425 protein-coding genes, 12 tRNA genes, 1 other RNA gene, 3 pseudogenes and 1 riboswitch (1 of these 442 only partly in view) are annotated in these 461,373 nt (G+C 62.2%); of the genes and pseudogenes, 270 read left to right on the top strand and 171 right to left on the bottom strand.

What is annotated here, in order from left to right:
- Positions 1-539, top strand: the 3' end of a protein-coding gene (locus JTF07_RS09405) for a M20 metallopeptidase family protein (RefSeq protein ID WP_204233982.1). The gene continues 652 nt to the left of window position 1, outside the view; only the last 539 of its 1,191 coding nucleotides appear in the window; its start codon lies beyond the left edge, outside the window; the stop codon is at positions 537-539.
- A gap of 30 nt (positions 540-569) precedes the next feature.
- Here JTF07_RS09405 and JTF07_RS09400 read toward each other — a convergent pair whose 3' ends face one another.
- Positions 570-1,307 (bottom strand): MgtC/SapB family protein, encoded by a 738-nt coding sequence (locus JTF07_RS09400; protein WP_204233981.1) that lies wholly within the window; start codon positions 1,305-1,307, stop codon positions 570-572.
- Positions 1,308-1,446: 139 nt separating this feature from the next.
- A complete protein-coding gene (locus JTF07_RS09395; RefSeq protein ID WP_204233980.1) occupies positions 1,447-3,903 on the bottom strand; it encodes an ABC transporter permease in 2,457 nt (818 codons plus the stop codon).
- A gap of 201 nt (positions 3,904-4,104) precedes the next feature.
- Here JTF07_RS09395 and JTF07_RS09390 point away from each other — a divergent pair, with 201 nt between their 5' ends.
- The gene (locus tag JTF07_RS09390; RefSeq protein ID WP_204233979.1) at positions 4,105-4,761 is read left to right on the top strand and encodes a TetR/AcrR family transcriptional regulator; all 657 of its coding nucleotides are present in this window, start codon (positions 4,105-4,107) and stop codon (positions 4,759-4,761) included.
- 41 nt (positions 4,762-4,802) lie between these two features.
- Here JTF07_RS09390 and JTF07_RS09385 read toward each other — a convergent pair whose 3' ends face one another.
- The 3 genes from JTF07_RS09385 to JTF07_RS09375 form a co-directional block, all read right to left on the bottom strand.
- The gene (locus tag JTF07_RS09385) at positions 4,803-5,513 is read right to left on the bottom strand and encodes a DsbA family oxidoreductase (protein ID WP_204233978.1); all 711 of its coding nucleotides are present in this window, start codon (positions 5,511-5,513) and stop codon (positions 4,803-4,805) included.
- A 40-nt stretch (positions 5,514-5,553) separates the two neighbouring features.
- Positions 5,554-6,030 (bottom strand): hypothetical protein, encoded by a 477-nt coding sequence (locus JTF07_RS09380; protein ID WP_204233977.1) that lies wholly within the window; start codon positions 6,028-6,030, stop codon positions 5,554-5,556.
- A 74-nt stretch (positions 6,031-6,104) separates the two neighbouring features.
- A complete protein-coding gene (locus tag JTF07_RS09375) occupies positions 6,105-7,166 on the bottom strand; it encodes an Rv2578c family radical SAM protein (protein WP_252199659.1) in 1,062 nt (353 codons plus the stop codon).
- Positions 7,167-7,303: 137 nt separating this feature from the next.
- Between JTF07_RS09375 and JTF07_RS09370 the strand changes: the two genes are divergently transcribed.
- Positions 7,304-8,215: a phosphotriesterase family protein gene (locus JTF07_RS09370; RefSeq protein ID WP_204233975.1), complete on the top strand. Its 912-nt coding sequence runs from the start codon at positions 7,304-7,306 to the stop codon at positions 8,213-8,215.
- Between the two features lie 46 nt (positions 8,216-8,261).
- On the opposite strand, the gene JTF07_RS09365 is transcribed toward JTF07_RS09370, so the two are convergent.
- Positions 8,262-8,786 (bottom strand): flavin reductase family protein, encoded by a 525-nt coding sequence (locus JTF07_RS09365; RefSeq protein ID WP_204233974.1) that lies wholly within the window; start codon positions 8,784-8,786, stop codon positions 8,262-8,264.
- A gap of 272 nt (positions 8,787-9,058) precedes the next feature.
- On the opposite strand from JTF07_RS09365, the gene JTF07_RS09360 reads away from it, so the two are divergent.
- From JTF07_RS09360 to JTF07_RS09350, 3 genes are all read left to right on the top strand, one after another.
- The gene (locus tag JTF07_RS09360) at positions 9,059-10,399 is read left to right on the top strand and encodes an MFS transporter (RefSeq protein WP_204233973.1); all 1,341 of its coding nucleotides are present in this window, start codon (positions 9,059-9,061) and stop codon (positions 10,397-10,399) included.
- Positions 10,400-10,471: 72 nt separating this feature from the next.
- Positions 10,472-11,851: an LLM class flavin-dependent oxidoreductase gene (locus JTF07_RS09355; protein ID WP_204233972.1), complete on the top strand. Its 1,380-nt coding sequence runs from the start codon at positions 10,472-10,474 to the stop codon at positions 11,849-11,851.
- Positions 11,852-12,070: 219 nt separating this feature from the next.
- Positions 12,071-13,354, top strand: a complete 1,284-nt coding sequence (locus JTF07_RS09350) for an MFS transporter (protein ID WP_204233971.1) — start codon at positions 12,071-12,073, stop codon at positions 13,352-13,354.
- A 124-nt stretch (positions 13,355-13,478) separates the two neighbouring features.
- Here JTF07_RS09350 and JTF07_RS09345 read toward each other — a convergent pair whose 3' ends face one another.
- Positions 13,479-14,405 carry an endonuclease domain-containing protein gene (locus tag JTF07_RS09345; RefSeq protein WP_204233970.1) on the bottom strand — a complete coding sequence of 309 codons (927 nt, stop codon included), beginning with the start codon at positions 14,403-14,405 and terminating at the stop codon, positions 13,479-13,481.
- 603 nt (positions 14,406-15,008) lie between these two features.
- Between JTF07_RS09345 and JTF07_RS09340 the strand changes: the two genes are divergently transcribed.
- The 3 genes from JTF07_RS09340 to JTF07_RS09330 all read left to right on the top strand — a co-directional run bounded on the left by JTF07_RS09340 (position 15,009) and on the right by JTF07_RS09330 (position 19,089).
- Entirely contained in the window at positions 15,009-16,622 is a 1,614-nt protein-coding gene (locus JTF07_RS09340; protein ID WP_204233969.1) for an MFS transporter, read from the top strand.
- A gap of 210 nt (positions 16,623-16,832) precedes the next feature.
- A complete protein-coding gene (locus JTF07_RS09335; protein WP_204233968.1) occupies positions 16,833-18,350 on the top strand; it encodes an NCS1 family nucleobase:cation symporter-1 in 1,518 nt (505 codons plus the stop codon).
- 13 nt (positions 18,351-18,363) lie between these two features.
- Positions 18,364-19,089 carry an aspartate/glutamate racemase family protein gene (locus JTF07_RS09330; RefSeq protein ID WP_204233967.1) on the top strand — a complete coding sequence of 242 codons (726 nt, stop codon included), beginning with the start codon at positions 18,364-18,366 and terminating at the stop codon, positions 19,087-19,089.
- 2 nt (positions 19,090-19,091) lie between these two features.
- On the opposite strand, the gene JTF07_RS09325 is transcribed toward JTF07_RS09330, so the two are convergent.
- Together JTF07_RS09325 and JTF07_RS09320 are read right to left on the bottom strand one after the other, a co-directional pair.
- Positions 19,092-19,808, bottom strand: coding sequence for a GntR family transcriptional regulator (locus tag JTF07_RS09325; RefSeq protein WP_204233966.1), 717 nt, complete (start codon positions 19,806-19,808; stop codon positions 19,092-19,094).
- 33 nt (positions 19,809-19,841) lie between these two features.
- Positions 19,842-21,512: a DUF885 domain-containing protein gene (locus JTF07_RS09320; protein WP_204233965.1), complete on the bottom strand. Its 1,671-nt coding sequence runs from the start codon at positions 21,510-21,512 to the stop codon at positions 19,842-19,844.
- Between the two features lie 265 nt (positions 21,513-21,777).
- On the opposite strand from JTF07_RS09320, the gene JTF07_RS09315 reads away from it, so the two are divergent.
- The 5 genes from JTF07_RS09315 to JTF07_RS09295 all read left to right on the top strand — a co-directional run bounded on the left by JTF07_RS09315 (position 21,778) and on the right by JTF07_RS09295 (position 27,116).
- On the top strand, positions 21,778-22,974 hold the full coding sequence (locus tag JTF07_RS09315) for an MFS transporter (protein WP_204233964.1): 1,197 nt from the start codon (positions 21,778-21,780) through the stop codon (positions 22,972-22,974).
- Between the two features lie 113 nt (positions 22,975-23,087).
- Positions 23,088-23,885: a carbon-nitrogen hydrolase family protein gene (locus JTF07_RS09310; protein WP_204233963.1), complete on the top strand. Its 798-nt coding sequence runs from the start codon at positions 23,088-23,090 to the stop codon at positions 23,883-23,885.
- A gap of 156 nt (positions 23,886-24,041) precedes the next feature.
- Entirely contained in the window at positions 24,042-24,314 is a 273-nt protein-coding gene (locus JTF07_RS09305; RefSeq protein ID WP_213018719.1) for a VOC family protein, read from the top strand.
- Between the two features lie 112 nt (positions 24,315-24,426).
- Positions 24,427-25,263 carry a TetR/AcrR family transcriptional regulator gene (locus tag JTF07_RS09300; protein WP_252199657.1) on the top strand — a complete coding sequence of 279 codons (837 nt, stop codon included), beginning with the start codon at positions 24,427-24,429 and terminating at the stop codon, positions 25,261-25,263.
- Entirely contained in the window at positions 25,260-27,116 is a 1,857-nt protein-coding gene (locus tag JTF07_RS09295) for an MDR family MFS transporter (RefSeq protein ID WP_204233962.1), read from the top strand. Before JTF07_RS09300 ends, JTF07_RS09295 begins: the two co-directional genes overlap by 4 nt.
- A gap of 259 nt (positions 27,117-27,375) precedes the next feature.
- Here JTF07_RS09295 and JTF07_RS09290 read toward each other — a convergent pair whose 3' ends face one another.
- A complete protein-coding gene (locus JTF07_RS09290) occupies positions 27,376-27,657 on the bottom strand; it encodes a hypothetical protein (RefSeq protein WP_252199655.1) in 282 nt (93 codons plus the stop codon).
- Positions 27,654-29,234, bottom strand: a complete 1,581-nt coding sequence (locus tag JTF07_RS09285) for an acyl-CoA carboxylase subunit beta (protein ID WP_204233961.1) — start codon at positions 29,232-29,234, stop codon at positions 27,654-27,656. Before JTF07_RS09285 ends, JTF07_RS09290 begins: the two co-directional genes overlap by 4 nt.
- Before the next feature lie 67 nt (positions 29,235-29,301).
- On the opposite strand from JTF07_RS09285, the gene JTF07_RS09280 reads away from it, so the two are divergent.
- Complete coding sequence (locus JTF07_RS09280; RefSeq protein ID WP_204233960.1) at positions 29,302-30,249, top strand: biotin--[acetyl-CoA-carboxylase] ligase; 948 nt, start codon at positions 29,302-29,304, stop codon at positions 30,247-30,249.
- Positions 30,246-32,024, top strand: coding sequence for an adenylate/guanylate cyclase domain-containing protein (locus tag JTF07_RS09275; protein WP_252199653.1), 1,779 nt, complete (start codon positions 30,246-30,248; stop codon positions 32,022-32,024). Before JTF07_RS09280 ends, JTF07_RS09275 begins: the two co-directional genes overlap by 4 nt.
- A 163-nt stretch (positions 32,025-32,187) precedes the next feature.
- Here JTF07_RS09275 and JTF07_RS09270 read toward each other — a convergent pair whose 3' ends face one another.
- From JTF07_RS09270 to JTF07_RS09260, 3 genes are all read right to left on the bottom strand, one after another.
- Positions 32,188-34,908, bottom strand: coding sequence for a DNA gyrase/topoisomerase IV subunit A (locus JTF07_RS09270; RefSeq protein WP_204233959.1), 2,721 nt, complete (start codon positions 34,906-34,908; stop codon positions 32,188-32,190).
- 280 nt (positions 34,909-35,188) lie between these two features.
- Positions 35,189-35,743, bottom strand: coding sequence for a TetR/AcrR family transcriptional regulator (locus tag JTF07_RS09265; protein WP_204233958.1), 555 nt, complete (start codon positions 35,741-35,743; stop codon positions 35,189-35,191).
- Between the two features lie 239 nt (positions 35,744-35,982).
- Positions 35,983-38,655, bottom strand: coding sequence for a bifunctional acetate--CoA ligase family protein/GNAT family N-acetyltransferase (locus JTF07_RS09260; RefSeq protein ID WP_204233957.1), 2,673 nt, complete (start codon positions 38,653-38,655; stop codon positions 35,983-35,985).
- Positions 38,656-38,777: 122 nt separating this feature from the next.
- Here JTF07_RS09260 and JTF07_RS09255 point away from each other — a divergent pair, with 122 nt between their 5' ends.
- From JTF07_RS09255 to manA, 9 genes are all read left to right on the top strand, one after another.
- Positions 38,778-39,365 carry a DUF5998 family protein gene (locus JTF07_RS09255; protein ID WP_204233956.1) on the top strand — a complete coding sequence of 196 codons (588 nt, stop codon included), beginning with the start codon at positions 38,778-38,780 and terminating at the stop codon, positions 39,363-39,365.
- Positions 39,365-40,528 carry an alkaline phosphatase family protein gene (locus JTF07_RS09250; RefSeq protein WP_204233955.1) on the top strand — a complete coding sequence of 388 codons (1,164 nt, stop codon included), beginning with the start codon at positions 39,365-39,367 and terminating at the stop codon, positions 40,526-40,528. The genes JTF07_RS09255 and JTF07_RS09250 overlap by 1 nt, the downstream gene beginning before the upstream one ends.
- Positions 40,529-40,597: 69 nt before the next feature.
- Positions 40,598-41,890, top strand: a complete 1,293-nt coding sequence (locus tag JTF07_RS09245; protein ID WP_204233954.1) for a methyltransferase — start codon at positions 40,598-40,600, stop codon at positions 41,888-41,890.
- A gap of 54 nt (positions 41,891-41,944) precedes the next feature.
- Positions 41,945-43,207: a 5-(carboxyamino)imidazole ribonucleotide synthase gene (locus tag JTF07_RS09240; protein WP_252199651.1), complete on the top strand. Its 1,263-nt coding sequence runs from the start codon at positions 41,945-41,947 to the stop codon at positions 43,205-43,207.
- A 118-nt stretch (positions 43,208-43,325) separates the two neighbouring features.
- Positions 43,326-43,799 carry a 5-(carboxyamino)imidazole ribonucleotide mutase gene (gene purE / locus JTF07_RS09235; protein ID WP_204234189.1) on the top strand — a complete coding sequence of 158 codons (474 nt, stop codon included), beginning with the start codon at positions 43,326-43,328 and terminating at the stop codon, positions 43,797-43,799.
- Positions 43,800-43,836: 37 nt separating this feature from the next.
- Positions 43,837-44,985 carry an acyl-CoA dehydrogenase family protein gene (locus JTF07_RS09230; protein WP_286672947.1) on the top strand — a complete coding sequence of 383 codons (1,149 nt, stop codon included), beginning with the start codon at positions 43,837-43,839 and terminating at the stop codon, positions 44,983-44,985.
- 305 nt (positions 44,986-45,290) lie between these two features.
- Entirely contained in the window at positions 45,291-46,811 is a 1,521-nt protein-coding gene (locus tag JTF07_RS09225) for an LCP family protein (RefSeq protein WP_204233952.1), read from the top strand.
- Positions 46,812-47,074: 263 nt separating this feature from the next.
- Complete coding sequence (locus JTF07_RS09220; protein ID WP_252199650.1) at positions 47,075-49,936, top strand: NlpC/P60 family protein; 2,862 nt, start codon at positions 47,075-47,077, stop codon at positions 49,934-49,936.
- A 300-nt stretch (positions 49,937-50,236) separates the two neighbouring features.
- Positions 50,237-51,604 carry a mannose-6-phosphate isomerase, class I gene (gene manA, locus JTF07_RS09215; protein ID WP_213018718.1) on the top strand — a complete coding sequence of 456 codons (1,368 nt, stop codon included), beginning with the start codon at positions 50,237-50,239 and terminating at the stop codon, positions 51,602-51,604.
- Between the two features lie 259 nt (positions 51,605-51,863).
- On the opposite strand, the gene JTF07_RS09210 is transcribed toward manA, so the two are convergent.
- The 4 genes from JTF07_RS09210 to JTF07_RS09195 are packed head-to-tail and all read right to left on the bottom strand — an operon-like array spanning position 51,864 to position 55,176.
- On the bottom strand, positions 51,864-52,529 hold the full coding sequence (locus tag JTF07_RS09210; protein WP_204233951.1) for a CoA transferase subunit B: 666 nt from the start codon (positions 52,527-52,529) through the stop codon (positions 51,864-51,866).
- A 9-nt stretch (positions 52,530-52,538) separates the two neighbouring features.
- Positions 52,539-53,309: a CoA transferase subunit A gene (locus JTF07_RS09205; protein ID WP_143921222.1), complete on the bottom strand. Its 771-nt coding sequence runs from the start codon at positions 53,307-53,309 to the stop codon at positions 52,539-52,541.
- Positions 53,297-53,989, bottom strand: a complete 693-nt coding sequence (locus JTF07_RS09200) for a hypothetical protein (protein ID WP_204233950.1) — start codon at positions 53,987-53,989, stop codon at positions 53,297-53,299. Before JTF07_RS09200 ends, JTF07_RS09205 begins: the two co-directional genes overlap by 13 nt.
- A gap of 59 nt (positions 53,990-54,048) precedes the next feature.
- Positions 54,049-55,176 carry a coenzyme F420-0:L-glutamate ligase gene (locus JTF07_RS09195; protein ID WP_204233949.1) on the bottom strand — a complete coding sequence of 376 codons (1,128 nt, stop codon included), beginning with the start codon at positions 55,174-55,176 and terminating at the stop codon, positions 54,049-54,051.
- A gap of 497 nt (positions 55,177-55,673) precedes the next feature.
- Here JTF07_RS09195 and JTF07_RS20635 point away from each other — a divergent pair, with 497 nt between their 5' ends.
- The 3 genes from JTF07_RS20635 to JTF07_RS09180 are packed head-to-tail and all read left to right on the top strand — an operon-like array spanning position 55,674 to position 60,693.
- Entirely contained in the window at positions 55,674-56,117 is a 444-nt protein-coding gene (locus JTF07_RS20635) for a WhiB family transcriptional regulator (RefSeq protein WP_269465931.1), read from the top strand.
- The gene (locus JTF07_RS09185) at positions 56,114-59,239 is read left to right on the top strand and encodes a glycosyltransferase family 2 protein (RefSeq protein ID WP_204233948.1); all 3,126 of its coding nucleotides are present in this window, start codon (positions 56,114-56,116) and stop codon (positions 59,237-59,239) included. Before JTF07_RS20635 ends, JTF07_RS09185 begins: the two co-directional genes overlap by 4 nt.
- Positions 59,236-60,693, top strand: coding sequence for a DUF5719 family protein (locus tag JTF07_RS09180; protein ID WP_204233947.1), 1,458 nt, complete (start codon positions 59,236-59,238; stop codon positions 60,691-60,693). Before JTF07_RS09185 ends, JTF07_RS09180 begins: the two co-directional genes overlap by 4 nt.
- Here JTF07_RS09180 and JTF07_RS09175 read toward each other — a convergent pair.
- Positions 60,690-61,049 (bottom strand): metallopeptidase family protein, encoded by a 360-nt coding sequence (locus JTF07_RS09175; protein WP_204233946.1) that lies wholly within the window; start codon positions 61,047-61,049, stop codon positions 60,690-60,692. The genes JTF07_RS09180 and JTF07_RS09175 overlap by 4 nt on opposite strands.
- 130 nt (positions 61,050-61,179) lie before the next feature.
- Here JTF07_RS09175 and JTF07_RS09170 point away from each other — a divergent pair, with 130 nt between their 5' ends.
- Genes JTF07_RS09170 through ahcY form a run of 3 tightly spaced genes read left to right on the top strand, consistent with a single transcriptional unit; the run spans position 61,180 to position 64,516 of the window.
- Positions 61,180-61,530 carry a DUF3499 family protein gene (locus tag JTF07_RS09170; protein WP_252199649.1) on the top strand — a complete coding sequence of 117 codons (351 nt, stop codon included), beginning with the start codon at positions 61,180-61,182 and terminating at the stop codon, positions 61,528-61,530.
- Positions 61,527-63,011 (top strand): phosphohexomutase domain-containing protein, encoded by a 1,485-nt coding sequence (locus JTF07_RS09165; protein WP_252199647.1) that lies wholly within the window; start codon positions 61,527-61,529, stop codon positions 63,009-63,011. The genes JTF07_RS09170 and JTF07_RS09165 overlap by 4 nt, the downstream gene beginning before the upstream one ends.
- 44 nt (positions 63,012-63,055) lie before the next feature.
- Positions 63,056-64,516, top strand: a complete 1,461-nt coding sequence (ahcY, locus tag JTF07_RS09160; RefSeq protein ID WP_204233944.1) for an adenosylhomocysteinase — start codon at positions 63,056-63,058, stop codon at positions 64,514-64,516.
- A gap of 57 nt (positions 64,517-64,573) precedes the next feature.
- Here the strand turns inward: ahcY and JTF07_RS09155 are convergent, their stop codons facing one another.
- Positions 64,574-65,398, bottom strand: coding sequence for an RDD family protein (locus tag JTF07_RS09155; RefSeq protein WP_353843920.1), 825 nt, complete (start codon positions 65,396-65,398; stop codon positions 64,574-64,576).
- A gap of 93 nt (positions 65,399-65,491) precedes the next feature.
- On the opposite strand from JTF07_RS09155, the gene JTF07_RS09150 reads away from it, so the two are divergent.
- Entirely contained in the window at positions 65,492-66,490 is a 999-nt protein-coding gene (locus JTF07_RS09150; RefSeq protein WP_204233943.1) for a stage II sporulation protein M, read from the top strand.
- Between the two features lie 48 nt (positions 66,491-66,538).
- Here JTF07_RS09150 and JTF07_RS09145 read toward each other — a convergent pair whose 3' ends face one another.
- From JTF07_RS09145 to JTF07_RS09125, 5 genes are read right to left on the bottom strand one after another with little or no spacing between them, the layout of a single operon-like run.
- A complete protein-coding gene (locus tag JTF07_RS09145; RefSeq protein ID WP_204233942.1) occupies positions 66,539-67,825 on the bottom strand; it encodes a DUF58 domain-containing protein in 1,287 nt (428 codons plus the stop codon).
- Positions 67,826-68,875, bottom strand: a complete 1,050-nt coding sequence (locus tag JTF07_RS09140; protein ID WP_204233941.1) for an AAA family ATPase — start codon at positions 68,873-68,875, stop codon at positions 67,826-67,828.
- A complete protein-coding gene (locus JTF07_RS09135) occupies positions 68,872-70,137 on the bottom strand; it encodes a DUF4350 domain-containing protein (RefSeq protein ID WP_204233940.1) in 1,266 nt (421 codons plus the stop codon). Before JTF07_RS09135 ends, JTF07_RS09140 begins: the two co-directional genes overlap by 4 nt.
- Entirely contained in the window at positions 70,134-70,790 is a 657-nt protein-coding gene (locus JTF07_RS09130; protein WP_204233939.1) for a hypothetical protein, read from the bottom strand. Before JTF07_RS09130 ends, JTF07_RS09135 begins: the two co-directional genes overlap by 4 nt.
- Complete coding sequence (locus tag JTF07_RS09125; protein ID WP_204233938.1) at positions 70,787-71,839, bottom strand: hypothetical protein; 1,053 nt, start codon at positions 71,837-71,839, stop codon at positions 70,787-70,789. Before JTF07_RS09125 ends, JTF07_RS09130 begins: the two co-directional genes overlap by 4 nt.
- Before the next feature lie 136 nt (positions 71,840-71,975).
- Between JTF07_RS09125 and mtrA the strand changes: the two genes are divergently transcribed.
- The 5 genes from mtrA to hpf all read left to right on the top strand — a co-directional run bounded on the left by mtrA (position 71,976) and on the right by hpf (position 77,979).
- Complete coding sequence (gene mtrA, locus JTF07_RS09120; RefSeq protein WP_143921237.1) at positions 71,976-72,656, top strand: MtrAB system response regulator MtrA; 681 nt, start codon at positions 71,976-71,978, stop codon at positions 72,654-72,656.
- A complete protein-coding gene (mtrB, locus tag JTF07_RS09115) occupies positions 72,653-74,752 on the top strand; it encodes an MtrAB system histidine kinase MtrB (protein WP_204233937.1) in 2,100 nt (699 codons plus the stop codon). Before mtrA ends, mtrB begins: the two co-directional genes overlap by 4 nt.
- On the top strand, positions 74,749-76,470 hold the full coding sequence (locus JTF07_RS09110) for an LpqB family beta-propeller domain-containing protein (RefSeq protein ID WP_204233936.1): 1,722 nt from the start codon (positions 74,749-74,751) through the stop codon (positions 76,468-76,470). Before mtrB ends, JTF07_RS09110 begins: the two co-directional genes overlap by 4 nt.
- 60 nt (positions 76,471-76,530) lie before the next feature.
- Positions 76,531-77,253, top strand: coding sequence for a ComF family protein (locus tag JTF07_RS09105; protein WP_204233935.1), 723 nt, complete (start codon positions 76,531-76,533; stop codon positions 77,251-77,253).
- A 66-nt stretch (positions 77,254-77,319) separates the two neighbouring features.
- Positions 77,320-77,979: a ribosome hibernation-promoting factor, HPF/YfiA family gene (gene hpf, locus JTF07_RS09100; RefSeq protein ID WP_204233934.1), complete on the top strand. Its 660-nt coding sequence runs from the start codon at positions 77,320-77,322 to the stop codon at positions 77,977-77,979.
- A gap of 117 nt (positions 77,980-78,096) precedes the next feature.
- Here hpf and JTF07_RS09095 read toward each other — a convergent pair whose 3' ends face one another.
- The 4 genes from JTF07_RS09095 to JTF07_RS09080 form a co-directional block, all read right to left on the bottom strand.
- The gene (locus JTF07_RS09095) at positions 78,097-79,170 is read right to left on the bottom strand and encodes a DUF418 domain-containing protein (protein ID WP_204233933.1); all 1,074 of its coding nucleotides are present in this window, start codon (positions 79,168-79,170) and stop codon (positions 78,097-78,099) included.
- A gap of 66 nt (positions 79,171-79,236) precedes the next feature.
- Positions 79,237-79,878 carry a response regulator gene (locus JTF07_RS09090; RefSeq protein WP_204233932.1) on the bottom strand — a complete coding sequence of 214 codons (642 nt, stop codon included), beginning with the start codon at positions 79,876-79,878 and terminating at the stop codon, positions 79,237-79,239.
- A gap of 28 nt (positions 79,879-79,906) precedes the next feature.
- Positions 79,907-81,052 carry a sensor histidine kinase gene (locus tag JTF07_RS09085; RefSeq protein ID WP_204233931.1) on the bottom strand — a complete coding sequence of 382 codons (1,146 nt, stop codon included), beginning with the start codon at positions 81,050-81,052 and terminating at the stop codon, positions 79,907-79,909.
- Positions 81,053-81,092: 40 nt separating this feature from the next.
- On the bottom strand, positions 81,093-81,659 hold the full coding sequence (locus JTF07_RS09080; protein ID WP_204233930.1) for a hypothetical protein: 567 nt from the start codon (positions 81,657-81,659) through the stop codon (positions 81,093-81,095).
- A gap of 151 nt (positions 81,660-81,810) precedes the next feature.
- Between JTF07_RS09080 and JTF07_RS09075 the strand changes: the two genes are divergently transcribed.
- Positions 81,811-83,052: a winged helix-turn-helix domain-containing protein gene (locus tag JTF07_RS09075; protein WP_204233929.1), complete on the top strand. Its 1,242-nt coding sequence runs from the start codon at positions 81,811-81,813 to the stop codon at positions 83,050-83,052.
- A 54-nt stretch (positions 83,053-83,106) separates the two neighbouring features.
- On the top strand, positions 83,107-85,809 hold the full coding sequence (gene secA / locus JTF07_RS09070; RefSeq protein ID WP_204233928.1) for a preprotein translocase subunit SecA: 2,703 nt from the start codon (positions 83,107-83,109) through the stop codon (positions 85,807-85,809).
- Positions 85,810-85,828: 19 nt separating this feature from the next.
- On the opposite strand, the gene JTF07_RS09065 is transcribed toward secA, so the two are convergent.
- A complete protein-coding gene (locus JTF07_RS09065) occupies positions 85,829-86,296 on the bottom strand; it encodes an Rv3235 family protein (protein WP_204233927.1) in 468 nt (155 codons plus the stop codon).
- Positions 86,293-87,108 (bottom strand): LysM peptidoglycan-binding domain-containing protein, encoded by an 816-nt coding sequence (locus JTF07_RS09060; RefSeq protein WP_204233926.1) that lies wholly within the window; start codon positions 87,106-87,108, stop codon positions 86,293-86,295. The genes JTF07_RS09065 and JTF07_RS09060 overlap by 4 nt, the downstream gene beginning before the upstream one ends.
- A gap of 148 nt (positions 87,109-87,256) precedes the next feature.
- Between JTF07_RS09060 and JTF07_RS09055 the strand changes: the two genes are divergently transcribed.
- Positions 87,257-87,772, top strand: coding sequence for a hypothetical protein (locus JTF07_RS09055; RefSeq protein ID WP_204233925.1), 516 nt, complete (start codon positions 87,257-87,259; stop codon positions 87,770-87,772).
- Between the two features lie 67 nt (positions 87,773-87,839).
- Here the strand turns inward: JTF07_RS09055 and JTF07_RS09050 are convergent, their stop codons facing one another.
- Positions 87,840-88,061 carry a helix-turn-helix domain-containing protein gene (locus tag JTF07_RS09050; protein WP_143921250.1) on the bottom strand — a complete coding sequence of 74 codons (222 nt, stop codon included), beginning with the start codon at positions 88,059-88,061 and terminating at the stop codon, positions 87,840-87,842.
- A gap of 140 nt (positions 88,062-88,201) precedes the next feature.
- On the opposite strand from JTF07_RS09050, the gene JTF07_RS09045 reads away from it, so the two are divergent.
- From JTF07_RS09045 to JTF07_RS09035, 3 genes are read left to right on the top strand one after another with little or no spacing between them, the layout of a single operon-like run.
- Positions 88,202-88,852 carry a hypothetical protein gene (locus JTF07_RS09045; protein WP_204233924.1) on the top strand — a complete coding sequence of 217 codons (651 nt, stop codon included), beginning with the start codon at positions 88,202-88,204 and terminating at the stop codon, positions 88,850-88,852.
- Positions 88,849-90,069: a CpaE/TadZ family protein gene (locus JTF07_RS09040; RefSeq protein ID WP_204233923.1), complete on the top strand. Its 1,221-nt coding sequence runs from the start codon at positions 88,849-88,851 to the stop codon at positions 90,067-90,069. Before JTF07_RS09045 ends, JTF07_RS09040 begins: the two co-directional genes overlap by 4 nt.
- Positions 90,070-90,078: 9 nt before the next feature.
- Positions 90,079-90,585: a DUF6912 family protein gene (locus JTF07_RS09035; protein WP_204233922.1), complete on the top strand. Its 507-nt coding sequence runs from the start codon at positions 90,079-90,081 to the stop codon at positions 90,583-90,585.
- Between the two features lie 34 nt (positions 90,586-90,619).
- Here the strand turns inward: JTF07_RS09035 and JTF07_RS09030 are convergent, their stop codons facing one another.
- Complete coding sequence (locus JTF07_RS09030; RefSeq protein ID WP_204233921.1) at positions 90,620-91,084, bottom strand: DUF2505 domain-containing protein; 465 nt, start codon at positions 91,082-91,084, stop codon at positions 90,620-90,622.
- Between the two features lie 139 nt (positions 91,085-91,223).
- Between JTF07_RS09030 and JTF07_RS09025 the strand changes: the two genes are divergently transcribed.
- Entirely contained in the window at positions 91,224-96,113 is a 4,890-nt protein-coding gene (locus tag JTF07_RS09025; RefSeq protein WP_204233920.1) for an NAD-glutamate dehydrogenase, read from the top strand.
- Between the two features lie 140 nt (positions 96,114-96,253).
- On the top strand, positions 96,254-97,768 hold the full coding sequence (locus JTF07_RS09020) for a sensor histidine kinase (RefSeq protein ID WP_204234184.1): 1,515 nt from the start codon (positions 96,254-96,256) through the stop codon (positions 97,766-97,768).
- 231 nt (positions 97,769-97,999) lie between these two features.
- Here the strand turns inward: JTF07_RS09020 and JTF07_RS09015 are convergent, their stop codons facing one another.
- Complete coding sequence (locus JTF07_RS09015) at positions 98,000-98,248, bottom strand: WhiB family transcriptional regulator (protein ID WP_009884680.1); 249 nt, start codon at positions 98,246-98,248, stop codon at positions 98,000-98,002.
- Positions 98,249-98,607: 359 nt separating this feature from the next.
- On the opposite strand from JTF07_RS09015, the gene JTF07_RS09010 reads away from it, so the two are divergent.
- From JTF07_RS09010 to JTF07_RS08995, 4 genes are all read left to right on the top strand, one after another.
- Complete coding sequence (locus tag JTF07_RS09010) at positions 98,608-99,162, top strand: gamma carbonic anhydrase family protein (protein WP_204233919.1); 555 nt, start codon at positions 98,608-98,610, stop codon at positions 99,160-99,162.
- Positions 99,163-99,291: 129 nt separating this feature from the next.
- Positions 99,292-100,710, top strand: a complete 1,419-nt coding sequence (locus tag JTF07_RS09005; protein WP_204233918.1) for an NAD(P)H-quinone dehydrogenase — start codon at positions 99,292-99,294, stop codon at positions 100,708-100,710.
- 118 nt (positions 100,711-100,828) lie between these two features.
- The gene (locus tag JTF07_RS09000) at positions 100,829-101,170 is read left to right on the top strand and encodes a YciI family protein (RefSeq protein ID WP_204233917.1); all 342 of its coding nucleotides are present in this window, start codon (positions 100,829-100,831) and stop codon (positions 101,168-101,170) included.
- Positions 101,170-102,459, top strand: coding sequence for an RNA polymerase sigma factor (locus tag JTF07_RS08995; protein WP_204233916.1), 1,290 nt, complete (start codon positions 101,170-101,172; stop codon positions 102,457-102,459). The genes JTF07_RS09000 and JTF07_RS08995 overlap by 1 nt, the downstream gene beginning before the upstream one ends.
- 7 nt (positions 102,460-102,466) lie before the next feature.
- On the opposite strand, the gene JTF07_RS08990 is transcribed toward JTF07_RS08995, so the two are convergent.
- From JTF07_RS08990 to JTF07_RS08980, 3 genes are all read right to left on the bottom strand, one after another.
- On the bottom strand, positions 102,467-104,275 hold the full coding sequence (locus JTF07_RS08990) for an acetyl/propionyl/methylcrotonyl-CoA carboxylase subunit alpha (protein WP_204233915.1): 1,809 nt from the start codon (positions 104,273-104,275) through the stop codon (positions 102,467-102,469).
- A 123-nt stretch (positions 104,276-104,398) separates the two neighbouring features.
- Complete coding sequence (locus JTF07_RS08985) at positions 104,399-105,067, bottom strand: Maf family protein (RefSeq protein ID WP_204233914.1); 669 nt, start codon at positions 105,065-105,067, stop codon at positions 104,399-104,401.
- Entirely contained in the window at positions 105,064-106,014 is a 951-nt protein-coding gene (locus JTF07_RS08980) for an SGNH/GDSL hydrolase family protein (RefSeq protein WP_353843919.1), read from the bottom strand. Before JTF07_RS08980 ends, JTF07_RS08985 begins: the two co-directional genes overlap by 4 nt.
- A gap of 65 nt (positions 106,015-106,079) precedes the next feature.
- Between JTF07_RS08980 and JTF07_RS08975 the strand changes: the two genes are divergently transcribed.
- Complete coding sequence (locus JTF07_RS08975; protein ID WP_204233913.1) at positions 106,080-107,438, top strand: AI-2E family transporter; 1,359 nt, start codon at positions 106,080-106,082, stop codon at positions 107,436-107,438.
- 130 nt (positions 107,439-107,568) lie between these two features.
- Here the strand turns inward: JTF07_RS08975 and greA are convergent, their stop codons facing one another.
- Positions 107,569-108,063 (bottom strand): transcription elongation factor GreA, encoded by a 495-nt coding sequence (gene greA / locus JTF07_RS08970; RefSeq protein ID WP_204233912.1) that lies wholly within the window; start codon positions 108,061-108,063, stop codon positions 107,569-107,571.
- A gap of 213 nt (positions 108,064-108,276) precedes the next feature.
- A complete protein-coding gene (locus JTF07_RS08965) occupies positions 108,277-108,702 on the bottom strand; it encodes a DUF4307 domain-containing protein (RefSeq protein WP_213018716.1) in 426 nt (141 codons plus the stop codon).
- A gap of 124 nt (positions 108,703-108,826) precedes the next feature.
- Between JTF07_RS08965 and mca the strand changes: the two genes are divergently transcribed.
- Positions 108,827-109,819, top strand: coding sequence for a mycothiol conjugate amidase Mca (gene mca, locus JTF07_RS08960; RefSeq protein WP_204233911.1), 993 nt, complete (start codon positions 108,827-108,829; stop codon positions 109,817-109,819).
- On the top strand, positions 109,816-110,169 hold the full coding sequence (locus tag JTF07_RS08955; RefSeq protein ID WP_204233910.1) for a hypothetical protein: 354 nt from the start codon (positions 109,816-109,818) through the stop codon (positions 110,167-110,169). Before mca ends, JTF07_RS08955 begins: the two co-directional genes overlap by 4 nt.
- A gap of 26 nt (positions 110,170-110,195) precedes the next feature.
- Here JTF07_RS08955 and trhA read toward each other — a convergent pair whose 3' ends face one another.
- On the bottom strand, positions 110,196-110,981 hold the full coding sequence (gene trhA / locus JTF07_RS08950; protein ID WP_204233909.1) for a PAQR family membrane homeostasis protein TrhA: 786 nt from the start codon (positions 110,979-110,981) through the stop codon (positions 110,196-110,198).
- A gap of 134 nt (positions 110,982-111,115) precedes the next feature.
- Between trhA and JTF07_RS08945 the strand changes: the two genes are divergently transcribed.
- Both JTF07_RS08945 and phoH2 read left to right on the top strand, forming a co-directional pair.
- Complete coding sequence (locus tag JTF07_RS08945) at positions 111,116-111,877, top strand: isoprenyl transferase (protein ID WP_204234181.1); 762 nt, start codon at positions 111,116-111,118, stop codon at positions 111,875-111,877.
- Between the two features lie 178 nt (positions 111,878-112,055).
- A complete protein-coding gene (phoH2, locus tag JTF07_RS08940; RefSeq protein WP_204233908.1) occupies positions 112,056-113,363 on the top strand; it encodes an RNA 5'-3' helicase PhoH2 in 1,308 nt (435 codons plus the stop codon).
- A gap of 238 nt (positions 113,364-113,601) precedes the next feature.
- On the opposite strand, the gene JTF07_RS08935 is transcribed toward phoH2, so the two are convergent.
- From JTF07_RS08935 to glpX, 3 genes are all read right to left on the bottom strand, one after another.
- A complete protein-coding gene (locus tag JTF07_RS08935; RefSeq protein ID WP_252199645.1) occupies positions 113,602-115,005 on the bottom strand; it encodes a class II fumarate hydratase in 1,404 nt (467 codons plus the stop codon).
- A gap of 67 nt (positions 115,006-115,072) precedes the next feature.
- Complete coding sequence (locus JTF07_RS08930) at positions 115,073-115,699, bottom strand: carbonic anhydrase (protein ID WP_204233907.1); 627 nt, start codon at positions 115,697-115,699, stop codon at positions 115,073-115,075.
- Between the two features lie 92 nt (positions 115,700-115,791).
- Positions 115,792-116,916 carry a class II fructose-bisphosphatase gene (gene glpX / locus JTF07_RS08925; RefSeq protein WP_009883708.1) on the bottom strand — a complete coding sequence of 375 codons (1,125 nt, stop codon included), beginning with the start codon at positions 116,914-116,916 and terminating at the stop codon, positions 115,792-115,794.
- Positions 116,917-116,990: 74 nt separating this feature from the next.
- On the opposite strand from glpX, the gene JTF07_RS08920 reads away from it, so the two are divergent.
- Positions 116,991-117,695 (top strand): DUF4245 domain-containing protein, encoded by a 705-nt coding sequence (locus tag JTF07_RS08920; protein ID WP_252199643.1) that lies wholly within the window; start codon positions 116,991-116,993, stop codon positions 117,693-117,695.
- Positions 117,696-117,755: 60 nt separating this feature from the next.
- Here the strand turns inward: JTF07_RS08920 and JTF07_RS20865 are convergent, their stop codons facing one another.
- From JTF07_RS20865 to xseA, 4 genes are all read right to left on the bottom strand, one after another.
- The gene (locus JTF07_RS20865) at positions 117,756-118,271 is read right to left on the bottom strand and encodes an SRPBCC domain-containing protein (protein ID WP_353843918.1); all 516 of its coding nucleotides are present in this window, start codon (positions 118,269-118,271) and stop codon (positions 117,756-117,758) included.
- Complete coding sequence (locus tag JTF07_RS20860; RefSeq protein ID WP_353843917.1) at positions 118,210-118,587, bottom strand: ArsR/SmtB family transcription factor; 378 nt, start codon at positions 118,585-118,587, stop codon at positions 118,210-118,212. The genes JTF07_RS20865 and JTF07_RS20860 overlap by 62 nt, the downstream gene beginning before the upstream one ends.
- A gap of 127 nt (positions 118,588-118,714) precedes the next feature.
- On the bottom strand, positions 118,715-118,951 hold the full coding sequence (locus tag JTF07_RS08910) for an exodeoxyribonuclease VII small subunit (protein WP_204233906.1): 237 nt from the start codon (positions 118,949-118,951) through the stop codon (positions 118,715-118,717).
- A gap of 47 nt (positions 118,952-118,998) precedes the next feature.
- Positions 118,999-120,294 (bottom strand): exodeoxyribonuclease VII large subunit, encoded by a 1,296-nt coding sequence (gene xseA / locus JTF07_RS08905; protein ID WP_204233905.1) that lies wholly within the window; start codon positions 120,292-120,294, stop codon positions 118,999-119,001.
- Between the two features lie 189 nt (positions 120,295-120,483).
- Between xseA and JTF07_RS08900 the strand changes: the two genes are divergently transcribed.
- Positions 120,484-121,542 carry a 4-hydroxy-3-methylbut-2-enyl diphosphate reductase gene (locus tag JTF07_RS08900; protein WP_204234178.1) on the top strand — a complete coding sequence of 353 codons (1,059 nt, stop codon included), beginning with the start codon at positions 120,484-120,486 and terminating at the stop codon, positions 121,540-121,542.
- A 17-nt stretch (positions 121,543-121,559) separates the two neighbouring features.
- On the opposite strand, the gene JTF07_RS08895 is transcribed toward JTF07_RS08900, so the two are convergent.
- Positions 121,560-122,744: a DNA recombination protein RmuC gene (locus JTF07_RS08895; protein ID WP_204233904.1), complete on the bottom strand. Its 1,185-nt coding sequence runs from the start codon at positions 122,742-122,744 to the stop codon at positions 121,560-121,562.
- 73 nt (positions 122,745-122,817) lie between these two features.
- Here JTF07_RS08895 and ychF point away from each other — a divergent pair, with 73 nt between their 5' ends.
- Both ychF and JTF07_RS08885 read left to right on the top strand, forming a co-directional pair.
- The gene (ychF, locus tag JTF07_RS08890; RefSeq protein ID WP_204233903.1) at positions 122,818-123,903 is read left to right on the top strand and encodes a redox-regulated ATPase YchF; all 1,086 of its coding nucleotides are present in this window, start codon (positions 122,818-122,820) and stop codon (positions 123,901-123,903) included.
- Positions 123,904-124,136: 233 nt separating this feature from the next.
- A complete protein-coding gene (locus tag JTF07_RS08885; RefSeq protein ID WP_204233902.1) occupies positions 124,137-124,490 on the top strand; it encodes a DUF1801 domain-containing protein in 354 nt (117 codons plus the stop codon).
- Between the two features lie 257 nt (positions 124,491-124,747).
- On the opposite strand, the gene JTF07_RS08880 is transcribed toward JTF07_RS08885, so the two are convergent.
- Positions 124,748-125,374 (bottom strand): TetR/AcrR family transcriptional regulator, encoded by a 627-nt coding sequence (locus JTF07_RS08880; protein ID WP_204233901.1) that lies wholly within the window; start codon positions 125,372-125,374, stop codon positions 124,748-124,750.
- Between the two features lie 197 nt (positions 125,375-125,571).
- Between JTF07_RS08880 and JTF07_RS08875 the strand changes: the two genes are divergently transcribed.
- Together JTF07_RS08875 and JTF07_RS08870 are read left to right on the top strand one after the other, a co-directional pair.
- The gene (locus tag JTF07_RS08875; RefSeq protein WP_213018715.1) at positions 125,572-126,255 is read left to right on the top strand and encodes an SDR family NAD(P)-dependent oxidoreductase; all 684 of its coding nucleotides are present in this window, start codon (positions 125,572-125,574) and stop codon (positions 126,253-126,255) included.
- 71 nt (positions 126,256-126,326) lie between these two features.
- Positions 126,327-126,479, top strand: a complete 153-nt coding sequence (locus tag JTF07_RS08870) for a hypothetical protein (RefSeq protein WP_204233900.1) — start codon at positions 126,327-126,329, stop codon at positions 126,477-126,479.
- Between the two features lie 476 nt (positions 126,480-126,955).
- On the opposite strand, the gene JTF07_RS08865 is transcribed toward JTF07_RS08870, so the two are convergent.
- On the bottom strand, positions 126,956-127,342 hold the full coding sequence (locus JTF07_RS08865; RefSeq protein ID WP_204233899.1) for a hypothetical protein: 387 nt from the start codon (positions 127,340-127,342) through the stop codon (positions 126,956-126,958).
- A gap of 161 nt (positions 127,343-127,503) precedes the next feature.
- Here JTF07_RS08865 and JTF07_RS08860 point away from each other — a divergent pair, with 161 nt between their 5' ends.
- Positions 127,504-127,935 (top strand): MarR family winged helix-turn-helix transcriptional regulator, encoded by a 432-nt coding sequence (locus tag JTF07_RS08860; RefSeq protein ID WP_204233898.1) that lies wholly within the window; start codon positions 127,504-127,506, stop codon positions 127,933-127,935.
- Positions 127,936-128,666: 731 nt separating this feature from the next.
- Here the strand turns inward: JTF07_RS08860 and JTF07_RS08855 are convergent.
- Both JTF07_RS08855 and JTF07_RS08850 read right to left on the bottom strand, forming a co-directional pair.
- Positions 128,667-129,707, bottom strand: coding sequence for a methionine synthase (locus JTF07_RS08855; protein ID WP_204233897.1), 1,041 nt, complete (start codon positions 129,705-129,707; stop codon positions 128,667-128,669).
- 17 nt (positions 129,708-129,724) lie between these two features.
- Entirely contained in the window at positions 129,725-130,717 is a 993-nt protein-coding gene (locus tag JTF07_RS08850; RefSeq protein ID WP_204233896.1) for a putative oxygenase MesX, read from the bottom strand.
- Positions 130,718-130,831: 114 nt separating this feature from the next.
- On the opposite strand from JTF07_RS08850, the gene JTF07_RS08845 reads away from it, so the two are divergent.
- From JTF07_RS08845 to JTF07_RS08835, 3 genes are all read left to right on the top strand, one after another.
- A complete protein-coding gene (locus tag JTF07_RS08845) occupies positions 130,832-131,773 on the top strand; it encodes a LysR family transcriptional regulator (protein WP_204233895.1) in 942 nt (313 codons plus the stop codon).
- A gap of 169 nt (positions 131,774-131,942) precedes the next feature.
- Positions 131,943-133,172 (top strand): alpha/beta hydrolase, encoded by a 1,230-nt coding sequence (locus tag JTF07_RS08840; RefSeq protein ID WP_204233894.1) that lies wholly within the window; start codon positions 131,943-131,945, stop codon positions 133,170-133,172.
- 384 nt (positions 133,173-133,556) lie between these two features.
- The gene (locus tag JTF07_RS08835) at positions 133,557-134,402 is read left to right on the top strand and encodes an alpha/beta fold hydrolase (protein ID WP_204233893.1); all 846 of its coding nucleotides are present in this window, start codon (positions 133,557-133,559) and stop codon (positions 134,400-134,402) included.
- Between the two features lie 93 nt (positions 134,403-134,495).
- On the opposite strand, the gene JTF07_RS08830 is transcribed toward JTF07_RS08835, so the two are convergent.
- The 5 genes from JTF07_RS08830 to JTF07_RS08810 all read right to left on the bottom strand — a co-directional run bounded on the left by JTF07_RS08830 (position 134,496) and on the right by JTF07_RS08810 (position 137,939).
- Entirely contained in the window at positions 134,496-135,716 is a 1,221-nt protein-coding gene (locus JTF07_RS08830) for a N(5)-(carboxyethyl)ornithine synthase (RefSeq protein ID WP_204233892.1), read from the bottom strand.
- A gap of 78 nt (positions 135,717-135,794) precedes the next feature.
- Positions 135,795-136,295 carry a mycothiol transferase gene (locus JTF07_RS08825; protein WP_204233891.1) on the bottom strand — a complete coding sequence of 167 codons (501 nt, stop codon included), beginning with the start codon at positions 136,293-136,295 and terminating at the stop codon, positions 135,795-135,797.
- 85 nt (positions 136,296-136,380) lie between these two features.
- Complete coding sequence (gene arfB / locus JTF07_RS08820; protein WP_204233890.1) at positions 136,381-136,821, bottom strand: alternative ribosome rescue aminoacyl-tRNA hydrolase ArfB; 441 nt, start codon at positions 136,819-136,821, stop codon at positions 136,381-136,383.
- Complete coding sequence (locus JTF07_RS08815) at positions 136,814-137,392, bottom strand: 1-acyl-sn-glycerol-3-phosphate acyltransferase (RefSeq protein WP_204233889.1); 579 nt, start codon at positions 137,390-137,392, stop codon at positions 136,814-136,816. The genes arfB and JTF07_RS08815 overlap by 8 nt, the downstream gene beginning before the upstream one ends.
- Positions 137,393-137,462: 70 nt before the next feature.
- Positions 137,463-137,939, bottom strand: coding sequence for a hypothetical protein (locus JTF07_RS08810; protein ID WP_204233888.1), 477 nt, complete (start codon positions 137,937-137,939; stop codon positions 137,463-137,465).
- Positions 137,940-138,133: 194 nt separating this feature from the next.
- Between JTF07_RS08810 and JTF07_RS08805 the strand changes: the two genes are divergently transcribed.
- Positions 138,134-138,820: an SDR family oxidoreductase gene (locus JTF07_RS08805; protein ID WP_204233887.1), complete on the top strand. Its 687-nt coding sequence runs from the start codon at positions 138,134-138,136 to the stop codon at positions 138,818-138,820.
- A gap of 86 nt (positions 138,821-138,906) precedes the next feature.
- Here the strand turns inward: JTF07_RS08805 and JTF07_RS08800 are convergent, their stop codons facing one another.
- Positions 138,907-139,551: a dihydrofolate reductase family protein gene (locus tag JTF07_RS08800; RefSeq protein ID WP_204233886.1), complete on the bottom strand. Its 645-nt coding sequence runs from the start codon at positions 139,549-139,551 to the stop codon at positions 138,907-138,909.
- 84 nt (positions 139,552-139,635) lie between these two features.
- Between JTF07_RS08800 and JTF07_RS08795 the strand changes: the two genes are divergently transcribed.
- The 3 genes from JTF07_RS08795 (at position 139,636) to JTF07_RS08785 (ending at position 141,145) form a co-directional block, all read left to right on the top strand.
- Entirely contained in the window at positions 139,636-140,127 is a 492-nt protein-coding gene (locus JTF07_RS08795) for a winged helix-turn-helix transcriptional regulator (protein WP_204233885.1), read from the top strand.
- A 177-nt stretch (positions 140,128-140,304) separates the two neighbouring features.
- Positions 140,305-140,637, top strand: coding sequence for a VOC family protein (locus JTF07_RS08790; RefSeq protein ID WP_204233884.1), 333 nt, complete (start codon positions 140,305-140,307; stop codon positions 140,635-140,637).
- A gap of 13 nt (positions 140,638-140,650) precedes the next feature.
- Positions 140,651-141,145 (top strand): SRPBCC domain-containing protein, encoded by a 495-nt coding sequence (locus JTF07_RS08785; protein ID WP_204233883.1) that lies wholly within the window; start codon positions 140,651-140,653, stop codon positions 141,143-141,145.
- Here the strand turns inward: JTF07_RS08785 and JTF07_RS08780 are convergent.
- Entirely contained in the window at positions 141,074-141,961 is an 888-nt protein-coding gene (locus tag JTF07_RS08780; RefSeq protein WP_204233882.1) for a carbohydrate kinase family protein, read from the bottom strand. The two genes, JTF07_RS08785 and JTF07_RS08780, sit on opposite strands and share 72 nt — an antisense overlap.
- Positions 141,962-142,081: 120 nt before the next feature.
- On the opposite strand from JTF07_RS08780, the gene JTF07_RS08775 reads away from it, so the two are divergent.
- From JTF07_RS08775 to JTF07_RS08755, 5 genes are read left to right on the top strand one after another with little or no spacing between them, the layout of a single operon-like run.
- Entirely contained in the window at positions 142,082-142,540 is a 459-nt protein-coding gene (locus JTF07_RS08775; RefSeq protein ID WP_204233881.1) for a DUF2695 domain-containing protein, read from the top strand.
- Positions 142,541-142,576: 36 nt separating this feature from the next.
- Complete coding sequence (locus JTF07_RS08770) at positions 142,577-143,794, top strand: nucleoside hydrolase (RefSeq protein ID WP_204233880.1); 1,218 nt, start codon at positions 142,577-142,579, stop codon at positions 143,792-143,794.
- Positions 143,721-144,599: a histidine kinase gene (locus JTF07_RS08765; RefSeq protein WP_204233879.1), complete on the top strand. Its 879-nt coding sequence runs from the start codon at positions 143,721-143,723 to the stop codon at positions 144,597-144,599. Before JTF07_RS08770 ends, JTF07_RS08765 begins: the two co-directional genes overlap by 74 nt.
- A complete protein-coding gene (locus JTF07_RS08760; protein ID WP_204233878.1) occupies positions 144,600-145,415 on the top strand; it encodes an energy-coupling factor transporter transmembrane component T family protein in 816 nt (271 codons plus the stop codon).
- Complete coding sequence (locus JTF07_RS08755; RefSeq protein WP_204233877.1) at positions 145,408-146,916, top strand: ABC transporter ATP-binding protein; 1,509 nt, start codon at positions 145,408-145,410, stop codon at positions 146,914-146,916. Before JTF07_RS08760 ends, JTF07_RS08755 begins: the two co-directional genes overlap by 8 nt.
- Before the next feature lie 20 nt (positions 146,917-146,936).
- Here the strand turns inward: JTF07_RS08755 and JTF07_RS21040 are convergent, their stop codons facing one another.
- Entirely contained in the window at positions 146,937-147,065 is a 129-nt protein-coding gene (locus JTF07_RS21040) for a YrhK family protein (RefSeq protein WP_502710963.1), read from the bottom strand.
- Between the two features lie 134 nt (positions 147,066-147,199).
- On the opposite strand from JTF07_RS21040, the gene JTF07_RS08745 reads away from it, so the two are divergent.
- The 4 genes from JTF07_RS08745 (at position 147,200) to JTF07_RS08730 (ending at position 150,047) form a co-directional block, all read left to right on the top strand.
- The gene (locus JTF07_RS08745) at positions 147,200-147,988 is read left to right on the top strand and encodes a hypothetical protein (protein WP_204233876.1); all 789 of its coding nucleotides are present in this window, start codon (positions 147,200-147,202) and stop codon (positions 147,986-147,988) included.
- A gap of 125 nt (positions 147,989-148,113) precedes the next feature.
- Complete coding sequence (locus tag JTF07_RS08740; RefSeq protein ID WP_204233875.1) at positions 148,114-148,575, top strand: VOC family protein; 462 nt, start codon at positions 148,114-148,116, stop codon at positions 148,573-148,575.
- 74 nt (positions 148,576-148,649) lie between these two features.
- A complete protein-coding gene (locus JTF07_RS08735) occupies positions 148,650-149,357 on the top strand; it encodes a PepSY domain-containing protein (RefSeq protein WP_204233874.1) in 708 nt (235 codons plus the stop codon).
- Between the two features lie 75 nt (positions 149,358-149,432).
- Entirely contained in the window at positions 149,433-150,047 is a 615-nt protein-coding gene (locus JTF07_RS08730) for a thymidine kinase (protein WP_204233873.1), read from the top strand.
- A 34-nt stretch (positions 150,048-150,081) separates the two neighbouring features.
- On the opposite strand, the gene JTF07_RS08725 is transcribed toward JTF07_RS08730, so the two are convergent.
- Positions 150,082-150,726 (bottom strand): mismatch-specific DNA-glycosylase, encoded by a 645-nt coding sequence (locus JTF07_RS08725; RefSeq protein WP_204233872.1) that lies wholly within the window; start codon positions 150,724-150,726, stop codon positions 150,082-150,084.
- A 70-nt stretch (positions 150,727-150,796) separates the two neighbouring features.
- On the opposite strand from JTF07_RS08725, the gene JTF07_RS08720 reads away from it, so the two are divergent.
- On the top strand, positions 150,797-151,300 hold the full coding sequence (locus tag JTF07_RS08720; protein WP_204233871.1) for an SRPBCC family protein: 504 nt from the start codon (positions 150,797-150,799) through the stop codon (positions 151,298-151,300).
- Here the strand turns inward: JTF07_RS08720 and moeB are convergent.
- The 4 genes from moeB to thiO form a co-directional block, all read right to left on the bottom strand.
- Entirely contained in the window at positions 151,238-152,458 is a 1,221-nt protein-coding gene (moeB, locus tag JTF07_RS08715; RefSeq protein WP_204233870.1) for a molybdopterin-synthase adenylyltransferase MoeB, read from the bottom strand. The genes JTF07_RS08720 and moeB overlap by 63 nt on opposite strands.
- Positions 152,455-153,222 (bottom strand): thiazole synthase, encoded by a 768-nt coding sequence (locus JTF07_RS08710; protein WP_204233869.1) that lies wholly within the window; start codon positions 153,220-153,222, stop codon positions 152,455-152,457. The genes moeB and JTF07_RS08710 overlap by 4 nt, the downstream gene beginning before the upstream one ends.
- Before the next feature lies 1 nt (position 153,223).
- The gene (thiS, locus tag JTF07_RS08705) at positions 153,224-153,472 is read right to left on the bottom strand and encodes a sulfur carrier protein ThiS (protein ID WP_204233868.1); all 249 of its coding nucleotides are present in this window, start codon (positions 153,470-153,472) and stop codon (positions 153,224-153,226) included.
- Positions 153,469-154,656: a glycine oxidase ThiO gene (gene thiO / locus JTF07_RS08700; protein ID WP_204233867.1), complete on the bottom strand. Its 1,188-nt coding sequence runs from the start codon at positions 154,654-154,656 to the stop codon at positions 153,469-153,471. Before thiO ends, thiS begins: the two co-directional genes overlap by 4 nt.
- Positions 154,646-154,749, bottom strand: a riboswitch (TPP riboswitch). It overlaps the preceding gene by 11 nt.
- Before the next feature lie 23 nt (positions 154,750-154,772).
- On the opposite strand from thiO, the gene thiE reads away from it, so the two are divergent.
- Both thiE and JTF07_RS08690 read left to right on the top strand, forming a co-directional pair.
- Positions 154,773-155,453, top strand: a complete 681-nt coding sequence (gene thiE, locus JTF07_RS08695; protein ID WP_204234176.1) for a thiamine phosphate synthase — start codon at positions 154,773-154,775, stop codon at positions 155,451-155,453.
- Positions 155,454-155,489: 36 nt separating this feature from the next.
- Positions 155,490-156,461 (top strand): ketopantoate reductase family protein, encoded by a 972-nt coding sequence (locus tag JTF07_RS08690; protein ID WP_204233866.1) that lies wholly within the window; start codon positions 155,490-155,492, stop codon positions 156,459-156,461.
- On the opposite strand, the gene JTF07_RS08685 is transcribed toward JTF07_RS08690, so the two are convergent.
- Both JTF07_RS08685 and JTF07_RS08680 read right to left on the bottom strand, forming a co-directional pair.
- Positions 156,415-157,029 (bottom strand): histone deacetylase, encoded by a 615-nt coding sequence (locus JTF07_RS08685; RefSeq protein ID WP_204233865.1) that lies wholly within the window; start codon positions 157,027-157,029, stop codon positions 156,415-156,417. The genes JTF07_RS08690 and JTF07_RS08685 overlap by 47 nt on opposite strands.
- Before the next feature lie 215 nt (positions 157,030-157,244).
- Positions 157,245-157,703 (bottom strand): annotated as a pseudogene (locus JTF07_RS08680) (DedA family protein); the annotation flags it as partial.
- 152 nt (positions 157,704-157,855) lie between these two features.
- Between JTF07_RS08680 and JTF07_RS08675 the strand changes: the two are divergent.
- Both JTF07_RS08675 and JTF07_RS08670 read left to right on the top strand, forming a co-directional pair.
- Positions 157,856-159,004 (top strand): sensor histidine kinase, encoded by a 1,149-nt coding sequence (locus tag JTF07_RS08675; protein ID WP_204233864.1) that lies wholly within the window; start codon positions 157,856-157,858, stop codon positions 159,002-159,004.
- Positions 158,997-159,698, top strand: a complete 702-nt coding sequence (locus JTF07_RS08670) for a response regulator transcription factor (protein ID WP_252199638.1) — start codon at positions 158,997-158,999, stop codon at positions 159,696-159,698. Before JTF07_RS08675 ends, JTF07_RS08670 begins: the two co-directional genes overlap by 8 nt.
- Before the next feature lie 65 nt (positions 159,699-159,763).
- Here JTF07_RS08670 and JTF07_RS08665 read toward each other — a convergent pair whose 3' ends face one another.
- Positions 159,764-160,981, bottom strand: a complete 1,218-nt coding sequence (locus JTF07_RS08665) for a Fic family protein (RefSeq protein ID WP_204233863.1) — start codon at positions 160,979-160,981, stop codon at positions 159,764-159,766.
- Positions 160,982-161,179: 198 nt separating this feature from the next.
- On the opposite strand from JTF07_RS08665, the gene JTF07_RS08660 reads away from it, so the two are divergent.
- Complete coding sequence (locus tag JTF07_RS08660) at positions 161,180-162,418, top strand: alpha-hydroxy acid oxidase (protein ID WP_204233862.1); 1,239 nt, start codon at positions 161,180-161,182, stop codon at positions 162,416-162,418.
- Between the two features lie 61 nt (positions 162,419-162,479).
- On the top strand, positions 162,480-163,970 hold the full coding sequence (locus JTF07_RS08655) for an amino acid permease (protein WP_204233861.1): 1,491 nt from the start codon (positions 162,480-162,482) through the stop codon (positions 163,968-163,970).
- Here the strand turns inward: JTF07_RS08655 and JTF07_RS08650 are convergent.
- A complete protein-coding gene (locus tag JTF07_RS08650; RefSeq protein ID WP_204233860.1) occupies positions 163,945-165,258 on the bottom strand; it encodes an FAD-binding oxidoreductase in 1,314 nt (437 codons plus the stop codon). The genes JTF07_RS08655 and JTF07_RS08650 overlap by 26 nt on opposite strands.
- A 54-nt stretch (positions 165,259-165,312) precedes the next feature.
- Here JTF07_RS08650 and JTF07_RS08645 point away from each other — a divergent pair, with 54 nt between their 5' ends.
- A complete protein-coding gene (locus tag JTF07_RS08645) occupies positions 165,313-166,314 on the top strand; it encodes a helix-turn-helix transcriptional regulator (RefSeq protein WP_204233859.1) in 1,002 nt (333 codons plus the stop codon).
- 33 nt (positions 166,315-166,347) lie between these two features.
- Positions 166,348-167,304 carry an iron-siderophore ABC transporter substrate-binding protein gene (locus JTF07_RS08640; protein ID WP_204233858.1) on the top strand — a complete coding sequence of 319 codons (957 nt, stop codon included), beginning with the start codon at positions 166,348-166,350 and terminating at the stop codon, positions 167,302-167,304.
- 47 nt (positions 167,305-167,351) lie between these two features.
- On the opposite strand, the gene JTF07_RS08635 is transcribed toward JTF07_RS08640, so the two are convergent.
- Positions 167,352-167,810, bottom strand: coding sequence for an NUDIX hydrolase (locus JTF07_RS08635; RefSeq protein ID WP_204233857.1), 459 nt, complete (start codon positions 167,808-167,810; stop codon positions 167,352-167,354).
- Positions 167,811-167,871: 61 nt separating this feature from the next.
- On the opposite strand from JTF07_RS08635, the gene JTF07_RS08630 reads away from it, so the two are divergent.
- The 7 genes from JTF07_RS08630 to JTF07_RS08600 all read left to right on the top strand — a co-directional run bounded on the left by JTF07_RS08630 (position 167,872) and on the right by JTF07_RS08600 (position 173,960).
- Complete coding sequence (locus JTF07_RS08630) at positions 167,872-168,366, top strand: SRPBCC domain-containing protein (protein WP_204233856.1); 495 nt, start codon at positions 167,872-167,874, stop codon at positions 168,364-168,366.
- A 31-nt stretch (positions 168,367-168,397) separates the two neighbouring features.
- Positions 168,398-169,186: an alpha/beta fold hydrolase gene (locus JTF07_RS08625; RefSeq protein WP_204233855.1), complete on the top strand. Its 789-nt coding sequence runs from the start codon at positions 168,398-168,400 to the stop codon at positions 169,184-169,186.
- Between the two features lie 150 nt (positions 169,187-169,336).
- Positions 169,337-170,245 (top strand): sulfurtransferase, encoded by a 909-nt coding sequence (locus tag JTF07_RS08620; RefSeq protein WP_204233854.1) that lies wholly within the window; start codon positions 169,337-169,339, stop codon positions 170,243-170,245.
- A complete protein-coding gene (locus JTF07_RS08615; protein ID WP_252199637.1) occupies positions 170,245-170,739 on the top strand; it encodes a SufE family protein in 495 nt (164 codons plus the stop codon). The genes JTF07_RS08620 and JTF07_RS08615 overlap by 1 nt, the downstream gene beginning before the upstream one ends.
- A gap of 85 nt (positions 170,740-170,824) precedes the next feature.
- Positions 170,825-171,892, top strand: a complete 1,068-nt coding sequence (locus tag JTF07_RS08610) for an iron chelate uptake ABC transporter family permease subunit (RefSeq protein WP_204233853.1) — start codon at positions 170,825-170,827, stop codon at positions 171,890-171,892.
- The gene (locus JTF07_RS08605) at positions 171,889-172,995 is read left to right on the top strand and encodes a FecCD family ABC transporter permease (RefSeq protein WP_204233852.1); all 1,107 of its coding nucleotides are present in this window, start codon (positions 171,889-171,891) and stop codon (positions 172,993-172,995) included. The genes JTF07_RS08610 and JTF07_RS08605 overlap by 4 nt, the downstream gene beginning before the upstream one ends.
- Entirely contained in the window at positions 172,992-173,960 is a 969-nt protein-coding gene (locus tag JTF07_RS08600; protein ID WP_204233851.1) for an ABC transporter ATP-binding protein, read from the top strand. The genes JTF07_RS08605 and JTF07_RS08600 overlap by 4 nt, the downstream gene beginning before the upstream one ends.
- Positions 173,961-174,037: 77 nt before the next feature.
- Here the strand turns inward: JTF07_RS08600 and JTF07_RS08595 are convergent, their stop codons facing one another.
- The 3 genes from JTF07_RS08595 to JTF07_RS08585 are packed head-to-tail and all read right to left on the bottom strand — an operon-like array spanning position 174,038 to position 175,950.
- The gene (locus tag JTF07_RS08595) at positions 174,038-175,171 is read right to left on the bottom strand and encodes a DUF808 domain-containing protein (RefSeq protein ID WP_204233850.1); all 1,134 of its coding nucleotides are present in this window, start codon (positions 175,169-175,171) and stop codon (positions 174,038-174,040) included.
- On the bottom strand, positions 175,172-175,489 hold the full coding sequence (locus JTF07_RS08590; protein WP_204233849.1) for an META domain-containing protein: 318 nt from the start codon (positions 175,487-175,489) through the stop codon (positions 175,172-175,174).
- Positions 175,486-175,950 carry an META domain-containing protein gene (locus tag JTF07_RS08585; protein WP_204233848.1) on the bottom strand — a complete coding sequence of 155 codons (465 nt, stop codon included), beginning with the start codon at positions 175,948-175,950 and terminating at the stop codon, positions 175,486-175,488. The genes JTF07_RS08590 and JTF07_RS08585 overlap by 4 nt, the downstream gene beginning before the upstream one ends.
- Positions 175,951-176,195: 245 nt before the next feature.
- Between JTF07_RS08585 and JTF07_RS08580 the strand changes: the two genes are divergently transcribed.
- Positions 176,196-178,109 (top strand): LPXTG cell wall anchor domain-containing protein, encoded by a 1,914-nt coding sequence (locus JTF07_RS08580; RefSeq protein WP_204233847.1) that lies wholly within the window; start codon positions 176,196-176,198, stop codon positions 178,107-178,109.
- A 288-nt stretch (positions 178,110-178,397) separates the two neighbouring features.
- Positions 178,398-180,734, top strand: a complete 2,337-nt coding sequence (locus tag JTF07_RS08575; RefSeq protein WP_204233846.1) for an LPXTG cell wall anchor domain-containing protein — start codon at positions 178,398-178,400, stop codon at positions 180,732-180,734.
- Between the two features lie 91 nt (positions 180,735-180,825).
- Here JTF07_RS08575 and JTF07_RS08570 read toward each other — a convergent pair whose 3' ends face one another.
- Positions 180,826-181,095, bottom strand: coding sequence for a hypothetical protein (locus JTF07_RS08570; protein ID WP_204233845.1), 270 nt, complete (start codon positions 181,093-181,095; stop codon positions 180,826-180,828).
- Positions 181,096-181,140: 45 nt separating this feature from the next.
- On the opposite strand from JTF07_RS08570, the gene JTF07_RS08565 reads away from it, so the two are divergent.
- The 7 genes from JTF07_RS08565 to tpx all read left to right on the top strand — a co-directional run bounded on the left by JTF07_RS08565 (position 181,141) and on the right by tpx (position 187,159).
- Positions 181,141-181,359 (top strand): hypothetical protein, encoded by a 219-nt coding sequence (locus JTF07_RS08565; RefSeq protein WP_204233844.1) that lies wholly within the window; start codon positions 181,141-181,143, stop codon positions 181,357-181,359.
- 36 nt (positions 181,360-181,395) lie between these two features.
- Positions 181,396-182,229 carry a thioesterase family protein gene (locus JTF07_RS08560; protein ID WP_204233843.1) on the top strand — a complete coding sequence of 278 codons (834 nt, stop codon included), beginning with the start codon at positions 181,396-181,398 and terminating at the stop codon, positions 182,227-182,229.
- A 92-nt stretch (positions 182,230-182,321) separates the two neighbouring features.
- Complete coding sequence (locus JTF07_RS08555; RefSeq protein ID WP_204233842.1) at positions 182,322-182,708, top strand: VOC family protein; 387 nt, start codon at positions 182,322-182,324, stop codon at positions 182,706-182,708.
- A 2-nt stretch (positions 182,709-182,710) separates the two neighbouring features.
- Complete coding sequence (locus JTF07_RS08550) at positions 182,711-183,229, top strand: DinB family protein (RefSeq protein ID WP_252199635.1); 519 nt, start codon at positions 182,711-182,713, stop codon at positions 183,227-183,229.
- Positions 183,230-183,299: 70 nt separating this feature from the next.
- A complete protein-coding gene (locus JTF07_RS08545) occupies positions 183,300-184,271 on the top strand; it encodes a DUF368 domain-containing protein (protein WP_204233840.1) in 972 nt (323 codons plus the stop codon).
- Between the two features lie 100 nt (positions 184,272-184,371).
- Positions 184,372-186,579, top strand: coding sequence for a bifunctional metallophosphatase/5'-nucleotidase (locus JTF07_RS08540; protein WP_204233839.1), 2,208 nt, complete (start codon positions 184,372-184,374; stop codon positions 186,577-186,579).
- Between the two features lie 79 nt (positions 186,580-186,658).
- Positions 186,659-187,159: a thiol peroxidase gene (gene tpx / locus JTF07_RS08535; RefSeq protein ID WP_204233838.1), complete on the top strand. Its 501-nt coding sequence runs from the start codon at positions 186,659-186,661 to the stop codon at positions 187,157-187,159.
- A gap of 38 nt (positions 187,160-187,197) precedes the next feature.
- On the opposite strand, the gene JTF07_RS08530 is transcribed toward tpx, so the two are convergent.
- The gene (locus JTF07_RS08530; RefSeq protein ID WP_204233837.1) at positions 187,198-187,914 is read right to left on the bottom strand and encodes a PIG-L deacetylase family protein; all 717 of its coding nucleotides are present in this window, start codon (positions 187,912-187,914) and stop codon (positions 187,198-187,200) included.
- Between the two features lie 186 nt (positions 187,915-188,100).
- Between JTF07_RS08530 and JTF07_RS08525 the strand changes: the two genes are divergently transcribed.
- The gene (locus JTF07_RS08525) at positions 188,101-188,694 is read left to right on the top strand and encodes a hypothetical protein (RefSeq protein ID WP_353843916.1); all 594 of its coding nucleotides are present in this window, start codon (positions 188,101-188,103) and stop codon (positions 188,692-188,694) included.
- Here the strand turns inward: JTF07_RS08525 and JTF07_RS08520 are convergent.
- The 4 genes from JTF07_RS08520 to JTF07_RS08505 all read right to left on the bottom strand — a co-directional run bounded on the left by JTF07_RS08520 (position 188,664) and on the right by JTF07_RS08505 (position 192,186).
- Positions 188,664-189,902, bottom strand: coding sequence for an NAD(P)-binding domain-containing protein (locus JTF07_RS08520; RefSeq protein ID WP_204233836.1), 1,239 nt, complete (start codon positions 189,900-189,902; stop codon positions 188,664-188,666). The genes JTF07_RS08525 and JTF07_RS08520 overlap by 31 nt on opposite strands.
- A gap of 90 nt (positions 189,903-189,992) precedes the next feature.
- Positions 189,993-190,484, bottom strand: a complete 492-nt coding sequence (locus tag JTF07_RS08515; protein WP_204233835.1) for a hypothetical protein — start codon at positions 190,482-190,484, stop codon at positions 189,993-189,995.
- Between the two features lie 344 nt (positions 190,485-190,828).
- Entirely contained in the window at positions 190,829-191,473 is a 645-nt protein-coding gene (locus JTF07_RS08510) for a hypothetical protein (RefSeq protein ID WP_204233834.1), read from the bottom strand.
- 134 nt (positions 191,474-191,607) lie between these two features.
- Positions 191,608-192,186, bottom strand: a complete 579-nt coding sequence (locus JTF07_RS08505; protein ID WP_204233833.1) for an HhH-GPD-type base excision DNA repair protein — start codon at positions 192,184-192,186, stop codon at positions 191,608-191,610.
- Between the two features lie 55 nt (positions 192,187-192,241).
- On the opposite strand from JTF07_RS08505, the gene JTF07_RS08500 reads away from it, so the two are divergent.
- From JTF07_RS08500 to JTF07_RS08475, 6 genes are all read left to right on the top strand, one after another.
- On the top strand, positions 192,242-192,622 hold the full coding sequence (locus tag JTF07_RS08500; protein WP_252199630.1) for a YchJ family protein: 381 nt from the start codon (positions 192,242-192,244) through the stop codon (positions 192,620-192,622).
- A gap of 184 nt (positions 192,623-192,806) precedes the next feature.
- Entirely contained in the window at positions 192,807-193,280 is a 474-nt protein-coding gene (locus tag JTF07_RS08495) for a DUF2087 domain-containing protein (protein ID WP_204233832.1), read from the top strand.
- Positions 193,281-193,339: 59 nt separating this feature from the next.
- A complete protein-coding gene (locus JTF07_RS08490) occupies positions 193,340-193,849 on the top strand; it encodes a phosphoribosyltransferase (RefSeq protein WP_204233831.1) in 510 nt (169 codons plus the stop codon).
- Between the two features lie 10 nt (positions 193,850-193,859).
- Positions 193,860-195,167 (top strand): carboxylesterase family protein, encoded by a 1,308-nt coding sequence (locus JTF07_RS08485; protein ID WP_252199628.1) that lies wholly within the window; start codon positions 193,860-193,862, stop codon positions 195,165-195,167.
- 54 nt (positions 195,168-195,221) lie between these two features.
- On the top strand, positions 195,222-196,304 hold the full coding sequence (locus tag JTF07_RS08480; RefSeq protein WP_204233830.1) for a winged helix DNA-binding domain-containing protein: 1,083 nt from the start codon (positions 195,222-195,224) through the stop codon (positions 196,302-196,304).
- Positions 196,258-197,262 carry a diacylglycerol/lipid kinase family protein gene (locus tag JTF07_RS08475; RefSeq protein ID WP_204233829.1) on the top strand — a complete coding sequence of 335 codons (1,005 nt, stop codon included), beginning with the start codon at positions 196,258-196,260 and terminating at the stop codon, positions 197,260-197,262. Before JTF07_RS08480 ends, JTF07_RS08475 begins: the two co-directional genes overlap by 47 nt.
- On the opposite strand, the gene JTF07_RS08470 is transcribed toward JTF07_RS08475, so the two are convergent.
- Genes JTF07_RS08470 through pdxS form a run of 3 tightly spaced genes read right to left on the bottom strand, consistent with a single transcriptional unit; the run spans position 197,259 to position 200,312 of the window.
- Positions 197,259-198,842 (bottom strand): helicase HerA-like domain-containing protein, encoded by a 1,584-nt coding sequence (locus JTF07_RS08470; RefSeq protein WP_204233828.1) that lies wholly within the window; start codon positions 198,840-198,842, stop codon positions 197,259-197,261. The two genes, JTF07_RS08475 and JTF07_RS08470, sit on opposite strands and share 4 nt — an antisense overlap.
- 10 nt (positions 198,843-198,852) lie before the next feature.
- Positions 198,853-199,434 carry a pyridoxal 5'-phosphate synthase glutaminase subunit PdxT gene (gene pdxT, locus JTF07_RS08465; RefSeq protein WP_204233827.1) on the bottom strand — a complete coding sequence of 194 codons (582 nt, stop codon included), beginning with the start codon at positions 199,432-199,434 and terminating at the stop codon, positions 198,853-198,855.
- Positions 199,431-200,312 carry a pyridoxal 5'-phosphate synthase lyase subunit PdxS gene (pdxS, locus tag JTF07_RS08460; RefSeq protein WP_204233826.1) on the bottom strand — a complete coding sequence of 294 codons (882 nt, stop codon included), beginning with the start codon at positions 200,310-200,312 and terminating at the stop codon, positions 199,431-199,433. Before pdxS ends, pdxT begins: the two co-directional genes overlap by 4 nt.
- Before the next feature lie 144 nt (positions 200,313-200,456).
- Between pdxS and pdxR the strand changes: the two genes are divergently transcribed.
- Both pdxR and JTF07_RS08450 read left to right on the top strand, forming a co-directional pair.
- Complete coding sequence (pdxR, locus tag JTF07_RS08455; protein WP_204233825.1) at positions 200,457-201,884, top strand: MocR-like pyridoxine biosynthesis transcription factor PdxR; 1,428 nt, start codon at positions 200,457-200,459, stop codon at positions 201,882-201,884.
- Positions 201,881-202,288, top strand: a complete 408-nt coding sequence (locus JTF07_RS08450) for a hypothetical protein (protein ID WP_204233824.1) — start codon at positions 201,881-201,883, stop codon at positions 202,286-202,288. The genes pdxR and JTF07_RS08450 overlap by 4 nt, the downstream gene beginning before the upstream one ends.
- Positions 202,289-202,333: 45 nt before the next feature.
- On the opposite strand, the gene JTF07_RS08445 is transcribed toward JTF07_RS08450, so the two are convergent.
- From JTF07_RS08445 to JTF07_RS08435, 3 genes are all read right to left on the bottom strand, one after another.
- Positions 202,334-202,978, bottom strand: a complete 645-nt coding sequence (locus tag JTF07_RS08445; RefSeq protein ID WP_204233823.1) for a 4'-phosphopantetheinyl transferase family protein — start codon at positions 202,976-202,978, stop codon at positions 202,334-202,336.
- Positions 202,979-202,981: 3 nt separating this feature from the next.
- Positions 202,982-203,470: a LapA family protein gene (locus JTF07_RS08440; protein WP_204233822.1), complete on the bottom strand. Its 489-nt coding sequence runs from the start codon at positions 203,468-203,470 to the stop codon at positions 202,982-202,984.
- A 67-nt stretch (positions 203,471-203,537) separates the two neighbouring features.
- The gene (locus tag JTF07_RS08435; protein WP_204233821.1) at positions 203,538-205,766 is read right to left on the bottom strand and encodes an NADP-dependent isocitrate dehydrogenase; all 2,229 of its coding nucleotides are present in this window, start codon (positions 205,764-205,766) and stop codon (positions 203,538-203,540) included.
- A gap of 161 nt (positions 205,767-205,927) precedes the next feature.
- Here JTF07_RS08435 and JTF07_RS08430 point away from each other — a divergent pair, with 161 nt between their 5' ends.
- The 5 genes from JTF07_RS08430 to JTF07_RS08410 all read left to right on the top strand — a co-directional run bounded on the left by JTF07_RS08430 (position 205,928) and on the right by JTF07_RS08410 (position 210,802).
- Positions 205,928-206,569, top strand: a complete 642-nt coding sequence (locus JTF07_RS08430; protein ID WP_096162928.1) for a thymidine kinase — start codon at positions 205,928-205,930, stop codon at positions 206,567-206,569.
- A 63-nt stretch (positions 206,570-206,632) separates the two neighbouring features.
- Positions 206,633-207,400: an alpha/beta fold hydrolase gene (locus tag JTF07_RS08425; RefSeq protein ID WP_204233820.1), complete on the top strand. Its 768-nt coding sequence runs from the start codon at positions 206,633-206,635 to the stop codon at positions 207,398-207,400.
- 42 nt (positions 207,401-207,442) lie between these two features.
- Positions 207,443-209,038 (top strand): SLC13 family permease, encoded by a 1,596-nt coding sequence (locus tag JTF07_RS08420; RefSeq protein ID WP_204233819.1) that lies wholly within the window; start codon positions 207,443-207,445, stop codon positions 209,036-209,038.
- A 29-nt stretch (positions 209,039-209,067) separates the two neighbouring features.
- Positions 209,068-210,138, top strand: a complete 1,071-nt coding sequence (locus JTF07_RS08415; RefSeq protein ID WP_204233818.1) for an NADH:flavin oxidoreductase/NADH oxidase — start codon at positions 209,068-209,070, stop codon at positions 210,136-210,138.
- 7 nt (positions 210,139-210,145) lie between these two features.
- Positions 210,146-210,802, top strand: coding sequence for an MBL fold metallo-hydrolase (locus JTF07_RS08410; protein WP_204233817.1), 657 nt, complete (start codon positions 210,146-210,148; stop codon positions 210,800-210,802).
- On the opposite strand, the gene JTF07_RS08405 is transcribed toward JTF07_RS08410, so the two are convergent.
- Positions 210,803-211,393, bottom strand: a complete 591-nt coding sequence (locus JTF07_RS08405) for a hypothetical protein (protein ID WP_353843915.1) — start codon at positions 211,391-211,393, stop codon at positions 210,803-210,805.
- A gap of 248 nt (positions 211,394-211,641) precedes the next feature.
- Between JTF07_RS08405 and JTF07_RS08400 the strand changes: the two genes are divergently transcribed.
- The 7 genes from JTF07_RS08400 to JTF07_RS08370 all read left to right on the top strand — a co-directional run bounded on the left by JTF07_RS08400 (position 211,642) and on the right by JTF07_RS08370 (position 223,394).
- The gene (locus JTF07_RS08400; protein WP_204233816.1) at positions 211,642-213,447 is read left to right on the top strand and encodes an ABC transporter family substrate-binding protein; all 1,806 of its coding nucleotides are present in this window, start codon (positions 211,642-211,644) and stop codon (positions 213,445-213,447) included.
- Between the two features lie 105 nt (positions 213,448-213,552).
- A complete protein-coding gene (locus JTF07_RS08395; protein WP_204233815.1) occupies positions 213,553-215,097 on the top strand; it encodes an ABC transporter permease in 1,545 nt (514 codons plus the stop codon).
- On the top strand, positions 215,094-216,152 hold the full coding sequence (locus JTF07_RS08390; protein WP_009881696.1) for an ABC transporter permease: 1,059 nt from the start codon (positions 215,094-215,096) through the stop codon (positions 216,150-216,152). Before JTF07_RS08395 ends, JTF07_RS08390 begins: the two co-directional genes overlap by 4 nt.
- Positions 216,152-218,092, top strand: a complete 1,941-nt coding sequence (locus JTF07_RS08385; protein ID WP_204233814.1) for an ABC transporter ATP-binding protein — start codon at positions 216,152-216,154, stop codon at positions 218,090-218,092. Before JTF07_RS08390 ends, JTF07_RS08385 begins: the two co-directional genes overlap by 1 nt.
- Positions 218,093-218,319: 227 nt before the next feature.
- The gene (typA, locus tag JTF07_RS08380) at positions 218,320-220,230 is read left to right on the top strand and encodes a translational GTPase TypA (RefSeq protein ID WP_143921370.1); all 1,911 of its coding nucleotides are present in this window, start codon (positions 218,320-218,322) and stop codon (positions 220,228-220,230) included.
- 40 nt (positions 220,231-220,270) lie between these two features.
- Positions 220,271-221,623, top strand: coding sequence for a PIG-L family deacetylase (locus JTF07_RS08375; RefSeq protein WP_204233813.1), 1,353 nt, complete (start codon positions 220,271-220,273; stop codon positions 221,621-221,623).
- A gap of 13 nt (positions 221,624-221,636) precedes the next feature.
- On the top strand, positions 221,637-223,394 hold the full coding sequence (locus tag JTF07_RS08370) for a VanW family protein (RefSeq protein ID WP_204233812.1): 1,758 nt from the start codon (positions 221,637-221,639) through the stop codon (positions 223,392-223,394).
- 6 nt (positions 223,395-223,400) lie between these two features.
- Here the strand turns inward: JTF07_RS08370 and JTF07_RS08365 are convergent, their stop codons facing one another.
- Positions 223,401-224,474 (bottom strand): GNAT family N-acetyltransferase, encoded by a 1,074-nt coding sequence (locus JTF07_RS08365; protein WP_204233811.1) that lies wholly within the window; start codon positions 224,472-224,474, stop codon positions 223,401-223,403.
- Positions 224,475-224,674: 200 nt separating this feature from the next.
- Here JTF07_RS08365 and fdxA point away from each other — a divergent pair, with 200 nt between their 5' ends.
- From fdxA to JTF07_RS08350, 3 genes are all read left to right on the top strand, one after another.
- Entirely contained in the window at positions 224,675-224,998 is a 324-nt protein-coding gene (gene fdxA / locus JTF07_RS08360; protein ID WP_143921374.1) for a ferredoxin, read from the top strand.
- A 3-nt stretch (positions 224,999-225,001) separates the two neighbouring features.
- Positions 225,002-226,123: a succinyldiaminopimelate transaminase gene (gene dapC / locus JTF07_RS08355; protein WP_204233810.1), complete on the top strand. Its 1,122-nt coding sequence runs from the start codon at positions 225,002-225,004 to the stop codon at positions 226,121-226,123.
- Positions 226,124-226,327: 204 nt separating this feature from the next.
- Complete coding sequence (locus tag JTF07_RS08350) at positions 226,328-227,611, top strand: citrate synthase (RefSeq protein WP_204233809.1); 1,284 nt, start codon at positions 226,328-226,330, stop codon at positions 227,609-227,611.
- 347 nt (positions 227,612-227,958) lie between these two features.
- Here the strand turns inward: JTF07_RS08350 and dapD are convergent, their stop codons facing one another.
- Complete coding sequence (gene dapD / locus JTF07_RS08345) at positions 227,959-228,903, bottom strand: 2,3,4,5-tetrahydropyridine-2,6-dicarboxylate N-succinyltransferase (protein ID WP_204233808.1); 945 nt, start codon at positions 228,901-228,903, stop codon at positions 227,959-227,961.
- Positions 228,904-228,946: 43 nt separating this feature from the next.
- On the opposite strand from dapD, the gene dapE reads away from it, so the two are divergent.
- From dapE to JTF07_RS08315, 6 genes are all read left to right on the top strand, one after another.
- Complete coding sequence (gene dapE, locus JTF07_RS08340) at positions 228,947-230,113, top strand: succinyl-diaminopimelate desuccinylase (protein WP_204233807.1); 1,167 nt, start codon at positions 228,947-228,949, stop codon at positions 230,111-230,113.
- Between the two features lie 6 nt (positions 230,114-230,119).
- Complete coding sequence (locus JTF07_RS08335; protein ID WP_252199626.1) at positions 230,120-230,962, top strand: LOG family protein; 843 nt, start codon at positions 230,120-230,122, stop codon at positions 230,960-230,962.
- Positions 230,959-231,858: a dihydropteroate synthase gene (folP, locus tag JTF07_RS08330; protein WP_204233806.1), complete on the top strand. Its 900-nt coding sequence runs from the start codon at positions 230,959-230,961 to the stop codon at positions 231,856-231,858. Before JTF07_RS08335 ends, folP begins: the two co-directional genes overlap by 4 nt.
- A 31-nt stretch (positions 231,859-231,889) precedes the next feature.
- Positions 231,890-232,159, top strand: a complete 270-nt coding sequence (locus JTF07_RS08325; protein ID WP_204233805.1) for a DivIVA domain-containing protein — start codon at positions 231,890-231,892, stop codon at positions 232,157-232,159.
- Positions 232,156-233,391, top strand: a complete 1,236-nt coding sequence (locus JTF07_RS08320) for a hypothetical protein (protein WP_204233804.1) — start codon at positions 232,156-232,158, stop codon at positions 233,389-233,391. The genes JTF07_RS08325 and JTF07_RS08320 overlap by 4 nt, the downstream gene beginning before the upstream one ends.
- A gap of 131 nt (positions 233,392-233,522) precedes the next feature.
- Positions 233,523-233,693: a DUF3117 domain-containing protein gene (locus JTF07_RS08315; protein ID WP_009881711.1), complete on the top strand. Its 171-nt coding sequence runs from the start codon at positions 233,523-233,525 to the stop codon at positions 233,691-233,693.
- Positions 233,694-233,778: 85 nt separating this feature from the next.
- Here JTF07_RS08315 and JTF07_RS08310 read toward each other — a convergent pair whose 3' ends face one another.
- Positions 233,779-234,417, bottom strand: coding sequence for an O-methyltransferase (locus JTF07_RS08310; protein ID WP_198395466.1), 639 nt, complete (start codon positions 234,415-234,417; stop codon positions 233,779-233,781).
- Between the two features lie 36 nt (positions 234,418-234,453).
- Positions 234,454-234,786, bottom strand: a complete 333-nt coding sequence (locus tag JTF07_RS08305; RefSeq protein WP_204233803.1) for an MGMT family protein — start codon at positions 234,784-234,786, stop codon at positions 234,454-234,456.
- A gap of 85 nt (positions 234,787-234,871) precedes the next feature.
- On the opposite strand from JTF07_RS08305, the gene JTF07_RS08300 reads away from it, so the two are divergent.
- Positions 234,872-235,336, top strand: coding sequence for a twin-arginine translocase TatA/TatE family subunit (locus JTF07_RS08300; protein ID WP_204233802.1), 465 nt, complete (start codon positions 234,872-234,874; stop codon positions 235,334-235,336).
- 79 nt (positions 235,337-235,415) lie between these two features.
- Here JTF07_RS08300 and JTF07_RS08295 read toward each other — a convergent pair whose 3' ends face one another.
- The 3 genes from JTF07_RS08295 to JTF07_RS08285 are packed head-to-tail and all read right to left on the bottom strand — an operon-like array spanning position 235,416 to position 238,394.
- Positions 235,416-236,540 carry an Mrp/NBP35 family ATP-binding protein gene (locus JTF07_RS08295; RefSeq protein ID WP_204233801.1) on the bottom strand — a complete coding sequence of 375 codons (1,125 nt, stop codon included), beginning with the start codon at positions 236,538-236,540 and terminating at the stop codon, positions 235,416-235,418.
- Positions 236,541-236,583: 43 nt separating this feature from the next.
- Positions 236,584-237,117 carry a DUF1003 domain-containing protein gene (locus JTF07_RS08290; RefSeq protein ID WP_204233800.1) on the bottom strand — a complete coding sequence of 178 codons (534 nt, stop codon included), beginning with the start codon at positions 237,115-237,117 and terminating at the stop codon, positions 236,584-236,586.
- A 2-nt stretch (positions 237,118-237,119) separates the two neighbouring features.
- Entirely contained in the window at positions 237,120-238,394 is a 1,275-nt protein-coding gene (locus tag JTF07_RS08285; protein WP_204233799.1) for a magnesium transporter MgtE N-terminal domain-containing protein, read from the bottom strand.
- Positions 238,395-238,583: 189 nt separating this feature from the next.
- On the opposite strand from JTF07_RS08285, the gene JTF07_RS08280 reads away from it, so the two are divergent.
- Entirely contained in the window at positions 238,584-240,512 is a 1,929-nt protein-coding gene (locus tag JTF07_RS08280) for a calcineurin-like phosphoesterase family protein (protein ID WP_204233798.1), read from the top strand.
- Between the two features lie 147 nt (positions 240,513-240,659).
- Here the strand turns inward: JTF07_RS08280 and JTF07_RS08275 are convergent, their stop codons facing one another.
- Positions 240,660-241,736: a P1 family peptidase gene (locus JTF07_RS08275; protein ID WP_204233797.1), complete on the bottom strand. Its 1,077-nt coding sequence runs from the start codon at positions 241,734-241,736 to the stop codon at positions 240,660-240,662.
- On the bottom strand, positions 241,733-243,247 hold the full coding sequence (locus JTF07_RS08270; protein WP_204233796.1) for an aminopeptidase P family protein: 1,515 nt from the start codon (positions 243,245-243,247) through the stop codon (positions 241,733-241,735). The genes JTF07_RS08275 and JTF07_RS08270 overlap by 4 nt, the downstream gene beginning before the upstream one ends.
- Before the next feature lie 79 nt (positions 243,248-243,326).
- Here JTF07_RS08270 and JTF07_RS08265 point away from each other — a divergent pair, with 79 nt between their 5' ends.
- Positions 243,327-244,184: a PHP domain-containing protein gene (locus JTF07_RS08265; RefSeq protein WP_204233795.1), complete on the top strand. Its 858-nt coding sequence runs from the start codon at positions 243,327-243,329 to the stop codon at positions 244,182-244,184.
- 37 nt (positions 244,185-244,221) lie between these two features.
- Here the strand turns inward: JTF07_RS08265 and JTF07_RS08260 are convergent, their stop codons facing one another.
- Entirely contained in the window at positions 244,222-245,328 is a 1,107-nt protein-coding gene (locus tag JTF07_RS08260; protein ID WP_286672938.1) for an acyltransferase, read from the bottom strand.
- Between the two features lie 134 nt (positions 245,329-245,462).
- The gene (locus JTF07_RS08255; protein ID WP_204233793.1) at positions 245,463-246,932 is read right to left on the bottom strand and encodes a DEAD/DEAH box helicase; all 1,470 of its coding nucleotides are present in this window, start codon (positions 246,930-246,932) and stop codon (positions 245,463-245,465) included.
- A gap of 61 nt (positions 246,933-246,993) precedes the next feature.
- On the opposite strand from JTF07_RS08255, the gene JTF07_RS08250 reads away from it, so the two are divergent.
- Positions 246,994-247,626, top strand: a complete 633-nt coding sequence (locus JTF07_RS08250) for a ferritin-like fold-containing protein (protein ID WP_143921393.1) — start codon at positions 246,994-246,996, stop codon at positions 247,624-247,626.
- A 126-nt stretch (positions 247,627-247,752) separates the two neighbouring features.
- On the opposite strand, the gene JTF07_RS08245 is transcribed toward JTF07_RS08250, so the two are convergent.
- The gene (locus JTF07_RS08245) at positions 247,753-247,974 is read right to left on the bottom strand and encodes a DUF3107 domain-containing protein (RefSeq protein ID WP_143921394.1); all 222 of its coding nucleotides are present in this window, start codon (positions 247,972-247,974) and stop codon (positions 247,753-247,755) included.
- 91 nt (positions 247,975-248,065) lie between these two features.
- Positions 248,066-248,659, bottom strand: a complete 594-nt coding sequence (locus JTF07_RS08240) for a TetR/AcrR family transcriptional regulator (RefSeq protein WP_252199625.1) — start codon at positions 248,657-248,659, stop codon at positions 248,066-248,068.
- Between the two features lie 97 nt (positions 248,660-248,756).
- Between JTF07_RS08240 and JTF07_RS08235 the strand changes: the two genes are divergently transcribed.
- Positions 248,757-252,050 carry a PD-(D/E)XK nuclease family protein gene (locus JTF07_RS08235; protein ID WP_204233792.1) on the top strand — a complete coding sequence of 1,098 codons (3,294 nt, stop codon included), beginning with the start codon at positions 248,757-248,759 and terminating at the stop codon, positions 252,048-252,050.
- A complete protein-coding gene (locus JTF07_RS08230; protein WP_204233791.1) occupies positions 252,050-255,235 on the top strand; it encodes an ATP-dependent helicase in 3,186 nt (1,061 codons plus the stop codon). The genes JTF07_RS08235 and JTF07_RS08230 overlap by 1 nt, the downstream gene beginning before the upstream one ends.
- Positions 255,236-255,296: 61 nt before the next feature.
- Here the strand turns inward: JTF07_RS08230 and JTF07_RS08225 are convergent, their stop codons facing one another.
- Positions 255,297-256,457 carry a protein kinase family protein gene (locus JTF07_RS08225; RefSeq protein ID WP_204233790.1) on the bottom strand — a complete coding sequence of 387 codons (1,161 nt, stop codon included), beginning with the start codon at positions 256,455-256,457 and terminating at the stop codon, positions 255,297-255,299.
- A gap of 105 nt (positions 256,458-256,562) precedes the next feature.
- Here JTF07_RS08225 and nudC point away from each other — a divergent pair, with 105 nt between their 5' ends.
- Together nudC and JTF07_RS08215 are read left to right on the top strand one after the other, a co-directional pair.
- Positions 256,563-257,540 carry an NAD(+) diphosphatase gene (nudC, locus tag JTF07_RS08220; protein WP_204233789.1) on the top strand — a complete coding sequence of 326 codons (978 nt, stop codon included), beginning with the start codon at positions 256,563-256,565 and terminating at the stop codon, positions 257,538-257,540.
- Entirely contained in the window at positions 257,537-259,576 is a 2,040-nt protein-coding gene (locus tag JTF07_RS08215; RefSeq protein WP_204233788.1) for an ATP-dependent DNA helicase UvrD2, read from the top strand. The genes nudC and JTF07_RS08215 overlap by 4 nt, the downstream gene beginning before the upstream one ends.
- Here the strand turns inward: JTF07_RS08215 and JTF07_RS08210 are convergent.
- Positions 259,553-260,455 carry a hypothetical protein gene (locus JTF07_RS08210; protein ID WP_204233787.1) on the bottom strand — a complete coding sequence of 301 codons (903 nt, stop codon included), beginning with the start codon at positions 260,453-260,455 and terminating at the stop codon, positions 259,553-259,555. The two genes, JTF07_RS08215 and JTF07_RS08210, sit on opposite strands and share 24 nt — an antisense overlap.
- Before the next feature lie 517 nt (positions 260,456-260,972).
- Between JTF07_RS08210 and JTF07_RS08205 the strand changes: the two genes are divergently transcribed.
- Complete coding sequence (locus tag JTF07_RS08205; RefSeq protein WP_204233786.1) at positions 260,973-261,530, top strand: M48 metallopeptidase family protein; 558 nt, start codon at positions 260,973-260,975, stop codon at positions 261,528-261,530.
- On the opposite strand, the gene JTF07_RS08200 is transcribed toward JTF07_RS08205, so the two are convergent.
- Together JTF07_RS08200 and JTF07_RS08195 are read right to left on the bottom strand one after the other, a co-directional pair.
- Positions 261,508-262,077 carry an NUDIX hydrolase gene (locus tag JTF07_RS08200; RefSeq protein WP_204233785.1) on the bottom strand — a complete coding sequence of 190 codons (570 nt, stop codon included), beginning with the start codon at positions 262,075-262,077 and terminating at the stop codon, positions 261,508-261,510. The two genes, JTF07_RS08205 and JTF07_RS08200, sit on opposite strands and share 23 nt — an antisense overlap.
- Positions 262,078-263,514, bottom strand: coding sequence for a zinc-dependent metalloprotease (locus JTF07_RS08195; RefSeq protein WP_204233784.1), 1,437 nt, complete (start codon positions 263,512-263,514; stop codon positions 262,078-262,080). It lies immediately after the preceding gene.
- 172 nt (positions 263,515-263,686) lie between these two features.
- Between JTF07_RS08195 and JTF07_RS08190 the strand changes: the two genes are divergently transcribed.
- Together JTF07_RS08190 and JTF07_RS08185 are read left to right on the top strand one after the other, a co-directional pair.
- The gene (locus JTF07_RS08190; RefSeq protein WP_204233783.1) at positions 263,687-264,826 is read left to right on the top strand and encodes a YlbL family protein; all 1,140 of its coding nucleotides are present in this window, start codon (positions 263,687-263,689) and stop codon (positions 264,824-264,826) included.
- A gap of 32 nt (positions 264,827-264,858) precedes the next feature.
- Positions 264,859-267,834 carry a UPF0182 family membrane protein gene (locus tag JTF07_RS08185; protein ID WP_213018748.1) on the top strand — a complete coding sequence of 992 codons (2,976 nt, stop codon included), beginning with the start codon at positions 264,859-264,861 and terminating at the stop codon, positions 267,832-267,834.
- 125 nt (positions 267,835-267,959) lie between these two features.
- On the opposite strand, the gene JTF07_RS08180 is transcribed toward JTF07_RS08185, so the two are convergent.
- The 3 genes from JTF07_RS08180 to JTF07_RS08170 form a co-directional block, all read right to left on the bottom strand.
- A complete protein-coding gene (locus tag JTF07_RS08180; protein WP_252199623.1) occupies positions 267,960-268,985 on the bottom strand; it encodes an ABC transporter substrate-binding protein in 1,026 nt (341 codons plus the stop codon).
- 232 nt (positions 268,986-269,217) lie between these two features.
- Positions 269,218-269,291 (bottom strand) — tRNA-Met (locus JTF07_RS08175).
- A 206-nt stretch (positions 269,292-269,497) separates the two neighbouring features.
- Positions 269,498-269,571, bottom strand: a tRNA-Met gene (locus JTF07_RS08170).
- Between the two features lie 189 nt (positions 269,572-269,760).
- Here JTF07_RS08170 and JTF07_RS08165 point away from each other — a divergent pair.
- On the top strand, positions 269,761-270,309 hold the full coding sequence (locus tag JTF07_RS08165; RefSeq protein ID WP_204233781.1) for a YceI family protein: 549 nt from the start codon (positions 269,761-269,763) through the stop codon (positions 270,307-270,309).
- Positions 270,310-270,452: 143 nt separating this feature from the next.
- Here JTF07_RS08165 and JTF07_RS08160 read toward each other — a convergent pair whose 3' ends face one another.
- From JTF07_RS08160 to JTF07_RS08140, 5 genes are read right to left on the bottom strand one after another with little or no spacing between them, the layout of a single operon-like run.
- The gene (locus JTF07_RS08160; RefSeq protein WP_204233780.1) at positions 270,453-271,724 is read right to left on the bottom strand and encodes an aminotransferase class I/II-fold pyridoxal phosphate-dependent enzyme; all 1,272 of its coding nucleotides are present in this window, start codon (positions 271,722-271,724) and stop codon (positions 270,453-270,455) included.
- Between the two features lie 40 nt (positions 271,725-271,764).
- The gene (gene hisN, locus JTF07_RS08155; RefSeq protein WP_204233779.1) at positions 271,765-272,571 is read right to left on the bottom strand and encodes a histidinol-phosphatase; all 807 of its coding nucleotides are present in this window, start codon (positions 272,569-272,571) and stop codon (positions 271,765-271,767) included.
- A 9-nt stretch (positions 272,572-272,580) separates the two neighbouring features.
- The gene (gene rsgA / locus JTF07_RS08150) at positions 272,581-273,618 is read right to left on the bottom strand and encodes a ribosome small subunit-dependent GTPase A (RefSeq protein WP_204233778.1); all 1,038 of its coding nucleotides are present in this window, start codon (positions 273,616-273,618) and stop codon (positions 272,581-272,583) included.
- Position 273,619: 1 nt separating this feature from the next.
- Complete coding sequence (aroA, locus tag JTF07_RS08145) at positions 273,620-274,936, bottom strand: 3-phosphoshikimate 1-carboxyvinyltransferase (protein ID WP_213018714.1); 1,317 nt, start codon at positions 274,934-274,936, stop codon at positions 273,620-273,622.
- Positions 274,929-275,426, bottom strand: coding sequence for a DoxX family protein (locus JTF07_RS08140; RefSeq protein ID WP_204233777.1), 498 nt, complete (start codon positions 275,424-275,426; stop codon positions 274,929-274,931). The genes aroA and JTF07_RS08140 overlap by 8 nt, the downstream gene beginning before the upstream one ends.
- A gap of 197 nt (positions 275,427-275,623) precedes the next feature.
- On the opposite strand from JTF07_RS08140, the gene JTF07_RS08135 reads away from it, so the two are divergent.
- Entirely contained in the window at positions 275,624-276,232 is a 609-nt protein-coding gene (locus JTF07_RS08135; RefSeq protein ID WP_204233776.1) for a sigma-70 family RNA polymerase sigma factor, read from the top strand.
- A complete protein-coding gene (rsrA, locus tag JTF07_RS08130) occupies positions 276,229-276,501 on the top strand; it encodes a mycothiol system anti-sigma-R factor (RefSeq protein ID WP_143923325.1) in 273 nt (90 codons plus the stop codon). Before JTF07_RS08135 ends, rsrA begins: the two co-directional genes overlap by 4 nt.
- Positions 276,502-276,583: 82 nt before the next feature.
- Here the strand turns inward: rsrA and JTF07_RS21035 are convergent, their stop codons facing one another.
- The 3 genes from JTF07_RS21035 to JTF07_RS08120 form a co-directional block, all read right to left on the bottom strand.
- Entirely contained in the window at positions 276,584-276,658 is a 75-nt protein-coding gene (locus JTF07_RS21035; protein ID WP_373270343.1) for a 50S ribosomal protein bL37, read from the bottom strand.
- A gap of 111 nt (positions 276,659-276,769) precedes the next feature.
- Positions 276,770-277,384: a GDSL-type esterase/lipase family protein gene (locus tag JTF07_RS08125; protein WP_204233775.1), complete on the bottom strand. Its 615-nt coding sequence runs from the start codon at positions 277,382-277,384 to the stop codon at positions 276,770-276,772.
- Positions 277,381-281,148, bottom strand: a complete 3,768-nt coding sequence (locus JTF07_RS08120; protein WP_204233774.1) for a multifunctional oxoglutarate decarboxylase/oxoglutarate dehydrogenase thiamine pyrophosphate-binding subunit/dihydrolipoyllysine-residue succinyltransferase subunit — start codon at positions 281,146-281,148, stop codon at positions 277,381-277,383. The genes JTF07_RS08125 and JTF07_RS08120 overlap by 4 nt, the downstream gene beginning before the upstream one ends.
- Positions 281,149-281,249: 101 nt before the next feature.
- Between JTF07_RS08120 and guaB1 the strand changes: the two genes are divergently transcribed.
- The 29 genes from guaB1 to murA all read left to right on the top strand — a co-directional run bounded on the left by guaB1 (position 281,250) and on the right by murA (position 312,636).
- Entirely contained in the window at positions 281,250-282,707 is a 1,458-nt protein-coding gene (guaB1, locus tag JTF07_RS08115) for a GMP reductase (RefSeq protein WP_204233773.1), read from the top strand.
- A gap of 131 nt (positions 282,708-282,838) precedes the next feature.
- Positions 282,839-284,167: a hemolysin family protein gene (locus tag JTF07_RS08110; RefSeq protein WP_204233772.1), complete on the top strand. Its 1,329-nt coding sequence runs from the start codon at positions 282,839-282,841 to the stop codon at positions 284,165-284,167.
- Positions 284,167-285,222 (top strand): hemolysin family protein, encoded by a 1,056-nt coding sequence (locus JTF07_RS08105; protein WP_204233771.1) that lies wholly within the window; start codon positions 284,167-284,169, stop codon positions 285,220-285,222. Before JTF07_RS08110 ends, JTF07_RS08105 begins: the two co-directional genes overlap by 1 nt.
- 277 nt (positions 285,223-285,499) lie before the next feature.
- On the top strand, positions 285,500-286,537 hold the full coding sequence (locus tag JTF07_RS08100; RefSeq protein WP_204233770.1) for a M15 family metallopeptidase: 1,038 nt from the start codon (positions 285,500-285,502) through the stop codon (positions 286,535-286,537).
- An 87-nt stretch (positions 286,538-286,624) separates the two neighbouring features.
- Positions 286,625-286,700 (top strand) — tRNA-Arg (locus tag JTF07_RS08095).
- Positions 286,701-286,794: 94 nt separating this feature from the next.
- Positions 286,795-287,550, top strand: coding sequence for an ABC transporter ATP-binding protein (locus tag JTF07_RS08090; RefSeq protein ID WP_204233769.1), 756 nt, complete (start codon positions 286,795-286,797; stop codon positions 287,548-287,550).
- On the top strand, positions 287,547-290,096 hold the full coding sequence (locus JTF07_RS08085) for an FtsX-like permease family protein (RefSeq protein ID WP_204233768.1): 2,550 nt from the start codon (positions 287,547-287,549) through the stop codon (positions 290,094-290,096). The genes JTF07_RS08090 and JTF07_RS08085 overlap by 4 nt, the downstream gene beginning before the upstream one ends.
- Positions 290,097-290,141: 45 nt before the next feature.
- Positions 290,142-291,317 carry an MFS transporter gene (locus JTF07_RS08080; RefSeq protein ID WP_204233767.1) on the top strand — a complete coding sequence of 392 codons (1,176 nt, stop codon included), beginning with the start codon at positions 290,142-290,144 and terminating at the stop codon, positions 291,315-291,317.
- 118 nt (positions 291,318-291,435) lie between these two features.
- Positions 291,436-292,338: a DALR anticodon-binding domain-containing protein gene (locus JTF07_RS08075; protein WP_204233766.1), complete on the top strand. Its 903-nt coding sequence runs from the start codon at positions 291,436-291,438 to the stop codon at positions 292,336-292,338.
- Positions 292,338-293,774 (top strand): diaminopimelate decarboxylase, encoded by a 1,437-nt coding sequence (lysA, locus tag JTF07_RS08070; protein ID WP_204233765.1) that lies wholly within the window; start codon positions 292,338-292,340, stop codon positions 293,772-293,774. Before JTF07_RS08075 ends, lysA begins: the two co-directional genes overlap by 1 nt.
- Before the next feature lie 31 nt (positions 293,775-293,805).
- Positions 293,806-295,113, top strand: coding sequence for a homoserine dehydrogenase (locus JTF07_RS08065; RefSeq protein ID WP_204233764.1), 1,308 nt, complete (start codon positions 293,806-293,808; stop codon positions 295,111-295,113).
- 2 nt (positions 295,114-295,115) lie between these two features.
- Complete coding sequence (gene thrC / locus JTF07_RS08060; RefSeq protein WP_204233763.1) at positions 295,116-296,204, top strand: threonine synthase; 1,089 nt, start codon at positions 295,116-295,118, stop codon at positions 296,202-296,204.
- 2 nt (positions 296,205-296,206) lie between these two features.
- Positions 296,207-297,136 (top strand): homoserine kinase, encoded by a 930-nt coding sequence (thrB, locus tag JTF07_RS08055; protein ID WP_204233762.1) that lies wholly within the window; start codon positions 296,207-296,209, stop codon positions 297,134-297,136.
- Between the two features lie 198 nt (positions 297,137-297,334).
- A complete protein-coding gene (gene rho, locus JTF07_RS08050; protein WP_204233761.1) occupies positions 297,335-299,446 on the top strand; it encodes a transcription termination factor Rho in 2,112 nt (703 codons plus the stop codon).
- A gap of 1 nt (position 299,447) precedes the next feature.
- Complete coding sequence (gene prfA, locus JTF07_RS08045) at positions 299,448-300,527, top strand: peptide chain release factor 1 (RefSeq protein ID WP_204233760.1); 1,080 nt, start codon at positions 299,448-299,450, stop codon at positions 300,525-300,527.
- Complete coding sequence (gene prmC, locus JTF07_RS08040) at positions 300,484-301,449, top strand: peptide chain release factor N(5)-glutamine methyltransferase (protein ID WP_353843914.1); 966 nt, start codon at positions 300,484-300,486, stop codon at positions 301,447-301,449. The genes prfA and prmC overlap by 44 nt, the downstream gene beginning before the upstream one ends.
- Before the next feature lie 54 nt (positions 301,450-301,503).
- Positions 301,504-302,154 (top strand): L-threonylcarbamoyladenylate synthase, encoded by a 651-nt coding sequence (locus tag JTF07_RS08035; RefSeq protein WP_204233759.1) that lies wholly within the window; start codon positions 301,504-301,506, stop codon positions 302,152-302,154.
- Entirely contained in the window at positions 302,155-303,264 is a 1,110-nt protein-coding gene (locus JTF07_RS08030) for an MraY family glycosyltransferase (protein WP_204233758.1), read from the top strand.
- Positions 303,261-303,707, top strand: a complete 447-nt coding sequence (locus JTF07_RS08025; protein WP_204233757.1) for a Cg1360 family ATP-synthase-associated protein — start codon at positions 303,261-303,263, stop codon at positions 303,705-303,707. Before JTF07_RS08030 ends, JTF07_RS08025 begins: the two co-directional genes overlap by 4 nt.
- A 206-nt stretch (positions 303,708-303,913) precedes the next feature.
- Positions 303,914-304,726, top strand: coding sequence for a F0F1 ATP synthase subunit A (atpB, locus tag JTF07_RS08020; RefSeq protein WP_353843913.1), 813 nt, complete (start codon positions 303,914-303,916; stop codon positions 304,724-304,726).
- Between the two features lie 82 nt (positions 304,727-304,808).
- Positions 304,809-305,033, top strand: a complete 225-nt coding sequence (gene atpE / locus JTF07_RS08015) for a F0F1 ATP synthase subunit C (RefSeq protein ID WP_009884049.1) — start codon at positions 304,809-304,811, stop codon at positions 305,031-305,033.
- A gap of 19 nt (positions 305,034-305,052) precedes the next feature.
- Positions 305,053-305,604, top strand: coding sequence for a F0F1 ATP synthase subunit B (locus JTF07_RS08010; RefSeq protein ID WP_143923304.1), 552 nt, complete (start codon positions 305,053-305,055; stop codon positions 305,602-305,604).
- A complete protein-coding gene (locus JTF07_RS08005) occupies positions 305,604-306,410 on the top strand; it encodes a F0F1 ATP synthase subunit delta (RefSeq protein WP_204233756.1) in 807 nt (268 codons plus the stop codon). The genes JTF07_RS08010 and JTF07_RS08005 overlap by 1 nt, the downstream gene beginning before the upstream one ends.
- 84 nt (positions 306,411-306,494) lie before the next feature.
- Complete coding sequence (gene atpA, locus JTF07_RS08000) at positions 306,495-308,129, top strand: F0F1 ATP synthase subunit alpha (protein ID WP_204233755.1); 1,635 nt, start codon at positions 306,495-306,497, stop codon at positions 308,127-308,129.
- A 31-nt stretch (positions 308,130-308,160) separates the two neighbouring features.
- Positions 308,161-309,093 carry a F0F1 ATP synthase subunit gamma gene (locus JTF07_RS07995; protein WP_204233754.1) on the top strand — a complete coding sequence of 311 codons (933 nt, stop codon included), beginning with the start codon at positions 308,161-308,163 and terminating at the stop codon, positions 309,091-309,093.
- 27 nt (positions 309,094-309,120) lie between these two features.
- Entirely contained in the window at positions 309,121-310,569 is a 1,449-nt protein-coding gene (gene atpD / locus JTF07_RS07990; RefSeq protein WP_204233753.1) for a F0F1 ATP synthase subunit beta, read from the top strand.
- A gap of 3 nt (positions 310,570-310,572) precedes the next feature.
- Positions 310,573-310,833 (top strand): F0F1 ATP synthase subunit epsilon, encoded by a 261-nt coding sequence (locus JTF07_RS07985; protein ID WP_204233752.1) that lies wholly within the window; start codon positions 310,573-310,575, stop codon positions 310,831-310,833.
- Between the two features lie 22 nt (positions 310,834-310,855).
- On the top strand, positions 310,856-311,323 hold the full coding sequence (locus tag JTF07_RS07980) for a DUF2550 domain-containing protein (protein WP_009884056.1): 468 nt from the start codon (positions 310,856-310,858) through the stop codon (positions 311,321-311,323).
- Complete coding sequence (gene murA / locus JTF07_RS07975) at positions 311,323-312,636, top strand: UDP-N-acetylglucosamine 1-carboxyvinyltransferase (protein ID WP_204233751.1); 1,314 nt, start codon at positions 311,323-311,325, stop codon at positions 312,634-312,636. The genes JTF07_RS07980 and murA overlap by 1 nt, the downstream gene beginning before the upstream one ends.
- Before the next feature lie 3 nt (positions 312,637-312,639).
- Here the strand turns inward: murA and nucS are convergent, their stop codons facing one another.
- Positions 312,640-313,335, bottom strand: coding sequence for an endonuclease NucS (nucS, locus tag JTF07_RS07970; protein ID WP_204233750.1), 696 nt, complete (start codon positions 313,333-313,335; stop codon positions 312,640-312,642).
- A gap of 30 nt (positions 313,336-313,365) precedes the next feature.
- Between nucS and JTF07_RS07965 the strand changes: the two genes are divergently transcribed.
- The gene (locus tag JTF07_RS07965) at positions 313,366-313,662 is read left to right on the top strand and encodes an Rv1322 family protein (RefSeq protein ID WP_252199700.1); all 297 of its coding nucleotides are present in this window, start codon (positions 313,366-313,368) and stop codon (positions 313,660-313,662) included.
- 116 nt (positions 313,663-313,778) lie between these two features.
- Here the strand turns inward: JTF07_RS07965 and JTF07_RS07960 are convergent, their stop codons facing one another.
- A complete protein-coding gene (locus tag JTF07_RS07960) occupies positions 313,779-315,347 on the bottom strand; it encodes a cell division protein (RefSeq protein ID WP_204233749.1) in 1,569 nt (522 codons plus the stop codon).
- Between the two features lie 228 nt (positions 315,348-315,575).
- On the opposite strand from JTF07_RS07960, the gene JTF07_RS07955 reads away from it, so the two are divergent.
- From JTF07_RS07955 to ettA, 9 genes are all read left to right on the top strand, one after another.
- The gene (locus tag JTF07_RS07955) at positions 315,576-316,766 is read left to right on the top strand and encodes an acetyl-CoA C-acetyltransferase (RefSeq protein ID WP_204233748.1); all 1,191 of its coding nucleotides are present in this window, start codon (positions 315,576-315,578) and stop codon (positions 316,764-316,766) included.
- A 23-nt stretch (positions 316,767-316,789) separates the two neighbouring features.
- Positions 316,790-317,104, top strand: a complete 315-nt coding sequence (locus JTF07_RS07950; RefSeq protein WP_204233747.1) for a thiamine-binding protein — start codon at positions 316,790-316,792, stop codon at positions 317,102-317,104.
- 128 nt (positions 317,105-317,232) lie between these two features.
- Positions 317,233-317,439: a hypothetical protein gene (locus JTF07_RS07945; protein WP_204233746.1), complete on the top strand. Its 207-nt coding sequence runs from the start codon at positions 317,233-317,235 to the stop codon at positions 317,437-317,439.
- 142 nt (positions 317,440-317,581) lie between these two features.
- A tRNA-Arg gene (locus JTF07_RS07940) sits at positions 317,582-317,655 on the top strand.
- Positions 317,656-317,784: 129 nt separating this feature from the next.
- The gene (locus JTF07_RS07935) at positions 317,785-319,482 is read left to right on the top strand and encodes a dynamin family protein (RefSeq protein ID WP_213018713.1); all 1,698 of its coding nucleotides are present in this window, start codon (positions 317,785-317,787) and stop codon (positions 319,480-319,482) included.
- Complete coding sequence (locus JTF07_RS07930; RefSeq protein WP_204233745.1) at positions 319,479-321,059, top strand: GTPase; 1,581 nt, start codon at positions 319,479-319,481, stop codon at positions 321,057-321,059. Before JTF07_RS07935 ends, JTF07_RS07930 begins: the two co-directional genes overlap by 4 nt.
- Before the next feature lie 207 nt (positions 321,060-321,266).
- Entirely contained in the window at positions 321,267-321,881 is a 615-nt protein-coding gene (locus tag JTF07_RS07925) for a single-stranded DNA-binding protein (protein ID WP_204233744.1), read from the top strand.
- A 143-nt stretch (positions 321,882-322,024) separates the two neighbouring features.
- Positions 322,025-322,750, top strand: coding sequence for a DUF6993 domain-containing protein (locus tag JTF07_RS07920; protein ID WP_204233743.1), 726 nt, complete (start codon positions 322,025-322,027; stop codon positions 322,748-322,750).
- Positions 322,751-322,816: 66 nt separating this feature from the next.
- A complete protein-coding gene (gene ettA / locus JTF07_RS07915; RefSeq protein ID WP_204233742.1) occupies positions 322,817-324,499 on the top strand; it encodes an energy-dependent translational throttle protein EttA in 1,683 nt (560 codons plus the stop codon).
- A gap of 142 nt (positions 324,500-324,641) precedes the next feature.
- On the opposite strand, the gene JTF07_RS07910 is transcribed toward ettA, so the two are convergent.
- Entirely contained in the window at positions 324,642-324,875 is a 234-nt protein-coding gene (locus tag JTF07_RS07910) for a hypothetical protein (RefSeq protein WP_353843912.1), read from the bottom strand.
- Positions 324,872-325,780 carry an acyl-CoA thioesterase gene (locus JTF07_RS07905; protein ID WP_204233741.1) on the bottom strand — a complete coding sequence of 303 codons (909 nt, stop codon included), beginning with the start codon at positions 325,778-325,780 and terminating at the stop codon, positions 324,872-324,874. Before JTF07_RS07905 ends, JTF07_RS07910 begins: the two co-directional genes overlap by 4 nt.
- Before the next feature lie 166 nt (positions 325,781-325,946).
- Here JTF07_RS07905 and JTF07_RS07900 point away from each other — a divergent pair, with 166 nt between their 5' ends.
- Together JTF07_RS07900 and JTF07_RS07895 are read left to right on the top strand one after the other, a co-directional pair.
- Positions 325,947-326,414: an acyl-CoA thioesterase gene (locus tag JTF07_RS07900; protein WP_252199621.1), complete on the top strand. Its 468-nt coding sequence runs from the start codon at positions 325,947-325,949 to the stop codon at positions 326,412-326,414.
- The gene (locus tag JTF07_RS07895; protein WP_213018735.1) at positions 326,414-327,088 is read left to right on the top strand and encodes a DUF8185 domain-containing protein; all 675 of its coding nucleotides are present in this window, start codon (positions 326,414-326,416) and stop codon (positions 327,086-327,088) included. The genes JTF07_RS07900 and JTF07_RS07895 overlap by 1 nt, the downstream gene beginning before the upstream one ends.
- A 63-nt stretch (positions 327,089-327,151) precedes the next feature.
- Here the strand turns inward: JTF07_RS07895 and JTF07_RS07890 are convergent, their stop codons facing one another.
- Genes JTF07_RS07890 through pepN form a run of 3 tightly spaced genes read right to left on the bottom strand, consistent with a single transcriptional unit; the run spans position 327,152 to position 331,389 of the window.
- A complete protein-coding gene (locus JTF07_RS07890; protein WP_204233738.1) occupies positions 327,152-327,553 on the bottom strand; it encodes a globin in 402 nt (133 codons plus the stop codon).
- 2 nt (positions 327,554-327,555) lie between these two features.
- Positions 327,556-328,680 (bottom strand): mechanosensitive ion channel family protein, encoded by a 1,125-nt coding sequence (locus JTF07_RS07885; protein ID WP_252199619.1) that lies wholly within the window; start codon positions 328,678-328,680, stop codon positions 327,556-327,558.
- Positions 328,681-328,692: 12 nt separating this feature from the next.
- Positions 328,693-331,389, bottom strand: a complete 2,697-nt coding sequence (gene pepN, locus JTF07_RS07880) for an aminopeptidase N (RefSeq protein WP_204234162.1) — start codon at positions 331,387-331,389, stop codon at positions 328,693-328,695.
- 104 nt (positions 331,390-331,493) lie between these two features.
- On the opposite strand from pepN, the gene JTF07_RS07875 reads away from it, so the two are divergent.
- From JTF07_RS07875 to JTF07_RS07865, 3 genes are all read left to right on the top strand, one after another.
- Positions 331,494-332,099 (top strand): mycothiol-dependent nitroreductase Rv2466c family protein, encoded by a 606-nt coding sequence (locus tag JTF07_RS07875; protein ID WP_204233737.1) that lies wholly within the window; start codon positions 331,494-331,496, stop codon positions 332,097-332,099.
- Positions 332,100-332,197: 98 nt separating this feature from the next.
- Positions 332,198-332,671, top strand: coding sequence for a ribose-5-phosphate isomerase (locus JTF07_RS07870; RefSeq protein WP_204233736.1), 474 nt, complete (start codon positions 332,198-332,200; stop codon positions 332,669-332,671).
- A gap of 16 nt (positions 332,672-332,687) precedes the next feature.
- Positions 332,688-333,800: an alcohol dehydrogenase catalytic domain-containing protein gene (locus JTF07_RS07865; protein ID WP_204233735.1), complete on the top strand. Its 1,113-nt coding sequence runs from the start codon at positions 332,688-332,690 to the stop codon at positions 333,798-333,800.
- Here JTF07_RS07865 and JTF07_RS07860 read toward each other — a convergent pair.
- Both JTF07_RS07860 and JTF07_RS07855 read right to left on the bottom strand, forming a co-directional pair.
- Positions 333,781-335,022, bottom strand: a complete 1,242-nt coding sequence (locus JTF07_RS07860; protein WP_204233734.1) for a PQQ-dependent sugar dehydrogenase — start codon at positions 335,020-335,022, stop codon at positions 333,781-333,783. The two genes, JTF07_RS07865 and JTF07_RS07860, sit on opposite strands and share 20 nt — an antisense overlap.
- 171 nt (positions 335,023-335,193) lie before the next feature.
- Positions 335,194-335,267 (bottom strand) — tRNA-Pro (locus JTF07_RS07855).
- Positions 335,268-335,445: 178 nt separating this feature from the next.
- Between JTF07_RS07855 and JTF07_RS07850 the strand changes: the two genes are divergently transcribed.
- From JTF07_RS07850 to JTF07_RS07820, 7 genes are all read left to right on the top strand, one after another.
- A tRNA-Gly gene (locus JTF07_RS07850) sits at positions 335,446-335,519 on the top strand.
- A 191-nt stretch (positions 335,520-335,710) separates the two neighbouring features.
- The gene (locus JTF07_RS07845) at positions 335,711-337,084 is read left to right on the top strand and encodes a hypothetical protein (protein WP_213018712.1); all 1,374 of its coding nucleotides are present in this window, start codon (positions 335,711-335,713) and stop codon (positions 337,082-337,084) included.
- A 255-nt stretch (positions 337,085-337,339) separates the two neighbouring features.
- Positions 337,340-338,689 (top strand): trigger factor, encoded by a 1,350-nt coding sequence (gene tig / locus JTF07_RS07840; RefSeq protein WP_204233733.1) that lies wholly within the window; start codon positions 337,340-337,342, stop codon positions 338,687-338,689.
- Positions 338,690-338,996: 307 nt separating this feature from the next.
- Positions 338,997-339,557 carry an ATP-dependent Clp protease proteolytic subunit gene (locus JTF07_RS07835; RefSeq protein ID WP_204234160.1) on the top strand — a complete coding sequence of 187 codons (561 nt, stop codon included), beginning with the start codon at positions 338,997-338,999 and terminating at the stop codon, positions 339,555-339,557.
- A gap of 26 nt (positions 339,558-339,583) precedes the next feature.
- Positions 339,584-340,225: an ATP-dependent Clp protease proteolytic subunit gene (locus tag JTF07_RS07830; protein ID WP_029417364.1), complete on the top strand. Its 642-nt coding sequence runs from the start codon at positions 339,584-339,586 to the stop codon at positions 340,223-340,225.
- Positions 340,226-340,476: 251 nt separating this feature from the next.
- A complete protein-coding gene (gene clpX, locus JTF07_RS07825; RefSeq protein WP_143921517.1) occupies positions 340,477-341,763 on the top strand; it encodes an ATP-dependent Clp protease ATP-binding subunit ClpX in 1,287 nt (428 codons plus the stop codon).
- A 13-nt stretch (positions 341,764-341,776) separates the two neighbouring features.
- Positions 341,777-343,066, top strand: a complete 1,290-nt coding sequence (locus JTF07_RS07820; protein WP_204233732.1) for an MFS transporter — start codon at positions 341,777-341,779, stop codon at positions 343,064-343,066.
- A gap of 119 nt (positions 343,067-343,185) precedes the next feature.
- On the opposite strand, the gene JTF07_RS07815 is transcribed toward JTF07_RS07820, so the two are convergent.
- Positions 343,186-343,875 (bottom strand): AIM24 family protein, encoded by a 690-nt coding sequence (locus JTF07_RS07815; protein WP_204233731.1) that lies wholly within the window; start codon positions 343,873-343,875, stop codon positions 343,186-343,188.
- Between the two features lie 123 nt (positions 343,876-343,998).
- Entirely contained in the window at positions 343,999-346,644 is a 2,646-nt protein-coding gene (valS, locus tag JTF07_RS07810) for a valine--tRNA ligase (protein ID WP_204233730.1), read from the bottom strand.
- A gap of 154 nt (positions 346,645-346,798) precedes the next feature.
- Between valS and JTF07_RS07805 the strand changes: the two genes are divergently transcribed.
- The 6 genes from JTF07_RS07805 to ndk all read left to right on the top strand — a co-directional run bounded on the left by JTF07_RS07805 (position 346,799) and on the right by ndk (position 354,752).
- Positions 346,799-347,929 (top strand): acyltransferase, encoded by a 1,131-nt coding sequence (locus JTF07_RS07805; RefSeq protein ID WP_204233729.1) that lies wholly within the window; start codon positions 346,799-346,801, stop codon positions 347,927-347,929.
- A 212-nt stretch (positions 347,930-348,141) separates the two neighbouring features.
- Positions 348,142-348,897, top strand: a complete 756-nt coding sequence (locus tag JTF07_RS07800; RefSeq protein WP_204233728.1) for an SDR family oxidoreductase — start codon at positions 348,142-348,144, stop codon at positions 348,895-348,897.
- A gap of 334 nt (positions 348,898-349,231) precedes the next feature.
- Entirely contained in the window at positions 349,232-352,498 is a 3,267-nt protein-coding gene (gene ileS / locus JTF07_RS07795) for an isoleucine--tRNA ligase (RefSeq protein ID WP_204233727.1), read from the top strand.
- Positions 352,495-353,883: a bifunctional folylpolyglutamate synthase/dihydrofolate synthase gene (locus tag JTF07_RS07790; protein WP_204233726.1), complete on the top strand. Its 1,389-nt coding sequence runs from the start codon at positions 352,495-352,497 to the stop codon at positions 353,881-353,883. The genes ileS and JTF07_RS07790 overlap by 4 nt, the downstream gene beginning before the upstream one ends.
- A gap of 4 nt (positions 353,884-353,887) precedes the next feature.
- Complete coding sequence (locus tag JTF07_RS07785; RefSeq protein WP_204233725.1) at positions 353,888-354,253, top strand: DUF4233 domain-containing protein; 366 nt, start codon at positions 353,888-353,890, stop codon at positions 354,251-354,253.
- Between the two features lie 82 nt (positions 354,254-354,335).
- Complete coding sequence (ndk, locus tag JTF07_RS07780) at positions 354,336-354,752, top strand: nucleoside-diphosphate kinase (protein WP_204233724.1); 417 nt, start codon at positions 354,336-354,338, stop codon at positions 354,750-354,752.
- 106 nt (positions 354,753-354,858) lie between these two features.
- Here the strand turns inward: ndk and JTF07_RS07775 are convergent, their stop codons facing one another.
- Positions 354,859-355,509 (bottom strand): vitamin K epoxide reductase family protein, encoded by a 651-nt coding sequence (locus tag JTF07_RS07775; RefSeq protein WP_204233723.1) that lies wholly within the window; start codon positions 355,507-355,509, stop codon positions 354,859-354,861.
- 346 nt (positions 355,510-355,855) lie between these two features.
- On the opposite strand from JTF07_RS07775, the gene JTF07_RS07770 reads away from it, so the two are divergent.
- Positions 355,856-358,933 carry an Rne/Rng family ribonuclease gene (locus tag JTF07_RS07770; RefSeq protein ID WP_204233722.1) on the top strand — a complete coding sequence of 1,026 codons (3,078 nt, stop codon included), beginning with the start codon at positions 355,856-355,858 and terminating at the stop codon, positions 358,931-358,933.
- Positions 358,934-359,017: 84 nt separating this feature from the next.
- Here JTF07_RS07770 and JTF07_RS07765 read toward each other — a convergent pair whose 3' ends face one another.
- Positions 359,018-360,133 (bottom strand): SPFH domain-containing protein, encoded by a 1,116-nt coding sequence (locus tag JTF07_RS07765; RefSeq protein WP_252199616.1) that lies wholly within the window; start codon positions 360,131-360,133, stop codon positions 359,018-359,020.
- Between the two features lie 142 nt (positions 360,134-360,275).
- Between JTF07_RS07765 and JTF07_RS07760 the strand changes: the two genes are divergently transcribed.
- The 12 genes from JTF07_RS07760 to JTF07_RS07705 all read left to right on the top strand — a co-directional run bounded on the left by JTF07_RS07760 (position 360,276) and on the right by JTF07_RS07705 (position 370,359).
- Complete coding sequence (locus JTF07_RS07760) at positions 360,276-361,808, top strand: alanine/glycine:cation symporter family protein (RefSeq protein ID WP_204233721.1); 1,533 nt, start codon at positions 360,276-360,278, stop codon at positions 361,806-361,808.
- A gap of 93 nt (positions 361,809-361,901) precedes the next feature.
- Entirely contained in the window at positions 361,902-362,216 is a 315-nt protein-coding gene (locus JTF07_RS07755) for a chorismate mutase (RefSeq protein ID WP_143921530.1), read from the top strand.
- 176 nt (positions 362,217-362,392) lie between these two features.
- Positions 362,393-362,701, top strand: coding sequence for a 50S ribosomal protein L21 (gene rplU, locus JTF07_RS07750; protein WP_204233720.1), 309 nt, complete (start codon positions 362,393-362,395; stop codon positions 362,699-362,701).
- A 13-nt stretch (positions 362,702-362,714) separates the two neighbouring features.
- Positions 362,715-362,966, top strand: coding sequence for a 50S ribosomal protein L27 (gene rpmA, locus JTF07_RS07745; RefSeq protein ID WP_143921531.1), 252 nt, complete (start codon positions 362,715-362,717; stop codon positions 362,964-362,966).
- Between the two features lie 82 nt (positions 362,967-363,048).
- Entirely contained in the window at positions 363,049-364,611 is a 1,563-nt protein-coding gene (gene obgE / locus JTF07_RS07740; RefSeq protein ID WP_204233719.1) for a GTPase ObgE, read from the top strand.
- Positions 364,608-365,774, top strand: a complete 1,167-nt coding sequence (gene proB, locus JTF07_RS07735) for a glutamate 5-kinase (RefSeq protein WP_204233718.1) — start codon at positions 364,608-364,610, stop codon at positions 365,772-365,774. The genes obgE and proB overlap by 4 nt, the downstream gene beginning before the upstream one ends.
- 3 nt (positions 365,775-365,777) lie before the next feature.
- A complete protein-coding gene (locus JTF07_RS07730) occupies positions 365,778-367,067 on the top strand; it encodes a glutamate-5-semialdehyde dehydrogenase (protein WP_204233717.1) in 1,290 nt (429 codons plus the stop codon).
- A gap of 151 nt (positions 367,068-367,218) precedes the next feature.
- Positions 367,219-367,383, top strand: coding sequence for a hypothetical protein (locus tag JTF07_RS07725; RefSeq protein WP_167389343.1), 165 nt, complete (start codon positions 367,219-367,221; stop codon positions 367,381-367,383).
- 1 nt (position 367,384) lies between these two features.
- Positions 367,385-367,990 carry a nicotinate-nucleotide adenylyltransferase gene (nadD, locus tag JTF07_RS07720; RefSeq protein ID WP_204233716.1) on the top strand — a complete coding sequence of 202 codons (606 nt, stop codon included), beginning with the start codon at positions 367,385-367,387 and terminating at the stop codon, positions 367,988-367,990.
- Positions 367,983-369,359 (top strand): prolipoprotein diacylglyceryl transferase, encoded by a 1,377-nt coding sequence (locus JTF07_RS07715; RefSeq protein WP_204233715.1) that lies wholly within the window; start codon positions 367,983-367,985, stop codon positions 369,357-369,359. Before nadD ends, JTF07_RS07715 begins: the two co-directional genes overlap by 8 nt.
- 17 nt (positions 369,360-369,376) lie before the next feature.
- The gene (gene rsfS, locus JTF07_RS07710; protein ID WP_353843911.1) at positions 369,377-369,766 is read left to right on the top strand and encodes a ribosome silencing factor; all 390 of its coding nucleotides are present in this window, start codon (positions 369,377-369,379) and stop codon (positions 369,764-369,766) included.
- Positions 369,763-370,359: a histidine phosphatase family protein gene (locus tag JTF07_RS07705; RefSeq protein ID WP_204233714.1), complete on the top strand. Its 597-nt coding sequence runs from the start codon at positions 369,763-369,765 to the stop codon at positions 370,357-370,359. Before rsfS ends, JTF07_RS07705 begins: the two co-directional genes overlap by 4 nt.
- Before the next feature lie 76 nt (positions 370,360-370,435).
- On the opposite strand, the gene JTF07_RS07700 is transcribed toward JTF07_RS07705, so the two are convergent.
- Entirely contained in the window at positions 370,436-371,563 is a 1,128-nt protein-coding gene (locus JTF07_RS07700) for a glycosyltransferase family 4 protein (RefSeq protein WP_204233713.1), read from the bottom strand.
- A 124-nt stretch (positions 371,564-371,687) separates the two neighbouring features.
- Here JTF07_RS07700 and JTF07_RS07695 point away from each other — a divergent pair, with 124 nt between their 5' ends.
- Genes JTF07_RS07695 through JTF07_RS07670 form a run of 6 tightly spaced genes read left to right on the top strand, consistent with a single transcriptional unit; the run spans position 371,688 to position 377,679 of the window.
- Complete coding sequence (locus JTF07_RS07695) at positions 371,688-374,786, top strand: DUF4040 family protein (protein ID WP_204233712.1); 3,099 nt, start codon at positions 371,688-371,690, stop codon at positions 374,784-374,786.
- Positions 374,777-375,109 carry a sodium:proton antiporter gene (locus tag JTF07_RS07690; RefSeq protein WP_204233711.1) on the top strand — a complete coding sequence of 111 codons (333 nt, stop codon included), beginning with the start codon at positions 374,777-374,779 and terminating at the stop codon, positions 375,107-375,109. Before JTF07_RS07695 ends, JTF07_RS07690 begins: the two co-directional genes overlap by 10 nt.
- Entirely contained in the window at positions 375,106-376,623 is a 1,518-nt protein-coding gene (locus tag JTF07_RS07685) for a monovalent cation/H+ antiporter subunit D family protein (protein ID WP_204233710.1), read from the top strand. Before JTF07_RS07690 ends, JTF07_RS07685 begins: the two co-directional genes overlap by 4 nt.
- Positions 376,620-377,018: a Na+/H+ antiporter subunit E gene (locus JTF07_RS07680; protein WP_353843910.1), complete on the top strand. Its 399-nt coding sequence runs from the start codon at positions 376,620-376,622 to the stop codon at positions 377,016-377,018. Before JTF07_RS07685 ends, JTF07_RS07680 begins: the two co-directional genes overlap by 4 nt.
- Entirely contained in the window at positions 377,015-377,275 is a 261-nt protein-coding gene (locus tag JTF07_RS07675; RefSeq protein ID WP_204233709.1) for a monovalent cation/H+ antiporter complex subunit F, read from the top strand. The genes JTF07_RS07680 and JTF07_RS07675 overlap by 4 nt, the downstream gene beginning before the upstream one ends.
- A gap of 11 nt (positions 377,276-377,286) precedes the next feature.
- Positions 377,287-377,679, top strand: a complete 393-nt coding sequence (locus tag JTF07_RS07670; protein ID WP_353843909.1) for a cation:proton antiporter — start codon at positions 377,287-377,289, stop codon at positions 377,677-377,679.
- Positions 377,680-377,719: 40 nt separating this feature from the next.
- Here the strand turns inward: JTF07_RS07670 and JTF07_RS07665 are convergent, their stop codons facing one another.
- Both JTF07_RS07665 and JTF07_RS07660 read right to left on the bottom strand, forming a co-directional pair.
- Entirely contained in the window at positions 377,720-378,442 is a 723-nt protein-coding gene (locus JTF07_RS07665) for an alpha-ketoglutarate-dependent dioxygenase AlkB (RefSeq protein WP_204233707.1), read from the bottom strand.
- An 18-nt stretch (positions 378,443-378,460) separates the two neighbouring features.
- Entirely contained in the window at positions 378,461-379,669 is a 1,209-nt protein-coding gene (locus JTF07_RS07660) for an NAD(P)/FAD-dependent oxidoreductase (protein WP_204233706.1), read from the bottom strand.
- A gap of 128 nt (positions 379,670-379,797) precedes the next feature.
- On the opposite strand from JTF07_RS07660, the gene JTF07_RS07655 reads away from it, so the two are divergent.
- Positions 379,798-379,870, top strand: a tRNA-Ala gene (locus tag JTF07_RS07655).
- Between the two features lie 95 nt (positions 379,871-379,965).
- On the top strand, positions 379,966-380,313 hold the full coding sequence (locus JTF07_RS07650) for a DoxX family protein (protein WP_204233705.1): 348 nt from the start codon (positions 379,966-379,968) through the stop codon (positions 380,311-380,313).
- Between the two features lie 3 nt (positions 380,314-380,316).
- On the opposite strand, the gene helR is transcribed toward JTF07_RS07650, so the two are convergent.
- The 5 genes from helR to JTF07_RS07625 all read right to left on the bottom strand — a co-directional run bounded on the left by helR (position 380,317) and on the right by JTF07_RS07625 (position 386,664).
- Positions 380,317-382,461 carry an RNA polymerase recycling motor ATPase HelR gene (gene helR / locus JTF07_RS07645; protein ID WP_204233704.1) on the bottom strand — a complete coding sequence of 715 codons (2,145 nt, stop codon included), beginning with the start codon at positions 382,459-382,461 and terminating at the stop codon, positions 380,317-380,319.
- A 265-nt stretch (positions 382,462-382,726) separates the two neighbouring features.
- Positions 382,727-383,278, bottom strand: coding sequence for a YdeI/OmpD-associated family protein (locus JTF07_RS07640; protein WP_204233703.1), 552 nt, complete (start codon positions 383,276-383,278; stop codon positions 382,727-382,729).
- Positions 383,279-383,354: 76 nt separating this feature from the next.
- A complete protein-coding gene (locus JTF07_RS20855) occupies positions 383,355-384,869 on the bottom strand; it encodes a 3-hydroxyacyl-CoA dehydrogenase NAD-binding domain-containing protein (RefSeq protein WP_204233702.1) in 1,515 nt (504 codons plus the stop codon).
- Positions 384,866-385,777, bottom strand: a complete 912-nt coding sequence (locus JTF07_RS07630; RefSeq protein WP_204233701.1) for a beta-keto acid cleavage family enzyme — start codon at positions 385,775-385,777, stop codon at positions 384,866-384,868. The genes JTF07_RS20855 and JTF07_RS07630 overlap by 4 nt, the downstream gene beginning before the upstream one ends.
- Entirely contained in the window at positions 385,774-386,664 is an 891-nt protein-coding gene (locus JTF07_RS07625; RefSeq protein ID WP_204233700.1) for a TetR family transcriptional regulator C-terminal domain-containing protein, read from the bottom strand. Before JTF07_RS07625 ends, JTF07_RS07630 begins: the two co-directional genes overlap by 4 nt.
- A 190-nt stretch (positions 386,665-386,854) precedes the next feature.
- On the opposite strand from JTF07_RS07625, the gene JTF07_RS07620 reads away from it, so the two are divergent.
- Entirely contained in the window at positions 386,855-388,228 is a 1,374-nt protein-coding gene (locus JTF07_RS07620; protein WP_204233699.1) for a pyridoxal phosphate-dependent decarboxylase family protein, read from the top strand.
- Between the two features lie 63 nt (positions 388,229-388,291).
- Here JTF07_RS07620 and yczE read toward each other — a convergent pair whose 3' ends face one another.
- Positions 388,292-388,963 (bottom strand): membrane protein YczE, encoded by a 672-nt coding sequence (gene yczE / locus JTF07_RS07615; protein ID WP_204233698.1) that lies wholly within the window; start codon positions 388,961-388,963, stop codon positions 388,292-388,294.
- 136 nt (positions 388,964-389,099) lie between these two features.
- Here yczE and yczR point away from each other — a divergent pair, with 136 nt between their 5' ends.
- Genes yczR through JTF07_RS07590 form a run of 5 tightly spaced genes read left to right on the top strand, consistent with a single transcriptional unit; the run spans position 389,100 to position 394,391 of the window.
- Positions 389,100-390,551: a MocR-like transcription factor YczR gene (gene yczR, locus JTF07_RS07610; RefSeq protein WP_252199614.1), complete on the top strand. Its 1,452-nt coding sequence runs from the start codon at positions 389,100-389,102 to the stop codon at positions 390,549-390,551.
- A 23-nt stretch (positions 390,552-390,574) separates the two neighbouring features.
- Entirely contained in the window at positions 390,575-391,366 is a 792-nt protein-coding gene (locus tag JTF07_RS07605; protein ID WP_204233697.1) for a YggS family pyridoxal phosphate-dependent enzyme, read from the top strand.
- A 10-nt stretch (positions 391,367-391,376) separates the two neighbouring features.
- A complete protein-coding gene (locus JTF07_RS07600; RefSeq protein ID WP_204233696.1) occupies positions 391,377-392,345 on the top strand; it encodes an arsenic resistance protein in 969 nt (322 codons plus the stop codon).
- 32 nt (positions 392,346-392,377) lie between these two features.
- The gene (locus tag JTF07_RS07595) at positions 392,378-393,832 is read left to right on the top strand and encodes a DNA-3-methyladenine glycosylase 2 family protein (protein WP_204233695.1); all 1,455 of its coding nucleotides are present in this window, start codon (positions 392,378-392,380) and stop codon (positions 393,830-393,832) included.
- A gap of 31 nt (positions 393,833-393,863) precedes the next feature.
- Entirely contained in the window at positions 393,864-394,391 is a 528-nt protein-coding gene (locus JTF07_RS07590) for a methylated-DNA--[protein]-cysteine S-methyltransferase (RefSeq protein WP_353843908.1), read from the top strand.
- A gap of 63 nt (positions 394,392-394,454) precedes the next feature.
- On the opposite strand, the gene JTF07_RS07585 is transcribed toward JTF07_RS07590, so the two are convergent.
- Positions 394,455-394,527: transfer RNA gene (locus JTF07_RS07585), tRNA-Ala, on the bottom strand.
- Positions 394,528-394,695: 168 nt separating this feature from the next.
- Positions 394,696-394,890: a hypothetical protein gene (locus JTF07_RS07580; protein ID WP_204233694.1), complete on the bottom strand. Its 195-nt coding sequence runs from the start codon at positions 394,888-394,890 to the stop codon at positions 394,696-394,698.
- An 857-nt stretch (positions 394,891-395,747) separates the two neighbouring features.
- Here JTF07_RS07580 and JTF07_RS07575 point away from each other — a divergent pair.
- Both JTF07_RS07575 and JTF07_RS07570 read left to right on the top strand, forming a co-directional pair.
- Positions 395,748-396,647 carry a universal stress protein gene (locus tag JTF07_RS07575; protein WP_204233693.1) on the top strand — a complete coding sequence of 300 codons (900 nt, stop codon included), beginning with the start codon at positions 395,748-395,750 and terminating at the stop codon, positions 396,645-396,647.
- Positions 396,644-397,513: an alpha/beta fold hydrolase gene (locus JTF07_RS07570; protein WP_204233692.1), complete on the top strand. Its 870-nt coding sequence runs from the start codon at positions 396,644-396,646 to the stop codon at positions 397,511-397,513. The genes JTF07_RS07575 and JTF07_RS07570 overlap by 4 nt, the downstream gene beginning before the upstream one ends.
- A gap of 60 nt (positions 397,514-397,573) precedes the next feature.
- Here JTF07_RS07570 and JTF07_RS07565 read toward each other — a convergent pair whose 3' ends face one another.
- Positions 397,574-397,804: a hypothetical protein gene (locus JTF07_RS07565; protein ID WP_204233691.1), complete on the bottom strand. Its 231-nt coding sequence runs from the start codon at positions 397,802-397,804 to the stop codon at positions 397,574-397,576.
- A gap of 109 nt (positions 397,805-397,913) precedes the next feature.
- Entirely contained in the window at positions 397,914-398,327 is a 414-nt protein-coding gene (locus JTF07_RS07560; protein ID WP_204233690.1) for a phage holin family protein, read from the bottom strand.
- Positions 398,328-398,587: 260 nt separating this feature from the next.
- On the opposite strand from JTF07_RS07560, the gene JTF07_RS07555 reads away from it, so the two are divergent.
- The gene (locus JTF07_RS07555) at positions 398,588-399,850 is read left to right on the top strand and encodes an MFS transporter (protein ID WP_204233689.1); all 1,263 of its coding nucleotides are present in this window, start codon (positions 398,588-398,590) and stop codon (positions 399,848-399,850) included.
- Positions 399,851-399,986: 136 nt separating this feature from the next.
- Positions 399,987-401,456, top strand: coding sequence for a peptide MFS transporter (locus JTF07_RS07550; protein WP_204233688.1), 1,470 nt, complete (start codon positions 399,987-399,989; stop codon positions 401,454-401,456).
- Between the two features lie 165 nt (positions 401,457-401,621).
- On the opposite strand, the gene JTF07_RS07545 is transcribed toward JTF07_RS07550, so the two are convergent.
- The gene (locus tag JTF07_RS07545; protein ID WP_353843907.1) at positions 401,622-402,470 is read right to left on the bottom strand and encodes a CPBP family intramembrane glutamic endopeptidase; all 849 of its coding nucleotides are present in this window, start codon (positions 402,468-402,470) and stop codon (positions 401,622-401,624) included.
- Between the two features lie 87 nt (positions 402,471-402,557).
- Here JTF07_RS07545 and JTF07_RS20850 point away from each other — a divergent pair, with 87 nt between their 5' ends.
- The gene (locus JTF07_RS20850) at positions 402,558-403,739 is read left to right on the top strand and encodes a molybdopterin molybdotransferase MoeA (protein WP_204233686.1); all 1,182 of its coding nucleotides are present in this window, start codon (positions 402,558-402,560) and stop codon (positions 403,737-403,739) included.
- A 41-nt stretch (positions 403,740-403,780) separates the two neighbouring features.
- Complete coding sequence (locus JTF07_RS07535) at positions 403,781-404,896, top strand: ThiF family adenylyltransferase (RefSeq protein ID WP_204233685.1); 1,116 nt, start codon at positions 403,781-403,783, stop codon at positions 404,894-404,896.
- A gap of 47 nt (positions 404,897-404,943) precedes the next feature.
- Here JTF07_RS07535 and JTF07_RS07530 read toward each other — a convergent pair whose 3' ends face one another.
- Positions 404,944-405,189: a MoaD/ThiS family protein gene (locus tag JTF07_RS07530; protein ID WP_204233684.1), complete on the bottom strand. Its 246-nt coding sequence runs from the start codon at positions 405,187-405,189 to the stop codon at positions 404,944-404,946.
- Positions 405,190-406,278 carry a GTP 3',8-cyclase MoaA gene (moaA, locus tag JTF07_RS07525; RefSeq protein ID WP_204233683.1) on the bottom strand — a complete coding sequence of 363 codons (1,089 nt, stop codon included), beginning with the start codon at positions 406,276-406,278 and terminating at the stop codon, positions 405,190-405,192. It lies immediately after the preceding gene.
- A 42-nt stretch (positions 406,279-406,320) separates the two neighbouring features.
- Between moaA and JTF07_RS07520 the strand changes: the two genes are divergently transcribed.
- The 13 genes from JTF07_RS07520 to gluQRS all read left to right on the top strand — a co-directional run bounded on the left by JTF07_RS07520 (position 406,321) and on the right by gluQRS (position 417,934).
- Positions 406,321-407,583, top strand: a complete 1,263-nt coding sequence (locus tag JTF07_RS07520; protein WP_252199613.1) for a molybdopterin molybdotransferase MoeA — start codon at positions 406,321-406,323, stop codon at positions 407,581-407,583.
- The gene (gene moaC / locus JTF07_RS07515) at positions 407,580-408,050 is read left to right on the top strand and encodes a cyclic pyranopterin monophosphate synthase MoaC (protein ID WP_204233682.1); all 471 of its coding nucleotides are present in this window, start codon (positions 407,580-407,582) and stop codon (positions 408,048-408,050) included. Before JTF07_RS07520 ends, moaC begins: the two co-directional genes overlap by 4 nt.
- Positions 408,047-408,469 (top strand): molybdenum cofactor biosynthesis protein MoaE, encoded by a 423-nt coding sequence (locus tag JTF07_RS07510; protein ID WP_204233681.1) that lies wholly within the window; start codon positions 408,047-408,049, stop codon positions 408,467-408,469. Before moaC ends, JTF07_RS07510 begins: the two co-directional genes overlap by 4 nt.
- On the top strand, positions 408,466-408,867 hold the full coding sequence (locus JTF07_RS07505; RefSeq protein ID WP_204233680.1) for a TOBE domain-containing protein: 402 nt from the start codon (positions 408,466-408,468) through the stop codon (positions 408,865-408,867). Before JTF07_RS07510 ends, JTF07_RS07505 begins: the two co-directional genes overlap by 4 nt.
- Before the next feature lie 73 nt (positions 408,868-408,940).
- Positions 408,941-409,693: a molybdate ABC transporter substrate-binding protein gene (modA, locus tag JTF07_RS07500; protein ID WP_204233679.1), complete on the top strand. Its 753-nt coding sequence runs from the start codon at positions 408,941-408,943 to the stop codon at positions 409,691-409,693.
- A 29-nt stretch (positions 409,694-409,722) separates the two neighbouring features.
- Positions 409,723-411,423: an ABC transporter permease gene (locus JTF07_RS07495; RefSeq protein WP_204233678.1), complete on the top strand. Its 1,701-nt coding sequence runs from the start codon at positions 409,723-409,725 to the stop codon at positions 411,421-411,423.
- Between the two features lie 33 nt (positions 411,424-411,456).
- Positions 411,457-413,151, top strand: coding sequence for an AMP-binding protein (locus tag JTF07_RS07490; RefSeq protein WP_204233677.1), 1,695 nt, complete (start codon positions 411,457-411,459; stop codon positions 413,149-413,151).
- 145 nt (positions 413,152-413,296) lie between these two features.
- Complete coding sequence (locus JTF07_RS07485) at positions 413,297-414,046, top strand: amino acid ABC transporter ATP-binding protein (RefSeq protein ID WP_502710962.1); 750 nt, start codon at positions 413,297-413,299, stop codon at positions 414,044-414,046.
- 52 nt (positions 414,047-414,098) lie between these two features.
- The gene (locus JTF07_RS07480) at positions 414,099-414,998 is read left to right on the top strand and encodes a glutamate ABC transporter substrate-binding protein (protein ID WP_143921577.1); all 900 of its coding nucleotides are present in this window, start codon (positions 414,099-414,101) and stop codon (positions 414,996-414,998) included.
- A 67-nt stretch (positions 414,999-415,065) separates the two neighbouring features.
- Positions 415,066-415,728, top strand: a complete 663-nt coding sequence (locus JTF07_RS07475; protein WP_204233676.1) for an amino acid ABC transporter permease — start codon at positions 415,066-415,068, stop codon at positions 415,726-415,728.
- Complete coding sequence (locus JTF07_RS07470) at positions 415,725-416,567, top strand: amino acid ABC transporter permease (protein WP_143921579.1); 843 nt, start codon at positions 415,725-415,727, stop codon at positions 416,565-416,567. Before JTF07_RS07475 ends, JTF07_RS07470 begins: the two co-directional genes overlap by 4 nt.
- Before the next feature lie 93 nt (positions 416,568-416,660).
- Positions 416,661-416,978: a GNAT family N-acetyltransferase gene (locus JTF07_RS07465; protein WP_143921580.1), complete on the top strand. Its 318-nt coding sequence runs from the start codon at positions 416,661-416,663 to the stop codon at positions 416,976-416,978.
- Positions 416,975-417,934: a tRNA glutamyl-Q(34) synthetase GluQRS gene (gene gluQRS, locus JTF07_RS07460; protein WP_213018710.1), complete on the top strand. Its 960-nt coding sequence runs from the start codon at positions 416,975-416,977 to the stop codon at positions 417,932-417,934. Before JTF07_RS07465 ends, gluQRS begins: the two co-directional genes overlap by 4 nt.
- Positions 417,935-417,955: 21 nt before the next feature.
- On the opposite strand, the gene JTF07_RS07455 is transcribed toward gluQRS, so the two are convergent.
- Positions 417,956-419,221 carry a glycosyltransferase gene (locus JTF07_RS07455; RefSeq protein WP_353843933.1) on the bottom strand — a complete coding sequence of 422 codons (1,266 nt, stop codon included), beginning with the start codon at positions 419,219-419,221 and terminating at the stop codon, positions 417,956-417,958.
- 42 nt (positions 419,222-419,263) lie between these two features.
- Positions 419,264-420,175 (bottom strand): DMT family transporter, encoded by a 912-nt coding sequence (locus tag JTF07_RS07450; protein ID WP_353843906.1) that lies wholly within the window; start codon positions 420,173-420,175, stop codon positions 419,264-419,266.
- A gap of 224 nt (positions 420,176-420,399) precedes the next feature.
- Between JTF07_RS07450 and JTF07_RS07445 the strand changes: the two genes are divergently transcribed.
- From JTF07_RS07445 to JTF07_RS07425, 5 genes are all read left to right on the top strand, one after another.
- A tRNA-Asn gene (locus tag JTF07_RS07445) sits at positions 420,400-420,472 on the top strand.
- A 120-nt stretch (positions 420,473-420,592) separates the two neighbouring features.
- A complete protein-coding gene (locus JTF07_RS07440) occupies positions 420,593-421,645 on the top strand; it encodes an LLM class flavin-dependent oxidoreductase (protein WP_204233675.1) in 1,053 nt (350 codons plus the stop codon).
- A 123-nt stretch (positions 421,646-421,768) separates the two neighbouring features.
- Entirely contained in the window at positions 421,769-423,247 is a 1,479-nt protein-coding gene (locus tag JTF07_RS07435; RefSeq protein ID WP_204233674.1) for an MFS transporter, read from the top strand.
- Between the two features lie 84 nt (positions 423,248-423,331).
- On the top strand, positions 423,332-424,591 hold the full coding sequence (locus tag JTF07_RS07430) for an EAL domain-containing protein (protein WP_204233673.1): 1,260 nt from the start codon (positions 423,332-423,334) through the stop codon (positions 424,589-424,591).
- 136 nt (positions 424,592-424,727) lie between these two features.
- A tRNA-Ile gene (locus tag JTF07_RS07425) sits at positions 424,728-424,804 on the top strand.
- A gap of 235 nt (positions 424,805-425,039) precedes the next feature.
- Here JTF07_RS07425 and JTF07_RS07420 read toward each other — a convergent pair.
- The 8 genes from JTF07_RS07420 to JTF07_RS20840 form a co-directional block, all read right to left on the bottom strand.
- Entirely contained in the window at positions 425,040-425,597 is a 558-nt protein-coding gene (locus JTF07_RS07420) for a recombinase family protein (RefSeq protein WP_204233672.1), read from the bottom strand.
- A 965-nt stretch (positions 425,598-426,562) separates the two neighbouring features.
- A complete protein-coding gene (locus JTF07_RS07415; protein WP_204233671.1) occupies positions 426,563-427,318 on the bottom strand; it encodes a hypothetical protein in 756 nt (251 codons plus the stop codon).
- Between the two features lie 407 nt (positions 427,319-427,725).
- On the bottom strand, positions 427,726-427,953 hold the full coding sequence (locus JTF07_RS07410) for a hypothetical protein (RefSeq protein WP_204233670.1): 228 nt from the start codon (positions 427,951-427,953) through the stop codon (positions 427,726-427,728).
- Positions 427,950-428,333: a hypothetical protein gene (locus JTF07_RS07405; protein WP_204233669.1), complete on the bottom strand. Its 384-nt coding sequence runs from the start codon at positions 428,331-428,333 to the stop codon at positions 427,950-427,952. Before JTF07_RS07405 ends, JTF07_RS07410 begins: the two co-directional genes overlap by 4 nt.
- A gap of 85 nt (positions 428,334-428,418) precedes the next feature.
- Positions 428,419-429,120: an HNH endonuclease family protein gene (locus tag JTF07_RS20845; protein WP_204233668.1), complete on the bottom strand. Its 702-nt coding sequence runs from the start codon at positions 429,118-429,120 to the stop codon at positions 428,419-428,421.
- 92 nt (positions 429,121-429,212) lie between these two features.
- The gene (locus JTF07_RS07395; protein ID WP_204233667.1) at positions 429,213-429,581 is read right to left on the bottom strand and encodes a hypothetical protein; all 369 of its coding nucleotides are present in this window, start codon (positions 429,579-429,581) and stop codon (positions 429,213-429,215) included.
- Entirely contained in the window at positions 429,578-430,093 is a 516-nt protein-coding gene (locus JTF07_RS07390) for a DUF3102 domain-containing protein (protein ID WP_204233666.1), read from the bottom strand. The genes JTF07_RS07395 and JTF07_RS07390 overlap by 4 nt, the downstream gene beginning before the upstream one ends.
- Positions 430,086-430,280 (bottom strand): helix-turn-helix domain-containing protein, encoded by a 195-nt coding sequence (locus JTF07_RS20840; protein WP_204233665.1) that lies wholly within the window; start codon positions 430,278-430,280, stop codon positions 430,086-430,088. The genes JTF07_RS07390 and JTF07_RS20840 overlap by 8 nt, the downstream gene beginning before the upstream one ends.
- Before the next feature lie 306 nt (positions 430,281-430,586).
- Here JTF07_RS20840 and JTF07_RS07380 point away from each other — a divergent pair, with 306 nt between their 5' ends.
- Positions 430,587-431,945, top strand: coding sequence for a site-specific integrase (locus tag JTF07_RS07380; protein WP_204233664.1), 1,359 nt, complete (start codon positions 430,587-430,589; stop codon positions 431,943-431,945).
- 376 nt (positions 431,946-432,321) lie between these two features.
- Here the strand turns inward: JTF07_RS07380 and JTF07_RS07375 are convergent.
- Together JTF07_RS07375 and JTF07_RS07370 are read right to left on the bottom strand one after the other, a co-directional pair.
- Positions 432,322-433,646, bottom strand: a pseudogene (locus JTF07_RS07375) (ISL3 family transposase).
- A 106-nt stretch (positions 433,647-433,752) separates the two neighbouring features.
- A complete protein-coding gene (locus tag JTF07_RS07370; RefSeq protein WP_075846768.1) occupies positions 433,753-434,064 on the bottom strand; it encodes a putative quinol monooxygenase in 312 nt (103 codons plus the stop codon).
- A gap of 107 nt (positions 434,065-434,171) precedes the next feature.
- On the opposite strand from JTF07_RS07370, the gene JTF07_RS07365 reads away from it, so the two are divergent.
- Positions 434,172-435,113 carry a GlxA family transcriptional regulator gene (locus JTF07_RS07365; RefSeq protein WP_204233663.1) on the top strand — a complete coding sequence of 314 codons (942 nt, stop codon included), beginning with the start codon at positions 434,172-434,174 and terminating at the stop codon, positions 435,111-435,113.
- 370 nt (positions 435,114-435,483) lie between these two features.
- Here the strand turns inward: JTF07_RS07365 and JTF07_RS07360 are convergent, their stop codons facing one another.
- The gene (locus JTF07_RS07360; protein ID WP_204233662.1) at positions 435,484-435,867 is read right to left on the bottom strand and encodes an immunity protein CdiI family protein; all 384 of its coding nucleotides are present in this window, start codon (positions 435,865-435,867) and stop codon (positions 435,484-435,486) included.
- A 230-nt stretch (positions 435,868-436,097) separates the two neighbouring features.
- Here JTF07_RS07360 and JTF07_RS07355 point away from each other — a divergent pair, with 230 nt between their 5' ends.
- Positions 436,098-436,589, top strand: a complete 492-nt coding sequence (locus JTF07_RS07355; RefSeq protein ID WP_204234149.1) for a DUF3145 domain-containing protein — start codon at positions 436,098-436,100, stop codon at positions 436,587-436,589.
- Between the two features lie 361 nt (positions 436,590-436,950).
- Here JTF07_RS07355 and JTF07_RS07350 read toward each other — a convergent pair whose 3' ends face one another.
- The 6 genes from JTF07_RS07350 to aceE form a co-directional block, all read right to left on the bottom strand.
- Complete coding sequence (locus JTF07_RS07350) at positions 436,951-438,195, bottom strand: beta-ketoacyl-[acyl-carrier-protein] synthase family protein (protein WP_204233661.1); 1,245 nt, start codon at positions 438,193-438,195, stop codon at positions 436,951-436,953.
- Positions 438,196-438,260: 65 nt separating this feature from the next.
- Positions 438,261-438,512: an acyl carrier protein gene (locus JTF07_RS07345; protein ID WP_009882400.1), complete on the bottom strand. Its 252-nt coding sequence runs from the start codon at positions 438,510-438,512 to the stop codon at positions 438,261-438,263.
- A gap of 118 nt (positions 438,513-438,630) precedes the next feature.
- Positions 438,631-439,632, bottom strand: a complete 1,002-nt coding sequence (locus JTF07_RS07340) for a beta-ketoacyl-ACP synthase III (protein WP_204233660.1) — start codon at positions 439,630-439,632, stop codon at positions 438,631-438,633.
- 19 nt (positions 439,633-439,651) lie between these two features.
- A complete protein-coding gene (locus JTF07_RS07335; RefSeq protein ID WP_204233659.1) occupies positions 439,652-440,557 on the bottom strand; it encodes an ACP S-malonyltransferase in 906 nt (301 codons plus the stop codon).
- Positions 440,558-440,612: 55 nt separating this feature from the next.
- Positions 440,613-441,812 (bottom strand): PucR family transcriptional regulator, encoded by a 1,200-nt coding sequence (locus tag JTF07_RS07330; RefSeq protein WP_204233658.1) that lies wholly within the window; start codon positions 441,810-441,812, stop codon positions 440,613-440,615.
- A gap of 150 nt (positions 441,813-441,962) precedes the next feature.
- The gene (gene aceE, locus JTF07_RS07325; RefSeq protein ID WP_204233657.1) at positions 441,963-444,725 is read right to left on the bottom strand and encodes a pyruvate dehydrogenase (acetyl-transferring), homodimeric type; all 2,763 of its coding nucleotides are present in this window, start codon (positions 444,723-444,725) and stop codon (positions 441,963-441,965) included.
- Between the two features lie 262 nt (positions 444,726-444,987).
- Between aceE and JTF07_RS07320 the strand changes: the two genes are divergently transcribed.
- From JTF07_RS07320 to JTF07_RS07310, 3 genes are read left to right on the top strand one after another with little or no spacing between them, the layout of a single operon-like run.
- The gene (locus tag JTF07_RS07320) at positions 444,988-445,431 is read left to right on the top strand and encodes a DUF3052 domain-containing protein (RefSeq protein WP_252199612.1); all 444 of its coding nucleotides are present in this window, start codon (positions 444,988-444,990) and stop codon (positions 445,429-445,431) included.
- The gene (locus JTF07_RS07315) at positions 445,428-445,898 is read left to right on the top strand and encodes a peroxiredoxin (protein WP_204233656.1); all 471 of its coding nucleotides are present in this window, start codon (positions 445,428-445,430) and stop codon (positions 445,896-445,898) included. Before JTF07_RS07320 ends, JTF07_RS07315 begins: the two co-directional genes overlap by 4 nt.
- 38 nt (positions 445,899-445,936) lie before the next feature.
- The gene (locus tag JTF07_RS07310; RefSeq protein WP_204233655.1) at positions 445,937-446,341 is read left to right on the top strand and encodes an HIT family protein; all 405 of its coding nucleotides are present in this window, start codon (positions 445,937-445,939) and stop codon (positions 446,339-446,341) included.
- 6 nt (positions 446,342-446,347) lie between these two features.
- Here JTF07_RS07310 and JTF07_RS07305 read toward each other — a convergent pair whose 3' ends face one another.
- Together JTF07_RS07305 and JTF07_RS07300 are read right to left on the bottom strand one after the other, a co-directional pair.
- Positions 446,348-447,112, bottom strand: a complete 765-nt coding sequence (locus JTF07_RS07305; protein WP_204233654.1) for a MerR family transcriptional regulator — start codon at positions 447,110-447,112, stop codon at positions 446,348-446,350.
- Positions 447,113-447,205: 93 nt separating this feature from the next.
- Positions 447,206-448,387: a trans-sulfuration enzyme family protein gene (locus tag JTF07_RS07300; protein ID WP_204233653.1), complete on the bottom strand. Its 1,182-nt coding sequence runs from the start codon at positions 448,385-448,387 to the stop codon at positions 447,206-447,208.
- 109 nt (positions 448,388-448,496) lie between these two features.
- Here JTF07_RS07300 and JTF07_RS07295 point away from each other — a divergent pair, with 109 nt between their 5' ends.
- Together JTF07_RS07295 and JTF07_RS07290 are read left to right on the top strand one after the other, a co-directional pair.
- Positions 448,497-448,973: an Lrp/AsnC family transcriptional regulator gene (locus JTF07_RS07295; RefSeq protein ID WP_204233652.1), complete on the top strand. Its 477-nt coding sequence runs from the start codon at positions 448,497-448,499 to the stop codon at positions 448,971-448,973.
- Between the two features lie 46 nt (positions 448,974-449,019).
- Positions 449,020-449,448 carry a DUF1801 domain-containing protein gene (locus JTF07_RS07290; protein WP_204233651.1) on the top strand — a complete coding sequence of 143 codons (429 nt, stop codon included), beginning with the start codon at positions 449,020-449,022 and terminating at the stop codon, positions 449,446-449,448.
- Between the two features lie 42 nt (positions 449,449-449,490).
- Here JTF07_RS07290 and JTF07_RS07285 read toward each other — a convergent pair whose 3' ends face one another.
- Entirely contained in the window at positions 449,491-450,090 is a 600-nt protein-coding gene (locus JTF07_RS07285; protein ID WP_204233650.1) for a DUF2249 domain-containing protein, read from the bottom strand.
- 98 nt (positions 450,091-450,188) lie between these two features.
- Here JTF07_RS07285 and JTF07_RS07280 point away from each other — a divergent pair, with 98 nt between their 5' ends.
- Positions 450,189-450,533: a cupin domain-containing protein gene (locus JTF07_RS07280; protein ID WP_204233649.1), complete on the top strand. Its 345-nt coding sequence runs from the start codon at positions 450,189-450,191 to the stop codon at positions 450,531-450,533.
- A gap of 121 nt (positions 450,534-450,654) precedes the next feature.
- Here the strand turns inward: JTF07_RS07280 and JTF07_RS07275 are convergent.
- Positions 450,655-450,731, bottom strand: a tRNA-Pro gene (locus JTF07_RS07275).
- 82 nt (positions 450,732-450,813) lie between these two features.
- On the opposite strand from JTF07_RS07275, the gene JTF07_RS07270 reads away from it, so the two are divergent.
- From JTF07_RS07270 to JTF07_RS07260, 3 genes are all read left to right on the top strand, one after another.
- Complete coding sequence (locus JTF07_RS07270) at positions 450,814-451,305, top strand: TetR family transcriptional regulator (RefSeq protein WP_204233648.1); 492 nt, start codon at positions 450,814-450,816, stop codon at positions 451,303-451,305.
- A gap of 78 nt (positions 451,306-451,383) precedes the next feature.
- Positions 451,384-451,457, top strand: a tRNA-Val gene (locus JTF07_RS07265).
- Between the two features lie 500 nt (positions 451,458-451,957).
- Positions 451,958-452,503, top strand: coding sequence for a YceI family protein (locus JTF07_RS07260; RefSeq protein WP_143921600.1), 546 nt, complete (start codon positions 451,958-451,960; stop codon positions 452,501-452,503).
- Positions 452,504-452,553: 50 nt separating this feature from the next.
- Here JTF07_RS07260 and JTF07_RS07255 read toward each other — a convergent pair whose 3' ends face one another.
- Positions 452,554-453,294 (bottom strand): L,D-transpeptidase family protein, encoded by a 741-nt coding sequence (locus JTF07_RS07255; RefSeq protein WP_204233647.1) that lies wholly within the window; start codon positions 453,292-453,294, stop codon positions 452,554-452,556.
- 68 nt (positions 453,295-453,362) lie between these two features.
- Positions 453,363-454,634 carry a uracil-xanthine permease family protein gene (locus tag JTF07_RS07250; RefSeq protein WP_353843932.1) on the bottom strand — a complete coding sequence of 424 codons (1,272 nt, stop codon included), beginning with the start codon at positions 454,632-454,634 and terminating at the stop codon, positions 453,363-453,365.
- A 331-nt stretch (positions 454,635-454,965) separates the two neighbouring features.
- On the opposite strand from JTF07_RS07250, the pseudogene bioB reads away from it, so the two are divergent.
- A pseudogene (gene bioB, locus JTF07_RS07245) lies at positions 454,966-456,018 on the top strand (biotin synthase BioB); the annotation flags it as partial.
- 47 nt (positions 456,019-456,065) lie between these two features.
- Here bioB and JTF07_RS07240 read toward each other — a convergent pair.
- On the bottom strand, positions 456,066-457,607 hold the full coding sequence (locus JTF07_RS07240; protein WP_204233645.1) for a fatty acyl-CoA synthetase: 1,542 nt from the start codon (positions 457,605-457,607) through the stop codon (positions 456,066-456,068).
- A gap of 177 nt (positions 457,608-457,784) precedes the next feature.
- Here JTF07_RS07240 and JTF07_RS07235 point away from each other — a divergent pair, with 177 nt between their 5' ends.
- Together JTF07_RS07235 and JTF07_RS07230 are read left to right on the top strand one after the other, a co-directional pair.
- Positions 457,785-458,618 (top strand): Nif3-like dinuclear metal center hexameric protein, encoded by an 834-nt coding sequence (locus JTF07_RS07235; protein ID WP_204233644.1) that lies wholly within the window; start codon positions 457,785-457,787, stop codon positions 458,616-458,618.
- Positions 458,619-458,663: 45 nt separating this feature from the next.
- The gene (locus tag JTF07_RS07230) at positions 458,664-459,392 is read left to right on the top strand and encodes a zinc ribbon domain-containing protein (protein ID WP_204233643.1); all 729 of its coding nucleotides are present in this window, start codon (positions 458,664-458,666) and stop codon (positions 459,390-459,392) included.
- A gap of 44 nt (positions 459,393-459,436) precedes the next feature.
- Here the strand turns inward: JTF07_RS07230 and JTF07_RS07225 are convergent, their stop codons facing one another.
- The gene (locus JTF07_RS07225) at positions 459,437-460,213 is read right to left on the bottom strand and encodes a YaaA family protein (RefSeq protein WP_353843904.1); all 777 of its coding nucleotides are present in this window, start codon (positions 460,211-460,213) and stop codon (positions 459,437-459,439) included.
- Positions 460,214-460,333: 120 nt separating this feature from the next.
- Here JTF07_RS07225 and rnpB point away from each other — a divergent pair.
- An RNA gene (gene rnpB / locus JTF07_RS07220) (RNase P RNA component class A) lies at positions 460,334-460,701 on the top strand.
- A gap of 27 nt (positions 460,702-460,728) precedes the next feature.
- Here rnpB and JTF07_RS07215 read toward each other — a convergent pair.
- The coding region (locus tag JTF07_RS07215; RefSeq protein WP_204233641.1) for an ROK family protein at positions 460,729-461,373 on the bottom strand (645 nt) is incomplete at its 5' end.

The raw sequence follows: 461,373 nt of genomic DNA, 5'->3' as shown, positions 1-461,373 counted from the left end.
AGGCACTCTACTCGATGGTCACCAGCACATTCAGCGTCTTCGATCCGGTGGTCGCCGAAGTCACGCAGCTGCAGGCCGGCGAGGCCGTCAACGTCATCCCACCCTCGGCGAAGATCGGCGCTTCCGTGCGGACATTGTCAGCAGCTTCAACGAAGAAGTTCGCCGAGGTGGCCCCACGTCTGGCCGAGTCGATCGCCGCCGCTCACGGGTGCACCGCCGAGGTGGTGTGGGCCGAACAGTACCCCGTCACGGTCAACGACGACGGCGAGGCCGCGTTCGTCGCAGACACGATCACCGAGGTTTTCGGTGAGGACCGGTACGTCGAGGCGCCGACCCCGCTCATGGGGTCCGAGGACTTCTCCTACGTGCTCAACGAAGTTCCGGGCGCGTTTCTGTTCTTCCTGGTGTCTCCGCAGGATATCGACCCCGAGACTGCAGCGTGGAACCATTCGCCACAGGTGCTCTTCGATGATGCCCATCTGCCGGATCAGGCCGCAGCCCTCGCCACCCTGGCCTGGAAGCGCTCGCTTCGGGACTGAAGGCATGTGTGGTGCGCGGAGAGCGGTGAATCACACGGAGTCACCGTCGTCGTCGACCGAGTGGACCTGGTCCTCGCGCATGCTCACCTTGTTCACGCCGGAGAGGTCCAGCAGTGCAGGGATGAGCATGTGCAGGGGCGGTCTCCCCTCGAACTTCACGTCGATCTGGACCATCCGCACGCCGTTCTCGGTCTCGAAGCGTTTGGAATCGAGGATGGTGTTGGAGTAACCCATGTCGCCTGCCACGGCGAGGATGTCACGGAGGATTCCCGAGCCGTCCTCATAGGCGATGCGGAGCAGCTTTCGGTGGTCGCTGTCGGGGATCCGACGGATGAGGGGCGCGACGACGAACAGCGTGAGCAGGTGCAGTGCGGTGAGCATGATGGCCAGTGACAGCATCCCTGCTCCGCAGGCCATGCCCACGGCCGCCGTCACCCAAACGGTGGCGGCAGTCGTGAGTCCACGCACCATGTTTCGGCCCTTGAAGATCACTCCTGCGCCCAGAAAGCCCACACCCGAGACGATCTGTGCGGCGATCCGCGAGGGATCCAGACGAGCATCGTCCCCGAGTACACCGGCGAACCCGTAGGCGGAGACCAGTGTGAATGCACATGTGCCGATCCCCACAAGAACGTGCGTGCGATAGCCCGCGCTCTTCTGCCGGAACTGTCGTTCGAAGCCGATCAGCGAGCACAGGACGAAGCTGGCCAGGAGCAGCTCGGCCTCGATGAGGCCAGTCGGACCGAAGAAATCGATATGTGAACCCATAGTTATCCGACTGTAGACCCAAAGCGTTCCACGCTGTAGATCACGTCACATCAGAGACTCATCTGACCAGCAGGTGCACTCCTCCGCAGGAAGAGCCTGACTTCAGGCAGTCGCAGCCGCATCAGTTGCGGCCAGCTGATCACACGGTGGAGGGGATCCGCCCCTGCTGATCCGCGGATTCGGGATCCGTGGGGCATCGACTGTCATCATAAGGATACTCAACCCCCACCTCGGCGGATCGATGTTTCAGCCCGTCGCCTGCAGTGGGCGCGGCCGTGTAGGCCCTCTGGTCCGTCGATTCTGCTTGGCTGGCAGACTCGAACCGCTCGTCGTCGACGATCGTCGAACGCACGGTCGCAGCAGAGCGTGAGCCTTCGAGGGCCTTCGCCTGTTTCCGGGACTGCCTGTTCCGCTCCCTCTCCTGCTCAAGGTGGAGATTGCCGAAGTCGTGTTCTGTGCGCGGCGGTTTGATGCTGTCGATGAGGAACACCAGTGCCAAGGACACGAGACCCCAGAGCCCGAGGACCTGCATATGCTCGGTGACGACATCGCTGTCGAAGTAGATGATCGAACGGATGGTCTCCACCGCTGCCGCCATCGGCAGGAAGTCGTGCAGTGTGGTGAAGAACGACGGGATCATGTACTCGGAGATCGCCCCGTTGGATGCCGGCATCCCGGCGAACATCAGAGTGCCGATGACCGGAATGATCGCGAGCATGCCGATGAGTCGCTCGAAGACCATGGCGAACATGGCGATGCAGAAGATCGCGATGATTCCGGCTCCCCACAGCGCAGCGAAATGACCGTCGACGGCTCCGGTCAGCGGGCCGGCGATGAGGGTGACGACCAGTGACATGAATGGTGCGTACGCAGCCGTCAGAGGGATCATCCGCTTCAGCGGTCGGCTCCACGGGTTCGCGTTCGCACCGACGATGACCACCATGAATCCGGCGAGAACCCAGCCCATGGCCACGTACATGACGACTACGCCGTTCTTGTCCCGGTCCGGCAGCGCATTGACGTTGTCGACGTTGAGCTCCATGTCCTGCTGGGAGGCGACCCGATCGAAAATCCGGTTGACGACCTGGTAGGCGCTGTTGTTTCCGGCCTCGTTCGCAATGAGACCGAACTCGGCATTCTTCTGAGTCGGCAGTACGAGTGCTGCGATTTCCTCCCGATCCTCGACCTGGGCACGTGCCTCTTCTTTGTCCGTCGTGGCAGTGAAGTCGAACATGTCCTTGCCCATTGACTTCTCGAGATCGGCGATCGTGTCCTTCGCCTGCTCGGTCGAGGAGCCGACCACGGTCACGGGCATGTCCTTGGGCGTGGGGGAGCCCATTGCACCGAGCATGAAGGTGAGCATCATCGTGACCATTGCCAAGGGGAAGACGATGAGTGAGATGTAGCGCCAGACCTTCGAATCCGGGCGCCGGCCGCCGTGCAGCGACGGGATGTTGACGTCGAGCGGTTTCGGATCGGGATTGCGCCGGTGGGAGATGAAGTCGTAGGCCTTCGTCAGCAGCAGGCCGACGACGGCGCCGATGGCCAGCACGAGGAGGTGCTCGGTGACGCCCGCTCCATCGAAGTACAGCACGGAGCGCAGCGCTTCACCGATCGCGGGCATCGGCAGAATTTCGTGTGTGAAGCGGTAGAAGGCCGGCATCGTGTACACGGGGTAGGACAGGTTCGACGACGGCATGCCGAGGACCATGAGGAAGAAGATGCCGACGACCACTCCCAAGGCACCGACGATTCGGGTGATGAACAGCTGCACGCAGGAGATCGCGAACACACCCAGCCAGGCGACGCCGAGAACTGCGACCGTGTCCTTGATATCGACGATGTCGAGGATCGGGCAGGCGACCGTCCAGACCAGCCCGGCGATCACCGCGGCCCATGCTCCGAGGATGGGGACGATGCGTGTGAACTTCAGCAGCTCGGGGGAGTTCGAGCGCAGCACGCTGAAGGGAAGATATCCGGCCATGACGATGGCTGTCATGAGGAACATCGCTCCGAGCCCGGAAGGATCGTCGTCCGGCAGGGATGCAATGTCCTCGGTGTCGACGTCGAGTCCCTCATCCTGCAGGGCGGGCATGACGAGGCCGGTGACCGTCGTCTGCTGTTGGACTCCTGCACCACCTGCGGTGTAGAGCGTGGCTTTGTCGCCCTTGATGACGACTGCCGCCGAGGCTTCGCGATCGTAGACCATCTCACGCGCGGTGTGAGCGTCATCGACGGTGTCGACGTCGAGGGCATCCGGTTCGGAACCATCGAGCGCAAACTTCATGTCCGCGGCCTTCGAGTCCGAACCGGCTACGACGACGGGCATGTCATTGGCTGAGGGGGAGTGCATGGTGCCGAGGTAGCCCGTGATCATCATGCCGACCAGGATGAGCGGCATGATGAAGATCGCTGCCGTCCGGCCGATCAGTTCTGCCTTGGCCCGCTTCGCGGCTGCAGCCTCTGCCTCTGCGGTGTGCTGCTCGTCCGCCGACTCCGGAGCCCGGTCCTGGTCATAGGAGTCGTCTTGCCTGCTGTCGTGTGAGTCATGCCCACGGGCCTCGCGGCGGGTAGGCGGCGGTGGTGGTGTGCCCACTGTCGTCCTCCTGATGGATCGGAAGTCGAGTGATCACCATTGACCACCTTGAACTCGACCACTTTAAGACACGTGACTTATTATTGTGAAATCGACATGGATTTGCCAAAGTGCCGCGATGCTCGCCGAGGTGATCAGGTCGCTGATGTCGCGACAGGGAGTGCGCGTCTTGAGCGGCTTGGGAATGGAAGAATAGGGGCTATGGGAATCCAGAGTGACAGAGCGCGGGTGGTGCTGCTCAACTCCGCCGAGGAGCTCTTCGCCATCCACGGCATCGATGCTGTGTCGAATCGCCGCATCGTCGACTTTGCAGGGGCGGCGAATCATTCCGCGATCTCATACCACTTCGGGGGTCGAGACGGTCTGCTTCGTGCGCTCGTCGAGCGTCACGTCGCCGAGATGTCCCTCCGCAGGGACGCCTACGTCGCAGTCCTGGGCGAGACCCCGAGCATTCATGATTTCGTCCGCAGCAGAATGGGCCCGCTGTTCGATGTTCTCGCCGACCTGCCGCGGCCCAGCTGGCGTGCACAGTTTCTCGCGCAGGTGGTGATCGTGCCCTCGGCTGTCGAGATCATGAAGTCCGTGATGGCTGAGTCCTCCCTGCCTGAGGGGCTGAGATTCATCCACGGAGAAGTGGAAGGCATTCCGGAAGCGGTCCTGCGTGGCAGAGCCTATCTGCTGGCCCATATGGTCACCAGCGCGTGTTCGGACCAGGAAGTGAAGATGAATGAGGGAACTCACAAAGGCGACTGGGAGCAGGTGGGGCGGTTTCTCATCGATGCCGCTGCAGGCATGCTCGCAGGTCCCGTGACATCACCGAACGGTGCGATCCGCTATCCGTCGATGCCGCTTCTCTGACGGGTGGCTCTGCGGGACTGAATGGGTCGCAGCCTGTCGAATCAGTTGCAGCCTTCGGGGCCGCACACCGCGCCGTCACGAAAGGCTTCGTCTCCACCGGCGAGTACCGTGAGCTCCTGGCTTTCTTCCCACGCTGTTTCGAGGGCCTGTGCGAATGCTTCGGGTGGCTGGGCACCGGAGATTCCGTATTTGCGGTCAATGACGAAGAACGGGACTCCATTGGCACCGAGCGCTCGTGCCTCGGCGATGTCGGACTTGACCTCGGCGGTGAATTCGTCGGTGGAGAGGACCCGACGGGTCTCGTCGGCGTCGATGCCGACAGTTCGGGCCACCTCGGCGAGATAGTCGACGTCACCGATATCTCGGCCCTTCTCGAAATGGCCGGACAGCAGGGCTTCTTTGGCCTGGTTCATAGCCCCGTGGGTCTTGGCCAGGTGGAGGAAACGGTGGGCGGTGAAGCTGTTGGCCACGACGATGGAATCGAAATCGTAGCTCAGTCCCTCACCAGCGGCCTGCGCGCTGACGTGATCGAACATCTGCCGGACTTGATCGGCGGGCATGCCCTTGGCCTGGCTGAGGTACTCGGTCTCTGTGCCCGTGTAGTGGTCGGGCAGGCTCGGGTCGAGCTGGTAGCTGCGCCACTCGACCTCGACAGCGTCCTTGTGCGCGAAGCCGTCCAAGGCGGTCTCGAAGCGACGTTTTCCGATGAAGCACCAGGGGCAGGCGATGTCCGACCAGATCTCAATCCTCATGACAGGTCAAACCTGAGCGCGGCTCGGGTTATTCCCACCGTTACGCCATCCTGTAGCCATTGCCGCTGGCCTCAGTGATGGCGAGATAGAAGAAGCCGAGAATTCCCAGGGGTATGGAGACAAGCCACACGATCAGATACAGCCATATCTTTACAAGGTACACGAGGATGACTAGGGGCAGACCAATCACTCGGAGTCCCGCGAGCGCCTCGGCCATCGGCTGAGTCGTCCTGAAGTAGATTTCTCTTGCAAGTGGATAGAAGACGAAGAGTGAGATGCCAGTGAGGACGCCGACGAGATTGAGATCGTCCACGAGGCGGTTGAAGCCTGCAGCGGGATCGAACCCGGCGGACCAATCTTCGAAGTCCACGATTGAGTAGAAGACCACGAGCGGAATCACCGCAAGAATGAGACTTGAGACCAGTCGAGTGTATTTGCGATTTAGCCAGGCCCCACCGATGAAGCTAAGAGTGCTGGCCAATCTTGTTGTCGTCGCTCGACCTTCATCTGCGTCCATAGTCGAAATCATATCCGGCAAATTGCCTTGCTAATGTGCTCGCAGAGGTGCGATTAGGTGGCACTCGGATCCGATCAGAACAGCGCTTCCTGTGGCGGGGGAGTGAGACTCGCGGCCCGAGTCTGGTTGAGCGCAGGACTGTTCGTTCGGACTCCGCGCTTGGTCTTGGGGTAGTCGTCATCGGCGGCACCGCGCAGATCGTATTTGTCGATGAGCGGATTGATGCGCCGACTCAGCCAGGCACGGTACTCTTTCGACGCGTACGAGGACTTCGCGTACATACGACGGTACCGGGGGAGCAGTTCCGGATGTTCGCGTTCCAGCCAGGTGAAGAACCATTCGCGGGCACCCGGTCGAAGATGCAGAGCACCGTAGACCACCCTGCTCGCGCCCGCCTCTTTGATTGCGCGGAGTGCGGTATCAATATGCTCCATCGAGTCGGTGAGCTTCGGCATCACCGGCATGAGGAAGACCGTGACTTCGAATCCGAGGTTCGCGGCCGCTTTGACTGTGGCCAGGCGTGCTGTGGTCGTCGGTGTGCCTGGTTCGATCGTCTGTTGGAGGGCGTCATCGTAGACAGCGATCGACATGCTGATCTCCACGTCGACATCCTCTTTGGCACGGGCGAGCAGCGGCAGATCGCGTCGCAGCAGGGTGCCCTTGGTCAGCACCGACATCGGAGTCCCGTGCTCGGCCAGGGCGGTGATGATGCCCGGCATGAGTGAGTAGCGACCCTCAGCGCGTTGGTAGGGGTCCGTGTTCGTGCCCAGGGCCACCAGCTCCCTTGACCACTTCGGCTTGGCCACCTCGGCGGCGAGGACTTCGGGGGTGTTGACCTTGACGATGACCTGCCGGTCGAAATCCTCACCGGAATCAAGATCGAGATATCGGTGGGTGTTGCGGGCAAAGCAGTAGACGCAGGCATGAGAACACCCGCGATAGGGATTGATCGTCCAGGTGAATGGCATCGAGCTGGCCGCCGGCACCTTATTCAGGGCGGACTTCGCGAGCACTTCATGGAAGGTGACGCCTGCGAAATCCGGTGTTCGGACACTGCGTACCAGGCCCTTGAGGCCGAAGAGCTCGGCAGGAGTCGTGTCGGTGCCCGTGCCCGGTGTGCCTGTCGGAGAACTCATCTTAGGGCTTGTCTCTGCGCCGACGGCTGGTCCAAGAGCGCTCTGCTGATTCCACCTCATATATATATTCGAACAGTTGTTCTAGTCGGAGTCAAGGGTGCGTAGAGTGGTGGCAACCTCTTTGATTGGAAAGTTTGATGATCCAAACCGTCACGGGCCCTATAGAAGCTGCGGATCTCGGCGTCACGCTTCCGCATGAGCACCTTTTCATCAATCTCATGCGTGAGTATCGAGGTGACGGTCTGCTCAACGACCCAGACCTGGTGGAGCATGAGTTGCGTCTCTACAGTGATCTGGGCGGGCGTTCAATAGTCGATGTGACAAGCAGCGGCCTGGATCGCAACCCGCTTGCGCTGCTCGATGCATCGCGACGCACGGGCCTCAATGTTGTCATGGGATGCGGCTACTACAGGGATCCGTATCTACCGAACGAGGATGTGGATACGACGACCGTCGAAGGGCTGAGTGAACGGATCGTCAACGACCTCGACGTCGGTGTCGACGGAACAGGCATACGGGCGGGTGTTATCGGAGAGGTCGGCAGCGACAAGTGGTTTGTCAGCGCGCGGGAAGAAAGGTCTCTGCGCGCCGCTGGTCGAGCTCAAATGCGCACAGGCGCAGCGCTCACGACTCATTCGGCGCGGTGGCCGGTCGGGATGCCGCAGCTCGACATCCTCGTGGAAGAAGGCGTCGATCTCAGGCGTGTGATCGTTGGGCACTCCGACTCGGTGCCGGACAAGGAGTATCATCTCGCTCTGGCTCGGCGCGGTGCATATGTTCAGTTCGACATGCTCGGCATATACACCTCCGACTACGACCAAGAGAAGCGCATCCGGTATATCAAGAACTTGGTCGAATGTGGATTCGAGGATCATGTGCTGCTGTCCCATGACGTTTGCCTGCGGGGGATGCTTACTGTCAACGGGGGCGTCGGCTACGGTCACATCCTCAGAGATTTCGTTCCGCGGATGCGTGCAGCCGACATCTCGGAGGACCTGATCGAAAAAATGTTGGTCACCAATCCTGCTCGGGCTCTCGAGCCGCAATGATACCCCTCAAGCAATGACACCCCTCAAGGTCGGAAGTCACCTCAGTCTATGAGACTCTCATGCCCTTGAATTCGCTGCGGTGGAAGACAAGTGCTTCGGTTTCAGGCTCAGCACCGGAATCGGCGCGGCTGCTAGTGTCGAGGATCTCGAGCAGTGCGACGGTGTGATCGCCGGCCTCGATCTCATTGTAGAGTCGCGTCCACAAGTGGGCAGGGCTGCCCGGGATAGTCAGAGCGCCATCTGCCGCGACCTCGGGGTCGATCCCAGCGAAGCGCGAAGCGCGGTCCTTCGAGGCCAGCTGCCTGGCCAGGTGTGACTGATGGGTGCCGAGGAGGGAGACTCCCAATGCGGGTGCGGTTCGCAGGAGTGGCCACGTACTCGAGCTGGTCTGGACTGCGACGCTGATCAGTGGGGGGTCGAGTGAGACTCCTGCGGTGACAGTCGAGGCGACGAGTCCGAGGGGAATCCCGTCGACCTCCGCGCCGATGAGCGCAACGCCCTGCGGAAAGTGCGAAAAGGTCTCGCGCAGTGCATCCGGTGACACGGCTGCGGCTCGTGCGATCGTCGACATGAACTTGCCTCCGGTGGAATGTAGTTGTTGAGAGGGTGAGGATGCTGAGATATTCCGCTCAACAATGCCTTACTGATCTCAAGTGATCATCACAGATATTGCCACCACGTGCATCCCAATGTGACACAAGTGAGTCTTTGTGTGTCCCCATATGACGATCAAAGTCCAACAGTGACGCAGCGGCGACATGAACCGCCACGGAGTGCCTAGATTGCTCAACGAAACTCTGGCCTTGAATAGACACTCTGACCACGTAGATGAGGGAGAATCCGATGGCGCAGTCCTCCGTAGCGGAGACGATCACCCAGACCCCACCTCGGCGGCTCTTGGCCGGGAAGAAGAGAGTCCTCGCCTCAGCCTTCGCCGGCACCACCATCGAGTGGTACGACTTCTACCTCTACGGCACGGCGGCAGCACTGATCTTCAACGTTCAGTTCTTCCCCAGCGGCAGCGAGCTCGGCAGCAGCTTGGCCGCGTTCGCCAGCCTCGCGGTCGGATTCTTCGCGCGACCACTGGGCGGCATCATCGCCGGGCACCTCGGAGACCGCGTCGGGCGCAAGGCACTCCTTGTCGTCTCCCTGCTGTCCATGGGCATCGCCTCAACGCTCATCGGCCTGGTGCCGAACTTCGACTCCATCGGCTGGTGGGCCGCCGCCGCACTTGTCGTCCTCCGAATAGTGCAGGGACTGTCCGCCGGTGCCGAATGGGGCGGATCCGCACTGCTCTCGGTCGAACACGCGCCACCCCGCAAACGCGGACTGTTCGGATCGTTCACCCAGATCGGCTCGGCGGCCGGCATGCTGCTGGCCACCAGCGCCTTCTTCGCCGTGCAGAGCCTGCTCACACCCGAACAGTTCGAAGCCTTCGGATGGCGCATCCCCTTCCTGGCTTCGGCACTGCTCGTGGCACTGGGACTGTGGATCCGCCTCGGCGTCTCCGATGCACCGGAATTCCAAGAGCTCAAAGCCTCGGGCAACGTCGCCAAGGCGCCGCTGCGCGACGTGCTGACCAAGCATCCGCGCGTCCTCTTGGTGACAATCGGCCTTCGTCTGGCGCAGAACAGCGTCTTCTACCTCATCACCGTCTACATGCTCAGTTACCTGGCCGAGAACCGCAACGACTCGACCGCCGGCGTCACTGCCGTCATGATCGCCTCGGCCATCGGTCTGTTCACTGGGCCTCTGTGGGGGTGGGTCTCTGACAAGGTCGGTCGCAGACGCGTGACCATCGGCGGCATCATCGGGGTGGCCGTCTTCGGGTGGATCTTCTTCGCCTTCCTCGACGCCGGTCCACTGGCATTCCTGCCCATCGTGGTCATTCTCGGCATGAACCTCGCCCACGACGCCATCTACGGCCCCCAGGCCGCCTGGTTCGCCGAACAGTTCCCCATCGAGGTCCGCTACTCAGGTGTGAACATGGGGTACCAGTTGGGCACTGTCATCGGCGGTGGCATCATGCCGATGGTCGCGGCGCTGCTCTACGTCGTCGGCGGCCACTCACCCTGGCTGATCTGCGGCTACCTCACACTGCTGTGCCTGCTCTCGCTCATCGCGGCGCTGGCGGCAAAGGATCCTGCTCGCGAGCTGGCGATCAGCAACCCTGCACACGACTGAGGCTCATGACCTGACATTGAGGCTCATGACCTGGCATCTGCCACCTGACACTGACAAGGAAAGAGACACACGATGACGAAACCCATTATTCTCAACGCCTTCGACATGATGACCCCGGTCCACCAGTCACCCGGACTGTGGCGCCACCCTGACTCCAGAGTCGACGAATTCACTCAGCTGTCCTTCTGGACGGATCTGGCTAAGACGCTCGAAAACGGAGGATTCTCCTCCCTGTTCCTCGCCGACATCCTCGGTGTCTACGACGTCTACGGGGGCAATGCCGACGTGACGAACCGCGGGGGAGTCCAGTTCCCTCTCCTTGACCCACTCGTCGCAGTTCCCGCTATGGCCGCAGCGACGAAGACACTGGGATTCGGCGTCACCGCCTCGGTGACCTACGAACAGCCCTATCTGCTGGCCCGAACCCTGACGACCCTTGATCATTTCACCAACGGGCGCGTGGCCTGGAACATCGTCACCAGCTACGTCGACTCCGCGGCACGCAACCTAGGACTCGAAGGCCAGATCCCACACGACGAGCGCTACGACCGCGCCGACGAGTACATGGACGTCATGTACAAGCTCTTCGAAGGCTCGATCACTCCCGAAGCACTGCGCGCCGACGCCGAGGCCAACGTGTTCGTCGACCCCGAACAGGTCCACGACATCAATCACGAGGGAAAGTTCTTCACCGTGCCCGGGCAGGCGCTCGCCGTGCCCGGACCACAGGGAACACCACTGCTGTTCCAGGCTGGTGCCTCCAAGCGCGGACAGGAGTTCGCCCTCGACCACGCGGAGGCGATCTTCTTCTCCGGACCGACGCCGCAGATCCTACGTACCTGGGTCGACAAGGTTCGCGACGGACTCGAAGAACGTGGGCGCGCCCGCGACAGTGTGAAGATCTTCGCGCTCGCCACCGTGATCGTCGACGACACTGACGAAGAGGCTGAAGCCAGGCTCGTCGACTACACACGCTACGTCGACACCGAATCCGCGCTCTCACTCTTCGGCGGCTGGACCGGCGTCGACCTCTCCGGCGCCAAGCCGGACGACCCGCTGGAATACGTCGCCACGGACGCGAACCAGTCCGCGCTCGCCTCCTTCACCACCATGGCCGGCGACAAGACCTGGACCATTCGTGATCTGGCGGAATTCGTCGCCATCGGCGGACGCGGCCCCGTCATCACCGGCTCGCCCGCGACGATCGCCGACGAGTTCGAACGTTGGATGTCCGAGGCCGACATCGACGGATTCAACATCGCTGCTGCCGTCCGCCCTGCCGACGCCGAGCGATTCACCAAGTACGTTTCGCCCGAACTGCGCCGCCGTGGTCTCCTGCCGGAACCGATCGAGGGTGCCACGGTCCGCGAACAGCTCACCGGGCAAGGCCCCCGACTGTCCGATGACCACAAAGGTGCAGGGTTCCGGTTGGGAGCCGGCGCGCTCCTATGAGTTGAGAGCCGGCGCGCTCGTAGGAGTCGGCATATGTGACCCTGGGAGCCCTCCTCTGCAGGAGTTTGCCCTGTATAGGGGCCAGCTCGGGTGGGAGCTCGCCCTCGTGGCCGGTGGATGAACGTCTCGTGATTGACCTGCGAGTTCATCTGCTGGCCACTTCTGGTGGATAATGGTCTGCGGCCATTTTCCGATCCGCCGATCACCTGAGGATCCCGCATGAGCGCAGCGACGCCACAGACTTCTGCCGAGTCCACCTCGGCACCCGCCTACAAACGCAAGGCGCTCTTCGCCGCAGCTGTCGGATACGGGCTCGACGGCTTCGACCTGCTTATCCTCAGCTTTGCCCTCGGCGGCATCATCGCAACCTTCGGACTCAGCGACGTCGAGGCAGGATCGCTGTCGACGATCACCCTCTTCGGCGCGGTCCTCGGCGGTATCATCTTCGGGTCGCTGGCCGACCGCTACGGCCGTGTGCGGGTTCTGACCTGGACCGTTCTCATCTTCGCCGTGTTCACCGGTCTGAGCTCAATTGCCCAGGGATATTGGGACATGGCCGCCTACCGGTTCATCGCCGGCATCGGCATCGGCGGCGAGTTCGGCATCGGCATGGCATTGGCCGCCGAGGCAGTGCCGGCCAAACAGCGTGCCCGAGCCACTTCTTGGGTGGGAGTGGGATTCCAGATCGGCGTCTTCGCCGCCGCGATCGTCTCCGCTCCGGTCATCGCTCTGTGGGGGTGGCGGGCGCTGTTCGTCATCGGTCTCTTCCCCGCCATCTTCGCCTTCGTCATTCGCCGAGGTGTCGAGGAGCCAGACAAATTCGTGCAGTCCCAGCGAGGTCGTGCGGCGGGGGAGTCGGGAGACCTAAGCGAGTCGGCAGGCTCACCGGACCTTCCGACCTTCGGTGCAAAGATCCGTGCGCTGGTCAAGGACAAGGCGACCGTGAAGATCTCCATCGCCTTGATCGTTCTCTCGACTGTGCAGAACTTCGGATACTTCGGCATCATCGCCTGGCTGCCCAATTATCTGTCCGACAAGATGGACCTCGGCGTGACGAAGGGATCGCTGTGGACGGCCGTGACGGTGATCGGAATGCTCGCGGGCATCCTCATCTTCGGTCAGGTCGCCGACCGGTTGGGCAGGCGTCCGGCGTTTTGGATCTTCCAGGCTGGGGCGATCATCTCGATCCTCGTCTACAGCCAGATGACCGACCCGACCGCACTGCTCATCGGCGGCTTCTTCATGGGAGCCTTCGCCAACGGCATGCTCGGTGGTCATGGCGCACTGCTGGCAGAGATGTACCCGACGCAGGTTCGGGCCACCGCACAGAACGTCATCTTCAACATCGGCCGTGCCCTGGGCGGACTCGCCCCCGTGGTCATCGCCCTGCTTGCCGACTCCTTCGGATTCGCGTTCGCACTTGCGCTGTTGCCGACCATCTACATCATCCAGTTCCTCGCCATGTTCCTGCTGCCGGAGAAGCGCGGCATCGAACTGGAGTAGATGCCCGGTCGTCGAACTGAGTCAGTAGGGGATACCCAGAGTCTTTACTGTCGATGAATGGTTGTTCTGGAGCGTTGTGACGACCATTTGCGGACAGTGAATGTGTTGAGAACCCCGGTGTGAGTCAGTTGCGAGCGAGGTGGTGCCTGAGAAGCTGACGGAAGCGGTCCATATTCGTCGCTTTCGACACGCGCAACACGGTCCACCCCTGCGCAACGAGATTCTGAATCCGCTCATTGTCGGCGGCGAACTGTCTGTCTGAGCTTCGATGGTGATCGCCTTCGTACTCGATGGCCAGGCGAAGCTCGGGATATCCGAGGTCGGGGTGAAGAACGTAGCTGAGGTTCGAGCACTGCACGGGAGGGTGAACCGTCGGCTCCGGGAATCCTTGGCTGATGATCCACAGACGTAGCCAGGTTTCCTGGGGTGAGTCGACGTTCTGCCGCATCAGCGTGAGCACGGAGGCAAGTAGGGGCCGATTTCGCAAATATCGGCGGCTGTCGACTTCGGCCCTGATCGCTTTGGGGGTCGCCAGCGGGCCACTGTGCCATTGCCCGATTGCGGCCTCAGCCACAGCAATCAGCTCATCGACTGTAAGGACTGTGGCGAGTTCAACGATCAGCTGAGGGACTGAGATCAGCGGCAGCTCGCAGAAGTTGGCGACCTTGAGGGATGTGTAACGGTGAAGTACAGCGCCTCTCCTCTTCAGCGTGAAATCAGGACAAGCGGAAGCAACATGAATTCGTTTGTCGGTGAGCCTTCGCGGGAGCGGCAGCCCATACAGTCGAGCTGCGGTGATGCCTGTACCAGCCAAACCCTCGTGGAGACGCAGCATCCCGGATAGGCCGACTTGTACATTGGCCCATTCGAAGCCGGCCCACATCGGTGCCGGTACTGCGGTCTCGGGTTCATTGTCGATCCAGACGCCGTGGAAGAGCTGGGTGTAGCGAGGGCTGTTCCTCAGCGCGTGCAGGCTGAGTCCGAGCGGGCCGACCTGATCGCGGGTGAACGGGACCGGAGCAGTGAGGAATTGTATGGGTTCATTGTTCATGACCGGTGACTCTGCCGCAGATGCGATTCGAGCGGAACCGTGCGCTCAACGACTGTGTATCGACGTTTGTCATCCACTGCCGAATCGCGCGCGAGTGAGAAGACAGTCCACAGCCAAGAACGCTCGAGTCAATGCATTTGTCTGAGTGAGATGTACCTCAACATCGTCTGCACCTGTGCGCGGCTGCCTGTTGCAGGATGAGGAACGTGGAAACTGTCAGGCCGCGAAGTGGTGTGCAGGTGCGCAGTACATATGTGAAAGCGCGGCCGAGCTCTGATCGACCAGGCATGGAGAATTTGTGGTTGAGAAGTGGTCGTCTTTCCCCAGGCAGACGACCATAAGTCCACACTGAAATCCGTTTGTCGACTGTGAATCGCGTCGTAGTGGGAGGCGAGTCGTGTGTGCGGCCGTGTGTGACCCGCGATCTGAGGGGAGCAGGCTTGTTCGGTGCTGAGACGTCAAGACGTCAAGACGTCAAGACGTCAAGACGCTCCGGCGGTCGGATACTTCAGTGTTCCGGCGCTCCGGTGCTCCGGCGGTCCGTGACATATTGTGACGGCTGGGGGAGCGGGCGGGGACGTGCCCAGACCATACTGAGCGATTGTGAATAGTCCAAAACCTGCCGGCACTTCGGCGCACGCACCAGACAACACCGACCCAGGCCCCACCTCGGCGGAGGACACAGCCAGCGGGACGAGGTCTCCACGGATCATCCGCAGCGCCTCCGACATCCACTCGGTCCTCGCCGAATTCGGATCCCAGGGCACGAAGACCAAAGCGGTCATCATCCTCGCCCTCGGCGGGATCTTCATGGACGCCTACGACTTCTCGTCTCTGGCCTTCGGCATCACCGCGATCAAGGAGCAGTTCGGGCTTTCCGGCTTCATGACCGGGCTCGTGAACGCCTCGATCATGGTCGGCGCGGTCATCGGGGCGCTCTTCGGCGGATACCTCGTCGACCGCTTCGGGCGCTACAAACTGTTCATGGCCGATATGGTCTTCTTCGTCGTCGCCGCCATCGGCTGTGCCGTGGCTCCCAACGAATGGGTCCTCATCATCTTCCGCTTCGTCATGGGCATCGGCGTCGGACTCGACCTGCCCGTGGCGATGGCCTTCCTCGCCGAGTTCTCCAAGCTCAAGGGCAAGGGCAACCGTTCCCAGCGCGTCAACGCGTGGTCACCTGCCTGGTACATCGCAACAGGGATCGGCTACCTCGTCGTCCTCATCATCTTCATCAGCCTGCCCTATGACCAGCACGCCATCCTGTGGCGTCTCGTCGTCGGCTTCGGTGCCGTTCCCGCGCTCGTCGTCCTCCTCGTCCGTCGCCGATACCTTGCCGAATCTCCCGAATGGCTGGCCAACCAGGGCGATCTGCGCGCGGCCGTCGACGTCATGCGCTCACACCACAACCTCGACGTCAGGCTCGCAGACGTTGCGGGCGGCACGAGGACGTCGACAGCAGATGACGCCGATGGCGCCAAGCCGGAGACGACGAACCTTGCCGGGCAGACCGGAGATTCGCCAGGCACCGGGCCGAGCGCTCAGTCCCTCCGGGCCCTCAAGCGCGGCGGCAAGTGGAGCGGGTTCGCAGAACTCTTCGCCCCGCAGTACCGCGTACGCACGATCGTCGCCCTCTGCGTGTCCGTGTTCTCCACCTTCGGATACAACGCCGTCGCCTACGGCACCCCGCTGATCATCACGACGCTGTTCCACCAGACGCCGCTGGTCACCATCATCGCCTCACTCGTCATCAACCTCGGCTTCGGTGCCATCGGCGGTCTGTTGGGCATGAGCATCGTCAACCGGTTCGGCACCCGCCGCATCACCCTCGTCGGCTTCGTGATCCAGGCGGTGGCACTGGCCCTGCTGGCCATCGTCGGCATCCCGACCGGCGCACTCGTCCTCGTCTCCGTAGCCATGCTCGCGGCCTTCGTCTTCGCGCAGGCAGGTGGGCCAGGGGCCAATCTGATGAACTACGCCACCCTGTCGTACCCGACGAGGCTGCGCGGAATCGGCATCGGCTTCAACCAGTCCGTGCTGCGAGCGTTCTCGATCGTCTCCCTCATCATGTTCCCGATCCTGGCCGGCTCCATGGGCACCGGGGTCTTCTGGGTCGTCGCCTGCGCACCTCTTGCCGGAGCCATCGCCGTCGGCATCGTCAAATGGGACCCGACGGCCAAGAACGTGGAAGAAGAAAATGGTATGCCAAATATATGATGGTGTATAGATACGCTTGAGCCTGTGACCAGCCGCTGAGCCGCCCACACGATCGCTGTAGTTGAGCGTGTGGGCGGTTCGATTGTCATTGTGTCGTTGCGCACTGTCTGTGACTGGGGTTACGCTGAGTTCGAGAGAATTCGCCGTCACAGTGTTGTGGTCTCCAGTTTGGTATCCCAACTCTGTGCCCTTCAGATTTGAGTGACACCTATGTCAAAGACCGAGGCCACGCAGGACTCCGCACCGAAGTGGATGGGGCCGAGCCCCGAGCAGTTGGCGGCCCACCGCATCAGCCCGCGGTTCTACAACTCGGATCTGGCGCCCAGTCGCAAAGAAGGGCGCAGTTGGACCGCCTACAGTGTCTTCACCCTCTGGGCCAATGACGTTCACTCACTGGGCAACTACGGCTTCGCACTCGGACTCTTCGCCCTCGGCCTGGGGGCCTGGCAGATCCTCGTCGCGCTGCTCGTCGGTGCCGCTCTGCTCTTCTTCCTGCTCACACTCTCAGGCTTCATGGGTCATAAGACGGGAGTGCCCTACCCGGTGATGAGTCGCATCGCCTTCGGCATCCACGGTGCGCAGCTGGCGGCCTCAGTCCGGGGAATCGTCGCCATCGCCTGGTTCGGCATCCAGACCTATCTGGCCTCCAGCGTCCTCAACGTCCTGCTGATCACCCTCGTCCCGGGCCTCCAGCCGTGGGCCGACACAGAGTTCCTCGGACTCTCCGGACTTGGCTGGTTCTCGTTCACCCTGCTCTGGATCGTCCAGGTCATCATCGTCAGCTACGGCATGGAGATGATCCGAAAATACGAGGCGATCGCCGGACCGATCATCCTCGTCACCTTCGTCTCGCTGGCCATCTGGATGCTCTCCCGCGTCGACTTCTCCATCTCCTGGGCCAGAGAGGACGCTCTGTCCGGCTGGCCGATGTGGATGCACATCCTCGGCGGCGGATCCCTGTGGGTCGCGATCTACGGCACCTTCGTCCTCAACTTCTCCGACTTCACCCGCGCAGCGAAGAAGAAGGGATCGATCGTCGTCGGCAACTTCTGGGGCATCCCGATCAACATGCTCGTCTTCGGGCTCGTTGTGATCTCGCTGGCCGGAGCTCAGTACAAGATCGACGGCACGGTCATCACCTCACCAGCCGACATCGTGCAGACCATCGGCAATCCGATCCTGTTGGCGCTGGCCTCCCTGGCGCTGCTGATCCTCACGGTCGCGGTCAACCTCATGGCGAACTTCGTCGCCCCGACCTACGCGTTGACGAATATGTTCCCGCGTCATCTCAACTTCCGCAGCGCCGCCATCATCAGCGCGGTCATCGGCTTCGTCATCCTGCCGTGGAACCTCTACGACTCACCGGTCGTCATCGTGTACTTCCTGGGCGGACTCGGCGCGCTGCTGGGACCCCTGTTCGGCATCATCATGGTCGACTACTGGGTGATCCGGAAGACGAAGGTCAACGTTCCCCAGCTCTACACGGAGGCCGGCGACGGGGAGTACTTCTATCACCGCGGAGTCAACTGGCGCGCAATCGGCGCATTCATCCCGGCTTCCCTCATCTCCCTCGTCTTCGCCCTGGTTCCCGCGTTCGCAGGACTCTCCGAATTCTCTTGGTTCAGCGGGGCAGGCATCGCGGCCATCATCTACTTCATCATCGCCCGCCGGAACTTCACCTTCCGCGAGGTCGACGGCGAGGAGATCGCCGTCCCCACCACACACTGATTGAGAGCTCATCGTGAAAATCCTCGTCGTCAACGTGAATACAACCGAGTCGATGACCGAGTCCATCGCCCGCGCGGCACGGGAAGTCGCCTCGGCGGACACCGAGATCATTGCGCTGACCCCCAACTTCGGAGCCGAGTCCTGCGAGGGCAATGTCGAGAGCTATCTCGCGGCGCTGGGGGTCATGGATGCGGTGATGAGATATCCGGGGGACTTCGACGCCGTCATCCAGGCCGGATACGGCGAACACGGGCGCGAAGGACTCCAGGAGCTCCTCGACGTTCCCGTCATCGACATCACCGAGGCCGGTGCCGCCCTGGCGATGTTCCTCGGCCACAGGTATGCCGTCGTCACGACGCTTGATCGCACGGTTCCCCTCATCGAGGACCGGCTCCTATTGGCGGGACTCAACACGCACTGCACTTCGGTGCGGGCCTCGGGGATGGCCGTGCTGGAGCTGGAGAATCAGCCCGAGCGTGCCGTGGAGGCGATTGCCGATCAAGCCGCCGAGGCGGTTGAACGTGATCGTGCCGAGGCCATCGTCCTCGGGTGTGGGGGAATGGCAGATCTCAAGCGGGTCATCGTCGAACGCTGCGATGTCCCTGTCGTCGACGGAGTCACCGCCGCAGTGAAGCTGGCTGAATCACTGGTGGGGCTGGGGCTGAAGACCTCGAAGGTCCGAACCTACGCGCCGGCCCGTCCTAAACAGTTGAGCGGGTGGCCCTTCAGCGCTGCGTGAGGTCACTCCCCGTGTGAGTCTGCTTCCTCGGGTGAGTCTGCTCCCTCGTCGACGGCCCGGGCGAGGCGTTCCTTGTGCTTGTCATGCTGGTCTTGGCTCGTTCCGAGGTGCCGGGCGGCCAGTTCTCTGACCTTTGCCTGATCGCGATGAGCGATCGCATCGTAGAGCTGAGCGTGCTCCGTGGCGACGAAATCGAGGTCGTCGTGCTGGCTCAGCTGCCAGCGCATCCTCGAGTCGAGGAGCTCACCGATCTCGGCCAGCAGCCGGTTGCCGGAGAGTTCGGTGACGATGGCATGGAAGTCCGCCGCCGAACGGTGGGCGCCGACGACGTCACCGGCCTTCGACAGTTCCTTGCCCTTGGCCATGGTGGCCTCGAGCTTGGCCAGGCCCTCCCGATTGTGTCGCTGCGCGGCGAGCTCGAAGGACAGGATGTCGAAGACGGCCCGCACTTCGTTGAGGTCGGCGATGTCGCTGGGGGAGAACTCGCGCACCGTCGACCAGGTGTTGGGCCGATTCGCCACCAATCCCTCGGCGGCGAGCTGTTTGAGAGCCTCGCGGATCGGCACACGACTGACCCCGAGCTCGGTGGCCAGGTTCCGTTCGACCAGTCTGCTGCCGGGCAGTCTGACGCCGTCGATGATCTCGTTGCGCAGCACTTCGGTGACCCGCACGGTCTCAGAGCGAGGGCCATCGCTGCGGGGACTGTCATTGTTCTTCACCAGGTCATTCTCCCACCAGTGTTCTGTGCAGCGTCAGCGCTTCATTGCTCGCCCGAGGGCATCGAGTCCGACCGATCCCAGGTTCAGCGCCTTGGTGTGGAAGGCCTTGAGGTCGAAGTCCGCTCCGGCTTCGGCCTTGGCCTCGTCGCGGAACTGCTCCCACAGTCGCTGCCCGATCTTGTAGCTCGGTGCCTGTCCCGGCCAGCCGAGGTAGCGGTCGAGTTCGAAGGCGAGGAAAGACCGGTCCATTGCGACGTTGTCGGTGAGGAACTGCCAGGCCTTCTCTCGGTCCCAGGTCCCTCCGCCGAGGCTCTCGGGCGCGTCGAGTCCTAGGTGGAAGCCGATGTCGAGGACCACGCGGGCCGCGCGCAGACGCTGCGAGTCGAGCATGCCCAGGTAGTCCGCGGGGTCGTCGAGGAAGCCGAGGTCGGCCATGAGCTTCTCTGCGTAGAGAGCCCAGCCCTCACCGTGCCCGGAGACCCAGCACATGAGTCGGCGCCAGCGGTTGAGGGTGTCAGAGACATAGGTGGCCTGGCCGACCTGCAGATGATGGCCGGGCACGCCCTCGTGATAGACGGTGGTCTTCTCCTGCCAGGTGGCGAACTCGGTGACACCTTCGGGCACCGACCACCACATGCGGCCCGGGCGGGAAAAGTCGTCGGTGGGTCCGGTGTAGTAGATGCCGCCGGTGGCCGAGGGGGCGATCATGCATTCGATCGTGCGCACGGGTTCGGGAATGTCGAAGTGGGACTTCCCGAGCTCCGTGATCGCCTCGTCGGCGACCTTCTGCATCCACTCACGCAGCCCATCGGCTCCGTGAAGGGTCCGCTCGGGGTCATTGTTCAGCGTCTCCATGACCTCGAACAGGTCGGCACCGGGCTGGATTCTCGCCGCGACCTCACGCTGCTCGGCATCGATGCGGGCCAATTCCTCAAGACCCCACGCATAGGTCTCATCGAAGTCGACCTCGGCGCCGAGGAAGTCACGGGAGTGCAGGGCGTAGGCCTCGCGACCGCAGGCCTCATTCTCCGGGGCCGCAGGGAGGAGTTCGGCAGCCAGGAAATCGGCGAGGTGGGCGAAGGACCCACGGGCGGCCTCGGCGTGGGTGCTCAGCTGTTCGCGCAACGACGACGGGACGTCGGTGGCGCGGGCGATGAGCTGGTCGAAGTTGCTGCCCGGTTCGGCCAGTGCGCGGGCCTGTTCGATGACCTTCTCTATCTGGATCCGGGCCGCGACCTGACCCCGGCTCTTGGCCAGGGCCAAGGACTCCTGATAGCCGGCCACAGAGGTCGGGACGGCCTCCATGGTTGTGGCGATGGTCTCCCAGCCTTCGGTGGTGTCGGTGGGCATGAGGTCGAAGGCATCGCGGACGGACTGCAGGGGAGACTCGATGACGTTGAGGCTCGAATGCTTGAGCCCGGCCTCGAAGTAGTCGCGATCAACACTCAGACGCTCACGCATCGCATCGATGGTCACGAGGTCGACGTCGTCGAGTTCGGCCGTCTTCTCAACCTCGGCGAGCTTGGCCAGTGTCTCGACGGTGAGATCGTTGGCAGCAGCCAGACCGGCGGGGGAGAAGTCATCGAAACCCTGAGCGCCCTCGATGCCGAGGTAGAGGGCGAGGGAAGGGGAGAGTGCAAGTGATCTGTCGACAAATTCTTCGGCAACGGCGTCAACGGCCGAAGGGGTTCTCTTCTGGGTCATGATTGCCACCCTATATGACTGAGAACACAGCAATAATGACTGAGAACACAGCAATCAGGCGACTAGAGCAAGATCACCCTGGGATGGGCCGCCGGCAACGGGAGCCACCGGATAGCATGGATTGGTTCCCAGCCCGATCTCAGAGATTCACCGATCTCAGCGAGCAGCCGATCACGGCCGATCAGCACTGACCGCCGAGCGTCGATCTCAACGGGCATCCTGGGGACTGAGCGCATCATTCGACAGGAAGAGAGACTGATCTTCAGTGGCACGGGCACAGCTATGGACCAAGGACTTCGTCGTCGGCATCGGTCTCAACCTGGCGATGTCGATGGTGTTCTACCTCCTCATGACGTCCATGGCAGGCTACGCCGTCGCCAGATTCTCCGCAGGTGAGGCAGCCGCCGGCTTCGCGTCCTCCTCCTTCGTCGTGGGTGCCGTCGTCGCGCGTGTGCTGACCGGGAAGTACCTTGACTTCATCGGTCGACGGAAACTGCTCATCATCACGATGGCGATCTCGATCCTCGCCTCCGTGGCCTATATCTTCGCCGGCACCTTGGTCTGGCTCCTCGCCATCCGCATCACCCACGGCATCGCCTTCGGGGCCGGCAACACGGCCATCATGACCGCGATACAAAGCGTGATCCCCGCCTCTCGCCGAGGTGAGGGCACCGGCTACTTCGGCACCGCCACCACGCTGTCGACGGCTCTGGGTCCCTATCTGGGAGTCATCCTCCCGCGCGCCTACGACTTCCCGATGCTGTTCGCGGCCTCGGCATTCATGTCGCTCGTCGCCTTCATCCTCTGTGTCATCATCAAGCTGCCCCAGCAGGGGCTCAGCGAGGAGCAGCGTCGATCCAAATGGCACCTGAAGGTCAGTACGCTCGTTGACCGCGATGGTCTGCGCATCGGTTTGATCATGCTCATTGCCGGAACCGCCTATGCCGCGGCGCTCGTGTTCCTTGCCGGCTACGCCGAGGACAACGGAGTCGCGAGTGCGGCTTCTCTGTTCTTCGTCGCCTTCGCCGTGGCGTCATTGATCGCACGACTGTTCGTCGGTCGCCTGCAGGACACCCTCGGTGACAACTTCGTCATCTATCCTGTCTTCGTCTTCAACCTCGTGGGCAACGTTCTGCTGGCGATGTGGCCGACCATGACCGGGATCATCCTCGCTGGGGTCTTCGTCGGCCTGGGCTTCGGGTCGCTCATGCCGTGCATGCAGGCGATCACTGTGAAATCCGTACCGATGTCGAGGGTGCCGGTGGCCACTGCCTCGTTCTTCCTCCTCCTCGACGCAGGGTCGGGGATCGGTCCGATCATCCTCGGCGCCATCATGCCGCTGACCGGCGGCAACGGCATGTTCATGCTGTGCGCGGGGCTCGTTGCCCTCGGCATGATCGTGTACTACGTCGTCCACGGCCGTCGCCGAGGTGGCCGTCCCGGTCGCGAATATCTGCACTGAGGGGCGCTGGCGGCTGGAGAGAGGTCGCTTCTGGCTGGACGGAGGTTTCTCCGCGCGTGCGGTCGCGATAGTCTGAATGCACCGTTGACACTCTCGGATCGCAAGGACTGGCCATGAAATTCGCACTCGCGCAGATCAACTCCACCACCACAGTTGCGGACAATCTCGACAAGGTCCGGGACTACACGACCAGGGCCGCCGAGGCGGGAGCCGAGTTCGTCGTCTTCCCCGAGGCCACGATGTCCGCCTTCGGCCCAGGCCTGCGCGATGTTGCCGAGGCGAACGCCGAGTCCTGGCGGACGGCGATGGCTGAGCTGGCGACCGAGGCCGGAATCTCCGTGATCGTCGGCGAGTTCGCGACCTCAGATAAGAAGGTGATCAACCTGCTGGCCGTCTACTCGCCGCGGGGTGAGCGTCGCGACTATGCGAAGATCCACCTCTATGATGCCTTCGGCTTCAAAGAATCCGACACCGTCGTCCCCGGTGAGGACCCGGTCGTCATCGACCTCGCAGGTGAGAGCGTCGGGCTGACCCTGTGCTACGACGTCCGCTTCCCGAAGCTGTACGCAGAGATCAGCCGTCGTGGTGCCAAACTCGCCATCGTCTCCGCATCCTGGGGTGCAGGGCAGGGCAAGGTCGAGCAATGGGAGACTCTGGCTCGTGCCCGGGCACTGGACTCCAATATGTTCGTTGCCGCCATCGGCCAAGCTGACCCCGAAATCAGCGGTGTGGAGGTGCCGAAGAAGGGACCGACCGGCGTCGGCCACAGCCTCGTCGCCGATCCCTTCGGCCACGTCGTCTCCTCACTTGAGGGTGAAGAGGCTCTCGAAATAGTCGAAGTGGACCTCGCCGTAGCTGACAAGGCAGCTGAAGCGATTCCGGTGCTGTCGAACGCCAAGCTCGGGTACTGAAGTTCATCTTCTCGCTGCGTTTCCTGGAGCGACCTGAATGCAGCGGTCGACTACTTCGCCGCTCTCGGCATGGAGTTGGAAAGCAGGACACCGGTCGAAGGGGAGTAGGCGGACAGGACCGTCGGTCTTGACGGCATTCGCAGCGAGATTGCGATGATGCGAACTCCAGACGGCCACAGCAAAGTCGAACTCACCGCTGACCACGCACCTACGGCCGTGAGGGCCGAAGCGCGACCCCCTGCGCCCAATACGCTGGGGCTGCATCGGATCATGTTCGCCGTCGACAACATCGATGACACCATCTCTCGGCTGCGTGAGCACGGAGGCGAACTGCTCGGTGAGGTGGCGGAGTTCGAGTCGATCTTCCGGCTCTGCTGCATTCGCGGACCAGAGGGCATCGTCGTGGCCCTGGCCGAGCGTATCGACTGAGGAGGGGCATGGCGTGATCATCGCCTCGCATTTCAGGTGCTCGCCGTGAGTGTGCCCTAAAACACAATAGTTGCACTTGAGGCAAAAATGCACGCAGTGCAATAATGTGATTATGAATTTCACAACTTCTGACGAGCCCACGCGTGCCGACTCGTCTGCGTCCGAGGCTGGGCGCGTCGCTGGCGCCGACTCTGCCGCACCCCAGCCTGCCGACACCACAGGCCATGCCGACCAGCCCGAGGGATTGCGCGAGCGCAAGAAGCGCGAGCGTGGTCAGGCTCTGCGTCAGGCAGCCCTCGAGCTGGCGCTCGAGAACGGGTACGCCAACGTCACGATCGAAGACATCTGCGAACGCTGCGGGGTCTCCCGGCGCACCTTCTTCAACTACTTCTCCAGCAAAGAAGAAGCTCTGCTGGGCCGTGCCGACACCGTCTTCGACGATGAGGACCAGCCCGATATCGAGGCCTTCGAAGCCGGCGGCCCGAGCGGGCGACTCCTGGCCGACCTCCAGCATCTGTTGGCCTCGGTTGTGCGGACACGTCTGAACAGGCGCGAAGAGATGCATCAATACCACCAGCTGCTGAAGCAGGACCCTTCGCTCATGCAGGTTAAGATGTCTCGTATGGGCAACAACGAGCGCCTGTTCCGCGAGATGATCCAACGTCGCCTCGATGGGGCGACGACGACCTCGGGCGCCCCTGCGACCGACGAGAACTCGGCGGCCACCTCGGCGACCAAGGCTACTTCCGATGATTCCGGCTCAGGTCACTGCCATGACGACGGCGACGGGGTGTCGGTATCCATCCGCGCCGAGGCCCTCGCAGCTTTGGCGATGATGTCGATCAAGGCGACCTTCATGCGTCTGCGCAATGTCGAGGGCGACCCGGCCCCAGTCATCCAAGAACTCTTCGACGAGCTACGAGACATCTTTGAGGAGGAAACGGCATGAGTTCAGCAACCGAAACTGCGGAGAAGGCCCCGATGGTCTTGACCAAGAAGACGATCGTCCTGATCTTCTCCGCGCTCATGGCCGCCATGTTCCTGGCGACCCTGGATCAGACGATCGTGTCGACGGCAATGCCGACGATCGTGGGTGAACTCGACGGTGTCGAGCATCAGGCATGGTTGGTGACCATCTACCTGCTGGCGATGACCATCGTCATGCCGCTGTATGGAAAGTTCGGCGACATGTGGGGCAGGAAGGTCATCTTCCTCGTCGCGATCGCGATCTTCGTCGTCGGCTCATTCGGGTCCGGCATGGCCCAGACCTTCTGGGAACTCATCGCCTGGCGCGGCTTCCAGGGATTGGGCGGCGGCGGTCTGATGATCCTGTCGCAGGCCATCATCGCCGATATCATTCCTGCCAGCGAACGCGGAAAGTACATGGGCCCGCTCGGCGGCCTGTTTGCGGTCTCAAGCGTGCTCGGTCCTGTCCTGGGCGGATTCTTCACCCAGCACATGGATTGGCGCTGGTGCTTCTGGATCAACGTCCCGATCGGCATCATCGCATTCGTCATCGCGCTCTTCGCCCTCAAACTGCCGAGCCACAAGTCGGACAAGAAGGTCGACGTCCTGGGCATCATCTTCATGGTGGCAGCGACCTCGCAGCTGATCCTTGTGACCAGCTGGGGCGGTCACGATTATGACTGGAACTCGCCGACCATCATCTCCCTGATCATCGGCACCGTGGTCTCCGCAGCCCTCTTCGTCTACGTCGAGTCCAAGGTCAGCAACCCGATCATCCCGATCTTCCTGTTCAAGAACAAGACCTTCGTTCTATCGACAGTCATCGGCCTGCTGCTTGGACTTGGCATGTTCTCCGCCGTGGCGTTCCTGCCCACTTTCATGCAGATGGCATCCGGGACAGACGTGACAGGATCCGGTCTGCTCATGCTGCCGATGATGGCCGGCGTCATGCTGACCTCCATCGTCTCCGGCTTCATCGTGTCGAAGACCGGCAAGTACAAGATCTACCCGCTCTTCGGCACGCTCATCGCGGGCATTGCTTTGGCCTGGATGACCACGTTGACGGCCGATACCTCGATGGTGCTCATCGGATGCATGATCTTCACCATGGGCTTCGGCCTCGGCCTGGTCATGCAGATCATCGTCCTCGTCATTCAGAACTCTGTGGCCCCGGAGCTGGTGGGCACCGCGACGTCGACGAACAACTACTTCCGCGAGATCGGCGCCTCTGTGGGCACAGCATTGTTCGGGTCGATATTCACCTCCCGGCTGGCAGACAAGGTCGGCGAAGCGATGTCGCAGGCTCCCGGCGGTGGCGCAGGTGCGGGCGGTGCTGGGGCGGGAGCTCCGACCACCGACTCGCTGACACCGGAGTCCGTGGCCTCGCTGCCCGGACCCATCCATGACCTCGTCGTCAATGCCTACGCCGATGCTTTGGCGCCGTCGTTCTGGTACATGGTGCCGGTGTTCCTCGTCGCCTTCGTCCTCGCCTGGTTCCTGCCGCAGCTCAAGCTCTCCGATGTCGCCGGAATGGTGGCCCGCGGTGAAGCTGTCTACGGTGACGATATGGGCGGTCCGACGCGAGGCGTGACGAACGTGTCGGGAGACTCGTCGGCCGTGTCGGGTGACTCGTCGTCGGCGGCCGATGGGCGCAGTCCTCAGCGTCTGAGTACGGTCACCATCGATGACGGGTATGCACCTCAGCGAGGAGTCGATACAGGAACCATCCATCAGGTGGGGACTAATCGTCAGGTGGAGGCCAACCAGCAGGTGGAGTCCAATCACCAGGTGCGGCCGGGAGCCGACCCGGCAAGGGACCAATACCGGCTGCGATGAGCTGATGTCGGATGTCACCGACTCGGCGGAGGCCTCGAGGGGACTGCTGCCCTTCGAGAGAACCAGCTGTACTGTGCTCACTCGACGGTGAGCAGACCCCTCGGCAGACAGGCGCAGGGTGACATGATTCGGGCGCCGACAGGTCAACTGTCGGCGCCCGAAACGTGTCATCTGTGTGTCCAGCGCTGGTCATGGCAGCCAGCTGCTGAGCCCGCCGAGGTTCCAGCGCGCTCAGCGCCCCAGTGTCAGTGCCCCACTCTCAGCGCCCCAGCGTCTGCGTCCAGGCTTGAGGGAGGCGTCGGCGCACGTTGCGGCGTGGGGCATTGAACCCTGCGCGATCGTGCTTCGCCGTCTCCATCTGGTCCACTGCCGCCGCCTGATTGGCAGCGTAGGCAAGGGCCACCTGGCGGATCGCAACGACGGCCGCCACCGCTGCGGCATTGGCCATGTCATCGCTGACGGGCTCGCCGTCGTGGGCTCGCACTTGCGTCCGATCCTCGACCGCGGAGGTGGCTGTGGCCTCGCGTGCATCCTGGGTCATAGTGGGATGTTACCGTGCTTGCGCGCTGGAGCGTCAACGTGCTTGTTCTTCAGCGCCCGCAGGCCGCGCACGATACGGTTCCGGGTCTCGCTCGGCTTGATGACCGCGTCGATGTAGCCCTCTTCGGCCGCCAGATACGGGTTGAGGAGGGCATCCTCGTAGTCTTGGATCAGTTCGTCCCGCAGCGCATCGACGTCTTCGCCGGCTTCACCAGCGGCCTTGAGCTTGCGCCGATAGACGATGTTCGCCGCACCCTGAGCGCCCATGACCGCGATCTGCGCGCTGGGCCAGGCGAGGTTGATGTCTGCGCCGAGCTGTTTGGAACCCATGACGCAGTACGCTCCGCCGTAGGCTTTGCGGGTGATGAGAGTGATCAGAGGAACCGTCGCCTCACCGTAGGCGTAGATGAGCTTGGCCCCGCGGCGGATGATGCCGCTGAACTCCTGATCGGTGCCGGGCAGGAATCCGGGCACGTCGACGAAGGTGAGGATCGGAATGTTGAAGGCATCGCAGAGGCGCACGAAACGGGCGGCCTTCTCCGAAGCATCGATGTCCAAAGTTCCCGCCAGCTGCATCGGCTGGTTCGCGATGACCCCGACGCTGACTCCCTCGACGCGCCCGAATCCTGTGACGACGTTCGGGGCGAAGAGTTCGGAGACCTGCAGGAATTCTGCATCATCGAGGACAGTGGTGACGACATCGAGGATGTCATAGGGCTGCGAAGGCGAATCCGGCATGAGCGTATTCAGGGCCTCGTCCTCCGGTGCGACGCTCAGGTCCGATTCGAATTCGTCAGCATCGGCGGGGTCGAGGTTGTTCTGCGGCAGGAATGAGAGCAGGTCGCGCACATAGTTCAGTGCATCGTCCTCGTCGCTGGCCAGGTAGTGGGCATTGCCGGACACAGTGTTGTTCGTGCGGCCGCCGCCGAGCTCCTCATGGCCGACTTCTTCGCCGGTGACGGTCTTGATGACGTCGGGGCCGGTGATGTACATGTGGCTGGTCTGATCGACCATGATGGTGACGTCGGTCAGCGCGGGAGAGTAGACGGCGCCGCCGGCTGAAGGGCCCATGATGAGCGAGATCTGCGGGATCACGCCGGAGGAGGCCACGTTGAGGCGGAAGATCTCCGCGAACAGCGCGATCGAGCCCACACCCTCCTGGATTCTGGCGCCGCCGGAGTCGTTGATGCCGATGATGGGGCAGCCCAGCTTGATGGCAAGCTTCTGGACCTTGACGATCTTCCGACCATTCGCTTCTGCAAGGGAGCCGCCGAGGACGGTGAAGTCGTGAGCGAACACGGCCACGGTTTTGCCCTCGATCGTGCCCAGACCGCACACGACGCCGTCACCATCGGGGCGGTTGTTCTCCATACCGAACTGGTGGTTGTGGTGGCGCGCGAACTCGTCGATCTCCTGGAACGAATCCTCGTCGAGGAGCGCTTCGATGCGTTCGCGTGCGGTCTGCTTGCCGCGTTTGTGCTGGTTCTCCACCGACTTCACATTGCCGGTGTGGGCCGCGTCCCGGCGCTGGACGAAAGCGTCGATGCGCTCAACTGTTGTACGTGGGGTATCCGTCATGCCTCCACAATAACGACGCTCGGTGCGATCATTGTGCACTCTCGCCAAAAGAATCTAAAGTGGACTGGTGAACAGCCAACACAATTCCTTCCTCGTCGATGTCGAGTCACTGCGCCGCAAGGCCGCGGACCGTGGTTTCGTTCTACCCACTGTCATCTGGGACGACGTGTGTTCGTCGACGAACGACGAGCTGGCTGCACTGGTGCGCGGACAATCCCCTCTCACCGACGACCCCACCGATCGCATGCGCCGGATCGCGAGCTCCGAGAGCACCGGCCCCGCCGAGGTGCCCGCCGAGTTCTCCGTCTACGGCACCGATCATCAGAACGCCGGCCACGGCCGGTTGGGTCGGACCTGGACAGTGCCCCCGCGACGATCCCTGACGTTTTCGATCCTGCTGGCGCCGGGTGCCGTCTTCGATTCGTGGGGATGGATCCCCCTGATCGCCGGTGAAGCTGTGCGAGCCGCCATCGCCGAGGCAGGTGTGCCTTCCGTACTCAAGTGGCCCAATGATGTGCTGACGCAGGACGGGAAGAAGCTGTGCGGGATCCTCGCTCGGGTCGAACCGCTGCCGACGGGGCCGCGAATCGTTCTGGGGATGGGGATCAATACCCGTCTGCAACGTGATGACCTGCCTCGTGAGAGCGCCAGCTCCCTTGCGATCGAAAAGGACACGGACGGCTCAGAAGTTGCTCATGAAGACTTGTTAATCTCGATTCTGAGCACACTGATTCCTGCCTACAGGGAGCTTGTCGAGTATGACGATGACGATTTCAGCCGGAGCACGGTCGGCGAGGAGGTGCGTGCGAATATGGTGACTCTCGGGACACAGGTCAGAGTCGAACGCCCCGACGGAAGCAACCTCTACGGCCGTGCCACAGGTCTCGACGCCGGTGGCGACCTCATCATCGATGATGACATCTGCGTCAGCGCGGGCGATGTCCACCACCTGCGACCGGCCGGTGACAATGCTGGGTCGGGAATCACCGAGACGGAAGCGGGGGGCCGCAGATGACGGGCGTCTCGGATTTCACCGCCGAATTCAACATCGTGCCCGATGAGAGTGCCGATGGCACCGACATGCACTCGTCGAACGGTGTCGACTCGACCCACGCCGGTTCGGACGACTTGGTCTCGAGCGGCGCACCTGCGAGTGACACTGCTTCGAACCACACTGCACCTAACCACACTGCTTCGAACGAAGGAGTGGCGAACGGTGAACCGTCGAACGAAGCAGCGGCGGACAGGCTTGAGGAGCAGGACTCCACCCACGAGCATGACAGAAGCGGCGCTCGAGAGTCTTCTGAAGCTCGGGAATCCAGCGAGGACCATTCAGGAGCAGCCGAACCAGAGGATTCTCACCAGGCAGGCAGCCCGAACCGGCCCGGCTACTCGAACCAGGAACCCAGCCCGCCCCAGGAATCCAGTCCGCCCCAGGAACCCAACTCGATTCCGGTGATCACGGACGACCAGATCGACTCGTCGCCGAATGCCGCTGAGCCTCCAGCCGCCTCGGCGCCGCCCTCTGTCCAGGGGATCGAGCACGGCGACGAGGACCTGCCCGCCACCCTGCCCGCCACCTCGGCGATGTCGACGGTCCCGTGGGCAGAAGAGGAGGAGTCAACTGACGACGACTCCTCAGGTGTCGAGGTGGGCGGCGACTTCTTCGGAGGACTGCACGAGGATCCGCGCACCGCGGCCCTGCAGATCCTCGACGAGGCAGACGAAGACGAAACCATCGACGAAACCCGCACCGCGGCTGAACGGCTCGAAGAGATCCTGCTCGATGGCAAGCGCGTGCTCGACCGGCGCGAAGCGGCGAAACTCGGGGGCATCTCCACGGTCTCTGCGCGCAAGATGTGGCGAGCGTTGGGCATGTCCCAGACTGATGGCACAGAGAAGGCCTACACCGTCAGCGACGCCCACGCGCTGCGCATGTGGGCCAAGCCCGTGGCTGACGGCCTCATCGACCAGGGCACCGCGTTGTCGCTGGCCCGCGCAATCGGCCAGACCACGGACCGTCTCGTCGTGTGGCAGATGGAGACTCTCGTTGACTTCCTCACCGAGGAGAAGGGGCTGACCGATCCCGAAGCCAGGCGCGACGCGCTGCAGGTCGTCGAGGACATGGTCGATCCCCTGCAGAAGATGCTGACGTACTCCTGGCGACGCAATCTCGCCGAGGTGATGGGGCGACTCAACGTCAACGTCTCCGATGGTCTGGCCATCGACAACAGGCAGGGCTGGTACGACTCCTCGATGCCGCTGGCACGTGCGGTCGGCTTCATCGACCTCGTCTCCTACACGCGTCTTTCACAGAAGATGGAGCCCAGACAGCTGGCGAATCTGGTGCAGGAGTTCCAGGGCATGGCCTACAACATCGTGGCCACCGGAGGCGGTCGAGTCATCAAGACCGTCGGGGATGAGGTGTTCTTCGCCGCCGAGACGCCGTTGGGCGGAGCAGAGATCGCGATGACCCTGATGGAGCGTGTGACTGCGGCCGAGGACCTGCCGCAGGCCCGCGTCGGGTTCGTCTGGGGCAGGGTCCTGTCTCGCCTGGGCGACATCTTCGGGTCGAGCGTCAATCTGGCTGCCCGGCTGACCGCAGTGGCCGATCCGGGCACGATCTTCACCGATGAGGATACCGCTCGGGTGCTCTCTGCCTCGGATGCCTACGTGTTCGAGCGGCGCGAATCTCTTTCGCTCCAAGGGCTGGGAGAGACCGGCATCGGCGAGATGAAGCGTGGAACGGCTGCCCGAATGCAGCTGGACCTCGACGACGACGACAACTGAGCCGGACGCCACGGCATGCCCCGCACAGTTGGCAGCGCCTCGCACTGTTAGCGCGAAGTCATACAGCTGCAGTGGTTGTCGATGCGAATACGGGTACCACTGGTGAAGTGGTCTGTGATCGCGATCTCTGCTGACGGCAGGGCAGCTTTTCTCAGCTAATTTCTCAGAACAGCGCTGTGTCGTCGTCATCATCATGGGAGACGATGACGGCGTCGTCGGAGTCGATCTTCGAGCGGGCGATCTCTTCTTTCGCCTCATCGAGATCACGCCCGTCGTCAAGGTCGAGATCGAGCTCGTCGAAACTCGTCGCCAGTCCCTGCGTGCGGGTCGCAGCCGGGGATGTCGATCCTCCGCCGGGCTCGCCACCCGCAGCGTCGGCAGCTGAACCGCCGACTGCAGCACCGCCGCCGACAGGATCCTCGGCGCCGCCGAGGCGGGGGACCGTTCCGATGACGTCGATCTTGGACTCGAGGGGCGAGCCCGTGGCATCGCGCTTGGACATCTCGGTTGGAAGGGTCCTGGCCCCTCCTGCCTGGGCAGCCGCCTGCGGGGTGTCACCGACCCAGGCCAGGGACAGCTCGGTTTCGCCCTTGAGGAACTTGTGGGCACGCACACCCGAGGTCGCACGGCCCTTGGTCGGATACTCGGAGAAGTCGCTGACCTTGATCGATGACGATGGTGCGCCATAGAAGTTCTCGCCACTTGCGACTGTGACCACTGCGAACGTGCCGATGCTGGTATCTGCGTCGCCGTCCTCGTCGGTCTTTGCCTCCTTGGGAGTCATGCCGAAGAACAGCGCGCGCGCCTCGGCGGCGACCTTCATCCCGGCCACACCTGAGGCGTTCCAGCCCTGTGCCCGCAGTCCGGAGGCATCGAAGGCCAGCAGCTGCGCATTCGAGGTCACGAACACTGCCAGGGACTCATCGATGTCCTTCGGCTGAGCAACGCCGATGACGGAGTCCTTGCCCTTGAGCGTGATCGCTTCCCACTCGCTCTTGTTCGGCCTGGCAGCCACGGACACGCGTTTGACGACACCGCCTGCGGTGCCGACGACGAACTCACGGTCGAGGTCGATGAGACCGAGGACAGTCTCATTCTTCTCCAACGTCATGTAGTCGGCGATCTTGACGCCGCCGGCGACGTTCGGACGTGTTGCGGCCGGTGGCAGAGCCGGCAGGTCGACGACATCGACCATGTGCAGACGACCAGTCGAAGTCACCGCACCGACTTTGCCCTGAGTCGTCGACACGATCTCCGATCGCAGCGCGTCATGGCTCGAGCGCTTCCCGACCCTCTGCAGTGCCGAGGCATCAGCGGTTCGGGCGATGCGCCCGGAGGTCGAGAGGAGGACCCGGCAGGGGGCGTCGGCGATCTTGAGGTCAGACTGAGCCTTCTTGCCCTTGGCTGAAAGCTCCTTCATCGATCCTTCGATGAGAACCGTGCGTCGAGGCGAGCCGATGGCCTCCGCTGTCGCCTCGAGCTCCGTGGCGACGAGTTCACGCAGCTTGGCCTCATCGGCGAGCAGGTCCTCGAGGTAGTCGATCTTCTTACGCAGCTCGTCGCGCTCGGCTTCGAGCTCGATGCGTGAGAACTTGGTCAGCCTGCGCAGCTGCAGATCGAGTATGTAGGTCGCCTGGAGCTCCGAGAGCTCGAAGACATCCATCAGGCGAGTGCGCGCCGTGGCCGCATCGTCGGAGGACCGGATGAGTTGGATGACCTCGTCGATGTCGAGGATCGCAATGAGCAGACCCTCGACGAGGTGGAGGCGGTCCTTGGCCTTGCGCAGCTGGAACACGGTGCGGCGGCGGATGACGTCGATGCGATGGGCGAGGTAGACGGTCAGCAGCTCGCGCAGTCCCAGCGTCCGCGGCTGGCCGTCGACGAGGCAGACGTTGTTCATGCTGAACGATTCTTCGAGTGGCGTCTGCCGGTAGAGCTCAGCGAGGACTGCCTCCGGATTGAATCCGTTCTTGATGCCGATGACCAGACGCATTCCGTTCTTGCGGTCCGAGTAGTCATCGATCGAAGCGATGCCTGTGAGCTTCTTCGCTCCGACGGCGTCCTTGACCTTGGACACGACTTTCTCCGGTCCCACAAGGTAGGGCAGCTCGGTGACGACGATGCCCTTCCGGCGGGCATTGATGTTCTCGATCGAGACCGTGGCTCTGGTGCGGAACGTACCGCGACCGGTTTCGTAGGCCTCACGGACCCCATCGAGGCCGATGATCCGTCCGCCGGTGGGCAGATCGGGACCAGGGATGAAGCGCATGAGCTCGGCCAGGCCGGCCTCTGGATTGCGGATCAGGTGGCAGCAGGCGGCGATGACCTCACCCGGATTGTGCGGAGCCATATTGGTGGCCATGCCCACGGCGATTCCGGACGTGCCGTTGATGAGCAGATTCGGGAACGCGCTGGGCAGAACGTCGGGCTGGGTGAGTGTGTTGTCATAGTTCCCGACGAAGTCGACGACGTCCTCGTCGAGGCCGGCGATCATCTGCATAGAGGCCGAGGTCAGCCGGGCCTCCGTGTAGCGCGGGGCGGCAGGACCGTCGTCGAGGGAGCCGAAGTTTCCGTGGCCGTCGACGAGCGGTACGCGCATGATGAAGCTCTGACTCAGGCGCACCAGAGCATCGTAGATCGCAGTGTCACCGTGCGGGTGGAGCTTGCCCATGACATCGCCGACGATGCGAGAGGACTTCACATGCCCACGCTCGGGGCGCAGACCCATGTCTCCCATCTGATAGACGATGCGACGCTGGACGGGCTTCAGCCCATCCCTGGCATCGGGTAGGGCACGAGAGTGGATGACCGAGACCGCATATTCGAGGAACGAACTCTCCATCTCTGACGAGACGTCGACATCGATGACTCTGCCTTCGGTCATGGAACTCCTTTGACGCACGAATTTTCCGCTCCGGGTGCCCTCTGACATGCCGAGGTTCGGCCTCGACAACGGAGAGCACCCGTCGATTCTAGCGTTCGATGTGAGTTCTACGGCTCAAGCCCGCATTTCCGGGGCGTCCGTGTCGTTGTCCGTCAGCGTCCCCAGCGTGATGATCGGGGCGCGTGTGTCCGAAGTGTGCGAGCGTCTGTGCGCCGAGGCGGCGTCATCACTGTGCCAGCGAAGAGTTGAGGTTCGGAGAGTTCGGGCCGGTTCGGAAAGCTCAGGCCTGCGTCGTGTTGCTGCCTACCCATGTGAGGAACTGCCCCATGAACGATTCGACATGGGAGCGATCGGCCGTTCCTGCGATCAGTTCGGTGATCATCATTCCCATCACGGAGCTGTTCATCGTGCGAGCCATCTCAGCATCGACATTGGTCAGTCGCATGACGAACTCGTCGATCTTCGCGGTGTTCTTCTGCTTCGCGGCCAAGGCTTCGTCGGGAAGTGCCGGGTCGAGGCTGAGCATGATCATCGTGTAGAAGCGGTTGCGGTCCGTGGTCAGCCAATTCATGCAGAAATCGACTGAGATCTCCAGCGCAGGCTTTCCGCTGTCCCGGAACATGTCCGGCAGGCGGTCGAGCTGCTGCGAGTTGAGGTCTCCGATGCGCTCCATGATTCCAGTGATGAGGGCATCACGGGTGCGGTAGACATTCGATGTCGAGCCGACGGGCAGCTCGGCGAGGGCATCGACTGCCCTGTGGGTGAGTCCACGAACTCCCTGTTCGGCGACTACAGCAATCGCGGAGTCGGTGACGACGTCTCTTCGTGAAATCATTTCTTTCATGCCTCACTCTCGTGAGGCACCCGCAGTACAGGTGCCTTTTGGATGGTGGATGGCCAGTGGCTGGCCACAGACTATGGCCAATGTAGGGCCACACACTAAAACACGAATTCATAACGTTTCGTGCCGAACGGATACAGACACTACCTGCAATAGAGAAGAATTGGTATAAGACTCGCCAAACTGACAGTCGGTTCTCACTAAATGGGCCGTATCTGAATTTCCCGGGCGTGTCAGCTCAGCAGTCTCCGCGTTGAATCGATCCGTGTGGAATCGGTGAGCAGATCTATCCGCACACTCAGAAGATGCCCGTCTGTCACGGTGGCGACCATGGGGTGGATTTCGAGCTCGAGGATCTGCGGGTGCCTCTCGACGAGCACCGACAGGCGTTCGAGCACATCCTTGAGGGGATCGATATTCACCGGCGGCAGACCCCGATAGCCGAACAGCCTCGGCGAGGACTTGACCGATCGGATCATGTCCTCAGCATCTTTGTCCGTCAACGGGGCCACGCGATGCTCGACATCGCCGAGCAGCTCCGTCGTATCCCCGGCCAGGGAGAACGACAGCAGCGGCCCCAGCAGCCGGTCCTCGCCGGCACGGATGACGCAGGGCACTCCTGGGGGAGCCATGGCCTGAACGTCGACCAGTGGGTCCTCGTCGACGAGTAAGGAGCTGATGGTCTCCTGGATCGCGTGGAAGTCCTCGCGCAGCTCCTCCGGTGAGTCGATGTTCAGTCGCACACCGCCCAGCTCCATCCGATGGCGCAGGGTGTTCGATACAGCCTTGAGCGCGACCGGATAGCCGATGTCATCGGCAGCGGACAGGGCTTCGTCCACCGAGGCAGCGGTGATGTGGGGCAGCACCTCGATCCCGTAGCAGGACAGCAGAGCCCGAGCCTGATCCCGCTCGAGCCGAACGGGCCGGCCCGCCTGGGCCTCAGAGAGTGCCGATTCGATGATCGTGCGCACGCCCTTGTCGTCGAGGTCTTCGACCTCAAGGAAACGACCGTGGTCAGCGCTTCGCCAGCGGGCGTAGTCGGTGGCTCTGGCCAGGGACCAGACGGCATCCTCGGGGCCGACGTAGCTGGGTACGGTGTGCGAGTTCCGTTTGCCTTCGCTGTCGCTGAGGTGAGTGGTCAGCTCATCCTGGACACCTTGGATGCCGAGGAAGCAGGCCACGGTTGTCTTCTTCGAACGCGCCGCCGCCTCGGCGAGGTGAGCCGCGATCTCGGATTCCTCTGCTCCGGCTGAAGGAGTGAAGGTGACGATCACGGAGTCGATGTCATCGCGGGCATACATCGCCTCGAGCTCGTCCCGGAACGTCTCTGCCTCGACCTCCGGGTGCAGAGACACAGGGTCGGCTTCGACGTGCAGCCCCTCAGAGCGAGCCCGCTGGATGACGAGTGTGGCCATCGCCGCCGAGTTGCCGACGACTCCCAGACGCCTGCCCGCGGGCAGGGTCTGGGTCGAGAACACCTGGGCGAGGTCGAAGAGCTGGTGGATGGTATCGGCCCTGATCACGCCGGCCTGACCAAGCACCTGGTCGAGAGTGTTCGGAGCCAGAGACGAGGTCCGCACGATGTGCCCGGGCGGCAGCTCACGGCCGGTGAGGTCGGACTTGATGACGATGACTGGTTTGACGCGTGAGACTCGGCGGGCGATGCGCGCGAACTTCCGCGGGTTGCCGATCGATTCGAGGTAGAGGCCGACGGTCTTCGTCGCCGGATCCTCCTCCCAGTATTGGAGGACGTCGTTGCCGGAGAGATCAGCGCGATTGCCAGCGGAGACGAATGTGGAGATGCCGAGTCCACGCTTCTTCGCCGCCGCCAGCAGTGCGGTGCCCAGCGCGCCCGACTGGCTGAACAGGCCGAGCGTGCCCGATGCCGGCAGGAACGGGGCCAGCGATGTGTTCAGCGAGATGTTCTCGGACTCGTTGACGAGGCCGAACGAGTTCGGGCCGACCACACGCATCCCGTAGGCGCGGGCGGTGGAGACCATCTGGCGCTGCAGCTCGGCCCCGGCCTCACCGGTCTCGGCGAATCCCGAGGAGATGACGAGGACCGCTTTCACCCCGTGGGCCGCGCACTCCTGGACCACCTCGGTGGCGGACTCCGCAGGCACCGCGATCACGGCGAGGTCTGCCTTGCCGGGCAGATCATCCAGGCTCGGATACGCCTGGACTCCGGCGATCTGGTCCACTTCCGGGTGGACGACCCAGAGGTCGCCGGTGAACTTCGCCGCGGTGATGTTGCGGATCAGGAGATGGCCGGTGGAATTGCGTTTGCGGCTGGCGCCGATGACCACCACCGAGGTGGGGTGGAGGACCGTGCGCACGCTCAGTGCCTCGGCGCGATGCTCCCGAGAAGCCTGCACCTCGATCGACCGTGCCGTCGGGTCGATGTCGAAGTTCACGGCCACGACGCCGTCGTCGAAACCACGGGAGACCTCGTAGCCGGCGGCCTGGAAGACCTGCAGCATCGATCGGTTCTGAGGCAGCACCTCGGCGGTGAATCTGCGGATCCCCAGATCCCGGGCTGCGGCGGCGAGATGCTCAAGGAGGATCGAACCGATGCCGCGGCCCTGGTGGGCATCGGCGATATTGAAGGCCACCTCGGCGGAGGTGGCTGAGATCTTGTCGAAGCGGCCGACGCCGATGATATCGGATCCGACCAGCATGATCATGGCCACTCGGTCGTGATGGTCAACGGTGACGAACCGGTCAAGATCGCGTTTGGGCAACCTGGGCAGCGGGGCGAAGAAACGCAGGTAGATGGACTCGGGCGACTGGGCCTCATGCATCTTCGAGAGTGCATCGGCATCGCCAGGGACAATCGGACGCAGATGGGCGGTGCCACCATCGCGCAGGACGACATCGGCTTCCCACTCGGAAGGATAGTTTTCCATGTTCCCAGCATAAGCGGATGGCGAGAGTCCCAGGCCGTACAAGACCTGCAAGGTCGCAGAGCGGGAGCCGAAGGAATGGGGCGAAGTGGGAAGAGTCGGGCGAGTACGGCACAATGGGAGTCATGGCTCTACCCGAAGTTCTCGTTCACGATCTGCAGTCGGCCGGATACTACCCACAGCTCACACAGGGGATTCTGGCTGATTCTCTGTTCGACGAACCGGTGCTCGCTCATTTCGTTCACATCGACACACATGTCGACATCGAATCCATCCATCGTCACGTCACCGCCTTCGTGCTCACCGAGACACGACTGCTGCTTGCTCACGTCGACGATGACCCGAACGCTGCACCCGGTTCCAAACCTCGAGCCGTGACGAGCAGCGAAGACATCGAACTCGAGCGCCTCGGCACCGTCATGGTCGGCCGGACGTTTGCCGACCCAGCTGCGTTCATTCCCGGCGACAAGCCTGTCGAGGTGTCTCTGACCATGTCATGGGGCGCCTCTCGACGCATAGAAGCCTTCCCGGAGACCTGTGGTGACCCGGATTGCGCGGCCGATCACGGCTACGGCGGATCCATCTTCTCTGAAGACGTCATGCTGCGCGTGTCCGCCGAGGCCGAAGGCCAGGCAGCAGTTGATCGCATCGGAGAATTCGCCGGAAAGCTGCGTGCCGCGGTGTTCCACGCCAGGCTGCGGTCTCGCCGCTGATGGCAGATGCGAGCACTTCACCCCTGACGGGGCCACCCGACTACTCCGGGCCCATCCTCTCCGACGTGGTTCCCGCCGCGGCCCTCAGCCTCGGCGCGGGGGACATCTTCGATGACTCCGCGCGCGCTCGGGCTCAGTCGCTGGGCCTTGACCGGGACTCGAGGACGACGATCGTCGTCCTCATCGACGGTATGGGGGAGAGTCAGCTCAAGCAGTACAGCGGCTACACTCCATTCTTCCGATCTCTGGCGGCCTCACGACGGACCCTGTCCACTGGGTTCCCCTCGACGACCGCGAACTCCTTGTCCTCGTTGGCCACAGGGCGACTGCCCGGTGGCCACGGCGTCGTCGGATACCGCGTCCTCGACCCAGCCAAAGACGCTGTGTTCAACCAACTGACCTGGGACCTCGACGTCGACCCGGTTGCCTGGGTGCCCGATGCGACCCTGTTCGAACGACTCACCGCGGCCGAGGTCGACGTGGTCAGCCTCGGCGAGGCGAAGTTCGCCGGTCGCGGCCTGAACCGGGCTTCCCTGCGTGGGGGCCGGTTCCGGGCATCGAAGACGCTCGAACAACGCTGCGCTCAGGCCATCGAAGAGGCGAAGGCTCCCGGCCGTCGGCTGGTCTACCTCTACTGGGGCAACCTCGACAAGACGGGCCACGTCCACGGATCGAACTCCCTGCAGTGGACCGAAGAGCTCGAACACGTCGACCTGGCACTGTCGCAGCTGGCCAACGGTCTGCCGGCTGATTCGACGATGATCGTCACCGCTGATCACGGCATGGTCGACATCGACCACAACCGACGTCTCGACCTTGCCGATGCTCCTGAACTGCGGCAGGGTGTCAGGCATGTCGGCGGCGAACCGCGCGCCGTGCACCTCTATGCCGATCAGGGCGCCGAGGCTGACGTCTACTCGGCGTGGACCGAGACAGTGGGGGACAGGGCGCTCATCCTCAGCCGCGATGAGGCCATCCGGCGCGGCTACTTCGGTCCTGTCGACCCCCGCTTCCGCCAGCGCATCGGGGACTTCATGGTCATCTGCCAGGACGAATTCGCCATCGTCGACTCGGACAACGAATCCGCCTCCGCGATCGCGCTCATCGGCCACCACGGGTCGACGACGGAACGCGAACTCCGCATTCCCCTGCTCGTGGTGTGAGTCGGGTCCGTGAACAGAGTTGTGTGATGAACGGAGCCTTTCGACGAGCAGCGCATTGGGGAACCCACAGTGACAGAACCCGGATCGTCGGCGACCGCACTTCGCTGGACCGAGGACGGATCCCTACGATCGGCGACCTGGCATTCGGAGAACCTGTCGGCCGCCCCGGCTCAGGTGACGGTCATCAGCGACGACATCACTGCCGATGCCGCCTACAGGCTGGCCCGATCGGGGACCGGGCTGCTGTGGCGCGGGGACTATCACAACGGCCGTCAGCTGCTGCAGGCGATGGACCGCCGCTTCAAACGCCACAGTGCCCGCCGCGGCGGCGAACATGGAGCCGGCAAGCGCACTGGCCGCAAGCTGGGCAACCCGGGCGGCGGCGATGCTGGAGGACCGAGCGATGCGGGAGGCCTCAGCGGTGCAGCTGCCTTCGAAGCGCAGCGTCGCTACATTGCTCAACGAGCCCGTCTGCTTGGCGCGCTGATCGTCGAACTCGACGGCGACCACTTGCTGAACCTGCGCCGTGCTCCCGATGTGAGCGTGGCCTGCGAGGCCGCCTACGGCCCGTCGACGGGTCCGATGTGCGTCTCGCTGACCGAGTTGAACGGGGTGCTCAGCGCCTACCAGTGGCAGCTCAAGGGCGTGGCCATCCCCGCCCTCGGCGAGGACATCCACCCGAGATACGGCGTATTCTCTCCGATCCGCGGCGAGTACGTCGACCTCGTCGCCCAGACGCCGTTTCCCGAGTCCGGCACCGGCAGCTCCTCCGCACCGAAGTCACCCGCGGCGAACTCTTCTGCCCCGAAGTCGTCCGCACCGAAGACGGCCTTCGACCTCGGCACTGGCACCGGCGTCCTCGCCGCTGTGCTGTTGCGACGCGGTGTCGAACGGGTCGTGGCCACGGACATCAATCCGCGTGCGGTGACGTGTGCCCAAGAGAATCTGGACCGCCTCGGTCTCGCTTCGTGCGCCGAGGTGGTCGAGGCCGATCTCTTCCCGCAGGGACGCGCGGACCTCATCGTGTGCAACCCGCCGTGGCTGCCTGCCCGTCCGACGTCTGCCCTCGAGGCCGGCATCTACGACCCGGGATCCGATGTGCTCCACCGCTTCATCGACGGGCTGGCTGCGCATCTGAGCCCTGCGGGCGAGGGATGGCTGATTCTGTCCGATCTTGCCGAGCATCTTGGCCTGCGGACCCGGGAGGAACTGCTCGAGCGCATCACCGCTGCCCGCCTGCGAGTCCACGATCGCCACGATACGACCCCGCGCCACCCCCGTGCCTCGGATACCGGGGACGAACTCCACAGGGCTCGCGGTGCCGAGGTCACCTCACTGTGGCGGCTGCGACTCTCCGACTGAGGGCGGGACTCGCATGCTGAACCTGTGCGCCTCATGTCCGCGGCGGACGATAGGATGGCGAACGTGACTTTTCCTCGTGTTGGTGTCATTGGCGGCGGCCAATTGGCACGTATGCTTGCCCCTGCCGCAGAAGCCCTCGGCATCCGCTTCTCGGTCCTCGCCGAGACCGCTGATGCCCCGGCCACCCAGGTCATCAATGAGGTGAGCGTCGGAGACTATACGGACTTCGCGACCCTCAAGGCCTTCGCCGAGACGGTCGACGTGGTGACCTTCGACCATGAGCATGTTCCTCCCGAACATCTGCAGGCTCTCGCCGAGGCGGGCCATGCCGTCCGCCCGGGACCGCAGGCCCTCATCTTTGCGCAGGACAAGATCCTCATGCGCAGGAGAATGGATGAACTCGGCCTGCCGAACCCGGCCTGGGCAGAGATCACCTCGCGCACCGATGTCGAATCATTCGCACAGCGAGTCGGATTCCCCTTCATCCTCAAGACGCCTCGCGGTGGCTATGACGGCAAGGGTGTGCGTGTCATCGACTCCATTGATGAGGCCGTAACCTGGCTCGACGAGGTCGGGCAGCTGCTCGCCGAGGAGAAGGTGGACTTCACCCGCGAGCTCGCCGTCATGGTCGGACGCTCCCCGATGGGCCAGACTGCGGTGTGGCCCGTCGTTGAGACCTGGCAGCAGAACGGTGTGTGCAAAGAAGCCATTGCTCCCGCACCAGGACTGGCAGCAGGCAAATCCAGAGAGATCACCGAGGCGATTCTCAAGGTCGCCGGCGCCCTCGACGTCACCGGTGTGATGGCGATGGAGCTCTTCGAGACCGCCGATGGCTTCCTCATCAACGAATTTGCGATGCGTCCCCACAATACCGGTCACTGGACCCAGGATGGGGCCGTCACCAGCCAGTTCGAACAGCATCTTCGCGCGGTCCTCGACCTGCCCCTGGGCAGCCCTGCGGCCCGTGAGGACGTCTCTGTGATGGTCAACATCCTCGGCGCCGACCACGACGACCTCTACCACCCCTATCTGCATGTGATGGCCCACGACCCTGCGGTCAAGGTCCACCTCTACGGCAAGGGCGTTCGCCCGGGCCGTAAGGTCGGCCATGTCAACGCCTACGGGCAGGACGCGGAACTCGTACTGGCTCGCGCCCGTCATGCTGCGGACTTCATCGCCGGCATCGACGTCAACCCGCATCCGCAGATGCCGGCCCCAGCAGATCTCGACGCAAACACGACGCCATCTGCCGATGACTCCGCTGGCACTGCCGCCACCTCCAGCGACGAAAGGGCCTGGTATGCCTCCAACGAATGACGACGACTCAACTGGCAAGGAGAACTCCGCAGCCAATCGGAGCGTGGGAACCGCCTCGGCGCCGGGAGCTGCGGAATCGGGCACAGCGGAATCAGACTCCGCTGTCGTCGGAATCGTCATGGGATCGGACTCGGACTGGCCGACGATGAAGGCCGCAGCCGAGGCCCTCGACGAGCTGGGCATCGGCTCGACGGCTGAGGTCGTCTCTGCCCACCGCATGCCCGAGGACATGGTCGAGTGGGCCAAGACCGCCGCAGGCCGCGGCCTGCGCGTCATCATCGCCGGTGCCGGGGGAGCGGCCCACTTGCCCGGAATGATCGCGTCGATGACCTCGCTGCCCGTCATCGGCGTTCCCGTCCCGCTGAAATACCTCGACGGCATGGACTCCCTGCTCTCGATCGTGCAGATGCCCGGAGGCGTCCCGGTGGCCACCGTCTCGATCGGCGGAGCCAAGAATGCAGGACTCCTCGCCGCCCGAATCCTCGGCGCCGGTGACACCGAAGCAGCGGCGGCGATCCGCGGTCGACTCGACGAGCATCGGACCCAGCTGCGGCAGGTCGCTCTCGACAAAGGGCAGGCACTGCGGCGATAATGGGAGTACTTAACGATCGATCAGTAATAGGAGAATGATGTTCGACCTCTACCAGCCCAGCGAAGAACACGAAGAGATCCGCGCCGCAGTGCGCAACGTCGTCGAGAAGAAGATCACTCCCTTTGCCGCCGAGGTTGACGCCGATTCCCGCTACCCGCAGGAAGCCCATGACGCTCTGGTCGAGACCGACTTCTTCGCCGCCCACATCCCCGAGGAACACGGCGGAATGGGCGCTGACGCGCTGGCAGTGGCCATCATCATCGAAGAGGTCGCACGTGGATGTGCTTCGTCTTCGCTGATCCCGGCCGTGAACAAGCTCGGCAGCATGCCTGTCCAGCTCGGCGGCAGCGAGGAGATCAAAGCGAAGTACTTCCCGCAGGTTGCTCGCGGTGAGGCCGGATTCTCCTACGGGCTCTCAGAGCGCGAAGCCGGATCCGATACGGCCTCGATGAAGACACGCGCAGTGGCCGATGGCGACGACTGGATCCTCAACGGTGTCAAGACCTGGATCACGAACGCCGGAGTCTCCGACTACTACACCGTCATGGCCGTGACGGACCCGGACGGTGCGCGCGGGCGCAACATCTCCGCCTTCGTCGTCGAAAAGTCCGATGAGGGATTCACCTTCGGTGAGAAGGAACGCAAGCTGGGCATCAAGGGATCGCCGACGCGCGAACTCCTCTTCGACAATGTGCGTCTGCCCGGCGACCGCATCATCGGTGACCCCGGTGAAGGACTGAAGATCGCTCTGCGGACTCTGGATCACACTCGCGTGACGATCGCCGCACAGGCCGTCGGCATCGCACAGGGCGCTTTGGACTACGCGGTGAACTACGTGAAGGAACGCCAGCAGTTCGGCAAGAGCATCGCCTCGAACCAGGGAGTCCAGTTCATGCTCGCGGATATGGGGATGAAGCTCGAAGCTGCGCGTTCGCTGACCTACACCGCTGCGGCCAAGAGCCAGCGCTTCGACGACGACCTCACCTATTTCGGAGCCGCAGCGAAGGCCTTCGCCTCGGACGCAGCCATGGAGATCACGACCGATGCCGTGCAGCTTCTCGGCGGTGCCGGTTATGTCGTCGATCATCCTGTCGAGCGGATGATGCGTGATGCGAAGATCACACAGATCTACGAAGGCACCAACCAGATCCAGCGCATGGTGATGGGTCGCAAGCTCATCGGCTGAGGCCAGGCCCGCCTCGGCGGTGAGAGACCAGGCTTCGAAGAAGACGGCCATCGCTGACGGGCGGTGGCCGTCTTCGAGCCTGCGTACCCACACTGGGCCCACGGATCGCGTGGCTGTGATCAAGTACACCTGCGATGACGCGACATGCGCAGAGCAAATGTGCCGGAATCCCAGGTTCGCACGAGCCACAATGGATGAACACAGTGGACTCTCCAGAAGGTTTGGCACAGTAGTCTGTGTCGCCGCAGGCCTCAGGGCCGCGCGGGTGGCCATCACAGCAACGAGCGCGAGGTAAAGGTAGGTCAGTGGCCGAAACGAGATACGTCGACCCCATTCATCACCCGTCGTACGCTTCACAGCCGACGAGGGATGTACGGGCGTGGATTCTTCTCCTCGTCACAGTACTCATTCCCGGGGGAGTGCAGCTGCTGTTCCGGTCCCGTCGCTGGGCCAAGGTCTCGCTGTCGATCACCGCAATCACCTGGATCCTCGCGATCATTGCTCTGATCGTGATTCTCATCGACAAGAAGTTTCTCTTCACTATCGGCACGAATCCCTTCCTGCTGACGTTCCTCACGATCTGGCTGCCGGTCATCGCCGTCAATTGGATTGTGTGCCTCTTCGACACCTTGCGCCGGATCAAGCTGGTCACACTGTCCGCGAGGGCACGCAAACGCTTCCTCGCCGCGTTCTGCGCCCTGGTCCTCGTCGTTGTCGGCCCGCTGGCCTGGGGCACGACCCTGCTGGACTCCCAGCGCGGACTGATGGCTGACCTCTTCGCCTCCGGGAAAGCATCAAAGCCCGTCGACGGTCGTTACAACATCCTTCTCCTCGGCTCAGACGCAGGCGAGGGGCGCACCGGCATCCGCCCGGATTCGCTGTCTCTGGTCTCGATCGATGCGAAGACCGGCAAGACGGTCATCGTCGGCCTTCCGCGCAATATGGAGAACGTGCCGTTCCCAGAGGACTCGCCTTTGCACCAGTACTACCCGCAGGGGTACAACTGCGGCGACGAGTGTCTGCTCAACGCGGTCTTCCAGCAAGGTGAGCGACACAAGGACGAGTTCGAGAACCCGAAACGAGCAGGTGAGCAGGCCACGATGGACGCCACCTCGGCGATCACCGGCCTCGAAGTCCAGTACTTCGCCATGGTCAACCTCAAGGGATTCGAGAGCCTCATCGATTCCCTGGGCGGAATCACCCTCGTCTCGGGTAAACGGGTGCCGATCTCATCGAAGGTCGATCCCAACACAGGCGAGCATGGCCCGGTCAAGGGGTGGATCGAGCCGGGCAAGCAGAAACTCGACGGCTTCCACGCTCTGTGGTTTGCCCGCTCACGTGAGTTCTCCAGCGACTACGAGCGGATGGTCCGGCAGCGCTGCGTGCAGACAGCGATGGTCAAGCAACTCGATCCCGCCACTGTTCTGACTCGGTACCAGGAGATCGCCAAGGCCACCCCAGGTGCGCTGGCGACGGACATCCCCTCCTCAGAGGTGGACGACTTCGTGGACCTGGCTCTGAAGGTCAAGTCGCAGAAGATCGAGTCGCTTGACCTCACTCCGCCCAACGTGACACCATCACAGCCTGACTTCGACGCCGCGAGGTCCTTGATTGCGGACACGATCGAAAAATCATCCAAGGACGCTGAGAAGGACAAAGACGCCCAGGGTGTTCCTGCCGACACGTCCGGAGCCGTTGCAGGGGTGAATGCGAGCCGTGGGCTCACAGCGGGAAGCACCAACCGGATCAGCGCGCAGAGTGGCAGTGAAGGCGGCTCTGACGAGGGCGAAGAGAGCGCAGAGAGAGCCATCTGCTACGTGCCCTGAGATGTCGATCACCCGGCCGAGCCTGTGAGCCGGCCGTGCGATGCAGGGAAATGCGCAGGATTTCGGGAAAAACTTTCCCTCGGTGTGTCCCTTGCAAACACTGGGAACCACACCGGTGTAATTTGGTTATTTTGTTATTTGGCTAGTCTGACACGCCGTATATGTGTAACAATTTTGAGATGTTGGGATTACCCACCGTCCTGCCAACGGTGAGATGATTCCAGGGCCTGAACTTCCCTGACTTCCTCGAAAAGGCTGTAACGATGAAATACTTATTGCCCACAGTCGCGGGCTGCGCTTCAGTCGCACTCGTCGGCACCTTAGCGGTCACGGCACCGACTGCCTTCGCGGCGTCGACTGAGCCGGAAGTGACCCAAGAGGCGCTGAGCGTGAGCGAAGACGGACTCAATGTCCCCGGCGCCCGTGATTCCAGTGACTCCTCTGCCAACGTCGCCAACCAGAGCGCAACCAGCAACCTGCCGAACATCTTCAAGTCGCAGACCGCTGCCGCCTCGACGCAGGTGCCAGCAGCCGTCAACGCGAGTTCGGGTGCCTCGGCTGCTGCCGGTTCCACAGGGTCGGTCAACCCCGTCTCTGCAGGACTGTCCGCACCTGAGGGTGAAAGCCAAGCCGCTGAATCGGAAGCCTCCACCCCGAAGGCTGACCCATCGGCACCCACTGAAGATTCCGAGAAGAAGGATGACGCATCCGAGGACGCGAAGTCCGAGGACTCTGAATCATCAGAGGAGTCGAAGGACAGCGACGATATCTCGGGCTCGGTGCGTCAGAAGACCGAAGACGGCGTCAACATCGCGCTGATCTCCGACGTCCTCGACGTTCCGTCCAACAACCCCAGCCTGATCGGCTTCACCTTCTCCGAGTCGACGTCCAACATCCGCATCCAGATCCGCGTCAAGAGCGGATCTGATTGGGGCAGCTGGGAGTCGCTCGACGAGGAGAAGCAGGAGCAGGCGAAGAACGAAGGCTCCGAGCCGTTCACCGTCAACCGGGCCTCCGGTGTGCAGATGCGCATTCTGGGCGACAAAGCACCCAGTGATGCCGAACTCGTTCTCGTCGATCCGAAGCAGAATCCCAATGATGCTGCGGCCGTAGCCGAGAACGATCCGGTAGAGATCGAGCCGCAGAGCTCCGAACCGTCCGACAGTGCAGTAGACACTTCAGAGACGACACCCGGCTCGACTGAGGCCGCCGCGAGCACCGAGACTGTGGCTGCATCAGGTCAGGCCTCGGTCACCAATCAGAACTACGTACCGGGATCCTCGTCCACGAACAACGTGGCCAAATCCGCCAAGGTGCCGAAGCCGAAGATCGGCTCGCGCGATTCGTGGGGTGCCAAGGCATACAACGGCAGCCCCGACTACGCCAGCAGCGTCAAGCAGGCTGTCGTTCACCACACCGCTGGTTCGAACAGCTACTCGGCTGAAGATGTTCCCTCTGTTCTGCGCGGTATCCAGTCCTACCATCAGTCGGGCCGAGGCTGGGACGACATCGGATACAACGTGATCGCCGATAAGTACGGCCGTCTCTGGCATGCACGCGGCGGCGACATCAAGAAGGCCGTGATCGGTGCTCACGTGGCCGGCCACAACTCCGGTACATTCGGCATCTCGGTGCTCGGCTCCTATGACAAGTCGGCCCCGCCGAAGAAGACCAGGGATGCTGTCGCCTCGGCGATTGCCTGGAAGCTGTCGCTCGATGGCGTCAAGCCGAGCAAGTCGACCGTCGTCGCGCACCGCGACCTGGCGAACACCAGCTGCCCCGGTGACGCCTTCTATTCCAAGATGGGCGAGATCCGTTCAACTGTCACCGACATCATGAAGTCCGGCGATCTGCCGTCCGATGAGAAGAAGGACGACAAGAAGGACGACAAGAAGAAGGACGATAAGAAGGACGACGGCAAGAAGGCAACGCCGAAGCCCAAGACTGCGATCGAGAAGTACGCCGCTGACCACAAGAAGGAACTCGGCAAGGCCACTGGCAAGGAACACGATGTCAAGGGCGTTGACGGAGCACGTGCTCGCTCCTACGAGAAGGGCAACGTCTTCTGGTCCAAGAAAACCGGTGCATACCACCTGACCGGAGCGATCAAGAACTCGTACAAGGGTGACGCTGTCACCCAGCTGGGCCTGCCCACCTCGCAAGAGAAGGGCGGCCTGAAGGGCGGGGGATCGGCGCAGTCGTTCCAGAAGGGCAAGATCTACTGGTCGAAGGACACCGGTGCTCACTACACCACCGGCACGCTCCTGAACTATTGGGGTGACAAAGGTACCGTCAAGGGCCACCTTGGTTACCCCGCGTCGGACCCGGTGTACAAGGACGGACGAGGAGAGCAGCTGTTCGAAGGTGCCCGACTCGTCTGGGCCGAGGGCTATGGAACCACAGAGTTCTCGCCCACCGGAACCATTGAAGGCGGCGTAGTCGACGACAATGGTCCGGGTGACACCGATGATGCCAATGCTTCCGGTGGTGCCGATGAGTCGGCACCACCGGGGGACAGCGCCACCGATGGCGGTTCGGCTGCAGACTCCGGGGAAGGTTCTACAGACGACAAAGACGCCAAGGATTCGAAGGACGACGATAAGTCCAAGGACGACGACAAGTCGAAGGACAAGGACAAGTCGGATAAGCCTAAGGATGACAAGAAGGACGATAAGTCCAAGGACGACGACAAGTCCAAGGACGACAACAAGGACAAGGACGACAAAAAGGACAAGAAGGACGACAAGCCGTCAAAGGCTGAGAAGATCCAGGCTCAGCGTGACTCCATCGTCAGTGAGGCGAAAGCTCACCTCGGTGTGAGGTACGTCTGGGGCGGAACCTCACCGACGAAGGGCTGGGACTGCTCGGGTTACACCCAGTACGTCTACGCCAAGCACGGCATCAAACTGCCGCGCACAACCAGCCAGCAGCGCAACGCCGGCACGGTCATCCCTGCCAGTGAGGCAAAAGCAGGCGACATGATCTGGATCCCAGGCCACATCGGCATCATCTCTGAGACCAAGGGGCAGATGTACGATGCGGGCTCGACCCGGACGAACACCACGAAGCGCAGCTACAGCTGGATGCTCGATCGTGGAGCGAAGGTCATTCGCGTAGTCGGCTGACGGCACCACGGTGACATCGGCCGTGAAATTCTCGGCAGATAGTTCGAATGCCTCGCGGTCGGTTCTGGAAAGAACCGGCCGCGAGGCATTTCTGTTCCGGTTCACCTGCGACTTGGGCACGGATATCCATAGACTCTCCTTGCAGCTGGCCCGCCTGTTTCGTGCGGTCAACCTCATGTGCCGCTCCACGGGCCCCTAACTACGCGGTGAACAACAGATGTCCTTGACTGAACAGTCAGTGAAGCCGCCTGGGAAAACCATGATGAGTCAAGATGGACGCGCTAACGTGGAGAAACACGCATGGCAGATGCATGTGTGTTCATCCGAACAGTCCAGCCGAAGGGGACCAAGACAGTGCGCCGATTGCACAACACGGTCAAGAATTTTGCTTGGGGCAGCACGGACGCGATCCCGGCGATCCTGGGAACTGCGCCCGACGGCACTCCTTGCGCCGAGCTTTGGCTCGGAGCGCATCCCCTCAGCCCCTCCCGTCTGGACATAGGGCAGTCTGACCAGCAGCGCACGGCCTACCGCTCTGCGCAGCAGGGGGCATCGTCATCGCTGGATGTGAAGACGGACAGCAGTACCGTTGGACCCAATCTCATCGAATACCTTGCTGGTGACCCAGAGGGTCTGTTGGGCCACGACTCGCTGCAGGTCTTCGGGCCTCGTCTGCCATTCCTGCTCAAAGTCCTCTCCGCGCAGAAGGCACTGTCCATTCAGGTTCACCCGAATCCAGAGCAGGCGGCCATCGGGTTCGCCCGGGAAGAGGCCGAAGGCCCCGATCTCGACGCTTCGACCCGCAACTACAAGGACCCGTCGGCCAAGCCGGAACTCATCTACGCCCTCACCGAATTCCACGCGCTGACCGGATTCCGTTCGCGCAGAGCCGTGCGTGCAACCTTCGAACGTCTGCTGTCCCTGTCACTGACACCGGCTTCCCTGGACTTTCTCGGAGAGGTGATCTCGGCTCTGAAGTCCGTGACTGAGGCTAAGGCCTTCGCGAAGGCAGTTGAGCTCGTCCTCGGAGACGCCAGGTCCGCCGAGTTCGTGGACGAGGTCGCCGGTCAGGATCTGGCAGAGCTGCCAGAGGGACACATCAGCCGTTCGGGCACAGCCGTCGATCCTGCTGAGACCTTCCAGGAGCTTGTGGCTGACTATCCTTCCGATCCTGGGGTGCTTGTGGCACTCATGCTCAATCGCGTCCACCTGCAGCCTGGGGAAGCCTTGGCGATGGAGTCAGGTGTGCTGCACGCCTACCTCGGCGGGACCGGAATCGAGGTCATGGCCTCGAGCGACAATGTTCTGCGCGGGGGACTGACGAACAAGCACATCGACATTCCGGAACTCGGAAAGGTTGCGAAGTTCGCCTCCGCCAAGCCTCGAATGGTTGAACCTGACCGCGACGGGATCCTCCTCGGCGCGACCGAGGATTTTGCGTTGCAGTCGCTGCGGTGCCCACGACTGACACAGGTCGAGCGCCGAGGCGCGAGCATCGCCCTGTGCACCTCGGGAAGCATCACTCTGACCTCCCTCGGGTCCACTGTGACACTCACACGTGGCCAGAGCGTTTTCATCGCGGCAAATGAGCCCACAGTGACCGCAGACGGCCACGGAGACCTGTTCGTGGCCACCACCGGACTCGACACCTCGCTGCCCTTCGCCTGAAACACCTGGGCTGGCTCGTTCGAGCTGGTCTGGGCGACTGTTGGTGCACCCAGGATTGAAATCTCTGAACGCCTCACCCTGGCCCCGGGATCATCTGAATTCGGTCGCGCGCACCAACGCACCGGCTCATCCGCGCGGGTGAAAGCTCCCCGGCACATAAAAGAGGCCGCCCTGAACCGAATTCCTCGAAAGGAATCGGCCCAGAACGGCCCCGTATCTCACAACGGCTCTGTACGAAGCTGCCGGAGCGTTCAGTGCCTCAGGCGGCGTCGACGCTGATGGTGGGGACGTCGTCTGGGACGTTCACCTCGGCGCCGGTCTTCTCCTTGACCTCATCGACGGTGACTCCGGGAGCCAGTTCGACGAGAGTGAATGAGTCTCCGGAGACGTCGAGCACGGCGATGTCGGTGATGACGCGGCTGACGACGCCCTTGCCCGTGAGAGGCAGCTCACAGGACGACAGCAGCTTGTGTGAGCCGTCCTTGGCAACATGGTCCATGATGACGATGACGCGCTGGGCACCGTGGACCAGGTCCATGGCCCCGCCCATTCCCTTGACCATCTTGCCGGGGATCATCCAGTTTGCGATGTCGCCGTTCGTGGCGACCTGCATCGCGCCGAGGATCGCGGCATCGACCTTGCCTCCGCGGATCATGCCGAAGCTGGCGGCAGAGTCGAAGTAAGAGGCCCCGGGGAGCATGGTGACGATCTCCTTGCCGGCGTTGATGAGATCAGGATCGACCTCGTCCTCGGTGGGGTATGGCCCGACGCCGAGGAGACCGTTCTCCGACTGGAGAACGAGGTCGACTCCCTCGGGCAGGTAATTGGGCACGAGTGTCGGCATTCCGATGCCCAGGTTGACGTAGCTGCCGTCTTCGAGTTCCTGGGCTGCGCGGGCGGCCATCTGATTTCTTGTCAATGACATTTCGGCTCCTCAGGCTTCGCGAACGGTACGTTTTTCGATGGGCTTGTCGGCTACCTGTTCCGCGGTCAGCTCGACGACGCGGTGGACGAAGATGCCGGGAACGTGGACGTCATCGGGATCGATCTCTCCAGGCTCGACGAGCTTCTCGACCTCGGCGATGGTGATCCGGGCCGACTGTGCGGCTGGGGGATTGAAGTTCCTGGCCGAGGAGTTGAACACAAGATTGCCATGACGATCACCGATGGCGGCACGGACGAGCGCGTAGTCGGGAGCCAGTGACTCCTCGAGGACGTATTCCTCCTCTTCACCGAAGGTGTCGAAGACTCGGGTGTCCTTGGCCGGTGACTCCTTGACGACATTGCCCTCGGCGTCGTACTTCCACGGCATGCCGCCGTCGGCGACCTGAGTGCCGGCACCGGTGATGGTGTAGAACGCCGGGATACCGGCTCCGCCGGCGCGCAGCTTCTCCGCCAAGGTGCCCTGCGGAGTCAGCTCGACCTCGAGTTCGCCGGAGAGGTACTGGCGGGCGAACTCCTTGTTCTCACCGACATAGGAGGCGATGATCCGGCGGAGGCGGTGGTCGGCGAGCAGCAAGCCCAAGCCCCGTCCGTCGACTCCGGCGTTGTTCGAGATCACTTCGAGGTCCTTGGCGCCCTGGTCCTTGATCGCTCGAATCAGGAACTCAGGCACGCCCACAACACCGAAACCGCCCACGGCGATCGATGATCCATCTGCAATATCGGCTACCGCCTCAGCGGGAGTATCAACTACTTTGTCCATACGCCCAGTCTGCCACGGACCTCGCCGAGGCTGCCCGCCAGGTCCGCAATGCGAGCCTCATCCATCCCGTTGGCCAGCACAGACTCACCTCCGCGAAGGAGATGGCCCAGGAACGTCGCCCATTCGTCGGGGCCCGGGGTTGAGTTCGCGACGAGGATGCCGGATCTGGAATCGCGGGGAGAGTCGGTCCACTGGACCTCCTGATCACCGGCGATGAGAGTCCCGGTGGAATGGAGGCGCCGAGGTGTCACGTCCGGGTAGGCGCGGATTGCTGAGTTGACGTCGATGAAGTCCTCATCGACCGGTGTGCTCAGCGCCAGAGCTGGTGGGTTGTAGACGAAGACCTCCTCGGCATCGGCCAGTCGCTCGTCGTTCTCGTGGCCCAGCGGTACGAAGGCGTGGAAATCGCCATCCGGAGCCGGTGACCCGTCCGTGCCGAGCACGACTCGACCGTCGGCGAGGAGGACGCTGAGAATGGCGACGAGCTCTCGCCAGTGCAGTCCGGCAGGCAACGGAACGAAGAGCGTGAAATCGGGGCCGAGGTCGTAGTCGCCGAAGAGGCCGACGCCCTTGTTCACCCAGTTCGCCACGACTGGACCGGTGAGGTCGAGTCGGTCGAAATCGGGGCCACGCCAGAAGAGGACGGGTCCGCCGGTGCGGCTGATGATGGATAGATCCACGAGGGATGACCTGCTTTCTCGATGGTGAAGGTGAGTTCACTGGGACAGGAACCCGATGTTCAGGGGGACAGGAGCCCGATATTGATCCGGACCCCACGGGGGAACGCTCCGAGCTCTCCGTCGGCCCACTCCCACTTCGTGGTCGCGCTGAGGTCCTCGGCGAAGAGCGCAGTGTGCATGCGCTCGACGAGAGACCCGAGGCCGACCATCGCCTCCAGCAGGGGAGGACCACCGGCCTGCGGCGTCGCCGGAGAATCGGAGGGGGCCATGGTGATCCGGGAGCCGGCCCCTTCGATGTGCATCCGCCACGCAGCCTGCCCGGGGGTGCGTGAAGCTCCAGCGCGGACGACGCGGATGGCGCGTGAGACGCGTTCGAGGATGTCATCACTGTTGTCACCGGCTGCGGCACGGCCGGGCAGTTCGGTGACCCCGAGGCCTCTGTGGATGGCTTCGACGTGGCCATAGCGGAACCAGTCCTCCGCGAGGTCACGGCTCAGGGCCTTCGCCCCGGCTCGGCCGTTGTCGAGATATCCGCCGGCGCCGCGAACGAGTGCCATCGGCAATCCGCGCGACGATCCCTTGACGAGGTCGGCCGCTGCAGCGATCTCATCGGCCACCGCGCGCACCGTCACCGATTGCACCCGGCCATCGTCATCTGGTCTGCCACGCTGATCGTCGAGACCCGAGAACCCGGAGAGACCGAGCGCGAAGTCACCGACGCCGATCCTCCAGGGCCGCGAGATGGTGTCGGAGATGACAACCCCGATCCGCACGGAAAAGGACTCTTCGACCCGCAGCCGCAGCTTCTGCGCCGAAGCATCGCTGTCGTGAGGGTGGAGGACGACGGCGCCGCTCGAATTCGACTGGTCGAGTCCGGCCGCCGCCTGCACAGTTCCTGATTTGGTACGCACGACCTGGACGGTCGACCCGGAGGCATAGGTCCGTTCGGCAACGAGATGATTCGAGGAATCTCTGACGAGGTCTTCGAACTCCGACCGGTCCTTCACACTGCGCATTCGGCCATCGGCCTTGGACACCACCTTCGAGGCGATGACGAGGATGTCGCCGTCCTTGAGGTCGATCCGATTCCGGCGCAGGGCGTTGACAAGGATCGCTGCCAGATCGGAACCGGCTTCGATGGGCTCCTCGACGGGAGGCGCATACACGGTGAGCAGTCGGTCGTTCATCGACGCATCCCCATCGTCGTCGGGCCGCCTCGGCGCCCGGATTCAGTGGGCGGACACGGGGATCGGGCGACGATTGCGAGTGATTCGACTCTCATGTCTCCATATTCCCACTGACGGCGAATGATTTCGAAATTCTCCAGATTTGCTCAGCCGCTCACTACAGGTTGTGTCAATATCAGATAGTGGTCGCTACATGTGGTGTTCTCGGCGCGTGTGTATGTGAAGGTGTGTTCGATTAAACCGCTGGTACCCACTGCAATACTCCACAAGGGCTTGACGGGGCGGTAATGACACGCGTGTAATTTATAGTTAACAGGGGAACGCACTTAGCACGAATCCTCGGATTCGAGCATCCACCACGCTGATACGGTCAGCACGAGCTTCACCTCCGGAACCATCCGGGGAGCCGGTCGCACCCAGACCATTCAGCTCCTCGAACGCTACCGGAATCGGAGCTCGCAGTGGTAGGTGAGCTGAGAGTGAGAAAGGGGAAAACCGTGCAAAGCGCACAGAGCAAAAGGCAGGAGAGGGAAGACTTCTCCACAGTCGTGCCTGGAGTCACTTCTCGAAGTGCCGAAGACTGGTTCGTCGAACCAGGGGCCCGTACTCCGGATACTCTGCCTGATCCATTGGCGATCGATCCGAACGATCTGACACCGCTTCCCACGGACAACTCCGCAGTATCGCCGCTCTCGCTGCTCTTCGGGGCAGCCGAGGACGGCGAGCTATCCTGGCAGGACCAAGCGCTGTGCGCTCAGACCGACCCCGAGGCGTTCTTCCCCGAAAAGGGCGGATCGACTCGTGAGGCCAAACGTGTCTGTGCCTCGTGCGACGTCCGGTCAGACTGCCTCGAATACGCGCTGGCGAATGACGAGCGCTTCGGAATCTGGGGCGGTATGTCTGAACGTGAACGCCGCCGACTGAAGAAACAGGTCGTGTGAAACCTGCCGTCACCGTTGTCCTCGCCTCAGGCGATGACAGCAGCAGGGTTGAGCTCGAAACAGCTCTGAGCAAGACCTACCCCGAGATCCCAGTTGTGGATCTCGGGGGTCTTGCCGTCACAGAGGCACTTGCACTCCCCGAGATTGCCGACAGCACCCATCTGTGGTTCCTCACCGCAGACTCACGTCCGGAACCCGATTGCCTCGAGGAGCTGCTCGACGCCATCGGCGCAACCGAATCGATCGCCGCTGTCGGTCCCAAGATCATGCATGGAGGCCACATCGTCTCCGCCGGAGTTACTACTACCTCGGCGGGAGCCAGGGTCAACCCGGTTGCCGACGGAGAGGTCGACCAGGGCCAGCGCGACGGCCAATCGGAGACACTGGGCCTCGACTTGCCCGGCATGCTCATCTCCACCACCGAGCTCGAAAGAATAGGTGCTCCTTCACGCGTCCTCGGCGTGGCCTATCGCGGCCTTGAATACTCGCGTCGACTGCGCGATCTCGGCCGCCGAGTCGTCGTCGCCCCACGCGCCGGACTCACCGTGTCCGCACACTCGGCCGCCCAGCTGGGCTCTTCGCCACTGCCGCCATTGTCGAAATCTCAGATCCGGACGGAACAGCGTTACCGGCTCAGCCTCGCCACCCCCGGATTCCTCGGCATCTTCTGTCTCCTCATCCTCACCCAGCTGAAGAACACCCTGGCAGGACTCCTGTCGAACAACGTCCGAGCCGCCTCTTGGTACTTTTCCGCACTGCTCGGGCTGGTCTCCGACGCCGGAACCACCTCACGGCTGAGACGGTCCAACGCTCGCCGCAACCGCCTGGCCAAACGCGCCACCGACTCCCATGTGGCTCCGCTCTATGCGGACCCAGACGAACTCGCCGTCCAGCGCAGGAGCATGAACTCCGCCGAGGAAGCCCGCCTGGCCCAGGTCGATTCGGCCACTGGCAGCCGCTCGGGCCACATCGACGAAACCGAGCTCAACCCGGTCGGTGACACGGAAGAGGCCATCGACTCGTTCTCACGCCTCGAGGTCACCGGCGGTTCGGGACTCTTCCGCAGCCCCCTGACCTACCTCATCCTCGCGGCCGCGGCACTGAGCGGCTTCGTCTCCTTCCGTCTCTTCGGCCCCGGCCACCTGGTCGGCGGTGCACTGGGATCCACCGACGTGACGATGGGTGATCTCGTCGCTCGACTGCTCAGTCCTCACCTCGACGTCTCCACCGGTGCCGCCGTTCCCGCCGACCCCTACCAGTTGGTCCTCGCTGCCTTCAGTGTTCCGTTCCTGGGCCATGTCGACATCATGGCCCGGACCCTGGTCCTCCTCGCCCCGGTCCTTGCCGTCATCGCCGCCTACCGTGCCGCGGGCGCGATCGTGAAGCGAAGATGGGTCCGCGGATTCGCCGGTCTGCTGTGGATTGCGGCGCCGCTCTTCGTCACCGCGCTCTCCGACGGCCGCCTCGGTGTGATCCTCGTCTGGATTGCGGCGCCGCTCTTCGTCATCATCCTGCGGCGCAGCCTGCGCACAGGGTCGATCGCCGCGGCCGCAGCTGCCGGACTCCTGCTGTTCCTGATGATCGCGGGCATGCCGCTGATGCTTCCTCTGGGCATCATCCTCACCGTGGTGCTGGTGAGCACCGGGCGCGGTCTGCGCCACCTGTGGCTGTTGGCCCCGACCCTGTTCTTGGCGTGGCCCTGGCTGGTCGACCTCGTGAGCGCCCCGGGTGCGCTCTTCGTCATGCCCGGCCAGACCCTGGCCCCACCGGCACCGCCCAGCTACCTCCTCGCGGTCGGCTTTCCCTCGACGATCGACATGAGCTGGTTGGCCGATCTCCTGTCCGCTGTCGGCGTCAACGGCGTCGGCCCGGGGATGCTCCAGCTGTGGGCACCGATTCTGGTGCTGCCGATGCTCTTCCTCGCGTTCCTCACGCTCATCGAAGCTCACCTCAGACTTGCACGCCTGATGTGGGCCGTGGGACTCTATCTCGCAGGTCTGCTGCTGGCCACCGTCCAGGTCCTCATCCCGGCCCAAACCGGTCCCTTCCACCTCATCGGCTCCTATCCTGCCGCGGGACTGACCCTGCTCAGCCTCGGCGCGATCATGCTGCTCACGCTCGGGGCTCAGACCACGACGACGAAATCGACGAACTCCCGGCGACTGCCCATGCGCGGTCTGTCCGGACTCGTGGCCATCGCCGCCGTCGGACTCATCATCGTCAGCGCCGGACCCAGCACCACCTCGGCGAACAATGTCACCACCCAGGAACACGGCACCGTCCCGGCGCTGGCCGCCGACCGCGCTGCCGGTGATGCTCAGGCCCGCACGCTGCGTCTCGACGTCGTCGACGGCGAAGTCCGTGCCCGCCTCCTCTCGTCCGCCGATGGGACCGTTATCGGGACCTCGACCATCCGGTCCGCCGAGGCAGTCGGTGGCTGGCCGTGGGAGCGCAGACCTCTGCCGATCAGCGAGGACCAGACGCTCATCGCTCAGGCCGCCGCGGCACTCTCGGCCGATGACGCCGGAGACGTCCGAACCATCCTCGGTCAGTTGGGCGTGGACTTCGTCCTCGTCGACTCGGATGCGAAGAATCTGACGAACTCGGTGGCCGCCGCCGACGGAGTCGTCCAGGTCGGTCCGACCGAATCGGGTCGCCTGTGGCAGGTCGACACCCCCTACAGCGGCCGATTCCTCGTGCGCGAACCGGACGGTACGATGAGCACCGCACCGATGCACGGCACCACCGCCGAGGTGGCTCCAGGTGAGGACGGACGCACCCTGATCGTGTCCGACAGCTCCGACAACATCACCGCCAGCCTCGATGGCAACGACCTGCCGAAGCCGGAGAAGTCGACGATCGACTGGGCCTCCGAGTACTCCTTGCCCGCTTCCGGAGGCGAGGTCGAACTCACCTACGGTTCGTCGCTCTACGCCCCAGGCGTCATCATCGGCTGGATTCTCGCCCTTCTGACCGTCATCGTCGCGATCCCCTTCGGGTCTCAGCGCCAGACACGGGCCTGGTCACGAACGACTCGGGCGAAATCTGAGCGAACGACTCGGGCGACATCCGAACGGGAGTCTCAACCCGCACCCGAGCATCCTGTGGAGGCGAAGTCATGAAACACATGCGCAGTATCGTGACCTTCGCGGCGATCGCCGTACCGGGAGTCCTCGTCGCCACGACCTCATTCCTGACTCCGCTGACCCCGGGCACACTCGACCGCAGTCCCGAGCAGGTCAGAATGCCGACAGCCGACACCCGTGTGATCTGCCCCGGTCCGCTCCTGACCGATGATGAGGCAGAGGGCACCGACGCGGAGTTCGTCGACGACTCGAACGTATCCACACGTGCCGTCTCCGCCTCAGCACCGATCAGTGCTGCAGACGGCTCGGTCTCCGCGGCCCGTCTCCAGGTTGCGGATCTGGGTGGGTCGGCGAACTTCGACAACCCCAGTTCCGACGGCTTCGTCTCCGGTGACGATCCCATCGACAAGACCAAACTCATCACCGGGTTCGCCCGGCCCGGGGCGCCGGCGCTGACGACTGGCGTCGAAACCGTCGAAGGCACCTCTGGAGACCTCACCGGGCTCGCGACGCTGACCTGTGGTTCGGCGGCGAGCAACTTCCGGATCTTGGCTGGCTCCGGTGCAGCGGGGTCGAACTCCCAGTTGTTGCTGAGCAATCCCGGCGACGTTCCCGTGCAGGCTGAAGTCACACTCATGACACCGTCGGGAGAGCGCGGGGAGCCGACAGAGGTCAGCATCAAGGCCGGGAAGCAGCGAGCCATCCGATTGGGTGGTCTCGCCGCTGGAGCCCAATCGCTGGCCGTCGACGTCAACGTCGACGGGGGAGTCGTGGCCGGCTCCCTCCAGGAGACCGTGCTCGACGGTCTCACCCCCAAAGGCATCGACCTGGCCACGAGCGGAGCAGACGCCGATACACAGCAGGTCGTCACCGGACTCGACGGAAAGGACGCACGCCTGCGCGTGGCCAACCCGGGCGATGAATTGGCAGAGGTATCGCTCAAGGCCTATGGACCAGACGGGGAGATCGACCTTCCCCGCTCATCGATGACCGTTGTCGCACACGGAGTCGCTGAGGCCGACCTCGGCGATCTTGACGCCACAAGCGTCGTCCTCGATTCGGACCAGGCCATTCAGGCCAGCGCATTCATCGGTCAGGACGGGAAGAAGGGCAGCGCGGACTTCGGAAGCGTCAACGCCACCGACACCCTCGCCGACTCCCAGATCATGGCCCTGCCGCGCACAGGCACCGGAAGACTGTACCTCTCACCAGGGCAGGGGCAGGTGCAGGTGAGAGGCATGCTCGACGACGGTTCGCTCACTGAGGCCCAGTCGATTGACCTCAATCCCACCGGCACCACCGAATACAGCCCGGCCGAGGTCTCCCCAGACGCAGTCCGCGCCATCGTCATCAGCGGTGAGAACGCTTCAGGTTCCCAGTCCGACGGTGTCCACGCCAGCTACGTGGTCACCACGGACTCAGGGATTTCCGCGGTGCAGCCGGCCCCGGCACCTGCCGGGGTGGCCTACCGCGACATCCGCCTCGGTTAGGAATTCCTGAGGATCTCGACCTGGTCGGCGACGACTTCGGCGATGAGGGAGTCCCTCTGGCCGCTGCTGTGATATTCGATGACTCGCCGGTAGAGGACGATGTGCGTGTGCCTGTTCGCGGTGGCCGGAAAGACTCGGCCGAAGGCGGGCTCGGTGGAGCTCGCCGGTGGAACCGCATCAATGGCCAGCACCACCTCGGCGAGCAGTGCCGGCTCCTGTGCCCGGAAACGGGCGAACTCATCGGCCGCGACACGGGCAAAGCTCTCCGCCCGACGCAGACGCGCAGGGACGTCAGCCAGGAACAGGGGGGACCGCAGTCCGCGGCCGTGCCGATCACGATGACGCCTGGTGCTCATGAATCAATATTGTACTGACCATACGGCCCTGGCTGACCAAGACAGGCGGTGCTCGCGTGTAAAGTGGTTGACTGTGTCAGCCGTGAGATTGTGTTCAAAAGTCAGCTGCTCGCGCAGTGCCGCAGCCACCATGACGTACGTGCACGCTGATGCCTGTGTCGTCATCGGTCCGCTGTCGCGTCGCGCCGAGCCCGGTGCCCATGACCTGTGCGCCGACCATGCCGCGAAACTGACCCCGCCAGTGGGTTGGCAGCTCATCCGCATCGAAGGTGAACAAGCCCCGCCGGAACGCACCCATGACGATCTGTTGGCCATCGCCGACGCCGTCCGTGAAGCTGCGGGACGTCCCGGAGAGGGCGTCAGGGCAGGTGAGGCCGCATCGGCATCGTCGTCTGGGTCATCCTCGACCTCCGAGGGTCGAAGCGACGGATCGATGCCGGGTCGCAAACACGGTCACCTGCGCATCATCGGCGACTCATGACCGAGTCCATGCCCGGGGCCGAACCCGGTCCTGAGCTCGTCGCCGCCCGCACCGCCGCACTCGAACCCGCAGTCGGTGCCTATGACATCCGCGGCCGCATTCCCGATCAGCTCGATGCCGATGTGCTCTATGCCCTCGGATGGGCCACTGCCACAGCTATGTCGGAACTCCATTCGAGCGCCGAGGTGGTCGTGGGACACGATATGCGACCCAGTTCACCCGGTTTCGCCCAGGCCTTCGCCGCCGGCATCGAGTCGGCCGGATATCGAGCGGTGCTGCTGGGTCTGTGCTCGACCGACCAGCTGTACTTCGCCTCCGGGATCTTCGATCTGCCGGGTGCGATGATCACTGCAAGTCACAACCCGGCCGACTACAACGGGATCAAGATCTGCGGGCCACGTGCCGCAGGAGTCAGCCTCGCCTCCGGGCTGGGACGGATCAAGGAATTGGCACCGCAGGCGCCGGCCCATGTCGCCGCTGACACCTTCCACAGCTCTGCACCTGAGGTCGATGTCGACGGCGTTGCCGCCGCGGACATGCGCAAACGCTACGTCGAACGCATCCGGACGCTGACCCACGTCGACGAGGTCACAGGCCTGAAGGTCGTCGTTGACTGCGGCAACGGCATGGCGGGCAAGCTCCTCGGAGAGGTTTTCGGCACCGATTCCGGGTCCGCGAGTGTGCCCTTCGATGTCATCGGGCTGTTCACCGAACTCGATGGCACGTTCCCCAACCATGAGGCGAACCCTCTGAAACCGGAGAACCTCCTCGACGTCTCCCGTGCAGTGCTCGACCAGGGGGCGGATTTGGGACTTGCCTTCGACGGGGATGCCGATCGCTGCTTCTTCATCGACGAAACCGGAGCGACCATGTCGCCCTCGGCCGTGGGCGCGCTCGTCGCCGAACGCGAGGTCGTTCGCTCCAGGGCCGCAGGCGTCGCTGAACCGGTGGTGATCCACAATCTCATCACCTCCCGCAGCGTTCCGACTACCATCGCAGCCGCCGGCGGGCGGGCCGTGCGTTCGAAGGTCGGGCATTCGGGCATCAAAACACTCATGCGCACCGAACAGGCCGTCTTTGCCTGCGAACACTCCGCTCACTTCTACTTCGATGAGTTCTACGGTGCGGACTCCGGCATGCTCGCAGCCTGCCACCTGATCGCCGCCTTGGCGAAGACCGGGGCACCGGCGTCACGCCTCGTCGCCGACTACGACCTCTACGTCCAGTCGGGAGAGATCAACTTCACCGTGGCCGATCCTGACTCGGTCCTGAGCTCCTTCTCGTCCGAGTCCTCTCACTTCCCGCCGAACACGGTCGACGATCTCGACGGCATCGGGCTGCAGGGAGACGACTGGTGGATCAACCTGCGCAAGTCGAACACGGAGCCCCTGGTGCGACTCAATGTCGAAGCCAGCGATCCGCAGAGCCTGAGCGAACTGACCGCACAGGCCAGTGAGTTCGTCGAGGCCCGCAGGCAATAGACTCGAGAAAGACGACAACAGTTTCCGATCCCGATGGAGGTACCGTGCTCGATTCCACCGACTTCAAGGTTGCCGATCTGAGTCTGGCCGAGGCCGGCCGGCACCAGATCCGACTCGCCGAACGCGAGATGCCAGGACTCATGGCACTGCGCGAAGAGTTCGGCCAGAGCAAACCGCTGACGGGAGCGCGCATCGCCGGCAGCCTGCACATGACGGTGCAGACTGCGGTGCTCATCGAAACCCTCGTCGCACTTGGGGCGCAGGTGCGTTGGGCCAGCTGCAATATCTTCTCCACTCAGGACGAGGCAGCTGCCGCTGTCGTCGTCGGCACCGGCAGCGTCGACGCCCCAGCCGGTGTGCCGGTCTTCGCTTGGAAGGGTGAGACTCTCGAAGAGTACTGGTGGGCTGCGGACAAGATCTTCGACTTCGACGAGGGCGCGAACCTCATCCTCGATGACGGCGGTGACGCCACTATGTACGTCCTCAAGGGTGCCCAGGCCGAAGTCGACGGGGGAGTGCCCACCGCTGGCGAGGACGACCCGGAAGAGTTCACCCTGCTACTGGCACAGTTGCGGAAGTCGCTCGAGGCCTCACCCGGCCGCTTCGGTCGTATGGCTGCCGGCATCAAGGGCGTCAGCGAGGAGACCACGACAGGAGTCAATCGTCTCTACCGACTGGCAGAGGAAGGGAACCTTCCATTCCCTGCCATCAACGTCAACGACTCTGTGACGAAGTCGAAGTTCGACAACCGATACGGGATCCGCCATTCTCTGCCCGATGGCCTCAACCGCGCCACCGATGTGCTCATCGGCGGCAAGATCGCTGTCGTCGTCGGATATGGTGACGTCGGCAAGGGAGCCGCCGAGGCGCTGCGTGGTCAGGGTGCCAGGGTCATCGTCACGGAGATCGACCCGATCTGCGCCCTGCAGGCGACGATGGACGGCTACCAGGTCGACCATCTCGCCACGGTGGCACCGAGCGCTGACATCATCATCACGACCACCGGCAACACGCGCGTGGTCGGCGTGGAGGTGCTCTACAGCCTCAAGCCCGGAGCGATCGTCGGCAACGTCGGACACTTCGACGATGAGATCGATCTGGCCGGATTGGCTAAGATCTCCGGTGTCTCCAAGGTCGAGATCAAGCCGCAGGTCCACGAATGGCGCGTTCCTGTGCCCACCGAGCTGGGGCTTGACCGTGCGCAGACTGATTTCCTCGTCCTCTCCGAAGGGCGCCTGCTCAACCTTGGCAATGCGACAGGTCACCCTTCGTTCGTGATGAGCGCCTCGTTCACCAACCAGGTTCTCGCTCAGATCGAACTCTGGGTCAGCCCCGATCGCTACGACAACGATGTGCACAGGCTTGCGAAGGAACTCGACGAGAAGGTCGCTCGCCTGCACCTGCCTGCTCTCGGAGCGAATCTGTCCGAACTGTCGAAGGAACAGGCCGAATACATCGGAGTCGACGTCGCAGGACCGTACAAGCCCGAGCACTACCGGTACTGAGCCATTGATGAGGTGCCAGCCGAGGTGGTGCTGAGTCGAACCTGAGCCTGTGGAACCCTAGTGGTTCTGCAGGCTCAGTCCATGTGGGAGGGTATTGACTCCGGAGCGGAAGGCTTGGGACTGCTCGCTGCGGCGCTGCTGTTTCGTGAATTCTGCGGACCGCTGCCGGTGGATGACCGCTGACAGGAACTGTTCGGGCATGGTCCCCTCCGGCGGTGCCGGTGCGACATAGGGATTGAGTTCGGTGGCGAGCTCCTTCGCCCGCTCCCAGCGCGATTCTCGGCCCAGATTCTCCGCCATCGACAGGAACTGCACCACCCGTCGGTGCAGTCCGGCAGGCAGAGTGGCGATGTCGGTCTCAGCCAGCCAATTCTGCAGGTGCGGTGAGACATGCGTGTGGACCGGTTGGGGTGGGGCGGTGCGTTCGCTGACGGCCATCGTCCCTGCCATATAGTCGCCGAGGCGCTTGGATTGCGGCGAGACCAGCCCGGAGAGGGCCGCCAGACCGCCACCACTCGAGAGGATCTCGAAGGGCCAGAGAATGGCGCGGATGAACGAATGCCTGGCGCGCACGGCTCCACCGTCATCGCGGACGACGCGCAGGCCGAGAGCGAGCTTGCCGATCGAGCGGCCATGGGTGAGGACTTCGATGATCATCGGAAGGAGCACGAACACGGAGATGCTCATGATGGTCATGATCGATGTCAGCAGGAGTTCATTGACGTCGAGAACCTGAAGCAGGAACCAGAACATGGCGATGATGAGACCGATGTTGACGATCGAGTAGACGATGTAGTCGATGAGGCAGCTCAACGCGCGCGCCGCCAGGGCCGCGGGCTGGATGCTCAGTTCGACGGCTTCACCCGTCACTAAAGTACTCACGAATCCATCCTGTCATAATTCGCATCGCCACTTCATGGTGGATCGCCTGGGATACCGATTCGGGTCGGGAGGACTCTCCTATAGGGTTGAACCATGGACCCGAATCTGCTGGCCGAACTGCACGGCGACGAGTGGCGAGAACTGTCCAATCTGGCGAAGAAGAACACACTCAGTCCGGCACAGACCCGCAGATTTCTCGGCCTCTATCGAGACGCCTCGAAGGATCTGTCTCGGATCATGACGGTGGCCCCTGACTCTGTGGAGGCGGCGCGGCTGTCGGCGATAGTCCACCGCTCGCGCAACCACCTCTCGGCGGTTCCCGCCGGCGGGCTGAGTGGTCTCTCTCGCTTCTTCGTCATCAGTCTGCCGCTTTCGATCTACCGGCTGAGGTGGGACTTCCTCATCGTTGCCGTGTGCTTTTTGGCGGTGGCGAGCTTGGCCGGAATCTGGGCCGGCATGCACCCGGAGGTCCTCGAGACCTTCGGCGACCACGCCTTCCGCAAACAGTTCGCCGAACATGATTTCGTCGATTACTACAAAGAGAACCCGAACGGCTTCTTCGCCGTAGGGGTGTGGACGAACAACGCGTGGATCGCCGTGCAGTTCGTGCTCTTGGGCATCACCGGAGTCTTCGTCGTCTCTGGGCTGTTCTCCAACGCAGTCAACGTCGGCTTCTCCGGTGCGATGATGTTCGAGTTCGACCGCGGTTCCGACTTCTTCCTGTACATCCTTCCGCACGGAATCCCCGAGATCAGCTGCATCATCCTCGCCGCTGCGGCAGGACTGAGACTGTTCTTCGCCTGGGTGGTGCCGGGGCCGCGGCTGCGGCGGAATAAGCTGGCTTCGGAGGCCAGGTCGCTGCTGACCGTCGCCGGTGGACTGATCATCATGCTGTTCATCTCGGGACTCATCGAAGGATTCATCACTCCGAACCCGATTCCACCGGCGCTGAAGATCGCCATCGGCGTGGCCTGCACCGCGCTGGTCATCGCCTACGCCTGGTACTTCGGCAAACGTGCCGCCTCGGCCGAGCTCAGTGCCGACCTCGACGAGCATCAGGCTGGCTACTCAATCCGCGCCACCGACCGGTAGAGATCCTCACCACCGGCTGGTCGGGGCTCCAACCGATGAGTGAAGCGCCTACAGTCTCCCGGTGGCCTTGAGATTGATGTAGAGGTCAGCCAGCGCACCGGGCAGGTCATCGGGACCGGTTTCGACGGACTGGACACCGGCTCCACGCAGACGAGTCTGCAGTGACTTCGACGTCAGCAGCTCCGATTCCGCAGCGGCGGCTGTGAAGATCTCATCGGTACTCGCCCGCTTGGCCGCCAGCTCGCCCAAGGCGGGATCCTCCACCGAGGCCAGCACCACGCGGTGACGGGCCAACATTGTGGGCAGAACCGGCAGGATCTCATCGGCGACGCTGCCCTCATCCAAAGCGGTGACGAGGACGACGAGGGCATGCTGGCGTGAGGTGGCCAGAACCGTCGTCGAGATCTGCTCCCAGTCGGCATCGTAGAGTTCCGGATGGACCGTGGTCAGCGCCACCGACAGGTCATGGACCGGGTCCTTCGACCGATGGCTCGAAGCGATTGCGCGGATGCGTGCATCGGCGACGACGACATCGACGCGGTCACCTGCTCCCGACGCCAGAGCGGTCAGCAGCAGAGCAGACTCCAGGGCGGCATCGAAGATCGTGCCGTCGCCGCACCGTCGCGCAGCCAGCCGCGAGGAGTCGACGACGATGACGACCCTGCGGTCACGCTCGGGACGCCAGGTCTTGACGACCAGGTCCTGGGAGCGGGCACTGGCACGCCAATCGATTGAGCGCACATCATCACCGTCGACGTAGTCGCGCAGCGAATCGAACTCCGTGCCCATGCCGCGGATCATCACGGCAGACCGCCCGTCGAGTTCTCGCAGCTTCTGCGTCTTCGAAGGAAGTTCGCGGCGAGAGATGAACGGAGGCAGGACCCGCACGATCGCCGGCACATCGAAGCTCTTCTGCCTGACGATGAAACCGAGGACGCTGCGAGAGCGGATGGTGACCTTGTCTGCGTGCAGTGCGCCGCGGCGCACGGGCAGAAGCTGCGTCACCACCTGTGTGTTCTCGCCTGGGGGTAAGTCGAATTCTGAGCGCGTGCTCTTCGCCCCGGCACTCGGTGACCACGCATCACGGACTGCGATGCGCAGATGTTTCGGGGAGTCGTTGACCAAGGTGAGAGTGCAGTCGGTGGGGTCACCCAGCCGGACCATGGGCCCGGGTGTGCGCTGGAGGGAGACCAACCTCGGCGGGGGAACGAGGAAGAAGTCGAGCAGTGCCACGATGACGATGATGCCGGACACGATCAACGCACTCGTCCACCCCGGCACGAGCATGACGGGGACGAGCCCGAGCAGGGCCAGCAGGAGCAGTCGCGTCGTCATTCAGCGCGGGACTTCGGTGGTCGCGATGATCGAGTTGAGGACCTGATCGACGTTGAGTCCGTCCATCTGTGCCTCGGGACGCAGGATCACACGGTGACCCAAGGTCATGTGCGCCAGGGCCTTGACGTCATCGGGGGTGACATAGCCGCGGCCCGACAGCCAGGCATAGGCGCGTGCGGCACCGAGCATCCGCGTGGCACCGCGGGGAGAGACTCCCAGAGCCAGCGATGGTGCCTGTCGAGTCGCTCGGGCCAGATCCACGATATAGGTGATGACCTGCGGAGCAATGTAGATCTCAGCGATTCGCTCCCGCGCCTGGGCGATCATGGCCGAATCGACGACGGGGGTCAGTCCCGCCTCGGCGAGGTGGGAGGCGTCGAAGCCGCGCGCGTGACGGTCGAGGATCTCGAATTCCAGGTCACGTTCGGGCAGTCCGAGCACGAGTTTGAAAAGGAACCGGTCGAGCTGAGCCTCGGGCAGGGGATAGGTGCCCTCGTACTCCAGGGGGTTCTGGGTTGCTGCGACCATGAAGGGTTCGGGCAGGGCACGGGACCCTCCGCCGACCGAGACCTGGTGTTCCTCCATGGCCTCGAGCAGAGCCGACTGTGTCTTGGGCGGCGTGCGGTTGATCTCATCGGCGATGAGGATGTTCGTGAACACCGGGCCGGGCCGGAATTCGAAGTTCGACACGGATGCGTCGTAGACCAGGGAACCGGTGACATCGCTGGGCATGAGGTCGGGCGTGAACTGGATGCGGGTGTTGTCGAGGCTGACCGAGGTGGCGAAGCTGCGCACCAGCAATGTCTTGGCGACACCGGGCACACCTTCGAGCAGCACGTGTCCCTGGCACAGCAGGGCGATGAGCATACCGGTGACCGCTTGGTCCTGCCCCACGACGGCCTTGGCGATCTGCGTGCGCACTTCGATGAACGAATCCCGCAGGGGATCAGGCTGGGTGTGCTGCGGCTGCTGGGCCTGCGGGTGTGGGGCCTGCGCCGGCTGTGCGGGGTTCTGCTGCTGGGCGGCGTTCTCGCCTGGAGCCTGTGTCATGAGATCTCGCTTTCGATGAGAGTGAGCAGATGGACGATGTCCGCCAGATCTGTGTCGGTGCGGGGCACCGCGGAGGAGAAGACCGATTCGACCTGGGCCGGGTCGCGGCCGGTCGCGTTCACGATGGCGGCGATGATGTCGTGGCGGCCGGCCTCAGGACCCAATGCCAACCGTTTCGCGATGCGCAGCAGGGCACCCGTGCGCAGAGTGTGCAGAGCCCCCGTCCGGTCATGGCTGCGAGCGGCCAGAGCGGCCCGCCCGTGCACCGTCTCCACCGCGGGGACGATGACCGGGAGCCGTTCGACGGCCAGGGGACCGAACCTGCGGCCGAGGATGAGCAGCAGGATCAGCACACACGGAGCCAGCCACAGCGCCCCGGCGATGAACCAGCTGGGCACATAGTCCAGAGTCGACGGAGCCGACTCGAACTCACCGGAATCGGTGGGGTAGTAGACGACAAGATGGTCAGTCTGTGACAGCTGGGAGAGCACCAGCGAGGCATGGCCCTCCTCATCGATGCCGGCATTGGTCACCCAGTCAGAATTGCCGAGGACGGTGACGGGGAAGTCGCCCGTGCCTCCGCCGCCTTCATCGACGATGAGCTGTCCGTGCGCCGACCCGGGGGTGACCTCACCGCCGTCGATCTGAGTGACCCCGGGGCCGGCGAACGGATAGCAGGTGCTCAGCCCCTCAATACCCTTCCGGGCCTCGGCATACTGCGCATCACCGGTCTCCACCGCACCGGCAGCCTGGGCGGCCGGGACCTCGCAGCCAGGCTGTGAGATCTCATCCGGTGTCGCCAGGGGGCTGAGGCTGTCATCGACTGTGATGCGGTCGGTGAAGTCCTGGACCGAATAGCCGGGATCGATGAGCGCCAGCCGGTTGTCATTGGCGGCGAGTTGGGACCGGAAGCCGTCGACGTCGCCCTGCGAGAGCAGATCGGCCTTCGTCGGAATCAGGAGTGTCGTCCCGGGCTGGCCTGAGGCTTCATGGGCGGTGTCGAAATCTTCGGTGGTGGTGACGTCGACCCCGTGGTCGCGCAGCGTCTCGACCATGGCCTTCGTGCCCTCTCGAGCCGCAGAGTCATAGTGCAGCGGTGCCTCGGAGTCACGATCGGACGTCATCAGCATCGTCGCGATCACTGTGATGAGGATGGCGACGGCCGCGACGATCCACACTCCAGCCGATCTCAGCCGAGCCGTCAGCGGCACCGCCGCACTCGACCGTGTGCCTCTGGTGGCGACGTCGATGAGGGCACTCATGAGGCCACCGCCGATCGGTGCCGGGGACTCAGAGCGCTCAGGGTCTCATCGAGTGCAAGGAAATCGCTATAGGTCGTATGCAGAGAAGCGGCTGAAGTCTGAGTCGAGTCCTCGCCGAAGAGGAGGTCATTGAAGACCTCGGCAACTCGGGCCAGCTCCAGTCGGTGCTCGGGCAGTTCGTCTCCGGCCGTGCGGCTGAGCTCGCTGGCAGTCGACGCCGAATCGAGCGTGACGATGTGCTTCTGAGAGAGTACGGCGAAGATGGCACGTGCGGAGTCGATGACTGCGGATCTCATATCGCCACGCTGCGCGGCGGCCCGCGCGCTGTCCCTCCAGGGACCGGGCTCAGGTGAGGCGACGACGGGGTCGAAAGCCGACAAGGGGAGAGTCGTCTTCCGCAGCCCGACCCGACGCACCCGCCAGATGATGAGACCGACGATGGCCGCCAGGGCCACGACGACGATGAGGATCAGCCAGGGAGAGTTGCCCTGCAGCGCCCCGGAGACGATCGAGTTCCAGATGGTGCTCAGCCATTGCCCGAGCTGTTCCAAAGGGGTGAGGTCGGTGTCGGAATACTCCGTCTTCGACAGTTCGTGTTCGACCCACTCACGGCCGGTGTCACGGTCGATGACCGAATCGCTCAGCAGGCTCATTCTGTGCCCTCCTCACGACGGATGAGGACCAGGTCGAAGCCTTCGCAGCGCATGCGCTGGTCGAAGTAGCAGACGCAGACGAGGCACGAGAAGTAGGCGAAGAGGATTGCTGAGGACACTGTCGTCAGGAGCAGAAGAATTCCACCCGCGATGGCGAGGATGATCGTCATCGACATGGAGGCGGCGGCAGCGGTGCCGATGGCGATCGTGGCGATCACGGTGAGGACCGTGACGAGGGGCGCAATGACGAGCTGAACCAGTTGGTTGGACAGGAAATAGCCGAGACCCAGCTGTCCGAAGGTGCGCCAGAAGCCTGTGCCGGTCAGGCTCCAGGAGCGTCTCAGCCCGGCACGCACACCCAACCTTTCGACGGAGATCGCGGAGCCGGTGAAGGCGAATCGCAGATTGAGCCAGATCAGGGCACAGAGCCAGAGTCCCAAAGCGATGAAAGCGGTGATGATCGCAAGGACCGTGTTGTCGAACAGTGCGAACAGAAGAGAAGGCAGCCCGAGCAGAATGAGCAGACCCAGATTGATCGCGCCCAGGAGCGCTGCGGCCAGAATCAGAGACCAGCGGCGCCCGCGCAGCGACATCCACGACTGCGTCAGCGTGGTCTTGCGTGCCCCGAACGAGCTCTCGGCACCAGCGGCGGCCAGTCCGGCAAGGAAATGGGCGACGCCGAGGCTGAGCAGACTGATAGCGAACGATCCCATCTGCGCCAGCAGGAAGAACCCGGACATCGCATCGTCATTGCTGACGAGATCGTTGAGGAAGGGCAGGAACTCAATGACGACGAAGGTTCCGACGGCAGTGAGGAGGAGAGTCCAGAGCGTGAACACGATGAGGGCCGCACCGATGGTGAGACCAGGGACGAAGCGCAGAAGCCGGAAACCGGAATCGAGCACCTCGAAGAAGGTCAGCGGTCGTTTGGCCAGGACTCCACGCGGGGAAGGCGGGTGCCATTCGTGATGCGTCGGGCCCTGACCTCGTCGTTGCCACTGACCGGTCTGCCAATCGACCTCTGAGGTCCACGCATTCGATCGTCCCATCACCAAGCAATCCTGCCATGTTTCGCAGTCAGCCGCCGAGTCGAATCGCCCCTTGAAGCCGAGTTCACAACGTCTGCGTTCACAGGTAGGGGTGTCGAGGTCGAAAGATTGGGTGCTCATAAGCGACAATGGACAGATGAACGCTCGTATCCTCGTAGTTGATGATGACACGGCTTTGGCCGAAATGATCGGAATTGTGCTCAAAAGTGAAGGCTTCGAGCCCTTTTTCTGCGCTACCGGCGATCAGGCCTTCGGAGAATTCGAGAAGGTGAACCCGGACCTCGTCCTCCTCGACCTCATGCTGCCCGGAAAGGACGGACTCGAGGTCTGCCGAGAGATCCGCGAGATCTCCTCGGTGCCGATCATCATGCTCACGGCGAAATCGGACACCGTGGACGTCGTCCTCGGCCTGGAATCCGGTGCCGACGACTACGTTCCCAAACCCTTCAAACCCAAGGAGCTCATTGCCAGGGTGCGAGCCCGCCTGCGGATCTCCGAACCGCAGGCGCCGGAGCTGCTCACCGTCGGCGATGTCGTCGTCGACGTTGCCGGTCACACCGTGACCAAGGGCGGTTCCCCGATCTCACTGACTCCGCTCGAGTTCGATCTGCTGGTGGCCCTGGCCCGCAAGCCATGGCAGGTCTTCTCACGCGAGACCCTGCTCGAAGAAGTGTGGGGATACCGGCACGCTGCCGACACACGTCTCGTGAACGTGCACGTGCAGCGTCTGCGCTCGAAGATCGAACGCGACCCGGAGAAGCCAGACATCATCGTCACCGTTCGCGGCGTCGGATATAAGGCAGGCAGAGCGGCGTGAGTCGCTCCTCGGCTGTGGGCGGAGCGATCCGCACCGCAGCCTCGGCGATCCGGACGTTGTGGAAGTTCCTCCTCCGTTCGTTCAGTCATTCTCTGCAGCTGCGGATCGTCGTCCTCACCATCGTCCTCACCTCCGTGGCCATCTTCGGGGTGGGGACGTACATGTCACAGCAGATTTCGCGTGGCCTCTTCGACACTCGCCTCCAGTCCCTGTCATCCCAAGCCGGGACCATCGTCTCGGAGCTGCGCAGCCTCGCCCCCGTCGACGGACAGGCCGTGACACAGGAGAATCTGAGCTCTCAGCTGTCGTCGATCTACAACCGGTCGACCGGATCCGTGTATTCGCTGACCTTGGAGCCCAGCGACCCGAACTCCTCGTTCTCAACGATCAGCGCAGGGTCGACAGACTCCGACGGTGCGGCAACCGAAGTTCCCATCACCGGTGAGCTCAAGGACGCCATCGGCAAGGCCCCGACCGACGACATGCTCTACCAGTCGGTGGCGCTTCCCGACGGGTCTGGACCCGGGCTCCTGATCTCCCAGGAGCTCCAGATCCCCGGTGCCGGTCAGTTCCAGCTCTATTACCTGGGTGACCTGTCCGAGCAGCAGGACACACTCGACTTCGTCCAGAGGTCGATGCTCGTCGCCGCCCTCGTTCTCGTCGTTCTCGTGGGTGCTGTGGCGTGGATCGTCACCCGACTCGTGGTCACACCTGTGCGCACCGGCGCCGAGGTGGCACGTCTGATCGCCGATGGTGACCTGGACGAACGCATGCCCGTCCACGGCAATGACGAAATCGCGGTGCTGGGGGAGTCCTTCAATGACATGGCTGACACCCTTCAGCACCAGATTCAGCAGATGGAGCGACTGTCGGTGCTGCAGCGCCAGTTCGTCTCCGACGTCTCCCACGAGCTGCGCACACCTCTGACCACCATTCGGGCTGCGGCGGACCTCATCTACGATTCCCGTGATGACCTCGATCCCGTCACGGCCCGCAGCGCTGAGCTTCTGAATTCGCAGGCCGAGAGATTCGACAATCTCCTCTCGGACCTGCTTGAGATCTCCCGTTATGATGCCGGTGCCGCTGCCTTGGTGGCCAAGCCAGTCGACATCGGAGCCATCGTCACCTCGATCATCGAGACAGTGTCGATGGTGGCCGATCAGATGCACACGAACATCGTCGTCCATGCCCCGTCTTCGCCGGTGATGGCCGAAGTCGATCGGGTGCGCATCACCCGGATCGTGCGCAACCTCGTCGTCAACGCGATCGAGCACGGGGAATCGAACCCGATCGACATCTATGTCGCCTCCAACGCCGAGGCGGTGGCCGTGAGCGTCCGCGACCACGGAGTGGGAATGAACGACGAACAGGTCGAGCACGTCTTCGACCGCTTCTGGCGGGCAGATCCCGCCCGCAAACGCACCCTGGGCGGATCTGGTCTGGGACTGGCGATCTCGCTCGAGGACGCCCACCTGCACAATGGTTGGCTGCAGGTCTGGGGCAAACCTGAAGAAGGATCTTGCTTCCGCCTGACGATTCCGCGTCGTCCCGATCAGGAGATCACCTCCTCGCCTCTGCCTCTGCCGCCTCGGGATGCCCAGATCCAGGGTGCAGCCCTTGTGGCTGGGCCGCTGTCCTCGGACGGTTCCGTGCGGATCCAGACCGGATCCATTCCCATCGTGGTCGAGACCGGTCAGGCTCCTCCCACCCACGAAGGGTATGTTGATGCGCCTGAGGTTGTCCGCGGTCACGCTGCCATCATCGATGACGACGCTGAGAATTCGGACGCCGAGGACAGCTCCAAGAAGGCCGAACCCGCAGACGACGAACTCGACCACGCAACCGCCGAGCACGTCAGCGATACGGGCACCGATTTCGACGAAGCCACCGATCACCCTAGCGACGAAGCCACCGATACTGACGAAGCCACGGAGCACGTCAGCGACACCGACACCGACACCGACACCGAAACTGACGCAGCGACCGATACTGACGAAGCCGCCGAGCACCCAGTCGGCGACGACACTGGCATTGAGATCGACATGGACACCGTTTGGCCCCCGGAGACAGCACCTAAAGGAGGATCGCAGTCATGACGACGTCCCGAGGTAAGAAGAGTCTGCAGATGCTCGTCCTCGCTGTCTTGGCCAGCCTGGCGCTGGGGGCCTGCTCCTCGATCCCGAGCGATTCTCCCGTGGGACACATCGAGGCAGGATCCGGTGACCCGGGTGCCAGCAGCGCTCGGATCCCAGACGGGCCCGAACCCGGCGACAGCGTCGGTGAGATCGTCCGCGGCTTCCTCTCTGCCGGCGCGGGAACCGGAAACAACTTCTCCGTCGCCAAATCCTTCCTCACCGAAGCCGAGGCGCAGGAGTGGAACCCGCAGGAGTCGGTGTCGCTGCTGCCCAATGAAACAGATCTGGATTCGATCAACGCCGAAGTCACCTCCGACCAGAAGACGCTGACGATATCTGTGCCGGTCGTCGGACTCGTCAACTCGTCGGGAATCTTCAACTCCACCAAACCGGGTACCCAGTCGAATCTGGAATTCTCCCTGCGGCAGGAGAACGGTGAATGGCGCATCGCCTCGGCACCCGACGGTCTGCTGATCTCCCAGACAGAGTTCCAGACGATCTTCCTCAACTACTCTCTGCAGTTCTTCACCTCCGACTACTCCTACCTGGTTCCCGACTCCCGCTGGTTCCTCCGCTCCTCGTCGACGCCCACAGCTCTCATCAATGAACTTCTCAGCGGTCCGGCCTCCTATCTCTCGGGCGCGGTCGTGACGTCGATACCCGACGGAGCGAAACTCAGCGATACGAACGTGGTGACCATCGAGAACGGCGTCGCACACATCGCCCTGAGCAACCAGGGGGACACGCCGACGGACCAGGAGAAGGGAATGATCCGACAGCAGATCGCATCGACGCTGAAGGTCATCCCCTCAATTTCGAGCATCGAACTGACCATCGGCGGACAGGTCGTGTCGGAGAGTCTGCAGCCGAAGACCGACTCCTCGGTCCAGGTCGACGGGCCCCCGGTGGTGCTGGCCAAAGACCGGCTCTCACGCATCTCGGGCACAACTGTGGCGAAAGTCGAGAACAGTCCGGACCTGTCAAAGGCCAAGGCCAGCGACCCAGCGGTCTCGTTCGACGATTCGCTCTACGTCTACCTGCAGAACTCCGGGCAGGAGCTGATGCGCCTCAAGGCCGACACCGTCGACGCGACTCCGATCCTCAAGGGCAAGAGGCTCGTACGCCCCAGCATCGATCGGTTCAACACAGTCTGGACCGGGGAACGCGACAACAAGGGCAAGCTCACAGCCATCGGGGAGGACAGCAAGGAATACACGATCGCCACCGACATCCTGTCCGGTCGAGACCTCATCGATTTGGAAGTCTCGCGCGACGGCACTCGGATTGCACTGTTGAGCAGGCACAAGGGCGAGCCCTCACGCATCGACGTCGTCGGCATTCCGCGTGACAAGGCGGGAAACCCGTCTAATGCCGTGTCTGATGCGCCGATCGAGGTCGGGTCGAACTTCGACGAGATCAAGGACATCTCCTGGGCCGGGTCGACCTCGCTGGTCGCGTTGGCTGCAACGGAGGGCGAACGAGTCCAGCCGTTCCGCATCGGCGTCACCGGGCCTCCTGCGCAGCTGGGAGAGGTCCCCGACGGCAGTAGGATCGCCTCCGGTGAGGATGGTCGTTCGATTCTCGTGACGAGCTCATCGGGCGAGATCTACTCCTATAATTCCAACGCCTGGCAGAAGCTCATCGACATATCGGCGAAGTACCCCTCCTACCCGGGCTGAGGCTCCGGAGCGTCGGAGACAGCGGAGCCGCCTGCAGGCGCGGCATAGTAGATTTCTCTCATGGGACTGCTGACCGAATTCGGCGAACTCTTCCTGCCCCGCCGGTGTGCCGGCTGCGGGCGGGAGGATGTCTCCCTGTGCACGGCGTGCCTGAATCTGCTCGGCGGCATCCCGCGAGCCATGGAACCGAGATACGGACAGATTCCCGTCGTGGGAGTCTCAGAATACAGCTCGCAGATCTCTCATATGGTGGTCAGCTTCAAAGACAACGGCCGCCGGGACATTCTCGACCCTCTTGCCCTGGCGCTTGCGCGTTCCGTCACAGCAGCCTTGGAGTTGGCTCAGCATCCGGGAGGTCGGGTCAGACTCTTTCCCGCGCCGAGCTCCCCGCGGGCACGGAGACGCCGAGGCGGTTCCCACACCGCTGTCCTGGCTCGCCGTGCTGGAGAACTCGTACCCGAACTGTCGTTGGAGGTGGTCGACGTCCTCCTCACCAGACGTCATCACGATCAGGTCGGTTTGGGAGCCCACGCCAGGGAGCGCAACGTGGCGAAGTCGCAGTATCTCAACCCGGCGATTCTGCCGTCGATGGTGTCTGGAGTGGGTGGCGAAACCGCGCTGGAATCCGGTATCGATCTTCTCGTCGACGACTTCGCGACGACCGGAGCGACTCTGGCAGAAAGCGCAAGGGTATTAGCATCGGTGCAGATCAGACCCGTTGCAGGAGCCGTTCTCGGTCTCGGCCGCGGGGGCACTCGATTTGTCTCTCCCTTTACTGTATAACGGGGGATACCCATCCAAGGGAATGGGATCGGATGAATCCGAAGAACGAGTCGCTAAGGACGCATCATGGACATTGTTGTCAACGGACGTCAACTGACCATCTCCGACAGCTTTCGCGCCCACATTGAGGACAAGATCGCGAAGGTCGAGCAGCTTGCACCCCGAGCCCAACGAGTCGAGGTACACGTCGCTCATGAGAAGAACTCCCGTCAGCCGGAGACGAGCGAGCGAGTAGAGCTCACGGTCGTTGCGAAGGGCCCGGCCATCCGTGCGGAGGCCATGGCGAGCGACAAATATGCAGCATTGGATCTGGCCTGGGCGAAGCTCGTCGAGCGATTACGACGCGCCAGAGACCGCAACAAGGTTCCTCGAGCCGGTCATCACCGAAAGGAATCTACGGCCGAGGCCCTGGCGAAGATGCCCGTCGCCGAGTCTCTGGTTCCCGATGAGGGTCAAGCGATCGACGCGAACGAATCCGCGAACGACGACCAGACCAACGGCCGCATCAAGGCCGAAGGCGACTCACCTGTGGTTCTGCGCGAGAAGACATTCAACGGCGCTCCCATCGGCATCGAAGAAGCCCTCAACCGCATGGAGCTCGTCGGACACGACTTCTATCTCTTCATCGACGAGGATTCGAGCAAACCGTCCGTCGTCTACCGCCGCAAGGGGTGGAGCTACGGTGTGATCGCTCTCGATCACGAACTCCAGGGCGTCGCCGACTGACCTGAGCTGGGCAGTGCTGACCTGAACTGAGCAGTGCTGACCTGAGCACTCGAGAAGCAGGATCGCCGAGGTGGGAACCCCCACCTCGGCGATCTGCGTCTGCGGTCGAATCCGGTCTCAGGCTCGAGCATCCTCGCGGCCCCAGGTGACCAGGCGCCAGAGCTTCTCCAGCGGTCCCTGTCCGGCGAAGCGCAGCCACATTGCCGAGACGAGGATCTGGATGATGATGATGCCGACGCAGACGAGCACGCCTGCCAGATATCCGCCATGGTCATCGAACTGAGCCAGGTCGGGTTCAACAGCCTTGACAGCGAGGATGAGCAGTGTGGCTCCGATGTAGTTGCTCAGCGCCATGCGACCCAGCGGTGCGAAGATCGGCCGCAGAAGCGCCTCGGCGGGGGTGAGCATGAGCAGCATGACGATGACGACGAAGCTCAGAGCCATGGTGATGCCCAGTCCAGCCGTGATCCACAGGTGCAGTTGGCGGGTGTAGAAGTCGGTGAGGAGGAAGCCGAGGACGGAGATGCTCGCGCTCAGCGCACCCACCAGGGCGAGCCGACCCGGATGTCGCAGAGCACGGCGGACCATGTCGGTGTATCCGAGGGAAAATCCCAGGAGGAACAGGCCCGGGATGATGGCGGGTCCTCCACCGGACCATACGCCCGCGGCCAAGAGCAGCGCTCCGCCGACAGAGGTCGACACGGCGAGGGCCCGGGCGGGTATCCAGGTCGAGGGAAGCAGGATGACGATCGCCGCGATCGCATACGGCAGCAGGGCTTCACCGGGCTGCAGGACCATGTGGCCGGCACCGAGGAGCCCGAGGAACAGGAATCGGCGCAGCAGCGCCAGCCTGGGCCGGGGGCTGCGCGCTGTGGCGGAGTTCCACATGATGCCGAAGCCGACGCCGAAGAGGATGGAGAAGATCGGGAAGAACCGGTTCTGTACGAAGTCCTGCTCGAATGCGCGGATACTCTCGACGGTGCCGGATTCGTCGAGAGCGCCGAGACCGAAGATCGGCGGGAGATTGACGATCATGATTCCGCACAGTGCGAGTCCGCGCAGCACGTCGAGGGTGGCAATTCGAGCCCTGCGTGCAGGAAGGCGCGTGGCGGTGGCAGGGGCGCCGCTGTCGGTGTCGGTGACGGCGGCTGTGGGCGTGGACGATGGTTGGTCGCTGGTGTCTGAACTCATGATGTCCATCCTGGTCGAGGCCCGGGTGGCCCGCATCGGCACAATGGCCGGACGTGAGAGCAGGGGTCAGCCGTTCGGCCGATTCATCTCGCCCGACTCCCACATCCGAGCGGCGATCTCGACTCGGTTGCGGGCGGAGAGACGTGTCTGAATATTGCCCAGGTGAGTCTTCACGGTGCCCAACGAGATGTAGAGTTCGGCACCGATCTCCTGATTCGTCCGACCCCGCGCCACTAGGCGAGCGACATCGTTCTCCCGCTCGCTGAGCCCGGCAACACGGTTCTCACCGGTCGGGCTGTTCTGGGAGCGGCGGCTGAGCAGGTCCAAGGTCAGTGACGGTGAGATCAGGGCGTCGCCGTTCGCGGCGGCTTTGACTGCTGCCAGCAGCAGGTCGGGCCCGGCGTCCTTGAGGAGGAATCCGCTGGCACCGCCGTCCAGGGCTGCGTCGACGTAGTCGTCATCGTCGAAGGTCGTGACCATGATGACCTTGGAGATCGGCGTCAGGCGCGGGAGTGCCGCAAGGCCGTCGAGTGTGGGCATGCGGATGTCGAGGAGGATGACGTCGGGACGTTCGCGCTTGGCCAGCTCGATGGCATCGACCCCGTCAGAGGCCTGCCCGACCACCGTGATCACCTCATCGGCGTCGAGGATGAGTGAGAATCCCATCCGCACCATTTCCTGATCGTCGACCAGCGCCACTGAAATCACGTTCGTCCTCCGTCGCCTCGTGTCGGACTCAACCCTGAACTCTCGAGGTCAAGGGTATACGAGTCTCGAGCACCCAACCCCCGTCCTGGCTGGGCCCGGCGAACAGATCCCCGCCGAGGTGGTCGACCCGTGCGGCCAGACCGCGCAGGCCGGTTCCGCTGCCGGAACCGATCCCTCCGGAGCCGGGACCGTTGCCCACAGTGAGGACGATGTCATGACCGGAGCGGTACCCCGGCCTCGCCGAGGCTGTGGTGAAGAGGCGGACAATGATCGGCACCTCGGCTCCCGCATGTCGACGGATGTTCGTCAGCGCTTCGGACAGCACACGGTCGAGCACGGGCCAGACGGAGGAGGGAACCGCCTCGGTGTCGGTGCCGTCGATGTCGATGCTCAGATCCTGGGCACCGGCAAAGCTCTTGGCCCGGTCAAGGAGAGCCTGGATGTTGGAGGCGACTGGGGCTCGGGGGCCGGACTCGCTTGAGTCGCTCGCGGTGTTTGAGACCAATGACCGGATCTCATCCAGCGCTCGTGTCCCGGACTCTTCGATCTTGCCCAGAGCGGTCTTGAGGATTCGGGGGTCCTCACTGCGGGTCGCAGCCTGGGAGAGGACGACGATACCGGTCACCTCGTGGGCGACCAGATCGTGGAGTTCGGTGGCCATCCGACGTCGTTCCGCCTCGGCGGCGGTGGCATGGCGTTCGATGAGGGAACGATCGATCATGCGCAGAAGCAGGCCCAGGGACAGGCTGACCACGATCACGGTGGAGGCACCGAAGGCGAGGGTGAGCCCGTCGCCCCAGCCCATCAGGCCGGGTTCGACGACATTGCCAACGGACAGCAGGATGAGCAGCAGCAGCTGTGTGCGGGTGGCGAACCATCGAGCGAGCATCACCACCGTCACCAGACTCAGCCACGTCACGGTCAGGCTCAGAGTTGATGCGAAGGCGACGGGGACGAGGGCGAGGAGCAGGAAGAGGGCGGCCAGCGACAGCAGACCGAGGGGTGGGACCCGGCCCCCGGTGGAGCGGGACTGGGTGAGTACCAGGATGGGCAGAACCGTGGCCAACGCGAACAGGTTGGCGATGACGAGCGGCCAGCCCGAACCGGTGAGCAGTTCGAGCAGGAACGTCAGGGGCAGGGGAAGAAGCCACAGCCACGTGATCACAGTCTTCATCGCTTCCCAGTCTAGTCAGGCCCGGTGCTCAACCTGCGGCTCATTCGGCAGCGCGGCAGTCGGGGGAGGCGTATTCGAGTTCGACGACGACGCCGGAGTCCGTGACCGCAGCACCCTTGACCGTGACGTCCTGATCCAACTCGATCTGGCCGGCGCGGTGACCATCGGCGAACAGCTGCAGTCGGTCGTCGGCAGTGTCGGCGGAGAAGGTGACCTTGTCACCGTTGATCATAGCGGCTTCTGTGAACGACCCGTCAGCCCGTTCGATCGGATCGACATCACCGTCCGGGTGGTCGAAGGTGACGAACCGTGACAGGCGGTCCGCACGACCCTGACTGAGTCGGTGGACGAGCAGTTGGTCATTGTTGGTTCCGGCCTGCAGCCTGAGATCGACATAGCTGAGGTCTGCGGAGTCGCGCATGGCGGAGAGGATGTAGGGCCTGCCATGGACATCGATCGATCTGGGGTCGGTCCCACAGGCGTCGAGGTAGTCCTCAACCTGTGCTTCGAGGGCGAGCTTCGACTGGTGTTCCCAGACGAAGAGGGCGCCGATGGCGGCGGTGATGAGGCAGAGCGCCGAGGCGAGTGCGATGAGGGCTTTCTTCATGGTGGGTGTTTGTTCCTTCTGTGGGTGGTTGCGGTGACAGTGACGATCCTTCCGGCCTGGGGCGGATCCGGCTTCGGCCGAACGGCTGCTACTGCTCGGCCGGATGGACGGATCTCCGAGCTGTGTCAGTGCGGTGATCTACTGTGGGTCCATGCAGAAGATGACACTGTCGGCAGCACGCAGGACGGCGATCGCTGCGACCGGCCTTGACAGGCAGCGCCCGGCTCAGGTGACTGCTCGGCACTTGAAGTCGACGTTCGCGAGAATGGGGCTGACCCAGATCGACTCGGTCTCCCGCGTGGTGCGTTCGCACTATCTGCCCTACTATTCGCGACTCGGACCGTATCCGCGTGAGACCCTCGACCGGCTCTTCTACTCAGCACCCCGCATGGGCGTCGAATACTGGGCCCACGCGGCGGCCTTCGTCCCGCCGGAGACCTACCGTCATTTCGAACGCACCAGAGCCGAGTGGTGGCGCAACGACTACGGCCAACGGCATCCCGACAGCGGCCCTGATTTCCGGGCACTGCAGCGATCGGTCCTCGACGTGCTGGAGTCGGGACCGAAGACTGCACGTGGGGTCGCGGACCTCGTCGACCATGAGATCCCCGAACGCAACCGCGATCATTGGGGCTGGAACCCCAGCCAGGTCAAGATGGCACTCGAAGCGCTGTTCGCCGGTGGCATCATCAATGCCGCGGGCCGCAATGATCACTTCGAACGCGTCTACGCCCTGCCGCGCGACGTCAGTCAGTCGTTGCCGGCGCCTGAACTCTCCTACGGTCCCGATGGCGGCCCTGAGGTCGGCCTCGATCCCGAAGCCGAACGACCTCGCGGAGTCTCAGGCACTGCCAACAACGTACTCGAGCTGACCCGGATTGCGGCCCGGGCGCTGGGCATCGCCCGCCCGGACTGCCTGGCAGACTACTTCCGGCAGGCGCGCACGACCACCGATGAGGCGATCAGGACGCTGCTGGCCTCCGGTGAACTCGTCGAAGTCGACGTTGAGGGGACTCGGGCACTGAAGTGGCATACGGCGAGGACTCCTCGCTCCGTCTCGGCCAGAGCGCTTCTGGCTCCGTTCGACCCGCTCGTCTTCTACCGACCGCGGATCGAATGGCTCTTCGGCTTCCACTACCGGATCGAGATCTATACTCCCGCCAAAGACCGGGTGCACGGGTACTACGTGCTGCCGTTCCTCCTCGGCGAACGTCTTGTCGGTCGAGTCGACCTGCACCGGGACCAGGCAGCCAACACACTTCGGGCGCTGAAGGTGACGTGGGAGCCGGGCGAAGAGCACGAGGAGGAACTGGCACTGGAGCTGCGTGAAATGGCGAAGTGGCTCGGATTGGGGGCTGTGGATATGAGCGGTACTCACCTGCCATTAAGCTAGGGAATATAGAGTCGTTCGAGTTGTTGTCAGGCATTCATGCCGATTAGGAGAAAAGTGGCTAATTTCCTCGAGAAGCTTCTGCGCACCGGTGAGGGACGCACGCTGAAGAAGCTCCGCCAGTACACGGATGCGATCAACGCGCTGTCCGAGGAGTTCAGCGAGATGTCGGATGCTGAGCTGCGGGAGGAAACAGATCGTTTCAAGAAGCGCTATCAGGACGGGGAGACCCTCGATTCGCTGCTTCCCGAAGCCTTCGCCGCCGTCCGCGAGGCCGCGGGACGCACACTGGGCATGCGCCACTTCGACGTCCAGCTGATGGGCGGGGCGGCACTGCACCTGGGCAACATCGCTGAGATGAAGACCGGTGAAGGCAAGACGCTGGTCGCGACTGCGCCGGCCTACCTCAATGCACTCACCGGCGGTTCCGTGCACATCATCACGGTCAATGACTACCTGGCTACCTATCAGTCCGAGCTGATGGGCCGCGTGTTCCGGTTCCTGGGGATGGAGACCGGCTGCATTCAGGCCAACATGTCCTCAGACAATCGACGCAAACAGTATGCCGCGGACATCACCTACGGTACGAACAACGAATTCGGCTTCGACTACCTGCGCGACAACATGGCCTGGTCTGCCGATGAACTTGTGCAGCGCGGACACGCATTCGCGATCGTCGACGAGGTCGACTCGATCCTCATCGATGAGGCTCGCACCCCGCTCATCATCTCCGGCCCGGCCGAAGGCGATGGCAACCGCTGGTACGAAGAGTTCGCCAAGGTCGTCAAACGACTCAAAACCGACCGTGACTACGAAGTCGATGAGAAGAAGCGCACCGTCGGTGTGCTCGAGCCCGGCATCGAACGAGTCGAAGACTACCTGGGCATCGGCAATCTCTACGACGCAGAGAACACCCCGCTGATCAGCTTCCTCAACAATGCGATCCGCGCGAAGGAACTCTTCAAGAAGGACAAAGACTATGTGATCCTCGACGGTGAAGTCCTCATCGTCGACGAACATACCGGTCGTGTGCTCAAGGGCCGTCGTTACAACGAGGGTCTGCACCAGGCCATCGAGGCCAAAGAGAACGTCAAAGTTCAGGCCGAGAACCAGACCCTGGCGACGATCACCCTGCAGAACTTCTTCCGTCTCTACGAAAAGCTCTCCGGCATGACCGGTACGGCAGAGACCGAGGCCGCGGAATTCATGTCGACCTACAAGCTCGGCGTGGTCCCGATTCCGACGAACAAGCCGATGCAGCGCGTCGACCAGTCGGATCTCGTGTACAAGAACGAGGTTGCGAAGTTCGATGCTGTCGTCGATGACATCGCTGAGCGTCACGAGACCGGACAGCCGGTCCTCGTCGGCACCACCAGCGTGGAGAAGAGCGAATACCTCTCCACACATCTGAAGAAGCGCGGCATCCGCCACGAGGTCCTCAACGCGAAGAACCACGCAGGTGAAGCCTCCATCATCGCCATGGCGGGTCGGAAGAATGCCGTGACTGTCGCAACGAACATGGCCGGTCGCGGTACTGACATCATGCTCGGTGGCAACGCCGAATTCCTGGCTGTGACCGAGATGGAGAAGCGGGGCCTTGACCCTCAGGAGAACGAAGAGCAGTACGAGGCCGAATGGCAGGACGTGCTCAAGGCAGCGGAGAAGCGAGTCAAGACCGAGGCCAAAGAGGTCGTCGAATCCGGTGGCCTGTACGTCCTCGGCACCGAGCGCCACGAATCCAGGCGCATCGACAACCAGCTGCGTGGACGTTCGGGACGCCAGGGCGACCCCGGTGAGAGCCGCTTCTACCTGTCTCTCACCGATGACCTGATGCGGCTCTTCGGCTCAGGTGCCGCTGAGCGGATCATGGCCACCGCCAATGTTCCCGACGATGTTCCGCTGGAATCCAAGATGGTGTCGAGGGCGATTCTCTCGGCACAGTCGCAGATCGAACAGCGCAACGCCGAACAGCGTAAGAACGTTCTCAAATACGACGACGTGCTCAACCGTCAGCGCACGGTGATCTACGACGAGCGGCGCAGGGTCCTGGACGGGGCAGATCTGGAAGATCACGTCGCGAAGTTCCGTGAGGAAGTCATCGACGCCTATGTGGCAGAGGCAACCACCGGACCGGTCGAGGATTGGAAGGTGGGCGAACTCTTCGAGGCGCTGGGTAAAATCTATGAGCCGTCCATCACCGAAGAGGACCTGGCCGAAGAGGTCGGGGGAATCGGCAACCTGACGAAGAACCTCCTCAACCGGGAGATCCAGTCCGACATCGGGGTGTTCTACGAACAGCGTGAAGAGGCTCTGGGCGAAGAGGCCACTCGTGAACTCGAACGACGTGTCGTGCTCTCGGTCATCGACAAGCGGTGGCGCGAACACCTCTACGAGATGGACTACCTGAAGAACGGCATCGGTCTGCGTGCTATGGCGCAGAAGGATCCGCTGGTGGAATATCAGCGCGAAGGCTTCGACATGTTCAAAACCATGCAGGATGGGATCAGGGAGGACGTCGTCCGCCTCACCAATACCCTCGAGGTGACCGTGAACCGTGTCGAGGATGCTTCTGATGACGATTCCGAGGTTGAGGTCGACGCGGCTGAACTGCGTCACACCACACCCAAGATGCAGCTGTCCGCCCCATCTGAGGCTGGTTCGACCTCGTTGTCCGAGTCTGAGGACGAAGAGGCCGGGACCGCTGCCGATCAGCCGGCCAACCGTGCAGAACGTCGGGCGATGAAGAAGGCGAAGAGCTGACCAGTCTCTGACATCGGCCTCACATCGTCTGCAGTGCCGTCATCGTCCACCGGGTGGTGAGCAGTTCCAAGCGAATTGCCACCGCCCGGAATCGGTTCTGGGTGCGAACGACGACGGTGACTTCAGCGATGGCACTGGTGACCCTGCAGACTCTGGCGTTGCCGGCCTGCAGGGTGCGTGTCGCGCCCAGTTCTCCGAATGGTCTGGTCGGTGCCACCTCTGCACGCATTTGGGCGCGCTGGTCGATCTTCTCCAGCAGTGTCCGATCGACCCAGCGAGAGATGGAATCGCTGCGTCGTATGCCCGCGAAGATCTCCAGGCACGCCACCGCCAACGACGTCGCGGTCGCGGCAATGCGGCCCTCATCACTGTCATCTGCGGCCTTGTTCTGCTGTGCAGCAGGGGCGGTCGCAACGGGCTTCGGTACGCCGCTGCTCAGCGGCGTTGATGCCACCCGCGGACGTGAAAGCACCAGTGGGGCACTCATGGCTGAATCTCCAATCGTTGGCCGGGCATGATGAGGTTCGGGTTCGCACCGATCACCTCGCGGTTGGCTGTGTAGATGTCGTCGACGACGTCTTGGGTAGTGCCGCCGGAAGATGGATGATCGGCGGCGATCGACCAGAGGCTTTCGCCGGGGCCGACGATATGGATGCCAGGGGCCTCATCATGATCGTCAGAGGCCTCGCTGATGGGATCGTCAATGCCCTGGCCCCGGTCTCTTTCGCCGCCGGCCGAATCGTCGGCTGTGGATGAACCGGCGTCCGTGGATGAGCCAGAATCCTTGGGCGGTCGATTCTGCGGTGGCGAAGGCGCAGGATCGGCAACAGGAGACGTCGGTTCAGCTGTCGGCGGGGCGGTCGGCCAACCAGGATCAGGGAGGGGATCGTCGGGCAGCGCGGTCGGCCAGCCGGGATCGAGTGTGGCACTCGCCGATCCAGCAGGCGCAGCGTGAGCTTCGTTGATGAGCGTATCGGCCGGCGGGGGAGAGGCGTGGGTCGCGTTGACAGCCAGGCTTGCTGAAGCTGCGGCGAGAACGCTTGAGCGCAGTATCGTCGGCACGATGCGCATGACAGACCGGGTGACGATTGCTCTCATGCGACCGTTGGGCAGCAGCCTGATCAGCAGCGTCAGAAGAGAGACCGCTCCGAGGCGAGAAGAGAGCACGGCGGCAGTGCCGGCGACGATGATGACAACGAGATCAGTGGTGCTGCGAGGCATCGGCAGGTGAACCCACGTGGTGATGAAACCGCCGATCAGACAGAGCCACGAGACGCTGCAAGCTATCAACAGATACATGAGAGACGTCCTTCATTGGAAACGTATCTCAATAGTGCAGTTAGATGGTATTTGATGTCAATAGGTTATTATAACTACGGGGCTGTAGTTCCGCTGATCGGCGCAGAAGCTCTTGCTTGTCGGCCTTCGCTGCGGCAGGCTTCACATCATGGAGGATCGGATCGACGCTCTTCTCGCGGATGTCGAAGCAATGCACACGTCCCGGGAAGCTCACGCCAGAAGAGGTGAACTCGGTGATGAAATTGCCGCTCATGCCGCACGGCATACTCTGCGCGAGCGACTGCGGGGTGCAATCGGCCAGCACGTGCAGGTCGCCGTCGCCGCCCGCGAAATATCAGGGACAGCTGTCTTTCTCGGTCGGGGGATCGTCGTGATCGCCGGCACGGAGTCGAACATTGTGGCGATCGACTGGATACGAGAGATGCGCACTGGATCCAGAAGACACCGGTACGAATCCGGTCCCCTGGAGCGCTTGGGTATGGCGTCGGCTCTCAGACGACTGGCGGCCGACCACGAGCAGATCTCCCTGGAGTTGGCGGGCGAGGGCGGAACCGTTCGGGGGCGCAGCGACATGGTCGCCTCGGACTACGTCGAGATCTCCGGACGGATCATCCCGCATCGTTCAATCGCTCTGGTAAGGGCCCGAGTCAACCCTTTCGCTTAGGGGTGGCTGATCGGAGGCGGTTGACGAGCCGAGCGTTGATCGGGGAGTGGAGTAACCTGTCTTCGCTTCAGTCTTCGAGCGAACCGGTCTTGATCTCGTGCTCGGCGCGTTCGTACATCCGCTGGATGTACGCCTCGATCTCGGTCTTCTCCACGCGCCACTGTCCGCGCCCGCCTACCTTGATGGCACGAAGATCTCCGGTGCGGACCAGGGCGCGGGCTTGAGCGATCGACACATTGAGCAGATCGGCCACGTCGGTGAGCGGCAGGAAACGATTTTCGACGACCATGAGGGCCCCTTCTCATTCCAGGTGACTGATTGCTTGGTGACTAATTTTGTCAAAACCATTGCTTTGACCTCGTTTGATGTTCAATACTATCACTCAGAAACAGTTCCTGTCATGGGAAATTTTCCAAAGGTGGAGATGCAATGGAGCTCTCGAAACGAATTCGTCGGCCTAAGTGGACCGATGCCAGGCTGCTGGTCGGGGCAGTCCTAGTTGTCGTGGCCATCGTCGCGACCTATCTGCTCATCAGCGCGGCGAACGCAACCACTCGAGTGTGGGCCAGTGCGGTCCCTCTTGTCCCAGGTCAGGTGGTCAGCGCTGATGATCTGACTGTCGCTGAGGTGAATCTGGCCGATATCGGAGACAAGTACCTCTCTGCGGATGCCGGATTCCCGGACCATTCGAGCGTGCGGGCCGTGATTGCCGCCGGTGAGCTTCTGCCGGCCTCGGCACTGGCCCCCATCGCCGAGCTCGAGGGTAGGATCGTGGCGATCGATGTCGCCGGGTCCGTCCCCACAGTCGTCGATACCGGCAGCCTGGTCGACGTCTGGGCCCAACCGGAATCGAAGGGACTCGATGATGAAGGCGTCGACCCGCAGCAGATCGTGACCTCGGCGCCGGTCTCGAACATCACCCGTGAGGTCGGCAGCTTCGGCGTCGGAGATGGTGCCAGGATCGAAGTCTTCGTCGCCAGTGCGGAGCTCGCCGATGTCCTCGGCGCACTCGACGGCAACAGCGTCCTCTCGGTCGTCGGTGCCCCCGCTGAAGTCAGAGCCGAGGGCGGTCAGTCATGACGCAGGTGCTCCTGGCCGTGGACTTCGAGTTCGATCTGATCCTGTTCGAACTCCTCAGCGAGGTCGACGACGTCACCATCGTCGCTCGACCAGCAGATGACGTCGAACTTCTGGCGCTGTGCAGGACGGGCAGCGCCGACGTCGTCATCGTCGGTCAGTACTTCCCAGGGTTGGACGCCCAGGTCATCTCCGCGATCCTCGCAGCAGGAACTGCGGTACTGGGATTCGGAAACGACACGGCGGCGCTGGAGTCCCTCGGCATCCTCAGCAGCGTTCCCTCCATCGCGGACGCTGAGACCGTGGCGCAGGCGATCGATGACACCCGCGATTCCACCGTCGTCCCGCCCCGACCACTCGCTCCGCCCGGATCGCTGAAAGGGCAGGGGCACATCGTCACAGTCTGGGGTACGGGTTCGTCTCCCGGTCGGACGCTCACGGCGGTCAACCTCGGCGATCACGGTGCCAGGCAGGGTCACCGCAGCGTCGTCGTCGACGCCGATACAGTGGCTGCGATGGTGGCCACGACTCTGGGGCTGACGGAGGAATCGGCGCATCTGGCCAGCCTGTGCCGACTCGAGGTGGAGAAGACCCCGCCTGTGGACATCTCTGCCGTTCCGCATGCCGCCGTGCGTGATGACTTCCATGCTGTCACGGGACTGACCAGACCAGACAGGTGGCCAGAAGTTCGCGCATCGGTCCTGACAGCGGTGCTGTCCCGATTAGCCAAGATGTTCGACCTCGTTGTCGTCGACGTTTCCGACCGGGTGGATCCCGACGATGACTTCGCCGATCCGTTCTATGACCGGCACTGCGCGACGCGTGCCGCTCTGGAGGCCGCGGACACCGTGCTCGTCCTAGCCGCAGGCAATCCGATCGGCCTGCAGAGGCTCGTCAAACTGCTGGGCACCGAAAGAGCGGAGTCGCTGGGGTCCAAGATGCGCATCGGCATCACACAGGTGCGTTCAGGAGCTGTAGGCCATCGGCCCGAGGTGCGGATTCGGGAAGTGCTCGCCAGATTCGTTCGCCGAGACCCCGACTTCATCTTCAGCGACGACCGGGCAACAGCCGACGCCGCCATGCTGTCCGGGCACACCCTCCATGAGGAGAATCCGAAATCTGTGCTCAGCCAGGAGATCGCGGCCGCGGTGACTGAGCTGCTGCCGGCCCGGAAGCGCTCACGGAAGTCGGGTGCGGGTCGAGCAGCGAAGTCCCTTTAGGATTGGAGCATGTCCATTCGCTGCTATATCCCGACCACGCTGACCGCAATTCGCCAAGGGCTCGGCCCGGTGCACGCGGTCGCCCCCGATTCCCAAGGTCGAGAACTGGGCGGGGATGAACTCGAGGCACGAGAATTCGACGCCCTGTGCATCGCGGCCTCAATTGCTGCCACTCAGTCTTTCGAAGCCGCTGCCGCAAGCGTCCGAGAGTCTGCATCGGATCCGGCGTCCGAAGGCGGGCCCAGAGCTGCTTCACCGCGAGCCGTCATCGCCTACGATGCACCCGATTCGAGCGCCGGCGAAGATCTGGCCGAAGGCTTCGACCTGCTCACCCTTTCCGAGGTCGACATGACGTCAGTCGCCAGCATCCACCTCGACGAGGTCGAGATCTGGGAAGAAGCTGCCGACATCGCCGCCGACAAGGGGCGCGAAGCAGCGGAGGACCACCTCGGCGACTCCGATCTTCTCTGGTACGACGCGACCGAGCTGCCCGTGCTGCTGCGCGAGCGCGGCTGAGTCCGGATCGACCCGGGCCGATCAAGTCAACGCCTCAGAAGTGTTCGAGCTTGACCAGGCGGTCGGCAAGTCGCTTCTCAAGAATGGGCACGACCGCCTGTTCGATCATCGACCCGAAGAGGGGAATCGAGGAACTGATCTCGGCGCGCACCGACAGCGAGGTTCCCGAACCATTGCGAACCAGCGCGATGAGCGCATCGATCTCAACGGGTACTCCGGCCGCATGAGCGGTCATTCGGATCTCTGCGCTGTCGCCGATGACATCGCCGGGAATCATATAGACCTCGACGAGTTCGGCATCCGCTGGAAGGCGAGAAGCCAGGGCAGAGGGCATTTCACTCTTGGGCATCGGCGTCTTCACCGTCACCTCGGTGTCGGGGTCGATCCGCTCGGCATGTGCCTCAGATCCCAGTGACTGCCAGGTCGAGACATCGGCAAGTCGGAGGAGAAAATCCGACAGAGCCTCCGAGTATTCATGGTTGAGTGTCAGAGTTCGCATGGCTCCAGTTTGCCAGGAGATCAGCGTCGTGGCGCGGCATGGCTGTCGGCGTGCCTTTCTCCGCATTTGAGCATAGTGTGGGTGGTGGCGGCTCGACGTCGAACCGCCGTCAATTTTGCGCGCTGATCATAGAGGTGACATGGTGTCTCAGGTCTCATATTCGGACATTGCAGAAGAGTGGAGGAAGCAGAGGGGGCAAGGTGCCCCGGAGAACTTCATCGAAGCGTATTATCCGCGTTTCGAACCTGGCACTTCCGAAGCAGGAACAGAGGCGCTGGCCGCAGCGGCCGCCTCACACTACGCTCTAGGGCTTGAATACGACGGCAGATCACCGGTGATCTCCATCTACAATCCCGACGTCGACTCTCCCGAGTTCCGCGACAACCACACTGTCATCGCCATGGTCCTGACCGACATGCCCCACCTCGTGTCCTCGATCGTCAGCGATCTGGCCACCAGCGGTCGTGCCATCCGTCAGGTCCACCACCCCATCATCGCCGTCGAGGGACAGGGCTCGGAGCTGTCCGTGCTCTCCAGGGCTGAAGCCCCAGCGGTGTCTGCCGATACCGCTGGCATCCCTCTCGTATCCGAACCCGCCGAGGCGAGCGGATCCCTCCTTCCACAGCAGCAGTCCTGGATCCGCCTCGAGATCGATCGACTTCCCGAAGAGGATCTCGCTGGGCTCGAAGACCAGCTGCGCAACGTGCTTGACTACGTTTCGGCCGCAGCCACCGACGCCAGCGCCATGGCGATCCGGGCCAAGGACATCGCGAAGGAACTGCAGGCGCAGCCGCCACGGTCAGAGCTCGCCTCCGAAGCCGAGGCAGCCGCCGAGCTGCTCAACTGGCTTGACGGCCACTTCACCTTCCTCGGATACCGCGAATACGACTACTCTCACGATGAGAGCCAGAGCAGCCTCGAGCCGATTGAGCACACGTCCCTGGGCATCTCCACCCTGAGGCCGCTGGTGAAGTCGCCGCTGAGTCGGGCCGTGGCAGATAAAGCCGATGAACCGCATGTGCTGGTGCTGACGAAGGCGAACTCACGATCACGCGTGATCCGCGGGTCATTCATGGACTACATCGGGGTCAAGACCTTCGACTCGGCCGGTGAGATCGTCGGTGAGCGCCGCTTCGTCGGTGTCTTCAAGCCTGAGTTCTACAACGACAGCGTTCTCAACATCCCGGTCATCAACCGCAAGGTGCGCAAGATCCTCTCCGCCAGCGGATTCCCCGCAGGATCGCATTCAGCGAATGAACTCCTGGGCGTCCTCGAGACCTACCCGCGCGATGACCTCCTGCACGACGAGACCACGACTATCTTCGATGTCGTCATGCAGATCGTCGACATGCAGGAACGTCGCCAATCACGGGTCTTCGTTCGCCGTGACCCCTACCAGCGGTTCGTCTCCGTCATCCTCTACCTGCCCCGCGACCTCTACGATACGGCGGCGCGCATGCGAGTCCAGGAGGTGCTGAAGAAGTTCTACCACGCTGAGAGCGTCGACTTCGATGTGCTGCTGACCGAATCCGCACTGGCCCGCATTCACTTCGTGGCCCGCGTTGCCCGTGACGTGGAACTGCCGCAGATCGAACCAGAGACCGTGGAGAAGCGGATCGTCGGCGCTGTGCGCTCCTGGTCCGAAGACGTCCACGCTTTCCTCGCCCCCACAGAGCGAGGTGACAGCGAGAGCTCCGTTGCACGCGCAAACCGGTGGTCGAAGGCCTTCCCGCCCAGTTACGAAGAACACCACTCTCCGACCGACGCCATCGCCGACGTCGCCCGGTTCGAAGCGATGGAGGCCGGTAACGGACCCGCCGTTCGCCTCTACAGTTCCGAGGAATCCGGCGACGCACCAGTGCGCCTGGCCCTCTACCGCAGCGAACGTGTCGGACTGTCGGAAGTGCTGCCGTTCCTCACCGCCTTCGGCGCGACCGTGCTCGACGAACGCCCCCATGAGTTGGACCTCGCCGATGGTTCTCACCGCTACATCTACGACTTCGGACTCACCTTCCCTGAGACCCTCGACGACGGTGACTGCGAACGGATCTCCGATGCGTTCATTGCCGGTTGGGAGGGCAAGAAGGAAGCCGGAGTCTTCGACCGCCTCGTCGTCTGCGGAATGCACTGGAAACACGTGACGATCATCCGCGCACTGGGCAAGTACCTTCGCCAAGCCGGCTTCACCTACTCCGATGCCTACGTCGGCGAGGTCTACAGCGACAACCCGGAGATCTCACGACTCCTGGTCGACTACTTCTTCGCGAAGTTCGATCCCACCGCTGACGGAGCCGGACGCGAAGACAGGATGGCCGAACTCAACGAGTCGGTCGATTCGGCACTCAGCGATGTCGCCAGCCTCGACGCGGACCGTGTCCTGCGGTCTTCTCTCGAACTGCTGCGCGCCACAGTGAGGACGAACTACTTCCTCGACGAGACCGGCGAGCTGCCGACGGCACTCGTGCTCAAGATTCGCGCCAATGAACTCAGTTTCGTGCCCAAGCCCAAACCAGCACTGGAGATGTGGGTCTACTCACCTCAGGTCGAAGGAGTGCACCTGCGCTTCGGCACAGTGGCCCGTGGTGGCTTGCGCTGGTCCGATCGTCGTGACGACTTCCGCACCGAGGTCCTCGGCCTGGTCAAGGCACAGATGGTCAAGAACGCACTCATCGTGCCGACCGGTGCCAAGGGCGGATTCTTCCCCAAGCAGCTGCCTCCGATGAGTGACAGGGACGCGTGGATGGCCGCCGGCCAAGCCGCCTACGAGGTCTTCATCGAAAGCCTCCTCGAAGTCGCTGACAACCTGGTCTACCGCGCGAACGGCACCCAGGAGGTCGTCCATCCGGATCGCGTCGTCAGACACGACGGAGATGACTACTATCTGGTCGTCGCTGCCGATAAGGGCACCGCTCGCTTCTCGGATGTGGCCAACGCGATCGCCGAACGTCGCGATTTCTGGCTCGGCGACGCCTTCGCCTCCGGCGGATCCGTCGGATATGACCACAAGAAGATGGCCATCACCTCTCGTGGTGCCTGGAAATCCGTGGAACGACACTTCCGCGAACTCGGGGTCAACACCGACGCCGATGACTTCACTGTCGTGGGCATCGGAGACATGAGCGGTGACGTCTTCGGCAACGGCATGCTGCGCAGCGAACACATCCGCCTCGTCGCGGCCTTCGACCACCGGGACATCTTCCTTGACCCGAATCCGGATGCCGCACGCAGCTTCGTGGAACGCAAGCGTCTCTTCGACCTGCCGCGCTCAAGCTGGCAGGACTACGATCGGGAGCTCATCTCCTCCGGAGGCGGAGTCTTCCCCCGATCGGCGAAATCCATCGATCTCAGCCCCGAAGCCGCGGCCGTACTGGGCCTCGAGCCCGGTAGACGCAGCCCCGCCGAGCTGATGTCGCAGATCCTCAAGGCCCCCGTCGATCTCGTCTACAACGGCGGCATCGGCACCTACATCAAGTCCTCGGACGAGGGTCATGCCGATGTCGGGGACAAGGCCAACGACGCCATCCGCATCGATGGCCGCGACGTGCGCAGCCGGGTCGTCGGAGAAGGCGGCAACCTCGGTGTGACCCAGCTGGGCCGTGTCGAAGCGGCACTGAACGGCGTGGCGATCAACACCGACGCCGTCGACAACTCGGCAGGCGTGGACAGCTCCGACCATGAGGTCAACATCAAGCTCCTCCTGCGCACCTTGCTCCATAAGGACGCCTTCGCAGCAGAGGATCGCGAACGTGTGCTGCTGTCCTTCACCGACGACGTCGCTGACCGGGTGCTGGCCAACAACTACGCACAGAACGTGGTCCTCGGTGAGGCTCGGGCCCAGACCGAGTCCATGTCGGGCACCTATGGCCGGATGCTGAGCTACCTGGAGAAGAACGCCGACCTCGATCGTCAGGTCGAGTTCCTGCCTGATGCGCAGGAACTGACCAAGCGTGAGTTCAGCGCCTACGTCTCCCCGGAACTGGCGGTTCTCCTCGCCTACGCCAAGATGCATGCCGCCGATGAGATCCTGGACAGCGTGGTTCCCGATGAGGAATGGATGAAGCGGGAGCTGACCTCCTACTTCCCCGACTCCCTAGTAGAGAAATACGGAGAGCTCATCCCGGAGCACCCCCTGCACCGGGAGATCGCGACAGCCAAGCTCGTCAATCGGATGATCGACCGCGGCGGACTCACCTACGTCTACCGGATGCTGGAAGAGACCCCCGCCTCGGTGCCGCAGATCGCCCGTGTCTTCGTCGTCGTCTCCGAGATCTTCGGACTCGATGACTTCTTCGAAGCGGTATGTGCGCTCGACAACAAGGTGCCGACCGAGGTCCAGGTCCAGCTGCAGCACGCCTATGTGCGTCTGCTCGATCGGTCTTCGCGCTGGTTGGTGCAGCAGGCACCGGATACCCTCGACGTCGATTCCGGTATCGAGCGCTATGGCAATGTCGTCGCAGCTCTGCGAGCCCGCGTGCCTGACCTCGTCGACGGCTTCGACGCCGAGAGCATGAGGGCAACGGCACAGGGCTACATCGATGAAGGTGTGCCGAGCGAACTCGCATGGCGTGCGGCAGCCCTGCTCGATGAGTTCGTGCTTCTCGACATTGCCCAGCTGTCTGCCCGTGCGGGTGAATCCGCAGAGGACGTCGCTGAACTCTACTACGCTGTCAACGACAAGTTCTCCGGTTCGCAGGTGCTCACTCTCATCGGCGACCTCGACCGCAGCGACCGGTGGTCGGCCCTGGCGCGTGGCTCGCTGCGCGATGACTTCTACTCATCGATCCTGTCGGTGGCCGGCACGGTCCTCGTCGCGACTGACTCGCCGATCTCCGGGACTCCAGATGAGCGAGCCTGTCAGCGGCTGACCGAGTGGCTCGAACGCAATGAGACCGTAGCCGCACGGGTGCTGGATACGACCGAGACGATCCTCGGACTCGAGACCGTCACCCAAGCCCCGCTGTCGGTGCTGCTGCGCATGATGCGCGGTGTTGTCCGCTCCTCCGCATGGGAATCGGAGCAGGCTGTCTGAGCAGTGATCCCAACTGATCAGTGGTAGCGTCAGATCATTGCTGACGTCGACAGACTTCGCGGGCTTGGAGCCTGCGGGTCTGTCGGCGTCTGTGCCGTCATCATCGGCCTGTGCCGTTGCCCACCCGGAAGAAGAACACAGTGCTCAACGAACTCCTGGCCGCCGAAGGCATCACCGACGAAACTGATGTCGAATACATCCATCTGTTGGTGGGGGACTGGCAGCTCATCTCCGACCTGTCCTTTGCCGACCTCGTCCTGTGGGTGCCCTCGGCCAGCGGGGCCCACACAGTGGTGGCGCATTCGCGTCCGACCACCGGTGCGACCCTGTTCAATCGTGACCTCATCGGAGCCCGAGCCACCGGTCTCGAACGGGAGCTCCTGGAGACGGCAGCGAGCTCACATGAGCTGGTGACGAAGATGGCCCAGGCGAAATCTCTGGGCGTCAACGCCGGCACCGATGACACGAAAGTCTCCGCCGAGGCAGTGCCCCTCGTCCGCGAGGGAGTGACGATCGCCATCATGGTCCGGTACTCCGAGGAGATCCGCCGTCGCGGTTCGTCGCGCCTGGAGAAGTTCTACACTCAGTCCGCAATGTCGTTGCTGACCATGATCGCGCAGGGTGCCTTTCCCGACCGTGATGCTCCCAGCGGAGCACGACACGGCGAACCACGTGTCGGAGATGGCATCTTCATCCTTGATCGTGACTCCCATGTCCAATACGCCTCCCCGAATGCGGTCTCACTCATGCACCGTCTGGGCCACCGCGGTGAGATCGAAGGGGACTACCTCGCCGAGGTGGTCTCGAGTCTGAGCACAGAGCTGCGACAGGTCGATGAGACGCTTCCGCTCGTGCTCACCGGTCGTGCCCCCTGGCGGACCGAGCTCGAGGTCGGTCGGACGAGTGTGTCGCTGCGGGCGATCCCACTGACCGATGACGGCACTCGCACCGGCGCGATCGTCCTGGCTCGGGATGTCTCGGAGATCAGACGACGCAAGCGAGAACTGCTCTCACGCGATGCGATGATCAAAGAGATGCACCATCGGGTCAAGAACAACCTGCAGACCGTTTCGGCACTGCTGCGTCTGCAGACTCGTCGGATCGACAGCCCCGAGGCGAAGGGGGCTCTGACGGAGGCGATGCGCCGAGTCTCGATCATCGCCGTCGTCCATGACGTGCTCAGCCAGGGAGTCGAATCGGAGGTGGACTTCGACGAGGTCGTCGACAAAGGGCTGCGCCTGACGCCCGAGCTGACGAGTCCACTGGTCCAGATCAGCCTCAAGCGCTGCGGCAGCTTCGGCACCATCTCCTCAGCGGACGCCACCTCACTGGCCCTGGCGATCACCGAGCTCATCACCAATGCGATCGAGCACGGGTTCCCGGTCGCTGAGCAGGAGAACCTCGCTCCGGGCGAGACACTCACCGGACATGTGTGGGTGACTCCGGAACGCGAGGGCGATCACCTGCATGTCACGATCGCCGACGACGGTGTGGGATTGGGGGAGGATCACAGTCCAGGAAACGGGCTGGGCACGCAGATCGTGAAGACCCTGGTCTCTGCCGACTTGGCGGGTTCGATCCAATGGCAGGAACGTGAGGGCGGCGGGACCGTGGCGATTCTCGACGTCCCTCTGCGCCCCGATTCCTACGACTGAAATCGGCAGACATCGGCCGACATCAGCGGCTTAACGACAAAACACCCTGCGATCAACGAATCACCCCTTGGCAAAGGGGTGATTCGGCACTAACAGTGAGAGGTGCAGCGGCTGTGCGGTCGGGTGCGGACACGATTGAGTCCCTTGCTCAGAATGCGAAGATCTCGTATTTCGAGCAAGGGACTCAATTGGCGAATATCTGCGACCGCCTGTCTTTAGTTGCTGAAGGATTCAGCCAGCGCGGCGGGCACGTGCGGCGCGACGTTTGAGCGCACGACGCTCATCTTCGCTGAGACCGCCCCAGACACCGGCATCCTGACCGGATTCCAGAGCCCATTGCAGGCAGGTCTCGACTACTTCACAGCGGCGGCATACAGTCTTAGCCTCTTCGATCTGAAGCAGGGCGGGACCGGTGTTTCCGATCGGGAAGAACAGTTCCGGATCCTCATTGAGGCATGCTGCACGATGTCGCCAATCCATGGTGACCTTTCGACGAATTAAGTGAACGCGGTTTACGACACCCAAATTCCAGGCGCGCAACTCTCTTACCCAAGGTTCACATAACCGTTTTGGGCACACAAGGGTAATGCAGTGTGAAATTTCTGACAAATATTTTGTTCATTGTCCTGCTATGGGGGCCTTGACGCAAATTCGTCCACTATGCGTCTTTCTCGATACAGCAGGCAACGCCGACAACATGATGCGTCCTGACTCCGAGGTGTGCCAAGTTCAGGGCTAGACTGGCGATGAAACGACTGGTCACCTCGGCGGCGGCTCCAATCGCCGCTGTCTCAGTCGAACACGAGAATCTGAACTCGACGTGAACCAATGGAGGACTCATGACAACGGACAATCTTTCCCAGGCACGCATCATCTCTGTCGGCGGGCACACCCCTCAAGTCGATCCCGGTGCGTTCATCGCAGCAGGTGCCACCCTGGTCGGGGACGTGAGGGTGAAGAAGGGCGCGAGCGTCTTCTACGGCTGCGTGCTCCGAGCTGAAGCCGCCCCGATCACCATCGGTGAGGACTCGAATGTGCAGGACAACACGGTCATGCACACTGATGAGGGCAAGCCGGTCGTCATCGGCTCACGGGTCTCCATCGGGCATCAGGCTCTTGTCCATGGGGCAGTGGTCGATGACGACGTCCTCATCGGCATGCACGCCACCGTCCTCAACGACGCTCACGTGGGCTCCGAGTCACTTGTCGCCGCAGGCGCGATCGTTCTGGAAGGCACCGAGATCCCACCCAGGTCGCTGGTGGCAGGAGTCCCGGCCAAGGTGCGTAGGGAGATGACGGACGACGGCATTGAGAAGGTCCGCCAGAACGCTCAGTCATACCTGCGTCTGTCAGCGCTGCACCGAGATACTGCCGAAGTCATCGACGGCCTCTGAGCCACCTCGGGCGATGCGAGGTCTTTAGTCTCAGACTCTTCGAGTGGTGCTTGAGACCCTGGTCATCGGGCATTGTCAGAACCGAGGCGTCCATTCGCTCTGTCGTCCGCTATTTGAGAGAATTGCTCTGTGAACACTGAATTTGAATCCACTGCAGATCGAGTCGTCATCATCGGTGGTGGCCCGGGCGGATACGAAGCCGCACTGGTTGCCGCCCAACTGGGTGCGGACGTGATGCTGGTCGAGCGCAACCGCTGCGGTGGGGCCGCTGTCCTCACCGACGTCGTTCCCTCGAAATCACTCATTGCCACGGCCGAGATGATGGAAGAGATCGGCCGCTCTGAGAGCTTGGGCATCCGCATCTACGACAGCGAGGGCGATGACGGCGACACGGTCGTCGCGGACCTCAAGGCCGTCAACAAACGCATCCTGTCCCTGGCCGACGCCCAGGCCAATGACATCTACGAAGCCCTGGTTCGAGCGGGTGTCAAGGTGATCCAAGGAACTGCGACCCTGGCTGACCGCGATCATGTCAACGTCGTTGAAGAGGGCGGTACAGAATACACGCTCGAGGCATCGACGATCCTGCTGTCCGTGGGCTCTCATCCTCGTGAACTCGACTCGGCGAAGCCAGACGGAGAGCGAATCCTTTCCTGGACACAGCTCTATGACCTCGATGAGATCCCCGAACATCTCATCGTCGTCGGCTCAGGTGTCACCGGTGCGGAATTCGCCTCCGCCTACCGTGCGCTGGGAACGAAGGTCACGCTGGTCTCCTCTCGTGAGAAGGTCCTGCCTGGTCAGGACGAGGATGCTGCCGATGTGCTTGAGTTCGTGTTTCGCAATAAGGGCATGAACGTCCTTTCTCGGTCTCGCGCCGACTCGGTGAAGCGGACCGAGAACGGCGTCGAGGTGATTCTGTCGGATGGCCGTCGTGTCGAAGGATCACACTGTCTGATGGCCGTCGGTTCCATCCCGAACACCGAAGGCCTTGGACTGAGTGCCGCGAAGGTCAGAGTCGCCGAGTCCGGTCATATCAAGGTTGACGGCGTTTCGCGCACCTCTCGCTCCGGCGTGTACGCGGCAGGTGACTGCACCGGTGTGCTTCCCCTGGCCTCCGTGGCGGCCATGCAAGGGCGGATTGCGATGTTCCATGCGCTCGGTGACGCCGTGCAGCCGCTGAAGATTCGTCACGTGGCATCCAATGTGTTCACCGCCCCAGAGATTGCGACGGTCGGCTTCACCCAATCCGACTACCGGGAGAACTCGACCGACATCGATACGGTGATGCTGCCCCTGGACACGAACCCTCGGGCCAAGATGCTTGGCATCAAGGACGGATTCGTCAAGCTCTTCGCCCGCCGAGGCTCGGGCTCGATACTGGGTGGAGTCGTCGTCGGACCTCGTGCCAGCGAGCTCATCCTGCCGATCACCATGGCTGTGGAGAATCGCCTGACAGTCGATCAGCTCTCCGCTTCGTTCGTCGTCTATCCCTCGGTGAGCGGGTCCCTGACAGAGGCATCACGGCAGCTGCACCGCCACCTGTAGAAGTTTTCTCTCTCCGAACTGTCGATATCGGGACCGGTCACCCGTCAGTATGGGGTCAGGCACCTTCGCTTGACGTGCTCAGCAGATGCTGGCGCACAACTGTCCTAAGGAGAGAGATATGAAGTACGCACTTCTGCTCATGGGAAATGTTGCCGATGCCGAATGCGGTGCGGACGAGGGACCCGATCCCAGCGAGTTCATGGCCTTCGATGAGGAGATCAACGCTGCGGGCATCGTCGTAGGAGGATTCGCCCTCGAAGGTCCGGAGACCGGTGTGCGCGTCAGTACTGCGGCCGCTGAAACCGTCGTGACCTCTGGACCGTTCGCAGAAAGCGGTGAATTCGTCGGCGGAAGCTACATCATCGAGGTCGCGAATATCGACGAGGCGATCGCGTGGGCGGAGAAGAGCCCGGGTTCGACTCTTGGCCACATCGAGATACGGCCTCTCGCCGATTACTGATGGTCTCTGCAGGCAAGGCCGAGCAGCCGGCAGTCGCCGCGATTCTCCACACGATCGATGTTCAGGATCGTGGGCGACTGCTGGCAGCTCTGGCAGCGAAATTCCATGACCTCGACCTCGCCGAGGATGTCCTCCAAGAGGCCATGGTGCGGGCCTTGGAGACCTGGACTCAACGAGGTGTACCGCAGAATCCGCAGGCATGGCTGATGACCGCTGCGAAGAATCGAGCACTCGACATCATCCGCTCCGATGCGGTGAAGGTGCGTCGACTTGCCAGACTGCGGATCGAATCCGAGGCCGACACCGGTGATCATGTCGACCACGCTGTCCGCCTCGGCGAAGAGCTGAGCTCGGTGAGCATTCCCGATGAGCGACTTGGCCTGTTCTTCACCTGCTCGCACCCGACATTGAAGGAACGGGAGAAGATCGCCCTCATCCTGCGCTTCCTGGCTGGTCTGAGCACCGCCGAGGTCGCAGCAGTCTTCCTCGTGGATACGGCGACCATGCAGCAGCGTATCGTCAGAGCCAAGAAGCGGATCACCACGACGGGAATTCCTTTCGGCACACCCACAGCGGAGCAGCTGCACGGGCGGCTTCCCGGAGTCCTGCGGGTTGTCTATCTCATCTTCAGCCAGGGGTTCACACCGACGACTGGTGTCGACCACAATCGGATCGATCTGCAGCGGGAAGCAATAGCATTGGCGCGGCTGCTCGTGACGGCGTTGCCGCAGGTGACCGAGGCCAGAGGCCTGCTGTCGCTTCTGCTGATCACGGGTGCGCGAGCCCCGGCACGAACTGATCCCGCCGGTGCGCCAGTGCCCTTGGCCGAGCAGGATCGCAGGCTGTGGGATTCGAAGCTCATCGCCGAAGGGCTGGGGCTGGCGCTCACCGCCGCGGGCGAACCAGGGGCCGGCTCGTACACAGTCCAGGCCGCGATTGCGGCCCTGCACGCTGAGGCAGCCACCTATTCGGAAACCGACTGGGCGCAGATCCTCGTCCTCTACGGACTTCTCGCAAGACTCGAGCCCGGCCCCGTCGTGGAGCTCAATCGGGCCGTGGCCAAGGGAAAGGCCAAGGGCCCTGAGGACGGGCTCAGCGCGCTCGAGGACCTGGCCGCGGAACCAGGGTTGGAAGGGTATCGCCCCTTCCACATCGCACGGGCCCTGACGTTCGATGAGTTGGGGATGCCGGAGCATGCGGAAGCGGCTTTCAGGAAAGCACTGGACTGCCCGGGGAATGATGCCGAGTCCGATTACATTGAGGATCAGATCAGGGATCTGCTCTCCTGAGGCCGCTTCAGGCGGCGAATCGGATGATCGGTTCGCCTGACCTCACCGAGGCACCGGAATCGACGAGCACCTCGGAGACGGTGCCGGAATGGCCGGCCTTGAGCGGCTGCTCCATCTTCATCGCCTCGATCACAGCCAGCGTGTCACCGGCTTCGACAGTGTCACCGGCTGCCACGGAGACCGACACGATCGTGCCCTGCATGGGCGCGTTGAGCGAGTTCGAGTCGTCGGCCAACGAAGCGCCCTTGCGGCTGAGGCTGCGTTTGCGGCGCGGCACACTCGGGCTCGGGACATGCCCGAGGTCGGAGATGACGTCCTTGGGGACCGAGACGGTCATCCGGCGGCCATCGACTTCGACCACAACACTGAAACTATCGGCTGCTGTGCTCATCTGATCTCCTGGTTGAGGGTCGGCAAGTGGATTGACGAAAGTGGTTTCGAGCCAATTGGTCCAGACGTCGAAGTCCTGTGCGAAGGCCTTCTCCGCGACGAGTACGCGATGGAGGGGAAGCAGGGTCGATACGCCCTCGATGCGGTACTCATCCAAGGCGCGTCGAGCTCGAGCAAGAGCCTGGTTCCTGTCGGCTCCGGTGATGATGAGCTTGGCCAGCATCGGATCGAAGTCCGTACCGACGACGCTGCCTTCGCCGATGCCCGAGTCAAGGCGTACGCCCGGCCCGGCCGGAGCCCGGTGGTTCTTCACCGTACCCGTGGCGGGGAAATACGTCGTGGGGTCTTCGGCATTGATCCGGAACTGTATCGAGTGACCGCGAACCTGCGGGAACGCCTCCGGAAGGTGTTCTCCCGAGGCGATGCGCAGCTGCCAGGCGACGAGGTCGACGCCAGTGACCTCTTCTGTCACCGTGTGCTCGACCTGGATCCGCGCGTTGGCCTCCATGAAGATGATCGTGCCGTCGGTGCCTAGGAGGTATTCGCAGGTGGCCGCCCCGACGTAGCCGACGTGGGCGAGAACGCGGCTGGAGGCCTCGGCGACGAGTCGCTCCTGATCGGACGTGAGGAACGGTGCTGGGGCCTCCTCGACGATCTTCTGATTTCGGCGTTGCAGAGTGCAGTCGCGGGTGGAGAGGACCTGCACGTTGCCGTGGGCATCGGCCAGGCACTGGGTCTCGATGTGGCGCGGGCGCACGATCTGCTTCTCAATGAGGCATTCGCCGCGTCCGAAGGCACTGAGCGCTTCCCGGGTGGCAGCGGTGTAGGCGGCCTCAAGGTCCTCGGCTGCGGCGCACGCGCGAAATCCGCGTCCGCCGCCGCCGTGCACGGCCTTGATGACGATCGGATAGCCGATCCTGTGCGCCACTTCGGCGGCTTCTGTCAGATCTGCGACGGCTCCGTCAGAGCCGGGAGCGACTGGAGCAGAGACAGCCTCGGCGACCTCACGAGCACCGGACTTGTCACCCAGGAGCTCGATCGCCGCCGGGGGAGGGCCGATCCAGGTCAGACCGGCATCGATCACGGCCTGAGCGAACAGGGCGTTCTCGGCGAGATATCCGTAGCCGGGGTGGATCGCATCGGCACCGGAGCGTTTGGCAAGTGCGAGGATCTTGTCGATGTCGAGGTAGGTCTCCCCGGGGCCGGCTCCGTCCAGCAGCCAGGCGTCGTCGGCCAGATGCACGAAATCTGCGTCCGAATCCGCGCGGGTGTAGACGGCGATGGCTTTGACACCGAGGTCGTGGGCCGCACGAATGATGCGCAGTGCGATCTCACCGCGATTGGCGATGAGGACGCGGCGCACAGCAGCTGTGGGGACGCGGGTGTGCAATGGTGCAGTCGACTGTTCGGGGAGAACTGTGGTCATGGCGCTCCTTTGTATGATCACAGAACAATTTAGAGATCGACGCCAAGCGTTTGTAGGTCAGGGATAAAAACTTCGGCCGAAAACTTCAAAGGCGTCGGGCGTGTCCGTCTGCCCTCAGCGATTCTACTCGCGTGGTGACCACAGATCGGGCCAGAACAGGCCCGAGTCGCGGACCAGATCACGGATCACAGGGAGGCTGAGGCCGAGGACGGTGAGATGGTCGCCTGCAAGGCGTTGGACGAACGCTCCTCCGTACCCGTCGATGGTCAGTGCACCGGCTACGTGGAAGGGCTCCTCGGTCGCGATGTACGCCTCGAGCTCATCAGGAGTGGGCTCGCCGATGAGCACCGATGTCGTCGATCGCTTCGAGCGGATGTCGACGAGCTCGAAGTTCGCCGGAGACGAGCTCGCACGTCTGAGCACGGCGAGCGTGTGTCCCGAGTGCAGCTCGGTCCACGCCCCTGCTATGTCCGCCCACACCTCACGTGTGCGTTCGGCTGTTCCGGGCTTGCCGATCGCTTCGCCCGCGTGTTCGAGCAGCGAGTCTCCGGCAATGATCACTGCAGTATCCGCTGCGGCCAGCTGCGCGGGAGGGGAGGCGAGCACGCGGTCGATGACGGCACGCGCCTTCGCCTCGGACAGGGCCGTGGTGAGGTCCGCGACAGAGCCCGCGAAACGTGACTCGATGGCGGACTCGTCGACCTCGGAGACGATGATGATCGGATCGATTCCCGAAGCGGTGAGGATCTCTCGGCGGGAGGGGGACTGTGAGGCCAGGACGACAGGGATCACGAGGCTGTCTCAGCTTCGGGGACAGGATCGGCGTCTGTCTCAGGTTCCGTCTCCGCCCGCGCTGCAGAGACCAGCCTGCGTGCACCCTCGCCCTTCTCCGGGATGTCGAGGCTGCGGTCGACCTCAACGGGGGCTTCGATCCGATCGGCGATTGCGGCGAGAACGGTCGAGGACAACTGGGCATAGCCCATGGTGCTGGGGAACCGCCCTGACTCGTTGAGCAGTGATCGGCGTGTGGTCCCACTCAGCGAACCGGTGGCTCGCAGCGGTGTGGCGCGGGCAGCCAGGGCCGCCAGCCACTGCGAGCCGGCGAGCACCCGGGAGGTTCTTCGCAACGAGGTCTTCAGCGGGTCCCGCAGGCCCGGAAGGCCGCCGAGGTTGGGGCAGACCAAGACGAAGACCGTGTACCTGCCCTCTCTCTGGAGTCGATTGATCGCCTGATTGAGCACGGGAATGCCGATGGTGCCGTGAATCGGGTGGATGATGTCGCCGGTACCGATGGAGATGATCGCGAATCGACGCTGTTCGGTCCACGAATCGGAGAGCTGGCGCGAGAGCCAGGCGGAGCGCAGAATCTCATCGACCTGCCGCGGCAGGTCTTCGGACAGAGCTGAGGGGCGCGCGGTTGATTGGACGCGCACGGTTGTGCCCAGGATGCGGCCAAGGCCCCGGGCGATGAGGTGAGGAGGAGCCAGCGTCGGGTCGTCGACATCGATTCCACACAGCCATGAGTCGCCGATGATCGCCAGCGCAGCGGAATCCTCGTCGTCATAGTTGCGTGGGGGAGCGACCGCCTCGGCGAAGGTGGAATACGTCCTCTGGGCGTCGTCATCGAACGCTTTGCGAAGCGCGCCCGCCTGGTGGCGGAGGAGACCAACGGCCGACGCGCCGACACCGACAACGGTCCCCGTCATGGTGGCCAAGGTGTACAGCATGCGTTTTCCCACGAAATTCCCTCCTTTAACCGTCATCATTGCACTTGTCCGAGCTTCCCAACAACTATTGTTGAGTTATGTCTGACAATGAGAAGAAGCAATCCCCGAATCGCTTCCGTGGGGCCTGGGAAGCGTTCCGCAAGGGCCGCAGCGACGGCCGTTCCACACCTGCCGAGCAGCCTTCGCGTGTTCAGGACGTCAGCGCTGAGGAGATCGCGCACAGCCGCATCGAAGCCGAAGCCGTGCCCTATGTGGCACCGGGTCTCAAGCTCGCTGCCGCGTGGTCCTGGCGTTCGCTTGTCGTTCTCATCGCCATCGGAGTCGCGTTCTGGCTGCTGGCGAAGATCTCGAGCGTCGTTCTGCCCGTGCTCATCGCCCTCCTGCTCACAGCCCTCCTCGCACCGTTCACCAACTGGATGGTGAAGAAGGGGCTGCCCCGCGTCGCCGCCGCTCTCATCGCCTTCCTCGGGTTCATCGTCGTCGTCTCGGGACTCTTCACCCTGGTCGGCCAGCAGATCTACTCTGGTATGCCAGACCTCGTCGATCAGGTGATCACAGGATTCGCCAGCATCAGCGACTGGTTGGCCAGCAGGCCCTTCGGCCTGGACGCGTCGACGGTCACCCGTTATATCAACGATTCACTCGATGCGGCCACGAACTTCTTCCAGAACAACAGCTCACAGCTCCTCGGCGGGGCGTTGCAGGCGACGTCATCTGTCGGCACCTTCCTCACCGGTGCCGCGGTGTGCCTGTTCGCGACCTTCTTCTTCCTCTATGACGGAGAGAAGATCTTCCGCTGGTCGATGCGTCTGCTCCCGCTGCCGGCTCAGCCAATCGCCACCGGAGCGTCGGAACGTGGCTGGACCACCCTCGTCCAGTACGTTCGTGTCCAGGTCCTCGTGGCCGGCGTCGACGCCATCGGCATCGGCATCGGTGCGGCGTTCCTCGGGATACCGCTGGTCATTCCGATGACGGTACTCGTGTTCCTGGCATCGTTCGTCCCCGTCGTCGGCGCGATCGCCTCGGGCGTCGTGGCAGTGCTAGTGGCCCTGGTCTCAAGCGGCCCGGTCAGTGCCCTGATCATGCTGGGCGTGGTCCTCGCCGTGCAGCAGATCGAAAGCCAGATCCTGCAGCCGTTCCTCATGGGCAAAGCCGTATCTGTCCACCCGTTGGCCGTCATCCTCGCTGTGACCGCCGGCGGCTTCCTGTTCGGCATCGTCGGCGCGCTGTTCGCGGTTCCTCTGGTCGCCGTCCTCAATACGGTGGTGACATACATCGTCCGTGCCAAGAACCCGAACAGTGCCTCCGATGGTGAAGGGGATGAGGCAGCGGCCGTCCTCGAGCGGGCAAAGGAAAAGCTCGATACCGCTGTCCACGAGGCTGCGGTCGAGAGATCTGAAGGTGACGCGACGAAGGGCGACACCCGGACCGACTGAGCGGGTCCGCGCCAGTGGATCAGCACAATCAATGAAGTAGCAGCACAATGAATGAAGCAGTGGGCGGGTGATCATCACCCGCCCACTGCTTCATTCCGCTCGGTGGCTGCACCCCGTTCAGGGCCTTCGATCAGCCGGAGAAAGGCTCGATGCCCTTGACCTCGACCTTGATCTCCTTGCCGTTGGGAGCTTCGTAGCTGGTCTTTGCTCCGACGGCGACACCGAGCACCGCGGCGCCCAGCGGGGACTTCTCCGAAAACACGTCGATATCGGAATCGCCGGCGATCTCACGGCTGCCCAACAGGAACCGCATGTCGTTTCCGGCCACCTTCGCGGTGACGACGGAACCGGGGGAGACGGTTTTGCCATCGCTGTCGCTGGATCCGACCTTCGCGGACTGCAGGAGCAGCTCGAGCTGGCGAATGCGTGCCTCCTGCTTGCCCTGCTCCTCGCGTGCCGCGTGGTAGCCGCCGTTCTCCTTCAAGTCACCCTCGTCGCGGGCGGCTTCGATCTTCTCAGCAATCTCTGCACGTCCCGGTCCGGAGAGGTGTTCAAGTTCCTGCGACAGGCGGTCGAAGGCTTCCTGAGTCAACCATGTTTCTTCCTGGGTGACATCCTCGGTCATGACTTCTCCTTCTTCGGTTCGGTGCACTGACAGGCGCGTCAGGCAACGAAAAACCGGGCGTTGGGTACGCCCGGATGTTGAATGAAACTCCAGTCTAACGCATCTGCACGCGAAAACGATGATCTCCGTCACGCGCGCTTACAGCTGTTGTGGGCACTGTGTTCGTGACGGAATCGCGGTGTATCGTGCCCCACGAGAAGCGTGCAGACGCTGCTATTCGAACCAACAGGCATCGGCGTGCCCGGACGACGCGAACTGTGTCGTGGCCAGATCGACATCCATCTGTCTGGGCGAGTTGGGATCGGCGGCAGGATCGGCCGGGAGAGTGATCTCGGTGAACCCGACGATGGCCTCATTCTCGTTCGTCGCCTGCACGATGCAGTGAACATCCCGATCCTGATCAGGAAATATTGCCACTGTGACCTGTGTTAACGAAGAGTCGACAACTGAATAATCGAGTGTCTTGGGGGTCGTGGGACTGGTCTGTGGACGAAATGCCACAAACGCAATCGCGATGATCAGGGCAGAGACGATGACGACGGCGATGATCTTGGCTGTTTTTCCGAGATTCCGTTGAGGCTCGCGGACACGGCCGTATCGATCATCATGCAGTGGCTTCTCCACTGTTACCTCAGTCATTGAATTCCTCATCTACGAACATTGCGCACTAATCTAGAGTAGTCGATCCGTCTCCTGCGATCATTTCAGCCATTGCGCAGGAAACGGAACGTCACCAGGCTGAATCGAAAGGGACACACCAAACATGACTTCGCTTCCGTACCATGGACTGCGTCTGCTGACGGTTCATGCTCATCCTGACGACGAATCCTCGAAAGGTGCCGCCACAAGTGCCAAGTATGCGGCACTCGGAGCTCGAGTCCTCATCGCCAGCATGACCGGTGGTGAAGCCGGAGACATCCTCAACCCTGCACTGCTGCAGAGCCCGAAGGCCACCCGCGATATCGCGGGTCTGCGTCGCGAGGAGATGGCCACGGCCGCAGCGGCTCTGGGCGCCGAGCACGTGTGGGTCGGACACGTCGATTCAGGACTGCCCGATGGTGACTTCGACAACCAGACGCCTCCCGGCTGCTTCTACCGTGTCCCCGACGAGGTGGCCATGCTGCCCCTGGTGCACATCATCCGCAGCTTCCGCCCTCAGGTTGTGACGACCTACGACGAGCTGGGCGGGTACCCTCACCCCGATCACATCAAGAACCACGCCGTGACGATGGCGGCTGTGGCGGCCGCAGCCGACCCGGAGAAGAATCCGGAACTCGGTGAACCCTGGCAGGTTGAGAAGGTCTACTTCAATCAGGACCTGTCCGCGAAGAAGTGGGTGACCATCCACGAGAAGATGACCGAGGCGGGTCTCGAGTCGCCCTTCGCAGACCACATCGAGGATTTCAAGAAGCGCGACGCCCAGCGGGTCAACTGGTTGAGCACGACGATCGACTGCGCAGAGTTCTTCCCCTCACGCGATCGTGCTCTTCTCTCCCACGCCACACAGATCGACCCGGAGGGCGGGTTCTTCTCCGCCTCACGCAAAGCCGCGCGGACCTATTGGCCCACGGAGGAGTTCGAACTGGCTGTCGACAACACCGGACGGACGCCTCTGACTCCCGGGGTTGAATTCCAAGAGACGGACCTCTTCGCCTCGGTGACCATGGATGATGGCCGCAAGGTGCCGGCAGAGGGCATGCTGCCTGCATCACCAGACGAAGACGACTACGACGAAGCGACAGGTGAGAGTGCATGATTCTGGTTGCAGCGCAGGACGCGACCCCCAGCGGAGGTCCTGACCCCGATCTGGTCACGCCCGGCACGATCGGCTTCCTGGCGACCCTGGTGATCGTCGTCTTCGTGATCTTCCTCATTCGTGACGCGCTCAAACGAGTTCGGCGCGTGCGTGCACGGGCCCATGCCGATGATGCTTATCCGATCCCGATGCGCAAGTATGCCGTGCCCAACCAGTCGAAGCTCTCCGGCGAGTCTGCACCGGTCGCGGATGAGGAGTCGTCGACGGTCGAGAATTCGGAGACTGAGCACGGCGACGCCGGACAGGGCGAACCAGAGCAGGATGTCGAGCAGCACAAGCCCTTCAGCTGAGTACGAGCCCAGCCAGCAGCAGGCGCCTAGTAGGCGGCCACCGCGGCGACAAGGAGTGCGGCAAGATGGCAGCCGTATCCGGCGATCGTGAGGATGTGGAAGATCTCGTGGAAGCCGAGCCACTTCGGTGAGGGATTGGGCTTTTTGATTCCGTAGATCACGGCACCGACGACATAGCAGATTCCACCTGCCACGACGAGGATTCCCACCGCGGGATTGCTCGCCCAGATCTGGGGGATGTAGCCGACTCCGGCGACGCCGAAGCCCACATAGATGGGAACGAAGAGCCACCTCGGCGCGGTTGTGAAGATGGTCCTGAAGGCTGCCCCCAGAATGGCCGCGCCCCAGAGGACGGACAGGAGCAGAATCGTCTGGTCTGTGCGCAAGGTCAGCACCGCCAGGGGTGTATAGGTTCCGGCGGTGATGAGGAAGATGTTCGCATGGTCGAGTCGGCGCAGGATCAGTCGAGCCCGAGTGCGCCACCGTCCCCGGTGGTAGACAGCGGATGTCCCGAAGAGCAGCATCCCGGTGATGGCGAAGATCGCGGCGGCGATCCGTGACTCGACGGTGGGGGAGATGATGACCAGAGCCAGGCCGCCGACCATCGCCAATGGAAACGCTGCGGCGTGGAACCAGCCACGCAGCTTGGGTTTGACCTGACCCGCCAACTTGTCCAACTCACGCCGCAGAGCGGAGCGCCTGCGGGCAATATGCACAGGGTAGCCGGACCGCGGCTCCTCTGAGGTTGTGGAGTCGACTGACCTCTGACCTTCGGAGCCGGGTGAAGACGGTTCAGTCACTGGAGCATTCATAGTTGAAGGATATCGACCTCAGCTGAGGGAACGTTCAACGGCACTTCCAGCGGAGCCGACGACGCGAAGCCGTTCGGGATAGTACTGTGTAAGGTGGTCGAACCGACCGGAAACCGAGTGTGAAAGAGGACAGTGTGGCGCGACCGGTGAGCCTGCTCTACCGTCTCTATGAGCGGCGGCTCCTGCGCGAGCTGGACAAATCTGTACCTGTGCCCAGGCACGTCGGTGTCATCACCGACGGCAACAGGCGCTGGGCGAAGGAATTCGGTGCCACCACCGCCGACGGACACCGGGCCGGAGCAGAGAAGATCGTCGAGTTCCTCGGCTGGTGCGACGAGATCGACGTTGATATCGTCACGCTCTACGTCCTGTCAAAGGAGAACCTCGCCAGATCCGCCGAGGAGGTCGAAGTCCTCATCGAGATCATCTCCGACCTGGTCGAGAAGATCGCGGCCCTCAAAGGCGTGGGGGTGCAGCTGGTCGGGGACCTGGAGATCCTGCCACCGGGCCTGCGGACACGTTTGGAGGCGGCCACATCGACGGGGGACTGCCAGATGCGCGTCAACGTCGCCGTCGGCTACGGAGGGCGGCAGGAGATCGTCAACGCGGTGAAGTCCCTGCTGCGCCTGCGCACGGATGAGGGCACGGACTTGGAGACGATCATCTCCGAACTCTCCCCGCAGCAGATCAGCGAACATCTCTACACCAAGGGTCAGCCGGACCCTGACCTCATCATCCGTTCCTCCGGTGAGCAGCGCCTGTCGGGGTTCCTCATGTGGCAGAGCGCCTACTCGGAGTTCTATTTCTGCGAAGCTTACTGGCCCGACTTCCGTCGCACCGACTTCCTGCGTGCGGTCCGCGACTACGGACTGCGCCAGCGGCGCTTCGGAAAATAGGTCTCTGGCTCACCTCGGTTCATACGAAGTTCACGCCCACGACTCTCCCGAACACGCGTGCCGTCACTCAGTCGGCATCGATTCGGGGATAGGTTGGCAGTAGTTGGTCGACACCAACCCGAGATCAGGGGGATGTCAAGACTCGGATCTCGGCGGTACTCACGCCACAGGGGTCCTCATGACCGCACATATCCACACTTACGTTCTCGACACCTCGGTGCTGCTCTCCGATCCGGGGGCACTGTTGAGATTCGCAGAGCACCATCTCGTCATTCCGCTGGTCGTCGTCTCCGAGCTGGAAGCCAAACGCAATCATCCGGAACTCGGTTTCACCGCCCGCAAAGCACTGCACATCCTCGATGACTTCCGGTCCGAGTTCGACCGGCTCGACGAGCCGATCCCTGTCGGCGATGCCGGCGGCACATTGCGGGTCGAACTCAATCATGTCGATGCATCCACAATGCCGATCGGCTTCGATCGTTCGGAGAACGACACTCGTATCCTCGCCGTGGCCCGAAATCTGGCCGCTGAAGGCCAGGACGTCGTCGTGGTCACGAAGGACGTGCCGATCCGGGTGAAAGCCTCGGCCCTCGGGCTGCACGCCGAGGAGTACCTGGCGGAGCTGGCCACCGACTCCGGGTTCACGGGGATGAGCGAACTGTCATTGGACGAGGCCGAGATGTCACAGTTCTACGAAGAGGGGTGGACCACCACCCAAGCGGTCTCCGATGAGGTCGTCAACACTGGCGTGGTCATCACCTCACCTCGTGGCTCCGCACTCGGTCGTGTCCGCTCGGGCAAGCGGGTGTCGCTGGTTCGCGGTGATCGTGACATCTTCGGTGTCCATGGTCGCTCAGCCGAGCAGCGAGTAGCCATCGACATGCTCCTCGACGATGCGCTGGGAATCGTGTCCTTGGGAGGTCGAGCCGGAACGGGGAAGTCCGCACTCGCGCTCATGGCGGGTCTGCAGAAGGTACTCGAGGAGAACAGACATTCGAAGATCATGGTCTTCCGCCCGATCTATGCCGTCGGCGGCCAGAGCCTCGGATTCCTACCCGGCAGCGAGGGCGAGAAGATGAACCCGTGGGCAGAAGCGGTCTTCGACACGCTCGGGGCTCTGGTCAGCAAGAACGTCATCGAAGAGGTGATGAACCGTGACTTGCTCGAGGTTCTGCCGCTCACCCACATCCGGGGCCGGTCCTTGCATGATGCGTTCGTCATCGTCGACGAGGCACAGTCGCTGGAACGCAATGTGCTGCTGACCGTGCTCTCACGCATCGGCATGAATTCGAAGGTGGTGCTGACCCACGACGTGGCGCAGCGAGACAATCTTCGAGTGGGTCGACATGACGGCGTCGCGGCGGTGATTGAGAAGCTCAAGGGCCATGACCTCTTCGCCCATGTCACCTTGACCAGGTCGGAGCGCTCCGAGATCGCAGCCCTGGTCACCGATGTGCTCGAGGAGTTCGACCCCTTCCGCTCCTAGCCTGCGCAGCGCGCACCGGCGACTCGATAGCCGACGGCGTCGTCGATAGTTGACTTCAGCGTCGATAGGCGACCGTGGCTTTGAAGGGCGAGTTCAGGGAGTCTGCGCTCGACGACGCGGTGTGCGCTCGATGAGGTGAATGCGAGGGGCCGGTTGCCAGGAGAACGTGAGTTCCTGGCGACCGGCCCCTGTGCTGTGAGACGTAGCTGCAGTGTGGCCTACTTGCAGCCTGTGTGACCTACTTGTAGCTGCCGATCATCGTGGTGACATCGAGTGCCTTGTCCAGGTCAGCTTCGGTGATGGAGCCGTCGGAGACGAAGCCGAGATCCATAGTGGCTTCCTTGACGGTCATCTTGTTGGCCACGGCGTGCTTGGCGATCTTTGCCGCCGATTCGTAGCCGATGACCTTATTCAGCGGAGTCACGATGGAGGGGCTCGCCTCGGCGAGGAAGCGGGCGCGCTCCTCATTGGCCTGGAGCCCGTCGATCATCTTCTCGGCCATCACGGTCGAGGAGTTCGCGAGCAGTCGAATGGATTCGAGCAGATTCGAGGCCATGACGGGAATGCCGACGTTGAGCTCGAAGGCGCCATTTGTCGACGACAGCGCAACGGTGGTGTCGTTGCCGATGACCTGGGCCGCGACCTGGATCGTGGCTTCGCAGATGACCGGGTTGACCTTGCCTGGCATGATCGAGGAACCGGGCTGCAGGTCGGGGATGGCGATCTCGCCGAGGCCGGTGTTCGGTCCCGAACCCATCCACCGCAGATCATTGCAGATCTTCATGTAGCCGTAGGCGATCGTGCGCAGCTGACCCGAGGCTTCGATGAGTCCGTCGCGGTTGGCCTGAGCCTCGAAGTGGTTGCGTGCTTCCGTGATGGGAAGCCCGGTCTCTTCGGCGAGGATCTCGACGACGCGAGCGGAGAAACCGTCCGGTGTGTTGATGCCGGTGCCCACGGCGGTGCCGCCCTGCGGGACCTCAGCGACGCGGGGCAATGACGCCTCGATGCGCTCGATGCCGTATCGGACCTGGGCAGCATAGCCGCCGAATTCCTGTCCCAGCGTCACAGGGGTGGCATCCATGAGGTGGGTGCGGCCCGACTTGACGACCTGGGCGAATTCCTTCGCCTTCTTCTCCAGCGAGGTCGCCAAGGTCTCCATGGCCGGGATCAGCGTGTTGACCAGGGCCTTGGTCACGGCAACGTGCACCGAGGTGGGGAACACGTCGTTCGAGGACTGCGATGCGTTGACGTGGTCATTGGGATGAACGTCGATATCCTGGGATTCGAGGGCCTTCGTCGCCAGGGAGGCAAGAACCTCGTTGGTGTTCATGTTCGACGATGTTCCCGAACCTGTCTGGAACACGTCGATGGGGAAGTGGGCGTCGTATTCGCCGGCGATGACCGCATCGGCGGCTTTCTGGATGGCTCCGGCCCGGTCAGCATCGAGGACTCCGAGTTCCAGGTTGGCCTTCGCCGCTGCCTTCTTCACCTGGGCCAAAGCGGCGATGTGCGCCGATTCCAGGGTCTTGCCGGAGATCGGGAAGTTCTGCACGGCGCGCTGTGTCTGCGCGCTGTACAGGGCATCTTTGGGAACTTTCACTTCTCCCATGGTGTCGTGTTCGATGCGAAATTCTTCGCTCATAGTTGTCCTTTCCGACATGGTGTCTGGGGTGTTCGTCATAGTTTGTCGTCCGCAGATGCGGCCGTGGTCAAGCGAAGTGGGTCGAGACCGCGTCTTCGTCACCGCCGTGCTGCGCGACGACCGTTGTGCGGCCGTCATGCAGCTGGTAAGTCAGGCCGACGATGATGAGACGACCTTCTTCGACTGCGCGGGAGATGATAGCGGAGAGTTGCATGATCTTCTCCACCGTGTCCATGGTGTTCTGCGCGACCGTCTCATTGACGGTTGTGCGATTGTTCTTGCGAGCCCTGGCCACAGTAGGCAAGATCCGGGCTACGACGTCGGAGATGAACCCGGGGGGAGTCTCTCCGGAGTCGTAGGAGTTGTAGGCCGCCGTCACCGCGCCGCAATTGTCGTGACCGAGCACGACAAGCAGGGGAGTGCCGAGAATCTCGACCCCATACTCGAGGGAGCCGAGGGTCACGGGATCGACGACCTGTCCGGCATTGCGCACGACGAACATGTCGCCGAGGCCGACGTCGAAGATCATCTCCGCTGCGACTCGAGAATCCGAACAGCCGAAGAGGGTGACGAACGGCATCTGGTTGTTCGACAGTGCCTCACGCCGAGCGGTGTCCTGATTGGGGTGCTGCGGGACGTCATCGACGAAGCGATGGTTGCCTTCGAGCAGACGGTTCCATGCCTCGTTCGGCATCAGAGAGATCCTCACTTCCGGTTGTCAGGCCAGGGATCGAATCGGTGGTGTCCGAATTCGACAGTGACCGGGGTGGATATCAGCGGGTGGGCTCAGATGAGTCCTCGGCGGGCTGCCTCCTCGGCGGCCTCCACGTACGAGTGGGTCTTCGCTGCTTGATGCTCGGCGAAGACCGATCGCACGGTTCCCGACTTCGAGCGCATGACCAGCGAGTGAGTGGTGACGTGTCCGCCGTCGAACTTCACACCGTCGAGCAGGTCGCCGTTGGTGATGCCCGTGGCCACGAAGTAGCTGTTGTCACCGGTGACGAGGTCATCAGTGTTGAGTACCTTGTCGACGTCGAGCCCGGCTGCAGCCGCAGCCTCACGCTCGGAGTCGTCCTGTGGCCACAGGCGGCCCTGGATGACTCCGCCCAGCGCCTTGATCGCGCAGGCGGTGATGATGCCTTCGGGGGTGCCGCCGATTCCCATCAGCATGTCGACACCGGTACCAGGACGGCAGGCGGCGATGGCACCGGCGACATCACCATCGGTGATGAGCTGGATGCGTGCCCCTGCGGCTCGGATCTCGTCGATCATCGTCTGGTGGCGCGGACGATCGAGAATCATCACGGTCACGGAGGCTGGATCATTCGTGCCTTTGCCCTTGGCGACGCGGCGGATGTTCTCTGCCACAGGAAGGCGCAGGTCGACGGCATCGGCGGCAGCAGGGCCGGTGACGAGCTTCTCCATGTAGAAGACAGCCGACGGGTCGTACATGGCACCGTCTTCGGTGACAGCCATGACCGAAATGGCGTTGGGCATCCCCAGCGCGGTCAGGCGAGTGCCGTCGATCGGATCGACGGCCACATCGCAGTGGGGGCCTCCGCCGTCGCCGACCTGCTCACCGTTGAAGAGCATCGGCGCTTCGTCCTTCTCGCCTTCTCCGATGACGACTCGTCCGGCCATGCGGACGGTCGAGATCACATTGCGCATTGCGGCGACAGCGGCTCCGTCGGCAGCGATCTTGTCGCCGCGGCCCACCCAAGGAGCGGCCGCAATCGCGGCGGCCTCGGTGACTCTGACGAGTTCGAGGGCGAGGTTGCGGTCGGGAGCGTCGGCGCCGACCTGTGCTTTCTGGGACCAGGCATCCGTCACAGCGACGGGAGGAGCCTCGGCATCCACTCGGCCTCGGTCATGATGAGATTTCACGTCAGCAGATTCATTGGAGTCACTCATAAGTCCAATTGTGCCACCCCACACGTTCGGCTCCGACATCGGGACGATTTCGTGCCGTGACTGTGGCTGCCATCATGAAAGCCCGCCCAGGATTGGCCCTTGGGGCCTTCCCCGAGGACAATGGCGATGTGAACGCCCAATCTGATACCAACACTGTGGGAACGCAGGTGCCCGTGACACGCGTGGATGCCGGTCCCGAGGGAGTGCCAATGGCTGACGAGTCCGGAGTGATGCTCCCGGGGTCCAGGGAAGAGATGCGCTTCCTTCGGAAGAACTCGAACTGGGTCAATATGATCATTGCGATCTTCGCCTGCCTGGCCGTCGTCGCAGTGGTTCTGCTGATCGCCCCTCAGCCGGAAGTCGACTCCCAGCGTGTGGTCGATTACCAGACGATTGCGGAGCAGTCCCAGGACAGCGCCGACTTCGACCTCATCGTGCCGGAAATCCCGAGTGGGTGGACATCGAACGAGGCGAACTTGGACCGTGTAGGCGAATCCGATCACACGTCCTGGTATATGTCCTTCGTTGGAACTGAGCGGCAATGGGTGAGCATTGAGCAGGCCAAGGCCAGCGAGAGCTGGGCCGAAAACCAGGTCGATGATGCGATTGCCGCTGAGACGGTGACCGTCGGCGGCTCTGACTTTCAAATCTATCGGACTGAGGACGCCAAGGAGCATTGGGTCACAGGCAAGGGTGACACCTTCGTCGTCATCACCGCAATCGCGAGGCCCGACACCATCGATGCCTTCGCGAAACAGGTCGCCCAACAGCTGAAGTGATCAGATCGTCGATCAGCTCACTTCGGACTCACATCGGAGCTGATGCGTCTCTTCCCGTTTTCAGGAGGTCGGCTCGGTCAGCCCATGCCCGGTCTCAAGGACGGTCTTGAGACCGCTGAGGACCATCATCCAACCGGGACCTGAGACCTGCTCCGCTGTTCTAGGTGAAGCGCCTAAATGATCATGGATCACGGTCAGCAGAGAGACTGAGTCATCGTAACGATGGATCTCCCAGGTCACCCTGCTTGTCGGTTCCGCCGCGAGTTCGGTGTCATAGAGTGATCGCCACCCGACGACGAGTCGGAACGGTCGATCGGATTCGATGACCGTTTCATCACCCCACAGGGACTCACCGTCGGGGGAGAGGTATCGAAATGGCGCTCCCGTCTCTGCGGTGGTCTCCACTCGAGAGCCGTGGAAGTACTTTGCCGAGAACTCCGGCTGGATGATTGCATTCCAGACCTCTTCGGGTGTCGCCCTGTTGAAGATCTGATAGACCTGGTCTGTCGTCGACTCAGGCTTCTGTTTCGTGGGGGGTGTCTGGTCCTGCTGTGGGGGCTGTGACGTCGGTGCCATGATCGTGTGACTCCAAATCTTCTGCAAGGCTGATTAGCGCAGAGATCGGTGCCTCTGCATATCTGCTTATCCAACGATCATGGATCTGCCGGATCGGCACAGGGTTGAGAAAATGCAGCTTCTCGCGACCCTGTCTGCGAGTGGCAAGTAGGTTCGCCTCCTCAAGGATCCTGAGGTGCTTCGCGATTCCGAACCTGCCCATCGGCATGTCAGCTTCGAGCTGGGTGATCGATTGACCGTTGTGGTCGAACAATCGGTCAAGCAGCCGTCGACGTGTCGGGTCGGCAAGTGCTTTGAAAACTGTGTCCGAATCCACGCCATCAGAATAAGAGACCAAATGGTCTCGCGTCAATGGTCTATTGGCCAGCAGGTGCCTGCGTTGTGCTCACGGGCAACGCAGGCCGCAGGTTCTCCAGCGTTGCGAAAATCAGATGCCACCGATATCAGTCGTCGTCGGAGGACTCCTCGCGCGCTTTGTCGAGGCGTTCGCGTGCTCCGTCGAGCCACGCCTGGCAGCGGTCGGCCAGAGCCTCGCCGCGCTCCCACAGGCTCAATGACTCTTCGAGAGGCAGGTTTCCGGCTTCGAGGCGTTTGACGATCGTGACCAGTTCCTCACGCGCCTGCTCATAGCTGAGAGCGGCGACCTCGGGGCGATCCTGTGCTGGAGTTGGTTCGGTCATGGTGTCCTCCGTGTGATGTGTCGAATGCGATCAGTGCGTTGGGGCGTTCACTTGTTGTCGTGAGTCTCGTCTGTGGCAGTCACATCGGCATCGAAGCGTCCGTGAGCCACTCGGACGTGGACTGATGTTCCGACGGCTACCTCGGCGGATTCTCTGATGGCCTCGCCGTTGTCATTCTGGACGACGGCATACCCGCGTTCCAGTGTGCGCAGGGGCGAAAGCGATTGGGCTTGCGAACGCAGGTGGCTGATCTCGTTCTGGCCTTGGAACATCAGACTGGTCGTTGCCTGCAGGCTGCGGCGGCGAATCGTACGAAGTTCGTCTTCACGAGCGGCCACCATAGTCTGCGGCTCGGCCAGAACCGGACGTGATCGGACTGCGGTGAGCATCTCCTGCTCCCGATCGATGATCCGATTGACGGCGGCATCGAGTTCCGCCCGCGCGCGCAACAGGTTCATCGCTTCCTCGGCTACATCCGGCACAATGCGTTTGGCAGCGTCGGTGGGAGTCGATGCTCTCATATCGGCAACTTCATCGAGGATCGGGCGGTCGGCCTCGTGGCCGATCGCCGACACGACGGGGGTGTTCGCATCGGACACGGCCCGAACCAGGGCCTCGTTGGAGAACGGCAGCAGGTCCTCCATACTTCCGCCCCCGCGAGCGATGACGATGATGTCGATCTGTGGGTCGGCATCGAGCTCGGCGAGATTCTTCATCACGCCCGGCACAGCGTCGGGGCCCTGGACAGCGCAATTGCGGATCTCGAACTCGGCGGCCGGCCAGCGCAGGGCGACGTTGCGAACGACGTCCTTCTGCGCATCGGAATCCCGGCCGGTGATGAGGCCGATCCGATTGGGCAGGAACGGCAGGCGTTTCTTCCGATTCGGATCGAACAGTCCCTCTGCGCCGAGCTGCTTCTTCAGTCGCTCGAGCCGGGCCAGTAGCTCACCGAGGCCGACAGCCCGGATGTCATTGGCCCGCATGGTCAGACGGCCGGTCTTCGTCCAAAAGTCTGCTTTGAGGTTGGCGACCACATGGCTGCCCTCCGACAGCGGAGCTCCAGTGCGGTCGAGCACGTTCTTCCAGATCTGGACCGGCAACGACATTTCGACGTCGTTATCACGCAGAGTCAGGTAGCTGGCCTTGCCGCGGTGATTGAGCTCGACAACCTGTCCCTCGATCCACACACTCGACATGCGATCGATATACGACTTCATCTTGCTTGAGAGCAGACTCAGGGGCCACGGGTTCTCCGCTGTCGTCTCGCCTGCCGTCGCAGCCAGTTCCTGAGCGGCGACAGTTTCGCCGAGGGTCCCGGGAGTGCCGGAAATTCGTTGCGCCATGTTGTCTCCCCTTCCAATCCACCACCCTAACGAACGGTGGTGACATGACGAATCATGGCCGCGCAGGAACTCAGGCGGTCGGGGAAGGATTCCGGATGGTGGTCGCGTGTGATGTGGATTGCTTCACCTTTGTAGCCGTTGTTCAGGTCCCCAGCCTAAACTGAGATTGTGACTGCGATATCTGTACCTATGCCCACCATCCCGCGCAAGCGCCTTGCTCCGGAGGACATCCGGACGCCCGAAGGCGCTGACCAGAAGGTGCTTCTGGCTGCCCCGCGCGGATACTGCGCCGGTGTTGACCGCGCAGTGATCGCCGTCGAGCGCGCACTCGAGCACTATGGTGCTCCCGTCTACGTGCGCAAGGAGATTGTGCACAACCGTCATGTGGTCGACACCCTCTCCGAACGCGGCGCCGTCTTCGTCAACGAGACTGATGAAGTTCCCGAGGGCGCTCGACTTGTGTTCTCCGCGCACGGCGTGTCTCCTGCGGTGCACGCCGAGGCGGCCGCTCGTGAGCTGTCCACGATCGATGCCACATGCCCTCTGGTGACGAAGGTTCACCGCGAGGCAGTTCGATTCGCCCGTGACGGTTACCGAATTCTTCTGGTCGGCCACGCAGGTCACGAAGAGGTCGAAGGCACGATGGGTGAGGCTCCCGACGACATCACGCTGATCCAGAACCCTGAGGAAGCCAAGACTGTCGAGATCGGCGATGCAGAGAGCCTGGTCTGGCTCTCACAGACGACGTTGAGTGTCGACGAGACGATGGAGACGGTCAACATCCTGCGCGAACGGTTCCCCCACCTGCAGGACCCTCCAAGCGACGACATCTGCTATGCCACCTCGAACCGGCAGGTGGCAGTGAAGAAGATCGCCCCGCAGTCCGATCTGGTTCTGGTCGTCGGCTCAGCCAACTCGTCGAATTCCGTGCGTCTGGTCGAAGTTGCTCTGGAGCACGGGGCCAAGGACGCACGTCGCATCGATTTCGCTCGAGAGGTCGACGAATCCTGGTTCCATGATGTCGCAACGGTCGGCGTGACCTCAGGAGCGAGCGTGCCGGAAGGGCTGGTCCAGGACCTTCTCCAGCTGCTGGGTGAGTATGGCTTCGGCTCGGTCGAGGAAATCGTCACAGCGGAGGAAGACATCATGTTCTCCCTGCCGCGCGAACTGCGCAAGGATCTCAAGGCCGCAGGGAAGAAGACATCGAACAAACGTGATGGCGCCGACCGGGATCACGATCTGATCTGATCTGATCGGTCTCTGGTCTAGTCGGAGCCCGTATGGCGACGTCTCAGATCAGTGGAATCCTGTGCTGCGAATGGGTCCTGTCCCGTAGCGCATGGCCGTGTGAGTTCTTCAGCACTGACTCCGCGGCTGCGCGAGTCGAGCTCAGCAACTGCATCGAGTTCGGTGGCAACGATTCCCGTGTTCGGAAATTTTCGGGCAGTGACGAGGAACCGCGACTCCAGTGAAGAGACGAAACGATTGTAGTCCTCAACCGATCGATCCAGACTCGAGCCCATCCGCGTCACGTGCGTGACCAGAGTGCCGATGCGTTCGTAGAGTTCGGTCCCGAGTTTGAGCACCTCCGCCGCGGACGTGCTCATGTCCGCCTGTCGCCAATTGAGCGCCACGGTCTTGAGCAGAACCAGAAGCGTGGCGGGGGAGGCGAGCACGACGTTCTTGCCGAGCGCATGATCAATCATCTTCGGATAGGTGGACGCTGCCGAGGACAGCAGCCCGTCCGTGGGGACGAAGCAGACAACGAAGTCCGGAGCCGAGTCGAAGGACTTCCAATACTCCTTGGATGCCAGCGAATCGATGTGTCGCAGCAGTGCGCGCGCATGATCATCGGCGTTGGAATCAGTACTGTCCATCCGGGCAGACAGTGGGGTCTTGGCGTCGATGATGATCGTTCCGCCGCCGGGTAGGTTCACGGTCATGTCGGGGCGATGGCGTTTGCCATCACGCACACTGCTGACCTGAGTCTCGAAATCCACATGGGGGAGGAGGCCAGCATATTCGACGATGCGTTTGAGCTGGACCTCGCCCCAGTCGCCACGCTGAGTCGTCGAATTCAGTGCGCTTGCCAGTGATCCGGTCGACTCCTGCAGTCTGAGGTTCTGTTGGCTCAGATGCCCGATCTGCGTATTGAGGCGCGTAATCTGCTCCAGCTGTGTTCGGTCCTGCGACTGAAGGTTCTCCTGCAGGTGATTGACGCTTGCCGCCAACGGACCGATCGCCGCAGTGATCTCACCAGCCATCTGCGCATCGGCTTCCAGATCTTCCGTCCGGCTAGTGAGAATCCGAGACGTGGTCTCCGCTCTCGTGAGTCGTTCAATATAGCGCGAACGCGCCTGTGCGCGTCCGAGGAGGAAGCCGAGGACGACGCTGATGATGATCGCCAGGATGAGGACGACGATCACTCCTGTGGCGGGGAAAGAATTCATGACCCCAGCGTGACAGACGGCACTGACACGAGATTTAGACCCGCACCTCGGCGCCAGGATAGACTTAGCTACCGTGGCTCTAACTATCGGAATCGTGGGACTGCCCAATGTCGGCAAGTCGACCATGTTTAATGCATTGACCAAGAACCAAGTTCTCGCAGCGAACTACCCGTTCGCGACGATCGAACCCAACGTCGGCGTGGTGCCGTTGCCCGACGCGCGACTGACTCGATTGGCAGAGATCTTCAGCTCGGAGCGAATCCTCAACGCAACAGTCGACTTCGTCGATATCGCAGGAATCGTCCGCGGCGCATCCGAAGGCGAGGGTCTGGGCAATCAGTTCCTGGCTAACATTCGCGAGGCTGAAGCGATCTGCCAGGTCATCCGTGGCTTCGTCGATGACGACGTGATCCACGTCGAAGGAAAGATCAGCCCAGCTGATGACATCGACACTATTAACACCGAGCTCATCCTTGCCGACCTCCAAACCTTGGAAAAGGCGCGGCCGCGGATCGAGAAGGAAGTCAAGGGTAAGCGGGCACCGGCAGAGCAGCTGACTGCCATCGATGCCGCTGTCGAGATTCTCGAGAGTGGAAAGACTCTTTATCAGGCGATGCAGGCCGACAAGTTCGACGTCACCGAACTGCGCGAGCTTCAGCTCATGACCGTCAAGCCGTTCCTCTACGTCTTCAACGTCGATGACGATGTGCTCGCTGACGAAGAGAAGAAGGCAGAGATGCGTGCATTGGTCGCACCTGTCGAAGCGATTTTCCTTGACGCCAAATTCGAGTCGGAACTCGCCGAGCTCGACGTCGAAGAAGCCCTCGAGATGCTGGAATCCACCGGTCAGGACGAAGCCGGTCTGGACAAGCTGGCACGCGTCGGATTCGACACATTGGGCCTGCAGACCTACCTGACGGCCGGCCCCAAGGAATCCCGTGCTTGGACCATCCCGAAGGGCGCAACCGCCCCTGAAGCCGCCGGCGTTATCCACACCGACTTCCAAAAGGGCTTCATCAAGGCCGAGGTCGTCTCCTTCGATGACCTCGACGCCAATGGTTCGATGGCCGCAGCCAAATCAGCCGGCAAGGTCCGGATGGAAGGCAAGGAATACGTGATGGTCGACGGGGACGTGGTGGAGTTCAGGTTCAATGTCTGACCGTAGCGGCGATAATTTGGTCGGTTCTACTTTGCTTCGACTCTTGCCGTTGTAAGCGCCTGCGGTATTCTTGGCGTGGCAGCACATGCTGCCGACTGCACTTCCAGGCGCGGACCGCCTGAAACATCGCGGAGAGGCCTGACTCGCTCAGAACATGTCCGGATGAGGTGCGGCGCATCATTGCGCCGACTTCACCTGCCGATGCGAGCCATCGGCTGAGGAAAGGACATGACATGGCATCGAAAGATGAGAAGAACCTCGCACAGGTGCTCGACAAGATCGCGACGATGGACGAACCGGAGCGGTCACTCGTGCAGCGAGTGCACGAGGTCATCGTGGCTGCCGGGCCCAGACTGAAGCCGCGGATCTGGTACGGTATGCCCGCCTACGCGCTCTCTGCGAGTACTCCTGCGCTGATGACGCTGCGCAACGACGAACGCGTCAACCTCGCTCTCACCGAGAAGGTTGCGCTCGTCCCTGCTGGCGGTTCCGACGGGACAATGATGCCAGCAGCATGGTATTTCGAAACTCTGGACGAGTCCGCGGAGAAGCGCATCGCCGAGATCGTCCGCGCAGTGGCTTTTTGACCGAGGCGATCTGACGCGATGTGGTGCGGCTCTGAACGCGCAACACTGCGTCGTTCGGGCCGCGTCCGGGCGCGTATTCTGTTCATCGGCTCCCGGCGAGTTGAATCGTGTCGCCGACGCCGAGGTGTCGCGTGAAGTTGCCGCGTACCGGAACTCGGCTGAGTTCAGGTTCACCGTTTGGTCGGACCGTCTGGAGTCGCCAAATCAAGCCCGTGCCGTTTAGCTGGCGGATATCGACCCGTCTCGCCTTCTTCGTCTTAGTCTGATGTGGGCGGCTGGGCGAGGAGCGCTTCGAGATTGTGTTCGTTGTCGCCGATGCCACTGAGGAGTGTTTGCATGACGCGGTTGGCCCAGTGGGATGCGGATTCGTCTTCGGAGCGAATGGTCGATGCTTCGTGGATCAACGCCATGTACACGCCACGTGCCCACGGGATGTCGATCCCAGGACGGAGAAGCCCGGCGTCTTGGGAGCGTTGCAGGAGAGCATCGAGGTGGGAGATGTTGCTGGGGTCGATTCCGCGTTGGTCGGTGGCGTCAAGGTCGATCAGCTGCCAGGACGCTCGCCAATCGACTTTCAGGTCGAGGGTGGCGACTGTCAACTGATACAGGGCGACCAGAGGGGGCGCTGTGTCGGTGTTCGCACTGGCGATGGCGTCGCGGAGCTTCGTGTTGATGGTATTGACGAGAGCATCTCGGAGATCGTCTCGGGAGGAGAAGCGACGGTGCACGGTGGCGCGTGCCACGCCGGCAGCAGAGGCCACGGCTTCGAGGGTGGCAGAAGGGTCGGCAGCGAACACCTGCTCCGCCGCGATGAGGATTCGGGCGATTGATTGCTCGGCGTCGGCGCGCAGAGGCCGCGAGGATCGGTGAGGAATGTCTGACACAAGATCAGTCTACAGTACACCTATTGACTTAACTGCGACATGTGTGTTGCAGTTAGTATATCGGCACTGGGTCGGTCTGAGCGGAGGAAGACATCATGGACTTACAGCTTGCGGGCAAAATTGGCCTCGTCACCGGTGCGAGCAAGGGGATCGGGTTGGAGGTGGTGCGTGTCCTCCAGTAGGAGGGAGTCACTGTGGTGACTGCCTCACGCACGGTCACCCCGGAGCTTGCTGCGACGGGGGCGGTGACGCTGACCGGCGACCTCTCGGACCCCGACGTTCCTGCGCGAATCGTCGCGGACGCTCTCGAAGCGTCTGGCACGCTCGATATCCTCGTCAATAATGTCGGGGGCGGCGACGGGACACCTGTCGACGCAGGATTGTTGGACTTCACGGATGGGCTGTGGGCATCGACTTTCGAACTCAACGTGTTTGCGGCTGTCCGTGCGACGAGGGCCGCGTTGCCCGCGCTGCTTTCATCCCACGGGGCTGTGGTGAATGTGTCCTCCGACAGTGCCCGACGACCGCACACCGCGCCGTTGCCGTATGGCGCAGCGAAAGCGGCGTTGAATGCGGTCACGAAGGGGCTCTCGGAAGAGTTTGGTCCGCAGGGGGTGCGGTTCAACACCGTGTCTCCGTCCTCGACCCGGACGGCGTTGTGGGAGGGGGAGCAGAGCTTCGGTGCCGACCTGGCGTCGACGATGAACGTGACGCAACAGCAGCTCATCGAAACTCTTCCCGTGCAGGCGGGCATGCTCACCGGCCGCTTCATCGAGCCACGGGAAGTCGCAACCGCCATCGCATACCTGGTGTCGCCCCTCGCGTCCAGCGTCCACGGGGCTAACTGGATCGTCGACGCCGGCATCGACAAGAGCCTCTGACGCACCCATGGAAGTTGCGTGCCTGTCGGAGGAGTCGGAGACGCACGCGATGGTCCTGGGCAGTTGCGGGAATGGTCATCACGCAGGAGCCGAACCCGAACGAGATCGCTGTGATGGCCGCACAGCACCTGCGCTGGGCTGAGCGCGACAGCAGCTGCGGCGAACAGCTCGAACGCCGTTCCGCCGCTGGCGACGCTGTTCGGCCGCTGCTTGACGGTTCGTAGTCTGTCGGACCTTGATGGACTCCCTGGTTCGCAGGCCTGCTACAGCCGGTCGATGGCTTCGGGGCGTTGCCGGTTCTCGCAACCGGCCTGGGAGCCCATCTCCGCGATGGGCGCGTGGCGGGATTGCCAAGATCGACACTTCGGAGATGGCGTCCGCTCTGAGCCTCAGGGTGAACGCGTCATCCGTCTTCTGTTCCGGGATGATGGTTCTCCATGGCCGACCTCGGTGGAGTTCAGGTTCAAGGTGCACTCGAATTCGCTGATCGCAGTGATCGAAGCGACGTCCTCGGCGCTGTACGCCGCGGTGAGCGAGCACCTCAAGAACAACTGTTCAAGTCCCAACGTTCGGTCAGTGCAGCGAAGTCGTCGTGTTCAGTGTTCCCCGCGACTGTTGGAGCGAGTGCAGGAGGCGCCGTCGCAAAGTATCCGACTTGAGACGCCCCACATGCGAGATGCGAATCCTCGGTCCTGAGCCATCAGTGGGCCGAGCCGATAGCGCGATCGCCCTCGTCGCCATCGAGCATCATCGTGACTTCCTCCACTCTGTCGAAGCGCCCATCTGGTGCCAGGGTTCCGAACAGGTAGACCTCTTGGACTACCTCGCCTCCATCCTGCTTGATGATGTGAGCGATGTGGCGATCGGCGTACCGGTCGCCGTCCCGCAGCTCATCGCGGATGGTGATAGTCGCATTCGCGACAATCGTACGGAGGTGCGCAATGTGCTGAACGAACCCGGCGCGGTCGTCCCACGTACCATCGGTTCGTTGGCGATATGTGTCGGTGAAATGCCGGCGCACGGCCTCTTCCAGCGGCAGTTGACGCTCATTCAGCAGATCGTGCAGTGCTGCGGTGATGTTGGTCATGGGTCTCCTCTTCTTAGCTATGCTGGTTGCATAGATAAACCTAGCATCTACCTGTGCAACGTGCATAGATATATTGTGGATCTCGCGGTCGATTCCCGCGCTGGCGCAGAGGTTAGGGTGGGTGGCGACGGCGGTAGCCAGGTGGCATGAGGAGGCTGGACATGAGTGACGAACGGGTGATTGCCGAGGCTCTTGGGAAGATTCTCGGGCGAGCTTTCAGGGGTCGTCTCTACTCTGATCTCACACACGGCATCGCGGAAGGGCTGAACGAGTCGACCTATCCGGTGCTCAGCGCGGTCGCTCGGGCCGATGGGTCGCCGTCGGCGCGTGATATCGCTCTCGAGGTGGGCACAGATCGATCGGTGGTGAGCAGGCGCGCGGCGACACTGGCCGCTTCCGGACTGATTGACACCGTGGGCGGCCCAGATCGGAGGGCGGCCTACTACGCGCTGACCAGCCTCGGGGCAGAAGCCACAGTGGTGATGAGGCGACGGTTGGACGCGGCCATTGCAGAGCACATCGGCGATTGGGCACAGGACGACATTTCTCGTTTCGCCCGCTTGCTCACCACGTTCAGCGAGAAGCCTCTGTAGCTGTACCGGGCGGATGCTTGAGCGCGACGTAGTCCCATGGACGATGTCCCATGCATCGATGTTCTGCTTTCTCGTCGTTGCTGAGCCCGGTGGACGGTGCATGGGAGATTCCGCTGCTAGTGAGTGTGTGGCGTGCCGCTGCGCTCAGAAGGCCCGACACGTAGGCATGTGGTGGGGTTCCGGGCTAGTGTGGAATCGAGTTCCGGTTCGACGTCTGGGGGCAGGTAGAAGTGAATCGCGTTTTCCGCGCCAAGGGCGTGCTCGTTGCTGACGGCGTGGGATGCGCGATCGCCGGATCGGCGGTGCTGGGCAGTGATCTCGTCGCCTCAGCCATCGATCCTTCGCTGAAGTCCCGCCCGATCATCGGGACCGCACTGGGCGCAACAAGCGTGACGTTGTTTGCAGCCGCGGTGCGTTCTCGCGACAGTGACCTCTCTCTTGCAGCGGCTGTTAACCTCGGCTGGGTCGGCGTCTGTCTCATTGCGTTGTCACGACGGCCGTCCCGGCTGGGTGTCGCACTCGTTGCGGCGACAGCTGCATTCGACAGCGTAGCTGACTGCCCAATGGCGTCTCCGGGCCGCGACGGAGGCTCTGGAGCGTTCCGACCGTTCCTGGAATCAAACTATTTGATTGTCCAGACAGTCCTGGCGGCAGGACGTGGTCGTGCTTGGCGGAGTCCGACGTCGATCCCTGCGCAGGCTTGCTGAGGCCAAACAATGCCGCCAGGTGGTTTAGGACCGTGAAGCAGAGAGCTCCTCACGAATGGTGCTCGTTCCCGCGCTCAGTGCACTCAACTTCCCGAGGGCAACATCCCGCGAGAACGGCGCCATGCCGCAGTTCGTGCTCGGGATGAGTTGGTCCGGGTCGACGAATTTGAGTACCTTGCGCAGAGTGTCGGCGACTTCCTCCGGAGTCTCGATGGTCTCATTTGCCACGTCGATGGCCCCAAGCATGACTTTTTTGCCGCGAATGAGCTCGAGGAGGTCTATCGGGACACGGGAGTTATGGCACTCCAGTGAGACGATGTCGACGGTCGACTGCTGTAGGAGCGGGAATGATTCCTCGTACTGGCGCCATTCGGATCCGAGGGTTGATTTCCAGTTATTGTTTGCCGTGATCCCGTAGCCGTAGCAGATGTGTACGGCAGTTTCTGCGCGCAGTCCTTCCGCGGCTCTCTCCAGAGTGGCAATTCCCCAGTCCTTCATCTCGTCGAAGAAGACATTGAAGGCAGGCTCGTCGAACTGGATGATGTCAACTCCGGCCGCTTCCAGATCCCGCGCCTCCTGATTGAGGACAGCGGCGAACTCCCAGGCCAATTTCTCGCGGCTCTTGTAATAGCCGTCGTAGAGCGTGTCGATCATGGTCATCGGGCCCGGGAGCGCCCATTTGATCGGTTGGTCGGTCTGCTGTCGGAGGAACTTCGCGTCGTCGGCGAACACTGGTTCCTCACGGCTTACGGCGCCGACCACGGTGGGCACGCTTGCGTCATAGCGATCGCGGATTCGGACCGTCTTCCGCTTCTCGAAATCAACACCGTTGAGATGCTCGATGAATGTGGTGACGAAGTGCTGTCGGGTCTGTTCTCCGTCGCTGATGAGATCGATGCCGCGGTTAGTCTGCTCGTGGACTGCGATACGCAGGGCATCGCGCCTGCCCTCGGCCAGGTCATCGCCCTGCAGATTCCACGGTGACCAGAGAGTCTCAGGCTGTGCCAGCCACGAGGGCTTGGGCAGGCTGCCGACGATCGAAGTGGGCAATAGTGTCGGCGTCATCGATTCTTCTCCTGTGGTCATGCGGCTGGAAGGGGATAGTTGGCGGCCCACTGTTCGAGCATGTCCCGGTGCGGGTAGACGAAAGCCTCCGCCGTGTACTTTCCCTGCTTGATTGCGAGCTGACTACGTTCGGCGCGATCGTAGGCGATCGGTGTCTCCGAGAAGTCCTGTCGCTTCAGCGTCGGTCGGTAGGTCTCCTCGGCGGCCACGTGGGCGTTGTAGATCTCCGGTCGATAGATCCTTTGGAAGGTCTCCATCGTGCTGATCGTGCCGATGAGCTGCAGATTGGAATAGTCGTTGAGGAGATCGCCGCGGAAATAGAATGCAAGCGGCGCGACGCTGCCAGGCGGCATAAAATATCTCACCTGTAGTCCCATCTTTCCGAAATAGTCGTCGGTCAGCGACGACTCGTCTTGCTGGTACTCCACCCCGAGAATCGGATGGTGATTCTCGGTCCGATGGTACGTCTTGCTCGTCGACACGCTGATGCAGACCACGGGTGCCGCCTGGAAGCGTTCACGATATGCAGCGGAATCGAGGAAGTGCTGGAACAGCTTGCCGTGGAGATCGCCGAAGTCGTCGGGGACGGTGAATTCGCTCGCGGCATCGTTGACCGCTGGAAGTCGCACGCTGAAATCGAAATCCCGGACGTATGAAGAGAAGTTGTTTCCCACGATCCCGGGGTGGCGGTCACCGGTCATTCGATCGAGGATTTGGATATCCAGAACCTCAAGCAATGGGAATTCCTGATCGCCGCCTGTGGCGGTGAACTGCAGCTCCCCGGAGATGATATCGAGATCGACGGTGTAGCGGTCCCTGTCGGGGTTGTCCCAGTGGGCGAGGTCGTTGAACCGGCGATTGATAGTCGTCAGGGTGTTGCGGAGGTTCTGCCGACGATGCTCGCCCCTGGCGAGGTTCGCGAAGTTCGTCGTAGCCCGTGAACTCTCCGACGGCGAGTAGTGCTCGTCGAATCGGGTGGTAGTGATGCTGAATGTGAATTCGGTGGTCATGGACGTCCAATTCCGTACTCGATCGGCCATGCGGAGGTCTTCGAAACCATCCTGCAGGCAACGGGAGGATATCGGGTAACTTGGCTGAACTATGGGTTCATATAGGCTTTATCTATGTCCCGAGGATTGAGAAGCATCACGTTGCTGCAGCTCCACTACTTCATCGAAGTCGCTGCGGAGGGCTCGATCACGGCCGCTGCTGATCTGCTCTATGTCTCCCAGCCGACGATGTCTGCAGCTATGAAAGATCTTGAGACCCGGGTGGGTCGGGCCTTGCTTTTCCGATCCGCCCGCGGAGTGACACTCACTGTTGATGGTGCGGAGTTCCTCGGCTATGCAAGGCAAGTCGTTGAGCAGGCTGAGCTCCTCGAGCAGCACTATCTCGGTCGGCCCCCATCGCGACGTCTCCTCGGGGTATCTTCGCAGCACTACTCGTTCGTCGTTGATGCGTTCGTGCGGATGGTCAAGGCCAGCGATGCGGCCGAGTATGAGTTTTCGCTGCGAGAGACTCGCACCTGGGACATCATCGAAGATGTTCGCACGCTCCGCAGTGAGCTCGGCATTCTTTACCGGAACGACTTCAATCAGAAGGTCATCGACAAACTGCTGCGGGACTCCGGGCTTGTCTTTCACCCCCTTTTCGCTGCAGTTCCACACATCTTCATCTCCCGGAGGAACCCGCTTGCCGCACGAGATCGCGTCACCCTTGACGATCTCGCCGACGTGCCACGGCTCACCTTCGATCAGGGAGCGAACAACTCGTTCTACTTCGCCGAGGAGATCCTGTCGACTTTGTCGAGTAGACAGGAGATCCGGGTCTCCGACCGTGCGACGATCTTCAACCTCATGATCGGGCTCGACGGCTACACGATCTCTACGGGCATCATCAGCGACGACCTCGATCCAGAGATCGTTGCGATTCCGCTCGACGTCGACGAACGCATCGAGATCGGCTGGATCGACCATTCGGGGATCCCGCTCACTGGGCAAGCGCGACGCTACCTCGAAGAAGTGCGAGCCGTCGTCACGGGTTTCGGTCTCGAACTGCTCGGCTAGCTCCGATGACGCTGTCTGCGTCCATGATGCTCGCGTGCAAGGACGGTTGCTCACCTCACCGGATCATGCCCTGCGCTAGAGTGACCCCTGGCGTCAGCATATGATCGCAACGACGAGATCTGATGCAGGTGGACTGTCAACCTGGAAGATCGAAAGTTGAGGACAGAAGATGACCAACAGCACGAGTTCGCTACCGCCCTCGGAAAGAGGGGTCGTCGCGAAGGTAGTCCGGGTAGCGGTCCTCGTCCTCGGTCTCATACTGGGCGTGATTGCAGCTCTGTTCGGACTTGCCTCGCTGGTGCCCGGGCTTGGGCCACTGAGCACGGTTGCGGCTCGGTTCGCGCCCACCCTGGCGCCGATAGCGGCTATTGCAGGACTGATCGTGCTCCTCGTCGGAATCGTCGCTATGCGCAGGGGGCCTCGGCGCACAGGTGCAGTCACGACAGGGCTCGGCGGGATCGGCGCGGTCGCTAACATCGCTGTGGTGACAGTTCTCGTCGGAGCCATCACCTCGGCCGGCGGATCGGTCAACCTCTTCACCGCGACGTTCGGGCTCTCCGCAATGGACGCGGCGTCGCCCGACCGCCAGGAGGTGTACGCCAAGACCAGCGCGGGGGACCACCTGTCCCTCTCGATCTACGAGCCGAAGAATGTGAAGCGCTCGACACCGACCATCATGGCCGTCCACGGTGGCGGCTGGATTGCGGGTGAGCCAAATGCAGTGAGCTCAGAGCTTCGCACCCTGGCTGACCACGGCTACTTGGTAGTGGCGGTCGAATACGAGCTTGCCACCAAGGACAACGCGACTTGGCAGAGTGCGCCTTCGCAGGTTGCGTGCGCCGCGAGCTGGATTCAGGACCACGCTGACACGCTCGGTGCAGATATGGATCGTCTCGCGTTCTGGGGTGAGAGCTCAGGCGGAAACCTGGTCGCCAACACCGCCGGCGCCGCAGCGGACGGCACCGCCGAGTCGTCGTGTGGTGGGAACGTCCCCGTTCCCGCTGCGGTTGTCGCCGACTATCCCGCGTTCGACGTGACGGGCCTCTACAAGAACGCCCCTGCTGGCCCGGGCGCGGGCACAGGCTCGCGCATATTTGCGACCAGTTACACGGGTGGCACCCCCAAGGAATTCCCGAAACGCTACGCTGCGGTGAATTCCTCCGCGCACCTCACTGCTGCGGCTCCGCCGACGCTCGTGATGACCGCGATGCGTGATGACGTCATCATCCCTGCTGACCAATTCGCGTGGGTCGACGCGGCCCGAGACCGTGGAGTCGACGTCGAGACGGTGCAGATCCCACTCGCGAACCACGCCTACTCGCAGAAAGCGAAGAACTCCATCGGCGGACAGGGACACGTCAGCATCGCAGAGAACTACCTATCGGAACAACTTCGATAACCTGGTGCGGCGTCGCGGAGGCTGCCTGCCTCCGCGGAGTTCCGGTTCGATGTCACCCCTGGTTCCGAGGGGAGCGGCGTACAGTCAGTGATAGGCCGAGGCCGAGGATGATGATGGCCAGGGCCATGGACAAGCCGAGGTAGATGAGTCCGGAAGCTTCTATCTATGCGGAGTCCTTGGATTCGAGTTGGTCACGCGGGGGCGGCCACTGGGAACGCCGCATGCGGGTTTCTGGCGGGGCCATTCTTCGCCTTCTGCAGGTGTCCGCGATCTTTCCCACAAGGTCCATGTGCAGGTGGGGGAGCCCGCCGCGCTCGGTTCGACAACAGAGGATGACGCAATCCTGTTGAGCAGTCATGAGCGAACGCAGTGCTATCGTGCCTTATGGCCACCATCAGAGTGAACGGCGTCACCCTCGGTGTAGAGAGCTTCGGCTGCGAAGAGGATCCCCTTGTGCTGTTAGCCGGCGGAACCACGATGTTGTCGTGGCCCGACTCGCTCTGCGAACGGGTGGCCGAGGGCGGGCGCAGAGTCGTTCGCTACGACCTGCGTGATTCGGGTGCTTCAACCACCAAAGACCCGGAGGCCCCGGCGTACGACCTGCGTGATCTTGCCGATGACGCCGCTGACCTCGTCGCAGCTCTCGGCGCGGAGTCCGCCCATCTCGGTGGGCACGGTGTCGGAGGCATGGTCGCCCAAGTTGCTGCGCTGGATCACCCGGAGTCATTTTCGGCACTGACGCTGGTGAGTACCCGACCGGTTGCGCCTGGTCCTGTCGATGATGACCTGCCGGACCACGATCAGACGGTGATGTCTGCTGTGTTCTCGAGTCCTCAGCCTGATTGGAACAGCCGTCGAGCCGTAGCCGAGTTTGCAGCTGGCAACGCCGCTATTCTGGGCAACGATCCCGCACAGGCTCTCGAGATCGCAGCTCGGATCTGGGACCGAACTCCGACGTCGGGGGCCGCGGTCCACCAGGCGAATCAGTTAGGCATGACCTTCTCCCGGATCGACTGCTCACCACGCTGGCGAGAACGCCTCGGTGACCTGCGAATACCCAGTCTGGTTGTCCATGGTCGAGCCGACCCCTTCTTTCCCATCGGCAACGGTGAAGCGCTTGCCGCAGAGATCCCTGAAGCGCAGCTGTTGATCCATGAGGATATGGGAACACAGATACCGGAATGCGCGAACGGCGCCATCGCGACCACTATGCTCGGCCTGGAGCGGTGACGAGGACATTGTCGATCCGGCGGAGTGGGACGAAGGCTCTTGTCGAGAGCCTGAGACCAGCCACGTGAATCAGTCAAGCCCGAGGTTGCGGACTCAGCTCACCTCGGCGTTGCGAGTGTGCGGGTACTCAGATTCCCGGTTCTGAAAACTCAAGATGCTCGGATTCTTGATCTCACCGTTCTGGATCTCGATCGCCCGGGAGATGGTGGGGACCTGTGCCCAAGCATCCGGTCCCTCCAGCACCGTACTCAGATAGGGCAAGATCGCTTCGCTGATCTCCCACGTTGCCGAGTTCCACAGGTATGACGGGGTGTGGTCGACGGCGTAGTAGTTGACGCCTTGTCCGACTGTGAACATCGGATTCTCGAAGCCTGTGGGCTTGGCCCATTCGAAACCCATTCCCTCATCGCATGAGACGTCGATGATGAGGCTGCCGGGAGCGAACTCCTTCAGGTCCTCTGTGCGCAGGTAGGTCATCGGCGCGGAGACATCTTGGAGCGTGCAATTGAGGACGATGTCGTGTGAGGCGAGGAAGGTCGGGAGGAGTACGTCGCCCTCGTCCGTGACCACCGTGGACAGGTGGGTCGGACCATCGCCGGTATTGAGCTGGGTGATGTGCGCGCTGTGAATCGGCGAACCGACCGCTGAGGCCCCTCTTTGCGTGAGGACCTGGATATCGTAGATCCCCTGGGCCTTCAACGCAGTGACAGCACCGCGCGCGGTGGCACCGAAGCCGATGACGACAGCACTCATTCGCGGACCATAATCACCGGTCGAGCCACGGAGGCTCAATGCGTGCTGGACAGAACAGTAACCGGCGAGCTCGTTGTTCTTGTGGAAAACGTGCAGGCTGAAATCTCCCTGCCGAGTCCAATGGTTCATCGCTTCGAAGGCGATGAGAGTGAGCCGACGATCAATAGCGGTCTGTGCCATCGCCTCATCCTGCACGCAGTGTGGCCAGCCCCACAGAGTCCGGCCTTCGGGAATCGCCTCCACGTCTGCCGCCTGCGGTTTCGGCAGGAGAAGGACATCAGCGGACTCGATGACTTCGGAGCGTTCCGCGACTCGTCCGACCCGAGATTCGATGTAGCCGGGCTCCAGCTGGAAATCCTCAGCATAGCCGCGTTCGACGATCATTTCGGCTCGTACCTCAGGCTCGATGCGATCGAGGTGATGAGGGTGAATCGGGAGTCGCCGTTCGTTCTCCATCGAAGAGTCGGCAAGTAGGCCCAGAGTCAGAAGACCGCTGGTGGGTGTCCTATCATTCGTCGAGGCGGTGGAGTCAGCAGTGGTCGGTTGAGCGGTGCCGGTCATCCGGCCTCCCATCGTTGGGGAACCAGAGTCAGCTCCGCCTTCGACTATACGCTGGGCCCTTCTGCCGTCTGCACCGGGCTACTTTCCGGTCAGAGAACCCGCAGCGTAGGCGGCCTGACCGACGTGGACGGCGGCGTCGTCGATGATCGAAGCCAGTCGTACTCCGCGAGTGACTGGGGGAGTCCAATTCTCGTCGATCACGTCGCCGAGATCGTTCTCCGAGAGTTCGCTGACGTAGCGACCCAGCGCACTGAGCGTGGCTTCCACATAGTCGACGAGCAGCTGCTGATCATCGACCTTGATTCCGGCCGCCTGCTCCGGCGTGTGCCCGAGACCGACTGCATCACCGTATTCTCCCAACCCGAAGCGTTCACGGAACTGCTCCCACACTTGCTCGTCACCGGTGAGGTCAGAGAGCTGGACATCGACCTCGCGTCCGCTGTGCCAGAGCAGCCATGCAATCGAATTGGGATGGTCGCCGGGATGGGAGTTGAGCTTTTCGGCGGTGAGGGCCGGCAGGCGCTTGGCCGCGTCGACAGGGCGCTGAGCCAAATCGGTGAGAATCTCGATGCTGTTCATATCGCCCATTGTGCTCTTCCTTGCCGCCCATGTCATGCGGCAATAAGGATCTGTCTGCTGCTCGCGCTCGGTTCAGGCCCGCACCTCAGTCGAGCCTTGGTCGTCTGCGATTGCGTTTGATTTCGGAGCGCAGGCTCTCAGCTCTGACGCGTCGACGTCGGGAGTTCCTCGACGGCTTCGTCGCCCGACGTTCTACGGGTGGGGCGAGTGCTTCGCGCAGCAATTCGGCCAGCCGTTCTCGTGCGGCATTGCGGTTGCGCAGCTGAGAGCGCTGCTGTTCGGAACTGACCGTGAGCACAGTGCCCGAAAGCCGCGTCGCAAGTTGCTGAAGCACACGATTGCGCTGCGACTCGCTCAGCACGGTCGTCGACCCCAAATCCACGCTCAGCTGCACTCGGGAATCTGAGGTGTTGACATGCTGTCCACCGGGACCTGACGACCGTGAGAACTGTTCCATCAGTTCACTCGATGGCACCACGAGGCCCTGAGGAATTCCAGGGCCGGCGGGTACACGCAGGTCATCCATCGAGTTCAGTTTCCTCCCGCAGCCGCGGCACGACCTGTTTTTCGGGCCGAATGCCTGACTTATCGGCGTAGAAGGCACGGACTCGATCCATGTCGGCAGAGATGTCACCGGTGATGTCGATCGTGGGTCCGAGCCCGGTGGTCATCGTGGTCCGATCGACGTAGCCGAGTGTGACCGGCATGCCGGTCTTCTGGGCGATTCGGTAGAAACCTGACTTCCAGTGGGTGTGGCCACCGCGGGTTCCATCAGGGGTGACGACCAGGCCGAAGACCTCACCGGCATGGACACGTTCGATCACCTCGGCGACTATGCGGCTGGGATCTGAACGGTCGACGGGAATTCCGCCGAGGCCGCGCATGATCGGGTTGCGCCACCCCTTGAACAGGCTGTGCTTGCCCAGCCAATGCACCTCGATTCGCTGAGTCCAGGCGATCGAGAGCATGAGGACGAAGTCCCAATTGGATGTGTGAGGGGCACCGATGAGTACAGTGGGTCGGTTCGGGGCGGGCTGGGTGACCAGCTTCCAGCGGCTGAATGTCCAGAAGGCGCGGGCGGCAAGGCGTCGAAGCATGCCCTCTACGTTAGAGGACTTTGTCTGCCGGAGATGAAGGCAGACCGACTGTGCCTGAAAGATTCAGGGATCATCGGATCTGCCTCGCATACCGCGTGTGCGCCGCTGACAGGAGTTCGAACAGCTGCCGGTGTGAGAGCTCAAAGCCGGTGCGGAGCATGATTCGTCGGGCCAAGGGTCCTGTTCGGCCACGTCGCTGGACGGAGCCTCGAGTCAGGTAGTAGACGACGAATTTGGGTCCTGGTCTCGGGGTGGCCGTGTCGAGGGAGATCCGTTCGATCTCATTCCACGACACAAACGTCGCAGGCAGAACCACCCCGCGGTGGGACTCTATGAGACCGGCACCTGAGACCACGAGCGCATCTGCCCGGCGGAGGCGAACGCCAACGACGATCGGAGCCGCGACAAGGCAGCCGATGAGGCCGATGGCGATCGCCCACATTCGCGGATTGAATGCGAAGAGCATCCAACTGACATTCTGATCACGACTGCTCGTGACGATGAGGAACGCGAGACCGACGAGCACTGCACCGGTAACGAGCGCCACGCACAGTATGATGACGAGTCTTCGGGAAGACGTTCCCACGACGACACTTCGCCCACGATCCATCGCATGCAGAGCAGCAGCTGTATTCGGGGGCCTCGGCATGGCAATGAGAATACCCGTTGTGGAATAAATCGCAGTCATTTGGGGCTGTGCCCAGTGTCAGCGCCACCAGCACACCGACGAAGGAGAAGTACATGTCTGATGCAGACCGCGTAGTCATTCTCGGAGGCCACGGAAAGATCGCCCTCATGGCCGCACCGAAGCTGAAGGAAGCCGGATACTCGGTGGATTCCGTCATCCGCAATCCGGATCAGACCGCCGAGGTGGAGGCTGCGGGCGCAAACGCCGTCGTCCTCGACATCGAATCGGCTGACACCGGTAAGCTCGCGGAGCTCTTCACCGGAGCAAGGGCCGTGGTCTTCTCGGCAGGTGCCGGTGGCGGCAATCCTGATCGGACCCGCGCTGTGGATCTTGAGGCAGCGAAACGCTCCATCGACGCCAGTGCGCAAGCGGGAGTCGATCGCTACGTCATCGTGTCCTACGCCAGTGCGGGCGTCGACCTCGACCGGGTCGATCCGGAGAGCTCGTTCTATCCTTATGTTGAAGCGAAGCACGGAGCAGATGAGCACCTGCGTGCAAGCTCCCTGAATTACACGATCCTGGGGCCCGGCGGTCTGACCTTGGAACCGTCGAAGGGCAGCGTGCTGCTGGCCGATGGCTCCGGTGACGTCGACGGCACTACCCCGGACAGCGACACGCGAGTGACCTCACGTGAACTCGTCGCCGATGTGATCACCCATGTCATCGACAACGATGCCGCGAAGCGAGAGACCGTGAACTTCTACGACGGTGACACTCCGATCGCCGAGGCTGTGAAGTAAGACTTCGCGACACACATATTTCGCTACACACAATGGGGAGATCGAACTCAGCGCTCGATCTCCCCATTGTCGTGCTCACGACGTCTTCACCCTCGATCTTTCCTGTTCCAGAGCTGGTGGGTCAGACCACTCGACGAGCCGATCGTCTCGATCGTGAAGCGGTCCTCGATGCCGCTGATGCCTTCCCACAGAGAAACTCCTGTGCCCAACGTGATCGGAACGATCGCCACGGCCATGAAGTCGATGAGGTCAGCGGCGAGGAACTGGCGAATGGTCGACGGACCACCGCCGATGCGCACGTCGAGGCCGTTCGCGGCGTTGATCGCCTGGTCCAGTACCGCCTCGGGGGTGTCATCGACGAAATGGAAGCTCGTCCCGTTGGGAAACTCCATCGCCTCCTTCGGGTGGTGGGTGAGGACGAAGCATGGAGTCTTGAAGGGCGGTTCCTCGCCCCACCAGCCGCGCCAGCCATCATCGGGCCATGGCCCCTCCTGCGGTCCGAACTTCCTCCGACCCATAATCTCGGCGCCGATGCCCTGTCCCCACATTGCGAACAGCGCGCGATCAAGTGTGACGGGCCCATCGACGCCGCCGATCCCTTCGATTCCCTGTCCGTCGAACCAGCCGAAAAGTGCTTGGGCACCGCCGATCGGCTCGTCGAACGTCACATAGTCACCGGCGGAGTAGCCGTCCAGTGAGACGAATTGACTGTGTACGCGTACTCGAACCATGATCACTCCGATGTGATAGTCAGCGATGAGTGAGTCAAGCGTAGAATGTAGTGATTGCTGATTGCAACCACTTAGGAGGATGATTTGCGAAGTGAACCGCGCTCGGGCTGCGCGATCAACGCAGCCGTCGAAGTCCTCGGTGACTCCTGGAGCCTCATCGTGCTCCGCGACATCGTGTTCGGCGATCGTCGCCATTTCCGCGAGCTCCTCACTCTCAACGACGAATCCATCGCCTCGAATATGCTCTCCAGTCGCCTGAAGAAGCTGGTCGACGAAGGTTTGCTGACCCGGGCCGACACGGTACGCGGCCAAAAGGCCGCCTATTCCCTCACCGAGGCGGGAATCCAGGTGGTGCCGGTCATGGTCGCACTCGGGGCTTGGGGAATGAACCATCGCCCGACCTCTCACGAGCTGACGGTGAGAGCCCGAATTCTCGCTGAGTCGCCCGAGCTGGTCGACGATCTCATGGACGAACTGCGAGAGGCCCACCTCGGCGTTGCCCTACCTGAATCACCTCGGCCGCGGGCTTCTGAGCGTCTGCAGGCCGAGTATGAGGCTGCTCTCGGAAAGACGTGATCAATCTTCTGACCATCGCATTCCTCGCCTGGGGCCGATTCGCACTGACGCCATCGGGAATGTGAGTGCGTAGAAAGCCTTGTCCGAGCCGGGGCTGTGTGCTTCCATGGAATGAGTGATTGCACAATGCAATTGCTTTGCGTGTTGAATCGACTCATCGATCCCAAAGGAGCGATCATGTTCACCGGACTGATGGCCAGCATCACCGTCAATGATCAGGACCAGGCGCACGACTGGTACTCGAAGGTCTTCGAACGCGACCCCGATGCCTCTCCGATGCCGGGACTGCTCGAATGGCATTTCGGAACCGAGTTCGGAGTCCAGGTCTGGACCGAGCCGCAGCGTGCAGGATACTCGACCGCGGTGATCGGGGAGTCGGACATCGGTGCACTTGCTGAACGGCTGACTGCTGCTGGTATCGACCACGGTGGACCACAGCCGGGCGGTGGACAGCGGATTCTGCAGATCGCGGACCCCGACGGCAATCGAATCGTCTTCTCCGGTGAGTGAGGCAAGAGTTCCAATGAATCCCACGACCGACACCATTCGACTGAGCACCGAGATCGCACGTCCCCGCGGGGACGTCTGGGCGGCCTTCGCCGACACCGAAGCCAGGCAGCAGTGGAGTGCCCCAGCCGGTGAAAGGGTCATCTACGACTGCGATGACTTCCGGACCGGAGGCCGAGCGGAATATCGGTGTGGGAGCCCCGAAGTACTCGAGTTCAGTGCGGCCATCGACTATATCCACGTCGAAGTGGAGAACTTTGCCGTTCACACCGACACAGTGTGGCGCGGGGACGAACTTCTCGCCACAGGGGTGGTCACCTGGTCCTTCACCGACGTCCCCGCAGGCACGATGGTGACGATTGTGAACCAGGTGGTGTCGTTCGTCGGCGCCGACATGATCGACGGCAGCCGGAAAGGTCACCGAATCGTCATCGAGCAGTTAGGCGCCTTCTTCACCGGCCCAGGGCAGGTCCGCTCCAGTACGACTGACGGTGATGGCCGCCCGGCGTGAGGCATTCTCGCCGAGGTGTGTGAGCGCATCTTCGTTCATGTCCTGGAGTCGTGGACGGACGCCCTGCAGATCATGCACAAGAGAAGCCATGAAAGTATCTCCGGCACCGATCGTGTCCCTCACCTTCACTGCTCCTGCCGGAACTCTCACCCTCGCCGATGCGGTCGAGAGGATCGAATCCTGCGATCCGCAGGTGAGTGCGACCAGTTTTGCCCCGAGGCGAAGGATCCGATCGATCTGGGCATCGGCACTCTGTCCGGGATAGAGCCAGTCCGCGTCGACATCACTGAGCTTGACGACATCGATACGTGCAGCGAGAGACTCGAACCGAGCCAGCGCCAGTTCTCGGACTCCGATGATGGAGGGCCGGATATTGGGGTCGAAACTCAGCAGTGCTGAGGAGTCTCGTCCGCGCTGGAGGAGTGAATCGACCGCAGCGGCACCGGGGGAGAGGAACGCTGCGATCGAGCCGACATGAATTGCCGCCCAGTCGCCGCTGTCGACCAGCGACGCATCGGGGTCCCAGCGCAGTGAGAACTCGTATTCGGCAGAGCCGTCCGTCGACAGCAGAGCTCGCGCCGTCGAGGTCGAACCGGTCGCGCGGGCGTGCACACGGACGTGCGACTTCCGGAGGTGAGCCAGAAGGAATCCACCGTGGAAGTCGTCTCCGACGTCGGTGAGCAGCTCGACATCGGCGCCGAGGCGTCCCAGGCCGAGGGCGACATTCGCCGGCGCCCCGCCGGGAGCATAGCGATCTGATGATCCGGCCGAGCTGACGATGTCGATGAGGGCCTCACCGATGACAAGAATGCTCATGGGCCCGATTCTATGCGCACACGAGCGTTCAGGTCCCACATCAGCCCGAATAGTACGTATATAGGTCTGAGACCGAATGTAGGATCATTTCATGTCAGTGGCGTCTGGAATCGTTGCCGCATGGACGAAGACACCATGGAATCAGAAGTCAGAACGATCGTCGATGTGGCCTCAGCTCGCATCCTCACACCGAGGGAGGGTGAATGCTTGGTCTGTTACGTCTTTCGCCAGCTCGGAGAATTCGGCTGCGACGGAACACATCGCTTCAGCCTGACGTTTCGGGACCGAACAGCTCCTCGGGCCACTGCGCTGATGGAACGTTTGGGAAGTATGGGTGCCTGCTGCTGTGACTGCGAGGTATTCAACAACGCATACACGTTCGCAGAACGCCCGTGGATCACCGGGGCCGCATTCGGAGCAGACATCGGCACAGGGTTCGAATCCCAAGAGCCGGTGGACCTGCGTGAGGAGTTCGGCATCAACGAACCACCCGCGAAGATCTTCTACCTGTGCTGCCAATTCGTGCGTCGAGGCTCGACGCAGCCGTGCCCGAACTGGGTGCGAATGAGTCGGTGGTGAGAAGCACGGCGACGGGATTCCGGCAGAATAGGTCACATGCCTCCACACCTGCCGCTGTTCCTCGACTGTGACCCCGGAATCGACGACGCCATCGCCCTCGGATATCTGCTGTGCCAAGACGACGTCGACATCATCGGCATCGCGGCCACAGGCGGCAACGTGTCTACCGCACAGGTCAGCACCAACGCTCAAGGCTGGCTTGAACTTGCCGGACGGGCGGACATACCCGTCCACCGGGGCAGCGAGTTCCCCACAGCTTGGCCGACCGAAAGCACCGACGGAGACCCTGCGATGTCGCCTATATCCGGGCCCGAGTACGCTGACCTCACCCACGGACCGACCGGCGTCGGATATGCGCGACTTCCACAACCGGCGGCACCGGAAAGCTCCATCAGTGCCGCTCAAGCCTGGGTCGATGCTGCACGGTCTCACCCCGGAGAGCTCATCGGCGTTGTCATCGGACCGTCGACGAACCTTGCCCTGGCCATTGCCATCGAACCCGAGCTGCCCAACCTGGTGAGACGACTCTTCATTATGGGCGGTGCCTTCAACTATCGCGGCAACACCCACCCGACCACCGAATGGAACGTCACCTTCGACCCCGAGTCGACGGCGAGCGTCGTCGCCGCTTTCGACGACGCTCACCGCGAGGGTACTCATCGAGCCCTGCCGGTGATCGCCCCGATCGAAGCCACCGAGGCTCTTGAGATGACTCCCGCACGGTTGAGAAAGGTCCTCGATGCGGCTCCGAAACCTCACGACGGGACGGGAGAACCATCGGCCGCTGGTGAGAGATGGGGCAACTGGCTGGCCCAGATGGCCGAAGCCCTGCGCTTCTACTTTGAGTTCCACGAATGGGACGGTCTGGGCTACATCGCCCACATCCATGACCCCTTCGTCCTCGCCTGCGCCCTCGAATGGGCACGCAGAGACGAGATCACAACCACCTCGGCGGGCAGCGACGAGCCCCTTGCGAACGGAACTCGAGGCACACTGCCGTGGGCCACCACGATCTGTGCGCCCGTCGACGTCGAACTCACCGGTAAACTCACACGTGGCGAAACCGTCGCCGATTGGCTGGGACGGTGGGGGAAGGGCGTCAATGCCGAGATCATCCGCACGATCGATGCGCAGACCTTCCTCGACCACCTCGGCGAGACACTGAGCAAAGGACCCCATCATGACTACGAAACCAACACAGTCTGGGCAGGGGCCGGCAGACACCGTCGGTCCCGCACAAAACCAGAGCACTGAGCCCCACGGCACCAAGAGTCACCAGAGCCACACGCTTCCTCTCACACTGACCTTGCTCGGCACCATCGTCATTCTCGGCACATATATCGCGGTCCTCCTGACGCAACCGGCCAACCTCGGCACGAACCTGGGACATACGACCCTGTGGGTCATGCTCGGATACCTGCTCGGGGGAGTCCTCCTCGCAGCCGGCACACTGCCGCTCATCCCGCGCAGCATTCTCGCGCTCATCCCCGTCGCCATCGCCGCCAATATCGTCATCGGCCATGTCGTCGGCAATGTCACCCCCATCCCGCTCTACCTCGACTCGATCGGGACCGTGATGATCGGTGTCCTCGCCGGTCCTGCCGCCGGAGCGTTCACCGGGATCATCTCCAACCTCATCTGGGGAGTCACCCTGAGCCCCAGCGTCATCGCCTTCAGCTCTGGGGCGGCCTTCATCGGCGCGGCTGCCGGCTGGGCGGCACGGCTCGGGGCCTTCCGCACTCCCTGGTTCGCCGTCATCACCGGCGCTCTTGCAGGAATCCCTGCCGGAGCACTCGGCGCTCCTGTGGCTGCCTACGTCTTCGGCGGCGGTCTGGGCTCGGGCACTGGCGGCGTCGTCGCCATCCTGCAGGCAGCTGGCCTCGAAATGCTCAATGCGACATTGGCACAGAGCCTGTTCTCCGACATCATCGACAAGGCGCTCATCTTCGCCCTGGCCTATGTGGTCGTGCGCACCCTGCCGCGGCGAATTCTCGACAGGTATCCGTTCACCGACTACAGTCTTTCGCGCCGATCCCGGACGCCTGTGCGGGTCGGCTGAATGACCTCGACTGTTCTCGACCGGGAACAGCAGGCCACACACCGTTGGCATCCAGCCACCGAGATCATCGTCCTCATATGCTCTCTGCTGCTCGTCTTCGGCATCCCGTCCCCGGTCGTGCCCATCGCCATCATCGCCGCCACGCTCATCGCCGCGGTGATCTCACCCGCAGTGAGTCTGCGCACCTGGGCGATCGGCGTCGGCGTGCTATGCCTGCCGACGCTGATCGTCCTCAGCATCGTGCAGGGCCTCTTCTACCCCGGCACCGAGGTGACCGTGCTGTGGGAGTACGGTCTCGCCCGGCTCACCGTCGAAGGACTGGCGATCGCCGTTCAGATCTGGCTGCGGGTCAGTGCGCTCGTGTCCCTGTGCGCATTCTTCGGACTCGGAGTCGACTCGGCTCGCCTGTATGACGGGCTGCGGGCCCTGCGGCTGCCCTCCTCGGTGGCCTATATCTGCGCCTCGGCGATCGGCCTCATTCCACTCATCCGCGCCCGCACTCAGCAGATGATCGAGGCCCGCGCCAGTCGCGGTTGGGAGGTGAGCAGTTGGGTGGTCCGCACTCGGTTGCTGCCGAGCATCGTCACCGGCCTGTTCACCTCCGTCCTCATCGAGGTCGAACAGCGTCACGACGTGCTCGAACAACGCGGTCTCGGAGAATCTACGCAGGTGACGTCGCTGCAGGACCACCACGACGGCCGGAGCCAATGGATCCTGCGCCGAGGTGCTCCCCTCCTCACCTGTGTCCTCGTCGTGTGCTCCGTGGCCGATGTCCTGCCGCTGCCCACTGCCGACCAGTTGATCTGGGGTGGCTGAGACCATGCTTCTCGAACTCATCGGCGTGGGCTTCACCTACCGCAGCGGTGCGGCTGCGACACTGACCGACATCGACCTCCGGCTGGCTCCCGGACAGATGCATGCGATCCTCGGACAGGTGGGCTCGGGGACGTCCACTCTGGGACGGCTGATCACAGGCTTGTTGTCCGAGCGTGGAACCAGCGTCGGGCACATCCGCGCAGCTGGGACTGCTGTGATGCTCGGCGATGACCCCGAGGCGCAGCTCAGTGGAATGACAAGCCTCGTCGGCGATGAGGTTCAGCTGTCCGGGCGGCTGCAGGGGGACGACGTCTCAGCAGTCGAGAGGCGTGCACGGAAGGCCCTTGACTCACTGGGCATCGGCGATCTGTGGCCACGACGCCTCGACACCCTCTCCGGTGGTCAGCGCCAACTCGTCGCACTGGCGGGACTGCTCACCGGGAATCCATCATTGCTCGTCCTCGACCAGCCCTCGCTGTCCCTGGACCCGGAGACTCGGCGGCGCCTGGGCGCAGTGCTTCGGGCCTTCTGCCTCGATGGAGGTGCGGTCCTCATCACCGCCCATCAGTTCGACGAGGTGGCCGAAGCCTGTGATCAGGTGAGCGTCCTTGACTCCGGTCGGCTGATCACGACCGACATCCGCCCCTCAGCCAACGAACTTGAACGACGCGGGATCTGGGACACTCGACCACGTGGGCACGGTGAACCACGTGAGCCACATCAGTCAAAAGAGCCTCGCGAGGCGGACCGCTCTGAAGCTGCCGGACCGTCGGCCCCGGTTTCTGTCGCACTGTCGGTGCGCGGGCTGAGCGTTGCTCGCGGTGGGGCCACCGTTCTGACCGACATCGAACTTGACCTCGCATCCGGAGAGATCGTGTCGATCATGGGCTCCAACGGCGCCGGGAAGTCCACGCTCCTGCGCAGTCTCGCTGGTCTTCTCGGAGCCGGAGTCACAACATCGGGCATGATCAACGTCGATGGCAACGGCACCCCGGTGAGCCTCGGCGATGCTCCTGCCCATGTACGAGCACAGCACCTGGGCTGGGTGGGACAGGACCCAGGCAGTCAGCTTTCAGCTGCGACCGTGCGCGAAGAGCTCATGCGCGCCGTGCCACTGCCCTCGCACAGACGCCGCGACAGGGCAGCGATCCGCACCCGCCGGCAGAAGGCGGTCACCGCGGCGATGGCGACGACTGGGCTGGATTCTTTCAGCGAGACTCATCCCTATGATCTGAGCATCGACCTCCGCAAGGATCTGGTGATGGCGTCGGCATTCATCTTGAGCCCTCGGATTCTCCTCCTCGATGAACCGACTCTGGGCAGAGACCGCAAGGCCATCGATAGGCTGAATGTGTTCATCGAGGATTTTCGCCGCGGTGGTGGATCCGTCCTGGCCACCACCCATGACCGGCACTGGGCCGCAGTGACAGCCGATCGCATCCTGCTTCTGGATGAGGGGCGGGTGAATCAGGACGAGCAGTGCGGGGGAGCAGCCAGTTGAGGCCGCTTCAGGTGATCCGCTCAGAAGTCGTACGTGGCATCCGTGGTCGGGGCTTGTGGCCCGCGGATCTTCTGCAGATGCACGTGCCGGATCAAGCGGATGACCGGCCGGATGAGCATCTCAACGCTGCCGAGGACGAGGAACCAGATGCCGATGAGAACATCGTTGACGATGCTCAGCTCGCCCCAGACTCGATGCTAGGCGGCACCAGCACTGCTTGACCATGTCCGCAGGTGATTGCGATTGCCCCGGCCATGTCAGTGCCGAGTCGTAGCGTGAGGTCATGGATAAGAACGTGAATTCGTTTGATGCACTGTACGCCGAAGTCGGCAGTCACAGATCCGTGATGCCATGGGACGAGCTGCTCGGCTTCGTCCGCCGATTTCCCCAGATCGCCGCGTTCAACGCGGCTCTCATCGCGCAGCAGAACGCCGGAGCGATATTCGTCGAAACAGAGCACGCGTGGCAGCAGAAATTCGGCAGGCTCCTCACAGACGAAGCCGACGCATTGATCGTGCTGCACCCCTTCGCTCCGGTGCGCTTCGTCTACGATGTCGAGGATACCCACGGGCCTCCGGTCCCCGATGCCGCGGTCAACCCTTTCAAAGCGGCTGGTGCACCGACGTGGGACGGGCATCGTCTCGTCATGGATGTCCTGCACCGAAAGGGGCTGGACTTCGCCGGCTTGCCGAAGACGCAGAGTCCCACTGTGATGTTGAAGCATGTGCTCGATGAGCTCGCGCTGGTCTATGCCGGGCATCTCGGAGCTGTTCCGAAATTGGGGATTGCTGCCAGTGAGACCGGCATCGACGGACGACAGTCCCGCTTCGAAGTCGAATGCATCACCTGGCTGATCTCCGGACGCCTCGGCCTGAAGATGGCGGCGACCGGAACGTTGAAGGGCTACCTCAAGCACGGTGAGCTCCTGCCCCCGCTGTCCAGAGATCGGGTTCTGCACTCGGTCAATGCCATCGAAAAGCTCTTCGGTGGGGCACTGGCCTTCGGTCGAACCATCCGCGAGGATGTGCCGAGCCTGTTCCCGCTGACCGAGCAGTGGTCTCTCTCCTCCTAGCACGTGGTATCTGCCTGTCGCTCCTTGACGCATACCCGTGGACAGTGCATCGACGGCCGAACGGGTCAGTGATCCCGGAGCTGAAGCAGGTATCCTTGATTGAACGATCTCAATGAGGAGACATCATGACCCGCGCAGTACAGATCACCTTCGATTGTCACGACCCGATCGGTCAAGCGACCTTCTGGGCAGAGACGCTGGGATACGTCATCCCTGGCCCTCCCGGAGTCAGCCTCAGCGCCGGTGACGATCCTTTTGCCGCATGGAAGGAATTCGTCGAGGGACTGGGTATCGACGTCAAGCCGGAGGACTTCCGCGCCGCGATCGAGGATCCGCAGGGACGCGGTCCCCGAGTGTTCTTCCAGATAGTGCCCGAGGACAAGATCGTCAAGAACAGAGTCCATCTCGACGTGCGTGCAGCCCCCGGTCTGCAGAACAGCGAACGGATGCAGGCGTTGGAAGACGAATGTCAGCGTCTGCAGGAGCTGGGGGCACAGCGTCTCGAACGGGTTGATCCCAATCCGCCGATGGAGACTGGATTCATCGTCATGGCCGATCCCGAGGGAAACGAGTTCTGCCTCGACTGACGAGGGCTCTGACCAGGATGAGAATCCTCTTAGCAAGGGGGCAGCGGCCGCACCTCGTTGTTACCGTTGAGAACATGAAGACACAGAGACTGGCCACGCGAGCCGCAGCAGGGACCATGATTGTCGCATTCGCCCTCACCGGCTGTTCAAGTGGGGGCTCAGGTGATGGTCAGACCCCGGAGGCCGAGGGCCAGACCGCAGAGTCAGCTGAGGCTCAGAACGATTCTGGCAATGACGAATCAGGCGACGCTGAAACAGGCGATGACGATGCCAGCAGCGATGACGACGCCGAAGACACGAAGTCGCAGGACTCGACGACAACCAGCTCATCGGGGCTGGCCGCTGATGCCGATCTGAGCAAGGAATCACCATCAGTGGCACCCAAAGATGCTATTGCCACGGCGAAGGAGGAAGCGAACGACGGCACCGTACACGGCATCGAACTCGACTTCGACGAACGCGACAAGGCATGGCAGTACGAGGTCAAGGTCATCGACGGCTCCACTGACTTCGACGTCGAGATCGATGCTGAGACCGGTGATGTCGTCAACACGGAGAAAGACTCCTCTGACGACAAGGAGGAGGCCATCGACCTGAACGACCCGATGACCTTCGACGAGGCACTCAAGCTCGCCCAGGACGAGGCCTCGGGCCGACTCGACGGATGGAAGCTCGAATCCGACGACAACCGTATCGAATACCAGTTCGATTTCGGTGACAAGGGTGACGAGATCGAGGTATCCGTCGACGTCGAATCGAAGAAGGTCACCGTCGACGACTGACCACTGCCCCATCCTGAGCACCATCAGGACATATGGGCACTGTCAGGACGGAACATCGCGGCGTAGGCTGGCGCCATGCCCTTGAACCCAGTTGCTTCGCCTCGGCAGGCAGGTCGTCTCAACGTCATTGCCGGCCCCATGTTCTCAGGCAAATCCGAGGAACTCATGCGCCGCGTCCGGCGAGCGAAGATCGCCGGGGTCAATGTGCTCGTCCTCAGCCACTCTCTCGACACACGTTCCGATCTGTCGGCGATCACCACTCACGATGGCATCAACATTCCCGCAGTACCCGTCGGTGACGTCGAGTCCCTTGCCGAGGTCACCCGCGCCGAGGACTATGAACTGGTGGCCATCGATGAGGCCCAATTCTTCGGCCCCGACCTGGTGCCGGTCGTCTTCGACCTCGTGGAACGTGGTGCCACCGTCATCGTCGAAGGCCTGTGCGTGACGTTCGACGGCGGCCCCTTCGAACCGATGCCGACATTCATGGCCGAGGCCGAGGACGTTCTCAAACTCACGGCAGTGTGCACGATCTGCGGCAGGGATGCCGTCTTCCACCAGCGGGTGGGCACCCCCGGGCTCAGTGTCGAAGCCTGGGAACCGAGTGCCACAGACATCGATGCCAGCCACGTCGGGGGCCTCGAATCCTATGTCGCACGTTGCCGGGAGCATTTCGCTCCACCGCATTAGAGGCAACCGGTCACGACCGTAGCAGGGCAGCTGCTCAGTCCTCGATGCTCTCCCACACATCACGCCAGATCCGGGCCAAGTCCGGAACCTGATAGTGGGCATTGAGGCCGCTGGGCTGAGGTACGACGTGAAGGTCGATATCCTCGGGCCAGCCATCGATGAGAGACGTGTCCTGCTCGCCGAGGTGGGCCTTGGGCAGCGAATATCCGATCCGGAACGAGGTGATCCCAGCGATTGCGACTACCTTGGGGCGGATGTCGTCGAGTCGGCGGACAAGCCTGTCTGCACCCTCGCGCAGTTCCTGCTTGTCCAGCTCATCGGCCCGAGCCGTGGCCCGTCCCACGAGGTTCGTGATGCCGATGCCGCGTGCCAGCAGCTGTGCCTCGTCCTCGACGGCCAGGCCCAGAGAGGCGTCGACGAGGTGATCGGTCAGACCTGCCTGATGCAGAGACGGCCAGAAGCGATTGCCCGGTCGGGCGAAGGGTGCATTGACTGCGGCCGTCCATAGACCCGGGTTGATTCCGACGATGAGCATGGAGAGTTCACCCGCGCGCCCGGGGAGAACGTCATCGATGGCGTCGGGATCGTCAGTGGCAAACTCAGCGAGGTCGTCCTTCGTCGGCTTTCGTCCACCTAAGGGCGATGGTCGGCGGGAGCTGATGAAACTTTCCTCAATCACGCTGTCCACACTACCGTCGAGTCAGAACGGACGAATCAGCGCCCGTCGCCTCAGAATCATCGGGAGACCCATGACGCACGAACACGGGCAGCAGACTCATCAGCACGTGCGACCGCACGCCGGTGAGTCAGCCCCCTTCCACTTCGAGAACATATGGAGGGTCGATGCCAGTCCGATTCAGGTGTGGTCCGTGCTCTCCGACGTCGAATCGTGGCCGCAGTGGTGGCCGGGCCTGCCAGTGGCGGTCCCCGTCGATGACAGGATCGTGCCCGGCAGCCGCGCCGACATTCAGGTGGAGAGTCCGCTCGGCGTCACCCTGAGCTTCGGAATCGAACTTCAGGACACAGACCCGCCGCGCTTCGTCTCGTTCTCCGCCACCGGTGACCTGAGAGGGATCGGCGCGTGGTCGCTGGAGCAGACGGGCCCGATCACCACGATCAGCTCCGTGTGGTGTGTGACGACATCGCGCTTGTCGATCCGCATGCTGCGTCCCGTGGCAACATGGATGCACTCACGTGTGATGAGCGCCGGGCACCGCGGTCTGGCCAGACGACTGAACAGTCTCATGCCCTGAGGTCGACCATGCATCGATGCCGCCGGCCAGGGACCGCAGACGCACGGACTCTGGTGCCGCATCCTGCAGAAGCTGCAGGGCCTGAGCGGAACGGGCACCTGACTTGCAGTGGATGACGACCTCGCGCGGCGGCTGCGTGATCAGAGTCTCCACCGCCGGCCACCCCTCGACCTGCAGCACACCCAGCGGCAGGTGGACGGATCCGGGTATCGAAGCCAGCTGGCGCTCCCAATCGGCCCGCACATCGATGAGGAGGGCGGAGGAATAATCAGCCAGATACTCATCGACACTGATCTCGTGCTCCCGATCTGCACCGTCACCGTCTGCCTCTGCACGGGCAGCTGCACAGGCCACAGCAACCTCGGCGAGGTCGGTGACAGGTTCGCGATCAGGATCCGGTGAGAACCTCAGCGTGGAGTAGTCGGACTCCAGTGCGTCATAGCGCAGCAGGCGACCGAGCAGGGGAGTGCCGATGCCGCAGATGAGTTTCACCGCCTCCGTGGCCATCGCCGCACCGATGGCGGCGCACAGCACCCCGAGGACACCGCCTTCGGCACAGTTGGGCACGGAATCAGCCTCAGGGATATCGGGAAACAGGTCGCGCAGCATCGGCCCATGCCCGGGAACGAAGGTGCTCACCTGACCCGCGAAGCGAAAGATCGTGCCCCAGATCAGTGGGGTGCCGGTGAGTTCGGCCGCATCATTGGACAGATACCGGGTCGCGAAGTTGTCTGCGCCGTCGAGCACCAGATCATGGGACGCGAAGAGTTCGAGCACATTGTCGGGACTCAAGCGCTTCGCAACTGCGTGAACCTCGAGCAGCGGATCGAGGCGGAGCAGGGCGTCATGGGCGGAATCGACCTTGGCTCGACCGATATCGGCATCGCGATGAAGGACCTGGCGCTGCAGGTTCGAGGCTTCGACCACATCGTCGTCGATGATCGTGATCGATCCGATCCCGGCCGCAGCCAGGTAGTGCAGTATCGGGGCACCCAAGCCTCCCGCACCGATGACCAGTACCGAGGCGGCCCGTAACCGGCATTGTCCCTCGACCCCGATACCCGGCAGGCTCAGATGTCTGGCGTAGCGTTCGAGTTCCCGTGGGCTCAGAGAATCGAGCGGTTCGACCAGCGGACCCGGGTTGTTCGCCGCGCTCATCTCGGGGTCACCATCCCGTCGAAGGTCGATGAGGCCAGGGCCAACGGTCGCTTCGGGATGCGCCCGGCATGGGCAGCCAGATGACCGGACTCCACGGCAAGGGACATCGCCCGAGCCATGGCGCTGGCATCATGTGCGCGGGTCACCGCAGAGGCCAACAGGACAGCGGTGCAGCCGAGCTCCATTGCCAAGGCCGCATCAGAGGCGGTGCCGATTCCGGCATCGAGGATCACAGGCACCTGGGCGCGGCTGACGATCGTCTCGATGTTGTGAGGGTTGAGGATGCCCAGCCCGCTGCCGATCGGAGCACCGGCAGGCATGACCACAGCAACCCCGGCATCCTCGAGCCTCTTGGCCAGGGCCGGATCATCGTTCGTGTAGGCGAAGACCGTGAAGCCGTCGAGCACGAGCTCCTCCGCCGCACGGAACAGCTCCACCGGATCGGGCAGCAAGGTCTCCTCATCGGCGATGACCTCGAGCTTCACCCAGTTCGTCTCGAGAGCTTCCCTGGCCAGTCGGGCAGTCAGCACAGCATCCCTGGCTGTGTAGCATCCAGCCGTGTTGGGCAGGATACGGATACCCAGACGCTGCAGCAGGGCGAACACCGAGTCCCGGGCAGTGCCGTCATAGCGGCGCAGGGCTACGGTCGTGAGCTCTGTGCCCGAAGCGTCCAACGCCTGTTCGAGGATGCTCAGCGAACTCGCGCCGCCGGTGCCCATGACGAGCCGGGAATTCATCGTCACTTCGTCGACGTTCCAGGTCATATCAGCCTCCCTGCACTGCGGTGACGATGTCGACACTGTGGCCCTCGGCCAGAGTGAAACCCGACCACTGCCCCCGTCTGATGACCTCACCGTCGACGGCGAGCGCGATGCCGAGGCGGCTGCCATCGACGGGGGTTCCGTCGGCGCCGATCTCCTTGTCGACGATGCCGGAGATGAGGTCCTTGGCAGTGGTGGGACCGGCGAGTGCGTGGCGCTCGCCGTTGAGCATGATGGTGATGGTGTCGTTCACGGATGACTCCCTGCTGGTTGCTGAATCGAAAAGGTCTGCTGCTGTGCGTCCTGTGTTTGGGCAGGTGGGTGCTCTACATCGAAGCGTTCCGGGCCCACTGCTGCCAGCGACCCCGGTGGTGCCCATGCTGTGTCGGCTCTGGTGGCAAGGTCGGCGGTGAGGCCTGCACCCAGCGGGGCGAGGAGGATGCCGTGCCGGAAGAATCCGGTGGACACCACACAGCCGGGATCGATGCGTCCGATGATCGGCACGTCATCGGGCGAGCCCGGTCTGGCGCGGGTGGTGATGTCTGTGATCTCGCAGTTGAGGATGGCCGGGACGAGACGCTCTGCGTCACGAAGCAGCTGGTGGACGCCGCCGGCGTTGATTCCCGACCGGCCGTCCTCACGGCTCGTGGCACCGAGGACGAGCTCGCCGTCGGGACGAGGTACGATGTAGACGGGCCGAGCATTGACCAGACCGCGGATCGTGCGCGTCAGCAGTGGGGCCAGTGCCTTCGGTGCCCGGAGTCTGATCACCTCACCCCATACTTGGCGCAGAGGCAGCGTCGCTGCCCCCACGATGTCATTGCACGAAGCACCAGCGGCGACGATGACCTGATCAGCGCTCAACCTCGTCCCCGTGTCGAGCTCGACGCCCACGGTGCGCCCGGCTTCCTTGCGCAGACCCGTGACGCGGGCCCGGACGACGTCATCACCGAGGACCGATATCAGTGCACCGGTGACCCGGCGGGGATCGATCGAATGATCTCCGGGGATCGTGACGGCCCCGCACACCCCGGGTGCCAGGGACGGTTCCAGGTCACGGGCCCGGGATCCCGCGATGAGGGAGACGTCGAAACCGGCTGAGGACTGCAGGTTCATGAGCTCACGCAGGGAGGCGAGGTCGGCCCGGTCGCCGGCACACACGAGGGTCTCGGTGCTCGTGTGTCCCAGGTCATGACCCGAGACGGCAGTCAGCGTCGCGGCGAAGTCCGGGTAGAGGTCCGCCGAGGCACGCATGAGCGGATACAGGGGAGACTGCCCCCACACCACCTCGGCGGCAGGGGCCAGCATTCCCGCAGCTGCATGGGAGGCACCCATGGCGGGGACAGGATCGACGATAGTGACGCCGATGCCGCGACGGCGCAGATTCCAGGCAGTGGACAAGCCGATGATTCCAGCTCCCACAACAATGACGTGCACGTGCTACTCCCTCCGGCGGCATGATCCGCATCAGGTTGAACGGTCGGCACAAAGCCCTCTCAGCCCCTTTATGAGGCTCCCGCGAACTCCTCTACTCTAGGAGCATGGCCGCAGATATGACAATGGACGCCGCAGTCCACGACACGGACAGAGCTGCAGACAGAGACACACGACGTGACCGGCTGCGCACGGCCAGGCTCTATGTCTGCACCGATTCCCGCAGCGCGCAGGGCGATCTCCCTGAGTTCCTCGATGCCGCCTACGCTGGTGGCGTCGACATCATCCAGCTGCGCGACAAGGGCCTTGAAGCCCGAGCCGAGATCGAAGCACTCGAGGTGCTCAGAGATGCAGCCCACCGGCACGGGAAGCTCTTCTCCGTCAATGACCGCGCGGATGTGGCGCTGCTCGTCGGTGCCGATATCTTCCACGTCGGCCAGGGCGACCTCACCAGCGAACAGGCCCGCGCGATCCTCGGCCCGGATGTGATCCTGGGCCGTTCGACCCATTCCATCGCACAGGCCGATGCCGCCGAGGCGGACCCCGAGATCGACTATTTCTGCTTGGGTCCCGTGTGGGAGACCCCGACCAAACCCGGCAGACCGGCCATCGGCACCGACCCCCTGCGTGCGCTCGCCTCCAGCGCATCCAAGCCCTGGTTCGCGATCGGCGGGATCTCGGCAGGCGAGCGCCTCGCCGCGGTGAGAGCCGCCGGTGCGCAGCGCATCGTCGTCGTCCGTGCGGTGACCGCAGCAGACGACCCCGCGGCCGCGGCCGCGGAACTCAGACAAGAACTATGACAGCGCGCGGCGCAACTGCAAAGGAATCAATCTGACATGGGAGAGCACACAGTGAAGATACTCATCGCCGGAGCCGGCGCGACCGGCGGGGCGTTCGGCACCCGCCTGTTCGAAGCCGATCGCGATGTCACGTTCCTCGTCCGCGAGGCACGAGCGCAGACGATGCGTGCCGACGGGCTGCGATTCGTCGCCCCCGGTGAGGACCGGACGAACCACATCCCCGTCCTCACCGCTGCCGATCTGGCCCAAGCCGATCCGGCAGCTGCCGACTCTGCCGCTGCCGATCGGCAGGCTTCGACTCCGTTCGACCTCGTGATCGTCGCGGTCAAGGCCAACGGCTTGGAGCCGATCATCGATGACATCAGACCCGCTGTGGGGGCGCACACCCTCATCATTCCGTTCCTCAACGGCATGGCTCAGATCGAGCGATTGGTCGAGGAATTCCCCGGCCAGGTTCTGGGCGGTCTGGTCAAGATCGTCGGAACGATCAAGGACGGAGCCATCCACCAGATGACCGACCTGGCTATCATGACCATCGGCGATCTCGACGGGGAAGCCGTCCCCGGTTCGATCGTCGAGGCTCTTGACGTTCCCGGTTACAGACTGCAGATCCTTGAGAACATCACGGACGCCCTGTGGGAGAAGTGGATCTTCATCGCCGCGGCAGGAGTCGTCACCTGCCTGTTCCGGGCCCCGGTCGGAGCGATCATGGCAGCTGGCGGACAATCGCACATCGTGGAAATCGTCGACGAGCTCGAAGCCGTTGCGAGCGCCGGGGGACACCCGGTCTCCGCCGAGGCCAGGGACAGGACTCTGGCCATGCTCACCGCTAAGGGCTCGTCATTCACCTCGTCGCTCTATCGCGATGTGACCTCGGGTCTGCCCAGCGAAACTGAGCACATCCTCGGCCACCTCGCGCGAACAGCGGCTGACCTCGGTGTGCAGACACCCCTGCTCGATCTCACACTTGTGCAGCTGCGGGCGGGGGAGTCGCTGCGACAGAGCTGAGCGTCGCGACTGAACCGACGGTCGAGACTGATTCGACCTCTTCGACGCCGAGGCGCAGCATCGTCAGATACGGTTCACCGGGGATGGTGTGGGTGACTGCATCCGATCCGTGCGGAGCTGTGAACGTCACCATCGGGATCGAATCTGCGCGGTCGAGAACCAGTAGGGTCTCGTACCCGCCTGGCCCCACCGAGTGGGCGGAGCCGACGGGAAGTTCGCAGGCCAGTGTCTCCAGCGGGTTGTCCGAGGAAGGCGGCCGGTTCATCTCCTGATCGGCGACATCGGCGAACTGCTGGGCAGTGATGAGATATGCCTTGGCCGGTGTGGGGCCCGGTACATGATGGTCATAGAAGGCCATTCCTCCGCCGCCCCACACTGTGGAGCTGCCGGCGAAGTAGATGGATCCGGGAAGCTCGATGCCCATCTCTGCCGACGGCGGAGCGGAGCTCCGCGCGCCGGGATAGGTGACGAATGCACCTGGGGGACGGCCACCCTGCAGGTAACAGGCGAGCCTGTCACGATGCATGTTCGAGCCATAGCTGACGTACCACACGAGACCTTGAGACATCCCATCCATGATGCCACGTCAACGGCTGGGACTGTCCAATCTGCAGAGTCTCGGTGTGCCGTCCGATCCCTGTCTGATCGGGCTTTCCTCCTGGCCAGAAGTCTGCGCGTGAGTTCAGCAACACCGGTGATGACGAGCGCGATGCCGATGCCCAAGCCCACCCCGAGCAGCGGCTGATCTTCGAACAGCACACCGCCGAGCAGACCGATGCCCGTCGAATACAGCGCCCACGCCAGGCACCCTGCCGCATCGAAGGCGAGAAACCGAGGGACCGGATACTTCAGCATTCCCGAGGTAAGGGTGGTGGCCGTGCGTCCGCCTGGAACGAAACGTCCTGCGATGAGCACGGCGCCGCCTCGGCGGTCAAATATCTCCTCGGTCCGTTCGAGCAGCCGACGTGCACGCGGACGCCGAGTCCACCGAGACGCCAACGAGCCACCACCGCGCCCTACAAGGTGGGCGGCGAAGTCACCGGTGAGGGCACCGACTGCTCCCGCCAGCAGGAGTCCGCCGGGGTTCGGTGTTCCGGTGGTCGCATAGGCCGCCGCGGTGATGAGAATCGTTTCGGAGGGCACGATCGGGAAAAGGGAGTCGAGGCCGGCGACGACGAAGACGAGGAGATACACCCACGGCGATTCGAGCGTTGCGGCGAGGATGTCGAAAGCGAGGTCCATACTCATCCACGCTATTGACCGACGGGCGAGCTCGGAACGCGGCGAAGAGCAGTCTCGCCTGCAGGAGTCCGGAGCGAAGATGCGGAAAACCGGAAACGGAGTCTGCGGTCGGACCCATGGGACCAGGCGCTCGGCGTTGCTACGATCAAGCTATGCCCTGGCCGACGTCGCTGACCGCGCGGATTCCCCGAGAATCCCGCATGTTCGTCACACGCTGGAGTTCCTCGGTGCTGGGAATCCTGTGGGGCGTGCTGCTGTGCCTTCCGCTGCTGCTCGCCGCGATCCCCACCTCGACCTCGCGATTGAGCCGGAAGGTCCTGGCCTGGGAACGCGCCCGGCAGGAGCGGGGTTTCGGCATCATCATGGGCCCGGACCCGAAGAAGCGCGGCTTCTTCGTCCTCAACGGTGTGGTTGCGGGCTTCATCGCCATTCCCGTGCTCAATCTGCTCACGGGTTTCCTGCTCGTCACGATCGGCTCGCTCATCCAGGGACTATTCATCGGCGGCAGCATCACCATCGGCTTCGACTTCTGGGCCATCAGCCAGCCGACTCTGTTCGTCGGAGTGCTCTATGGAGCCGCGAACCTCATCGGGGTCATCGTCCTCGCCGAGTTCGCCAATTGGCTGCACGGCAGAATCGACTCCAGGTTCACGGACACCAGCCGCCCCAACGCGCCCCACACCCGCATCACTCAACTTCTCATGACCCGTCACGGTGTGGTCATGGCCATCGACGAGGAGCGGCGCCGGATCGAGCGTGACCTCCACGATGGAGTGCAGCAGAATGTCGTGTCACTGTCCGTGCTCATCGCACGTGCCCAACGAGCGAAGGATCAGGACAAGGTCAGCGCCCTCCTCGACGACGCCCTCGTGCAGTCCCAGGACCTCATCGATGAGATGCGCGAGGTCGCCTGGCGGGTCTATCCCACAGCACTGGACGAACACGGCCTGGGCACCGTGCTCCACCGGGTCGCCGATCACTGCCCGATCCCGGTCACCCTCACCGCCGTGCCCGCCCGGCGGGTATCGCAGGCCAGTGAATCTGCTGCGTACTTCGTTGTCCGGGAGGCGGTGACCAATGTGGTCAAGCACGCGAATGCGTCGACTATTCGAATCAGTGTGATCGCCGAGGATCAGAAGCTCATCGCCGAGGTGGTCGATGACGGCACAGGAGGAGCCGACCCTGCCGGCAGCGGGCTGAAAGGACTGTCGCGACGGGTCGGAGCATTGGACGGGACGATGAGGATTGAGAGCACAGAGAATGTCGGAACCACAGTGAGAGCGGAGATCCCCTATGTCTGAACCTGGCTTGCCTGAATCCAGCGCCGAAACCCCGAACCTCGACCCGATGAGAGTCGCCTTGGCCGATGACTCGGTGCTGCTGCGCGAAGGAGTGCGCAGCCTGCTCGAAGACGAGGGCATCGCGGTTGTGGCCTCAGTCGATGACGGGCAGCAGCTCCTCACCGCGGTCGCGGCTCATCGCCCGAACTTGGCGATCGTCGACGTCAGGATGCCGCCGACCCACACCACAGAAGGACTCGAGGCCGCGCTGGAGATCAAGCGCCGCTTCCCGGATATCGGAGTCCTCGTGCTCAGCCAATACGTTCTGCGCGAATATGCGACCGAGCTGCTGAGCACCGAGACCGTGGGAGTCGGCTACCTGCTGAAGAACCGGGTCACCGACATCGACCGCTTCCTCGAGTCCGTCAATCGGATAGCGGAGGGCGGAACCGTCATCGACCCCGAGGTTGTCCGGCAGCTGCTGAGCTCGTCCGAGAAACAGAACTCCCTGTCGGCGCTCACCTCTCGTGAGAACGAGGTCCTTCAGGCCATGGCTGAGGGGCTGTCGAATCGCGGTATCGCCGAACGACTCTACGTGTCCATCAGCTCCGTGGAGAAGGCCATCAGCTCGATCTTCGACAAGTTCAGGCTGCACGCAGGGGAGACCACGAGCCGGAGGGTCGCGGCGGTTCTGCACTACCTCGATCAGTCCTGAGCCGACGGAGAGCAACCAGGTGACCCACGACCTCGAGAGCGCGAGCATCGTGACGGGGCAGGTTCTCAGAGTTCGGAACGGGCTCGGGCACCGATGCGCAGATTGAGGTCTTCGAGCTCGGCCAGCACATCGCCGGCGCCCCAGATCTGGTTGCGCTTGCGACTGGTCAGACCGCGCAGGACCCCGGCTTCCATCAGTGCGGAGACCGCCCTGTTCGCCGAGGAGCTGGACAGTTTCAATGAGTCCTCAAGGTCGTCGATCGTGAACACCGGGTCCGATGCGAGGTAGTTCAGGATCCTGGCTGCGGCGCTGTTCTCACGTGGATGGCCGAGGAGATCGGCCCACTCATCAGGCAGTCCGGCCAGCCGATGCGCGGTCAGCTGAGCTTCCTCTGTCGCGATCACCGACGACGTCGACCACAGCGATATGACCGGTCCGGCGTCGCCGGAGTGATAGGAATTCAACGCGGCGAAGTAGCGGTCTCGAACCTCGACCAAGGCAGCAGCCAGGGGAACGGTGATCCCGGTCGTGACGCCGCGTGAGTGGAGGACCCCAGCCGCCAAGGCTCGTCCGATCCGACCGTTGCCGTCGGTGAAGGGATGGATCGCTTCGAACTGCGAATGGGCGACGGCCGCCTGCGCGATCGTGGGAATGTCAACGCGGCGGGCGAAGGTCAGCAGATCGTCCATGAGCTCAGGGACGAGCTCCGGGGGAGGGGGAACGTAGAGCGCTCCACGGGGCGAATGATCGGAGCCGCCGATCCAGTTCTGCATCGGCCGATGTCGGCCCGCCAGATGAGCCTCTCCGGCATCGTCCTTGAGCAGCAGCCGATGGGCGCGAGAGACCGCATCGGCACTGATCGCTCCCGATGTCAGCAGATCCAACGCACCCGTTGCAGCGGCCATCGCAGTTGCCGAAGAATTGGACTTCGCACCGTGGAGGGCGCGGACGAAGTCGTCGATGGGTGCCTCTTCGGCTTCAATCTTCGATGAGGCGATCGATTCGCTGCGCAGCAGCAGGTAGGACAGTGGGATCAGGGTGCGACCGTGCTCGGCATCGAGCCGGGAGATCGCGCGGACCGCGGTTTCTGAGCGTGCGGCGAGCTCGGAGGGCAGGCGCAGGTCGACCGAGCCGATGCGGGCCGGAACGGAGACGGACACCTCGGCGAATTTTCTGTCGTCGATCGTGCCGCCGCGAAACTCCTGGCGCCACGGTCTGGTCTCTGTCTGCGCTGCGGGCACGGGAACGCCAGAATCGGGCACATGGTTGGCGGAGTCGGACATGGGAATAGTCTAGACGATAAGCCCATATGATGAAATAAATGGGAATATCTCTCATGGTGATCCCAGTTCCAGGGAGCACGCCCGTCTCGCTAGACTCACAGCTCAGGGATTGCCAAGGATACTGGGAGTGCCAGAGAATCACGGTGTTCGTAGCAGTCTCGAGCCCGATGAGATTCAGTGTCGATGATGAGGAGAACGATGAAACGGCAGCTGCCCGACGTGAAGGAACTCGCCCCTCTCCTGCAGTTCAGTCTGCCTAGGCTCGACAGGGTGGGCGCGCGGCTCGACTCCGCTGCCGATATCTGGGACCTGCGTCGCATCGCGAAGCGGGTCACCCCCACAGCGCCCTTCGACTATGTTGACGGCGGCGCGCTCGATGAGCACACGCTGCGCAAGAACCGTCAGGTCTTCGCCGACGTCGAGCTCCTTCCACGGATCCTGCACGGAGTCGATGCCCCGAACACATCGACGACGATCGCCGGGCAGCATACGGCACTGCCATTCGGCATCGCCCCGACTGGCTACACGCGGATGATGCACTCCGAAGGCGAGATCGGGGGAGTCCGCGCTGCGACAAAGGCAGGCATTCCCTTCTCGCTGTCAACGATGGGCACACGGTCAATCGAAGAGGTCGCCCAGGCGGCACCGGGATCCACTCGTTGGTTCCAGCTCTATCTGTGGAAGGACCGTGAGCGCAGTCTCGACCTGTTGCAGCGAGCCCAAGCCAGCGGGTACGAGACCCTGCTCGTCACAGTCGACACTCCGATCACAGGCCAGCGCCTGCGAGATAACCGCAATGGGCTCTCGATCCCACCGAAGCTGACCCTGAAGACGATTCTCGATGCCTCCTACCGTCCCGGCTGGTGGTTCAACTTCCTCACCACCGAACCGCCGAAATATGCCTCCTTGTCGAACACCTCGCAGTCCTTGGCCGAGATGACTCGGACCATGTTCGATCCGACACTTGACCTCGATGACCTCAGGTGGATCCGTTCGCAGTGGAAGGGCAGGCTCTTCGTCAAGGGAGTCCTCACCGCCGAAGACGCCGACAGGGCCCGGTCCATCGGCGCCGACGGCCTCGTCGTGTCCAACCATGGAGGACGCCAGCTCGATCGTGCACCTGACTCCCTGACCGCGCTGGCGGAGGTAAGAGCGGCCGTCGGCGAGGACATGGAACTCATCCTCGACTCCGGAGTCATGTCCGGCACCGACGTCGTGGCCGCTCTGTGTGCCGGAGCGGACTTCGTGCTCGTCGGACGGGCCTACCTCTACGGACTGATGGCCGGCGGGCAGCGCGGCGTGGAGAAGGCCATCGACCTGATTCGAGCAGAGATACTGACTGCCATGGGCCTGATGGGCGCCCGGAACATCTCCGACCTCGGGCCGCAGCTGGCCAGGGGGCTGCCAACCTCTGCCACTGCGAACCGCGACATCTGAATGTGGTAAGAATGGCCGGGGCCCGAACGGGACGCCGGTCGCACGACAGTCAAGGGACACGATGAACGAAACAGCCGCCTCGGCGAGGGAGAACCGCGAACTCAAACGGGGGCTGAAGTCACGTCACCTGCAGATGATCGCCATCGGCGGCGCCATCGGCACCGGCCTCTTCCTCGGCTCCGGCGGCACGATTTCCCAGGCCGGACCCGGCGGTGCACTCCTGGCCTATGCTGCGATCGGCATCATGGTCCTTTTCGTCATGCAGTCCCTGGGCGAGATGTCGACGCACCTGCCCGTGGCGGGATCGTTCCACACCTACGGCTCGAAGTACGTCAGCCCCTCGTTCGGATTCGCGATGGGCTGGAACTACTGGTTCAACTGGGCGATCACGCTCGCCGCAGAGCTCGTCGCAGCCGGAGTCATCATGTCCTTCTGGCTGCCGGACGTGCCGTCCTGGGTCTGGGCCGCGATCTTTCTCGCCCTGCTCACCGGGCTCAACTTCCTCTCGGCTAAGGCATTCGGGGAAGGTGAATTCTGGTTCGCAGCCATCAAGGTCACCGCTGTTCTCGCGTTCCTCATCCTCGGGGTGCTCATGATCGTTGGCATCATCGGCGGCGAATCGCCGGGGATGAGCAACTGGACGGCAGGCGAAGCGCCATTTGTGGGTGGCTGGGTCTCGATCATCAGCGTGTTCATGATCGCCGGCTTCTCCTTCCAGGGCACGGAACTCGTCGGCGTCACTGCAGGCGAGTCAGCCAATCCACGCCGCGATATGCCCCGGGCCATCCGCACCGTGTTCTGGCGCATCATGCTCTTCTACATCGGCGCAATCATCATCATCGGCTTCCTCCTGCCCTATTCGGACCCCTCACTGCTGGCCTCCGCCAACAACGAGGACGTCACGGCCTCGCCCTTCACCCTCGTCTTCGAGCGGGCCGGCATCGCCGTGGCCGCATCCGTGATGAACGCCGTCATCCTCACCGCAATCCTCTCAGCCGGCAACTCCGGACTCTACGCCTCGACCCGCATGCTCTACGCAATGGCCAAAGAGGGAACCGCGCCGAGGCTGTTCGCCCGACTCAACGAACGCGGAGTTCCCGTCATGGCACTGCTGGCCACCGCGGTCATCGGTCTGTTCGGATTCCTCTCCGAGGTGATGGGCGACGGTGGGGCCTACACGTGGCTGATCAACGTCTCCGGGCTCTCCGGGTTCATCGTCTGGGTCGGCATCGCCTGGTGTCACTTCCGGTTCCGCCGTGCCTACATTCAGCAGGACCGAGATCTCGCGGACCTGCCGTATCGGGCTCCGCTGTTCCCCATCGGACCGATCATCGCACTGGTCATGCTGGTCATCGTCATCATCGGCCAGAACGTCCAAGCAATCGTCGAAGGACGTGTCCTCGAGGTCGCCTCCGCCTACATCGGTCTGCCCGCCTTCCTGCTGCTGTGGCTCATCCACCGACTGGTCACCGGACGTCGCTCACGCACGGTGGGTCTGGAGGAGATGGACGTCGACGGGCTGACGATCACACCGCGAACTGGGCCAGCATGACCCTGCGCGGATCGAAATGATCCCGTAGGGAACGCAACCGTGTCAGATCGTCGGGCTCGAACGCTGACGTGATCTCTTCGGCGGTCAAGGACCGAAAGGTGAAATTGAGCGAGCGGCCAAGGGGCGCGTCGCCGGTCTCGGGTGCACCCAGCTCGCCGGCAATGGTGAGGTGATGGGCCAGTGGAGTCTCCTCGACCTCGTTCAAGGGCGACAAGACAGAAAACAGCCATGTGGCATCGCGATGTCCGAGGGCGTTTGCAATCTCGGGTGCTTTGGCCATGGCGCCACCAAGCAGACGCAGACCGATGACGGTGAAGCAGGGAACGCGGTCCGGGGAACTCGCTGCAATGAGGTTCGCTGTCGTCTGCTCGCCGAGCTCGGGTAGGAAGAATGCGTCACTGGCGTATGAATGGGGCTCATCAGGTTCGGCAAATATCTCGCCGGTCCTCGCAAAGGGCACGACATCAATGCTCGAGGCGAATTCTGCCCCGGCGGCCACCAGCGCCCTCTCCAGGAGTGCCACCTGCGCTCGACCGAGTTCAGTCTCGCCCGACCATGCGATCTGAATTCGCAATTGATGGATTCCGCGCAGGAGGGCAGGCAGGTCAGCGGCAGTGGTCGGAGCCGAGCAGATGGCAGCGGCAGTCATCATGTCCCGGCCTTGCCCCATCGCCCATTCCCGCCACACCTGGCCGGCTTGGGGAGATGCTCGCAGGTCGATCTCGATCGAGCCACCGAGCACCTCTGCAATGGGGAAGACCCTCATCGTCAAAGAGGTCACGATGCCGAAATTCGAACCTGCCCCGCGCAGTGCCCAGAACAACTCCGGGTTCTCCTGGGCGGATGTCATCCTGATCTCGCCATCCGGGGTGACGATTTCGGCGCTGAGAACATTGTCGGCAGCGAACCCGTACTTTCGTGACAGAAGGCCAACGCCGCCGCTCAAGCTGTACCCGGCAATGCCGACCCCGGGGAAGCTTCCCGCCAACGGGGCCAACCCATGGGGCGCGGCGGCTGCCATCACCTCCGCGAATCTGGCTCCGGCTCCGGCGGTCACTGTGCGTGCCGAGGGGTCGATGGCGACATCATTCATTCTCGAGGTGTCGATGAGTGTCCCCGAACGCATCCCCGAAGTTCGGCCGTGTCCGGTCGACTGCACGGCGATCCGCGGTGCACGGGAGCGCAGCTCTGAGCGTACGGCAGCAGCCACTTCGGTGGCGGTCAGGGGGCTGACGATGTGGTCGGGGGAGTGCGGATGGTCAAGTTGGAATCCTGTGATCGAGTTCATGCCTTCACAGTAGAATTCATTGTGGTACGAATGTGACCACAATAGAATTGATCTGTGACCAGTCGAACTCCGAGCAGCGAAATGCCAGGCAGGCTGCTGCGCCTACTCTCGCTCCTCCAGTCGCGAGGGTGGTGGCAGGCCGGGGAACTGAGCGAACGCTTGGGTGTGCAGCCTCGTACTCTGCGCAGAGACATCGAGAGGTTGAAGTCTCTCGACTATCCGGTTCGCAGTCGGACTGGCCGTGATGGGGGATACAACCTGGGGGAGTCGTCGAATCTGCCACCCCTGCAATTCGATGACGAGGAAGCCGTGGCGATTGCAGTGAGTCTGTCGACGGCCAGTCGTCAGGTGCGCGGTCAATCCGTTTCGGACGGTGTGCGGGTGGCGACTGACAGTGCGAGGATCAAGCTCGAACGAATGCTGCCCGCGCGCCTCCGCCATCGATATCATCTACTCGTCCAATCGATTGAGGCCGGACCTGGCCCCGACGTCGAGGGCGCAACCATGCTTCCGGATACCGATGTGCTGCTCGAACTCTCTGATGCGTGCGCTGATCACCAGGCGTTGTCATTCATTCACGTCAAGCGCGACGGCGCCCGCACCCTGCGGCACGTGAGACCGCACAAACTCGTCACGATGTCAGGGTATTGGTATCTGGTCGCATTCGACTCCGATCGCCGAGATTGGCGTTCGTTCCGAGTCGAACGCATCAGTTCGGTCAAGTACAGACATGAACGTTTTGAGCCTCAAGTGCTCGACGCCTTCTCCTTTGTGGCCCGGTCCTTCGCCGAGGCGCACTATCGATTCAACGCCACCGTGACTTTCGAGATCTCGGCCCTGCAGCTGCGGTCGAAATACCACGGCACCATCTTCGGTGTCGTGAAGGAACTGACATGCCAACGCTGCGAGGTGAGTCTCAGCGCCGATTCGCTCGATCTCATCGTCGAGTACCTGTGTGCATTGCTGAGCGTTGATGCTGATTTCGACATCGCCGCCGACCACGAAGTGCTCAATCGGCTCCAAACCATTCGTGCGCGACTGGGAACTGTGGGTTAAGCTAGGCTCGCCTAACTACCTAAGAAGGAACTCATGCGCCGAATTCTCGCTCCACTGATTGCCTCTGTTCTTGTGCTCGCCGGCTGCGGCGGTGGGGGAGACCCTGGTGACACGGCCTCCGGCATCAGCGTCGACACGAAATTCGGCGCAGTCGAAGTGCCCAAGGACCCGCAGAAGGTGGTGGCGCTGGGATGGGGCGATGCGGAAACCGCGCTGGCGCTCGATGTGCAGCCGGTCGGCGCCTCCGACTGGGTGGAGTTCGGCGGCAAGGGAGTCGGCCCCTGGGCCGAGGACCTCTATGACCAGGCCCCGGAGATCATCGCGACGATGGAGCCCGACTATGAGAAGATCGCAGCGCTCGAGCCCGACCTCATCCTCGACACAAAGAGCTCCGGTGAACAGGAACGCTACGACCGCCTCTCGGAGATAGCTCCGACTGTGGGTGCGCCCGAAGGCAGCGACGACTATCTGACCACGATGGACCAGCAGGTCGACTTGGTGTCCCAGGCCCTGGGTAAAGAGGACGAAGGACAGAAGCTCCTCGCTGACCTCGACAAGGAGTTCGAGGCAGCTCGTGAGGCGCATCCGGAGTTCGACGGCAAGTCTGTGAGCGTGGCCGCGAAGACCTCCGAGGGCTGGGGCGCCTATGTCGAAGGTTCCGAGCGCGTGCAGTTCATGGAAAATCTGGGGTTCAAGCAGTCGGAGAAGGTCGCGGCCCTCAAACCCTCGGGCTTCACCGCCACGGTGTCGGAGGAGAAGCTCGACGATCTCGACGCAGACCTGCTCGTTGCCTTCCCGATCTACATCCCTGACTCCGAAGTCACCGACGACCCCACCTTCAAGCGCATCCCGGCAGTCGAGGACGGACACAGCCTGGTGCTGACCGAAGATCTCAACGACGTCCGGCAGGCATTCGCATTGAACTCGGTCCTCTCCGCGTCATATGCGGCAGAGAAGATGCCCGAGCTCGTCGCGGATGCTCTGAAGTAGCAGACGCATTCAAGCGGCTATCGCACTCACGAAGCCGTCACGCTTCCTCACACTGCGGCACGCCACGCATCAAGACCGATGTCGATGATGCGGGCGTGCCGCACGTCTGCCAGAGAGTCGATGGCCAACCATTCGGCGCGGTCGGTGGTGCCGTCGACCTCGAGAGTCCCCAGCAGGCCTCCGGTGATGTGAGCCTCATAGACGACGCGGACCCCCTTGAACGGACGCGAGACCGATCTGCGGCGTGCGGAATTGCTGCGATTCTCAGTGAAGGTGTGTGTCGTCAGCGGGCGGACCAACTCGGCGTCGAAGCCCGTCTCCTCCTTGACCTCCCGGATCGTGCCTGCCTCGATGCTCTCGTGGAACTCGATTCCACCGCCGGGCAGAGTCCACAGCGCATGGGCCGGTTCGTTGCCGCCGTTGAACCAGCTGAGAAGGATTTCCCGGTCCTGGTTGACGATCACCGCGTACCCGGCCAGTCGTGTGTCGTAATCGGAGAAGTGCATAAACTCAGCCTACCTGTGAGTATCTCTTCCCATGCCGCAGCCCGGTGAATAGGCTGATCAGATGGCTGAAGGACCGAAAGACCCGAACGAGCACATCGTCGCCACCCGCACGATCGACGCCCCTGCCCATACGATCTTCACCGTGCTTGCAGATCCGGCTCGGCACCGGGACACCGAACCCACGGACTGGGTGCGAGACGCCATCGATCCGATCCCGATCACGGCCACCGGACAGATCTTTTCCATGAATATGCACTTCGATGAAGCCAGCGGTGACTACCAGATCGACAACACCGTGACAACGTTCGAACCTGATCACGCGATCGCGTGGGATCCCGGACAAGCCGATGAGAGTGGTCACGTGGCCCCAGGTGGCTGGCGCTGGCGCTACGACCTCGAAGAGAAGGACACCGGCACCGAGGTGAAGCTGACCTATGACTGGTCACGCACAACGCAGGAGATCCGAGACGCATTCGGCGGCTTCCCCGTCGTCAGTCCCGACTATCTCGACCGGTCGCTGCGGGCCTTGGAACAGGCAGCTTCCGAGAGCAGATGACCTGGTCAGACGTGCCGGGTAGGCTGGAGGCGTGACTGATATCGCCAGCAGACTCATCGGCAGCACAGGTGAGCGCATCGTGTTCCTCCACGGACTCTTCGGCCGCGGCAAGAACTTCACCTCCATCGCCAAAGCCCTCGAGTCCGACTTCTCGAGTCTCCTCGTCGACCTGCCCAACCACGGTGATTCGAACTGGACCGAGGACTTCAGCTACGTGGACATGGCCGACTCCGTGGCCGCGATGATCACCGACGTGACCGATCCCGATGATCTGCCCGTGCACCTGGTCGGTCATTCCCTGGGCGGCAAGGTCGCCATGATCCTGGCCCTGCGCCACCCGGAACTCATCGACCACCTCGTCGTCGTCGACATCGCCCCCACGGCAGGCGGGTCTCTCGGCGTCTTCGAGCATCTGCTCTCGAGCCTCGCTGAACTCGATCTCAACGAGATCGAGTCGCGGAACGCTGCGGATGAGGCCCTGCAGGAGAAGATCCCAGAGGACACGATCAGGGGATTCCTGCTGCAGAACCTGCGCACCACCTCGGCGGGGTACGCCTGGCAACCCAACCTCACCCTGCTCAACGAGAGCCTGCCCGCGATCGGAGACTTCCCCGAGATGGGGGAGGCGACCTTCGATGGTCCGGTGCTCTGGATCGCCGGTGAGACATCGGACTACGTCTCCCGTGAGGATCTGCCCCTCATGCGCTCCCTCTTCCCCCGCGCGACCCTGCTCACCGTCAAGGGATCAGGCCACTGGGTCCACTCAGAGAAGCCGCAGACGTTCGTCTCGACCCTGCAGGCATTCCTCGCACGCAGGTGACACCGCAAACTCACCTGGTGTGCCCCGATCTCATCTGCCACACCCCGGGATCGGAGCACCCTTGGTGAGGAATATGCTGGTGGGCAGTGGCGTTGAGCCACACAGAGGTCCAAAGAGCCACATCATCACAATCTTCACGAGGAGGAACGAGTGAGCACAGCGATCCCGGCCGATACCACGGCCAAATTCGCCGACTACGCAGACGGATCACGACTGGTCAGCACCGATTGGGTGGCCGAGCATGCCGGTGAACCCGGACTGGTCATCGTCGAAAGCGACGAGGACGTCCTGCTCTATGAGACCGGGCACATCCCCGGCGCGGTGAAGGTCGACTGGCACACGGAACTCAACGACACCGTGACACGTGACTACGTCGACGGTGAAGGCTTTGCCGCGCTCATGTCCGCGAAGGGCATCTCACGTGAGGACACAATCGTCTTCTACGGTGACAAATCGAACTGGTGGGCCGCCTACGCGCTGTGGGTCTTCTCGCTGTTCGGGCACGCTGACGTTCGCCTCATGGACGGCGGTCGCTCCAAGTGGCAGGCCGAAGAACGCGAACTGTCCACTGAGAAGCCGCGCCGGGAATCAACCGAGTACCCGGTCATCGACCGTGATGACTCAACACTGCGCGCCTTCCTGCCCGAGGTCAGAGACAGCCTGGGCACGCGTCCCCTCATCGATGTGCGCAGCCCCGAGGAGTACAGCGGAGAGCGCACCCATATGCCCTCTTACCCCGAAGAGGGCGCACTGCGCGGAGGACACATCCCCACTGCAGCATCGGTGCCATGGGCGAAGGCCGCAAACGAAGACGGCACCTTCAAATCGGCTGAGGAACTCAAGGCCATCTACACCGACGAGGCCGGGCTCGGCACCGCCGATGAAGTCATCGCCTACTGCCGCATCGGCGAGCGTTCCAGCCACACCTGGTTCGTGCTTCAGCACCTGCTGGGCTACAGCAACGTCCGCAACTACGACGGTTCCTGGACCGAATGGGGCAACGTCGTCGGCGTTCCCATCGTCACCGGGTCAGAGCCCGGCGAGGTGCCGAGCCGCTGATGACTGCCGATACAGACGCCGCGATGACCGACAATTCCGATCTGCCGGAGAGCCTCGTCGAGATCGTCGAGGACTTTGCCGAGACCGAATCCGGTGATCGACTGCAGCTGCTGCTCGAGTTTGCCTCGGAGCTGCCCGAACTGCCGCAGCGCTACACCGATCATCCCGAACTGCTCGAGCCGGTGCCCGAGTGCCAGTCGCCGATCTTCCTCGTCACCGAGGTCGAGAATCCCGAACAGGGCGATGCCGCCATCGTGAAGCTTCATTTCTCGGCGCCCCCTGAGGCGCCGACGACCCGTGGCTTCGCCGGGATCCTCCACGAAGGTCTCAATGGCCAGACCGCCGAGGTGGTCCTGTCCATTCCGTCCGACCTGCCTCTGCGGCTGTCGATGACGGAGATCGTGAGCCCGTTGCGCCTGCGGGGGATGAGCGGCATGCTGTCCCGGATTCAGCGTCAGACGTCCGAGAGGATCGGCAAGATCACAGGTCAGTGATCGGGAAATCGTTTGGACGAGCCGAAGTTATCGACTAGATTGTGGTTAGCCTGCCCTTAATTAGTCGATGCTAAGGAACCCTCCGATGACCGGTCTCGCCACCACCGCCTCGGCGAATCCGTCTGAGGCGAACGGTCAGAAGGCGAGTCGGACGCTAAAGGTCAAAAGGACTGTCGGGCTCGTCGTCGCCATTCTGGCGTTGATCGTCGTGGTGCTGGCATCGCTGGCCATCGGCACCCGGGACATGCCGATCTCGGAGGTTCTCGGAGCGTTCTTCAACCCCAGCGGCAGCGATGACCAGCTGGTCGTCCTCGAACTGCGCTACCCGCGGACCGTGCTCGGCATCCTCGTCGGCATGGGGCTGGGATTGGCCGGCGGGCTCATCCAGGCGCTGACCCGCAACCCCCTTGCCGACCCGGGCATCCTCGGCGTCAACGCCGGGGCCTCCTTCGCAGTGGCCGTCGGTATCGGGTTCTTCGGAATCACGTCGATCAACGGCTACATCTGGTTCGCCTTCCTCGGTGCCCTCGTGGCCACGACCGGCGTATACATCATCGGTTCCTCGGGCAGGAACCACAGCGTCGATCCGATCCGACTGACTTTGGCCGGAGTCGCGGTCGCCGCTGTGCTGACCGGGCTGACCAAAGGAATCCTGCTCACGAACGAGAGAGCCTTCGACGCCTTCCGCGCCTGGGACGTCGGAGCCATCGCCGGCCGCGGGTTCGACACGGTCTCCGCGGTCGCCCCATTCATCCTCATCGGCATCGTACTCGCTCTGTTCTTGGCCCACTCGCTCAACGCGGTGGCACTCGGCGACGATCTGGCCGCCAGCCTCGGAACCTCGGTCAACCGTACCCGCATCATCACCATCCTCGCCGTCACCCTCCTCGCCGGCGGCGCCACCGCCGCCGCCGGGCCCATCGGGTTCATCGGACTCATGATTCCCCATATTGCTCGTTGGATCGTCGGCCCCGACCAGCGATGGATCTTAAGCTACTCCGTCATTCTCTCGCCCATCCTGCTCCTCGTCTCCGATGTGCTCGGACGCGTGGTGATGAAACCGGGCGAACTCCAAGTCGGCGTGGTCACCGCCTTCGTCGGCGCACCGGTGCTCATCGCCCTCGTTCGCAGAAAGAAGGCGAGCGGACTGTGAAGACATCGAACTCACCTATCGGTAACGCCTCCGCGCTCGTTCCAGGACACCGTGTTCTGCCGGGGGAGCGGATCAACTTCGGTCGTCCCATGCTGCGAGCCTTCGGCTTCCGCATCGATCTGCGCGTCGTCATCACAGCCGGCAGCGTCACTCTCCTGGCCCTGGGGTGCGGATTCCTGGGGCTGTTGCTCGGCGAGTTCTCGTTGACACCCGCCGAAGTCTTCCAAGGGCTGTTCGGCCAGGCCGACAGGCGCATCGTCAACACCGTCGTCGCCGAATGGCGGGCACCGCGCATCATCGCCGGAATCGTGCTCGGCGCCGGCCTGGGCATCTCGGGTGCGGTGTTCCAATCACTGACCCGCAACCCGCTGGGCAGCCCCGACATCATCGGCTTCTCCACCGGTGCCTACACCGGCGGCATCGTCACCATCATCGTCTTCGGCTCCAGCTTCATCTCCACCGCCTTCGGCGCAATCATCGGTGGGCTGCTCACCGCCATCGTGGTCTACCTTCTGACGTGGAAGGGTGGCGTCCAAGGCTTCCGACTCATCATCGTCGGCATCGCCCTGACCGCAATGCTCAACGCCTTCAACACCTGGCTGATCATGCGCGCTGACCTCGACCTCGCCATGGCCGCAGCCACTTGGGGTGCCGGAACACTCAACGGCATGGGCTGGTCGACCCTGCTGCCGGCCGCCCTCGGGACTGTGCTGTTGGGGCTGGGATGCGGGCTCTTCTCACGAGGTCTGGGAACCCTGGAGCTCGGCGATGACACCGCCAAGGCGCTCGGTGTGCGCAACGAACCGGTCCGCGCCGGTCTCATCCTGGTGGCCGTGGCCCTCGTCGCAGTCGTCACCGCCGCCGCGGGACCGATCGCCTTCGTCGCACTTGCCGCCCCGCAGATCGGGCGCAGAATCGCGAAATCGCAGGGCACCAGCCTGCTCTCAGCTGCGGCAGTCGGAGCGCTTCTGCTCGTCGCTGCGGACCTCATCGCCCAACATGCCCTGGGCGAAACCCAACTTCCCGTCGGAGTCGTCACCGTGTGTATCGGCGGCATCTACCTGATCTGGCTCCTCATCCAAGAAGCTCGGAAGGCACAATGAGCATCACACCTGATACGACTGATACGACTGATACGACTGATACGACTGATACGACTGATACGACTGATACGACTGATACGACTGATACGACTGATACGACTGATACGACTGATACGTCTGATACGACGCCGGACACGACGGCAACGGACACAGCAGCGTCGGCCCCGGCTCCGCTGGCAGCTCGCGATCTCGATCTCGCCTACGACCAACGGCACGTCATCGCCGACCTCGACGTGGAGATCGCACCGGGCAAGTTCACTGTCATCGTCGGCCCCAACGCCTGCGGCAAGTCGACCCTGCTGCGGGCACTGGCCAGGCTGATGGCTCCGACGAAGGGCACGGTGCTCCTCGACGGCGGAAACATCGCCAAGCTGAAGACAAAGCAGATCGCCAAGCGCTTGGGGCTCCTCCCACAGAGCTCGATCGCACCCGACGGCATCACTGTGGCAGAGCTCGTGGCTCGCGGACGTCACCCGCATCAGTCGTTCCTCAAGCAGTGGACCGAACAGGATGAGGTCGCCGTGCTGACGGCACTGCGTGCAACGAATACAGAAGAGCTCTCCTCCCGCCAAGTCGACGAGCTCTCCGGGGGACAGCGGCAACGAGTCTGGGTCGCGATGGTCCTCGCCCAGGAGACCCCTCTGATGCTCCTCGATGAGCCCACGACGTTCCTGGATCTGGCCTTCCAGATCGACCTCCTCGACCTGTTCGCTCAGCTGAATCACGAACACGGCCACACCTTTGTCGCCGTCCTTCACGACCTCAACCAGGCCTGCCGCTACGCCGATGAGATCATCGCGATGAAGAACGGCACGATCGTGGCCCAGGGCGCACCGGCCGAGATCATCACGACCGAACTGGTTCACCAGGTCTTCGGCATCGAGTGCACCGTCGTCGATGACCCTGTCACCGGTGCACCCATGATTGTTCCCGGCAAACCGAAGAAGACCTTCGCAGACCGCTGAGCCGCAGTTCTTGTGAACGCCGCAGTCCGATCCGCGCCCGTTCCGACCGAAAGTTCCTCGTGCTGAGGAGATAGGACTCAGCTTTCGGACGGACCTTTGCTCTGTCTCGGTGCGTAGTTCGGCTTAGGTCCCGCTCCATGATCGGCTGTTGAGGACGTGTCCGCGACCGAGGATGAGTCTGCTGAGTCGTCTGCAGGAGGAGCCTTCTCAACAGGCACCTCGTCGTCCTTTTGGACAGTGTCGGTGTCCTTGCCGTTCTTGTTTCCCGACTTGAGCAAAGCGGTGAAGCCGATGGCGATACCAGCCACGATTCCTCCCCAGACGGCGCCGAGGATGAGTGAGAAGAACGTGTTGACCAGCCACCCGAGGATTCCGCCGACTCCGGCGATCGCGGCCACTGGCTCTTCGAGGTGGTGGACGAAATCGTAGAGGGCATGGAATCCGAGCTCGTCTGTGCCGACGAGGATGATATGTCCGCCGACCCACAGCATGGCGAAGGTGCCGATGACTGACAGGCCTCCGAGGAGCTTGGGCATCGCCTTGACGAGGAACCGGCCGAACTTCTGCGTGCTCGCCTTCTCCTTCTGCGCCATGTGCAGGCCGATGTCGTCCATCTTGACGATGAGGGCCACAGAACCGTAGACACCGATGGTGATCGCCAGGGCCACGACGACGAGGATGATGGCCCGTGGGAGCAGGTCCTCGCTGGCCACCTCGTTGAGGGCGATGACCATGATTTCGCAGCTGAGCACGAAGTCAGTGGTGATGGCCGAACGCACGATCTTCTTCTCGGCGTCGCCGTCACCCTTCTTACCGTGCTTGGATTCCTTCTTCGGCTCCTCATGGTGCTCGACCCACCCGAACTTCTCGAAGATCTTCTCCGCACCCTCGAAGCACAGGTAGGTACCGCCTACCATCAGGAGGGGAGTCAGCAGCCAGGGGAGGAACTCGCTGAGCAGCAGGATGATCGGCAGGATGATGAGCATCTTGTTGATCAGCGAACCGAAGGCGATGCGCTTGATGATCGGCAGTTCCCGTTTCGGGTTGACGCCCTCAACGAATTTCGGAGTCACCGCAGCATCGTCGACGACTACGCCGGCGGCTTTCATTCCCGCCCGGGATGCACCTGCGGCGACATCGTCGAGGCTCGCTGCCGAGAGTTTGACGAGTGCCGCTACGTCATCGAGGAGTGCGAACAGACCGCCGGCCATCTAACGTCCTTCGTCGAGTTCGTCTGAAGCGGCTCGAGTCAGCGCCCCGAGTTGGTTTCCGCTGTGGTCGAAGACGGTGAGTACGTCACCGTCTGCCTCGACCCGGTGAACCCGTCCCACCCAGGCCTCCATCCCCATGACGGCGCGCTGTGTGGTGGCGAAGGGTTTGATGACCGCGCCCAGCTCCTCCGCTCCCCAGGTGGTCGAGATCCGGTTTCCGCCATCGCTGCCGGTCAACGTTCCGTCCTCCTCGAATTGGAGGAACGCGGAGGACCCGTCCTTTGTGCTGATCCACTTGCCATAGACTGAGTCGCTCATTTGTCTTCCTTCTCCAGCCCGCCGACGACCTTCCCGCTGGCGTCGGCGATCTTCATGACGTTGCCTTCGACAGTTGCCGACGATGCTTTGGACAACCATGTGTCCACGCCTGCACACGCCTTCTGCGTGGTGGTGAATGAGGAGATGAGAATGTTGTCCCCATCGACTTCCCACGTTGTCTTGATTGCGTTGCAGCCATCAGTTCCCTCTACCTGTCCGTCTTCGGAGAACTCGAGATACGGATCTCCAGCTTCAGGAGAGGTCCATTTTCCGGTCGGATCCAGTGCCGCGGAGTCGGCCGAATCCGAGGGCGTGTTGGATTCTGTGGGTGCGGAGCTGGTCGGTTCGCTGGGTTCGGAGCCTGTCCCGCACGCGGCAAGGGGCAGGACAAAGCCGAGAACAGCAACTCCGATCACACGTCTGAACGCAGCTGAAGGTCTGTTATCAGTGAGGTTGAGCATGCACCGATCATAACGGCCAGTCTTGAGCGCATCATGGAGAAGACGGCGAGTTGGGTGTCAATTCAGGTTTTGTAAGTTGTGTTCACCACCAATGTGCATTGTGCTTGCGTCTCATCGTTGCCAAACCGTAACCTTTCATGTGGTTGAAAGACTGTTCTCAGAAACGTCCGCGCGATTGTTGAGCTGCGGGCCGAAGAGGGCACAGGCAAACGCAACAGTGAATCCGATCAAGGGAACCAAAGAGTATGCAGAAGAAACTCGTGCAGAGTTCGCTGGCACTGACCGCCGCAGCGGCGCTCGGTCTCGGCAGCGCGTTCGTCGCATCCCCTGCCATGGCCGACAACGCCCCGCAGAAGCTGGATGTGCAGAACGACGCCCAGGTGCAGAAGGCACTGTCCGGTCTCTCTGGCGTCAACGCCTACGGTAAGACCGACGGTAAGCTCAACCTCGGCGTTGAGAAGAAGACCGACGAAATCAAAGACCTTGAGAAGAAGTTCCACAACATCAACGTTGTGGACGGCATCAAGGAACTGAAGCCTTACGCAAAGAAGGACCTCGTCGGCGGCGCCGGCTACTTGGCCAACTCGCCTGCAGGCAACGGCGTTTGCTCCACCGGATTCTCCGGCTGGGACGGCGACGGCAATCCCGTCGTGCTGACTGCAGGACACTGCTCGAAGGTCATCGAAGACACCGGCGAGATCAACGGCGACACCAAGGTCGGCGACACTGAGAAGCCTTCAATCGCACAAGCCAATGGCGGCGAAGGATTCCAGCCTTCCGGAATCGGCACCGTGGGCGAGTGGGGCTACCACAGCTACGGCAGCGGCGATCTCCTCGAGGGGCCCAGCGATGATTGGACCGAGCCGAAGCCCACCGACATTGACTTCGCCGTGATCAACGTTGACAAGGAAAAGTACAACGTTAAGAACGGCGTCACCGACTGGAAGAGCGCAGACTCCGACGATCTGTCCACGAGCCTCGCAACCGACATTGCACAGGTCGGCGCACACAAGGAAACCACAGTTGAGAAGTCGGGCCGTACGACCGGTCTGACCGAAGGCGACGTCATTCCGTTCGAAGAGTACCCATTTGAGTACTCGAACGTGGGCGGACGTTGGGTTCACGGCTTCGGTGTGACTTCACCTGAGTCCGATCCGTTCTCGCAGCCGGGTGACTCCGGTGGCGCGGTCTTCCAGGGCGACACCGCTGTCGGTGTCATCTCCGGTGGCGGACCCGCAGCTGATGGCTCCCAGTTCGGTTGGGTTGCCGACCTTGACTACTCGCTCGAGCAGTCCGGTGTCGACTTCCAGGTCGAGAAGCCAGGCGAAGAGACCCCTGAGGCTCCAGCAGCTCCAGAGGTCAAGGACCAGACGATCGAGCCCAACGGCGACGTCAAGGGCAAGGCAGCGGCCGGCGCCGAGGTCAAGCTCGACTGGGCGCCCGCCGAAGGCACCCAGGCTGCTAAGGAAGGTTCCGAAACAGTGAAGGCCGACGAAGACGGCAATTTCACAGTTGAGGGTCCTGAGGCTGCAGGCGACTACGACTACACCGCTGTTGCCACGGTTGACGGACAGGAATCCAAGCCTGCCGAATTCCAGGTCACAGTTGAAGAGGAAGAGACCGAGACTCCTGCTCCAGCCGAGCGCGAGATCAACGTTGACCCCAAGGAAATCGTCGCTTCTGACTTCGTGAAGGAAGACAAGGGCGTGACCGTTACGGTCAAGGGCTTCGACGAGGGCGAGAAGGTGACCCTCGAGGTCGCTTCCGGTCCTGAGAACGTCGAAGGCATCACCCTCGACGAGACCGCAAACGAGAACGGTGCAGCTGCCTTCTCGATCTACGGCACGAGCGAAGCCGATCCTTCGGTCTACCTCGGCAAGTACGACGTGAACGTGACCGGAGCCAACGACACCGATGAAGAGAAGGCTCTTGCCGGTTCATTTAACGTTGTCGAAGATGAAGACGGAAACGGCGGCGGCGGAAACGACGGCGGCGATGACGGCAGCAAAGATGACGACGGCAATGGTGACGGTGGAGACGGCGGATCCGATCTGCCTCGTACCGGTGCTGAACTGACCGGCCTTGCTGCCGGTGCCGGACTCCTCGTTGTTGGTGGAGCTGCAGTCGTTCTGACGATGCGTCGGAACAAGAAGAACTGAATATGACCCACACGGTCAGCACATGATCGTCTGAGAGTTCACTCGAGCGCCCCTGGTCTGCGGACCAGGGGCGCTCTTGTGTCTGTGACCAAACCGAGAAATTTCTGGGAAGAACGAGCCGCCCAGTGGCTCAGCACATCATTTCAGCAACATCTGTTGTTTCGTTCATTTAGTTCACAGTTTGCGGTCTACTTTCTTGGTAGTCGCTGTATGCAGGTCGTAACCTTATCGTGACCAAGGTCATCAAGCTGTGATATTGCAAGCTCCTGATAAGAGAAACGGAAACGTATGCAGAAGAAATTCGTGCAGAGTTCGCTGGCACTGACCGCCGCAGCGGCGCTCGGTCTCGGCAGTGCGTTCGTCGCGTCCCCTGCGCTGGCCGACGGCCCGCAGAAACTGGATGTGCAGAACAACGCGCATGTGCAGAAAGCGTTGGCTGATGTAGAAGGCGTCAATGCTTACGGCGCCAAGGGTGGCAAGCTCAACATTGGTGTTGCAGAGAAGACCGATGCGATTGAGGCGCTCGAGGAAGAATACGACAATGTCGTAGTCACCGAGGGCATCAAGGAACTCAAGCCGTACGCTGCCAACGACATCGTCGGCGGAGCAGGCTATCTGGCGCAGGCCGGCACCGGTGCTGGAGCATGTTCGACAGGATTCTCTGGCTGGGACGGCGACGGGAACCCGATCGTTCTGACGGCTGGACACTGTGCAAAAATCATCGAGGAGTCCGGCGAGTTTTCGGGTGACTCCATTGTCGATGAAACCGAACAGCCTTCGACGGCCCCTGCAGCAGGCACCGGCGGTGACGGATTTGTCCGTTCCGGACAGGGCGTTCTCGGTAAGTGGGGATATCACAAATTCGGTGGCGATCTCGTCACAGATGAGACTCAGCAGCCGAAGGCAGACGACATCGACTTCGCTGTGATCAACGTCGATGCGTCTAAGTACAACGTCAAGAATGGCGTCACCGATTGGTCGACTGCCGCCTCCGAAGATCTTGGCGCTGGGCTCGAAACTGACATTGCAAAGGTCGGTGCCCACACAGAGGGGAACGTTCAAAAGGCCGGTCGCACCACTGGCCTGACAGAAGGTCCAGTGTGGACCGATCTGAATGAACAGTACGAGTTCATGAATATCGGTGGGCGCTTTGTTCACGGATTTGGTGTCAAGGCTTCCAAAGGAGCCCCATTCTCTGCAAGCGGTGACTCCGGTGGTGGAGTGTTCCAGGGTGATACTGCCGTGGGCGTCATCTCCGGTGGCGGAGATGTTGAGCAGGGCGGTGTGATCTACGACATGAGCTGGGTTGCCGACCTCGACTACTCGCTTAAGACCTCTGGTGTCGACTTCCGGTTAACTGATCCGAACGAAGAGCCTCCAGGCGACGACGACGCGAATGCTGATGCAGGTGCGGATGCTAAGGATGCTGACGCAGACGCTGGTGCGGATGCCAAGGATGCAGATGCAGATGCAGGTGCGGATGCCAAGGATGCTGACGCAGATGCAGGCGCGGATGCCAAGGATGCTGACGCAGACGCTGGTGCGGATGCCAAGGATGCCGACGCAGACGCAGGTGCTGACGCGAAGGATGCAGATGCTGCTGCCGCTGCCGACGGTGACGACGCAAACTCCGACGCCGATGCTCCGGAAGTACCTGAAGCGCCAGTCGTCGATGACCAGACGGTTGAAGAAGGCGGCCAGATCACCGGTAAGACCGAAGCGAACGCCAAGGTGAAGCTTGTTTGGAAGCCTGTCGCCGACAACGGCGCAGAGTCGGCAATCCAGATTCACGCTGCAGCAGAAGGCACCGTAACTGTTACGGCTGACGCCGACGGAAACTTCACTGCAGAAGCACCTTCAGAAGCTGGCGAGTACGCATACACTGCTACCGCGACCACTGACGCCGGAACTTCGGACCCACGTGAGTTCACTGTGACGGTGGAAGCTGCCGCTGACGAAGCAGATGCTACTGCTGCCGCCGATGCCGACAACGCAGACGCTGACTCCGCCGCTGAAGGCGACGACGCTAGCGCTGATTCCGCAGCCGATGGTGCCGACTCGGGCGCTGGTGCAGCTGCAGACGCTAAGACTGCAGAATCCAACGCTGATTCCGACGGATCGAAGGATGGCGAGGCTCCGGCCGAGCGCAAGATCTCCATCGAGCCCAAGGAAGTTGCTGCCTCTGACTTCGTGAAGAAGGACAAGGGCGTGCAGATCACGGTCGAGGGCTTCGAAGAGGGCGAAAACGTCTCCCTCGAGGTTGTCGCCGGACCGGACAATGTTGAGGGCATCACTCTCGACGAGACCGCGAACGAAAACGGCGTCGCCGCTTTCTCGATCTACGGAACCAACGCATCTGATCCTTCGGCCTACCTGGGCAAGTACGACGTGCAGGTGACCGGAGCCAACGACACAGATGAAGAGAAGGCACTTGCCGGCTCGTTCACCGTAGTTGCCGATGAAGATGGCAACGGCGGCGGAAGCGACGATGGTGACGGAGGAGATGGCGGATCTGATCTGCCTCGCACCGGTGCTGAACTGACCGGCCTTGCTGCCGGTGCCGGACTCCTCGTTGTTGGTGGAGCCGCAGTTGTCCTGACCATGCGTCGGAACAAGAAGAACTGAACATAGCTCACTCGATCAGCAAATGATCGTCTGAGAGTTCACAAGAACGCCCCTGGTCTTCGGACCGGGGGCGTTCTTCTTGTGGCCAGAACTACGGCGTCACGGCACGCATAGCGATATTGTCATCGCGAGTATTGTCGTCGAGCCGCACTATGCCGAGGTTGCCCAACTGTTCATGTCGGAGCCAGAAGGCGTCGTAGTCATCACTGCGAAGAGTACTCGAATCAATGCGCTCTTCGACCCCGGCAGCAGTCCATGGCAGCGGGCGAACGTGGGAGGGAAAATCATTGTTGGCGAAGCAATCGATGAGTCCGGAACGGTCGGCACCGTTGGGATCGAGGCGTGACAAGGTTATGCTCATGGTCACCAGGCTGACCGGACGCACGATGACAGGGGAGTGAGAGCGTTGAGCCTCGATGATGACCCATTCGACTACCGCATCACCAAATCGGGCATGCTCATCATTATGCGCAACGGCCGAACCGTGATGGAGCTTGGCGGCAAGAAGGCGTCTGCATTGATTCCCAAGCTCGGCGCCGGCTTCGAATCCGATCAGCAGCTGCTTGCGCGTGCCACCGGGAACTACCGCCGCGGCAATGAACGACAGGTCAACAAACTGCACTGACCGGACGATTGTTCAGTCCTTGGTAATGTGTGTCACATGAGTCAAAAGAATTCGGGCGAATCTCCCCTGGGAGAGTTCGCCTCCGCCATTGCAGTCAAACGCGAGTCGGATACCAGCTTCAGCGCTGAGCTCGACGGAGTGTGGAGTGTCGCCGGCGCGGTCAACGGAGGATATCTCCTCAGTATCATCGCGCAGGCGTTGCGCAACAACAGCCCGAAGGCTCCTGACTCATTGGTGCTCTCGACCTACTACCTGGGCCCCAGCCGGGGCGGCCGAGCCGACATCGCGACGCGACTCATCCGCGAGGGCCGATCCAGTGCCACCTTCGCCGTTGATCTGTCCCAGAACGACGCACCGACGATCACCGCCCTGGCGACGATGGGCAGCCTCGGCGATCTGCCTGATGATGTCGCGACCACGGCCAGCCCGCCTGAGCTGCCGGACCCGGATCAGTGCATCAGCGTCGCCGAGGCGCCCGGAGACTTCGTCAAGTCCGCTCCCTTGGTCAAACGCTACGATATGAGACTCGATCCCGAGACCGCCGGCTTCGCGACTGGTCGACCCAGTGGCCGCGGTCTGCTCCAGGGGTGGATCCGTTTGGCTGACGGAACCGAACCAGACTCGCTGGCGCTATTGGCTTTCCTTGACGCATTCCCGCCGGTGATGTTCGATCTGGGCCGCTTCAACTGGGCCCCGACCATGGAGCTCACCGCTCATCTGCGTGCCGTTCCAGCACCAGGCTGGATCAGAGCGAAGCTGTACACGCGCAATATCGCCGGGGGCATGTTCGAAGAGGATTGTGAACTCTGGGACTCCGCTGGCCGATTGGTCGCCCAGTCCCGGCAACTGGCACGACAGCCGCGAGGTTGAGAGCTGAAGTATGTCGGGAGGCCCGCGCCGAGTCAGAGCCTGCGTCTAGAGTGTGAGGTCAAATAGACATCATTATGAAAGGATCACCAGCCATGGCGTCTCTGTCCTCGCTGAGCATCACCTTCGACTGCAAAGACGTCGAAGCCCAGTCGGTCTTCTGGGCCGAACTTCTCAACGCCGAACTCGATGACGGCGCGAACGAATTCGTCGCCAGCATCGGCGGCGTCCACAGCGGCGAATCGATGACTCCAGGCATGCTCTTCCTCAAAGTCGAGGAACGCGGCGAGGGAAAGAACCCCTTGCACATCGATCTCGATGACCCGAACTATCCCGCCGACGTCGAGCGTGCGGTGGCATTGGGGGCCGAGAAGGTTGCCTCCTTTTCCGAGTTCGGCATCGAATGGACCACGCTGAAAGACCCCGAAGGAAATGTCTTCGACATCGGTCGGAAGACACCGAATGAAGAAGGCGAAATATGACCATGAGCCCGCCACCAACAGACCCGACTGCAGCGCCGAAAGAGCGTCAGGGGCTGGAAGAGTTCCTCGACTACTATCGTGCGGTGCTGCGCAGAAAGGTCGAAGGACTGGCCTCGGCTGACCTCAACCGTCGTGTCGGTGCATCGCCGCTGACCCTGGGCGGCATCATCAAGCACCTCAGCCTGGTCGAAGAACAATGGTTCGTCGAGGACATCCTGGACCAGGAACTCTCTGAACCGTGGGCGAGCATTGACTGGAAGGCCGACCCTGACTGGGACTTCGAAAGCGCAGTCGAGGACACGCCCGACTACCTGCTGAGGCTGCATGCCAAGGCCTGTGACCAGTCGCGGGAGATCCTTGCCGGCATCGATGACTTGGATACGCTGATGGCACGTGAGCCGTCGTCGGGCGAGCGGTTCAACGTCCGGTGGGTGCTCATCCATATGATCGAGGAATACGCTCGACACGTAGGCCACGCCGATCTCATCCGCGAAAGCATCGATGGAGCCACCGGAGACTAGGACACCACGACGGCGACACAGAGCCTATTGTTGGCACCTGGGAGTGTGAGTCTCGTAGGCTGAAGGGACTATGACTAACTCCAGCTCCGAGGTGGCCGCTTCCCTGAAGACCACCCGTTCCAAAGCTCTGATCCCCCTCGACCTGCTCCGCGGATTCCTGATCGGCTCTGCCGAGCTTGTCCCTGGGGTCTCCGGCGGAACGATTGCTCTCGTGACCGGAGTCTACGACCAGCTCATCGACTCGGCGGCCCATGTGGTCAAGGCAGCGAAGACTGTGATCACCGGCCCAGACCGGTGGAGCGGCGCCCTCGCAGAACTGCGCCGCACAGACTGGTTCCTCGTCATCCCGGTCCTTCTGGGCATGATGGTGGCAGTCTTCAGCATCGCTGGAGTGATGGAAGGCTTCGTCACAGCCAACCCAGAACTTGCCAGGGGGCTGTTCTTCGGACTCGTCGCAGCCAGCATCTCCGTCCCATTGCGCATGCTGCCGGCGCGTAGCGGACAATCTCTGCTGCTGGGTATCCTCGTCTTTATCGCCGCTGCAGCTCTCGCCTTCTGGATGACCGGACTGGCAGGTGGATCCGACGTCGAGAATCCGCCACTCATTGCGGTCTTCTTCGTCGCCTCAATCGCCATCTGCGCTCTGGTCGTTCCCGGCGTATCGGGATCGTTCTTCCTCCTCGCAGTGGGCCTCTACGCCACCACGCTGCGCGCAGTCAACGACCGCGACCTCCTCTACATCGCTGTATTCGGACTCGGCGCGATCCTCGGCCTGGCACTGTTCGTCAATATCCTGCGCTACCTACTGCACAATCACCGATGGTGGACTCTGGTCGCGATGGCGGGCTTGATGCTCGGCTCTTTGAGGGCATTGTGGCCGTGGCAATCCGATGCCGAAGCCGGAGGTCTGCTCGCGCCCTACGACCCGATCGCTGCCCCGATCATTCTCGCTGTCATCGGTGCGGCAATCGTGGTTGTCCTCATCGTCGTCGAGTCCATGTTCACGTCGAAGACTGCCAAGGACAACCTCGTCGAACAGTAGAGACAACATAGTTTGTGCAGATTTCGCTCAGGATTTGCTCAGGGTCGCCGGAATTCGGATTAGAGTGGGAGATCTGAACTACAACTACATCTGGAGACTCATGCGATTGCGAAGCTTCGCCTCGTCCACGTTGGCATTGACACTCATCGTTGCAGGCCCAGCAGCCGCCTCGGCGACGGGGCTGGGCGGCGGGCCCCCGGATGAGGAACAGGCAGCGGCCACGGGCGAACTCACCCTGTTGGCGACGACCGATGTCCACGGTCACGTCCTCAACTGGGACTACTTCGCCAATGCTCCCTACCCCGACGGGGAAGAACTCGGCATGTCGCGTGCCTCCACCCTGATCAAGGGTGTCAAAGAGGCCAAGGGCGAGGATTCGGTGCTCCTCGTCGACAACGGTGACACGATACAGGGCACCCCGTTGACGTACTACTACGCGCAACAGGAACGCATCACCGAAACCGGTGAGACGCACCCGATGGCCAAAACCTACAACCATGTCGGCTATGACGCACAGGTCGCGGGCAACCACGAGTTCAACTACGGACTCGACCTGCTCGCCAAATATAAGGAACAGGTCAACTTCCCCGTCCTGGGCGCGAACGTCATCAATGACGACGACGACCAGCCCCACCTCGATCCCTACACCCTCGTGAAGAAGAATGTCTCCGGTCAGGAGATCACCATCGGTGTTCTGGGCGTGACGACCCCCGGCAGTCGGATCTGGGACAAGAACAAACTCTCCGGCAAGGTCCACTTCGACGACCCCGTCGAGACTGCGAAGAAGTACGTCCCGGAGATGAAGGACGCCGGGGCAGACATCGTCGTCGTACTCTCACACTCCGGCAAGGATCCCGAAGGCCAGACCTGGGACCCTTCGAAGCTGCAGGAGAACGTCAGCACATCTGTCGCGAAGGTCCCCGGAGTCGATGTGCTCGTCGCCGGACACACCCACCAGGATGAACCGAGCCAGGTCGTGTCACGCGAGGACGGGACAAAGGCGCTCATCACCCAGCCCAACTACTGGGCGCGGTCCGTCTCTGAGGTGGACCTGCCCATCAATCTCGAAGACATGGGGATCGACTGGGGGAGTACCGAACCCGAAGCCACACCACTTGTCACGCAGGGTGATGTCACTGAGGATCCGGAGATCAAAGATCTCATCGATTCCCAGCATAAGAAGACCGTTGACTACGTCAATACGAAGATCGGCTCAGTGACCGAGACCATGAGCGCAGAGACCTCGTACTATGAGGACACTGCGATCCTCGACTTCATCTCAAAGGTGCAGTCTGAGACGGTAGAGACCGCGTTGGCAGACACCGAGTACAAAGACGTGCCCGTCATCTCGCAGGCCTCACCATTCAGCCGCACAGCCGAATTCCCTGCCGGAGACATCACCATCCGCGACGTCGCCGGACTCTACGTCTTCGACAACACCCTCGGCGGAGTCGAAATCAATGGTTCACAGCTGCGCGACTACCTCGAGTTCTCCGCCCGCTACTTCAAGCAGACAGAAGAAGGCGCCGACTTCGACCCGGTCAATGGAACCAACGCCATCGACGAAGGCCTCGACCGGCCGATTCCTGACTACAACTACGACGCGCTCTCGGGCATCGACTACGACATCAACGTGTCCAAACCGGTCGGCGAACGCATCGAGAACCTCACTGACAAAGAAGGCAATACTGTCGGCGATGATGACACATTCATCCTCGCGATCAACAACTACCGCCAGTCCGGAGGCGGCGACTACCCGGTCGGTGACCTGAAAGAGGTCTACAACGAACAGGTCGAGATCCGTCAGAGCCTCATCGACTGGGTCAAAGACAACGAGATTGTCGATCCCACGGACTTCTACGATGAGAACTGGCAGGTCGTCACGACCACGCAGGGCCCAGGCGACGATGACGAAGCGTCTTCCGAGGCCGTGGCAGAAGCCGAAGCTGATGCCCAGGCAGAAGCGGACGGGACCTCCGACGGTGGCAACGCCGATGGAGCAGATGGCGCGGACAGCGCCAATGGCGACGAAGACGCTGCTGCCAACGACGACGGTGCGAATTCCACAGTCGCCGCTGGCGCCACGGTCGATGCCGACGATGGGACCACCTCGGCGAACGGATCGGATTCTGACAGCGGCATGGACAATGCCAAGGGATCCGATTCTTCCGACAGCAGTGGGAATGCGAATGCCGGCGGCGATCTGCCACGCACGGGCGCCGAACTGGGTGCCTCGATCGGGATTGCGGCAGCCATCATTGCACTCGGAGCAGGAATGGTCTGGTTCGCCCGCCGACGTCGGATCTGAAAGGGCGATTCTCGTGTCGGTGAACTCACGTAGGGTGGGAACCGACAGCAGTGATCACGATAGAAAGCGAACGAAAAGCATGGCGAAAACAGCATTCCAAGGCACACCGGTCAAGACTGTAGGCGAGCTCCCGGAGAAAGGCACACAGGCACCAGCATTCAGCCTCGTGGGCAACGACCTCGGCGAAGTCAACTCTGCCGACACAACGGGCAAGCGCGTTGTCCTCAACATCTTCCCAAGTGTGGACACCGGTGTCTGTGCGGCCTCGGTGCGCAAGTTCAACGAACTCGCCGCGAGCCTGGAGAACACCACAGTGCTGTGTGTGTCCAATGACCTGCCCTTCGCACAGTCGCGCTTCTGCGGCAGCGAAGGCATTGAGAACGTCGTCGCCGCATCCGGATTCCGCAGCGCCTTCGGCAAGGAATTCGGAGTGACCATGGTCGACGGACCCCTGGCCGGATTGCTGGCCCGCTCAGTCGTCGTCCTCGATGAAAAGGGAACCGTCATCCACAAGCAGCTGGTCGACGAGATCGGCACCGAACCGGATTACGACTCGGCGGTCGCCGCACTCAGCGCCTGAGTGCGGCGGATCCGGTCACCGATTCGGTGTGCCGGGTGCTACATGTCGAATACTTGCACGGGCAGCGCGTATTTCACGCCTGCCCGTGTTCCGGCTTCCGAGGTGATTCCGGGGATCATGTCTGAGGGCATGGGATGGTCGGGCAAGGCCGCGAGATAGACCGCATGAGCCTCCAGAGAGCGCACGGCCCGGTCGACGTGTTCGTCGTCGAGGACCACAGCATGGGTGGGATCAGCCCCGTTGACCAACAGCTTGTCGGCCTTCCACGCTTCAAGTCCGTCGTCCTTGAGTTCGGTGAAGACCCACGGATTGTCGGCATCACGGATGGCATCGATCGTGGCGATGCCGGCCGCCCGATGATCGACATGGTTCAGGCCCCACGGCATCTTGAGTTCCCAGTTGGTCACCATCACGGCATCAGGTTTGAATTGGCGGATCTTCTTCGCGATCGCGCGCCGGAGCTCGAGGCTGGGCTCGAGAAGACCGTCTGGGAAGTCGAGGATCTCAAGATCCCCCACTCCGACGATCGTGCACGCTTCTCGCTGCTCACCTTCTCGTAGGGGAACAACCTTCTCCGGGGACATCTCACGGATTCCGGCTTCACCGCGAGTCAGAAGCAGATAGGACACGGACTTTCCCTGGTCGGTCCATTTGGCCACAGCCGCGGAGGCACCATATTCCATGTCATCGGGGTGGGCAACTATGCACAGGAGGCGATTGACATCATCGTCATCGAAGATCGGGAGGTCGGTCATAGTCCAAGGCTAAGCCCCACGCGGCACTTGTGCCAGAGCAGGCGGGGGCCGTGATGGGTACGATATGAGTGGCGCTGTCGAAAGAGCGCCACTCCACCATTCGAAAGCGGGCCCATGTATCGGAGTCTTCTCCTGTCAAGTGTGATGGTGCTGGGCCTGACCCTCTCCGGGTGCTCAGCCCTACGTGTGAGCACAGACGAAGGCGAATCGCGACCGGTCAGCGTCGTCATCGACGATGGATCCGAAGGAGAGACGCCCCCGGAGTCCGATACCCCTGCAGTTCCTGCTGGAATGGCTCAGGTGACGGTCGATCTGGGTCCCGAATGCCCGGTCCATGTGCAGATGGCCATGGACAGCGAATGGAACGGCGACCTTGCCTACGACAGCTATCAGCTCTACAGTCGCGACAACGGCGCCATCATCACCGTCAACTGCTATGAAGACGACGAGACTGCACAGAGCATCATCGATAAAGCACAGGAACAGACCTTCGGAGAATCGCGATCAAGCATTCTGGAAGAGAACTCCGGGACTGTGCCCGGTGGCGCGTACTGGACAGTCCACGGGCTGCTCGCCCGCCAGGAGATCCGGGCCATCGATAAGACCGAGTCCGTGCTCTATGGAGCCATTGCCGGGATCTCGGACAACGGTCGACTGTACAAGGTCAGTGTCGAGATGGTCACGGTGTCAAGTGACCAAGCCACTGCCGCGCTCTTCGCGCAGATGTTGCCGACCGTCAGCTTCGCCGATCAGGTCTTGGAATCGCCCGCACTCTCATAAGTACGTGTGCGCAGTGCTGCTTGGCGGCGTTTGAGCAGCTCCCTGGCCGCGATCCGTCCCGCCCGGGTGGCACCGACCGTTGAACTGGCCGAACCGTATCCGACGAGGAAGATTCGTCGATCGTCCTTGACCGAGACTTCGGTTTCCATGGCGATTCCTCCATCTGGTGTGCGCAGCCGCAGCGGCGCCAAATGGTTGAGAGCGGCCCGAAAGCCGGTGTTCCAGAAGATGACATCGATCTCTTCGACACGTTCATGTTCGAAGGGCTGCCATGAATCTGGCATGGCTAAGTGGTCGCTTGCCGATGGCCCAAGTCCTTCCGAAGTCGTCTGCACCTCGGCAGCTCGCCCGGGGAAGTGGACACCGTGAGGCAGCACCGCGTCGAACATTCCGCGTGAGACGAGGACTCCGGATTCGACGCCGTACTGGAAATCCTTTCGTATGGGCAGGCCCGTGGTGCGCACGACACTGGCTGGGGCGAGACCGGCCAAGGTCCGGGAACGCACAGCGCGTTCGACCTCGAGGCCCCAGTTGCCGTCGAATTCTCGTGAGGTGAAGTTCGGGGGTCGACGCGTGGCCCACAGCGTATCGGTGACTTTCGCGAGTTCGAGCAGAAACTGGGTTGCCGAGATGCCACCGCCGACGACCAAAGTTCTCAAGCCCCGGAAGTCCTCGACGTCGCGGAAGTTTACGGTGTGAAGTTGGCGGCCTTCGAACTCGGCGATGCCGGGGACGAACGGAACATAGGGATGCGTCCACGTGCCGGTCGCATTGATCAGATACTGGCTCGTGAGCTGAACACGTTCACCGTCGATCTTCGAGGTGATCGTCAGAGGCCCGGAACCGGGGGTGGGCGACTTCACGGTGACCACCTCGGCGGGCCGGACGACGCAGAGTTCGAGCTCGCTTTCGAAACGTGAGTAATAGTCGGAGACCACGGCGGAGGCGGGTATTGAGGGATCGGGTGTGCCCAGTGGGAATCCCGGGAGGTCGGCCACATGGTTCGTCGCCCCCAGTGTCAGGGAATCCCACCGTTCACGCCAAGCACCGCCAGGGCCGGCACCGGCGTCGAGGACGATGAAGTCCTTGCCGGGCACCAGCCCGTCGCGCCAGAGATAGTGGGCAGCCGAAAGGCCAGCCTGACCTGCGCCGATGATGACGATCGGCCAATGGGAGTCGACCAGCAACTCCGAAATACGGCACACCATGTGGCTATTGTTTCAGGTTCCTGCCGATCTTGCCTTCGGGCCAGTGCCGCGGATGTTCGTGAACAATTCGATTCCACTGTGAGCGGGCGGTCAATTGCAGTCAGGTCCCCGCGGGTTCATATAACAGTCCTCGTCAACGAGATAGCGGTGGAAGCGATAGACATCAATGGAGATCTCGTTGCTTGCCACATGTGCGAAACCGTCGATGGGCAGCCATGGGCCACCGTCGACAGAGAATTCGCCACTGAACGTCGCGGTCATGCCGACAGTCTTCGTTCCGGTCTTCTGATAATCGTGACCAATCTGCGGTTCGTCGCCTGGCCGTGGCTTCGACCCTGTCTTCGATGTGGTGCCCCCGGTGTCGTCGCCGAAGTCCCAGTAGTACTTTTCAGGGGTGACCTTCACCGTGACTGCGTACGTCAGCAGTGTCATGTCGATGTAGCTGGTGGCGGCATCCGTCCAAAAGGCAGCTGGCTTGCCGATGACGGCCCAATCCTTCGGCCAGGCATGAATAGTCGGGGCCGGAATGTCGAAGGTCTGGAACTGAGACTCAGGAATACGGGTGGGTGGCTCGGGTCTCACCGGAGCGCCGCCTCCACCGCCGCCGGGGCCAGGGCCGGGACCCGGAAGGTTCGCACAGATATGACCGACTTCCTCGAGGACGCAGTCGGGCAGCCCGCCGCCACCACCGTCGCTCCCGCCTCCGGAGCCACCACCGCCTCCACCGGAACCGCCTCCACCACCGCTACCTCCGCCATCTCCAGGAGGCCTTGGACTTGGCGGCCGCGGAGGTGTAGGGGGCTGTACTACGCTACAATTCCGTTCTTGAAGTGAGTCACAGCCCGGGCTATTTGAAGCGGCCGCGGATGTTGAATTAAGCATCAGACCTGAGGTAGCCACCAAGACGAGTGCAGAGAATGTGGCTCTTACTCGCACTTCTTGCTCCAGAGCTCTTGGTTCGAGACTTTCCAAGCATCGTCTTGTTTGGTTATGGTGTGTTTCATCGTTAGGCTTTGTGGCTTTTGTGAGGGAAGTGGGTCGTCGAGATCTACAACAGCGTGATTCGAATCATGCGAGCAATATAGGACTATGACAGAGTCGGCTTGATTTAGTTCAGGTTCTAGAGCAACGTCATGGATTCTGACGTCGTAGTAGTCGTATTTACCCGCCATGTATTGGCCTCTATTTTCAAGCTCGTCCGCGCTAGTTTCAAGTGCTTCAAGTGATCTATCGCTAGCGAAAATCTCAGTGTCCTCGTTGTCTTTCCCGCCAGAAGAAAACACGCGGTTGATGGTGGCGATGTACCCTTCGAACGCAACCAACGCCCCTTCAACTGCTTCTGTCTCTTCGGGGCTCAGGTGGAGTTCGGTCTCGTAGGCGGGGATCGTCGGTTGCGGATCAGTTGCAGGGGTTGCCGTGGAAGAATCCTTGGCGGGCAGGGTCGATGTCGGCGCGGCGACTGGGGAATGGTCTTCGCATCCTGACAACACGAGGGGTACGGCAAGTGCCGATGCCAACGTCAGTGCTGTCGTCGTTCGATAGCGGAGACGTCCGCCATGTCCAGTCATCATTCCACGCCTCTGTGGTCGAGAACTCCGGCGCAGATGTACGAATCACGCCTGGAATCTCTACATTATGCGAGAACTGTGACTTTGAGAACAGGCGAAGTTGAATCTGTGGATAACTTGCCCGTGAGTGAGTGGACCTACTTCTTAGCTGCTTTCGCAGCGGCCTTCTGCTGCTTTTTGAAAGCGCGGACTTCCAACAAGGTGTCCTCATTGACCACATCGGCGATTGAACGACGGCTGTCTTCATCACCGTAGTCACCAGCTGCCTCACGCCATCCATCAGCGTTGAAATCGAACTGCTTGCCGAGGAGCGCCAGGAAGATCTTCGCCTTCTGATCGCCGAAGCCAGGTAATTTCTTCAAGCGTTTGAGAACTTCGGGACCAGTCGGGTCTCCGGATGTCCAGATGGCTGAAGTGTCGCCATCGTATTCTTCGACGATCTCCGCTGCGAGCTTCTGCACCCTTGTCGCCATCGACTTCGGGAAACGATGCACCGCCGGTTTGATCGAGAACTTCTCTAGGAACTCATCCGGGTTCATCTCAGCAATCTCGACCACATCGAGCTTGCCCAGACGCTCAGCAAGCTTCGCAGGCCCTGCGAAAGCCACTTCCATCGGCACCTGCTGATCCAACAGCATTCCCATCAGCAGGGCGAAAGGGTCATCGGCAAGCAGGGCATCGGCCTCGGAGTTGCCGGAGAGGAAAACTGAACTCATGCGTCCATAGTGGCATGTAACCAGCCCGCAAGCACCTCAGAGATACCATCGAGTCATGATCTGCCCTTGTTCCGGAATGCCGCCCGGCGCCGACTATGACGATTGCTGCCGTCCCGCCTTGGACGGACAGGCATGGCCAACGACTGCTGAGGCACTGATGCGCTCGCGCTACACCGCATTCGCCCGCGAGAACGAGGACCACCTATTCCGCACCTGGCACGCCAAGACCAGGCCGGCCAATATCGGTCTCGACACCGACACCACCTGGCTGGGTCTGGAGATTCTAGGCACGACAGGTGGATCGGAATCCGATGAAACGGGAACGGTGCACTTTCGCGCCGCCTGCAGGGACCGCCTCGGCGAACACACACTTGAGGAGAATTCCTCATTCGTTCGCAGAGCCGGTCGCTGGGTCTACCTCGATGCCATCAACTGATCGGCATCACTGACAGACTGTGTCTATACTGTTGGCAGCGGCGCATCCATCGCCCAACCTCGGTCGTGATCCCAGCTCACTGACCATTCGGTGAAGGGGAGAGAATCCTCGGACGAACCTGTCACGGTGATCTCCTGGCCAGGTTTCGTGCTGGGGAAGACTTGGTTGTTGAGGATCAGACACCATGACCAAGCACAAAGACTTCAAACATCTCGTCCGCCAGCGCATGAGCTCAACTGGAGAGAACTTCACCTCCGCCCGCGCTGCACTGCTGCAAGGCCCAGTCCACGAGCATCAGAGCCACCACGCATCACCGCCGATGGATCCCAAAGCAGATGCCTTCAGGACCAAAACGTTGAGAACGTTCATCAGCGATGGCCGCCTGGTGTCTATCCCCTCGAAACGCAAGGCCCTCGTCGTCCTATTGTTGGAGATCCTCAGAGAATTCGACACCGACTGGATCTACCGCGAGAAGGACGTCAACACGATGCTCAAGGCCTTCCATCCGGATTTCGCACGACTGCGTCGGGAACTCATCGATTACAGGTACCTGAATCGCGATGCGCACACCGGCGAGTACTGGGTGAACAATCCGCTGCCTGTGCGCAGTGGACACCTGGGCCAGGAAACGGCGGCCTTCGAGACGTTTCTGCGCTGAGTCGGCGACCACGTATCCTTGAAGCTCGGGTAAACAACGGGCATTCACTAGGAGTCTTTATGAGCCAGGCATACCACGCCGATTCGACCGATCTCAACGACAAAGAGATCCTCACGTGGGACACATTCGGTACGTCGGCTCGGGAGATGGCGCAGATCATCGCCGACTCCGAATATGACCCCGAGATCGTCATCGCAATCGCCCGTGGCGGCCTGCTGCCGGCCGGTGCACTGGCCTATGCACTCGGCCTCAAGCTCTCCGACGCCATCAACGTAGAGTTCTACACCGATGTCCATGAGACTCTGCCCGATCCGATTCTCCTGGCGCCGATGCTCGACATCGAGGCCATCAAAGGAAAGAAGCTGCTCGTCGTCGACGACGTCGCAGACTCAGGTCGCACTCTCGCCCTGGTCCTCGAGCTGCTGAAGAAGCACGGCGCCGAAGCACAGTCCGCAGTGATCTACGCCAAGTCAGCATCCATCATCGACCCGGACTTCGTCTGGAAGCGCACGGATCAGTGGATCGTCTTCCCATGGTCGGCTGAGCCCCCGGTCGTCGCCTCCAAATAAGCGGCAGGCCATGATGAACGTCTGGCGGGACGTCGATGCCCCGTGCGGTCGGGTCCGAGCCTACGACGATGGCAACGTGATCCGTGCCCGGGGCATCCGCTATGCCCGCGCGCTGCGTTTCGCCCATCCCGTCGACGAGCCGCCCGCAGACGACATCGATGGCAGAGAACCCGGTCCCGGAAGTCCGCAGTACCGACGCGACCCGAATGCGGGTATGACCTTCGACCAGCTCGGCGGCCTGCCCACCAGTGAAGACTGTCTGCGGGTGAGCGTGACAACTCCCGTGGACAGAGGCGAAGACCACGCAACGCTGCCTGTGCTCGTATGGATCCACGGCGGTGCCTATGTCGCTGGCGCCGGGGATGCGGAGATCTACGATCCGCATACCCTCGTCGAGGAACAGAACATCATCGTCGTCTCGGTCACCTACCGCCTCGGCGTCCTCGGATTCTTGGGAACGGGCAAACCTGAACATTCCAATCTCGGCCTCCTCGACCAGATCTCGGCACTGCGCTGGGTCCAGCGCAACATCGCGGCATTCGGGGGAGACCCGCACAATGTCACGATCGCAGGGCAGAGCGCCGGTGCTGACGCATGCGCGCACCTGATGATCGCCGAGGGGACCGATGACCTCTTCGACCGCGTGATCCTGGCCTCGGCGCCACTGGGACTCGCTGGTGGCACCGAACCGATGAACTGGGCCATGGCGAAAGTCGCTGAGAAGATCGACCCCGACGCCAGTGTCGACGACATCCTCGCTGCACAGGACGAGGTGCACAGGGCGGCATTGGTCGGCGGACTGCACGCCGGCATGTGCTTCGGCGTCCATTACGGCGACTACCCGCTGCCGGCGAAATCCGACACCGACGCAGCATGGTCAGAAGCCGCCCGAAAATACGACGTGCTCATGACCCGCACCGAACGCGAAATCGCCTTCTTCGCCGGTTTCGTCCCGGCTTTCCGTCGACTCCATAACCGGCACCTGACGTCCCCGATGCTCGAATCGCTGATCTCAGGCATCACCTCGGCGGTCTATACTCGTGCAGCCAAAGAATTCTACGATCGACACCGCATGGCGGGCGGCCAAGGCACACGCCTCCTCATCGTCTCCCGCGGTGATGGTAGCTTCTTCGACGCAGCACACTCCGGTGACCTCCCGCTGCTGTTCCCCGGCGACGTCTGGCACGACAGTTTCCTCGACTACGGAGCATCGGCACAGATCGCCGGTCCGGAGCTGCGCAGAATCTGGGGTCGGTTCACGACCTCCGGTGCACTGCCGCGAGTGCCTGTGCCCGGACTCATCGACATTCTCGGCTGATCCGGCGACGCGGAAGCTCAAGGTCGCGTCAGTGCCGTGGACTATCGTGGGCTCATGGACTCACACCAGGTCTCAGCCGCTCGTCTGATCTCACAGGGACTCATCGATTCTGCACGGTCGGGCAACGTCTCTGCATATTCGGTGGTCCGAGATCTCGGGTGTGTCCAAGCTCAGGCACTGGGCGGTGCATTGGTCTCGATCGCGCTGCGCACAGGATCCTCGGTCGCAGCCGTTCGTGAGGCGATGGATTCAGGGCACATCATCCGCACATGGACGCAGCGAGGAACGATCCACCTGGCCGCTGCTGCAGATCTCGGATGGATTCTCGGGCTGACCGGACAACGGACCTTGGACGCCGTGGCGAAGCGGCGTGAGGTCTTCGGCATCGACGATGCCATGGTCGACGCCGCCGCGCAGCTGGCCGAAGAGGCGATCCGAGCCCGCGGGCCCCTGACCCGTCAGGAACTGCTCGATGCCTTCGCACCCCTGGAGGCAGGCAAGGAATACGGGCACGAACGCTACCTCATCACCACCCTGGCCCTGCGCAACATCATCGCGCAAGGACCCATGGTCGAAGGCAAAGACGATATGAAATACGTCCTCACCGGCGACTGGATCCCGAACCCTGTCGAACTCGACGCTGAAGCCGCTCTGCACGAATGGATGCGACGCTACGTACTCAGCCATGGGCCCGTGACGATCGACGACGCCGCACGGTGGACGGGACTGCCCAAGACGCCGGTGCGCAAAGCCATCGCCGCAGCCGTCGCCGGCGGCGAGATCGTCGAGGTCAGGATCGAGGACCGAGAGCACTACCAATCGCCCGAATTGGACGATCGCCTGCACGAGACGCAGTCACAGACGAACCAACTCCTGCTGCTGCCCGGATTCGACGAGATCATCCTCGGGTACAAGGACCGCAGTGCCACCTTGGATCCGGCGCATGAGAAGCTCGTCGTCCCCGGCGGCAACGGCATGTTCAAGAACACCCTCATCGACGGTGCCAAAGCACGGGCAACGTGGAAGCGTTCACCGCGCAAGACCGGACCACGCCTGATCATCGACCCCTTCGGCAACCAAGCTGTCGACCATGACCGCGCCGAGGCTGTTGCCGCCTCGCATCCGGCTTTCGCCTGAAGCCGCGATGAAGGTCGGAATCCTCGCCAACCCGAAGCACGCACGAACCACGCGCGCTTACGTCCGACTCGTCGAGGTCCTCAAGCGGAAACGGATCACGTATCGCAGTGCAACAACTACTCCCCAGTGGCCGGGGACCGAGCAGACCTCGCAATTGCTTGACTGGGGTGCAGACCTCGTCGTCGTGCTCGGAGGTGATGGCACACTGCGAGCCAGTGCTCCAGTGCTGGCTGAAGCGCGGGTGCCTGGGCTCATCATTCCGACCGGAACCGCGAATGTTCTGTCCAAGCACATCGGAGTCCGATCGGCTGAGAATGCGCTGAAGCTGGCCGACGTGCATGTGGGGTCTGAGTCGATGCCGGTCTGCCACATTCCCGTGAACGAAGCAGACTGTTTCACCGCGACTGGTTCACGCCGTGAGCACTTCGTGTCACTGGCAGGAGTCGGTGGAGATGCGATGGCAATTTCCGGGCACGCACGATTGCCGGCGGCCCTCAGATTGGGAGTTCTCGGCTATGCCTACGGTGCCAGCCGGGCCCTGTTCGCCCCACTGATCAAGACCCGACTCATGGACCCACACTCGGCCAGCCCACAGTTCGACGGCACGACCGTCACCGAGGCCTGGTCGGTGATGGCAGCGAAGACTTCTCGACCTGCCGGACCTATCCCGGTATTCGACCACGCGAAGGTGAGCGCAGATGAGTTCGAATTTCTCGCTGTCGAGCTGAGGTCGACGCAAGCCGGTGACCGCCTCGGCGAATGGGCGCAGATCGGCTGGAACCGTCTGAACCGCCGACGGGCATCCCACTCCTCGATGCACTATTGGCAGGGAACCGAACTCAGCATCATCCTTGAGACCCCGACTCAGGTCCAGCTCGACGGTGACCTCATCGGTGACTGCCGCCGGCTGGACCTGCGGGCCGGAACGACTTCGCTGGCAGTCTTAACGCCGAACTAGCGGCGACGACGAGAGGTGCCGAAGATTCCGCGTGTGATCTCTCGGACCGCAGTGCGCGTGAACTGTTTGAACGCCGAGGACTGCACGACCTTGGAGAACATGCTGTCGTCCTCCTTCTGCTTCGACCCCGAAGACGACCGCGAGCCTGATCCCGACCGGGAGTCCTGTGCCGAGTCCTCCGGGAACGCAATCTTGTCCGTGGCTGCCTGCTCCTCGTCATGGGCCTCAGAACCTGCTTCAAGGCGCTTCGTGAGGATCTCGCGGGCAGACTCGTTGTCGATGGCAGTACCGTATTTCTCCTGCTGCGGAGAAGCCGCAACGGCGGCCTTGATCTCGTCCTCGGACATCGGTCCCATCTGCGACTCGGGTGCACGCATCCTCGTCGGAGCCACGGGCGTGGGAGCACCCTCTGGATCCATCACCGTCACGATCGCCTCCCCGATACCCAGCGAGGTGAGCAGCTCCTCGAGATCGTAGTCGGACTTCGGGAACGTCTGCACCGTCGACTTCAGCGCTTTGGCATCGTTGGGAGTATGCGCCCGCAGCTGATGCTGAATGCGCGAACCCAGCTGGGCCAGCACATCGTCGGGTACGTCCTTGGGAGTCTGCGTGACGAAGAAGACGCCGACGCCCTTCGAGCGGATGAGACGCACGGTCTGCGTCACCGACTGCAGAAACGCCTTCGAGGCATCGGCGAAGAGCAGGTGCGCCTCGTCGAAGAAGAACACAAGTGAGGGTTTGTCGGCATCGCCGACCTCCGGCAGATCCTGGAACAGGTCGGCCAACAGCCACATCAGGAACGTGGAGAAGATCGCGGGGGACTGATTGAGCTTCTGGAGCTCGAGGACCGAGACGATTCCGGCTCCGTTGTCGTCAACGCGCAGCAGATCGGCGGTGTCGAATTCAGGTTCGCCGAAGAACACATCGCCGCCCTGAGCAGAGAGCTCGGAGATCTTTCGCAGGATGACACCGACAGTGGCCTTCGACGCCCCACCGATGTCTTCCAAGTCGGCCGTGCCCTCATCTGAGGTGAGGAAGTTCAGCACCGCGCGCAGGTCAGAGAGATCGAGCAGCGCAAGACCGGCAGTGTCGGCATAGTGGAAGACCAGTGAGAGCACCGATTCCTGGGTGTCGTTGAGCTCGAGGACCTTGGCGAGCAGGATCGGTCCGAATGAGGTGACGGTGGCCCGCAGCGGAGTTCCCAGTCCCGAATCTCCCAAGGTGTAGAACTCGGTGGGGTTCGCCGATGACTTCCACTCCTGGCCCGAGGCCTCGAGTCGTGTGCTCAGTCTGTCAGACGCCTTGCCCGCCGCACCGATTCCCGACAGGTCGCCCTTGATGTCGGACGCGAAGACGGGAACACCAGCGCGAGAGAGCTGCTCGGCCAGGACCTGGAGGGTCACAGTCTTACCGGTGCCGGTGGCGCCGGCAACGAGTCCGTGCCGGTTGAGCATCGACAGAGGGATCGAGATGGGCGTGTCCTTGTCAGGTACGTCCTCGTTCAGCGCCACTCCCAGATCCAAGGTCTGCGCATCGAAGGTGTATCCGGACTTGAGTTTCTGCAGCGTCTCATTCGTCATGGTTCAATCTTTACACGGTCACACCGAGGCTGTGCAGGAATTCTTCGTGGATCCTCATATCCGTCCCGAGCTCAGGATGGAAACTGCCGCCCCAAACATTGCCCTGGCGCACAAGCACAGGCACCTCGGTGTATTCGCTGAGCACTTCGACACCAGAGCCCAGATCCAGAATCTGCGGGGCCCGGATGAATGTCGCGTCGAACGCGCCGTCGAGACCGGTGACCTGTACGGGTGCGCAGAAGGATTCCCGCTGCCTGCCGTAGGCGTTGCGAGCCACAGTCACATCAAGCCCGCCGAGGCGGTCGAAACCGTCCAACGAAGCATCCGTGAGTCGATCCGCAAGAAGAATGAGCCCGGCGCACGTGCCGAAGACCGGCAACCCAACACTGATCTTCTCCCGAAGTGCGGGGAAGAGCTCAGTCGTGGCGGCGATGCGCACCATGGCCGATGACTCACCGCCGGGCAGGATGATGGAATCGATATTCTCGAGGTGCTCCGGCCTGGTCACCTTGCAGGAGATGGCCCCCAAGGAGTCGAGGACAGCGAGGTGTTCTCGGAAGGCTCCCTGGAGGCTGAGAACACCGACTCTCACCAGCCGCGCTCCGCCAGACGGTGGGGTGCTGGAACATCTGCGACGTTGATGCCGACCATCGCATCGCCGAGCCCACGAGAGGCCTTGGCCACGGCGATCGGATCGTCGAAGTGGGTGGTCGCCTCGACGATGGCCTTGGCACGGGCTTCGGGGTTTCCGGACTTGAAGATGCCGGATCCGACGAAGACGCCGTCGGCGCCCAGCTGCATCATCATCGCAGCATCCGCCGGAGTGGCGATGCCGCCGGCGACGAAGGTCACGACGGGCAGTCGACCCAGGCCGGCGACCTGCTTGATCAGGTGGTACGGGGCCGCGTGCTCCTTGGCCGCGACGTAGAGCTCGTCGTCGCTCTTGGCACCCAAGGCTCTGATCTCGGAGTTGATGGTCCGCAGGTGGCGCATCGCTTCGGAGACGTCACCGGTGCCCGCCTCACCCTTGGAACGGATCATCGACGCGCCCTCTGTGATGCGCCGCAGAGCCTCGCCGAGGTTGGTCGCACCACAGACGAATGGAACCTTGAAAACGGACTTATCGATGTGATTGACGAAGTCTGCGGGGGAGAGGACCTCGGATTCGTCGATGTAGTCCACACCGAGAGTCTCGAGGATCTGCGCCTCCACGAAATGCCCGATTCGGGCCTTGGCCATGACCGGGATCGACACGGCAGCGGTGATGCCGTCGATGAGGTCGGGGTCGCTCATCCGAGCTACTCCGCCCTGAGCGCGGATGTCGGCCGGCACGCGTTCGAGTGCCATGACCGCCGAGGCTCCGGCAGCCTCTGCGATGCGTGCCTGCTCTTCGTTGACGACGTCCATGATGACGCCGCCCTTGAGCATCTGGGCCAGGCCGGTGTTGAGCAGGGTCTGAGTCTGTGTCATTGTCGTGCTTTCAGTTCGTGGTGGGCCCGATGAAGTGGGCGAGCTGATCGATGAGAACGGCCGTTCACCAACACACTAGATCCCGAAGTGGCTCACCAGGAGTGCCAGAGAACACGAAAAGTTTTAGGCCAGTATGATCGATACATGCCCCCAGCTCAGCCGCCGCACCCCGATGCTGCTCCGCCAGGCATAGTCCTGCCCCGGGCCGACGGGATCACACTGCCCATCGACATCGACCGGGACGCGGCGACGCCGCTGCCTGATCAGCTGGTGGCGGAGATCAGGCGACTCATCGCCGCCGGAGCGGTCCGCCCCGGAGAGCCGGTGCCTGCCAGCAGGCGTCTGGCCGCCTACCTCGACGTCTCGCGTGGGACAGTCGAAACCGCGTATGCCCAACTCGTCGTCGAAGGGTTCCTCATCACGGCTGAACGCTCAGCCACACGAGTGAACCCGGAGTTGCCGAACACCGCACGCACCCGCAACCCACGTATGCGCCCACCGCAGGTTCCACGACGCAGACTGCGCAGCTTCGTCGACCTGCGGCCCGGCTTCGGCGGAGACAACCCGCTGCAGGAACCCGCGTTTCGCAGAGCATGGCGTGATTCGCTCGACATCGATCCGGGTCCGATCGATCCGTTGGGACAGCCGCAGACCAGATGGGCGATCGCCGACCACCTGCGCCTAACGCGGGGGATGAGCGTCGACCCCGATGACATCATCCTCACCAGCGGATCCCGTGATGGGCTCCGCCTGCTCCTCACGACGGGAGTCGAGGGTGCTATCGGCGTCGAGAACCCCGGATTTCCGGGACTGCGTCAAGCCATGTCGGATCGTGATCTCAAGCCGATCGACACGACACATCCGCCCGCAGTCACCGCTGACCACCTCGGCGCGGTCGTCGTGACTCCCAACCACCAGTTCCCGCATGGGACCACCATGCCCATCGACCGACGGGTCAGACTCCTGGAATGGGCACAGGCGACCGGCGTCATCGTCATCGAAGACGACTACGACAGCGAAGCCCGCTACGCCCGCACAGTGGTGCCCACCCTCTACGATCTCGCGGTGTCCACCGATGCTCCGGCACAGGTGGTCCACATCGGCACGTTCTCAACCTTGCTGACCTCTGCCGTGTCCACCGGGTACATCATCGCCCATGGGGAGCTCGGCCGCCGATTGAGCATCATGCGCACCGCTTTGGGCCCGGCGTTCTCACCGGTCATGCAGACAGCGATCGCGTCCTATCTGAACTCCGGAGGGCTGCGTCGCAGAATCTCACGTGGCCGGCGCAGGCTCAGGGCCGCCGAAGCGGTCCTTGGTGAGGTCGGTGCGATTCCCGGTCTCGTCCACGAAGGTCGAACCCTCGTCATCGAGACACGAGAGGGCACCGCAGCACAGCTGCGCACCGACCTGGCAGAGCGAGGGATCCTTGTGGCCTCGCTGGCAGCCGGATGGAGCGCAGACAGCGACGTCAGGCACGGTATCGTCATCGCCCACTCGAACGTCGAAGCCGCAGTGCTGCATCAGGCATTGGAGGCGGTGCAGGAGCGGTTGAGTAGGATCGGGGAATGATGAAATTCGGGTTCGTCGCAGATGGCGTCTTCAAACTGATCGTCGCGGTCGCACTCTGCGCGTTTCTTCCAGCGGTCGAGTCATTGCTGCTTGCGCCGAGGTGGCTGACGATCGCGGCGATAGTCCTGCTCTTTCTCAGCGCTGCCACGGAGATCTCCTATGGTGCCCGCAAGGGTGAGAAGAGCTATGTGAAGTACCTGGCGGTATTCGACTTGCTCTGGGTGGTCTCGACGATCATCGCCGTGATCCTCGCCCTCGTCGGCAGCTCGGCGGCGGGTTTCGTCTGGCTCGGCTACACGGCTCTTGGCTCATTGGCCATTGCCATCGTGTTCACCACTGGGGCCAACGGCCCCGATTTCGCGGAGGACGAGGCTTCTGGCGGGGCCGCAACGCGAAGCGACTGACCGAAACCTTCTGGGACTGAGAACCCGGCTGACCGAGAGTGACCGTCAGCGGTTGAATGCGATAGCTGCGTGGTAGCCCGCGGGCAGTCCTGACTCGAGGTCGAAGATCTCGACGTCTGGGTGCGGAGAACTGGGTGACGCGGCGGCACCGATGTAGTCCATGCCAGGGTCACGTGCCAGGCCGGTGCTCAGAGCCTTGAGGAAGGCTTCTTTGCGGGCCCACACGCGCACGAAATCTGTTGCCAGATCGGAGGCTGCGACCTGCTCGAGTTCGGCTCGCTCCTTCGGGTGGAGCAACGCCATCGCCTCGGTGGCAACTGCATGCTCGGGCACAGCCTCGAGGTCGACTCCGATGGGATCGTCGGCGACGGCGACGAGAACCAAGCGCCTGGCTCGAGTCACGGAGAATTCGCACTCCTCAACTCGCGGTTTGCCGGCCGAGTCGAGGCGAATCTCGATGTCGGCGGGGTCGCGGTCAAGGTGTGTGCCGAGGACATGACGGAGGATGACTCGACCTGCAGCCCAGGTGGCCGCCGCATCGGGTTCGAATTCCGTCGCATAGTTCATCTCCTGCTTCGTCAGCGAAGAGAGATCGATGCGCGCCCATTCGGCCTCGGCGTCAGTGTCGGCGAGGACGATGGTCGAATCGAGTTGAGTGGGCAGGAGCGTGAAACCGGAGTGCGACTGCATGTATCAGCGGCCCAGTGCCTTCGAGATCTTCTTCAGTTTGCGGTTGAGCACGAAGATTCGCACAGATCCGATGATGCCGGCGATGAAGATTCCGCCGATTGCGGCGAAGAGCATGGCAACGCCGAGGGGCAGCTGGAACTGCCAACCGAAGTACTGGAACTCGGCGGGGACGTTGTTCTGCAGGATGAAGATGAGCAGGAGCACGACAATGACGGCGCCGAGGATGAGGGATGCCCACATTCCCGCCGACATGCCGGAGCCGCCCTTAAGCTGTGCCAGCTCCGCATCCTTGCCTGCAGGAGTCGGCTCCTGGCGCTGTGCCGGCTCGGTCTGCTGCTCGGGTTCGATGCGCTGTGTCGGATCAACCTGCTGAGTCGGTGCGACCTCTCGGGTGCTGCCGGTCGCCGGATCCTCGTCGCCGAGCACGGACTGCGTCTCGGCCAGCAGCTCGTCGGGCGTCTGTGATTCGCCTCGTGGGTCTTGAGTACTCATGCGCCCATCATAGTCGCTGATGGGCGCATGAGTGAGGTGTTACGGCCTGTGAACTGAAGAAGTCAGATCAGACCTTCGCACTCAGGCTGGAGATGATCTCATTGAGCGTAGCCGAAGGCCGCATGACCGAGTCGAGCTTAGCCTCCTCCGGGTAGTAGTAGCCACCCAGGTCGGCAGGGCTACCCTGAACTTCGAGGAGTTCGGCCGAGATCGTGTCGGCGTTGGTCTCGAGAGCGTCGGCGACGGGCTTGATGGCCTCGGCCAGCGGCTCGTCCGTCGTCTGCTGGGCCAGGTTCTGCGCCCAGTAGAGGGTGAGGTAGAAGTGGCTGCCGCGGTTGTCGATCTCGCCGACCTTGCGTGAAGGCGACTTGTTCTCTTCGAGGAACTTGCCGGTTGCAGCATCGAGCGTGTCGGCGAGAACTCCGGCACGGGCGTTGCCGTGGACGTTGAACTCGTGCCGGAAGGATTCGGCCAAGGCGAGGAACTCACCGAGCGAATCCCAGCGGAGGTGGTTCTCCTCGACCAGTTGCTGGACGTGCTTCGGGGCTGAACCGCCGGCACCTGTCTCGAACAGGCCGCCACCGGCGATGAGCGGAACCACGGAGAGCATCTTCGCCGAGGTGCCCAGTTCCAGGATCGGGAACAGGTCGGTGTTGTAGTCACGCAGGACGTTGCCGGTCACCGAGATGGTGTCCTTGCCCTGACGAATGCGATCAATCGAGAACTGAGTCGCCTCGACCGGGTTCATGATGCGGATGTCGAGGCCCTCGGTGTCGTGGTCGCCGAGGTACGCCTCGACCTTGGCCCGCAGGTTGCGGTCGTGGGCGCGAGTCTCGTCGAGCCAGAACACGGCTGGGGTCTCGGAGAGGCGGGCACGGGTCACGGCAAGCTTGACCCAGTCACGGACCGGGATGTCCTTGGTCTGGCAGGCACGCCAGATGTCACCGGCGGCGACATCATGAGACAGGATGACCTCACCGACGGAGTTGACGACCTCGACGACGCCGTCCTGGGCGATCTCGAACGTCTTGTCGTGGCTGCCGTATTCTTCGGCCTTCTGGGCCATGAGTCCGACGTTGGGAACGGTGCCCATCGTGGTCGGATCGAAGGCACCGTTGGCACGGCAGTCCTCGATCACGGTCTGGTAGACACCGGCGTAGGAGGAATCGGGGATGACGGCCAGGGCGTCCTGGGTCGCGTCGTCTTTGTTCCACATCTTGCCGCCGACGCGGATCATCGCAGGCATCGAGGCATCGACGATGACGTCGGAGGGCACGTGCAGGTTGGTGATTCCCTTATCGGAATTCACCATCGCCAGGGAGGGGCCTTCGGCGATGCCCTGATCGATACCGGCCTTGACGCCTTCGGCTACATCGACTGGGAGAGCCTCGAGCCCGCCGAGGATGGCGGCCAGTCCGTTGTCAGAGGTCAGACCCGCCTCGGCGAGGGCAGCACCGTATTCGGCGTAGACCTCGGGGAAGAACGCCTCGATGACGTGACCGAAGAGGATCGGGTCGGAGACCTTCATCATCGTGGCCTTGAGGTGGACGGAGAACAGGATGCCCTCGTCCTTGGCCCGTGCGATCTGGGCCTTGAGGAACTTGTGGAGCTCAGCCACATCCATCTTGGTGGCGTCGATGACTTCGTCGGCGAGGACTGGCAGCGAATCCTTGAGTACGACGGTCTCGCCCGAGGCGGGACGCAGACGAATCTGGAGGGTGTCATCGGCCGGAATGACAACGGACTTCTCATTGTCGCGGAAGTCACCGGCGGCCATCGTTGCGACATTGGTCTTCGAGTCTGTAGACCAGTCACCCATCGAATGAGGGTGGGCCTTCGCGAAGTTCTTCACTGCCTGTGGGGCGCGACGATCGGAGTTGCCCTCACGCAGGACAGGGTTGACTGCTGAGCCCTTGACCTTGTCATAGCGAGCCTTGGCATCGCGCTCTTCATCGGTCGACGGCTCGTCCGGGTAGTCGGGCAGTTCGTAGCCCTGGGACTGGAGCTCGGCGATGGTGGCCTTGAGCTGGGGGACGGAAGCCGAGATGTTGGGCAGCTTGATGATGTTGGCTTCTGGCTTCTTGGCCAGATCGCCCAGCTCTGCCAGGGAATCAGCGACCTGCTGGTCTGCAGGGAGGCGATCGGTGAACTGTGCCAGTACACGCGCGGCCAGGGAGATGTCTCGGGTCTCGACCTCGACGCCCGCAGAGGTGGCGAAGGCTTCGATGATCGGCTTGAGCGAGTACGTCGCCAGAAGTGGCGCTTCATCGGTGCGCGTATAAATGATTTTGGCCATGGTGATGGACTACTCCACATCGTCTTGGGGTTTGACCACCCCATCCTACCGTTGCCCCGGTTGTGCTCAGCTTCCCGGTAGGGTTCTGTTTCGTCACACACCACAGGACAACGATGACGAACAACTGAGAAATCAGCACGAACAACAGTGAGAGGACGACGGTGGCCAAGCTCTACTTCCGTTACGGGGCGATGAATTCCGGAAAATCGACCGCCCTGCTGCAGGCCGCCTTCAACTACGAGGAACGCGGCCAGCGAGTGCTGCTGGCCAAACCCCACATCGATACGAAGGGCGCCGGCGAGATCGTCTCCCGCCTTGGTGTGACCAGAGAAGTCGACTTTCTCATCCCCGCAGGCTCCGACGTTGAGACCATCTACCGTGAGCACGCTGACTACGTCGATCATGATGCTCTGCTCGAATCCATCGACACGCCTAAGGCCCGCGTGGCCTGCCTGCTCATCGACGAAGCTCAGTTCCTCGAACCGCTCCAGGTCGATTCGCTCATGCGCATCGCCACCAACGCCTCGGTGCCGGTGATGTGCTACGGAATCAGAACCGATTTCCGCACCAAGGCCTTTCCCGGTTCTGCCCGACTGCTTGAGATTGCTCACACTTTGGAAGAACTCAAGACAATCTGCCGCTGCGGACGCAAGGCGATGTTCAACGGACGGCTCGTCGACGGTCAATTCATCTTCGACGGTGACCAGGTGGCCATCGACGGCAACGCGGTGACCTATGAATCGCTGTGCCCACGCTGTTATCTCCAGTACTCGGGCGGTAGGCTGAGTGCGGTGGTCTCCTGACCTTCCAGCAGCACTCCTGACCTCGAACATCTCATCTGAGCTCGAACCTCGCTAGGAGCACTCTTGCGCATTGCAGTCCACCCCCTCAATGACAATCCGGGTTCACCGGCCATCGTCTTCGGAAACGCCCTCGGTACCAGAGTCTCCCTCTGGGCCGCAGTCGCGGCCAGATTCGCCGATGACTACCAGATCTACCTCAGTGATCTTCCCGGTCACACACTTCCTCGAACCGATGACGGGGCGGACTTCACTGTCTCCGATCTCGCAGCGGGCCTCGTCACCAGCCTGGCTGAACTGGGCGTGGAGAAGTTCACCTACTGCGGTGTCTCGATCTCGGGCGGGATCGGACTGACCCTGGCACTCGAACACCCTGACTCGCTGACTGGTCTTGTGGCCTGTGCGACGGCGACGAAGTTCGGCACCGACGAATCCTGGGCCGAGCGAATCAAGGACGTCACCGAGGACGGCACCCGCGGCCAGCTCGACGACACCGCAGACCGGTGGTTCGCCGCCGGTTTCCTCACCGAGGACATCGCATCGGGACCAGCCATCCTCACGGACCTGGCAATGATCGATGATGCCGCCTATATCGCCTGTGCACGGGCGCTGACTCAGTACGACGTGACTGGGCACCTAGAGGCTGTCACCACGCCGACCCTGTTCATCGCCGGATCACAGGATTCGGGATGCACCCCCGAGGCCATGACCGAACTATCGGCACAGGTGGCCGACTCAACGATGGTGGTCATCCCTGATGCGGCTCATCTGCCGATGGCCGAACATCCCGACATCGTCTTCGACCACATCGAGGCGTTCTTGAGTAGGGTGTAGATGTAGTCCACAGCATCCGATCTTGCTCAATGAGGAGCGCAGATGACTCAGGAACAGCACTCACGTACCGACAACTCCGCCGAGCTCAATGAACTCTCACCGGGGGAGAGGGCCCCTGGGTTCTCCACACAGGTGGTGCGCATCCGCTGGACCGGATTCCTGCTCGGACTCATCCTGTCGACCCTCGTCTATGCGATCATGCCCGACGGGGTCGAGCACGGCGCGAAGCTGACAGCTGCTGTCGCCGTGTTGATGGCTGTGTGGTGGATGACCGAGGCGCTGCCGATCGCGGCCACCTCTCTGCTGCCGCTCGTGGCCTTCCCAGTCTTCGGCACCGAGGTCGAGATGGACACCGTCGGTGCGTCCTACGGCAACCCGATCATCTTCCTGTTCCTCGGTGGATTCCTCATCGCCCTGGCCATGCAACGATGGAACCTGCACCGACGAATCGCCCTCATCACGTTGTCCGTGATGGGCAGCAAACCGGGACCGATGATCGCAGGTTTCATGGTCGCCACCGGCTTCGTCTCCATGTGGGTATCGAACACGGCGACGGCGGTGATGATGCTGCCCATCGGAATCTCCGTTCTCACGCTCGTGAGCAAGGTCATCGGAGGAGCCGTCACCGATGCTTCGGACACCGACGCCGCGGACTCAGACGACAGTCAGGACGACACCGGGCTCGACGCCGTGGTGAAGTCCAACTTCGGCACCGCGCTGATGCTGGGCATCGCCTATTCGGCCTCAATCGGGTCCCTCGGCACCATCATCGGCACACCGCCGAACCTCTTCCTCGTCGGTTACCTCAAGGACAACCACGACATCTCCATCGGCTTCGGCCAGTGGATGCTCGTCGGGGTACCCCTGGCGGTCGTGATGATGGTCATCGCCTGGTTCCTTCTGGTTAAAGTGCTGTTCAAGCCTGAGATCGACGAGATCCCCGGCGGACGGGAACTCATCCGCGAGGAATTGCAGAGGCTCGGCCCGATGTCGACCGGGGAAAAGCTGGTGCTGGGCATGTTCGTCCTCGCTGCGGTCAGCTGGATCTCCCTGCCGCTGATCTTCGAGGAGCCACCGATCAGCGATGAGGGCATCGCGATGGTCATCGGTCTCCTCCTCTTCCTCATTCCCGGCGGAGCCAGTCGCGGAGTCCGCCTCCTCGACTGGGACACTGCTGAGAAGCTGCCCTGGGGTGTGCTCCTCCTCTTCGGCGGTGGTTTGGCCCTGTCCGCGCAGTTCTCCTCCTCGGGACTGACCGAGTGGATCGGCAAGTCCACGAGCGGATTGGGAGTCCTGCCGACAGTCTTCGTCGTCGCGATCTTCGCCTCGATCATCCTGTTCCTCACGGAGCTGACCTCGAACACCGCGACCGCGGCCACCTTCGTTCCCGTCGTCGGCGGTGTGGCGCTGGGGCTTGACCTCGATCCGTTGCTGCTGACGATTCCGGTGGCGCTGGCCGCGACATGTGCATTCATGCTTCCCGTCGCGACACCGCCTAACGCAGTGGCCTACGGTTCGGGATATGTGACGGTGGCGCAGATGGTCAAAGGCGGACTGTGGCTCAATGTCATCGGAATGGTCCTCATCACGGTCACGGTGTATGTCTTGGCCGTACCAGTATTCAACATCGTGCTCTGAACGACGAGAAATCTTGGCAGACTGGTGGCATGACTCAACTCTTCTCACCTATGACAATGCGCGGAACTGAGATCGCCAACCGCATCTGGCTCGCCCCGATGTGCCAGTACTCCTGCGAGTCCGAAGACGGGATGCCCAACACCTGGCATCTGGTTCACTTGGGCGCGCGTGCCCAGGGCGGTTTCGGGCTCATCCTCACCGAGGCCTCCGCTGTCCTTCCTGAAGGACGGATCTCACCTCAAGATGCCGGTATCTGGAATGACGATCAGGCAGAAGCCTGGTCCTCGATCACGGACTTCGTCCATTCGCAGGGAAGTCGCATCGGCATGCAGCTGGCACACGCGGGCCGCAAGGCCAGCACTTACCGTCCCTTCGAGGGCAATCCTCGGGGCAGTGTTCCCGAGCCCGACGGCGGTTGGCCCACTCTCGGTGCCAGCGCCATCGCCTATCCCGGATATGAAGCGCCGCGGGAGATGACGAAGGACGACATCGCCGAGGTGGTCGATGCCTTCGCCGCGGCCGCTGTCCGAGCCATCGATGCCGGGTTCGACCTGGTCGAACTCCACGCCGCCCACGGCTACCTGCTCCATTCGTTCCTGTCTCCGCTGTCGAACGAACGCAGCGATGAGTACGGCGGCGACCTTGCCGGACGTTCGCGAATGCTCACCGAGACCTACCGGGCCGTACGCGCAGCGGTGGGCGAGGAGGTGCCCGTATTCGTCCGTCTCTCTGCCAGCGAATGGCGTGATGGCGGCTTCGACATCGCCGCGGCCGTCGTGGTCTCCCGTGACCTCAAGGATCGCGGCGTCGACCTCATCGATGTCTCCTCCGGAGGCAACTTCCCCGTCAAGGTACCCGTCGGCCCCGGTTACCAGGTGCCGCTGTCGGCAGCGATCCGGGCAGAAGGCGTGAACACAGGAAGCGTCGGCCTCATCACCGACCCGGAGCAGGCGGAGACGATCCTGACTTCGGGACAGGCCGACGCGATCTTCCTGGCACGGGCGGCGTTGCGCGAACCGGCGTGGCCGCAGAGAGCAGCCCACGATCTCGGAGTCGAACCGGGACCGTATCCACCGCAGTACACAAGAGGAGCATGGTGAACCGACAATGACGAACACTATCGAAACCGAACACGTCGTCATCCGCAGCATCGCAGTGTCCGACATGGCGAACAACGTCTACCTGATCACGGCCAAGGAATCAGGATCCCAGGTCCTCATCGACGCGGCCGATGATGTAGAAGCGATCAAGGACCTCATCGCCTCGGGAGCCGAGGATACCTCGGCGGACCCTGAGCTGCAGGCGATCATCACCACACATCAGCATTGGGATCACATTCGGGCACTGCCAGCCGCCTCGGCGGCATTCCCCGACGCGATGACGATCGCAGGCAGCGACGATGCGGAGGCGATCACCGCGGCTGAGGGCGTGGAGATCACGCGAGCGGTCGACCACCTTGATGTCGGAGACTTCGGCGGCTTCGTCCTTCAGGCGATCGTCCTCCGCGGTCACACACCGGGATCGATCGCGCTGCTGCTGCGCGACGGTGGAGAGACTATTCTCTTCTCAGGTGATTCGCTGTTCCCCGGTGGGCCCGGAAAGACCTGGAGCACAGAGGACTTCACCTCCCTGATGGACGATCTGGGGGAGCGGGTCTTCGATCAGCTGCCCGATGAGACGAAGGTGCTGCCCGGACATGGTGATTCCACGACGCTGGGCGAAGAACGCCCGAAGCTGAGCGATTGGCGCGAACGCGGCTGGTGATTAGCTGGGCAGGGCGGCGAAGCCGATTCCTGCCCAGCTAATGGCGATCACCAGCGCGGCGATGATGCCGAAATTCCACGAAGTTGTGATGGTGCGTTCGCCGCGAGGGTTCGCCAGCTCCACGTCGCTGAGGCCGGAGTAGCGGTCGAGCACGGTATCGACAGCGGGATTCGGATTGTCCATCAGTCTGCGGATGCCGTGTTCGTCCTTCTCCATCTTCTTACCCCTGCCGGCCAAGGGCCAGGAGGAATAGACCTTCTCATGGGTGCGCACTCCGAGTCCGAAATGGATGTCGAACCCGTCGACGAGGTTCCACGGGATGTGCGTGGACTGCATGGGATTGATCAGTGCGATCTCCTTGTGCCTGAGCTCGACGCGAGGAAACCGGTAGAGGGCGTAGACGACGGTGATGATGGCGACCGGGATTCCCGCCACGGCCAGGCCTCGTGTTGTGAAGTCTCCGACGATGATTGAGCCCAAGCCGATCACGCAGAGCCCCGCGATGACGATGAAGAGCACTGTGGAGCTCGTCGTCCGTACGATCGTCGGTTGACTGTTCCCTGAAGCGCGATCCATCTCACTGTTCACCACCTGAACATCCTATCCACTGAGACTGCAGGTTGCGTGCATGTTTCCTTGATCTCGAAACAGTAACGATTGTGAAATATGCTCAGCATGTGGACTCTGTCACAGTGCCGCGTGAATTAACTTTGAGGCATTCCATGTGAAAAACATGAACGCGGTCACACTCCCGACCAGGGAGTGATCGAGCGCATCACGCCCCGGATTGTGGGCGTGGCTACAGGGGCGAAACAGCCTCATGACAACAAGGAGAGAACGTGAAAAAGCGCTTCCTCGCGGCCGGAGCCTCAGTTGCCGCAGCAGCAATGGTGCTCACTGCGTGCACACCCCCCGGCGGCGGAGACGATGAGAAGTCGTCAGAGAAATCAAGCATCAACATCGGATGGAACGAATCCTTCCGGTCGATGAACACATTGACGGCCAACGGCAATGCCGTCTCGAACGCCATTCTCACCTACATGATGAATGACAACTTCAAGCACTATGACGACAAGCTTGAGCTCCAGGATGGTTCTCTCGGCAGTATCGAACAGGTTTCCGAAGATCCTTTGAAGGTCAAATACACCTTCAATGATGACGCCAAATGGTCCGATGGCACCCCGGTGGACGCGGCCGACTTGGCTCTGACCTGGGCCGGGCAGTCCGCGAACTTCAACACCGTCGAACAGAACAACGCTGACGACGGGTCGGTCAAGGAGAACGACGCGAAGACGGTCTACTTTGATGCGGCAACCGCGGGTTCAGCCCTGATCAAGGACTTCCCCGAGGTTTCCGATGATGGCAAGGAAGTCACCTTCAGCTACTCCAAGCCCTTCGCCGACTGGGAAACCGAGCTTGGAGCGGGCGCTGACGGCGTAGGCGTTCCTGCCCACATTGTGGCTAAGAAGGCTCTCGGAATTGACGATCCGGCTGAAGGCAAGCAGGCGATCCTCGATGCGCTCAAGGACAAAGACACCAAAAAGCTGTCCAAGATCTCGAACACCTGGAACACCGGCTTCGACTTCACCTCGATGCCCAAAGACAAGGATCTCCTTGTCCACACCGGCCCGTACAAGATGACCGACTTCAAAGAGGGTCAGTACGTCACTCTCGAACTCGATGACAAGTACACGGGACCGATCAAGCCAAAGGTCGACACCGTCACGGTTCGCTACAACGGCGACCCGATGGCCATGATCCAGGCGATCGAGAACGGTGAGGTCGACATGACCCAGCCGCAGGCCACAGCCGACGTTCTCTCCGCTGCTGAAGGCCTTGACGGTGTCACCGTCGACGCGGCCGACGGCGCAACCTACGAGCACGTCGACTTCACGTTCGACAACAAGGGTCCGTTTGACCCTGAAGCCAACGGCGGTGACGAGGAGAAGGCGAAGAAGGTTCGCCAAGCATTCCTCAAGACCGTTCCCCGCGAGGACATCGTCGAGAAGATCATCAAGCCGCTCAACGACAAGGCCGTCACCCGTGACTCATACTCACAGGTACCCGGCTCGCCGATGTATGACGCGATCACCAAGGAGAACGGTGTTGCCGAGGCCACCGATGTCGACGTTGAAGCTGCGAAGAAGCTCCTCAAGGAAGCCGGTGCAGATGCGCCCAAGGTGCGCATCATGTACGACAACACGAACTCGCGTCGTCAGCAGGAGTTCCAGCTCATCAAGGAATCTGCGGAGAAGGCCGGATTCAAGATCGAGGATGTCGGAGACGTCAACTGGGGCACCCGCCTCGGCGATGGCACCTACGATGTTTCGCTGTTCGGCTGGCAGTCTGAGGGCACAGGCGTGACTGAGAACGATGCGAACTTCCGCACCGGTGCTCAGAACAACTACGGTGGCTACTCGAGCAAGAAGACGGACAAGATCCTCGACAAGCTGCTCATATCCAAGGAAGACGAGCAGGAGAAGTTGCTCACGGATCTGGAAAGCCAGCTGAGCGAAGATGCCTTCGGTGCACCGATCTTCCAGTTCCCTGAGCTGACGATCTACCGTGACAAGGTTAAGAATGTCTCGTCGACATCTGTGTCGCCGACCATGTTCTGGAACTACTGGGAGTGGGAGACCAACTGATCCGCGACTGACGCGGTCGGTTCTCCTTCACCCCCAAGCTGCTGTGGGGATCACTCTGTGGTCCCCACATCGGCGTTTTCGGAAGATTGAAACGGACACCACCCAATGACAAGATTCATCCTCAGACGACTCCTCTCGACAGCACTCGTGCTCCTGGTCGTGACCTTCGTCCTCTACCTCCTGCTCAACGTCGCCCTCGACTTCTTCTGGGACCTGCGTTCGAGCACCTCTCCCAACATTGCGTCACTCTACGAGTCCCGCCGCAGACTTCTCGACCTCGATACCCCCGCGATCGTGCGCTACTTCAAGTGGCTGGCCGGCGTGGGCGGCTGTGTAGTCGGGCAGTGTGACTTCGGTGTCGCCTGGAAATCGGGCCAAGAGGTCACCTCTCAACTTCAGGGCGCAATCGCCAACACGGTCAAGCTGATCACCGCCTCGACGATCGTGGCCATCGTGCTCGGCATCGCCGTCGGAATGATCTCAGCGATCCGCCAGTACTCGGGCTTCGACTACTTCATCACCTTCGTCTCGTTCCTCCTCTATTCCCTGCCTGTGTTCTGGGTGGCGGTTCTGCTCAAGCAGTACGGTGCGATCGAGATCAACAACTTCATCAACGATCCGACGCTGAGCAGCTGGGTGCCTATCATCCTCGTCTGCCTTGCTCTGGGACTGTTCTGGATGGGAGCGCTGGGCGGTGGCCGAAAACGCAGGCTCATCACCTTCCTCGCAGCCACGGTCATCACCTTCGTGACGATCTACTACATCCTTGCCAGCGGTTGGCTGCAGCAGCCGAGCATCGGCATCGTCGGAGTCGTCGTCATCGGCCTCGGTGCTGCTGTGGTCATGACCTTCCTGTCGACAGGTCTGAAGAACAAGCGAGTGCTCTATGCGACGTTGGCGATGGCCGTCATCGGGGCTTTGCTGTACATGCCGCTGCAATACCTCTTCTACTACCAGGAGATGAACTGGCTGTGGATGTTCGGACTCCTGATCGTGACGATCGGTGTGGCCGTCGGCGTGGGTCTGGCGTTCCGCGGACCCGATCCCTGGGACACCGTGCGCACCACCTTCTTCACCGGCCTCATCATCGCTGTGCTCATCTTTGCCGACCGTGTGCTGCAGGGTTGGGGCGACTACTCCGACCAGCCTGCAATCAATAACCGACCGATTGCGACGATCGGCGCATCGACGCCGAACCTCGAGGGCGACTTCTGGATAGCGAACCTGGACACGTTCACCCACCTCCTCCTGCCGTCGATCGCTCTGATCCTCATCTCCTTTGCCTCTTACACCCGCTACACGCGCGGTTCGATGCTCGAGGTGATGGGTCAGGACTACATCCGCACAGCGCGAGCCAAGGGGCTCAACGAACGAACTGTCGTCATGCGTCATGCACTGCGCAATGCTCTGCTGCCGTTGGCATCGATCATTCCCGTCGACATCATCACGATGATCGGCGGCGCCGTGATCACTGAGACGATCTTCGGCTGGAACGGCATGGGCAAACTCTTCATCGATTCGATGAGACAGTCCGAACTCGATCCGATCATGGCCTACATCCTCATCACGGGCCTGCTCGCCATCATCGCCAACCTCGTCGCGGACTTCCTCTACGCAGTCCTCGACCCCAGAATCCGAGTGAACGCATGAGTACCAACAACGACAACGAAAATGCTCTCGCGCCCGACGATGTCGGGGACAACGCGATCGAAGCCAAGGAAACCGAAGGTCTGTCCCAGGGCAAGATCGTCTTCCGGAAGTTCCTCCGCCACAAGGGCGCGATGATCAGCATCGGCGTCTTCGCCTTCGTCGCCCTCTTCGCCTTCTCATCGGTCGGCTTTGGTCCGATACCAGGTTGGTGGATCTACAACCACACCTCCTCGGGACAGATCCTCAATTCGGGAGGTGCACCTACCTGGTCGTTCTCGAACTTCTTCACGTTGGGCCAACACCCCTTCGGGCAGGACGACATCGGTCGTGACAACTTCGCCCGCGTGATGAAGGGGACGCAGATCTCCATCATCGTCATGGTCATCATCGGTCTGGTCTGTCTTGTCATCGGCACGATCGTCGGCGCGCTGGCCGGCTATTACCGTGGCTGGATCGATTCTGTGCTGATGCGCATCACGGACGGCTTCATCATCCTGCCCGTCATCGTCATCGGTTCGATCCTCGGCAAGCTGGTCGGCGGTGCGAACGGGCCGTTGCTGGGCCTGGCCCTCGGTGCGATCCTCTGGACCGGTCTGGCACGACTTGTTCGCGGTGACTTCATGTCCCTGCGAGAACGCGAATTCGTCGATTCGGCGCGTGTGGCCGGAGCCAGCGACTTCCGCATCATGTTCAAGCACATGCTGCCCAATGCCATGGGTGTCATCATCGTCAACACGACCCTGGTGATGAGTCAGGCGATCGTGCTCGAAGCGGCACTCAGCTACCTCGGATTCGGCATCAGTCCACCCGGCATCTCCCTGGGCCAGCTGATCAGCGAATACCAGACCTCCTTCGCCACACGCCCGTGGCTGTTCTGGTGGCCCGGTCTGTTCATCATCGTCATCGCCCTGTGCGTGAACTTCATCGGCGACGGTCTGCGCGACGCGTTCGACCCGCGAATGAAGACCATTCCCAGCTGGAGGAAGATGAAGAAGGCCGAGCGCATGACCCAGAAGAAGGTCGCGAACACGACGCAGAAAGAGGAGGCGAAGTGATGACTGAACAGACAGACACAGCCAAATCACCGGTCCTCGACGTCACAGACCTGGGAGTGAAATTCTGGGTCAATGATGAATGGTGGATGGCCGCTGAGGAACTCAACTACACGGTCAACGCTGGTGAGGTGCTCGCGATCGTCGGAGAATCCGGCTCCGGCAAATCGCAGTCGAGCATGTCACTGCTCGGCCTGCTGCCCAGCAACGGTCGGGCCACCGGCTCGGCCAAGATGGGCGGCACCGAACTCATCGGCATGCCGCCGGAGAAGATGCAGCAGATCCGAGGAAACGAGATCTCCGTCATCTTCCAGGAGCCCATGACGGCGCTCAACCCGGTCTACACGGCAGGTTTCCAGATCGTGGAGACGCTGCGTGTGCACCTGGACGTCGGCCCAACTGAGGCCAAGGAGCGCGCACTCGAACTGATGCGTCTCGTCGAGATCCCGGACCCGGAGGAGCGTTTCCACTCGTTCCCGCACCAGCTCTCGGGCGGACAGCGCCAGCGCATCATGATCGCTCAGGCTCTGGCATGCCAGCCCAAGCTGCTCATCGCGGATGAACCGACCACCGCACTGGACGTCACGGTCCAGGCTGAGATCCTCAAGCTCATGCGAGAGCTGAAGTCGAAGCTCGACGCCGGCATCATCCTCATCACTCACGACATGGGCGTGGTCGCCGATATGGCCGACCGCATGATTGTGATGAAGGCGGGGCGCGTCGTCGAATCAGGCAATGCGGAAGAGATCTTCTACAATCCGCAGCACCCGTATACGAGACAGCTCCTCGAGGCTGTGCCGCACCTTGGTACAGCCATTGAGGGAGAGGCCTTCGGGGCCGACCTCGCCACCGTCGAGGACTCGGCGGTCGTGCATGAGACGGAGGCCTCCCACGGCACCGCTGATGACGTCACGGCGGGCAGCAACGATGGCGGGGCTCACCCACCGAAGGCGACTCTCAGCCCCATGGTGACCGAGGGCGGATCAGACGGAGTCTCGGGCTTGTCGGAGGCCGCAGAGGCCGCCGGTCAGCCCCAGCATGACCATGACATCGAGATGGGCTCGACCGAGACCTATTACCACCCAGGATCTCAGGCCGACTTCTCTCAGCCCTCCGCACTGCAGCTGCGCGATGCCGCTATCGAGTATCCGGCGATCGGTCGCAAGAAGGCATTCCGCGCCGCCCATCACATCAACCTGATGGTCGCTCCGGGAGAGGTCGTGGGACTGGTCGGCGAATCCGGTTCGGGCAAGACGACGATCGGGCGTGCCGCACTGGGTCTTCTGCCCACGGTCGAAGGCGATATGGTCATCAACGGCACGAGCATCAAGGGCCTAAGCAATAAGCAGCTGCGGCCTCTGCGCAAGGAAGTCGGGATCGTGTTCCAGGATCCCGGTTCCTCGCTCAACCCACGCCTGCCCGTCGGTGAGTCCATCGGCGAACCTCTGTACCTCCACGAGGGAATGAAGGGGCCGGCGCTGAGCAAGAGCGTCGAAGAGCTGCTCACCGCGGTTGAATTGCCCACATCGATGCGCAACCGCTATCCGCACGAACTCTCGGGCGGCCAGCGACAGCGCATCGGCATCGCCCGAGCACTGACGCTGCGGCCGAAGCTGCTCATCGCCGATGAGCCGACCTCGGCACTCGACGTCTCGGTGCAGGCGAAGGTCCTCGACCTGTTCGAGGGGCTGCAGCAGGAGTACGGATTCGCGTGCCTGTTCATCAGCCACGACCTGGCTGTCATCGAACGCATCGCTTCGCGTATCGCCGTGATGCGTCACGGTTACCTCGTGGAGATCGGGAAGAGCTCACAGGTCGTCGCCAACCCGGTCCATCCCTACACCCAGCGGCTGCTGTCCGCGGTTCCGGTCCCGGATCCACGCGAACAGCGCAAACGTCGTGAAGCCAGGGACGCCGTCCTGGAGGCCACGGCCAACGCCTGATCCCTTGGCAGGTCAGCGAATGACGCAGTGATTCGGTGGTCGCAGCGGAGAAGTCAGATTCGCCTTCGGGCGCGTTCTCACTCGACGCTGTGACCACCGAAAGCATTCACGCTCGTATTCTCCGCGCTCGATTTTGAACACCAGCTGTCATTTCCGGTAAGCGAGTGGCCGTATAATGGTCTGTTGGGTCCGCACCGGACCAATCTCTCTAGCTCATAAGGTTCTTGATGACTGAAGCCATCACGCGTCGGGAAAACCGCCGCAACGTCGCAATCGTCGCCCACGTCGACCACGGCAAGACCACTCTGGTCGACGCCATGCTCCGCCAGACAGGTGTGTTCAGCGAACACGGTGATTTTGCTGAACGCGTCATGGACTCCGGCGACCTCGAACGCGAGAAGGGCATCACCATTCTCGCGAAGAACACCTCGGTTCTCTACAACGGACCCTCAGCCGGTGACGATCCCATCGTCATCAACGTCATCGACACGCCGGGTCACGCTGACTTCGGCGGAGAGGTCGAGCGCGGCCTATCCATGGTCGACGGCGTCGTCCTCCTCGTTGACGCCTCCGAGGGCCCTCTGCCCCAGACACGCTTCGTGCTGCGCAAGGCACTGGCCGCTAAGCTGCCGGTCATCCTCCTGATCAACAAGACAGACCGTGCCGATGCTCGCATCGACGGAGTCGTCGAGGAGGCCCAGGACCTGCTCCTCGGTCTCGCCTCCGACCTCGCCGATGAAGTCCCCGACCTCGATGTCGACTCGGTCCTCGATGTGCCCACAGTCTTCGCAGCAGCCAAGGTCGGCGCAGCCTCCCTCGAACAGCCCGCAGATGGAGAGGCTCCAGCCAATCCGGATCTCGAGCCGCTGTTCAAGACGATCCTCGAGACCATTCCGGCTCCGGAGATCAACGATGACGACATCCTTCAGGCGCACGTGACCAACCTCGACGCTTCGCCGTTCCTGGGCCGTCTTGCTCTGCTGCGCATCTTCGGCGGCACCCTGCGCAAGGGCCAGCAGGTCGCCTGGGCGCGTGGCGATGACATCAGCTCGGTCAAGATCACCGAACTCCTGGAGACTCAGGGACTCGACCGGGTTCCGGCCACCGAGGCATCTGCCGGCGACATCGTCGCCGTGGCGGGCATTCCCGACATCATGATCGGTGACACGCTCACCGACCTGAACAACCCGAAGCCCCTGCCTGCGATCATCATCGACGATCCTGCGATCTCGATGACCATCGGCATCAACACCTCGCCGCTGGCGGGTCGCGAAAAGGGCACGAAGGTCACCGCGCGCATGGTCAAGGACCGCCTTGACCAGGAACTCGTCGGCAACGTCTCCCTCAAGGTCCTTCCCACCGAGCGTCCCGACGCCTGGGAAGTCCAGGGACGCGGCGAGCTCGCGCTGGCGATCCTCGTCGAGCAGATGCGTCGTGAGGGCTTCGAACTCACTGTCGGCAAGCCGCAGGTCGTCACCAAGAAGGTTGACGGCAAGGTCCACGAGCCCTTCGAAGAGCTCCAGATCGACGTTCCTGAGGACTACCTCGGTGCCGTCACTCAGCTCCTGGCCAGCCGCAAGGGTGTCATGTCGACCATGACCAACCACGGCACCGGCTGGGTCCGGATGGAGTTCACCGTCCCCGCACGTGGCCTCATCGGATTCCGCACCCGGTTCCTCACCGAGACCCGTGGAACCGGCATCGCGAACTCCTTCTCGGCAGGGTACGGCCCATGGGCCGGCAACATCGAGTTCCGGACCAACGGATCCCTCGTCGCCGACCGCCCCGGCTCCGTGACTCCGTACGCGATGATCAACCTGCAGGAACGCGGCAGCTTCTTCGTCCAGCCCACCTCGGAGGTCTACACCGGCCAGATCGTCGGCGAGAACTCTCGTGCCGATGACATGGACGTCAACATCACGAAGGAGAAGAAGCTGACGAACATGCGTTCAGCCTCGGCGGACTCCTTCGAAAACCTCGTTCCGCCCCGCAAGCTGACACTCGAGGAAAGCCTCGAATTCGCCCGTGAGGACGAATGCGTCGAGGTCACGCCGGGTACAGTGCGCATCCGCAAACTGGAACTCGACCCGAAGGAACGCGCGAAGACCTACGCCAAGATGCGTAAACAGAACGCGTGAGTTCGAACAGCACAGTATGACCTCGAGCGCTCAGGACCACATGACCGTCGTACCCCGCATCCTCTTCGTGCATGCTCATCCCGACGATGAGACGATCACGACCGGAGGAACGATCGCCGCATTGGTCGGCGAGGGGGCGCAGGTCACGGTCCTGAGCGCCACACGAGGCGAGGACGGCGAGGTGATCCCCGCCGACCTCAAAGGTCTTGAGGGAAATCGGGCAGGGCTGGCCCGCGTGCGGGAATCAGAGATCGCCGAGGCGATGGCTGCCCTGGGTGTGCGCGAGCACCTGTTCCTGGGCGGCAGCGCCCACACCTTCGAAGACTCCGGCATGGAGTGGGGCGCCGATGGTCATGCCGTGGCCGCCTCAACCATGCCGGCCAATGCTCTCTGCGCGGCCGAAGTGACGACCGTTGCTGGCTACATCGCCGCCGTCATCGACGAAGTCCGACCGCATGCCGTCATCACCTACGCTTCCAACGGCGGCTATGGTCACCCCGACCATGTGCGCGTCCACGAGGCCACCGTCGCTGCCGTCGACACAGCCGTGTGGAGGGCCGGGCGACTCCTGTTCGTCGATGTCCCGGCTGAAGCAGCGAGAGAGACATTCGACCCGAACCAGCCGGGATTTGCCGACACTGGTTTCGCACCGGCTCTGACGATCCCGACGAAATCACCTGTGAGCGAGATCGTCGTCGCCCAGGACATCTCCTCTGTCATCGGCGCCAAACGTGGCGCCTTGGCTGCCCATCGCACTCAGGTGACGGTGTCCGGGGCTTTCTTCGCCCTGTCGAACGGAATCGGCATGAAGATCCTCGACCACGAGTACTACTCTATCGGCGCAGGAGCCCCCATCTCTGACCTGCGGCTGCGTTCGGGTCCCGCACCCCATGTGCTCACCGACCTCGACATCGATGCCTGTGAGACACAGGCATCAGGAGCTGCAACCGCGGCTGGAGGTGCCGGCGCTGCCGCTGCTCCTCTGCGTCGCCGACGTCGGGAGCCGAAGAAGCCGGGCTTCTTCGCCTACGCCCACGCGGTAGTGCTGGCCGTACTCATCGGCTTCCTCGGCGCCATGCAGCACCTGAACGTGAGTGTGTTCGACCTGGCAGGCACCCCGGTCATCCTGCCCTGGGGGCTCGCCCTGTCCCTTCTCCTGGTGGCCTGCGGCCTCTGGCACCTCAAAACGATGTACCTGAGCTCCTCGCCGATGCTCATCGCCGCATTCGTCATCGTCATCCTCTCCTATGTCCTCGGCCAGCCGACGTGGCTGCCTGGCGCGGACATCATCGTGACCGGGATGCTGCGCTCAGCGGCCTGGCTGATCGGTCCGATGCTCATCGCTGCTGTCCTCGCGTTCATCAAGGTGCGGCGGCCCGAAGCAGCCCGTTAGAATCGGGAGAACTATGCCGACTCAGACCCTGTCCCACTCCTCACCGAACCCCGGCGGTCGCCCGCAGGGTACGACGGAGACCCCCAAGCGCAAGCCGTGGCTGCTCGCGCTCTTCATCATCCTGGTACTTGCGGCCATCTACCTGGTGATCGGGTTCCTCACCGGACGAGTCCTATCGCCTGGGACGACTGTCGCAGGCATCGATATCGGAGGCCAGTCCACCACCTCGGCCGAAGCGACTCTGCGAGAGGAGCTGGGTGACAAGGCCGGAGCGAAGATCGAGCTGAAGGCGGGAAAGCCCACCGCCGAACTCGACCCAGAGAAGGCCGGAGTCAAGTTCGACATCCCAGAGACCATCAGCCGGGCCACGGGATTCACACTGGACCCGACCATCATCTGGGACCGGCTCTTCGGCGATGACGAAATCGAACCTGTCATCAGCATCGACGACGAATCCTTCGAAGAAGCCACCGGCAAGGTGACGAAGTCCCTCGAGGTCGAACCAGTCGACGCCGAGGTCAGCTACGTCAAGGCCAAGCCGGAGATCAAAGACGGCACCAACGGTCAGACCGTCGAGGCAGAACAGGTGCGTGCAGCCATCGAGGATTCGTGGCTGCGCACGGACGATGCACTGCCGGTCACAGCGAGCAAGGTCGAACCCGATATCACTACCGCCGAGGCGAAGGACGTCGCCGAGGGCTTCGCCGAAGGCGCAGTGAGCAAGGATCTGACTGTACGCGCGGAACCTGCGAAGGACGCCGACTCAGGTGTCGATGCCGGCGATCTCACGATCAGTCCGACAACGATTGCGAAGACCCTGACCTTTGAACCGAAAGACTCGAAGCTCGCCCCGGTCTTCGACGAAGAGGACCTGCAGAAGCGTGTCCTGTCGTCGAATAGGGACGTCGGCAAGCCAGCGAAGGACGCCAGCTTCACGATCAAGGACGGCAAGCCTGAAGTAGTGGAGTCCGAAACGGGAATCGGCATCAAGAAAGACGAACTCACCACGGCCGTCACCGACGCCATTACGGGAGAGACCGACACGCCTACGGTCACGCTCGCCTCGGTGAAGCCGGACTTCACCACGCAGGACGCGAAGAAGGCCGATGTCTCCGATGTGATGTCAGAATTCTCGACCGGCTATTCCTCGGAGCCCAACCGCGACACCAACCTCAAAGTCGCGGCGAAGAAGGTCTCCGGCACCGTCGTTCAGCCGGGGGATCAGTTCTCCCTCAACGAAACCATCGGGCAGCGCACCGCTGCCAACGGATACAAGGCTGCTGGAGTCATCTCGGACGGCCAGATGAAGGAGGACTTCGGCGGGGGAGTATCCCAGGTGTCGACGACGCTGTTCAACGCGGCCTTCTACGCCGGCTTCGAACTCGACGAACACCAGGCTCATTCGCGCTACATCTCCCGTTATCCGGAAGGCCGGGAAGCCACACTGGACTGGTCGACCATCGACATGAAGTTCACGAACACATCGAAGCAGCCGGTCGTTCTCGACATGTACCTGTCCGGCGGTGAGGTCCACGCGAAGGTATTCGGCGATAAGAAGCTCCAGGTCGGTTCAGACTCCTCCGACCGCTACAACTACAGTTCGCCCGGCTCCGTGACCGATTCGGGTCCCGAGTGCACACCGCAGACTCCGAAGCAGGGCTGGTCGATCAAGATCACGCGGACGATGAAGGACATCGAGTCGGGCAAGACCTCGAAGGACTCATTCGTCACCGTCTACCGGCCGGTGAACAAGGTTGAGTGCAAGGACTGATCTGCGTCATCCGCGGCTGGCGTACCAGGACCGGTGTCGGACTGTGGCACCGAGTGATGTGAAGAGGTTCAACGAGGCCTCATTGCCGGCCTCCACGTCAATGAGGTAAGAGCGGACTCCTCGCTGCGACAACAGTGCGGCAGCGGCACTGGCCACGGACCGGCCTGCCCCTCGCCGACGCAGATCCGGACGGGTGACGAGGTTCGTCAGCACACCCCATTTGCTGCGCTCTACGATTCGGGCGCCGGCCACCATGGACCGGCTGCCATCCGGATGGTCGGCATAGGCCGTGATGAACTGGCAGGGATCGGAGGCTTCGATGAGCCCACGGAAGGCCTCCTGCGAACCTGGGTCGCGTTCACTGGCCCACGCCGCATAGTGCATGGGGCTCGGTTCCTCGCTGACGTCGATCGACAGCCCGGGTGCGGCCGCGTCACCGGGATGCGCGGCCCCAGCTGCCGCCTCGGCGGTGGAACCGGCCAGCAGAAACACCGGCTCAGAGGGAGAGTATCCCCGGGCAGAGAGAAGTGGTGCCAGACCTTCGCAGGCCGGGGCAAGCGAGTTGGAATCCTCGCTCGAATAGATCTGGATGCAGCTTGGCTTCTGGCGTGCTGAGTACCAGGCCTCGACAGCATCGAGGCTCTGCTCCCAGTCCATTCCGGTGTCAGTGACGGGAAGGCAGCTGTTGGCACGCCTGGTCACCGATTCAGAGCTGCGCAGCAGCCAACCCTTCTGCAGCAATCCGATGTCGGCATCGGTTTCGGCGCTCTCATTGCGCAGATTCTCCATGTGCAGCCAGGAGATGTCCTGAGGCAGCCACGCCGCAGCGGAGATCCTGCGCAGGTCGACGGCAGAGACGATCTCATGGGTGCGACCCGATTTCGTCGGTGCCGGCGGAACTTCGTGAACGAGCATGATCTGCTCTCGGGGTATGCGGATCGGCCCGCGTTTGGTCCCGATCTCCACCGATGTCTCGTCTGCGCTGTTGACGACGCCGAGGGCATCCGAGGTCGAGTGCGTGTCACCGTGTTCGAGCGAATACCGCACGACCACTCTCTTGCCGGGCTGCAGATCGTCCACTTGTCGCCTTCCGCCGAAATGCCTTGAAGTACTGGAGCCTCCAGCCTAATCCAGGGCCTGCCGCAGTCGCTGCAGGCGTGACGGAGGACACGAATGTGAAAGCAGGATCACGTCGACCCGATGGAACCCTGCGCAGTCGGAAGGCGTAGTCTTAGGCTGTATACGTGCAATCTCGTTGAGTCTTAATAGGAGTCGTACTCGTGACGTACATCATTGCCCAGCCTTGTGTCGATCTGAAAGACAAGGCCTGCGTCGACGAATGTCCGGTCGACTGCATCTACGAAGGTGAGCGCAGCCTCTACATTCACCCTGACGAATGCGTCGATTGCGGTGCCTGCGAGCCGGTCTGCCCGGTCGAGGCGATCTTCTACGAAGACGACACTCCCGAAGAGTGGTCTGAGTACTACAAGGCCAACGTCGAGTTCTTCGACGAACTCGGTTCGCCAGGTGGTGCCGCGAAGCTGGGCAACACCGGCCTGGACCACCCGATCATCTCTGCCCTGCCCCTGCAGCAGCACGACTGAGCTATGTCTTCTCGCTTCGGCCTCAATCTGCCCGATTACCCCTGGGACCGGCTCACCGAATTTCGCAATCGGGCCGCAGAACATCCCGACGGCGCCTGTGATCTGTCCATCGGCACACCGGTCGATCCCACACCGCAGGTGATCCAGTCCGCGTTGTCCGACGCCGGTGATGCCCACGGCTACCCGACGACAGCGGGGACGGATGAACTGCGCGAAGCCATCGCCTGGTGGTACCAGAACTGGCATGGGGTCTCGCTCGACCCCGCCGCCGAGGTGCTGCCCACGATCGGTTCGAAGGAAATGGTGGCGTGGCTGCCCACCCTGCTGGGGCTGCGCCAGGCCGGCTTGGATGTGGCCTGTCCTTCGGCGGCCTACCCGACCTACGAGATGGGTGCCACGATCGCCGGCGTCGACTGCCGCCGCCTCGACGCGGCAGACGTCGCCGCCGGGGCCTCCCTCGACGGGATCGGTCTGCTGTGGATCAACACCCCGGGCAATCCCACCGGGGAGGTGCTCGACACCGACACCCTCACCGAGGTCATCCGCCGTGCCCGCAGTGCCGGAGTCGTCCTCGCCTCAGACGAATGCTACGGACTCCTGAATTGGGAATCCGATTCTCCCGCTCCGAGCATTCTCAATGCCGCCGGTGACGATCACAGCGGTGTCCTCAGCGTGTACTCGATGTCGAAGCAGTCGAACGTGGCCGGGTACCGCGCGGCCTTCGTGACCGGAGACCGTCAACTCATCGGTGACCTCACCAAGTCGCGCAAACACGCAGGCATGATTGTGCCTTTCCCGGTCCAAGCCGCGATGATCGCCGGACTGCGAGACACTGCTCACGTCATCGAGCAGAAGGAACGCTATCGGACTCGGCGGGAACTGCTGCGCAGCGGACTCGAAGCCTACGGATTCCGCATCGATCACTCCAGTGCGGGTCTTTATCTGTGGTCGAGCGCCGGTGTCAATTGTTGGGACTCGCTGTCGAAATTGGCAGAAATCGGCATCATCGCCGGTCCTGGCGAATTCTATGGTGAGGCCGCCACCGATCACGTGCGCATCGCCCTGACAGCAAGCGATGAGCGTATTCGCGCCGCCGCTCAGCGATTGCACAAGGCGGCTGACTGAGCCGTTCGGCGCACAGAAAGCCGGACACTTCAAGACCCGAATTTGAGCCCGAGAACCCTCTGTACGCCCAGTTCAAGTAGGTTACTGGTCGGTACCAGTGGGTGGCTGTGATTTTTTGATTCTGACAGTTATCGGTAGTCTTTGATGGAATTGTGCAAGACACCTCAGGAAGTTCTTGAGGTGGGTCCAAGCTGAGGAGAACATATGCCATCGGATGCGAGTCTGCAGGTCGGGGACACAGAACTGACACTGCCCGAGGTGGCATCCTCGGCGGGCAACAACGGATATCGCATCGGCTCTCTGCTGAAAGACACCGGCGCGGTCACCTACGACCCAGGGTTCGCCAATACGGCTTCAAGCTCCTCGGCCATCACCTACATCGATGGTGACGCGGGCGTTCTGCAGTACCGGGGCTATCCCATCGAGCAGCTTGCCGAGCATTCCAACTTCGTCGAAGTCAGCTACCTCCTCATTCACGGAGAGCTCCCGACTCAGGAACAGTACGACGCATTCGATGGTCGGCTTCGCGGTCACACCATCGTCCACGAAGACCTGCGTCGTTTCTTCCGGGCCTTCCCCTACGATGCGCATCCGATGCCCATGGTGGCAGCTGCGGTCGCGGCTTTGTCGACTTTCTACCAAGATGACCTCGATGTCTTTGACGAGGGTCAGGTCGACACCTCCACATTCCGACTGCTTGCGAAGATGCCGACAATCGCTGCGCTGGCCCACCGCAAGAACATGGGTCTGCCGGTCATCCACCCAGACAACTCCCTGAGCCTCGTCGAGAACTTCCTGCGCGTGAACTTCGGCGTTCCCGCAGAGGAGTACGAGCCGGACCCACTGGCCGTCAAGGCCATGGACCAGCTCTTCATCCTCCACGCCGACCACGAGCAGAACTGCTCGACCTCGACGGTGCGCCTCGTCGGGTCTTCGCAGGCGAACCTGTTCCAGTCGATCTCCGCCGGAGTCAACGCTCTTGCAGGTCCGCTGCACGGCGGCGCGAACTCCGCCGTCCTGACGATGCTCGAGGAGATCTCGGCGTCCGATGATGGTCCCGAGAAGTTCATGGAGCGTGTGAAGAACAAGGAAGACGGCGTGCGTCTCATGGGCTTCGGTCACCGCGTGTACAAGAACTACGACCCGCGGGCGAAGATCATCAAGAAGACCGCCGACGAGGTCCTGGCCCGTTCCGGTGGCGACCCTCTGCTCGAGGTGGCACAGAAGCTCGAAGAGATCGCACTGGCCGATGACTACTTCGTCGAGCGCAAGCTCTATCCGAACGTGGACTTCTACACCGGTCTGATCTACAAGGCTCTCGGGTTCCCGACGAATATGTTCACGGTGCTCTTCGCCGTCGGTCGTCTTCCGGGCTGGATCGCCCAGTGGCGTGAGATGATCAATGACCCGGAGACCAAGATCGGCCGTCCGCGCCAGATCTACACGGGTGCCTACTCGCGCGACTACAAAGACATGAACGAGCGCTGATCCCAGCGTCACTCTCGACCGGCGGCCAGGGCCGTAACTGAGGCCTTGCTCCTTCACCGGCACCGCTGGTGGCACCAGGCACCACTGGCCGAATGCGTCCTACACTCAGCACTGCTGCAGCCCATTGCAAGACGGTGTTCAGCAGCCGAGCGTAGGGCGTATTGTCATGTCTGCTCGGGCTCACACACTCACGCCTGCTGTCCGAAGCTGAGACACGACGAGGGCGCGCCCACTTTCGTGGACGCGCCCTCGTCGGTGTCACCTCAGGGCCAACTTGGCCAGTTGATGCTCAACCGACTGCGGTGCAGCCGAGCGAGCCTCAGCATAGAGGCCAGCAGCCTGAAAGCTCAGTGAAGATCGGGGTTGAGCTCAATGCCCTTAGACGAGCGTGAAATCGCCTCGACGGCACCGGTGACGGAGTTGCGGCGGAACAGGATGTTGTTCTGACCGCTGAGCTCGGAGGCCTTCACGACCGTCTCATCGTCACCTGGAACGGTGACGCGTGTGCCGGCAGTGATGTAGAGCCCGGCTTCGACGATGCAGTCGTCTCCGATGGAGATGCCCACACCGGAATTCGCACCCAGCAGACTGCCGTTGCCGATCGAGATGCGGTGTGTGCCGCCGCCCGACAGCGTGCCCATGATGGAGGCACCGCCGCCGATGTCGGAGCCGTCGCCGACGACGACGCCCTGGGAGATGCGTCCCTCGACCATCGCAGAGCCCAGCGTGCCGGCATTGAAGTTCACGAAGCCCTCGTGCATGACGGTCGTGCCCGAGGCCAGATGTGCGCCGAGGCGGACGCGATCGGCATCGGCGATGCGGACACCGGAAGGGATGACGAAGTCGGTCATACGCGGAAACTTGTCCAGACCGAAGACGGCGACGGGACCGTTGGCCAGCAGCTTAGCGCGGGTGGTTTCGAAGTCCTCCGGAGAGCAGGCGCCGGCCGAGGTCCACACGATGTTCGCGAGGTGACCGAAGATCCCGTCGAGATTGACGTCATTGGGAGCGACCACACGATGAGACAGCGCATGCAGGCGCAGGTAGGCGTCGGCGGCTGAGGCGGGACCGGCGTCGAGATCGATCGTCGTGGTCACGACCTCGGTCCGGGTGCCTCGGGCTTCATCGGTGCCCACGAGAGCATCGAGCCCGTCGGTGTTCGCACGGGAGACGGCGGTCTCCTCGGCGGCGTCCGGAGTTTCTCCCGTGCTCAGGGTGGGGTACCAGGCGGTGAGGACTGAGTCGTTGTGCAGGGTGGCCAAGCCACGCGCGGAAACTATGCGTTCTGTCATGCCACCAAGACTAGTCGGTAGCGGCAGTACTAGGCTAAGCGATATGAATGTCGATCCATCTGCTGAGACCGAATCCGTTTTCACCCCCACCGGTGAGCTGGCCGATTACCTGTTCGAAGCACTCAACAACCCCGCCGAGCTCACGGGTCGCCTGTGTGCCATCGAATCGGTCTCCGGCAATGAGACGACGATCACCGATGCCGTCGCCGAGGTGCTCAACCGCATCGGTGCAGGGCCCGGACCTGACCTGGAGATCCTCCGCGACGGAGACACGATCGTCGCCCGCACCCAGCTGGGGCATTCCGAACGCATCGTCGTCGCCGGTCACCTGGACACGGTGCCGGTAGAGGACAACCTTCCGCCTCGGCGCACCCACCTGGACGGTGCCGACTACACCGACGACGAGGTCATCTGGGGCAGAGGTGCCTGCGATATGAAGGCAGGTGTCGCGATGGCGCTGGTCACTGCCGCGGCTCTGCGCGAACCGAACCGTGATGTCAGCTGGGTCTTCTACGACCATGAAGAGGTCGACGCCTCCCTCAACGGACTCGGACGAGTCTCACGCAACCGCCCCGACTGGCTAGGCGGTGATTTCGCGATCCTCGGGGAACCCTCGAACGCTTCCGTCGAAGGCGGCTGCAACGGCACCATCAGAGTCAACGTGTCCACGACAGGGGTCCGTGCCCATTCCGCACGTGCCTTCATGGGGGTCAACGCAATCCATGCCGCCGCAGAAGTACTGGGACGCCTGGCCGAGCACGAGACCGGGACCGTGAACGTCGACGGACTCGACTACCGTGAGTCCCTGTCCGCCGTCTCGATCTCCGGGGGAGTCGCGGGCAACGTCGTGCCCGATGCCTGCACAGTCGCCGTGAACTACCGTTTCGCCCCAAGCAAGTCCGCGGCCGAGGCAGAGGGCTTCCTGCGCGAGTTCTTCACCGGCTTCGACGTCGTCGTCACGGATGCGGCAGAAGGCGCCCGGCCCGGTCTCGATCGCGAGATCGCTCAGGACTTCATCGACACACTTCGGCTCTCACCCGCACCGAAGCTGGGATGGACAGACGTCTCGAGATTCAGCGCATTGGGAGTGCCTGCAGTGAACTTCGGGCCAGGCAACCCCCTGTACGCCCACAAGTCCGATGAACATGTCGCCGTCACAGAGGTCGAAGTGGCCGCCCGGACGCTGCGCGACTACCTGGAAGGGCGCTGAGACCCGATGGGCGTGCACGATCCGGTTGCCGGCGGGCCAACCGCCGACGAACCAGCCACCACCGTTCCGGCCGTGGTCGAATCCCCGACCGATGACCCTGCACCCATCGACGCGGCGTTCTACAGCAAAGGGTCCCTGCGTCTGCGCGGCTCTCAGGTTCCGACGACCACAGCGGACCAGAGCCTGCTCGAATCCCGCGACACCTCCGACTGGGTCCACGAGGACCCCTGGCGTGTGCTGCGGATCCAATCCGAATTCGTCGAGGGCTTCGGCTCCCTGGCAGAGATCGGACCAGCCGTGTCGATCTTCGGTTCGGCCCGACTGAGCGCGGACACGCAGGCCTATCAGGATGCCCGTGACATCGCCCGGCGAATCGCCGCCCGTGGCAACGCGATCATCACCGGCGGCGGACCAGGCATCATGGAAGCTGGGAACCTGGGTGCCCGGGAGGCCGGGGGAGTCTCGATCGGCCTCGGCATCGAGCTGCCCTTCGAATCCGGGCTCAACGACCACGTCGAACTCGGCGTGAATTTCCGCTACTTCTTCGTCCGTAAGACGATGTTCCTCAAATACTCGCGTGGCTTCGTCGTCATGCCCGGCGGCTTCGGCACCCTCGACGAACTCTTCGAAGCCTTCACCATGGTCCAGACCGGAAAGGTCACCTCTTTTCCGATCGTGCTCTTCGGCACCGCCTATTGGCAGGGACTCATCGACTGGATGACCGCGACTCTTTTGTCCGAAGGCACCATCAGCGATCGGGACATGAACCTGTTTACCCTCACCGATGACATCGATGAGGTCGTTGACATCATCGGCACTGCCATCGCCGAAGACGGAGGCGGACAGTGAGGGGCGCAGCGCAGCCCAGCCCCCACCTCGGCGGCTTCCACCTGTCACAGGCACGGCCGGGCAGCCCTGCCATCATGGCCGTGATCAACAGGACCACGGACTCGTTCTACGAATCCGCGTCCACCGCCGAAGAAGCCATCGACGCGGTCGCCGCAGCTGCGAAGGAAGGCGCGCACATCGTCGACATCGGAGGAGTGCGGGCCGGCCGGGGCCGCGAGATCTCCGTCGCCGAGGAGATCGATCGAGTCTGCCCCGTCATCGAGGCCGTCGCACACAGTCACCCCACCATGCTCATCAGCGTCGACACCTGGCGTCACGAGGTTGCCGAGGCGGCCTGTGCGGCCGGTGCCGGGCTGCTCAACGACACCTGGGCCGGTGTCGATCCCGAGCTGGCATCGGTGGCAGCGAAGAGCGACGTGGGCATCGTCTGCTCGCATACGGGCGGTCTGTCTCCGCGCACCGATGCCCACCGCAACCGATACGGCCTGACCGCCGGCGACGTCGTCGACCGGACTCTGGCCGGAGTGATCGGGCTGGCCGAGGCGGCCCTGGACGCCGGTGTCTCGGCTGAGAAGATCATCATCGATCCGACACCTGACTTCGGGAAGAACACCTATCAGTCACTGCGGCTGCTGCGTGACCTTCAGAGGTTCACCGAGACCCGATTCCCAGTGCTGCTGGCAATCTCCCGCAAGGACTTCGTCGGTGAGGCCATCGGCGACGTGGAACCCTCCCAGCGACTTCACGGAACGATCGCGGCCACCGCACTGGCCGTGGCCAAGGGGGTCGCGATGATCCGCACCCACGACGTCCGCGCCACTGCAGACGCCCTCGCTGTGACCCTGGCGATCACCGGAGATGCGGTGCCCAAACACACCGTGCGCGGCCTGCGCTGAGCAGGCGAGCCCACTGTGAGAAAATGACCGTATGCCATTGTGGATTGTGATCGGAGTGGCCGCAGCGATCTTCGTGCTCGTGATCGTGTTGGCGGCAACATTCAACGTCTTCTCCGCCGAATCTGCTGAGGAGACCGAAGCAGCGTGGGTGCCTCTGCCTCACGACTTCACACCTGAGGAACTCGACGGACTCTCATTCCGACCCGCCCTGCGGGGCTACCGCATGGAGGACGTTGACGAAGCGATGAGAGTGCTGCGCACCCGCATCCACGAGTTGGAAGCCGCACGCGGGCCGCAATGAGCAGAGCCCACGACCTCCCCGGAATCACCCTCGCCCCTGAAGTCTTCAGCTCCTCCCGCCTGTCACGATTCGGCAACCTGTTCCTCGCCCTGCCCGTGTGGGTCCAGGCTATCGCCGTCTATTTCGTCTCACGAATCGTGAGCATCTCGATCTTCGCCGCTGTCCTCAAACGCCAGGACCCGGCGAACTGGTCCTCAAGCCCTGTCACCACCACCCTCAACGACTTCCTCAACTTCTGGGACGGCGGGTGGTACGGCCGAGTCGCGAAGGAGGGCTACCCGAGCATCCTGCCCACTGATGAGTCGGGAGCGGTGACAGAGAACCAATGGGCGTTCTACCCGTTGCATCCGGCCGTGGTCGGCAACCTCTCAAGCGTGACCGGCCTGAGCTACGAAGTGATCTCACCGATCGTCTCGACGGTCGCAGCCGGACTCGCCGCCATCGTCATCCTTGCCTTGTTTCGCAGATATACGGACCCGGGACAGGCCCTGACGGGTCTGGCCCTTGTCATGTTCTTTCCCCCGGCCGCCATCTTCTCCACCGGGTACGCGGAGTCCGTGACGCTCCTCCTGCAGGTCACCGCGCTCTTCCTCGTCGTCGAACGTCGCTACCTGAGCGCGATACCCGTCGTGTTCCTCATGGATCTGTCTCGTCCCATCGGTGTCGCCTTCTCCTTCTTCATGCTGCTGCACCTGATCGACCGTTTTGCCCACCGCAAGCAGGATGCGTATCCCGTCGCCGAGGTGGTCCGATCCTGGTCCTTAGGTGTGCTCTCATGCGTCGCGGCCCTGGTCCATCCCGCCCACGCGTGGTTGACGACGGGATCGTTGACGGCGTACACGGATACCGAGGCGGCATGGCACACGGGGGAGTCGACCTACCTTGTGCAGTGGTTGGCTCAGGCCAACAGTCTCATCGGCCCGCTGGGCCCGGTGCTCCTCTTCGTCGTCATCGCGGGAATGTTGGCCCTGATCTTCTCCCCGGCAGGTGCCAGGATGGGCCGAACACTGCAGTACTTCTGCCTGGCCTATGGTGTCTACCTGCTCATCTTCTTCACTCCGCAGACCTCGACCCTGCGACTGCTGCTGCCGCTGTTCCCGATGGCGCTGACCCTGTCACTCGTCCGCTCTCGGGGGTACCGGGCGGCGGTGCTGTGCGCGTTCGTCCTGCTTCAGATCGTGTGGGTCGCCTACCTGTGGCACTTCACTCCACCGGCGGATCTGCCACCCTGACCGACAGGCTCAGATGTCATAATTCGATCGGGTTACCCGTCCTTGACCGGATCATGGAATAATCGTGCCTACAACATTCGGTCCATCGAGCGTGAACCGTCTTTGCAGAATCAACGGAAGGAAGAGCCCACATGGCAGCCCAGAAACCCCGCACCGGCGACGGACCTCTGGAAGTGACCAAAGAAGGTCGAGGCATGGTGATGCGGCTCCCAGTCGAGGGCGGAGGCCGTCTGGTGATCGAACTCAGCAGAGACGAAGCCACAGATCTGCACGACACCCTGGCCGAGACCTTGGGCCAGTGAGCAGCACAGCACATTTTCCCAGCTGAGCAAACAGCTCAGCGAACCGAACAGCAGAGACTTCGCAGAGTCTCTGCTGTTTCCGCATTCACCGCCGGGTCTTCTGCACCATCAGCAGCCCCTGGCCGATGGGCAGCAGGACGCGTTCGAGGCGTTCCTGTTCGGCCAGCCGGTTGAGCAGCCCCCGCGCCGCCTGAGTCCGCGGCGAACGGTCGACTGGGTCGGCCACACCGCCCTTGAGCAGCGTCTGGTGGATGACGAGAAGCCCGTGCGCGTCGAGCAGACGCAATGCGGGCTCGATCATGCGTTCGAGGTTGGTCGGTTCCGAGTCGATGAAGACCATGTCATAGGCGCTCGGTGCCAGGCGCTGGAGGACGTCTTCGGCACGCCCGCTCATCAGGCGCAGACGGCTGTGTCGGATGCCTGCCATGTCGATGAGGTCCCGGGCGGCACTCTGAGCTGTGGAGTTCGTGTCAATAGATGTCAGGATCCCTGCGTTGGGCATTCCCCGCAGCAGCGCCAACGTCGAGGTGCCCGCGCCGGTCCCGACTTCGACCGCGGCGACAGGTGTGAGCAGACGGGCCAGAAGAGTCAGCGTCGACGCCGTCGTCTGCGACACCGGGGCCAGGCCGTTCTCGTGTGAGAGCGCCCGCGCGGCGTCCAAGAGCGGATCGGGCCCGTTGTACTGTTCGGAGAAGGTGAGATCACCTGCGTTCTCGCGTGACAATCGACCCTCCCTTTCGGCTGACATTTGGTTCCAAGTCTAACCGCTCCCGGGATCGATACCGTGGGTCCGCCACAGCTCCTCGAGATCGTCGACGCCGACGAAGGCCGATCGGCTGACCTTCTCATGCGTGTGCGGCGTGCCCTCCTCATCCCAGTGTTCACGAGCCGCGGGAAGCAGAGCCTCCGGCAGCACTCCAGCGGCGTTGACGACCCTCCACCAGGTGACATTCGAGCCGAATTCCTTCATCACCCGCCCAACGTAGCGCGGAGAGCAGGAGGCGACCAGTCCGATGGTCCCGTAATTGACGACGCTGCCCTCCGGCACGAGTTCGACGATGCGCAGAACTCGTTCCACGACCACTTCGTCCATTCGCGCAGCTCCCTCCTGTTCCGTGTGACCGATCCTGTGCTGACCGTGAGTCGAGCCTACTGCGGTGCACGGTAGACTTGTTCTCATGTTGGGTATCAACGGCACCGAGATGTTGATCCTGGTGGTAGTCGCTCTTGTCGTCATCGGGCCCAAACGCCTGCCCGAATACGCGCAGAAGCTGCGCGACCTGGTGCGCCAGATGCGTCGCATGGCTGAGGGTGCGAAAGACAGTGTGCGTCGCGACTTCGGGGATGACTTCAACGACGTCGATTGGCAGAAGCTGGATCCACGCCAGTACGATCCACGCCGGATCGTGCGCGAGGCTCTCGTCGAAGAGGATTCAGCCATCCGCGAGTCGAAGCTTCGGGAGCAGTCGATGGCGGACAGCGACAAATCCGTTCAGGCGATCGGTTCCGAAGGTTCGACAGACGTCGCGGATTCCGCTGCCGAGTCCCGCCCGAAGGCCCTGTCGCCGATCGAACGCTTCCAGGCTCAGACTGTCCTGCGTGACCGCTCAGTCAACGCGCCATTCGATACCGAAGCGACCTGAGTCAGGACAACCTCAGTCAGGACAACTTCAATCAGGACAACCTCAATCAGGACAACCTGGATCAGGACGAGCCGACGGATCAGACGGGGCTGAGGCCCAGAGATCTTCCGGACAGGCCGCGTGAGCGATGAGCCAGCGACGAAGCCAGAGACGCGAATTCCCGCGCGGCAGGGGAGTCCGGCTGCCCAAGGACAACTGGGGTCCCGGAGTCCGAACCTTCGCGGACCTGAGTATCCAGCGGCACCTGAGCCAGCAGCTCGACCTGTGAACCGATCGTTTCGGACAGATTCGCGGCCACTTGGGTGCCGCCTCCGGAGCCGAAGACATCCAGTCGAGTGCCATCGGGCATCTCCATCCACGACATGTTCTCAATCACACCGGCGAGCCGCTGGTCGGTCTGAGTCGCGATAGATCCTGCGCGTTCGGCGACCTGTGCGGCAGCCTGCTGAGGGGTGGTGACGACGAGGAGCTCGGATCCTGGAAGCAGCTGCGCAACAGAGATCGCTATGTCGCCGGTGCCCGGAGGCAAGTCGAGAAGGAGCACGTCGAGGTCGCCCCAGAAGACATCGGTGAGGAACTGCTGGAGGGCGCGGTGGAGCATCGGTCCGCGCCAAACGACGGCCTGGTTGGCCGGCACGAACATGCCGATGCTCATGACCTTCACATCGTGTGCGACCTGAGGAATGATCATGTCATCGACCCGGGTCGGCTTGCCGGAGAGTCCGAGCATCGCCGGGATCGAGAAGCCGTAGATGTCGGCATCGACGACGCCCACCCGCAGTCCGCTCTGGGCCAGAGAGACGGCGAGGTTCGCAGTGATCGATGACTTGCCTACGCCGCCCTTGCCTGATGCGATGGCATAGACCTTCGTCAGGGAGTCGGGCTTGTTGAATGGGACCTCGCGGCTCGTGCCGGCGCCCTGGAGCTTCTCGCGCATCGCGGTGCGCTGCTCAGGAGTCATGGTGCCGAGGACGACCGACACCTCGGTGACGCCTTCGACCTTGGACACCGCCGCCGTAGTGTCCTTGGTGATCGTGTCTTTGAGAGGACAGCCGGAGATCGTGAGAAGAACGGTGACGGTGACCTTGCCGCCGTCGATGCTGATGGACTCGACCATGTCGAGTTCCACGATGCTGCGGCGGATCTCCGGGTCGATGACGCCCGTCAGAGCTTCCCGAACGTTGTCCTCGGATGGCCCACTCATGTGCTCACGTCCTTTCTCTTCCCGCTCAGTGAACTCGGGGCCTTCAGCCTACCTGTTCGTCGTTGGGGCGGTCACTTCGGATCGGATTGTCCTCAGGTGCTTTCGCGTCCTCTTCGAGTTCCTTGAGCAGGTCCTTGAGTTCGGAACGGATGAAGTCGCGCGTGGCCACCTCACGCATGGCGATGCGCAGAGCCGCGACCTCACGTGCCAGGTATTCGGTGTCGGCGAGGTTGCGTTCAGCGCGCTGCCTGTCATGTTCGAACTCGACACGGTCACGGTCTGTGCTGCGGTTCTCTGCCAACAGGATCAGCGGCGCGGCATAGGAGGCCTGCAGCGACAAGATCAACGTCAGGAGCGTGAAGTTCAAGGACCGCGGATCGAACTGCCAGGACTCGGGCAGGAGAGTGTTCCATATCAACCAGACGGCGCAGAACACGGTCATACCGACGAGGAACGCGGGAGTGCCCATGAACCGGGCGAAGCCCTCGGCACCACGGCCGAAGGTCTCCGGTGACATCGCGATGTTGGGGAGTCTGCGTTTGCTTGAACGGGGAACGTCGAAATCGTCAGCAGCCACGGCTATCCCCTCCTGAGATCATCACGACCGGTAACCCGCCAGTCGTCGGGCAGCAGCTCGTCGAGGACATCATCGACGGTGACAACACCGATGAGGTGATCGTTCTCGTCGGTGATCGGAACCGACACCAGATTATACGCCGCCAGCAGCTTGGTGACCTCGCCCAGAGGCGAGTCCGGAGGCAGTGCCTCGACCTCCGTGTCGAGCATGATGCCGACCGCCTCGTGCGGAGGATGTCGCAGCATCTCCTGAATGTGGACGATGCCAAGATACTTGCCCGTCGGAGTCTCGATGGGCTGTCGGCAGACGAAGACCGCTGCTGCCAGTGCAGCGGGAAGATCTTCCCGTCGGACATGGGCCAGCGCCTCGGCGACGGTGGTCTCCGGGGTCAGGATGACAGGTTCCGTGGTCATCAGCCCACCGGCGGTGTCGTCGTCGTAGGACAGCAGGGTGCGCACGTCCTCGGCATCGTCAGGCTCCATCAGAGCGAGGAACCGTTCGGCCTGCTCATCGCTGAGTTCGCCGAGGAGGTCAGCCGCGTCATCGGGCTCCATCTCCTCGAGGATGGTCACCGCACGTTCGGTGTCGAGGGCGGAGAGGAGCTCGACCTGTGTCTCATCGGGCAGCTCCTCGATGACATCGGCCAAGCGGACGTCGTCGAGGGCGCGGGCGACCTGGAGCCGACGTTCGGGCTTCATCTCGAACAGGACGTCGGCGAGGTCGGCGGGCTTCGTATCCTGGTAGGCCGCAATGAGCTGTGTGGCCTCCTGGTCGACGTCGGAGTCGGCCGGATGCTCGGTGTCTGACCAGGAGATCTGCATCGTCTCACCGCGCCGTCGGAAGGCCGAGAACGCGCTGCGTTCCTGGACTCGTCGCACAAAGAGACGAGTCACCTCCCAGTCCTTGTTGACCTGCTGTTCGATGCCGACGTCTTCGATTTGGATGGGGGAGTCGTCCTCGCGCAAGCGCAGACGACGGTCGAGGAGGTCGTTGATCACCAGCGTCTCCGAACGGCGCTGTTCGAAACGACGCATGTTCACCAGTCCGGTGGTGATGACCTGACCGGAGTCGATTGAGGTCACCCTGCCCATCGGCACGAAGACGCGTCTGCGACCGGGAACTTCGACGACGAGGCCGATGACCCGAGGGAACTGCCGCATGGTGGCGCGGTAGACGATGACGGCGTCTCTCACGCGCCCGACCTGGTCTCCGAGAGGGTCGAAGACGGGGACGGCGATGAGGCGCGCGACGAAGACTCTTTTCGGTGGACCACTCATGATCTCAAGCCTACGGGGTCATGGACCTGGTGTGAGCGAGGCGGCGCAGATCGAGATCGTCGAGCTCCGCCATTCCGACATCACTTGTTGTTCATTAACGGGCCGTGCCGCGGTCACACAGGAGTCTCACAGCCTCCCTAGGGTCTTTTCTCGGCAGAACTTCCCACTACCGAATACAAGGAGACCTCCATGTCTGAAAGACGAATTCGTCCGCGTGTGGTGACAGGAGTCAGCGCCTGCGCCGCTCTCGCCCTGATGGCGCCGCTGGTGGGCGCAAGCTCTGCAGCGGCCGCCGATTCCCCCGCCGAACTCTACGAAGGCCACGTGCAGGTGGACCGCGGCAAGGCCGATGACCCTGAGACTCTGCGGGGTCAGGTCTTCGATGACGTCAACGAGAATTCGAAGCTCGACGGAGACGAAACGGGCATCGCCGACGTCGCCGTGACCAACGGCATCGATGTCGTGCAGACCGACGGCAAGGGTTCCTACGAACTGCCCGTTCGTGACAACATGACGGTCTCCATCACCCAGCCGGCCGGCTGGCAGGTCCCGGTCGACTCCGACAACTTCGCGCAGTTCAGCTACAACCACCTGCCGAAGGGGTCGCCACAGCTCAAATTCGGTGGAATCAAACCGACAGGGGACACCCCGAAGGCCGTGAACTTCCCGATGATCGAGTCATCGGCAACCGCCTCGGCGAAACAGAACTGCGCAATCGCCTCCGACACCCAGGCCTATGACAAGACCGAAATGGGCTACGCCCGTGACGGTGCCGTCGGCGACCTTGCCGATCGTGACGACTACAAGGGCTGCGGAGTCCTCCTGCTCGGAGACAATGTGGGCGATGACCTCAGCCTCAACGACGAGCTCCGCGACATCTACTCTGAGATGAATGGTCCGGTTCGTGCTGCTCCCGGCAACCATGACCAGGACTACGATTCCCCGGACGACGCCCACGCACTCGATACCTTCCGTGACCAGTTCGGACCCGGCCACTTCTCCTACGACGTCGGCAAGACGCACTTCGTCGTCCTCGACAGCATCGAATACTCGGGCAACCAGTCGACGAAGAAGTACAAGGAGAAGATCGGAGCAGAGCAGCTCGAATGGCTCGAAAACGATCTCAAGAATGTGCCGAGCAACGCCCACGTCGTCATCGCGACCCACGTGCCGATCGTCACTCACAAACAGGTTGTCGCCGAGGACGCCAAAGAATTCTATGACGTCATCTCCGACTACCCGAATGCGGTGACCGTCGGCGGGCACACGCATACTCAGGAGAACCTCGTGGCCGGTGAACAGCGCAAGGAATGGGCCGACGAGGGCATCGACACCCTCCCCAACACCCAGATCGTCGCCGGTGCCGTCTCCGGTGACTGGTACTCGGGCGGACTCAACGCAGACGGGCTGCCCTACTCCTTCACCGGTGATGCATCCGAACCGGGCGTCCAAACCCTCGAATTCGACGGCTCCGACCGCAGCGAACGCTACACCGTCCGCAACGAGTCCGATGACCACCAGCTGCTGCTGGGCGTGAACTCACCAGAATGGCGCGATTGGGCACAGAAGGCGCAGGACTGGCAGGACGCCGACAAGTCAGGTGAAGAGCCAGAGGCGATCTCCGAGCGCGTCGTGACCCGCGAGGACCTCAAGCAGGGCGAGTCCTGGTTGACATCGAGCTTCCTCGCCGGCACATCAGATGCTCGGGTCGAGGTCAGCTTCGACGGCAAGTCGAATACCGTCGCCGAGCACACTCAGCCTGGTAAGGGCGAGTCGCTGGCGAAAGGCTGGGAGTACACCGATCCGTACACGGCCTCGCAGAACCTGCGGACATCGGGCAGCGTAGGACAGTCAAGCTCGCACCTGTGGCGAGCCGAGCTGCCGACTGATCTCGACCTCGGCACCCACAAGGCCGAAGTGACCGGCACGGACCGCTACGGTCGTGAGTACACGGAGACCATCCGCTTCACCGTTGTCGAGGACGAAGCCGCTGCGGCGCAGACCTCGAAGAAGCAGCTGGCGAAGGACGGCTTCAGCACTCAGCAGGAGAAGAAGGTCGACGAAGACGACCGTCAGGGACTCGACTCGGACGAGGCACGCCAGGCGGACTCGAACTGATCGGTTCCCCTGAGCGAGACTGCTGAATCAGGGCGAGACTTCTGTAGCGGATCTGCACCTGTTGGGGCGGGCGCCGGCATCATTGATGTCGGCGCCCGCCCCAGTTTCTGCCTGCTTGCGGCTGTCCGAGCCGCAGCTGTGCTCTGCTCAGGGCAGTGCGGCGAAGGCCCCTGCAAATTCGGGGGCGACATCGCTGAGGGTCGGCGGCTGGCCCCATGAGTCATCCACCGACGCAGCGGCGACATGAGCATCGATGACCGCCAGGCTCAGGGCATCCGCGGCAGCTGCCGTGATCGTCACCTGGTCAAGTGTCGAGGCCGCGAAGTCATCAGGAAGTCCCACTTCACCGGTGGCGATGCCGAAGACCGTATCGCCGTCGAAGAGCGTGTGCGAGGGCCGGATCGCGCGGGCGATTCCGGCTTGGGCACCAGCGGCCATACGCGTGACCTGGGCAGGATCCAACGCCGCGTTCGTGGCCACGATGGCGATGGTCGTATTCTTCGCCGAGGCGGTCTCCACCGTGGATGTGGGAGTCGCGGGCAGATGCCCGATGATCGGCAGATCGAGCCCATAGGAATGCAGGAGAGGGTGCGCCCACAGCGTGCCACCGGGCGTTCCGATCGAACCGAACGGGTTGGCCACCACAAGCGCGGCAACGAGGTATCCGTGGGGCAGACGGATCGAGAAGGACCCCAAAGAGCTGCGCAAGCTCTGCATTCCCGAACGAGCACCGAGACCCGCGCCGAGGCTGCCCCTGACTGCGGTGGATCCTGCCCCATCGTGGGTGGATCGCAGGGCCGCACGGGCCGCTGCAGCCCCGTCGGAGTCGGTGGGCGGACGCACGGGCCCATCACCCCGTCCGAGGTCGTAGATCGCGGCAGCAGGGACGAGCGGAACGACAGTATCCTTCAGGCCGGGGGCAGGGAATCCACGACCCGCCTCGGCGAGGGTGCGAACGACACCGCTCACCGATTGCAATCCCAGGGCCGAGCCGCCGGTGATCACGATCGCATCGGCACCGTAGGAATGAGTGCCGGGAGCGATGACGTCGGTCTCATGGGTGGCCGGGCCGCCGCCGCGGACGTCGACACCCACCCGGGCTCCCGGTGGAGGCAGGACGGAAGTCACTCCGGTCAGCCCATCCGGGGCGAACCGACCGGCGTGACCTACAGCGATTCCCGGGATCTCCAGAATTCCCCGGCCCCGGATCGGGCCTATGGTCATCGTCCCTGAACCCAGGCCTCGACCTCTGCACGGGTGCGGGGGAAACCTGCAGAGAGGTTTTCGACGCCGTCGGCAGTGACGAGGACGTCGTCCTCGATGCGCACACCGTTGCCTCGGAATTCCTCGGGCAGGAGCAGGTCATCGGTTTTGAAGTACAGGCCCGGTTCGATCGTGAAGACCATGCCGGGTTCCACAGCTGCATCGAGATACATCTCGGCGCGAGCCTGAGCGCAATCGTGGACGTCGAGTCCGAGGTGGTGGCTGGTCCCGTGGACCATCCAACGGCGGTGATGCTGGCCCTCCGGCGACAGCGACTGTGCCGCGGAGACCGGCAAGATGCCGAATTCCTCGAGTCGGGCGGCGATGACTTCCATCGCCGCTTCGTGGATCTCGCGGAACTTCACCTCGCGGTTGACGTGGTCAGCGGCGACGGCGAAGGCAGCGTCCGAGGCGTCGAGGACGGCGTCGTAGATCTTGGCCTGGACCTCGGTGAAGGTTCCTGAGACAGGGAGCGTGCGGGTGATGTCTGCTGTGTAGAGGGAATCGGCCTCTGCCCCGGCATCGACGAGGACAAGGTCCCCGTCCCGGACCGCACCGTCATTGCGGATCCAATGCAGGGTGCAGGCATGGTTGCCGGCGGCCGCGATCGTGTCATAGCCGATGCCGTTGCCATCGGATCGGGCAGCTGTTTCGAAGGCCGTCTCGATGACGCGTTCGCCGCGACGATGAGCGAGAGCGGTGGGCAGAGCGGCGATGACGTTGTCGAAGCCCGAGCGGGTGATGGCGACAGCTTCACGCATGGCCTCGACCTCGTGCTCGTCCTTGAGGAGTCGCAGCTCGGACAGCAGCTGGGCCAATTCGGCATCGCCGGCCTCCGAGGTCTCGAGATCGGCCTGCACCTGTGTGCGCGCGACGTCGATGACCGAGTCGATGCGGACATCGGCCTGGCGGACGAGTCTCACGGAGATCGCACCGAGGTCTTTCGTGATCGCATCATCGACCGTCGCTGAGCTCTCGGTGGCGATGCCCGTCATCGTCGACATCGCCTCGAGATCGGCGCGGGGTCCGACCCAGTACTCGCCGTACCGGGAATCGGAGAAGAACTCGACAGTGTCCGAACCTGCGCGGGGACGGAAGTACAGGGTCACGCTGTGGGTGTCGTCCTCGGGTTCGAAGACGAGGACGGCATCCGGCTCGGAATCGGCTTCGAGACCGGTCAGATGGATGAACGCCGAATGGGCGCGGAACCGGTAGTCGGTGTCGTTCGACCGGACCTTGTGGCCACCGGCTGGGATGACCAGTCGCTCACCGGGAAAGGCTGCGGAGACCTTCGCCCGTCGGGCAGGAGTGAATCCGGCGGCGGCGAGAGCCTGGGCGTCAAGCGGTGTTCGGTCCCACCCCTCGGCGACGAAATCGCGGAATGCCTGCGAATTGGGGCGGTGGGAACGGTTGTTGACGCGATCGTCAAGGGCCTGGGTCTTCTCGGTGCTGTCTGCATTCTGGGCTGTCATACTTCCATTCTAGGCACTGCCTGGAGACCATGCCGGGACGAGGACCAGTATCCCGCGCGACTGCGGATAGACTGGGTGCATGGTCAATGATCTCCATGTGCACACTGCATTCTCGGACGGGACTCAAACCCCGTCCGAACTCATATCCGAAGCGGCGATGGAAGGCATCGACGTACTCGGCGTCACGGACCATGACACCACCGCCGGGTGGGCGCCTGCGGAGGCGGCCGCCAGGGTCTACGGTCTGGGTCTTGTTCGGGGTATGGAGATCTCATGTCGGCATGAGGGAATCAGCGTGCACCTGCTGTCCTACCTCCACGACCCCTATGACACCGACCTGGCAGCGGTCGTCGAGGAGACTCGACGCGCACGCATGGACCGTACACACCTGATCATCGACCGCCTCGCGGAGGACTATCCCATCGACATGGATGCGGTCTTCTCCGTCTCCGGCGAAGATGCGACCATCGGTCGACCTCACATCGCTGACGCTCTGGTGGCTGCAGGACTCGTCGAGTCACGTACTGAAGCCTTCGCCTCGATCCTGTCCAGCCACGGCAAATACCATGTCAGTCTGCCGACGATCGACCCCATCACGGCCATCTCACTGATTCGCGACGCTGGGGGAGTCTCCGTCTTCGCCCACCCGCGTGCCGCGATGCGCGGTCTGGTCGTACCCGATACGGCGATGACCGAATTCATCGCAGCCGGCCTCGACGGACTTGAAGTCGATCATCGTGACAACCCGCCGAACGAGCGTGAGGTCATGCGCAGGCTCGCCCACGACCACGACCTCATCATCACCGGATCGAGTGACTACCACGGCACCGGAAAGCCCAACCGCCTGGGCGAGCATACGACCACGGACCACATGCTCGCGAAGCTCCTCGATCGTGCGAACTCCCGTCCTGGGGGAGTCGACTTCATTCAGGGTTGAGCCGCAGCCGTTGGGTGCCGACCGCTGCTCTCCGATCTCAACCGAGGATCCTGCGCAGGCGCAGCTTTCCCCATGTCAGGCTGAGCGCGTAGGACAGGACCGCGGTCAGTCCGAGGTAGCCCGCATACTGCACGACCAGCAGCAGAGGCGAGGCGTCGACGACGAAGAGGCGTTCGAAGAACAGTTCGAGGAAGAACACATGAACGAGGAATGCGCCGAATGAGGCCGACGCCAGTTTGGTGAAGAACCGTTTCGTGCGTTCGCCCAATTCGATGCGGGAGATGATGAGGATGACGCTGACGGCCAGGCCCACGATGAGCGGATTCGCATTGGCGATCGGATACTCGAAATCCGATTCCCACCAGAAGACTCCGGCCGCACAGGCTCCGAATGCGAGTATGAGCGTCCACATCGGCGGACGCAGATCCTTCGCATAGTGGATGAAGAAGGCACCCATGCAGAAGTACACCACCTGGTAGGTTGCAAAGCCCCATTTCCACGCGTCCTGACTGGAACCGAGCTGCTCGAGCACGAACGGCGCCCACACAGACGAACAGGCCAGCACGACGGCAAGGCCGGCGAGCTTCCACGGCCGCTGTCCGCGCCAGAACAGAACGAGGGTCCCGAACACGAGGATGAGCGGGATATAGGCGTAGAGGTACCAGAGATGGAAGGCAGGCCGGCCGGCCTCGAGGAAGGTTCGGACCAGATCGTGGCGAACATCGACACCGTCGCTGTCGAAGAGATTGAAGCCGAGGATGAAGATGATCGACCATGCGAACAGCGGCACGAAGTGACGGATGATGCGGTCCCACACCTTCGCCCCTGACTTCGGAGGTGCACCTACGAGGGTCGCCCAGCCGGCGATCATGAAGAACATCGGGACCGCCCACGGATTGACCGCCTCGGCGAGGTGGCCCAACAGCCAGGCGTGATTGCTGTCTGCGTCCTGACCGCGTCCGATGAGGACTCCGCCGGAGTGGCCGACCATCACGGTCAGTCCAGCCAGGACGCGCATGACGTCGACGTCATGTCGGTGGCCCCGGGAGGCGAGAGGGAATTCCTGAGTCTGTATCTGGGGACGGATTCCATCCCGTGGTGCTGCTGCGACGGACTCCGCGTCCGGTCGGTGTGAACCGAACAAAACTCACTCTCGTTCATGCTGGACGACATGGGCTCCGCCATTGTCTGGGCACGAATTGAACGCAAGATGAACGAACGGCCCCGACCATAGTGGTCGGAGCCGCTCGTTCGGTTGCGCCCTTTGGGGCTTGCCGCCTATTCGGCTGAGGGCTGGCTGTCGCTGGGGGCGCTCGAAGTGCGTCCCACAGGCTTGCCGCCACGGGTACGTCGACGTTCGCGGTTGCGTCGTGGTTTCTTCGGTCCTTCATCCCCTGTGGAGGATCCGGTGCGGCCCGAGGAGCTGCCTCGGCGCTGTTCGGGCCTCTTCGGTCCGGAGTGGTCCTCGGCGCCTTCGGTCTGCTGTCGGCGCAGACGACCCTTTGTCCCTTTCGGAATGGAGAGATCGGCGAAGAAGTGCGGTGACGTCGAGTAGGTCTCGGCCGGCTCGTCATGGTCGAGTCCGAGGGCTTTGTTGATCAGTCGCCAGCGAGGCATGTCGTCCCAGTCGACAAGGGTCACTGCGATGCCGGTGTTGCCGGCGCGGCCGGTGCGGCCGATGCGGTGGACGTAGGTCTTCTCGTCGTCTGGGCACTGGTAGTTCACGACGTGGGTGACATCGTCGATGTCGATTCCGCGTGCAGCGACATCGGTGGCGACGAGGACGTCGACCTGACCGTCGCGGAACGACTTCAGGGCCTTCTCACGCTGTGCCTGACCGAGATCGCCGTGCAGCGGTTTGACCGCGAAGCCACGGTCGCCGAGCTCAGCGGCGAGTTTGTCCGCGGTCCGTTTGGTGCGAGTGAAGATGATGGTGCGTCCACGTCCCTCGGCCTGCAACATGCGGGCGACGAGTTCGCTCTTGTCCATCGAGTGGGCACGATAGACGTACTGAGCCGTGTTCTTGCCCAACAGCGACAGATCTTCGTTGTCGTGGGCGCGAATATGGGTGGGCCGGCTCATGTAGCGGCGGGCCAGGGTGATGACCGCGCCAGGCATAGTGGCGGAGAAGAGCATCGTCTGACGGTGCGCGGGCACAGCGTTGATGATCTTCTCGACATCGGGCAGGAACCCGAGATCGAGCATCTCATCGGCCTCGTCGAGGACGACCGTGCGGACCTTATGCAGCCGAAGGACCTTGCGACCATAGAGGTCGAGGAGGCGACCGGGTGTGCCGACGACAACATCGACACCCGACTTGAGCTTCTTGATCTGCGGGTCGAAGTCCATGCCGCCGTAGATCGTCATGATGTCGATGTCACGCTGTGTCGAGGCGGTCACCAGGTCGGCAGCGACCTGTTTGGCCAGCTCACGGGTGGGCACGACGACCAGAGCCTGGGGGAGGCGTGTCTCGGTGCTGTCAGACACGATGTCCGGCGTGTTCTCCGGGTCTGCCGAGACAGCGCCGTCTTCATTCTTGCCGATGACACGCTGCAGGAGGGGTATGCCGAAGCCCAGCGTCTTGCCGGTTCCTGTCTTTGCCTGTCCGATGATGTCGGCTCCCGACAGGGCCACGGGCAGCGTCATCGCCTGGATCGGGAACGGATGTGTGATGCCCTTGGCAGCCAATGCGGCCACGATCGGTCCAGCAACTCCAAGCTCAGCGAAATCTGGTTCTGTCTCCGCCATGTTTCAAACTCCTTTTAGCGCCTTCGCGCTCGTCATGGTCGTGAACCGGTACTCTTGAGTTATGCCCGATTCTGCCCCATTGGCCGGTAATAATGCTGCTACGCTCGCGCTGCTGGCGTTCGGCGAGTTGACCGCTTTCGAACGAATGGCCACCAACGCGACCACCGCGGTGCACATGGACGATAAAGTCACTCTGGCGCGGCTGGCCTCTCTGTCCTTTGCGAACTTCGAAGAGCTCTCGCAGCACATCAGTCGATTGGGCCAGGATGCGGTCGAGCTCTGTCAGCATTTCGAGCCGACCTTCACCGTGCTGGCTGAACGGACTCGTCCTCGTGACTGGCACGAAAGTCTCATGAAGGGATTCGTCTTCGACGGAATCATGAATGACTTCTACCGCACGGCCGTGGAGGAGCTCAGCGAGCCCGGATACAGCCTGGCAATTACAATTCTCGATGATACACGTGCGACCGAATATGTGCGCAATCGCCTGACCGCCGACGTCGCCGCCGACACCCAGCTGGCTTCGCGTCTGGCGCTGTGGGGTCGCAAGCTCGTGGCCGAAACATTGGGGCGCGCACGCAACCTTCTCACCGACTCTTTTCTGGGCATCGATGAGGAGTTGGTGGTGGCATCGATTCCGGCAGTGACGGCCAACCATTCGAAGCGGATGTCAGCCCTGGGGTTGGTGGCCTGAAGCTCCTTGATTCGGGTCCGTGAATAGGCTGAGGGCCCGGTGTCTGACCGGGCCCTCAGCCTATTCACGGGGAATTCACCGAGATGCGGCGTTCATCCGCGCACGATGTGTTGCGCAGGCAGTCGTTCAGGCGCCGAAGCCGACGCGACGGGCAGATTCCGTGCCGATCTCGACGTAGGCCAGAGCGGAAGCCGGGACGAATACCTGGCGCCCCTTCATGTCTGTGAAGGACAGCAGTGAATCGGCCTTGACGGATTCTTCGATGCGCGCGGCCAGATCCTTCGGTGCCTCGTCTGATTCCATGACGATTTCGCGCGGTGACTGCTTGACGCCGATCTTGATTTCCATTGTGCTCCTTGTACGGGTCGTGGTGTAAGTCGTCCTCAGCATAACGTCAGCGAGGTCGTGTTTTCTTCCCTCTCCAGATCAGAGTTCGCAATCACTTCGTCCTGAAGGACTGGAGGCCGCCCCAGCTCATCTGGGTGAGCAGGCTGACGGCGGTGTCGACGTCGATCTCCGGCGTCGTCTCGAGCTGCTTGACGACGACCTCGGCAGTGCCGATGAGAGTCCGGCACAGCATACGGGCCTGGATGTCGTCGAGATCGGTGTAGCTCTTCAGCGCAGTCATGACACGTGAGGCGGTGCGTTCTCGCAGGCCGCGGATCCGCTCCTGTGCCTCGGGCTCGTAGACATCGGAGTTGAAGAGGATGATGAACTCCTCACGGTGTGAGACGACGAACTCGAAGTAGGAGCGATAGGTGGCACGGACCTTCTCATGAGGATCATCGGTTGATCCGATCGCAGCGTCGAGTGTCGTGTCGAGGTGCGCGGCAGAATCGTCTATGAGTGCCAGGTAGAGGTCTTGCTTCGATGCGAAGTGCTGGTAGAGGACAGGCTTTGAGACACCGGCCGCCTCTGCGATCGTGTCCATCGAGGTGGTCCGGTATCCGCGTGTCGCAAAGACCGAACGTGCCACCCCCACCAACTGGTCACGGCGCTGTTCACGGGGCAATCTCTGTTGCGGGCTTGACATTCCTTCATGCTACGCGAAATCCAGAACCGGGACCGGTCAACGCGCTCGGGGTTGGCCACATCGTTCTCATGTCCGTGGCTCATGATGGAATACGAGTATGGATGAAGTGACTGAGGGGATCAGCGCGAAACTGCTCGCGGGGGAGTCGGTGACAGTCGTCGGACGCCCCGGGACGGGCAAGACGTCGAAGCTCGAATCCGTGTATGCACGGCTGATGGTCGAGGTCAGTCCCGCCTCGGTGCTGGTTCTCACGCCCAATCGCGATCATGCTGATGTGCTGCGCAACCGTCTCGCCGTACCCAGAGACGCGGTGCTGGCTTCCGCCCCGGCTCGAAGCATCTCGTCGTTCGCCTACGGAATTGCGCGCGCTGCTCACACGACGCGGACCGGCGATGACCTCGAGTTCATCTCGGGCGCTGATCAGGACGTGTTCCTCGCCGATCTCCTCGCCGGCCATGAACTCGGCCACGGCCGTGGACCGGCCTGGCCTGCTGAGATCACCGCGGAGGTGCGATCGACCTCCGCGTTTCGGACCGAGGTCCGAGATTTCCTCAACAGGGTCATGGAGTTCGATTTCGGTGTGCGGGTTCCTGCCCCGACCCCCGGCGGCGGGCCCGCTCAGACACCTGAGTTCGTGTTCGACTTCGGGCGCAGCGTGCTCGATCGTGCGCTTGAGAGGCATCACGATCCGAGGTGGGAAGCGGTGGCCCAGATTCTCGATGAATACCTCGACATCATGAGCATGCCCGGCTACGGAGGCACAGACTCTGCGACTGTCCTGGCACGAGCGGCATTCGAGGTACTGCGCGAACCCGCCGAGGTGACCGCGGGCCGAGCCTGGACTTTCGCACCCGATGTGGTGCCCACCGTGGTCCTTGCCGACGGAGTTCAGGACTTTCCCGCTGCGAGCTGGGGTCTGCTTGAGCAGCTGCGTGAGCGCGGAAGTGCTTTGGCGCTCTTCGGCAGTCCGGAGACCGTGACCGGACGTTTCCACGGTGCTGATGCCTCGATCGTCGATCGCAGTGCTGCCGACGATGGATTCACCACCGTGATCCTGCCCGAGGTGAAGGGCATAGGACCTGACATCGTCAACGTCAGCGATGACTTCGGCCGTCGCATCACCACTCGGTGGGGGTTGCACCATATGCCACGCCCCAGCGGCGGGCCCGGCACCTCAGATGACCCTCCTGTCGCCGTTGACTCTTCTGACGAGACCGCAGCCTGTACAGCCGCCGAATCGGTTGTCGATGCCGTTGATGACGCTGTCCTCGCGTTTTCGCGTGACCTGCCAGATACGGTGGAGACCCATGTTTTCGAGGGCGCAGCTTCGAGCTACCGATACCTGGCACGTCGAGTGACGAGCTTCGTCGAAGACGGGCATTCATGGTCGGATGTGGCTGTGCTGTGTCGCAACACGTCGACAGCTCGAGTCGTCGCGAACGAACTGAGTGCCTCTGGTGTGGCGACCGCGAACATCATGCAGCCTCTCAGCGTCGACCCCGCCACCGCACCGCTGATCGAGCTGCTCTCACGCACCCCGGACTTCGCCGACGACGAATCGATCGCTGCACAGGCTCTGGACCTGGCCGGAAGCGTCTATGTCCGCCTCGACCCGGTGCAGATCAGACGGTTCAAGCGTGTGGTGAGGAAGAGGTTTCCTGCAGCGAACAGTTCGACCTCGCTGGCACAGGCGCTGCGCAACGATGTCGACGACGCATCCCCGACCGGGCTAGCCACGATCTCCCGGATGCTGCACGCTGCAGCCGAGGTGCGATCGGTCGACCCGCACCAAGCCCTCTGGATGATCTGGGAGGCCTCAGACGTCGCAGAGAAATGGCAGTCGGAGGCCCTTCGCGACCCGGATTCCGTGGCCAATTCGCACCTGGACTCTGTGCTGCGGCTGTTCACCTTAGCGCAGAAGATCTCCGATCGTGGCGGATTCACAGCACGTTCGTTCGCCGGGATCGTGGCAGAACAGGACATTGCGCAGGATTCCCTGGCTGCGCGTGCCGGCACTGACGATCATGTGCAGGTGGGCACCCCGTCATCCCTGGCACATCTGCGAGTCCCTCTCGTCATCATCGCCGAGGTCAACGAAGGAGTCTGGCCCAACCCGAAGCTCCGCGGCGGAATCCTCGGGCTCGATGATCTCAGCTCTGTGCTGACAACTGGTGAGACTGCGACCGGTGACCCGGGATACCACGCCCACGCCAAACGGAGGAATCTTCGTGAAGAGGGCGAACTCTTCTACACGGCGCTGACTCGCGCCGAAGAGCATGTCATCGTCACCGCAATCTCCGATGCTGAGAGCAACCCCTCGCCGTTCTTCGACGTGATCGCGGCGCGGACAGCGAAGGGCACCGAAGATGCGGACAGCTACGCGATCACTCACGAGGACGAACTCCTGCCGCTGTCCCTGGCAGAGATGGCTGCACACACTCGGGCACGACTGCTGAGAGCCGCAGCTGACCCGGCACAGGAAGAACCCGAGGAAGATGTGGATGCCTGGGCACAGCTGCTGGCGGCACTGACTGCCACGAGCCCTGCGGTCGAACCACCTGAACAGTGGCGCGAGACCGAAGACATCACCTCCTCCGAGCCTCTCTTCACCTCCGAAGACACGGTGAGAGTCTCACCGTCTCAGGTCGAGTCCTTCACCGGCTGCTCGCTGCGATGGTTCCTCACCCGCAATGGAGGTGACAGGCCGGGTTCCCTGGCACAGAGCTTAGGGACGATCATCCACGCTGCGGCGGAGACCTTCCCGCAGGGCCCGCCCTCAGCGATCCGCGACTACGTGGACAAGGAGTTCACGACGCTCGAGTTCGACGCGGAGTGGGAGCGAGATCGCGAACACACCTTGGCGATGAAGATGGCCGACCGCCTCGGCGAATACATCAAGACCGCACCTGGTGAGCCCATCGGCGTCGAAGCCCAGGTGTACGCCACCGGAGTTGATGACAAAGGTCAGGAATGGAAGGTCACCGGTCGCCTTGATCGGCTCGAGCAGACGCCAGAGGGCATCAGGATCGTCGACTTCAAAACCGGAAAGAACGTGGTCAAGGGTCAGGAGATGCCCCGTCACGCCCAACTCGGCGTCTACCAAGAGGCGATCAACTCCGGGACCATCACCATTGGAGAAGACCAGGTCATCGACGCCAAGGCGTACGGTGCCGAACTCGTGTTCCTGCGCAACTCCAAGCAGACGACGAGAGAGCAGTCCGCGCTCGAGATCGACGAGGATCCGGGCTGGGCCCGCGATCTCATCAACGGTGTCTCCGATCGTATGCGGGCTGCCCAGTTTCCAGCCAGGGTCGAGCCTCAGAAATGCCTGAGCTGTCCTGTGCGCACCTCCTGCCCGGCAATCGGGCCCCAGACGTTGGAAGAGTCCTGATGCGCTTCACCGCAGAACAGCTGGCCCGCCTGACCGCCGCCGACCCTGCTCAGGCGTTCCCCCCGAGCGAAGAGCAGCGAATCATCATCGAAGCCGACCCCCAGCAGTCGATGAAGGTCACTGCCGGTGCCGGTTCTGGCAAGACGACAGTGATCTCCCAACGGGTGGTGTGGCTCGTAGCCAATGGCTTCGTCGCGCCCGAAGAGATCTTGGGACTCACCTTCACTCGGAAGGCCGTGGGTGAACTGGGTGGTCGGATCAGGGTGCTCTTGGCCCGTCTGCGCCATAGCCTCGGGCTGGGTTCCGACATGAGCCTTCCTGGTCTCGATAACCCCACAGTCTCGACGTACAACTCCTATGCGGCCTCGATCGTCAGCGAGCACGGAGTCAGCATCGGCATCGAACCCGAGACCGTGCTCCTTGATGACGCCGCTGCTCACACAATCGCCGGCTCGATCATCGACTCAACCTCAACAGAGGAGATCCCCGGCAACTTCGCACGAGAGACGATGATCGCCGACATCATCTCGCTGGCAGCGGCGATGAATGACCACGGTCGCGACGTCGAGGAAGTCACTGACTATCTCGACCAGTGTCTGCACGCACTGGTCTCAGGCAAGGGCAAACCCGTGGACCCCAATGGTCGCCGGGCCAAACTCGAAGCAAAGATCAAGACAGCGAAATTGGCCGGCGCATATATGAACGCCAAACGTCGCAACTTGGCCATGGACTTCTCGGACCAGGTTCGGTTCGCACAACGCATCCTCGACGAAGTGCCTGCCGCTCGCAGTGCCGAACAGCAGCGGTGGTCAATCGTTCTCCTCGATGAGTTCCAAGACACCTCAGTCGCCCAGCTGAAACTGCTGCGCGATCTGTTCCATTCCACCGCGGTGACAGCCGTGGGAGATCCCAGACAGGCCATCTACGGTTGGCGCGGTGCCAGCGCTGACAACATGATCCGCTTCTCAGCAGACTTCTCGAACGTGGCGCCGCTGACATTGAGCACCAGCTGGCGCAACGACCACACGATCCTGAAGGTCGCCAACCGGACAGCGGACGGACTGGCCGGGAGCCGGGAAAAGCCGCTGACAGCTCGCACCGGAGCAGGAGACGGTGACGTGGTCATCGACGTCAGCTCGGGGGCGCATGATGCCGACTTCCTCACCGTCGGACTCCGGTCACTGACAGAATGGGTGGCCACACTGCCCGCAGGATCGTCGACAGCGGTCCTGTGCCGCAAACGCGCCCACTTTGCGCCCGTCGCCGCGGCGCTCGAGGCTGCGGGCCACGCCGTTCACGTGCATGGCTCTTCAGGTCTCCTGAGTGACCCTTTCGTCGCCGATCTGCGGGCAGTCCTCACTGCCGCAGTCGACCCGATGGCCGGCGACAGTCTGATGAGGCTGATCAGCGGACGTCTGCTGGGTCTGGGCGCCACAGACATCGCCGCATTGCAGACATTCACCCGGAAGCAGAACGACCTGCGACTGACCGAGCTCCTGGGGGAGAGCCCTGACGGCACGGGTATTGTGCCCGAGGCCATCGATCAGCCCACGATCGTCGAAGGCCTTGACGAACTCGTCGATCTCTCCGAGGCACTTGCAGGTTCGGCGAATATCGCGGGCGCACGAGCCATGGTGAATAACTTCCGCACTTCGGGGCTGAGCTCGATGGCACTGGAACGGCTGGTGAAGCTGGCACGAGCTCTGCGTCATGTCCGCTCCGGTTCCGGCACCATCGCCTCGATCATCCGCACCGCGATGACGGAAACCGGAGTCGACTCCGATATCTGGGGGCTGAGTGATTCGCTGCGCAATCTTCATCGCTCAGCGATCGATTCCCTCTTGTCAGCAGCAAGCCAGTATTCGGCAACCGATGACCAGCCATCGGTGTCGGGTTTCCTGGAGTGGCTGACCTTGATGGAGGCGAAGGACTCGCTGAGCGTGGCCGAATCGAATTCCGCCTCCGACGCGATCGACATCATGACAGTGCACGCCTCGAAGGGCCTCGAATTCGATGCGGTCGCTGTGCCGTCACTGGTAGTCAAGGACTTCCCGACGGAACCGCGTGACAAAGAAGGGTGGATGGACAGAACCGCTCTGCCGTATCCGCTGCGAGGTGACCGCGCGCATTTGGTTGACTATGATCTCCGCACCGCCGACTTCGATACGAAGAAGGCACTCGACGAATGGGTCAACGAATTCATCAAACCAGCCATCGCCGATGCACACGAGGAAGAAGAGCGGCGCCTCGCCTACGTCGCATTCACCCGGGCCAAGCACTATCTGTGGTTGGGTGCAGAACTGATGGGTGCCAGAGCCAACCCTGACGAGCCGTCCCCGTTCCTGACCGAGGCGATCGAAGTGCTGCAGCGCGACGTCGAGATGCCGGAACCTGCCGAAGAATCCGCGGAGGACCGTATCGAGACAAGCATGTGGCCCGTGCCGCGAACAGAACGTGTGTTCACGGCCCGACGCGCGGCCGAGTGGGTCACCTCCGCTGCACCAGCCGGTCTTGACGAACTGGCACAGCGCCCGGGACTCGTGGGCGACTATGCGCGACAGGCACTGCGGATCAGCAGCCGCCCAGGTACAGCAACCACCGGAAGCGTCCCGGATCGACTGTCGGCAACTGCTCTAGTCTCGTGGCGCAGGGATCCACAGCAGTTCATCACCCAGACACTGCGCCCGATCCCGAATCCGCCGAGCCGAGCCGCAGAGATCGGGACCACCTTCCACTCCTGGGTCGAGCAGCATTTCGGACAGGCGAGCATCGACATCGACGACGAACAGCAGGTTCAGGCCATCGACAGAACCACGATCGAGCGTCTGCAGCAGACGTTCATCGACTCCGAGTTCGCGAGCAGGCATGCCGACCACATCGAAATGTCATTCGAACTGGTCCTCGGCCGATTCAGAGTCCCCGGGAAGATCGATGCGGTCTTCATCACCGGCGATCATGCTGAAGTCGTCGACTGGAAGACCTCGAAACTGCCGGATGAGAAGACGCTTGAGGTGATGAAGTGGCAGCTGGCTCTCTACCGTTTCGCCATCCAACGGGTCCATCCCGAAATCGCCGAGGTGACGGGAACCTTCTACTTCGTCGGCAGCGACGACATTGTGAAGTTCACTCAGCTTCCGGAGGAATCCGAGATCGTTGCGTGGCTGGAGGACAACGACAGCACATGAGGCGGTGACACAGTCTGAGCGGGCGAGCGGATCTGGTCCTCAGCTCAGGGTCAGGTTCGGATCAGGGGCGGAGAACTCCGTCGTCTGGTTCCGTGTCATCGGGCTCAGCGTCACCTGTTTGAACGTCGTCCGGTGCGGACTCTTCATCGATGACGTTCTCGGTCTCCACTCCCGCATCGGACTGCGGCTTGCTCTTCGGCTCCGGCTCGCGCTCTTTCGGCAGTGCATCCGCTTCTGGAGCTGAGCCGTGGTCGGAGCGTGCGGCCGCCAGACCGCCGGAAGCAGCGTTGGGGCCTGCTGCGTCCTTCGCGAAGAGGACGTCATTGAACGAGGACAGCAGTTCACCCGCGTCCTGTACTGCCTCCTCATCGCCGGAATCCACTGCTTCGAGGAGCCAGTCAAGGACAGCGAACTCGGCCAACAGTTCGGCACGAGTGATCACATGTTCGTCGGCGCGGGGACGTGAGTTTCTGTATTCGCTGAAGAAGGTCGGGACAGCGGCAGGGTCGATGAGCGCAGAGGCTGCGGCCAGATCGATGGCAGGATCGGAGACCCGCAGCCGTTCGATTCCCGACAGCGCGAGCACCCGCTCCTGATCGGTGTAGACGCTCGTCTCGTCGATCGCTCCGTGGATGGGGGTGGCGAGGAAGCGCCACAGGGAGACCTTCTCGAACTCCTCTTCCCAGTGCTGGAGCAGATCTGCCGGCACCCGGCCCGTGGCTGCGGCCTGATCAAGTCGCTCCAAGATCTGAAATTGGAAACGGGACGGGTCTTCGACGGGGAACCCCGCCTCGGAGATTGATTCCGGAGCCGCCGAATGCAGGGTGGCCAGGGCCTGTGCCAACGAGCTCGCCCGCGCGATGTCAGCAATGGCCTGATCGCCTACGGGGGCACCGGGCAAGGGTTCGATGAGAGTGACAGTGATGGGTGCAGAAGTATCGAAGTAGTCGGCTTCGACCTCAATGATCGCGCGCAGATGGGGCCAGGTGAATCCGGCATGCGGGTACATCGTGTCGTAGATTCGAGCAGCTTCAGCGGCTGAACCGGTGTCTGCGGATCGATCGAGACTCGTCTGTGCCGTCGCGACCAACTGCTGCTGACCGTCGTCAAGCAGCACTCTGACTCCCAACCCCAGTGACGGCAGGGGGACCCACTGCGTCGGGGTAAAGTCTTCGAGCATCGTTGCCGCGACAGCTGCCAACTTGAGCGCCTTGGTATTCACCCTCCCCAATCTACCGTCTGGCGCGGCCGGAGACCGGAGATTCGGCTGTTGAGCGTGTCAGCACCCACACTTCCTACGTCATGGCCCTGAGTTATCGTGGAGGGCATGAAGCCACTGCCACTCGTGAAGCCGATCAGTCTGGCCCGCCATGGGATCGATCGAGACCATCTCTCTCGGGGTCAGGACGGTGACCTGCAGGAGCTGTGGGCCAGCGGAGCAACACCCGTGTTCGAACATCGTGGGTCACTCCTCGTGGCGGCCGGGGGCCTGTTCATCAGCGATCCCGGAATGGTTCCGGAGGAGCAGACAGAGATCTACCTCGGCCGCGACGACGAAGGAAACCGGTACATCGGGGTCTCCCTTGATGATTCCGGTCGCAGCCGACTCGACACCTGGCTGGCAACTTCTCGTGCCCGCGACGCCACAGATCTGCTGACCGCGCCGGGGGAGGGCATCGACAGCGCCGAGCCTATGTGGATGCCGCTGCGTCAGTTGGCCGAGTCCCTCGATGACGTGCAGGTGTCCCTGGCATGCGAGATCGTGGGCCTGGGCAATTGGCACAGAGCCCACCAGTTCTCGCCCCGGACGGGGCAGCCGACCCGTCCCACCCTCGGCGGCTGGGTGAGAACAGACCCAGACAACGGCAGCGAACATTTCCCTCGTACCGACCCTGCTGTGATCGTCCTCATCATCAACACGGACGAGGCCGGTGTCGAAAGAGTGCTGCTGGGAAACAATGCGGCGTGGGAAGTCGACCGCTACTCCCTGCTGGCCGGATTCGTCGAACCCGGTGAGACCTTGGAGCACGCAGTCATTCGTGAGGTGTTCGAAGAGGCCCACGTCGAAGTTGTGGATCCGAAGTACCTCGGGTCCCAACCCTGGCCGTTCCCGTGCTCACTCATGCTCGGCTTCTCAGCTGAAGCTCCGAGTCTCGAATTCGCCGCCGACGAGGCTGAAATCGCCACCTTGACCTGGTTCACGCGTGAGGAACTGCTCGCAGCCATCGAACGCGGCACAGTCCGGGCGCCTGGACTCGTCTCGATCGCAGGACAGCTCCTCTACAGCTGGTTGGACAACATTTGAACGCTCAGGCAGCAGCGCTCCTCGACGCTCTCGACGAGGAGCAGAAAGAGGTCGCCACCCAGTTCTCCACACCGGTGATCGTCCTGGCCGGAGCCGGGACGGGCAAGACCCGTGCCATGACCCATCGCATCGCCTACGGCATTGCCACCGATGAGTTCCCTCCCAATCACGTTCTGGCTCTGACCTTCACAGCCAAGGCAGCGGGAGAGATGCGGTCTCGGCTGCGCGACCTCGGAGTTCCCGCTGTCCAGGCCCGAACCTTTCACTCGGCAGCTCTTCGCCAGCTGCGCTTCTTCTGGGATCGGTTTGCGACCGGAGACTTCCCCCGAATCATTGACAATAAGGCGGGGATCCTCGGTTCGGTGCTGCAGAGCATGGGGATCGAGACCAGCCGGGAACTGAATCGAGATGTGGCCTCTGAACTCGAATTCTCTGCCGCGTCCCTCCTCGGTGTCGATGACTATGCCACCCAAGCCGCCGCACGCGATCTTCCCGGACAATTGGGCGTCGAAGACATGGTGCGCATCTTCGAGGCATACAGCGAAGCGAAGACACGCGGCCGGTTGATGGACTTCGAAGACGTTCTGCTCGTTCTGGACGGAATGCTCGCAGAATACCCAGCCATCGCAGCAGACATTCGTGATCAGTACCGACACTTCGTCGTCGACGAGTTCCAAGACGTCTCACCCCTCCAATATGATGTGCTCTCGCGTTGGCTGGGGCCACGCGACAACCTCTGCGTAGTCGGTGACCCGGCCCAGACGATCTATTCGTTCGCCGGAGCAGACTCTTCACTGCTGAGGACCCTCGACGCCTCACTGCCGACGTCGACGACGATCCAGCTGGTCCGCAACTATCGGTCGACGAAGGCGATTGTGTCGACGGCGAACAACCTGCTTCGGCACACATCCCGCGAGGCGCTGACCCTGCGCACAGACAATCCCGAGGGACAGCAGCCGGCGATGACCGAGTATCCGACCGATGACGCTGAAGCCGCCGGGGTCGTCAAGGCCATCTCTGCCGAGATCAATGCCGGCCGGCGACCACGAAACATCGCGATTCTCTTCCGCACGAATGGACAGAGTCCCGCTTATGAGCAGGCTCTGGCGGCAGCCGGAATCCCGTACGTTCTGCGAGGCGGGGAGAGGTACTTCGCGCGCAAGGAAGTCAAAGAAGCCGTCCTCATGCTGAAAGCGGCCCGCGCTACCTCGAGCGGCAGGCCCCTACCGGAGGTCGTCGCCGAGGTGCTGGTGTCCCTGGGGTACTCGAGCAAACCACCCGCGGCAGGCGCAAGCAGACAGAAATGGGAATCTCTGAAGGCCCTGGTCGATCTGGCCGAGACACATCAGTCAGGATCTGAGCTGCCGGTGCCACTGGAAACGTTTCTCGCAGACCTCAGCGATCGAGCCGAACACCAATTCGCCCCTGATATCGAGGGTGTCACCCTGGCCTCATTTCACGCGGCCAAAGGTCTTGAATGGGACAGTGTGCACCTCGTCGGGCTCAGCGAGGGCCTGTTGCCGATCAGCTATGCCCAGACGCCGCGAACGGTGGCTGAGGAGCGGCGTCTGTTCTATGTGGCCCTGACCCGTGCGGGCCGTGACCTCAGCTTGAGCTGGTCACAGTCACGCCACGACTCCAAGCAGCGACCACGTAAGCCGTCCCGATTCCTCAGCGAACTCGGGCGAGTCGATCAGACGGTGGGTCAGGGTCGTGGGACTGCGACCTCGGTGGCGATGAATCGCTGCAGATCGTGTGGCAAGGTGCTCGTATCCCAAGTCGACCGAGCCCTGTCCAGGTGTGCGAACTGCCCCGCCGACATCGACCTTGAACTCCTCGACCGACTGCGACGATGGCGGGTCCGTGTCGGTTTGGAACAGGGGTTGCCTCCCTATCTCGTCCTCACCGACACATCGATCTCCGCGATCGCAGAGATCAGACCGCAGGACATGACATCGTTGGCGAAGATCCCTGGAGTCGGTGCCACCAAACTCGAACTCTATGGGTCAGGGTTACTGAGCCTGCTCGTCGATTAGGTCGAAGTGGGGGACGGACACACGGCACTGGCAGCGAGGATGGAACGACAGGGCCTCGTCTGTGCCGACGCCTGTAGCCAGAGAGACGCTTCTGCGCACCGGCTGTGTGTCTGGGCGCAGCAGCGATCGTCTGAGGATCTGAACGGCGTTGAGTGCGCCCAGCCCACGTGACAAGGGATCGCTGAGACTCTCGCGGTCTGGGAGGGCTCGAACGTGGGGGTACTGGTCCAGCCAGGAATCATCGGCGTCTTTCCTCCGCAGGCACTCACACACGGCGCACGGCGTAGCCCCGGGCCGGATGAGGCCGATGATCTCGAGAGAGTATTCCCCGATCACAACCTGGCAGTGCGGGATCTCACGATCCGTGAGCCAAGTGGCAGTATGAATGTCTGGGACGAGGTACGAGGTTGTGATCACCAGCGGTGAGGACAGCAGATCGAGGTCTTCGACGCGATGCTGTTCTGCGATAGCGAAACCGGAGGCTGAGAGATACTGGTCTGTGATGGCTCTCAACGGCCCCACCACCAGAATCGGCGAATCTCCGAGGACTCTCGATACACGATCAGGTGAGAGGGCGAAGATCTGCGCAGTCGCCAACAGCGGCGAACTCTTAGTCGTCATCACGGCATCGGCATCGTCGGGAACCATGACCCCTGCTTCATCGAGCAGCGTGATCAGCGAACTCGCCCGGCCCAGGTCGGCACCGAGATCCTGAGCTCGAGAGTAGTACTGGGCTGAACCGACACCCATCCGCAGCTCTTCGACGAGAGCGATATCTGCAGGCAGGAGACCGTCGATGAGCACCGGATCATCGACGCCGAACTGCACACACGATGGTGAACGCCATGTGATCGGCACACTGGGAAAAACTCGGAACATGTCTCCACCTCGCCTCGAACGCCTCGAACTTCCACAGTAGTGAAGGTGGACGAGATCCGCTATGGCTGAGATGGAACTGTGGAAAACCCTGTGGAAAACAGTTGAGGGCAGGCCGGAAAATGCATTCCGACATGCCCTCAACCGCTTTGTGCCCCAGGCGCTCGCGGAAACTCGTGCAGCTTCCCCTTCCGCACGCATCTCCGGGTTTTCCGGGGTCAATCATAGAACCTATTCTGCATTTGCCGCCCCGTCAATGTCGGTTCATGCACAGACCGTTCAACAGCGTGTGGATAACCTGTGGATATCCCGCCATGAGCTGTGGAGAAAAGGTGCCTTGAATGATTGGGGGAGTTGCTCCGCGGAGAGTGAAAGCGTAGGTCACTTCCGCACTTGGAGCCCACGGCGGATAATTCGGCCTGTGGACAGCCCGGCAGACGGCACAGAATATTGATACTCAGGAAACTCACAACTAGAGACGAAAGAAACAGTGGCCCGTTGAATTTCCTATGATGGGTCTGTGGCAACTCAACAGCGATGGACCGAAGAGGACGTGCTGCGGGCGATCGCCCGCGGAGAGATCGAAGTGCGCCGCTCGGCACGCCGGAAGAAGACCATCTCGGTCTCAAAGGAAGTTGATACGTATGTTCTCAGCACACCTGTGAGATACAGCGTGGAGCACAACATTCGGTCGTTGACTGATCTCTTCAATCGACTTGCCGCCAGGGACCATTCTTCGGCGGCCGATCTCGTCGAGCTGGCGGACGAGATGAGCCAGCGTTATTTCGACGGTCGTCTGCGACCGCAGTCGATCAGGTGGGTGACGAATCAGAACATCAGTCGATGGGCTTCGACGACGACGTCGTCAGGCGACATCAGGGTTTCCCACCGTCTGCAGAAAGTGCCTCGTTGGGTGTTGGAGACAGTCATCGTCCATGAACTTGCCCACCTGCAGATAGGCCCACATTCCAGGGCATTTCACGAGTTGGCAGACAGACACCCCCGGCAGGCGGATGCGAAGCTCTACCTTGAGGGCTTCAGTGCGGGGGAGCAGTTCAGCCGGGGTGGCGGTCGCTGACCTGCTGGGCTGCCACCCCTGCCTGGTACAGCTTCGGCAGTCGCACGACGAGATCGGGCATGAGTGAGGATGGCAGCGCGCTGAGCGGGAACCACTTCACCGCAAGGGACTCGTCGGAGACGACCGGGACCTGGTCGGCGGAGGCGACTGCCGCGAACACCACGTCGAAATGACGTTCGCAGGCGCCGAACGAAGCCGAGAGATCATGCACATGGAGATCGATCGGCGCGGGCGAGAACCAGGTCAGCCGGCTCAGCCCACTCTCCTCCATAGCCTCTCTGCGTGCCGCGGAGCGCAGACTATCGTCCTCGGCTTCGAGGTGCCCACCGAACTGGCCCCAGAGGCCAGCCTTGCGGTGGTGGTTGAGAAGCACGGACTCGGTGTCGGGGTCGAAGACGAGGCAGCTGGCAGTGACATGTTCAGCGCCAGCCCCGCGTCGCAGCGCTGCATCACCGAAAGCCGAGAACAGGCGTTCGAAGTCGGCCGCGAAATCAGTCGGCGTTGATGTGGTGCGGACCTCGGCGCGAGCTGTGTCGAGATGAATCATTCAGTTCTCGCTGCGACCGCCGGTCTCATCGCCGTCGTCTGATCCATCGTCGGAATCCGAATCGGCATCCGAGTCGGCATCGTTCTGCGGCTCCGAGTCTGCGCTGGGCTCGGTGCCTTCAATGCCTTCGTCCAGAATTCTGCTCAGTGCTTCGTCAAGGGTGGATTCGCTGGTCCACTCGGCGTGCCGACGTTCGGAGTAGCCCAACGGGTCGTCGAGGTCCTGTGTCGTCGGCAGCAGGTCGGGGTGGGAGAACACCTTGTCTCTGGCCTCGGTGCCTCCCTGCGTCTCGAGATATCCGAACAGAGCCGCAGCGTCGCGCAGGCGCCGTGGATTGAACTCCAAACCGACCAAGGTTGAGAAAGTCTTCTCGGCAGGGCCTGCCGTGGCTCGGCGGCGACGAAGGGCTTCACGGATCTGATCGCGTCCGGGAAGATGCGCACAGGCGGAATAGACGACCACGTCGACCCAGCCTGCGATGACTGCGAGGAGGTTCTCCAGATTCGTCAGTGCCTTCTTCTGATCCTCGGTGGTCGGAGGATTGAACAGGCCCTGACGGATATTGTCGCTGAGGTCGGAGATGTTGGACGGATCGACCTGCGAGGCCATGTCCTCAATCTGTGAAGTGTCGACCTTCAGGCCCTGCGCATAGCGGGTCAGTGCAGTTTCGACCTGTGCGCTGAGCCAGGGAGCTCGTTCGAACAGCGCGAGATGCGCGAGTTCCTGGGCGGCCAGGTAGATCCTGACTTCCGAGGCGTCGACGTCGATCTCGGAGGCGAACTTCTCCACGTTGGTCTCCACGAGCACTGCACTGTCATGAGGCAGCAGGGGCAGTCCCACCTCGGTGCCGGTGAGAACGCTCTCCGACAACGCACCCACTGCCTGACCGATCTGCATGGCGAACATCGAATCGCTCATCGAACCGAACATCGACGAGGCACCGGCAAGGATGCCCTTCATCTCTGCCGGCACCTGAGTCTCAAGGGTCTCTGTCAGGGCAGTGGACATGTTCTCTTTGATCGGGAGAACGAATTTCTGCCACCCGGGCATGGTCTCGCTGACCCACTCCGCGCGGGTCAGTGTACGTGCTGTTCGATTGGCCACGGAGAATTCGGTCGCCTCGGCGAGCCACAGTTCGGCAAGTCGGAAGGCATCGGTGGTCGCTTTGACAGATTCCTGGCCCACCGCAGGGTCAGGGCTCGGAACAGCCTTCTGCGCGATCGACGTCGCCTGGGCCTGAGGATCGGAACCCTGTCCGAAGAGACCCTGCATCTGATTCATAATGGTTGACATCATCGCCGGGTCGATCTGGAATCCCTGCGGACCGGGATTTCCGTCCTTGTCATCGCCCTGACCGGAGCCGGGACCGTTCGCTCCGAACAGCATTCCGAAGATCTGCTCGAACGGATTCTGCTCGTTGTTGTTGTCATCGCTCATTTTTCTCAAAGCCCCCAAGGATCGGTTTGTCTTATACGTTAACGGTTCCGCATGTGGGAAGCTTCCCAATTCCGGGAGGTTTCGGAGGATGTTCGCACCGGGCGAAAGGAGTCTGTGAAACTCACGGTCAGGTTTCAACTAGACTGGTTGGGCGGTGCAGCGAAAGGATCACATGACAGCTAATGCCCCTCGGGCCGTGCCGGTGCCCGCAGCACCGACGCGTGGCGACACTCGACGACGCGCTCCACGTCTGACCACGACTTCAGGGGTCATGACATACATCCTTATCGCTCTTGCGGTTTTACTGCCGGTGCCATACATGCTGCAGCTGCCTGGGCCGGTGTTCAACACCCTCGGCGACTATCAGGACAAACCCATGATCGACGTCTCCGGTGCCACAACCTACCCGACCAGCGGCCGCATCGATATGCTCACCGTGGCTGTGAGCGGCGGCCCGGGCCGGGATACCTATGCTTCGCAGGCACTGGGTGCTCTGCTTCACGGCAAGGAGACGGTCATCCCCACCGAGGCCTACTACCCTCTCGACACGACGCGGGAAGATGTGGCCGCTTCCAACGCGGTGGAGATGTCATCCAGTCAGGATGTGGCCGTTGCCGCAGCAATGGGACAGCTCGACAAACCGTATAAGGTCCACCTTCTCGTCGGTGATGTGGTTCCCGATTCGCCCGCCGAAGCGGAACTGCGCAAGGGCGATCGGATCATTTCCGTGAATGGGAAGAAATTGGATTCCGACCCGGCAGCTGCACAGGTGATGAGCGAGACGGTTCAGTCCTCCGACTCGGTCGACCTCGTTGTCGAACGCGGTGGGAAGAAGACCGACGTCGCGCTGAAATCAGAGACGATCGACGGGCGCAAAGCCGTCGGTATCAGCATGAAACAGGACTTTGAGTTCCCTGTCGATGTGGCCTTCAACGTCGAAGGCATCGGTGGCCCCTCAGCGGGCACCATGTTCGCATTGGCGATCGTCGACGAACTCACACCCGGTGCTATGACCGGTGGAAAGCATGTGGCAGGAACCGGCGAGATCGATCCTGCAGGAAATGTGGGCCCCATCGGTGGGGCTCGACAGAAGGTAGCGGCCTCGACTGCAAAGGGGGCGAAGCTCTTCCTCTCGCCCGCAGACAACTGTGCAGAGGTCATCGGGGCTGCCGATCAGTCCAAGATCACGGTGGCGCGCATCGACACGCTCGATGATGCGCAGAATGCCGTGGAGCAGTACGCAGCCGGAGACACTTCGGATCTGAAGAAGTGTTCAGCTGGCGGCGCCGACAACAACGAGAAAGGGCAGTAGTGAGCTCTCCGTCCTCACCCACCTCCGCACGAATGCCGACGAACAGGCCCAGACGTTCGCCCCTATTGCTCACTCTCGTGTCAGTGGCGATACTGCTCGTTGCTTTCATCTCATTCACGCAGGTGTACACCGAAATCCTGTGGTTCAAACAGATCGATGCCTCTCAGGTGTTCCGCACCATGTGGTTCACCCGCGGACTGACATTCGTGGCCGGATTCGTGGTGATGGCGGTCCCAGTGTGGGTGAGCCTTCACCTGGCCTTCCGCAATCGCCCGGTGTACGCGCCGACTACTCCGCGCCAGGAGAACCTCGATCGGTACCGCGAAGCCATCGAACCGTTGCGCAAAGTTGCGACATTTGCCATCCCAGCGGTCGTCGGCGTGCTCAGCGGAATCACCGCCTCTTCGCACTGGAACACCGTTCTTCAGTGGATGAACTCGACCTCCTTCGGTTCGCAGGACGCCCAGTTCGGGATGGACAAGTCGTTCTTCGTCTTCGTTCTGCCCGGTCTGCGGCTGATCGGCGATCAAGTGGGGATGGCTGTTCTGCTGGCGCTCATCGCCGCACTTGTCGGGCATTATCTCTTCGGCGGCATCCGTCCAGGGGAGCAGAAGGGTGTCATCCTGACGAAGACCGCCCAGTGGCAGCTGGGAATCACCGTCGGCGTTCTGGTCCTTGTTCAGGCGGGCCGTCTGTGGCTGGCCAGGTACGAACGACTGACGGCAACCGGCGGCATCGTTCCCGGTGTGACCTACACCGATGACAGGGCGGCGCTGCCAGCCATGGCCATCGTCGCGATAGCAGCGGTGCTGGTGGCGTTCCTGTTCGTCTATACGGCGTGGAAGGGCAATTGGCGGATCTCATTGATTGCGACCGCGACGCTCATCGTCCTCGGCGGCATCTCGATCATCGCCTATCCCGCGATGGTCCAGCAGTTCCAGGTCAGCCCTTCTCAGCAGAGTTTGGAATCCGAGTACATTCAGCACAACATCGATGCGACTCGTGATGGCTTCGACTTCGACGACATCGATGTGACTCCCTATGAGCCGAGCACGAGCGGCGAGAAGGGCGCACTGCGTGCAGACGCTGAGACCGCTGCGTCGATCCGTCTGCTTGACCCGAACCTGGTCTCGGACACTTTCCGCCAGCTGCAGCAGGTCAGGCCCTACTACTCCTTCCCTGAGCAGCTCGACGTCGATCGCTACGAGATCGACGGCGATATGCGCGACACTGTGATCGCGGTTCGTGAGTTGGCCCCGGACTCGGTGAATAACCAGAGCTGGTACAACCGCGCGATCGTCTACACCCACGGATTCGGTGTCGTTGCCGCCAACGGCAATCAGCGCAGCCCCGATGGTGAGCCGTTGTTCATGGAGTCCGACATTCCGCCGAAGGGGGAGTTCCCCGAATATGAGCCGCGCGTGTATTTCGGTGAGAGCTCACCGGACTACTCGATCGTCGGCGGCGAGAAGGGCGCGACACCACGGGAGCTTGATTACCCCTCCGATGAGAAAAGCGGTTCGGGCCAGGTGAACAACACGTTCACCGGGGACGGCGGTCCGAAATTGGGTAACCTCTTCAACCGTCTGGCCTACGCGCTGAAGTATCAGGACGAGCAGATTCTGCTCTCCGATGCAGTCAACGATGAGTCGCAGATCCTGTATGAGCGTCACCCACGTGAACGGGTGCAGAAGCTTGCCCCGTTCCTCAAGATCGACGGGGACCCGTACCCTGCTGTCGTCGACGGCAAGATCAAGTGGATCCTTGACGGCTACACGACGGCAAAGGACTACCCGTACTCGACGCCTCAGCCGCTGCAGGAGGCGACCGAGGATTCGGTGACGGCAACCGCGCCCAACGCAGTGGCCACACTTCCGGATGAAGAGGTCAACTACATCCGGAACTCCGTCAAGATCACAGTCGATGCCTACGACGGCACGGTCGACATGTTCCAGTGGGACAAGGAAGATCCCGTCCTCAAGACGTGGATGAAGATCTTCCCTGACCTCATCAAACCGTCATCGGAAATGTCGGGCGACCTGATGAGCCACGTACGGTATCCGGAAGACCTGTTCAAGGTGCAGCGTGATCTACTCACGAAGTACCACGTGACCACGGCCAGTGAGTTCTACACCGGCCAGGACTTCTGGACGCTGCCGACGGATCCGACGAAACAGGCCAACAGCGGTCTGACGCAGCCTCCGTTCTACATGACTCTGCAGATGCCGGGCCAGAAGACTCCGTCGTTCTCGCTCACGAGCTCCTACATTCCAGCGCGCTCTTCTGAAGGGCAGGCACGGAACAACCTGACTGGCTTCTTGTCAGCAGATGCTGACGCCGGCAGTTCCAAGGGAGAGGTGGCAGATGGCTACGGCAAGCTCCGGCTTCTGCAATTGCCGCGTAATACGACGGTGCCCGGTCCGGGTCAGGCACAGAACAACTTCAACACCGCCCCCGACGTGCAGCGCAGTCTGAACCTGCTGCGTCAGGGTGAGTCTGAAGTTCAGAACGGCAACCTGCTGACGCTGCCCGTCGGCGGCGGCCTGCTCTACGTGCAGCCCGTCTACGTCCGGTCCGCCGGCGACACGTCCTACCCGCTGCTCCAGCACGTGCTGGTGGCCTTCGGCGAGGACATCGGATTCGCACCGACCCTGGATGAGGCTCTCGACCAGGTCTTCGGCGGCGACTCCGGTGCCAAGGCAGGAGATGCCGGTACCGAGGACAGCGGCTCGGGCGAATCGGGTGGGTCGAGCAGCGGCGGCGAATCCGGTGCCAAGCCTGCTGACCAGAACCTCAACGAGGCGCTGGAAGAAGCTAAGAAGGCGATGGAGGACTCCGACGCAGCCCTCAAGGAGGGCGATTTCGAGAAGTACGGAAAGGCTCAGGATCGTCTCAAGAATGCGATTGAAGATGCGGTCGCAGCCGATCCGTCTCTGGCCGAGGACGGCACAAAGGACGGAGCTTCGGCTCCGGCCAGTGCCCCGGCCGATCAGGGTGGAGGCAACTGACGTCCGCACCGGTCGACGCTGAATGAGTCGGGCCCCTGAGATCCGAGCGGTTCTCAGGGGCCCGACTTGTGCCGGTGATCAGTGTATGGTCAGCGCCACGGAGTGGAGACGTTCTTCCCGCTGTGTCAGTCGGTCAGATAGCTGTCGAGGTCATCGACGATCTGCCCCGCGCCGATGGGACCCAGTCCGAGGAACCAAACGTCGTCATCGACTCGGAAGGCTCTGCCATCCTCGACGGCCGACAGACCCGTCCACTGGCTGCCGGAGAGCGCTGTGGTCTCACCGGTTGCCTCAGGGTCGCCATAACTGGTGTAGAAGACGTAGTCGCCACCGGCCTGATCGAGGTTCTCCGGAGAGATCTCCACCGCGAGTTCAGCAATGTCCTGTGGTTCGGGGCGAGCGAATCCGGCATCATCGAGGATGACGCCGATCAGGGATTTGTTGCCGTACAGCCGCAGTCTCTCAGGCATGAAACGTACGAGCGAGATCGTCGGTCTGCCGTCGACCGCCTCTTTGAGATCGTCGGTGGCTCTCGTGTAGTCGTTGAGCGCGTCCGCTGCTTCATCTTCCATACCCAATGCTTCGCCGACGAGAGCGAAGTTCTCCTTCCAAGGAAATCCCGGACGAATCGAGAAGACGGTGGGTGCGATCGATTCGAGTTCTTCGTAGAGTGTGTCGGCACGCAGCTGGCTGCCGAGAATCAGGTCTGGTTCGAGTTCGGCAATCGTCTCGAGGTTAAGTTCGTTGATCGTTCCCACCGTGTCGACGTCTTTGACCTGATCGGCAAGATACGAGGGCACTGCGTGTGCACCCTCGGTCGTGACCATGCCGACGGGCGTGATGCCTAAAGCGAGGACATCGTCGAGTTCGCCGGTGTCGAGGACGACGATGCGCTCTGGGCGCTCTGCGATTTCGGTGGTGCCATTGGCATGTCTCACCGTGCGTGGAAACACTCCTGGATCGGCGTCGCTTCCCAGCTCGGCAGTCTCCTTGTCTGCCGTGGCGAAAGCCCTGCCGCCTGTGGCGACGTCCTTCTTGCTGGCGCCCTCATCATTGCCGTTGTCGATGCCAGCGGTGCAGGCGCTGGTGAGTAGGAGAACGGACATTGCGGTTGCGGCCACGGCGCGCGTACTGCGGGAAGAAAGAGTCATAAGGTAAGCATAACCTTGCCAAGGCTGGAGCTCTTCTTTGGAGACGCGTCGGGCGTCGATATCAACGCGATTTTCCCGGAACTCGACATACTCGGAGCACAGCAGTGCCTCGTCGGCCATCGAGTGCCGATAAGCGTCACCTTGAACATGGCGTTCGGGGGACGGTCGGGAAGGTAGGTGAATATGAAGAATCCCCAGCCAGAAGAACTGACTGGGGATTCTGCCACTTTCGTGGCGGGGGGAGGATTTGAACCTCCGACCTCCGGGTTATGAGCCCGGCGAGCTACCGAACTGCTCCACCCCGCGGCGTTTGATTACTTGTTAAATACTACGTCCTCGCAAGTCAGAAGCATAATCGGGTGCTCTTCGTGCAAGTGCTCCCTGGTGCCCCTTGGGGCCTGACCCGTAGGAGAGGTGAGCCAGAAGCAGAGGTGGGTCAGAGGCAGGGGCGAGTCAGAGACAAAAAATGTGCCGCAACACCGAATCAACGATGCTGCGACACATTCACAACGTGGCGGGGGCAAGATTTGAACTTGCGACCTCCGGGTTATGAGCCCGGCGAGCTACCGAACTGCTCCACCCCGCGTCGTGATACCCACTTTACATGAGCTGTTTCCTGCAGGCCAAACCGAAGTCGGGTGACGTCCGCCACATGTCCACCTGTCGTTCACCTGGGGTGCGCAGTCTGAAGTGAATTCCGATCCTAGGTTGCGGATGGTTGAAAACTAAACTATAGTCAATTTTGTACTTCAAATTTCAACTAAAAGGAGAAATCATGACTGCTCTTCCACAGGGACTCACCGCAGGTATCTGGAACATCGACCCGGTGCACTCCGAGTTCACGTTCACTGCTCGGCACGCCGGTGTCTCGAAGGTCCGCGGACACTTCGAAGACATCGCGGGCACCGTCAACGTCGGCGAGACCCTTGAAGACAGCACTGTCACCGCCGAGGCTGACGTCGAATCGATCAGCACTCGCAATCCTCAGCGTGACGGTCACCTCAAGAGTGCTGACTTCTTCGAAGCCGAGACCAACCCGAAACTGACTTTCAAGTCCACTGGGATCAATGCAGCGTCCAACGATGAGTTCGAACTCATCGGAGACCTGACCATGCGCGGCGTGACCAAGGAAGTCACCTTCACCACCGAATTCAGTGGAGTTGCCACCGATCCCAACGAGAACCAGGTTGCCGGCCTCTCGGCTGTCGCCAAGGTCGATCGTAAGGACTTCGGCATGGAATTCAACGCTGTTCTCGGCGGCGGCGAGCTGCTCGTCTCCAACAAGATCAAGATCGAACTCGAACTCGAGCTCGTCAAGGCCTGAACCGTCTGACACTGCCGCTGGTGCACTGGCAGCGAGTCTGTCGCAGCGAACAGAGAAGGGGGCGAACCGCAGCAATGCGGTCCGCCCCCTTCTCTGTGTGCTTGTGACGGTTCTTCCTGTCTTGAGCACGAGCGCTGGTGCAGTCAGTTCTCCCTGCGAAGCGCAGTGGGATCCTGGTCCAATTCTGCGGCGAGGTCGTAGAACAGCTGTGCCCCACGATCGACATCGGCCGCAGACTTGCAGAATGAGTAGCGGATCGAAGATCGGTATGCCGCATGCGCAGGCGATCCGGTCCGGCACAGGGCAGGCACGGGAATCCCGACGATCGAGTACCGCCTGGCCAATAGGTCGTTGAGCTCGAAGGCGTCTAGATCGGTCAGAGCTGAGAAGTCGACGACGGTGAAATATCCGGCAGCCGGTGTAGACGCGATGACTCCCGGAACAGCACGACATGCCGGGACCAGGACCTCCGCTCGTTGCTGCAGTGAGGTTCGATTCTCGGCCACGAAGGTCGATCCCTCGGTCATGGTACGCGCGAGGCCCACCTGCAGGGGTCCGCTTGCGGTGAACGTGAGAAATTGTTTGATCGCCTGAATGGCTTCCCTCACCTCAGGCTCAGCTATCACCCACCCGATCTTCCATCCAGTCGTGTTCCACGACTTTCCCGCCGAGGAGACGGTGACAACCCGTGCTCTGTCGTCCATAGCCACCGCGGGCGCCACATGGGGCGTGCCATCGAGGACCAACTGCTCATACACCTCGTCGGTGAGAACCCAGGCGTCCGCGGAGACTGCCGCTTCACCGATGCGCGCGAGGTCCTGTGCGCTGAACATGAACCCGGTCGGGTTGTGGGGAGTATTGATGAGAATGATCGAAGGGAAGCTGTCGGCAGCATTCACAGCCTGATCGAAGCTCTTCCAGTCGGGCGCGAACCCGCCTTCCGAGGTCGGCAGGATCGGCACGGTGACCAATGATCCGCCGGCAGCGGCGATCGCCGCAGGGTAGGAATCATAGAACGGCTCGAAGGCGACCACCGTCCCGCCGCGGGGGAGCAGGGCAAGAATGGCGGCGGTGAGGCCTTCTGTGGCCCCGCACGTATAGAGCACATTCTGCGGTGACACCTCGTGCCCGAAATCCCGAGACCGCTGTTGGGCCACGGCCTCGAGCAGTGCGGGAAATCCCTGACCGGGTGCATATTGGTTCCAGCCTTCTCGCATAGCATCGGCGGCGGCATCGATGAGCTCGACAGGGGCATCGGTTCCCGGTGCTCCCTGTCCCAGATTGACTGCTCCGGTCTTCGCCGCCAACGCTGTCATCTGACCGTAGATCGTCTCACCGATCGTTCCGTCGGCGTTGATCAGACCGGCCGCATCAGCCATCGAATGCCACAGATCGGCACGCATCACATCAGGCATCTGTCTCCTTCCTCAGAGATGATCGGGTATCGGTGAGAACTCACACGTGGGGGTGCGCGGGAGGGGCGGCAGGAGCAATCCGTCCCAGCGAATCAAGGGCACGTTCATGCAGGCGCGAATTGCTCGCGAGGGCATTGCCGCCGAAGGGCCCGTTGACCCCTGCCGTGTTGGTGAACGTTCCACCGGCTTCCAGAACGATCGGAACCAGCGCGCCCATGTCGTAGAGCTCGAGTTCGGGTTCGCATGCGATGTCCACCGCACCTTCGGCCAGAAGCATGTATGAGTAGAAGTCGCCATAGCCTCGAGTCCGCCACAGGCTCTCACACAGGAGAAGGAATTCGTCGAGGATCCCGAGGGCCTTCCAGCCGGACAGCGAGGCGTAGGAGAGCGAGGCATCCCCGAGGGAATCGACGTCGGAGACGTGGATGGGTTTGGCATCTTCTCCCAGCGCCGAGGTGAATGCTCCGTGACCTGTCTCAGCCCACCACCGGCGTCCCAGAGCCGGCGCGGAGACCATGCCGAGGATCGGCGTTTCGCCGTCATAGAGCGAGATCAGGGTAGCCCAAATGGGAACTCCGCGGACGAAGTTCTTCGTGCCGTCGATCGGATCGATGATCCACCGCCTCGGCGAACTTCCGTGGGTACCGAATTCCTCTCCGAGGACGCTGTCATCCGGACGTTCGCGATGGAGGCGTTCCATGATCGCGGACTCTACAGCCCTGTCGCACTCGGTGACGGGAGTCAGATCGGGTTTGGTCTCGACGGCGAAGTCCTGGGCCGTGAAATGACGATAGCTGATGGAGTCTGCGAGGTCGGCGAGTTCGGTCGCCAGGTCGAGATCGTTCATTCCTCCACCTTATCCAGTCGAGGGCAGCAGCCTGCGCAGCGACTCCAAACGTGAGACTCCGCCGGGTCCCGCATTGCCGGCATCGACCCAGGCGTCGAGTTGACAACCCGGCGCATCGGCCTGATGGGTGCACCCGCGTGGGCACTCGGCGGTGGCTTGGACGAGTTCCGGGAACGCTGAGATCAGCGTGTCCCGATCGACATGGGCGAGCCCGAAGCTGCGGACGCCAGGTGTGTCGACGAGCCAGCCGCCACCGTCAAGACGAAGGCAGATCGCCGACGACGAGGTGTGCCGACCGCGCCCGGTGACATCATTGACATGGCCTGTGGCTCGCTCAGCCCGGGGGACCAGCGCATTCATCAGGGTCGATTTTCCGACACCCGAATGTCCGACCAAAACGCTGATCTGGCCCTGCAGGCGATCGAACACCGTCGCATCGGTCAGTGTCCCGTCGGCTCTGAGCCCGGAGGATACGATCGACACTCCGGTCTGCGAGAACCGTCCGATGATGTCATCTGCCGGTTTCAGGTCAGTTTTGGTCACGATGAGCAGGGGAGCGATGCCGGCGTCGAAGGCCGCTGTCAGTGCCCGATCGATGAGCCCGTATGAGGGCTCAGGGTCCTCGGTGGCGGTGACGATGCCCATGACGTCGACATTGGCAACGATCACCCGTTCCGTCGGATCCGTGTCATCGGCGCTGCGACGCAGCAGAGAGCGCCGCTTCGTGATCTCGACCAAACGCGCCAAAGATCCCTTGCTGCCCGAGGTATCTCCGACGAGTTTGACGATGTCGCCGGGTACCACTGCGTCTTTGCGCAGGTGGGAGGCTCGTACAGCCGTGACGTCTGAGGTGGCGGCACCGGCCCCGCGCGAATCACGGACGTCACCGGTATCATCGGCGACGACTACTCGATATCGTCCGCGGTCAACGGCAGTGACGAGTCCCTCGATCGCTTCGTCGTGATTCGGCCTGTTCTTCGTCCGTGGCCGGGATCCGCGTCTGCTCGGGCGAGGGCGGTAATCCTCATCGCGGTAGATCCGTGCCATCTCAGGCGCGCCGACTCAGCATGTCTTCCCACAGCTGGGTGAATTCCGGCAGTGTCTTCGCCACAGTGTCGGCGTTCTCGATGACCAGTCCATCGACGTGGAGGCCGAGGATGGCTCCGGCCATGACCATCCGGTGATCGTTGTACGTGTGCCACGTTCCGCGGTGCGGGGCCGAACCGGTGATCGTCAGAGACGTGGCCTGTTCGTCGACGTCGACACCGATGGCACCGAGCTCGCGGCGCAGGGCAGAGAGCCGATCGGTCTCATGTCCACGGAGATGCCCGATCCCCGTGAGATTGGACGTGCCCTCGGCCAGTGCTGCCAGGGCAGCTACGACGGGCGTGAGTTCACCGATGGCAGAGAGATCGAGGTCAACTGCTTGCAGGACTTCGGGCCCCTGAACCCGCAGACCATTGCGGTCCAGGGTCACAGTACCGCCGAAGGCTTCGGCAATGGAGCGGAATCCGTCACCGGCCTGTGTCGTATGAGCTGGCCAGTCGAGAACGGTGACCTCGCCGTTGGTCGCCAGCGCCGCGGCGACGAAGGCCGCTGCGTTCGACAGATCTGGTTCGACGTGGACGTCGAGTCCACGCGGCAGGCCGGGCTCAACGATCCATCGTTCGGGTTCGGGCTCCGTGACGTCGACTCCCGCATCGGCGAGGACCTCGATGGTCATATCGACGTGGGCCCGGCTGGGCACGGAATCGCCGCGGTTGACGAGCTCGATTCCCAGGGGCAGCGCAGGGGCGGTCAGGAGCATCCCCGAGACGAATTGGCTGGAGGCACTGGCGTCGATCTCAAGGTGCCCACCACGAAGGTGGGATTGTGCGTGGATCGTCATCGGCAGCAGATTGTTCTCTGCAGTGATGGAGGCTCCCAGGCGGGTCAGAGCGTCGATGATGACTGACATCGGCCTGACCCTGGCCTGCTCGTCACCATCGAGGACGATCTCACGTCCGGTGGCGGCTGCGAGCGGAGGAACGAAGCGCATCACGGTTCCGGCGAGACCGCAGTCGATGGTGATCGGAGGACCTTCGCGGTGTGCGGAGAAGTCAATAGGGGTGATGTGCAGACTGCCGTCGACTTCGTCGATGTCGGCCCCGAGCGCTCTCAGGGCCTCGACCATGAGCAGCGTGTCACGGCTGCGCAGCCATCCGCGCACAATCGACTCGGATTCGGCCAGAGCAGCGAGGATGAGATAGCGGTTGGTCAGGGACTTCGAACCGGGAACGCTGACATTCGCGGTGACGCAGCCACCGGCGACCGGAGCAATCCAGTCGCCGGTGGCGGGTGCAGTGAGATCGGGTGTGTCAGTCAACGCCAAGCGCACTCATTGCCTGTTTCGAGGTGTCTTCGACCGAGGACCAGAGATCTTCGGCGGCATGCTGAGTGCGCCACCAGAGTCCTGGCTTGCCCGCCGTGTCGACACTTGCCAGCAGCGCGCCGCCGAGCATCGATGTGCGGATCAGGGTGCGCTCTGTTCGCGCCCGTTTGTCTTCCTTCGACGTCGTCTTCTCTGCTGCGATACGTTCACCGACAGTGTCGAGGAGGTAGGTGCCGACGAGGATCGTGGCGCTCACGCGAGGGAATCTGCCGATAGCCAGCAACGACCCCGCAGCGACCTGAGCCGCCCCTGTGGCGCGTGCCAAGGTAGGTGCGTCGATGGGCACGTCGATCTGTTTGCGTGCCATGTTCAGCAGCGGACCGATCGATGCGGCTGCCGCTTCTGGTCGGCGCAGACGGTCGACCCCGTTGCTGATGTAGCCGGCGGCCAGCATGGGCCGCGCCAGGAATCTGATTGGAGACACTATGGTCCTTCCTACGTGTCGGGCATCTCACTGGCAAGCATAACGGTTGTCCGGGAATAGTGGGGGCTCGCCCCGGTGTTGAATCAGAGAACACGCACCGGTGAGGGTGATCCTGCTGGTGCCGAGTCGAAAGGCAGAAGGAGAAGTCTGTGAACGCCACTGCCGTCCTAGAGAGAACGGGCGTACCATTGACTACGATGACCGAATCAGTCAAAGAAGTCCCCGAGACCAAGGCCGAGCGTTCGGCCCGTTTCGAGCGTGACGCTCTGGAATATCTCAATCAGCTCTACGCAGCTGCTCTGCGGATGACCCGAAATCCTGCCGACGCCGAGGATCTCGTCCAAGAGGCCTACGCGAAGGCCTACGCGGCGTTCCACCAGTACAAGCCGGGAACCAACCTCAAGGCATGGCTGTACCGGATTCTGACGAACACGTTCATCAACAACTACCGCAAGAAGCAGCGCCAGCCGCAGGAACACGGCAGTGAGGACATTGAGGACTGGCAGATCGCCCAGGCCGCGAGTCATTCCTCCTCCGGGGGCCGCTCTGCGGAACTCGAAGCGCTCGACCATCTGCCTGACTCCGACGTCAAAGACGCGTTGTCGGAGCTTCCGGAGGATTTCCGCATGGTGGTCTACTATGCCGATGTCGAAGGTCTGCCGTACAAGGAGATCGCTGAAATCATGGATACGCCGATCGGCACCGTGATGTCGCGCTTGCATCGGGGGCGCCGTCAGCTGCGTGACAGGTTGGCCGATTACGCTGCGGATCGCGGCTTCTCCAAACCTGCGGGAGGTGCGAAATGAGCGATGAATGCTGTGAGAGTGTGCGTGCGGAGTCTCTGACGCGCATCTACCATTATCTTGACGGAGAGCTGACTACGACGGAGATTCGTGAGATCTCCGTGCACCTCGAACAATGTCCCTCATGCCACGACGAGTATGAGATCGAGGCACTGCTCAAAGAGCTGGTGCGCAGGTCCTGCAGCCGGGAAGAGGCACCGATGGGACTGCGTGAGAAGATTCGTCAGCGCATCGCCACTGAACAGACAGTCTGGCCCGGAGCTGGAGCTTAGTCGCTGCATCGTACATGAAGAGGGCGGGGAGAATTGATATTCTCCCCGCCCTCTTCACATGTCCTGGACTGATTCGAAGGAATCAGCCGTTCGGACGCTTACCATGGTTCGCGTTGGAACGACGACGGTCGTGACGCTTACGGCTGCGCTTGCTCATGACTACACTCCTTCACTAGATGCTTCATTCTTTCATGACGACTGTGCCTGGGCAAAGCGTCACTCATATCTCAACGACCAGGCTTCTGCGGTTGAGACGACTGCACGGAGATCAGGAATCGCCCATGGCGTCCTGGACACCGAGCCACGAGAACCAACCCCGGTGCAGAACCAGCCAGGCCAACAGACCGTAGCCTTCCTGTCCGGGCAGATGGTCACGCGAGGATGAGATCTCGCGCTGCCACACAGGATGGCCAAGCAGGGGCGTGAACGTATCGACATAGGCGATGCCGCGTCGTTTTGCGACGTCTGAGAAGCTCGTGTTGAGCTCAGCGATCCCACGATTGCGTTCGGAGTTGTACTCAGGGGGAGGCCCGATGACGAACGCCGAAACCTTCCGTGCCAATGCCTCGTCGAGAACATTGGCCACATCGAGACGCGCTCGGGCGACGGAACGACCGGAATCGAGATCGCCCGAACCCAAAGCCAGGACCAACCGATTGTCACCGTCCGAGGTGTACCTCAGGGACGCCTCGGCGATGGTGCGGGCATGCAGGCCAGAAGAGTCCTCGTGCGGCACCGCCAAAGGAAAGACCCTGAGATCGGGCAGGCTGGGCAACGTCCTGGCAGTGACGCGTCCAACCCACCCAAGACCACGACCATCGCCGTGACCGGCGACCAGGGGGCCACCGATCACCGCAACGGTCGTCGGAGTCACGGTACTCACCGGCGGAAGATCCGGTCGATGACTTCCTGCTGCTGGACTTCGTGGACATGCTTGAGTCCGGTTGCAGTCGCAGCGGAGGCAGGACGAGAGATCACGTTGATCTCACGCTCGCCCAGCAGCTGTGGCATGTTCAGTGCCATGAATGGCCAGGCGCCCTGGTTCTCAGGCTCTTCCTGTGCCCAGATCAGCTCTGCGCTGTCAGGGTACCGGTCAAGCAGAGCCGCGATGGAGTCCTCGTCGAGCGGGTAGAGCTGTTCGACGCGCACGAGTGCTGTCTTCGTGTCTTCACGCTTCTCCCGCTGAGCCAGCAGCTCCCAGTAGAGCTTGCCGGAGACCATGACGACACGGTCGACCTTCTCGGGATCGACGACGGCATCGTCGATGACGGCCTTGAACGTGCCCGAGGTGAAGTCCTCGGGAGAGTTGGCCGCGGCCTTGAGCCGCAGCATCGACTTCGGGGTGAACACGATGAGCGGACGCTTGTTCGTCGTCATCGCGTGGCGACGCAGCAGGTGGAAGTACGACGCACCGCTCGATGGCAGAGCCACCGTCATGTTCGACTCAGCACACAGCTGCAGGTAGCGCTCGATGCGAGCCGAGGAGTGGTCAGGGCCCTGACCCTCGTATCCGTGGGGCAGGAGCATGACGACGCCGGAGTTCTGCTGCCACTTCTGCTCCGAGGACGAGATGAACTCGTCGATGACGGATTGGGCACCCTGCGCGAAGTCACCGAACTGAGCTTCCCAGGCAACCAGGGCATCTTTGCGCTCGACCGAATAGCCGTATTCGAAGCCGACTGCCGCGTACTCGCTCAGCAGCGAATCGTAGACCCAGAACCGGGCCTGTTCGTCGCTGAGGTTCTGCAGCGGCGTCCACTCATTGCCGTTGACGGCGTCGATGAGCACCGAATGGCGCTGCACGAATGTGCCGCGACGCGAGTCCTGGCCGGCGAGGCGAACAGGAATTCCGTCCATGAGCAGCGAGCCGAAGGCCAGCAGCTCGGCGAAGCCCCAGTCGATTCCGCCGGAGAGCGACATCTCCTTGCGCTTCTCAAGGAGGGCACGCAGCTTCTTGTGGATGGTGAAGTTCTCCGGAACAGCGGCGAAGGTCTCACCGATGTGGTGCAGAGTCTCCGTGCTGATCGCTGTCTCGGCATTGTTGAATGCTTCGATGTCGCTGGGCACATGCGGCGCGTTGAAGGCATCGCCATCGTAGGAGCCGGTCTCGGCTTCCTTGGTCTCGGCGAACGCCGATTCCAGCTTCGACTGGTAGTCCTTGAGCGCTTCGCTGGCCTCCTCGTCGGTGATGCACTTCCTGCCGACGAGCGATTCGGTGTAGAGCTTGCGCACCGAACCCTTCTTCTCGATGAGGGAGTACATCAGCGGCTGCGTCATCGATGGATCATCGCCCTCGTTGTGTCCGCGGCGGCGGTAGCAGACGAGGTCGATGATGACGTCGCGGTTGAATTCCTGACGGTATTCGAACGCGAGTCGTGCTGCCCTGACGACGGCTTCGGGGTCATCCCCGTTGACGTGGAAGATCGGTGCGTTGATCGACTTCGCGACGTCGGTGCAGTAGAAGGACGAGCGGGCCGAGGCCGGTGGGGTGGTGAAGCCGACCTGGTTGTTGATGATGATGTGGATCGTGCCACCGGTCCGATAGCCGCGCAGCTCCGAGAGGTTGAGGGTCTCGGTCACGACACCCTGACCTGCGAACGCCGCGTCGCCGTGGACGAGGACGGGAAGCACGGTGAAGCCGGCTTCTCCCTGGTCGATGAAGTCCTGCTTGGCGCGCACGATGCCTTCGAGGATCGGATCGACGGTCTCGAGGTGGCTGGGATTGGCCGCGACGTAGACATCGGTCGAATTGCCCGCAGGTGACGTGAAGGATCCCTCGGTGCCCAAGTGGTACTTGACGTCGCCGGAGCCCTGAACGCTGTCTGGAGACATCGTTCCGTCGAACTCACGGAACATCTGCGCATAGGACTTGCCTGCGATGTTCGTGAGCACGTTGAGACGTCCACGGTGGGCCATGCCGATGGCGACCTGTTCCATGCCGGTGTCTGCCGACTGGTTGAGGACTTCGTCGAGGAGGACGATGGCTGACTCGCCGCCCTCGAGGCTGAAGCGCTTCTGACCGATGTACTTCGTCTGCAGGAAGGTCTCGAAGGCTTCGGCTGCGTTGAGGCGACCGAGGATATGTCCCTGCTCAGAACGAGTCAGCTCCTGGTGAGGAACCTCGATCTTGGCTTGGAACCAACGGCGCTGCAGCGGATCGGCGATGTGCATGTATTCGAAGCCGATGGTCCGGCAGTAGCTCTCGCGCAGGAGGCCGAGGATGTTGCGGAAGGGCATCATCGGCTTGGCCCCGAAACCGCCGGTCGGGAACTCGCGTTCGAGATCCCACAGGGTCAGACCGTGCTGATTGATGTCGAGATCCGGGTGCGAGCGCTGACGGTACACGAGCGGATCGATGTTGGCCATGAGGTGTCCGCGAGTGCGGTAGGCGTCGATGAGCTCGATGACGCGGGCGGTCTTGTTGACATCGTCCTGGTCTTCGGCCGAGACGTCAGGCACCCAGCGCACGGGCTCGTAGGGCAGTCGCAGCGACTCGAAGACATCATCGTAGAAGCCGTCCTCGCCGAGGAGGTAGCTGTGGACGAGCTTGAGGAACTCACCGGATCCTGCACCCTGGATCACACGGTGATCGTAGGTGGAGGTCAGAGTCAGGACCTTGGACACAGCCAGCTTGTTGATCGTGTGCTGGCTGGCACCCTGGAACTCTGCCGGGTAGTCGAGTGCACCGACGCCGATGATGCATCCCTGCCCCTTGGTCAGACGAGGCACGGAGTGCACGGTTCCGATTCCACCGGGGTTGGTCAGTGAGACCGAGGTGCCTGCGAAGTCGTCAGCTGTGAGCTTTCCCTGCCGAGCCTTTTCGACGAGACCGTCGTAGGCATCGACGAACTGGCGGAAGGTCAGCGTCTCAGCCTTCTTGACGTTGGGCACCAGGAGAGTGCGCGAACCGTCCTTCTTCGGCACATCGATCGCGAGCCCGAAGTTCACGTGTGCGGGGGAGACCATGACGGGCTTACCGTCGCGGACATCGTAGGACACGTTCTGCGAAGGGAAGTTCTGCAGAGCTCGGATGACTGCGAAGCCGATGAGGTGGGTGAAGGAGACCTTTCCACCACGGGTCCGCTTGAGGTGCGAGTTGATGACGATCCGGTTGTCGATGAGTGCCTTTGCCGGCAGCGCCCGAACGGACGTGGCCGTGGGAACTTCGATCGAATCGTCCATGTTCTTGGCGATCAGCTTCGCCGGACCGCGCAACGGAGTCACGGTCTCTTCGGGAGCCGGCTTCGGCTCAGTGTCCTTCACGACGACCTTGGGCACGGACTTGGTCTCGGCCTTCAGGGTCTCGGTCTGTGCCGAAGACGGGGAGATTCCGCGGGGACTGTCATCCGCAACAGAGCCTGCGCCCGAGGTGTCCTTGGCGGACTTGTCGGCAGGCTTCGCAGGAGCCTTCGTTGCTGATTTCGTAGTGGACTTCGTGGCCGGCTTGGTGCCGGTCTTTGCTGCGGGTTTGGCGTCTGCAGTCTTCGCTGCTGCTCCATCCCCGTTCTTTTCGTACTTGTCGAAGAACGGCCACCATGACTGGTCGACGGAGTTCTTGTCGGACTTGTACTGTTCATACAATTCCTCGACCAACCACTCATTCGACCCGAAGTCGTCGACGGTGCGGTTCGGAGTATTGACGGACACGGCGTTGATCGCCTACTTCCTGATTCAAGAATTGCTGCTTAACGACATGACCAGCCTAACGCGATGTACCCGAGTATGTCCGCATAGGGGACAATAGTGTTATGCGTTTCATCTCAAATGACCCGAATAATGATCTGACCTACTCAGATGTGTTCCTGGTTCCCAATTCGTCCTCACTGACTTCCCGGTTCGACGTCGACCTGTCGACGACCGATCCAACCGGCTCCACGACACCGATCGTCGCCGCAAATATGACCGCAGTATCCGGTCGTCGGATGGCGGAGACTATGGCTCGCCGAGGTGGCCTCGCGGTTCTGCCGCAGGACATCCCCCTATCCGCTGCCCAGGACACGATCGAGTGGGTGAAGAGTCGTGATCGCGTCTTCGATTCGGCGCTGCGGTTCTCCCCGGAGGACACGGTGCTGAGCGCACTGCACGTCCTGGCCAAACGGTCCCACGGCTACGGAGTGGTCGTCGATGACTCCGGCAAGCTCGCCGGAGTCATCGATTCGACGAGCCTCAAGGGCGTCGACCGGTTCACTGCGGTGTCTTCACTGCTCGAACCGTCGCCGCATGTCATCCGGGCCTCGGACATCGACTGGTCCGATGGCGCACAGTTGGAGTCGCTGTTCGAGTCCATGAACGAGGCCCGGACCCCGTTCGCAGCCGTGGTCGATGACAGCGACGGAGTGCTGGGGTCCCTGACGCCCAAATCGCTGCTGCGGTCATCGATCTACGCCCCCAACCTCGATGATCAGAACAGACTGAAGATCGCCGTGGCGGTCGGAGTCAACGGCAACGCCGTCGAACGAGCCTCTGCGCTGGTCTCAGCCGGAGCCGATGTGCTGGTCGTCGACACTGCCCACGGGCATCAGGTGAAGATGCTTGACACCTTGAGCTCGATCGCGGCCGCCGACCTGGGAGTGCCCATCGTCGCCGGCAACGTCGTCACCGCTGATGGTGTTCGCGACCTCGTGTCGGCCGGTGCTCAGATCATCAAAGTCGGTGTCGGCCCCGGTGCTATGTGCACGACGCGCATGATGACGGCCGTCGGCCGTCCGCAGTTCTCTGCTGTCCGCGAATGCGCCGAGGCTGCCAGGCAGTTGGGCGCTCATGTGTGGGCGGACGGGGGAGTGCGCTATCCCCGGGATGTGGCGCTGGCTCTTGCCGCAGGTGCGTCACAGGTCATGGTCGGCTCGTGGTTCGCCGGCACCCATGAGTCCCCGGGAGATCTCCTTGTCGACGGTGAGGGCCGCAAATACAAGGAGAGCTTCGGCATGGCGTCGGCGCGGGCGGTGGCGAACAGGACTCGGACGGAGTCTGCGTTCTCCCGTGCACGCAAGGGCCTGTTCGAAGAGGGCATCTCCTCGTCGACGATGTACATTGACCCAGAATCTCCTGGCGTCGAGGATCTGCTCGACGGCATCACCTCCGGCGTACGCAGCTCCTTCACCTATGCAGGAGCCCGCAGCCTCGGGGAATTCGCGGAACTGGCAACGGTCGGAGTTCAGAGCGCTGCAGGGTATGACGAAGGCCGCCCTCTGTCCAGGAGTTGGTAAGATCTAGCCATGCACAGTGACAGTCCCAGCCGGCGGGAAGCCGGCGCCCCAGACGATGACCCTCACCCGTTGAGGCTCGATCGCATCACCTACTCTGATCTCCTGACCGTGAACGGCGGGGATCGTCACTGATGGAATGGTTCTACCTTGCGTTAGCCCTCATCCTCATCTGCGGCACCGGCGTCTTCGTCGCTGCCGAGTTCTCTCTTCTCACGCTCGATCGTCACACTGCAGACAAAGCGGTGGAGGATGGCATATTCGGAGCCAAGACGCTCCGTCGTTCGATGACCCACCTGTCCACGCAGCTGTCTGCAGCCCAGGTGGGCATCACCATCACAACCCTGCTGACCGGTTATCTGATGGAACCGTCCTTGGGCAGACTCTTGGCTCCGGTCTTCGAATCCTTGGGAGCGAGTCCGAGTCTCGCAGCCCCGATCGCCCTGGCGATCGCTCTCATCGCATCGACGTTCCTATCGATGATCTTCGGCGAACTGGTGCCTAAGAATCTGGCGATCGCTGTGCCGTTGGCAACCGGCCGCATTGCCGCGCCGATGCAGTACGCCTTCTCCCTCGTATTCAAGCCCGTGATCAGCGTGCTCAACGGCACCGCGAACAAGATTCTTCTGTCCTTCGGCATCGAGCCTCAGGAAGAGGGCTCGGTTGGCCGGTCGCCCGAAGAGCTCACATCTCTGGTACGTCACTCCGCTGAGGAGGGAATGCTCGATGAGCAGACCGCCGATCTCCTCGAACGGACTCTGAGCTTCTCCGAGCGCACAGCAGAGGACGTGATGACTCCGCGCACACGCATGTCATCGGTGGTCAAGGATACGACCGCGCGAGCGATCATCGAACAGGCCCGAGAGACAGGGTTCTCTCGTTTCCCGGTGGCCGGCGAAGATAAGGATCACATCGTCGGCGTCGTCCACGTCAAACAGGCTTTTGCGGTTCCGCTGGCCAATCGTGACGATGCATACGCCGGAGGACTGATGACCGAGGTGACAGAGATTCCTGAAACTCTCCGGCTGGATCCGCTTCTCATGGAGCTTCGGGCCAAGGGCCTGCAGATGGCCGTCGTCGTCGACGAATTCGGAGGCACCGCCGGTGTCGTGACGCTCGAGGATGTCGTCGAAGAGCTCGTCGGTGAGGTCGCCGATGAGCATGACCGGATGCGTGTTGCTGCACGACCGGCTCGGGATGGCACATGGATCGTTCCGGGACAGCTTCGTCCGGACGAAGTTTCGTCGACGATCGGACTCGAGATACCGGAAGACTCCGATTATGAGACTCTGGCGGGCTTCGTCCTCAAAGAATTGGGGAGGATCCCAGAGCCAGGGGACCAGATCCGAACTGATGATGCGCTGATCCGTGTCGAGCGGATGCATGGTCGCCGAATCGAGAGATTGCGCATCCTTCTTCGTGCGACTGACGCAGCCGGCTATGAACAAGGTGGTGAATTCTGATGAGCGCTGACTGGTTCGGCCTTGTCTGGCTCGTCGTACTGCTTTTGGGCAACGCCTTCTTCGTCGCAGCCGAATTCGCAGTCGTCGCGGCCAAACGTTCACAGCTCGAGCCCCGGGCCCAGGAGGGGTCGTCCGCGGCGAAGACCGCTCTCTACGCGATGGAGCATGTCTCGGTGATGTTGGCGATCTGCCAACTCGGAATCACAGTGTGCTCTCTGCTGTTGGGCAACGTGGCAGAGCCGGCCATCCACCATCTCCTGTCAGGGCCGCTTGAAGGACTGGGCATTCCGGCCGGGTTGTCCTCGACGATCTCCTTCATTCTATCTCTGGGTGTCGTCACCTATCTGCATGTCGTGATCGGTGAGATGGTGCCGAAGAACATTGCTCTGGCAGCCTCGGCTCGCGCCGTGATGCTCCTGGCGCCCCCGCTCGTCTTCCTCTCCCGAGTCTTCGGATTCGTCATCAAGCCGCTCAACGGTCTGGCCAACTCGATCCTGCATCTGTTCAAGATAGAAGCACGCGACGAGGTCAACGAGGCGTTCACGATCGAGCAGGTCGAGTCGATCGTCGCCGAGTCGAAACGCGAGGGACTGCTCACCGATGACACCGGGCTCCTCAAGGGAGCACTGGAGTTCACCGACAAGACAGCGGCCGACATCATGGTCCCGATGTCCGAGTTGATCACCATCTCTTCCAGTGTGACTCCTGACGAGCTAGTCACCATGGTCGGAAAGACCGGGTTCTCGCGGTATTTCGTCACCGACGAGGACGGGTATCCGCAGGACTATCTCCATATCAAAGATGTCCTCTATGCCGACAGCACACTTGAATACGGTGCACCGGTTCCTACGAAGAGATTCCGCCCCCTATTCACGGTGACTGCGGGTGACGAAGTCGAAGAGGCCCTCTCCCAGATGCAGAAGGTCGGCATTCACGTTGCCAGGGTCGTGTCTGCAGAGGGTAACGTGCTGGGACTGCTCTTCCTCGAAGACGTCTTGGAAGAACTCGTCGGGGAAGTCCAGGACGCCATGCAGCGGGGTCGACACGAATACTGAGTATGACATCACACAGGTAGGGCGATGAATGTGTGACACGCGTCATCCAAACGCCCGTTCCTTTGTAACAATATGTTACTAAAGGCCCCCGCCGGAGCCCGCAAATACCCGTTCTGCGAGGCTCTGGTGGGGGTTAAAACACGTGAAACAGCAGGTCACGCGCCACATGTGAACGGAAAGTGACAATCTGTAACGACCTCGTTATAGTGTTGTGACATAAGGTTTTCGTTCGCCCGGATACATGGCGGCCGAAATACGGACAACAGTACGGAGTAATATGTCGAGTGAGTCCTCGACCGCAGAGATGCCACTGGTTCGCCGTCGCGATCTGCGCAAGCAGCATACATCTTCACCTGTGCCATCTGTCTTTTCGAAGCAGACCGCGACATCGGTGTCGCAGCATTCGGACCTGACTCCATCCGCACCCCTTTCGCCGCGTCGCGCGGCGATGGCTGCAGAAGCCAGGGCTGCCGCAGGATCTCCCCGTCGGGCCGCGATGGCCAAGGAAGCTTCGGTGCGTCCCGACCATGGCGGTTCGGCCTTCGTCGCCGCTCGCATAGGCAGCCGCGGATCTGACGGTTCACTGCTGCGTTCGGTGCGTCGACGCCGTGTGACGACATTCTCGGCCTTGGCCACTGTCTCTGTCACAGGAACCGCAATCGCCGCAGTGATGGTCGCAGGCAATATGAGCGGCAATCAGGAAGTCAAGGTCGACGAGACCGCTGCCGATAGCCAGACTCGCGCCATCAATTCCGAATCCGTCTCCGCCGATATCAAGGCAGACGACGAGAAGACGAGCATGGCCATCGGCGCCCCGAGCGCTAAGCAGACCAAGGTCGAGGCAGCTTCGCGTGCCATCACCAAAACTGTGCTTCCGGGATGCGAAGGCGAGGCTCCGAAAGGCGAGGCATCGAACGGTGAGGTCCCCGAAGAGTGGCTGTGCGATATCGGCGTCGGCAACCACCAGCTGCGTTCGGACGCTGCAGTGTCCTTTGCCAAGATGAACGCTGCGTTCAAAAAAGACACGGGCAAGGACCTGGCAGTCACCGACTCGTATCGGTCGCTGGAATCTCAGATCTCCGTCGCAGAGCGCAAGCCCGGGTTCGCTGCTCGGCCCGGCACATCCAACCACGGCTGGGGGATCGCTCTGGATCTCGGTGCAGGAACTCAGAACGGCACCGGCGTGCAGTACGACTGGCTCGTCGCCAATGGTGAGAAGTACGGTTGGGAGAACCCCGACTGGGCCAAGCGCAATGCCTATGAACTCTGGCACTGGGAATATGTTCCAGGTCGCAAGGACCTCAAGGGCGCCTGATGCCGATATCCGCGTGCAATCGAGTCTCGATTGCACGCGGATTCGTTTTGGGAAGCACCACAGGTCGGTGATAGCATTGCATCCGTTGCCCGCGTAGCTCAGTGGATAGAGCGTCTGCCTCCGGAGCAGAAGGTCGTAGGTTCGAATCCTGTCGCGGGCACCACACACCGTCCTCCTCATCAGCTGAGGTGGGCGGTTTCTGCTACCACCGATTATGGTGGGTCCTAAGCAACCTCAACCAGCTGATGAAGGCCCTGATGTCGACTCCCGCGGATGTATCGAACGCCGATGTCGTGCTCAGCGCACAATCGGTGCGAAAGAGCTTCGGCCGCGGCGACACCGCTGTGACGGCCCTCGATGACATCACGGTGAACTTCGAGGCCGGCAAGTTCAGCGCGATCATGGGACCCTCGGGCTCAGGAAAATCGACGTTCATGCACGTCCTCGCCGGACTCGACAGAGTGGATTCGGGAACCATCACGATGGGCGACCAGGACATTACTGGTCTCAATGACAGAGAACTGACCCAACTGCGGCGAGACCGGGTCGGATTCATCTTCCAAGCATTCAATCTTGTCCCCACACTGTCGGCTGAACAGAACATCGAGCTGCCGGTGTCCCTGGCTCGCAAGAAGATCGATCCGGAGTGGAAGGCTGAAGTCGTTGAACGGCTTGAACTGGGGGACCGGCTCAGGCACCGACCGCACGAACTCTCCGGTGGCCAGCAGCAGCGCGTTGCTGTGGCCCGGGCTCTTCTTACTCGCCCGGACGTGATCTTCGCCGATGAGCCCACAGGCAACCTCGACTCCCAGGCAGGCGCAGAGGTGCTGGCCCTGCTCCACGGTGCAACCACCCGCTACGGGCAGACGATCATCTTGGTCACCCACGACCCTGTAGCCGCCTCCCACGCCGATCGGGTCGTGCTGCTCAAGGACGGACGAGCCGGGGGAGAAGTGCAGCAGCCGAGCAGGGAATCCGTGGTCTCCGCGCTGGGTGAGCTGAGCGATCTGTGATCGCAGTCGCTCTGGCGGAGATCCGAATCCACTGGGCGCGATTCCTCGCAGTGGGTCTCGGCATTGCGCTGGCAGCAGGATTCGTCGCCTCGACCCTGATCATCAGCTCATCACTGCAGACAAGCCTGAAGGAATCGATCGGGCACACATTCTCCGAATCGGATCTCGTCATCGTTCCGGGCCAGGACGTCTTCGTCAACGGGCAGGAAGTCTCTCCTTTGGCGAAGCCTCTGGAACGGGTCGACGGAGTCAGCGGTGCGGCTGTCAATGCTCGCACGACGACGACAGGTCGAGGTCAGTCCTTCTCTGAGAGCACGTTCGCTCTGACCCCTGCACCAGCCGATACGAGCCTGGACACGTTCTCCATCACCGAAGGCACACGGCCTGATTCGAATACCGACCTGGTCCTGGACGAGGCCACTGCGACCGATCTGGGTGTGGGCATCGGCGACGAGATCCGTTTCTCCGTTGACGCGGTGTCCGTCGGACCTGATGAAGATTCGATGCCCGTCTACCGGGGTCCTCGCCAGAGCAACACGACGTTCACCGTGGTCGGTCTGGCTTCCATGGGCAGCGGTCCCGCGACTGCAGGCATGCACCGAGGAATGACAACCTCGGCGAGCTATCAGGAGTACTTCGCTCAACAGGGCGACGTCATTGCGATCCAGATCGCGCTTGACCCAGGTGCGGATCCGGCCGCGGTTCTCCCACGTCTGCAGGCGACGATCGACGGCTCTGCACTGCAGGGGAGCTTGGAGGCGCTGACTGTCTCCGACGCCATCGACGTCAAAGCCGAACGGCTTTCCGGCAGCAACGAGGTCATCACCTGGCTGCTTCTTGCCTTCGCCGGCATCTCCGTCATCGTGGCGATACTGGTGGTGTCCAACACCTTCTCCGTCATCGTGGCCGGGCGCAGACGCGAACTGGCACTGCTGCGCTGCCTGGGAGCCTCACGTCTTCAGCTCTACGGTTCTGTGGTCACCGAGGGGACGTTCGTGGGGCTGCTCGGGTCGATCATCGGTGTGGTCGTTGGGGCAGGCTTCAGCTTCTGCCTCGCTGCCGGCGCGAAGCAGATCTGGCCCAAGGAGTTCGAATACCTGAGCCTCAGCGTGCCCCCATCGGCATTGCTGATCGGCGTTGCCGTCGGGGTGCTTCTCACGGTGCTCGCCACCATCCGACCGGCCCGCAGCGCCATCGCGGTGACACCACTGGAGGCGCTGCAGCCCTTCGACGAGGCGCTGTCTCCTTCACGCCAGAGCAGGTCGCGCCACATCGTCGGGTGGTCGAGCATCGGCCTCGGAATCGTGCTCCTCCTCGCCTCGATCTATCTCATCGAACAGTCGCAGGCATGGATCCTGGGCGGTGCACTCGGGGGAGCGCTTATCGTCTTCGGCCTTGTGCTGTGTTCCGTGATGATCATTCCCCCGGTTGTCGCGGCCATCGGTGACCTGGCCTTCAGCCCCTTCGGTATCCCTGGGCGACTGGCAACCCTGAATACATTGCGCAATCGCCGGCGAACCGCAGCGACCGCAACCGCACTCATCATCGGCGTCACCCTTGTGTCGACGATTCTGGTCGGCGGAATGTCAACGAAGGCCACGATGGGTCTCGGCCTCGACCAGCGCTATCCCATCGACATCTCTGTCCCGCTCGAAACCACCGTCGACCGCGACGAAGTCGATGGCGTGCGTGACATTGCGGGCGTGGAAGCCGTCGTCGTCGCTCATCGGGCACAGGTGATCGGCGATCACGGCGGCTCGCCCCCTGAGCTCTATGTCATCGATCCCGAATCCGCGCAGACCGTGATCAGCGAGGGCGCCGAGCCCCCGGTTGCCGGGAAAGTGCTCGTCCCCAAGGACTTCGCCCCAGACAGCATCCGCATCAAGGGCCTCAACGAGGCGACGGTTCCGGTTGAGAAAGCCGGTGACTCGAGTCTGGTGTACTTCACCACCCCGGATGTCGGCAATGACCTGGGCGTGTCTGCAACTTCCACGTCCGTTCTGGTCAGGGTCGATGCGAGTGCTTCGGTCTCCGATATCTTCCGGATCCAACAGGACGTGGCCGAAGCACTCGATGTCACCAGCGACGAGGTAGCCGGTTCAGCAGTGGCTCGTGGGCAATACTCCGAATTCATCGATGTGCTTCTCATTGCTGCTGTGGCCCTCCTGTTCGTTGCTGTCCTCATCGCCCTGCTCGGTGTCTCGAACACGGTGAGCCTGTCGGTGATCGAACGTCGGCGGGAGAACTCCCTGCTCCGGGCCCTGGGGTTGAGCATCTCCCAGCTGAGGTCACTTCTCGCCCTCGAGGCCACCCTCATATCCTCAGTGGCGGCGCTCATCGGGCTTCTTCTCGGTGGGGCGCTGGGCATCGTCGGCACCCATCTGATCACGCACGACTATTCCAATCGGCTCATCGTTGACTGGTCCCTTCCCTCCACTTTGGGCATCCTGCTGGTGGCGATCCTTGCGGGGCTGCTCTCTGCTCTGGCACCAGCCCGACGGGCCGCGCGGCTGTCACCGGTTGAGGGTCTCAAGCAGGAGAACTGACCCCGCCGAGGCTGGTGCGGTGGGCAGGATGATAGAAATGCAAGCATGAAATCTGCGTGGGCATCCGGTCTGATCGTCATCGGAATCGTTGTCGCAGCATTCAACCTTCGCCCGGGCGTGACCGGCTTGTCGCCGTTGCTGGACGTGATGGGCTCGGAGATCCATCTGAGCGCCGCGTTCCTGGCCATCATCGGGATGTTGCCGCCGCTGCTCTACGGAATCAGCGGCTTCGTCACTCCACGGCTGTACAACCGGTTCTCCGGACTGACGATCTCACTGGCAGTGATGATCATGATCACGGCTGGCCTGGGCCTGCGCGCGATCGTCGACTCTTCTGCACTCTTCCTGGCGCTGAGCGTTCTCGCACTGCTGGGCATGGGCATCGGCAACGTCGTCGTGCCACCGATCGTGAAGTCCTACTTCCCGGACCGTGTCGCACTGATGTCGACAGTGCATGTGGGTCTGCTGCAGCTGGGGACTTTCATCCCACCACTCGTGGCAGTGCCACTGGCATCGAAGCTCGAGTGGCGCGGTTCCCTGCTTGTGTGGGCAGTCTCCGCGGCTGTGGGGATCGCAGTCTGGGCAGTGATCGCTGTGCTCAGGCCTGCACCTCGGTCACAGGTCTCGGCCACGGTCGTCGGCGGCAGCGAACTGCTGCGACTGGTCAAGACCCGCCGAGCCTGGGCACTGATGACGATGACCGGACTGACCTCTTTCAACAATTTCATCCTGTTCACCTGGCTGCCTACCCTGCTGACACGATCGGGCTTCGACCCGGCGTTCGCAGGAGCCATGCTCGCTCTCGTGACGGCCATCCCCCTCGTCCTCGGGTTCGTCCTGCCGCTTCTCGCGCAGAAGATGCGCACAGCTTCGCCGATAGTCGCGGCCTTCTGCGCCTGTCTGGCTGTCGGCTACCTCGGCCTGTGGCTCATGCCTCAGGCGGCACCAGTGTTGTGGACGGTCCTGCTGGGCATCGGAATTTCGACCTTCCCGCTGGCTCTGACCCTGATCACCCTGCGCTCAAGCAGCGCCGAGGCCTCGGCGGCACTGTCCGGGTTCGTTCAGGGAGGCGGGTACCTGATGGCCGCGACCGGGCCCCTGATCTTCGCCTTCCTCATCCAGAGCTTTGATGTGATGTGGCCTGCCTACGCCGTGGTGCTGGCCTCCACAGCGGTGAAGTTCGCAGTCAGCTTCTCCGCCTGTCGTCCCGGCTCGATCTGATCCAGACACCACACGGACTGGGCACCACGTGTACCGGAGTACAACACGGTCCGATGTGAAGGCGAGGACTATGACACCTGATTCGCCGTCGAGAACCGGACCCGAGTAATCTGAACGGGTGACCCCGGAACTTCTGCAGACCGCTCTGGCGCGTGCACTGGCGAGCAGCGCCGCCGCACGAAGAATCGACAGTGACCCTGTACCGGACTCGACCCTGCGCAGGGCGCAGGCACAGTCTCACGGGGACTGGGTCTCGACCATCGCACTGCGCAGTGCCACATCTCTGCACACTGAGCCCAGAACACTGGCAGAGGAGATCGCTTCACGACTGCGCGATCACACCGGAATCACCCGTGTCGACGTCGCCGGGCCCGGGTTCCTCAACATCACAGTGAGTTCCAGCAGCCTCGCCCAGGTCGCCGCCGACATCGTCGGCACAGGCACGGCATTCGGTCCTGATCAGGACACGGCCGCGCGCATCGAAGCCACGGTCGATGGACGCATCGCTTCCAACCCCGAACTGCGGACTCTGCTCCCTGCAGTGGGCAGCGACACGGTTCGCTTCCTGGCCGCACGCAGCATCACGGCCTCATCGCAGGCAGCAGACGTGGGACTGCTGCGCACAGCCCACCCGGACAATCCTGTGTACTTCGTCCAGGTCGCGCACTCCTCGGCCTGTCGCGTCGAACGTCGCGCGGCAGCGGCCGGCATCAGCGCCGACGACTTCGACCCGAGCGTCCTGACCGATGCCACCGAGACCGCGTTGGCTGCAGCCCTGGCAGACTTCATCACCACGATCAACGCCGCCGCCTGCACAGGCGAGCTTCGGCGCATCACCTGTCTCCTCGAAGCCAGCGCACAGCTGTTCTTGGACTGGGCGAAGACATGCCCAGTGACACCGAGCATCGACGAGGACATCACTCGACTCCACGCTTCCCGGCTGGTCCTCGACCGAGCCGCCATCATCGTCCTGGCCACAGGACTTCGACTACTGGGCGTTCGCGCCCCGGAGAGGATGTAATGCCAGCCCATATCGCCGGCACCATGCACGCCACCCCCGCACCCGTGTGGCTGCCCTACCCCGAGGACGTCAACGCCCTCCTGCCCAGCTTGTGGTCGGACAACGTGACGAAGTCCGACTCCGGTGTCCTCACAGTCGCCGGGCACGCAGTCACTGATCTCGCTGAACGCTACGGCACTCCGACCCTCGTCATGGATGTCGCTGACTTCACCGCTCGCGCCGAGAACTACGTCAGCGCGTATTCTGCGGCGTTCTCCACTGACAAGGGACTGTCCGGTGTCGATGTCTTCTATGCGGGCAAGGCATTCCTGTGCACCGCTGTCGCCAGGTGGGTCCACGCGGCGGGCCTTGGCCTCGACACCTGTTCTCTGGGAGAGATGATGGTGGCCCGCGCAGCAGGAGTTCCAGGCGAACGAGTCGGTCTGCACGGCAACAACAAATCTGTGGCCGAGCTCGAATATGCTCTCGACTACGGTGTGGGGCGCATCTTCGTCGACAGCCTCGACGAGATTTCCCTGCTGGAATCGATCGCGGCCGCGAAGGGCACCGTTGCACCTGTGATGCTGCGGGTGACAGTGGGGGTCGAGGCCCACACGCACGATTTCATCGCCACAGCTCATGAGGACCAGAAGTTCGGGCTCTCGGTCTCCGCCGGAACAGCAGCAAGGGCCGCCGAGGCAGTGGCGAACTCACCGCACCTGCGTTTCGATGGTCTGCACTCGCACATCGGCTCACAGATCTTCGACATCTCCGGCTTCCAGGTCGCTGCCGCCCGTGTCCTGGCGCTGCGAGCGGAGATCATGGACGAGCACGGTGTCGATCTGCCCGATGTCGACCTTGGCGGCGGCTTCGGAATCCGCTACACCTCACAGGACACGCCCATCCCGGTGGCCGAGATGGCCCAGGAGCTCGCCGCGGTGGTCGCCAAGGAATGCCGCGGACTGGGCACGAACGTGCCACGGATCTCCATCGAGCCCGGACGCGCGATCGTGTCCCCGTCGATGTTCACCCTCTACCGGGTCGGCACGGTCAAAGAGGTCGACACCGACAACGGTGTGCGCACCTACGTCGCCGTCGACGGGGGGATGAGTGACAACATTCGGACAGCTCTCTACGATGCCGACTATTCGTGTACCTTGGCCAATCGGAACTCCAGTTCCGAACCCGCCATCGTGCGCGTCGTGGGCAAGCACTGCGAATCCGGTGACATCATCGTCCGAGACGAATACATGGGATCCGATGTGTCCTCCGGGGATCTTGTCGCGGTCCCGAGCACCGGTGCCTACTGCCGGTCACTGGCCAACAACTACAACCACCTGCCGAAACCAGGGGTCCTGGCCGTGACAACGGATAAGGTTGAGTGGATTGTGACGCCCGAGGACTACTCTCAGATGTTGCGCAGCGATCCGGGAATGAACGTCGGTGAGCGCGCGTGAGTGCCATTGAAGACAGCGAAAAGGTGAACAAATGCAGGCTTTGAAAGTTGCCATGCTCGGATGTGGAGTCGTCGGCACCGAGGTCGCCGCCCGCATCCAGAACCGGAGCGAGGCTCTGGCCGAACGGATCGGTGCGCCTCTTGAACTGAGCGCAATCGTCGTCCGCGACACCGCGAAGGCGCGTCCGGGGATCGATCCGAGCCTGCTGACGACGGACGCGGAGACTGCCATCGCTGACGCCGACATCGTCATCGAGCTCATGGGCGGGATCGAGCCTGCCAAAACGCTCATCCGATCGGCACTCGACCACGGATCCTCTGTCGTCACAGCAAACAAGGCCCTGCTGGCCGCCAACTACGGTGAGCTCATGTCCGCAGCGGACACCGCAGGAGTCCGTCTCGAACACGAAGCCGCCGTCGCCGGTGCCATTCCCATCATCCGTCCAGTCGGTGATTCGCTGGCCGGGGATCGGATCGACCGGATCATGGGCATCGTCAACGGCACCACCAACTACATCCTCGATCAGATGGACTCCGAGGGCTGGGGCTTCGATGAAGCGCTCACGACCGCGCAGGAGCTGGGATTCGCCGAGGCGGACCCGACCGCTGACGTCGGTGGACACGATGCTGCGGCCAAGGCCGCGATTCTCTCGTCACTGGCCTTCCACGCTCCAGTCACGATCGACGATGTCCACGTCGAAGGCATCGAAGACATCACCCCCGAGATGGTTGCCACGGCTCGGGACCAGGGATTCGTCATCAAACTCCTCGCTGTCTGCGAACGAGTCAGCGAATCGCCTGCCGGGCCGGGACTGTCCGCTCGCGTCTACCCGGCACTGCTGGGACGCCATCACCCTCTTGCGACGGTGCGCGGCGCCTTCAATGCGGTCTTCATCGAGGCCGAGGCCGCTGGTTCGCTCATGTTCTACGGACAGGGCGCCGGCGGCGAACCGACCGCTTCTGCAGTCCTCGGCGATGTGGTCTCCGTGGCCCGCCGCAAGGTTCTCGGCGGTCGTGGACAGTACGAACGTCCTTTCCACAAGGACTCGACGATCCTGCCGATATCGGCGATCACCACCCGATACCACATCACCCTCGACGTCGTCGATCGTCCTGGAGTCCTCGCGGCAGTCTCCGAGGTCTTCTCCGATGAAGGCGCTTCGATCGAACTCATGCGCCAGACCGTGGGAGAAGTCGACGAACAGGGCACTCAGCACGCGAAGCTGGTGCTCGCCACCCACTCGAACACCGACGCGATCCTGCAGGGAACGGTCGACCGCCTCGGCGGCCTTCCCGTGGTTCGCGCCGTCAAATCCGTGATCCGTGTAGAAGGACAGTGAGAATGACCGAATTCCCCAAAAAGCAGTGGCAGGGCGTCGTCGAGGAATACCGCAGCCTGCTCGACATCTCCGAGACCACACCGGCCGTGACTCTGGGTGAGGGCGGAACACCGCTCATCCACGCGGAGAAGCTCAGCGAGCTCACCGGTGCTGACGTATGGGTGAAGTACGAAGGCCTCAACCCGACGGCGTCTTTCAAGGACCGCGGTATGACCATGGCCATCACCAAAGCTGCGGCTCAGGGCGCGAAGGCCGTCATCTGCGCCTCGACCGGCAACACCTCAGCCTCGGCGGCGGCCTACGCCACCAAGGCGGGACTGACCTGCGCCGTGCTGGTGCCCACCGGCAAAATCGCCCCGGGCAAGATGAGCCAGGCCATCGCTCATGGGGCCACGCTGCTCGAAGTTGACGGAAACTTCGACGACTGCCTGACTCTGTGTCGGAAGCTCTCCGAGTCCTACCCGGTTCACCTCGTCAACTCCGTCAACCCTGATCGCATCGAGGGACAGAAGACTGCCTCCTTCGAGGTTGTCGACGTCCTGGGCGACGCCCCCGATATCCACGTGCTGCCTGTGGGCAACGCGGGCAACATCACCGCCTACTGGAAGGGGTACCGCCAGTACCAGGAGATCGGCGTCTCGACCCGCCTGCCGCAGATGTGGGGCTTCCAAGCAGCAGGATCGGCACCGATCGTGCTCGGCCACCCTGTCGACGAACCCGATACGATCGCCACCGCCATCCGAATCGGCAATCCTGCCAGCTGGCAGCAGGCCATCGAGGCGCGTGACTCCTCCGGTGGAGTCATCGACTCGGTCACCGACGATGAGATCCTGCGCGCACACAAGATTCTTTCCCGGGAAGAGGGAATCTTCGTCGAGCCCGGTTCGGCCGCCTCGGTAGCTGGTCTGCTGAAGATGTCCGAAGCGGGCAAGGTCCCTGCCGGCGCACGAATCGCGGTCACCGTGACCGGTCACGGCCTCAAGGACCCCAGCTGGGCACTTCACACAGCCGACGGTTCCGAGATCGAGCCCAAGCGGGTCTCCGTCGACGCCGTCAGCGCGGCACGGGCTCTCGGGCTCGAAGACAGGTGAGCGTGAGGATCCAGATCGAGGTTCCGGCCACCTCGGCGAACCTGGGCCCTGGCTACGATGCGTTCGGCCTAGCACTCGGGATATTCGACACTCTGACGCTGACGATCCACGACGAACCCGTCGATCCCAGCACCTGTGTGAGTGTGACGGGGGAGAGCGCTGAGACTCTGCCGACGGACCGGTCCCACCTCATCATGCGTGTGATCGTCGATGTGCTCCATGCGGAGTATCCGAACGCTCCCGCAGACTTGGGGGAGAGGATCAGCCTGGACTGTGTCAACCGGATACCGCATTCGCGCGGACTCGGATCCTCCGCGGCCGCGATCGTGGGCGCCATTGCGCTGGCGGGCGAGATCGGGGTCTACGCCGGCGGTGACAGACTGAGTCGGCAACGCGTGCTTGAGCTCGCTTCCGAACTCGAGGGCCACCCTGACAACGCGGCTCCTGCCGTGTTCGGGGGACTGACGATCGCCCTGCCGGACCCTGCCCGCTCGTGGCCGGTGCCGTCCAACACCCTCGCCGAGGTGACCGTGCTGGTGCCCGAGGTGCGTTTGGATACGGAGATCGCACGAAGCGTGATCCCCGTATCCGTCGAACATGAAGTCGCCGCAGAGAACTCCGCACGTGCCGCGCTGCTCATCCATGGATTCGTCACCGATGCCTCTGTTCTGCTGGAGGCCACCGACGATCGGCTCCATCAGGAATTCCGACGCGAGGCTTATCCCGACTCGATGGTCATTGTCGACGGCTTGCGCGCCGAGGGCCTGCCCGCAGTGATCTCGGGTGCAGGACCCACCGTCCTCGTCCTTGCGAGCACGGTCCCTGCGGCGCTTCTCCCGCCATCGGTGACCCTCATTCACACCTCGATTGACCTCGGCGGATATCGTGTCACGGAAAAGAATGAGGCACCGGATTCGCGTGATCGGCGTTGAGCACGTAAACTGATGGTGTTCCGTCAGTGATGGGATTCGACGATATGCATCGCGAATCCACTGTCTATTTCACAAATTCTGGAACGTCTCCTGCTCATTCTTAGGCAGGTTATCTTTCACAATGCACCGTCAACGGTGTTTCCGTCGCCGTGAGTAAACGGCTCTTGCCGCACGGCCGAAAGAGGGAGAAGGACCTTCGTGTCTGAAACCACTACTCAAGATTCCACGCCACGCACCGGCAGTCTGACCGCTTTGCGTCTGCCCCAGCTCCAGGAGATGGCGGCGGGACTCGGGATCAAAGGGTACCGTCGACTTCGCAAAGGCGAACTGATCGACGCCATCAACAACCACAATGGCTCACAGGGCGGTTCGGGACAGGCTCAAGCAGCCCCGAAGACCGCACCGGCCGCTTCTGCAGGATCCGCGAAGGAAGCCAAGGAAGACAAGAGCGGTTCCAACGCAGCACCCGATGAAGCCAAGCGTCGTCCGGCTCGTCGCAGCGCAGCTGCGGCATCTGACGATGATGCCGTCGCCGCACAGGGAGCAGCTGCCACAGCGACGTCCGCTGAAGTCTCGACCGTCGCCGATACGCCGGTCGCAGACGATACTTCGTCGGAATCGTCCGGCGAGCCGGACAAGCAGCGTTCGCGTCGCAGCCGTTCACGCTCGCGTGGTGCTGAGCCGCAGAGCGAGGACAACGGACACAGCTCCGATGACTCGGGTGAGCGCTCGGAGCGCAATGACCGCGGCAACGGTCGCAATCGTCAGAACGACGACAACGATCGCAACGGTGAGCGCAGCGACCGCGGAAACGACCGCAACGGTGACCGCAACGATCGCGGGAACGGGCGCAGCCGCCAGAACGACGACAACGACCGCAGCAACGACCGTGGCAATGACCGTAATGATCGCGGCAACAACCGTAATCGTCAGAACGACGACAACGACCGCGGCAATGACCGCAATGATCGCGGCAACAACCGCAACCGTCAGAACGACGACAACGATCGTGGCAACGACCGCAACAATGACCGTCGGGGTCGCAACAACAATGATGACGATGATCGCGGCAACCGTCGCGGACGTGGTCGGGACCGTGACCGCAAACGTCGCGGAGGACGCGGCGGCGACGAGCCCGAGATCCGCAACGATGACGTGCTCATCCCTGTCGGCGGCATCCTCGACGTGCATGACAACTACGCATTCCTGCGTACCTCCGGCTACCTGCCCGGACCCAACGATGTCTACGTCTCGGCTTCGATGGTGCGCAAGAACCAGCTGCGCAAGGGCGATGCCGTCGCCGGTGCCATTCGTCAGCCTCGCGAGAACGACCGCAACAGCAAGCGCGAGAAGTTCGACGCTCTGGTGCGACTGGACTCGGTCAACGGCCTGACCGTCGATGACGCCCGGAGTCGTGTCGAGTTCTCGAAGCTGACACCGCTCTACCCGCAGGAGAGGATGCGTCTTGAGACCACCTCCAAGCAGCATTCGACCCGGCTCATCGACCTTGTGACTCCCATCGGCAAGGGCCAGCGTGGTCTCATCGTGGCACCCCCGAAGGCGGGCAAGACGATGATCATGCAGCAGGTCGCCAATGCGATCACCGAGAACAATCCGGAAGTCCACCTGATGGTCGTCCTCGTCGACGAACGTCCCGAGGAAGTTACGGATATGCAGCGTGCTGTGAAGGGCGAGGTCATTGCTTCGACCTTCGACCGTCCGGCCGATGACCACACGACGATCGCCGAGCTGGCCATCGAGCGCGCTAAGCGTCTCGTTGAAATGGGCTCCGACGTCGTCGTGCTCCTCGACAACATCACGCGTCTCGGCCGTGCCTACAACATTGCACAGCCAGCCTCGGGCCGCATTCTCTCCGGTGGTGTCGACGCGAACGCGCTCTACCCGCCGAAGCGATTCTTCGGCGCTGCCCGCAACATCGAGAACGGCGGCTCGCTGACGATTCTGGCCACAGCCCTCGTCGAGACCGGTTCCAAGATGGACGAGGTCATCTTCGAAGAGTTCAAGGGCACCGGCAACATGGAGCTGCGTCTGTCGCGCCAGCTCGCTGACAAGCGCATCTTCCCGGCTGTGGACGTCAACGCGTCGAGTACCCGTCGTGAAGAGATGCTGATGACCAATGAAGAGATGAAGGTCATGTGGCAGCTTCGGCGCGTACTGTCCGGACTCGAACAGCAGCAGGCTGTCGAGCTCCTGATGTCGAAGCTGAAGGAAACCGGCTCGAACGTCGAATTCCTCATGCAGGTGCAGAAGACGACGCCTCTGCAGAAGTCTTCCACCGACAACAACTGAGATGGCCGACGATGACACCCTCAAAGCCAGCGTCAGCGCACTGCTCGACGAGCATGCACGATTGCAGTCGGAACTCTCCGATCCTGCGGTGCACGCTGACGCTGGCCGCGCCAGGAAGCTGACCAGGCGCTACGCAGAACTCGACAAGGTCGCAGTGACCGCTCGTCGGTTCGCCCAGCTCGAAGACGACGCCGTCGCCGCGGAGGAACTCGCGGACGACGACGCCGAATTCGGTGCTGAAGCCAAACGCCTGCACGAGGAGGCCTCGGTGATCGAGGCCGAGCTCAGAGACCTCTTGGTTCCCAGCGATCCCGACGATGCACGCGATGCGATCATCGAGATCAAAGCTGGTGAGGGTGGTGACGAATCGGCGCTGTTTGCAGGGGATCTCCTGCGCATGTACCAGCGCTGGATCGACTCACGCGGATGGTCCTCGCAGATCTTGGATGCCACGCATTCTGATCTCGGCGGCTACAAAGACGTCACCCTTGCTGTGAAGGCCAAGGACGACGGTGCCTACGGTTGGGTGAAGTTCGAAGGTGGAGTCCACCGGGTCCAACGCGTGCCCGTGACCGAATCCCAAGGACGCATCCATACCTCGGCCGCCGGAGTGCTCGTATTTCCCGAGGTGGACGAGCCTGAGGAAGTCGCACTCGATGACAACGATCTCCGCATCGACGTCTACCGGTCCTCAGGTCCCGGTGGTCAGTCCGTGAACACCACGGACTCCGCTGTGCGCATCACCCACGTGCCCACAGGAATCACCGCCAGCTGTCAGAACGAGAAGTCACAGCTGCAGAACAAGGAAGCAGCGCTGCGCATGCTCCGGGCTCGCATCCTGGCCAAACAGGCAGAGGAAGCCGCGGCCGAGGCTGCGGACATCCGACGGTCCCAGGTTCGCACCGTCGACCGCTCCGAACGCATCCGCACCTACAACTTCCCCGAAAACCGGATCACCGACCATCGGACGGGCTACAAGGCCTACAACCTTGACCAGGTTCTCTCCGGCGACCTCGATCCGGTCATCGGCTCCTGCCGTGAGGCTGACAAAGCAGCTCGACTCGACGCACTGGGGGACTGACCTGATTCCGCGCCCTTCCAGTCCCGAAGAGGACGTGTCGACGGTGCTGCGCGGAGCGGCACAGCTGCTGGCCGATGCCGACGTCGCCAACCCAGACCCGGACTCCGCAGCGCTGCTTGCCCATGCCTGGGGGATCGACGCCTCTGACCTGGCCCGCAGGCGCCTCCTCGGCGATGGTGTCCCCGCCGAAGTCACGGAAGTCTTCGCACAGCTCATCGACCGGCGACGTCAGCGCGTCCCGCTTCAGCACATCATCGGAGTCGCGGCCTTTCGTCACCTCGAACTGCAGGTGGGCCCTGGAGTGTTCGTTCCCCGGCCCGAGACCGAGCTTCTCGTCACCGAGGTCCTCGAAGAGCTGGACAGGCAGGAGAGCGGGTACGAGCCCTTCGTCATCGATCTGTGTTCGGGTTCGGGTGCGATCACGCTGTCCCTGGCAACCGAACATCCGCAGCTGCGCATCATCGGCGTCGAGCGCGAAACCGAGGCCCTGAACTGGTCGCTGAAGAATCTGGCCTCCGTCAGCCTCGGCGACTCCAGTGTCGAGCTGATCAGCGGTGACGCAACGATGTTCGCCGACGATCGACCTGACCTGTGGGGCAGCGCGGATGTCGTCGTGACCAATCCTCCCTATGTACCCGATGAGGCTGTGCCGCGCGATGCCGAGGTGCGCGAACACGATCCGGCAGCCGCTCTCTACGGAGGATCGACGGGCCTGGAGATCCCAGGACTCATCGTGAAGCAGGCGGAGAAGCTGCTGCGTCCGGGGGGCTTCTTCATCATGGAGCATTCCGAGGAACAGGGCCCCGGCGCCTGCGAACTCATCATGTCGACGGCCAGTCTCAGACGAGCCGCCACCTACCCGGACTACACTGGACGCGACCGCTACACGGTGGCTCATCGTGTGTCAGGGGTCGACCTGTGACCATGGACCACCCGGTTCGGGCCACTGACCACCACGATCCGAAACGGAGGATTCGTGTCGAGACGATTCGACGTGACCCAAAGCGACATCCGTGATCTTGTCCTGGACGAATGCGCCAGGGTCAGTGAGACGGGCAATCTGCTCGTCATTCCCACAGACACCGTGTATGGGATCGCCGCAGACGCATTCAGCGCTTCGGCAGTTTCCGCTCTGCTGGCAGCGAAAGGCCGCGGGCGTGACATGCCGCCGCCTGTCCTCGTCCCGCGTGCGGAGACCGTCTTCGGCCTCGTCGACGGTGTCGACGAGAGGATGCTTTCGCTGACCGCCCGGTTCTGGCCCGGACCACTGACGATCATCGCGAATGCACAGCCGTCGTTGGACTGGGATCTCGGCGACACCCATGGCACCGTTGCGGTGCGAATGCCCGACGACGAGTACGCCCTCGCGCTGCTGGGGCGGACGGGGCCACTGGCCGTGTCCAGCGCCAACACCTCCGGAGAACCCGCCGCCACCTCGGTGGATGAGGCGATGGAGATGTTGGGCGACGATGTCGACATCTACGTCGACGGCGGAGTGAGGGCCTCGGGAGCCTCCTCGACGATCATCGACCTCACCAGCGAAGTGCCGCGCATCGTGCGCGAGGGTCCCGTGACCATCGAAGAACTGCGTGAGATCGTCCCCGATGTCATCGGCCTGGACGGCTGAGTGCGCGCCTACCTCTTCATCCTCATCATCTCGGCCCTCGTGGCCTACCTGCTGACCCCGATGGTCAGGCGGGTAGCTGAGCGCGGCCAGATCTTCTCGCCTCTGCGCGAACGCGATGTCCATTCCGTCCCGACGCCGAGGTTGGGTGGGGTAGCGATGTTCGGGGCGGTGATCGTGGGCCTCATCTTCGCCTCCCAGACACCGTTCCTGCAGAGGATCTTCTCGGATATGGGGCCCATCGTCGGCATTGCCGGTGCGGCCACCGTGCTGTGCGTGCTGGGCATCATCGATGACATCTGGGATCTCCATTGGATCACCAAGCTTGCAGGGCAGGCGCTTGCAGCTGGATTCATGGCCATCAACGGCGTGGCACTGCTGTCGATCCCCTTCGGGGGAGTGATCATCGGTTCGCCGCGGATGTCGATCATCATCACCATCCTCGTCGTCCTGGTCACCATCAATGCTGTGAACTTCGTCGATGGGCTCGACGGTCTGGCAGCGGGAGTCGTCGCGATCGGCGGCAGCGCATTCTTCATCTACTCCTACGGTCTGGCCCGGGACGCATCGCCTGAGTCCTATGCGAACCTGGCCTCGCTGATCACCGCAATCCTCGTCGGCGCCTGTGTCGGCTTCCTCCCGCACAACTTCAATCCAGCGCGGATCTTCATGGGCGATTCCGGGTCGATGCTCATCGGTCTCCTGCTGGCCGCATCGACCATCCGCGTCACCGGCCAGGTCGACCCGGCGCTGCTTGGGGAAGAGCGAGTCTTCGCGACCTTCCTGCCCATCGTTCTGCCGGTCGCCGTGATGTTCCTGCCGCTGCTCGACCTGGGGCTGGCAGTCATCCGTCGCCTCGTGGCCGGCCAATCACCGTTCTCCGCCGATGCCAAGCACCTCCATCACAGGATGCTCAGGCTTGGCCACTCTCATGCTCGGGCCGTCCTCATCCTCTATACCTGGACCGCGCTCATCGCCTTCGGGTCCGTCATGCTTCTGCTGATGCCGTGGATCTATGTCGTCTGCATCGTCGGCGGACTGTTCGCCATCACCCTGCTCTTCACCTTCTACCCCCTGCGGGTCCGTCAGAAAGCCAGAGAGGAAATCTCATGACCGATGAGTCACCGCGTCAGGAAACCTACGTCGAAGCAGCATGGGCCAGAGTCTGGAAGTCCATGTTGGTCCGCGGTGTCATCCTCGTCGCTGCTGTCGCTGTGCTCGGAATGGGCATCGGCTACCTGGTTTCCGGGACCGAAGGCTTCAACGGCGGGGCCGTCGGTGGGGGACTGGCCGCCGTGTTCATCATCGTCACTCTGGTCATCATGTATGCGGGGCGCAACATGGGGCTGACAGCGATCGCCGGATTCTTAGGCATCGGCTTCCTCTTCAAGGCGTTCATCTTCATGATCGTCATCTGGCGGATCAAGGACGCGAGCTGGCTGGACGGAAATGTGGCGTTCCTCACTATCGTCGTCGCAGTGATCGGTTCCTCCCTTGTTGAAGCACTGACTGTGGTCAAGGGGCGCGTGCCCTACGTGGATCCCGATGCGAAATAGGTGAAATCGACGATTGCGCCGGGGTCTGCCAGAAGATGTACAGTCAAAGGTGATGAATTTGTCGGCAGCTCTCTACAATTGGTAGAGTTGTTGCGGTGCTGGAGCCAATTGTTGCTCCAAGTCGCTCCTGAACCTATACCTACACAATCAATGTGTGGATCAGGCCAGGCCATTTAGGCTTTTGACCATGGGAGAGTAAAGGAAACGTGGGAACACTCAACGCTGCGAACACAATGATCCAAGCCGCTGAAAGTGGTTTTCACGCCCCATCCATGGCGGAGTTCTTTCCCGCCGCGTTCCTCTTCGAAGGCACTCCCTTTGAGATGAACCGCGTGATGCTCATTCGCGTCCTCGCCACTGTCGCAGTCGTTGTTCTGCTCGCTGTGTGGGCTAAGCGCATGAAGCTGGTACCCAGTCGTTTCCAGTCAGCTATGGAGCTGGCCATGGAATTCGTCACCGTCGGCATCGCCGAAGACACCCTGGGCAAGGAAAAAGCCAAGAAGTTCATGCCACTGATCGTGGCGATCTTCTTCGGCATCCTGTTCTGGAACGTCACGAAGCTCATTCCGTTCCTCAACATGCCAGGCACCGGCGTCATCGGTCTGCCGATCGTCCTCACGCTGACGGTCTACGTCACGTACCATTGGGCCGGCATCTCCGAGAAGGGGTTCGGCCGCTACATCAAGGACTCTCTGATCCTGCCCGGCGTCCCTTGGCCGATGCACATCCTGCTCATCCCCATTGAGTTCCTGACCAAGTTCGTGACTCAGCCGTTCACCTTGGCTATCCGACTCTTTGCCAACATGATGGTCGGTCACCTTCTCCTGGTGCTGTGCTTCTCCGCAACGAGCTTCTTCCTGTTCGATGCAGCCAACGGGTTCCAGTTCTTCTCGATCATCACCTTCGCCGGCGGATTCTTCGTCTTCATCCTCGAGATGCTGATCGTCGTCCTGCAGGCCTACATCTTCGCCCTTCTGTCCTGCGTCTATATCAACGCCGCCATCTCAGACGATCACTGAGGCAGCGCCCCACATTCTGTAACCTCAGACGTTACAAGGGCCGGGCCAACCACCCGGTCGACATATGAAAGGAAAGCATTCAATGGATATGCTCGCTGAAGTCACCGGCAGCCTCAACACCGTCGGTTACGGCCTCGCCGCAATCGGCCCAGGCGTCGGTGTCGGTATTGTCATCGGTAAGACCATCGAGGGAACCGCTCGTCAGCCAGAAATGGCCGGCGCACTGCGCGGAAACATGTTCCTCGGAATTGCGCTGATTGAGGCCCTGGCCCTGATCGGCATCGCCACCCCGTTCTTCCTGCCCTGATCACGAAGAGGACTAAACGATGACTCCGGTACACATTCTTGCTGCGTCTGAGAATCCACTTCTCCCGGCGTGGTACGACATCATCTGGAGTGCCATCTGTCTGCTGATCGTCTTCCTGGTTGTCTGGAAGTACGTCCTCCCGGCCTTCAACAAGACTCTTGATGAGCGTGCAGAGCGCATTCAGGGTGGAATTGAGAAGGCCGAGAAGGTGCAGGCCGAAGCCGATGAGGCTCTGGCCGAGTATCAGAAGCAGCTCGCCGACGGCCGTGCAGAAGCTGCACGACTGCGCGCCGAGGCTCAGGAAGAAGGCGCCCAGATCATCGCCAATATGAAGACCCAGGCTCATGCCGAGTCCGAGCGCATCGTCGCTCAGGCCCAGACGCAGATCGAAGCCGAGCGTCAGTCCGCCATGGTGCAGCTGCGTTCGGAAGTCGGCACTCTGGCCACCGATCTGGCATCGCGCATCGTCGGTGAATCTCTCACTGATGACCAGCGTTCTGCCAACGTGGTCGATCGCTTCATCTCGGATCTCGAGTCGCAGTCTTCGGCACAGCCGGTCAAGGGGGCGTGATGCTCCAGTCGAGCAGATTGTCCCTGCAGGCCGTACTTGAAACCGCCAACGCTGAGATCTCCCGCGGTGACGCGCGTGAAATCGGTGCTGGTGAACTGGCCATCGTTGCCGTTCTCGCTGAGAACGTGACGCTGCGCAAGGCCTTGGCAGACTCGTCCGAGTCGGCTGAGAAGAAGCAGCACCTGCTGCGGACTCTGTTCTCGACACGGACCACTGATACGGCCCTGCGTCTGAGCGAACTGGCCGTGAGCCAGCGCTGGGCGAGGACTCAGGACTTGGTGACCAGCCTTGAGGTTGCCGGAGTGACAGCTGTCGCAGCTGCTGCTCAGGCTTCCGGTCAACTCGGCCAGGTGGAAGAGGAAGTCTTCCGCTTCGCCCGTCTGTGCGAAAGCGAACACGAACTGGCGCGGGCTCTGGAGTCCGATGCATCCGCTTCAACCAAGCGCGCGCTCATCGCAGACTTGCTGGCAGGTAAGGCACAGGCCGACACCATCACACTGATCGAGCAGGCGGTTCTGTACCCACGCGGGCTCCGCGTGGCGAAGGCTCTGGATCAGTACAGCGACATCCTTGCGGCACGACAGCAGCGTTCAGTCGCCGATGTCACCGTCGCCAAACCGTTGAGCGAAGCTCAGACCCAGAAACTCGCGGCCGCTTTGTCCGCCAGCTACGGACGCGACCTCGTGCTCAACGTTCAGGTCGACCCCGAAGTCGTCGGGGGAGTCCGGGTTCAGGTCGGCGATGAGATGATGAGTTCCACAGTGGCTGATCGCCTGGCCGAAGTTCAGCGCAAGCTCGCAAGTTAAATCGAGGGGCCGGCCAGTCCGGCAGCACAGGCGGCCCACCGGTCGTCGGACACAAGTTTTGAGTAAAGGAAGCAGGGAAACCAGATGGCGGAACTGACAATTCGCCCGGAAGAGATCCGGGACGCTCTCGGGAAGTTCGTTGACTCGTACAACCCCGAAAGCTCGGTAAAGTCCGAGGTCGGCAAGGTCGTCACCGCAGGTGACGGAATTGCCCACGTCTCGGGCCTGCCCGGCACCATGGCCAACGAACTCCTCCGGTTCGAAGACGGCACCTTGGGCTTGGCACAGAACCTGGACGAGCGCGAAATCGGCGTCGTCGTCCTCGGAGAGTTCTCCGGGGTCGCGGCTGAACAGAACGTCTACCGCACCGGTGAGGTTCTCTCGATTCCCGTCGGCGACGGATACCTCGGTCGCGTGGTCGATCCTCTGGGTCAGCCAGTCGACGGACTCGGTGAAGTCGAGACTGTCGGACGTCGAGAGCTCGAGCTCCAGGCCGCAGGCGTGATGGATCGCCAGGAGGTTCGCGAACCTCTGCAGACCGGCTACAAGAGCATTGACGCTATGATCCCTGTCGGCCGTGGACAGCGCCAGCTGGTCATCGGTGACCGTAAGACGGGTAAGACCGCCCTTGCGATCGACACGATCATCAACCAGAAAGCCAACTGGGAGACCGGTGACCCGAAGAAGCAGGTTCGCTGCATCTACGTCGCCGTCGGCCAGAAGGGCTCGACCATCGCAGGAGTCCGCCGTTCGCTCGAAGAAGCGGGTGCCCTGGAATACACCACGATCGTGTCCTCTCCTGCTTCCGACCCTGCAGGCTTCAAATACCTCGCCCCTTACTCCGGTTCGGCCATCGGTCAGCACTGGATGTACGAAGGCAAGCACGTCCTCATCGTGTTCGATGACCTCTCGAAGCAGGCCGAGGCCTATCGTGCAGTGTCACTTCTGCTGCGCCGTCCGCCAGGCCGCGAGGCTTTCCCCGGAGACGTGTTCTACCTGCACTCTCGTCTGCTCGAGCGTTGTGCGAAGCTCTCCGATGAGCTCGGCGGCGGCTCGATGACCGGTCTGCCGATCATTGAGACCAAGGCCAACGACGTCGGAGCGTTCATTCCGACCAACGTGATTTCGATCACCGATGGTCAGATCTTCCTGCAGTCGGACCTGTTCAACGCAGGCCAGCGTCCTGCAGTCGACGTGGGCATCTCCGTGTCCCGCGTCGGTGGCGCCGCTCAGACCAAGGCTCTCAAGAGTGTCTCAGGCACATTGAAGATCTCCTTGGCACAGTATCGCTCGCTCGAGGCGTTCGCGATGTTCGCCTCGGACCTCGACGAGACGACCAAGCGCGACCTGGCTCGCGGTGCACGACTGACCGAGCTGCTCAAGCAGTCTCAGTTCTCGCCGATGCCCTTCGAGAAGCAGACCGTGTCGATCTTCGCAGGTACACACGGCTATCTTGACGAGATTCCTGTTTCGGACGTGCTCAAGTTCGAAACAGAGCTCCATGATCACGTCGAGCGCAAGACCGGCATCTTCACGACAATTCGTGAGACGCTCAAGCTCGATGATGACACGTCGGCAGAGCTGGACAACGTCTTGACGGAGTTCACCCGGAACTTCGTCAGCTCCGACTCCAGCGGATCAAAGGCAGGCAGCGAAGACACTGCCACCGCCTCGTCCGATGAGGTCGAGCAGGAGCAGATCGTTCGGCAGAAGCGTTGAATCTGATCCGTAACAGCGAAAGGAAGAACTGATGGGAGCCCAGCAGAGGGTCTTCAAGCAGAAGATCCGCTCCACCTCGTCCTTGAGGAAGATCTTCAAGGCCATGGAGCTCATCGCTGCTTCACGGATTCAGAAGGCCATTGCTCGATCGCAGTCTGCCAGCCCATACGCCAACGCCCTGACCCGTGCGGTCTCAGCGGTGGCGAGTGAGTCCAACGTCGACCACGTGTTGACGACGGAACCTGAGTCGGTCACTCGTGCAGCAGTGCTGGTGATCGGTCCGGACCGTGGATTCGCTGGCGCTTACTCGGCGAACCTGCTGCGCGAGGCTGAAGAGCTCAATCGCCTACTGCGCAGCGAAGGCAAGGATGTATCGCTCTTCACTGTCGGAGGGAAGGCCAAGAACTACTACACCTTCCGCGACCGTGCGATCGAACAGTCCTGGACCGGGATCTCTGAGATGCCGACTCCTGAGAACGCTCGGGAGATCGGTGAGGCCCTGTTGCAGAGCTTCAATTCCGATTCCGCGCAGACCGGTGTGGATGAGATCTACATCGTGTTCACGAAGTTCGTCTCCAGTGTCAAGCACGATCCGGAATACCGGCGACTGCTTCCGCTTGAGGTCGTCGACGCGGACGAGGTCGCCACCGGCGGTACGTCCGAACCGGCGAAGGACGCAGCTGCGTTCCCTCTGTATGAGTTCGAACCCAGTGCCGAGGCCGTCTTGGACTCGTTGCTGCCTCGCTACATCGACTCGCGGATTCTGTCGGCGTTGTTGAGCGCCTCTGCATCTGAGCAGGCTTCGCGACAGGCTGCGATGAAGACTGCGACCGATAACGCGGACGATCTGATCAAGACCTACACCCGGTTGGCCAATACGGCTCGCCAGGCGGAAATCACCCAGGAACTCACCGAGATCGTCGGTGGGGCCGATGCCCTCGCGGCATCATCAGCCGGCGACTGACCGGCGAGAGCAGAGAAGAAAGAGACCATGACTGCCACAGCTACGGATACCTCCCCGGCGCAGGGCACAGCCCTCGGCCGGATTTCCCGAGTCATTGGCCCGGTTGTCGACATCGAGTTTCCGCTCGACTCCGTGCCAGCGATCTACAACTCCCTTTCCACCTCGGTGGAACTCTCCGAAGGCACGCGCAAGCTGACCTTCGAGACTGCACTGCACCTGGGCAACGGCCTGGTGCGTGCCGTCTCCCTGCAGCCCACCGACGGCTTGGTTCGCGGCCAGGAGGTCGTCGACTCCGGCGCTCCCATCACCGTGCCGGTCGGCGACGTGACCAAGAACCACGTGTGGAACACCACCGGTGACTGCCTCAATCTCGAAGAGGGCGAGAAACTCGAGATCAGCGAACGCTGGCCCATCCACAGGACAGCGCCTGCCTTCGACGAACTCGAGTCGAAGACCGAGATGCTCGAAGTCGGCATCAAGAGCATCGACCTCCTCACCCCGTATGTCCAGGGTGGAAAGATCGGCCTCTTCGGTGGTGCGGGCGTCGGTAAGACCGTCCTCATCCAGGAGATGATCTTCCGCATCGCTCACAACCACAACGGCACCTCGGTGTTCGCCGGTGTGGGTGAGCGCACCCGTGAGGGCAACGACCTCATCATGGAGATGGACGAGGCCGGCGTGTTCAAGGACACGGCCTTGGTCTTCGGCCAGATGGACGAGCCACCAGGCACCCGTCTGCGCGTCGCACTGTCGGCACTGACCATGGCGGAGTACTTCCGCGATGTCCAGAACCAGGACGTGCTGCTGTTCATCGACAACATCTTCCGTTTCACCCAGGCCGGCTCCGAGGTTTCTACCCTTCTGGGTCGCATGCCTTCGGCCGTGGGCTACCAGCCCAACCTGGCGGATGAGATGGGTGTTCTCCAGGAGCGCATCACCTCGACGCGTGGTCACTCGATCACGTCGATGCAGGCGATCTACGTTCCCGCCGATGACTACACTGACCCGGCCCCGGCCACGACGTTCGCACACCTGGACGCGACGACCGAGCTCAACCGTGACATCGCCTCGCGCGGTCTGTACCCGGCCATCGATCCCCTGACCTCAACATCGCGTATCCTCGATCCGCTGATCGTCGGCGACGAGCACTACCGTGTCGCCAACGAGGTCAAGGCCATTCTGCAGAAGAACAAGGAACTGCAGGACATCATCGCCATCCTCGGCGTCGATGAGCTCGGTGAAGAGGACAAACTCGTCGTCCACCGTGCTCGTCGCATCGAGCAGTTCCTGTCGCAGAACACCTACACCGCTGAGAAGTTCACGCAGGTGCCCGGCTCGACAGTTCCGCTTGCTGACACCATCGAAGGGTTCTCGAAGCTCTGCGCCGGCGAGGTTGACCACATCCCCGAACAGGCGTTCTACAACGTAGGTGGGCTTGACGATGTCATGCGCAACTACGAAGAGATGCAGAAGTAAGCCATGGCTGCACTCGATGTGAACGTCGTAGCAGCCGACCAGAAGGTATGGGCTGGTGAGGCCAAGCGCGTCATCGCCCGTACTCTGGACGGCGAGATCGGAATCCTGCCGGGCCACGAGCCCGTTCTTGGTGTGGTTGCCGATGGTGAAGCACGTATTCTCACGACCTCTGAGGAGACCATCCGGGTCAAGGCCGATGGCGGATTCCTCTCGGTCGAGAATAATCGTGTCATCATTGCCGCTGATCAGGCCGAACTTCTCTGATCCGTCAATTAAACTGGCAACCGTGAACCCTTCCGTCCTTCTGATCGTTCTGCTCTCGTTAGTAGGACTCGCCCTGGCATTGATCGTCGTCGTGACGATTCGACGCAGGTCGATTTCGAAGCTCTCCGGTGCTTTTGACTGTTCCATCAACGTGGGCGAGGAATCCTCTTCTCGCCCACGTTGGCGTTTGGGTGTAGCAGTGTTCTCAGTGGCATCACTGGACTGGTATCCCGTATTCGCGCTGACTCGACGCGCCGCGGTTCGTCTCCCGCGTGCCGACCTCGATATTCTCGTCCGTCGCAAACCCACGTCCGGTGAACAGTACTCGGTGCTGCCCGATGCGGTGGTGGTGGACTGCTCCTACGGGAAGGCCGACGGCCGACCCCGTTCCGTATCTCTGGCCATGGATACGGAATCGCTGTCTACGATGGCCTCCTGGCTGGAATCATCGCCCCCAGGCTTCAACCCGACGATGGGAAGGTTCACCTGATGGATGTCTTTCGCTTGACCGGTCCGAGTCGACTGCGCGGCGAGGTCGATATCAGGGGAGCCAAGAACAGCGTCCTCAAACTCATGGCGGCCAGTCTGTTGGCTGTTGGCCGAACGACGATCACCAATGTGCCGGCGATCCTTGACGTGCGGATTATGGTTCAGCTCCTCATTCGGCTTGGCTGCGACGTCGATTACGATGCCGAACGGGGCATCGTCAGCATCGATGTTCCCGCCGAGGTCGGCATCCAGGCGGACTATGAGCTCGTGCGGGCGATGCGCGCCTCGATCTCGGTCCTCGGCCCGCTGACCGCACGGATGCGTGCAGCACATGTTGCCCTTCCCGGCGGAGACGCGATCGGCTCCCGGGGCCTGGACATGCATCAGGCAGGTCTCGAAGCTCTCGGTGCAACGGTGCATCTTGATCACGGCTATTTCGTCGCGGAGGCACCCAGCGGTCTTCATGGAACGGACATCGTTCTCGAATTCCCCTCGGTCGGTGCGACGGAGAACCTGGTCATGGCAGCAACGTTGGCCCATGGCGTGACCACGATCTCGAATGCGGCCAAGGAGCCGGAGATCGTCGACATCTGCACAATGCTCGTCGATATGGGCGCCCAGATCAGTGGGATCGGCACGGCCGACCTCACGATCACAGGTGTCGGCGAACTCCATCCGGTTGACCACCGTACGGTGGGCGACCGGATCGTCGCTGGAACTTACGCCTTCGGCGCTGCTCTCTCCAACGGTGATGTGACCGTCAAAGGCGTCGGGCTCGAGCTGATGCCCAATATCGCTATCAAACTTCGCGACTCGGGCGCGACCGTCGATGACCTCGGCGAAATCGAGCTCGGCGATGGCACGCGTGGGAATGGGTTCCGAGTCATCGGTGCCGAGCGGCCGCATGCGATCCGCGTCGCGACTATGCCGTTTCCCGGCTTCCCCACAGATCTGCAGCCGTTCGTGATCGCACTGAATTCAGTCTCAGACGGTGTCGGACTGCTGTCGGAGAACCTTTTCGAAGCTCGTTGGAGGTTCGTCCAGGAGATCGCGCGACTCGGCGCTAAGGTTCGAGTCGATGGCAATCACGCTCTGATCTCCGGCGTCAACAGCCTGTCGGGCGCCGAGGTGGAAGCGTCAGATATCCGCGCCGGTGCCGGCCTGGTGATGGCGGGCCTGCGGGCTGCAGGAATCACAGAGGTCTCCGGCATCGATCACATCGAACGTGGCTATGAGAACTTCGTATCGAACCTGCGCAGTCTAGATGCCAACATCGAACGAGTTGAAAAAGCCGATATCCTCAGCTTCGAATAGGACTCAGAACAGACGCGAGTCAGGGTCGTCCATGCCGCGCAGCGCATCGTAGTCTAAGACGACGCAGCGGATGCCGCGATCCTCGGCCAAGGTCCGAGCTTGGGGCTTGATCTCCTGAGCGGCGAAGACTCCCTGGACCGGCGTGAGCAGCGGGTCACGGTTCATCAGTTCCAGATACCTGGTCAGCTGCTCCACACCGTCGATATCGCCACGTCGTTTGATCTCCACGGCAACGGAGTTGTGGCCGTGGTCGCGGGCGAGAATATCGACTGGCCCGATAGCCGTCATGTATTCGCGCCTGACCAGGCTGAAGCCGTCTCCGAGAGTCTCTATATGTTCGGCCAGCAGTTCCTGCAGGTGGGCTTCTACACCGTCCTTGACCAGACCAGGATCGGTTCCGAACTCATGCTGGTCATCGGCGATCACCTCGGCGATGGAGATGACGAGCTTGTCACCCGTCTTGGCCTGGGAGACCGTCCAGATTTCGGCCAGGCCGGCCTCCTCCTGTTCCTGGCTCGGATCAGTGATTCTGATCGAGCACGGGGGAGTCATCCAGTTCAAGGGCTTGTACGATCCGCCGTCCGAATGGATGAGGATCGAGCCGTCGGCTTTGAGCATGATGAGACGGGTGGCCATGGGCAGATGGGCGGTCAGACGACCGGCATAATCAACGGAGCACTTAGCAATGACGAGACGCACGCGCTTTACCCTACGTGAGAGAATGGTCAGATGCCACGATCTACCTCCTCGCGTCGCAAAAACAAATGGCAGCAGTCCCCGCGTGAGCTCTCCGACTCCGTGAGTGGACTGCGCACGAGTCGAGATCTGCCCGACGGGACATGGTCGGTGCAGAACGTTGCCGGCAATTCTCAGGGCAAGGTCTACATCTGCCCGGGGTGCGGACAGGACGTGGCGTCGTCGACGGCACATATCGTTGCCTGGCGACAGACCGCGCGACACGGCACGGAGGTGGGAGTGGATTCCCGTCGCCACTGGCACACGAGGTGCTTTCAGAAGTTCAGGTGAGCGTGCTGGTCACCGGCCGGTCGCAAGCGGGCCGGGAATCGAGACCCGAAAAAAAGGGGCCAGTTCCTTGTGAACTGACCCCTTCTCATTGGTGTGGCTGTGTGATGGTGAAGACCTCAGCGCAGCGAATTCCCGGAACGCGACGCTTTGTTGGTCGTGCTCTGCGACCCCGAAACCTGAGCATCGATGGCTATCGTGTCAGCATCGGTGGCTCCATTCGGCAGGTCGGAGTCCTCGGCTTCATCGGAATCAGCTGTCGCGGCAGGCTTTTCGGCCTCCAGCTGAGCCTCAGGCTCGGTCGCGTCAGTAGGCACGGTCTCACCCGGTGTCTCCGCAGTGTCCGTGGAGTCCGGCGACGCAGTTGTGCCGGTTGGGACGTCAGCGCTCTTTGCGCCGGCATCCGCGTCGTCAGCAGCGACGTCATCAGCCTTGTCTGTCTCCTCCGGATCCTCTGCCAGAAGGTCGGCGAGTTCCTGCTCATCGGCGATCTGCTCGGTGGCATGGGACGCGGACTCAGCCTTGGCGGGGTCGACGGAATCGCCGCCCATCACACCGGGCATAGCGAACAGGGAACGAAGCTGATCGAGCTGCGCTGTGATCGTCTTGCGCTGCTTGGTCAGCAGGTCAACCTGGGACTGAGCTGATGCCACGTTGCGCTTGGCTTCGGCTGCGGACTCCTCAATGGTGGCCTCGGCCGTTGCCCGGGCTTCACCGATGAGGGTCTGGGCGCGAGTCTTACCGTCGGCAATGATGTCGTCAGCCTTCTTCACCGCATCCGAGCGGGTTGTCTCCGCTCTCTCGGCGGCTTCCTTGGCCTCTGCATCTGCCTTCGCCGCACGCGCCTGAGCCTCGTCGATGAGTTTCTTATTCTCTATCTGAGCTGCGTCGTAGCGCTTCTTACGATCGGCCTCGGCTGCCTGGCGCTTGCCAGCCAACTCGACCTCCAGTTCGTCAGAAGCCTTGGTCGATGCCGCGTCCCGAGCCTTCGCAGCGGCGAGGAGTTCGTCAGCTTGCGCCTGAGCAGTGCTGATCGACTCATCTGCCTGGCTCTTGGCTTCGGCCCGCAGGTCGGCAGCTTCCTTCTCAGACGTGGCCCTGAGGCCAGCGAGCTCATGTTCGAGGCTTTCGCGGGCTTCCTTCGTGGCTGCCTCATTTGCCTCTTTGGCCTGGTTGTATTCGCGTTCTGCCGTCGCCTTGAGCTCTGCAGCACGCTTCTCGGCAGCTTTTACAGTCTCGTCGGCGCGCAGCTCGGCCGAACTGATGATGGCATCGGCCTCGGAACGGGCATTGGACAGAGTGTCGTTGCTCTCTGTGTGCATGCGGGCACGAGCTGAAGCGGCTTCGGCTCGTGCCTTGTTGCGAATCGTCTCTGCGTCGGAGTTTGCCTGTGAGAGAGTCTCGCGTGCCTGGGATTCAGCGATCTTGAGCAGATGGTCGATGCGGCTTCCGGGAGGGCCTGAAGCCTCGGCGCTGTCATTGGCTGCCTTTTTCAGCTGAGCCTTCGCTTCGGAGAGTTCTCCGGCGATCTGAAGTTTCGCGCGATCAGCGTTGATGACCTGACTTCGGGCATCGGAAAGGGCCTTACGAACGGACTCGACCTCGGTTCGCAGCTGCTGCAGGCGAGAATCAACTTCACTTTTTTCGTAGCCGCGCATCGCTGTGCGGAATTCTTCGGTGGGCGTCACTGAAGTGGACTCCTGTCGTGTCAAGGTATGTGGTCAAATCGTCCAACCACTACTCTAACGGACTCACCATGAGTGTTGGGTGCGAATTCCCAAGTGTGGACATCTCCTGGCACCACGAGACACAACCCCCGTGACCGAGGCCACAGACAGCTGGACTACCCTTGGAGCAGACAACACTTCGTCGACTTCCCTCGCCTTGAGCGGGGTGCGAATATCTCAGGAGGAAATATGGCTGAAGCAGTGATCGTTGCGGGTGCGCGTACTCCGTTCGGGCGTCTGCAGGGAGGTCTGTCGTCGCTGACTGCTGTGCAGTTGGGCGCCAAGGCGATCTCGGGCGCACTCGGTCGCGCAGGAATCACAGGCGAGGACGTCGAGTACGTCATCATGGGGCAGGTACTGCAGGCCGGGCTCGGACAGGGGCCTGCGCGGCAGGCCGCGGTCGAAGCCGGCATTCCGATGCATGTTCCCGGTGTCACCGTGAACAAGCTGTGTCTGTCCGGTATCAACGCGATCACACAGGCAGCTCAGCTGGTGCGGGCAGGGGAGTACGAGGTCGTCGTCGCCGGAGGACAGGAATCGATGAGCCTGGCTCCCCACCTGCTGGAGAAGTCACGTTCGGGCTACAAATACGGTGATGTCGTGGTGAAGGACCATATGGACTACGACGGTCTGTGGGATGCCTTCACAGACCAGGCTATGGGTGGTCTGACCGAGGATGCCAACGCCGGTGACTTCGAATTCTCGCGTGAGGACCAGGACGCTTTCGCTGCCCGCTCACATCAGCGTGCAGCGCAGGCCTGGGAATCGGGCGCTTTCGCCGATGAAGTCGAGGCAGTCACCATCTCCGGTCGCAAGGGTGACGTGACCGTCTCCACCGATGAGGGCGTGCGCGCCGAGACGACCCCGGAAACGATGGCCAAGCTGCGACCGGCCTTCCGCAAAGACGGCACGATCACTGCCGGAAACGCCTCGCAGATCTCCGATGGCGCATGCGCAGTCGTCGTCATGTCTCGTGCGAAAGCTGAAGCGCTCGGTGCCCCCATTCTCGCCGAGATCCGCTCGCACGGGTGGACAGCAGGTCCCGACTCGTCACTGCAGCATCAGCCTTCGCAGGCGATTCAGGCCGCTGCTGCGAAGGAAGGGGTCGCGGCTGATTCGTTCGACCTCTATGAGATCAACGAAGCCTTCGCTGCAGTCGGGCTTGCCAGTTCGAAGGACCTGGGGATTGATCCTGAGAAGGTCAACGTCAATGGTGGTGCTGTTGCACTCGGCCACCCGATCGGCGCCTCAGGAGCGCGCATCGTATTGACTCTTGCGCTCGAGCTCCAGCGCCGAGGTGGTGGCACAGGTGTCGCCGCCCTCTGCGGTGGTGGCGGCCAAGGTGACTCGCTCATCGTGTCCGTGCCCGCACAGAACTGACAAAGATACGAAAGGAGAGCATCATGCTCGTCGCATTCTCCGTCGCCCCCAGCGGCGGTGACAATACAGACGCATCGGTCCACGATGCGGTCGCCGCGGCGGTCGAAGTCGTTCGACGGTCCGGGTTGTCACACCGAACTGATTCGATGTTCACCACGATCGAAGGTGAATGGGATGAGGTGTTCGCTGTCGTCAAAGAGGCCACTGACGTCGTCGGTGAGTTCGGCCCTCGAGTGGCGCTGGTGCTGAAGGCCGATATTCGTCCTGGCTACACCGGTGAGATCGATGGCAAGCTCGAGCGTCTGGAAAGCGCCATCGACGCGCGCGACGGCGGCTGATCAGTCTGCTCATCGCCGTCGATTGGTACCGGCAGGTAAGTTGGGCACCAGTGAAACTTTCGGTCATTTCCTAGTGACGCCGGTCTCATTCGGGTCTACTCTTTCCTTAAGGAAGAAGGAGATGAACAATGAACGGTTCCACGTATTTCACCACAGCCACTGCACTGACGATGGTCGCCCTGCTCGGATTCATGGCAGCCGGCTTCTTTCCGGTCATCGTGGACTTCGCCTTCGCCATCGAAGCAGTAGCCGTGATCCTCGCCCTCATCGGACTGGTGGCGGTCTCATTCGTGACGGTGCGAAAGTCACTGGAGCGCGTCGCTCGCGAGTACTGATCCGCACGTCGAACACCCCTGCTGCGGGGTGAGAGCAGCTGCCCAGACACAGCGGCCCTCGTCGATGCCTCAGAGTTCGATCTCTGAGACACTGATGAGGGCCGCTTTCTGTTCTCGTTCCAGCATCGGTTAGGATATTTGAGCCTCCGTAGCTCAGTTGGATAGAGCAACCGCCTTCTAAGCGGTAGGTCGCGGGTTCGAGCCCCGCCGGGGGTACTTTGGGGGTACTTTTCTCAGACTGAGAGGCCAAATGACGCTCCCAGTATTCCCACCAATAACCAATTACCCGTCGTTACGGCGTGGCAATTGGTGCACGGCTGGGAAAACGTAGAGAGTGGATGCGTGATGACAGACAGTAAGAGTGCCGTGACGCCACCAGTGGGAGGGGCGCTGAGCGATATCGCGAAGCGAGTCTCAGAAACCCGCTTCACCTTGCAGACCGAAGATTTCGCTGACGGTCGCGAACTGCACCGTCAGCTCTCCTCGGAGTTGACTGACTACCTGCTGCCGCGGATCAATCGGACGCAGACGCCCTTCATGATCGCCGTGGGCGGATCGACCGGCGCGGGCAAATCCACGCTCGTGAATTCTCTGGTGGGGCGAACAGTGAGCCCTGCCGGAGTGCGCCGACCAACGACGGGCAATCCGATTGTGGTCCACAATCCCGCCGACACGAAATTCTTCGAATCACAGTCCTTTCTGTCCGATCTGCCCCGCAGCACGGACCCTGCGACTTCGACCCCTTCGGTCGTACTCATTCCCAATGACGACGTCGAACCCGGCACCGCTGTGCTTGACTGCCCGGACATCGACTCCATTGCCGAGTCGAACCGCGAGCTGGCCCGACGAATTCTGATGAGCGCCGACCTGTGGATGTTCGTGACCACAGCCAACCGCTATGCCGACGCTGCGCCCTGGGCGCTGCTGAGGGACGCCGCAGTTCGCAACACCTCCGTGGCCATCGTGCTCGATCGGGTGCCGCCGGAGGCGAACCGTGAGGTCAGGCACCATCTTTCCAGCCTGCTGTCCGAATCAGGTCTGGCGAATTCGCCGATCTTCGCGGTGGCTGAACTCGAGCTGGCAAACGGCCTGCTGCCTCACTCGGCGATCTATCCGATTCGATCGTGGATCAATCAGGTGAGCTCGGAGGCCCAATCTCAGGAGCGCATCCGACATCGGACCCTCACCGGATCGATCGGCGCAATGCCGGCGCAGGTGAAGTCTCTGGCCGACTACGCTCAGTCGCAGGAGTCGACTTTCGACGATCTGCAGCTCAGTCTTGACCAGACCTTCAATGCTGCGAGCGAAGGACTTGCCGAGATATTCTCGGACGGTCGCGTGCTGCATGGAGAGGTCAATGCCAGATGGCAGGACTTCGTCGGGACGGGACAGCTCTTTCGCGGTCTTGAACCTACGATGGCTCGTATGCGCGACAGAATCTCCGCTGCAGTCACAGGCAAGCACGATGCTGCCTCGCCGCTGCACATCGCGATACTGCGCAGCGCAGCGATCTCACTGCGGGAACAGGCGATCGGTGTCGTTGACGAGATCAGTGCTCAGTGGCTGCGCAATCCAGCTGGATCGGCGTTGCTGGATGCACACCCCGAACTCCGGCAGAGCGCGAACGACCTTGAGGATTCGGTCAAATCAGCCGTGAGCGGATGGTCCAACGAGGTGAATGCGCTCGTGCGAGACATCGGCCAGGGCAAAAAGTCTAAGGCTAGGATCCTGTCGTTCGGCGTCGGCGGAGTCTGCGCCGTCGTCGAATACGCGGCATTCTGGGACCCTAAGTACACATATGCGGACGATCATGCTTCGCGCAACGACGCGAATGTCGCTCTCAGTCTCGCTGGCACGATCTTCGGCGAACAGGAGGCCGTGAATCTCATCGGCTCGATCAGGGATCGCTTCCTGACTACAGCGGCAGGAATCGTCGGCGACTGCCGTATGCCTTTTGACAACGTATTACGACTATCCGCGGTACCGGCGCGGCAAGCGGGCGTCCTGCGCGCCTCCGGTGATCGACTTGAGGTGGCATTGTGAACGATTCTGCACAGTCCGAGATCAGACGTCGGGCCGAAGGCATCCGAGGCATTCTGTCTCTGGGGCCCGACAAACTGAGCCCTGAAGTTCGCGAAGACGCGCAGAATCTGCTCGACCGCGCCGAGGACCGCCTTGGTCTGGGTGAGGAATTCACTGTTGTGGCCTTCGCCGGTTCCACTGGCTCGGGGAAATCGTCACTGTTCAACGCTGTCGCCGGGCTGGACATCGCCAGGGTCGGTGTTCGCCGTCCGACCACGTCGCGCCCAACTGCATGTGTGTGGGGCGAAGGCGGTAACGACATCCTCGACTGGCTGCATGTCCCAGAACGCAGCCGTACCTGGCGCGAATCGGCGCTCGACGGCGACGATCAGCGTAAGCTCCATGGTCTGATCCTGCTTGACCTGCCTGACCACGATTCGACGGCGGTCAAGCATCGTGTCGAATCTGATCGACTCGTGGGCCTTGTCGACGTGGTCTTCTGGGTCGTCGACCCACAGAAATATGCTGACTTCTCACTGCACTCCGAATACCTGGCGAAGCTGGCAGAGAACAGCGCGAACATGGTCGTCGTTCTCAACCAGGTCGATAAGCTCAGTGACGAAGAGCAGAAAGCTGCTGCTGACCACCTGCAGAAGCTGCTCGTCGAGGACGGACTCACCGACACCAAGGTGCACTTGACGTCGGCAGTGACACGAGATGGTGTTCCAGAGGTCCGGTCGATTTTGGCTGACACCGTCGATTCCAAGCAAGCCGCCTCTGAACGCCTGTTGGCTGACATGCAGGCCATGGCGAAACGGATGCAGAACGAACTCGGCGAGCCGGTGGTTCCACCCGATGAACGCCCGGGAGCTTCTCGTCTGGTGGAGACGATGTCTGATGCCGCCGGCGTCGAGGCTGTCGCTCAGACCGTCCACGATGACTATCTTCGCCGGGCCTACCGCAAGACGGGGTATCCGGTGCTGGCATGGATGCAGAGAAATGCCCCCGATCCGTTGGGAGCCAAGCACGGTCAAGGCAGAGATGAACTCATCCGCGCGTCGGTGCCCGCGACCAGCAGAGCCCAAAGCTCTCAGGTGCGCCTGATGGCCCATGAGCTCATCGCAGAATCAGTGTCGACTATGCCGAGACCATGGCAGAGTGCGGTCGCGGAGGCTGAGAAGGCGAGCACCGCGGAGCTGTCGGACACGCTGGACTCCGCCGTCACCGCTGTGGATATCAAACCGCAGACTCCCGGCTGGTGGTCCTTGGCCAAGTTTCTGCAGATCATCTTCTTCATCGCCACGATCCTCGGTCTGCTGGGTGTCATCGCCACAGCGATCCTCGCCATCGTCATGCCCGGAGTACTTCCGGGATGGAGCTGGATTGTGAGCATCGGCCTGTTGGTCGTGGGGATCATCGGATCCGTTGTGACTTCGGTGATCGCCAAGTCCGCACGGAACAAGGGCGCGAACGAGGCGGCCAGCGACGTCGATCGCAAACTTCGTGAGGCTGTTGGGAGCGTGGCACAGAGCTCCTATCTTGAGCCAGTCAACGCTGTGATCGGCGAACACCGCCGCGCCTACGAGACGTTGCACTGACACTCCTGTGCACATGAGCATCGACTCATGTGCCAATGCCCTGTGGACGGCCGGCAGCCGTCCACAGGGCATTTTTCATATCTGGACACCGGGCTGCCTGGCACGCTCAATGGTGGTTGACGCGTTCTGCCGATTCAGACCGTTTCGTCCCCGATGGGCGATCCGGCAGGGCAGATCACGAAACTACCCAAGAAATGAGGCAACACGATGTCCATCATTCCGATCAACCTCAGCGGTACTGTGGCCGCGGATCCGCAAAGCCGGACGCTTCCCTCAGGCAGAGCCTGCGCTTCCTTCCGTCTGGCGGTCAATCATTGGAGACTCGATAAGGGGACCGGGGAATATGTCTCCGATACAACTTCGTGGTTCAGCGTCGACTGCTATGGGCCCTTGGCCAGCAACGCTTCGATGAGCCTCCATCAGGGAATGTCCGTGGTAGTGCAGGGGACCCTGAAGATCCGCGAATGGTCGACAGCGGAGAAGAGTGGAATCTCTCCGACTGTGGTCGCCGAGCACATCGGTCCCGATCTCCGCTACGGAACCGCCAATTATCAGAAGGCGGGCAGTGTGAACCGGCAACACGATGGTCAGGCGCAGGAATCGTCAGGCAGCGACTCAGCCTGGGGAACCCTCGGCGGGGCAAGCGCAGACGAGGTCGGGCCTGATGCCTCCGAAGCGTCGAGCCTCGGCGCTGAGAACGGGGGAGAAGGCGGCTCGGAAGATGCAGGAGATGATGTGACTGCCGCTGCTGCAGGAGGAGACTCCGGAGACCTCGATGATGCCATCGCTCGTGACACGGTGAGCGCAGCAGCACCGTTCTGAGCGGGGCGGAACATCGCCGGATCATCGTCATCGCAGGGGTCACATGAACTGATCGAGGCCCGAACACGTCGGAACTGACGCCGATAGTGTGAGCAATCGGTTAAAGTGAGACTGTAAATCGTTCCCACCTGCTGAGGTTGTTGATGCGTCTCGTTCCCCTCCTGAGTCTCGGAGCTCTGACCTTAGCTCTGTCGGGCTGTTCGCTGCTGGGCATCGGTGGTGATAGTTCCGATCCGACGCCCGCCCGCACTCCGGCGAAACCGGTTGCCGAGGTCGACAAGGTCGTCAAGGCACTCAAGCCTCTGACCGGCAATGAGGAGAAGGTTCCGTCGACGAAGAAGTTCTTCACGACCATGATCGATGCAGGCTACGATGCGGACCAGCTCGAAGCCACAATCGACGACTCGCCGTTGGGCAATGACGTTCCCTCGAAGATGTTCGGCGTCAAAACCGACAAAGGCTGCGTCATCGGAGAGATTCGGAAGGGAAAGGCGACCGCAGAGCTGATGCCTCCCACAGAATCGACCGGTTCGTGTCTGTTCGGCGAGGTCGAACGTCCGAAGGGTGTGAAGGCACCTGAAGGTGACAAGCGCGAGAAGGACGGCGATTCCAACGGTGCCGGGCATATGCCTGGTGAGGACATCAACGGCAAGGACGGAGGCTCTGAGAGTCCGGCGCCAGACGAAGGGTCGGAAGGCACCTCGTCGCAGGGCACATCATCGGACGGCTCTTCATCCGAAGGTTCTTCTGAGGGCACATCGTCTGAAGGAACCTCGTCCGAAGGCTCTTCGTCCGGAGGGACAGCCTCGGAAGGCGGCTCCTCCGAGGGCTCATCTTCGGGTGAAGCACCGTCACTGGGCGGCGGTTGATCCAAGGGTTTCGAGGAGTGACTCAATTGGCACTTGTGCGTGCTGAACCGATAACCTGAGGTTATTATGGCCGAATTCATTTACACTCTTCACAAGGCGCGTAAAGCGCATGGCGACAAAGTCATTCTCGATGACGTGTCGATGTCCTTCTACCCCGGTGCGAAGATCGGCATGGTCGGTCCGAACGGTGCCGGTAAGTCAACGATTCTCAAGATCATGGCCGGCCTCGAACAGCCGTCCAATGGTGAGGCTCGGCTCAGCCCAGGATTCACAGTGGGCATCCTGCTGCAGGAGCCTCCACTGAACGAGGACAAGACCGTTCTCGGCAACGTCGAAGAAGGCGTCGGCGAGATCAAAGCGAAACTTGACCGCTTCAACGCGATCTCTGAGGAGATGGCCAGTCCCGATGCAGACTTCGATGCCCTGATGGAAGAGATGGGCAAGCTGCAGGAAGCAATCGACGCTGCGGATGCCTGGGACCTCGACTCTCAGCTCGAGCAGGCGATGGATGCGCTGCGCTGCCCACCGCCGGACGCTGACGTCAGTGTGCTCTCAGGTGGTGAACGCCGCCGTGTGGCGTTGTGCAAACTGCTGCTTGAGAAGCCAGATCTGCTCCTGCTCGATGAGCCCACAAACCACCTGGACGCGGAATCTGTGCTGTGGCTGGAACAGCACCTGCGGACCTACCCCGGCGCTGTCATCGCAATTACTCACGATAGGTACTTCCTCGACCACGTGGCCGAATGGATCGCCGAGATCGACCGCGGACATCTCTACCCCTACGAGGGCAATTACTCGACGTACCTGGAGAAGAAACAGGAACGTCTGCAGGTCCAGGGAAAAAAGGACGCGAAGCTGTCGAGGCGCCTCAAGGACGAGCTCGACTGGGTCCGGTCCAACCCGAAGGCCAAGCAGACGAAGTCCAAGGCCCGTCTGGCACGCTACGAAGAGATGGCAGCAGAGGCTGAGAAGACCAAAAAGCTGGATTTCGAAGAGATTCAGATCCCTGCCGGTCCTCGCCTCGGCGATATCGTCATCGAAGCCGACAGCCTGCAGAAGGGCTACGACGATCGTCTACTCATCGACGGGCTCAGCTTCTCACTGCCGCGCAACGGAATCGTCGGTGTCATCGGGCCCAACGGCGTCGGTAAGACGACTCTGTTCAAGACCATCGTCGGACTCGAAGAACTCGACGGGGGAGACCTCAAGATCGGCGACAGCGTCAAGACCTCCTACGTTGACCAGTCCCGAGGCGGAATCGACCCCAACAAGAACCTGTGGGAAGTTGTTTCCGACGGACTCGATTTCATCCAGGTGGGCAACGTGGAGATGCCTTCGCGGGCATATGTCTCCGCATTCGGGTTCAAGGGCCCGGACCAGCAGAAGAAGGCGGGAGTGCTCTCCGGTGGTGAGCGCAACCGCCTCAACCTGGCGCTGACTCTCAAACAGGGCGGAAACCTGCTGCTGCTCGATGAGCCGACTAACGACCTCGACGTGGAAACGCTGGGTTCCTTGGAGAATGCACTCCTGGAGTTCCCCGGCTGTGCCGTGGTCGTCTCGCACGACCGTTGGTTCCTCGACCGTGTGGCTACGCATATCCTTGCCTGGGAGGGCACGGAAGACAATCCTGCGGGCTGGTACTGGTTCGAAGGAAACTTCGAGTCCTACGAGAAGAACAAGATCGAACGACTCGGTGAAGACGCGGCTCGCCCTCATCGCGTGACACACCGTCGTCTCACCCGCGACTGAATGATTGAGTTCTGTGTGCTGCAGGACCTCAGCGCAGCGCACAGAGCTGATCGCCTGCAGATGATGCCCCGGTTGATGACCGGGGCATCATCTGTTGCCAGGAATTCTGCGTGTCGAGATCGGTCGGCGCACTGGCAGCTGACTATCGGGAGAACAGAGCGCCCAGGCGCAGCAGAAGCTTGAACAGATATCTCACGGCGATGGTGCCGACGATTCCGATGACGATTGAGAGGAGCGCAATCAGCGCCAGGTTCATCTCCACCGCCTCGCGGAGGAACACCAGGGCCAGAATCGAGATGACGATGAAGAGCGCGACATTGACCAGACGTGAGAGGATCCTCCCGAGGATCTCGATCATCGCGGTGTCGTGATTCACTGTGGTGCCTTGATGCGGACCATGCCCTCCTGCGCCACTGTGGCCAGCAGCTCTCCGGTCTGGGCGAAGATTCGCCCGTAGCCGAGACCGCGGCCTCCCTGGGCGGCAGGGGACTCCTGAACGTAGAGCATCCACTCATCGACCCTGACCCGACGATGCCACCACATCGCGTGGTCAAGGCTGGCCACCCGGAGCCCCGGACTCGTCCAACTCAGTCCCTGACGGCGCAGAACCGGTTCGAGCAGGTTGAAGTCGCTGGCATAGGCCAGTGCAGCAGCATTGAGCACCGGATCGTCGCCGAAGGGCGAGCTGGCGCGGAACCACACGTGCTGCCGTTCGCGCTGGCGGTCATCGGTGGAGGTGAGATACAGGGATGCCTCGACCGGACGGATCTCGAAGGGGCGCTTACTCAACCATTGGGTGACCTGTGGTGTGTCCTGTCCTGCGAGAAGGTCTCGCAGCTCCGGGCACTCCAGTGGACCGGGCAGACCCGATGGCATGGTCTCAGCGTGTTCAAGCCCCTCCTGCTCGACTTGGAATGAGGCGATCAGGGACAGGATCGGCACATCCTTCTGGTAGGCGTGCACACGCCTGGCGGAGAACGACCGCCCGTCACGGAGTCGTTCGACGCCGAACTCGATCGGTTCGCTGACATCCCCGGCCCGAAGGAAATAGCCGTGAAGTGAATGGATGAGGCGATCATCCGGCAGGGTAGATGCAGCTGCGATGACGGATTGTGCCACCACCTGACCGCCGAAGACACGCCCATCTGGCTTGTACTGGTTCTGTCCGACGAAGTAGTCGCTCTCTCGAGTCGCCGAAGTGGAACTCAGGCTGTCCAGGTCGAGCACTTTGCGCAGTGTGTCGACGTTCGCCTTCGCAGTCGTGGGTTCTACATCGCTCATATGGGCCTCCAGCCTGCGACAATGATTCTGGTCCTTGTGCTCACGATCCTATCGCGGCACTCACTGCCGCAGTGAAAGTGGCATGATGGGTCGTATGCACACTGGCACCACAAACCCCCATCTGGATGAATTCACACGAGTACTGCTGGAGTTGAGATGGGGTGACATGGACGCCTACGGCCACGTCAACAACGTCACCCAGCTGCGCCTGCTCGAAGAGGCACGTGTCCGAGCGTTGGGGTCGCCGACGCACAGTACCGATGCGCCGACAACCCCTGGTCATCTGGGAATCTCGGGCACGGTATCTGGGGTGACGATTCCGGCGATCTTCGCCGATGCTTCGACCACCACCGAGCTGCTCGTTGCCTCGCACGCGATCGAATATCGCCGGCCGATTCCGTATCGAGCCGGACCCATTGCCATTGATCTGGTCATCAGCGAGGTCAAGCCGGCGTCTGTGACCATCGGTTACGTCATCGCCGAACCCGATGGTTCGGTCGCCTATACGCTGGCGGAGACGGTCATCGTCTTTGTGGACAGAACGAACTCCCGACCACGGCGCCTGAGCCAGGAGGAGACAGCAGCTATGTCAGATGTCATTCGACCAGCCGTCCCGATGCGGAGTCGCCGGTGATGGAGCTGGAGATCGCCGATCCGCTGGCAATGAAGGACCTGGCCGCATTTACTTCACTGGCCCACCGGCTGGACCCCGATGGAGCCATGCGTCTGCACGTATCGTCGACCGTGCTCGTCGTGACCATTGCGCCCTTGTACCCGCATGGGATCGGCGACTCCACACCCCTGGTGCTTGCTATGCGCATGCTGCGCCTGAACGGACCGGAAATGGACGGTCTCGATGAAGTCGTGCCCTTGGCCAACCTCAAGGATCGCTTCGCCAGAGAGGAGAACGCCACCCGTCTGCCGGTCCCGCCGAACTCTGTGTTGGTGTCCTGGACCGGCATAGCGCCGCCGAAGGGGCAGTGGGCGGCCCATGACAGAATCGCCGGTGACGTCCTTCGTTCGACAGCCGCGGCGGGAGTCGCGGAGATCAGCGACGGTGCTCCCGAAGGTGCCGGCTCACACGCGGTGAAGGCACTACGTTCGCGTGTGTGGTCGAAGCCGATGACCGGGTTAGGAGGCACAGAACTGCCCGGGGGGCTTGCATTCGCCGCGAGCGCGCTGCGGTTCATACCGGAGGCCGATACCGCCTCGGCGGGGAAGACCGCCGAGGAATACGAAGTCCTCGCGACCTCCGGGTGGCTGCGTATCTCGACTCCGGGCGGGCATCTGCTCACCCGGGGTCGATGAGCCTGCGCGGTGACAGCTCAGCGGTGAGGGCTTGGCGCTGCTTGCGCAGTCAGAGCCGCGCCCTCAGACCGGATTGCTGTTCGTGTTGACCATGGCCGTAGCCGCCCGTTGGAAATAGTCCCAGAAGATCTCGTCGTAGAGCGGCGGCAGCGCCACATCGTCGAGCGCTGCCCGCATGGACGCCAGCCAACGGTCACGTGCGTCGAAGTCGACTGCGAAGGGGAAGTGGCGCATCCGCAGTCGTGGGTGGCCCCGTTCTTCCTGGTACGTCGTGGGACCGCCGAAGTACTGCTCCAAGAACATCTGCAGCCGGTGCTTGGCACCGGTGAGGTCGTGTCCCTCGGGGTACATCGCGATGAGCACCTCGTCGCGGTCCACATGATCGTAGAAGACATCGACAAGGCGGGTGAAGGTGGCATGGCCGCCGACAGCGTCAAAGATGGTTTCGTTCGATGTCTGGGTCATGTTCAGCTCTCTTTGTCAGAGGTGTCGGTTCCGGCTTCATCCGTCGTCGACCGGATCTCGTCATCACTGGGCAGCGGCGAGGGCCCGTGATCCTTGGTTCGCTGTGTCATGTGGGCGGCCCGAGCCCGGTCGTCGGCGTCAGAGTCGCCGTCGGTGGTGGCCTCAGGCGAGTCCGCCGACCGCGGAAGCGTCCTGAGGACGGTCTCCTGAATGATCGGGATGGTGATTCCGCGCCTGTCGAACTCATTCGTGAGTTCCGCCCGGAAGGAACGTTCGACCAGCCACTGCAGATTGGGCTTCGTCTTGATCATCGTTCTGATCACCCTGTACTCGGCAGAGAGAGACTGGACGCCGGCGATCTCTGGGAGTTCGAGCATTGCGGAGGCAACTTCCGTGTCCTTGGCCATTTCAGCGGTGACTGTTTCAGTGATCTCACGGTAGGTGTCCATGGAGGTGGAGTAGTTGACGGGGATCTCGAGCACTGCACGCGCCCAGCCCTGTGACAAGTTGCCGACTCGCATGATCTCACCGTTGCGCACATGCCACAGGGTTCCTGTGAGATCACGGACAGCAGTCTTGCGGAGACCGAAGTCCTCGACCTCCCCGACGGCTTCGCCCAAGTCCACGGTGTCGCCGATGCCGTATTGGTCCTCGATGACCATGAAGAACCCGGACAGGTAGTCCTTGACGAGTTCCTGAGCGCCGAAGGCCAATGCCACACCGACAATGCCAGCCGAGGCCAGGATCGGTGCGATATTGAAGTTCAGCTGGTCGAGGACCATGAGGATCGCGATGACGCTGATGATGATCGTCGCCACGGATGAGAGCATCCGGCCCACGGTCTTCGCCCGCTGCGCGCGGCGTTCACGGATCACAGTCGGCTCGATGCCGGTCCGCTGGGATTCCATGACCGTGCTCGAGAACTTGCTGTTCTCCGCCTTCTTCTCGCTGCCGACGGTGCCCTTGGCTACAGCGGTGGAGAAGCGTCGGATGAACAGCCGCATCACCATGTTGAGCACGATCGCGCCGACGATGATGATGACGATCCTCAGCGGAGCGTCGAGGAGAAAATCCCAGTCGATCTTGGGTGCGGTCACGAGGTCAGTCTTCAGTGCATCGAAAGTCATGATGCCATGAGCCTAACGGCCGAAGGTCAATGCGCCCTTGGAACTGCTGGACACTTCCTGAGCGCTCAGAGCTCGCTGAGCATCGGCAAGATTCTCACGCATCAGGCGAACCAGACCTTTGGGAGCCGCGGGGTGATCGTCCAGCCATTCCCGGGTGGCTTTGACAGTGTGCTCGTTGACCGGGGGGAACAGCCGCAGCGTCATGGTCTGCGCCATCTCCAGGGTCCTCGTCTCCCACCATCCGGAGACCCGCTGGAAGTACTCGGTGGAGAAGTCGCGCAGTGGTTCCTCTGAGACGAGGATCTCACCGGTCTCCGTCTGCAGACCGGAGGCGAATCCCAGCGCCAGAGCCGCGAGTTCCGAGTTCGGGAGGTCCGCCTCGTCGAGGATGCGGATGAATGCCTTCGACTTCGCCGCCGAGGTGGGACGTGCGCTGCGCGCGGTCGCTGCCTGACGTGCACCGGTGGCCGAAGGGTCCGTCTTGGTCACGGCCGTGATTGCGGAGTCATCGATCGCATCGTGTGCCGCGAGAGCGACGATGATCTCCCAGGTGAGATCGGTGTCGATGGTGATTCCGTGGACTGTGTCCCCGGTCGCGTCCAACCAGGACTGCAGCTGGGAGATCTGGGCCTGAGACGAGGCATGTTTGATGAAGCCGCGGACGAACTGGAACGCCTGGTCGGTGCCGCCGGGCACAGTGTCAAGGAGTTGCGCGAACCGGCCGGCGATGGACGTATGAGCCTCTGCCCGCGACTCCGGGGCCAGGTAGGCCCCGACAGCGGTTTCGAGTTGACGCATCTGGGAGAGCAGTCCCGAGGAATGTGTCACGGCCGCACAGTTGTCCAGGACAGTGGTGATGTAGTCCTGGGCCGGACGCTGTCCGTCGCGCACCGTGTCCCAGAGGGTCCCGAGGATGAGCAGCTGCGTCAGCGAGTCGTCGAAGTCCCCAAGCCGCTCGGCCGCGACGTCCATGCTCTCGCGATCGAAGCGGACCTTCGCATAGGTCAGATCCTCGTCATTGACGATGATGACGTCGGGTTTGGGCAGTCCGCGAGCCTCGTCGACAGTGGTCGAGTCCGAATCGATGTCGATCGGGAAGCTGTGCGTGCGGACAAGTCGGCCATTCCCATCGTCGGAGTAGAACCCGATGGCCAGGCGATGCGGACGCAGGGACGGAGCCGGCTGTCCTTCGATGATCCATGGCTTCTGAGTCACCCGCAGCTTCGCCACCACCTCGGCGCCGTTGTCGGACTCGGTGTCGACCTCGGCTTCGATGAGGTTGATACCGGATTCCTCAAGCCATAGCTTCGACCAGGTAGCGAGGTCACGTCCGCTTGTCGCCTCGAGCTCGCCGAGGAGGTCGGGCAGTTCGGTGTTCGACCACGCATGCTTGTCGAAATAGCGTTTGAGACCGGAGAAGAACTCTTCCCGACCGACCCACGCGACCAACTGTTTGAGCACCGAAGCGCCCTTGGCGTAGGTGATGCCGTCGAAGTTGACCTCGACATCTGCAAGATCGTCGATGCTGGCGACGATCGGGTGTGTGCTCGGGAGCTGATCCTGGCGGTAGGCCCACGACTTCTCAATCGTGGCGAACGTGGTCCACGCCTCCGTATATTCGGTGGCCTCGGCGGTGGCCAATGTTGACATGAACTCCGCGAAGGACTCGTTGAGCCACAGGTCGTTCCACCATTTCATCGTGACCAGATCGCCGAACCACATGTGTGCCAATTCATGGAGCACTGTCACGGTGCGGCGCTCGACAAGGGCGTCGGTGGGCCGGGACCGGAAGACGTAGTTCTCCAGAATGGTCACGGCGCCGGCGTTCTCCATCGCACCGGCATTGAACTCGGGGACGAAGAGCTGATCGTACTTCTCGAATGGGTAGGACACCCCGAACGCACGTTCGTAGAACTCGAATCCGGCTCGTGTGATGGTGAACAGGTTCTCGGCATCGAGATGGTCGAAGAGCGATTCACGGCAGTACAGGCCAAGGGGGACAGGAGAGCCATCGGAGGAGATGAGCTCGGAATGCACGCTGCGGTACGGGCCGGCCACGATCGCGGTGATGTAGGAGGAGATCGGAGTCGTCGGTGCGAACTGCCACACTGCGGTGTCCTCAACGGGTGCTTCGTCGAGTTCGGTGAAGACTTCGCTGGGATCACCGGGAGTCGGAGTGGGGGAGTTCGACACCACCGTCCAGCGAGCAGGAGCCACGACAGTGAAGGAGAACGACGCCTTGAGATCGGGCTGTTCGAACACAGGGAAGACGCGTCTGGCGTCGGGAACCTCGAACTGTGAGTAGAGGTAGACCTCATCGTCGATGGGATCGACGAAGCGGTGCAGGCCTTCACCGGTGTTCATGTAGGCGAAGTGGGCATCGATGACGAGTTCATTCTCATCGGCGAGGCCCGGCAGGGTGATCCTGGACGCAGAGACGACCTCGGAGGTCTCGAGATCGAGTCCGTTGAGCCGGATGCGTTCGACGCTGGCGGTGATGGCATCGATGAATGTCGTGGACTCAGGCGTTGCGGTGAAGCGGATGCGGGAGCGAACTCGGAAGCGATCGCCCTCTCCTGTGAGAATCAGAGTGTTCTCGTAGCTCGAGACGTCGACGAGGGATGAACGTCTGCGAGCTTCCTCGCGGGTGAGGTTGTATTGGGGCACTTTGAGGTGACCTCCGCTTCGGGTCCGGGTGTACTTCGCCATTCTTTCATGGACGCATTCCTCATCGGTGCCAAGGCTTGATAAATTGGCCTCGGACATCGCGGGAGATTCGCCGGATCCCGCGCCCACCCTAATGAGGAGTGAAATTGAGCAGAGAGACACTTGACCTGTGGTTCGACACGGCCTGCCCGTGGGCATGGATGACGTCGCGCTGGGGCCTGGAAGTGGCCAAGGTCCGCGACATCGACGTGAAGTTCCATGTCATGAGCCTGAACATCCTCAACCGCGACAAGGACATCCCTGCCGACTACCGGGAGCTGATGGATCGTGCTCTGGCACCCATGCGCATCGTCACCGCTGCAATCGCCGAACACGGCGAAGAGATCACCGAACCTCTCTACACGGCAATCGGAGCCCGCATTCACCCAGGTGGCGAGAAGGACTTCGACAAGGCCGTCGCCGAGGCGCTGGATGAGGTCGGTCTGCCCGCCGACCTGATGAAGTACGGCGAACGCGACGACTACGACGTTGCCCTCCAGGAATCTCATGATGAGGCACTGGCGCTCGTCGGCGACGATGTGGGTACGCCCATTTGCCGTGTGGCAGGAACAGCCTTCTTCGGCCCGGTCGTCACTCCGGCGCCGAAGGGCGAGGATGCAGGTCGACTCTTCGACGGAGTTCTCGCTGTCGCCTCGACTCCTGGCTTCTTCGAGCTCAAGCGCACGCGCAATCAGGGTCCGATCTTCGACTGAGGCTGTGCCCTCGACTGACACACGTCCCGAAGCACCCACCACCACACCCACAGTCTTTCCCGGGCATCTCGCCCCGGACACTTCGAAGGAGTGACCATATGAAGGTTCATCTCGGCACCGACCACGCAGGATTCGAATTCAAAGAGGTTCTCAAGGCCCACCTCGGCGAGTCGGGTTACGAGGTCATCGACCACGGCGCGCTCGAATACGACGCACTCGATGACTATCCCGCGTTCTGCATCGCCGCGGCACAGGCTGTCGTCGATGATCAGGCAGCGGGTGTTGAGGCCCTCGGCGTCGTCATCGGCGGGTCCGGCAACGGAGAGCAGATCGCTGCGAACAAGGTCAAGGGAGCCCGGACCGCCCTGGCCTGGAACACTGACACCGCGAAGCTCGCGCGCGAGCACAACAACGCTCAGATCGTGTCGGTGGGCGCCAGGCAGCACACAGAGGCTGAGTCGATCGCCATCGTCGACGCCTTCCTCTCGGAGCCCTTCTCCGGCGAGGAGCGGCACGAGCGTCGGATTCGGATCATGGACGAGTACGAGGCCACAGGCAAGGCCGGTCTGTGATCACGGGAGCAACGCTGTGAAGATCCGTGGAGCCGTGCTTCGGGACATGGGTGCCCGGCGCCCTTACGCTCAGACTCGGCCGATGTCGGTCGAGGACCTCGAACTCGACGGGCCCGGCCCCGGTGAGGTTCTCATCCGTCTCAGCGCAGCCGGTGTCTGCCATTCTGATCTCTCGGTCGTCGACGGCAACAGGCCTCGGCCGCTGCCGATGCTGCTCGGGCACGAAGGAGCAGGAATCGTCGAACAGCTCGGTGCAGGTGTCGACGACCTGGAGATCGGCGATCAGGTCGTCACCGTGTTCCTGCCGCGCTGCGGCGAATGCGCGAACTGTCTCACGAATGGCAAACTCCCGTGCACTCCGGGCAGCGCCACGAACAGCGCGGGAACATTGCCGTTCGCTGGACATAAGGTCCGCCTTCACGATGATTCGGGTGCTGAAGTGCTCCACCACCTCGGTGCGTCGGTGTTCGCCTCCCACGCTGTGCTCAATCGCGCCTCCCTCGTCCCGGTGGCCTCCGACGTTCCCGCACCGATCGCGGCCGTGCTCGGCTGTGCGGTCCTCACAGGCGGGGGAGCGGTTCTCAACGCGGGAGTTCCGGGACCCGAGGACGAGGTCATGATCGTCGGGCTGGGCGGGGTCGGGATGGCTGCCCTGATCACGGCCCTGTCCATTGAGACTGCCGGCGTCATCGGCGTCGATGCGAATCCGGACAAACTGCTCCGGGCAGAAGAACTCGGCGCTGCTGAGGTCTACACCCCCGAGCAGCTGGGCCAGCGACGGGCACCGATCGTCATCGAATGCGTCGGCCATCCGCGGGCCTTCGAAACTGCGTTCTCCGCGACCGCGGTCGGCGGAAAAACCATCACGGTGGGATTGCCTGCCCCGGACGCGCAGTCACACATCACGCCGGTCACTATCACGGCTGAGGCACGCACCGTCATCGGTTCGTACCTGGGCTCGGCGGTGCCCAGCCGTGACATTCCCGTATACGCCGATCTGTGGCGTCAGGGCAAACTGCCGGTCGAGGAATTGGTGTCGGACACCATCGGCCTCGATGACCTCAATGAAGCCTTCGACGCTCTCGCAGACGGAACTGTTGTGCGGCAGGTCATCGACTTCCAGCGCTGAGGTCGGAGGGAATGCGGAGGATCCGGTCGTCGCCCTCGGCCGGATCGCCGCGCCCGTCCGTGTTGTTCGTCAGGATCCATACCTCGCCACTCGGTGTCGTCACCACATCGCGCAGGCGACCGAACTCACCGGAGTAGGAAACTTCGGACTTGGCGACATCCGCTGATGGCACGGTCCGCAGGACCTGCCCGCGAAGGTTGGCGATGAGAATTGTGTCGTGGCTGATGGCGATTCCACTCGGGCTGGCCTGATCTGGGCTCCACTGCTGAACCGGATCGATGAAATCTTCGTCATCGGCGCCCTCTGAGATCCCTTCGACCTCCGGCCAGCCGTAGTTGCCGCCGGCCTCGATGATGTTGAGCTCGTCCCAGGTGTCCTGGCCGAACTCGCTGGCATACATGGTGCCCTCCTCGTCCCAGGCCAATCCCTGCGGATTGCGGTGGCCATAGGAGTAGACGAGGGAATCGTCGAAGGGGTTGTCCTCGGGCACACTGCCATCGGGCTTCATTCGCAGGATCGAACCTGAGAGCGACTCACGATCCTGTGCGGCACTCTGATCGCCGGCGTCGCCGACCGTTGCGTAGAGCATCCCGTCCGGGCCGAAGGCCAGGCGCCCGCCGTTGTGGAATCCGGCCTTGGCGATTCCGTCGACGATCGTCTCCGGCGAGCCGAGTTCGATTCCATCGGAACCGCGCGTGATCGGAAAGCGCTGGATTCGATTGTCCGATTCGGCAGTGAAGTAGGCATAGAGATCGTCGCCGCGGACGCTCAGTCCCAAGAGACCACCCTCACCCGAGGCGGAGACGCCTGCAACCGTGGAGGCCTCCCGGACGTCTGCGGGGCGCTGAGAGTCGATTTCGAGGATACGAGCGGAATCCCGTTCACTGACCAGAGCCGTCTCCTCATAGAAGGCAATCGACCATGGGGCCTCCAGATTATTCGCCACCACCTCCGATTCGGCATCGGGCCCACTCTCCTCATCGGCCCCGTTGCCGTCCTGCGAAGAGGGAGCCGCTGAGCTAGCTGAAGGCGAATCTGTGTGGGGCGTATCGCCTTGATCGGAGCCGCAGCCACTGAGTGCCAGCGTGAATGTCATCGCGACAGCGGCACGTGTACGAGCGGTGCCAGCAGCACGGTCTCCGAACTGTGCCGCGAGGTGGTGCGGACCCGTGCGTGGTGGCGACTTGTGGAGGAGTGGTCTGTCGTGTTCTCGGATCGGCATCGGCGGCGCACCTTTCGGCCTCGGCAATCTGCGAGCCTGCACTTCCATTGTCCCCTGTACTGACGAAAGATGGGAGGCGAGATCATCATGAGACCGAGTTCAGCACGAGTCAGTGGGTCATCGATACGAAGAAAGCCGCCCGGACATTCAGTCCGAACGGCTTCACTATCGTCGGGATGACAGGATTTGAACCTGCGACCCTCTGTTCCCAAAACAGATGCGCTACCAAGCTGCGCCACATCCCGCGACGTAGACAATCTAACCACAGGCGGGGGTCAAGATGCACATCGATTCGGCTCCTCATCACGAATGGGATGCAGGTCACAGGCAGCACGTGAAGTCGCAGCGAGCGGTGTGACTCAGCTCATCTTCGGTCGATTTGGCGGCCGGTGCGGATGTCGACTATAGTCGTTAACGCAACGCGGGGATGTAGCTCAATGGTAGAGCCTCAGTCTTCCAAACTGATGGTGCGGGTTCGATTCCCGTCATCCCCTCCAATGACCGGTCGGACCACGTGGTCCGACCGGTTCTTCATTTCCCGATCGCTCTTTCGGCCGCAGTGCGGCAGGATCCGGTAGAATCTCCTTCTACCCAGCACCGTGTGCCCGGGGTCCCGCATCAATTCTGCACGACCGAGGCGGCACCGTTGATCACTGATGGTGGCCCACGGCAGAAAGCCATGTCCCATATGAGTCCCGAGCCCCAGCAGCGGCGAGTGCCCTGGCCCCGGCTGAACCGCCGACAGGTCCTCACTGGTGCACTCGCAGGTGCAGGTCTCCTCGGCGCAGGCTTCGTGACTTCCTCACGCACGGACATTCTCGCCCATGCGGGCCGGACTGATCCCCTCCGCTCCGCCACCGTCGCCTTCACCTCTGGGGCCGCGCGCGAAGGCATCGGCATCGAGACGGCGCAGCGCTTGGAGCCGAACTCACGTGTCATGCCCGGAACAGAAGACCTGGGGCCGGCGGCACGGCAACAGCAATTCCTGGAGCAGTGCTCTGCATGGATCACGCAACTGCCCGCTCATCGTCGCGATCTTGCCACCTCGGCGCTTCTCGATCTGTGGGTGCTCACCGACTCCCTTCCGGCGACGGTGGCCAGCTGGGACCAGCCGTGGAGATATATCTGGCCGCGGGATGCGGCGTTCGCTGCGGTTGCCTTGGCCCGAGTCGGCTTGGTCGACCTGGCGTGGCAGCACCTTCTTCACCTGCAGTCGCTGCAATCGGAGGATGGGTCATTCGCGGCACGGTTCACCCCAGACCTCGGGCTGGCCCCGGACGAGCGCCCATCTCAGTTTGACGCCCTTGGACTTCTGCTCTGGGCCGTCAGCGACGTCCATGCTGTCGGGGCCCGGACCACGGGGCGAAAAGGCGGAGCGGTCGCCCTCGAGACGATGGCACCGATGCTGCGTCGCTCTTCCCAGCGCCTGCTCCACCTCACTGAGCGGGGCACAGTTCTGCCCCCGGTGTCGTCCGACTACTGGGAGGTCAGCGAATCCCAGGTCACGCTCGGCACTGCGGGACCCACACTGTTGGGCCTGCAGGCTCTCGTCAGGCTGGCAGAGCACAGCAGCGGCCTGTGGGATCACATCGATGGGGGAGCCGAGGCACTCGGGGACAGCTGCAATGCGTTCGAAGCGACATTCTCTCGAACATTCATCGCCAATGGACTGCAGCGCTACCCGACCTCGGGAGGACTCGATTCGGCGGTGGCCTATCTGCCCGCAGCCGGGGCGGGCCTGGACCTTGGAGAATCGACCCTTGATCACATCTGGGACAGACTGCGCCAACCCGCTGGCGGGATCAAACCGGGGCATGGGTGGATCTTCGATCACACGAGCTGGACCCCGTCGACATCACTCATGGGAGTCGGGTTCGCCCGCATCGGTGCCACAACACAGGCCGATGGGGTGCTCGACTGGTTGGGCAGCCATCGTACGCAGGCCGGCTCCCTTCCCGAGAAGGTCAGTGCAGAAGGCGCGGCAGTGTCGGTGGCACCTCTGTCGTGGACGGCATCCAATGTGATCATCACCCTCGACGAGCTCCATCGCGCCCGACCCTGACCCGAGCTGCCGGTGCCTCCGTGGGGACATATGTTCACGGTGCACGGCTGCGCTGCCCATCGGAACCGACATCGATTGCGCTCCTCGCGAACTCCGGTCCCGCGGCGGCCTGCCTGTTTCGTGTTTTGCCCCGTGTTTCGCGTAATATGGGTGACTGCGTCTTGCGGACGTGCGCGATCTCATCGTGGACTTTCGCTCCCTCCAGGTCACCAGATGACCGATTATGCATGACTGTCGAAATTGAAAGGTCGCACTGTGAAGAGCTCCGTCGAGCAACTCGACCCCACGCGGGTCAAGATCAGCGTGGATGTCCCATACGCCGAACTCAAGCCGAGCATCGACGAGGCATACAAGACCATCGGTGGCCAGGTCACCATTCCGGGCTTCCGCCAGGGCAAGGTCCCTGCGCGCATCATCGATCAGCGCGTTGGTCGACCCGCAGTGATCCAGGAGGCCGTGAACAACGGTCTTGACGGGTTCTACCGCGAGGCCGTCGAAGAGCACGATCTCAAGCCGTTGGGCCAGCCCGAGGTCGAGATCTCCGAGGTCCCCGGCCTCGACGGCACCGAAGACGGCGACCTGACCTTCACCGTCGAGGTCGACGTGCGCCCCACGATCGAACTGCCTGCCTACGACACCATCAGCGTCGAGGTCGACCCGATCGAGGTCACCGATGAAGACGTCGATGCCGAGCTTGAGCAGCTGCGCACCCGCTTCGGAACGCTGAGCTCCGTTGACCGTCCTGCCGCCAAGGACGACTTCGTGACCCTCGACCTCGTCGCCACCATCGACGGCGAAGAGATCGACACCGCCTCCGACATCTCCTACCAGGTTGGCGCCGGGACCATGCTCGATGGCATGGACGAAGCTCTCGACGGTCTGTCGGCAGACGAGACCACCACTTTCGAGACCACCTTCGCGGGCGGAGAGCACGCCGGTGAAACCGGAACAGTCTCCATCACGCTCAGCGCGGTCAAGGTTCGCGAACTGCCAGAGGCTGACGATGACTTCGCCCAGCTGGCCAGCGAATTCGACACAATCGATGAGCTGCGTACGGACCTGCGCGAGCAGGCCGCGAAGCAGAAGGAGACCGACCAGGGTGCTCAGGCACGCGACAAGGTCCTCGAATCACTGATCGAGACCCTCAACGTGCCCGTTCCTGAGAAGGTCGTCACCGACGAGGTTGAGCGTCACCTCGAGTCCGAGAGCCGCGTGGATGACGATGAGCACCGCAAGGAGGTCACCGAGGAGACCGAGCGCAATCTCCGCACCCAGTTCATCCTCGACTCGATCGCCGAAGCCGAAGAGGTCGAGGTGACACAGCCCGAGCTCATCGAATACCTCATCTCTGCGTCACAGCAGTACGGCATGAACCCGAATGAGTTCGCTCAGATGCTCGACAGCTCAGGCCAGGTCAACGCACTGGTCGGAGAGGTCACACGCCGCAAGGCCCTGGCCGCTGCTCTCGCCGGTGCTGTCGTCAAGGACACAGCAGGCAACGTCGTCGATATGGAGGAGTTCACCTCTCCAGCTGAGGAAGAGGCACCTGAGGGCGCCGATGACTCAGACGCTGCCGTCGCAGTCGAAGGCGACGACGAAAACTGACGTCGAACCGCTTCGGCGGTAACAGAGCCGACAACGGTGGGCACGGGAACTATTCCGTGCCCACCGTTTCGCATAGGTGCATCGGACGGCCGCAGCCTGGTGCAGGGCTCAACCGGCACGAATCTTTCCAGCAGACTCGGGGGAATGCGCTGCCCGATCACGCTGATGGCGAACACAGGCGTTCCGACGGACTAAATCCGACCGGTGAGCAGTTAGAGTCCATATCAAGCCAACCAAAGACCAACAGGAGTGAAACGTGAGCGCACATGAATTGACAGCGCCCGTCGGCCTCGACGCCGGTGGAGCAATGGGTCTCGATGACCATATTTTCAACCGCCTGCTCAAAGAGCGCATCATCTGGCTCGGTTCGGAAGTGCGTGACTCCAACGCCAACGCGATCTGTGCCCAGATGATGCTGCTGGCTGCGGAGGATCCCGATGCGGATATCTCGCTGTACATCAACTCCCCGGGTGGCTCGGTCACCGCGGGAATGGCGATCTACGACACCATGCAGTACATCAAGCCGGATGTCTCCACCGTGGCTATGGGAATGGCCGCATCAATGGGGCAGTTCCTGCTGTCATCCGGTGCACCGGGCAAGCGGTTCGCCACCCCCCACGCCCGCATTCTCATGCACCAGCCGTTGGGTGGAATCGGCGGCACCGCCACCGACATCAAGATCCAGGCAGAGCTCATCCTGCACATGAAGAAGCAGATGGCAGAGCTCACCGCCGAACAGACAGGCAAGACCCTGGAGCAGATCCTCAAGGACAACGACCGCGACCACTGGTTCACCGCCGAAGAAGCACTGGAATACGGCTTCATCGACAAGATGGTGACCCGTTCGTCCGACGTCACCGACAACTGAGTGGGAGTCAAGGAAGAATGAATTCAATGAACTTTATGCCAGGGTCCACCGCCGGCAACATGCCGCAGTCCCGCTACGTCATGCCCCAGTTCGAAGAGCGGACTCCCTACGGCTTCAAACGCCAGGATCCCTACACGAAGCTCTTCGACGATCGCGTGATCTTCCTGGGCGTTCAGGTCGATGACACGAGCGCCGACGACGTGATGGCGCAGCTCCTGGTCCTCGAATCACAGGACCCCGATCGTGACATCACGCTCTACATCAACTCGCCGGGTGGCTCGTTCACTGCGATGACTGCCATCTACGACACGATGCAGTACATCAAGCCGGAGATCCAGACTGTCTGCCTCGGTCAGGCCGCCTCGGCTGCTGCCGTACTCCTCGCAGCCGGCACTCCGGGCAAACGTCTGGCTCTGCCCAACGCCCGAGTCCTCATCCACCAGCCTGCGATGGAGGGCCAGGGTCAGGGACAGGCTTCAGACATTGAGATCCAGGCCGCAGAGGTCTTCCGGATGCGCCAGTGGCTGGAGACGACTCTGTCGGACCACTCCAACAAGTCACCGGAGCAGGTCTCCAACGACATCGAACGTGACCTCTTCCTCACCGCCGAACAGGCGAAGGACTACGGTCTCGTCGATCAGGTTCTGACCTCTCGCAAGGCGGTCTGAGACACAAGAATATCTTCGGGCCCGGACAGTCATCGGCTGTCCGGGCCCGAACTGGTCTGTGCTGCGAAGTTGCCACCTGGTGCGGCGCCGAGTAGTTTGGGCCTTCTCAACGGCATGGGTGCGTCCATCTTCTCCGACACACCGAATGACGGTTCTGGCCGCTCATGTCAGTCCCGTATGGGAAGCTATTGAGGTACAGGAAACACGAGCGGTAGAGTTGGGGCCAGGTGCCCCGGCGGAAGGTTGTGACAGTGGCTCGCAGTGCGGACGGAGCAGACCTGCTCAAATGTAACTTCTGTGGGAAATCCCAGAAGCAGGTTCGGAAACTCATCGCCGGACCTGGCGTCTACATCTGCGATGAATGCATCGGGCTGTGCAACGAGATCATCGAAGAGGAGCTCAGCGAAGGCACCTCCGAACACACCGATATCGAACTGCCCAAGCCGCGCGAGATCTTCGACTTCCTCCAGGAATACGTCGTCGGTCAGGAACCGGCGAAGAAGGCCCTGTCCGTGGCCGTGTACAACCATTACAAGCGCATCCGCTCCCTGCAGAGTGACGAAGACACGAAGACCCTGGGCTCGGACGACACCGAGGTTGAGATCGCGAAGTCCAACATCCTCCTCGTGGGCCCCACCGGATCGGGCAAAACCTATCTTGCACAGTCGCTGGCGAAGAGACTGGATGTTCCCTTCGCCGTTGCAGACGCGACAGCACTGACGGAGGCCGGCTACGTCGGCGAAGATGTCGAGAACATTCTGCTCAAACTCATCCAAGCCGCGGACTTCGACATTCAGAAGGCCGAACACGGCATCATCTACATCGACGAGATCGATAAGATCGCACGCAAGTCTGAGAACCCGTCGATCACTCGAGACGTCTCCGGCGAAGGTGTCCAGCAGGCGCTGTTGAAGATACTCGAGGGCACTCAGGCTTCCGTGCCGCCGCAGGGCGGACGCAAACATCCTCACCAGGACTTCCTCCAGATCGACACCACGAATGTGCTCTTCATCGTCGCGGGAGCCTTCGCAGGCATGGAGGAGATCGTTGCCGGCCGTAAGGGCAAGCACGGCATCGGGTTCGGTGCGCTCCTGCAGTCGAAGAACGACGAAGAAGACCTCTACGCCGACATCCTGCCCGAAGATCTGCTGAAGTTCGGACTCATTCCCGAGTTCATCGGACGCCTACCCGTACTGGCCACAGTCTCCACATTGGATCGTGCGGCCCTGATATCGATTCTCACAGAGCCGAAGAATGCCCTGGTCAAGCAGTACCAGCGCATGTTCGAGTTCGACAACGTGGAGCTTCGTTTCGAGACCGACGCCCTCGAAGCCATCTCCGATCTCGCACTCCTGCGCGGCACCGGCGCACGTGGACTGCGGTCCATCCTCGAAGAGGTCCTGCAGCCGGTCATGTTCGATGTTCCCTCCCGGGAGGACATCGCCGAGGTGGTCGTGACCAGAGACGTCGTGGACAAGAACGTCGCCCCCACGCTGGTGCCTCGCGAACAGCCTCGTGCATCCAAAAAGTCAGCCTGACTCGTCTCATTAGATGAGGCTGTTCGCTGATACCAGGCCTCTGAAGTACGACAACTACCGTCGCCTCTGGGTGGCCAACATCGTCACCGTCATCGGTGCTCAGATGACTGTAGTCGCTATTCCCGCACAGATCTTTCACATCACCGGATCGTCCGGCTACGTAGGGCTCAGCGGTGTATTCGGGTTGGTCCCGCTCATCGTGTTCGGACTGTGGGGCGGTTCACTGGCTGACGTCATCGACCGCCGCAGACTGCTCATCATCTCCACAGTCGGCCTGATCATCGCGAGCTCGCTGTTGGCTCTCATCGCAGTTATGCAGCTTGGAAACGTGTGGTTGCTGCTGTCAGTATTCTCCTTGCAACAGGCCTTCTTCGGCCTGAACCAGCCGGCCAAGGGCGCACTCCTGCCGACCATCGTTCCGCTCGAACTTCTCCCGTCTGCCAACTCACTCAATATGACGGTCATGACATTGGGTGCTGTCGCCGGACCGATCATCGGCGGTGCTCTGATACCGGTCGTCGGCTATCAGACGCTCTACATCCTGGATGCGCTGTTCCTGGCCACAACTCTCTACGCGGTGCTGCGTCTGCCCCCACTGGTCCCTCAGAAACAGCACGACACGCGCTCGGGTGTCAAAGGAGTCATCGACGGCTTCCGCTACCTGGCGACGAACACCGTTGTCATGGTGTCACTGCTGGTCGACGTCATCGCCATGGTCTTCGGAATGCCCAGGGCACTGTTCCCGCAGATCGCGACAGAGTCCTTCGGCGGTCCTCCTGCCGGAGGCATCGTCTTCTCGCTGCTGTTCGCGTCTTTGGCAGCAGGCAGCGCCTTGGCGGGGATCTTCTCCGGCTGGGTCTCTCGTGTCGAACGTCAGGGCTTGGCGGTGATCACTGCGATTCTTGTGTGGGGCACCGCCATGTCTGTGTTCGGCCTGTCCCTGGAATTCGCCTCAGGGCTCTGGACGGCCGCACTCATCGTCGCGCTTCTCGGCCTGGCCATCGGCGGCGGCGCGGACATCATCTCTTCCGCCTTCCGTTCTACGATGCTGCAGGAGGCTGCCAGCGATGATATGCGAGGCCGCATGCAGGGAGTGTTCATCGTCGTTGTCGCAGGCGGTCCACGCATTGCCGATGTTCTGCACGGTACTGTCGCGGAGTTCACGAATACGACCATCGCCTCCGCCGGAGGGGGCCTCATCGTCATTGTGCTCGTCATCGCCTGTGCGTTGATCTTCCCGAAGTTCCGTCGCTATCGCGTGGAGCGCGGGGGAGCGGGACAGCCACGGACGTCGGTGGCCTGAAGCGCTCGTCCCATGCAACGAGCCCGAGGCAACCCGGTGTTGATTCGGGCGGCCTCGGGCTCGCGTTGCGTCGCAGCTGGAACAACTTTCTGAAGGAGAGAGCCTCAGCCCTCACCTGGCTAAGCTTGGGCGGTGTACACGGCGTTCTCAGCAGGCTGGACGACGACGAAGCCCGGGCCGTGGAAGGCAAGCTGAATCGATTCACCCGAACCGCGACCGAAGAAGGTCCCCACGCTGACGTCGGTCTTGATCTGCGGTGCCAGAGATGAGGACCAGCACACCGCGGCCTGCGGGTCGACGAACGTCGGCTGCTGTGAGCAGTCAAGGACCATCGGCTCGCCCTTGCAGCAGATGGCGGCAGTGCCTTGCCCGTTGAGTTCGAGGTTGAACAGCCCGGAGCCGCTGGCCATGGCACCGACTCCGCCCTTGATTCGCTTGATCTCCCAATTGAGAGCATCATCGAAGGCCAAGAGGTTCGCGGTGTTGACCGTCAGGGCATCCTGCTGACCTTCCATGGCCATCATGAAGATGTTCGAGGCCTCTCGAGCGAAGAACACCTCGCCGTGGCCCTCAACCTTCATCACATTGCCCCCTTCGCCGGTGGCGGCCTTCTTCATGAACTGACCCACCGATTTCGACCCCTGGTGAGCGAAGCGGACGTCGCCCTGGTAGGCGACCATGGCCCCCTTTGTGGCGATCATGGGCGCATTGGGCGTGATCACCGTGCGCAGCATCTTATTCGATTGCAGAGTCCAGCGTTCCTGGTTCTGGATCTCTGCGTTTCGCTTCGAAAAGAGTTCACTTCTCATCGTTCAAGAGCCTTTCGTCCTTGAAGAAGCTTCGTGCTCCTTCAGTTGTCGATTTCAATCGTAAGCGTCCAGGCTCTCCACATGCCGGAGAATTCTGTTCTGATCCTGGAACAGGCTCGGACATCAGTCCTGTTCGATGAAGTCGATCTCGGCAACCGTGATCTCTTCACCCCTGACCTCAGTGGTGAGATTCTGGATGCGTCCAGCGGCTGTCAGGTCGCCCTGGGCACTGTCGATCGCCGCGACGACGGCTGCCGGAGCATGGATGGTGAGGCTGCGCACCTGTGTCTTCTGGGAGACCTTGGCCTCGGTCTTCGACCTCCGGATCTCAGTGAGCACCGAGGCGACAGAGAGGAGCAGGTCCGGATCCACGGACGAGTCAGGCTGTGTCAGCTGCTCGTCTCCGGGCCACGATGACCTGTGCACAGATCCCGTTCTCCACCATGACCACACCTCTTCGGTCACGAAGGGCATGATCGGGGCGAAGAGACGCAGGAGTACGTCGAGAGCAGTTGCCAGAGTGACGTGAGCCGAAAGCTGATCACCCTCGCCCTTGGCGCCGTAGGACCGGTCCTTGACGAGTTCGACATAGTCATCGGTGAACTCCCAGAAGAAGCTCTCCGCGGCACGCAGAGCGTGTGCGTAGTCGTAGGCCGCCATATGCGTTGAAGCGGTCCCGATGACCTCGGCGAGTTTCCTGAGCAGAGCACGATCGAGATCGTGCGTGACGGAACCGAGCTGGCCGACGAGCCCGGAGTGAACTCCCTGGGCAAGCGCGAACTTCGAAGCGTTGAGCAGTTTCATGGCCAATCGGCGCCCGATCTGCATCTGCGTCACGTCATAAGCTGTATCGGCTCCGAGTTTGGCACTGGCCGCCCAGTAGCGCACCGCGTCGGGTCCGAAGCCCGGTTTCGCCTCGCCGAGGATGTCCGAGGGGACAACGACATTGCCCTTCGACTTCGACATCTTCTTGCGATCCGGATCGAGGATCCAGCCGGAGAGGCCCGCATGCTTCCATGGTGCAGCGTCATTGAGCGAGTTCGCCCGGACGACAGTGGAGAACAGCCAAGTGCGGATGATGTCGTGGCCCTGAGGACGCAGATCGAAGGGGAAGACTTTGGAGAAGAAGTCTTCGTCGCGGCTCCAACCACCCAGCAGCTGCGGGGTCAGAGATGAGGTCGCCCACGTGTCGAGGACGTCCGGATCGGCAGTGAAGCCACCCGGGGTGTCACGTTGGTCAGCGGTGAAGCCGGCGGGCACCTCGGCGACGGGGTCCGCAGGCAGCGACTCGGGAACGATCGGATCCGAGTAGTCAGGTTCCCCGGCCGAGTCCAGGCGATACCACAGTGGGATCGGCACGCCGAAGTAACGCTGGCGGGAGACCAGCCAGTCACCGTTGAGATTCTCCACCCAGTTCTCGTAGCGTGAGCGCATGAATGCCGGATGCCACTCGATTTCACGACCGCGGGCGATGAGGGCATCTCGGAGTTCGGCCGAACGTCCGCCGTTGCGGATGTACCACTGGCGGGACGCGACGACTTCGAGGGGCTTGTCGCCCTTCTCATAGAACGGCACAGGATGTGTGATCGCTTCGATCTCGCCGATCAGGTCGCCGGATTCGGCGAGCATATCCGCGATCTCCTTGCGTGCGGTGAAGGTTGTCTTTCCCGCCAGCTTCTCGTAGTTGGCCACAGCATCGGGCTTCGGCGAGGCGGCAATCCATTCGGGGACTTCGAGGTTGAGTCGTCCGCCCCGGTTGATGACCGCGCGAGTGGGCAGGTCGAGTTCACGCCACCAGGTGACGTCTGTGAGGTCGCCGAAGGTGCAGACCATGGCAATGCCGGTGCCCTTGTCCGACTTCGCGAGTTCATGCGCGCGAACTTCGACGCTGACGCCGAAGAGAGGTGAGACGTATCTGGATCCGAACGAGGAGGTGTAACGCTCGTCCTCGGGATGAGCCACGAGCGCCACTGCCGCGGGGATGAGCTCCGGACGGGAGGTGAGGATGACGATCGGGTCCGCCGAGGTGTCTGCGAGGCCGTCGGTGCCCTCGGGGTAGAAGTTCACCTTATGGTAGGCGCCCTCCTTCTCCCGGTCTTCGAGTTCGGCCTGCGCAACGGCAGTGCCGAAGGTGACATCCCACATGGTGGGGGCGTCCTGGGAGTAGGCGTGACCGTTTGCGAGGTCGGCGAGGAAGGCCTTCTGGCTGACCGAGCGTGACGTATCGTCGATGGTGCGGTAGGTGTACTTCCAATCCACGGACAGGCCGGTGGAACGGAAGAGGTGTTCGAAGATCTGTTCGTCCTCGGCGGACAGGGTCTCGCAGAGTTCGATGAAGTTCTGACGCGAGATCTTGACGAAGTCACGAGAGTTCTTCGCTGGCTTTGTCGGCGGCTCGAAGTTCGGGTCGTAACTCTGAGTGGGATCGCAGGTGACCCCGTAGTAGTTCTGGACGCGTCGTTCCGTCGGCAGACCATTGTCATCCCAGCCGAGGGGGTAGAACACGTTCTTGCCCTGCATGCGCTGATATCGAGCGATGATATCGGTCTGCGTGTAGGAGAAGACGTGCCCGACGTGCAGAGACCCCGAGGCGGTGGGTGGGGGAGTGTCGATCGAATAGACCTGCTCACGATCCGTATCGACGTCGAAGGCGTAGACTCCGCTGTCGCTCCACGCGGCGTCCCATTTGTCCCGAAGTCCCTCAAGAGCCGGCTTATCCGGCAGGTTCACTGACTCGTGCGTCGAGTCCGAAAAGGCAGGTGTGTTCATAATTGTTGATTTTCTCACCCGGGCGGCCTGGGGCCAAACCGATGATCGGGCGTGAGCGGACTTCAGCGGTTAGAGCCAGTGACACACGCTGCCAGAGACACACGCTGAGTGGAGCGTGAGATGCGTCTGCGAACGAAGATGAGAATATTGGACCATGGCGCCCTTGGACAGAATCCGATCAGAGAACCTGCCGCCTACGTCGACCGCGTGGATGAATCCAGCCCGGGCGATCGCGATCGTGGCAGTCGTCGCCATCCATTCGCTGGGAACTGTCGTCGAAGAGAACTACGCGACTATGGGCCCCGACTGGTGGGTCGCCAACGGCTTCGACTCCGCTGCTCGGTGGTCGGTTCCGGTGTTCATCATGATCTCTGGGGCGCTGGCGCTGGACCCAGCCCGCGGGAACAAACCACGGAGATTCCTCAGCAAGCGCGTCTGGAGAATCGGAATCCCTCTCGTGTTCTGGACGGCCGTCTACGTCGTCTTCAGGCGCTTCTATCTGCTCCCGACAGACGACGGATGGAACCCGGGAATCGCGATCCTGACGGGTTCTCCGTTCGTGCAGCTCTATTTCCTCTACGTGCTCGCCGGTCTGACGCTTCTGACCCCGTTCTTCCGGCTGCTCAGCGTTCACGGTTCGCGGCGACTGCAATGGGGGACAGGTCTGATCTTTCTGGGCATCGGCATGCTCGACCAGTGGGCGAGCATCGTCTTCGATGTGGGTGAGGCCAATATCGCCACACGTTTCCTTCCGATGGCCGGTTTCTACATTCTCGGATGGGTGCTGCGGGACGTGGTGCTCTCCTCCCGTGGTGTGGTGTTGGCATGGCTGACGCTTGCCGGTGCCATCGCGATGACCATTGTGTGGGCGGGGCTCGGCCCGGGAGAGAAGCCGTGGGTCTTCCCCTATGAGTACCTCTCACCGGGGGTCGTCCTCGCTTCTTCTGCCGCCTACCTCCTGCTGCACCATCACATGAACAGCGGGTTCCGACTGCTGCACTGGTTCTACCCTTATTCCTTCGGGGTGTTTTTGCTCCATCCCCTCGTGCTCTACCCCTTGCGCAATGTGATGGGCCTGCCGACGACGGTCCCTGGTGTTCTCCTCCATGCCATCGCAATGCCGATCGTCTACACGGTCATCTGCGCCGTCATCACTTGGCTGGCGGTCAAGATCCCCGGCGTGCGCGCCGTCTTCGGCGAAGGGGGTCCGCGCAATCCACACTCGAAGCCGAACCCGCGGCCGAGTCGAGCGAGGAAGGCCGACTCGGACACCGCGAGCGCTTAGCTTCGACTGGATCTGCCCGACGGCGATGAAACTCCGTAGACTGATCGGTGTCCCCGATGATTGTGTCCTCCACCGGACGCAACACACCCAGATGCCGATGTGACATGCCAAGGTCCGGACGCGGTGCGCCCAGGTCCAGATGCGATGAGCCTAGGCCCAGATCAGGGCCTGGAGCCACGAACAACTACGAAGAAGTACGGAGAGGTACAGCGATGGAAACACTCAGAGCAGTCGTGACAGGTGCAAGTTCGGGAATCGGCGCCGCTACGGTTCGCCGGCTGCGCGAGCAGGGCTGGGACGTCGTTGCCGTGGCACGGCGAGAGGAGAAGCTGGCGGCGCTGTGCGAGGAGACCGGCGCCAGCTACGTGGTAGCTGATCTTACCGATGATGCTGCCGTCGCGGCGCTCAACGCCGAGGTGCTGGCCGGGGGACCGGTGCACTCTCTGGTCGCCAACGCGGGGGCCGCGTACGGCACCGACACCGTCGCCGAGGCCTCGGTCGACGGTTGGCGTGACATGTTCGATATCAATGTCCTCGGAGTCCTCCGAGTCGTCAAGTCATTCCTGCCCGCACTGATCGAATCCGGGCGTGGAGACATCGTCGTCATGTCTTCGACCGCCGGACACCAGGCCTATGAAGGCGGGGGCGGTTACGTCGCGGCCAAGCACGGCACACATTCGATCGCCGCGACGCTGCGACTCGAGCTTGCTGGCGAACCCGTCCGTGTGATCGAAATCGCACCCGGGATGGTCGCCACCGATGAATTCACACTGAAACGAGTCGGCGGCAGTCAGGACACAGCCGACAAGGTCTACGAAGGAGTGGAGAACCCCCTCACCGCAGAGGACGTCGCCGATGCCGTCGTCTACTCGCTGACCCGACCGCACCATTTCAATGTCGACCTGATGGTGATCAGACCGATTGCACAGGCCGCACAGCACAAAGTGGCACGCAACCAGGGCCTCTGAGCTCGGATGCCGGGCGGCTGCACCCAGCCAGATGGTCGATACAGCGGGCCGGGTGGTCGACACACCGGGCCAAGGTATACGATTGGGGGGCAGCGATCCGGCCATCACCGGGGAGCATCCGGAAGAACGATGCGTTCGTCCCGTACCGACGGCTTCGGCACGGCAGAAGGCATCCAGTAGAACCGGACGGTTGGACCCGTCATCACTCCGGCTATGAGCGATCCGCTGATCGTCTGTCTCATCCGACAGTCGTTGAAGACGGATAAGCGAGGTGGTACCGCGGCAGACTTGTCGTCCTCGTGACAGTGACCGCAGTGACTGAAAAAGGACGCTCATGACGCAACCGTTGTATCCCAAGGTATCGACCTCTGCCTTCGGCCTCAGTGCCTCGCCGGATTTCCCCGCCATCGAAGACGCAGTGCTCGGCTACTGGAGACAGGACGATACGTTCCAGGCCTCGATCGACCAGCGCGATCCCGGCGAAAACGGTGAGAACGAGTTCGTCTTCTACGACGGCCCTCCCTTCGCCAACGGACTGCCCCACTACGGTCACCTCCTGACCGGGTACGTCAAGGACGTCGTTCCACGCTTCCAGACGATGCGCGGCAAGAAGGTGGATCGCCGTTTCGGCTGGGATACCCACGGTCTTCCCGCGGAGCTTGAGGCCGAACGTCAGCTGGGCATCACCGACAAGTCGGAGATCAGCGGCATGGGCTTGGCCGCCTTCAACGACGCCTGCCGTTCCTCCGTCCTGAAGTACACGAAGGAATGGGAAGAGTACGTCACCCGCCAGGGCCGGTGGGTCGATTTCGACAACGACTACAAGACGCTCAACGTCGAATACATGGAAAGCGTGATCTGGGCGTTCAAACAGCTCTGGGACAAGGGGCTCGTCTACGAAGGCTACCGGGTTCTGCCCTACTGCTGGAAAGACCAGACTCCGCTGTCGAACCACGAACTGCGGATGGACGACGATGTCTACAAGTCGCGCCAGGACCCGGCCGTGACCATCGGATACAAGCTCAAGGACTCCGACGAATGGGTCCTGATCTGGACGACGACGCCGTGGACTGTTCCGTCCAACCAAGCTGTCGCGGTCAATCCCGAGATCCCGCTGGTTGCCGTCGTCGCCGGCGAAGACGGTGCACAAGAGCTGCAGGGGAAGACGCTCATCCTCGCCGAGGCGCGTCTTCGCTCATACTCCCGTGAGCTCGGGGACAACCCCGAGGTGCTGCGCACATTCTCCGGCAGTGAGCTTCTCGGCCGTGAGTACGAGCCTCCCTTCCCGTACTTCGAAGGCCGCCAAGAGGAGTTCGGTGAACGGATGCACACCATCCTCGAAGCCGAGTTCGTCACCACGGACGAAGGCACCGGAATCGTCCACCAATCTCCGGCTTTCGGTGAAGAGGACAAAGACCTCACCGATTCCTATGGCATCACCGCTGTGCGTCCCGTCGACGACGCAGGCTGTTTCGACTCCACTGTCGCCGACTACGCGGGACAGCAGGTCTTCGACGCCAACAAGGGCATCATCAAGGACCTGCGCAATGGCACTGGTCCGATGGCTGGTCGTTCAGCACTGCTGATCCGGCACGAATCCTACGAGCACTCCTACCCACACTGCTGGCGCTGCCGCAATCCGCTGATCTACCGCGCAGTGTCCTCCTGGTTCGTCCGGGTGACCGAGTTCAAGGACCGGATGGTCGAACTCAACGAGCAGATCAACTGGGTGCCCGACAACGTCAAGCACGGACAGTTCGGCAAATGGCTGGAGAACGCACGCGACTGGTCGATCTCGCGCAACCGCTTCTGGGGTTCGCCGATCCCTGTATGGACCTCTGACGACCCCTCGTATCCGCGCACCGATGTGTACGGATCCCTGGCCGACATCGAGGCCGATTTCGGTCGCCTGCCGGTCAACGACCAAGGTGAAGTCGACCTCCACCGCCCTTGGGTTGACGACTTGGTACGTCCCAACCCTGATGATCCGACCGGCCAGTCGATGATGCGCCGCATCCCTGAGATCTTCGACGTCTGGTTCGACTCGGGGTCCATGAGCTACGCACAGGTCCACTACCCGTTCGAGAACTCCGAGTGGTTCGACAATCACTTCCCTGCCGATTTCATCGTGGAGTATGTCGGACAGACGCGCGGGTGGTTCTATCTCCTGCACGTGCTCTCGACAGCGATCTTCGATCGCCCTGCCTTCACCAACTGCATCTCCCACGGCATCGTCTTGGGCTCCGACGGAGCGAAGATGTCGAAATCGCTGCGTAACTATCCCGATGTCAACGAGGTCTTCGATCGCGACGGCTCCGATGCGATGCGCTGGTTCCTCATGGCCTCGTCCATCCTGCGAGGCGGCAACCTTGTCGTGACCGAGCAGGGTATCCGCGATGGAGTGCGACAGGTTGTTCTCCCACTCTGGAACACCTGGCAGTTCTTCGCCACGTACTCCAACACCGCAGACGGGGCAGACGGAGAGAAGGCCGGATACCGGGCCGAATCCCGCTATGATTCGAGCCAGGTCCTTGACCGGTATCTGCTGGCGAAGACTCACGACCTGATCACAGAGTTCGCGGACGCCATGGAAGGCCTCGACATCTGGGCGGCCTGCGAACTCGTGCGCAGTTACCTCGACATGCTCACCAACTGGTACGTGCGTCGTTCCCGTCGCCGTTTCTGGGACGGCACCGAGGCGACCCACGAGTCATTCGACGTGTTCTACACCTGCCTCGAAGCCTTCTGCCGAGTCGCAGCACCGCTGCTGCCATTCACCGTCGAAGAGATCTACCGTGGACTCACCGGCGAACGGTCGGTCCACCTGGCCGACTACCCGGACGCGGGTCTGTTCCCCGCCGACGATCAGCTCGTGTCCGCGATGGATCTGACCCGAGACATCTGCTCAACGGCCTCGTCTGTACGCAAGGCCAACAAGCTGCGGGTGCGCCTGCCTCTGGCCAAGCTCACCGTTGCTGACGACACCGACCTGGGCAGCGAGTTCACCGACATCATCTCCGATGAGCTCAACGTCCGCGAGGTCGAGGTGCTCGACGTCGCTGAGGCAGAAGCGGCAGGATTCTCCCTATCCCAGAGTCTTGTGATCAACGCCCGCGCCGCAGGGCCGAGGCTGGGCAAGCAGGTGCAGCAGGTGATCAAGGCCTCGAAGACCGGCGATTGGTCGGTCGCCGACGACGGCACTGTCACCAGCGGTGGAATCGACCTGGTCGATGGCGAATACACCGTGGAATCGGTGGCCGAATCGGGCACGGAGGGGATGGAGCTGGCTGCGCTCGACTCCGGCTTCCTGGCGCTCGACACACGCGTCACCCCTGAGCTCGAGGCCGAAGGCGTCGCTCGTGACGCGGTCCGCGCCATCCAGGGAATCCGCAAACAGCTGGACCTGCACATCTCCGATCGGATCGCTGTCGTCATCGACGCGGAGACGGACCTGGCGGCAGCGCTGAGCGCCCATCAGGACCTCATCGCCGGTGAGACGCTGGCCACCTCACTCGACTTCGCAGAAGTCGATGGTGCCGAACAGGTCTTCACCCCTGAAGAGCTGCCTGCGGGAACTCGCCTCGCTGTGAGCCGAGCATGAGCACGGACGAGAGCGACGATAAATCGCAGTCCCAGCTCGTCCGCGTGTATGCAGCACTGCTGGCACGAGCAGGGGAGACTCAGATCGAGGTCCGTCTCGATGCGACCCACCGCGCCTGCGAGCTCCTCGGCGACATTCATCAGGCAGCACCGGTCATCACGGTCACCGGCACGAACGGCAAGACCTCGACCGCTCGCATGATCGACTCGATCGTGTCCGCTCACGACTTGAGAGTCGGCCGCTTCACGAGTCCGCACCTGCATTCGGTGACCGAGCGGATCTCCATCGACGGCGGCCCTGTCGCTGCTGAGACCTTCGTCCGCATTCACGACGAGATTTCACCGGTGCTCGACCTCGTCGACGCGGAGCTCGCCGCCGAAGGGCGTGGCAAGCTGACGTTCTTCGAAGCGCTGACGATCCTGGCCTTCGCAGTGTTCGCAGACGCCCCCGTCGACGTAGTGGTCACCGAAGTGGGAATGGGCGGCGAATGGGATTCGACGAATGTTGCCGATGCGCAGGTCTGTGTCTTCACGAAGATCGGCCTCGACCACCAGCAGTTCCTCGGTGACACGCTCACCGAGATCGCCACGACCAAAGCGGGAATCCTCAATCGCAGTCTCGACCCTTCTCCAGCACCGAATCCGGTTGCTGTCATCGCGGCACAGGTCGAAGAGGCGCAGGATGCTCTCGACGCCGAGGTGGAACGTCGGCAGACTCCCGTTCTGACCGAGGACCGCAGCTTCCGGCTTCTCGACCGCACAAGAGCTGTCGATGGACAGCTCATCACCGTGCAGGGAGTCCGGGATGTCTACACCGACATCTTTCTGCCGTTGCACGGCATCCATCAGGCACACAATGCCGCCGTTGCGCTGGTCGCGGCGGAGGCGTTTCTCAGTGATGAGGACAAGCCGCTGGTCCTCGACACCGTGGCCGAAGGCCTATCCCGTGTGACGTCACCGGGCCGGGCCGAGCTTGTCCGGACAGGGCCGGCGGTGGTCGTCGACGGTGCGCACAATCCCGACGCTGCCCATGTGTTGGCCGAGACCATCACCGAGGCATTCGACTTCGACTACACGGTGATGGTTCTGGCGATGTTCGCCGACAAGGACGTCCTCGGCGTGCTCGAGGAACTTCACCGCAGCGCCGATGTGTTCGTCGTCAGCCAGGCACTGAATTCTCGTGCACTCGATGCCCACGAACTCGGCGAGGCTGTCCGCGAATGGGTGGATGAGGACTCCGTGATCGAGACGCCGGACCTCAACGCTGCCCTGATGAAGGCCATCGACCTGGCCAACAGTTCCGGGGCGACGAGTCCGGGGATCGTGGTCACAGGCTCTCTGCACACCGTGGCAGAGGCCCGTCTGCTGCTCGGCAAGGAGGAATGAGCCGATGAAATCGAAGTTTCCCGTCCTGTGCGGCTCGATCCTCATCTGTGAGCTCTTCGTCGTCTACTTCGCAGTGCTCACTGCCTACGGCCTGGCGGTGAAGGCAGCAGGATCTCTGACCTTGGGACAACTGCTCCTTGGCGCGTCCGTGATTGCCGCCCTGGCCATCGTCTCGGTCTTGCTGCTGCCACGTCGGATCGGCCAGAAGCGACCGGGTGTGGCACTGGGCTGGGTCGTGCAGATCCCCCTGCTGGCTTCGGGATTCCTCGTCACCTCGATGTTCTTCGTCGCAGCGATCTTCATCGCTCTCTGGGTGGTGTCGGTGTACTGGTCGGCGAGGATCGACAGGGAAGTGGCGGAACGCGCCTGAACCGCCTCGGCGGTTGATATCAATGAACTCCACGGCGGTTAAACTGTGACCGCCGATCATCGCACAAACGAAAAGGACCGGAATGGAACGCACTCTCATCCTCATCAAACCCGATGGTGTCTCACGAGGACTCGTGGGTCAGATCCTCGCTCGGATCGAATCCAAGGGATACGCCATCGATGCTCTGTCGCTGCGCACCGCGACCGCGGAAGAACTCTCCGCCCACTACGCCGAGCACGAGGGCAAACCCTTCTACCAGCCCCTCGTCGACTTCATGTCCGAAGGACCGGTCGTGTCGATCATCGCCTCCGGCCAGGGAGTGATCCCAGGATTCCGTTCGCTGGCGGGTGCAACCGACCCGACAGCGGCGGCACCGGGCACCATTCGCGGTGATCTTGGCCGCGACTGGGGCGAGAAGGTCCAGAAGAACCTCGTGCACGGATCCGATTCCGTCGAATCGGCTGAACGCGAGATCGGAATCTGGTTCCCCGCCGAATAGATCTCAGCACACAGACGCGGGTGCCCTGCGGCAGTCCTTCCTCGGAGGGACCGGCAGCAGCGCACCCGCGTCACTTCATGGCAGTGCTGAACAATTCAGGATTTGCTCAGAACAGGGTCGAGAAGAAGTTCCAGAACTGAACGACGATGCATGCTGCGATGACGAGCAACCACAGAACGAAGATCGCCACATTCTCCTTGGCGAGGACTCTGGCCATCGGATTCCGCGCGATTCGGGCGCCGAAACTGCCGGCCAGAACATTGTGGGCCGTGACTGCGACGAACATCGGGATCGTCATCGTCCACACCACCATGCACCAGGGGCAGCCGACGCCGATCTTGTAGATCGAGACGTAGAACAGGAACATGACGAGGACGGTGCCGAGGGCCAGGCCGATGTTGAGTCCCACCATGATCCACCTCGGGATCCTCGTCCCGGCGAGGAGCAACACGCCGAGGAGCAGCGGGAATATGAAAGCGCCGATTCCCAGGAGCTGATTGGGAAAGCCGAAGAGCTGGCTCTCGGGAGACTCCATCACCGATCCGCAGGAGAAGAACGGGTTGAGGTCGCAGGAGAGCACCGCGTTCGGGTCCTCCAACTTCTCGTACTTCTCGACGGCAAGAGCGAAGGACGCCAAGTAGCCGACGACGGACGCAACGATGAGGAAGACGCCGAGACTGGTCGGCCGCAGGACCCAGGATCGGGTCTGCGGCACCACGTCGATATCGTCGTCAGGAAGAGTATCTGCGGTATTCACACTCCAAGAATGCCTCCCCGGACACTGCGCGGCAAACGGGGGCGACCGTGAATAGTCATAGACGGGAAGTGACGGAGACCATAGACAGCAGAGATCGACCGGAGCACTTCGGTCGATCTGTGACATAATGGCCAGACGGATACTTGCTCTCACACCGAGCAGGAGAAGTGCCTCCACCGAGTCGAGGGTACGACCTCGCAGGTCGACACCAAGAAGAGGCAGCACCGAAGGCCTACGCGCTGAGCGCGAGCTGGAAGTGCCATCCACAAGTTTCGGTCCGACTTGGACCATGCAAGGATCCGAAGATCCGTGAGGTGTGGACGGAGTCTTCGGACTGGGAGAAATCATGAATGACGCGTCGAATGACGGCAACGAGGCAACAGAGGGCATCCTCGCCGATCTCGCCAATCTGCAGCAGTCGGTGAATTCCGCAGACTCCTCTCATGGGGATGTCGACGAGAGCATCAGAGCGAAGCTCGACAACATCGCCGAGGCTGCGCAGTCTCTGCGCATTCCCGAGCCGAGCGATGGTGACTCGGACGAGGACGTCGAGGACATTCCGGAGCAGAGGCCGGTCACACGGAAGAAAGCACGGGACGCTGTAGCCAACAGGGGACTCGTGTTCGAGCAGTTTGTCCGTGAACCTGCCGTGGATCCGCAGAACGCAGCGAACAACGGTCGGGGGAGCGAGGCCAACGATCCCTTGGATGCCGATGACGACGATTCTGCAGACACTGCCGCGGATGACGCCTCGCCGGCGCCGGCTCCCACGTTCGATCCCCGCAACCCTTTCGCAGCTCCCACCGTGGACCCCGCTCCTGCTCCGATCCCGCGCAGCGCGCCAGCCGTGCCACACGACGGTGGACTGATCTTCCAGGTGCCCAAGGCCGAACTGGCTCAGCCCGTCCAGGTTGAGAATGACACCGACGATTCCGACGATTCCGACGAATACGACAGCGACGCGGACTACGCTGAGGCGCCGGACGCCGATACCAACAGCGTGAAGAGCGATGACTCTGACGACAACGACTCCAACGACTCCGGCGGCCGTCGGCGTCGCCGAGGAGGACGCGGTCGTCGTTCTCGTGGACGCGATGACAACGGCAGTGAATCGGATCACGACGATTCGCCATCGTCAGCCGAAGAATCTGCTGACGAGGATTCCGATTCCCACTCGAGTAGACGTGAGTCACGCTCCGGCAACCGGTCGGAGAAGAAGGCTCCGCAGACAGATTCGAACAAGTCCGCCGGCGCCAAATCCTCTGATGACAAGAACTCCGGCCAGCAGTTCGAGAATTCCACTGACTCCGGTGATGATGACAACGATGACGATGACGACAACGGTTCCCGTCGCCGTCGTCGCCGTCGTTCACGGACACGCAGCACGGACAACGATGAGGTGACCTCGCTGAAGGGCTCGACTCGTCTCGAAGCCAAGAGGCAGCGCCGTAAGGAAGGCCGTGAGGCAGGGCGCCGCCGCCCAGTCATCACCGAGGCTGAATTCCTGGCCCGTCGTGAATCTGTGGACCGGACCATGCTGGTGCGTGAAAGCGGCGAGCAGACACAACTGGTCGTCGTCGAAGACGGGATCACAGTCGAGCACTACCTGAAGGAGAATCGCCAGCAGTCTTCCCTCATCGGCAACGTCTACCTTGGCAAAGTCCAGAACGTGCTGCCGAGCATGGAAGCCGCCTTCATCGACATCGGCAAGGGCCGCAATGCTGTGCTCTACGCCGGTGAAGTCAACTGGGACGCCCTCGGCATGGATGGCAAGGCTCGCCGCATCGAGGTGGCGCTCAGCCCCGGCGACGCCGTGCTCGTTCAGGTCACCAAGGACCCGGTCGGTCACAAGGGCGCCCGTCTGACGAGTCAGATCTCCCTGCCCGGACGTTTCCTCGTCTACGTTCCCGGCAACTCCATGACCGGTATCTCGCGCAAGCTGCCCGACGTCGAGCGCAATCGACTGAAGAAACTGCTCAAGGAACTCGTCGGTGACTCGAATGGAGTCATCGTGCGCACCGCAGCCGAAGGAGCAACGGACAAGGAGCTCAGCAGGGACGTCGAACGACTGGCGAAACGGTGGGAGACCATCGAGAAGAAGTCGAAGTCGACGAAGGTGCTCGCGCCCCAGCTCCTGTACAGCGAGCCGGACATGATCGTGCGGATCATCCGCGACGTCTTCAACGAGGACTTCTCGTCTCTCGTCATCGACGGCGACGGCGCGTGGAACACGATTCACGAATACGTCGAGGCCGTGGCACCGGATCTGCTCGAGCGCGTCCACCGCTACAGCGAGGACGAGGACATCTTCGACCACTACCGGGTCGAGGAACAGGTGCAGAAGGCGCTGCAGCGCACTGTCAACCTGCCATCGGGTGGTTCGCTGGTCATCGACCGGACCGAGGCAATGACGGTCATCGACGTCAACACCGGCAAGTTCACCGGGTCAGGTGGAAACCTGGAAGAGACCGTGACCCGCAACAACCTGGAAGCAGCCGAGGAGGTCATCCGGCAGGTGCGCCTGCGGGACATCGGCGGCATCATCGTCGTCGACTTCATCGACATGGTCCTCGAATCGAACCGCGACCTCGTTGTGCGTCGCCTCGTCGAATGCCTGGGGCGGGACAGGACCAAGCATCAGGTCGCCGAGGTGACCTCCCTGGGTCTTGTGCAGATGACGCGTAAGCGCATCGGCACCGGACTCGCAGAGTCCCTCGTCAGCGCCGGGGCCGACCTTTCCGGTCGGGGACTGCTGCTGCCGGGTTCAGAAGAGGACGGCTCCAAGGCCCATCACGGCAATCGGTCCACACACAACGACAACTCGAACAGCAAACGTGATCGTAAGCGTCGCGGTGACAATAAGTCGTCGTCGAAGTCCAACGACTCCGAAGGCCAGAGTGACGCCGCGGCCAACGACGCCTCACGTTCGGCCGTAGCCGCCATCGCCAAGGCCACGCTGAAGAAGGACGAGACGGCGTCCAAGGACGCCGAGAACTCTCAGGACACCCCGGTTTCGAGCGACACCGAGTCGACGCCGAACAGTGACACCACGAAAGAATCGCAGGGCAGCGAATCCTCCGATTCGACCGGCAGCGGAAAGTCGGGCCGATCCCGGACCCGCAACAGCCGGAAGCGGTCCAATGCCAAATCCTCGGAGACGTCAGAGCCAGCGCATGACGAGCCTGCTCAGGACAAGCCACTCCAGGACAAACCAGTCCAGAACAAGCCGGCCCCGGCGAAAAAGGCTGCGGAGCCTGCTGCCGAGCTTCCGCTGATGATCGGTGCGGACACCGCGACCAAGGTGGCCAAGGCTGAACCGGTCAAGGCAGCACCGCGGCGGAAGCCTGCTGCCAAGACTCAGGCTGCCGATGAGTCGGCGCAGCAGTCGCTGCCGACGTCATTCGTCATCATCGGCGAAGACTGACCATCATGTCCGCACTCGTGTGACTGATGCGGACAGACGACGAGGCGTCCCGCCACCGATCATGAGGATCGGCGGCGGGACGCCTCAGTTCTTGGATTCCTGATTCCTCGTCGTGCTGATGGTCGGCTGCGCAGCCTGATCACCGCAGAGCACGATCATCAGATTCGCTACGAGATCGCTGCGCTCGAGATGACCGAGCTTGACGATCCCGCGCCCCTCGATCTGCTCGATGGCGGTCTCGACCATGCCCACAGCACCTTCGACGATGAGCTGGCGGGCGGCGACAACCGCTGTAGCCTGCTGTCGTTGGAGCATGGCGCGTGCAATCTCTGCGGCGTAGGCCAGTTGCGTGATGCGCGATTCGATGATGGTCACGCCAGCGGCGGCGACTCGTGCTGCGACCTCATTGGAGAGTTTCGACGTGATCTCATCGGCGTTGTCGCGCAGGGACATCCGGTTCGGATCCGAGGAATCGTAGGCATAGGAGTTTGCGATGTGGCGCACAGCGGTCTCGGCCTGGATGGCGACGAACTCCTCGAAGTCATCGACTTCGAACAGCGCCTGGGCCGTGTCTTGGACCTGCCAGACGACCACGGCGCCGATTTCGATCGGATTGCCGTCGAGGTCGTTGACCTTCAATGTGGATGTCTCGTGGTTGCGGATGCGTGTCGATACCTGAATCTTCGAATAGAAGGGGTTGACGAAGCGCAGTCCCGATTGGCGCACTGTGCCGACGTACTTCCCATAGAGCTGGAGCACGACAGCATTGCCCGGAGCCACGGAGGTGCAGCCTTTGAACATGAACATCGATGCAATGAACATGACGATGGCGAGTGCGATGAGGATGACCCCGACCGCGGCCTGGGCTACGGTCATGATGAGTCCGACCACTGCGAGCAGAAGCGCCAGAATCAAGAGGATGACCCCGCCGACGATGGCGAAGTAGCCCGAGACGCCGCCCGCCGAGGTCTCCCTGACGCGTTCGCCCTCGACCGATGCGATTCTCGACGGCACAGGTCGGCTCTGCTCCGGGGGAACTCCGGGGATCCTCTGCGGCCCACCCGGAAGGGGCTGCTGCGGGTTAGCCTGAGGACCAGAACCGGGATACTGGCCGCGCCCGGGGTGAGGCCGCTGCTGTGTCGGTTGAGATCCTGGTGGCTGATTCGGAGGCGGAACGTGCTGATGAGGGTTCTGGGTCATGATTTCAGTCTAGGTCACAGAATGAGACGTGCATCTCACCAATACCTGCTCAGTGTGATGTACGTAACAGTTGGGTAACTGTATTCGCGTCCTGTGCTGTAGAGCTTGCTCCCTTCCAGGGGGTACGGCAGGTTATTGCACCATGAACACTTTGTTATTGGCAGCAGATGCCCCCAAATCACCGGTTGATGATGCAATCAACTCCTGGTTCGATCCGATCGCCACCTTCTTCGGCGGGATCATCTTCGCCCCCTTGACCATCGGTGAGCTTTCCTTCCCCTTCGTTGTGCTCTGGCTCATCGCCGCGGCACTCATCTTCACCATCTACTTCGGCTTCATCCAATTCCGCGGCTTCAAGGTCTCACTCGAGGTCGTCCGCGGAAAGTATTCGACCAAGAACGATCCCGGGGAGATCACGCACTTCCAGGCCCTGGCCTCGGCACTGTCTGGCACCGTCGGGCTGGGAAACATCGCCGGTGTCGGTGTCGCCATCGCCTTGGGCGGCCCCGGCGCCACCTTCTGGATGATCATCGCCGGCCTCCTCGGCATGTGTACGAAGTTCGTTGAGTGCACACTGGGCGTCAAGTACCGCGAGATCGACGAAAACGGCGTCGTCTACGGTGGTCCCTTCAAGTATCTGCCCATTGCATTCCGCAAGTTCTCGAAACCCGTCGCCTCGGTCCTCACCGGCATCTTTGCGGTATCCATCCTCATCTTCGGTGTCGTCGGCGGCGGGATGTTCCAGGCCAACCAGACCTTCGCTCAGGTGCGCACCGCCACGGGGGGCGCCGATGGCTTCCTGGCAGGCTCATGGGCTGCACTCATCTTCGGCATCATCTTCGCCGTGCTCGTCGGGCTGGTCATCCTCGGCGGAATCCGGTCGATCGCGCACGTCACCGACAAGCTCGTTCCGGCCATGGGAATCTTCTACGTAGTCTCCTGTCTGCTGGTGTTGGCCATCAACTTCGCTCAGATCCCACAGGCCTTCGGTGAGATCTTCCAAGGGGCATTCGCGCCTCAGGGGATCGCCGGCGGCATCGTCGGCGTCATGGTCATCGGTTTCCAGCGTTCGGCCTTCTCCAACGAAGCCGGCATCGGTTCGGCAGCCATCGCGCACTCAGCCGTCAAGACCCGTCGACCGGTCTCAGAGGGCTTCGTTGCTCTGCTGGAGCCCTTCGTGGACACAGTCATCATCTGCACCATGACCGCGCTGACCATCATCGTCGCCAACCAGCCGTCCTACACCAATGACCTCGGTGAGGGTGAGATCGGCGGCGTGGCCTTGGCCTCGGACGCCTTTGCCACTGTCGCAGGCTGGTACCCGGTGCTGTTGGCCATCGCCGTCGCTCTCTTCGCCTTCTCCACCCTCATCACCTGGGCCTACTACGGAGAACGGGCGTGGGCCTACCTCTTCGGCAAATCGAAGGGCGCGGCCACGGTCTTTCGTGTCCTCGTCTGTGTATTCGTGGTCATCGGGTGCATTGCCAGCTTCAGCAAGGTCGTCGAGTTCGCCGATGCCGCCCTGTTCCTCTGTGCGTTCATCAACATCCTCGGCTTGTACATGCTGATGCCGGTGGTGAAGAAGGAGATGAAGAAATATCTGGCCGACCGCAAGGCCGGTACGCTCATGGATCCCGACACGAAGGACGCCGTCCCCGTGGAGGAGATGGTCTGAGCGCAGCTTGCCTGAGGCCGATTCCGCGATGGCGCGGGGTCGGCCTCCGTGCGTCGTCGATGGATTGTCGCGAGTCTCGTTAGACTGGTGCACGTGGATCAGATCAACGACAAGACACATGCCCAGGAGCGACTGTTGGAACTGCGCGGAAGCATTGACAACATTGACGCAGCGCTCATCCATCTGCTCGCCGAGAGGTTCAAGCTCACAGAGACAGTCGGTGAACTGAAGGCTGACCATGGTCTGCCTCCCGCAGATCCTGAGAGAGAGGGCCGACAGGTCGCCCACCTCCGCAGGCTGGCCGAAGATGCGCACCTGGACCCGGAGTTCGCGGAGAAGTTCCTGACCTTCATCGTCGCCGAGGTGATCCGTCATCACGAACGGATCGCTGAGACCCGGGAAGCCTGAGTTCTTCAACTCGAGCGGTTTGCCCAACTGCGGTCGAATCCACTAGACTTGATCGTCGGTGCGCACGTCGCACCACGGCTGGTGATTCCTCTCAATGGGACACCCTGGGAAAACCTTCTTCGGGAGCCAAGGGATCAACCGCCGTTCGTTTGTGTATGAACAGAAAGGGTTCGACCATGGTCTATGCCATTGTCCGTGCCGGTGGCCATCAGGAAAAGGTCAGCGTCGGAGACATCATTACAGTCAACCGAATGAAGGCGAAGGCCGGGGAAAGCGTCGAACTCGATGCAGTCCTCCTCGTCGACGGTGAGTCTGTCACAACCGACGTTGATGCCCTGTCGAAGGTTGCGGTCAGCGCCGAGGTCGTCAATGAACTCCGCGGCCCCAAGATCATCATTCAGAAGTACAAGAACAAGACCGGTTACAAGAAGCGTCAGGGCCACCGCCAGGACCTCACCCGTCTGAAGATCACGAACATCAAGTAAGAGGAGACTTCACATGTCAAGCAAAAAGGGAGTCAGCTCGTCCCGCAACGGTCGCGACTCGAACGCGCAGTACCTCGGTGTGAAGCGCTTCGGCGGACAGGTTGTCAAGGCCGGAGAGATCATCGTTCGCCAGCGCGGAACCAAGTTCCACCCAGGCGCCAACGTCGGACGCGGCGGAGACGACACGCTCTTCGCACTGTCGGCAGGAGCCGTGGAATTCGGCAAACGCAACGGTCGCAAGATCGTCAACATCGTCGGCGCTTGATCGACTAGTTCTGTTTTTCCCCTGTTAGGGGTCCATGAAGGGTGAGTCTCGAGACTCACCCTTCATCTGATATAAGGACATTATGGCCACCGAGTTCATAGACCGTGTCACAGTCCATCTTTCCGCCGGAGACGGCGGCAACGGCTGCGCCTCGATCAGGCGCGAGAAATTCAAACCCCTTGGCGGCCCTGACGGTGCCAACGGTGGTCAGGGCGGTGACGTCAAGTTCGTCGTCGACGCTCAGACCACAACGCTGCTCCCACTGCACCACCGTCCGCATCTGACTGCGAACGACGGCGGCATCGGCAAGGGCGATCTGCGCCATGGTGCGGATGGCGGTGACCTCATCATCGCCGTCCCTGACGGCACGGTCGTGAAGAACCAGAACGGCGAGATCATCGCCGACCTCGTCGATGCCGGAACCGAATACGTCGCTGCCGCAGGTGGCCGCGGCGGCCTCGGCAACGCGGCTCTGGCTTCCTCGAAACGCAAGGCACCGGGTTTCGCTCTGCTGGGTGAACCCGGCGAAGCACTCAGCTTGGTGCTCGAGCTCAAGACGATCGCTGACATCGCGCTCGTCGGCTACCCCTCAGCCGGCAAATCCAGCCTCATCGCGGCCATGTCTGAAGCTAAGCCGAAGATCGCGGACTATCCGTTCACCACACTCGTGCCCAACCTCGGCGTGGTCCAGGCAGGCGATGTGCGATACACCATCGCCGATGTCCCAGGCCTCATCCCGGGAGCATCAGAAGGCAAGGGCCTCGGTCTTGAGTTCCTCCGACACGTCGAACGCTGCGCCGCATTGGTCCATGTCGTCGACATGGCGACGTGGGAGCCGGGCCGTGATCCTGTCTCGGACCTGACCATCATCGAATCGGAGCTCGCTGCCTATGCAGTCGACCTCGATGACGGAAACGGACTGCTGCCTCTGTCGGAACGCCCCAAGCTCGTGGCGCTGAACAAGGTCGACATCCCCGACGGCAATGACTTGGCCGATATCGTCCGCCCCGACCTGGAGGCGGCAGGTTATCGAGTCTTTGAGATCTCCGCGGTCAGTCACATCGGTCTGCGGGAGCTGTCCTTCGCGATGGCTGAACTCGTCTCGGCCGAACGTGAGCGTCGGGCAGAGCTCGAGGCGACGCCGAAGCGAGTCGTCATCCGTCCTAAGGCCGTTGATGACCGTGGCTTCCAGATTCAAGCCGAAAGCGACGAGGACGGTCCTGTCTTCCGCATCCGCGGCGTCAAACCCGAGCGTTGGGTGCGGCAGACGGACTTCGCCAACGACGAGGCTGTCGGCTATCTCGCCGATCGCCTCGATCGCCTCGGTGTCGAAGAGTCACTGTTCAAGGCCGGTGCGAAGCCAGGTGACACGATCGTGATCGGCGGAGACGACGGCGTCGTCTTCGACTGGGATCCGACAAGCGTCGGCGGCGCCGAGCTGCTGGGCAGCCGCGGTACCGACCTGCGTCTGGATGAGGATGCCCGTTCGACTCGTAAGGAGCGAAAGGCCGCATTCCATGATCGTATGGATGCGAAGGCCGCCGTTCGTGCCGAGTTCGAGCAGGAGCGCCTCGCGGAGCGTGCCAGTCGCGACCGCGAAGGTTCTGCCGGTGTCACCTCCGATTCCGAGTCCGGTCAGGAATGAGCGACAGCCAGTCCACCGATTCTGGCAGCATCTCGGCGCGTGCCGATATCGCAGCTGCACGCCGCATCGTGATCAAGGTCGGTTCTTCGTCACTGACCACCCTCGACGGGGGATTGGACGAAGCAAAGCTGATCGCGCTCACCGATGTCATCGGAGCCCATCGTTCTGCCGGGCACGAAGTCATCCTCGTGTCCTCCGGCGCGATTGCGGCCGGGCTCGAACCGATGGGCCTCAACAGGCGCCCCGGTGACCTTGCCACACAGCAGGCCGCTGCCGGAGTCGGCCAAGGTCTGCTCATGGCCGCCTATACCCGGGCACTGGGTCGCTACGACCTGGTGCCCGGCCAAGTGCTGCTCTCAGCCGATGACCTGATCCGACGCACTCGGTACAGGAACGCTCAACGTGCCATCGACAAACTCCTGGCCCTCGGGACACTGCCGATCGTCAACGAGAACGATGCTGTGGCGACAGAAGAGATCCGTTTCGGTGACAACGATCGCCTGGCTGCCCTTGTCGCACACCTGTCGCACGCAGACGCCCTCGTCCTGCTCTCCGATGTCGAGGCTCTCTATTCGGGACCGCCGAATCTGGCCGATTCTGTGCGCATCGAGCAGGTTTCCTCCATCGCCGATCTTCACGACATCTCCATCGGCGGGACCGGGGCCGCCGGCACCGGCACAGGGGGCATGGCGACGAAGGTCGAAGCCGCGCTCATGGTTGCCGACTCGGGGATACCCGCGGTGCTGACCTCGGCAGATAAGATCTCAGCAGTGCTCGGTGGTCAACGCGTGGGCACGTGGTTCTCGGTGACGCATAAACGTCGGGGGACACGTCTGCTGTGGCTGCGCCATCTGGCCCGCACCTTCGGTTCGGTGACCATCGACGATGGTGCCGAATCCGCTGTGCTCTCCCGCGGAACCTCCCTGCTGGCTGCCGGTGTCACCGGCGTGACCGGGGACTTCGAAGCTGGCGACCCGATCGAGATTCGGAACCTCGGCGGTGAAGTCATCGCACGTGGCATGACCAACTTCTCTTCGCAGGAACTGCCCGGGATGTTCGGCATGTCCACGGACGAACTTGGCACCCGACTCGGAAATGATTACCGTAAAGAGGTCATCCATCGCAATGATCTCGTACTCACGCACGTGAGCGGGGGGAGATAGTCCATGACCGCTGTATCCGAGATACATCCCAAGACCGTCCGGGGTGTCACCAGAGTAGTCAGGAACGCAAAGAGCGCTGCCGCTCACCTGGCGACGTCATCGACGGCAGAGAAGGACGCCGGGCTGCGCGCGATCGCCGACGCACTGCTTGAGAATTCCGACCGAATCGTCAAAGCCAATGAAGTCGACATCGCCGCCGGCATCGACAACGGAATGAACGCAGGTCTCCTCGACCGCCTGCGACTCGACCACGATCGCATCGAAGCCATGGCCGCATCAGTGGAGACGGTCATCGATCTTGACGATCCCGTGGGCAACGTCGTCGTAGGACGAGTTCTGCCCAACGGCATCAGATTGACTCAGAATCGTGTGCCCATGGGCGTCATCGGTGCGATCTACGAGGCCCGCCCCAACGTCACTGTCGACATCGCGATCCTCGCGCTCAAGGCGGGCAATGCCACCGTCCTGCGCGGAGGCTCAGCGGCTCAGAACTCCAACGCTGAGATCGTCTCCGTGCTGCGCAAAGCCGTGGAATCGGCTGGTCTGCCCGCAGATTCGATCAGCGGTATCGACCAATTCGGACGTGACGGGGCCAGCGTGCTCATGAACGCGCGTGACTACGTCGACCTCCTCATTCCGCGCGGTGGCGCTGAACTCATCAATACAGTGGTGCAGGATTCGCTGGTCCCGGTGATCGAAACCGGAATCGGGAATGTCCATATGTTCATCGATTCATCGGCCACCGTCAAGAATTCAGTCGACCTCGTAGTCAACTCGAAGACACATCGCCCCAGTGTCTGCAACTCGCTTGAGACCTTGTTGGTCCATGAGAAGGCAGCCAAGCGCGTACTTCCCAAGATACTCGATCGCCTCGACAAGGCCGGGGTCGTTCTCCATGCCGACACCACTGTCGCGGCGCTGGCACCGGAGTCGATGAAGGTCAAACGTGTCTCTCGACGCGACTGGGCGAAAGAGTATCTTGACCTGGAGCTGGCAGTGAAGGTCGTGTCGGGAATAGACGAGGCGATCGAGCATATTCGGGCCTATTCCTCGGGCCACACCGAGGTGATCGTGACCAAGGACATCGACAATGCTGAGACATTCGTCACGGCGATCGATGCCGCAGCAGTCGGAGTCAACGTGTCCACACGGTTCACCGATGGGGGAGAGCTCGGCTTCGGTGCAGAGGTGGGAATCTCGACCCAGAAGCTCCATGCCCGCGGACCCATGGGCGTCGAACAGCTGACGACCACGAAGTGGGTCATGATGGGCAATGGTCAGATCCGCAGCTGACGCTGCTCGGCGCAGAGCACATCGGCGGTGCACTCAGACGCCGTCGATGCTCATGTCGATGCCCACTTGTCGCACTGTTCATGAGAAACTGAAGGCATAAGCACTGCGACGCAGACCGACCGCGTCATCATCACCGAGAAGGAGAGAGCACGTGAACGCAGCCCTGTTGACCACCGTTGCCGAAGGCGCGGAGAAGGCAGCCCACCACACCGAATTGCCGATGGATCCGATCTTCTTCGGACTCATCACCCTCGCGATCTTCCTCTCGATGGCAGCAGTGAGCCGGTCGTGGAAGGGCATCTCCAACCGCCACTGATATGGCTAAGCAAACACGCAGGGTCGGTGTCATGGGTGGCACCTTCGACCCCATTCACCACGGTCACCTGGTCGCAGCCAGTGAGGTGCAGTCGACCTTTGATCTCGACGAGGTCGTCTTCGTACCCACCGGACGTCCGTATCAGAAGGATGCCGGCGAAGTCACCAGCGCCGAACATCGGTATCTGATGACCGTCATCGCAACCGCGTCGAACCCGCGCTTCACAGTCTCCCGAGCCGACGTTGATCGTCCAGGACCCACGTACACCATCGATACCCTGCGGGACCTGGCCAGGAGCTACGGGTCCGACACAGAGATGTTCTTCATCACCGGCGCGGACGCTTTGGCTCAGATTCTGACGTGGAAGAATGTAGATGAGCTGTTTTCCTTGGCTCACTTCGTCGGAGTGAGCCGCCCGGGGCACGAACTTCGCAGTGAGGGTCTTCCGGTGGACAGGTTGAGCTTGGTGCAGATCCCTGCACTGTCGATATCGTCCACGGATTGCAGACTACGGGTGATGGATGGGGCGCCCGTCTGGTATCTCGTACCGGACGGGGTCGTTCAGTACATCGCGAAATACGAGTTGTACAGGAGTGAAAATGGCTGAGGAGCAGTTCACGTCACGCCGTGCCAGGCGAGAAGCCGAGCGGGTGGCTGCGGAACAGGCGTTCGAAGCACGAGAGACACCTGAGCAGCCAAAAGAGCCGTCATCGAACAATCGGTCCGACCTGCTGAACCCGCCGCCAGCACAGGCTCAGGCACCTGAATCGCGGGCAGACACCGAGCCACCGTCTCAGGCCGCCCCTGAGCGCGGCGCATCATCTGGCGACCAGGCGCAGGACTCGCGACCTCCTGTCGAAGCGGCGGAGCCCGTCGATCCGCAACAAGCTCCCTTGCCTCATTTCGATTCGCGCACCGCCCGTAAAAGCTACCTTCGCGATAACGGGTTGTCTCGTGAAGGCGACCTCTCCACCGGAGCGACCCCTGTCATCGCAGGACCGGAAACGACCTCGCCCGAGGAATCAGACGAGGCTGCAGCCGGCCAGAACGAATCCTTCGACTCTGCTGGATTCGGCGGTTCGGCCGATGAAGTCGCCGCACGAGACTTCGAGTCTCCGGTCACTGCGGCCTCCGCACCGCGACCGACTGCCTTCGACGATGCCCCACGTGATGCACTCTCCCAGCCGATCGAAGATCTGGACCCGGGTGCAGCAGCGACCACTTCCCAGTCTGAACCTGCAGAATCTCCAGTCCAGGACTATGCTCTTTCGTCCGCTCCCAGGCGGCCCGCTGCTGAACAAGCGCCGCCTGTACAGCCGAAGCCCGAACCGCCCCAGCCCCAGCAGCACACGGAGGACTCACCAGCCTCGGCTCAGGCATCAGCCCCGGCTCAGGCGCCACCCCCGGCGCAGTCATCAGGGCTTGGACAGTCGGCAGCCGCCGGTGATGCGTTCAACGATGATGCCACCGATGAGGGCGGCGAGACGAGCCGCTCGCGGCGCATGCCTATCGTGCAGCCGCCGAGCAGCTCAGGAGTGCGGGTCGTCACGGCCGCCTCAGCCCAGATTCCGGAGGTCGACAGCCCGGCGGCGACCCCAGGCAGCGGCACCGACCGGCCTTCGACGGACCGCAGTGACGCAGGCCAAGGCCGGCAGGCAGGGACGAGATCAACGGACGACTCGTCTGCTGCAGGCACTGGAACCTCGTCCGACGACGCAGCTCGCGCTCTTGCGGCTAACCCCGAGACCCGTCCGATGGAGACCGTTCCAGAGGCATGGGCACTTCCCAATCCTGACTACGAGGACGAAGAGACTGAGAATCCTCCGGGGACACGTATTCGCGCCAGCGAGGTCACCGGTCACGACGGCCGGATCCTTGTTGGGGAAGAACCATCCAAAGTACCCTATGTAGTGCTGGGTGTCGCTGCGCTCTTCGCAGTCGCACTCATCGTCATTGCACTGGTCATGTTGCTGTAATCATCTGAAAGGCTCTTGTGAGCGAGACCGTTGAATCAACCCAAATGCTGAGGACTGCCGCACGTGCGGCAGACGAGAAGTTCGGCACCGATCAGGTGGCCCTCGACGTGAGTGCCACCCTCTACATCACCGATGCCTTCCTCATCATCTCAGCGGAGAACGATCGGCAGATCGCATCGATCGTCGACGCCGTCGAAGAAGCCCTGCAGACGGCCTATGGTCACACTCCTCTGCGCCGTGAGGGTCGGGGGAGCGGGGACTGGGTCCTCCTGGACTTCGGTGACATCGTCGTCCACGTCTTCTCGCAGGAGCAGCGCGAGTACTACGCGCTCGAACGCCTGTGGAAGGACTGCCCGGTCATCGATCTGGAACTGCCGGCGCCGGCTGCCGCCGACGACTCTCAATGACCAGGACCGTCATCTTCTGGCGACATGGCCAGACTGACTACAACGTCGAACGCCGGTTCCAAGGTCAAAGTGACATTCCGCTCAATGAACTCGGGCGGACTCAAGCCGCTCAGGCAGCGAGCTACCTGAGCGAACTTCTGCCTGAGCTCATCGTGTCCTCCGACCTGTCGCGCGCCGCTGACACCGCCGACGCACTTGCTTCGCTGGTGAACGTCGGTGTCACACGCGACGAGCGTCTGCGTGAGACCGCATTCGGCCAGTGGGAGGGTCATACCCGGGACGAGCTCAGTGCATCGTGGCCAGACGAGCTCGAACAATGGCTCAGCGGAGCTGACACGAACCCACCAGGTGGGGAATCCCGCACCGAGTCAGGACGTCGAGTCGCCTCGGCGATTACCGACATCGTCGCTGGATCGGAGGCCAAGACCATTGCCATCGTCGCTCACGGCGCAGTCCTGCGCGCAGCCGCAGAACTGCTGCTCGGCATGGACGGGCCAGGTCGCCTCGGAGTCCTGGGAAACTGCGGACACGGCGAATTCGGATTCACCGGCACCAGCTGGATCCTGCGCAGCTGGGGCACAGTTCCCTCCTGAAGCGGGCTCTGCACAGTCCTGAACCGGTGCACTGCACAGTCCTGAAGCGGGCTCTGCACACTGACGACTCGTGCACTCACTGTGAGGCGTGAACCGCACGAATCATGCCCACCAGCGCCTGAGCCGACGCGTCCCAATCGAAGAGCTGGGCCTGCGTCTGCCCGGCTGCCGAGAGTTGGGACCACAGCGCGGCATCGGTGAGACGTTCGATCGTGGTGGCCACGTCACTGGCGTCATCGGGGTCGAAATAGACAGCAGCCTCGCCGGCGATCTCGTGGAAGATCGGTATGTCCGAAACTGCCACCGGCACACCTTGGGCCATCGCCTCGATGACAGGAAGACCGAATCCCTCCTCCTGAGAGGCCGTGACGAGAGCGGTTGCACCCTCGAGCAGATCTGCATATTCACTGTCGCTGACCCCCCGGTGAAAGATCACCTTCGCCCGGCTGGGGATCAGTGCACGCAACGCGGCTTCACGTCTGCCGTCGATTCGACTGGCGATGTGCAGCGTCCATCCCGGCAGATGCTCCAGGGATCGAATGAGGGTCTCGACGTTCTTATAGGGCAGGAACGCGCCCATGTAGACCAGCGAACGCGCATCACTCCTGTTGACCGAGCGTTCTCCGGAAACAGCAGTCTCAGCGGCATTCGACACCACGGTCACCGGCTTCGATGACAGATGGTGCTCTGCGATCAGGTTCTTCGTCGTCTGGCTCACGGAAGCGATCGCATCGGCGCGCCCCAACAGCAGACGCTGCGGGGCGTAGCTGAGGTGGTAGGCCCGCCACAGCAGCCTGAGCGCCGCGGACAGATCGGCCGGGGGCAGCGGGTGCGAATAGTAGATGAGATCGTGGACGGTCAGGATGAGGCCGTACCTGCGTCCCGTTGATCCCATCACCTGCATGGTGGAGAAGACCACATCGGCGCCGAGGTCGTTGAGCTTCTTCGCAATGAAGATCTCCTGCCAAGACGTGGGGGAGTTGAGTCTCACCCATGCACAGTCGGGGAGGAGATCGAGCTGAGCTTCATCGTTGATGATCGCAGTGACCTCGATGTCGGTTCCCCGCACGGCTGTGAGCAGAGCAGCGAGCAGGCACGATCCGTAGCGGGAGATGCCATCGTGGTGGGTCGTTCGTGTGAAGCGGGCATCGAAGTAGACGCGGATCGTTTCGTTCGTCTGAGTGCTGTTTGTGCTTTTGCTCATGGAACTCCGAGTCGATAGTGTGATCATCTGTAAGTCTGCGTTCATCCGAGATTACGTTCATCGTGACGAAGGGTCAGTGAGTGAAGGAACCATCACCTGCGTCCGTAGCACCGAGGCTACGGTCATGATCCTAACGGTTCTCGCTCTTGCCGCACTCATCATTCTCACCCCCATCATCACTCGCTGGCTCGGTCGAGCCAGTGGATGGCTCCTGGCTGCTGTCTATCTCGGCATCGCCGGCCTGTTCACCCCCACCGCCGTCGAGGTGATGACCGGGGCCACTCCAGAAGTGTCCTACCAGTGGATTCCCTCCCTCAGCGTCGATCTGGCGCTGCGTGCCGACGGCATCGGCGTCATCTTCACCTACATCGCGCTGATCATCGGCGCGATCGTCTTCGCCTATTCGACCGGTTACCTGTCCAAGGGACGAAACACGAGCTTCTACTGGCTGATGGTCATCTTCACCTTCTCAATGGTGATGCTGGTACTCAGCAACGACCTCTTGGTGCTCTTCGTGTGCTGGGAACTGACGTCTCTGGCCTCCTTCTTCCTCATCGCTCGGTCAGGCTCGCCCGGCCAAGGCCCTTCTCTGCGCACCATGTTCATCACCTTCATCGGCGGACTCTCGCTGTTGGTGGCAACCGGAACCATCATCGCGGTCACCGGGACCACGAACGTCCACGAAGCGCTGATCTCGCCCGTCTGGTCGGGTCAGTCACCGGTGACGACGCTGGTTGCGATCCTCATCGCGGTCGCGGCGATGACCAAGTCGGCTCAGTTCCCCTTCCATTCCTGGCTGCCAGACGCGATGGCCGCAGCCACCCCGGTCTCCGCTTATCTGCACGCGGCAGCCGTGGTCAAGGCCGGCATCTTCTTGCTCCTGCGCTTCACACCCGCCTTCCACGCCACCCCTGCTTGGAACACCCTGCTCATCGTGGCCGGCCTCATCACCGCCTGCATCGGCGGCTGGTTCGCTCTCAACCAATACGACGTCAAGAAGCTGATGGCCTATTCCACGGTTTCGCAGCTGGGTCTCATCACAGCGGTGATCGGCGTCGGCTCCGAGGCGGCGATCGCCGCTGCGTGCCTGCACGTGATCGCCCACGCCCTGTTCAAATCCGGACTCTTCATGATGGTCGGAGTCGTCGACCATCTCGCCGGGACTCGCGAACTGACTCGGATTCCACAACTGATGCGAGCGGCTCCGGGGTCCTTCTTCGTCATGATCATCGGGTGCGCCTCCATGGCAGGCATCCCACCTCTGCTCGGCTTCGTCTCGAAGGAATCCCTCTTCACAGCATTCAGTGACACTCCCGGTTCGGCTTGGACCGGATGGGCAACCCTGCTGGTGGCCGTCGCCGCCTCGGTCCTCACCTTCGCCTACTGCGCGAAGACCGTCTGGGGAGCATTCATCGATGGCAAACCGGTGGAGAAAGCGAGACTGGGACACGGATCACCCGTGATGCTCGTTTCCGCTGCGCTGCCGATCCTCGCCTCGATTCCGCTGAGCTTCGTTCTGTTCGTCTTCGACAATCCCCTCGATCAGGCAGTCCAAGCGGCCATTCCCGACGCAACCGAAGCAGTCCACCTTGCTCTCTGGCACGGGGTGAACAAGGAACTGATAGCCTCGCTGCTGATCATCGCGATCGGCGTGATCATCATCGTCAACCGTTCCCGTGTCTTCGTCTTCTTCCACCGCGCAACCCTCGGCTTCGACGGCGCCCATGTGATGAGCGGACTGACGTGGGTTCTGCGTCGAGCCGGCCACGGCCTGAGCATCTTCGTCAAGCCGATGAACTCCGGCCCGTACCTCGCGCTGTCGCTGGGCGGTCTCGCCGTTCTCGCCTTCTCGGCCGTCCCGATCATCTATTCGGACCTGCCACCTCTGCACGATGGTCTGTGGCGACCCATCGACATCGTCCTCCTCGTCCTCATCACCGTGGCCGTGCTCGTAGTCTGCAGCTCCCACTCGCGTCTGACCACAGTGGTTGCGCTGTCGGGAGTCGGCATCCTCGCCACTGTCCAGATTCTGGCTCTCGGCGCTCCGGACGTCACTCTGACTCAGCTGCTGGTCGAGGCGATGACGATCATCGTCATCATGTTGGTGCTGCAGAAGCTTCCACGTTCCTTCTGGAGATATCCGAAGCGCCTGCAGGCCACCCGCGTGATCTTCGCCCTGATCGTCGGACTTGCCGCCACCGTGCTGACACTGGCTCTCAACGGGCGTCGGGATCGATCAGACCTCGGTCTGTACTACATCGAGAACGCCCCCGACATCAGCGGCGGGCACAACATCGTCAACACGATCCTCGTTGAGTTCCGTGCCCTGGACACCCTCGGCGAGCTGACCGTCCTCGGTATGGCCGGAATCGCGATCGTTGCAGTGATGTCGACGGTCAAGGACAAGTTCATCGATCCTCCTGCGGAGAACATCCCCGAACCACCGCGGCAGGCCTGGGTCTCGATCCGGCCCCGCGGCACGACGGCCTATCGTGCCGTCCACGAGGCCTGGCCCAACGTGATCCCACAGCAGCTGACGATGAGAGTGCTCGGCCCCCTGCTGGCGATCACCTCACTGGTGATCTTCTGGCGCGGTCACAATGAACCTGGAGGCGGCTTCATCGCCGCGCTTGTCGGATCCGCGATCATCGGTCTGCTCTACATGTCCACGGCCAAGGACCGGGCCATCGGCCCGCCTCGAGCTCCGCTGTACCTCATCGGTTCCGGCGTGGCGACCGCCGTGGTGACCGGATTCATCGGGCTCATCGCCGCCGGTTCCTTCCTCGAACCCCTCCACGGCTATTTCCTGGGTCAGCACTTCACCACCTCGATGCTCTTCGACCTGGGCGTGTACCTCGCAGTGGTCGGCCTCATCTTGGCCTCCTTCAACCTCCTCGGCGTCTCCGACTCCGCGGCCACACCGGCCGGTGACGATGTGCTGACCAACGGCATCATCCGCCGCGATGTCGAACGCACCCGCGAACGTGCCGATGAGCTCCTCTACGGCGAGCTCAGCGGACCGCTGGACGCGATCAGGGGAGAGCGGCCACCGCGTGAGCGGCGATCGAAGGTCGCCGACCCCGATGCGAAGGTACGAGCCTCATCGACTCATATCCTGCACGGTGATGCTCCCATCGAACGCTCCACCGGGGAGACAGCGGAGCAGCCGCCGCCCGACGAACAGCCGCCGACCGATGAGCAGGAGGATGCGAAATGGTCCTAGCCATCACAATCGGAGTGTTGACCGCAGGTGGGGTCTACCTCATGATGCAGCGGTCGATGGTCAGAGGGGTCTTCGGGCTCACTCTCATCTCCCATGCTGCGAACTTCATCCTGCTGTCTGCGGGAGTCGGAGCCTGGCGAGTCGAACCTCTGAGCAATCGGGGAGATCAGAGCCTGGCCGCCGACCCGCTGCCGCAGGCCTTCGTCCTCACTGCAATCGTCATCACCCTGGCGGTGACGATCTTCATGCTTGCTCTGGCTGTTCTCGGTCACGATGACGATCAGAAACGGGCTCCGGAGACAGGGGAGGCCCGAGAATCATGAACCCAGCATTCCTGCTCCTGCTCATCGGAGTTCCGCTCCTGTCCTCCGCGCTGAGTGTGCTCATCACCTCTCGCACTTTCGACCGCATTCTGTTGCTGGCGGCCCCGAGCTTCGTCGGCATCTCCGGCATCGTGCTGCTCATCGTCCACCATCGGCAGCCTGTGCTCGCCCATTCGGTCGGCGGCTACGTCCCCGGCCTGGCCATCCCCTTCGTCTCCGATACGTTCACCGCGCTGATGCTGGTCCTGACATCGCTCACCGCCATCGCCAGCTGCATCTTCCTCATCACAACTGGTGAGGACCAGTACCGCTTCGTTCCGGCTCTGATCCTGATGATGCTCACCGGCGTCTACGGCGCGCTGCTGACCGGGGACCTCTTCAACTTCTTCGTCTTCATCGAAGTCATGGTGCTGCCGGCCTACGCACTGGTGGCGGTGACCGGAACCTGGCGCCGCCTCGGTGTGGGCCGCATGTACGTCATGGTCAACCTCCTCACCTCGACGATCCTGCTCATCGGGGTCGGCTTCGTCTACGGCGCCACCGGCACCGTGAACATCGCGATCCTCGCCCAGATGGGGGCACCGACCGGGCAGGGAGCGCTGGCCATCGGAGTCGTCCTCTTCGCACTGATCATCAAGGCCGGCGGTGCACCGTTCCACGGCTGGCTGGTGCGCAGCTACCCGAACACCTCGGCGGGGATGATGTCGCTGTTCTCGGGACTGCACTCGAAGGTCGCCCTCTACGCGATCTATCGGATCTACACCACGGTGTACGGCGAACCCGCCGCCTGGGTCAACGTCATCGTCGCCATCGCAATCGCCAGCATCCTCATCGGCTCCATCTCAGGGTTCGGGCAGAACCGTGTCCGCAACGTCCTCGCCTTCCAGATGACAAGTGGGGTCGGGCATATTCTGCTCGGTGTGGTCCTCCTGACGTCGACGGCGCTGGGTGCCGGTGCCTTCTACATGGTCCATCACATGATTACGATGTCAGGCCTGCTCCTCATCATGGGAGCGGTCGAGCAGACGTACGGCAGCGGTTCGTTCAGGAAGCTGACCGGGCTGGCCGGCCGAGAGAGATGGGCGACGATCCTGATGATCCTCGGCCTCTTCTCCCTCATCGGCCTTCCGCCGACCTCTGGACTGTGGGGCAAGGTCGGACTCATCACGGCCGCGACCGGCGGCGAGGGTGCATTGGGTTGGTGGCTGGTCGCCGCGATCGTCCTCGGTGCTCTCATCAGCCTGCTCGCGCTTCAGCACACGTGGCGCAATACCTTCTGGGGGCCGCCGATGCAGACCTACCGCCCCGACTCAGCCGAGACCGGCAGGGCGCCTGCCGAACCCATCGTGAGGAGCGTCCGGATCCCCGCGCGACTCCTGGTGCCGGGAACGATCATGATTGCGATGTCCGTGGCCATCTTCGCCTACCCCGAGCCGCTGCTCGAGATCACCACCCGCGCCGCGACCGGGCTGCTTGACCACAGCGCCTACATCGAGGCGGTGACGGCCCCATGATGCGTCTCTTTCACGGCATCTCCTATCTGGGCTATATCGGCTGGGCAATCGTGACCGGGTCGTTGACCATCGTCACCCGCGTATTGCGCCCCGGCCAATACGCGCGTCCGATGATCGTAGAGATCCCGCTGCGGTGCGTGACCGACCTGGAGGTGACCCTATTCGCCTCCTCGATCACGATCACCCCGGGGACCTTGGTCACGGCCATCGCCGCCGGCACATCCACACAGCCGCCGGTGCTCTTCGTCCATGCCCTGTTCGAGGATTCGGAGGAGGCAGCTATGGAAGGCCTCTATGACATGGAGTCACGACTGCTTGCAATGACCCGTGGCCGGGCACCGTCCGGACCAGCAACCAGCTCCGCTGAGGTTGAACAGGAGGAAGGACGCCCATGACCATCGTCGTCAGCATCTGCATCATCATCCTCGCCGCGGCTGTCATTGTGGGACTGGTCCGGGTTCTCAGCGCCAAGGACCTGGGCTCGCGTGCGATTGTCAGCGATCTCATGTACTTCTCCGCCATCGGCATGCTCACGATGTTCGGCATCCTCGTGTCCTCGTCGATCGTCCTCGACGCGATCTTCCTGTCGTCCATGGTCGGCATTCTCGCCACCGTCGCCCTGTCCCGGATCCTCACCAGGGGGCTGCGCTGATGAATGATGCTGTGGCAACCACCTTGGTCGGTGTCTTCGGGATCAGCGGGTCCCTGCTCATGCTGTTCTCCGCGCTTGCGATGTTCCGAGTCCGCGACGCGCTGTCTCGGATCAACGTATTCTCTCCGGCTACCGGTTTGGGGATGCCTCTGATCGTGGTCGCGGTCTACGTCTATGACATCCACACTGAGGGCTTCAGCTGGGGCTCTCTGCTGATGGCCGCTGTCGCCGTGCTGTGTCTGATCATCGTGTCCTCGGTGGCCAGCAACACGCTCTCGCGTGCCAGTGTGCTGTCCGGACAGCCCGTGTACCGCAAGACCGCTCCGAACCGGTTGGCCCGCCCACCCGCGGGAGTCGTCGACGACGATCCGGATTCTCCTGATCAGCCGAGGGCCGGGGCCTGAAGGGTTGGGTCCCAGCTGGTGAGTTCGGGACCCCGGCAGTCTATTCCCTGCCTGTGGTGCGCATCGTGATGTTGATTCTGCCGCCGCCGAGGTGGTCCAGACGACCGTATTCAGGCGCGGTGGCCTCCCGGATGGAGGTCACCCCGTGATAGGCGAAGCGGGCGGGCCCGCCGAAGACGAAAGCATCGCCGGAAGCCAGCCGAATGTCCTCGTAGGGCTTGTTACGGCTGACGGTATTGCCGAACCGGAAGACACACGTGTCGCCAAGGGACAGTGATACGACTGGAGCAGGATCGGATTCGTCCTTGTCCTGGTGCATTCCCATCTTCGCCCGATCGTCGTAGTAGTTCACCAGAGCCACGTCCGGGCAGTACTCTTCGGGCACAAGACCCCAGTGGCTCGTGGTATCAGCAGGGAAGTCGGGATTCTCAGCGACCACCACGGCGGCGTTGGAGACGACTTGGCGCCCCAGACGAGTCATCCAGTCCGGGAACGAAAGCACCCGCTGACCATTGACATCGCGGGCGTGGCGATCGTAGCGGCCAGGCTGCCAGTGCCACCCCAAGCCAATGGTTCTCACACTCATCGGATGCCCGGCGATCGATGTCGCATGAGCGGGCACCGGCCCGGATTGCCACTTCGCGTACTGCCTGATGATCCAGGATTGGGCCGCCTCATCGAGGAATCCAGGGAGCCAGACCGCCCCCGGTGCGATGACGCGGGGGCGGCGGTCGAAGGCCTCGTCGGCGAAGAGTGACTCCATGGCAGGACGACTCCGAACTCAGAACTCGCCGAGTTCGATCGACTCGTCCTGCAGTCGCGCGGCAGAAACGCTCTTGCCGATAAGTGCCCGGAGCTCGTCACCGACGTCCCAGATGTTGACGTTCATGGCCGCCGTGACGGTACCGCCGCGAGCCCAGAACACGATGAACTCACCGCTCGACTTGTCGCCGCGAATGACGACATCGTCGTCGCTGCTGCCGTGACCGACGTATTCCATGCCGAGATCGTACTGGTCCGTGTAGAAGTACGGTTCCCAGTCGTAGACCTTGTCCCCACCGGTGATGGTGGACGCGGCGACTTCGGCCTGGCGCACCGCGTTGTCCCAGTGTTCGACACGCAGACGCTGGTTCAGCAGTGTGTTCTGCGCTGCAGCGATGTCGCCGATGGCGAGGACATTGGCATCGCTTGAGCGCATACGCTCATCGACGATCACACCGTCATCGGTCTCCAGGCCCGCAGCAGTGGCCAGTTCGATGGTCGGGTCTGCACCGATTCCCACGACGACCAGGTCGGCAGGAAGGTCACCGGCACTGGTCTGGACGGATTCCACGGCCGTCGTGCCCGAGAAGCCGGTGGTGTCAGCCTCGGTGACGAACTCGATGCCGTTGGACCGGTGGAGCTCTTCGAAGTACTCACCGATCTCCGCACCGAGGGCCGATTTCAATGGGGGAGTCGAATGCAGGACGACGGTGACAGCGCATCCCGCGTTCTGTGCTGCCGCGGCGACTTCGAGGCCGACCCAGCCACCTCCGATGATGACGACCCTATTGTCCTGACCGAACTGCGAACGGATGGCCACAGCGTCACCGGCATCGCGAAGGGTGTGGATATTGCCCAGATCGGCGCCGGGCACGTCCAAGGCGCGCGGAGTGGAGCCTGTGGCCAAGATGACCTGTCCGTAGACGAGGCTCTCGCCATTGTCGAGGGTGATGCTCTGATTCTGCGCGTCCAGTTCAGTGACAGTGGTGCCGAAGAACGTCGTCACATCGTGGGCGGGATACCAGTCCGCACTGCGCAGTGCCGATTCCGCGGGGTCTGATCCTTCGAGCATGACCTTCTTGGACAGATCCGGACGGTAGTAGGGTGCCGCCGGGTCGGAACCGATGAGAGCGATCGACGCGGTGTAGCCGCCGTCGCGGAGTGCCTCGACGGCTGTTCCGCCGCCGATTCCGGCGCCGATGATGACAGTTCCGAATTCCTGAGCCATTGCCTGCTCCTTCCGAAGGGGAATTTCTCCCACCCTGTACCGCCAGTCACAGAGAGTCAACTGGGGTGAGGACCTCAGCTTCACCGTTTTGTGCACCATGGGGGCTTCGGCGTAAAGTGAGAGCCGAAGGGGCTTTAGCTCAGTTGGTAGAGCGTTTCGTTCGCAATGAAAAGGTCAGGGGTTCGATTCCCCTAAGCTCCACAGGTTTTGTCACAGAGACAACTTGGTCTCACGGAGACATTTTGGTCGTCCAGAGGTGCAGAGGTGGTCGCGGATTGAAGCTGCAGACATTGACCATGACCGGAATTCTGGGCCTCGCAGGTGTCGCACACTTCCTCAGACCCCAGACCTTCGATTCGATCGTTCCGCCCCGTCTGGGCGATCCCCGTGTCTGGACCTATGCCAGCGGTGTTGCCGAACTCGCCTGCGCCACGATGCTCACTGTGCCCGCCACACGCCGACTGGGCGGATCGGCCTCTGCCGCGCTCATGGTCGGTGTCTTTCCGGCAAACATCTACACCGTGAAGAAGCACTGGCACAATCCTCGGGGACGTGCGATCGCACTGGCTCGTCTGCCGCTGCAGGTTCCCCTCGTGTGGATGTCCTGGAACATCGCCAGTGGTCGGGCCGAATCCTCAGACTGAGGGCTAGTGGGCAGCGGTGACCAATTCAGCCGTCGCCCTGGTCATTGACACATAAAGATCCACCCCACCCTGGACACCGGCGCCGAAGCACTGCGGGTCCACGAGGATGACGAGATCGAATTCCAGTCCCTTGACCTCGGCCGGCCGCATCACGGTGACTCGTTCAGCTCTGATCCCATTCCACGAGTCCGGTTCCATCGTGATGACACAGACGATTCCCTCGCTGTGAGAGCCCAACCACGCACTGACCAAGGAAGGTACTCCGTCTGCGCGGATGTGACGGACTGGGACACCTGACTGGCGAACCGAACGCGGTACATTGGCGTGCGAGATCACCCCACGGATCACAGGTTCCGCTTCGCTCATCACCTCGGCGGGGGTGCGGTAGTTGATGCTGAGGTGAACTTCCTCGACGTTGAGCCCGAGGTGGCTCAAGCGCTCGTCCCAGGTCTGGAGGAAGCCCTGACGTGCTTGTGCCGGGTCGCCGACGATGGTGAAGCTCTTGGACGGACACCGGTCAAGGAGCATGTGCCACTGGGCGTCGGTGAGCTCCTGCGCTTCGTCGACGATGATGTGACCGTAGGGACCCGCGAGACGGTCACGGGGGAGGACCTCCCGAGCCGACGGATTGTCCAGAGCGCCTCGCAGGTCCTCGCCCCTGAGCATCTGCATCTGCATCAGTTCACTGTCGTCAGCGGCAACGAGATCAGCTACGACATCCGACATGCGGTCTTGCTCAGCAGCCGCCTCCGCCACGGCACGACGTCTCTGCCTCAGGTCAGCAGGATCACCGATACGACGCCTGGCTGCGTCGATGAATGGAATGTCCGCCTTCGTCCAAACTCCGGCTCCGGATCGCTGCAGCCACGACACATCTTCGTCGCTGAGTTCGGGTGCGACGAGACTCAGGTAGTCCGGGACGGTCCAGATGTCACCCACGATGTCCAAGGGGTCGAGGAGCGGCCAAGCGGTTGTCAGGACCTCTCGCAGATCGGAGTCCTGTCGGACGAAGGCGCGGACCTGGTCTGGTTCGGCCTCCTCATCGGCTTCGACGACGATCTCGGTGAGAATGTCCAGCAGTTCGTTCCAGACGAGATCACGGGCAGTGTTGTGATCGACGTCCGTATCGTGCGCGGAGAACGCCGCGACCCAGTCGCCTGGAGTGACCGTGACTTCACCCCACACCGTGTGGATCGTCAGGGCGGTCGTGGGAGCCTGCTCGTAGATGCTCACGGCTCGGTCGATGACTGCGCCTGGATTCAGCTTCCCTTTGAGGCGAGCGCCGCGCTCGTCATCGTGGGCCGCAGCGGTCTCTGGGACCAGGTCGTCCAGAGTGCAGAGGCGCACACCGTCCTCGCCGAGGCGCGGCAGCACGTCATCGACATACGACAGATACGCGGGATTGGGGCCGACGAAGAGCAGGCCGCCACTGCTGGCGATGCCGGGTTCGGAGTAGAGGAGGTAGGCGGCACGGTGCAGGGCGACTACCGTCTTTCCGGTTCCGGGCCCACCGTCGACGACCAGCGGCGAGTCGGCCGGGGCGCGGATGATCGAGTCCTGGTCGGCCTGGATGGTGGAGAGGACATCGTGCATCTTGGTCGATCGGCTGGCTCCCAGAGAAGCGATGAACGCACCCTGATCATCGAGGGCAGCGTTGTCATCGATGCTCGCCGAGGTGAATCCTTCGTCCCAATAGTCCGTGATCTGACCGTTCGACCAGCGGAAGCGGCGCCGTGTTGACAGTCCCATCGGAGAGGCGAGGGTGGCCGCGAAGAACGGTTCGGCCAGGGGTGCCCGCCAATCGATGAGCAGGCTGTGGCCGTTTTCATCTCGCAGCCCCATCCGACCGATGTAGACGATCTCGCCACTATCAGCGAACACCATGCGCCCCAGGCATATGTCGAGGGCGAAGCGGTGCAGCAGACTCAGTTCGGAGGACAGGCGGTGGATGGCAGAATCTCGGTCGAGTGCGGCCTCGCCAGAACCCGCAGGGGCACGACGGAGATCAGCGAGTCGGGACTCGACGGTGGCGAGCTCGCTGTCGATGCGACCGGAGATCCGAGCAAAATGGGCGTCATCGGCCGCGATGAGTTTCGGCGTGTTCTTGGCAGAGAGTCGGGAGGGCAGATTAAAGACGGTCGAGGGCATCCGGAATCCTTTGTCTAAAAGAGTGAAGACCCCATTGTTCCCCTTGACCAGGGCCTTGCGGCAAGCCCCCATCCGTGGCATATTCTGATCATGGCAGGGGTTGCCGGAATTCGCCCCACAGACCGTCGCGGACGATCCTTATGGGACGACTTCGTCGATGATCCCGCCACCGACATCGACTCCAGCACCGCTGATCCCGGCCCCGACAGCTATCACCCCAGTGCCGAGGAAGCAGAGTTGCTGACAGGTCAGACAAACGAAGGTGTCAGGAGATGCCGAGGAGCTTCCCGCTCTTCGCCAGCTCAGGATCGGTGCAGGAAGCCAGATCGAAACAGCAGGGGCGTCGTTTCCCCGACTCCAGCTTGGAGATCGCGACTTCCACACGGCGTGCGCGGGTGTCAGCGTTCTTCGTCGCTTGGATCCAACGCACCCACTCCCACCGCGCCATCGGTGTCAGCCCAGCCCACACTTCGGTCAGATCGGGTGCGTCGTCAAGTGCTGCGGAGAAGTCCTCGGGAATCGAGGTCTCCGGCCATTCCTTCGTCGGAGTCAATGACACGTCCACGGTGTCGGCATGGTCTGCACCCAACTGTGCATGCACCTCGTCGGTGACATTGATCCAATGTCCGCGCATTCCGTCGGGTTCGACCACCGTGGTGACGTCGACCCCGCCTACCTGCCCATGCGCGGCGACCTGACCACGGGAGGGCAGGTCCGCACTGGCATCGGCGGGCAGGCGCAGGATCGGTCTGTCGTTGATGACTTCCAATTGCGTGGAGAATGTGACGGTTGTGGGAGTGCTCCGCTTCGTGCTCATGATCACCAGGATAGTCTCCGGGCACACTCGTGACTTCTCGATTCCTGACAGCCTGATGAATCAGCCTGCCTCAACCTCATCCCAGTTTCCGTCCCACCCACTCAGGAGATACATGCCCGATCTTCATGAGGCTCTCCAAGACGCCGTTGGGGAAGGGAGCAGCCGCGCCCGAATTCTGGTCCACGTGCACAGCGATGATCTCCTCGGTCGCGACGAGCTGCCCAGCGGCTCTCATCTCGTAGGCCAGATGCACCTTCTTCGACCCTGCGGATACGAGGGCGGGTGTGACCTCCACCTGCGCGCCGAGGTCGACCTCGGCGAGGTAGCGGATGTGGGATTCTACGGTGTAGAGCGAGGTGGAGTGTGCTTCACGATGGTCCTGGCCGAGTCCGATCTGGTCCATCACCTGATTCGTGGCGAAACCGAAGATCAGAACGTAGAAGGCTTCCGACATGTGGCCGTTGTAGTCAATCCAGTCTGAAACCACCTGGGTCCGATAGGTCCCGAGTTCGATCGGCTGCGATTGATTCCGTGATTCTATTCGACCGCTCAGTTCGGTCTCCGCAGACGCTCTTTCTGCTTCGGAAGCAACCGCCGCGCTTGTCCGCCGCTGTGTTCCGTCTACGGCTTCGAGATCGGCCGTGAGCCTGCGCAAGGCGATGATGCCGGCGTCGCGCGTGGCGATGAGATCAGGAATCGTCTTGTCACCACTGGCCACTTCACAGCCGGCCACGACATCATCGCGGAGCTTCTGTGTGAGCTCCGGAGCATCCAGACGGGTCCAGGGTGATTTCAGCGAGGGACCGAAGTGGTCGAGCATGTGTGCCATCCCGCCCTCACCTCCGGCCAGATGGAAGGTGAGCATCGGTCCTTGGAACGGCCAGCGCAGGCCGGGACCATCGGTGATCGACCTGTCGATCTGTTCCACCGTGGCCTCACCATGGTCGATCATGTGCAGAGCCTCTCGCCATTGCGCCTCTTGGAGCCGATTGGCGATGAACCCGGGAACTTCGTGGTCCATTCTGATCACGGATTTCCCGATCCGGGTGTAGAACTCGGCCGCCCAGTCGACGGCAGTAACGGCAGTGGACTCTCCGCCGACGACCTCGACGAGTGGGATGAGATAGGGCGGGTTGAACGGATGCCCGACGACGAGGCGCTCGGGATGCCTGGCGTCGACCGCCATCTCGGTCATGCTGTAACCGGAAGTGGATGACCCGATGACGACGTGTTCGTCACAGACGGCATCGATGCGGGCTAGGAGGCTGCGCTTGAGCTCGAGGTCCTCCGGAGCCGACTCCTGAACGAAACCGGTCCCTGCTAGAGCCTCGGCGAGGTCCGTATGCACCGTCCAGGCATGTCGGTCCGCGCCTGCGACCATGTCGAGTTCGGCCAGTGCAGGCCAGGCTGCATCGATGAGGCGAGTGAGCTTCTCAGCCGCATCCGGCGCCGGGTCCCAGACTCTGACCGTGTATCCCTGAGCCAGAAAGTAGGCGGCCCAACCGCCTCCTATGGTGCCGGCTCCGATGCAGGTGACCGTGGTGATGGATGCGACGTCAGGATAGGACTGGGCAGTCACAGCCGCGCTCACAGATCGAGTCCTGTCACGGTCGGCGCCTGCACCCGCAGATCGAGGATGTCGCGGGTCTCGTCGGGGGTGGCAACTTCTGCGCCGAGGCCCTCGATGATGTCGACAGCGCGTTCGGTCAGCGAAGCGTTGGTGGCCTTGACCCCCTTTGCCAAATACAGATTGTCTTCAAGCCCGACCCGGGCATGGCCTCCGGCGAGAACGGATTGGGCAACCCACGGCAGCTGATTGCGGCCGATGGCGAAGGAGGTGAACTGCGCACCGGTCGGCAGCATATTCACCATGGCCGTGAGGAGCCCGGCATCGACAGGGGCTCCGTAGGGGACTCCCATGCACAGCTGGTAGAGCGGAGGAGGATCGATGAGGCCCTCTTCGACGAGCACATTGGCGAACCACAGGTTCCCGGTGTCGAAGATCTCGAGCTCGGGTCGAACGCCCAGCGTCTGAATCTTCTTCGACCCCTCACGCAGCATGTCAGGAGTGGACACATAGATGTTCGATCCGTCGCCGAAATTCAGGGAACCGCAGTCGAGGGTGCAGATCTCGGGCAGCAGCTCCTCGACGTGGGGAAGGCGTTCGAGGGCATTGACGAGATCCGTGCCCGGCATGTGAGTGGTCGGATCCTGAGGATCGACGACGAGATCTCCACCCATTCCTGCGGTGAGGTTGATGACGGGATCGACGTCGGAGGCACGTATCAAGCGCACGACCTCGCGGTAGTGGGCGACCTCCCGGGAACCCTGCTTGGTGTCGAGGTCGCGGACGTGGATGTGGACAACGGACGCACCGGCACGAGCAGCCGCGATCGCATCATCGGCGATCTCCTGCGGTGTGACGGGTACGTGCTCGCTCTTGTTCGCTGTATCGCCGGCGCCGGTGACGGCACAGGTGAGTATGACCTTGCGATTCATGATGACTCCTCATCAGGGTTGGTGTTGACGATTGCGCGTTTGAGGTAACTGGAGAGTCGACGGCGGAAGGTTGCCACGTCCATGATTCCGGTGAGGACCTTGACCCCCAGGCCGTCGAGCAGCGAGGTCAGCTCATCGGCCATGGCCTCACTGTCCCCGGCGCGGAAGAGCCCATCGGACTGACCGGCCTCGATGGTGGAGCGCACGGTGTGTGACCAGCGTTCGTAGTGAGCCGGGTAGTCAGAGGTATGGGCATCCTCAAGACCGAGCCGAGCCCAGGTCTGGAGCCAGATCGACCACTCGCTGCGTGAGGTGCGGCCGATGGGCGACTGGAGTTCGAGCAGACGTTCGAGCCGGCGGTGTGGGTTGGGAATCTTGTCGAGCCAGGCGATCTGACGGTCGAAGGCGAGCTTGACCGAATAGTCGAGTGTTGCGTCGAAGAGATCGGACTTCCCATCGAAGTAATAGTGAATGCTCGCATTCGAGATCCCAGCGGCGTCCGCGATGTCCGCGATCCGCACCGTCTCATAACCATGGCGGGCGAACAGATCCCATGCCGTCTCGACGATGAGCCTGCGCGGCGAGGAGTCCGGGGGTGGCCCAGGGCTCCGGTCAGTACCTGGCTGGTACCGCAGGGGAGTCGCGGACACCTGCGATTCGTCGCCGAGCAGCCACCTGACCGTCACGCCGGTAGCGGTGGCCAGAGCGAGGAGCTCTTCGGTGCCGAATCTGCGCCGGCCCGACAGAGACTTCGACAGCTTCGTCTCATCGATTCCTATGCTCGCGGCCACATATCGTTGGGACAGATCGCTGGTGCGCAGTGCCTCTTTGGCCCGTTGGGCCGTCACACCGGCGCCGTTGTCACCGACTGCGTTGCGATCCGTCATGGCCGCTAATCTATCTTCCCTATGCGCATATCGCAAGTAATACTGGTGAGAAATCAATACTTGCGAGTGGGATTGTCCCCATCGGTTGCCATGTTCGTACGCTGGAGACCGCAGGGATCAGAGGGGAGCGGATATTCTCGAAGGGATGAACCGATCGCCTGATGACACTGTTCCCACATCGGAGGGGCCCATGAACGACAATCTCCATTCACGCATGCACGTCGTATCCGACGAGACCCGAAACCTCGTCAACCTCGTCCTCGACTACTCGCGTCGGCGCACCTTGGCCGTCGACACTCCACTTGATCATCCGACGACCGAGTCCGAACTCACACGACTGGCCGGACCGACCATCACCGAGGATGGTGTCGGATCATCTCGCGCCCTGGCGATCTTCGAGCACATCTTCGCTCCCGCCTGCATTACAACCGACCACCCGAAATACCTGTCCTTCATTCCGAGCGCGCCGACGAAGGCGGCCGTGGCGTTCGACCTTGTGGTCTCCGCTAGCGCGCTCTACGGAGGCTCGTGGCTCGAGGGAGCGGGCGTCGTCCATGCGGAGAACGAGGTCCTGTCCTGGCTGGCCGGTGAGTTCGGGCTGCCGACGAGCGCCGGCGGCGTCTTCGTTCAGGGAGGCACGATCGGCAACCTGTCAGCACTCGTCGCGGCCCGTGATGCGCGTAAAGCCGCACTCGGCGAGGAGAAGCCGGGGCGCTGGGTCATCGTTTGCAGCGCCGAGGCACATTCCTCGGTCGCCTCGGCAGCAGCTGTGATGGACGTCGACGTAGAGCCGGTTCCGACCGGGGACGACGGCATTCTGCGTCCCGACGGTGTCAGGGCCGCACTTGATGAGCACGGCGATGCCGTCATCGCTGTGGTCGCGACCTCGGGGACGACGAACTTCGGCACCATCGACGATATCGCCGGAATTGCGGCACTCAAGGATGACTTCGACTTCTGGCTCCACGTCGACGGGGCCTATGGGCTGGCTGCGATGCTCTCACCCCTGGCGCGGCACAAGTTCGCCGGCGTCGAATCCGCCGACTCGGTCATCGTCGATCCGCACAAGTGGCTCTTCGCCCCGTTCGACGCCTGCGCGCTTATCTACCGCGATCCGACCTTGGGACGGCGAGCGCACACCCAGCGTGCCGAATATCTCGATACCCTCACCGACGCTGAGGAGTGGAGCCCTTCGGACTACGCCATCCAACTGACCCGGAGGCCACGGGGCCTGCCGTTGTGGTATTCCCTGGCCAGCTACGGTGCCGAGACCTATCGCGAAGCCATCGGCCATTCGATCGAACTGGCGATGCAGATCGGCACAGAGATCAAGAAGCGTCCGAATCTCAAACTTGTCCGCGAGCCCGAACTCTCAGTCGTCGTCTTCGAGCGTGCCGACTGGTCGCGTGAGGACTATCAGCAGTGGTCGGACAGGCTGCTGGACGATCAGCGGGCCTTCGTCGTCCCCAGCTCGCACCAGGGGCGGCCCAACGCCAGGTTCGCGATCGTCAATCCGCTTACGACCTTCGACGATCTCGTCGACATTCTTGACACGATGGAGTGATTCGACGCTCTGAGACTGCTCGCCCCGTGGCGTGAGGCCGTGTTCAGCCCTTGGCGTGAGGCCCTAGGCGTGAGGCCGGGGTCGCGGCCGGAGCTCGACGGTGAATGTGGGCAGGAGGAACTGCGTGATCGGTCCGATTCCCAGAGCATAGAGCGCGGTGCCGATCCCGAAGACGCCGCCGAGGAGCCAGCCGACGATGACCACACTGACCTCGATGAGGGTGCGCACCAGTCGGATCGACTTGCCGGTGACTCGCGACAGGCCTGTCATCAGGCCGTCGCGGGGGCCGGGGCCGAACTGCGAACCGATGTACATCGCCGAGGCGATGCCGTTGAGGATGATGCCGCCGACGAGGAGTGCGATATTCCACCACAGTTCCTCAGGCCGGGGCAGGAAGAGCCGCGTCAGATCGAGAAAGGGTCCGATGAGGAGGGCGTTGAGCAGCGTCCCAAGTCCTGGCTGCTGCTTGAGCGGAATCCAGGTGAGGAGGACGAGGAAGGAGGTGATCGTGACGATGGTGCCGAAGGTCAGGGGCAGGTGCTTGATGATGCCCGAATGGAGTACGTCCCAGGGCATCATGCCCAGCCCGGATGTCACGATCATCGCCATCGATGCGCCGTAGAGGTAGAGGCCGAGGAGCAGCTGCGGCAGTCGACGGGGGAGTCGGCCGCTCTTGAGCTGCTGGATCGGGCCGATATTCGCGAGTTCGCGCTTCGGCACAGGTGTCGATGACATCGTAGGTCTTTCCGGTTCGTTCTGACTGGTATCACCATCTTGTCTCGAACTGGCCTTGTAAAAAATATCCAATTGGAAGAAAGTGGTCATATCGCCACCGGTCGGGTGGACGAGGCATCGACGCAGCGAGGTTGGCATGAGCACGGCAGTGATGAGCGGTCCCAGGTTGGCAGGCATCATCGGCACCGGGCCGTGGCCCGGACCAGCCTATGATTCGCTGACGGCAGGCATCTCGCGCGCCATCGGCGACGGTCGCATCCCGGTCGGGGCCAGGCTGCCCAGTGAGCGTGAGGTCGCGGCAGCGACCGGGCTGTCTCGGACGACGGCCACCCGCGCCTTTGCGAAGCTGCGCGAACAGGGGTTCGTCCTCACCCGGCGCGGTTCCGGAAGCGTGGTCCAGATGCCCGAAGTCCCGGGCGGTCGCATCGATCATCTCCTGACCCCGGCCGGAGCTGACGAGGCGGAGATCGACCTCACCTGCACCGCCTCGGTGGCGCCACCGTGGCTGTTGGGAGCCTACGAACGCGCGGTCAAGCAGATCCACGCCTATCTGCCCGGTACCGGCTACTATCCTTCGGGGCTTCCGGTCCTCAGGGAGCTCATCGCCGAGAGCTACACCGCTCGCGGTGTCCGCACCGATCCAGATCAGATCCTCATCACTTCGGGAGCCTTCGGCGCCGTGGCGATCGCCGTGCGTGCACTCAACGAGAGTCGAGGCCGGGTGCTCATTGAGAGTCCGACCTACCCGAATGCGATCGCGACCCTGGAAGGTGCCGGTGCCTCTCTGATCCCCTATCCGCTCGAAGTGGGACCGGCGGGACACCATTGGGACATCGAGGCCATGGACCACATCGCGCGCCAGACCCGTGTGCGCTCGGCTTATCTGATCCCCGACTTCCACAACCCCACAGGGGCGCTTCTGCCCGAAGAGCAGCGCCCCGAACTTGGCTCCATGCTTCGGCGCAACTCCATGGTGCCGATCTTCGACGAGTCCTTGGTCGAGCTGGGGCTCGATGGAGATCCGACACCCACGCCGATGGCGGCCTTCGTCCCCGATTCGATCACGGCAGGAAGCACCAGCAAGATCTACTGGGGCGGACTGCGCGTCGGGTGGCTGCGAATTCCGGCTCACCGCATCGAGGCGATGGCGTCCACACGTCTGAGCCTCGACCTCGGCGCTCCCGTGCTTGAGCAGCTTGTCGCCGTCGAACTCATGCGTGACCATGACACGATCGTCGGCGCATACCGCGACAAGCTGCGTGCGGCCAGGGACAACCTCGCCGCTCAGGTGCGCGCTCATCTTCCTACGTGGCAGGTCGTTGTGCCCAGCGGAGGCATGGCGCTGTGGTGCCGCCTGCCCGAGGACCGTTCGGGTGCCCTTGCCGTCGCCGCGAGAAGGCACGGGCTCGGGTTGGTCTCCGGACCCAATTTCGCCCCCGCCGGAGGTCTGGACCGGTGGGTCCGTCTGCCATACACCGTCTCCGAGACGCAGTTGGATGAGGTCGGCCCCCGCCTCGCCGCAGCCTGGGGCGATGCTCTGAAGTCCAGCGACCGTGTCCCGGCCGGACGAGCGCGGATCGTCGCCTGAGGCGGTCTGGGTACTATGAGGATATGGACGAGGACCAGGCCGCGAACGAGGGGCTCAACCACAACGGACAGTATTCGACTGCGACGACGGCCGAGGACTTCCGGATCACCATCGCCGAGGTGAATCGGCGCATCGAAGCCGCAGCCGCACGGGCCGGCCGCGACTCCTCTGAGATCGAACTGCTGCCAGTGAGCAAAACGGTTCCGCAGGAGAGGATTCGAGAAGCTGTTGCCGCCGGCTGCCGCAAACTCGGCGAGAACAAGGTGCAGGAGGCCTTCCGGAAGTCGGCCGAGATGTCTGACCTGGACATCGACTGGGCAGTGATCGGTCATCTGCAGTCGAACAAGGCACGTGACGTCGCGAAGTTCGCCTCCGAATTCCAGGCTCTGGACCGGGTGAAGGTCGCAGCTGCTCTGGACCGACGTCTCGAAGCGGCGGATCGCAGCTTGGATGTCTACGTTCAGGTCAACACCTCGGCAGAAGAGTCGAAGTTCGGGATGCCGCCTGAAGAACTTCTGAACTTCCTGCGAGAACTGCGCCAGTTCCCGACCTTGAACGTGCAGGGCCTGATGACTCTCGCGGTGTTCTCCTCCGATCTCGATCGTGTCCGCACCTGCTTCCAGGGTCTGCGGACTCTGCGGGACCAGGCGCAGGAGACCGACCCCGAGCTGATCGGTGCCGGGAAACTCTCAATGGGCATGTCAGGGGATTACGAAGTGGCCATCGAAGAAGGAGCGAACTGCGTTCGTGTCGGCCAGGCTATCTTCGGCAGAAGAGCACTGCCCGACAGCTACTACTGGCCTGAGAACGGCTGACTGCCCCCGCGTGCTGACATCACTGACCAGATATCAGGTTCTCTGGTACCTCATCGCAATAGTCACAGGTGCTGTCATCGGGCTGGGCCTGCCGGTGGCATCATCGTTCGCCGCCGCTGCGATCACGCCCTGCCTCATCGCGCTCCTGTTCGTGACATTCCTCGACATCCCGTTCGATGCCGTTCGTGATTCCTTCACAGACATGAAGTTCCTGGGTGCAGTCGCCCTCGTCAACTTCCTGATCGTCCCGCTGATCGTCGCCGGCCTCTTGATCATCCTGCCTCCTGCTCAGCCCATCATTCTGCCTGTACTCATCGTTCTCCTCACCCCCTGCATCGACTACGTCCTCGTCTTCACCAGATTGGCCGGCGGCGACCACGTAAGCCTGCTGGCAGTGACGCCGGTGCTCATGCTCGTCCAGATCATCCTCCTGCCTGTCTACCTGTGGATCATTCTCGGCACCACAGCAGTCGGACTGATCGCGCCGGGGCCCTTCGTTGCCGCCCTCGTCATCTTCATCCTCCTGCCGCTGGGTTCCTCGGTCGTCGTGCGTCTCCTGTCTCGGAGGTCGACGTCCGTGGATCGCTGCGTCCAGCGTGTCTCGAGGTCGATGGTGCCGACGATGATGCTCACCCTGGCAGCGATCGCCGCCGCGCAGGTGCCCCTGATCGCTTCGCACCTGTCGGAACTCGGTGGTGCCGCAGCGACATTCGTCGTGTTCGCGATCATCATGACCTGCCTCGGCGCGATACTGGCTCGGGTGCTTCCTCTGAGCGTGGGCCAGGGGAGAGGCCTCATCTTCACGGCGGTCACCCGCAATTCGCTGGTCATGCTCCCGATCGTGCGCGCCATCACTGCAGACGGCATCGGTCCCTCGACCGTCGTCGCGCAGACGATGGTCGAGCTTGTCTTCATGCTCCTCCTCGTCCGTCTGGTCCCGCGAATCCTGCCGGACACCGCCGTGTCCGAAAACCGCTAGTATTGTCGTTCTCGGGCGAGCAGAATAGTCACATGCTCACCACAGATCAGTGCTACCAGGCAGTGGCCGGACGCGACAGGCGCTTTGATGGAATGTTCTTCACCGCGGTCCATTCAACGGGCATCTTCTGCCGTCCGTCCTGTCCGGCGAGAACTCCGCTGCGCAAGAACGTCGGCTTCTACCAGACCGCAGCGGCAGCGGCAGAAGCCGGATTCCGGGCCTGCAAACGGTGCCGACCCGATGCCAGCCCGAATTCGCCTGAGTGGGATATTCGGGCCGATGTCACCGCCCGAGCCATGAGACTCATCCAAGATGGTCTCGTCAATCGGGCGGGAATCTCCGGTCTCTCCTCGGCGTTGGGATACAGCCCACGGCAGTTGGGACGAGTGCTGCAGTCCGAGATCGGCGTCGGGCCTCTTGCCATCGCCCGCACCGAACGCGTCAGGACCGCGCGCACGCTGGTCGAATCGACGACCTTGTCGATGAGCGAGATCGCCTTCGCAGCCGGATTCTCGAGCATTCGTCAATTCAACGACACCTTCCGCGCCGTCTATTCGTCGACTCCGCGGGATCTGCGCAGCAGCTCTGGGGAAGTGCGCACCGGACAGGACATCACTGTCCGCCTCGCCTACCGGCCTCCATTCGACCATGCTCACCTGTTCAGGTATCTGAGTGTGCGTGCGATTCCCGGAGTCGAGGACGTCAGCGGTGATCGCTACACCCGTTCGCTGCGATTGGCGCACGGACCTGGTGTCCTGAGCCTGACACCGGGTGCCGGAGACTACATCGAATGCCACCTCCGTTTATCCGATATCCGGGACCTGGGAAGCGCGGTCGCCAGAGCCAGGCGAATCCTCGACCTCGACGCGGACCCTATTGCGGTGCGAGCGACACTGACCGAGGCAGGACTGTCCGCACTCATCGACAGGTACCCGGGCCTCCGCTCCCCAGGAACAGGCGACCCCGTCGAACTCGCAATTCGAACGGTCCTGGGCCAGCAGATCTCGGTCAGCGCCGCGCAGACTCATCTGAACCGTCTGGTGACCACTTATGGTCAGGTGCTGCCTGATGAGCTGAGGGTCGGCACTGTCGACCGGGTGTTTCCCACCGCAGCCGCAGTCTCGGAGATCCCCGACGAGCACTGGTCGCTGCCCGGCCGCAGGATCGCCACCCTTCGAGCGCTGAGCGAACACCTGGCAGACGGCTCGATCGATCTGGGTCCGGGATGTGATCGGACTGAGGTCAACGTCAGCCTGCTCGCCATCCCCGGAATCGGTCCGTGGAGCCTTGGCTACATTCGGATGCGTGCGCTGGGGGACCCCGATGTCCTTCTCAGCTCGGACCTCGGTGTCAGGAAGGCCATGGAGGAGCTCAACGGTTCGGACACGGACATGACCGCCTGGATCCAACAGTTCGACCGCGCCCGACCGTGGAGGTCCTACGTCACCCATCTGCTGTGGGCCCATCACTCCCAGCTACAACCATGAACAGCACGGCGAATCAGGAATGGAGAACACAATGACGATGACACTGACCCAGCCCATGGCGAACCCGGTACGATATTCGATCCTCAACTCGGCATTGGGGAGGATTCTCCTCACCTCCGACGGCGATCACCTGACCGGACTTTACCTTGACGATTTCGATCGGATCCTTGAGCGCCTGGCAATGTCCGGCGATGCCGAACCGGCCCTCGATGACGGACTCACGGTGTTCGCAGCGACAGGGGAGCAGCTCGCCGAGTACTTCGCGGGAACCCGCGTCGCATTCGACATCCCATTGGCCCCGAAAGGCACCGAATTCCAACGCGAAGTCTGGCAGGCGCTGACCACGATTCCCTACGGCGTCACCGCCGGATACGGGGAGCTCGCTGCGTGGATCTGCAGACCGACAGCGGCACGCGCAGTGGGTGCCGCCAATGGTCGGAATCCGATCAGCATCATCGTTCCCTGCCACCGAGTGATCGGAGCGAATGGGGCGCTCACCGGCTATGCCTGGGGTGAAGAGAAGAAGCGGGCACTGCTCGACCTGGAAGCGGGTCGCTGACGGCAGCCTCGCATAAGATGAAGGGCCCGGCCTCATTGTGATGAGGCCGGGCCCTTCATGCGGTGGAGGTAAGGGGATTCGAACCCCTGACCTTCTCCATGCCATGGAGACGCGCTACCAACTGCGCCATACCCCCCGCTTGCTCGATCAATATTACTCAGGTGCACGCGGGACGACAAATCGGCGAGGAGTGACGCTGGCCACACTCGTCAAGTCAGCCGGTGGTGTGGTCAGGCAGTGGCCGGGACCTGGGGGTCTGACGGTAGCCGGGATCAGGCGATCTCCCGGTCCCCGCCACCGAACATCAGATCATGGGCCGAACATAGTAGAGGTACTTCGCGACTTCGCGTTCGCGCTGCTCCTTCACCTGCTCATCTCGAGCGAGTCTGTGAAGCTGCGCCTGACGACGGTCTCGGTGAGTAGCCTGTTTGCGATCCTTTGGTGCGGCAGTCGGACGGCGGGCCCATTGGATCAACTTGAGCCCGGTGTTCAGTGCCACACGCCGTGGATATGTGATTGTGAATGCCGTGGACAAAACGATTCCTTAATGTTTTAGGGCAGGGGTAATGCCCAAATGAGGGTGAGTGAAAATGTTCGAGGACAATGAGCTGATGAAAGGCCCGAAGACTCGAATGAAAGCGACTTCTGGGTAATGAATTCACGGATCGATGTCCGCAATCATCTGAGCCTTGGTGGAGATCAGATGACTTGACGGCAGCAGCCCGCAGGCGGGCTCAATCGGATGGTGGTTCAAGGTCCCAAAGGTCGGCGGTGTTCATGAATGAACGCACCTGATGAACAACGGCGTCCTGGGCGAGGTCACCTCAGGCGTGAATGCGCCGTGTGTGCGCCAACGGTGGCGACACAACGGTATGGCCTGGGTGATCCTGCAGCAGAGAAAATACCGGCGTTCGGATGACCGGTGGAGAAAGACGTAAGATGCGGCTGAAATTCAGCCGACGAGCCCTTGTCCGCCAGTCAAGCAGGCAGTGTTCCCGGTCCAGCAATGCTGGGGATTCGGAGATGCGATAAGTTTCGGCATAGTTCTGCGCTCCCTTCTTGGTCGTGGATCTCGTTTGAGCGGCGTCAACGCTCAAGATGGACTATTGCAATTCTGGGGTTTATGCGAATCCGTAATTGCACTGTCGAATTTATCACAGGTGAAGAACTGTGGGGAGGTTTTGTTCATTCTTTCTGAACTTTATTGCGGTGAATGACAATCGTGGTCTATTCGGGCCGATCATCGATGCGCACTGTCACGTGGAGCACCTTTCCATGGGTTCGGGATGTGAGGTCGAAGAATGCTGACCTGCCGACGTAGAATCTTCTCAGACTCGCGACTTACTGGGAGAAGAAATGTCACAGCCTGCTGCCACCCCTCGACGACTGGTCGTCGGATACATCGCCACCGACCGTGGACGCGACGCCATCGCTCTGGCCATCTCACTGGCACGTTCGGCTGGGATCGAACTCATTGTGTCGATCGTGCGTCCGGAGTCATCGACCTTCACCGCAGGCAATTCGATTCCGCAGGACGGCACTGGGATCGTCTCGCAGCAGCTCGAAGACTGGCTCGACGAGGCACTGGCCCTGGTGCCCGATGATGTCACGGCCCGCGGTGTCATTCACACCTCGTCCAACGAGTCCAAGGGTCTGATGGAGGTCGCGGAGACCGAGGGCGCACTCGGCATCGTCATCGGTGCTCGAGCCACGACGCTGATGCGCTCATTCCGCATCGGGACGGTCGCAACCTCGTTGCTCCATTCCTCAACGGTCCCGGTGGTTCTGGCTCCGGCAGGCAACTCGGACATCGGTCCCGTCTCCCGAATCACCACACTCTTCGGCGCCCGCCCCGGAGCAGCGGCGCTGATCGGCGCCGCTGTGCAGTCAGCTGCGGCCCTCGACGTCGACCTGCGGCTGCTGTCCCTGATCGAGAACGACGGGCTCGGCGAGGACGATACCGTGGAGATTCAGGAATTCGCCGAGGAGTACGGGGGAGCGGTGTTGGCCGGCCGCGCGGCTGAGATGTTCGAGTCGGGTCGAGCCGTCGTCAAGTCTCAGGCCGGAGCCGACATCGAAGACGCGGCCGCGAACGTGGACTTCCAGCCTGGCGAGATCGCATTCATCGGTTCGAGCAGACTTGGCCGTGGCGGTCGCGTCTTCATCGGTGCGCGTGCCAGGCGTCTGCTGCGTGTTCTGCCGGTACCCGTCGTCGTTGTGCCCCGGCGCGCGATCAGCACCGTCTCGTCGAAGTGAGCCTCTCTGCTCCTGAGCGCACCGACTTCACCGTCGACGGGCACCCCACCGCCGTGTGGGTGCACTCCTCGGGTTCGACTGCGCGTCCTGTGCTCATGGTCCATGGATTCCGCGGCGATCACCACGGAATGGACCTCATGGCAGGGGCGATCCGTGATCGCGATGTCATCGTCGGCGATCTTCCCGGATTCGGCCTCACGCCTCCACTGTCGGCAGGTCTGAGCCTTGACAGCTACTGCGACCATCTCGTCGGGCTCATCGCAGAGGTGACTTCGCGTTGGCAGGCCGCGCCGATCGTTCTCGGCCACTCCTTCGGCTCGATTCTGGTCGCACATATGGCTGCGCGCCGACCGGCGACTGTCGGTGAGCTCATCCTCATCAACCCGATCACGACACCGGCGCTCGAAGGCTCCGCCAAAGTGCTGACGGCTCTGACCCGTCTCTATTACAACCTCGGAGCCCGGCTGCCGGAGACGATCGGTCACCAGCTGCTGGCCAATCCGGTCATCGTGCGGGCGATGAGTGAGGTCATGGCCACCACCGGTGACCGCGGTCTGCGCCGCTATATCCACGATCAGCATGCTCGGCATTTCTCCACCTTCAGCGATCGGGATTCACTGGCAGCGGCCTTCGAGGTTTCGGTCGCCCACACCGTCACCGAGGTGGCCGGCGACCTGAGGATGCCCATGCTCGTCATCGCCGGAGAAAAGGACGCCATCGCCCCGATCCCGGCAACTCGCGAATTCACATCGAAGTTGGCGTGTGCACAGTTCGTCGAGCTCTCCGGTGTGGGGCACTTGGTGCACTATGAGCGTCCCGAGGAAGCCGCCTCGGCGATTGTGGGATTCTGTCGCGGCAGGGAATGAACACCGAAAGGGGGCCGATGCGAATCATCGCATCGGCCCCCTTTCGCTCATTCGAGGGACTCAGCCCTTACGGTCAACGATCCAGTGATAGACCATGGGGACGATGAACGCGAGGCAGGAGGCGAGCAGACCGGCCCAGAAGAGCCAGAACTCGGTCCCCGGAGCGCCGAAGAATCCGGCACCGAAGAGGTAGAGACCGAACACGAAGAGGGCAAACGAGAAGATGAAGACGATGACGTCAGCCAACGATGCTGAGTTCCGAGTTCTCTTCGTGGTGGCGATGTTGGACATGTTCTCCTCCGACGGTCATTGGGGTGCAGACTGACACACTGAAATGAAGTCTACACGCAGTAGAGAAGATTCCGGGTGCGGCTGATGCCCGAGTCACGGTGGGAACTGATCAGTCGCGTGCGGAGCTCTTCTCCGGGACCAACCAGCCCAGAAGGGCTGAGACGATCGAGATGATGATCGCGGCGAGGATGGCCGAAGGGAAGAAGGTGTCGATGGTGAACTGGAACGGGGTGAAGCCGCTGAGCCAGCTGGTCAGCGCCAACATGATCGCATTGATGACGATCGAGAACAGCCCCAGAGTCAGACACGTGATCGGTGCGGACACGAAGCTGAGGATCGGTTTGATGAACGCGTTCGCCAGACCGAAGATCAACCCGACGACGAGGTAGGAGATGATCGTGGCGGCGATCGGCCCGGTCTGGTCTTCCACGACTCGGTTTCCTGCGATGGCAACGCCAGGCAGAATCCAAGCCGCAACCCAGATCGCACATGCGTTGACGACTACTCGAGAGAGGAAGTTCATGCAGATATCCTCCCATTCTCGTCTGCATTCTTACTGAGTCGCGGATGGGAATGAGGTCTGTGCCAGACGGCGAAGGTGAGCAAGCTCAAACGCTTGAGTTCACGATCACCCTCGTCTGCAGGCTCCGATCCCGGTAGCCTGGAAGAAGCGCCCTCTGGCGCCGACACCGACAGCAGAGTGCATCTACCGAGTGATTTTGATCCAGGTCACCACGGCGGCACCGATCCCCATCGCAATGATGGGGGAGAAACTGGATTGATATGCCCAGCAACGACATCCGCACCCGCCCCGATCAGGTCGCAGCACCGACGCTGCTGAGCATCGTGGGACGCACCTACTTCCCGATCGCCTTCGTGGCCAGATTGCCCTATGCCATGGTGGTCATCGGTGTCCTCACTCTCGTCGTCGCCGGGCGTGACTCGCTGAGCCTGGGTGGAGTCAACTCCGCCATGGTCGGCCTGGGAACGGCGATCTTCGGCTCCTTCATCGGCGCCGCAGCTGATCGTTGGGGACAACGCCGCGTCCTGCTGATCGTCGGTCTGCTCAACAGCGTCGCCCTGATCTTCATGGCCTGGGTCGTCTTCAGCCCCCTCCCTGATTCGGTAGTGCTCATCGCCGCCTTCGCCATCGGTGCGACAGCACCGCAGGTCGCCCCGATGTCACGCTCACGCCTCGTTGAGATCATCATGTCCACGCTCAACGGCCCCAGACAGCGGAAGACTCTCAACGGCACAATGGCCTACGAGTCGGCAGCCGACGAGTTCGTCTTCGTCTTCGGCCCCTTCATCGTCGGCCTCCTCGCCACGACCCTCCACCCGGTCGCGCCGATCATCGGCGCGGTCATCATGACCTTGGTCTTCGTGTCCTCGTTCGCTCTCCACCCCACGGGCAGGGCAGTTGTGAGCACCTCAGCTCAACCACGAGTCCAGGCTCCGGCCAAGGAGCTGTTCACCTTCGGTGTCTTCGTCGTCGTCCTCGGAGTGTTCGGCATCGGGCTCGTATTCGGGTCGACGCTGACAGCACTGACATCACTGACGAAGGACCTCGGACGCCCTGAGGAAGCCGGTCTCGTCTACGGAATCATGGGCATCGGCTCCGCCATTCTGGCCATCACCGTCGCGGTGTTCTCCCCACGCTATGCGCTATGGGCAAGACTGCTCTCCTTCGCACCCCTGATGCTCATCGGGGCCGTGATCATGGCGTCGTCGACGTCGATGGTCACCGTGATCATCGCCCTGCTGCTCATGGGCTGTGCGGTCGGGCCGACCTTGGTGACCCTGTTCAGCCTCGCTGCCGAACGCAGTCCGCTCGGTCGCTCGGCGACCGTGATGTCCATGGCGGGTTCCGCGATCATCGTCGGCCAGTCAGTGGCATCGGCAGTCAATGGGATCCTCGCCGAGGAGGCCGGAACCTCGGCCGCCATGGCTGTTCCGATGGCGGCTTCCGCACTCGTCCTCGTCGCCGGCCTCCTCAACCTCCTCGTCGGCAGACAAGCCCGAGAAAGAGATCTGGTTCACTCGTAGCTTCCGCTTGCTGGGACGCGACGTCCCAGCATTGAGATCGTGTGACCTGAGCAATAACGGGGAGTAGCATTGCCGCTTGTTCACAGTGAATCGCGCATTGCAGTGCGCGTTTGCACGCTACAACGGAAAGCACGATATGTCATCAAGCACCTCAGCCACTGAGGCCACGCGGAACGACACCCGATTCTTCGGGCACCCGCTTCCGCTCATGCAGCTCTTCAGCCTCGAACTGTGGGAACGGTTCTCCTACTACGGCATGAACGGCATCCTCGCCATCTATCTGTACTTCCAGGTATCCGAGGGCGGCCTGGGCATGCCTCAGCCGACAGCCATCGGAATCGTCGGCGCCTACGGCGGCGCCGTGTTCTTGGCGACGATCCTCGGCGCATGGGTCGCAGACCGGATCCTCGGCGCGGAGAAGATCCTCTTCTACTCGGCGATCATCATCATGGTCGGCCACATCTGCCTGGCGCTCATCCCTGGATTCGGCGGAGTCGCCGCCGGTCTCATCCTCGTCGCTCTCGGATCCGGTGGCCTCAAGGCCAACGCCTCGGCCCTCGTCGGTGAGCTCTATTCGGAGAAGGACCCGCGCAGGGATGCCGGGTTCACGCTGTTCTACATGGGCGTCAACCTCGGTGCCTTCCTGGGACCGCTCATCACCGGCCTCCTGCAGAAGGAGATCGGCTTCCATTTCGGCTTCGGTGCCGCAGCTGTCGGTATGGCTCTGGGACTGATCATCTATGCCACAGGTCGGAAGAACCTGCCGGACGAATCGCGCGGCGCGGTCAACCCGCTGCCGACTTCGAGGCTCTACCTCTTCATAGCGGCCATTGTCCTTGCAGTCGTCCTCATCGTCGTGCTCTGGTTCTCAGGTGTCGTGAACCCGGACAATCTGGACTGGTGGATCGCGGGAATCTCGGCGGGCGCTGCGGCATGCTACTTCGTCGTCATGTACGTCAGCCCGCAGACGAACTCCGACGAACGCTCACGCGTGCTGGCGTTCATTCCCTTCTTCGTCACCTGCGTGGTCTTCTGGTCCCTGTACCAGCAGATCTTCGGGACGCTCACCGCGTACTCGGACACTCAGATGAATCGCGTGATCTTCGGCTGGCAGATGCCGATCAACTGGCTCCAGCTCATCCCACCGATCTTCGTCATCGCCTTCGCCCCGGTCTTCTCGGCCATCTGGTTCAAGCTCGGCACGCGCCAGATCTCGACTCCCGTCAAGGCAGGGCTCTCGCTCATCCTCATCGGCATCGCATTCCTGCTGTTCCTGCCGTATGCGAATGCCGGCGCGCATGAGACTCCTCTGCTGTGGGTGGCCTTCATCCTGCTCCTCTTCGTCTTCGCCGAACTGCTCATCTCTCCGATCGGTCTGTCCTTCTCCTCGAAGGTCGCACCGAAGGTGTTCCAGTCACAGATGATCGCCGTGTTCTTCCTCGCCTCCGGTGTGGGAACCGCACTGTCGGGTGTCCTCGGCGGCTACTACTCGGCCGACAATCAGACGCCGTACTGGACTTCGATCGGCGCAGCATCGATCATTCTCGGTCTGCTGGCTCTGACCCTGACGAAGCCGATGCTCAAGGCACTGCGCGGAATCCGCTGACACCTCGCACAGGGACACTTCCCGCTTGCGCATGCTCTGACTCGATGAGACGCCCTGGCTCACACCTCGTGATCCAGGGCGTTTCGTCATGTGCGCAGGAGAAGCCTGGCACTGTTGGATGACAACTGCGGCCAGCGGTGGGCTCTTACACTCCGATGGTGACTCTCACACCCCGATGAAGATAGGCAGCGCCTCGGGATGATGTGCGTGGACGATCGTGAGGAAGACGAGCGCGTCGAAAAGGAGATGGACCGTCACGGTATAGGGCAGCGACTTCGTTCGAGTGAAGATATAGGCCTGGACGAGTGCGAAGGGGATCGTCAGCACCGGGCCGATCGATCGATAGCCCAACTCCCACAGGAAGGACACGAAGATGATGGTGGTGAACACGTTCGCAGTCCAGAAGGCGAAGTGCTTGCGCAGCAGGGCGAAGACCGTGCAGATGAAGAACAGCTCATCCCAGATGCCGACAGCGTTGACGCCGAAGAAGAGGCGCACGATCTCATCCCACTGAGTCACCGGCGGCCAGTTGAGATAGACACCGGTGCGCATGAAGTACTGGGGGAGGACGATCCAGGCGACGACGATGACGAAGGCCAGCCACGCCCATTCCAGGCCCGACCACTTCTGCCCACGACGCAGAGGGAAGATGATGGTCCGGTCTTTGAACCCATATCGGGTGATCAGCCACGGCCCGATCACCACGGCGGACAACACGACCCCCATCCGAGCGATATTGGACCATGAGATATCGGCTGCCACCGAGATTGAGGAGATCAGTCCCAGACAGCCGGCGATGACGCTGAGGTCGCGTGCGAACTCTCGGTCGGCCATCCATGCGACGATGAGCGAGGCCACCATCGGCGCGTAGCCGAAGGCTCTCAACTCAGGAAACGTGGTTCCGAGCCCGAACAGGACGAAGGCGGACAGCGCCAACAGCACTGCGGCCAGCCCCGGCCAGGAAATGAGATCGAATCGTTTGGAATCAGGTTCGAATCGCGTTTGTGTGTCCACGCTTGACACTCTAAATCACCACAGTCCGAACACGACCGCGAGAACCGGCAACTCCTCGTAGTATCTGACACAGGCGAAAGGACACCCGTGGAACCAGAGGAATACTGCCGACTCATCATTCCGTCGGCCCCGCCGCGCACCGTGGAGACGATTCCCACAGCGACGGCGATCGGCAGAACCGCAGCCGCCGACGTGATCGCCGACGCGCCCATCCCAGCCTTCGCCACCGCGGCGATGGACGGCTTCGCCTTCGATGAGTCGGCGCTGGACAGCTCCCGGGCCGGCGCCGAGGTTGCCCTCAGCGGCGACATCCCCGCCGGTGCCCTGCCGGTGGACATCGCACCAGGCACCGCCGTGCGGGTGATGACCGGAGCGCAAGTGCCCTCAAGCGCCGTGGTGGTCGTTCCCGTCGAACTCACCGATGCCGAGGCCACAGGGACAGCTCCGGATCATGTCCGTGTCCCGTCTTGGCCTACGGGACTGCACGCCGGCTGGAACATCAGAGCAGTAGGGGAGGACACCCAGGTCGGAGACACCGTCATCCGATCAGGTGAAGCGATCAGCTCCGGCGGTGTGGGCACACTGGCAATGATGGGACGCGAGACCGTCAGCGTCCTCCGTCCTCTCACCGTCGGCCTCATCGTCACCGGAGATGAGCTGCGCACCGGGCTCACCACGTCAGTGCATCCATTCATCAACAACTCGAACCTGCCCATGCTCAGTTCAGCGATCACCGCCGCCGGAGCCATCCCCGTCGAACGCACCTGCGGGGACGACCCGGATGCCTTCCGGCAGATCATCGACGAGCTCGACGCCTGCGTTGACCTGATCATCACCACCGGCGGCATCAGCGCCGGCGCCTTCGAGGTCGTCAGACAGGCCCTCAGCGGCGAACACTCGTCGTTCCTGCGTCTGGCACTGCGGCCGGGTGGGCCGCAGGGGTACGGACGCTGCGGTGATGTCCCACTCCTGCATTTCCCAGGCACACCGACCGGAGCTTTCCTGTCCTTCCACCTCTTCGCGCGCTCTCTGCTCGAGGCACGTCCCCTCGGATCGCGGTGGAAGAAGGGCGTCTACGCCGGTCCCGACATCAGCGGACACAACAAGGCCGTCAGCCTGCTGCCTGGCAGATTCACCACAGCGGGAGATGTCGATGTCCTGGACCGGTCACGACTGCGCGACTTCGCCGGCGCCGACGTCATCATCCGTGCACCGCGAGCCCCCGGGACTATTCGGACCGGGGACATCATCTCCGTCCTCGACTGCTGAAGCTGTGCCCCCGACCAATGAAGCCAACTAGACTGAGGCACATGTCAGCACATGCACTCACCCCTGCGGACACGAAGCGCTATGCCCGTCAGATCAGCCTCAATGGTTTCGGCCCGCAGGCCCAATCGGCGCTCCTTGCCTCTCATGTGCTCGTCGTCGGCGCCGGTGGGCTCGGGGCACCGGTCCTGACGTACCTGGCGGCGGCAGGGGTCGGACGCATCAGCATCATCGACCCCGACACTGTGGAACTGAGTAACCTGCACCGCCAATTCATCCATTCCGAAGCGCGCGTGGGCCACCGGAAGGTCGATTCCGCCAAAGCTCGGATGGGAGAGCTGAACTCGACCCTCGACATCATCACGCACCCCGTGCTGCTGACTCCGGACAATGCCCTCGAACTCATCGGCGCAGCCGATATCGTCATCGATGGCAGCGACAACTTCGCGACCAGGTACTTAGCCAACGATGCCTGCGAGATCCTGAACAAGCCCCTCGTCTGGGGCACCATCCTCGGCTTCGACGGTCAGGTCGCTGTCTTCGACACGACGCAGGGGACAACGCTGCGCGACCTTTACCCGGTCGTCCCAGCTCCCGGATCAGTCCCCGACTGCGCAACTGCCGGTGTCCTCGGGGCTCTCTGTGGAAGCATCGGTGCGGCCATGGCGATGGAGACGATCAAGGTCCTCACCGGCATCGGCACCCCTCTCTACAACGCAGTCTCCATCCACAGCAGCCTCGACGCCAGCTGGGAGAGCGTTCCGGTTCGACGAATACCTGAACGTCAGCCGATCACAGAGTTGGGCAGCCACCTCGGCGACTATGGTGATGCACTCGGCAGCCTTCGTGCTGAGATGACCGCCGGGACGGGTGCGGGGAGTGATCCGAGCGTGACGTGGGGGTCCATCACACCGAGCACGCACCTCGTCGACATCAGAGACGAGGAGGAGGTCTCGGCAGGAATGGTTCCAGGCGCTCGGCACATACCGATGGACATCCTCTTGGACGATCCCGGACTGATCTCGGGCAACGGGAAAGTAGCTCTCTACTGCCGTTCGGGAGTGCGCTCTGCCCGGGCCTGCGCACAGCTGCGCGCACAGGGCAGTGAGGTCAGCTCTGTCTCCGGGGGATATCTCGCGTATCTGTCACTGCCGCACTGACGAACTCGGCCGCGACCGACGGTGAGGAAAACCGACGCAGCTTCGTCTCAGCCGCCTGCGAAGGGTGGGAGGACGTCGACGGTATCGCCCTCGCTCAGAGCGGCGTGAGGATCCGTGGCAGCGATCGCGTTGACCAGGAAGCTCGAGCGGGAGATGACCGTCCTCGCCTCGGTGGCGGCATCCTTCGTCAGGGTCGTGATCAGCCCGTCGATGGTGGCGGCCTCGGCGCGGCATTCTTTGGTTCCGAAGGCCTCTCGCGCGGCTGCGAAGAAGCGGACTCTGATCTGGGGCACTTATCCTCCGATGGCACTCATGGGACGTTGGGGTTGTTCGAAGCTCTCGGAATCCATGCCGTGTCCGGCCAGTTTCTTCCAATGCGCGCCCTTCCACAGGTTCGCGATCGCTTCATCGTCGGCACCGCCCCGCATGGCGGTGAGCAGATCCACCTCCGTGTGCGAGAACAGGCAGGTGCGCACTCGTCCCTCTGCAGTCAGACGGGTGCGGGTGCAATCTGCACAGAAGGGCCGGGTCACCGAGGCGATGATGCCGACGTCGCCGATGACGGTCTCCGGATCGTCCCTGCTCGCAACCAGGAACTTCTCCGCTGGAGCACCACCCCGCGGCGCAGCATCAGGGGTGAGGACGAAATCCGGTTCGAGCAGGGCGAAGATGTCGGCGGCCGTGATCATTGTGCCGCGTTCCCAGGAATGTCCGGCGTCGAGAGGCATCTGTTCGATGAAGCGCAGCTTGAGCCCGCGATCGAGACACCAGCGCAGCAGCTGCGGAGCCTGATGGTCGTTGACGCCGGGCAGCAGCACGGCGTTGATCTTGACCGGATCCATTCCGGCAGCCTGAGCGCCCTTGATCCCGTCGAGCACCCTGCCCAGGAACGGGCGTCGAGTGATCGTCGCGAAGGTTTCGGGGACGACCGTGTCGAGTGAGACATTGATGCGGTCGAGGCCCGCGTCTCGCAGCTTCGCGGCACGCTTGTCGAGACCGATCGCATTCGTGGTCAGTGCGATATTGGGGCGGGGCTCAAGTGCGGCGACACCGGCGATGATGTCGGTGACGTCTTTGCGGGTCAACGGTTCGCCACCGGTGAACCTGACCTGGTCGACGCCGAACTTCTCGACCCCGATGCGAACGAAGCGGATGATCTCCTCGGCCGTCATCGCCGCATCGCGAGACATGAACTCCACACCCTCCTCGGGCATGCAGTAGCTGCATCGCAGATTGCAGAAGTCGGTCAGCGAGATGCGCATATCACGGGCACGTCGACCGAAGGTGTCCAGGAGCGAATCCTCCTGATGGGCCGTAAACGTCTCGCCCGGGTCCACGGTCGGAGTTCTCAGCACGGGCGTGGGCAGGCTGATCTTGCGCATTCTGCCATCCTCCTTGATCAACATCTTCGTTATCATCGTCCCATGACTACTGCCATCATGCATCGTCGTCGTGTGCTCGACACGATCGGCCCGCTTCTCGACACGGAGACCAGGCCGATCGGTGAACTCCTCGACTCGCCACGGCGCCTGAGCACCACCGTCTGCTCACCGATCGATGTTCCGGGTTTCGACAACTCCAGCATGGACGGATATGCCGTTGCCGCCTCCACGCTCCGCAACGCGCCGCAGAGGCACGACACAGACGCCGATGGCGCACACACAGTCTACGGCCCCATCCCGGTACGCGGCAGGGTTGCGGCAGGAGCACACGGCAGAGAGGTGGCGGCCGGATCAGCGGTCGAGATCATGACCGGGGCACCGCTGCCGGCCGGCACCGATACAGTGATCAAGATCGAGGATACGCAACCAGGGAACTTTGAGTCCCCGGAGATCACCATCACCCTGCCGGCCACCGCTGCAGGCCCCCTGCCGGGTGACTTCGTGCGCTCTCGAGGCAGCGACGTTGCCGCCGGAGCCATTGTGCTCAGTGCCGGTCTGATGCTCACGCCGGCCCACCTCGGCGTCGCAGCAGCGTGTGGGATCACCGCGCTCGAGGTCCAGACCCTGCCTCGGGTCCTCATCGTGAGCACCGGTGATGAGATCACGACCGACGCCGCCGCCGGAATACATGACGCGAACTCGATCACCCTGGGTGCCAGTCTCCGCCGCCTGGGAGTCGACGCGACCATCGTCACCGTGCCCGACGATCCGCAGGCACTTCTCGACGCGGTGCAGGCTTCCGAAGCCGACCTCGTCATCTCGACCGGCGGGATCTCGAAGGGTGCGCATGAGGTCGTCAAGCTCGCCGCCGACCTCGACGAAGCCTCGACCATGGTCTTCGAACCCATCGCGATGCAGCCAGGGGGACCGCAGGGATGCGGAACACTGGCCGGAATCGCATGGGTGGCGCTGCCCGGTAACCCGGTCAGCGCCCTGATCAGCTTCGAGATGTTCATCCGTCCCGCACTGTTGGGACTCGGCGTGGATGACGACCCGCGCGAAACCGAATACCACCATCTGCTCGGGGGACTCGACGAAGCCCCGCCGAGCGGAAAGCTGCAGGTGCGCCGGGCCGTGATGACAGGTGCGGGCCTCGATCTCATGGGCGGATCCCGCTCCCATCTGCTCTACAACTATGCCCAGAGCACGCATCTCGTCTTCATCCCACCGGCAGGTTCCGACCCGCAGCCAGGTGAGACCGACCGCTGCGCAGACGATAGGCTGAAGACGTGGAAGATCACATGACACTGACGCACATCGACGATTCCGGCGCCGCCCATATGGTCGACGTCGGAGACAAGGACGTGACCAAACGTCGCGCCGTCGCCACCGCACTCATCACCACTCGAAGCGAGGTCATCGATATGATCGCCGAGGCGGGTCTGCCCAAGGGTGATGCCCTGCCTGTGGCCCGCATCGCCGCAGTCATGGGCGCCAAGCGGACCAGCGAGCTCATCCCGCTGTGCCATCCTCTGCCGCTGACCGGCATCGACGTCGAGTTCGAACTCCTCGATGACGCCGTCCGCATCAATGGCGCCGTCAAGACCGTGTCGAAGACCGGTGTCGAGATGGAGGCGCTGACCGCTGTGTCCATCGCGGCCTTGACCATTTTCGATATGATCAAGGCCGTTGACAACCAGGCGATCATCGGGGATATGAAGGTCATCGAGAAGTCGGGTGGACGCAGCGGCGACTGGAGCCGGGACACATGAGCGTCATCCACACCGACATCGTCGAGACCCCGATCAGCACCGACGCCCTCGAACCCGATGTCCTCAACGACACTTGCGGTGCTGTGGTCAGCTTCTCCGGTGTCATCCGCGACCACGACGACGGGCGGGGCGTCCACAGGCTGTCCTATGAATCCCATCCGCTGGCAGGGGCCCAGATCGCCGAGGTGGCCGCTGAGATCTCGGCGAAGCACCCGGCCGTACGTCTGTCCGTCGTCCATCGTGTCGGCGCACTCGAGATCGGAGACGTGGCACTGGCCGCCGTTGTCGCCTCACCACATCGCCATGATTCCTTCGCCGCGTGCTCGGAGCTCATCGACGAGGTCAAGGCGCGGGTCGCGATCTGGAAGCATCAGTTCTTCTCCGACGGTGACGATGAATGGGTGGGAGCACTCGAATGACGGAACTGCGCATCAATGATGCGGCCCGGTTCCTCGGGGTCAGTGATGACACCATCCGCCGGTGGGTCAGCGAAGGAAAGCTCACCCAGCACAAGGACGGATCCAATAGGGCAGTGGTCGAGGGACGCGAACTCGTGGCCCTGGCGCAGTCGAGTTCTGCGGCCCTTGAAGATCCGACTGGTGTCATGAGTTCTGCCCGTAATCGGTTCGCCGGTCTCGTCACCGACGTGGTCATCGACGGGGTCATGGCGCAGGTCGGGCTCCAGTGCGGTCCTTTCCGCGTCGTGTCTCTGATGTCAGCAGAGGCCTGCAGACAGCTCCAACTCGAACCGGGCAGTCTTGCCACCGCCTCGGTGAAGGCAACGATGGTCTCCATCGACACTGCGGCAACCGGCTGACGATTTCGCCTTATTTGTCGCAGATGCTGGGATAGATGTGCGTTTTATCCGTGAATGCGGGTTTAATGGACGGATGAAGCATCTATCTGCAGCGTGCATCGTTGCGCTGCTCACGCTTACCGCGTGTTCGACCGGCTCAGGGTCGGATCCGGGGCAGAAGACGACTCTGTCGGTCTTCGCCGCCGCATCATTGACCGAGGTCTTCGATGATGTCGCCGAGGAGTTCAACAGGACCGAACCCGATCTCGAGGTGAAATTCTCCTTCGCCGGCTCCTCCGATCTTGTCTCGCAGATCTCGGAAGGGGCTCCCGCAGACGTGATCGCCACCGCTGATGAGTCGACGATGAACACGCTCAACGGAGATGACCTGCTGGCCGGGGCGCCGCAGATCTTCGCTTTGAACACCCTGACCTTGGCCGTGCCGAAGGGAAACCCGGGCAACATCGCATCGTCGAAGGACTTCACGGGCAAGGACCTCGTCGTCTGCGCGCCCCAGGTCCCCTGCGGAGCCGCCACCGAAAAATGGGCGCAGCACAACGCTGTCGCACTCGAGCCAGTCAGTGAGGAGAATTCGGTCACCGATGTCCTGGGCAAGGTCAGTGCTGGCCAGGCCGACGCCGGCATCGTCTACGTCACCGATGTCGCCCGTGGAAACGGAGACGTCGAACAGGTCGCGCTCGACGGCGCGGACAAGGTCATCAACAAGTACCCGGCGGCGACGGTCGGATCGAGTGAGAATCAGGAAGCCGCCGATGAGTTCGTCTCGTTCCTGAAATCTGACGAGGCGATCGAGTTGTTCGACGCCGCCGGATTCTTGACTCCCTGATATGACCGTTACGACTGGGGCGTCCTGATATGACGAATACGCGCAGGAGACGCGGCCACTCAACGGTGCCGACGTGGCTCTGGATCCCTGCCGGACTCGGCATCGCCTTCCTCCTCGTCCCGATCATCGGGATGATCGCACGAATCGAGCCCAGCCACCTCGGCGAGATCATTCTGGCGCCGGAATCCCAATTGGCTATGGGGCTCTCACTGCTCACCTCCGTCATCGCTGCTCTGGTGAGCGTGAGCATCGGCTTCCCCCTGGGCTACCTGCTCGCGACGCGCACCTTCCGCGGGCAGCGAGTCGTGCGCACGCTCATTCTGCTGCCACTCGTCCTACCGCCGGTCGTCAGTGGTCTGGCACTCCTGTACACCTGGGGAAGAACAGCCTTCCTCGGGTCCCTGCTCACCGATATGGGGCTGGGGTTGGCATATACAACGGCAGCCGTGGTGTTTGCGCAGATCTTCGTGTCACTTCCATTCATGGTCATGTCCGTCGAGACGGCGATCGCCGCCCGCGGGCAGGACTTCGAGCTCGCCGCAGCCGAGCTCGGCGCAACACCCAACCGCGTGTTCTTCCACATCACGCTTCCGCTTCTGCGCCAAGGAATCATGACCGGTGCCATCCTCTGCTTCGCCCGAGCATTGGGGGAGTTCGGGGCTACTCTGACGTTTGCAGGCTCCCTCTCGGGGGTCACCCGAACGATGCCGCTGCAGATCTATCTGGTCCGCGAATCCGACCCGCAGTCGGCAATCGCCTTGTCCCTGCTCCTCATCGCAGTCGCCCTGGTCATCATCGCCCTCGCCTACCGTTCTCCCCACGCACCGAGACTGCGCGCTCCGAGTTCGGCCCCGGCCGCGGAGGCGGTCGAGGCTACGACATACCGTCCTGGCCCGTCGTCGATGGGCTCTGGAGGACCCGCCCCCGAGGCGCACACCGAGCGAGTACGGACGGAGACCGCTGCGGTTCGACTCAGTGCGCGGCTGCCTGAGCGCGGCATCAACGTCGATCTCAGGATGCCGACCGGTACGACGACGGCGATCATCGGTCGCAACGGAGCGGGGAAGTCCAGCCTGCTCCAGCTGATGACCGGAGCGATCTGTGCCGAATCCGGTTCCCTGCGCGTCGGTGATGAGACCATCTTCGACCTCGACGCGAACAAGTGGCCGCCCGTTCACACCAGAGGCATCGTCCACTTGGCTCAGAACCCGCTCCTGTTCCCGCATCTGAACGTCATCGACAATGTGGCCTTCGGCCTCAGAGCGCACGGACAGCAAACTGAGGACGCACGAAGAATTGCCGGACGCATGCTCTCGAGCCTCGGCGTCGGTCACTGCGCGGACCGCAGACCCGATGCAGTATCCGGGGGACAGGCAGCCCGAATCGCTCTGGCCCGAGCGCTGGTCACCGATCCGAAGCTGCTGCTCCTCGACGAGCCCCTGTCGGCCCTGGACGTCGACGTCAGAGTCGAGACACGACGCGTGCTCGGCCAGGTGCTGTCAGGTCGAAGCGCCGTCATCATCACCCACGATGTCGACGACGTCACCGCCCTGGCGTCCACGCTGGTGCTCATCGACTCCGGAAGCGTTGCGGTCAGCGCACCCGTGGGGGAGGTCGGAGCCAACCTGTCGGCGACTTCTCGCCAGTCGCCGGACTTCCCTGGACACGACTTCCTCCAGAGCTTTTGCGAGGGGGACTCAGAAGGCATACTGTGCAGTAGATCACGCTAGCGCCATCGAACCGGTACAAAGGAGCACAACGACGTGGCAGAACTTTCCTATTCCTCAGGTCCGTCGGACACACCACTGCTGGGACAGACCATCCCCGCGCACATCAAGGCGACTGTCGCTGCCCACGCGAACGGTCTGGCGCTCGTCGACCGCTATTCCGGCCGGCGGTGGACCTATGCCGAATTCGACCGTGACACGGATGCCCTGGCCATCGGACTGCTCGAACGCGGAATCAAGAAGGGCGATCGGGTCGGCATCTGGGCACAGAACGTCGCCGAATGGGCACAGATCCAGTACGCCACCGCGAAGATCGGCGCGATCCTCGTCAACGTCAACCCTTCCTACCGCAGCCACGAGCTCGAATACGTCGTCAAACAGTCGGGCATGAGCATGCTCGTCTCTCAGATCACCGCTCCGCCCCACTCGGACTTCTATGCGATCGCGACCGAGGTCGCGGCGAAGGTGCCGGGACTCGAACTCATTTTCCTCGACACGCTCCCGTCCGACCTCCTCGGTGATGCGGTCATCGGCGAACGTCAGTCCTTTGCCCAACTGATCGGAAGCGGTCGCAGACTCCTCGACGATGAGGGCGCCAAGTATTCGGTTCGCCTGCAGAAGCTCATGGACGAGCTCGCGATGGACGACCCGATCAACATCCAGTACACCTCCGGCACGACTGGCTTCCCGAAAGGGGTGACGCTGAGTCATCACAACATCCTCAACAACGGGTTCTTCATCGGGGAGATGCTTGGCTACTCCTCGAAGGACTCCGTCGTCCTGCCGGTCCCCTACTACCACTGCTTCGGGATGGTCATCGGAAACCTCGCGGCTCTCAGCCACGGCGCTGCGATCATCCTGCCGTCTCCCGGATTCGACCCGGTGGCGAGTCTGAGCGCAGTCGCCGAAGAGAAGGCGACCTCGCTCTACGGTGTGCCCACGATGTTCATCGCCGAACTCGAACATCCTGACTTCTCGAGCTACGACCTCAGCTCGCTGCGCACCGGCGTCATGGCCGGCTCACCCTGCCCGGTCGAGATCATGAAACGCGTCATCACCGACATGAACATGGAAGAGGTCGCCATCTGCTACGGCATGACGGAGACTTCGCCGGTGTCGATGATGACCCGCGTCGATGACACACTCGAGGCCCGCACTCAGACCGTCGGCCGTGTCATGCCCCATCTCGAGATCAAGATCGCCGACCCGGTCACAGGTCAGGCCGTCCCCCGCGGACAGAAGGGGGAACTGTGCACCCGCGGATACGCTGTCATGCTCGGGTACTGGGAGAACCCGGAGAAGACGGCCGAAGCGATCGATGAGTCCCGTTGGATCCATACAGGCGACCTCGGCATCATGGACGATGACGGCTATGTCGACATCTCCGGCCGGATCAAGGACATGGTCATCCGCGGCGGAGAGAACGTCTATCCCCGTGAGGTCGAGGAGTTCCTCTACCATCACCCCTCAATCAGAGACGTCCAGGTCGTCGGGATCCCCGATGAGAAGTACGGCGAGGAGCTCATGGCCTGGGTGATCCTCAAGGACGGCGTCGACACCTTGGACGCCGAGGCGGTCCGCGAGTTCTGCTCAGGCAAACTCGCTCACTTCAAGATCCCGCGTTACGTCGAGGTTCGGGAGTCTTTCCCGATGACGGTCTCAGGCAAGATCCGCAAGATCGAGCTGCGCGAGGAGGGCGAGAAGATCGTCCACAGCACGCTCGCAGGCTGAGCGCGATTCGCCCTTTCGCGGACGGCGGGAGGGCCGCAGAAGAGACTGCAGCCGGCTCCTGACCCAGGTCACAAGTCGGTTGCAGTTTTTCCGGCAAGACTTCACGTTTTTCATGTGAGAACTTTATTCACTAAGATCGACTCTCATGAGAGCTGAATCACAACCACTGGTGTCAGTCACAGATGTCGAGAAACACTATGGTGATTTTCACGCTCTGAAGCACATCAACCTCAAGATCAAAGAACGCGAAGTCGTCGTCGTCATCGGTCCGTCCGGCTCCGGCAAATCGACGCTGTGTCGTACGATCAATCGTCTGGAGACCATCACCTCCGGTTCGATCACGATCGACGGCAAGGAACTGCCTGCTGAAGGCGCGGCACTGGCAGCGCTGCGCTCGGACGTGGGCATGGTCTTCCAGGCCTTCAACCTCTTCGCCCACAAGACGATTCTCGAGAACGTCACCCTCGGTCCGATCAAGGTCCGCAAACTGTCCAAAGCCGAAGCCGAAGAGCAGTCAATGGCCCTGCTCGAACGCGTCGGAGTCGCCCACCAAGCCGATAAATACCCAGCACAGCTCTCCGGCGGGCAGCAGCAGCGAGTCGCTATCGCCCGTGCACTGGCAATGAAGCCGAAGGTGATGCTCTTCGACGAGCCCACCTCGGCACTGGATCCGGAGATGATCAACGAAGTCCTCGACGTCATGGTCGGACTCGCCGAAGAAGGCATGACCATGGTGGTCGTCACCCACGAGATGGGCTTCGCAAGGAAGGCTGCTCACCGTGTCGTCTTCATGGCAGATGGTGAGATCGTCGAGGTCGCCGAGCCTGAAGAGTTCTTCACCAACCCCCAGACCCCGCGTGCCAAGGACTTCCTGTCCAAGATCCTCACCCGCTGATCACACCGAAACAAGTAGTCGGTCATACTCACCACACTCACAAGGAGAAACGATGAAGAAGCTCAGACTCTCAATCGCATCTGTTGCCATCGGACTGCTCGCGCTCAGCGGCTGCGGTCAAGGCGGAACCCCAGATGCTCCTGCCGAGGGCGACGGCGCCCAAGCGGAGGCACCTGAGTACACAGTCAACGACAGCGCCGATTTCAAGGATTCCAAGACCTGGAAGGCTGCCAAGGACGCCGGCGAACTGAAGGTCGGAGTCAAGTACGACCAGCCCGGTCTCGGCAACGTCAAGGCCGGCTCGGAGCAGCCCGAGGGATTCGATATCGAGATTGCGAAGATGGTGGCCGCGCAGCTGGGCTTCAGCCCAGACCAGATCAAATATACGGAGACGGTCTCTGCCAACCGTGAGCCCTTCCTGCAGCAGGGAAACATCGACATGGTCGTGGCCACCTACACGATCAATGACGAACGCAAGAAGGTCGTCGACTTCGCTGGACCGTACTATGTCGCCGGGCAGGATCTGCTCGTGGCCGCCGATTCCGACATCGCCGGCCCTGATGATCTGGCCGGAAAGAAGGTCTGCTCTGTGGACGGCTCGACGCCTGCCCAGAACATCGAAGAGAAGTACAAGAAGGCTGAGCTCGTCGCCTATGACACCTACTCGAAGTGTGTCACCGACCTGCAGTCAGGCTCAGTCGACGCTGTGACCACAGATGACGCGATCCTGCGTGGCTATGCCAAACAGTACGAAGGCGAATTCAAGGTCGTCGGCCAGCCCTTCACCGAAGAACCCTACGGTGTCGGCCTGCCCAAGGGCGATGACGCCATGCGCGAAGCCGTCAACGATGCCCTCCAGAAGGGGATGGACGACGGTGACTGGAAGAAGGCATTCGAATACTCCCTCGGCTCCGCCGATGATGTCGAGATGCCCAAGATCGACCGTTACTGACCAGCCTTCAGATTGACATGATGCGAGGGCACCCGACGGTGCCCTCGCATCGATTAAGGAATCTGGAATGGATTTTCTGCAACTTCTCGAGATGTTCTTCTCAGGCATCTGGGGAACCATCAAACTCTTCACCGTCGCCCTGATCGGTGCCCTCGTGCTGGGAACGATCCTGGCTGGAATGAGAGTCTCACCGACACCGGTCCTGCGGATCGCGGCCTCAACGTACATCAACGTCGTGAGGAACACGCCGCTGACGCTGGTGATGTTCTTCTGTGCCTTCGGGCTGCCGTTCCTCGACATCCGATTCGGCGCGACCAGCTCCTTCAACTCCTTCATCTATGCAACTCTGGCGCTGACGGCCTACACAGCATGTTTCGTCGCCGAGACCCTGAAATCGGGCATCTCGACGATTCCTGTGGGTCAAGCCGAAGCCGCACGAGCAGTCGGGCTCACTTTCGGACAGACCCTGAGCCAGGTGATCCTTCCCCAGGCGTTCCGCACCGTCATCCCGCCCCTGGGCAGCGTCATCATCGCGCTGCTGAAGAACACCTCAATCGCCTCGGCGTTCAACAATCGAGAACTCATCTCGGCCATGCGCAACGCCATTGAGGTGCGCGGAGATCTGGTGATCCCGCTGCTGTTCGGGACTGCCCTTGCGTACCTGATCCTGGCGCTGATCCTCGGTCGCGTCTTCGACTACCTCGAGAGGAAGCTGGTGATCCTACGATGAGCGCACCGACTCAGGTCCTGTTCGACGAGCCCGGCCCCAAGGCTCGCCGGAACAACATCATCCTCTCGATCGTCTCGGCCGTTGTGTTGGCCGGCCTCATCGCCTTCGTGATCTGGAAGTTCGCCGATGCTGGTCAGCTGGACTCGGCGAAATGGTATCCATTCAGCTTCTCCCAGATTCAGCTGGTGCTCCTCAAGGGCATGGGGGCCACCCTCAAGGTGGCCGTCGTCGCTTCCGTGCTGGCGTTGGTCGTCGGCGTCGTATTCGCGCTGCTGCGGCTCTCGAGCAAGAAGGTCATCTCGGTACCGGGAACCATCGTCCTCGAGTTCTTCCGCGGGGTCCCGGTACTGCTCCTCATCTTTGCGATGTTCCTCATCTTCGGCAACACGATCGGAGCGTTCTGGTCCGTTGTCATCGGCCTCACCCTCTACAACGGCATGGTTCTCGCAGAGATCATCCGAGCCGGTATCCTCGCCGTCCCGAAGGGGCAGAGGGAAGCCGCCATGGCCATCGGCCTGCGCCCGGGCCAGGTGATGAGCTTGGTGCTGATGCCGCAGGCTCTGCGCGCCATGATGCCCACGATCATTGCGCAGATCGTCGTGCTGCTCAAGGACTCGGCCCTGGGCTTCATCGTCACCTACCAGGACCTGCTCTACCAGGTGAATCTCATCGGCCGCGAGTACAACAACCTGCTGCCGACGTTCCTGGTCGGTGCCGTGCTGTTCATCATCATCAATATGATCGTCGCCGGAATCGCCCGTTGGCTGGAGAAGCGACTGCAGCGCAAGTCCACCGCGCCTGTCGGGGCAGAAGGTCTGTCAGCGCAGACCGCCGCCTGATCGACCAGAACCGGGTGGCGTCGGTCAGTGAAGATCCCGGCGCCACCCTGTAATGTTCGTGACAAGGACGATGCCGCTGACAAGGAGTCCCATATGCAACCCGAGCTCAGTTCCACCCCCGTCACGGTGGTCAAGAATCCCGGTCGTGAACGGTTTGAGATCTTCACCGCTGAGGATCCGGTCGAGTTCGCTGGTTTCCTCGGCTATCGGGTCATTGACGACGAGACCGTCGAACTCCAGCACACCATCATCTCCGAGGGCTTCTCTCGCCGTGGCTTCGCCCGCACACTGGTCACCACGGTCCTCGATCAGATCCGGGACGAAGGCGGCCGCATCGTCCCGACCTGCAGCTATGTTCAGGACTATCTCAAACGTTTCCCGCAGTACGCCGACCTCGTGACGCAGGCTTGAGCATACAGACCACAGGACTCGAGACGTCGATCACTGGGTCAGGGCGATTCGCACCAAGCCCAAGCGGCGACCTGCACATCGGCAACATTCGTTCGGGACTGCTGGCGTATGTCCGCGCGCGACAGACCGGGCGACGGTTCCTCTGGCGCATCGAGGACCTCGATCGAGTCCAGCCCGGTGCGGCACAATCACAGCTCGAGGTCTTCGCTGAACTCGGCGTCAGCCCTGATGAGCCGCCGCTCGTCCAGTCGGAGCGTCTCGACATGTACACCGAAGCCCTGAGTCGCCTCGAGGGACAGGGACTCGTCTACGAGTGCTACTGCTCACGCAAGGACATCCAACAGGCGCCAACGGCACCGCACTCTCCGCCCGGAGCGTATCCCGGGACCTGTCGTGATCTGTCGGAGTCCGAACGAGAACGGCACCGACAGCGTCTTGACGAACAGGGGCGCAGCCCGGCACTGCGGTTGAAGACCGACAACGCTGAGGTCACGGTGCAGGACAGGCTGCTGGGCGAGATCACGTCCCCGGTTGATGACCTGGTCCTCAAGCGCGGCGATGGAGTCTTCGCCTACAACCTCATCGTCATCGTCGACGATGGTGCCAGCGGTGTCGACGAAGTGGTGCGCGGGGACGACCTGGCCACCTCGGCGCCTCGTCAAGCTCATCTGGCCCATCTGCTGGGCCTGCCACAGCCCTCGTGGCTGCATGTTCCACTGGTCGTGAACTCTGCCGGCAGACGCTTGGCCAAGCGTGATGGTGCGGTCACCTACCAGCAGCTGTGCGCCCAGGGTTGGACACTCGAAGATGTCTACGCGTGGATGTGCTCATCCCTCGGGTTTGCAGGCTCCACAGGTTCGTGGTCATCTCTCGATGACATGGTGGCAGGCGTGGACTTCGATCGTCTTCGTACCGGGGAGACGGTGTTTGTTCCGCCGATGGGCGCAGATGGCTGAAGGCTCAAGGGTCTGACTGCTTCAGGCCGCTGCCTCCAGGCCTTCGGTGATGACCTTGTTGTAGATGGATTCGAACGTGTCGAGTGTGTACTCGATGTCATGCTTGGCGACCACATTGAGCGATGCCCTGGCCATAGTGTCGAGGTCGGTGTCGGAGAGCTCGCAGATCTGGGCGAATCGCGAGGCCAGCTCCTCGATATCCCGCGGCGGGAAGAGGAACCCATTGACCCCGTCCCTGACCAGGTGTGGAAGCGCAACCGCATCAGCGAGGACGACGGGTTTGCGTGAAGCCAGTGCCTCCAGCGTGGCGATGGACTGGAGCTCAGCTGTCGAGGGCATGCAGAAGAACGTGCACCGCTGATAGGCGTCCATGAGCTCTTTGTCGCTGACCTTGCCCAGCACATGGATGCGATCGGCGACTCCGAGCTCCGCGGCCAGTTCCTTGAGCGGCTCCTCCTGATCCCCGCCGCCGACGATGTCGGCTTCGAGCCCGAGCGCCGGGTCGGTCTTCGCGACCGCTTCGACGATGTCGGCGGCGTGCTTCTCCGAAGAGAGTCGGCCGACGAAGAGGACACGCGGTGGTGCCGCGACCTCGGTGCCGGAAGCCGCAGTCGACCGCTCAGACGTCGTCGGCGACCCTCCGAACGCCTGCTCAGGCTGGGCAGTCTGATCGTTCTGGACGGCTTGATCGTCCTGGGCAGTCCGATCGTCACGCAGGTGCGCGAACCGTTCCAGGTCGATACCGCAGGAGACTGCGCGAATCGGGGAGGTGAACCCGTTCTGCGTCAGCAGGTCGGCAGCGAGCTGCGTGGGCACCGTGATGAAGTCTGCGGACTCGAATTTCCTGCGCAGGTCCCACCAGGCCACGGCAGTGCCACCGTCGAGAAGCGATTTCGGCGCCCGCAGATATGGTCGCACATTATCGGGCATGAAGTGGTTCGTGGCGACGACGGGAATGCCCCGCTTGCTCGCCTCCGAGAACGCGTAGCGACCGATGACGAAATGCGCCTGAGTATGCACGACGTCGGGCTGAAGAGAGTCGAGGAGACGAGACAGTTCGGGTTTCGTCTCCCAGGGCATGCAGATGGTCCAAGTCGGATGCAGCGGCCAACGATGTGAGGTCAGTCTGTGGACCGTGACACCGTCCTCGGTGCTCACCGAGGCCTTTCCTGTCGCGGATGGACAGGCGACGTGAACATCATTGCCGCGAGCAGCTAGCCCGGCGGCCAGACGTTCTGCGAACTTCGCGGCGCCATTGACCTCGGGTGCGTAGGTTTCCGTCGGAATGAGAATGCGGCGGGCTGGGGTGTGACTATACGCGGACAGGATTCAACTCTCCTCGGTGTCGGTCAACTGGTCTGTGCGACGAGCGACTCGACGCTGGTGTTCTCGATCTTTGACATCGGGGTGATACCGCGACAATACAACGACGCCCAGACACGCGACCAATCCGGTGGCTGCGATCATGGCGACGAGCCAGACCGGAGCAGATGCCGCTTCTCCGAGGACGACCGAACCTAAGATCACTGCGCCGATGGGATCAACGACAGTCAGGCCTGCGATGACCATCTCCGGGGGGCCGGCCGCATACGCGTTTTGGACGAACCATGCTCCGATCGCAGTCGCGGCGACTAGGCCGATGACGTTGAGCCACGTGACCTGGTCGATTCCCGCGCGGAGCAGCTGCACGCTGACGAGGTGTGTATTCGTGGCAACACATGCGAACAGCAGACCCGCAGCCATGATGAGCACGAGTTGGGGCGCACTCCGGAAGAACAGCATGATGCCCAGGCCCAGCGCGAGGATGACCGCAGTGATCCACACCAGGGGCAGCGCGTCGGATCCCAGGTGGACCTCTGTGCGGGCGGTGGTGGCTGAGAGCGCAACGAAGATCGTCACCCCCACAGTGCACCAGATGACAGCCTGCACCAGACGTCGGTTGACCTTGAGCCCACGATGGCGCACACCCAGAAGGACGGACACGATGAGGGAGAAGGCACCGACGGGTTGGACGACCATGACCGGTGCCAGCGCCAGAGCGACGATGTTTCCCACGGTGCCCAGACCGGTGATGATCAGTCCGATCAGCCATTTCCTGTTGCTCAGCAGCTCTTTGAAGTGAGCCCAGCTCAGCCCGTTGTGGGAGTCGTCCTGATCTGCGACGGCGTCATGCTGGTACAGCGCTCCATAGGCCAGTGCCACCGCCGCAAGGACGGCGAGGGCGATTGCCACTAAGGTCACGTGCACTTCTTCCGCTGCATGGGTGGGGTGAGGAATCCCCTTGATTTTACAGTGCGGTCACCTCGCCGAGGTGGTTGTTGACTGGGTTTGTCCTGACTGTATGGATTCCACGCTGTCCGGTGGTGGGGTTAACCGGAACTGTGAGCTAAAGCACTGTTGCCCGCTTTGTCGTGGGCCGAGTGTCTTTGCTAAGCTGACACAACGTGCGCAGGCAACTGCGCCTTTCCTCCGTAGCTCAGTTGGCAGAGCATTCGACTGTTAATCGAAGGGTCGCTGGTTCGAGCCCAGCCGGGGGAGCCGCTTGGGCCCCGTCCGTAAGGACGGGGCCTTTGTCGTGCCTGCAGGTCTGGTGCGCTGGCTTGGGTCGCGCGCAGAGCAGACGGGAATAGTTGATCGATCAAGTAGGTTGTCGACGGTATGAAGGCATTCGGTTTCTTGAGTTTCGGTCACTACGGTTCGGGAAGTGCTCCGGGGGAGTACGGCGCCAAGGAGGCGCTGCAGCAGGCAGTCGAGATCGGCGTCGGGGCCGACGAGATCGGCGTCAACGGCGCGTATTTCCGGGTTCATCACTTCGCTGAGCAGGCAGCCTCGCCGATGCCGCTTCTGGCGGCGATCGCGGCCAAGACCTCTCGAATCGAGGTCGGGACCGGTGTCATCGACATGCGCTACGAGAACCCTCTCTATCTGGCAGAGGAATCCGCTGCCCTTGACCTGCTCTCTGATCAGCGAGTGGCTTTGGGTATCAGCCGGGGATCACCGGAACCAGCAGACCGGGGGTGGGAAGCCTTCGGCTACAGCGACAGTGACGATGCGAAGGCCGCGAACATGGCCCGCGCGAAGTTCGCGCAGTTCCTGTCTGCAATCAAGGGCGAAGAACTCGTGCCAGCCGATCCGACGCAGTTCGGTCCAGGCAAGAAGCTGCGTGTCGAACCGCATTCTCCAGGTCTCCAGCAACGTGTCTGGTGGGGCGCCGGTACTGCGGCGACCGCTGAATGGGCCGCTGCCCAGGGCGTGAACATGATGAGCTCGACCCTGCTGACCGAAGCCACCGGTGCATCCTTCGGTGCGCTGCAACGCGATCAGATCGATCGCTATCGCGCAGCATGGAAGGATGCTGGCCATGACTGGACTCCGCGCGTGTCTGTCAGCCGCAGCATCTTCCCGATCACCACGAACCTCGATGACCTCTACTTCGGTCGCCGTTCAGGTGGAGAAGGTGATCAGATCGGGATCATCGATGGTACGCGCTCGACCTTCGGCAAGACCTATGCAGGCGAACCCGACGAACTCATCGAGGCGCTGAAGGCCGACCCAGCGGTCGAAGCCGCGGACACGGTCCTGCTGACGATCCCGAGCCAACTCGGCGTGGACTACAACCTCCACATTCTGGAGTCCTTCGCCAGTTACGTCGCTCCTGCTCTGGGATGGCAACCCAATACATCTGGCCCGGTGACCGGTTCCGCAGTGTGATTTCGCCCGAGGTCTGAACACTGGCACGTATGATGAAACAGTTCCCACATAGGGGACTGTCGAATCGACTTGGTTCCGTACGGCAACCTCTGTGCGGAATGCGTTCTGAACAGAGGTGATCAGGTGAGCGACGGCCAGCGGATGAATCAGATTCAAAGACGAATCGTCCTCATCGGTCTCGTCCCGCTCTTCATGTCTCTGCTGTCGGTATCGATCATCAACGTCGTGCTGCCCGCCATCGAGGCGGATCTTCAAGCATCGTCCTCGGCTCTGCAGTGGGTCCTGACCGGCTATGCTCTCTCGTTCGGCGTTGTTCTCGTGGCAGCAGGCCGAGCAGGCGACGTCTTCGGACGCGGCCAGCTGTTCATGATCGGGGTGGCCCTGTTCGGCCTGGCCTCACTCGTCGCCGGCATCGCGCCCGGGGCGCTGACCCTCAATATTGCTCGCGTCTTCATGGGACTCGGATCAGGACTGCTCAATCCGCAGGTCGTCGGGCTGCTGCAGCAGTACTTTCAAGGGCCACAGCGCGGGCGCGCGTTCGGACTGATGGGCACCACCGTCGGCCTCTCCGTTGCAACCGGTCCTATCCTCGGCGGTGTATTCATCGCTCTCTTCGGCCCGGAGCCGGGTTGGCGTGCGGCCTTTCTGGTCAATGTCCCCTTCGCGGTCGTCTCCCTCATCCTCGCCAGAAGCTGGCTGCCGAAATCAGCCTGGCACCCGATTGGCGCCACCGACGGCACCGATGCGAACCCGGCGGCAGTCTCGGCGAACGGGGGATACGCACCGAAAAGGGATCGAGACCTCGATCCACTCGGAGTGGTTCTGCTCGGGGTCGGAGTCCTCCTAGTGCTGCTGCCCTTCGTCGAGTCTTCTGTCGGGTGGTTCATCTGGCTCGCCCTGCCACTGGGCATATTCACCATCTGGTACTGGACCCGTTGGGAGCGCCGGTACTCTGACCGTGGACGCGCTCCCATGGTCGATCTGAACCTGTTCAGCATTCGCAGCTTCAGCAACGGTTCGATCATCATCACCCTCTATTTCATGGGCGTGACGAGCGTCTGGGTGCTCATCGCCATGTACATGCAACAGGGCTTGGGCCACACTGCGCTGGCAGCAGGCATGATCGGACTTCCGGCAGCGTTGCTCTCCGCTGTATCGGCAGATGTGTCCGGACGTTTCGTGTTCCAGGTCGGCCGCCGACTCGTCGTCTGGGGGATCATCACCTGCCTGGTGGGTCTGGTCTCGACAATCGGCGTGATTTTCCTGCTCACCGAGGGCATCGGCAGCGAATGGTGGATGCTGCTGACTCTGAGCTTCATCGGTGCCGCACAGGGCATGGTCATCAGCCCCAACCAGACCCTGACCCTGCAGGAAGTGCCACTGAAGTATGCAGGCTCGGCCGGGGGAGTCCTGCAGACCGGACAGCGCATCGGCACGTCGATGGGTTTGGCCATCATGACCGCCTTGGCCTTCGCTGTCACAGCGGTCAGCGATTGGAACATCGGCATGATCGCCTCATTCGCAGCGATTGCGATCATCGTGGTTCTGGCCGGAATCGTCGGTTTGGCCGAGGTCAGGCGAGGCCGGCGCCGTCAGCTCTGAGCGCAATAATGTTACGGAATTTAGACAATCGCGTCTGTCCTCATGTGGAAGACTGTGAACGCACGTTTGCCCATGGAAGGACATATGGTGGTTGAGGCGGTACACGATCTGGACCTGGCTCTCGAAGAGTTGGTGCGCTCAGGTGGGATCGAAACCTATTTCGCCCCCGTCGTCGATGCGTACACCTTCGACAAGGTGGGATATCAGATCCTCCAGGCCCCCACCGATGACCCGGCACTCGGGCACGCTGAATCCGAGAATCTCCGCCGCGAGATGCATGCCTCGGCAATGATCGGCGACATCGATGCCTCGCTTCGGGCAACAGCTCTGAGGACCGCCGAGGCGGCCGGACTGCCCAAGTCGAACCGACTCTTCCTCCACGCCGAAGACGAATCCTTCGCCACCCTTGAAGATCGCACCGAAGAACCCGACCGTTCCGTCATCCTCCAGCTTGACGCCTCCCGCGTTTCATCGTCACCTGCATCAGTACTCCGTGCGGTTCGTCAGGCGCGCTCGATGGGATGGGGTGTGGGCATGTCCTCGGTCGGCGCAGACCTGCGCAGCACCTCGTTCGTGCCTCTGGTCAATCCGTCAGTGGTCGGTCTTCATCCCGATGTGCTGCGCATCGACTGTGAATCTCACTTGGCCGAGCTCAACCGTCTGCTCCACGCTCACCTCGAACGCACGGGCGCAGTGATCCTCGCCGAGGGTGTCACCACCGAGGACGATCTCGACCGTGTTCGCGCGTTGGGCGCACGCTTCATGTCTGGTCCGTTCTTCGGTCCCGCAACCAAGCAGCCCGAGCCATTCGCCGAGCCGATCGAGGACGGATTGATCGATCATTATTCGCGTAATCTCGCGGCTCTGGGAACTCCCTATTCGGTTGCCCAGGGCCTGCGACGCGAGCCACTCGTGATGAATCGTGAGCTTCTGGTCGCCCAGATCGCTGCGCTCGAAGAGCGCGCCCTGGCTTCAGGTGCCGCCACAATCACCCTCGGTGTCTTCGGTGAAGATGAGACCTTCTCCCAAGCCACCCGAGACCGCTATGAACGTATTCGCGACACGGTCGGGCTGACGGCGATGTTCTCAGGTGGGTTTACAGAGCCTCCGATCCCGGGTGTGCGCACAGGGGTCGTCGACGCATCAGATCCCATGCGCAATGAGCACGGCGTCGTCGTGGTCGGTCCAGATTGGTCAGGTCTCGTCGCCGCCTCCAAACGCAACGATCCCGGCAGCGACGGTCAGGTCGTATTCGACGTCTACATCACGACCGAGCGTTATACCTGTGTCGATGCCGCTCGAAGTGCGCTGACGCGCATATCACCGATCTCCTCAGCGAGCTGATCGTCTTCTGCTCGTGACCGGACTCTGCCTGCGAGAGGAATGAGCAATAACGGCATCTGACGATTCCGACTTCCTCGGGCTGCGCGTGAGCCGAATGGGTCCAGGCCGTCAGTTGGTGTTAATCTTATTTCTGCTCGCCCCCGTAGCTCAGCTGGTCAGAGCAGGGAACTCATAATTCCTTGGTCGTCGGTTCAAGTCCGACCGGGGGCACCAACACGAAAAGCCCCGCTATCCCAGTAAACACAAGGGGGAGCGGGGCTTTGGTCTTGCTGTAGAGTTCACCAGGCACAACACTAGATGCCTGTCAATTTTCCCGGCGTGTCTTGGCTTGTCTTGGCTGGGACTTGCACTTTTCTTGCACTATTGGGCGGCAGGGACTCCTGTTGCTGTCTGAGATACAACAACACCCCCGACTCCGAAGGGTTGAGGGCGGTGGAGCCGGGGTCTGTCAGGACTTGAGGGCGGTGTAGATTGTCTGCCGCGAGACTCCGAGGTCTGCGGCGAGGTCGGCCACTTTCTCGCCATTGTGGCGACGTTCGATCACGTCGGTGATCTGCATGGCGTCAAGCTTGCGGGGTTTGCCGAAGCGGCCTTCGGCTTTCGCGAGGGCGATACCTTCGCGCTGTCGTTCATTGATGGTCACGCGCTCGAGTTCTGCGAACGCACCCATCACGGTCAACATGAATTTGCCTTGAGCGGATCCGATGTTCATGTCGGGGGTGTCGAGGAATTCGACGGACACGTCGTTGTCGCTGAACTCCTGAACAATGTCGAGTAGATCCCGTGTCGATCGGGCAAGGCGGTCGATTGACTTCACCCGAACCGTGTCGCCTTCGCGAACGAATTCGCGCATGGCGGTGAGCTGGGGGCGGTGACGATCCTTGGCTGAGATCTTCTCGATGAAGAGTTTGTCGTATCCGCCTGCAGACTCGAGGGCTTCGAGCTGCCTGGCCTCGTTCTGGTCTGCGGATGATACTCGGACGTATGCAACGATCTTGCCGCTCATGGTGGGGTCCTCACTCCTGGGGATGATCGGCTTGATTGCCGATCTGTGTAGCTGTCCATTTGATTCTAAGGACTAATTGGATTCGTGTCAAACGAATTACGGTGGGTTCATTTGGACTCTAGATCTAGGGGGACCGGATCGGCGGATCCGTGTCCAGTTTGGTGTACTTCCTTGGACACCTACAGCGAGGACAGCAGTGGCCATTGCTGTCGTGTGATCCGGAACTGCTGGGGTTCGGGCTGGTGATGCTGGACGCGGTACTCGGTGACGTGGCGATAGCAGAGGTAGCGAGCATGGCTGAGCTGCTGGATGAGGACAGGGCTACGAGTGTGGCTGTGTGAGGACGTACTACCATGCGCTCCTGCCTGCCCCGTACGCGAGCAGGTGGGGCATGGGTGAGGGACAGTGGGCACGGTGCTGTACTCGGGCGTGTGTGGGCCACGTAGAGCGTGGCTGCGTGTGGTGTGGTGTGGTGTGGTGTGGTGTGGTGTGGTGGAGCGGCAGTGCCTAAGCCCTGCGGCCTGAGCTTGGAGTGAGCGGTGTCGAGCATCGGCCTCGGGTCGAGCACAAGGGGCACCAACGTGCCCGGTCGAGTGTGCAGGGCAGGGCTTGCCCTGACCGTGTTGGGCCTGGTGATTCTGGAAGGATGGGGGGTATTGCCCTCACTGCCGGCCGTCTCTGCCACCGTTGGTGATAGCAGGGGAACTTGTTCCCACTTCAGTTGCCTACCAGTGTCGAATGATCGCAGGTGGGAGCAGGGCAGGGGGTGGTTACTGGGGAGTGCTGAACGGTAACTTAGGTATGGGGGGTATCGACATTCGGGGGTGGTCCAATCGGACCAGACCTGCCTTGCGGAAATATTTGAAACAGTCCGGGGAAGTCGATCAGACTTCCGGTGAATGCAAGAAAGCCCCCGACCCGGTGATGGGTCGAGGGCATCCTCTTCGTGCTATTCAGTCAGACGTTCAGCGTCGGAGGAAGGTGACCTTGCCGTCCCTCGTTGTCTTCGTGACTGCGGCAGGCGGGGTGGTGGAACCCCACTTCGAGACGTTCGCGGCTTCACGCTGAGCTTTCAGCTCGGCGGCTCGTTCGGCCTGTTCCTCGGCCCGGGCTTCCCGCTGTTCGGCGAGAGCTTCGTTGACTGCGGTCTGATGCCGGGAATCGACGATCTTGGATCCGAGGTCCTTGACGAGATGTTGGGGTGCCAAGGAGTGAACCTTGTCTCCGTCGATGATCAGGTCTCGGTAGCTGTCGGGGGTGAACGATACCCGACCAGTTGGGTGAACCTCTCCACTGGTGAGCGAACGCAGTTCGGTCTCGGCCTGCTTGACTTCGTACACCTGCTGCAGGAGTTCATCGACGACGGGTTGGACCTTCGCGATGAACTCTGTCTCGAAGGCCGAACGGTCGAACGCGGCCACCTGGTCTGCGAGGGTGTTGACCTTGGCTGTCCAGGCTTCATGCTCGGCGGCACGGAGTGTCGACCGGGCTTCTGTGAGACTGTCCTCGCGTCGTTTGACGAGTCGCTGTAACTGCTGGGCCTGGGCTTGGGCATCGGCTACCTTGGAGCCGTGACCCTTCGGGAGCGGGTCGGGGCTGTCGAGGGCCTTGTCAAGCTCACCTATGAGGGCGAGCGCACCTGCGAGCTGGTCTCTGGCCGATGACAGATCATCGGTGGCCTTGGCGACTGAGGACTGAGCGGTGTTGATTGTGCTATTCAAAAGATGATTCCATTCTTAGTTGGTGGTGTGCCGTGATCGACGGCACTACCGGTAAAGCGATTTGTGACGAGTTGAGGGGCTGGCTGGGTGATCGCACCCTCAGGTGCTGACCTGCGCACGCAAGGCCCGTTGCACGGGTACCTTGGCAGCGCTGAGGACATGCCACCCAGACGGCGAGCCGGTGGGAGAATCCCATCCGGTGACGACAGGCCAGCATGTTGAGCAGGGCGGGTAGACATTCGACCATCCGAGTTGATGTCCGTATGCAGCTTGTCCTGCGCACCGTGGGCATATTCCGGCGGCTACGTACTTGTTATGGCGGGTCTGCCAGCGGCGGGCCTCGTCGATTGTCTCCGGCCTGCTCTCGCCTTTCTCAGGCGGCACATAGTTCGGCGGCGTCGACACGCTCACGCGGCATCACCTGAACCTTCGACGGCTTCGAGCCGGTCGAGCAGGTGGAGAAGTTTCCCGAGTTCCGTTGCGGTCCCCTTGATGCGACCTTCCCGTCCTGCGTCGAACGAGTGGATCTGTCTGCGTTCGAACTTCTCGATCTGGGTTTCGAGGTAGGCGACACGCAGCGGAAGAACATGCCCGAGGAGCTTCCTGTCTTCTGTGCTGAGATCGAATGGGATCATGCCGATACCTCGGCATCGTCGTTGCCCTCGGCTAGACAGTTGGGCCATGACTCAGGACTCAGGGTGATTCGACTAAGGCCTTGCCGTTCCTTCTCTGCGAACGCTATGGCAGCGTCTGTGAGGCGTTGCCCTACATGCTCTGGGGGAATCACGATCAGTTGATTCCCGGGCTTCCAGAACGTTCTGAGGCTGGGTTTGCGTCCTGCCCCGATGGGGCAAACGATGTCGTATTCGGTCCGTCCGCCGCGGCCTGTGGCTGTGCCGATGAGCATGTAAGACAGGGGTGATTCAACCGAGGTTGCGTACCATTCCCCGACTTCGAGCTGGTCGATATTCGCCCAGGTGAGGTCGGGGTGGTCATCTGTGATTCGTGTATTCATGTTGGTTTCGTTTCTCTCAGTGCCGGGGCTGGTGCCCTGGCGACATGGGATGTTCACCTCCTTCGGTGGTTGCTGAGAGTGGTTGCTACTGGACTTCGATGTAGTGGCGAGCGCCACTATCGATTGCTTCGATCATTCCGTGGTCGAGCCTGTTGGCTCGGCACCACTGGTCAAAGCTTTCGGTGATGGGTGCGAACCTGGACAGGAGCAGTTGCCCCTTGTAATCGCCCAGGCGTTTCTCGATGCGCTTATTCTGCGGCCCTGTCAGGGGCCAGCAGTGTGATGGGTTTAGGCACCAGGAGTTTCCACACACGTGATGTAACTCGAGCTTCCCGCGTATTGGCCCGTAATGGACTGTCCACAGGAACCGTGTGATCAGCCACCTAAGGTTGTCGACTTCGACGTTGGCTCTCCCGACTTCTCCGATTTCCATCCAGCAGTTGATGCTGGTGGCGTTGTCGATGCCGATACGGTCAGCGACTTCGGCTAGTGCCGCGTCGAGCTTGCGGGGCTTGTCGGTCAGGTATCGGATCGAGTGGGTTGAGCAGTAGCGCCGTGTTCGTTTCTTGCCAAGACTGACGGGGCCGTCACAGCCGCGAACCGTGCACAGTCCGGGGCGCTTTCGGTGGCTCTGCATTCGGTGGGTTTCGCAGACGCGAGCGCCGTCGACGTTGCGCGTCGAGGTCTTCTCACAGTCTTCGATCGAGCATGGCGACTTGTCCTTTCGGGGCCGTCCCCGACGTGGTGCTGGTGATGTACCAGATAAATCATTGTGGTCAGGGTTCACGACCCCCTCCTCCCCAGTGTCTAGGCGGTCAGGCGGCATCTCCGCTGACCCGCGTTTCAGGCACCCCTATTCCATAGGGGTGTGCTCTTGCTCTATTCGCTTTGTCCCCAGTACATGTTCCAGGTATCTTCATCTGGTAGACGGGCCGTCTGCCCGTCCTCTGGTCGGAGTGCTCCGCTGGAGTCGCAGTGGCCATTCATGGCCGCGTAGTTCCAGGTCTTCAGGTAGCGCTCAATCATGCCGACGGTGGCGCCAGCGTGCTCGGCGGCTTCGTGTGTCATGACCTTGCCTGCGTCTCCGAGTGGGCGGATCACAACACCTTGTGAGCTGGCTTTCTCTACACTGCAGGCGATGAGCCTGGCTCGCTCCCATTCGGTTGCAGCGGTGTGGGTTTGGTAGAGGTTCTGCTGTGCGGTGGTGGAGCTGATGGCTTGCCGTGCGCCTTGCGAGATGGTTTTCATTTGCGTCCTCCGAGTTCGGTGATGATGCGTTCTGCGGTGGCGATTACTTCGTCTCGCTCGGTGAAGGACAGGCGGTCGGCGTTCTTGCGGAGTGCCTTCAGGTTCTTCATGGCCTTCTCAAAGGCTGTGGTTTTCTCTGGCTCTTGCTTCAGGTTCTTCGCATCTTGGGTGGTCATGTCGGGGTGGATAGTGCCGTCTTCCACACCGTGTTCAATGTCCTCGGGGTCGAGTTGGGATAGCTCATAGAGTGCCGTGACGGTTCGGGGCAAATCAGTCGGGTCCGACTGATTTAGGTTTCTGCCGATCTGCATTAGGTGGCTTGCGTGGGACTGGCTGATGCCGATGCCGTTGAGCATCGGTATCCACTCGCCGTGGTTCACGTCGGCCTTGGCTTGGGTGAGGTGTTGTCCTGCTGAGATGAGTCCTTCGACTGCTCGGTTGAGGTCGTCTCGGATGATGGTGGCCCATTCGGGGCCGGTGCGGATTGTGTCCGCGCGGGTGATCTCAGCCATTGACAACCTCCTGCTGGCGGACCCATGTCCGCAGTGATTCGGGTCTGTATCGAATGCGACTGCCGATCTTGCAGAATGGTGGTGCTGATGGTGATCGTCGGTTGTTTCGCAGCCATTTCACTGAGACGCCGATGATTTCGGCGGCTACGTGCTCGTTGACGACTTCGGGTTCATAGGTATTGTCCATATCAGTCCTGTCTGATTCTGGGGATGCTTTGGCGAAACACCTTCTGTGTCCCGCTGTTTCCCTTTCTCACTTCTTAATAGAGTGTCCCCTCAGCGGGAAAGTAACAGGAGGACTGCGTGACCTCGGTCACATACCTTTTGTTGACCAGTAGATACAAGGGGAGCAGGGCATCTGCGACCGGTTTGGGGCGCGTGAACAAAACGTACTAAACTCCATGTCGTCTCATTCAATGAGAGGGATCGGTGCGTTCCGACTCATGGACTGGGGTCGATATACTTGCACTCAGCGACGAGGATCGGAGAAGTAGTGAGCGTTAAGAATCTGGCGAGGGATGGGCAGTTGCCTGCAGGGCATCTGCAGTGGGAGGCGTTGTATCCGGTGATGGTTGGTGGTCAGCGGAAGTACAGGCGGAAGAAGTTCCGGACCCGAAAGGCTGCGGAGGAGTTCGACCGGAAGGCCCACGACAACCTTGACCCGTCGTCGAATGTGGATCGGTCGAGGGCGGAGAAGGTGACGGTGGGTCAGCTTCACAAGGAGCATCAGCAGTTCTTGGGGAAGTCTGGTGGTCGGGGCAACACTGGTGCCGCGCCTAACAGTCTTGAGTCCTACGAGAACATCTATCGAACGACGATCAGTCCGCGCTGGCATCATGCCCCGTTGTCTACGGTGACTCCTGCCGCTGTCCGGGATTGGATTGAGCGCGGGGACTTCCCGTCCCCGGGGCGTAAGGCTCAGGGTGTCAGGCAGTTCAATAGGTTGGTTGCTTTTGCGGATGGTCGGTATGTGAATGGCAATCCGGTGAAGCCTCTTCTGCGGTTCCTGCCTAGGTCGGAGAAGCAGGACGTGGAGCGGATGGTGTTGACTCTGCGTCAGGTGTTCAGGTTGTCGGCTTGCGCTCCAGCGCATTACGCCGACATGTTCACGTTCCTTGCTCTTACGGGTTTGAGATTTGGTGAGTTGGCGGCTCTCCGTGGTCGTGACGTGTCGGGCAACATGTTGGCGGTTCGGCGTACTCAGCGCACGGTGAATAACAGGATCAGCTATGCCGATGTGACTAAGGGCGGCGAGAAGCGGACTATCCCGCTGACACGCATGGCGTTAGATATTGCTGAGTCTCGGCGTTTGGGCCGTGACGATCGCTTGTTCACTGCTCCGCGTGGTGGTGATCTGTCGAATACGAATCTCAGTGATCGGGGTCTGAGTCCTGCCCTAGAGCTGGCAAGCACGGCTGTGGAGCGGCTACAGGCCGCGCTGGGCGTGTCTGAGTACTCTGGTGACTTCCATGTCTACGGCTCTGATACTAGGGCGGCTGTGGAGCGCGTACAGCGTGAGCATAATCTGTTGGTGACGGGTCGAGCAGACTCGGCGACTAGGCAGGCTGTCGGCCTGCCAGATGCTCAGTACGGCTACACGCTGGAGCCGGGGGATACGGACTTCGATAACGGCTTCACGCTTCATGGTTTCCGGCACACTTGTGTGTCGTTGGTGGTGGCTGCTGGTGCGAATGTGAAGCTGGCTCAGCGGTTCGCTGGGCATTCGAAGGCATCGCAGACTCTCGACACCTACAGTCACTTGTTCGATGAGAACCTTGACGGCGTGGCTGAAGTCCTGGGCACGCTAGTGGACAGGGCGCGGGGGAGTGTGACGGCTGAGCTAGACCGGTAGTTGAGTGTTAGAGGGTTGCACTTTTCTTGCACTATTTCCCAGTGATCCCAGCAGTGGCGGGTGGGTAGGGCAGTTCTCATAATTCCTTGGTCGTCGGTTCAAGTCCGACCGGGGGCACCGCTGTTGTAGTCTTCGTTCATGTCTTTTGTCGTCCGATCCCGACTGTCCGAATAGGGACTGCGCGATTGGGTGAGGGACTGCGCAACTGTGTGTCAGTCACGATCTTCTGCTTGAGGGGCTTTCCTGTCCCAGGTGAAGACATCACCGGAAAGCGGTGCGTATACCGTCAACTCAGTATTGGGGCCGGCCTCGGCCAACATTTGCGTTACGCGTTCCTGCTCGGCTTCGAGCTCTGCAGCGATAGTCGAAAAGGGGCTCATCCCAATCGGGGGTGTAGGAGTTGGGGTCTGAAGCCGCCGGTCTCGAGCAGGCTTCGGGCGATGTAGTTGGTCAGGTTGCGGAACCCGAGTGCGGAGCCGCGCAGGTGTTCGAGCCGTCCGTTGAGTGCCTCGGTCGGCCCGTTGCTGGTGCCGGGTCGTTCGAAGTAGGCGAGCACGTCAGCGGCTCGCTTCTTCAGGGTCCGGTCCAGGGTGGTGAGCTCGGTGAGCACCTTGGGGACGCCGGCGCTGAGGTCGGTGATCAGCTTCTCCATGAGCTCGCGGCCACGTTGCCGGTCCTCGTGGCGATAGGCGGCGATCATGCGCTGGTAGACACCCCAGGCCGCCTCGACCTCGACGTGAGCGTCATCAACGAACAGCGCGCGTAGCCTGTCTCTCTGCTTGTCGGTGAGCAGGTCCGCGCCGGTGTGCAGCGTGCGCCGCGACTTGTAGAGCGTGTCCTCCCTGAACCCACGGTGCCCGTGGATCGCGAGTTGGACCCGGCGCCGGCACCTGTCGAGGGCGTCACCGGCCAGGCGCACGACGTGGAAGGGATCCATCACCGTGACCGCGACCGGGATCTCCTCTGCAGCGGCGGTCTTGAACCCGGTGAAGCCGTCCATCGCGACCACCTCGACCGCGTCACGGAAGGCGTCGTCGCGGTCGGCGAGCCAGGTCTTGAACGCCGCCTTCGACCGGCCCTCGACCATGTCCAGCAGCCTTGCTGGGCCGGCGCCATCGCGGACCGGGGTGAGGTCGATGATCACGGTGACGTACTTGTCGCCACGCCTGGTGTGGCGCCAGACGTGCTCATCGACGCCAATGACCTTCACGCCCTCGAACCGCGTGGGGTCGTTGATCAGCAGCCGCTTGCCTTCGGCCAGGACCGCGTTGGTGGCGGTGTCCCACGCGACCCCGAGCCCCTCGGCGACACGGGCGACGGTGAGGTGTGCGACCACGCTCCCTTCCAGCGCCCACCGCAGCCCGGTGCGCGAGAGCTTCGCGCGTGGCTCCGCCGCGGCGCTGGTGTCTTGGCGCCACACGTGTCCGCAGTCTGCACAGCGGTAGCGGCGCACTACAACTTCCAGCACGGTCGGTCGCCAGCCCAGCGGCTCGTGGGCCAACCGCCGGATCACGGTGTCACGAGCGGCGCCTTCGCTGCCGCACCGTCGGCACCACTGATCTGGTTCCACCACGCGGCACGCGAGGACCGCACGATCCGGTTCAAGTCGTTGCCCGATCACGCTCAGACCGAGGCCGTCGAGTCGAGCGAAGGCGGTCAGGTCAGGGCGGCCGAAGCCGGCCGCGGGGTAGCGTCGGGCACGTCGAGGTCTTTCCGATGGATGGCGTAGGAACCTCCATCGTCGGGAGACCTCGACGTCTATCTGCGGACCGACTCGGCGGGCCCGATCGTCTCGTGCGTTGGCGGACTACGGGAGCTTGGACGCGAGGACGTCGGCCGCCAGGATCTCGGGTGCTGCGCTGAGGAGGTGCTGGTTGGCCATCAGGGCTGCGACGATGGCGCCGTTGGCGTGGGCGTCGCGAGCGGCCTCGTCGTGGAATGCATCGAAGATCCAGAAGGTGTCGGCGTGGGTCCTGACCGCGAACCAGACAATCGTTCCTACTTCTTCGTTGGCGAGTGCGACAGCGCCGGCGAGCAGATCGGCGAGCGCGTCGTGCTGTCCATCGGCCGCGACGATCTTGGCGACGAAGGCATACGGAAGTGATGCGGGTGTTGACATGAGGGACTCTCCTTGAAGTCGTGATTCTTCGTGTGACGAGTTCAGCGTATGACGAGCGAGGGCCGGTGGGTAGTGGCGTATACGGCAGTATTGCTATTGTTTACGTCATGCGTATCGGACTGATCGCGATCGACGGCTGCTTCGGTTCGGCTATCGCGTCGATCATCGACATCGTGCGGGTGGCCGACGGAGCCCGCGGCGATGTCGACCCGCGGATCGACCCGATCGAACTCGCCATCCTCGGACCGAAACGGCGAGTGACCACGACGGCATCGATGACCCTGTCGGTGGACCACCCGCTGTCGGAGTCCGCAGAGTTCGACGTGGTCGTCGTCCCTGCGCTTGGAACCCTTACGGCCGCCGCTACCAACGACGCCCTCCAGAGCCGAGATGCTCGTTCGGTCATCGCCTCGCTCGGGCGCCTCGACGAGGCGACCACCCGGATCGCCGCGGCGTGCACCGGCGTGTTCGCTGTCGCCGAGACCGGACGGATGCATCATCGGCGGGCGACGACCAGCTGGTTCCTGGGGCCGGAGTTCCTGAAGCGCTATCCGACCGTCGCCCTCGATCTCGACACCATGGTCGTGGTCGACGGGAACCTCGTCACCGCCGGCGCCGCGTTCGCCCACATCGACCTCGCGCTCTCACTCGTGCGATCGATCAGCCCCGACCTGGCCCAACATGTCGCCAAGCTCCTCATCATCGACGAGCGCCCGTCGCAGGCGGCTTTCGTCGCCTACGAACATCTCCGGCACGAGGACCCGATCGTCGTCGAGTTCGAACGCTTCGTGCGCGCCCGCCTGGACGAACCGTTCAACGTCGCCTTCGTCGCGCAGTCGCTCGGCACCAGCCGGCGCACCCTCGAACGACGAGTCCGTGCGGCGCTCAACCTCACTCCGCTCGGCTTCGTCCAACGGCTTCGCACCGAACGAGCTCGACACCTCTCAGCAACCACGGACCTCACCTCCGCCGAGATCGCGCTACGGGTCGGCTACGCAAACGCCGAGACTCTGCGCTCCCTCCTGCGCAGGGAGCGACGCCGTTCCTGACCTATCGCCATGCCTGTAGCTTGTGTCCTAGCGCTCGGTTGGAACCACCTCTCAGCACGTCGCGTCGACGCTCCTGCGTCGCCCCTGGACTACCCACTCGACACGCCCGCAGCACAGCCCATGTGACGTGCCCCGGCTTCCCGGACGGTCGGGGTTGGGTGGCTGTGATGTCGCTGCGTTCTCGTCGAGAGGGTCAGCAGACCCGATCAGAGCCGATTGGGATGAGCCGCGAAGGCGGTTAGGTCAGGGCGGCCGAAGCCGGCCGGCGGGGTAGCGTCGGGCACGTCGAGGTCTTTCGGATGGATGGCGTAGGAACCTCCATCGTCGGGAGACCTCGACGTCTATCTGCGGACCGACGCGCCCGGCCGACCTACACCTTCATCTGGGAAGAGCCCGAAAAGGCTGTGGCGGCACCCACGTTGTCTGCCCGTCTGACGCTGTGAGCCGTGTACGTCGGTGCAGCGGGTTCGTAAGAGGCGAATTCGACAACGAATTCCTCGCCGAGTTCGTTCGCGACCTGTCCGGCCAGATCGATGCCTGTCTTGGTAAAGGCCTGGGCATCCTCCGGTGTTTTCCAGTTGAAGTCGGTGTCCAGCGCTTCGTAGTACGACCGTTCCCACGCTTCCAGCTCGCCGATCAGTCCCGGGGACAAATCGGTGTCCTCATAGTCAACGGGGTAGACGAGCCATAAGACGGTGTCAGCACAGTCCGGGAACATTCGCACGGTGGTCGGTGCAGCGCCTTCCTGCAGCATGGCGCCATCGTAGCGCACAAGGCCACTGGTCCTTACCGACCCTTCGTTCCTCTGGTGCGGGCAACCTGTGGACGCCCTCCCTTCCCGTCCTCGTCCAGAAACTGGCTACACGCGACGCCACCAGGTCATTCAGTGCTTGGCGCACAGACAAAACTCGTCTATCATTGGCTCTAGCACCTCCTTTCGGATCGTAGGGGAAGACGTATCCGAGGTAGGAGGCACAAATGGATATGACACAGGGCGTACTATTCGTCCACTCAGCACCTCGCGCGCTATGCCCGCACATCGAATGGGCAGCGGGCGGGGCAATCGGTGCACAGGCACGCTTCGACTGGACACCCCAGCCGGCAGCGCCAGGCCTTGTGCGTGCCGAAGTCTGCTGGCGTGCGCCAGCGGGTTCTGGTGCTCGCATCGCATCCGCTCTCCGCGGGTGGGACTCACTGCGCTATGAAGTGACCGAGGAGCCATCTGTCGGAGTCGACGGTGGGCGTTGGAGCCATACTCCAGATCTCGGGATCTATCACGCAGTCACCGACTCTGCCGGCAACATTCTGGTTCCCGAGGATCGCATTCGCTCCGTCATGGAACGCGCTTCCGGTGATCCGACCAAACTCTCCACTGCGATGGCTCTGGCCCTAGGCGAAGCCTGGGACGAAGAGCTCGATGCCTTCCGCCACGCAGGCGAGGGCGCTCCGGTGCGCTGGCTGACCAAGGTCGGCTGAGACTCTCACGAGGCTTCCTGCTCCGTAGGTCCAACTGCGACGCTCAAGCTCCGGAAAAACGACTATGGGCACACCTGCCTACCTCGGGTGTGCCCATAGTCGTATGCAGATGCGCCAGCATACAGTAATAGGTCGACTCGAGTTCGGTCCCGTTGTCGCGTCGTTCAACGTGGAATCAGATCATCGCGTCTGAGCCGGCGCGATCATCTGACTCGATGTTGATCGAGCGCACGAGTGACCGAGGCATTTGGTGGCCCGGACGCAGATCAGGCCCCAGCATGATTGCTGGGGCCTGATCTGATCGTCACTCAGAGGCTGGACCAGTTGTGACTGGCCCGCCGCCTCGAGAAGCGCTGTCGCATCACACGGACTTGAAGGCGACGACGGCATTGTGGCCGCCGAAGCCGAACGAGTTCGAAATCGCTGCGATGTCTCCGGCAGGAAGTTCTGCAGGGGTGTCGCGGACGATGTTGATGCCCACGACCTCCGGGTCGACCTCGTCGATGTTGATCGTTGGGGGAGCGGTGCGTGTCTGCAGCGCCTTGACCGTGAGGATTGACTCGACAGCGCCTGTACCACCCAGGAGGTGGCCAGTCATCGACTTCGTGGCACTGACCAGAGCGTCACCGACGTGAGAGCCCAGCAGCTGGCTGATCGCCAAGGACTCAGGGATATCGCCGACCGGTGTCGAGGTCGCGTGAGCATTGACGTGCTTGACGTCTGCGGGGCTGAGCTCCGCATTGTCCAGCGCGCTCTGCATCGCACGCAGCGCGTACTGTCCGCCTGGCTCACCACCGGTGATGTGGTAGGCGTCGTTGGAGATGCCCCAGCTGGACACCTCGGCGTAGATCTTCGCTCCGCGTGCCTTGGCATGCTCCTCGGTTTCAAGGATGAGGGTTCCCGCACCTTCGCCCATGACGAATCCATCGCGATCGACGTCATAGGGACGTGATGCGGTCTCAGGGGAGTCGGTGCGGCGTGAGAGTGCCTGCATGGAGTTGAATGAGGCGATCGTGATTGGGTGGATTGCAGCTTCGGAGCCGCCGGCGATGACGACATCGGCGTGACCGGAGGCCACAACGTCGTAGGCGTGGCCCAGGCTCTCGGTTGACGACGCACATGCGGAGACCATGGTCTGGACACCAGCACGGGCCTTGAACTCCATGCCGATGGCTGCTGCGGGCCCATTGGGCATGAGCATCGGAACGGTCAGCGGCATGACCCGGCGCGGACCCTCTTCCTGAAGCGTGTCCCAGGCATCGAGCAGAGTCCAGACACCGCCGATTCCAGTAGCCCAGGAGACCGCGGTGCGGTCTGGGTCCGTCTCCTCGAGGCCGGCATCAGCCATGGCTTCACGAGCGGAGATCAGAGCGAACTGGGAGGAGGGGTCGAGGCGCTTGGCCTGGACGCGTTTGAGATTCTCGGGCACGACCTGTGGGTCGACCTGTGCTGCGAAGTCGACGGCGAGGCCGTACTTCTCGGACCAGTCATTGTCCATTGTGTGGACGCCGGACTTGCCGGCCAGTATGGCTTGCCACGTGGCATCGGCCGTCGCGCCCAATGGGGTTACCGCACCAATCCCGGTGACGACAACTTTAGGTGTCATGGTACAAACCTCGTCGATAGTGTGGACACGGCCCGTCGGTGGACGGGCCGTGTTCGGCTAATTTCTCAGGCCTCTTGAGCCTTGTTGATGTAGTCAACAGCGTCCTGGACGGTGACGAGGTCTTTGACGTCGTCATCCGGAATCTTCACGCCGAACTTCTTCTCAGCGTTGACGACGATGGTCATCATCGAGATGGAGTCGATGTCGAGGTCGTCGGTGAAGGACTTGTTGGCCTCGACTGCTTCCACAGCCAAACCGGTTTCTTCGTTGACGATCTCTGCCAGTCCAGCGAGGACTTCAGCTTCGGTGAATGCCATTTCTTTCCTACTTTCTAGTGTCAGCCGAGGGTTGTTCGACCGGTTGAGGAACTTTTCGACGAGTGTCCCGCCGAATATCTTAGGACATTCACGGAGAGTTTTCCGTGAATGAACCCGTTTAAGGGAGGCGGATCACTTGTGCGCCGAAGACCAGACCGGCTCCGAAGCCGATCTGCAGGGCGTATCCGCCACTGAGTTCAGGCTGCTCGCGCAGCAGACGTTCGGTCGCCAGCGGGATGGATGCCGAGGAGGTGTTCCCGTTGTCGGCGATGTCGCGGGCGATGACGACGTGCTCTGGTAGCTTGAGCTGTTTGGCGAGTTCGTCGATGATTCGCATGTTCGCCTGGTGCGGGATGAAGGCGGCAAGGTCGGAGGCTTCGATGCCGGACTCGGCAAGAGCCTCTTTGGCCACCTCGGCGCCGTCCCAGACGGCCCAGCGGAATACGGTCGGCCCATCCTGGCGCAAGGTGGGGAACGGAGTCTCACGGTCGTCGCGGACGTCGTAGAGAGACTCGGTCATGCGGATCGTCGACCAGTTCTCGCCCTTCGAGCCCCAGACGGTCTTCGAGATGCCCGGCTCGTCAGACGACGAGACGACGACAGCACCGGCTCCGTCACCGAGGATGAAGGAGATCGAACGGTCCTCGGGGTCGATGACCTCGGAGAGCTTCTCGGCACCGATGACCAGAATGTTGTCCATGGCGCCGGAACGGACCAAGGCGTCGGCCTGTCCGATGCCGTAGCAGTAGCCGGCACATGCCGCACTGATGTCCCAGGCGGGGATGGGGCCGGTCCCCAAGCGGTCAGTCAGCGCTGCCGCCGCCGAAGGAGTGAAGTATTCAAAGGTGACGGTGGCGATGATGATGCCGCCGATGTCTTCGGGTTTGAGTCCAGAGGAGGCGATCGCTTCCAACGCGGCCTCTTCGCACATGTCGATGACACCGACGTCTTTGCTGGCGCGACGGCGAGTGACGATGCCGGTGCGCTGACGGATCCACTCATCGGAGGAGTTGATGGGTCCGGCGATGTCGTCGTTGGTGACGAGGTTCTCGGCACGGTAGGCACCGATGCCCATGATCTTGGAGAAGGTTCCGGATTCTGCTGTCTTCAGTGTTGGCATGATGGTCTTCCTTTGATGATCAGGCGTGGGCCGCGGCGAACTCACGCGCACCGTCGAGGTCTGCAGCGGATTTGATGGCGAATGTCTCCACGCCCTTCATGGCGCGTCGTGCGATTCCGGTCAGTGTGCCGCCGGGGACGAGTTCGATCATTCCGGTGATTCCCGCATTCAGCAGCGTCTCCTGGCACAGATCCCAGCGAACCGGGTTCGTGACCTGCTTGACGAGGCGGTCGACATAGTCCTGACCGCTCTCGACGACTGTTCCATCGGAGTTGCTGAGGACATACGTGGCAGGATCTGTGATCTCCAGCGCCGAGGCAGCGTCGGCCAGTTCCTGGGTCGCCGAAGCCATGTACTCGGTGTGGAAGGCACCAGCTACGGGCAGAGCGATGACGCGTGCTCTCTCCGGCGGGTTCTCCGCCAGCTTCTCCAGATCCTCCAAGGATCCCGCTGCCACCGTCTGTCCGCCTCCGTTGACGTTGGCTGGGCTGGCACCGGCTGCCTCGATGGCTGCCAGGACGTCGGCAGGTTCGCCGCCGACGACGGCTGACATGCCTGTGGGCGTCTGGGCCGCGGCCGCTGCCATCCCTGCGCCGCGCACTGCGACGAAGCTCATGGCGTCTGCTGGAGAGAAGACACCGGCGATCTGTGCGGCAGCGATCTCGCCGACGGAGTGCCCGGCGACATACTCTGCCCGAGCCCCGAGTTCAGCGGCGCATGCGATCGCTGAGGCGACGAGCAGCGGCTGTGCCAGTGCTGTGTCCTTGATCGTCTCGTCATCCGATTCGGTTCCGTGCAGGCGCAGGTCGATCCCGGATGCGGAGGAGAGTTCGTCGATCTGTGCGGCGAAGGCGTCGAGTTCCAGGAAGGAACTCAGAAAGCCCGACTTCTGGGCACCTTGGCCCGGGCACGTGATTGCTAGCACTCAGTTCTCTTTTCACTCGACTTCGGTGTTCAATCTAGTGGATGGATCTTTTGGATCAGTGTGTTTTGTCGGTGTTCGACAATAGCCCGGCATCTGACAGTCGCCCGTAGACCAATGCGATGTGGATGACGAATGCGTCGCGGGAGACCGTCGGGTCGAGTGAGATCGCCGAGGTGATCTTCCGGAGCCGGTATCTCACCGTATTCGGGTGGACGGAGAGGGCCTTGGCCGTGGCTTCGAGCGACGATCCGAATTCGACGTAGGCGCTGACCGTTTTGAGCAGTTGCCCGGTCCCCGAGGTCAGTGGTTCGTAGTACCGGCTGATGAGTTCGCTCAGGGCGACGGTGTCTCCAGACAGAGCACGCTCGGGCAGGAGCTCTTCTGCCCTGACGGGTCGGGGCGAGTCGGGGCGTGCGGTGGCGGCCTTGAGCGCCATGATCGCTGCCTTCGCCGAGGTGGCGGCCTCTGCCAGGCTCGGAACGCTGGGTCCGACGATGACTTCGGATGGTCCGAAGGATTCGGAGAGTTCCTCAACGGCGTCGTCGAGCTCGGTGGCACCGCCGAGGACGATGAGCAGTCGGTTGTCGTGAATGCCGACGAGGGCATCATCGGCCCATTTGCGTGCCTTGCGTCGGATGACGTCGAGTCCGCGCTTGGCCGACCTCTGCGGGGCCCGTCCGACAAGTACGCTGACGGGACCCTCCGACTGCCATCCGAAGGCGGCGGTGCGGCTGGCCAGCTCATCGACGGAGTCGCCGCGAACCAGAGCATCAACGACCATTGCCTCTAAGCGAGCGTCCCAACTGCCCCTGGCCTCGGCGGCTCGGGCATAGACGTCTGCGGCGGCGAAGGCGATCTCACGGGAGTAGACGAGAACAGCCTCTCGCAGCGCCGGCTGCTCGACCGCACGTGCAATGTCGGGCACTCTTTCCTCGACGACTTCGACGACGATCTTGAGCAGCTGAAGGGTCTGCTGGAGACTGATTGCACGAATCAGGTCGCGTGGGGCGGATTTGAAGATCTCGCTGACGACCCGCAGATCCGTGTCGGGTTTGCGGTACCAGTCGATGAAGGACGAGATGCCCGACTGGGCCAACAGCCCGACCCAGGATCGATCAGAGGGGGACATGCTGCGGTACCAGGGGAGCCGAGCTTCAAGTCTCTGCAGGGTCACAGTGGAGAGGACTCCCACTCCAGCCCGCAGACGGCGTGCCGTTTCTGCCCGGCGCCGGAGCGTCTCGGCGTCAGTTGTCATAGGCACCACTTTAAAGGCTTCGCCACAATTCGCTTGTATGCGACACACAAGTATTTGTCGATTGAGACAAGTATGGCCGGAGTCTTAGAGACTCCGGCCATGCTCATAGCGGTGTCGAGCGCAGTGTCGAATCCGCCCAGCGCGCTTCAATCAGGCGCCGGCACCTTCGGTTGAACCTGAGGTGCCCGCTGTGACGTCGTCGAGCTGGTACTTCCGTGCCGCCTCGGCGGCCTTGTCGATCGAGATCGTCCCGGTGTCGGCCAGGGAGATCAGAGCCTGTGTCACGACCGATGGTCCATCGACGTGGTAATAGCGGCGTGCTGCCGGACGGGTGTCCGAGATCGCGTAGCCGTCGGTGCCCAGGGATGTGAAGTGGCCTGGCACATACTGACGGATCTGATCGGGAACCGCGCGCATGAAGTCCGAGGTCGCCACAACAGGGCCTTCGGTCTCGGCCATCTTCTGAGTCACATACGGCACACGTGCCTCGACGTCTGGCGTGAGCAGTCGGTCGTCTTCGGATTTCAGGCCATCGCGACGCAGCTCGGTCCACGAGGTCACCGACCATACATCTGCCGAAACACCCCAGTCCTCTGCGAGCAGCTCTTGGGCTTCGAGAACCCAAGGCACGCCGACACCGGAGGCCATGAGCTGGACCTTCGGGCCGCCGTTGTCCGGACCCTTCGACAGCAGATACATACCCTTGAGCACGCCGTCGACGTCGAGGCCCTCTGGCTCAGGGGGCTGGACCATCGGCTCGTTGTACATCGTCAGGTAGTACATGACGTTGGGGTCGCGCTCATCGGCCGGATCGTACATACGGTGGATGCCGTCACGGACGATACGGGCGATCTCGTAGGTGTAGGCGGGATCGTAGGACACGATCGACGGATAGGTCGATGCCAGCAGATGCGAATGACCGTCACCATGCTGCAAGCCCTCGGCCACCAACGTTGTGCGACCGGCAGTGGCGCCGAGGATGAATCCGCGTGCCATCTGGTCGCCGGCTGCCCAGAAGAAGTCGCCGCTGCGCTGGAAGCCGAACATCGAGTAGAAGATGTAGAACGGGATCATCGGCTCACCGTGCGTGGCATACGAGGTGCCGACAGCGGTCAGCGCCGCGGTGGCACCGGCCTCGTTGATGCCCACGTGGAGCAGCTGGCCGTCGGTGGCTTCCTTGTAGGCGAGGAAGAGATCGCGGTCGACCGAGATGTAGTTCTGGCCGTGCGGGTTGTAGATCTTCGCCGTCGGGAAGAACGAGTCCATGCCGAAGGTGCGAGCCTCGTCCGGGATGATCGGCACGATGCGCTTGCCGAACTCCTTCTCTCGCATCAGGTCCTTGAGCACTCGGACGAAGCCCATGGTGGTGGCGATCGTCTGCTTGCCCGAACCGCGCTTGCCTGCGTCGAAGGCTTTGTCGGAAGGAAGCTTGAGATCGATGTGCGTGCTGCGTCGTTCGGGGGAGTATCCGCCCAGGGTCTGACGACGTTCCTGCATGTACTTGATCTCCGGAGCGTCCTTCCCGGGGTGATAGTACGGGGGCAGCTTCGGGTCGGCTTCGAGGTCCTTGTCCGAGATCGGGATCTGGAAGTGATCGCGGGCCAGCTTGAGGTCGTCGATCGTCAACTTCTTCATCTGATGGGTCGCATTGCGGGCCTCGAAGTGAGGTCCCAGCGAGTAGCCTTTGACGGTCTTGACGAGAATCACGGTCGGCTGGCCGGTGTGCTCGGCGGCAGCCTTGTATGCGGCGAAGACCTTGCGGTAGTCGTGACCGCCGCGCTTGAGATTCCAGATCCTCTCGTCGCTGTAGTCCTCGACCATGGCCTTCGTGCGGGGGTCACGTCCGAAGAAGTTGTCACGGACGAATCCGCCGGACTCTCCCTTGTACGTCTGGTAGTCACCATCGGGGGTGGCGTTCATGAGGTTGACCAGTGCGCCGTCGCGGTCCTTGCCCAGGAGTGCGTCCCATTCGCGGCCCCAGACGACTTTGATGACGTTCCATCCGGCGCCCCGGAAGTAGGCTTCGAGCTCCTGAATGATCTTGCCGTTGCCGCGGACGGGTCCGTCGAGGCGCTGCAGGTTGCAGTTGATGACGAAGTTGAGATTGTCAAGCTCTTCGAAGGCCGCGACATGGAGCATGCCGCGGCTCTCCGGCTCATCGAGCTCTCCATCGCCGAGGAACGCCCAGGTCTGCTGCTGCGAGGTGTCCTTGATTCCACGGTTGTGCAGGTACTTGTCGAACTGCGCCTGCGCAATCGCGTTCATCGGGCCCAGACCCATCGACACGGTCGGGTGCTCCCAGAAGTCGGGGAGCTGATGCGGGTGAGGGTACGAGGGCAGTCCGCTGGGCTCGCCGTCGATCTGGTGGGACTGCTGCTGACGGAATCCGTCAAGGTCCTGTTCACTCATCCGGCCTTCGAGGTAGGCGCGAGCATACATGCCGGGCGAGGCGTGGCCCTGGTAGAAGATATGGTCGCCGCCGCCGGGATGGTCCTTGCCGCGGAAGAAGTGGTTGAGTCCGACTTCGTAGAGCGTGGCAGATGAGGCATAGGTTGAGATGTGTCCGCCGACCTCGACTCCGGGCCGCTGGGCACGGTGGACGAGCATAGCGGCATTCCAGCGGTTCCAGCGCCGGTAGCGGCGCTCGACCTCTTCGTCACCGGGGAACCACGGTTCGTTCTCAGGCCCGATCGTATTCACGTAGTCGGTGGCTGTCAGGCTCGGCACGCCGATCTGCTTCTCTCGCGAACGCTGAAGCATCCGCAGCATGACGTACCGTGCGCGCGACCGTCCGCCCTCGTCGATGAGGCCGTCCAGCGATGCCAGCCATTCCTCAGTCTCTTCGGGATCGATGTCGGGCACCTGGCTGGGCAGCCCATTGAGTATCGGTCCGCCCTGTTTCCGATTGTCCACGGTGTGGTCCTCTCTTCCGCTCCACGATCTTCGTTGGTGTTGAGATCCGGGTGATCGAGTGGAATGGAAGATCAAATCATGATTGAGCCCAGGGTCCACCAGATACTCCCATCAGCCTAGTCCTCCCGCGCGAACTTCGCTGGGGCGAAATCTTGTGATCTCGATGACGAGTTCGTGGTCTTGGATGCTCTTTGACGTGGATTGCATCCGGTTGGCGCGCCGCCATTTGCACCTCCGGCACACTTGGCGGAACAATAAGGGCATGAGTAACTCCTCTCCTGAAAGGACATCTTCCACGTCGACCCTCCCCAACGAGCTGGGCCAGAACCTTGGTTTGGCTGCGGGAGACTATGTGCAAGAAATCGGCTACGACGATGACGTCGACTTGGACCTGTGCCAGGCGATCGAAAACATCATCGGTGAGAAAATCGCGGACGGTGATGTCGATGATGTCTTCGACGTCATTCTGATGTGGTGGCGCTCCGACGACGACGACCTCATTGATGGTCTTGTCGACGCGCAGGCAACATTGAAGGAAGGCGGAGTCGTCTGGCTCCTGTCTCCCAAGGCAAGTCGCCCCGGGCATATCAGCCCGGCCGACATTTCTGAGGCAGCTCCCACAGCTGGCATGCATGTGACCTCGACGGTCAGCGCTGCCGAACACTGGGCCGGCTTCCGTTTGGTGGGCAAGAAGAACTATTCATGACCCTTCGGCCCGGAGACCGGGCCCCTGATTTCCGCGTGCCCGATCAGTTCGGGTCCACGCTCCACCTCGCCGAAGTACTACGTCACTCGGCTGTCATCCTCGTCTTCTTTCCGTTTGCCTTCTCACCCGTGTGCGGTGATGAGGTCAGCGCCCTTGATCTCCTGCGACAGTCGCTGGAGACTGAGTCTCTCCCGGTCGAGGTCATCGCCATGTCCGTGGATTCGAAGTACACGCTCGCCGCGTGGTCGGAGGAACGGGAGATCGGCCTTGATCTCGGCTCGGACTTCTGGCCGCACGGCGATGTGGCCCAGTCGTATGGGGTCTTCGACGCTGATCACGGTGTGGCCGAACGCGGAGTCTTCGTCATCTCCCGAACAGGTACGATCGTGACCAGTCGTCAGGTCGCACGATCCGAGAGGCGTGACTTCTCCATTGAAGTCGCTCAAGCTCGAGCACTCTGCGTTTGAGTCAAAGTCATCATCGGATCAGCAAGGAGGAATGAAACATGGCCACCATCTTCACCAAGATCATCAACGGGGATATTCCGGGCACTTTCGTCTACCAGGATGACCTGTGCGTTGCATTCCTCGATGTGTCGCCGATGACCGAAGGCCACACGATGGTCGTGCCCAAGGAAGAGATCTCACACTGGATCGACGCCGACCAGGATCTGCTCGACCACCTGATGGCGGTGGCGCGACAGATCGGACGTGCCCAGCAGGAGGCCCTCGATTGTGAACGCATCGGCCTGCTCGTCGTCGGCTATGAGGTCCCGCATCTGCACATCCACGTCCTGCCCACGAACTCCATGGACGATTTCGATATCTCTGACCGTGCGCCCATGCAGACCCCTGAGCAGCTGGCAGGGCCCGCCGAGAAGATTCGGCGAGCCCTTGAGCAGCAGTCCTGACTGATTTCAGGAATCCACGTGGGCGTCCAAGTAGCGATTGAGTGAGTCCCGGACCAGTTCGGCTCCCTCTGTGCCGCCGTAATTGGCACCGAAACGCGGATCGCTCACGTACATGTCTGCCAATCCGCGGACATAGCCGTCCATGTCACCGTCGGGATCATTCGCCGGAGTCCCCGGCACGTCTCTCAGCCACTGAACGTGACGCCGGGCCAGGTCCTGGCAGCGATCCGATTCGGGATCGGCCCCTGTTGCTGCGGCGTTCGTCCAGTCCTGACTCAGTTGGTCGACGCTCGCCTTCCATGTTGCCCTGTCTTCGGGTCTCATCGACTCCCACCATTGCGCAGACGACTCATAGGCCGCTTGGCCCCAGCGCTGCGTCACTTCCTCTTCATACTTGCGATGGTCGAAACCATCGAACATTTCCTCTGCCATGAGAGGTTCACCTGCTTCCAATCGTGCGATGGTCGCGGTGACGGCGGCGATCTGCCGCTCGATTCGTGCACGCTCGCGTCCGAGGCTGTGCACGTGTTCATCCAATGCCTCAATCGGGTCGGAGGTGCCCTCGAGCGCCTCAGCGATCCGATTCAACGGCATACCGAGCCCTCTGAGCAGGAGAATGCGTTGGAGGCGCACCAGCCCTGTCTCGTCGTAGTAGCGATATCCGTTGTCGGCAGTGTACGCCGGTGGCAGTAGGCCGATTGCGTCGTAGTGACGCAATGTTCGGCTTGTCGTCCCCGTCATCCGCGCTGTTTCCTGTATGGACCAGTCCATACCGATCAGCTTAGAAGTTGACGTCGCGTCAATGTCAATGAGGAAAGGGGCACGGGCCCGCCCTGCATGGGCAGCGGAGGACGGTCGGTCGGCTCAGGCGGCTGCTCGGCTCGCGTCGAGGGCGGCGGTGAGATCGTCAGCCAGGTCATCGACGTGTTCGAGCCCGACTGAGAGCCTGATGAGACCGTCGCCGGGTTTGGCCGTGGCCGCAACCGGCCTGTGAGTCAGGGACGCGGGATGCTGGATGAGAGTGTCAGCACCGCCCAGGGACACCGCGTGGACGACGAGGCTGCAGTGTTCGACGAAGCTACGTGCGGCCTCGAATCCTCCGGCCAGCTCCATTGCGATCATGGCTCCACCACCGGACATCTGGCGCCCGAGAAGTCCGCGTGGATCCTGGCCGTCCATCCCTGGGTAGTGCACAGCAGCGATGGCAGGATGGGCAGCCAGACGCTCGGCGAGTTCACCGGCGGTCGTCTGCGCCGCGCGCATGCGCACGGCAAGCGTGCGCAGTCCCCGATGGAGGAGGTAGGCGCCCATGGGGTGAAGAAGGGCTCCTGTGATGGCTCGGACCTGTCGCAGGCGCATCGCCCATTCGGAGTTGGTGGCGATGATGCCGCCCATGGCATCACCATGGCCGCCGAGATACTTCGTCGCGCTGTGCAGAACGAGGGCCGCTCCGTGGGAGATGGGCTGCTGGAGCACGGGGGTGCAGAAGGTGTTGTCGACCAGCACAGGCACATTGCCGGCGGCTGCGACGACACCGTCGAGGTCCACGAGGTCGAGACTGGGGTTGGCCGGGGTCTCCACGATGACGAGTCCGGTGTCGTCCCGGATCGCCTGGGCGATGTCGGATTCTTCGGCCCAGGTGACCCTCGTGCCCAGCAGCCCGGATTCGAGGAGGTGGTCGCTTCCGCCGTAAAGCGGACGCACTGCGACGATATGGGGTGTTCCTGCGCTGACTGATGCGAGCAGTGCCGCGGTCATTGCGGCCATGCCCGTGGCGAATGCGACCGCTTCGTCGGCGTGTTCGAGCTCGGCCAGGGCGGTCTCGAAGCGTGCGACGCCGGGCTGCCACAGGCGCTGGTAGACGGCCGAGTCGCCGTCCTTGAGAGAATGTCCGCTCGCCAGCCATTCGTAGGAGTCACCGCCGGTGGCGACATCGTTGACTGGGTTGGTGGTCGAGAGGTCGATGGCCGGAACGTGGACTCCTGCTTGGGTGAGACCTTCCATGCCGCCATGGACCATGAGTGTTTCTGGGTGGAGTGAAGTCATGTCAGCATTCAAGCTATTCCTGCTATCAACCGCAATCATCAGCCAAGAATCCGTGATTTTCTCTGTTCCTATCGAAGCTTCTTGAATCTCGTATGCCAGACTGTGAGGCATGTCGCAGAAAGTGGAACTCGACCAGGTTGATCGACAGCTGCTCAAGGCTCTCAGCGATGATGCCAGAGCATCGGGCACCGCCTTGGCCGCGGCGGTCGGCATTTCCGAATCGACGGTTTCGCTTCGTCTCAAACGACTCAAGACGTTGGGCGTGATCAGAGGCTTCCGCGTCGACATCGATGCCGCAGCTGTGGGCATCCCGCTGCAGGCCCTGATCTCCATCCGTCTGGCCAAACATGACCGAGCTGAGATCGATGCCTTCACCGCCGCGGCACCGCAGTTCCCCGGAGTGGTGCGGATGTATCACATGGCCGGAGCCGATGACTATCTGCTCCACATCGTCGCCACCGACACCGAGGCGGTTCAGTCCTTCGTTCTGGACTACCTCACCCGCTACCCGGCGGTCGCCCACACTCGAACCAACCTCATCTACAAGGTTCAGGATGGTTCAGCCTGGATTCCCGACGGCCCCTGAACCTCGCTGCGATGCTCGATCACCGTCGAGGAGCCATAATCGAACCATGACCACTCAGAAGACACAGCCCACCGACGTTGACGTCAACGAGTTCCTCGCAGCTGCCGTTCCCACCAAACGGCGGGAGGACGGATTCGCGCTGGCAGCGATCTTCACCGAGGTCACAGGCACGCAGCCGGTGATGTGGGGCCCGTCGATCGTGGGGTACGGACAGTATCAGTACGTTTCACCATCGAATCCGCGCAACCGTGGCCACTGGCCCTCAACCGGATTCTCACCGCGTAAGGCTCAGTTGTCTCTTTCCGGGCTCAAAGACACTCCCACCGGTGCGGCGCTGCTGACCAGCCTCGGTACATACACCGAGGGCGCCGGATGCGTGTATGTGCGCAAGTTGGATGACATCGACGAGGCGGTGCTGCGCAGACTCATCGGCATCGCGTTCGACCGCCCAGACGATCCCGATCCCGCTCTCTGACCGCAGCCTGGACCGCAGTGTCGCGCGGCTGTATCGGCTGAGTCAGTGTCGACTGGTGATCGTCAGTCCCTGTTTGCGCTGATGGACTGAGAAATATCGCAGGCCCTGGGTCTCGTCGGCGAGGAAGCGTCGACGAGAGAGACGCGGCAACCAGACTATCTGGCCTGGAACGAGCCGGATCGTGGTCAGCTCCGTCTCCAGGGTTCCGCCGCCGTCGAGGATGTGGATGAGCACATCGAGACCGGGGCCCATGTGTTCCTTGATCTCACCACCGGGTGAGAGTGCGATGATGTTCGCATCGAGATCACGCGACTGAGGTTGGAGCTGCCACACGGAACCTGAGGCCTCCGCAGGTCCGTTAAGTTCCTCCATATCGGCAAGGACGCGGGGGAGAGGCGTCGCTGCTCGTTTGCTGATGAGAGCCCGGAACTCCTCGTCACCTGATGACTGTGGCTCCCAATCCATCGCCTCCGCGAACTCCGCCTCCATCTCACGCTTGAGATTTTCGGGCTCGTGGTCGTTGATGAGGATCAGACCGGAACCGACCTCGAGTTTCTGATAGGCCGCCATGATGAGCGGATGCCGCTCAGGCTTGGGAACCGTCCGAACGTCAAAGGTTTCGGATACTGGGCCACCGGCCATGGTCAACCTCCAAAGTCAGTCTCACATCGATCAACTACAAGTTAACATCAGGGCTGAGAGGTCTCAGCAGCGGAAGTCGAACGAGCAGGACGGGACAGATGATGAATGACAATCCACAAACCCAGAACCTCGGGGAGCTGGCCGACGAACTTCTGGAAAAGGCACGGGGCGCCACCAGCGGTCGCGCAGCCCACAGCGTCTACAGCGGGCACTATCTCAAGCAGGCCCTGCTGACATTGACGGCGGGGACGACGATGGCTGAGCATGATTCACCGCCGGAGGCGACGCTGCAGGTGCTGCGAGGGAGTGTGGCTTTATCATCAGCGATGGACTCGTGGGACCTTCGCGTCGGAGACCTCATAACGATTCCTCCGGAGCGACATTCAGTGCAGGCGCATGAGGACTCGGCATTCCTGCTGACGATTCGAACCGATGTCAGCTGATCAACCGGGCCAGCTCCAGTGGGATTCCAGCGGCTCTGACCAGGCAGGATGCCCAGCGGGGCCCGTAAGAAATAGAAAAAAGTGCCGCGACATCGTAGGAACGATGTCGCGACACATCACATGGTCGGGATAGCGGGATTCGAACCCACGACCTCCTCGTCCCGAACGAGGCGCGCTACCAAGCTGCGCTATATCCCGTGACCAGGAACTACTATAGCGATGGCGACGCGTTCTGAAAAATCGGTCCGGTCGACCAACTGCGAATGGAAGGAAGGTCTCATTGGCACTGACTGCCGGGAGCATCACGACAACTGCCCTCGACATCCTTTCACGTTACGGATTGGGCGATCTGTCGATGCGCAGGCTCGCACGTGAGCTCGAGGTTCAGCCCTCCGCCCTGTATTGGCACGTCAAGAATAAACAGGAGCTCTTCGTCCTCATCGCCACACGGATGAACGCTGAGGTGGATGCGCGATGCCCGTCGACTTCTGACCCGCTTGTGGCTGCGATGGCGCTGAGAGACATCCTGCTCACATACCGTGACGGTGCTGAGATCATGTTGCTCGGATACTCGATTTCCCCCGGCGAAGTGACTCCTGGCGCGTTGAGCGTCGACGCATTGGGGCAGACTGTCTCCCAGGGTGTGATGGCACATGCACTGGGTGCCGTGGCGATCGAACAGAACCGCAGACTCTTCGGCACAGAGAATGACGATGCCGGTGAGAACTTCGCGACAATCGCGGCACGCCTCCTGCACGCTGGGAGCGACTGAACCAAGAATTCGTCTGTCTGCCTGCCATATGGCATACTGATCAAGCGCGTTCGGGAGTGTTGCTCCCGAGTTGCTGTGGGGCCTATAGCTCAGTTGGCTAGAGCATCTCGCTTACACCGAGAGGGTCGGGGGTTCAAGTCCCTCTGGGCCCACCCCTGCGCTGTGTCGCGACATCGTTCCTACGCTGTCGCGGCACATTTCCTTTTCTGACACAGGTCTGTCGCACTAACAACTCGCCAGATCCCGTCGACGGTCTCGATGACAGGGAATGGTTTGTCCGTGGCGTTGCCGGCTGCCTCCGAAGCGCGTCTGCCGATGGCGCTGGAGTGCGATATGGCTGCGGATACTAGGGGAGTCCGCATTCGGGGAGGCCGAGATAGGGCATCCTTTCCGCGTTCCGGAGATTCCCTTCCCCATTTCATTCCCATTCGGGGTGCAAATGACTTCCTCCGTGATCCCAGTGGATTCACCAAAATGCAGGGCTCCTGGGCCCAAGGATGCTTGTCTGTTCAATTTCACGTATGTTCGACATGACAGTACAGCCGAATAGCCGCTACGCTGAACGCATATGCACACCAGTACTTTCACAGTACTGATTTGGGCTCTCGACACCCGGGTCCCACGATCTCAGCTTGGCCGAAGGAGCACGACAATGTCATCAGATGAACAGCTGACCGGAACTTGGGACCTTGATCCCCAACATGCCCGTCTCGGTTTCTCTGCCCGTCACTCTATGGTCAGCCGGGTGCGTGGTGCCTTCAACGTCGTTGAAGGAGTTGCGCACATTGATGCAGGCGATCTGTCGAAGACTGATGTGACCATCACGATTCAGACCGATAGTGTCGATACTCGAACCCCCGATCGTGATGCACACCTTCGCAGCGCTGACTTCTTCGACGTCGAGAAGTACCCGACGATCACATTCGTCTCTACAGGAATCGATGAGGTCGAAGAGGGCAGCTATATCGTCAACGGAGATCTCACCATTCGGGACATTACTCGGAGCGTTTCGGTTCCCATTGAACTCCTGGGTGTTGACACCGATCAGAACGGCGCACTGAGGGTCGGGTTCGAGGGCAAACGCCGAATTGACCGAAGGGACTGGGGAGTGAAATGGAACACGCCTCTGGACTCTGGAGGCCTGCTCATCAGCGACAAGATCACCTTGGAATTCGAATTCTCACTGATCAAGCGGTAGCCGGTCCGGCAACAGGCGAAAAACGGCGGTGATCGGGCGCACAATTGCGCCTAGCTGCTGATTGCGATCTCAACTGGGCCGACACCTTCCCATTCAAATATTCTCAGCAGGTCCGTTTCCTTGACCGATACGCAGCCTGATGTGCTCTGACTGCCGGTATTGACGTGGAGGAAGATCGCTGAACCCTGACCTGGGGTTGCGGCAGAGTTGAAGTCAATCACTTGGCCGTAGTCGTACGCCGGACTCTGATACATGGATTCCCCAGAGTAGCCCTCGGATCTCTTCTGCATGGTGTTGTAGTTCTTCACTGCGTCTCCGTCGACCCAGACATCGTCCTTGGTGACCGTGACGTATTCGGGCCCGTGGAACTGCGTCGGTTCTGTTTTCACTCCGAACCCGTAGCCCATGTTGTACACGCCGGAGGGGGTCTTGCCGTCACCCTCGCGTTTCTCTCCTGCTGCAGCGATGCCGTTGGAGCCGACATATCCGTCGACGTTCATCGCCGAATAGTACTGCCCGTCCCGTTTCTCGCAGGCGTGCACCTCAGCTGTGGAGCCACCGGTGCCCGAGACGGCAAGTACCTTCTGCGCTGTCGCTGTCGAACTGATGGAACATGTATCGCCGAGGTGATCTGGCTTGTCCGCGGAAGTGCCGTCGATCAGCCCGGCGCCGAGTCCCTGTCCAGCCTGAGCTGAGGTTCCTGCGAACAAGCCACCTGCGACTAAGGCGACGGCGAAACTCGATGTCAGCCGGCGGCGCGTTCCGCGGGAGCGTGAATATGCAGGTTTCATGATTGTCTTCTCTTCTTCGGATTCTCATCATCGGGGGAGGGCCTACATGCCGACTCGGACCACGGACTTCAGGGCGACGCGGGCGGTGCCCCCTCCGCTATCTCCGGACCGGCCTCGTTGCCAACCGAGTGATCGAGGTCCAGGTCCTGGTCTGTGCCGCGCCACTTCGCGATGCCGATCATCACCTGATAGATGATGATCGCCGAGGCGGAACCCAGTGCAATGCCCTCGAACTGAAGGTCACCGGGAGTCCAGGTGAAATTGGCGATCGCGACGATCAGAGCCACCGCTGCAGTGTTGAGGTTGATGGGGTTGGAGAAGTCGACCTTATTCTCCACCCAGATACGCACACCCAGCATTCCGATCATCCCGTAGAGGACGGTCGCCGCTCCGCCGAGGACTCCAGGCGGGATGGTTGCGATGATCTCTCCGAACTTCGGCAAGAGGCTCAGGATCAAGGCGATGACGCCTGCACACAGGTAGGCGGCCGTTGAGAAGATGCGAGTCGCCGCCATGACTCCGATGTTCTCTGCATAGGTCGTCGTGCCCGACCCGCCGCCTGACCCGGCGAGGACCGTGGAGAGTCCATCGGCGAACAGCGTGCGGCCCGTGATCGAATCGAGGTCGCGTCCGGTCATGGCCGACACGGATTTCACGTGTCCGATGTTCTCGGCGATGAGGACGAAGACGACAGGGAGGAAGAGTCCCAGATAGCCCAAGTCGAATGCGGGAGCGTGGAATGCCGGCAGCCCCACCCAATCAGCCTGACCAACAGTCGAGAAGTCGATCTGTCCCTGCACCCATGCCGCACCGTAGCCGACGAGGACGCCGATGAGGATGGACAGCCGACCGAGCAGTCCGCGAAACAGCACACCGGTGACCAGGATGGTGGCTATCGTGATCAGGGCGGTCAGGGGAGCTTCCTTCACCCAGTCCCAGGCCGCGGGCGCCAGATTCAGCCCGATGAGCGCAACGATGGAACCGGTGACGACCGGCGGCATGGTGACCTCTATCCACCGCACTCCGGCGAAGTGAACGACGATGCCCACCAGCGCGAGAGTCACACCCACGGAGATGATGCCGCCCTGTGCCAGTGCCATGGCATGGGCGTCGAGGTCCTCGCCCGAGGTGGCCGCGAACCCTGTGACGGCACCGATGGGCGCCAGCAATCCGAAGGATGATCCCAGATAGGAGGGCATCATGCCTTTGGTGATGAGTAGGAACAGGAGCGTTCCGATTGCAGTGAAGAACAGGGTCGTCGAGGGAGGGAAGCCGGTCAGCAGCGGCACGAGGAATGTCGCTCCGAACATGGCGACGACGTGCTGGGCTCCGATTCCCACTGTCCGCGGCCAGCTCAGCCTTTCCTCGGGCAAAACGGTCTCACCAGGACGGATCGTCTTTCCATCCCCGTGCTGCTTCCAACCCGACTTGCCGTCAAAGGGGCTGGATGCCGGTGTCGCCTCGTTGGGGGATGCCACCACTCGTCTCCTCATCCGCCCACCCGAAGGCGGCGGCGTCTGTTCGTCATGCATTCTCTGCCGTGAGCAGTCTATTCGTTTTTACACACCCTGCATGAGCCGACCCAGCCAAGCCTTGATACGCTATTGAACACTGTTCAGGAGCCTGTGCCTGCACCGAACGCTCATCTGCCGCAAAGAGGAGAATCCACCGATGACCAACTGGTTCGACAGCCTTGCCGACTCGATTCTCGATGGTGGCGTGATCACCGAGGGACAGGCGGTGGCAATGCTGGCAACGTCCGACGCCGACCTGATCGAACTCGTTGCCGCCGGGTCCAGACTCAGACGCAGGCACTTCGGTATGACCATCAAGCTCAACTACCTGGTCAACCTCAAATCAGGCCTGTGTCCCGAAAGCTGCAGCTATTGCTCGCAGGCCCTTGGATCGGCGGCACCGATCCTGAAGTACTCGTGGCTGAAAACCGATGAGGCGGTGCAGCAGGCAGATATCGGGATCCGCGGTGGCGCCTCTCGGGTCTGCCTGGTCGCCAGTGGACGAGGACCAGGGAATCGAGACGTCGCACGCGTCAATGACATCGTCACACGACTCAAAGACGCTCATGACGACGTTGAGGTCTGCGCCTGCCTGGGAATCCTCAAGGACGGTCAGGCAGAATCCCTCTTGGATGCCGGTGTCGATGCCTACAATCACAACATCAACACCGCTGAGTCGTTTCACGACACCATTGTGAAGTCCCACACCTACACCGATAGGACGAACACGGTCGCCAAGGCGAAGTCGGCGGGACTCTCTCCGTGCAGCGGGCTCATCGTCGGTCTGGGCGAAAGCGACGAACAGGTCGTCGAAGCCCTGTTCGCACTCCGCGAGCTCGACTCCGACTCGATCCCCATCAACTTCCTGGTCCCGTTCGACGGGACACCCATGGAGGGGCAATGGAATCTCACTCCCACCCAATGCCTGCGAATCGTCGTCACAGCACGATTCGTGTGTCCCGACAAGGAGATCCGCCTCGCCGGTGGGCGGGAGATCCACCTGAGGTCGCTGCAGGCCCAGGCGCTGCACGTGGCGAACTCAATCTTCCTCGGCGACTATCTCACAGCGGAGGGACAAGCCGCCGAAGACGACATCGCGCTCATCCGAGACAGCGGCTTCACCATCATCGGCCAGGAGAATGGTTCCGATGCCTTACGGCCTCCCACGATCAGGGCTCGGGGTGCGGGCACAACGCAGGGCGCCAACGCGTGAGGGCCACCCTGGCGCCAGTTCGCGGCCGGATCCTGGTCTGAGACTCAGGCCTCGCGCAGCTGTCGTTTGAGGATCTTGCCTGCAGAGTTCTTGGGCAGCTCGGCTACGAATTCGACTCGCTTCGGCACCTTGAATCCGGCCAGACGGTCCTTGACATGAGTGAGCACATCCGCCTCGGTGAACTCGTGCTGGTCGGCCTTGACGACGACGAAAGCTGTGACGGCTTCGATCCACTTCTCATCTGCGACCCCGACGACAGCCACCTCGGCGACCTGGGGCAGTTCGAAGATCGCGTCCTCGACCTGTCGACTGGCCACAAGCACGCCGCCGGTGTTGATGACGTCCTTGACTCGGTCGATGACTTCGATGAAACCGGATTCGTCCACTGTGACGAGGTCACCGGAATGAAACCAGCCGTTGTCGAAGGCTTCAGCGGTTGCTTCGGGCCGATCCCAGTAGCCTTCGCACAGCTGCGGTGAGCGATAGAGGATCTCGCCCTGCTCCCCGACGCCGACATCGTTTCCGTTGCTGTCGACGACGCGGGTCTCGACGAAGAAGACAGGCCGGCCAGCCGAGGAAGCGTGGTCATCGTGTTCCTCGGGCCGCAGCACGGTGCACAGGGGCCCCATCTCGGATTGGCCGAAGCAGTTGTAGAAGCCGAGCTTGGGCAGACGCTGCCGCAGCTTCGCAAGTACCGGTCCGGGCATGATCGAGGCCCCGTAGTAGGCCTTGCGCAGGCTCTCCAGGTTACGGGCGTCGAGGTCCGGGCTGTTGGCCAGGGCGACCCACACCGTGGGGGCTGCGAAGAAGGAGTTGATCTCGCGTTCTTCGAAGATCGCCAGCAGCTGCTCGGGAACAGGTGCGGGCACGACGATATTGTGCGCACCGATGGACAGCAGAGGAATCAGGAAGACGTGCATCTGCGCCGAGTGATACAGCGGAAGAGCGTGGACGACGCGGTCCGTGGGTGCGAAATCGAGGCTCATCAGGGATGACATGTATTCGTGCACGAGTGCACGGTGGGTCATGATCGCTCCCTTGGGCGCCGAGGTGGTGCCCGAGGTGTAGAGCAACTGTGCGACGTCGGTATCCGCGACGTCGAATTCGCCAGGAGCGGCCGGAGCGGTGTCCGTGGCGGTGGCAGGTTCAAGGAGCGTGGCGAAGTCTCTGACCTGCACGGCGGCACCGATCGGCGTTGCGCTGACTGCGTCGAGGAGATCGGCATCGGCGAAGGCGAACTTCGCTCCGGAGTTGTCCAGGATGTAGTTGAGCTCGTCGTTCTTGAGCTGGTAGTTCACCGGCACATGGATGAGACCGGCGCGAGCACATCCGAGGTACAGGAGGAGGTAGAGATCTGAGTTCTTCCCGTAGGCGGCGACGCGATCTCCCTTCTGCGCTCCAAGGCCTTCGAGTTCGCGCGCGACGGCCGTGACCGCCGTGTCCAAGCTGGAATAGGTCCAGGTGCGGTCGCCGAACTCGACGGCGGTGTCGTCGCCGAAGCGCCCCGCGCTGCGACGCGCGATATCGGCGACGGTCGAGGAGAAGTGAAGATCGGGCGATAGTGTGGTCGATGCATTCGTAGTCATGGCCCAAATCTATAGCCGAAGGATCGCCTGGTGAACCGCGTCTCACATATTTTCGCGGTGTCCCCGACAATATTTCCAGGTGCTCCAGACAATTCCGTGTTGCGAAGTCGCTCCCGCCGAGGCACCGATGGTGACCATCGCCCGACCGCTGCTGCTCGGATGTAATACTGTGGTGGCATGAGATACCCGAAGGTCAGTGAATGTGTGGACGTCTTCGAAACACTGTGGCCTGCGGCCCTGGCCGAAAGCTGGGATTCTGTGGGTCTGGCCGTGGGAGATCCCGATGCCGAAGTGCGTTCGATCCTGCTCGCACTCGACCCCATGGACGCAGTCATCGCCGAAGCGGTGGTGCTGGGCTCGGACCTCGTGTTCAACCATCATCCGCTCCTGCTCAAACCTGTGAAGTCCGTCAACGCCGCAACTCTGAAGGGCGGCGCCGTTCACACTCTGATCAGCAATGACATCGCCTTGTTCAATGCCCACACGAATGCGGACTCCGCACGTGGGGGAGTCTCGGATGCGCTCATCTCCCTCCTCGGTATCGAAGACGCAGTGCCGCTCGTCCCTCATGCGGAGGGATCGACCACTGGCATCGGCCGCGTCGGAGACCTCCCCACGCCGACACCTGTCCGCGATATCGCCCGCACTCTCTCGAACCGTCTGCCACGGACAACGACGGGTGTGCGCATCGCCGGCGACCCGGCCGCAGCCGTGACCCGAGTCGCGGTCTGCGGTGGAGCAGGGGACTCCCTGTTCGACGAGGTCAGGGCCAGCGGCGCAGATGTCTACATCACCGCTGACCTTCGCCACCATCCCGCCACCGAGGCCCGCGACACCGCCAATAGGCAGGGAGGCCGGCCACAGCTCATCGACGTCTCCCATTGGGCTTCGGAGACCGTCTGGCTCACCGCGGCCGCCGAACAGCTGGAGACCGAATTCGCCGAGCGCGGATTCAGCGTCGCCCTTCAGCATTCGGCGGTCAACACCGATCCCTGGGTCGAACGCTATTGATTCCCTGCACACGACCCCTGACGCCTCGATGACAAGGAACCCAGAATGCTGATCACCGCCGAACAACGCACAGAACTCGAGTCACTCATCGAACTCGCCTCCCACGGACGCGCGCTGCGGCACGAGCACGACAATCCCCTCCAAGCGCCAGCGCTGAAGGACCTCGTGTCTGAGCACAAAGAGCTGGAGACCAAGAAGACCGAGGCCGCCGAGGTGGTGGAGAAGTTCCGTACCGAGGTTGCCGACCATGCCGCGGCCATCGAGACCCAGAATGGCCAGATCAGGAAGAAGACGGTCGAACTCAACGACGGAACCGGACTGACCAGCCGAGACCTCGTGAATCTGCAGGGCGAGATCTCCGGCCATGAGGAACGGGTCGCTGAACTCGAGGAGGCTGAGCTCGGCTCCATGGAGGAACTCGAATCCGCTGAGGCCGCCCTCTCAGACGTGGAGTCCTCCCTCGCCGAGGTGATCGCCTCCGGCCGGACCATGCAGACGGCCGTCAAGGACCGCAAGGCGGAATTGGCGGCGAAGCTTGAGGCCAACAGTGCCTCGGCTCAGAGGCTGAAGGCCGACCTGCCCGAGACGTTGGTTCGACAGTTTGACCAGAATGTCGCTGCGGGCGGGCCCGGGGCTGCGATCCTGAACGGGCCGAATTGCCAGGCCTGTGGCCAGGAGATCAGCGGCATGGCATGGAAGGGCATGCTGCTCGAGGACCCGAATCAGACCTATGAGTGCGAAGAGTGCGAGGCGGTTCTGCTGCGCAGAGGCTGAGGCGGGCCCACCGACTGTGACCGACTTCTGGGAGCCACAGGGTCTCAGTCGCGCAGGACGATCGTCAGCGCCGCCGGTCTGCTCTTGGCGTGCGGGGTGAACTCCACCTCATAGGACTCTTCGGCCCGTGAGAGCAGATCCGCCGAGCTTGTCGGCAGCTCACGGTCGTCTGCGAGCAGTCGACCGACGAGTTCGCCGCGATAGTACTTCGCCCAATGGGAGACCACGCTGCGTTTGGTGCCGTTGACCTTGACTGCTCCCAGGGTCACGACCTGTTCATGAGGGCCCGGCCATGCGGCTCGGTAGTCGCTCGAGCGGCAGTCGAGGATCACCTCGGCGGGGTCGATCGTGAATGATTTGGCCAGGACGGGTTTCCACCACGAAGACAGCTTTCCGAGGGTTCCCAAGTCCGTCTTCATCGCCAGACGATAGGCGGGGATCGGATCGAGACCATTGACCTGGCCGAAGAGTGCCGAGAACACGTGGACGTTGCGCAGTCGCTGGGCACGTGTCTCGTCGGCCATGGCATCGGCAACGAGCTCCGGGGCACCCATCGCTTCGTAGAGGACTCCGGAGTACGTCTGCAGGGCGGGGGCGCAGGGGATGGTCTCGAGACTGACATTGCGTTCGACGTCGGCTGAGAGCGAAGCTCCCACGCCCAGCTGATCCAGCGCGTCTTTGCGTTTGGAGACCCTCTGCAGGGCACTCAGGACCTTCTTGCGCTGCGGGTTGAGATCCGGTGCCGAAAGCCCTTGGAGGTCGAGCGGGGAACCCGAGTTCGCGGGAGTCTTACCTTCTGAGGGCGGCAATAGGATCTTCACCTCACCATGGTAGGTCCCAACCCCTGGGCCTCGAATCGCTGTCCACGTTAGATTCATCACTGCTGGCTCGAAGCCGCGATGAAGAGCCCGGGCGATGAGGGTAGACTTCCTTACTCGAGGACAGGTCACCAGACGGTCGCGGCTCTTTCACGAGGGCTGAGGAACGTCCGGGCTCCACAGAGCAGGGATGGTGGGTAACACCCACCCGGGGTAACCCGCGGGCCAGTGCAACAGAGAGCAGACCGCCCAGTTCCGACTGGGTAAGGGTGAAACGGTGGTGTAAGAGACCACCAGGGTGCCGGGTGACCGGCGCCGCTGGGTAAACCCCATCCGGAGCAAGATCAGACAGGCGACGTTCGAGGCTGCTCGCCGAGTCGTCGGGTGGATTGCTCGAGGCCGGTGGCAACATCGGTCCCAGATAGATGACCGTCCGTCGAGAAGGGCAACCGACTCGATGACAGAACCCGGCGTATCGGTGGCCTGTCCTCACCTCACGCCTGGCGGTCGCATCAGACCTAAGCGGAGCTCTTCTTCACCTTGGCCTTGCCGTTGTTGGCCGCGAGCATGGCCGCTCCTACGACGCCGGCGTTGTTGAGCAGCTTTGCCGGCTTCATCTCGGCACGAGTGCGGATCAGCGGCAGAAATTGTGCGTGTGACTTCGAGATCCCGCCGCCGATGAGGATCACATCGGGTGCCACAAGCAGCTCGATCTGCGAATAGTACTGCTGCAGCCGAATTGCCCATTCCTCGTAGTCCAAGTTCTCGCGCACTTTGACCGATTCTGCGGCCTGGGTCTCCGCGTCACGACCATTCATTTCGATATGCCCCAGCTCGGTATAGGGGACCAGACGCCCCTGAGTGAACAGTGCCGTGCCGATGCCGGTGCCCAACGTCGTGAGCAGAACGGTCTTCTTGCGGTGCTTCCGTCCGGCACCGAAGGTCATCTCGGCAAGGCCCGCAGCGTCCGCGTCGTTCATGATGTAGAAGCGACGGCCGGTATGCTCGGCGAGGATCGAGGTGATGTTCGAACCGATCCAGGTCTGATCGAGGTTCGCTGCGAAGTCCACATGGTCGTCGCGGACGACGCCGGGGAAACCGCAGCCGATCGGCAGGGCGTCCAGAGCAGACCGATCGTCCACCACTCCCAGGTCCAGGGCGGA

Source organism: Brevibacterium sp. RIT 803 (genome assembly GCF_016892625.1).
GTDB lineage: Bacteria > Actinomycetota > Actinomycetes > Actinomycetales > Brevibacteriaceae > Brevibacterium.
The sequence above is the reverse complement of the archived record's forward strand: the minus strand, read 5'-3'. Positions and strand labels throughout refer to the sequence as shown.

Coding starts and splice junctions, on each gene's coding strand:
- JTF07_RS09400 (WP_204233981.1), bottom strand. CDS start 1,307: ATGGGTTCACATATCGATTTCTTCGGTCCGACTGGCCTCATCGAGGCC.
- JTF07_RS09390 (WP_204233979.1), top strand. CDS start 4,105: ATGGGAATCCAGAGTGACAGAGCGCGGGTGGTGCTGCTCAACTCCGCC.
- JTF07_RS09385 (WP_204233978.1), bottom strand. CDS start 5,513: ATGAGGATTGAGATCTGGTCGGACATCGCCTGCCCCTGGTGCTTCATC.
- JTF07_RS09380 (WP_204233977.1), bottom strand. CDS start 6,030: ATGGACGCAGATGAAGGTCGAGCGACGACAACAAGATTGGCCAGCACT.
- JTF07_RS09375 (WP_252199659.1), bottom strand. CDS start 7,166: ATGAGTTCTCCGACAGGCACACCGGGCACGGGCACCGACACGACTCCT.
- JTF07_RS09370 (WP_204233975.1), top strand. CDS start 7,304: ATGATCCAAACCGTCACGGGCCCTATAGAAGCTGCGGATCTCGGCGTC.
- JTF07_RS09365 (WP_204233974.1), bottom strand. CDS start 8,786: ATGTCGACGATCGCACGAGCCGCAGCCGTGTCACCGGATGCACTGCGC.
- JTF07_RS09360 (WP_204233973.1), top strand. CDS start 9,059: ATGGCGCAGTCCTCCGTAGCGGAGACGATCACCCAGACCCCACCTCGG.
- JTF07_RS09355 (WP_204233972.1), top strand. CDS start 10,472: ATGACGAAACCCATTATTCTCAACGCCTTCGACATGATGACCCCGGTC.
- JTF07_RS09350 (WP_204233971.1), top strand. CDS start 12,071: ATGAGCGCAGCGACGCCACAGACTTCTGCCGAGTCCACCTCGGCACCC.
- JTF07_RS09345 (WP_204233970.1), bottom strand. CDS start 14,405: ATGAACAATGAACCCATACAATTCCTCACTGCTCCGGTCCCGTTCACC.
- JTF07_RS09335 (WP_204233968.1), top strand. CDS start 16,833: ATGTCAAAGACCGAGGCCACGCAGGACTCCGCACCGAAGTGGATGGGG.
- JTF07_RS09320 (WP_204233965.1), bottom strand. CDS start 21,512: ATGACCCAGAAGAGAACCCCTTCGGCCGTTGACGCCGTTGCCGAAGAA.
- JTF07_RS09310 (WP_204233963.1), top strand. CDS start 23,088: ATGAAATTCGCACTCGCGCAGATCAACTCCACCACCACAGTTGCGGAC.
- JTF07_RS09305 (WP_213018719.1), top strand. CDS start 24,042: ATGCGAACTCCAGACGGCCACAGCAAAGTCGAACTCACCGCTGACCAC.
- JTF07_RS09300 (WP_252199657.1), top strand. CDS start 24,427: ATGAATTTCACAACTTCTGACGAGCCCACGCGTGCCGACTCGTCTGCG.
- JTF07_RS09295 (WP_204233962.1), top strand. CDS start 25,260: ATGAGTTCAGCAACCGAAACTGCGGAGAAGGCCCCGATGGTCTTGACC.
- JTF07_RS09290 (WP_252199655.1), bottom strand. CDS start 27,657: ATGACCCAGGATGCACGCGAGGCCACAGCCACCTCCGCGGTCGAGGAT.
- JTF07_RS09285 (WP_204233961.1), bottom strand. CDS start 29,234: ATGACGGATACCCCACGTACAACAGTTGAGCGCATCGACGCTTTCGTC.
- JTF07_RS09275 (WP_252199653.1), top strand. CDS start 30,246: ATGACGGGCGTCTCGGATTTCACCGCCGAATTCAACATCGTGCCCGAT.
- JTF07_RS09270 (WP_204233959.1), bottom strand. CDS start 34,908: ATGACCGAAGGCAGAGTCATCGATGTCGACGTCTCGTCAGAGATGGAG.
- JTF07_RS09265 (WP_204233958.1), bottom strand. CDS start 35,743: ATGATTTCACGAAGAGACGTCGTCACCGACTCCGCGATTGCTGTAGTC.
- JTF07_RS09260 (WP_204233957.1), bottom strand. CDS start 38,655: ATGGAAAACTATCCTTCCGAGTGGGAAGCCGATGTCGTCCTGCGCGAT.
- JTF07_RS09255 (WP_204233956.1), top strand. CDS start 38,778: ATGGCTCTACCCGAAGTTCTCGTTCACGATCTGCAGTCGGCCGGATAC.
- JTF07_RS09250 (WP_204233955.1), top strand. CDS start 39,365: ATGGCAGATGCGAGCACTTCACCCCTGACGGGGCCACCCGACTACTCC.
- JTF07_RS09240 (WP_252199651.1), top strand. CDS start 41,945: ATGGCGAACGTGACTTTTCCTCGTGTTGGTGTCATTGGCGGCGGCCAA.
- purE (WP_204234189.1), top strand. CDS start 43,326: ATGGGATCGGACTCGGACTGGCCGACGATGAAGGCCGCAGCCGAGGCC.
- JTF07_RS09230 (WP_286672947.1), top strand. CDS start 43,837: ATGTTCGACCTCTACCAGCCCAGCGAAGAACACGAAGAGATCCGCGCC.
- JTF07_RS09220 (WP_252199650.1), top strand. CDS start 47,075: ATGAAATACTTATTGCCCACAGTCGCGGGCTGCGCTTCAGTCGCACTC.
- manA (WP_213018718.1), top strand. CDS start 50,237: ATGGCAGATGCATGTGTGTTCATCCGAACAGTCCAGCCGAAGGGGACC.
- JTF07_RS09210 (WP_204233951.1), bottom strand. CDS start 52,529: ATGTCATTGACAAGAAATCAGATGGCCGCCCGCGCAGCCCAGGAACTC.
- JTF07_RS09205 (WP_143921222.1), bottom strand. CDS start 53,309: ATGGACAAAGTAGTTGATACTCCCGCTGAGGCGGTAGCCGATATTGCA.
- JTF07_RS09195 (WP_204233949.1), bottom strand. CDS start 55,176: ATGAACGACCGACTGCTCACCGTGTATGCGCCTCCCGTCGAGGAGCCC.
- JTF07_RS09180 (WP_204233947.1), top strand. CDS start 59,236: ATGAAACACATGCGCAGTATCGTGACCTTCGCGGCGATCGCCGTACCG.
- JTF07_RS09175 (WP_204233946.1), bottom strand. CDS start 61,049: ATGAGCACCAGGCGTCATCGTGATCGGCACGGCCGCGGACTGCGGTCC.
- JTF07_RS09170 (WP_252199649.1), top strand. CDS start 61,180: ATGACGTACGTGCACGCTGATGCCTGTGTCGTCATCGGTCCGCTGTCG.
- JTF07_RS09165 (WP_252199647.1), top strand. CDS start 61,527: ATGACCGAGTCCATGCCCGGGGCCGAACCCGGTCCTGAGCTCGTCGCC.
- JTF07_RS09150 (WP_204233943.1), top strand. CDS start 65,492: ATGGACCCGAATCTGCTGGCCGAACTGCACGGCGACGAGTGGCGAGAA.
- JTF07_RS09145 (WP_204233942.1), bottom strand. CDS start 67,825: ATGACGACGCGACTGCTCCTGCTGGCCCTGCTCGGGCTCGTCCCCGTC.
- JTF07_RS09140 (WP_204233941.1), bottom strand. CDS start 68,875: ATGACACAGGCTCCAGGCGAGAACGCCGCCCAGCAGCAGAACCCCGCA.
- JTF07_RS09135 (WP_204233940.1), bottom strand. CDS start 70,137: ATGAGTGCCCTCATCGACGTCGCCACCAGAGGCACACGGTCGAGTGCG.
- JTF07_RS09130 (WP_204233939.1), bottom strand. CDS start 70,790: ATGAGCCTGCTGAGCGATTCGGTCATCGACCGTGACACCGGCCGTGAG.
- JTF07_RS09125 (WP_204233938.1), bottom strand. CDS start 71,839: ATGGGACGATCGAATGCGTGGACCTCAGAGGTCGATTGGCAGACCGGT.
- mtrA (WP_143921237.1), top strand. CDS start 71,976: ATGAACGCTCGTATCCTCGTAGTTGATGATGACACGGCTTTGGCCGAA.
- JTF07_RS09110 (WP_204233936.1), top strand. CDS start 74,749: ATGACGACGTCCCGAGGTAAGAAGAGTCTGCAGATGCTCGTCCTCGCT.
- JTF07_RS09105 (WP_204233935.1), top strand. CDS start 76,531: ATGGGACTGCTGACCGAATTCGGCGAACTCTTCCTGCCCCGCCGGTGT.
- hpf (WP_204233934.1), top strand. CDS start 77,320: ATGGACATTGTTGTCAACGGACGTCAACTGACCATCTCCGACAGCTTT.
- JTF07_RS09095 (WP_204233933.1), bottom strand. CDS start 79,170: ATGAGTTCAGACACCAGCGACCAACCATCGTCCACGCCCACAGCCGCC.
- JTF07_RS09085 (WP_204233931.1), bottom strand. CDS start 81,052: ATGAAGACTGTGATCACGTGGCTGTGGCTTCTTCCCCTGCCCCTGACG.
- JTF07_RS09080 (WP_204233930.1), bottom strand. CDS start 81,659: ATGAAGAAAGCCCTCATCGCACTCGCCTCGGCGCTCTGCCTCATCACC.
- JTF07_RS09075 (WP_204233929.1), top strand. CDS start 81,811: ATGCAGAAGATGACACTGTCGGCAGCACGCAGGACGGCGATCGCTGCG.
- JTF07_RS09065 (WP_204233927.1), bottom strand. CDS start 86,296: ATGAGTGCCCCACTGGTGCTTTCACGTCCGCGGGTGGCATCAACGCCG.
- JTF07_RS09060 (WP_204233926.1), bottom strand. CDS start 87,108: ATGTATCTGTTGATAGCTTGCAGCGTCTCGTGGCTCTGTCTGATCGGC.
- JTF07_RS09055 (WP_204233925.1), top strand. CDS start 87,257: ATGGAGGATCGGATCGACGCTCTTCTCGCGGATGTCGAAGCAATGCAC.
- JTF07_RS09050 (WP_143921250.1), bottom strand. CDS start 88,061: ATGGTCGTCGAAAATCGTTTCCTGCCGCTCACCGACGTGGCCGATCTG.
- JTF07_RS09045 (WP_204233924.1), top strand. CDS start 88,202: ATGGAGCTCTCGAAACGAATTCGTCGGCCTAAGTGGACCGATGCCAGG.
- JTF07_RS09040 (WP_204233923.1), top strand. CDS start 88,849: ATGACGCAGGTGCTCCTGGCCGTGGACTTCGAGTTCGATCTGATCCTG.
- JTF07_RS09035 (WP_204233922.1), top strand. CDS start 90,079: ATGTCCATTCGCTGCTATATCCCGACCACGCTGACCGCAATTCGCCAA.
- JTF07_RS09030 (WP_204233921.1), bottom strand. CDS start 91,084: ATGCGAACTCTGACACTCAACCATGAATACTCGGAGGCTCTGTCGGAT.
- JTF07_RS09025 (WP_204233920.1), top strand. CDS start 91,224: ATGGTGTCTCAGGTCTCATATTCGGACATTGCAGAAGAGTGGAGGAAG.
- JTF07_RS09015 (WP_009884680.1), bottom strand. CDS start 98,248: ATGGATTGGCGACATCGTGCAGCATGCCTCAATGAGGATCCGGAACTG.
- JTF07_RS09010 (WP_204233919.1), top strand. CDS start 98,608: ATGACAACGGACAATCTTTCCCAGGCACGCATCATCTCTGTCGGCGGG.
- JTF07_RS09000 (WP_204233917.1), top strand. CDS start 100,829: ATGAAGTACGCACTTCTGCTCATGGGAAATGTTGCCGATGCCGAATGC.
- JTF07_RS08995 (WP_204233916.1), top strand. CDS start 101,170: ATGGTCTCTGCAGGCAAGGCCGAGCAGCCGGCAGTCGCCGCGATTCTC.
- JTF07_RS08990 (WP_204233915.1), bottom strand. CDS start 104,275: ATGACCACAGTTCTCCCCGAACAGTCGACTGCACCATTGCACACCCGC.
- JTF07_RS08975 (WP_204233913.1), top strand. CDS start 106,080: ATGTCTGACAATGAGAAGAAGCAATCCCCGAATCGCTTCCGTGGGGCC.
- greA (WP_204233912.1), bottom strand. CDS start 108,063: ATGACCGAGGATGTCACCCAGGAAGAAACATGGTTGACTCAGGAAGCC.
- JTF07_RS08965 (WP_213018716.1), bottom strand. CDS start 108,702: ATGACTGAGGTAACAGTGGAGAAGCCACTGCATGATGATCGATACGGC.
- mca (WP_204233911.1), top strand. CDS start 108,827: ATGACTTCGCTTCCGTACCATGGACTGCGTCTGCTGACGGTTCATGCT.
- JTF07_RS08955 (WP_204233910.1), top strand. CDS start 109,816: ATGATTCTGGTTGCAGCGCAGGACGCGACCCCCAGCGGAGGTCCTGAC.
- trhA (WP_204233909.1), bottom strand. CDS start 110,981: ATGAATGCTCCAGTGACTGAACCGTCTTCACCCGGCTCCGAAGGTCAG.
- phoH2 (WP_204233908.1), top strand. CDS start 112,056: ATGACCGCACATATCCACACTTACGTTCTCGACACCTCGGTGCTGCTC.
- JTF07_RS08935 (WP_252199645.1), bottom strand. CDS start 115,005: ATGAGCGAAGAATTTCGCATCGAACACGACACCATGGGAGAAGTGAAA.
- JTF07_RS08930 (WP_204233907.1), bottom strand. CDS start 115,699: ATGCCGAACGAGGCATGGAACCGTCTGCTCGAAGGCAACCATCGCTTC.
- glpX (WP_009883708.1), bottom strand. CDS start 116,916: ATGAGTGACTCCAATGAATCTGCTGACGTGAAATCTCATCATGACCGA.
- JTF07_RS08920 (WP_252199643.1), top strand. CDS start 116,991: ATGAAAGCCCGCCCAGGATTGGCCCTTGGGGCCTTCCCCGAGGACAAT.
- JTF07_RS20865 (WP_353843918.1), bottom strand. CDS start 118,271: ATGGCACCGACGTCACAGCCCCCACAGCAGGACCAGACACCCCCCACG.
- JTF07_RS08910 (WP_204233906.1), bottom strand. CDS start 118,951: ATGACCGAACCAACTCCAGCACAGGATCGCCCCGAGGTCGCCGCTCTC.
- xseA (WP_204233905.1), bottom strand. CDS start 120,294: ATGGCGCAACGAATTTCCGGCACTCCCGGGACCCTCGGCGAAACTGTC.
- JTF07_RS08900 (WP_204234178.1), top strand. CDS start 120,484: ATGCCCACCATCCCGCGCAAGCGCCTTGCTCCGGAGGACATCCGGACG.
- JTF07_RS08895 (WP_204233904.1), bottom strand. CDS start 122,744: ATGAATTCTTTCCCCGCCACAGGAGTGATCGTCGTCCTCATCCTGGCG.
- JTF07_RS08885 (WP_204233902.1), top strand. CDS start 124,137: ATGGCATCGAAAGATGAGAAGAACCTCGCACAGGTGCTCGACAAGATC.
- JTF07_RS08870 (WP_204233900.1), top strand. CDS start 126,327: ATGGTCATCACGCAGGAGCCGAACCCGAACGAGATCGCTGTGATGGCC.
- JTF07_RS08865 (WP_204233899.1), bottom strand. CDS start 127,342: ATGACCAACATCACCGCAGCACTGCACGATCTGCTGAATGAGCGTCAA.
- JTF07_RS08860 (WP_204233898.1), top strand. CDS start 127,504: ATGAGTGACGAACGGGTGATTGCCGAGGCTCTTGGGAAGATTCTCGGG.
- JTF07_RS08855 (WP_204233897.1), bottom strand. CDS start 129,707: ATGACGCCGACACTATTGCCCACTTCGATCGTCGGCAGCCTGCCCAAG.
- JTF07_RS08850 (WP_204233896.1), bottom strand. CDS start 130,717: ATGACCACCGAATTCACATTCAGCATCACTACCACCCGATTCGACGAG.
- JTF07_RS08845 (WP_204233895.1), top strand. CDS start 130,832: ATGTCCCGAGGATTGAGAAGCATCACGTTGCTGCAGCTCCACTACTTC.
- JTF07_RS08840 (WP_204233894.1), top strand. CDS start 131,943: ATGACCAACAGCACGAGTTCGCTACCGCCCTCGGAAAGAGGGGTCGTC.
- JTF07_RS08835 (WP_204233893.1), top strand. CDS start 133,557: ATGGCCACCATCAGAGTGAACGGCGTCACCCTCGGTGTAGAGAGCTTC.
- JTF07_RS08830 (WP_204233892.1), bottom strand. CDS start 135,716: ATGACCGGCACCGCTCAACCGACCACTGCTGACTCCACCGCCTCGACG.
- JTF07_RS08825 (WP_204233891.1), bottom strand. CDS start 136,295: ATGAACAGCATCGAGATTCTCACCGATTTGGCTCAGCGCCCTGTCGAC.
- arfB (WP_204233890.1), bottom strand. CDS start 136,821: ATGGATGACCTGCGTGTACCCGCCGGCCCTGGAATTCCTCAGGGCCTC.
- JTF07_RS08815 (WP_204233889.1), bottom strand. CDS start 137,392: ATGCTTCGACGCCTTGCCGCCCGCGCCTTCTGGACATTCAGCCGCTGG.
- JTF07_RS08805 (WP_204233887.1), top strand. CDS start 138,134: ATGTCTGATGCAGACCGCGTAGTCATTCTCGGAGGCCACGGAAAGATC.
- JTF07_RS08800 (WP_204233886.1), bottom strand. CDS start 139,551: ATGGTTCGAGTACGCGTACACAGTCAATTCGTCTCACTGGACGGCTAC.
- JTF07_RS08790 (WP_204233884.1), top strand. CDS start 140,305: ATGTTCACCGGACTGATGGCCAGCATCACCGTCAATGATCAGGACCAG.
- JTF07_RS08785 (WP_204233883.1), top strand. CDS start 140,651: ATGAATCCCACGACCGACACCATTCGACTGAGCACCGAGATCGCACGT.
- JTF07_RS08780 (WP_204233882.1), bottom strand. CDS start 141,961: ATGAGCATTCTTGTCATCGGTGAGGCCCTCATCGACATCGTCAGCTCG.
- JTF07_RS08775 (WP_204233881.1), top strand. CDS start 142,082: ATGGACGAAGACACCATGGAATCAGAAGTCAGAACGATCGTCGATGTG.
- JTF07_RS08770 (WP_204233880.1), top strand. CDS start 142,577: ATGCCTCCACACCTGCCGCTGTTCCTCGACTGTGACCCCGGAATCGAC.
- JTF07_RS08765 (WP_204233879.1), top strand. CDS start 143,721: ATGACTACGAAACCAACACAGTCTGGGCAGGGGCCGGCAGACACCGTC.
- JTF07_RS08760 (WP_204233878.1), top strand. CDS start 144,600: ATGACCTCGACTGTTCTCGACCGGGAACAGCAGGCCACACACCGTTGG.
- JTF07_RS08745 (WP_204233876.1), top strand. CDS start 147,200: ATGGATAAGAACGTGAATTCGTTTGATGCACTGTACGCCGAAGTCGGC.
- JTF07_RS08740 (WP_204233875.1), top strand. CDS start 148,114: ATGACCCGCGCAGTACAGATCACCTTCGATTGTCACGACCCGATCGGT.
- JTF07_RS08735 (WP_204233874.1), top strand. CDS start 148,650: ATGAAGACACAGAGACTGGCCACGCGAGCCGCAGCAGGGACCATGATT.
- JTF07_RS08730 (WP_204233873.1), top strand. CDS start 149,433: ATGCCCTTGAACCCAGTTGCTTCGCCTCGGCAGGCAGGTCGTCTCAAC.
- JTF07_RS08720 (WP_204233871.1), top strand. CDS start 150,797: ATGACGCACGAACACGGGCAGCAGACTCATCAGCACGTGCGACCGCAC.
- moeB (WP_204233870.1), bottom strand. CDS start 152,458: ATGAGCGCGGCGAACAACCCGGGTCCGCTGGTCGAACCGCTCGATTCT.
- JTF07_RS08710 (WP_204233869.1), bottom strand. CDS start 153,222: ATGACCTGGAACGTCGACGAAGTGACGATGAATTCCCGGCTCGTCATG.
- thiE (WP_204234176.1), top strand. CDS start 154,773: ATGACAATGGACGCCGCAGTCCACGACACGGACAGAGCTGCAGACAGA.
- JTF07_RS08690 (WP_204233866.1), top strand. CDS start 155,490: ATGGGAGAGCACACAGTGAAGATACTCATCGCCGGAGCCGGCGCGACC.
- JTF07_RS08685 (WP_204233865.1), bottom strand. CDS start 157,029: ATGTCTCAAGGTCTCGTGTGGTACGTCAGCTATGGCTCGAACATGCAT.
- JTF07_RS08675 (WP_204233864.1), top strand. CDS start 157,856: ATGCCCTGGCCGACGTCGCTGACCGCGCGGATTCCCCGAGAATCCCGC.
- JTF07_RS08670 (WP_252199638.1), top strand. CDS start 158,997: ATGTCTGAACCTGGCTTGCCTGAATCCAGCGCCGAAACCCCGAACCTC.
- JTF07_RS08665 (WP_204233863.1), bottom strand. CDS start 160,981: ATGTCCGACTCCGCCAACCATGTGCCCGATTCTGGCGTTCCCGTGCCC.
- JTF07_RS08660 (WP_204233862.1), top strand. CDS start 161,180: ATGAAACGGCAGCTGCCCGACGTGAAGGAACTCGCCCCTCTCCTGCAG.
- JTF07_RS08655 (WP_204233861.1), top strand. CDS start 162,480: ATGAACGAAACAGCCGCCTCGGCGAGGGAGAACCGCGAACTCAAACGG.
- JTF07_RS08650 (WP_204233860.1), bottom strand. CDS start 165,258: ATGAACTCGATCACAGGATTCCAACTTGACCATCCGCACTCCCCCGAC.
- JTF07_RS08640 (WP_204233858.1), top strand. CDS start 166,348: ATGCGCCGAATTCTCGCTCCACTGATTGCCTCTGTTCTTGTGCTCGCC.
- JTF07_RS08635 (WP_204233857.1), bottom strand. CDS start 167,810: ATGCACTTCTCCGATTACGACACACGACTGGCCGGGTACGCGGTGATC.
- JTF07_RS08630 (WP_204233856.1), top strand. CDS start 167,872: ATGGCTGAAGGACCGAAAGACCCGAACGAGCACATCGTCGCCACCCGC.
- JTF07_RS08615 (WP_252199637.1), top strand. CDS start 170,245: ATGACTGCCGATACAGACGCCGCGATGACCGACAATTCCGATCTGCCG.
- JTF07_RS08610 (WP_204233853.1), top strand. CDS start 170,825: ATGACCGGTCTCGCCACCACCGCCTCGGCGAATCCGTCTGAGGCGAAC.
- JTF07_RS08600 (WP_204233851.1), top strand. CDS start 172,992: ATGAGCATCACACCTGATACGACTGATACGACTGATACGACTGATACG.
- JTF07_RS08595 (WP_204233850.1), bottom strand. CDS start 175,171: ATGGCCGGCGGTCTGTTCGCACTCCTCGATGACGTAGCGGCACTCGTC.
- JTF07_RS08590 (WP_204233849.1), bottom strand. CDS start 175,489: ATGAGCGACTCAGTCTATGGCAAGTGGATCAGCACAAAGGACGGGTCC.
- JTF07_RS08585 (WP_204233848.1), bottom strand. CDS start 175,950: ATGCTCAACCTCACTGATAACAGACCTTCAGCTGCGTTCAGACGTGTG.
- JTF07_RS08580 (WP_204233847.1), top strand. CDS start 176,196: ATGCAGAAGAAACTCGTGCAGAGTTCGCTGGCACTGACCGCCGCAGCG.
- JTF07_RS08575 (WP_204233846.1), top strand. CDS start 178,398: ATGCAGAAGAAATTCGTGCAGAGTTCGCTGGCACTGACCGCCGCAGCG.
- JTF07_RS08570 (WP_204233845.1), bottom strand. CDS start 181,095: ATGAGCATAACCTTGTCACGCCTCGATCCCAACGGTGCCGACCGTTCC.
- JTF07_RS08560 (WP_204233843.1), top strand. CDS start 181,396: ATGAGTCAAAAGAATTCGGGCGAATCTCCCCTGGGAGAGTTCGCCTCC.
- JTF07_RS08555 (WP_204233842.1), top strand. CDS start 182,322: ATGGCGTCTCTGTCCTCGCTGAGCATCACCTTCGACTGCAAAGACGTC.
- JTF07_RS08550 (WP_252199635.1), top strand. CDS start 182,711: ATGAGCCCGCCACCAACAGACCCGACTGCAGCGCCGAAAGAGCGTCAG.
- JTF07_RS08545 (WP_204233840.1), top strand. CDS start 183,300: ATGACTAACTCCAGCTCCGAGGTGGCCGCTTCCCTGAAGACCACCCGT.
- JTF07_RS08540 (WP_204233839.1), top strand. CDS start 184,372: ATGCGATTGCGAAGCTTCGCCTCGTCCACGTTGGCATTGACACTCATC.
- tpx (WP_204233838.1), top strand. CDS start 186,659: ATGGCGAAAACAGCATTCCAAGGCACACCGGTCAAGACTGTAGGCGAG.
- JTF07_RS08530 (WP_204233837.1), bottom strand. CDS start 187,914: ATGACCGACCTCCCGATCTTCGATGACGATGATGTCAATCGCCTCCTG.
- JTF07_RS08520 (WP_204233836.1), bottom strand. CDS start 189,902: ATGGTGTGCCGTATTTCGGAGTTGCTGGTCGACTCCCATTGGCCGATC.
- JTF07_RS08510 (WP_204233834.1), bottom strand. CDS start 191,473: ATGATGACTGGACATGGCGGACGTCTCCGCTATCGAACGACGACAGCA.
- JTF07_RS08505 (WP_204233833.1), bottom strand. CDS start 192,186: ATGAGTTCAGTTTTCCTCTCCGGCAACTCCGAGGCCGATGCCCTGCTT.
- JTF07_RS08500 (WP_252199630.1), top strand. CDS start 192,242: ATGATCTGCCCTTGTTCCGGAATGCCGCCCGGCGCCGACTATGACGAT.
- JTF07_RS08495 (WP_204233832.1), top strand. CDS start 192,807: ATGACCAAGCACAAAGACTTCAAACATCTCGTCCGCCAGCGCATGAGC.
- JTF07_RS08490 (WP_204233831.1), top strand. CDS start 193,340: ATGAGCCAGGCATACCACGCCGATTCGACCGATCTCAACGACAAAGAG.
- JTF07_RS08485 (WP_252199628.1), top strand. CDS start 193,860: ATGATGAACGTCTGGCGGGACGTCGATGCCCCGTGCGGTCGGGTCCGA.
- JTF07_RS08480 (WP_204233830.1), top strand. CDS start 195,222: ATGGACTCACACCAGGTCTCAGCCGCTCGTCTGATCTCACAGGGACTC.
- JTF07_RS08475 (WP_204233829.1), top strand. CDS start 196,258: ATGACCGCGCCGAGGCTGTTGCCGCCTCGCATCCGGCTTTCGCCTGAA.
- JTF07_RS08470 (WP_204233828.1), bottom strand. CDS start 198,842: ATGACGAATGAGACGCTGCAGAAACTCAAGTCCGGATACACCTTCGAT.
- pdxS (WP_204233826.1), bottom strand. CDS start 200,312: ATGACACAGACTCAGACCCTGCTCAACACCGGCCTGGCCCAGATGCTC.
- pdxR (WP_204233825.1), top strand. CDS start 200,457: ATGCCCCCAGCTCAGCCGCCGCACCCCGATGCTGCTCCGCCAGGCATA.
- JTF07_RS08450 (WP_204233824.1), top strand. CDS start 201,881: ATGATGAAATTCGGGTTCGTCGCAGATGGCGTCTTCAAACTGATCGTC.
- JTF07_RS08445 (WP_204233823.1), bottom strand. CDS start 202,978: ATGCAGTCGCACTCCGGTTTCACGCTCCTGCCCACTCAACTCGATTCG.
- JTF07_RS08440 (WP_204233822.1), bottom strand. CDS start 203,470: ATGAGTACTCAAGACCCACGAGGCGAATCACAGACGCCCGACGAGCTG.
- JTF07_RS08435 (WP_204233821.1), bottom strand. CDS start 205,766: ATGGCCAAAATCATTTATACGCGCACCGATGAAGCGCCACTTCTGGCG.
- JTF07_RS08420 (WP_204233819.1), top strand. CDS start 207,443: ATGACTCAGGAACAGCACTCACGTACCGACAACTCCGCCGAGCTCAAT.
- JTF07_RS08415 (WP_204233818.1), top strand. CDS start 209,068: ATGACTCAACTCTTCTCACCTATGACAATGCGCGGAACTGAGATCGCC.
- JTF07_RS08410 (WP_204233817.1), top strand. CDS start 210,146: ATGACGAACACTATCGAAACCGAACACGTCGTCATCCGCAGCATCGCA.
- JTF07_RS08395 (WP_204233815.1), top strand. CDS start 213,553: ATGACAAGATTCATCCTCAGACGACTCCTCTCGACAGCACTCGTGCTC.
- JTF07_RS08390 (WP_009881696.1), top strand. CDS start 215,094: ATGAGTACCAACAACGACAACGAAAATGCTCTCGCGCCCGACGATGTC.
- JTF07_RS08385 (WP_204233814.1), top strand. CDS start 216,152: ATGACTGAACAGACAGACACAGCCAAATCACCGGTCCTCGACGTCACA.
- typA (WP_143921370.1), top strand. CDS start 218,320: ATGACTGAAGCCATCACGCGTCGGGAAAACCGCCGCAACGTCGCAATC.
- JTF07_RS08375 (WP_204233813.1), top strand. CDS start 220,271: ATGACCGTCGTACCCCGCATCCTCTTCGTGCATGCTCATCCCGACGAT.
- JTF07_RS08370 (WP_204233812.1), top strand. CDS start 221,637: ATGCCGACTCAGACCCTGTCCCACTCCTCACCGAACCCCGGCGGTCGC.
- dapC (WP_204233810.1), top strand. CDS start 225,002: ATGTCTTCTCGCTTCGGCCTCAATCTGCCCGATTACCCCTGGGACCGG.
- JTF07_RS08350 (WP_204233809.1), top strand. CDS start 226,328: ATGCCATCGGATGCGAGTCTGCAGGTCGGGGACACAGAACTGACACTG.
- dapD (WP_204233808.1), bottom strand. CDS start 228,903: ATGACAGAACGCATAGTTTCCGCGCGTGGCTTGGCCACCCTGCACAAC.
- dapE (WP_204233807.1), top strand. CDS start 228,947: ATGAATGTCGATCCATCTGCTGAGACCGAATCCGTTTTCACCCCCACC.
- JTF07_RS08335 (WP_252199626.1), top strand. CDS start 230,120: ATGGGCGTGCACGATCCGGTTGCCGGCGGGCCAACCGCCGACGAACCA.
- JTF07_RS08325 (WP_204233805.1), top strand. CDS start 231,890: ATGCCATTGTGGATTGTGATCGGAGTGGCCGCAGCGATCTTCGTGCTC.
- JTF07_RS08320 (WP_204233804.1), top strand. CDS start 232,156: ATGAGCAGAGCCCACGACCTCCCCGGAATCACCCTCGCCCCTGAAGTC.
- JTF07_RS08315 (WP_009881711.1), top strand. CDS start 233,523: ATGGCAGCCCAGAAACCCCGCACCGGCGACGGACCTCTGGAAGTGACC.
- JTF07_RS08305 (WP_204233803.1), bottom strand. CDS start 234,786: ATGGACGAAGTGGTCGTGGAACGAGTTCTGCGCATCGTCGAACTCGTG.
- JTF07_RS08300 (WP_204233802.1), top strand. CDS start 234,872: ATGTTGGGTATCAACGGCACCGAGATGTTGATCCTGGTGGTAGTCGCT.
- JTF07_RS08295 (WP_204233801.1), bottom strand. CDS start 236,540: ATGAGTGGGCCATCCGAGGACAACGTTCGGGAAGCTCTGACGGGCGTC.
- JTF07_RS08285 (WP_204233799.1), bottom strand. CDS start 238,394: ATGAGTGGTCCACCGAAAAGAGTCTTCGTCGCGCGCCTCATCGCCGTC.
- JTF07_RS08280 (WP_204233798.1), top strand. CDS start 238,584: ATGTCTGAAAGACGAATTCGTCCGCGTGTGGTGACAGGAGTCAGCGCC.
- JTF07_RS08275 (WP_204233797.1), bottom strand. CDS start 241,736: ATGACCATAGGCCCGATCCGGGGCCGGGGAATTCTGGAGATCCCGGGA.
- JTF07_RS08270 (WP_204233796.1), bottom strand. CDS start 243,247: ATGACAGCCCAGAATGCAGACAGCACCGAGAAGACCCAGGCCCTTGAC.
- JTF07_RS08265 (WP_204233795.1), top strand. CDS start 243,327: ATGGTCAATGATCTCCATGTGCACACTGCATTCTCGGACGGGACTCAA.
- JTF07_RS08255 (WP_204233793.1), bottom strand. CDS start 246,932: ATGGCGGAGACAGAACCAGATTTCGCTGAGCTTGGAGTTGCTGGACCG.
- JTF07_RS08250 (WP_143921393.1), top strand. CDS start 246,994: ATGCCCGATTCTGCCCCATTGGCCGGTAATAATGCTGCTACGCTCGCG.
- JTF07_RS08245 (WP_143921394.1), bottom strand. CDS start 247,974: ATGGAAATCAAGATCGGCGTCAAGCAGTCACCGCGCGAAATCGTCATG.
- JTF07_RS08240 (WP_252199625.1), bottom strand. CDS start 248,659: ATGTCAAGCCCGCAACAGAGATTGCCCCGTGAACAGCGCCGTGACCAG.
- JTF07_RS08235 (WP_204233792.1), top strand. CDS start 248,757: ATGGATGAAGTGACTGAGGGGATCAGCGCGAAACTGCTCGCGGGGGAG.
- JTF07_RS08230 (WP_204233791.1), top strand. CDS start 252,050: ATGCGCTTCACCGCAGAACAGCTGGCCCGCCTGACCGCCGCCGACCCT.
- nudC (WP_204233789.1), top strand. CDS start 256,563: ATGAAGCCACTGCCACTCGTGAAGCCGATCAGTCTGGCCCGCCATGGG.
- JTF07_RS08210 (WP_204233787.1), bottom strand. CDS start 260,455: ATGTTCCGAGTTTTTCCCAGTGTGCCGATCACATGGCGTTCACCATCG.
- JTF07_RS08200 (WP_204233785.1), bottom strand. CDS start 262,077: ATGATTCATCTCGACACAGCTCGCGCCGAGGTCCGCACCACATCAACG.
- JTF07_RS08195 (WP_204233784.1), bottom strand. CDS start 263,514: ATGAGCGATGACAACAACAACGAGCAGAATCCGTTCGAGCAGATCTTC.
- JTF07_RS08190 (WP_204233783.1), top strand. CDS start 263,687: ATGACAGCTAATGCCCCTCGGGCCGTGCCGGTGCCCGCAGCACCGACG.
- JTF07_RS08185 (WP_213018748.1), top strand. CDS start 264,859: ATGCCGACGAACAGGCCCAGACGTTCGCCCCTATTGCTCACTCTCGTG.
- JTF07_RS08180 (WP_252199623.1), bottom strand. CDS start 268,985: ATGACTCTTTCTTCCCGCAGTACGCGCGCCGTGGCCGCAACCGCAATG.
- JTF07_RS08165 (WP_204233781.1), top strand. CDS start 269,761: ATGACTGCTCTTCCACAGGGACTCACCGCAGGTATCTGGAACATCGAC.
- JTF07_RS08160 (WP_204233780.1), bottom strand. CDS start 271,724: ATGCCTGATGTGATGCGTGCCGATCTGTGGCATTCGATGGCTGATGCG.
- hisN (WP_204233779.1), bottom strand. CDS start 272,571: ATGAACGATCTCGACCTGGCGACCGAACTCGCCGACCTCGCAGACTCC.
- rsgA (WP_204233778.1), bottom strand. CDS start 273,618: ATGGCACGGATCTACCGCGATGAGGATTACCGCCCTCGCCCGAGCAGA.
- JTF07_RS08135 (WP_204233776.1), top strand. CDS start 275,624: ATGACCGAATCAGTCAAAGAAGTCCCCGAGACCAAGGCCGAGCGTTCG.
- rsrA (WP_143923325.1), top strand. CDS start 276,229: ATGAGCGATGAATGCTGTGAGAGTGTGCGTGCGGAGTCTCTGACGCGC.
- guaB1 (WP_204233773.1), top strand. CDS start 281,250: ATGCGTTTCATCTCAAATGACCCGAATAATGATCTGACCTACTCAGAT.
- JTF07_RS08110 (WP_204233772.1), top strand. CDS start 282,839: ATGGAATGGTTCTACCTTGCGTTAGCCCTCATCCTCATCTGCGGCACC.
- JTF07_RS08105 (WP_204233771.1), top strand. CDS start 284,167: ATGAGCGCTGACTGGTTCGGCCTTGTCTGGCTCGTCGTACTGCTTTTG.
- JTF07_RS08100 (WP_204233770.1), top strand. CDS start 285,500: ATGTCGAGTGAGTCCTCGACCGCAGAGATGCCACTGGTTCGCCGTCGC.
- JTF07_RS08090 (WP_204233769.1), top strand. CDS start 286,795: ATGTCGACTCCCGCGGATGTATCGAACGCCGATGTCGTGCTCAGCGCA.
- JTF07_RS08080 (WP_204233767.1), top strand. CDS start 290,142: ATGAAATCTGCGTGGGCATCCGGTCTGATCGTCATCGGAATCGTTGTC.
- lysA (WP_204233765.1), top strand. CDS start 292,338: ATGCCAGCCCATATCGCCGGCACCATGCACGCCACCCCCGCACCCGTG.
- JTF07_RS08065 (WP_204233764.1), top strand. CDS start 293,806: ATGCAGGCTTTGAAAGTTGCCATGCTCGGATGTGGAGTCGTCGGCACC.
- thrC (WP_204233763.1), top strand. CDS start 295,116: ATGACCGAATTCCCCAAAAAGCAGTGGCAGGGCGTCGTCGAGGAATAC.
- prfA (WP_204233760.1), top strand. CDS start 299,448: ATGGCCGACGATGACACCCTCAAAGCCAGCGTCAGCGCACTGCTCGAC.
- JTF07_RS08025 (WP_204233757.1), top strand. CDS start 303,261: ATGACCGATGAGTCACCGCGTCAGGAAACCTACGTCGAAGCAGCATGG.
- atpE (WP_009884049.1), top strand. CDS start 304,809: ATGGATATGCTCGCTGAAGTCACCGGCAGCCTCAACACCGTCGGTTAC.
- JTF07_RS08010 (WP_143923304.1), top strand. CDS start 305,053: ATGACTCCGGTACACATTCTTGCTGCGTCTGAGAATCCACTTCTCCCG.
- JTF07_RS08005 (WP_204233756.1), top strand. CDS start 305,604: ATGCTCCAGTCGAGCAGATTGTCCCTGCAGGCCGTACTTGAAACCGCC.
- atpA (WP_204233755.1), top strand. CDS start 306,495: ATGGCGGAACTGACAATTCGCCCGGAAGAGATCCGGGACGCTCTCGGG.
- JTF07_RS07995 (WP_204233754.1), top strand. CDS start 308,161: ATGGGAGCCCAGCAGAGGGTCTTCAAGCAGAAGATCCGCTCCACCTCG.
- atpD (WP_204233753.1), top strand. CDS start 309,121: ATGACTGCCACAGCTACGGATACCTCCCCGGCGCAGGGCACAGCCCTC.
- JTF07_RS07985 (WP_204233752.1), top strand. CDS start 310,573: ATGGCTGCACTCGATGTGAACGTCGTAGCAGCCGACCAGAAGGTATGG.
- murA (WP_204233751.1), top strand. CDS start 311,323: ATGGATGTCTTTCGCTTGACCGGTCCGAGTCGACTGCGCGGCGAGGTC.
- JTF07_RS07965 (WP_252199700.1), top strand. CDS start 313,366: ATGCCACGATCTACCTCCTCGCGTCGCAAAAACAAATGGCAGCAGTCC.
- JTF07_RS07955 (WP_204233748.1), top strand. CDS start 315,576: ATGGCTGAAGCAGTGATCGTTGCGGGTGCGCGTACTCCGTTCGGGCGT.
- JTF07_RS07950 (WP_204233747.1), top strand. CDS start 316,790: ATGCTCGTCGCATTCTCCGTCGCCCCCAGCGGCGGTGACAATACAGAC.
- JTF07_RS07945 (WP_204233746.1), top strand. CDS start 317,233: ATGAACGGTTCCACGTATTTCACCACAGCCACTGCACTGACGATGGTC.
- JTF07_RS07935 (WP_213018713.1), top strand. CDS start 317,785: ATGACAGACAGTAAGAGTGCCGTGACGCCACCAGTGGGAGGGGCGCTG.
- JTF07_RS07925 (WP_204233744.1), top strand. CDS start 321,267: ATGTCCATCATTCCGATCAACCTCAGCGGTACTGTGGCCGCGGATCCG.
- JTF07_RS07920 (WP_204233743.1), top strand. CDS start 322,025: ATGCGTCTCGTTCCCCTCCTGAGTCTCGGAGCTCTGACCTTAGCTCTG.
- ettA (WP_204233742.1), top strand. CDS start 322,817: ATGGCCGAATTCATTTACACTCTTCACAAGGCGCGTAAAGCGCATGGC.
- JTF07_RS07905 (WP_204233741.1), bottom strand. CDS start 325,780: ATGAGCGATGTAGAACCCACGACTGCGAAGGCGAACGTCGACACACTG.
- JTF07_RS07900 (WP_252199621.1), top strand. CDS start 325,947: ATGGACGCCTACGGCCACGTCAACAACGTCACCCAGCTGCGCCTGCTC.
- JTF07_RS07895 (WP_213018735.1), top strand. CDS start 326,414: ATGGAGCTGGAGATCGCCGATCCGCTGGCAATGAAGGACCTGGCCGCA.
- JTF07_RS07890 (WP_204233738.1), bottom strand. CDS start 327,553: ATGACCCAGACATCGAACGAAACCATCTTTGACGCTGTCGGCGGCCAT.
- JTF07_RS07885 (WP_252199619.1), bottom strand. CDS start 328,680: ATGACTTTCGATGCACTGAAGACTGACCTCGTGACCGCACCCAAGATC.
- pepN (WP_204234162.1), bottom strand. CDS start 331,389: ATGGCGAAGTACACCCGGACCCGAAGCGGAGGTCACCTCAAAGTGCCC.
- JTF07_RS07870 (WP_204233736.1), top strand. CDS start 332,198: ATGAAGGTTCATCTCGGCACCGACCACGCAGGATTCGAATTCAAAGAG.
- JTF07_RS07860 (WP_204233734.1), bottom strand. CDS start 335,022: ATGCCGATCCGAGAACACGACAGACCACTCCTCCACAAGTCGCCACCA.
- JTF07_RS07845 (WP_213018712.1), top strand. CDS start 335,711: ATGAGTCCCGAGCCCCAGCAGCGGCGAGTGCCCTGGCCCCGGCTGAAC.
- JTF07_RS07835 (WP_204234160.1), top strand. CDS start 338,997: ATGGGTCTCGATGACCATATTTTCAACCGCCTGCTCAAAGAGCGCATC.
- JTF07_RS07830 (WP_029417364.1), top strand. CDS start 339,584: ATGAACTTTATGCCAGGGTCCACCGCCGGCAACATGCCGCAGTCCCGC.
- JTF07_RS07820 (WP_204233732.1), top strand. CDS start 341,777: ATGAGGCTGTTCGCTGATACCAGGCCTCTGAAGTACGACAACTACCGT.
- JTF07_RS07815 (WP_204233731.1), bottom strand. CDS start 343,875: ATGAGAAGTGAACTCTTTTCGAAGCGAAACGCAGAGATCCAGAACCAG.
- valS (WP_204233730.1), bottom strand. CDS start 346,644: ATGAACACACCTGCCTTTTCGGACTCGACGCACGAGTCAGTGAACCTG.
- JTF07_RS07805 (WP_204233729.1), top strand. CDS start 346,799: ATGGCGCCCTTGGACAGAATCCGATCAGAGAACCTGCCGCCTACGTCG.
- JTF07_RS07800 (WP_204233728.1), top strand. CDS start 348,142: ATGGAAACACTCAGAGCAGTCGTGACAGGTGCAAGTTCGGGAATCGGC.
- ileS (WP_204233727.1), top strand. CDS start 349,232: ATGACGCAACCGTTGTATCCCAAGGTATCGACCTCTGCCTTCGGCCTC.
- JTF07_RS07790 (WP_204233726.1), top strand. CDS start 352,495: ATGAGCACGGACGAGAGCGACGATAAATCGCAGTCCCAGCTCGTCCGC.
- JTF07_RS07785 (WP_204233725.1), top strand. CDS start 353,888: ATGAAATCGAAGTTTCCCGTCCTGTGCGGCTCGATCCTCATCTGTGAG.
- ndk (WP_204233724.1), top strand. CDS start 354,336: ATGGAACGCACTCTCATCCTCATCAAACCCGATGGTGTCTCACGAGGA.
- JTF07_RS07770 (WP_204233722.1), top strand. CDS start 355,856: ATGAATGACGCGTCGAATGACGGCAACGAGGCAACAGAGGGCATCCTC.
- JTF07_RS07765 (WP_252199616.1), bottom strand. CDS start 360,133: ATGACCCAGAACCCTCATCAGCACGTTCCGCCTCCGAATCAGCCACCA.
- JTF07_RS07760 (WP_204233721.1), top strand. CDS start 360,276: ATGAACACTTTGTTATTGGCAGCAGATGCCCCCAAATCACCGGTTGAT.
- rplU (WP_204233720.1), top strand. CDS start 362,393: ATGGTCTATGCCATTGTCCGTGCCGGTGGCCATCAGGAAAAGGTCAGC.
- rpmA (WP_143921531.1), top strand. CDS start 362,715: ATGTCAAGCAAAAAGGGAGTCAGCTCGTCCCGCAACGGTCGCGACTCG.
- obgE (WP_204233719.1), top strand. CDS start 363,049: ATGGCCACCGAGTTCATAGACCGTGTCACAGTCCATCTTTCCGCCGGA.
- proB (WP_204233718.1), top strand. CDS start 364,608: ATGAGCGACAGCCAGTCCACCGATTCTGGCAGCATCTCGGCGCGTGCC.
- JTF07_RS07730 (WP_204233717.1), top strand. CDS start 365,778: ATGACCGCTGTATCCGAGATACATCCCAAGACCGTCCGGGGTGTCACC.
- nadD (WP_204233716.1), top strand. CDS start 367,385: ATGGCTAAGCAAACACGCAGGGTCGGTGTCATGGGTGGCACCTTCGAC.
- JTF07_RS07715 (WP_204233715.1), top strand. CDS start 367,983: ATGGCTGAGGAGCAGTTCACGTCACGCCGTGCCAGGCGAGAAGCCGAG.
- JTF07_RS07705 (WP_204233714.1), top strand. CDS start 369,763: ATGACCAGGACCGTCATCTTCTGGCGACATGGCCAGACTGACTACAAC.
- JTF07_RS07700 (WP_204233713.1), bottom strand. CDS start 371,563: ATGAGCAAAAGCACAAACAGCACTCAGACGAACGAAACGATCCGCGTC.
- JTF07_RS07695 (WP_204233712.1), top strand. CDS start 371,688: ATGATCCTAACGGTTCTCGCTCTTGCCGCACTCATCATTCTCACCCCC.
- JTF07_RS07690 (WP_204233711.1), top strand. CDS start 374,777: ATGGTCCTAGCCATCACAATCGGAGTGTTGACCGCAGGTGGGGTCTAC.
- JTF07_RS07685 (WP_204233710.1), top strand. CDS start 375,106: ATGAACCCAGCATTCCTGCTCCTGCTCATCGGAGTTCCGCTCCTGTCC.
- JTF07_RS07680 (WP_353843910.1), top strand. CDS start 376,620: ATGATGCGTCTCTTTCACGGCATCTCCTATCTGGGCTATATCGGCTGG.
- JTF07_RS07675 (WP_204233709.1), top strand. CDS start 377,015: ATGACCATCGTCGTCAGCATCTGCATCATCATCCTCGCCGCGGCTGTC.
- JTF07_RS07665 (WP_204233707.1), bottom strand. CDS start 378,442: ATGGAGTCACTCTTCGCCGACGAGGCCTTCGACCGCCGCCCCCGCGTC.
- JTF07_RS07660 (WP_204233706.1), bottom strand. CDS start 379,669: ATGGCTCAGGAATTCGGAACTGTCATCATCGGCGCCGGAATCGGCGGC.
- JTF07_RS07650 (WP_204233705.1), top strand. CDS start 379,966: ATGACCGGAATTCTGGGCCTCGCAGGTGTCGCACACTTCCTCAGACCC.
- helR (WP_204233704.1), bottom strand. CDS start 382,461: ATGCCCTCGACCGTCTTTAATCTGCCCTCCCGACTCTCTGCCAAGAAC.
- JTF07_RS07640 (WP_204233703.1), bottom strand. CDS start 383,278: ATGAGCACGAAGCGGAGCACTCCCACAACCGTCACATTCTCCACGCAA.
- JTF07_RS07630 (WP_204233701.1), bottom strand. CDS start 385,777: ATGAATCGCAAGGTCATACTCACCTGTGCCGTCACCGGCGCCGGCGAT.
- JTF07_RS07625 (WP_204233700.1), bottom strand. CDS start 386,664: ATGACGGATCGCAACGCAGTCGGTGACAACGGCGCCGGTGTGACGGCC.
- JTF07_RS07620 (WP_204233699.1), top strand. CDS start 386,855: ATGAACGACAATCTCCATTCACGCATGCACGTCGTATCCGACGAGACC.
- yczE (WP_204233698.1), bottom strand. CDS start 388,963: ATGTCATCGACACCTGTGCCGAAGCGCGAACTCGCGAATATCGGCCCG.
- yczR (WP_252199614.1), top strand. CDS start 389,100: ATGAGCACGGCAGTGATGAGCGGTCCCAGGTTGGCAGGCATCATCGGC.
- JTF07_RS07605 (WP_204233697.1), top strand. CDS start 390,575: ATGGACGAGGACCAGGCCGCGAACGAGGGGCTCAACCACAACGGACAG.
- JTF07_RS07595 (WP_204233695.1), top strand. CDS start 392,378: ATGCTCACCACAGATCAGTGCTACCAGGCAGTGGCCGGACGCGACAGG.
- JTF07_RS07590 (WP_353843908.1), top strand. CDS start 393,864: ATGACGATGACACTGACCCAGCCCATGGCGAACCCGGTACGATATTCG.
- JTF07_RS07575 (WP_204233693.1), top strand. CDS start 395,748: ATGTCACAGCCTGCTGCCACCCCTCGACGACTGGTCGTCGGATACATC.
- JTF07_RS07565 (WP_204233691.1), bottom strand. CDS start 397,804: ATGTCCAACATCGCCACCACGAAGAGAACTCGGAACTCAGCATCGTTG.
- JTF07_RS07560 (WP_204233690.1), bottom strand. CDS start 398,327: ATGAACTTCCTCTCTCGAGTAGTCGTCAACGCATGTGCGATCTGGGTT.
- JTF07_RS07555 (WP_204233689.1), top strand. CDS start 398,588: ATGCCCAGCAACGACATCCGCACCCGCCCCGATCAGGTCGCAGCACCG.
- JTF07_RS07550 (WP_204233688.1), top strand. CDS start 399,987: ATGTCATCAAGCACCTCAGCCACTGAGGCCACGCGGAACGACACCCGA.
- JTF07_RS07535 (WP_204233685.1), top strand. CDS start 403,781: ATGTCAGCACATGCACTCACCCCTGCGGACACGAAGCGCTATGCCCGT.
- moaA (WP_204233683.1), bottom strand. CDS start 406,278: ATGCGCAAGATCAGCCTGCCCACGCCCGTGCTGAGAACTCCGACCGTG.
- JTF07_RS07520 (WP_252199613.1), top strand. CDS start 406,321: ATGACTACTGCCATCATGCATCGTCGTCGTGTGCTCGACACGATCGGC.
- moaC (WP_204233682.1), top strand. CDS start 407,580: ATGACACTGACGCACATCGACGATTCCGGCGCCGCCCATATGGTCGAC.
- JTF07_RS07510 (WP_204233681.1), top strand. CDS start 408,047: ATGAGCGTCATCCACACCGACATCGTCGAGACCCCGATCAGCACCGAC.
- JTF07_RS07505 (WP_204233680.1), top strand. CDS start 408,466: ATGACGGAACTGCGCATCAATGATGCGGCCCGGTTCCTCGGGGTCAGT.
- modA (WP_204233679.1), top strand. CDS start 408,941: ATGAAGCATCTATCTGCAGCGTGCATCGTTGCGCTGCTCACGCTTACC.
- JTF07_RS07495 (WP_204233678.1), top strand. CDS start 409,723: ATGACGAATACGCGCAGGAGACGCGGCCACTCAACGGTGCCGACGTGG.
- JTF07_RS07485 (WP_502710962.1), top strand. CDS start 413,297: ATGAGAGCTGAATCACAACCACTGGTGTCAGTCACAGATGTCGAGAAA.
- JTF07_RS07480 (WP_143921577.1), top strand. CDS start 414,099: ATGAAGAAGCTCAGACTCTCAATCGCATCTGTTGCCATCGGACTGCTC.
- JTF07_RS07475 (WP_204233676.1), top strand. CDS start 415,066: ATGGATTTTCTGCAACTTCTCGAGATGTTCTTCTCAGGCATCTGGGGA.
- JTF07_RS07470 (WP_143921579.1), top strand. CDS start 415,725: ATGAGCGCACCGACTCAGGTCCTGTTCGACGAGCCCGGCCCCAAGGCT.
- JTF07_RS07465 (WP_143921580.1), top strand. CDS start 416,661: ATGCAACCCGAGCTCAGTTCCACCCCCGTCACGGTGGTCAAGAATCCC.
- JTF07_RS07440 (WP_204233675.1), top strand. CDS start 420,593: ATGAAGGCATTCGGTTTCTTGAGTTTCGGTCACTACGGTTCGGGAAGT.
- JTF07_RS07430 (WP_204233673.1), top strand. CDS start 423,332: ATGGTGGTTGAGGCGGTACACGATCTGGACCTGGCTCTCGAAGAGTTG.
- JTF07_RS07420 (WP_204233672.1), bottom strand. CDS start 425,597: ATGAGCGGCAAGATCGTTGCATACGTCCGAGTATCATCCGCAGACCAG.
- JTF07_RS07410 (WP_204233670.1), bottom strand. CDS start 427,953: ATGATCCCATTCGATCTCAGCACAGAAGACAGGAAGCTCCTCGGGCAT.
- JTF07_RS07405 (WP_204233669.1), bottom strand. CDS start 428,333: ATGAATACACGAATCACAGATGACCACCCCGACCTCACCTGGGCGAAT.
- JTF07_RS07395 (WP_204233667.1), bottom strand. CDS start 429,581: ATGAAAACCATCTCGCAAGGCGCACGGCAAGCCATCAGCTCCACCACC.
- JTF07_RS07390 (WP_204233666.1), bottom strand. CDS start 430,093: ATGGCTGAGATCACCCGCGCGGACACAATCCGCACCGGCCCCGAATGG.
- JTF07_RS20840 (WP_204233665.1), bottom strand. CDS start 430,280: ATGGACAATACCTATGAACCCGAAGTCGTCAACGAGCACGTAGCCGCC.
- JTF07_RS07370 (WP_075846768.1), bottom strand. CDS start 434,064: ATGTCAACACCCGCATCACTTCCGTATGCCTTCGTCGCCAAGATCGTC.
- JTF07_RS07365 (WP_204233663.1), top strand. CDS start 434,172: ATGCGTATCGGACTGATCGCGATCGACGGCTGCTTCGGTTCGGCTATC.
- JTF07_RS07360 (WP_204233662.1), bottom strand. CDS start 435,867: ATGCTGCAGGAAGGCGCTGCACCGACCACCGTGCGAATGTTCCCGGAC.
- JTF07_RS07355 (WP_204234149.1), top strand. CDS start 436,098: ATGACACAGGGCGTACTATTCGTCCACTCAGCACCTCGCGCGCTATGC.
- JTF07_RS07350 (WP_204233661.1), bottom strand. CDS start 438,195: ATGACACCTAAAGTTGTCGTCACCGGGATTGGTGCGGTAACCCCATTG.
- JTF07_RS07345 (WP_009882400.1), bottom strand. CDS start 438,512: ATGGCATTCACCGAAGCTGAAGTCCTCGCTGGACTGGCAGAGATCGTC.
- JTF07_RS07340 (WP_204233660.1), bottom strand. CDS start 439,632: ATGCCAACACTGAAGACAGCAGAATCCGGAACCTTCTCCAAGATCATG.
- JTF07_RS07330 (WP_204233658.1), bottom strand. CDS start 441,812: ATGACAACTGACGCCGAGACGCTCCGGCGCCGGGCAGAAACGGCACGC.
- JTF07_RS07320 (WP_252199612.1), top strand. CDS start 444,988: ATGAGTAACTCCTCTCCTGAAAGGACATCTTCCACGTCGACCCTCCCC.
- JTF07_RS07315 (WP_204233656.1), top strand. CDS start 445,428: ATGACCCTTCGGCCCGGAGACCGGGCCCCTGATTTCCGCGTGCCCGAT.
- JTF07_RS07310 (WP_204233655.1), top strand. CDS start 445,937: ATGGCCACCATCTTCACCAAGATCATCAACGGGGATATTCCGGGCACT.
- JTF07_RS07305 (WP_204233654.1), bottom strand. CDS start 447,112: ATGGACTGGTCCATACAGGAAACAGCGCGGATGACGGGGACGACAAGC.
- JTF07_RS07300 (WP_204233653.1), bottom strand. CDS start 448,387: ATGACTTCACTCCACCCAGAAACACTCATGGTCCATGGCGGCATGGAA.
- JTF07_RS07295 (WP_204233652.1), top strand. CDS start 448,497: ATGTCGCAGAAAGTGGAACTCGACCAGGTTGATCGACAGCTGCTCAAG.
- JTF07_RS07290 (WP_204233651.1), top strand. CDS start 449,020: ATGACCACTCAGAAGACACAGCCCACCGACGTTGACGTCAACGAGTTC.
- JTF07_RS07285 (WP_204233650.1), bottom strand. CDS start 450,090: ATGGCCGGTGGCCCAGTATCCGAAACCTTTGACGTTCGGACGGTTCCC.
- JTF07_RS07280 (WP_204233649.1), top strand. CDS start 450,189: ATGATGAATGACAATCCACAAACCCAGAACCTCGGGGAGCTGGCCGAC.
- JTF07_RS07260 (WP_143921600.1), top strand. CDS start 451,958: ATGTCATCAGATGAACAGCTGACCGGAACTTGGGACCTTGATCCCCAA.
- JTF07_RS07255 (WP_204233647.1), bottom strand. CDS start 453,294: ATGAAACCTGCATATTCACGCTCCCGCGGAACGCGCCGCCGGCTGACA.
- JTF07_RS07240 (WP_204233645.1), bottom strand. CDS start 457,607: ATGACTACGAATGCATCGACCACACTATCGCCCGATCTTCACTTCTCC.
- JTF07_RS07235 (WP_204233644.1), top strand. CDS start 457,785: ATGAGATACCCGAAGGTCAGTGAATGTGTGGACGTCTTCGAAACACTG.
- JTF07_RS07230 (WP_204233643.1), top strand. CDS start 458,664: ATGCTGATCACCGCCGAACAACGCACAGAACTCGAGTCACTCATCGAA.